A 362,634-nucleotide genomic window follows, 5' to 3' on the forward strand; every position below is an offset into this window, starting at 1 on the left:
TATTTAAATTCAAACGGTAACCCCTTTGGCATGTGCTTTCGTGGGTTGCCTGCAAATCGCATGAGTGACTTTGGCTGTTTACCTACTTTTGCTGTCTCAATACGCTTTTTAATGCTGGTGTGGTCTGACTCTTCTGGCGTCTCTGCCATTTTTGCTCTGACTGGATTTAAATCAACATACGCTAAACATGCTGCCAACGCGGCTTCATCTAACAAAGCTTGTGATTTAAAACGCCCTTCCCAAAAACGGCCTGTGCAGCCATCTTCTTTATTGGCTTTACGTGCGATATCTTCATTGAGTGTGCGCATAAACCAGCTTATATCAGCTAGTCTCGTTCGGTATTTGTCTATTAACTCTGACAGTAAACAACGCTCTGAGTTGGTCAGTGGCTCGCCATTGATAAACTTATGAGTCAACCAAGTCCCTTTAAACTGTTTATGCCAACGAATTAGAATGGCTTTATCGTTTAGTCGTTTCGCTTTTTTATCATCTAGTCGTTTCGCTTTTTTATCATCAACATACAAAACAATATGCGTATGGTTACTCATCACGGCATAGGCACATACATCGATACAAAACACTTTAGCAAGTTGCAATAGCTTCTCTTCAACCCACCCCCTTCTGTGTTCATAAGACTTGCCAGTGGACTTATCCTCTCCACACAAATATGCGCGCCTTACGCATCGTGATATGCAGTGATAGTACTTGGTGTCTACCAAGCTAACTTGCCTTTTGCGTGCGATTGCCATAAATAAAGCCGCCTAAACTTTAACCTTGATTAAAGCATAGGCGCCTTTTGAATTTATGTAAAAATATAAATGGGTGTCATGTTTATTTTTTACTGACTTACCTGTTCCTATCAAGCGATATATACATCTGTATATCACACTCCCTGCGGACCACGAGGTCGATGGATACGACCACGCTGGTCAAACCGATGTGACCAAAAAATCGGAGACATATGACCAGAAACAGAAAAGCCCCGGCGGGTGCCTGGGGCTTTAGATTGGGTGTCTTTTATATTTCCCTATCAACTGAATTTTTAATTATAATAAACAAAGATAAATGAATATATAACATGTATGGTAGATTACCTTTATCTTCAAGCAATTCATATGGCAACCCAAAAGGATTAACAAGAGGGCTTAAAAAGCACCACAAGGGTGTAAAAAGTCGTTTATAGCTTTGTATATCCCCTTTATTACACCAAGCAGGAAGCAATGCAATAAAACTTTCTATTTTATAGCTATCAGACTGTTTTCTAGTCACAAAACCAAATGTTATCTTTAAGTCATTTTCAATATCCAAAGAAAGGAAAAGCTGATTATTTGATGACATTTTTTGATCATAATAAAACCCTTTTAGCGAGTCAACATTACTAACAAAACTCTTAGCTAGAGCCTTAAGCCCCTTTATATCTTTATAAGCTTCATTCTGATGAAAGAATGACTTTGCTTCCTCCTCAAACTTTAAGATATAATGAGAATAAACAGAGCTTCTCCACTCTTGGAAACCTTTAAAGTCCTGCCTTGACCAGAGCTTAAAGTACAAATCAACTTCATTCGATGCAAGGTCATTAATATTTCCTGACTCATCAAACTTTTCCCTACACTGAGAGAGTAGTGAATCAAGGTAGTCAGACTTGTATTCACCCTTACCAATTTCTACTTTGGAGGCTTCCGACAATTGCATATAATAATCATTCCATTTGACAGAAACATTATTACTTACCAACTTGAGTTTCACTTGTTCTTCAAGTTCATTTATCGCACAAATACCAAGAGATTCCAATTCATCCCTAAAATTTTGCTTATTCTTTAAAAGTGAAATCAGAAGAACATTGAAAGATTCCTCACTTAAAAAACAGGACATGCATTAACCTCTTTATTTTGATGGCCCAATATAGTCGACTTAGCTGTTTGATCAATTGCATAATAATACGCAAGCGCTTGTTCATTTGTTAACTTTGTAACATCATACAAAACCAACCCATTCGTATATGGGTACAACCCAATATGATAAGCAGCACCATCAAAAAACATTATATTTGCATCAAAGTACTCACCTACTAAATCTATACTATTTCCGATTTTTAATCCGCTAGCGTCTGCATAGCCATTGATTTGTGAAACAGCTTTATTATAAGCCGTTCCTCCCCCATAAGACATTGGCTTAATCTCCCATACCTGAGAAGTTCTTGGGTCAACAATATCAGGCCTACCTCCCCCAAAAAATGAGCGAGCGAAGCCAGCTCCTTCTACCGAGTATCCCATTTGATTAAACTGCCTATTTACATGAGAGTGGACAGCCGTGCCAAAGTTCATAGCTTTTACAGGTCTAGCACCATGATACCAATCGGGATCAACATACAACCCCCAAGTATCCGAAGATTGAATTGGATTTCCTAGCACATACCCATATGTATTCACCCCACCGGCCAAACCAATAGGATCAGACTGGATATAACGCCCAAGACTCGGATCATAATCTCTAAAATAATTGTAACTGTAGCCAGATTCAACATCATGATATTGGCCTGGGAATCCAAAGCCTTGCTCTGCCACCGTGACTTTGTAGCTTTGCCCAAATGGCAGTGTATTACTTCGCCATGTTAATTTACCAGAGATATCAGTTTGCACCATCGGTGACCCTAAATGATCATTGTGCACGTAGTCAACCACATGAGAACTGCCCATATACCTGATACTCGCAACACGTTGCTTGTTCAAATATATGTATTCTACAAGTGGCTCTCCCTGCGCATTGGATTCCGCTATGAGTAAATTATTTTGATCAAAGTGGTAATGTGTCGTGGTTTTCTCACCGTTGGAAGCAGTCTGAACCTTAGCAACTCGCTGCCCTTTTGCGTTGTATACATACTGTACTTGTGAACCATCTCTAAAAGTAATTTCACTTAACCGATTTGCTGCGTTATAAACAAGTGACTTGCCATTCAAGGTATCCACCGTTGTCTGGCCATTAACATTGTACTCAAACACCCGTTCAGGTTTGCTAATCGGCAAAACTTGCTCAAGTTGATTACTGTTGAGTGCATATTGGTAACTTTCGTCTTCCAGCAACTCACTGTATTTTGACAACCATCTGCGATTAAGCCTATTACCAACTTGGTCATAATCGTAGCTCAGTTGGCCATATTCACCTGAAGCAAAAGTTAACCTGCCCTGATTATCGTATTCAAAATACTCAGAAAGGACATCATCTTTAACATTAAGAATGTTGGTAATTTGGTTTGCTTCGTCATATACATAATGGCGATTTAGCAAGGTATTTAATCCGTTTTTAAGTAGGATCTCTTCCATTCGCCCATCTGTATCATAAGTGTTTTGCTGCATAATACCGTTTCCATAAGAGATCAATTCAGGCTCCGAAAACGGAAGGTAGTCTACATTTTCAACCAAGGTGGTTGTGTTGCCTGCAAGTGAATTACTAAAGAGTGTATTGACCCGTCCAGCCTCATCATAGCCATAGCTAACAACCATACCACTTGGATAAACCTGAGAATCTAACAGCCCATTATCTTTATAGTTAAAGCCTTGGCTATATTGTCTGCCTTCGATTTGGTAGGTTTTCGAAGTTAGATAGCCTTGTCCGTTGTACTGGTATTGGCTATCGCCACTGTTATCGAGAATGCGTGTTACTTTTCCTATTGCACCCGATACCGCTGGAGGCTGCGCGCTATCGAAAAGCTGCTCATCATACTGATAAAATATATCTTCATTAGCAGCACCAACAAAGTGGACATGAGTGACCCGTCCAATTGCATCATATTCATAGCTAACCACCTGTCCTGAGTTGTCAACTTTTTCGATGACTAAGCCCGCAGCGTTATGTTTATAGACAGTAGTGCCCGTATCTGGGCTCACTTGCCTAACTTTCTCACCAAACCCATTATATTGGTATTCGGTTGTTAAACCTCGTTGATCCGTGAAATGAGTGAGCTGATCTTCAAGATCATAGGTTTGATAAAAAATTCCACCATCTGCATCTGTTATTTGGACTAACCTATTTAAAGCATCAAACGCGTGCTGTGTCGTGTTACCTAAACCATTTGTTGTTGCTGTCACTTGCCCATTTCCATTGTACTGATAGGAAACTTGGGAGTTCACTCCAACTGATGTAATTAATTGGCTCAGTTCATTGAACTGTTGTCGCTGTTGCTTTACTAGCTCACCACTGTGACTAAACACATTCGTCTTAATTGGGTTGCCTTCAAGGTCTCTGACATATTCAACCTTTTCACCTAGGTGATTGCCAATGGTTTTGACTCGATAAGCTTCATCATAGGTATATGTTGTTGCACCGCCGTTAGGATATACAATACGCTTGACCAGGCCTTGCTCTAGATTGTCACCACTATTGGCATACTCATAGAATGTGGTAGCTTTTACAACTTTGGCATCAACAGATGTAACTTTTGTTTTGCTACTGACCCAGCCACTCTCGTTATAAGTAAGCTCAGTCATAGAACCATTCGCGTGAGTAATTACTAAAGGACGCCCGGATGGATTGTGTTTAGTCACTTCAGTTTTATGTCCTAGGGCATTCGTTACTGAAATCTGGTTACCCAACTCATCATATTCGTACGTCGTAACGTCAGCAACATCCGTACGCGGTCCATCGACTTCAACAACTAAACCTCTTGAGTTGTAATCATAGTGAGTCGTACGACTCGGAAATACTTCCATCAGATTTTGCAACCAGCTTTGCTCTGCAGTCAAATCGAATGTTGTATGACTCAACAGTAAACCTGAATCCGAATATTCAAACACTTGCTTAGCTTTCTCTGTTTGGATTAATTTCTTTATCGGGTACAAATCATGCCATTCCGTTAAAGTCGTTCGTTCAATATCTATCCCTAACGCTTCCGTCCTGCTGATCTCCAAATCTCTGTCATTGTACGAATATGTGGTTACTACGCCGTTCCAGTCTGTACTTTTTATGACATTTCCACGGCTATCATATTCATATTGCTGATTAGTAGACAGACAACTGGTACCACCATCTCCAGCTACATTTAATGGCTGATTACTCTCATTGAATGTATAGGTCGTTTTAAAACCTAGCGAGTTTGTAACAATACTCTGGTTGTTGGGCAAAAACCTGATGTTTACTTTCTCAATGTCACTGCCTAACGCGCTGGAAACAGCTCTTCCATTATCATCATATCTCACTCTATGAAGAATATTCCCTTTTTCATTACTTATATGAGTAATGGCAGATCTATACTCATAGTTTCCGTAATGATATTTTTTGTAGCCACGTTCGCCATCCCGGCTGGCTGGTCGCAACGCTTTTACTAACGTTCGATTAGCCAAGTTGTACTCATATTCAAACGTACCTTCAGGTGTTTCTAACTTAGTCAGTAAACCTGCAAGATTATATTCTAGGTGGACTTCTACACCCATACTGTCTGTTACTGAAGTCAACATACCTTTGTTGTTGTACTTCAAAAACTGTTGATACAAGCCTACCTCGTGAACTTCAATCAAAAGCCCATGTTCATTAAAGATCTCTGTTGTTCCGTCAGCTAACGTTAATACCCAACCGCGATCGATTTGCTGTAAATGCTCTGAGCTATTTGCTGTATTCTCATAAGAATCATGTTTGCTATTTTTGCGACTAAAGGTTCGCTCTCTCTTATTTAAACCCAAGTACCTAACAAGCTGCTTATTGCCTTTGATGAACTCAAGCTTTCTGTCAAAATTATGGCTCCAACCTATTCCCAGGCTAGATTTAGTCTTAGAGTAACTAAAGTAATATCGCTCGAACTTAAGTCGGCTATTTCCTGCCGCTTGATAGTCTCGCATAGTGAAGTACTTTTCACCTGTGGAAATATTAATCGGATTAGCAGAACAAACAGAGCCGGTTCTTCCATTGCTGTTGCCCTTCGAACCTTGAGCTCTCCAATCCGCCCTTAACGCCGCAGAAAAAGCAGCATTAAACGCGCCATTGGCAAACTTTCCGCCGGTCACTTTTGAAACTGTACCTCCAACAATAGCACCGACTAAAACCTGACCAACTGGATTCCGAATTCCTCTACCAACTCCACCTGCGGCAGCGCCTAATCCTGCGGAAAAGAAGCCATGACCAAAATTTCCCCCCATTAGCTTAGAAGTCGCACCACCAATCATTGCACTAGCAGCAATCGCTCCAATACCTTCTCCACCTGGCATGGCAGCAGCTGAGAAGCCTGCCAATAAGCCTTTATTCAGGCTGCCTGTAACAGCAAATGTCGAAGCCGCACTGTAAGCTGCCGAGCACCAAGCCTGACACCCTAGAATAAAGTTTAACCCTATATTAATCATACTATTAAGCCAAGATACTTGGCTAATTGACCGAAGTAACTGCCAAGTTCCAGTTGCCTTCATCGCTCCTTTTAATAACTTCTTAAACCAATACCCACTCGGATCTGTATAACTCAACGGATTATTCAACACATAACTGTATCGGTTATAGTTCTGCAAATTACTCGGCGCTTGCACAAATGGATCCGCCTGCATAAACCTACCAGTATCTACATCGTAGATCCGACCATTCATATGAATGATGCGGCTGTCATCACCTATTTTTACCGGTTCATGACCCGTGTAGCCTCTAAAGTTATCTGACACCACGTCAAATATTCTTTGCGCACTGGTAAAGTTGAGCGCATCTGTTTCATTTATCGCACCATGTGACTTTTGCGCTCCAAATACATCGTATGAATACCGGGCTAGTAACTCGTAATTTCTGTTCGTCACCGCAATTATTGACCCTTGGTGGTCCGTAAACATCCATTGCAGCGCACTGTTACCGTTCATAAAGTACTTTTGTTGAGCGTCGTTGCCAATGTAGCGTTTGACAAAAGCAGTGTCGCCACCTTCTGTCGAGCGAACCGTCAGCTCTAGTGCACCCACGTAGTATATGGTTTGGTTGTCATCCTCACGCTTGTAACGGCGGTTATTCACATCATAATTAAAGCGCACCAATTTGCCATTTACATTCAATTTGGCTGCTTTATTTCTGCCCGTATATGCAACGCTACGATATAACGCATTGTCTATATAAAGATTAGTCTGATTGCCATTTTTATCATAGCTGAATCGCTCTATTACTGTTCGCTCATCCACACTTTGGACATTTGGCTGGCCATCAGATTCGCGATCACCCGGTGGGCCGATATCAATAGGTGGCTCTACATCTATTGGCGGAATTATAATGGGGTTCACATTGCCACAACTATCTTCTATGTTGGCTGTGTTATATTGGCGGCTGGTAATGGCATGTTGTGGCGCTTCTCCTTCCCCATACGTTTGGGACCATTGACGGTAAACCCGATTACATACGCCATTGCTCTGCGTATAAGCTGTAAAGTCTGCCTTTTCAATTAAATTGCCACTGGCACTATAGCCAAACACTTTTTTACTCTGGATATGTGTCACCCGATTGAGCAAGTCATACTCATAGCTCTGCTCAGGCAGCATTAATTGCGCACGGCTTAGTAAATTACCAAGGCCATCAAAGTGATAAGAATCTGCTTGAATATAACTATAGTCTGTACTCGAAATAGTTTTCACCATGCCTTTACGGTCGTATGACACTGACATGAGCACATCGCCTTTTTTATAACCAGTCACTTGTCCACGGCTATTAAGGGTTTGAACCTTATAATAGCGTTGGCCATACTGGCCTTCACGCGCTTCATGCTTGGCGATAACTAGGCCATTCTTATAGGTGTTTCTAATACCCCTTGCATCAATAAACTGGCCACTTTCAAGTCTACGATAATCATCGAATTGTAAGCTCACCCGGCCAAATTCATCATAAGCAAATTGTTGGATCACACACAGAGAAGAAAGTGGGTCTGTTAAGTCTACTTTTTGGGTTTGCTTGTTACTCGTATCCTTCTTGATACGTAAATCATTTAAACGTGGATTAAACACGACTTCGCCGTCGCACTGTTGCGTTTCCAAGGCTGTCAATGTTGCAGCTGTGCGGCCAAAAGTATCGTAATAGTAATACTGTGACCATTCATCACCCTGTGTAGCAGACTGCAACTGATGCACGTTATGCTCTTGGTCACCAAAGAGCCAAGTGCTTTCACCTTCATAAACGATGTCATTTTGCTCAATGTAGGCTGACTCGGTCGCTTCTCTACTCGCTGCTGTATTACTGGGTGCGCTCTGCCACTGCCTTACTTTTCTTCCTAATAGGTCATAGCGTGAATTCGTAGCCACACCTCGTGCATCGGTTTGCTTTGTTAATTCGCCAAAGGCATTGTATTCATATGTCCAGTTGCCGCTATTTATATCCGAAACAGCGATCTTACGACCCAATAAATCATATGTCTGGTTGAGTAAAACAGCATCACCATCTGCCGATGAGCGCACGCTCAGTTGATTGCCTCGACTATCATAAGTGTATTTAAGCGTGTTCCCCATAGGATCAGTAACAGAATCAACTTGACCCAATACATTGTTCACGGTTACGGTTGTTTGCCTTCCTGTAGAGACACCCAAGCCACTCAGTTCGACTGTTTGAGTCAACTCATTTTGATAATACGTCGTTGTCACATAACTATCATGATCTGTCATTGACTGAACTCGATCAAACGCATCGTATCGGGTGCTCACACCTGCACTACCTGGTTGTTTTTGCTTCACCGCTCTGCCGTAGCGATCATATTCAACCTTTGTGTCTAACCAAGTACCAAGCACAGTCAAGGTACTGGTTTTGTATACCCGCCCTAACCTATCTAGGAACTGCTTTTCTACCAGCTCACCATTGACTATTTTGTTTGACTGGACGACACAAATATCACTGTCATAGCAGGTTGATAAATAGCGGTAGCTCTGTGCACCTGACGCACTATATGTACCAACCTTTCCTCCAAATACGTCGTAAAGCGTTTTAATTACCACGCCATCTACTGTCTTAACTGTTGTAGCCTGTCCAAAAGCATTTCGATCTATTACTTCACTCCCCTTAGTCCATAAATCTTTCTTATCCTTATTCACTTTTTGCTTGGTGGTAAGACGATACCTGCCTTCTGATGTATATGTAGTTTCAGTTTCTCTGGTTTTTCTGTCGTCCCCTTCACAACCAGAATTTGTCGTCATTGTGCTTACTTGATTGCCGCGCGAATCATATTTATAGTGCGTTGTCAGCTCTAACTCACAACCCATACCTTGTGCAATGATCTCATTTTCAAGCATATATGCATTGTCGTGGTTCGCCTCGTAATAAGTAAAATTGGTCTTCAGAGTATGGTCACTCCCAACAGCAGAATGGGTTACTGTCGATTGTGACAGACGACCTAGTTTTTTATCGTTATCACTTTGACCATATACGTTACTTGTAAAAACACTAGATATAGATGAATTGATATCCAAGCTATCTATATCTTGCCAAGTTTGATGATTAGAGTAATCTGAGTTTAAACGCGAAGGGCTGCCAGATAATCGATTCACTCGAATTGTAGTTACGTTACCAAAGGTATCTTGTGTTGTCTCTGTGCTCGAGCACTGGTTAGCACCAATATCCGGACTCATATTTAAATTGAGTATGCTGTTACACTCTTTCGCAATCTGATTGTAAACATGGTAGGCAGTACCCGAGCTATAATTGCTAGGTTGTATGGCATAAGTGTTGACCGCACTGCTGATCACTGTGCCATCATATGCTTTGATAGTTCTGGCCGGCATGCCCGTTAACGGAAATGCTTGGTGATAACGTGTCGTCGTGGTAAATCTATGTCCGCTTTTCACGTGCGTAGTGGTTAATGATTTAAAACCTAACATACCGCGACCACCAAATTGCACTTGCGCACCTTCATAAGAGTACGCTATAGAGCTTGTGAGTGTGTCATTTGCAGAGCTAGGGCTGTCAGTCTCCACTGCTGCAACCAATGCCATTGCCCCGCCATTGATAGAGGAAACTTTTAAACCCTGATGCTCAAAAGCGCTATAATCCTGCTTATCTTCTGCAAAATCAGACTGTTCATTCGCTGAAGAAAACGGTTTGTACACACTCTCATCAGACATTAATGCGTAGCGTATGCGGGTTTTATTTCCATACCCTTGAGTAACCTTTGATAGTGTTCCTTCATATGGTGACTGCTCCAAATTGTATTTCACCAATACACGGTTACCGGTTTTGAACAACAAGTCAGGCACGCCATCTTGGTTGTAATCGCTAAAGAAAGCATAATCGCCTTGCTCGAAGTGCACATCTGGCGTATTAAAAGTATTTTGCCAGTGAGCCTTTACAAATTTTTCTTCATCTTGTTGCCATACGAACTGGGTCCAGAAAGAAGAGTTAGAAGCGGAAAGCTCTGTTGGGAAGTAGAGCTCAATTTGGCCATCTTTATTGACATCCATGACCAATGGGGCAATTTTACTACTGATCTTGCCATCATGTTCAGGCAGTGTTTTCGCCCAAGCGAAGTGCTTATCCTCAAACCAAATTCGTTCACTTGACTTGTTTAGCGCAACTCTCCACCCCTTTAGATTATCGCTACTTAATTCCGTTTTTAAATAGATAAAATCAACCAACCCATCACCATTGACATCGGCTGGAGTCAGATGCTCTATATCCTTAGCCGTACCTTGGCTGAAAATACCCGAGTCAAACGGGTTTAAAAAGCCAGTATGTGACAACCCTTGATTTAGATGAATATAAATGTGGCTCGCTTTATCTTCATCACAATTGGCGTTAGAGCAAGACAGTGAAATGATGTCTGCCAATCCATCAAAGTTAGCATCCATGGCATACCACTGTTTATTTTTTTTGGCCAATTGAAACTGGTGATCTGAAAGGTTTGAATATACCTTATTGGGCAGTAAAAACTCGTCTGCGTTTGGGTCAAACAAAGCGACGAAAATGTCATTGTTATCACTGAACTCCCCATGCCATTTATTAATTCTTGGCAGTGTCACTTCTTTTTGTTGGAAGATAAGATCAGCATAGCCATCCCCATTAAAATCAGCAAACTGACTATTTTTAACAAATGGCCCATAGCTGTCTGACAATGGCAACGACGTTAAATCGATACTACTTGTATTTACGGTTGCACTGGTCCAATAATCGTCATTGGCTGTCTGACTACCGTTGTAGCTGCTCTGCAGGCTGATCCACAATGACTGTTTGCCATCTCCATTGGCATCCACCACTTGCACATTGACCGACTCTGCATTGTCAAAACGATAAATATCCCGACACGCGACTCTGTTAGGCTCTTCAAATGTACTACCTTCCCAGAAACACAATGCGTAACGTTTGTCTCCAATCTTTTCAAGTGTTGCCACTTCTGCTGTACCGTCGCCTTGGGTATCAATTAAGGTCATCGCAGCCAGTTTATTGCTACCAGCTGTTGAAAAAATCTCCGAGTGTGATTTGTAACTTAATTCATCCGCAAAAGGCGTGTAATCAAAATAAATCGGTCGCTTACAAACTTTATTGCGGCACTCAGCAACCTTATTCAGTAAACGTATACCTTTACTCTGCTCACTAAATGTGGGCGAATATTCACGCAACACAAATCCGTCGTGGTTTTTGACAATAATGTCATCTAGATAAGCCGCTTGTTCTATTTTAACGCCATCAATGTAACTCGAGTGGTATACATCAGTACGAGAATAAAGAAACTCGACGGTATTACCACTGTACTCTATTTTGCTTAATACCTTCTCGTTCTTTCCTAAAGAACCATCTCTTGTGTACACGTATTTGATTGACGTTGCGTCCTTTTGAAGGTTGTCCGTCGCCTTTTCAAGTAACCAAGTCAGCGTATGCTTTTGTTCATCTTCATCTGTAATACTCACTTCACTGTTGGCGGTGCCGCCAAAATATTTGTAAGAACCATCTTTGCCTCTTACGACAAACATGTTTGAGTCCGTTTCTGGGCTGGTGGTCAAAATGATAACTTGATGGCTTTTGATTTCGGTTTCAAAAGTAGCAAGGGTATCGAAACCTTCAATATACTCATTATCGTCACGCCTTATCAGACGCTGACCATCTAAGCAGTATCGATCTTCATCACTTAGGGTCAACCCTTTAAATTGACCATCATGCGCTTTAGTTTGGCGACACCGACTGATACTTGAGGCCGCATTTAAGCTCCACCCAAGTGCAATGTTTGTACGTGATGTCTGAGAATTATAGTCGAGACTGACTGACGGTTTTACCCCAGTAATGCCTGCCGGTAATTCAATGGGAATAGTGTAGGTCGCCGAACCAGACTCACTGACTCTGAAACTGCCCAGCGTTGGGGATAGGCGCGCATGCTCCAACAGCACCTCCATGCTAGGCGCATCGTTTTCTGCCTGCTCAAAGGGAATAGAAATACTCAGTGGCGCCGTTTGCGTGCTGTCGTATATTACTTCACTCACTTCATTAGAAAAGTTGTTGCTGCAGTGAAGTACTCTTGGGTTGTTTTTTAAGACGACGCGTACACATGCTTTTACTTTAAATCGATATTCCCCATTTTCATATTGCTTTGCCCAATAAGTGGTGTCTCCAAAAACGGGGCCATCTAATGCACTTTTTGCCGCAATGACTTCAGCACGATAGTAATTCTGATTATGCTTCGACACATACAATTCATACACTTCAGCCAATCCAGTTGAAGACACCGTAAGTTCAATGGTCTCAGTTCCTTGTTTTATGAGTGACAATGATGGAGCACTCAGGCCATCGCTCGGATCGACAGGATTCGTACCAAGTTCAATTTCCACTTGATTGCTCAGACCATCTGCATCAGAGTCATAGTCATAATCGCAGCTGTGTGATAGTAAACAAAAATCATAAAAGTAATACAGTAAGCTATACGCTGCCGTGTTGTACTGCTCTCTAGCGGCTCCTGCGCGCAATAACTCAACAAAGACTTCTGCACGAGTAGATCCATTTTGTAACCGCTCGACCCAATACGCCGGACTATTCCCTCCAAGTACGTCGTTACCAGTCAGTTCACCAATAAAGTATTTAAACAATGTGTTGATAAAATTAATATCATCAGTATTGGCCAATTCAGGGTTTGCATTTATAAGCGCACTGATGATCTCGTTGAATGAATAACCTATCTCATAAAGGTAAGCCAGCAAGCTGAGTTGCTCTTTGCTTGGGGAGCGCTGCAACAGTATCAGCATCGCTTTTGTCAATCCGACTACTTTTGTATGCTCTTGATTTGGTTGCCAGTGACTATTTTCCCATTCGTCAATGTGCTCTCTAAATGCGTCATACAATATACCTAGCTCTTGCCACTTTATGGCATTGGCAGAGAGCAGCCGCCTATCAATAACATGCAGCTCACCATCTGCAGTTTTGACGTAGATTTGCCCGCCAGCTGCAACATCGACTTGGTGATTGACTCCCGAAGGAAAATTATACTGCCACTGCACTTGACCAGACTCTTTATCTAGTGAATACAGACTGCTATCCATCGAGCCTACATACAAATTTCCGTCCTGATCTAACTGGGCGGGCGCCACGATGGGACCTTTAGATGTAAATAACCAGTCCTGCACTTTCCTCAGCGACCCGTTATGCTCATTAGGCCTATGTCGCAATTTGTAAAATTGATGATTTTCCGAGCCAAAATAAATATGATCGTTTATAGATACGCTTTCGACCAATGGCCGGGCAGTCACTTTGGCTGGTATATCAGCGCGGCCACTGTTGTGGGTTTCAGGTTCGAATAGCCACAACTTAGTCAATGTATTTCCGTGTGTACTGTAACCTGCGAGTCCTGTCTCTCTGCCGACATAGAGATAACCGTTGTCGCTAATGGTCATTTGACTATCTAGCAGATCAGGTTGCCCGTCAACATCTGTAGAATCAACAACATAGATACTCTCCAAAATCTTGCCATTTTTACTGACGCCATTGGAGACATACACGTTTAGTCCACCCGGTTGTAATCCGGTACATATTTTTTGGTCAGCCTTGGCTGTGACAACATGATTGCTAAAGCTGTTTTTTGTTATTTCAATCAGCTCCCCCGTTGCCCGGATCCTGACTGTTATTTTGCTGTCCCTGCCACCTAAAAACAAACCTGAAAAACTCAGGATCACTTCTTGGTCACAATTTGGCTTTAGCTTATCCAGTCCATCGATAGACCGTAATATTGGTGCCATATGTTCGATAGTTTTTTGTTGCCCTGCGGTACACAAATCCATCGCGTTACAAGCGACCAACTCATAAGTAACTCGCCCTTGTTCCAAAACTGACACAGGAAACTGCCTTGTAGTCAATTTTTCTGATTCGTAATTAGGGTTTTTGGTTTTATCACTTGGTAATCCTCGCCACGATATAACCTTGTAATAGCTGGTCACACCGTCACTGTTATCAGGCCATATTAGCGTGTACCGCCCTCCCATTTGCCTTGCTAGTTCATTGAATTTCGGGGGCATCGGATTTTGAATTGGGTGATCAATCTCAATGCTTTGCTCTTGTGTATCACCCTCAATTTTATGCGTGGGGTTTCTGTCATCGTAGTTAACCCCCGTCACTTTATAGGTCAAAAGTTGCCCATGCATTTGTGTAGATGTATAAAAAGTATCGGTTGTTGTAATTCCATTTACTTTTATTAGTCGAGTCTGGTGTGGGTTAGTACTGTCTCCTAAGTAGGCATTGACAATGAATTCTTTTGTATGATTGTAATCACTAACTGAAAGCTCATACCCGTTTTCAATTGCATTGATTTGAAGTTTTGGCCTGGTGGGTTTAGCTGGCGTTGGGTATTTAACCAAAATGTCATCTAATTTCTTTGTGATTGAGCTGCCTGTATTGTCCGTGAGTGTCAGCATTATTGCGTGATCTCCTGCTGACATTGCTTGCCAAGAGATGCTGACCTCTTGTGCTTCTTGCTCCGAGCTTGCTTGCGGTAAAGAAATATCCATGGATGGAGAAGTCGACACTGCTTGGCTCTCATTACTACTGGTGAGATGCAAAGCTGTTAATTTCTCGGATTGACTAGAAAAGGCAGCCACTTTAACTTTGGCCGTCACTACGTCACCAACCAAAAAAGCTTCCAGTGGATTATTCGGATCCTTAACAATCTTTGACGCCGCAAAATTAAACCTATCTCTAAAAACAAGTAAGTGATTTATCGCTGTTGACAAACCTAGGCCTTCTTTATCTTTTGCCTGCAACGAAATGTACCATTCGTTTGAATTGCTAATATCATAGTTTTCGGCAAGCTCTGCATAGGTGAAATCAGCCAAGCATTCCGTGTTTGCAGGCAAAGGGTCGGAGTATTGACACTTTTTAAGGAGTTTAGAGCACGCCGCAACCACTGGGGCTGATTGCCCTTTAGGGTTTAAACATATGTTAACGAGTTGCACTCCACTATCGTCACTGACGGTTGCTATTACATTGACGGGCTCATCTTTAAATACCGAATCAGGCAAAGCATTAAAGCGCGCATTGGGCGCATAATTAAAAATCACAGTTGCAGTACTAGACACAGCTTCATATGGCGCATCCTCATTTGGGCCATCCATGACACGCACAGTTATAGGAAAGCCACCATTATTTGAGCTTGGTGTTGCCGCTATAGGCAAATCGGTGCATGTAATTTCGCGCCTGGTGAGAGTACAGTTATTTGCCGACCTATAGCTTGAACCATTGATCGTAAAAGTGCTCAAAATCATTTGGTTATAGGTTTGACTATCTGCATCAGTGATCTTAAAAGATACCAGCGCATCTTCGCCAGGCTGTAGTTTGCGATTATTACTGATAATAATATCGGAAATAACCGGAGCTGAATTAGGCTCAATTATATTAAATGCGACCGTCTTAGACCGAGTATTATTGTATTTATCAGTGGCAATTGCGGTCCAAGAATGCCCACCTACTGGCAATGACCCTATAGAATAATTGATATTGCAATCGAGGCTGTGGGCTCCCCCACTGTGGCTGCATGTCTTCAATATGCGGTGATCTTTTTTAATGATTACATTTGTGAGATCACGACCAGAATCTCTTGCTGTGAATTTAACACTGAATGCTTCGTTCTTGAATTTATCATCATGTGATTTTTGAATGAAATAAGGTAGGGTCTTCTCTTTGTAGGTTACATCCATAGTGCAACTGTGTATGTGCTCGGCATAGTCACAATTGCGCTCTAGCTCTCGCTCACGACCAGCACTTGCGCAGTTTTTCGTAAAAGATACAACATCCACAGTTACTGTGTGCGTGCCAGTAGAAGGGAGATTTTTTAGCTCAATATAAGGCATGTAAGATTCATGACTCGTCAACTCAGCCCCACCTATCCAATTGGAACCTGAGTATGCAGTAGAGCCAACTTTGACCATGCCTATTCGGCTAAATCCGCGTTGATTCCTTTGTTCAGTAAATTCATCTCCTTCCATATTGGTCAGGCGGATATGAAGAGATTGACTAGAATTGTTTTCAAATGACAGATCTGTCGCATTTGTACATTTACCGGCAGTCGCAAAGGTTGAAACCCCTCCAATTGCTATGAGTGCAATAAACAAAAGTAATTTTTTAACCAGTATACTTTTCATTCTATAGTGCTCCTTTCCATAGAACCGTCATTGGTTTTAGTGCGTCCTGTTGACCAATTGCAAGTACGCCAAAACTTTGAAACTGTTGAGCATCCGATTTAGGGATTGCAACACCGAGAACCTCATTTTGCTCTTTTATCAATATTTGTGCGTCAAGCCCTGGGATCTTCTTTTTATTGAGAAATAACGAAGGGGTGCTGATGATGGGCTGAGTTAAATTATCCGCCAACGTGAAGCTTTGTGTTTTTGGTAACATGCTTTGCTGATCAAACACGCGGACGTCGCCATTGTAATAAAAAGCGTAAACTCCGCTGACTCTGCCGCCTCCTTCTGCTAAAGATTCCACAAACTTTGCTGTGTAATCGCCATCATTATTGATGATCAATGGGCTTGTTAGCAGTGCACTATGGTAATATTGAGAACAGGTCAAATTTTGCTTATCGAAAAGTCGAACTTTACAGACGCGTCCCATGCTTTGCGAGTTTGTCTCGTTGTAATACAGATAATTTTCAGTGATTTTTGGTGCACTATTGATAATGCCATCCAAAGTCAGCGACCATTCCTTTTGCCAAGAAACAGGCTTTCCTCTTATCTTATTTGCTCTGAAAAAATACAGCTCCCCATCATGGGTAGAAAAAACGAGGTGGTGCTCACTTTGCAATATCGTACGCTCCACTATATCCAGATTAAGATCAAGCAAAGGCTGAGTGTATTGGCTTTGACGCCCTTTTTTCAAAAATGGGTTTTCTCTTAATGTAGCGACATTGACATATGTCGATACCGATTCGCCATCAAAACCGGTTGCCGTCAAAGTAAAACGAGAGTCGCCTTGAATATTAAAAAGTTGAGAGCTTGCTCCTAAAGAAACAATTGATTTTGAGGTGTGTGAGCCATATTGTGAGTGCGTAATGACAGCACTGGTAGCTCCAGATAACTGCCAGCCAACCCGTACAGCACCTCCAGCAGGTACAACGCTTCCTTCTTCCGCATAAAATGCTTTAATTGCCAGCTCACCTGAAACATCAACATTGTCGATATCATTTGATGCGCATCCATACCTATGACAAGCAACAACTCTAAAGCTTCCTGAACCTCGATATCTATAAAAGCTTGTGGTTACATTCGAAGAGACAACCCGCCAATCACTGCCGTCAAACTTTAAGATCTTGTAGTATTCAGCCTGAGGCGAAGGTATCCAGGCAAGGCTTGTGTAGCCATTTTCTGCCTTACTAGACAACTTGATAACAGCATCTGGTTTAAGGTCAATCGGAGTAAAACGAGTTACGTTGCCAAGAAAAACAGGTGCATAGGCTTGCTCAAATTCTCCTTCAAAATTTGAATTTGCAAAATTGGAACATAAACTTACCAGTGAAACTATTAAATAAAATAACGCCTTCCTTTTAAACATACTTTTCATCATCCATATCCGTTGGTGGGTTAAATATCATGAGCTTACATACAAAAAACCATGTAAACACAAAATCAACCAAAGTAAATTTAAAGAAAAGACTAATTTAACAAATTAAAAACCTCAAGTGGACATTTAAAATAAATCCAAAACAGAAAAATAATACCCTAAAAAACTGGCGAAAAATAAACATATTAATAATGTGAAAAATAACACTCAAAAAAATAAGAGAAGAAATAAATGAGCGATTTTTCACCCTTAAAATCGTTGCAATTAAATAACGTACCCAAAAGAGGAAGTTGCGTTAAATTTAGAGCCCACTCATAAAGTAAATAGAACCCAAGCCTATTAGCTAACTATCATGGAAACAAAACATAGTCAAAACCAAGCTCACCACATAGCCTCTTCCCAAGATGGCTTTCCTATAACCTATAGACCCCAGGGATTTTTAACAACTCAGCCATTAGGTTTATGCTGCCAATTTTACTTTGCACACACGTTCCAGTAATAATTCAAAACGCTCGCTACGGCGAAATTTTATTAAGGTAAGTTTGGAAATATAAAACGAAGAGATTGGACAAAACCAGTTTAAAAAAAACAACAAAACACTTAATTAACAGCTACAAAAAACCCTAAAATATAAACAACAATAAATAAACAACTTTTCATGAGCACCTTTTTCAACCGCCGTAAAAACCAACACAATTAAAAAACATTAAATTAAACACGGACGTTAAAAACATTTAAACAACAACATTAAGAACAAGAACATGAATATAAAGAAATATTAATTCAATAAAAACCACAACAAGTTAAAATAGCACACCTTTAAATTCCGGCTAATAAAAATGGAAAATTATCACAATAAGCTGAAATTTACACCACAAAACCATCAAGGCATATACCATATAAACCAGGTTTTCAAATAAATTTTACGCTTTCACCTAAATTCATGTTTATATGCAATCAGACACACTGAGTCTGTCAGGCAAATAATTAGTCCAAATATGTGATGAGCACTTCCTCTACTCGGTAACATAAACTACACAAACGCCATAACCAATCATCTATATATTTATATAAAAAGTGGAAGTTCAACGTACTAAGTATGCAAGCACTAGACTGATTGGAAGTTTGTTTTGATTACTTCCAATACTCGATTATTTTTGACACTTTGTGACCCTTAAATTCGAATACCGATAAGTGCTTTACAATTTCACCTTCATATATTTCTTGCCTTTCTACGGATATGGCATTGTGCCCGGCAATCATCGCGGTAACCTTATACCTGTCATCTTTGCGCTGGTAATCACCTGCCTTAAGGAATTTAACATAATTACTATAAAGGTGCTGACGTGTATATGTTCCACCATATACTTCATGGATATACACAAAGTCTTCCGTGTAATGAGAAAACAGTGTGTCGACATCACTGATCTGTGAGCCCGACATCAAGATTTTATTTTGTAGTCCATTAATCAAGTTGACCGCTTTTTTTAATTCACTCGGCGTCAAGCTCACTGATTCAATGGCTTTGACGGATGAAAAGAAAGAACTTAATAAAATTAGTAACGCGTATGCTATCTTCATTTTGCTTCCTAACCTCTATTATTATGTGAAAAAAGCTAAACTAACGAATCGATTTCTTGTGCTAAGTAACATCAACTTTGACTGTCACATAGTTTGTGTTTGATAAAACAATACACCAAAAGTTTTTGGCAAAGATATAGACGAGCAAATTTGTCAGCCAAAAATCATAAAAACAACAAAATAAGTTTATTAATCATAATATTAGAATTGTAATTTTGATTCGTAAAAACCTGATTTGAGTTCAGAATTAGATAGCCTTGCTTTAACCAACTCACTTTTTCACTAACTTCGATGTGACATTTAACACGAGTACATGTACATACACATCGAACTACGTGTGCTGTCACGTCATGTACTTACCTGGCGTCGTTCCAATGATTTCTTTGAAATCACGGATCAGATGAGATTGATCGGTATATTCGAGCAGCGCAACAACGTCTTGAATATTAGCTTCTTTATTTTCTAGTACTTGCAACACATGGTGTAAGCGGTATTTTCTAATCAACCATTTCGGGCTCAAACCTATATATTTACCAAAAAGACGTTGAATAGAACGCTTTGAGAGATCTGCCTTGGCAGACAACTCTTCCACAGAAAATATAGTCCCGTCATTCTTAATTAGATTAAATATTTCAATTACTTGGGCTTGTGAGCGAGAGACAGGACTTCCATAATCACGCAGAAATGTATGTAATGCATCAACTATATCGGCATCACTGTGCATGAAGAACAGAGTCTGTAACTCTTTTTCAATTCCAGCACGAAACACTTCAGTCAATGTGCATTCTCTATCTAGATAATAATCAGGAGCGTTTTTAAGCAGTGGAGTAAGCATGCCAATATTAAACTTTGTGCCAATTACCCGTCCCTTACCACGCATTGTATATGTATATACTTTACTGACAGGCCCTAGCACCTTGATCCCGCCCTTCTCGATAACCAAGTGAAAATTTGGGTCCGGTAGGTTTTGCTGTATGTGTGTTGCGGTACTACACAAATCCCAGTCAACTATCCAAAACTGCTCTATTAAATCAGCTAAATATGGCTCAGGAAAGTACCTTCGCAAATCATAATTTTGCTTACTCGTTATGTGGTGTAAAACACCAGAAACTGCATTTGTATTTTCTTTCAATGGCTACTTTCCTTGTTAGAGGTTGGCGCGTTTATACAATATCAATTGTATAAAAACATGATAGTGTACGGGAAGTTTCACAATTAAGAAGAGATAAACTCATGGCGATCACAGGCACTTTTCAAATTAGTAATTGGCAAGAAAGCGTAACCACCAGCATGGAAAACAACTGCAAAATTAGCAATGCCGTCGTAGATCAAAGCTATAGCGGGGATATAATCGGTACTAGTCAGATACACTATCAACTTTACTACAATAGCGAAGGCAACGCGCGGTTTACAGGCTATGAAGTGCTCACTCTAACGGAAGACCAAAGTAAAAAGATCATTTTGCAACACGCAGGTAAATTCGAAGGCGGATCAGCATCAGCTCAGCTCGATGTTATTGATTGTAATTTTGACGATAACCTCATTGGTAAAACAGGTAACTTCATTTCCAAAGAAGGTGGTAAAGCAGATTATAGAATCGGCTAGCGATTAAACTGCACTCCGGTTGAGATACATACCTGTTCTCTCCTGATAGTACTTTTCGCTATTGAATAAAAACATGCTTAGCTCATCAATATCATTCAGAAATAGGCCATAAACAACATGGCCTAGGCAGCTGACTAAATTAAACACAAACATCAATATAAATTAGATCACTTACCGACTTTAGCGAGCGACAAATACAGATAGAGTCACCGTTGGGTCATTAACGCTTCTAAAATGTGTTCCCCAAATTCCATAGTAACAGCCATTTCTACTAGGATTGTATTTTCCCAAGAGATCAATTCTGTCGGCCTGAGATTGAATCCGACAATGATAAACTGGATTACCCTCATCATATGAACCTGGAGTGATGCCTTTTTTCATAATGTCGCTTTTGTTATATGGAGTCAGAAGCTTAAAGTACCCTTGCCCCTCGCGTAACAGGAAAAATTCAGAATTGCTGTACTCTCTTCCCTTCCATTCTACATAGCATTTTTTACCTACCAACTTACCAGGAACACGGCGTTCTGTTGTATCAGTACACAGTCCCATTTCTTTATTTACATTTGACTCAAAGCCACTAATGGTTTCGTGGTAAGGATCTAAAAAGTAACCGTCATCCCAAGATGTTGCATACACATACTTGCCTTTTACCGCAGCCGACGATTCATAAGATAAACACAATAAACAAACCAAAAGTGTTAGGGGTTTGACTAATTTCATTTGATTATTCCTTTAGTTAAATTGTTTTAGTATCCACGGCTACTGGTAAGTACGGAAAGCGTTACAGAGTTGTCATGCATACTTTTGTAGTTACCCCCTTCAAAACCATAGTAACAACCATTTCTGCTCGGTATATACTTACCTAGGAATACTTCCCCTGTGCCAGATATCTCTATTTTGCAATGATACACAGGATACCCTTCGTCAATTGTGCCGGGTGTCACACCAGTCTGAATAATCCTATCTTCAGATGCTCTTGTGAGCCTAGTAAATTGCATATAACCCGTGTCTCGAAGTACATAAAAATAATTGTTTGCATATTCTTGTCCAGCCCACTCCACGTAACACACGTTACCAACTAATTTACCTGGCACTTTTCTTGGTGATGTATCAGTGCAGACAGGTGAGAATTTTCTTTGCCCATATTCATATGAATATATCCAAACATACCTGCTCTCATCGATATACTTTAATTGCCACGAACTGGTTTTTAAGTACTCCCCTTGTACCGCTGCACTCGATGTGAATGAGGTGATCAAGGCGACTAAACCGATCAACATTGAACTAGGTTTCATGATTTCTCCTTATCTGTTTCTAAAAGTTTATTCGCTACAAGTAGACTCCTGTAGACGACATCAACCCTAGCGTCTCGCCTTGATAGGTGTAACAAATTCGTTAAAGTTATAAATTAAATAAAAATATCCATTAATAACATAACGTTATCACTAGTCATTCTAATTAGATTGAAGGAGCACCGCTTTTGAAATGTAAGTAAATGCAATTGCAGTACCTTTATGTACGGGTTACAACTTGGATTTAGCTATGACAACGCGCAAGGGCTGGTTACATTTATTTACCAATTTGATATCATTTCATTTCCATTAAGGCTAAGGAGAAGGGTTTGATTGCAGAAGCACTGAAAGCAATATACATAGTCACCACAGCTTTTATGCTGTTTGTAACGGTCGCGCTCTTTTTTATTCAGGGGACGATAAATTTAGGCCAAAAGGTCGCCCTTTGTATCTTCTGGTTGCTCGTCAGCACACCATTAATTGAGTACATTGGCATTGCGTTTAATTACATGCCGTATCCATTTATTGCGTTTACGCATTCATCCGTATTGTTCATTGGCCCAGCAATCTTCTACTATTACCGAATTTATTCACGCCATAAAATCGACTACGCAGTAGCAGTATTGCATATTCTTCCGTTCTTGATTTTTTATACCACTAGACTTGCAAACAGAGATTATATTCCCGATATTGCTGCTTTTATTTACTTCGCCCATATCGCTTTTTATCAAATTGTACTTGTTAAAATAGCATGGTTTAAAAAAGCTTCTGAAGCACATTGCCAATCCCCGTGCATGTTAGTGTCGTTCAAACCACTAGTGGCGTTTTTTTTAATTCTCTCATCCGCGTACGCTAGCCAAATAGCGATGTACCAACTTGGTGTTAGCTATCTGAGGTTAATTTGGGATATCACCAATACATTCACTTTTATTTATGTACTGTTGTTATCCAAAGGGTTTATTAAAGTAATAAAGTCAATGCAGAGTAAACCTCAGCGGCACTTGGAACTTACGAATGAAATCGCCAAAACCTACATCACTACACTGAAAGCATTGTTTGATAGAGAGCAAATTCATTTAAATAATGAACTCTCTCTCACTGATTTGGCCAATAAGCTATCGCTTTCAAAAAATCAGACATCTGAACTACTAAACGAACATCTAAACATAGGGTTTTACGCTTTAGTTAATAAATATAGGGTAGAAACAGCTGCCAACCTTATCAAAGCGGCTCCGGATCAAGTGTTGATGTCACAACTATACTTAGAGTCCGGCTTTAATAATAAAAATACATTTTATAAGGAGTTTAAAAAAGCTTTTAGTTTATCTCCCGGCGCATTTCGCGACAAATGCAGTAAATGATGAGCTTTGTAATACACAAATAAAAGGCACTATCACACAAAAGCATTCAATTCGCCTACTAATGCGCTCAAACGAGTTTAAATTTTTTAGCAATTAATGAATGTTTTTCCGCCGCCTGTAGCATATTGATTGCTGAGATTGTCACGGTGAAATATGATGAACAATATCTTACTAAAAAATAAACACGTCAATTTACAACCCATTCAGACCTGATGGCAGTAAATTACCCTATAAACTAAATAAAAAGTAGGACAATCATGTATAAATTATTTGGGCTACTGGTGGCCTTATGTAGCTTAAGCTCTGAGCTTGAAGCTCGAGAGTTTGAGCAAGGCCGCCAAATTACCGAAATGCCAGCGGTACTTACCTTTAAAGAACGTGTCAAACCGATCAATAATATGGTTTCAGATCGACTCGATAACCTCCTGCCTAAACTAATGCAAGAAGCTGACTTAGACATGTGGTTAGTGATAAACAGAGAGTACGGTGAAGACAAACTATTTTATACACTGGTTCCGCAACCGACCTTTGCCGCAAGACGCACAACCTTACTGGTATTTTCCAAAAATCCAGATGGCAGTGTTGAACGCTTTAGTGTTAGCCGCTACCCAATTGGTGAACTCTATCCAACAGTTTGGAAAGGCGGTAGTAAAGAGCAACAATGGCAAAGGCTAGCTGAAGTCATTACAAAACGTGATCCTAAGCGCATTGGGATAAACATAAGTGAAAACTGGGCACTCGCGGATGGTTTGAGCGTTGGACTACACAAGCAACTTCGCAAGTCTTTACCTAAAAAATATCAAAATCGTTTAGTCAGCGCTGAAAACCTAGTGCTCCGTTGGCTGGAGACAAGAAGCGAAAAAGAGCTCAATGTGTACCCTCAAGCGGTGACCATTGCTAGACGTGTTATTGCTGAAGCCTTTTCCAATAAAGTCATTACACCGGGTGTTACAACGACTACTGAGGTTGAATGGTATTTAAGAGAACGTTTCGAAGCGCTGCAATTGCGCCCTTGGTTTCAACCTTATGTCAACATTCAGCGTCGTGGTGACGATCCAGCAAAGGATGAAGTCTTTATGGGTAAATACAACCGTGTAATTTTACCTGGCGACATTATTCATACAGATGTAGGGATCTGTTATCTCAGTCTCTGTACTGACACGCAAGAAATGGGCTATGTATTAAAAATAAATGAAACAGACGTTCCCGCAGGATTGCAACAAGCAATGGCCATTGGTAATCAATGGCAAGACATTTTAACTAGCAACTTTAAATCTGGTTTAACTGGCAATCGAATCTTGGCCAACACGATAAAACAAAGTGAAGCCGCCAATATCATTAGTAGCACCTATACCCACCCTCTGGGGTTTGTTGGTCATGCTTCAGGCCCTACTATAGGAATGTGGGATAACCAGGGGCCAACGCCCATTCAAGGTGACTGGAAGCTTTTTCCAAATACCGTCTATGCCATTGAAGGCAATATCAAAACTCAGCTACCTGAGTGGGACAATCAGTGGATACAGATCAAATTAGAGCAAGATGCAGTATTCGATGGTAAAAAAGTATGGTATCTCGCTGGCAGACAAACACAGTGGCATATCATCAGGTAACGCCTTATGAGAAACCTGTTAAACATGCAAATGTCTAACAGGTTACTTTGAAGGCGTTGTAATAAGCGCAGCTTTACGTAACTTTTTCAGTTCCATTTGCGCTTATGTAACCCATAGACATAAGCTCTTTAATTAGACGATATAACGTGCCCTTCTCCTGCTCGTGAGGTGCAAGAACAGAACTCGCAGATCTTAAATGTTTTAGCGAGATCTGCACTAAGTGACTGTTATTTTCTGAATATACACCAGTGCTTATGATTTGGCTGATAATTTGAACAGCCAACTCTTTGATTAAAATTTCTCGCGGCATGCCTGTTTTTGTACAAGCGCCATATGTACCAGCTAAAAAGTGATGCCACTGAGTTGCAATGAAATTATCAAAGTTTGCATTAAACTGTGTGTCTAGACTCCAAAACTCCTCCGCTAACAGCGCCTCTTTCACAATATAAAATTGCTCCGAAAACGTTGTAAACGCAACTTTCTCTTCTTTGAACAAGTGACACTGTTTGAGCCAATTCGTATACGCTTTCGGATAAAACTCTATCTGTTCTCGTTCTTCGAATTTGCCAAAATATGAGGTACTCGCTAGCGTTACATCAAGCTTATAGGCTGGTAATGGCATCATTTTTCGAGATTGAAAGTTTCGAAGTTGCATGGCAGATGTATCGCTGCTGTGTAAAAGCTGGTTCTGAGTGTAAAAGTTCCCACTTAAGTAGGTGAATAGCGCCATGCTAAAACCACCTTTCTCATTATTCAGTTCCATATTCGCCTCTTTGTCTCCCACCCATTCCGTAATCTCTGGACACATGAGCAACACGTAGACGAAAATCTTCAAACAACTCTGTTTTGCCTTTTTCCTGCGCCTGTTTGTGTTCTAATTGCTCACGCCACCGCAAAATTGCTTGTTCATCTTGCCAAAAAGACAATGACAAGAAATAGCATGGATTCGAAACACTAATGAAGCGCTCAATAGAGATAAAACCTGGTTGCTTAGTTAACAGGGTTTTTAAACTCGCTGCGATATCTAGGTAAGTGTCTTTCCCCTGTGGTTTCAAAGTGACTTCAAAAATAACTGCTATCATTTATAAAACCTCTGAAAACTTGAGAGTTTCAACTACGCCGTTTAAAAAGTAGCGCTTTTCATGCAAAATGAATTTCTCTTGCTGCGCAAATTCCAAGTTTGCTTGGGCTTGCATGTCTGCTTTTAGCCGAATACGGTAAGCTTCATAATCGGCAAGACTACTAAAAGCAATCAGCCCGTAGGCACGTTTATTGTCACCTTCATACGGCGTAAAATATCCAATTAGCTCACCGCCTAGTCGCGGAATAATCGCGCCCCAATTTCTGGCATATTGGTTAAACTGTACCAACTTCGTTGGATCAAGTTCATATTCGATAAAACATGTCATGTACATTTGATTTGCTTCCTTTTTTGTTTTGAGGCAGTCTATCGCGCTCAAAATGTGATGCTTCGATGCACATCGAACTAAATGGAAATGATGGAACCTGATATCTCAATGATCGCGGGGTTAATAGCCGATCCTGCCCGATCCAAAATACTGACAGCACTTATGGGTGGCAAAGCTCTCACGGCCACGGAGCTATCTTTGGAGGCTGATGTCACACCGCAAACCACTAGCAGCCATTTAGCTAAATTACTCGACGGCGAGCTATTACAAGTCAGAAAGCAAGGTCGGCATAAATACTTTCAGTTAAAGGGGCCACATGTCGCCATAGTGCTGGAGCAACTATTGGTGCTTAGCGCAATATCAACTCCTAAAACTACTACTGGCCCAAAAGATCCGCGTTTAAAACATGCCAGAGTGTGTTACGACCATTTGGCCGGAGAGCTGGGAGTTCAGTTATATGACGCGCTGGCCAGTGCTGATATGCTTGAAGACTTTGGCGAACTAACGCGCCTGACTGAAAAAGGAAAAGCCTACTTTGTGAGCCTAGGTGTAGACTTTAAACAGTTTAAGAAAAACAGCCGCCCCGTATGTAAATCATGCTTGGATTGGAGTGAGCGCCGAAACCATATGGCGGGCCATTTAGGGAATTGGGTACTCAATTATATCTTTGAGAAAAATTGGGCAAAGCAAGATTTAGATGCGCGCTCGATTACTTTTACCAACAAAGGCCTTACGGCCTTTAAACGTGCTTTTTTGATAGAAGATTAAACTCCCCATACGAACCATAACCGTTCAATATTTCGAATTGGAGTTTTTCTTAACTAAGTTTACTCGTCAAACACAATCAGACCATTTCATGTAGAACAATCGAATATTATCTCTGTGAGATTGCTGACAATTGTTTGTAACTATAATAGTTTGAACACTTTTTTGTGTATCGATTTTCACGCATTGAGCTGTAATGCTACACCTTGCAACTAACTAATTCGCAGAACCTACAAATAAACAGAGATTTTCAACCGTTTTGTGATGCAAATTTAATGTTACCCGCGTATATTGCTCAGTTCTATTTATTTTGTATTAATCGATTTATGCGTACTTATTTATTCTTAGCCATCTTGGCACCGTTTTTTGCGTCTTCAGCGCCAATGAAATTAAAGTTTTTGGATGAATTTATTGTCCCAGCTGATCTGCGTGTGAATGGTGATAAAGTAGGTGGCCTGTCGAGCATTGAATACACAGGTGACCAATATTTACTGATTGTTGATGATGCTAAAAATCCGAGATACCTCGACGCCACCATCAATATTAAAGGTAAAAAAATTGAACATGTGCGTTTTGACAAGTCGACAGCGCTTGTTAAAAAAGGCTCAGAAGCTGGTGTGGTTGATCCTGAAAGCTTACGAATAATACCAAAGAGTAAAAGTCTAGTTTGGTGCAGTGAAGGCAGTGTTAGATATAAACATGCACCAGCAATATTCCTGCAAAATGAACAAGGGCTGGCGTCATTTGCGCTCCCTAAAATGTTTGAGATCCAAGACAATTCTGGTCCAAGACACAATGCTGTTTTTGAAGGTATTACAGTCGCTCCCTCAGGAGAAGGTGTCTGGGTATCGATGGAGGGGCCCTTAAAGCAAGATGGTAAAAAAGCCACAGTGCAGCATGGCAGTATGGTGCGCATTTCATACTTCGATTTTGCCTCTAAACAGATGCAATACCAATTTGCCTATTATCTCGAGCCTCTGGTCAATCGCGCCGAAGCTAAACCCGATGCATTTCGTACCACCGGCCTAGTTGAAATATTGCAAATCAGCAAACACCAATTTTTGACCATGGAGCGCTCATTCACAGCTGGAATTTCTGATGGTGGTAATAGCGTCAGTATTTACCTTGTAGATATGAAAGAAGCAACAGATATCAAAAACCTCGCCTCTCTACATAAGCAGCAATTCCGGCCAGCCAACAAGACCTTACTGTTAGATATGGAGACAATAAGGCAACAAATTGGCTCTAAGCATATTGATAACCTCGAAGGCATCACTTTCGGGCCTATGTTAGAAAACGGTAATCAAAGTTTATTGATGGTATCTGACAACAATTTTAATGTGCACGGTAAGCAGTTAAGTCAGATTTTATTGTTTGAAGTAATTACAGGCGGTAAAGCAGGTTAGCTATTTATGTGGCTAGTACATTAAACTTAGCCACCACATGCTCGCTGCCTTAAAACACAAAAGTAGCGAGCTCTGGCACTTATTTCAATTCCATCACTTTAATTTGATTGTCTATACCTGTGATATAGGTAATATCAAACAGCCTGTTATCTTTCAAAAGTACTTGAAACTGGAGTACATATTGGTCTGGGCAATCTCGTCCTAGATCTGTGTGTATCCATTTCATATTGACGTCTACTTGATAAATATCAGCAATGTCACTTGGACTGATGGCGTACATGGGTTGCAATGCTTCCACGATTTCATTTTTCGACTCAGTTAGGATCCCACCAATATCTGGACGGCAAGCAAGAGCAGGATTAATCGAACTACAAAACAAAAGGAAAATCACGAGGGAGCTAAAATATTGCTTCATGAAAATGACCTTTTATAAAAATAAACCTTACCTGTGCCATCACGAAAAGTAAGTTTAGCTGTTAAATTTGAGTTAGGCGCTAAAATTATGTTGAAACAAAACAGCTAACAAATCGCTATCGATTACACAGCCGAACCGCATAAATTAATTACAACATGTGTCATGTTTGGTTCCCGCACTAGCTTGATCTATTTATTAAATTTGCGATTTCACACTTTTCAGGAACGCGTTTTTGACGCTCATCCTTGGCTGAATTCTCTGCGATCAATTCAGACCTCTGTGGCAAATGTTCCGGCAACTTGATATCAGTGACAATCCCTAAGTTACTCAGCGCATTTAAAACCCACCATCCGGGGTCTGGCTCGTCTTTGTATAGACCTAACATAGCAGATCCGGGAAAAGCATGGTGATTATTGTGCCAAGCCTCCCCCATCGAAAGAAACCCGGCTAAACGGATATTATGTCCTTGTACCGCAGCTCCCTCGACTTTCCATGTACGTTCACCCTGATTATGAGCAAAGTAGCCAACTAGCCAATGACCACCAACCGAAATAACCACGCGCAGTGAAACCCCATACAGCACCCAACTCAACCCGCCAAGCCAATAAAGAGGCATTGCTAAGACCAATTGTTGGCAAAGCCAACTAGATTCCATAAATTGATAAAAACGGCTAGCCAACACGCGAGACTCGATGTTAAAAGTTGGTGGATGATCCAGCTTCAAATCACAATTTAATTGCCACCATCCGTCTTTCAGAATTTTTGACCCGTGCAGTAAAAAATCATGACACCGGTTTTGTCTTTGTGCCCAATCTCGCAGGTCATGCTGCTTCAACATACCGATGGGACCTGCCATCCCAACCAATACACCGAGATAAACAAAGGTATATTCCATCCATTTTGGACATTGATAAGAACGATGAATGAGCAATCTATGCATACCCAATGAATGACCAAAGCACAAGGTCACAGCGGTTAATACAAGAAAAACAGCCATCGCAGACCAAGAAAAATAAAATGGTGCGACAAATAGCGTTAGGCACAAATTGGCTAAAAACCAAATTGACTTTATTGGACTCCAAACAACAGTGCCTTTCCAAGCACTATCTGGGTGGGATGCTTTGACTCTATCGCTGTTCTTCATAGCTATTCCTTGGTTTTTCTCACACATTTATCAACTTAGGTAACCAAGTTACTTTATCTAAATATGGGGTATATAAACTTTTTGATTTAAACACACCTTCACTCAACTATGTTAACTCAATCAATTAACAGAACAAACCAAAAATAAAAGCTCAGTAGATGGGTATTCAATAAATTTATAAAATACAAGACTGGATAAGAAATCAACTACCCAGCAGTGTCAAACTTACATCTGGGTAGTTGAATATAAAAGGTGCTTAAAGCTTAAATGGTAATGACGAATGGTGTAGGTTTATCTTGACGTTACCTTCTTTATCTTTGATATAAGCAAATGAATACTCTACTTTAATCTCTTCACCTTTTTTATTAGTGAAATAGTAATTCCCCATAGATATTGCCGAATCACCATCTGTGATGATCCCTTCGTTTTCCCAACGTACTTTGACATATGGCGCCAATGCAAAACCTTTGTCTTCAGCCAAATCTTGGCCTACAAAGTAAGACAAAGCCTCTTTTTTAGTTCCTCTGAATTGGTCGACCGATGCCAAAGTTGGTTTAAACAACACTTGCCCATAATCAAACGCATAAAACCTATCCAAGTGTTTAATTGCAGCTTTTCTTGGGTCCTTTGCCTGGCCAATTTTCACAATCCCTTCACCCCAACCTTTTTGTGCAGCTTCTACTTCAACAGTAGAAATGGGTCCTGCATTTGCGTTTAGTGAAGCCAATGAAGCAATTGCTATTGAGGTTGCAGCTAACCTTCTCATATTTTTTCCCTTTAATCCAAAAGTTAATTTTTCTATAAATTACTGATCTAAATAGAAGTTCAATTAATTTAACAGAGTCGACTTGCTCTTTCGTGATGGATGCAAACGTTACAGCCTGACTTTTAAGGCCATCAACGAAAGGTCTAATTACTACATCAGCGTTACGTTATAAAAAAATTAAAGAATTGTAAATTTATAAAGTTTCAAGTGACTTTCTAACTCGCCAACCATCATGGTAGCGAAGTAGTCGATATTTTAAGAGAAGCTTCAATGGACTCTACTTTTTTCCGTATCAATGCTGTATTTGTGTATCCACTTTATCGTTGGGATTACATCAAATAGACGAAATGGGTAACAAAATCACCAGCAGGACAATTGAGTGAAATTGAAGAGGCTTAGATCTTATGCTTATACAAACATACTTCATAAGATCAGGATTTTATAAAACAACTAAGCGGTTTTGTTAAAAATGACGTTGGGTAACCCCTAATACTATTGATGAATTACACCTAATTTCTCAGCTAAAAACTCAAACAAAAAAAGTTAACGGCGATAATATGCAGGTTTTTTGGTATGTGCACCAGATATAATTACTCTTCAGTCTCCTCGGTTTTTGTTGTGTCCTCAGCCTTTTTTTCAGCGCCTTTGGTCATAAACAAATAGATTGCCTCTTCAACAGGCATCGCTTTAAAGTATAGAAAGCCCTGAACACATTCAATATGAGATTGCTTTACAACTTGCTCTTCGTCCGCAGTTTCCACCCCTTCAGCCACCAGCTTGAACCCCAGTTTAGAAATCATTTCAGACAAATTGGTATATAAAGAAATGGATTTACTGTTCAATTGATCAGGCAATAGACTTCGATCGAGCTTTATTGTTTCAATATTAAGCTTTGATAAAACAGACAAACAAGAGTAACCAGTGCCAAAGTCGTCCATAGCGCAGTCGATTTTATTCTTCTTAAGCGCATCAACAATCGTTACTGTCTTATTAAAATCTTCTATATAACTAGACTCCAATAACTCAACTTCGACTTGACCGGGAAATTTAGCAAATGCTTTGATAATACGTCTATACCCTCCTGTCAGGAGGTTTTGCGGTGAAATATTAAAACTAATTTTTGGTTTTAACCCATGCTTAGCAAATTGCTCAAGATCGATTTCTAGCTGATCAATCACATAATTATCAATAATATGTAATAGATTATGTTGCTCAAGAGTCTCTAAAAACCAAGGCCCAGATACAGTACCGTCTTTATTAGTCAGCCTAAGTAGAGCTTCAAAGCCAACGACTTGTTTGTTGTACGGGTTAATTTTGGGTTGATAAAACAGTGTCAATGCACCCTGGTTAAGCGCCTCAGTTACTTCCTTTAGGCTGTGTGCATTAATTTGCTCTTTTCTTTGTGTTGCACTGAAAGAGCCTTCGGCTCCTTCCTCAATCATACGGCCTGCTGTGTAGCGCTTCATTAACACATCTAGTGCTTTTCCAGACAAATTATTGTCTCGGTTAGCCTTCAAAAACGGAAAATATATTAAGGCGTTAATCAAAACCAGTGCAACTTGTAGTAGAATCCCTTTTACACTTTCAGTTAACAGCCAACCATTAATAAATATAGGCGTAAACCAAGGTATTTCTTCAATATATTGAATGGAAATAAAGCCACTATAAAAAGCAAAATAAGCGATCGATGCATTAACTAAAGGGCATAATAAAAATGGCAATAAGATGTAAGGGTTAAATACAATTGGCAATGCATAAATCATAACTTCACTAATGTTAAACATAGCCAAAGGTGATGAGATAATCGCTATACGCTTTTCATGTTGACCTTTTTTTAAAAACAAAGCAGCAACGATTAAGCCCCAAATACAGCCAGTTCCACCCAAAATAACAAACCCAGTAAAAAAGTTGTAGCTGATTAAGTCAGGAAGTACATAGTAACTGGTTAATTCGCTAGATACTAAAATATGGTAAGTATTATCCCCATGAACACCGATAAACCACAACAAGTGAGATATCAATAATTGCATAGAGAGTTTTTCAAATACATTCCAGTGTGGATTTAGGGATCTCAACCCTTCAACTATGGTTTCAGCAGCCAAATCAATATAAGGGAATAACAGCAGCACCACACTAGTCACAATTAAGTAGGGTAAAATTAGATTTAAATGCTTACGCAAAAATAAGCTAATTGAGCTTACGCCTACTAGGCGGAAAACTTTCAAGCGCTCTAAATAAGACAAAGAATAACAACACACCACAGGCATCAGCAAAGAATACAAAGCACCCATGCGGTGATTAATTGCTAAGTCACTACCAGAAATTGTAATGTAACCCGTTGTAGCCGTGAAACAAGTGAAAACTAAAATAGGGCTAGCAATAGTGTGAACTTTAAGGTTTTTTGATAGGTAGTAACTAAAGGACATCAAGGTGAGTACCGGGAAAATGCCCCATACTAGCGTGTTGAAGTCCTCTAAAAATTGATGCTCAACCCCCTTCATGGAGATATTGAGCCACTGATTGATCAGTGTGATAACAGAAGCAACTATGAAGAAAGGGATTAACGCAATATAGCCCTCTCGCAGCGAAAGTATCACTGTGTTAGAGGAAATTTTAAATGCATATTGGTTAAATTTATTCAGCAACGTTCTTGTCACAACTCAGTTTTTCTTTTTACATTACCCCAATAAAATTAGAATACAATCGCTTATTGCAATTTTTTACTGAAAATAATTCAACCTGATCAGGCGTATATATCAACACCTATTAGAGACTGGATTTCCGAGCGGCGGCTGTCATTTTGTAAGGCTGAATACGCTTGAACAGCTTTATTTGAGTTGAAGGAAGGTTGATCGTAAATAACCGAGTGCTTATCTTGTCGAAACTGCTCTGCCAGTTTTACACCTTGCGAGCTGAACTTGATATCACTGACTTTCTGAGTGTTTTCAGTTGGGCGCGAGTCGTTCTGAGCTTTTAAAACCTGAGACCTAAGCTGGTAAGTATCTCTATTTTGAACAACTTGATTAATTTGCATCACACGCGCCCATCATTGTGCCTAATTTAAGGATAGCTTTCTATTCTCTACCAGGCAACTTTTTCCAAGTTACAGTGTCTCTCACGTAGTGTGGCTGTGCATCTTGTGCCGAGACAGTATTCTCAGCAGCAAAAGCGATGTCTCCAAGTTCTAACATGTAAGCTGCATTTGGCAAAGAGATCGAGTCAATGGTAGACACATTGAGTCGCTTTGCATCATCAGCGTAAGTTTGCCAACCAGTTCCAACCCCAGAGACTCCATTAAAGTCACCAGTTATTGTATCTGGCTTGATTACAATTTCATTTTGTTTCGCTACAGCATTACCTTGCGTATCTTTGATAAAGTGTCCTAGGTAAATTTCCCCCATACGCGCATCAATTGCGCTGATCACTTCATTGCAACCTTTTTCCTTAATAGCTTCTTGTGCCATGGCTTGAAGCGTAGAGATACCAGAGAGTTTTAACCCCGCTGAATAAGCTAACCCCTGAGCAACAGCAACACCAATCCGCACACCAGTAAAGCTGCCTGGTCCACGGCCGTATACGATCCCATCTAGCTGTTGAAGCGTGCAATTTGCCTTAGACAATAGCGTATCTACAAGCGGAAGAATTTTCTGACTATGCTGTTGGGGACACACTTCAAAATGAGTAAACGTGTTGCCTTCGAAATGTAGGGCAAGACTTAAAGCTTCTGTTGAAGCGTCTATTGCTAGCAAATTATATTTCATGTTTATCGATGTTCTCTAAAAATTTCAATGCCTTCTCCAAGTCTCTAGTGCGAGTCATTGGCGGTAGACTTTTAATAAACGTTTCACCGTATTTTCTCGTAACTAAGCGATTATCGCAAATAATTAGCACACCTTTGTCAGCTCTATCACGAATTAATCGCCCGACCCCTTGCTTCAGGGCGATCACAGCTTGAGGCAGCTGAATATCATCAAAAGGTTCTTTTCCGCTCAATTCAGCGTCTTTCATTTTGGCTTGTAGCAAAGGATCATCAGGCGAAGTAAACGGCAATTTATCTATTACGACACAACTCAGTGCATCACCTCTGACATCAACGCCTTCCCAGAAAGAGGCTGTACCAAGCAACACCGCATTACCATGACGAATAAACTGCTCCAGAATAATTCGTTTCGACGACTGCCCTTGCATAAATACAGGGTACTCGGTCGCAGTGCTGATCCCTTCATACACTAGATGCATAACACGGTAACTGGTAAACAGTAAAAATGTGCGGCCTTGGGCTGCATTTATTACAGATTTTGCAACCTTCACCAATGAGTGTGGCATTAATTCGTCTTTGGTTTCAGGTAAATACCTTGGAAGGCAGAGTAGTGCTTGTTTTTGGTAATCAAACGGACTGTCGACGATTTTGTGAAAATCAGGCTCTAAGCCCAGACTAGAATTAAAGTGTTCTAAGCGATTATCCACTGACAAAGTAGCCGAAGTAAACACAAAGCCAGCTTCTGTTTTCTTGATTATTTCTCGAAATCGGTTTGACACATCCAGCGGCGTTATATGAATTGTGACAAAACGACGTGTTGTTTCAAACCAATAACTGTATCCTGTCTGCGCTACATCAAACGCCCGTTCCATCTGGCCTTTAAATGCCATAACGCGCTCAAATGGGTGTTCAATTTTGTCACTTCTATCAAGGCAAAGTTTCAATACTTTATATAAAAAGTCTAAATTACCAATAACTCTGTGAAGTGCCTCACAAATAACCTTGTCTTTAAGTGCTTCTCGCCAATCTCCGCGCGCGCCATCTCCACCAAAGACCAATCGCAGATCTGCAATACTGGTTGCTAACTTATTCAGCGTCTTGCCCAGCTGCAGCATGTCGGGCATATCACTTAGATAGATCACCCGAATGTCATTCACCAAATCATTAAGTTGTTTCGTACTGATCGACTCACCAAAATAGTCACTTGCAATTTCATTTACTTGATGCGCCTCATCAAAGACATAAGTATCTGCGGTGGGCATCAACTCAGCAAAACCAGAGTCTTTTACTGCCATATCCGCAAAAAACAAATGATGATTAATCACAACCAAATCCGCATCCATTGCTTTGAGCCTTGCTTTACGTATATAGCATTCAGCAAAATCTGGGCATTCTTTCCCTAGGCAATTATCCGCTGTCGAACTAACATAGGGCAGTACTTTGGCATCTTCTTCGATACCAACGCAATCTGCCAGATCGCCTGTTTGAGTCTCAGTTGCAAATTTTGCAACCATAGCAAGCTGGTGCATCACATCTGGATCGTCTGTTGGGACGTGCGCAACATGCTGATTAAGTCGGTATGTACATAGATAGTTAGCACGCCCCTTGAGCAACGCAGTTTTGCGCCCTTTTTCAAGTGCTTTTACAAGATTTGGTAAATCACGGTGATACAATTGCTCTTGAAGTGCTTTTGAGCCTGTAGAAATGATCACTTTCTTCTGGTTTATAAGAGCTGGAACAAGGTAAGCAAACGTCTTACCTGTACCTGTACCCGCCTCAACCACACACTGACCGCCATTTTTGACAATTTCATCAATTGCAATAGCCATTTCAATTTGAGGCCGTCTTGGCTGATAACCAGAAAAATGGCGAGCAAGCGGACCGGAGGACGAAAAGTACGGTTCTATAGACAAAGAAAAATATTACCTGACTAAATAAGTCAGGCAATTCTAATTTCAAATCAAAATGAGAGCAAGCCAACCCTGCACACTGTTCCGTATTTTATGCCTAGTTAAGCCCCTAAACACCGATATATATTCAGCTTTACTGCCTCAAAGCTTCCTTATTCATGCCCAAGTATCTAAATGAGATTCATCTTCTTCACTTTTCACTTCTTCCTTGTCTTCATCTTCAGGCAAGTCCCGTTGATGCTTAAGTTCACTATCGACATTATTTGCTTGAGACTTTCCCTTTATTTTCTCAGCTTTGTTATCCAATACACCGACGATCTTAAATGGACCATTGTGCGCAATTTTCAAGCGAACAATCGGAGCCATGAAAGGTTTAAATACATCCATATACACACCTCCTCCAAAGTAAACTACTGACCTACATACTTATTATCGGCTGATATAAATTATTCTTTATTTATTTTTAAAAAGTGCTTGCCAGCTTCGGTAATTTCATGATTATCTATAAAAAGTTAATCGAATTACAAAAAATTTTACATTACAGGTAAGAACATGTTTTTAAATCTGACAGCAGTACATCATCACCATCATACATCGGGATAGCCTGTCAGGTATTTCGCTGGTGGGTTATTCCTAAAAGGAACCTCCGGCGAATCACTCAACGTATTTAAAATTTATTTCGCCCTGAGGTTCCCTCGGGGTTTTTCGTTTTTGAATATTAGGAAATAAATTATGAATACAACTAATCGCTTACGTATCGCAATCCAAAAATCAGGCAGACTATCAAAAGACTGCCAATCCTTGTTAAAACAACTGGGCGTCAAGCTCAATCTACGTGAGCAACGCCTCATCGCTCACTCAACCAACATGCCAATCGACGTACTACGAGTGCGCGATGACGATATTCCGGGATTGGTAATGGATGGCGTATGTGATTTAGGTATTGTGGGTGAAAATGTACTTGTCGAAACACAAGCTGAACGCGAGCGAGTCGGTCAAGCCAACGCCGTAAAGAAGCTTTCTAAACTAGATTTTGGCTATTGTAGACTCGCACTTGCATGGCCACAGGAGCTAGGTCAACAATCTAAAGACTGGTTTAACGGCAAGCGCATTGCAACAACCTATCCTGAAATATTAAAACAGTACCTTGCCGACGAAAATATTGACGCAAGTGTTGTCATGTTAACGGGCTCCGTTGAAGTCGCACCACGTGCAGGCCTTGCTGATGCAATTTGCGACCTAGTTTCTACTGGCGCAACTTTAGAAGCCAATGGCTTAATGCAAGGTGATACCATTTTGGAGTCCAATGCTTGTTTAATTCAAAATGCAAACCTCAACGACGACAACAAACTTTCTCTGATCAACAAGTTACTCCCGCGTTTAAAAGGTGTTAGGCAGGCAAAAGAAAGTAAATACATCATGTTACACGCTCCGAAAGCAAAGCTGGAGGAAGTCTGCGCGCTGCTACCTGGTACAGGGCAACCTACTTTGCTCTCACTCGCTGGCAGTGAAGACTATGTGGCGCTGCACATGGTAAGCAGTGAAACGCTATTTTGGGAAACCATGGAAGAGTTAAAAGCACTAGGGGCCAACTCAATACTCGTCATGCCAATAGAAAAAATGATGGAGTAAACCATGCTCGTTTGGAATCAACTAGACCAACAAGCACAGCTGAAATTGCTCACTCGCCCTGCGGTTAGCGCAGGTGCGGGAGTGCAAATGGCTGTTGAAGGTATCATTGAGGAAGTGCGCCAAAAAGGCGATCAAGCTCTATTTAAAATGGCTGCGCAGTTTGATAATCGTCAATCGGATAGGTTGCGCGTAACTGAAGACGAAATCGCTCAAAGCGAACTTCAACTCAGCAACGAGTTAAAAAGTGCAATTGACCAAGCGTACGACAATATTCGTGCCTTCCACGAACTGCAACTGCCTGAATCGAAAATGCTTGAAACACAACCTGGCGTTGTATGTGAATTAAAATACCAGGCCATCGATGCTGTTGGAATTTATGTGCCTGGCGGAAGTGCACCACTGCCCTCTTCAGTGCTAATGCAAGGTGTATGTGCGCAGTTGAGTGGTTCAAAAACAGTCGTGCTCGCAACACCGGTTAAAGGGGATGAACGCATCCACCCTGCGATTTTATATGCAGCTAAAAAATGCGGTATCAAGATCATCGTTGAAAGTGGTGGTGCAGGCGTTATTGCCGCAATGGCACTGGGAACCGAGAGCGTCCCGAAAGTAGATAAAGTTTTTGGCCCGGGTAACGCATTTGTGACCATGGCAAAACAGCTATTGTCTCAGTCTGTGCCGGGATTCGCTATCGACATGCCTGCTGGGCCTTCTGAGGTGCTCGTTATTGCCGATGAAAATGCCAACCCAGCTTTTGCGGCAGCCGACTTATTGTCTCAAGCAGAACACGGTGCAGATTCTCAGGTATTACTCCTGAGTGATAGCCCAACATTTATTAATGAAGTTGACGCGGAAATCACTAGGCAGTTAGCAACGCTATCAAGGGCTGACATTGCCAAACAAGCAATGGGAAATAGCGCGCTGATACTCGTTGAATCAATCGAGCAAGCGTTTGAACTCTCGGCTGAATATGGCCCTGAACATTTAATTCTGCAAATACGAGATGCGCAATCTCAAGTTGACTTAGTTAAAAATGCAGGTTCAGTCTTTGTCGGTGACTATACACCAGAATCAGCAGGCGATTACGCATCGGGAACTAACCACGTACTACCAACGTATGGTTACAGTAAAACCTATTCCAGTTTAAATTTAATGGATTTTTTTAGAACCTACACGGTTCAATCCATTACCAAACAAGGTTTACTTGATTTAAGCAAAGCGATTTTACCTTTGGCTGAGGCCGAAGGGCTGGATGCGCACGCCAACGCCGTTGCAATTAGAATAAATGGTGAGAAATAACAATGTCTAATTCATTACTACCGCAAAATATTGCAAGCTTAAAAGCTTATAGCTCGGCTAAAAGTGAAAAGCTCACAGGCAACACTTGGCTTAACGCCAATGAAAGCCCGTTCAATAAATCAGTTGAATTGTCACTCGATGAATTAAATAGATACCCAGAGCCACAACCTGAAGCCGTGATCAATGCGTATAGTGATTATGCACAACTCTGTCCCTCACAGGTTCTGATGACCCGAGGTGCAGACGAAGGCATTGAACTGTTGATGCGCACATTTTGTGAACCAGCAAAAGACAGCATCGCCATTTTCACGCCAACTTATGGCATGTACAAGGTGTCTGCGGACACACAAAATATCGCCATTAACGAGCTTTCACAAGCGCAACTACAACAAGAGCAAGTCAATGAATTAAGCAAGCGTATTGGCAACGCCAAGTTGGTTTTTATTTGCAATCCAAATAACCCAACAGGAAGTTTAACGCCTGTAGATAAAGTAGCATCCCTGGCAAAAGCACTCGAGAACTCAGCATTAATTGTAGTGGACGAAGCGTATATTGAATTTTCGCCAGAACAAAGCGCCGTGTCTTTGCTACAAGACTTTAATAACGTCGTAGTACTTAGAACTCTGTCTAAAGCATTTGCACTAGCCGGGCTACGAACGGGCTTTTTACTTGCTAATGACGCAGTATTAAACCCGGTAAGAAAAGTCATTGCCCCCTACCCTGTTTCAACTGCGGTCGCAAAAATCGCTGAGCAAGCACTGACACCAGATGCGGTCACACAAATGCGCCGGCAGGTAAGTATTTTAAACAGCAACAAATCCAAATTGGAAGCGTGGTTAAGCAACTCCCCCCTTGTCACTCAATTATTATCTGGTGAGGGCAATTTCATCACCTTGCAACTGAGCGACAAGGCACTTATTGGTAAAGCGATGAAAGCCGGCACCATCATGCGACCATTTACACTATTTGGTGAAGACAACTGGCTCAGAATATCTATCGGCAGCGAGCAAGAATTAGAACAAGTCAAACTTTGGTTAGAGCAAAGCAAGTAAGGAAGTAAAATGAGTACGCCATATCTATTCATCGACCGCGATGGCACATTAATAGAAGAGCCAGTAACAGATAAACAAGTAGATAGCCTAGAAAAGCTAGCACTACTACCCAATGTTATTCCAGCTATGCTGGCGTTGCAAAGTGCGGGATACCGTCTGGTTATGGTGTCTAATCAAGATGGGTTAGGCACTGATAGTTTCCCCGAAGAGGATTTTGCCGCCCCGCACAATAAAATGATGGAAATCTTTTCATCACAAGGGATCAAGTTTGACGAAGTATTAATTTGCCCACACTTTGACGAAGACAACTGTAATTGCCGTAAACCAAAAACAGGCCTACTGACGTCAATTATGCGTTCCGGTAAAGTCGATTTATCTCGATCTTATGTCATTGGTGACCGCCACACAGATATCCAGCTCGCTGAAAATTTGTGTATTCAAGGTATTCTTTATGATGGTGATTGGAATAAAATCGTCACTGAGCTAACAACACAGAATCGCCAAGCAAGCGTAATAAGAAACACCAAAGAAACACAAATTTCTGTCACAGCAAATTTGGACCAAACAACTAACGGCGAGATAAATACAGGCCTTGGCTTTTTTGACCACATGCTCGACCAAATCCGTACTCACGCAAATATTGGCTTGGAAATAAAAGCGAAAGGTGACTTGCACATTGATGAACACCACTTGGTAGAGGATGTGGGTATTGCGCTTGGTCAAGTACTTCGTGAAGCATTGGGCACTAAGTCTCAAATCGCACGTTATGGTTTTGCCCTTCCTATGGATGAGTGTAAAGCAGAATGCCAACTTGATTTATCGGGTCGCGCATCTTTTGTACTCAACGCCGATTTTAGTCGAGATAACGTGGGTGATTTAGACGTACAAATGGTCGAGCACTTTTTTAAATCTTTGTCAGATAATGCGCAAGTAAGTCTGATTTTAAGCGTATCTGATGGCAACTGTCACCACCAAGTAGAAGGCCTATTCAAAGCATTTTCTCGTGCACTACGCATGGCAATAGCTAAAGACAAGTCACAACTCACAGCTAGCTCAAAGGGGTGTTTATGATCGCCATAATTAATACTGGATGCGCCAATATCAACTCTGTTCGTTTTGCCTTTGAACGCCTCGGAGTCACTCCCGAAGTACTATCAGACCCAAATCAGTTAAATCAGTTTGACCGCGCAGTGCTGCCAGGTGTTGGTCATGCCAATGTCGCAATGAAACGCCTAGTTGAACAAGGTTGGCAGCAAGCTGTTAATGAATATAACAAACCTCTGCTGGGCATTTGTCTCGGAATGCAGATGCTATGTGATGACAGCGAGGAAGGTAATGTCAATGGGCTTGGGATTATTGACGGCAGCGTCAAGGCGTTGCAAACAGGTAATTTAACGAGTCCACATATGGGTTGGAATAACATTAAAGTCACCAAAGAACACCCTTTGACCAAGGGTATCACAAATGACGATCAAGTTTACTTCGTGCACAGCTTTGCCCATGAGGTAAATAGTACGACGTTGGCAAGCTGCGAATACGGCCAACCCTTCTCAGCAATTATCGCTAGAGAAAACTACGCCGGTATGCAGTTTCACCCTGAAAAAAGCGCCAAAGTCGGTGCAAAACTTTTAACTAATTTTATGCAATGGCAAGTTTAATAAGGAACGAACATGATAATCCCTGCACTCGATGTTTTAGATAGCCAAATTGTTCGCCTTTATCAGGGCAAATATGATACGGCTCAATTTTATCCTTTTGACTTGCAGTCTCGCCTTCATCAGTATCAAGATGCTGGCGCCATAAAATTGCACCTAGTTGATTTAGAAGGTGCGCGAGACCCAAATAAAAAACAATGGCAACAAATTCAAAACGCCACCAGTGAATTAGACACTCCCTATCAAGTTGGCGGGGGGATCCGTGCATACGAAGACATTAAGCAGTGGCTCAAAGCCGGCGCAAATCAAGTGGTAATAGGATCTTTAGCAGTAGACCAAAAAGAGCAATTGGCCGAGTGGATCCAAGAGTTTGGTGCCGAGCGTTTCGTCATCGCATTGGATGTGAATAAAAGTACTGACGGCTGGTCTGTCGCGACTCACGGTTGGCTGAGTGACTCTAGCGTTTCCTTATTTGAGCTCATTGATTTCTATTTGAACCTTGGCGTATACGACTTTTTGTGCACGGATATTAGTAAAGATGGCACCATGACGGGCCCCTCTTTTGAATTGTATCAACAAATAGTTGCACACAGTCCAGCGGCAAAAGTACAAGCTTCTGGTGGCGTTAGCTCTTTGGAGGATATAAAACAACTCATCAAGATCGGCGTAAGCGGCATAATCCTTGGTAAGTCGTTATTAGATGACGCATTTACAGTTGAGGAGGCTATCGCATGTTATCGAAACGCATAATTCCATGTCTTGATGTCAAAAATGGTCAAGTCGTCAAAGGGGTGAGATTTAAACAGCATGAAGTCGTTGGTGACATCATCGAACTTGCTAAGTTATACAGCGAGCAAGGTGCCGATGAACTGGTATTTTATGAAATTAGTGCCAGTGTTGAGAAGCGATTGCTCGACTTAAACTGGGTCAGGGATATCGCCAAAAACATCGACATCCCTTTTTGTGTTGCCGGTGGGATTAAGTCGGTTGATGATGCTGCTAAAGTACTAGAACAAGGCGCTGATAAAATATCAATAAATAGCCCTGCAATTGCTAGGCCTGAGTTGATCAAAGAACTACATGACGAGTTTGGCAAGCAGTGTGTTGTGGTAGGCATTGACAGCTTCTTCGATGAGCAAAGTGGGGAGTACTTGGTGTATCAGTTAACAGGGGATCCAAATGCTGCCAGTCAAACTCGATACAAAACCCAAGAATGGATCCAGCGAGTCCAAGATTTAGGCGCAGGTGAAATCGTTTTAAACTGTATGAACCAAGATGGAGTACGCAAAGGCTATGATTTATCACAGCTGAGCCAAATGAGGGCCCTATGTGACATCCCCCTGATAGCGTCCGGTGGTGCTGGTAAGGAACAGGATTTTGTCGATGTATTTAACCAAGCCAATGTCGATGGCGCCTTAGCTGCAAGTGTCTTCCATAAACAAGTCATTGAGATACCAAAGCTAAAACAATATTTAAAAGATAATAAGGTAGCGACAAGATTATGAAATTAACACCAGAGAACCTCAGCACTGTCGACTTTGGTAAATCAGAGTTGATCCCTGCCATTGTGCAAGACTACGCAACAGGTGTGATCTTGATGCAAGGGTTTATGAACCTTGAAGCACTACAGGTGACCTTCGAGAAGAAGCTTGTCACATTTTACTCAAGATCTAAGTCTAGACTGTGGACCAAAGGCGAATCTTCGAACAATGTGCTTTCACTCGTTGAAGCACACACTGACTGTGATAAAGACAGTATCTTAATTTTAGCAACACCTGCTGGCCCAACTTGCCATTTAGGGACTGAGAGCTGTTTCGAAGGAGCAAAACCGGAACTTGCTTTTTTAGGTACTTTAGAAAAAGTCATCAGCGAGAGAAAAAACGCAGATCCGAACTCTAGCTATACAGCTTCATTATTTGCTAAAGACTTAAGCCGAAGCTGTCAAAAAGTCGGTGAGGAAGGTGTTGAAGTTGCTCTCGCGGCCATGAAACAGGATAAAGAGGAATTACTTAACGAATCTGCTGATTTAATTTACCACCTGTTAGTACTTTTACAACGAAGTGAGCTCAGTTTACCGCAAGTTGTCGAGACATTAGCCAAAAGGCATCGCTAAGCTATCTCATCCGAAATGACCATGGTATGCTTAGGAAAAATTTAAAAAGGAAGCTGCCATGGTTGTTCGCCACCTATTATATTCTATCGGGTTTATAACGTTAGTTGGGTGCAATACACTCCCCAGTGACGTAGAGAAAAAAGTTGAAAACATGACTGACTGTGAAAAGGTAAATGCACTGATCACAGGGGCTGGTGATGGCTTTTCAATACTAAAAGGTAGCGAAATAAACGGCAAACTAATGAAAAGCTGGCAACCTAAAGCACACTTAATTGAAGACAGCTGTCAGATCAACTTATATACCAGCGGTAACACCGCATATGAGTGCAATAAAGCGTTTTCAGGAAAAACGGCTGCATTAGTTAGATTTGAACAAGTAAACGAAAAGCTAAAAACATGTTTAAGCCCAGATTGGGAAGAAAAACAGCATTTTGGCAAAGAAAGTAGCCGTTCAACATTTACCAGCGACCTATCAGATACGAAAGTAGCCGTTAATTTTGGTACTACCTTGGACAAACAAAAACCATGGGCCGTCAGTTTGGAAATTGTCAAATAAACGACTTCATAATTGTATTGGTTTAGCAGTGAAAGTAGATAGCTCTATTAGAGTAAGCTTTGGTCTATCTACTTTTGGCTAAATGTGAAACCAATCAACCGATAATATGTCATTTCAACCCTATTAAACAACCATTCCATCAAATGTGCCTTGTTGGCATTCACAACTGCTCTCACCCCACACAATGCCAAATTAACTCTATCGTGCCTCAGGTCCTCGTCTGTCCCCTCCCCCCCAACTAGTCCATGAAGAGTAAACAGAAGTGCGGAGAATAATCATCAGATTGTATGCATTTGATGGACAACGTATCTCTTACAAATACTTTTGCTAAAACTCATTTTTTTTAAGTCCAATTTTGCTATCATTCGGCACTTAAAATTTGTGAAAACGATTATAGAAGGCAACTTCGAATGAAAAACGCTCAATACGACTATCTAATCGTCGGTGCTGGTTTATTTGGTGCTGTGTTTGCCCGAGAAGCTACGGATCAAGGGAAGAAAGTTTTAGTTATAGACAAACGAGACCATACCGGTGGCAATATTTATTGCGAAAACATCGAAGGCGTCAACGTTCATAAATATGGCGCACATATTTTCCACACCAGCAATCAAGAGGTGTGGGATTATGTAAATCGTTTTGTATCATTTAACCACTATGTCAACTCGCCTGTTGCTCGATATCAAGACAAGCTTTACAACCTACCTTTTAATATGAATACGTTTTATCAATTGTGGGGAGTAACTACACCTCAAGAAGCAAAAGATAAAATCGCGCAGGAAAGAGCGCCTTATGCTGATATTGATCCTCAAAACCTTGAAGAACAAGCTTTGTTCTTAGGCGGTCGCGATCTTTATGAAAAGCTCATCAAAGGGTACACAGAAAAGCAATGGGGACGCCCTGCTACGCAAATCCCTTCTTTTATAATTAGAAGACTGCCATTTAGATTTACCTTTGATAACAATTACTTTAATGACCTTTATCAAGGTATTCCAATTGGTGGTTACAATGCATTGACCGACGCATTACTTGAAGGTGTCGAAGTACGAACTGGTGTAAATTATTTCGACAATAGTGATGAATACAATCAATTAGCAGAGAAAGTACTTTATACAGGTAAAATCGACGAATTTTTCGATTGCCAATTTGGCAAGTTGGAATATAGAAGTTTGCATTTCGAAACTGAAGTACTTGAACAAGAGAATTACCAAGGCAACGCAGTAGTAAACTATACAGAGCGTGAAGTACCTTACACGCGTATTTTAGAGCACAAGCATTTTGAATTTGGTACTCAAGAAAAAACGGTCGTAACTAAAGAGTATCCACACGAATTTAGTAAGGACAACGAACCTTATTACCCAATTAATGATGAAACTAACAACACATTATTAGCCCGTTATCAAGAGCTTGCTAAAACGGAGCCATATGCCAATAAATTCATTTTTGGCGGCCGTCTTGCAAATTATAAATACTACGATATGGACGACACAATAGAAGCAGCTTTGGCACTAACCGATAAGGAACTAGCATAAATTATGAGTAACAAAGTTTATATTGCTCGAAACTACCGCTCAAAATTTGATGCCGCAGGTAAAGCTAAAATGGACTGTGAAACCATATTGGAAAATAACGGCTGGAAAAATATTGGGTTTAAGCAAACTTGGATTGCCAACTCTATTTTGGGCACTTTGATCAGTGCGCTAGGCGTTACTTGGGCTATTTTAAGGCTGAAATCTGGAAGCACCGTTTGTTTACAGTATCCATTCAATAAATTTTATGGCTATTGCTTGTGGGGTGCCAAACTAAAAAATAGTAAAGTACTTACGCTTGTTCACGATTTAAAGAGTTTAAAAGGTAAATATGGTCACTCCGATAAAGAAGTTAAACTACTGAAACAATCTGATCAGCTAATTGTCCACAACGACAAAATGGCGGCGTGGTTTCAAGAGCAAAACTTTAACTCTGAAATTACCAACATAGAAGCGTTTGACTATTTGCATACTGATAACCCAAATGCAAAACGTACTCAAACAGACTATGAAAATATTCGCGTTGTGTTTGCCGGTAATATGGGCCCGTTCGTCTATGAACTTGATGGCCTTGAGCGTGGCAACTTTAAGTTTGATTTATACGGTGTCGGATATGATGAAAAAAAGGTCAAAGACATCAACAACACTATCTTAGATTACAAAGGCTGCTTTCCATCAAACGAAGTCATTGATCATATTGATGGTGATTTTGGCCTTGTTTGGTATGGCAATACCCTAGATTCGTGTGACGGTGTTACCGGTAAGTATTTAATGTTCAACAACCCACACAAGCTGTCTCTGTATTTACTGTGCGATATGCCGATCATCATCTGGGATCAGGCTGCAATGGCTGACTTAGTTGAAAAAGAAGGTATCGGATTTAGCATCAGTTCTTTGAGAGATATAAAAGATCGCTTGGCTGAACTTACGCCGGCTGAAATTGAGCAAATGAAGAAAAATGTTCAGCGCGTTAAAGCCGATGTCCAATCTGGGCAGTTCTTAACAAAAGCACTAAATAGATTATCTTAATATATGAACTATATTTTATAATCATAGTAACCCCCACTTTTGTGGGGGGTTACTTATATGCATCCCTTGAATTTACCTCGCGTATTAAAATAGGTGATATCGGCTTTAACCCATCATAAAATGCCATATCAGCAGATATTCGCTCTTTTTATCACCATACTGTGCAATAAATAATAACTGTAATTTGTAAAACCAATTACAACAGTATCTAATTACAAAGCTCACATAGTTCAGGTTTTGCGAACATCTAGGGCGGATCAGTATAAGAAGAAAGACACCACCATCTTCACTGAAAATGTCCATTCAATATGTGCTTTCGTATTAACTATTCAATATATAACCAGCCCTTTTTTCCCTCAAATTAAAATACCCAAATAAGAAACACAGCGTAAACCTATAACAATTTAGAATAAACCTTTTGTTGAAAATATGTACATAAATGTTAAGTTGGATTTGCACTACTCGTTTTAAGGAAAAAAGCAATGAAACTAAAAATGAAAAAACATCACCTAAAGTCTCTGAATACTAATAACACATCACAGCAACTAGATAAGCAAATGACACCTCTTGTTGCTGGTGGTAAACCAGAACTTACCCACCCATTTGTATGTACATCTTTTGTAGGTTTTACTTGTTAAAATTAACTTTAAAAAGGAAATAGCTATGCTGAAATTAAATAAGAAAAAACTAAAAAACTTAACAGACGACAAACAGCAGTTAGATAACAAAATGACGCCATTTGTTGCTGGTGGTGTGACTACTAGCCGCTCATGGTGTTGGACTACTGGTCTATGTACTGACACTCAACTTTGCTAATTTTATCAGACGATAAACATGTTACTAATTAAAGGAGGTTATGCCTCCTTTATTTATAACGACCTTTCATCCCCTCCTGCTAAATCATGTACACCACACAAAATAAAGTCATCAGCTCCTTGATATAGGATTGATCATTCGACATGAAAATAGCGCCCGGCAATGCTCCAACAGCTAAGCTAACTAGCACCAGCCTCCACATAAGTTTATTCACATTAATCGGAAAGTAATTTTTTCAGAAGTACCGAAGAAAATTAGAAATCAAATAAAAAACATGGCTGAGATACGCACACTTGACTACAAGGCAACCAAACTTTAAGCGTCCTTTGAGCGTTTCGAATAGCTGCGAAATATGCATTAGACAACACATGTTATCTTAAATAAAAAGCTAAAAAGTGATAGCTCAACTGCTTGTAACTTCACCTACTTGAAACAAGTAGTTTTACAAAAAAACCTAAAAAAAATGAGAAATAGTAAAAATACCCCTCCAAAAATTTAATTTTTTACTAAGATATTTATGTGGTTGAACACAACATCACCAATCTTTGACTTTTTTTCAATTATTGTTAATTTGAGCTTAAGTTAGTGGAGATTTAATGGCATAGTGTCGTTACCAAAGTGGGTATTTACATTCTTTGAAATACCTGACGGATATAAAAATAAACAAAGAGCGTAAGGGAGAAATAATGTCCATCCAAGTAAATTTTGAACTCACTGATATCGATTTAGAACATTTCCGCACAATGATGCAATCAGCAATTGAGCGAAGCAGCCATTTAAGTGAAGAAGATATTATCAGTAAAGCTCGCGAGCTTGTGCAACAAATGGAAGGTACAAACGTCCCTGAGTTTGTTAGAACACGAATGATGTCACTGTCAGCGCTGATCGACGCGGTTCAAGATGACGAATGGCAAATGCCAGAAGATGAAAAGAAAGAAATCATGCTTTCTTTGGCTTATTTTGGTGAACCAGAAGATATTGTTCCAGACAATGTCCCAGTACTTGGATACATTGATGATGCAATTATGATTGAACTTGTACTGCAAGATCTATCATTAGACCTTAAAGCATATCGAGAATTCTGCGGTTTTAGAGCGACAGAGGAAGCCAGACGCGGAGAACACGCAAAAGTAAACAGAGAAAGTTGGCTGGCAAGCACACGAGCACAAATTCGCTCTTCTATGCGTAGAAATAGATCCGGCGCTAAGAGCTCACGTTTTTTCTCTCGCATCATGTAATATCCATTTGATAAAAATATAAAAAAAGGGAGCAAACTAGCTCCCTTTTTATATTTTATTTACTATTGGGATGTTCAACTCCAACCCACGCTTTATACAAGTTCGCTTGGCGGCTAGAAGGAGATTTTATTGCTCGAATGACTTTGTTTCGATTTGCTTTTTCGCCTAGCTGCAATTTCACTGTCATTAATTTATGTCGTCGAATAAAGTCCACTTCCACAATTTCACCCGGGCTAAACAAAGCTAAAGTACTCGCAAGATCTTTGCGAACGTGATGTTTGTTGAGGGCAACTAGTTTATCACCGGCGGTTAAACCAGCTTGCCAAGCGTTACCATCTCTCGCTACATGGGTCAATTCCAGCAGCTGGCCTGCACTTTTAGTGGTGCCATCAATACTTGCCACTTTCACCGTACCAGGCGGATAAACATGCTCCAATCCAACTTTTTCGAATAAGCTATCGAAATCAATAATCGCAGGATTATCAACATAGGTTTGCCACCAATTTGAATAATCGTTGCCACTTATTTCCTTAAGTATCCGTTTTACATCATCACTGTTAAATGAGTTGGGTAGCTTATGTTGCTTATATAGCTCACTATGTACATCTCGATAGCTAACTTTACCTTCACTTTTATCTATCAGGTCGATATCCAGCGCCAAAGAAACTAACGCCCCTTCTAAATAGATATTGGTGCTGTAATTTTTACCGTGATCTCCGCCTTGGTTTATCCATTTATCAAAACTGGTGTGTGCCACCGATTGCACTTCCCTGCCCGGTGTTTGCAAATGTCGATTAAGTGTTCTGTTCAGCGATTTGTAAAACTCTTTGTTGGTGGTGATCCCTGCACTAAGTAATAAGTAGTCTTCCAAATAGCTAGTTGACCCCTCAACAAGCCACAATAAATCGCTGTAATTAATATCAACATAGTCATATGGAACTAACCCTTCAGGTCGGTAGTTTTTTACATTCCATGTATGTATGAACTCGTGTGCTGCGGTGGAGATAAAGCCAATATAGTCATCTCTTGAAGCAAATTTATCGCGGTGCCTTTGAATGATGGTGGAATTTAGGTGCTCAGTTGCTCCCCTTGCTCCACTGGTTGCATGTACCATAAATACATATCTATCATATGGATAATCGTGCCAGATCAAACTTCCCGTTGTCACTAGCTTTTTTAAATCTCGGATCATTAAGTCAACGTCGTAATTTCCCTCTCCCCAAATCACCAATTCATAGTCTCTGCCTTCGACGCTAAACTTATGCAATTCATTGATACCAGTTTCTATTGGAGAGTCGAGCAACACATCGTAGTTCGCCGCTTTAAAGCTATGCTTGGAATTAGCAAAGTCCATACCCGATACCGAGCGCCAGTTATCCGGGACGTCTAGGTTTACGGTTACAGGCTCTTGTCGAAACGAATCACTGAACATAAAAAATCCAGAAGCATCGATAAACGCATGACTATCATCGATGTGCCTCGATCTAAGGGCTAATTCATTCGCATATACTTGATAAGATACAGATACTTCGGTGGGTTCATTTAAATGGACTCGCCAGGTATTTTTATCTGTTTTTTGCCATTTTAACTGCTTCCCACTTTCACTACTTGCTGCAAAAAAACGAATGCCATTGGCCATATCCAGTATCTCATAACGGCCAGTACGCCAGTCAGGCAGTTGAATATCAACATAAGATTGCGCAGATTTCGGAAAAGTAATTTCTACATTGCCTAAATGATGTTGTGGTTGTGTTATTGAGAGTTTGTACTCGACATCAGCGAAGGTAAATTGACTTAAAAGTGCCAAAGAGATCAGTGAGAGATTTTTTTTCATACTATAAAAAATTAAAGAGTTTTCTTAAAATTAGCAAAATTCCTTACACTTGAGTTAATAAATTCGTTGAACCTACATGATAAAAAGCCAAGTTGATAATTAAATTCTCCCACATTTTTCAGTAATTTGATGTAAACTTGCAATTGGATATAGTAAAAAAAGATGTTGGATTTTTGTGACTGATAAAACCGTACTCTTGGAAAAAAAACTCTCTCAAGCTATTTCAGCAAGAAAAACTCTTGAAGAAGCAAAAAAGACGCAAGTCTCGATGCTGTCTGACTTTGCGACAAGATTGTCTTTTAGCTGTAGAGGACAAGATGTAGCCCTAGACAATCAACTTGCGAAGTTTCGAAGTGCACTGAACAAGGGCATGGAAATAGAGCAACTTACTCCGTTGATTGAGACCACGATAGCTCAATTAAAACAGCAAGAAGCCGTTTATGAAGCTAATGAGCGAGCTTTAACAACCCATATTCAGTCTGCTGGAAAACAATTACAAAAACTAAAAGGTTTACCAGATGATACCAGACGCAAACTGAGACATGTGCTTGATCATGAACTTGGTGATATCAAAGCTGTTTCGGAATTTGTCCCTTTACTCGAAAAGATATTGCAGTTTTATATGCAAACACTGCAAGCGAAAGCAGCGCCAGAGTTTAGTTCATCAACTCGCAATCCAGAGCTGGCCATTGAACTGTTATCTCTAACGAACGAGCTGGTTTTTGAAGAGGACGTTTCGGAGCAGATAAAGCAAATCAAACAAAGCTTGTCCGCTGATGATTCGGTTGACTCACTGTTGGATAATTCAGTCAGCATTATTCGTATATTCGCCAAATCTATCGCCCGTGAACGTCAGTCTGCTCAAGGCTTTTTAGTCTCTTTGAACCAAACACTGGAAGAGCTTCATAAATCGATTGTCGAAACCACAAATCAGTCCAAGTCGGTCAATCACGAAGTCTCAGCATTAAACAAGCGTATTGAAGAAAAGATCTCAACTCTGAATCATCAAACACAACAAGCAACTTCTATCACTGAGTTAAAGCAGCTCGTAGACAATGAGTTAAAAGAGCTTAGTAAAGACTTGATTGAACGCGAAAGCATTGAACGCCGAGACAAAGAGGTTCTGCTTCAAAGCTTTGACAAAATTAATGACCGCATCAATTTACTCGAAACTAAAGTAACAAATTATAAAAAACGCTTAAACGAGCAAAAATTCAAAAGCCTGCTAGACGGCCTAACTAAATTGCCTAATCGAGCCGCTTTTGATGATAGGTACAACCAAGAATTTCATCTCTTTGAAGTTCACAACAGTGATGTCACACTCGTCGTTATTGATGTTGACCACTTTAAATCAATTAATGATAAATACGGGCACAGTGCCGGTGATAAAACATTGCAGGTGATAGCCAGAGCACTTAAAAAGTCAATTAGAAAAGCCGACTTTATTGCTCGCTATGGTGGCGAAGAGTTCGTGCTGCTTATGCCGGGTATGCCACTGAGCTCAGCGCAAAGCCCGCTTGAAAAAATACGTAATACCGTAAAAGCAATCCCATTTAGATTTAAAGAAAAAGAAGTACAAATTACGATTTCATTAGGTGCAACACAGCTTAAAAAAGGCGATACACCGCTTACAGCATTTGACCGTGCTGATAACGCACTGTATGACGCTAAAAACTCAGGCAGAGACAAACTTTGCATTAGAGAATAACAAGGAGAATGCCTATGCATGTACAGCTAAACCCAACTGGAGTTCTTAATTTATTATCACAATTAGAAGTCGACTTGTTACAACAGTCTTCAACTTTCGAAAGATATCAATTATTCCGAAACTGTGTGTTGGCTGTTCTAAACGTAGGCAGCCACACAGATTCAAGTTATGAGATCTACCGAAAGTTCGAGGATTTTAATGTTTCTCTGGTTGCGAGAGAGCGCGGCATAAAAATTGAACTGACCAATCCACCAGAGTCTGCATTTGTTGATGGCACAATTATCAATGGTATTCACGAGCATATCTTCTCAGTCATCCGAGATATTTTATTCATTTGTCAAAGACACCAAGATACGCTGATCGAGCCTAAAGAAATTACACACATGGTTTTCGATATGCTGCGAAACGCAGGCGCACTTGAAGTAAACACCGATCCCAATATGGTTGTTTGCTGGGGGGGCCACTCCATCAATGAGCAAGAATATAAGTATACTAAGGAAGTAGGCTATCAGCTCGGTCTTAGAGGGTTAAACATTTGTACAGGTTGTGGTCCTGGTGCAATGAAAGGACCAATGAAAGGCGCAACCATAGGGCATGCCAAACAGCGTATCACTAACAATCGATATTTGGGCCTAACAGAGCCAAGCATTATCGCCGCAGAGCCACCAAACCCTATTGTCAATGAACTGGTGATCTTGCCTGACATTGAAAAACGCCTCGAAGCGTTTGTCAGAACAGCGCACGCCATTATTATCTTTCCCGGTGGCGCAGGCACTTCAGAAGAATTGCTTTATCTACTTGGTATTTTGCTCCATCCAGAAAATGAAAAACAAGTCCTACCCGTTATTTTAACGGGGCCGGAGTCCAGTGCCGCTTACTTTGATGAAATATCTAAGTTTGTTGAGAAAACACTTGGTAGTGAAGCGCTTAACAAGTTTGAAGTCATTATCGATGATCCTGAACGTGTCGCAAAAACCATTAAGTCCGCAATGCCTAAAGTACGAGAGTACAGAAAGTCAGAGGGTGACGCATATTACTTTAACTGGACGCTTAAAATTGAAGAGCCGTTCCAGCAACCATTTGAACCAACCCATGAGAATATGTCATCTCTTGATTTACATTTAAGTCAACCTAAAGAAATACTAGCGGCAAATTTACGACGTGCTTTTTCTGGGATTGTGGCAGGTAACGTGAAAGACAATGGCGTTAAAGCAATAAAACAACATGGTCCATACGTGCTCTCTGGCGATAAATCACTCATGTCAGACATGGATAAACTATTGCAGGCTTTTGTAAACCAAGGTCGTATGAAGTTACCTGGCAGCAAATATGAGCCCTGCTACAAAATCCAGTCATAAAGCAAACTACGACCGTATAACTTAGATAGTTATTTAATTAAAACAAAAGCTTTTAGGGGCGATGAACTCTCATCGCCCCTCTGTTATAATCCTCGAAAGTACCAACAAAAATTTGTTTTATATACATTTATGGCCCAATTACTGCTGATTGACGCACTTAACTTAATTCGTCGTATATACGCTGTTGATTGTGAACAATCAGGGTTGACTGATGAGCAAATCATTCAAAGCTGTTATCAACGCGTAAAGAACGCAACCCGAAAACTACTTAAAACATCCCAAGCAAGTCACGCAATTGCAGTATTTGACGGGGACAAAAGCTGGCGTTATCACCTTTACACGGAATACAAAGCCACGAGAAAACCAATGCCACAGCAGTTAAAGGATAACCTTGAAATTGTTGCCCGAGGCTTTACTGAGCAAAATGTAAAAGCATATTTTCCAGTTCAAGATGAAGCAGATGATATATTGGCAACGCTGGCATATAAAGCGTCAAATCACGGCGTAGCGTCAACGATTGTATCTACCGACAAGGGTTTTTTACCGTTAATTGGTGAACACATTCAAGTCTATGATTACTTTAAACAACAAGGTATATCGTCTGAGGACGTGAGGTCCAAATTTTCCTTAGATAAAAATCAGCTTCATGATTTCTGGGGGTTAATGGGTGACAAAACCAATGATATTCCAGGAGTAAAAGGAGTTGGGAAAAAAACCGCTGTTGATGTATTGAGCCAATTCACTTCAGTAGAAAATGCACTGAACAGCCCTAGCCTTCATGGAACAATTAGAAAAAAAATAGAAACTGATATTGATAACTTTATTTTGAGCAAAGCACTAGTAGCCCTTAGAACCGACATTGAAGTTGGTTTTACTTTAAAAGAGCTGCGTCTCTGATCATTGCATTAATCACAAATTACTTGTTATGGATACACGCTTCGGATAGTCTTACCGAGCTGTATTTAGGTGACTTAAATGATAAAAAAAGTTCTACAATATATATTTCTGGGCCTCGCGGTTTACGCCGGGATTGTCTATCTTGTGATCAACTTTTATAAAGATGATCCAAGAGCGATGCTATGGAAAGACAGGGAAGCTTTTAACAAAAGGTTTATTAGCAAGCTCAAACCAGATACACGGATGGATTTAGATTCAGTGCTCGACAATTTAGGTAGCCCAGATCTCACCTATGTGAAATCAAACGATGATACAGTCTTTCAAATTGTCTATTACCGCACTCAATTGATGAAACCAGACGGCATAACAACACAAGATGAATGTACTGGTTTGTTATTTAAAAATGGTCAGCTAATTTTGTGGGGAGCTGGTGCAGTTGTAGCCTATGAGAAAGCGCTAAATAATGACGAATAAAGACATATCAAAACAACTCTTCGAATTGGTAAACAAAACAGAGCAAACACTTAGGCTTTACTATAACAAACAAAAATGGCCCAGTATCTTTCCAACCCTCGCAGAGCTTGCTCAGTTGTACACGCACACCTACCAAAGCGCCCCCAATGCACTGCATAGCTACCTAAACTTTAACTTTCAACAACTATCCCCAACGACAAATTTGGTGGTTAAAAAGTGCATTTTGGTATGTATTATCTCGCAGGGCCATGGCTATTCAAATAACATTCGTCAAGAATTACTTGTCGCTTGTTTGGCCAGCTTTTTGTGTGTAAAAAAAGAAAGTGACAAATTACTTAATGCACAACCCCTGACTGAACAGGGTAAGAAAATATGGAAAATAAGATATCAACTCGCAGTCAAAGTACTTGAACATGGTGGCTCGGTTAATAAACAGGCAACTCGCATGATGTCTCGACTTCAGCCGTACTGTGAAACCTTAAAGAGCAAACGCGTTGCGCCACTATACGACAACACTACTTTAGTTGTGGCCATTGCACAGATCATTGCAATGGCTTTGGTTAAAACTCCCACTAAGCCCAATACTTTGGCCTCTGTGGTGAAAAAACTCTACTTATCCAGTTATGACGAATTTACCCGCGACACCTTAAACAAACTGTCTATGCAATTCAGTCGCTTTGCTGTTGGTTGCACAACTGTATATCGCGGTCAAAAAGCGCTTCTTTTGCAAAGAAACGATAAGAACCAAGTGATTTGTACATTTGAAGGCAATAAGGTCGATCGCCTAGTCAAAACACAAAGCTCGTTTGAATTTGAGTACAGGACAATCTCCACAGCAGATAAACACCTCCTTTTCAAAGTGTGGGGACACATAGAATCGCAAGAAATCGCCGCAACAGAAGACTCGTTTGAAGCAACTTACACTGTAATAGACAAATTGAGTAGAAATAGTTTTGCTAGTTTTAGAGCTATTGAAAAAACAATTGAGCCGTTTCCATACATAGAGCAAGCACTTCAGCAAGCCGCGAAACAATATAATAGAGAAGCTCAAAAAGGTGCAAATATTCGACACTGTTTAACTATGGTCGGATTAAACACAGCGAGTTTGCTCTGTCAGCGCGTACTTATTGAGCAGGTTATTTCTCAGTTGCGTCACCCCTTCGCCCTTGATATATGGCATAAATATCAGCAGCTCGCACAGATCTTAGCAACTTTAACTAAACAAGCATATGGACAAGAATATGAGAGTATTCTCTCCCCTATCAGCGCGGTCGTCGCCTTCATGTTAAAGCATCATGATATTGATATAAAACGCTTCACTTGTGTCAGTGAACAAGCCGACTCATCAACACCTTATTCTCTGGCAAGATTATTTGGCTTTTTAGAATTCAATTCGACACAGCTGGACGACTATTTTTCCCACCACTTTGATAACAGCCCTCCACATGGCGCTTTCATGCAATCAGAAAGAGAAAAAGACAGTACTTTGAGTGAAGAGGCAAAAACGTTTGTTGCCATTAAAGTACTTGCAATGCAGTGGAGCAGCGCCCACTTTACACCTACAGCTTGGCAACATCATGTTTTGCAAAACCAAATAAAGAAATTTGGCTGGGATAGCGAAACGCAATTGAATGACGCCATCTTAGCGTTATCCTTACACAGCATGATTGAATAATATTTATTCTATAAATGCAGGATATAACAAACATAAACTAAATTTATGCCCTTTTATCATTCCTTGCTGGAATATCTATGAATAAATTGCTATAAAACGCGCTTAATTTTTCAAGCGAACACACACTTTTTATTTGATTGACTACAATAAATAGATCCTTCTTTTATGTGTGTACAATTTATTTTGATAAAGGAAAACTAAATGGCTAAGCAAACAGTTACCGTTATTCGCGGCGATGGTATTGGTCCAAGCATCATTGATTCTGCAATTGAGATTTTAAACGCAGCGGGCTGTGATTTTGAATACGAATATGTTGATGCAGGTCTTGCAGCACTAGAAAAAACTGGTGAACTGCTTCCACCTGAAACATTAGAAGCTATCGAGCGTAATAAGCTTACCCTGAAAGGCCCTTTAACAACACCTGTAGGTGAAGGTTTTACATCTATCAACGTTACTTTGCGTAAGCAGTTTGGCTTATACGCAAACGTGCGCCCAGTTAAGTCTTTTGAAGGTACTCAAGCACGCTACGACAACATTGACATCATTACTGTACGTGAAAACACACAGGGTATGTACTCTGGTCTTGGTCAAGTAACATCTGAAGATGGTACAGAAGCTGAAGCAATGTCGAAAATCACACGTGAAGGCGCTGAAAAAATCGTAACTTTCGCGTATGAGCTTGCACAACGTGAAGGCCGTAAGAAGGTAACGGCAGTTCATAAAGCGAACATCCTAAAATCAACTTCAGGTCTATTTCTAAAAGTGGCTCGTGAAGTCGGTGAGCGCTTCCCTGATATCGAGTCAGCTGAAATGATTGTAGATGCGACTTGTATGAAACTAGTTATGAACCCGGATGAGTTCGATGTTGTAGTTACAACTAACCTATTTGGTGACATCATTTCGGATCTATGTGCTGGCTTAGTTGGTGGTTTGGGTATGGCGCCTGGTGCAAATATCGGTGAAAATGCTGCGATTTTTGAAGCGGTACACGGTAGTGCACCTGACATTGCTGGTAAAAATCTAGCAAACCCAACATCTGTTATTCTTGCTTCTATCCAAATGCTTGAATACCTAGATATGGGTGAAACTGCTGAGCGTATCCGTAGCGCTGTTGCTGACGTTATCAAGTCTGGCGACCGTACTACTCGTGATCTTGGTGGCAGCCATGGCACCACTGACTTCACACAAGCTGTGATCGAACGTCTATAATAGATACACAAAAAGATAGCGCAAATTGCGCTATCTTTATTCTCCCCCAAAGGCTCTACGCAACATTCACTCTATACCTTGCCACTTAAAAGTTATTAAACTTCAACCTATTGACCTCATTTTTAACTCTACAAACAACAGTTCCTTAACATGCAATAAACCTCCTAATTATTTTAGCTTTGCAAATATTGCCACAGATACATTTATGCATTGCCCCCTATTTTTATAAATTGAAATATTACATTTCAAATTTATCAACGCCAAAAAGGGTTATATTATGCATATCTCCATCCTGGCTTCTTGACAGAAACATCGATTGCCCTTTAAATTAAAACTAGTTAAATAATTTAGTAGATTTGAAATGAATTTAGTTAAGCTTGCAAAATTGGTTCTCGTGGTGGTCTTAGTATTAAGTCCATAGGGGCCTGTGTGAGTATATGCTTTCATCGACCCCGCACAATGCGGGGTTTTTTTATGCCAAGATTTAACTTGGCTGAGGAATGAGGTAATGAATGAGCAATTTAATGGCTCCGAGTTAGTTGTAAAGGCGCTAAAAGATTTACAAGTACAATACATTTTTGGCTATCCAGGCGGATCTGTTTTGGATTTGTACGATGCTCTATTTGAGCAAAGTGATATAGAACACATTCTCGTCCGACACGAGCAAGCTGCAACTCATATGGCAGATGGATATGCTCGTGCTACAGGCCAAACAGGCGTGGTGCTCGCTACTTCTGGCCCTGGCGCAACTAATTGCATTACAGGTATCGCAACGGCCTACATGGACTCTATTCCAATGGTTGTACTTTCTGGGCAAGTGCCGTCAAACTTGATTGGTGATGACGCGTTTCAAGAGACCGACATCGTTGGCTGTTCAAGACCTATTGTCAAACATAGCTTTAATTGTCGAAATGCAGAAGATATCCCCGCAATTTTGGCCAAAGCCTTTTACTTAGCTAGCTCAGGAAGACCGGGACCGGTCGTTGTTGAGTTGCCAAAAGACGTCTTAATTCCACAAACTAAATTCAACTATGTTATGCCACCGCAACTTGATATGCGGACATATAACCCAAGTACTAAAGGCCATTCGAAGCAAATCAAAAAAGCGGTAGAGGCGATTTTACAAGCTAAGAAGCTGGTCATTTATTCAGGTGGTGGAATCGTCCTATCGAATACTTCTGACAAGCTGACTGAGCTAGTTGAAAAGCTCAACGCGCCAATTACAAACACTTTAATGGGTCTAGGTGGGATCAGTGGTAACCATCCTAACTTTATTGGCATGTTAGGAATGCATGGCTCCCTTGAAGCCAATAAAGCGATGGCTAACGCCGATACTATTTTAGCACTGGGTGCCAGATTTGATGACCGAGTGACAAATAATGTTAAGAAGTTTTGTCCCAATGCAAAAATTGTCCATGTAGATGTAGATCCAACTTCTATCTCTAAAACAATTCAAGCACATATCCCTGTAGTTGGCTGTTTAGATACAGTTCTAACACAGCTATTAAATGGTATTGATAACAGCAGTATTGCCATTGATCGCAGTGCTCAAGAAGCTTGGTGGAAAGACATTACTCAATGGCGAGAAAAGAAGTGTTTGGACTTTGAAACCTCTGAAGACAAGATCAAGCCTCAGACGGTGATTAAAAAGCTCTATGACATTACTCACGGCAATGCGTATGTTTCCTCCGATGTGGGCCAACACCAAATGTTTGCAGCACAATACTACCCATTTAAAAAACCTCGTCAGTGGATCAACTCTGGCGGACTTGGCACCATGGGGTTTGGATTACCTGCGGCTATGGGCGTAAAAGTTGCCTACCCGCAAGAAGAAGTCGTGTGCGTAACAGGTGACGGTTCTATTCAAATGAATATTCAAGAGCTTTCAACCTGCCTCCAATATGATTTAAATGTGAAAGTTGTATCATTAAATAACCGCTCACTAGGCATGGTTAGGCAGTGGCAAGATATGCTATATGATGGTCGTCATTCTAGCTCCTATATGGAGTCATTACCTGATTTCGTCGCACTAGCCGAAAGTTATGGCCATGTAGGGATCAGAGTAGATCACCCTGACGAGCTGGAACCAGCCCTAGAAAAAGCATTTTCAATACAAGATCGCTTAGTGTTCTTGGATATTCGAGTTGATGAGAGCGAACACGTATACCCGATGCAAATTAAACACGGTGCCGTTGACGAAATGTGGTTGAAAAAAGGAGTAAAGGTATAATGCGTAGAATATTAGCAATTCTATTAGAAAATGAACCAGGTTCACTGTCACGAATTGTTGGGCTTTTTTCTCAAAGGGCCTATAACATTGATAGTTTGACCGTTGGCACGACTGACGACAAGACACTTTCTCGCATTACTATTACCACTCATGGGGATGATCGAGTCGTAGAGCAGATCACGAAGCAAGTTAACAAACTCGTCGATGTGTTGAAAGTCTTTGACCTAACGGAAATCAACCACATAGAAAGAGAGCTGTTAATGGTCAAGGTGTTTACTCGAAATGAAGCGATGAGAGCGGCAGTTACTCGAGTAAGCGACGTGTTTGGAGCAGCCATTGTTGATATGGGAAAACAAAGCTACACACTTCAGCTGGCTAGCAGTACAGATAAAATTGAGAGCTTTTTGGATATGCTGCGCCACGAAAGTGACTTAATTGAACTCGTTCGTTCAGGAGCTGTTGGCATAGGTCGAGGTGATAAAGCGCTCAAGAGTTAAATAAGTCAGATTAATTATTTTGGGCCTTTGTGCCCATTAATTATAATCGCCTTACCGTTATTTATATATTCTAATTTTTATAACTTAAAAATAAAAAAGAGCCAAAAGGCTCTTTTTCAAATTTTTGGTCACGAGATAAATCTCACAGCCAATTATATTCGTCATTGAATTAAAGGTTTACTTGATCCTTTAAGCCTTTACCAGCTTTGAAGCTTGGGATATTTGCCGCTGGAATTTGGATTTCAGCACCTGTTTGTGGGTTACGGCCAGTGCGTGCTGCGCGCTCTTTTACAGAGAAAGTACCAAAACCAACTAGTGCTACTGAGTCACCTTCTTTTAGAGCTTCAGTTACAGCACTAGTTAAAGCGTCTAATGCACGGCCAGCTGCCGTCTTAGAGATATCAGCGTCGTTCGCGATCTTTTCAACTAGTTGAGCTTTGTTCATTTTAAAAATTCCTATATTTTTTTATTTTCTGCCGGAGCAAATTCTATGTTTATTCATTTTAAGCATGAGTGCAAGCCAAAATTCAACTATATTCGAAATTAATCTGACAAATTGTGCTTGTTTCGTATATATTTAGCTAAAAGGGGAACGATTTAGCTCATTACCTCATCATTCCTTCTTACAAAAGAACACGAGTCAAGCCACCTCAGCATCTCAAAACCAATAAGCCATATCGCACCATAAATAAACCAAAATAGCCACAAAGGCTCTAATGTAGACAATACTCCGACTTTCGACCCTGCATAATAACTGCCCGGTGTACACAACCAAACAATAGGTGCTCTGTATTTTATGGGTAGATAAAAAAGCTTGCTTAGAGACTCTCTAAACGAAAATAGTAAAGCGAGCCACAACAAAACTAGCCAAACAGGGAGCGTTTCATCTCCATAGTCGATGACACTGAAGTTCACAGCAACAAGTTCAATGGACAAGCCAACCCACAGCCCTATAAGCACAAACTTAGTATCTCTTGACTTGTGCGGGCTTAAAAAAAACATTAACGCTATCGCAATGCCAACCAGCAATAATGCATCAGACTGCAAGAAAAAAACTGCAAACCAAGCCAGCTGAAATAACGCAAAGTTAATAATGACAGAATGTTTTTTCATCATCGTTAAAATACCTAGGCTTTCTAGCAACAAGGTGCACGGCACTCGTTGCTCTTTGCTTAAAACCACCTTCACAGTAACAAAGATAAAACTCCCAAAGACGATAGAATCGCTGGTCAAACTTCTTATTATCCAACGATGGCCAAGCTTTATCGAATCGCTCGCGCCAATCGTACAAAGTTTTCGCATAATGCAAGCCGATATCTTTAACCGAGTGAACAACTAGATCTGTACTGCTGCATATTTGCTTGCTCATTTCTGTAATTGAAGGGAGACATCCACCAGGAAAAATATATTGTTGGATAAAATCAGAGTTTTTTAAATAGTGATGGTATCTTTGACATGCAATGGTTATAGCTTGGATCAACATGACACCATCTGGCTTTAACAATGCGCTGCACTTTTCAAAAAAGCCGGCCAAATAGTCATGCCCTACTGCCTCTATCATTTCGATTGAGACTAATTTGTCAAACTTACCACCAAGCTCCCTGTAATCGTCCTTAAGCAATGTTATCTGCTCTTGCAACCCAAGCTCATCTATTCTTTGACGCACATATGCATGTTGCTCTTCGGAGATTGTGGTCGTGGTAACCTTGCAACCGTAATTTTGTGCAGCGTATATCGCAAAGGCTCCCCACCCAGTGCCAATCTCAATGACGTGATCTGATTGTTTGAGGTCTACTTGCTCGCATATTTGTTTTAGTTTGTGTTGTTGCGCGACTTCAAGCGTTGCGTTGTGTGTTGGATAAACAGCACTAGAATAAAGCATTTCATCACTCAAAAACGCACTATACAAGTCGTTACCCAAATCGTAATGGGCAACTATGTTTTTCTTTGAACCCGCTTTAGTGTTGCGATTTTTAAAGTGTGTTACTTTGTTAAACAGCCCAGATATCAACGCAAACTTTTTCTCGAATTGGTCCAACACGTCTTGATTAACGACAAATATTTCTATGAGTTTGGTTAAATCTGAACAAGTCCAATGTCCCAAAATATATGACTCACCCGCCCCAACGCTACCGCCAAGAGCAAATTTGGCGTACATTTGTCCAGAGTGAACGTGTATTGTTGTTTTATCTGAGCTTTTTTCATTGCCAAATAAAAACTCTTGATCCGCGTCAATTAGCCTTATATGCCCCCACGTAATTTGTGCTAGTGCTTTTAACACTAATGTCTTGCACACTTTTACTAAAAAGCCGTCGCTGTTCTCGCTGCTAAATGATTGTGTCGTTTTTTCCATCTTACAAACTTCCGGGATGACTGATAAAAGGAACTCGCTTAATAAAAAGCTTTAACGCTTGCCAGTAAATGCCTTTCACAATTGAAAAAGTCATCGCTGGAAACTGCTTCAACAAATTACTAACAGCGTGTCTTTCTAGTGGCACTCGCTGCAGTCTTAATGTGGCGTCAAATAGGAGTTCACGCTCTTTTTTATTCTCGATGTGGACAAAGGCATGTTGCTCAGGTGCTTTTATATGCCAGTGGTATTCCATATCCAAGTTCATAAAAGGTGATACGTGAAAAGTCTTTTCAAAGTTCACTTTTTTTCCAAGTGGAACAAGATAATAGTGGCGCTCATTCCATGGTGTATTGCTCACCTCAGCGATCATGTGTGTATATTTGCCGTCTTCCTTGGAAAAAAAATAAAAATTAACAGGACTAAAGTAATAGCCAACGCAGCGAACCTGTCCCATTAAATATACTTTGCTACCAGAAGCATCAACGCCCAGTTCAAGGCTTTTATCTAACGCTCGCTGCTTTAAAGGTTCCTCACTTCCAACTAAATAGTCAGCCTGTTCAAATCGCAGTAATTTTTTCCCTCTGGTACCGAACATTGGATGAATATCATCCAATAGGTGCAACTCGTCCAAATCAAAACACATCATGTACATTGGATATTTAAAGTGATGGTCTGCGACAGTATAGCGGCGGTGCCTGACATCGCCTAAGTAGATGGCACTATTCAAAATTCAACTCCGAGCTGTTCAGCAACATCTACTGCGCTTTTGACACCATCTTCGTGAAAACCATTAAACCAATAAGCCCCGCAAAAATAAGTGCGATTAATTCCATCAATTTCCGACTTTCTTTTTTGTGCTCGGATGCTTTGCGTATTAAATACTGGGTGAAAATAAGTAAATTGATTAAGTATTTTATTCTTGTCTATCTGAGCATCATTATTTAACGTGACACAATATTGCTGTGCAGAAGATATCCCCTGAAGGATGTTCATTTGATATGTTACACTTGCAGGCCTTGTCTGGCTCTCATCTAGCGCATAATTCCAACTTGCCCAAGCTGCCCTTCGCTTTGGTAGCAACGATATATCGGTGTGAAGAACAACGCTATTTGGCGTATAAGGAATAGACCCTAATACATCAAGTTCGACATCAGATGCATCTTTCAGCAAAGCCAAAGCTTGATCAGAATGACAAGCAAAGACAACTTCATCAAAATGCTCGACGTTTCCATCGTCAAATGTTATCTCGACGTACCCATCTAGACGCGCAACCGACTTAATATGGGCGTTTAAATGTATTTTATCCTTGAATGACTCAGTCAAAGGCGCAATATATTGCTTTGACCCACCTGGGATAACATACCACTGAGGTCTGCCTGCTACGTCTAATAGCCCATGATTGTAGAAAAACTGAATGAAGAACTGAATTTCAAAATCTAGCATACCTTTTAAGCTGGTCGACCAAATCGCTGCACCCATAGGTAAAATATAGTGCTTTTTAAAAAACTCATCGAAGCCGTGTGCGTCTAGGAAGTCACCCAAATTCGTATGCTTCGAATAATCGCCACTATGATACAGTGCTTTAGATAATCGGTTAAATTTAACAATACTGTATAGAAACCCCCAAAATTTGGGCGAAAATATATTGCGCTTTTGAGCAAATAGTGAAAAAAACGTGTGTCCATTATATTCGAAGTCCCTACCTGCTGTTTTAACGCTAAAGCTCATTTGTGTCGGCTTGCGGCCAACCCCTATTTGGTCCAACAGCTTTTCGAACAAAGGATAAGTGCGGTCGTTAAAAACAATAAAGCCAGTATCAATACCCTTTAGCCCTTCCGGTGTCTCAACATCAACGGTTGCTGTGTGACCCCCAAGCCTATCTTCTTTTTCAAATAAGGTGATATTGTGTTTTTTGTTAAGTAAATAAGCCGCACTTAATCCTGAAATACCAGACCCAATTATTGCAATATTTTTCAACGTTTTATCCTTTTAGCGATTGGCGACCAAAGTTTGAATGGAAGAAGGGAGAAAAGCTTTAAAAACAAAGTAAAGCGTTTTGGAAAGTGGATTTCATCACAACGATTTAAAACCCCATTATAAATGCGTTCCGCAGCCTGTTCACAACTCACTAAACAAGGCATAGGGAAATCATTTTTATCGGTTAGTGGGGTCTCTACAAATCCAGGGTGTACCAAAGTGACATTTATATCTTGTAACTCTACTTGCATAACGCGCGTTAAATAGCTTAATGCCGCCTTAGATGCACCGTAGGCTTGCGCCCTTGGCAGCGGCAAAAAGCTCGCGCTAGAACTGACTATAACAAGTTGCCCATCTTTTTTAATCTTGGGTATAAATGCCTCTAAACAATACCCTGTGGAAATCAAGTTAGCGTGGATAACCCGTTCAAATAACGCCGAATCAAACTGATTTGCGTCATCTATATATTCACATACACCGGCATTTAAAATCACAATATCTAAGTTATCAAAACAGTTTGCAGCATCAAACACTTGCTGTTTCGACGTTATATCAAACTTAGATGTTTTAATACTTTGCTGTGAGAATGCAGCGAGTTTTGACTCATTTCGGCCACATGCGATAACATTGTGAGAAGACGAATAACGTTTTACCAACGCTTCACCAATACCCGATGTAGCCCCCGTTATCACTACCTGCTTTTGCTCAACTGTCATGATACAGCTCGCTTTTCAAGTGTTTTAATAACACTGCCAAGTAGTGGTATATTGCGATATAACAAGGCGCCCACATCAAAGTAGTCTCGGTGATTAATCACTTTCTCACCTTTAAAAGTAAGTTGGCTATGTCCTGCAACAGTAATGCACTTTTTATTATTGAGCTTGTTATGAGAAAAGTGCATATCCCAATATAAAAAACCTTTGTCTTCTATTACGTAGTGTTCTTTTATATCGAAGGAAATGGAGTTGACATTGGCGTACATGTTTTCAAAGTACTTTGTTAATTCCTCAATTCCTTCAACTCTATGTAGAGGATCAGAAAAGACGATACTTTCGTCATAAATATTTCGTAACAGACTTAAATTTTTGTCCGAGAGTTGATTATATATATCAACAAAGTTGCTAAGATGCTGTTCCATTCCTAAACCTTAAATGCATCAAGTGCTCTTGCTCTTGCTTCTTTATGCTCAACGATGGGTGCAATGTAGCAATCTCTCCCAACAGACCTTATATAATCATGCGGGAAGTGGATATATTTAGCAGGCACCCATTCTAATTCATGTACATATTTACGAATAAAAGTACCATCAGGATCAAATTTTTCGCTCTGTGTTATCGGGTTGAAAATTCTGAAATAAGGTTGTGCGTCACACCCTGTGCTCGCTGCCCACTGCCAACCGCCATTATTAGCTGCCAAATCGCCGTCAATTAGCCTATTCATAAAATAAGCTTCTCCTTTACGCCAGTCGATTAATAAGTGTTTTGTCAAAAAGCTCGCCACGATCATACGAAGTCGATTATGCATCCACCCAGTTTGATTTAGTTGCCGCATTGCCGCGTCCACTATTGGATAGCCTGTTTTACCCTCACACCATGCTGTGAAAGCGGTTTCGTCATCTAACCAAATAACGGCATCGTACTTCTCATTAAAGTTTTTTCCTTTGCATAATTTTGGAAACACAAACATTAAATGCCGGTAAAACTCTCTCCAAAGTAATTCATTTATATATACGAAAGCCGAAGTTTTTGTCCTTAATAATATGTCCGGAATTCGTTGCTGTATTCTCGCAATTAAATCCGTGACACAAATCATCCCCAGTGCCAAGTATGGGCTCAATCCCGACGTTCCTTTAATACTTGGAATATCTCTATACTCACTATATTCGTTTAATTTATTGTCTAAAAATAACTCTACAACTTTGGACAATGTCTCATCATCCACGGGCCATTTTTCAGATTGCCCGTCTGAATTTAAAACATCCGGCGAGTACCACTTTATGGGTTTATAGCTAGTTTGTAGATATTTTCCTAATGGGAAGGTGCGCTGTGAAAATCCTGCTAGCCAAGCTTTTTTAAACGGGGTAAATACTTTGAACATCTCACCACTTTTAGTAACTACGCTCCCAGGCTGACATAAAACATCTCCATCATACAAGTGAAACTCAGCGCCAGATTTAGAACACTGAGCATCTCGATTTAGTTCATTAATTTCATATTCCCTGTTTGCGTATACGTGCGTAAATCCATGCAAAGTAATGAACTCATTGAATTTGAACGGCAATTGTTTGAAGTCGCCGGCATCCACAACATGCAGCTTGATGCCAAGTTCAGCCAATTTCCTTCCCAAGTAGTCAAGTCGCCTCTTTAATAAGTCTATTTGGACTTCACTGGTTTTGTGAATTTGCCACTGTTTTTCACAGACAAAAAACAGCGCCTCGCTGGCGCCGTTGTTCACTGCATCTTGAAGTGCTTGGTTACTCGCTAATCTAAGATCGCGCCTAAACCAATAAAGTACTTTACTCAAATTGCAAACCTTAGTTTTAAATCGTGAGGATATGGGTCGAAATATACTTGCTGCTCCAAGTAGGCTTTGGGATGCACTCGCAAATGATGCTTCAAAAGCGTTAAGGGTACATTTAAAGGTACCAAGCCTGTTCGATATTCATCAATTGCCTCTACCATTTCAGCCTTTTCGACCTGAGACAATTCGTTTTTGAAGTAACCTTGAAGGTGCGCCAACGTATTTGCTTGCGCTTTGCGGCTAGCTGGCTTTTTCAACGCTTCCATGAGACCTAATATATACTCACCAGCGCCTTGCTCTATCGTATTGGCCTGCACTTCGGCAAGCAACCTGCCAAGCTTGCGATAAGCTTCATAATTGTGGCTCATCAGCAAGTATTTGTGCTTAGCGTGAAACTCCGTCAACTTGTGTTTACTCAGCTTCTGCTCTGTTAGCTCCTGCCAAGACTTGTATACATATACGCGCATTACAAAGTTTTCCCGTAAATGTACATCGTTCAATCGGCCGTTTTCTTCGCATGGCAATAGCGGATTGTGACGCATAATTTCTGCTGCAAATGCGCCTACCCCCTCTGCTGTCGCGCCAGTACCAGCGTCATTATAAACTTTAACGCGTTCCATACCACAGCTAGGACTTTTTGCGCAAAAAACGAAACCTGACAGCTCTTTGGCTTTTGTTTGGGCTATCTTTTTACCATATTCAGTTAATTTAGGACCTACATCTTGCGTCCCATCTGGGCGGCATACTTTAATGGTGTCGCCAAAACGTACTTGTCTTATCGTTTCGCGCGGTATTGGCATACCAATCGCAACTTCAGGGCAAAATTTCACGAACTCGACATGTTTACTGAATTCGTCCATACAAAAATTAGAGCGTTTGTGCCCCTTATCAAAACGAACCTTGTCTCCGCCAAGACAGGCACTTAATCCGATTTGTATCGGTGAATTAAATTGCATACTCGACTCCCATTTTAATAGATAAGATTACCAATTGGGTTTAGCAGTTTGCTAAGGCCTTTATTGAAGTGCAATGCACTGTCTACTAAAGTAAAGCACAAACAGCCTTCTTCTGTTTTAGGTGTATGGTTATGCCTGCCATCTAGCATAATAAAATCACCAGGTACATATGAACCACTTTCATCTTCGAAAGACCCATCTAGCAATAGAGTTAATTCAAACCCTGTGTGCGTGTGCTCAGGTATCTCCCCGCCGGGCCTTATGTGTAGTAAACTGCTCCGCAAAGGGCCTTCGTCCAACTCAAAACGAGCACGAGAAACCTTTCCTGCATTGATAAAACTGCCTAACTTTAAGGCCGCGATTGCTCTTGGCAATTGAACAGACTTATCCTGATAATCAAACATTTGAGGTTCTCTAGGGACCATCGCACTACTCATTTCTAGTTGTGTGATGTCATTTATCATCGCTTCAAATGCCAGATTTTCTTCTGCGCTCGTATCTGCTATATCTGAACAGTTACTTGCGTTGCTCTCAAACGCAGACTCAGCTTGCTTTGCTTCTAACGCGTCGAGTTCCAGTTTACATGCGTCACACAACTCTATGTGTGCGGCAATCGCTACACTTAATCCAACAGGAAGCTCACCAGCGACGTGCTTTTGCATCAACTGTTTTGATGGGTGATATTTAATCATGCTGCTCTCCCAACTCAACTTTTAACTTTTTAAGTGCCAAGCGTAACCGTGATTTGACGGTTCCAACAGGTATACCTAGATGCTGTGCTAATTGCTCTTGCGTCATATCCTCAAAATAGACACCGACTACAACGTCGCGCTGCGCCGCTGGCAGACTCTTGATTTTTTCTTTAAGTTGGTTTGTTTGTAAATGATCTTTGAAGCTTCTTTCGCAAACTTGCTCATCGTGGAAAAGAGGCCATATCTCTTCGCTAAGATTGTCCTCTTTGTTACTTTTTACTTTTCTCAAAGCGTCGAAAGATGCGTTTCTCATTATCGTATACACCCACGTGGTCGCTGCGCCTTTATCTTGGTGATAAAGCTTTGCTTTTCTCCATACCGACGTCATAGTGTCTTGAACGAGTTCCATCGCCATGGCCTCTGAACCAAACTGCTTAATGCCGAAACGCTTTATTTTCGGCGCAAAGTATGAAAATAGGTAAGCGTATGCTTTTTTATCTGCATTGTTTGCTACATTCACTAATGCTGCCGTTAGCTGCTCTGAAGGGGTTTCTTGCATCCCTACGCTTTTACCTTTTATTGTACGGCAATCGCTTGATTGCTCTAAACTAACCATAATTTAACGCTCTGAGTCAGTAACATATTAGTCTATACGAATGGCTTTGACATTCAGATCACCCTGTTTCATCAAAAATCTCAAAAAGAACATTGGCAACTGCTTGATAAGAGTGACAACTCTGTATTTTTTGCTTTTGGTCTAAAGTCAGAGGGAGCAACTCTAGCCATCTAGCAGCTACCCAAATTGGATCTGCATAGTTCTTTTTCTTGTACAAGTCGTTCAGCTCTGTGTTGATAACAAAAAGGTCTCTCAATAAATCAGCAAGACGTTCGTGATAAATGAAATTGCCGTCTTGCAAATCCCAAAGCGGTGCGTTTATTGGCTCGCACCAAGCATGTTTCAAGTTTAGATCATCAACCTCTGTATCTAAAATACTTACCCTGCTCCTTGCATACACATCTATTAACAGCTGCCCTGCTTGGTCTTGGGAAAAGTCTACAATTTCTACATAAACGCCCTCAGTCGACACTTTGGAAGAACGTGTTTTATCACTATGGCAAAGCACAAAGCCATTCCTCTCTTTCATCGCGACCTTTACCATGTGAAGATAGCGCGGCTCAAAAATACGTAATCGCGTATACCCTTGCGGCAAAATATATATAGATAAAGGGAAAAGTGCTCGTTTCATATTGACTTAGTCATGTTAATTTCTAAGTGTTTTTACGCCTCCTAGCTAAAATCCGATCAACTCAAAGTTTGAAATTTCCCGTCACATGTGCTTTTTAGAGATAACAATCAGCGCCAAAGGTATTTTTTAAGTGCAACACGCCCTGAAGTTACCGCAACGCCCTCAGCTTGTAGCTTTGTGCTTTGAGTCTGAAATTTGTCGCTATCAAGAGGAAACGAGATCTTGCCTTGGCTATTTATCACTCTATGCCAGGGGAGCGTGCTGTCCTTTGGCAATTTTTTCAGTAAATAGCCAACAGCTCTGGCATGTTTAGGCGCACCTGCCAGCTTTGCGATCTGCCCGTAAGTCGCTACCTGCCCCTGCGGAATTGCACCTATTAATGTATACACATTTTGTTTAAATTCATCGTTCACTGTATTGCTTACCTAACTCTTTAAACCCTGCCCATAGATACTGAGCCACCGAGCCTTGATGTGGCAAGTGCCGTCTAAATGCATGAATATCAACGGTAAACTGATCTTGCTTATCAGACACCCTGATTTGTTCCAAAAGCCCTTGCTCGAGCTCTTTTTCGCAATGATTTAGCGTCACGATCGCAAAACCCATGCCTTGTAAAAGAAACATTTTAATGGTTGCGATATCATCTAACTTCATAACACTGCGACTTTTAGAATACTCTAGGCGATCGCTGTCAAATTCAAAACCACTTTCTGTCATCGCTAAGCAGGGATATTGGTTTAACTCATCAAATGTTAGCTTGTTGGGTATCAACCCCTTTTTAGCGACTAACCCAAGAGTTACTTCACCAATTGCAACCGACTCCAAATCTCCCGTTGCATGGAACAAATTAAACCATGGGCCAACTCCAATATCAGATATCCCTTGATTGACTCTATCTAGAGCGACAAATCGCTTTCCGCTTGTGATCTCAAACGCTGTTGAAGGAAACTGTCTGAAGGTTTTTTTTATCAATTCATTGCAATTGTAGTCATAACTCATTGCCTCATAACAGATATTAAATTTAGGCTCATTCCCTTGCGCAAAGTCCGCGGCCATTGCTTTGAGATTCTCATGGTGTTCAATTAATTTAACAGCCTCTTTATAAAATCTCGCTCCCTGCTCTGTTAATTTAATGCGGTACTCTTCTCGCGTAACCAGTGGAAAGCCCAGTTCAGTGCTTAACCGTTTTAGGGCCTGAGTTACGGCTGGCTGTGTTTTGAACAATCGTTTGGCAGCATCATTAAGACTTTGAGAATGCGCCACAACGTGAAGTACTTCTAAATCTGACAACTTCATAAACTTTATTTATTAAAACCCTAATTATTTATAATTTTTATTTTAGTACTATTTTATATATCCTGCACTACATTATCTTAGGAGTCATACATTTCGGAGTAACTTAAGTGTTCAAACGCGTACTCGTATTATCATCCGCACTTTTACTTGGCGCCTGCCAAGATGAAGTTATCCAATCACCTACTGAAGACTTGGTTAGGCCTGTAAAATTGCATACAGTCAGTGATCCAGCTGCTGCAACTCTCAGGCACTTTCCTGCTGAAGTCGTTGCCAACCAAGGGTCATACCTTGCTTTTCGCGTTAATGGCGAATTGATCGACTTCCCAATCTTAGCTGGGCAAGAGGTTAAAAAAGGGCAATTACTGGCTAAATTAGATCCCGAAGATTTTGAGCTACAGTTTCAACAACGTAAAGCACAATACGAACTTGCAGCACTGCAATTGAATAGAATTGAATCTCTATTTAACAAATCTACTGCAAGTAAAGCCGAATACGATCAGGCCCTTGCAAATAAACAAGTAACTGAATCTGCATACCGAATAGCGCAAACAAATTTAGAAAATAGCGAGCTTCGAGCTCCTTTTGATGGCACAGTCGCAAAAGTATTTGTTAAAAACTTTGAAAATATAGTCGCAAAGCAAAACATCTTGAGGCTTGAGACGCGTGACCGTATGGATGTCGTGATTCAAGTACCTGAAAAACTAGTTGCCCGTGTTAATAAAGATCTAGATTATCATCCAACCGTTGTATTTGACGGGTTTCCTGATAAATCATATACACTTACTATCAAGGAGTGGGATACACAAGCAGATCCGGTAACTTTAACTTATAAAGTCGTATTTTCTTTACCGATCCCTGAAGACTTCAACCTGTTTGCGGGCATGACAGGCCACGTATATATTGACCCAAGCAAAGTGATGAATCTGCAAAAGAAAACGCTGTTAATTCCAAATGAAGCGGTGTTTTCTGTTCAAAATGAAAAAATCGACAACAACCATTATGTTTGGGTCTATAACTCTGAAACAAGCACTGTCACAAAGCGCCATATTAAGCTGGGTGAAATGCGAGAATCCAGCATTGAAGTTGTGTCTGGGTTAGAGGCGGGTGAGATTGTGGTTGCGGCTGGCGTACATTACCTTAAAGAAAACCTGAAAGTGAGACCTTGGACTAAAGAGCGAGGCTTATAATTATGAGCTTAGCAAGTTGGTCAATCGAAAATAAGGTCATTAGTGCGATGTTCGCTGTATTGCTATTTGCAGCGGGTGCCGTGTCTTACTTTGGCCTTGGGCAATTAGAAGACCCTGAATTTACACTTAAAAAAGCTATGGTGATAACCGTCTACCCAGGTGCATCACCACAACAAGTCGAAGAAGAAGTTACATACCCCATTGAAAATGCAATACAAAGTCTGCCATATGTCGATTACGTAACTTCAATTTCATCTCCTGGAAAGTCGCAAATTTCTGTTGAGATGAAAAGTACTTATCGTAAGGAAGATCTCAAACAAATATGGGATGAGCTAAGACGAAAAATTAATGACCTCAGCCCGCGCCTGCCTGCGGGTGTTCAGCCGCCAACAATAATGGATGACTTTGCCGATGTATATGGCATGTTGTATGGCGTAACAGGGGCCGGCTATACCTATGACGAGTTAAAAGATTATGTAGATTTTTTACGCCGCGAGTTAGTTTTAGTGGATGGTGTGAGCAAGGTAACAGTCGCTGGTGAGCAACAAGCCCAAGTGATCGTTGAAATATCCACACAGAAAATGTCGCAACTAGGTATTTCGCCGAATCATATTTTTTCACTGCTGCAAACTCAAAACACAGTGTCCAATGCGGGAAAAATACGAGTTGGTAACGAGTCTATACGCCTCCACCCTACAGGTGAGTTTTCTGATGTATCTGAGCTGGAAAACCTGCTCATTTCTCAGCCTGGCGCGAGAGAACTGATCTATCTAGGTGATGTCGCTACTGTTTCAAGAGAGTATCAAGAAGTACCAAATCATATTACTCGTTTTAACAACAACAGAGCCCTGTTGGTTGGTATTTCATTTACATCAGGTGTAAACGTGGTTGATGTCGGCATAGCTATCAATAAAAGGTTAGCTGAGCTCGAATACCAAAAACCATATGGTATTGAAATAAATAGTGTTTATAACCAACCAGCTGAAGTTAAAAAGTCAGTTGACGGATTTATCGTCAGCTTACTTGAAGCGGTCGCGATTGTTATCATAGTACTGCTCATTTTTATGGGCGTTAAAAGCGGTATTTTAATTGGTGGTATTTTACTGCTGACCGTGCTTGGCACATTTATCTTTATGAAATTGTTTGCAATTGATTTGCAACGTATCTCACTTGGCGCGCTTATTATCGCCCTCGGCATGCTAGTCGATAATGCAATCGTGATCACCGAAGGTATCCTGATAAACCTCAAGCGCGGTCAAACAAAAATTAAAGCGGCTGTAAATATTGTTGAGCAAACCAAGTGGCCACTGCTAGGTGCGACGGTAATTGGTATCACCGCGTTTGCACCGATAGGCTTAAGTTCCGATGCCAGCGGAGAGTTTGCAGGCTCTCTGTTTTGGGTTCTATTCATTTCACTGCTTTTAAGCTGGGTTACAGCCATCACGCTTACGCCATTTTTTGCGAATATGTTGTTCAAAGAAGAAATCAAAACCGGGGAAAGCACGCAACAAAGCGATCCGTACCAAGGCGCGATTTTTACAGCCTACAAAGCCTTGTTGGGCTTCAGTCTGCGTTACAGATGGACCACAGTCATCTTCATGGTCGCTTTATTAGGCAGTTCGGTTGTCGGATTCAAATCGGTTAAACAATCATTCTTCCCTGCATCGAATACGCCCATGTTTTATGTCGATTACTGGAATTACCAAGGCGCCGATATTCGTTCAACATCTGAAAATGTTAAGAAGCTTGAAGCTTTCTTAAAGCGCCATGATGCAGTTACAGATGTGACGGCAACTGTTGGCCAAGGTGCGCCAAGGTTTATGCTGACATACAGTCCAGAAAAGCAATATGACGCTTATGGTCAGCTCATTATTCGTGTTAAGACCCGCGAAGACGTCACTGACATGATTGCTAAAGTCCGCCACTTTAGTGCTGAAAATGAGTTAGATGGGCAATTAAAAATCAAACGCATGGAAATTGGCCCTTCTACCGATGCCAAAATTGAAGCTAGATTTTCTGGACCGGACCCTGTCGTATTGCGCCAACTGGCCAATGAAGCGAAATCTATCTTAGCGAAAGACACTGGTGCGCACAGCATTAAGGACGACTGGCGACAGCGTAGCAAGGTATTACAACCGGTCTTCAATGAGCAAAAAGCACGTCGATTAGGGATCAGTAAGTCTGATTTAGATCAGCTCCTGCTCACTAGTGTCTCTGGTAAGCAAGTTGGCTTATACCGAGACGGTACGCAAATGCTACCAATTGTTGCTCGCTCGCCAGAGGCGGAGCGATACAGTGTTGAAAGTTTGCAAGATCTACAGGTGTTTAGTCCGGTATTAAACGTGTATGTACCTGTGAGCCAGATTGTCGACAAATTTGAGGTTGTGTGGGAAGACAGTTTAATCATGCGCCGAGATAGAAAACGCACCATTACCGTTATGGCTGATCACGATGTTATTGGCAATGAAACGCCAGCCAAGCTCTTTGCACGCATTAAGGGAGATATTGAAGCAATAGAGCTCCCTGTCGGCTACAAAATGGAATGGGGTGGCGAGTATGAGTCTTCCTCCAAAGCACAGACTGCAATATTCGGTTCGTTACCTCTTGGCTATCTAAGTATGTTTATGATCACCGTATTACTATTTAATTCAATCAAAAAGCCTCTAGTAATATGGAGCACCGTGCCTCTGGCAATTATTGGTGTAACCGCAGGGTTAGTGGTATTCCAAGCCCCCTTTAGCTTTATGGCTCTATTAGGGTTGTTGAGCCTGTCAGGTATGTTAATTAAAAACGGGATTGTTTTAATGGATCAAATCAATCTTGAAGTAGATAGTGGAAAAGCGCCATATCAAGCCGTCTTTGATTCTGGCGTTAGCCGTGTGAGGCCTGTTTCAATGGCCGCAATCACCACCATACTTGGTATGATCCCACTGCTATTTGATGTGTTCTTTAAGTCTATGGCCGTAACAATCATGTTTGGGTTAGGGTTTGCTACAATTTTAACGCTCATCGTTATCCCTGTAGTTTATTGCTTAGTATTTAAAATTAAAGCACCTACAACAGCATAACTGAATCATGAAAATGGCCGCATTAGCGGCCATTTTTTTTGTTTAGAGAAAGTGTTCCTTTCACTCTTTCAGGCTTTTTGCCCGGTTTACGTTTTCCTTTTTCAGGTCGAGCTTGCCTAGTTTTATCTTTCGTTCGTTGATTGTCTGAATTACGCTTTGGAGCGAACTTTTCTTTTGAGCCAGCTCTTTTTTTGTCATCAACGGACGCTTCTTCTGTTTTTGATGATCCTTCAATCGATGCATTTATTTCAGCCATTTCAGCCTCACTTAAATGTCGCCATTCGCCAGCCCTTAGTCCATTCAGGTTGACATTCATGATCCTAACACGTTTAAGTGTCTGCACTTCATAGCCAAAATATTCACACATACGACGGATTTGTCTGTTCAAGCCTTGCGTTAATGTAATGGTGAATTTCTTGGCCCCTGTTTTCTTAACAAAGCATTTTTTTGTTACCGTACCAAGGATCGGCACTCCTGAGCGCATGCCATGTATAAACTTATCGTCGATGGCTTTATCAACCGTGACAATATACTCTTTCTCATGGTTATTTCCTGCGCGCAATATTTTGTTAACGATATCTCCTTCATTGGTAAGAAAGATCAATCCTTCTGAAGGCCTATCTAATCGGCCTATAGGGAAAATTCGCTCTGGATAATTTATCGCATTAACGATGTTGCTTTTTATCTTACGCTCAGTAGTACACGTAACACCAACGGGCTTGTTATAGGCGATATAAACACGCTTTGGTTTGGATTTTAACGGCTTGTTGTCAACCAAAATATTATCGGAATCAGTTACTTTCAACCCCATTTCAGCAACCTGCCCATTGACTGAAACTCTGCCATCACTGATGAGAGTATCGGCTTCTCTTCGGCTGCAAAACCCGGTCTCACTGATATACTTGTTTAATCGTTTTGGTGTATCCACGCCATTCTCAATGTTCTAAAAAAACATAATTGTATAACGATTCAAACATAAAATGAATCACATAGCTCAGACGTGACGCGCTTGAAACCCTTTTATGCTAAGTATCCAAGCACTATTTGATTGTTTCCGCTCTTTGGCGCAATTGATTTGGTGAAAAGTCGTACTCTTTAATCTTTGTATCTAAAATACTTAAACTCTTATAATTTACTTTTGACCAATCCGGGGTTGTGGATATCCACAAATACTCATTCACGTTTTCTTTGGTAATTGATGATAACTTAAAAGTAATTGCGCTGTTTGTAAGCCAATATGGGACGCCATGGTGAAAGTCAAATAAAGAGACAAGTGCCCATCCGCCCATCATAAAGTGCCCCCCGACAGAAGCACTCAATATATCCTCATCAATTAACGATAAACTATCAGATAGCCAATCAAAGCCGCCAATAGCCACCTTTTTGGAGCGGTCTTTGACCAACTGCCTAACCGCAGTTTGTGCACCCATTGCCATTAGATCTGATGCACTCCATATTAAGTGCGTTTCAGGGTAGCGTTTGAACAATCGCTTCGTTTTCGAATAAGCTTGCTCTTTAGACCAGCTGGCGTGCACAGTTTGTTGTAAATTGATTTTATGTTCTCGAAAATAAGCAGCCGCTCCCTGATTTCGCTTATCAGATTCACTGCCATAGTGGCCATTTATCGCCAACCCATTGACCTGACCTTTATGACCACCAGCAACAACACTGAGATGCAGTGCGCGTGCCAAATCATAGCCTGCTTGATAGTTATCAAAATATACTTCACCTAGCCAGTGTTCAAATCGCTTTTTGGGCAGGCCTATTTCTTCTTTTTCTAATCCCGTTATTGTTTGCTCAAGGGTAATGAACTTGATCCCATAGTTATTGAGCATAGTCAAAGTTTGTTCCGCTCCGCCGGGATACAGCATCAGAATGACGTAGTCTGGACTTGCCCGATAATCCAAATACTTTTTTAGCTCAGCCAACTGTATATGGCGATTACCATCCCCGTAAATTACATCAATATTTATGTCTAGCTGGGCAGCTGCCTCTTCCGTTATTTTTTGTACTTTTCCCCAAAAAGGTTCTCCTTCTAAGGATGGATTAACGAACAACACTGAAAAATTGTTCTTGGCCATAGACGTCCAAGACCACGTCATCACAAGTAACAGAAACACAACTTTAATCGACGACATTTATGACTCTCTTTTATTCAAATAACCCTGACAATTGGCAAACACTATCTCAGCAGGCCCTCTGATGGCGTTTCTTCGAAACCACCACACTAATGCTAATTGTAGAATAGCCAAACCAATAAAAAGCAAAAAATAGTCTGTTTGAGTGAAATTAGTTCTCCACATAGGGTAAGCAAATTGAAACAACCACACCCCTATCACTGACTGCAATAAATACAATGAGAGTGAGAATCGACCCACAGCCGATAATATAGAGCGCCGCTTTGAAATCTGCTCACTATGGTTCAGGCCAATACATACAAGAGCAATACTACATGGGATGGCGAACAGCCAATTAAATAGGTCAAAAATGAGGCTTTCGCTTTCTGTAAATGTCAAACGAGCCCAAACTGAGCCAAAGATTGAAAGTGGTATGAGCACCAAGAGGCTAAAAGGTGTCGACAAACCGCCATTCCCTTGCCAATAAGCACGGTAAACCAACACACCTATTACCATCAAACCAAATATATACCACAGAGTTATGGTCGGTAATAGCGCCAACATGCCTAAGTAATTATAAAAATTGAATTCCAGTAGTTCAAAGAAACCATATGGCGCCATATCAACATGAGTTGGTTCAGCAAAGTCTACGCCCCCACTTTGATAGATAAGCAGCATAAGAATAAAAATTGGTATTAATACGGCGCAAACAGCAAGCTTTACCAGTGTGGTGTTGTCTAATCGCAATACATATAAAAGTAATAAGCCAGATATTGAATAGTTTAATAAGATATCACCAGGCCACAAAACAAACCCATGAACACAACCAAATACGCCTAATACAAATAATCTGTTTCTCATTTTTGCAATGCACTGAGGGCCGTACTTTTCGTAAAATAAGCACAGTGACAAACCAAAAAGAATACTAAAAATAGTTCTAAATCGACCGTGAGCCAAAACGTCGACTGCAAAGCTTAAACTAGCTCCTAGCTTGTCACTGCTATCTGCTACAGAGCCAGATGTAAAATTAGCCATATATATCAAATTTGTAAGAGGCAAGCCTAATAGTGCCAAACCTCTTAACACATCAATAGACTCTACTCTGCTCATGAATAGACATGTTCACGATACATGTCTGCCCAACTCACAGCCTGAGCGTGAAATTCAGGCAAGTTTTCATCAGATATATTTAGCATTGTGCACGCCTCTTGCATCGCCCACCAGCTGCCACTCTCATATGCTTTTACTATATTTAATATATAGAACAGTGTATTAGGCTCACCTACTAGTGCATCTCTAAGTAGTTCAGGAAAAGGTAAACGCTCAACTACGACGTCCATTGGTTTATCTAAAATTGCATCAAGCAACGAAAACAACCCGGTTAAAAAGCTCATACTTGTAAGAGAAGGTGCAACCTGACGGCTCAATAATTCACAAAACCTTGAGCGAACAATACTCAATCGAGTGAGCTCTGTTGGTTTTGTCTCCGCTACATGCGCTGTCATTATTAAATTTACAAATTTAATAATGCGCTCATGGCCTAGATATACTAGTGCCTGCTTTAAAGATTCAATGCGGTTTTTAATTGGAAATACACCCGAATTAATTAGCCTGAGCAATTTGTAGGCAAGCGCAGTGTCTTGCGCAAACAACTCTGCAATTTTGGGTATATTCATATTGGGTTTTAATGCTTCTGCGTAAATCAGCATAACTATCGCATAGTTTATTTCAATATCATTTTGCGCAATCATCGTCGGCTTTGCGAAAAAGTATCCCTGAAAAAAGCTAAATCCCATGTTACGGGCAGTTATAAACTCTTCTTCAGTCTCTACTTTTTCAGCCAGCAGCTTTAAATTTTTTCGCTTTTTAAGCTGATTTACCAAGGGCTCAATTTGCTCTAGGGGTGTTTCAACTAAATCAAACTTAACAAGCCTAGCCAGTTTTAAGAATGGCTCCCACTCTTTTGAATAGTTGAAATCATCCAACGCTAAACGATAGTTACTATGGAAAAGTTGCCTCACTTTTTCATAATTTGCGCTAGTTGGTGGGATAGTTTCTAATAGCTCTAAGATAACATCATCAGCGGGTAAAAACTGTGCAAGCTCTTGATTTAAAGAGTCTTCTCCTATGTTTATGAGTGCTTTTTTTCCCGATGTCAGATAACGAGTACCAAGGTTTAGTTGGTTATCCATAATTAACTTTGCTGTAGCAGCGTTTTCAGCGACATTAGGAAAGCTGTTTTTGGTGCCATCACGAAACAATAGCTCATAAGCTACTACGTGCTTTTTGCGATTAAAAATGGCCTGTCGGGCCACAAACACTTTCAAATCATCGCTCCTAGCTATACTGTTAAATTAACAGCACTTTTGTTCTATTCTTTTTAATTATTTTAACCCGAAATTCCGATAAATAAAATAAAACTAAAACATTAAAGTACTAGATCACAACACTAGGATGAGTAGGTTACCCTACTCATATAAATTTTCCTTGTACTGAATTGCGCTTTGATCCCATGTAAACCTTCTTTGAGATGCGCATGTAGCAATCCTATTATACTCTTCTCTGTGGTGAATAAATACATCAATACAAGCTTTAAATCTATTTATTAGGTTATCAACTTGCTGTTGGATATTTTCTCCACAAAATACAAATCCGCTTTCATTGTCTGATACAGTATCAGCAAGCCCTCCGACAGAATTTACTAGGCAGGGTTGCCCGGCTCTCATCGCCAGCATTTGGCTAATACCACAGGGCTCAAACGAACTTGGCATTAAGAATAGATCACCCAACTCATACATCAAATCGCCAACATCATGCCCATACCCGTTTAAGTAAAGCACATTTTCATTGCGAGCCATAACTTGAGAAAATAAATATTCCAACTCATGGTCTCCAGAGCCAAGAATGATTATTCGACCCTGTTGTTCGTGTAGAGATTTAGCAATCTGATCCAGCGCCATTTCACTGCCAACCATTTGCTTTAGTAATAACACTTTCTGATCCGTTAATCGCCCAATACTGGTAACTAGAGGGCCAGTACAAGGGTTATTCCGCCACGCGAGGATCCGCTGATGGGCAATGTAATAGACACTTTTCAATTCAGATGTTTTTGCCATCCAATTGAAAATATTTGCCTCGGCACTGTTCATCAAGTCGCCCCAATTTGGATCCAGAGGCGTATGTTCGTACTCACAACCGTTCAAAATTCCGATAAGTTTATTTTGACTTGCAGCAATTTGCATATCATGTTCTAGACCTTCTCCCCCAAAAAAACCAGCCTGATGGTCGCTGCTTTTCTGTACTTCCTCACGGTAAGTCGGTGAAACTAGATGTACTTTATCGACAAGGCTAATCGCAGCCCTCATTGGGTTAAAACAATGGGGGTAAAGGTGGTCACAAATTTGCTGTCCGTCATAACTCATTGTTGGGAACCAAGCCTCTAGACTCGACTCATCTCCACTAAAAGGCCTTACTCCTTGCAAAGCGAGATTATGCACTGTGAAGACAGTTTTTATCTGTTTGAGAAGGTTAAACCTAGGACTAAATTGACGTAATACAGCGACACAAGCTGCGTGCCAATCATGCAAATGTAAGACATCTACATCACCAATAAACCCATGTTCAATCACTTCGCACACGGCTGCACTAAAAAATGCAAATTTGTTGGCGTCTGTGTGAAATGGCCTGTCTCTATCATTACAATAGATAGCCCCGCCATGCTCCGAGAAAAGAGAATGAGAGATAACATATTGTATAACCCCATCACTCTTTTCTACTTGCCACAAAACAGCTGTTTCAAGATGCTGTTTAAAAGGCACCGCAATGTCTGCGACAAACTGGCGCTCCATAGCAGCTTGGCCATAATCTGGCACAATAACGGATGTATTTATATTTATACGCGACAAAGCATAGGGGACGTCGCGAATAACATCAGCGACTCCCCCGACCTTGCAATTTGGCAACCTGTCATTTTCAGCTGCCACCATCACTACATGCATAACTCAACCTTAAGCGCTTTGCAAACTCGATTCTTTCGGCTTTTGACTTGCTTGCAAAGCTACAAGCATATCTCTTGTTACAAGAACAATACCTTTGTTAGAAACTCTAAAGCCATTACTGCGATCTTCCTCAGGATCAAAGCCTATCCTCATCCCCGTTGGTATTTCACAGCTTCGATCTATGATGGCATTTTTAATTCTACAATGGCGGTTTATTTTAACACCTGGGAGTACAACTGCACCTTCAATTTCACAATAAGAGTGAACATGAACATTTGAAAATAATAGAGATTTACGAACAACCGAGCCTGAAATTATACATCCACCTGATACCGTAGAGTCAACCGCCATGCCACGTCTATTTTCATCATCAAAAATAAATTTTGCAGGAGGAAGCTGCTCTTGATATGTCCAAATTGGCCAAGACGGGTCATAGAGATCAAGCTGGGGCTGAACCGAAACAAGCTCCATGTTTGCTTCCCAAAATGAGTCTATGGTCCCGACATCTCGCCAATATGGCTGACCTGGGTGACTGGGATCTCTAAATGGAAACGCATATACATTGTGCTCTTCAATAATCGACGGAATTATATCATGCCCAAAATCTCTTCCAGACCCTTCCCTTTGCGCATCTCTTTTCAATTGTTCAAACAAAAACTCTGTGTTGAATACATAATTGCCCATTGAAGCTAAACAAGTGCCCGGTTTGCCTGGAATAGAAGTCGGCTCAGCAGGCTTTTCATCAAAACGACGAACTCGTTTACCCTCATCGACAGTCATAACACCAAACGTGTTTGCCGCTTCATCACAATCTACTTCGATGCAGCAAACCGTCATATCAGCGCCCGTTTCAACATGTTTTGCGATCAGCGCACCATAATCCATCCGATAAACATGGTCGCCTGATAAAATCATCACATATTTAGGCAGTTCATGACGTATTATGTCCATGTTCTGAAACACCGCATCAGCCGTCCCACAATACCACTCATCACCATAACGTTGAGAAGCTGGCAAAATTTCAACAGACTCCCCTAACTCTTTTTTAAAGTGTCCCCACGCTCTATTTACATGCCTAATCAGTGAGTGAGACTTGTATTGTGTAGCAATACCTACCCGGCGGATCCCGGAGTTGATACAATTAGACAAAGGAAAATCAATTATTCTGTGCTTACCACCAAAGTATACCGCTGGCTTAGCACGCCAGTCGGTTAATTCGTGCAACCGACTGCCACGCCCACCCGCAAGGATCAGAGCATAGGTATCTCTTGTCAGGTTACTTATATAACGGTTTGCATAACTCGGCATTTCTTATCTCCATATTTATGTTCATGGCGGCTACTGCATTGGTTTTAATCGCCAAATCTCTTCGCTGTATTGAGAAATAGTACGGTCGCTAGAAAATGTCCCACTAGCTGCTGTATTTAGAATACTCATACGATTCCACAGTGTTTTATTTGTATAACTTTGCGCTGCTCGCTGCTGTGCTTCGAAATAGCTTTCAAAGTCTTGTGCGACCAACCAAGGATCATTTGGACAGGTAATCGAAGCGATAATATCGTTGAAAATATTGGGCTCAAATAAATTAAAATAACCGCTTTCAAGTAACTTCATAGTATTTTTGAGTGGCTCGAATCCCTCTATGATAGCTTTAGGATCGTAGTGCTGCCGTACTTGGTTAGCCTGCTCAGCGGTTACCCCAAACAAAAAGAAGTTATCATCGCCAACCTGTTCGCGTATCTCAATATTGGCACCATCCAAAGTCCCAATAGTGATGGCACCATTCATCATAAACTTCATGTTTCCGGTGCCGCTCGCTTCTTTACCTGCTGTAGATATTTGTTGTGAAAGATCCGTCGCAGCGCAAATGGTCTCCATCGCGGTTACGTTGTAGTTTGGTAAAAATGCAACCCTCAGATATGGTCTGGCTGCGCTGTCTTTGTTGACAACGTTTGCGACATTATTAATAAGCTTGATGATTAACTTGGCCATGTAATACCCAGGCGCAGCCTTACCACCAAACAAAACGCATCTTGGCACAATGTTTTTAACGTCACCTCGACGGATTTGATCATACAGCGCGATAACATGAAGTATATTGAGCAGCTGACGCTTATATTCATGAATGCGCTTTACTTGAACGTCAAACAACATGCTGGTGTCAAACTCCACATCGCATCTCGCTTTAACAAGTTCAGCTAACTTGGCTTTATTGCCCTGTTTTACTTTTTGCCACTGCGTATGAAATGCGGGTTTGTCGTAAAAGCGTCTAATTGCGCTTATGCCAGAAAAATCGGCTTGCCATCCGTCACCAATTTTTTCTGAAATTAAGTGCGCGAGATTAGGATTGCAATGTGCCAGCCACCGCCTAGGTGTCACGCCATTGGTTTTGTTGTTGAACTTTTTCGGCCACAAATTGTAAAAGGTATTGAACAAGCCTGATTTCAACAATTCAGTATGCAGCGCTGCAACGCCATTAACAGAAAAACTGCCAACAATCGCTAAATAAGCCATTCTAATTTGTGGCTCTGGTCCTTCTTCAATCAACGAAAGCTGTCTTTGCTTTTCAACATCACCTGGCCACATAAGTGCAACTTCAGCCAAGAAACGTGCATTAATTTCATAAATTATTTCCAGTACCCGAGGCAATAAACGACTAAATAAAGACACCGACCACTTTTCAAGTGCTTCTGGTAATAGAGTATGATTGGTATACGCCATCGTCGTCGTTGTTATTTTCCAAGCTTGATCCCACTCGAGCTCATATTCATCGAGCAGTAAACGCATCAATTCAGCTACCGCAACACTAGGGTGTGTATCATTGAGCTGAAACACATGATATTGCGCAAAATCACTAAAGTCGGTGCCGTGTTGCTCCGTCCACTGATGCAAAATATCTTGTAAACTCGCACTAGATAGAAAGTACTGCTGACGTAACCGCAATTCCTTACCATTTTCGCTGGCATCATTTGGGTAAAGCACCATGGTAATTTGCTCAGCTAAGTTTTTCTTTGCGACTGCCTCAGAATAACTGCCTGCATTGAATTCTTTTAAGTTGAACTCGTCTGTGGCCTCAGATTTCCACAACCTAAGAGTGTTAACTACGCCATTGCGATACCCAGGAATTGGTACATCAAACGGTACGGCCAATACATCTTGAGAGTTGACCCATTGATGATGAGTGCGGCCATGTTTGTCTGTATGTATTTCTACGTTGCCAAAAAACTTAACTACTTTTGCTTGCTCCGGAGCACTGAGCTCCCATGGATGCCCTTCTCGTAGCCAGTTATCGGGTTGCTCTATCTGCACGCCTTGGTCAATCGACTGGTTAAACATGCCGTACTCATAGCGAATACCATATCCAACAACCGGTAGCGCTAGCGAGGCACAACTGTCTAAAAAGCATGCCGCCAAACGCCCTAAACCACCATTGCCGAGTCCTGCATCATGTTCGGCTGACTCCAACTCTTCCAGCTCCGTGCCATATTCTTGCAAAGCTGATTGAACCTGCTCTTCTAAGTCTAAATTTAAAATTGCGTTGCCCAACGCACGTCCCATTAAAAACTCTAGTGACAGATAAGCTGCTTTTTTCGTTTTTTGTTGTGATAAATGCTGATTTGTCGCTCTGCACCGGGCAACCAGCCTATCTCTAATCGTCAACGCCAGCGCTTGAAACAGATAGTGTTTTGATTTACCAACTCGATCTCGACCGAGGGTATAATAGAAATGTCGATTTAAATCATCCGCCAATGCACTCTCGTTGAGTTTTGGCGCATCCTGCCAGTGTTTAACAATACACACATTAGACTTTTTATCAGCCATTCGTGTTTTCCTCTAAGTTTGACACAAGTACCCAAGCACTCTGTGCTGTGAGACAAATAGAGATAGGAAGCACATTTCGCTCTGACTGCGGCTCTGACGAAAAAACACATTCCCAGCAACTAGAAAAAGGTGGAGGTGGAAGTGTAATGGTGAAATGCTCAGTATCCGCATTTAATATCACCATCACCGCATTTGACTTGAGCTTGTCGGCAAGCACATACATCAGCGTTTTGTTATCTTCATCATGCCAGTCGCTTTCACTCATATCTTGTGATTCTTTATTGAGCCACTTGACTGAGAAACGTTCATCTGCAGCATGCACAAAAAAAGGATGCTCAAAGACGCTCAGTTTATTTCTTAGCTTTATTAATTGAGCAATAGGCTCTATTAGTGTCTGTTGGCTACCCACATTAGACCAGTTCAACCAACTCACTTCATTATCTTGGCAGTAGGCGTTATTGTTACCCTGTTGGCTATGATTAAGTTCAGTACCAGCCGCTATCATTGGAACACCTTTTGACATTAGCAAGGTGACAAGCGCATTAACTTGCATTTTGTAACGTGAAGCTAATATTTCTGGGTCGACAGTCTCGCCTTCATGCCCGCAATTAAATGAGTAATTTTCGCTGTGGCCATCTCGATTACCCTCACCATTGGCTTCATTATGTTTGCGCTCATAACTTACCCAGTCAGATAGACTGTACCCATCATGGCTAGTCAGGAAATTAATCGAGTTGAGCGGCCCGCGTTGATTGTGCTCAAATAAATCATTGGAGCCATGGATACGTTTAGCAAGCTCGGGGAGTGTTCCACTATCTCCACGCCAGAAGCGCCTTACTACATCTCTGTATTTATCATTCCATTCTCGCCAAGGGGCAGGAAACGCTCCAAGTTGATACCCTCCAGGGCCCACATCCCATGGCTCTGCTATGAGCTTTACCGTAGATAGAATAGGATCTTGGTGAATTGTTTGAAAAAATGAATGGCGGCTTGAAAAACCATCAGCGGTACGCGCTAATATCGTTGCTAAATCAAACCTAAAACCATCTACCCCCATAACTTCAACCCAATACCTAAGGCTATCCATTACGAGCTTTAATGTGATCGGATCATCAATATTAATGGTATTCCCACACCCGGTATCATTGATATAAACTGATTCAGGCGAGCTTAAAGTTCGATAATAACCATTATTATGAAGCCCTTTAAAAGAGAGCATAGGGCCATCTACTCCGCCCTCTGCCGTATGGTTATATACTACGTCTATGATCACTTCTATATTGTTGTCATGGAGTTGTTTAACCATGTCGGTGAATTCGGTAACATTGCCGCCTACGCAATACGCCTTATGAGGAACAAAAAAGCTCAGCGTATTATAGCCCCAATAATTTTGAAGCCCTTTAGTTGTTAGAAACTGCTCACTGACAAAAGCGTGGACAGGCAACAATTCAATGGCGGTTACACCTAAATGCTTTAAATGTTGCAAAAACTGTGGGTCAACTAACGCGGCAAATTTGCCTTTTTTTGCATTATCAATTGCAGGATGAAGCTGTGTAGTACCTTTGACATGACACTCGTAGATGAACGAGTTTTGCCAAGGTATATTCGGCTTTGTTCCGCTATATTGGCTTGTTTTAACCACTTTACTCTTAGGCATATCAATAGCATTGTCTAAAGTGTTGAACTCGCCTACCGGAAGGTGACAATAATGACGTTCACTCCAAGTAAAATCACCACTAAAATCTTTCGCATACGGATCAAGCAATAGCTTATTTATGTTGAAAAAAAGGCCTGAAGACAATTCATATTGCCCGTCAGTCCTATAGCCATAAAGTGCTCCTTCAATCAAAGACTCAACGAAAATGCTCCACACACCTCCCTCGTGGCTATGCATTTCAACACGATGCTGCTCACATCGCCCCGCGTCATCAAACAAACACAACAATACACTTCGTGCATGCGGTGCATACACAGCAAAATTAACGCCGTTCTCGCTCACAGTGCTACCCAATGGCAGCATTGAGCCTTTTTGGAAACTAAGCATAGTTATGCCGAAATATATTTCAAATACACAGAGCTCAGAGGAGGCACGGTGATTTCGATACTATGTTCAAGGCCGTGACTAGTGATCTCTTTACTTTGCACCAGCTGTTGTTTATGAGCGACGACCTTGACACCACTTCCATAAAATTGCTCATCATCTGAATTGAAGATAACTTGATAAACACCGCTTTTGGGTACACCTAAACGGAAATGATGAAACACTTCTGGTGTAAAATGACATACAACCACAACTAGCTCAGAATGTTGTTTACCGTACCTTACAAAACTCAATATGGATTGCTCATTATTATCACAGTCTATCCATCTAAAGCCCGCGGGAGAACCGTCAACCTCGAAAAGCGCAGGAGTAGAATGATAAACTTGATTCAACGATTTTACTGAGTTAAAAATGCCTTTGTGTGCTTCGCTTTGTAAAAGCGTCCAATCAAGCTGCCGATTATGATCCCACTCGTCTCTCGGCGCTAATTCACTCCCCATAAAGAGTAGTTTTTTGCCAGGGTGTGCAAACATAAAGCCATAATATGCACGAAGGTTTGCAAATTGCTGCCAATCATCTCCAGGCATTTTGCTCAATAAAGAGCCTTTTCCGTGCACTACTTCGTCATGGCTCAACGGCAGTATGTAATTTTCTGAAAATGCATAAGCCATTGAGAAAGTCATTTCGTGATGATGAAACTTTCGATGAATGGGATCACGTTGCATATAACCTAAGCTGTCATTCATCCAGCCCATGTTCCATTTATACCCAAACCCAAGTCCTCCATTGTCCACACTTTGAGTAACACCAGGCCACGCAGTTGACTCTTCTGCGACCATCATGGCATGTGCGTTATTTTTATAGCAGCTTGCATTACTTTGCTGTAAACAATCTATTGCCCCTAAATTCTCTCGACCACCATATTGATTTGCGATCCATTCACCATCATTGCGCGAATAATCCAAATACAACATGGATGCAACAGCATCTACTCTCAGTCCATCAAGCTGAAACTCAGAGATCCAATAATTAGCGTTCGAAAGCAGATAGCTTTTAACTTCTGGCCTATCATAGTTAAATACACAGGTATTCCAGTCTGGGTGAAAGCCTTGGCGTTTATCGGCGTGTTCATATAGATGCGTACCATCAAAGCGGTTAAGACCGTGGGGATCTGTTGGAAAGTGACCGGGCACCCAGTCCAATAATAACCCTATCTCCAGTCGCCTACAGGTTTCGCTGAAATGCAAAAAATCAGCCACAGAGCCAAAGCGACTAGAGGGAGCAAAAAGACCGACAGGTTGATAACCCCAAGAACCATCAAAAGGAAACTCACTAATTGGCATGAGCTGAATATGTGAAAAGCCCAACTCTTTGACGTAGGGCACTAAATCATCTGCGAGTTCTCGATAAGTTAAGTAACGTCCACCCTGTTCATCTCGCCTTTTCCACGACCCCAAATGCACTTCATATATTGAAATCGCCGCCTCGACATGATTGCGTAGCATCCGTGCAGCCGATTCATCACTTTCTATTGGATTAGTACAATATTTACTTTGCAAAATACTAGCGGTGCCTGGTGCTTGCTGCATTTTCTTTGCGTAGGGATCAGACTTTTCTAATATCTCCCCATTTACAGTCGTGATGGCATATTTATAGCATGTATCAGGTAATAGTCCTGGAACAAAGAGATCCCAAACTCCACTTGCTGGGTGAAATCTCATAAAATGCTGGCTTGGCTGCCAATAGTTAAACTCACCAATAACTGAGACACTTTTCGCATTTGGTGCCCAAACACTAAATTGAACACCTTGCACACCTTCATGATCAATGAACCTCGCACCAAAATGATCGTAACCATGCTCCAATGTCCCCTCATTAAACAAGTACATCGCTTTGTCATCTAATGCGCTGGAAAACCGATAGACATCGTCAAAGTAAAACTCGGTGTTTTCAAAAGTGACTTTTAATTTGTAATTTTTAACATCTAACTCCGCATCCAGCTGGATCGTAAATAGATCGCTATCCAAGTAACGCTCCATTTTCTTTGCGGTATTTTTAAAAATAACAGCGACAGAGTGGGCGCTGGGAATATAAACACGTAACACCGTATAGCGCTTTGGTCCAAATTTAACCGAATGTGGACCTAAAAAGCTGAAAGGATCTGAAAACGACCCCGCAGACAAAGCCCTTACCTGCTCGGTATAGTCCTCTATATTCTCTACATTTTTATTCACGGTGTTCATGATTGCTTCCTGATAGCATTAAGCTGCTGAATAAAGTTTTGATTAATAGTAAAAAGTTCAGACAACTCATGATTTAGTTTTCTGCGCCAGTTGGGATACTCTTTATGTGTGCCCGGAATATTTACTGGAAATTCTTGTAGGTCCAAATCGTCCAATTGTATTGCCAATAACCGACTTTCACTCTTGGCAAGTATAGACATAACGGCTTGATAGACGTCTTGGCTTGGAGAGTTAAGATCAATATTCGAAATTTGGTGTTGGGACACCCAATTGATCAGGCGTTCTTTTTCTGTGTCTCTGACGCACTTTAAGTGCTCATATTGAGGCGTATCAATGAGCTTGTAACTCAGCTTGATATCCAAATCTTTTCCATTCCACCAGCCATGAAACGGCGGCACATCATGATTAGCAACCATAATAAGCGCGTTTTTTCTCAGCTGCTCACTGGGCTTAAAGTCACCATTGTCTGTTTTTTCAAAATAGAAAAGTGTATTGCCAAATATTGCCGAGTCTTCTAACGCATGCGTCACTTCTGGAGGCACAACCCCTAGATCTTCACCAATCACAATGGCGCTATGCAAATGTGATTCAATTTTTAGCACAGCCAACAAATAATCAAATGGGTAATAAACATAGCAACCTAAATCCTGCCCTTCTTTGGTGAAGCACCACCATAGACGCCTTAGAGACATCACGTGATCGATACGCAACGCTCCAACCTGACTCAAATTTGACCTCACCAATGATTTAAAATACCTAAATTTATCTTGTTTGACCTTAACAGGGTTGAGCGCTGGCATACCCCAATTTTGGCCTTGCTCCGCCCAAGGGTCTGGCGGCGCGCCAATATTGGCATTTTGGCTAAAACTAGACTGGTAACTGGTGTATTCAAGCCCGCTTTCAGTGCACCCCACAGCTAAGTCATTGACTAAACCTATTTCCATTCCTTTATTAATACACAACGCTTGGCAGCTCGCTATTTGTTCGAACGCCAGCCACTGTAAAAACCAGTCGAATTGGCTTAGTTCAATCTCACCAAGCGTCGCTTTTTTGTCGGCGATGAAGTCTTGCAAGTGAGATTCTTGATAAGGTTTTTGTCGCCAACATTCATATAGCTGCCTGAACAGTTTATATTTCACATGCGACGTTTTTGTGTAATCAATAAATGTTTCTGACACCGATATACCTGACTGTAAATCAGCTTCCGATGTAAATAGTCGTACACACTCGCTTCCAACCCATTGCTCAAGGTCATCAAGCGCGATATACAAAGGATTGATTAAACAGCGGTGTGAAGGGCTGTAAGGACTCGCCTCCTCAGGGTGCTCACAAAAAAGCAAATGCAACGGATTTAGAAGAACAAAATCGCCTCCCTGTTGCGCAAATAACTCAATCAAGTGCTTTAAATCGGTAAAGTCACCAATCCCATAATTGCGATCACTTTTGAGCGTATAGAGTTGCAGTGAGATACCCAGTGGTTTTTTATCCGTATTTTCAACATAGGGGTTAAAGCATCTTTTCGGTACCGACCACACCTCTGAAGACACCTGTCCAAACGCGCCCTCTAAACTGAGGTTAAAATAGCCAATGGGCATTGTACCGAGGTCTATCTCTATCGCGATATACCGATTATCGTCATGAATGTAGTCACCTACTTCGGGATACTCATTGAGTCGTATAGTTGTATCAATACCTAACTCGGGAACCTTAATACTCATCCCAGTGTGTTTATGAGACTCATGAACTTTGATCACAAACTTTCCGTGTTCGCTAGTAGCTAACGTCACCTCTTCAACGACCCTAGTCCATGGCGCAATATCCAATTCGAAATTGATCTGCTCGACCTCGTCAAGGTTTTGCGGGTCAACACCGCAGCACTCAATGGCCGCTTGTCTTGTTATTTCATCAAAAACTACATAAGAACCATCATATTTGACGAAATCAAAACCAACTCCGTGGAGGTAATATAACTGTTGTAAACCATTCATTGGCATCTATGCCAATTTTTGTGTATCAACGATGCTGTTTTCACTGCCAAAACCATTGGCAGCATATCCATCAGCACTGTTATCGTTGTCCCATAAATTTCCATCTATCAAATATCTGAAGTGATATTTTCGATCAGTTGGTAGTCTGTGTTTAAGTTTAAAGCGCTTTTCTTTCTTATTGAATCTCATACTAATGGGTTGCCAATCGTTAAATTCGGCAACTAGTTCAACTTTTTTCGCTTCAGGGTGAGAGAATTCAAATGTGATTTCGGCTTCGTTTTTCGTTTTAAAAAAACGTTTTGTTAACATTTTTGGCTCCAAAAACCTAACTTGGTTGGTGTTCCTTGCCACAAAACTATGTCGTATAATATATCGCTACACGTACACATTTTGTGAGAATAGTTTAGTACATAAAATAATCTTGTACGCCTCACAGCAGTGCAATACAGCAAACTTTTGCACCAGAAAAATACATTTTTGGACAGAAAGCCCGTTTCTTTTTATTGCCCAATAGGACTGAGCAAATATTAGGCCAATGACTTAAAAAAGTAGATAAGAATCATTATCGTGTAAAGTGAAATATATTGATAATTGATCTTACTCAGTGAAAGTTAACTTATTGTCCCTAAAATAAATTGAAATAATTTTGATAATTGCACTTGTAAACAAAAGTGTGTAAAAGGTTGTCATCCCTGACGTCAATTTGATGTATACTACAGGGACATGAAGGATCCGTTTTTCGGTTAATTGTGGATTGTCTAAGTCATGCAGAATGTATTTAAAAATTTAGCTTATGCAGTAGTGGGTTTTGTAGTAATGGGAATTGCTGCAAATCTGACTTTTGCTAAACACGTCCTGAATGCACAATCTGGATTGTTATCCCTACAAACGCAAATCACTGACGCCAATAAAACTGAAGCAACCGCGCCTTGGTATCAGTTCATCTACTATGACCAAGAGTTTGTCAATTTAGAAAGCCAAACATTCGTTGTTATTGCAAAACAAAAGGCTGATTACACAATAGTACCCAGCTCTCGCGTGTTTAAATTAGTGTGGTCCTCCCCGACTTTACTTATGATTTTGGTACTTGCCATTCTGCTGGTTATTGCCCAAGCAAAGGGCAACCGCAGAGAAAAAGTACAACATGAAGCGCTCAAAGCCATCAACAATGACCTAAATGCATTATTAAAAGGCTTAGACATTAAACATAAAGAACTCCATTCCGGTGGGCCAGTTGCACAAATTTGCTATGCCGTTCAATCGCTGAGTGACAACCTTCAGCGAATTAAAATTCAATCTGACAGCCACGTTTATCAAGATAAATTAACCAAGCTCATCGACAGGCATGCCTACATTGAGCATATCAGTGAGCAACTAACAGTCGCTGACCAAAATAAATCTAAATGCGGCTTGTTGTTTATCGATTTAGATGGCTTTAAACAGGTTAATGACTCTTTTGGACACAGTTTCGGCGATGAAATTTTAATTCAAGTTTCGGGGCGTTTAGAGCAAGTTGTCAGGCAGTTTAAGCTCAATGATGCGCACCCTGTTCATGGACTCGACCAGAATTTATCTCGATTAGGCGGTGACGAATTTTCTATTTTTATCCCTAATTTAAGAGACACCAGCTTTTGCACCGAAGTTGCTCAGATGATACTGAGTGAGGTTGAGCGCGATTTTGTGCTTGGTAACAAGCTTGTCAAAATAAGTGCCAGTATCGGTATCGCAGTGTTTCCTGATAGTGCTTCAACCCCTAACGCACTTTTGCAAATGTCTGACGTCGCTATGTATCGTGCAAAAACAGATGGACGAGGCATTTTCCGCGTGTACTCTCCTGAAATGGGCAATAAGATCAGACGCTATCATTACCTGCTAGAAGAGTTAAGGCTTGCTATCGCCTCTCAAAATTTTCAATTGTCATTCCAACCGATTGTGCACGTTGAAGATTGTTCAATAGACTACTTTGAAGCGTTAACAAGGTGGCATCACCCTATTGAGGGAGTTATTCCCCCCTCAGAATTTATCCCCATCGCTGAAGAGTCTAATTTAATCTTAGAGCTTGGTGACTGGATCCTTCTAGAATCCTGTCGACAAATGTCTGCGTGGCACAACGCCGGTATGAAAAAGGTCAAAATATCCGTTAACGTATCGGGGATCCAATTAAAGCATCGACCAGTTTACGATTGGATTTTGGAAGCGCTAGAAAAGTCAGGGTTGCCAGCTACATCGCTCATGATTGAAATCACAGAGTCAACGCTTATCACTGCCAGTGATGAGATTATTGCTCAATTAGAGCGCTGTAGAAGTGCAGGAATTACCATTGCAATTGACGATTTTGGCACAGGCTTTAGTTCCTTAAGTACATTAGCTGATTTACCAATTGACGTTATTAAAATAGATAAACTATTTATTTCACAAGCAAAAGATAACCCAAAATACTTCAAGATACTCAACTCAATCAGCGAACTCGGTGCACAGCTAGGGCTAAAAATCGTCGCTGAGGGTGTGGAACAGCTCGACCAATTTGAGCTAGTAAAAAATATGGGAATTTGCTGTGTGCAAGGTTATCTAGTCAGCCGCCCAGAAACATCACGTAACGTCGGTGACAAAGTACTCAAAGGCAATGTCAATCATATTGCCTCAACCGGCACCAGTGTTTGGCTACCAAAAGCAAACTAGGTTTAGCACTAACGTTGAAACTTGGTTTCCAAAATTACAGCTGAATTAGTTCTCTCAACGCCATCTAAATTGCCTATCTCATCGAGCAGCTGACTAAGCTGCTCTAAGCTTTGCGCCTCCACGATTGCTATCATGTCATACTCGCCACTGATTGCATATAAAGCTGCGATATTTGCAAGTTGCTTCAGTGCGTTATTAGTTTTCGCAGTCAATTTTTGCTTTACTTTAATAGAGACATGAGCGGAAACAAGGTTCCCCAAATAATCCTGACCAAAGTCCACTTTGTAACCTTGAATAACACCGCTTTGTTCCAGCTTTTGTAGTCTTGATTGTACTGTAGTTCGTGACATGTCTAGCATTCTTGCTAGCTCAGAAATACTTGCCCGCGCATTACTACGTAGTACAGAAATCAGTCTCTCATCTTGTTTACTTATCATTTTGCTAAAAACCCATGTCATTTTGACGAACATTTTACTCATTTTAAATAAAATTACACTGCAAATTGTCATCACATCACGCAATAATGTCAGAATAAAAATAGGCACAGTTAAATGTGCACTTGAAGTTGAAGTTATAAGAGGACGAAGTCATGCAAGTGAATCGCGAATTATTTGATGAAGTAATGGTACCTAACTACAATCCATCAGCAGTTATACCAGTTAAAGGTAAGGGTGCTAGAGTTTGGGACCAAAACGGTGATGAATACATCGACTTCGCTGGCGGTATCGCAGTAAATTGCTTGGGCCACAGCCACCCTGCCCTAGTTAGTGCATTAAAAGAGCAAGGTGAAAAGATCTGGCATCTGTCAAATGTGATGACGAATGAACCTGCACTGCGTTTAGCGAAAAAGCTGACTGACGCAACGTTTGCTGACAAGGTTTACTTTGCAAACTCAGGCGCAGAAGCAAATGAAGCAGCTTTGAAATTAGCGCGTCGTTTTGCACTAGATAACTACAACGAAGAGAAAACACAAATTATTGCCTTCAACAAAGGCTTCCATGGTCGTACATTCTTCACTGTGACAGTAGGTGGACAAGCGGCCTATTCTGATGGCTTTGGTCCTAAGCCACAAGATATTACACATATTGACTATAACGACTTAGAAGCTTTCGCAAAGGTTATTTCTGATAAAACCTGTGCAGTTATGATGGAGCCTCTTCAAGGTGAAGGCGGAATTATCTCTCCAACTGCTGAATTTGTTCAAGGCGTAAGAGAGCTATGTGATAAACACAATGCGCTACTAATTTTTGATGAAGTTCAAACAGGTGTGGGTCGTACCGGTGATTTATACGCATACCAAGGTTTAAATGTAACACCTGATATCCTGACGACAGCAAAAGCGCTAGGTGGCGGCTTCCCAATTGGTGCAATGATCACGACAACAGAAATTGCCAAACATTTGAAAATTGGTACTCACGGCTCTACATACGGTGGTAACCCGCTGGCTTGTGCTGTTGCAGAAGCTGCTTTTGATACGGTAAATACACCAGAAGTATTAGAGGGCGTAAAAGAAAGAGAGCAAATGTTCCGCGACGGATTGAATGCCATCAACGAAAAATACAATGTATTCAGTGAAATCCGCGGTAAAGGCTTATTGCTAGGCGGCGTGTTAAAAGGTGATTACGAAGGCAAAGCACGCGACTTTTTAGTGGCAAGTGCAAAGCACGGTCTAATGACACTCGTTGCTGGTACAAACGTGGTGAGATTTACACCTTCACTTGTGATCACAGAAGAAGAAATCAAAGCGGGACTAGCACGCTTTGAACTTGCTGTGGCAGACGTGGTAAACGCTTAACCGTTAGGGCGACACGTCGCCCTCAAAGATATTTTTATGCAAGTACTTAGACCAATCAGCAGCAACGACTTTGCTGCTTTAAAAACCATCGCTGTGGAGTCTGGACACGGGTTTACCTCGTTGCCCGTTGATGACGAGCTGTTAGCGAGTAAAATCCAGCGCTCTCAAGAAAGCTTCGATAAAACACTCAGTGCCCCGTCTGATGAGGGTTACCTTTTTGTTCTTGAAGACCTTGAAACAGGTGAAATAAGTGGCACTACGGCGATTGAAGCGGCTGTAGGAATGCAAATACCTTTGTACCATTACCACCAAGGTAAAACAGTCCACCATTCAAGCACACTGAAGGTATACAATACCGTTGATATTTTATCAATGTGTAATGACTATACTGGCAGTTCAGAGATATGCACTCTGTTTTTGCGGGAGCAGTTCAGAAGAGGACTCGCCGGTCGTTTCTTGTCTCGGATCCGCTTTCTATTTATGGCAGAGCATACTGAGCGATTCAGCGACCGAGTCATAGCTGAAATGCGTGGTGTAAGTGATGAACATGGTCACAGCCCTTTTTGGCAGTGGCTACAAGAACACTTTTTCAGTATTGAATTTCCTCAAGCTGATCACTTAGTCGGCTTAGGAGACAAAGTGTTCATTTCAGAATTAATGCCTAAATACCCAATTTACGCTAATCTGCTCAGCCCTGAAGCGCAAGCTGTTATTGGCCATGTACACGAAAAAACCAAGCCCGCGCTACGCTTGCTTGAAAAAGAAGGTTTTGAACACAGAGGCTATGTCGACTTATTCGATGCAGGCCCCACTGTAGAAGCGCGACTGGAAAATATTCGTACAGTGCGCGAGACCCAAAATGGCACTCTGACTATATCTGAGCAAGTTACTGAGGGCGAAAACACTTGGGCACTGTCAAACGGCCGCTTAGAAACATTTAGAGCCACTTTTACTACGTCAGTAGTATGGAATGAACAATCAAAAACATTCACTGTTGACCCAAAAACTGCACAAGCACTGCAGTTAAAAGAGGGTGATAAAGTCAGTGGGTTTGTTTTATAACAATTAATTACGTCGTGCTTTGTCGTAACATTAACACGCGGCCAAGCCGCTATATTAAGGAATTGCCATTATGCACAACAATGTAGATAGCTTATTCGAACAATTATGGAGCAACTATTTAGAAGTGACTCCATCAGCTGTAAAAGTACACGAGCTATTGGGTTCAACGCAGCAAGATGACGTCATCAATGACCATATCGCGCTACGTACATTCAATCATGAAAAAATTGGTCTCGAAAAACTAGCTGCACATTTTAAAGCAGTTGGGTATAAAGAATGTGGCGAATACCACTTCGAAGCGAAAAAGCTGTATGCAAAGCACTATGAGCACAGCGATCCAAGTAAGCCGAAGGTATTTATCTCTGAGTTATTGCTTGAAAAATGTTCTGAAGAATTGCAAACAATCGTTGCAAAAATGATTGATGGAATTGATGAAAGTGCAGTCACTGCTGAAAACTTTTTATATTCAGGCACACACTGGCAAGTAAGCCATGAAACATACAAGAAGCTACTTGAAGAAAGTGAATACGCCGCTTGGATGTCTGCTTGGGGATATCGCGCAAACCACTTTACAGTAAGTATCAATTACCTTGCTAACTTTGAAACGATTGAAGCTGTAAACCAAGCATTGAAAGATGCTGGATTCCCTCTTAACACTTCAGGCGGAGAAATCAAAGGTTCTCCAGAAGTATTATTGGAGCAATCATCTACACTTGCAGATCACCACCCAGTTGAGTTTTCTGACGGCAAGTTTGAAATTCCTAGTTGCTTCTATGAGTTTGCGCTTCGTTACAACAAGCCAGATGGTGAGTTGTATACGGGATTCGTCGCGGCTTCAGCAGATAAAATCTTCGAAAGTACTAACGCAAGATAATCCTAATTGCGTTGATACCAAAAGAAGTAAAACTAACTTAAACACCCAAAGCAGCTCTTCGCTGCTTTTTTCTTGCCCAAAGTCTAGAATGAAGATAAATTGAACATCAAAGCTAAAATAAAATTTGAAGAATAAACAGGCATCAGCTGCGCCCACAAGGAGTGAGGTAAACGTGTACACAATTATCCCCCCACCACTCTCACAGGCTCCCTACGTTCTTAATCTTTGGCATACCTATTCACAAAACTTGGCCACTCAAACGCTTCATAGTGACGGGTGTATTTCTATTTTGTTTGTCATCTCTGGTAACTCAACTATTGATAATACAAGGCTGAGCAACTCGGCCTACCTGGTTGGGCCGCACACAAAATCTCTCCGGTGGCATTTTTCATCACAACGCCAGTATCTTCTCGGAGTAAGGTTAACCCCTTTGGGCGCAAAAAACTTCACAAAAACCCCTTTAAAAGAGCTAAAAAATCAATGTATTGAGCTTCAAGACGCAGTGCCAATATGTAAACATGTGATCGACGCTTTAATGAGTCAAAACCATCCTATCAATGAAAAAATTAAGATCTTATTACAGTGGTTAGAGGCACAATTCCAATCTGGCATGCATTGCCTTCCCGATGCATTTTTAAAAGTGAACAAACACATCAATATGTCACCAAGATCAATAAAATTCTCTGAGCTTTATGACACCCTAAACATAAGCAGCCGACGTGTTGAAAGAGCTTTTTGCCAAACAATGGGGATCAGCGCCAAAGAGCTGGCAACGCTGGTAGAGGTATCGCGGGCAAGAGACCTGATAAAGGCACACCCATCGACCCCGTTGACTGATATTGCACATCAACTTGACTATGCTGACCAGTCACATTTTATTCGGCAGTTTAAAAAAGTTATGAATATAACTCCCAAACAATACAGAAAGAGGACCTGAATTTGAAACCAAGTACTATTAACAACGTACAAATCAGCCCACCTCCTTCTTTGAAAGGTATCCATGAATACCCCGCCATTGGCGATAAAAAAGCGTATAAACAGGCACTAAAGTACTGGCAGACACAGCTCCTCCACATTCAACAAGCATACTATCATCAGGGGCATAGAGCCGTCATTGTACTAGAGGGTTGGGACGCAGCTGGCAAAGGGGGGGCGATCCGCAGGATCACAGAAAAATTAGACCCCAGAGGCTATCAAGTTTACCCTATCGCCGCACCAACTGAAGATGAGCAAGGAAGACATTATCTCTACCGCTTTTTTAATAAACTGCCGAGTCCCGGGACATTGGCCATTTTTGACCGCTCCTATTACGGCAGAGTATTAGTTGAACGTATAGAAGGTTTCGCTACAAGTGCACAATGGCAACGTGCATATCGTGAAATTAACGAATTTGAGCAACTTTTGCACGACGATAATATTAAAGTCATAAAACTGTTTTTACATATAAGTGGTGATGAACAACTTAAAAGATTTTCTGAGCGACTCAACAATCCATTCAAACAATGGAAACTGACCGAGGAAGATATCAGAAATAGACAAAAACGATGTGAGTATAAAACAGCAATTGAAGAAATGTTTAACAAAACGCATACCCTATGCGCGCCTTGGTCACTTGTTCTTGGTGACCATAAATGGTTCGCACGGATAGAAGTGTTAAAACAACTCACTGCTGCACTGACAGCCAATGTGCACGTTGAGCCACCCACGCTCGATCCAAAAATTGTGCAGCTCGCTGAGCAACAACTCGGAATAAAACAACAGAGGACATAACAATGAATCGTGAACAACAGCTCGTAGCCTATTTCGAGCACCATGACGGTACTGCACCATCCATTGACCTGAACAAGCATGAAAAAATGTCCGCCAGTGCTTTTCATTTTTTCCGAGGATCAGCCCCACTAATGTATCGCGATATTTTTGACGGTATGGTGGATTTTCCCAAATCAGCTTACGACATTCCCGTTACCAGTATTATGGGAGATTGCCACACAAGTAACTTTGGCTTTCTCAGCGAAGAAGGCTCCCACGGAGAGACACTCGTATTCACACCGAATGATTTTGACGATGCCTGTATCGGCCATGTTGTTTGGGATCTGTTTCGCTTCTTGGTAAGCCTAAACTTGGCACAACAGGCTGGTTTCGCGACAAAGGAATTGGCCGTTTCGCTCAATGAAAAACAAAAACCCGCGGTTTCTTCACAAGAGGTGCCGCAAGCCCAGCTTGCCTTTTTACAGCACTATATTGCCACATGTGAAGCATCGCTACGAAGCGAAAACAATAGCCAAAGTGCACTGACCGAGTTTGATAAAGACCATATCCTGCACAAACGCTGGCAAAAAGGACTGCAACGCCTTGTCGGCGGCTCTGCTTTCAATGTAAAAAGCAGTTTGGCAAAAGATGTTGATTTAACCTCAATACCTTTGCAATTTAAACCCGATCCCATGAAGTTTGAAGCAATTCACGCTGATATCAAAGCCAACCTGATCGCGCAGTTTAGACCCTATGTAGATGACGACATCATCGACTGTGTAGAAAGGTTAGATGCGGGAACAGGCAGCAACCATTTAAAACGTTATTATTTATTGGTAGGACCAAGTTCGCAGCAAGCACCTGAGTTCTATCAACCCGAGCTCTATCATATTGTCGAAGTCAAACAACAAGCCTTAGCTGCGCCTTTACACTACTTCAAAGATTTAAGCCCCGTCAATCGCCTAAATCACGCTCATTTGACGGTCAATTGCCAACGAAAAATGCAGCGTCGACCAGACTTAATTATCGATGATGCTCTTTGGCAAGGACTGCATTGGTTAGTCAGATCTCGTCATCACGCCCGCGTTGGCATTGATCCTGAGCATATTACTCTTGGAAAGCGCGCTGCCCACAAAAATGGCTTTGCGCAATATGCGCAAAGCTGCGCACAAGTGCTGGCCTATGCACATATGAGGGGCGATAGGCGCTCAACAAGCTTTCAGCAAAGTTGTGTAAATGTACTCCCAGATCTGATTGAGGCGCTAGTAGAGCAAGCCAACCTGTATGCCAACCAAGTTAATCATGACTGGGCTTTATTCAAATCACTCAGACAGTAACTGTTTGGGGATATCTAGTATTAGCCCATCATCTGCTAGGACCAGCACGCCTTTGTAATAGGAGTGCGCTTCATTTTCCAGGTTTTCAAGTAAACCAGGGCCGTGGTAGCGCACACTAAAATGAGTCAAAACAAGTAAAGGGACTTGTGCCTGCTCTGCAAACTCAGCTATCCGTTTCGCGTCGCTATGGCCGGTATGATGGCCCACTTTTTTTAAGTCTTTGTGTGTGAACGTTGCTTCATGGACAATCGCATCAACACCTTCAACATAAGGTTTCAGCAAGCTTGGTTTTTCATTATCTCCACATACAATTACTTTTCTAGGCAGCCAACTTGGAAATGCATAGCGCTGCGACTGTAACACCCTCCCCTGATACTCAACATCTAACCCTTTTTGCAGTTGATTAAAGTGCTTACCAGTTGCGACTCCGTCCTGTTGCAGCAAATTGATCCTGAGCTTTTTCGGGATCTGTGTTTCCGTCACTTTAAATCCATAACTCGGCACTCGATGCTTTAACTCCATCACCTCAAGTTCACAGTAGCTGAACTTGAGCACCGAACAGGCTTCTTCTATCGCAATGGTTTTAAAGTCAAACGGTAAGGCCAAATCAGTTAAAGAAAACGTCGCGTGCAAAAACTCAATGACTTTCTTCGGTGCAACCAAATAAACCGTGTCTGTTCTGCCTGACATTGCCATAGACGCGAGCAAGCCAGGCAACCCATAGCAGTGATCTCCATGCACGTGACTAATACAAATGACGCCCAGATGATAAAGGGTAAGCTTTGATCTCAATATTTGATGTTGTGTGCCTTCTCCGCAATCAACTAGCAGCCACTGTTTTGACTTCTCAAATTTGACTGCTGTGGCAGAAACATTGCGATACGTAGTCGGACTGCCTGAAGACGTCCCCAAAAACTCCAATTGCATAACCAGCTAAAATCCATAATGATAAATACTACAACACCTAGTTTAAGTGATGTTAGACAATAGCTAAAGGAATAAACCATGTCCAAACAGCCCGCTTTTCAAATTCTTGTCGTTGATATACAAGAGAGTTTTCAGCCCCATATAGCGAACTATCAACATATTGTAGAAACGGCGCACAAGTTGCTTAGCGCCGCTGAACTGTTGGCAATTCCAGCTGTTGTATTTGAACAATACCCGAAAGGACTTGGCCATACAGATAGCTCATTACTGCAATTCAATTTGGACCGATATGAAAAAACGACATTTAGCGCCGTAAGGGGCTCTGAACCTAACCCAACCATCAATATGGACCCAAATGTGACTAAGGTTGTTATCGGACTTGAGTCACATGTTTGTGTATACCAAACAGTATGTGATTTATTGACGCTAGCCCAACCGGTTATTGTTATCGCCGATGCAGTAGGCTCTAGAAATACACAGCACAAACAGTGGGCGATTGAGCAACTTAGATATCAAGGTGCCGTCATTATGAGCTTAGAAACCTTACTGTTTGATATATTGAAAGATGCAAAACACCCTCAGTTTAAGGCCGTTTCGAAACTGATCCGTTAACCTGTTCTGCGAGTAGTATTAAGCAATAGACCCTATAAGTTGGTGCAATATGAAAAACGAACTAAGTAGTAATCTTGTCTTAAAGGTATATGAGTATATCCAACAACATGGAGAAGATTATGAACAGGGAAAACAGTGTGAGGGGCTCACAGCTTTCTCAGATCCCGATGGTTATACTATCTATCTTCAAGGCAGCGGCGTACTCTTACGTTTTGGTTTTCACAATACCTATCAGTTCGACTATGATAAGGAGTCGCAAAAGGCCGATTTTATGAAAAAGTTACATTACATAGCGGCGATGCTTGATGACTAGAAATAAAAACCGAGTAAGTAGCCAATCATCACAAGAGTACATAGCGCAAGTCGTCACCTCTCTTCAACAGGATCCCGCGCTACTTGAAATCGTTAAAGCCAATTGCGACTACTATCAACAGCAACAGTTTTTAAAAAAAGGATTGAAACGTGCGATAGAGCACCTTGAGTGGGTGCTTGCTGCTGATGACGATATTACGCGTATTTGCCAACAAATTATGGCAGATGACCATATTGGCACAAAATTTAGGCAATATCCTTTGCTATTCAAAGGCGTAATTCTCGCAAGCAAAAACAAATAAATCATTCAGCACAGTCATGCCAACATGAATAGTTCGATATTTATGCAACCAAAACCAAGTACTTACTAACTATATAAACATACATTGTCCTTCATCAGTAATACTTGTAATTTTATCTCATTTTCACCTTGAGTTAACTTTTATAAATGACCACTGAATGAAAAAGTGATATGGTATGCCGCATTTTTTGGAACCGAGAAAACTTGCTATGTCGAATGCAGTAGAGACTAAAGCGAATAAAAGCTCTCAATCGCCAGAACAACAAAGCGGCCTATTTAATCGCTTTTTGGCAACGGTTGAGTTTTTAGGGAATATGCTTCCCCACCCGATCACTCTTTTTGCCATGCTATGTATTGTAATCGTAGTATTCAGTGGTATCGCTGATTGGATGGGTTTGAGCGCAATTGACCCTCGTCCAGAGGGAGCTAAAGGGCGTGACGCTGATGGTGTCATTGAAGTCGTAAGCTTATTGAGCGCTGAAGGCTTACAAAGAATCATGACCGGCCTTGTCACCAACTTCACTGGATTCGCACCACTTGGTACGGTACTTGTTGCCCTATTAGGTGTAAGTGTTGCTGAGCACTCGGGTATGCTTTCCGCTGCTATGCGCGGAATGGTCATGGGCGCGTCAAAACGACTAGTGACATTTATGGTTGTGTTTGCAGCTATTTTGTCAAATACAGCTTCAGAGCTGGGCTATGTTGTACTGATACCACTTGCGGCAATGATCTTCCACAGCCTAGGTAGACACCCGTTAGCAGGTTTAGCAGCCGCGTTTGCTGGGGTATCTGGCGGATACAGCGCCAATCTATTACTCGGGACAATAGACCCTCTTCTTGCAGGTATCACAACACCTGCTGCGCAAATGATCGATCCAACCTACCACGTTGGCCCTGAAGCAAACTGGTACTTCATGATGATTTCTGTTTTCTTGATTGCCATTGTAGGCACGCTTGTTACAGAAAAAATTGTTGAACCTAGGCTTGGTAAATACAACCCAGATGAAGCGAGTATTGACCTATCTGAGAACAACATTGAGCACCTAACTGCACTTGAGAAAAAAGGCTTAAAATGGGCGGGCGTGTCACTGCTTGTAGTTTGCAGTATTTTAGCCTTAACCATTGTTCCTGAAGACGGTATTCTTCGTCACCCTGAGACTGGTGCTGTTGCAGGCTCTCCATTCCTAAAAGGCATTGTTGTTCTTATTTTCGTTACTTTTGCTATCCCAGGTTTTGTATACGGCCGCGTTGTTGGTACGATGAAATCAGACCGCGATGTGATTGATGCCATGAGTAAAAGCATGAGCTCTATGGGTATGTATATTGTACTTGTATTTTTCGCTGCACAATTTGTTGCCTTCTTCAAGTGGACCAACCTTGGTACTATTTTGGCGATAAATGGTGCCGCTTTATTGCAAGCGCTAAATTTGACAGGTCCAGAAGTTTTCATTCTGTTCATTATGATGTGTGCAATGGTCAACCTATGTCTAGGTTCTTCTTCTGCACAGTGGGCTGTAACCGCACCTATATTTGTGCCGATGCTTATGCTTGTTGGCTATGCACCGGAAACAATCCAAGCAGCATACCGTATCGGTGACTCAGTAACTAACCTGATCACACCTATGATGAGTTACTTTGGCCTTATTTTAGCTGTTGCAACTAAATACAAAAAAGATATGGGTATCGGCACCTTAGTCGCAACTATGTTACCTTACAGCATGTTCTTCTTTGTCGGCTGGGTTGCTCTGTTTTATATATGGGTATTTGGTTTTGGTCTTCCTGTAGGGCCGAACTCTCCGATTTATTACACGCCTTAAAGCAGTAATTGAGAGCATTTTTGCAAGCCAAAAATGCTCTCGTCTCAAAATTAATTCAAACCTACCTCATTAATTACTTTTTTCATTATTTCTTTAAAAAACTTTTAAATTGGTGCAGTGCATTTCCTAATTAAGGTAAAATCATTAACGGCAGAGAAATCCAAGGTTAATCCTGTTAACTTACTTTAGACAATTTAAATTTTTGAATAAAAATACGTCATGCTATTTGTTATTATTCAAATGCTGTCCTAAAGTCCTAAAGGAATAACCGTAAAAGGAGCTTTCTCACCAATAAAAAACTTGATGATAAGGCCAGTTATGTACACTTTGTTTTATTACCCTCGTAATGCCAGTCTCGCTCCACATTTTGTTTTAGAAGCACTAAAAGTTCCATATCAATTAGAAATTGTCGACCGTAAGAAAAATGCACAAAAATCAGCGCAATATTTAAGTCTAAACCCGACCGGAAGGATCCCAACGCTTGTCGATGACGAATTTGTGTTGTTTGAAAGTGGCGCTATTTGTCTATACCTTGCAGAAAAGCACCCTGAAGGACAATTAATCCCATCGGACCCGATACAAAAAGGAGTTTTTTATCAATGGCTAATGTACTTCACTACGACGATACAGTCGGAATTAATGATTTACTTTTATCCTGAGCGTCATACCCAAAGCGCACTCATGTATGACGACATCATTAAAACTCAACAAACTCGCTTAGCTGATATGTTTGCTATTGTAAACCGTCATTTATCGGGAAAAAGCTATGTCGTCAACGAGCAATTTACAATATGTGACTGCTACTTGTTTATGCTGTGTATATGGGCGGATGAATTAAACACGCCACCATTACAATTTGAACATTTAGCAAAATACCTGCGCGGAATGGCAAAACACCCTGTTATAAAAAAGGTCTGCGAAGCCGAGCAAACAGACTTGAGCCCATACAAATAAGATTTTAATTTTAAAACTCAAGCAAATTAAGTTTGGGCGATACAATACTAGAGTCAATTTTACATAATATATGTTTATTTTTAATTGGCTTTAATTATCCGTACGTGCCAAAGCCATAGATTTATTCTTAAATCTATGGCTTTGGCAGCAACACGCTTTATCTCTTTCCTTACAACCCGTATTATATTCACTCTCTTTATCTACCGATCCCTTTATGCATCACCTTTTAGAACAATATAATCAGCTTGTTAAGAACAACCAATTATCCTATGACCCCAAGCAACAAGACGCCATTGACGAGCTAGATAGATTGTCGGAGCAAATTCGAATAAGTGGCAAAACTAAAGGGATCTATTTATTCGGCCCTGTTGGCCGTGGCAAGTCAATGTTGATGGATATGTTTTATGGATCCCTATCCATAGATAAAAAGCAAAGGCTGCATTTTCATCATTTCATGCATAAAATCCACCAGCAGCTGGCTGATATTCAAGGAAAGAAAGATCCATTAAAGGTAATTGCAAAGCAGTGGGCAAAGCATACAAAGGTGTTATGTTTTGACGAGTTCTTCGTAAAAGACATTGGTGATGCGATGATATTAGCGGGTCTTTTAGATGCGTTTTTTAAAGCGGGTATTATTTTTGTTACAACATCGAATTCCCACCCTACCGATCTATACAAAAATGGGTTACAGAGAAATCGTTTCGAGCCAACCATAGAACTCTTGCTAACTCATTGTCATGTAGTGAGTGTATCTGGAGAACACGATCACAGATTTAACAATGGTTTTTCTGCCCAGTTTTACTTTGAAAATGACACTGCAGGCTTTCAATCTCTGTTTAACACTATAGGCGGATCTTACAAATCCACAAACATAGACATATTAAATAGGCCAGTCAGTATTTTGGGACATGCACACAATGCGTTGCTAATTGATTTTATGTCTCTATGTACCTCGCCCAGAGCAACTTCAGATTACATCGAACTCGCCACTGACTATGACGCAATTTTTGTACAGAACATTCCTAAAATGGGTTCATCCCCTGCTCTTCAAAGCGTTACTCAAGGCATTGAAGAGGGCTACATAAGAGCAAAACCCCTACTTGAATCTCGTAACCTTGATGACGAGGCTAGACGCTTTATCGCACTCGTAGATGAATTTTATGACCGAAAAAAGCTGGTTGTTATTTCATCAAGCTTTTCATTACAAACCCTTTATGCAGGAGAGCTACTCGCTTTCGAATTTGAACGCACTCGAAGTCGACTAGCCGAAATGCAGTCATGGCGATTGCCGACAATCATTTAACCTTGTTGTTAAATTCAAGGTGTTGGCTCAGAAAAAGCGTCACTTGTCGTACTTTCTCTATCCACTTTTTGATAGCGATATAATTATTAGTCCACATTGATGCAACGAATGCTGGTTCTTTACAAAATTAGTATTTGGCTAAACACTTCTAAGGTCCCCACCAACAAATTAGCACTATACCACTAATCCATAATACAGGAACCACCCTTTTAACCTAAATAAGATGCAACTTTTATCTGTATTATCAAATTCCGTAGATAAAATATGGACAAACTATTGTATACAATATATGTTATACATGAATTATCGATGACACACCGTCTCAAATAGAGGTGAAAACTCGCCTGAAGTGTCTATTGCTAATTGAAAAAACAACAATAAATCAGCATCAATAAGGAAAACTATGGACCTCTCTAAGTTCAAACTAAATCAGTTTAAAAAATCATTCATTGCATTAAGTGTTAGCTCTGTATTACCACTGGTCCCTTCTGCTGCAATCGCAGCGGATGAGTCAGCCGATGAGATTGAACGCGTTCAAATTACAGGTTCGCGTATCCAGCGTACCGATTTGGAAAGTGCGCTTCCTGTTACCGTTATCTCTTCTGTCGACATAGCAAAAACCGGTTTAAATGATATTGCAGGTGTTTTACGTCAAAGCGTCTTCAACAGTGCAGGTAGCAATATCAATACAGGTAACTCAACAGATGCAAACCATTCTGGTTCTGGGCTACGTGGCCTCGGTGCCAACAGAACATTAACCCTGATCAACGGCCGCCAAGTAGCACCGTCGTCTGCTTTGTACGGAAGTAGTACAAACTTAAATATGATCCCAATTGAAGCGGTAGAGCGAATTGAGATCTTACGAGATGGGGCGTCAGCAATATATGGCTCCAACGCAATAGCTGGGGTTGTAAATATCATCTTGAAAAAAGATTACGATGGCTTAGGGTTTAAACTGCATGGTGCTGATACTTCGCGTGGTGGTGGTAGCGAAAACGGTTTTTCAATGAGTTTTGGTCAAGTAACCGATAAGTCTTCAGTCACTCTTATATATGAACACCAATATCAAGAAGGTTTAAAAGGTGGTGAACGTGACCATATTGACGGAAAAGTAAACCCAAGAAGAATGTCAACCACAACCCCATGGGGTAACTGGCGTACCCATGAGGCTGATGGAGAGTTTGGACCATGGAATCCAGGGAAGGAATGCCCACAAGAAAATATTCGAGATGAAGGCGAAGATGGCAAGCGCTGTACTTTCGACTTTTACGAAGGCAAACTATACTATCCAGAGCGTAAAAAAGACTCTATTTTTACCCACTTTACGTACAATATCTCGGAAGAGTTGGAATGGTACGCGCAATCTCTAATCTTACGTGATGTTACAGACACGGCGGCGAGTTCAATTTGGATGACTGCCGACATGGCAGCAGACAACCCTAACAACCCAACTTTTGGTACTGGGAACGCAAAAGATGTTCAAGTTACGCACCGCATGGTTGGTGATGCAGATCGTGCCGTACAATTTGATACGACATTAATCGACTTTAATACTGGTTTTGAATGGGTAACTGATGCTGGCGCATTGGCCATAAACATTGGGCTGAGCCGTGAAAAATTCCACCAAGTAACAAAGCATTACGCTTTCAAAGATCGATTCCAAGACGCGGTACATGACGGTGAATACAACCCGTTAGTTCCCGGTGGCAATGCAACACGCCAAACACTAGATAATATTCGTCATACGGCTTATCGCAGCGGTGAAACAACGTCAAACGGCATATCAATAAGCTGGGCGGGCTTGTCAGGCATGGAATTGGCCGGTGGTGAAATTGGCTACGCTATTGGTGCCGAGTACAGAAAAACCGAGTTGGCAGATGAAATGGATGCGCAATCTAACGCAGGCCTCGAAAATGGAAATGTTGTCAGTTCATTTGGTGGTGACGTAATTGGTGAGCGAGATTATAAAGCTGCATATGTAGAAGTCGAATTGCCTGTACTTGATGAACTCGTTGTTAAAGTCGCAAGCCGTTATGATGAATACAGCTTACCTGATGCGGGCGAGTTATCAAGCAGCATCAACGTTCGTTATGAAGCGTCTGATGATCTTGTATTGCGTGGTGGTTTCAGCCAAGGCTTCCGAGTGGCGGGTTTGAACCGTCTGGTCGGAGACGCCGCGACTGGGTATTATAACTTAACGGACTGCCCTGACTCGACTTGCGATACACAAAACATCCCAGCGACAGCAATCGGTACTCCAAACCTAAAACCAGAGACTTCAGAGCAGTTTTCTGTCGGTGCGGTCTGGAATCTTGCTCAGTATACCGCAGTCACTGTTGACTATTGGAATATTGAAATCACAGATCAGATTTCTAGAATTGAGCCACAAGATGTAATCGATTTAAGCCATGCTAATGCGCTTGATGGTTACAACCCAGAGCAGATATATGTGAATCGAGACGCTGATGGGAAACTTACCTCCGTTGGTTATGGTTATATCAACATGGTTGGTGCAGAAACTTCGGGTATTGATATTGCGTTCAATACACGTTTCGACTTTGAAGATATGGGTGAGATCAGATACACCTTAGATGGTAGTTATACCTTTAACTACGACAGCCGAGCTAACCCAAATCAACCAGAGTACGATCGTGTCGGCTATGTCAGCAGAGCACAATACCGTGTCAACTCTCAAGTTACATATATTCTTGACGAGTTTAGTGCAAATATTGCCGTAAGATATCTTGATCGTTTCAAAGGCGTGACCAACGAAGACGAAGTAGCAGGCCGAGAGTATGACGATTACGCTTCGGCGACAGAAGTGGACCTTGGTTTTAACTATCAAACCGACAGCTACGGTAGCTTTACAATTGGTGCGCGTAATATCTTCGACAGAGTACCTGAAGTAAGACTTGAAAGGTTTGTCGGATTTAACACCACCAACCACAACATATATGGTAGAACGCTCTTTGCTGATTACACAATTCAGTTTTAAGTAGTACTACCTGCCAATTCTCCCAACAAGCAGCCACATGTTTTTAGTTGGCTGCTTTTTAGATCTGTTTTATAAGCAAACCAATTTTTGTGCCCTCTGTGCATCTCTTTCACTAAGCCAAATCTTCCAAATTAAGAGGCGTATTTTGTAAAATTGGCTTGATGCAACTGTCCTGCGCAGATAAGCTAGATAGGGAAAATAATGACGTATGCGCCAGTTTAATATTTGGTATTCGGGAAGGTGGGGCTTAGATCTACTTTTGGGCGGTAAGCTTAGCGTCATCTAAAAACAAAAGCGAGCTAACTAGCTCGCTTTAATATATATCAAACAGTTAGAAGCTATTTGTCCAACTTAAGTTTGACGCCTTTTAAGCGACTTCTAACAGAGCTAATTTTGCTGCGGTTTTTTACTCGCGCTTCTCCACTCGCTTGGTTACTAGGTCTATTTGTTCGAGCTTTGCGTCTTTGATGACTTGGTTTTTTGCTCAGGTTATCAATCAAGTTATCTCGACTTGCAACTTCATAACCCGGTAAATAGTAACGTTTAATCTTTTGACCAATTAACGCTTCAATGTGCAGTAAAAACTGCTCTTCTTCTCGGCTTACAAACGAAATTGCCTGACCACTATTGCCTGCGCGACCTGTACGGCCAATCCTGTGAACATAATCTTCTGGTAAGTAAGGCAGGTCATAATTCACCACTCGAGGAAGCCCTTCGATATCAATACCACGTGCAGCAACTTCGGTAGCAACCAGCACACGTACTTTGCCTTCCTTAAATTCTCGAAGTGCACGGCGCCTTGCACCTTGCTTTTTATCTCCATGACAAACTGTCGCCGCGATACCATCAAGCTCAAGCTCTTCTACAATAGTATCTGCGTCATCTTTCATGTTTACAAACACAAGGACTTGCTGCCAGTTTTTCTTGCCTATTAACTCTGATAACAGCTCTTTTTTGCGCTGTTGTTCAACCGGATAAACAACGTGACGGACCGTTTCTGCTGTAGTATTTTCAGGTGCTGTTTGAACAAGTTTAGGCTCTTTTAAAACCTTTTTAGCAAATTGTTTTACTGCCGATGGGAAAGTTGCAGAAAACAGCAACAACTGTTTATCTTCCTTCGCCAAAGATATCACACGCTGCATCTCATCAATAAAGCCCATATCTAGCATGCGGTCGGCTTCATCTAGCACCAAATGCTCTATATTCGCTAAATCAACACTCCCCAATCTGACCAGATCAAGTAATCTCCCTGGCGTTGCGGCAATAATATCAGCGCCTTGAGATAATCGTTGCGATTGCCCTTCAACATTAACACCGCCAAACACAGCGACAGTACGCAGCTCTGTGTGCTTTGTAAATGACTCACAATTATTGGCAATTTGCTCAGCAAGCTCTCGGGTAGGTGCTAGAAATAATGCACGAGGTGATTTAGATGGCGTCCCTTTTAAAAGGTTATGGATAACAGGCAAGGCAAACGCTGCGGTTTTTCCTGTACCAGTTTGTGCCGTTGCCAGCACATCATGACCTTTTCTGATCACAGGGATGGCCGCCTGTTGGATCGGGGTGAGTTCTTCAAAGCCAATCTCATCTAAGGCTTTTAACAACGGCTCTGGAAAACTAAAAGATTTAAAATTCATAACGACAAACCTGCGACCAATACTGAAGGGCCGCAGATTATACGTCAATTCTCAGCATTAACAAAGCTTAAGTAGCGTCTCATCGACTAAATTGGCTTTTCCGCCAACAATATACTGCTCATCGAGTGCATTTATGAGCTGCTGACCCTCTAATTGCTGAGATTTAGTCAGTGGCACATAGGGCAGTCTAAATACTGGGTTAACTGCACCAGTCATAATCAGTGCAGTGTTAATTGCAATTGGGTTTGGTTCACAAAACAGCCAGCTCATGAGAGGTTGTAACTCTTTGTTAAGCGACTCATTAGGGCTATCCATAAGCTGTCTAAATAGTCGAGGTACTAAGTTTGACGTGACAGATATCACACCATGGGATTGAAACTTATGGCGACCGTCATGGGCTTCATCATCATTTCCTGACCAACAAGCAATTCCCTGTGCTTCATAATGAGCAATACGCTCGTTACCCGCACATTCCTTAACACCGATAAAGTGCCTATGTTTAGCCAAAGGCTCCATAATATCTGGCGTTAAATCTTGTCCAGTTCTACCCGGTACATTGTAAATAAACGCAGGTCCAATTTCTAAAACACGCTCAAAGTGTTCTACCACACCGGCATCCGATGTTCGGCCATAATATGGGTTGATCTGTAACGCAGCATCCATACCAGAAGCGAAACCATACTCGGTCGCTTTGATAGCTTCCCTCGTATTGTTACTTCCGGTATTACCAACAATAATAAGCTTGTCTGAAAACTTGTTAACACTGTGGGCGATCAGCATTAAGTGCTCTTCCCAAGTCATTAACTGACCTTCACCCGTTGTACCGCCAACAATGATACCATCAACACCCGCTGCGATTTGGGTTTCTACTAAAGCATCATATGCCTGAAGATCAATTTCACCTGACATTTGATATGGAGTTTTGATCGCCGTGATTAAACTGGCTTGTTTTATCGTTTGTATACTTCGCATGCAATTTCTAGCTAATTGTTTATATACGACATGTTTTAACACAATTGACCTTGTATGCCGAGGGTAAAAAGCACAGTTTTATAAAATTTCTTGCTTATAAACCAAAAATCATACAAACTCAAAATAACTGTATAAATAACCAGTGTTAAAAATGAGATTAACTGATTATCTAAAATCTAACTTTTACGATGCCCATGAGCTTTGTAGTTTGCTGAAGATCTCACAAGAACAGCTTCAACGGTGGCAAGAAAGTAGTATCTTCCCTAACGCCAGTTACAGCATAGATAACCTAATCAAGTGCAGCTCTTACCTTGGGTTATATGAATGTGTTGAAGTAACCGATTATTACCCCAGAGCAGCGCTAGATTGGGGACAAATGTTGATAAAACATGAGGTGCAGCAATCTAGTCATGCCTATGAATTATTTCAAAACAAATACATCACTACTTTGAAAACCTGTGCAGACAGAGGCGTTGTAAGTGATGATGATAAATTTGGCGATGACCTAATTGAACATATTCAGCAAGTTTGGCAACAGTATTTATGCAGTAAATATGGCGTGATAAGTCAAAATGGTGCAGTTGAAGAGGTTGTGTATATTGACCTCGGACGCGCTTTGGTCGATACACTAACAGACGATAGGACGAGCAACAGTGTACCTCCCGAAAATAGAGCTTTACTACATGAAGCCCTTAAGTTATTGAATAGAGCTTTGAGCCATAATGCATCTCACGAAAAGCATAATTCATTAAGATATCAATATATTGAGAGTGTTATGCAAAAATATGATTTATCTACACGCTAGCCTAATTAAATCAAATCGATTTCTGGTCGCCTTTTTTGATAATTATTTATCCAGATAGATAAAAGCCACCTAATGGACATTAAGTGGCTTTTATGAAATGAGTATGTATAAAACGAGTTTTACCTAATTAACCTCACCATTTTGAGCAGATACTAACCGCTCAAAATGTGCTCTAAGTATTTCAAACCCTTTTAACACTCTTAGTTTATCTTCGCACAAACCGTCATACCAAGAATCAAATTTTTCGTCATCCTCTTGCTCACTTAAAACCTGATATTGGGCCAGCAGTTCCACTATGTCACTGTGTTCGCAAGTTAACTCATCCAATTGCTGAGCTAGCGACGAATGATCCTCATTTTGCAGCTGTGCAATGACACTGTTGTCTAATTGTTGTGATTCTTCGCTCACAGTGTTGTCCTCTTTCTCAATCTCGACTCTAGTTATAACAGTCTGATATTGAAGATCCAGTAACAATTTGCTTATTCGTATAATCATTAGACAAAAGTGTAAAAAAAATTTCAGACAAGCAATTGAAAACCATTCTCAAATAGAATAGTATTTGTGACGTTATCACATTTCGTAAGGTTTAATTTTACTATGAAAGCAAATATCCACCCGGATTATCAAGCTGTTGCATTTCATGACACGGCAGTAGACAAATACTTCATCGTTGGTTCAACAATCAAGTCTGATAGAACGGTTGAAATCGATGGCGTTGAGTACCCATACGTGCCAATTGATGTTTCAAGTGCATCTCACCCGTTCTATACAGGTAAGCAGAAAATCGTTGCAAGCGATGGCCGTGTTGCTAAGTTCAACCGCCGTTTCAAAAACCTTTCTGCTACAACTAAGTAAGTATTGGTTTTTAGTTTACATCGCTATTTTGCGTAGCGATGTAAACTCACCTAAAAGGTGTTTAAACATATTAAGGAGCATAAGTTGAAAGTTCTAAGTTCATTAAAGAGCGCGAAAAATAGACCAGGTTGTCAAGTAGTTAAGCGCCGTGGACGTGTTTACGTTATCTGTAAAACAAACCCAAGATTTAAAGCTGTTCAAGGCAAAAAGAAAAAGCGTTAATCGCTAAAAAGTATTTATGAGTGCTTTGCACAAAAAGTGCTCATCACAGTTTCACTCCCCCCCTTCTAGTTCTCATTTATTTAATGTTTGATCTGCAACTGCTTAAAAAAAGCGACTCTCGCCGCTTTTTAAAATTACCGTGCTTTAGCGCTTACGCCTTCTAAGAAGTGCAAGCGGTGCACTCAGTAAAGTCAGCCAGCCAAATGAACCCGAATCACCATCTTGGTCATCGTCGTCATCTCCCCTGACATCAATGAGGTTAACTCTCACCTCGGTATACTCAGATACATTACCGAACGTATCCTGAGCCCGTACACCAAATCTAATTACACTTTGGAATTCATAATCCAACTCACCTTGAACAATGATATCGCCATTACCAGCAATGCTAAATGGCGCACTGCCTATGATCATGAATGAGTCAACAGGTGAAGTATCTGCATCGGGATCCATAAACTCTAAACGGCCTATGATAGTCCCTAAAGCAGCATTTTCTCTCACTTCAAAAATCTGACCGCCAGGGATATTAGGTGTTCGGTCAGGCACATCTTCGTCATTAGGGTCATCCACAACATCAATTTTCACTTCGACAAAGTTAGATTCATTCCCATCTGAATCAACGGCTTTGACGACGAAAACGAATGCTTGATGAACTTCATAATCAACTAAACCAGTGACCTTAATACTGCCGTCTGCATCTATCTCAAATGGTACATCACCCAAAATTGTGAATGATTCTATCGGAGAATCATCAGGATCTGGGTCTTCAAACTCGAGCATGCCAACAACCGTACCGACTTCCGAGTTTTCAGTAACCTCAAAACTCTGTTCGTCTTTAATGACGGGTGCGACATCGTCATCACCCAGCTCATCCAATACCTCAACATTTACTTCAGTATAATCAGATGTGTTGCCCATTGAGTCCATAGCACGTACGAAGAAGCTGTATTCACTTTGCATTTCAAAATCCAGCTCAGTAGTGACAATCACTTCACCTGTAGGATTGATCATAAATGGTACTTCATCCAAGATCATAAAGCTTTCCACTGGTGATACATCCGGATCTGGATCGGTAAACATTAACATCCCGATAGACGCGCCAGCTTCATTATTTTCCATTACTTCAAATGATTGGCCTTGATCTATCACTGGATCTCTGTCGGGTGGAACTGAAATAGCCATATTAAACATTTGTTGACTTTCAAGTTCGCCATCACTTACCGTCAAAGTCATCTCGTCATCAAATGATGTATAAGGCCTTCCTGATAACACGCCGTCAATAAACGACATGCCCGGCACCGAAGGTTCTAAAGTCAGTGTAAGATCACTTCCCTCAATATCTTCAACTTTATCGTTAAAGTCTAAAACAGTCAGCTCACCAATGAATAACTCAACGTCTTCAATAGGAGAGATCACTGGTGCATCATTAACTGCATTGATAGTAATTGTGACTGCAAATTGCCCGTCTGGCAGTGGGTCATTGTTTGGTGCTGTTTGACTATCAGTCATGCCCTGGAATACAAAGTTGTCTTCGCCAACGTAGTTTTCATTTGGCATGTACATCACATTTGCATAGTCTTGCGCTAATACTTCGGCACCCTGTTCCAGTGCGTTCTCACCATTAAGCAACATACCATTGCTTGGCACCTGAATTATTTCAACTGAATCGAATGCATTAGATAAATTGTCTGCAAAGGCAGAGCCTACTGCCACTTTCATATCTTCGTCAGTAGTAAATTCTCTGTCTGATTGCGTTGAAATTGGCACTTTGTAAGCGCTGCGACCATGCGTAAAGGCAAACAGCTCATTCCCTTTAATCGCAAGTTTAGCGATATTTGTATTCGCTAACCCTAGACCATCAGCCATCCAATTTTGGCCACCGTCAGTTGATACAAACACCCCTAAATCTGTTCCGACAAATAGCCTCTGGGTATTATTCGGATCTACTGCAATTGTCATTGCAGGAATATTTGGCAGACCGGTGTCACTGGCTTGCCAGTTTTGCCCACCATCCGTTGTTTTCCATACGTGTGTCGCATCAAAATTGGAGACAGTTGCATAAATAATTTGGTTGTCTGTCGGGTCAAATGCAACTGAGCTTATCGTTACCCCTGACTGAACGGTTGCGGTTGTCCAACTCGAAGTAGTTGTAGCTTGATCTGCTTGGTATGACACGTAAATAGCGCCATTATCTGTTCCTGCTGCGACCGCGGTTTCCGTATTTGGTGCAATTCCAATTGAATATACAGAACCATCCAATGCCGCAGATGCAGCTGACCAATTTGCGGCTTGGTCATCTGTTCTCCATAATTGACTACCACCTATCCATAAGACTTGTGGGTTTGATGGCGCCATTTCAAAACGGGTTATAAATGGAAAACCATTGTCACCAGTAATACCATTGACAGCACTGCTAAAGCTTTGTCCGCCATCTGTAGACTTTTGTAAAGATAGACGCGTAAATTCACCAAACATAATATCAGCATTGGTCGGATCGATGGCCGTCCATCCACCATCACCGCCAAGAATTTCTACCCAGCTATTAAAACCATTATCCACCCCGACCAAAGTACCGTTATCTTGAGTTCCGCCAAAGTAACTTGTGCCATTGGGCTTGACCGTACCATGATAAAACTGAGTAACTGCATATCCATTATTAAGCGTTGACCAGCTTACTCTCTGCGTTGGATCTGCCGTTGAATTACCGCACACTTCGCTTACCGTTAATCGACCAGACAACGCATTGTCTGTTTTTTGGATCCCGCCATCATTGGCAACAAACATGGTGGTATTCGTTGTACCGTTGTAATCTGGATGAAAAACAATTTCATGTTGATCCGCATGTGCATACTGTGGGTTTGTGGGGTTTAGCCACCAAATACTGGTCGGTACGAATGTTTGGGCACCATCGTCAGAGCGAAAGACATCTATACCACCTGTCCACACTACGTCTGGGTTAAGCGGGTCGACCGCGATAATATTGTCATACCAACCCTGATTGAAAAACTGCGGCGTGCCACCGGTACATTGATCTAACAATCCAAAATAGGTATTGCTGAGCAACAAGCGAGTAAACGAATCTGCAGTATTTTTGGTTACTGTTTGGGTCCAATTCACCCCCATATCTGTGGACTTGTAAACAGAGTCCATCCCATGATCATTGCGATTGGCAGCCAGCGCATAAATAATATTGTTATCTGATGGCGCGACAGCAATAGTAGTTCGGCCTTGTTCGGTGCCAGCAATGACTTGAGACCAAGTCTCTGCGGCATCAGAGCTGCGATGAACTCCGCCAGCATTAAAAGAACCACAAGCCGTCAAAAGTACATCCGTGCCTGACTGGGATAACACAGTTAAATCAGTACAGCCTACAGAGGTACCTTGAGGCACAAATTTGGTTTCCCAAGAAGTACCACCATCTGTCGACTTATGCACACCCGTTCTCGTTGCGGCGTAAATAGTATTCGACTCATTTTGACTAAATTTAATCTTATTTACATACTGAAAATTAGTATTGCTCGCAGTGCTTGAAATCTGTGTCCAAGTCATCCCGGCATCTTCTGATTTAAATAACCCGTCGCCGCGCAATGCATCGAAATTAAACAGGCCTTCACCTGTGCCAGCATAGAGAATATCAGCATTACTTGGATCAAACGTTAAGGTCGTTACTGCAAGGTTTGTCGCCAGATCGCTAAGTGGCTGCCACGACGCACCCGCATCGGTTGTTTTCCATACCCCACCAGCGACACCTGCTGTATACATAATATCGTGATTTGTAGGGTGAATGATGAGAGTCCGAGTTCGACCGCCAATATTTCCCGGACCTAATTCCTGCCACTGACCAAGCTCTTGATTTTGTCCGTCAGGTGCGTTTAAGTTGGGCTGAATTTCTGAAAGCAATGCATTATTTGCTATTGAAAACTGCGGCATCTGTTTAATTTGCTTTAATGCGTCAGAATACTTTTCAACAGGCAGCGAGGTGGCACCAACCGGCAGCCTTTGTTGAACATAAAATTCTTGTGCCTCTTTTGGTTTGTCGTAGCGCTTTGGCGATTGCGACTTTTTCTGTGCTTTCTTTTCTAAAAATTCCGCTTTACGCTCATAAGGTGTCAAAGCTTGATCTTGCAGTGCAATGTAAGACACACCGCCAAGCGCAATGGCGACAGCAATACTCACAGGGTGGAGAAGTCTCATTGGTTTATCCCTTTTCACTTTTTAATGTTTAGAGTGCCTATCAATCTAGGGATCGAGACTTCTTAAATATGACTACAGACAATTTGAATGACAACGCACCAAGCGTTTCACCCTAGCACGCGCAGAGTACGCTTTGTTATCTCTACACTTAACATCGTTCTCTTTTAGATAGGTATCCGACTAGAGTGTAGTAACAAACGCACATTAAACATAAAAAGTTTTTAAAGAGAGGAGAAAAAAGCAAAGGTTTGAGGATATAAGTTAAATAGACACACTCTAGTGTGCCGGTTTGTAAGTTCAGTGACTTACTCTATTTTAAAGGACTGCGCTAATATAAATATCAAACCGGACACTACCGTCTATTTGCCAAATAGCAGGTCCCAAAAACTCGGAGGCTCGTGTAACTGGTGATATTCCTCACGAAGCGAATTAATTTCTTTGAGTGCATTGCGTGCTCGGTCTGGTTGGCCATTGTTAGCCATCACTATGGCACTCTTAGCAACAGCGATAGTTTTATTCAGGCCATCAATTGATTGAGCCTTTTTTTCCGCCTGAAAATTCTCGCTTTTTGCCTGCTCGACCAACGAAATAAAGCGTTCTAAATGGCTAATCATTTGTCCTTTATTCTCAGCCTTTATCGCAAGTTTATACTCGTGACCCATTTTTTTCATGAGCTGGTTGAGATCGCTCGACTCTGCATATACTGAAAAGCCCAAAAACACTGCTATAACCAAAACAAACTTCATGACGCCCCCTTAAAGTTTGCGCTAGTATATATAAATAAACTTTGCAAACAAGACCAAATATACGTAATGGGAAAATTGACTTTAAGCTGTAGAAAAGTATTTGTATTCATTACTTTATTTTGCATAAGCTACCTACATCCAATCAGTGCTGTCGCGGCTCAAGACGCAGCCCGCTTAAAAGTGACATTTGTAAACCCAGGCTCAAGTGGCGTAAATCCAACAGGTAATTTTTGGCTTAACGTCTCTAAAGTAATGAGTGCCGTCGCACAAGATACCAATATTGACCTCACTATTTTATACGCAGAGCGAAATCATATTCTGATGAAAGAGCTTACCAAACAAGCGCTTGAGTCTGATGCTGATTACCTTATTTTGGTTGATGAGAAGCGTGTAATCACAGAAGCACTGCTTGACTCACCCAAAGTCCACCCGAATATTTTGTTTTTATTGAACAGCCCTAATCAGCTAGAAATAAACAGACTGAGCGCAAAAGGTTTTGGCATAAAAGCAGCCATCCTACCTGATAATTATCAAGCCGGAAAAGAGCTTGCACGAGAGTTAGTAAAAACGGTTCAAAAAGATTTAACGGCCACCGAATCATTTTCCATGCTAGCGTTTCTAGGCGATATCGCCACAAACGCAGCCCTAGAGAGAGAACAAGGGCTATTGAGTTACACAAACCGTATTTCAAATGTAAATATTGTAGATAAAGTTGATGCCCATTGGTCTCAGCAAAGAGCCCATGAACTAGCAAGAGGATTGTTAAGGCGACATAGAAATGTCGAACTAATTTGGTGCGCGAATGATGCGATTGCATTTGGCGTTAATCAAGCAGCAATAGAACTTGGTATCAGGGATAAAATCAAAATTGGCGGAGTCAATTGGGACAGTGGTCACGAGGATAAATTAGATGTATCCATTGGTGGTCATGTCTTCCTTGGAGGCTACCTACTTATTGAGCTTAAAAAATACCAGCGTGGATTAGTGAAGTATATCGGTACCCAAAAAGTAGCTATCTTTCGCCCCTATAGCAGTACTTTCGAACCAGTTTACAAAGCCATACATGAAGATAACCTAAATCAAATAGACTTTTCACAATTTGTTGACGGAAAGAAAAGTTACACTATTATGACTTTAAACAAAGAATTAAATTTTTGACCTTTTTTTGACCAAAAATTAGATTCTTTAATTACCACAAAACATTAAATTGAAATTACAATCCCAATTAAGTTTTTATTATAAATTTATTAACCTCGTCGCTTTTTAGCGTATTTTTTGCACTGTTGACAGCTTCTCAAATACCTGTTTTAGTTAAATTGGTTAACAACATGTAACTAGGACAAACAAAATGAAACATAACATTCTAACAAGCACGAAACACACATTACTTGCCCTTGGCGTTGCGTCTGCGCTTGGTGCTACAACTGCACATGCAGCTGCATCTGAACGTATGATTGTCACATTAAAACAAGAATCGATGGCAAATGCGCTACCAGTTGCGTTATCACAAGCTGAGATGGCTGATTTTAAATCTCAGTCTCTTGAATTGTTCGCAAATGACATCAATGCACAAGCGATTAAAACACTACCTAATATCAACGCAGTTGTTATGGAATTAACTCCTGAGCAGCTTAAACAACTTGAGGCTGATGGTAATGTTGCCACTGTTGAAGTTGACCCTAAACGTTTCGTTCCTGAAGCGATTGATGCAAGCATAGCTCCTTTTGCTGAGTCAACACCCTACGGTATTACTATGGTTCAAGCTCAACTAGTCAGCGATGCAGCAGCAGCTAACCGTAAAGTATGTATCATGGACACAGGTTACCACCGTGACCATGAAGACCTTGTAAGTGTTGGTGTGACAGGTGATGACGGCTATGGTTCAAACGATACGGGCCTTTGGCACAATGATGGACACGGTCACGGTACTCACGTTGCAGGTACTATTGCAGCATTAGGCGGCAATGGCACAGGCGTTGTAGGTGTGAATGCATCTGGCAACCTAAAACTACATATTGTTAAAGTTTTCAATGACTCTGGTCGTTGGGCTTATGGTTCTGACCTCATTGAAGCAATCAATCAGTGTGAAGCTGCTGGCGCTAACGTAACAAGCATGAGCCTTGGCGGAAGTGGCAGCTCAACAGCGGAAAGAAATGCATTTGACCAAAGCTACCAGCGCGGCATGCTACACATTGCAGCAGCGGGTAATGGTGGTAACAGTGCTCTGAGCTATCCAGCTTCCTATGACAACGTTGTTTCTGTTGCTGCTGTTGACAGCTCAGAAAACAAAGCGTCTTTCTCACAGTATAACAGCCAAGTTGAAATTGCAGGTCCAGGTGTTGGCGTAAACTCAACATGGAACAATGGTGGCTACAGAAGCATCAGTGGTACATCCATGGCAACGCCTCACGTATCAGGTGTTGCAGCACTAGTTTGGAGTAACTTCCCACAGTGTTCTAACGCTCAAATTCGTGCAGCCTTAAATGCAACAGCAAAAGACAAAGGCGCTGCGGGTCGCGATACATCATATGGTCACGGTATCGTTCAAGCAAAAGCTGCGTATGATTACTTGGCACAAAGCTGTGGTGGTGGCGTTGATCCTGCACCTGTTGCAAACTTCACATTCTCTACTTCAGGCCTAACTGCAACATTCACAAATGGCTCAACTGCTGGTACGTATAACTGGACATTTGGCGACGGAAACTCAAGTTCACAGAGCTCACCAAGCCACACTTATGCTCAAGCTGGTGCGTATAACGTAACACTTAAAGTTACGAACGCTGCTGGCGACTTTGATACAGTTGTTAAGCAAGTAACTGTTGAAGATGCAGTAACACCTCCTGGATGTTCTGGTCTAAGTGCTTGGAGTGCGTCAACGTTCTATCGTGTTGGTGACCGAGTGTCGTATAAAGGCTATGAGTACAAATCGACTTGGTGGTCACGTGGTGCTCAACCAGACATCTTCAGCAATGTTTGGAACAAAGTAGGTAAATGTAATTAATTCATAACCTATTGCGAGAATAAAATACTCGTACACAATATAACCCCAACACAGGTCCACTGAGTTGGGGTTAGTTTTTCTTTAAATACGTAAACTCCGATTAAACCAGCCCCGATTATGCCAATTGCTCTTTTAAGCGCTTCTAAAATACCTGGTTGAATAGATTGCAAAGCAATGAATTGCAATGTCACAGCCAAAGAAAAACACAAAGCGGCTAATATCCACATTGCTTTATGCTTGTTAAGTTTATCAAGCGCCAATGTAGGCCTAAACAAAATCGAATTAAGTACTAACACGATAAATGTGACATACAGAATATGAAAATCCACCGGGCTATGCTGCAAAGCTTGCTTGTCAAAAACAATACATAGACCCCAACAAAATGACGTTACCAAGATATACCCCACTCCTGGCTCTTGAACTGACAGCCTACCTCCTTGCAGTATGAATGACGCCAGTACCAGTACCCCGACCGCAACAGCTTCTGTTAGACTTAACGCTTCTCTCATCCAAATCCAAGCCGCAGAACCTGCGATCACAGGTGTCAAACATAACATAGGTAACATAACAGCCACCTTGCCTAACGCCAAAGCCCGGATAAAACACACACTCCCCACGCCAGCCAATACGCCACTGATTGTTGCCGGATAGAAATAGTCAAACTGAGGCAGTGCTCGGCTGAAAGATAACCAATAAGCAAAGTATGCTGGCAACACAGTCGCGCTAAATACAACAGACATTGCTGGAGCAGAAAAGAATGCTGACAATCGCTTCCTAGCATAGTCAAATCCAACCCAACAAAAGGCACTTAATAGGGCAAATTCCATACTTATGACTAACTTATAATTTGCTAAGCGCAAGTTGTGTTTGGGTTTTCATATACTGATTGATCTTAGGGTGCTCGGGTTTCCAACCAGCCAAAAAACGATGAAAGTCGGCCCATATAAAACACCAACTTTCTCGCCACTCACTTTCCAATAGTTCTATATCTATTGAAGCGTTTTGATTTTTAATCAGCTCTTTTAATTCCGAAAAATAAATATCCAAAAAATATGCTGCATGGGAGCTGAGCTGCTCAGCATTTAGCACTGTTGTGAATAGCAACATGACATCTGCGAGTCCTGTCCCAATGCCCGTATGTTGAAAATCGTAACCCATCACTGAACTATCATTGAACGCAAAGTTTGCAAGTTTAGCATCGCCATGGATCAGCGTTTTAAAACTCACCGCATCGAGCTTTTCATTAATTGCATGAGCCGCACGCTTTAGCGGCGAGTCTGGCATTTTTTCAAATTCGTCAGGTCGAGTTTTCAAATGCCAGTAATTACCATAACCCAACAAACCAAATGAAGACTCACCTCCGCCAACTCGCATCCAATTTGCATGAAAACCCGCTAGCCATTTAAGAGTGCGTTCAATATCACCATGACTCGCCTCGGCTATATTATGAAAACCATGTTGCTCGAAGTCTTCCAGTAACGTAACAAAAGTCCCATCAAATTCATGTAACTCAATTACCTTAGGTGTGTAACACGGCAAAGGTAGGCTTACGGCATAATACGTGTAAAAATACTGTTCTTTAACATAACTACGCACTTTTCTTTGCAACGAGAAGGGAGTTTGCCGAATATTTACATGCTTCAGATCATCAGGTACCTTGCTCAGCTTAACCGCATATTTACAAGAACCAAATTGGAATTTGTCCAAAAAACCACAGCCATTCCAAAGAGCCTGAGCACTTCGTTCGTGTGTTTGGAGAGAATTAAGGTAGTGTGAGTAAAGAGAATGCTGCATAAAAAAACCGTTCGCTTTTTTATGCAGTTTATATGATACACCCAATTATATAAATAATTGGGTGTATGTTCTTAGTATTTATTGATTAACGACAGACTTAACTGAATCGACTTCCTTCGAGTCTTGGATTAAATTTAAATCAAAATCAAACTCATCCACTCGAATCGCTTTTTCACGCTTGCGATTATAATCGACCAACTTAACATATTCTTGCTCATTGATGATATTCGCGACAAAGGCATTGTTTAACGTATCTGCGAAGCTAACACCCGACTTAATTTCACGCTTTTTAAGTGACTTCTTCACTTTCGCTAACGACTCTAAACACCCCATCTTCGCTTTATAAGCCTGTTCATTGATATCATGTCCATCACCTTCAGTCGGCTTAACTAAATGCGTAAGTTGCTGTTTAAAATCAGTGTCTAATTGTGCAGCTTTTGCTAGCTTTCTGATCATATCGTCACTAATTTTTGGCATACGGTGCGAAAAGTTCATTGTCGCAATACGCATAAAACGTCTTGCTGCTTTGCTTGGGAAGTTATCCAAAAACTTATGAAGTGCCTTTTCTGCTTCCATCAATGCATACCGTGTCGCATAGTGAAAATAAGGTGCAGCTTGCGCCCTATCTTGCTGAGACACTTTTTGCTCATAGTATCGAATTGAAGCCATCGCAGCGTACACAAAGCTCATCACATCGCCAAGTCTTGCTGATAGTAATTCAGCTTGCTTTAGCTTGCCACCAAGAACAAGTAACGAGAAGTCTGCATAAACGGCAAGTTTAGAAGCCAACTGCTGCGCTGCTTTTTCATATTGGACGACTTCAGGCAAAGTGGATGAACCTGACGCCAAAAATGGGAATGCACCGAGTTTAAATGCACGAAGCCCGTTACCAACACTATAGCCGACCGTTTTTCTTAAAATTTTATTGAATTCTTTGTCTGCATTCGCCTCTTCGCTATGAATAGACTCGACCATTGTTTGCAAATAGGGGTGACATCGCATAACACCTTGACCAAATATCATTAAGTTACGAGTCAAAATATTCGCGCCTTCGACTGTAATCGCGATAGGTTGTGCAACATACCCGCTTGCCAATGTATTTTGTGGGCCCGTTTGGATTGCCTTACCCGCGAGGATATCCATAGCAGAGTCAAGTACATCACGACCCAACTCCGTCATATGATACTTTGCAATAGCAGTGACAACAGACGGTTTTAGGCCCATGCCTAAGCCTTCAGTTGTTAAAACTCGCATTGATTCTTGCAAAAATGCTTTGCCAGCGATATCCGCTAGCTTTTCTTGGATCCCTTCAAACTGGCCAATTGCCAAGCCGAATTGCTCTCGTACAGCAGCGTATTCAGATGCCGACTTCAATGCAACTTGGCTCGTTGAGACGCCCAGTGCCGGCAACGAAATGCCTCGACCAGCTCCCAAACAACTTACTAGCATTTGCCAACCACGGCCGATATTTTCTTGTCCGCCAATGATGAATTCCATCGGAATAAATACTTTGTTCCCCCGCGTTGTACCATTGTAGAACCGGATCCCCATAGGATCATGGCGATTGCCAAGCTCTACACCAGGGTGAGATTTCGGGATCAAAGCACAGGTGATACCCAAAGATTCCTTGCCTCCAAGTAAGCCATTTGGATCAAACACTTTAAAGGCCAAACCGAGCACCGTTGCTATCGGAGCAAGTGTGATATATCGCTTATCCCAGGTCACTTCAAGACCAAGTACCTCTTTGCCTTCAAACATGCCTTTTGTAACAATGCCTTGATCAGGAATACCACCCGCGTCAGAGCCTGCTTCCGGGCTTGTCAAAGCGAAACATGGAATGTCACGCCCATTAGCAAGTCTTGGTAAATAATGTGCCTGCTGCTCAGCCGTTCCATAATGCAGTAACAATTCACCCGGACCTAATGAATTTGGAACCATCACAGTAACAGCCACAGCTGAAGATTTGGTTGCAATCGTACCAACAATGGTGGAGTTGGCGTAGGGGCTAAACTCTAGACCACCATATTGCTTTGGAATAATAAGGGAGAAAAAGCGCTCTTTTTTCAGAAACTCTAAAATATGTTCAGGTAAGTGCTTTGAATTTTGGATGTGATTCTCATCAATCATCGCCATTAATTCTTTAACAGGACCGTCTAGAAACGCCTGTTCGTCAGCCGACAATTTCGCTTCGGTCACAGCACGTAAAGCGGAAAAATCTGGTTTTCCTTGATAGATAGAGCCTTCTAGCCATACATCCCCCGCATCTAAAGCTTCTTGCTCAGTAACTGAGATGCTTGGCAAAATTTTTCTTAGTTGTGTTCTTAAACTCATAATTAACTCATCCGACCAGATAGATATACCTACATTACGTCATAAAAATCAATTTAGATCAATTGCTCAAATGAAAAAATTAACGATATTTTTACTACTCGCTGAGTTTTTTCTTTAAAACCTACTGATAATTAATAGCTTACACGTGTGCGCTGAAATAATATTTTTTGTCTTCAGGAAGGTAAAATTTGCGATAAAGCATTGCGGATGCTAAAAGTTGGCACAACTTGCTTGCGTTATAGTCATAAGTGTTTGAGGACAAATCGAGATTTCTAGCCCTCTTTTGCCACCACTGACATAAATTTGCTCATGCTGTTTCGCACTGTCATGCAATATCACCGGAATTTTACGCTTATGAGCGAATGGGCTTATCCCACCAAGCAAATACCCTGTAGCACTTTGCGCGCGATTTTTATCAGCCATTTGCGCTTTTTTACCTGACACAGATTTCGCAAAAGACTTCAAATCTACTTGTTGTGTAGCTGGTGTGATGCCTATAAACAAGTCTCCATCTACATCAATCACTAGGGTTTTAAATACCTTACACTCTTCAAGATTTAGCTTGCTAGCGGCTTCTTGTGCATAATTTGGCGATTTTGGATCATGCTTAAATTTTAAGACCTCAAACTGGACTTTACTTTTGGTCAACAAGTTAATTGCAGGTGTCATATTAAATCCTTACTAATTATGGCTTTACTAAAAAATAACGAGTATTCAATCGAGCCTTAGTGCTAAAACATCTACACGTTATTTGCAATTTATTATCCAAGATATTTTTATTATAAATTGTACTAAATTATGCTCGACAATACTGGATTGTCGACTAAAGTAGTATATACCAGCAGATTCAATCTGCGTTGGTAGTTAGAAGCGAAAACTTGCTGTAACAGCGATGTTGAATTGTGCCATTTATAAGTAGGTGCGTCGCATGTATACAAGCTTAGCGCAAGGTATCGGTGTCACTTTGAGTATTTTGACCGTCATTTTCGTTTTACACAGTGAATACAATGCTTGGTCGAACAAGCTAGCGTGTAATGAAAAGTGCGAGCTATTAGGGTGTCATTCAGGAACACTGATTTCAGGAGAAAGCCGACCGGATTTAGTTTGTCGGTGCAACGATGATATGGATTATCTCGTAATATTAGACTGAGAGTAAAACGGCGCCATCGGCGCCGTTTTGATTTATTCTGACAGACTAACCAAATTACTTGGTCAAATCATCAAAAAATTTCTTTACGCCATCAAAGAAGCCTTGTGCTTTAGGGCGGTTCTTACTGTCACCGCTCATGCTTTCTTCAAGCTCTTTTAATAACTCTTTTTGACGCTCATTCAGGTTAACAGGCGTTTCAATTACAACTTTACAGATTAAATCGCCAACAGAGCCACTGCGTACTGACTTCACGCCTTTACCGCGCATTCGGAACATCTTTCCAGTTTGGCTCTCTGAAGGGATTTTAAGATTTGCTCTGCCATCTAAGGTCGGAACTTCAATCTCACCGCCAAGCGCTGCGGTAGTGAAGCTAATTGGTACTTCACAGTATAGATTGTTACCATCACGAACAAAGATTGGGTGCTCTCTCACGGTTACCTGAACATACAAGTCGCCTGCTGGCGCGCCATGCATACCGGCTTCACCTTCGCCAGATAAACGAATACGATCACCCGTATCAACACCTGCCGGAATTTTAACCGATAGCGTTTTAGTCTTTTCTACGCGACCTTGACCATGACAGCTGTCACATGGATCAGAAATAACCTGGCCTGTACCTTGACAAGTAGGGCACGTCTGCTGAACAGCGAAGAAACCTTGACGCATTTGAACTTGCCCCGCGCCGTGACATGTTGAACATGTCTTCGGTTTAGAACCTGCTTTAGCACCACTGCCATCACATGGTTTACAACTTACCCAAGTAGGCACCTTAATCTCTACGTCTTTACCCTTAACGGCCTCTTCTAGCGTTAAGTCTAAGCTGTAGCGTAAATCGGCTCCACGTTGCTGTCTCGATTGACGACGGCCACCACCGCCACCAAAAATATCACCGAATACGTCCCCGAAAATATCGCCAAAGTCGGCTCCGCCACCGAATCCGCCATGGCCTCCACCACCGTTTTGTTCAAACGCTGCATGGCCGTATTGATCATACATCTGGCGTTTCTGACTATCCGTTAGGACCTCGTACGCTTCTTTTACTTCTTTAAACTTAGCTTCTAAAGCTTCATCACCCGCTGTACGATCTGGATGATACTTCATTGCTAGGCGCTTATAGGCCTTTTTTATATCACGTTCACCGGCGTCTTTTGATACACCTAATACTTCGTAATAATCACGTTTGGACATAGTTATCACACTACTCTTACAAGACAACTCTCCGAAACCTACGTTCGGTTGTGAGCCAAAATTTAAAAACACGAAGGGCGCGTCAAGCGAAGTCGCCGCGCGCCCTTAACAGTCAACAATTACTTGTTGTCTTTAACTTCTTCAAACTCAGCATCAACAACATCATCGTCTGCTTTCGCTGAACTTTGTTGTGCACCTGCATCAGGACCTGGTTGCTGTGCCTGCGCATTTGCTTGTGCGATTTCCATTAGCTTTTGAGATTTCTCTGCAAGCGCTTGAGTCTTCGCATCGATGTCTTCTTTGCTGTCGCCTTTAATAGCTGCTTCAAGTTCAGTTAAAGCACCTTCAATTGCAGTCTTGTCGTCAGCTGGAAGTGCATCACCCGCCTCTTCAACTTGCTTGCGAGTAGCATGAACAAGTGCATCAGCTTGGTTACGTGCGCCAACTAGCTCTTCGAACTTTTTGTCTTCTTCAGCATTTGCTTCTGCATCACGTACCATTTTTTCTACTTCATCGTCACTTAGACCAGAAGAAGCTTGGATAGTGATTTTCTGCTCTTTGCCCGTATCTTTGTCTTTTGCAGATACGTGTAGGATACCGTCCGCATCAACATCGAAAGTTACTTCGATTTGTGGTGCACCACGCTGAGCTGGGCGAATGCCTTCTAGGTTAAACTGACCAAGTGACTTGTTATCAGTTGAACGCTTGCGCTCACCTTGTAGTACATGGATAGTTACCGCAGACTGATTGTCTTCAGCTGTTGAGAACACCTGTGACTTCTTAGTCGGGATAGTTGTGTTCTTCTCGATAAGCGCCGTCATTACTTGACCCATTGTCTCAATACCTAGAGATAATGGAATAACGTCTAGAAGAAGTACATCTTTAACGTCACCAGAAAGTACACCACCTTGAACAGCTGCACCTAGTGCTACCGCTTCATCAGGGTTAACGTCCTTACGAGCTTCTTTACCAAAGAATTCAGCAACTTTTGACTGAACTAGTGGCATACGTGTTTGACCACCAACTAGAATGATATCATTTACGTCGCTTACAGACAGGTCTGCATCAGCTAGTGCGCGCTTAAGCGGCTCAATTGACTGATTTACTAAGTCTTCAACTAAAGACTCAAGCTTAGCACGTGTTAGTTTAACGTTCATGTGCTTAGGACCAGTTGCATCAGCAGTTACGTATGGAAGATTAACTTCTGTTTGCTGTGCAGATGAAAGTTCGATTTTCGCTTTCTCAGCCGCTTCTTTAACACGTTGCATCGCTAGCGGATCTGCTTTTAGGTCGATGCCTTGCTCTTTTTTGAACTCTTCAACTAGGTAGTTGATAACTCGGTTATCAAAGTCTTCACCACCTAAGTGCGTGTCACCGTTTGTTGCTAGTACTTCAAACGTGTGTTCGCCGTCTACTTCGTCAATTTCAATGATTGAGATATCAAAAGTACCACCACCAAGGTCATATACCGCAACAACGTTGTCACCTTGCTTTTTGTCCATACCGTAAGCAAGTGCAGCAGCTGTTGGCTCATTGATGATACGTTTAACGTCTAGACCTGCAATGCGGCCAGCATCTTTTGTTGCTTGACGCTGAGAGTCGTTAAAGTATGCAGGAACTGTAATTACTGCTTCAGTAACTTCTTCACCTAGGAAGTCTTCTGCAGTCTTTTTCATTTTCTTAAGAACTTCTGCAGAAATCTGTGGTGCAGCGCGTTTTTCGCCGCGTACTTCAACCCATGCGTCACCATTGTCAGCTTTAACAATGTTGAATGGCATGATGCTGATATCACGTTGTACTTCTTCATCTTCAAAGCGACGACCAATTAGTCGCTTAATTGCATATAGCGTATTTGTAGGGTTAGTAACTGCTTGACGCTTTGCCGGTTGACCTACTAGCGTTTCGCCTTCTTCTGTAAATGCAATAATCGACGGGGTAGTACGATCGCCTTCCGCGTTTTCGATAACGCGCGTATTCTCACCATCTAAAACTGCTACACAAGAGTTAGTAGTACCTAAATCGATTCCAATAATTTTACCCATGTGAATCTTCTCCGACCTCAAAAAATTCGTTGTTCTGTTAGATGACTTGATAAATAGGGGCGGCAATTTCTAATTCAACCTTAAAGTAGAAAAAAATTTCATTTTTTTTCAATTTTTTTTATTTTTAGGATGAACAGAGCAAAAAGCAGTCAAAAAATCTGTATTTATCCATTTAGAGCATATATTCTAATTGGGTAAAAATAACACATGGACTCACTATGGATTTTCATACCTTAATTTCGTCTTCTCAACTACAGGCACAAGAAAGCACCTTAAGCGTTCCTAACACTTGGAGCCAAGGCCGAACCGTTTTTGGTGGGTTGAGTGCTGCGCTGATGCTACAACAAATGTATTTAAAGCTTGACGATGCATCGAGAAAACTGCTTTCTTTCAATTGTAATTTCGTCGCGCCACTCATCACTGAAACACCATTTACGATTAACACCACGATATTAAGGCATGGTAAAAACGTTACGCAGATTGAATCCAGAATTATGCAAAGTGATACTGTATGCCTCGTTGCCCTTGCCTGTTTCGGTACGCAACGGCAATCTAAAATACAAGTAGAATCAACTCAACAACCCCGCATACTCAATCAAGAGATAGTTAGCAGTCAAACGATTAAGTATGTTGAAGGTGTGTTTCCAGCGTTTATTCAAAATATCGATCTCAATATTCAAGCAGGAGCGATGCCCTTTAGTGGCTCTGACTCAACTGAAATTCATGGTTGGATGAAGTTTAAACAGGTCCCTAAGAGCTTATCTCCTGAATTAAGTATCTTAGCGTTAGCAGACGCATGGCCACCAACTTTACTGCAACTGTGCGATAAACCGTCTCCTGCAAGTAGCGTGTCTTGGTATGTAGAGTTTCTACAACCTTTAACCATGAATATATCTGATTGGTTTGGTTATGAGGCAATCACACATCAGGCAAATAGCGGATACGGTATTGAAGATGCAAAAATTTTCTCTAGCAGCGGAGAGTTAGTGGCACTTAGCCGACAAACTGTCGCCGTATTTGATAGTTGATATTCTTTAAATGCTGGAACACAATAGAGGTATATATCTCTACTGTGATTTTATATTGTGATAACTGCTTGCCAACATTGTGATTATTTAGTGTCTATCGCACACATGGACAAGCATCAAAGAGCCATATGTCCGCATTGTGGTAACACGTTGGCTCACTGTCAAGTTAACTACAACCAGAGCATAAATGCGTTTGGTTTGTCATCAATACTTTTTTTGATAGTGAGCCTGCATCCTCATTTTATCTCTTATGCACAACATGGTTTAAAACAATCCATTAGCTTGATCGAAGCAATCTCGCTCCTCGCTACCAACTTTAGTACGCTGTTGGCCGGGCTACTCGCCTTTACTATTTTGCTGATGCCTTTGCTTGCATTAGTGTTAATTATGTTGGCTCACTCCCCGCTTTGGAAAAACTTAAATCCACACAATGCACGCGTCATAGTACGAATTTTGATGCTATTAAAGCCGCTTAATCTTGCAGATATTTTTCTTGTGGCTGTACTGATCAGTGCTTTCAAATTGACTGAATTTGCAGAGATTGAGGTTGGACTTGGTTTTTGGTCTTATATTCTCTTTGTTTTGTGTTTTATTGAAACACTATCCTTACTCAGTAAAGAACAACTCTGGGAAAGAGAGCAAATAACTTATTGTCCAGATGAACAAACTTGTGCACCCAGAGCACAACAGCAATCCTTAAAGAAATGTCATGTTTGTGGCCAGCTTAGTAATGCAACACATTGCCCTAGATGCACATCAAAGCTAAAGTACCGAAAAACAAATTCGCTAGAAAAAAGCGCGGCATGGATGTTGACTGCCATGGTTTTACTGATCCCTGCTTTGGCGCTTCCAATTATGGATACCATCAATCTTGGACTGCATACCAAGGCAACTATCTACAGCGGTGTCGAAGTTATGTGGCATGCGGGCTCCTACCCTGTGGCAATTCTTATTTTTGTCGCCAGTATTTGTATTCCCATCATTAAAGGGGTCGCGCTCTTTTATTTACTTTATCAAGTTAAAGCATGCACTCAGCCTAAATTGGCAAGTAAGTTGTATAGAGCACTTGAATTTATGGGGAAATGGTCGATGATCGATGTGTTCGTCGTTATTTTGTTGGTTTCTCTAGTGCAACTTGGTACTGTGTTAAGTGTTGAACCTCAATCAGGTATTGTGTTTTTCACTGCTATGGTATTATGCCAAATAATCTCTGTAAATCATTTCGACCCTAGGCTATTGTGGGATAACTTGAATAAACATGAATGAGAAAGCTTATATAGAATCCAAACCAAAATTTTCTGTAATTTGGATTGTTCCTATCATCGCTGTTTTAATCACCGGATGGATGCTCTATCAACACCAATCTAATAAAGGCCATACGATTTTTCTAAAAATGGATAATGCTGACGGCATCATTGCAGGGAAAACTGAGGTGAAAGTCAGAAGTGTGCAAGTTGGCATTGTTGAGTCTCTCAAATTACAAATAGAGCAAAACGCAGTTATTGCAACCATACGCATATTTAAAGACTATGATACTTTGCTCACAGAAGACGCCAAATTTTGGACCGTAAAACCACGGGTCGATGAAACCGGGATATCAGGCTTAAACACATTGCTTTCAGGTGTTTATATCGAGCTTTTACCTGGAGAACAAAGTAACTTAGCCAACCTCTTTACAATGCAGAATCAGCCTGCGCTCATTGCACCCGATATTGAAGGTGTCAGATACAAACTCAAAGCAGCAAACGCCGAGGTTCTGGACGTTGGAACTGGCATATTTTTTAGAAATTACAAAATTGGACAAGTTGAAACCGCCAGTTTTAACGAAAAGACACTGGAAATGGACTACGGAATTTTCGTTAATTCCCCCTATGATGAACTCATCTCTAACAATGTTATTTTTTGGGTTAACTCAGGCGTAGAAGTTGACTTATCTACCGAAGGGATCAAAGTTTCTACTGGTTCTTTGTCAAAATTGATCAAAGGCGGGATCTCTGTTGATTACCCGCCAAACTCTGTCGCTGACTCTATTGCACAGCAATACACTCAATATAAGTTACATAAAAACTTTGCGGTTGCACTGGAGAGGCGATTTGACTTATTTGATCTATACCTTGTTGAATTTGAACAATCCATTAAGGGGTTGAAGCCTGGCGCACCTGTCGAATATCGAGGAATGCGTATTGGTACCGTGGAGCAAGTGCCAGCGCAACTAGTTCGAGATGGACAGCCTTTATACTTCCAACAAAATAATACGTCGATTCCGGTGTTAATAAAGGTAGAATACGGCAGAATCTATGAGGTAGATGAGCAGGCCAAGCAATACTGGCAAGGAAACATAGAAAAATGGATTGAAAATGGGCTACGAGCATCGCTAAAAAGTGGTAATTTATTAACCGGTGCGGTATATATAGAATTAGATTTTTATAGTGCAGCCAAGCCGGAATCAATTGCCAAACACTCTGTATATCCTGTGTTACCCAGTGTACCGAGTGGATTTACGGCTTTATCCGAACAAGTTATGGCATTGCTTAATAAACTAAATAGTTTGCCGTTAGATGCAGCCTTGGGTGAAGCCAAAGACACGCTCACCGCATATAAACAATTGGGTGCTGAAACTGAGCAACTTATAAAAGATTTAAACAACAAAAAAGTACCAGAAAAAGTGGAAAAGAATTTAACTCAATTACAGGGCACGTTGACTCAGCTAACCGCAAGCTTGAAACAATTTGAAAAAACCCTGTCGACCTATCAACAAGGCTCTGGTGTAATGGATCAGTTGACCGATACACTGAGTGAGCTAGAAAGCTTGTCCAACACCTTAAAACCAGTAACTAAAGGCCTAAATGAGCAACCTAACATGCTGATTTTCGATAAAAACGCGTCCGAAGATCCCGTACCGAGGAAGCGTTAATGAAATCGTCATTACAAATTTGCTTGTTAGCTTTACTAATGATGGGTTGTAGTAGTAACTCAGATGGTCACAAATACTATAAGTTCTCTGATCAGGCTCAGTCGGTCGAAAAACAAATTGGCGCGCCAGAGACACCTATTTACTTGGATCAGGTAGCTATTTTAGGCGTTTCCAACCAACAAGCATTTGTTCAGTTTACTCAACCCAATACGGTTAATATTGCAAGCTTTCACTTCTGGGCTGAACACCCAGAAAACATGCTGACACAGTTAACCCTGAGCTATTTAAATAAACGAGGCTTGACGATAATTCCTAGGACGTTGGCAGGCGATTTAAATACAACCCGTTACAGTTTAAAGCTTGTTGTAGATGAGTATGCAGGTCACTATGAAAAAGGCGCTATTCTCAGCGGCAATTGGTATTTTTACAAGTTGCAAGCTGGCAATACCCAATTGATTCAAACAAAACGATTTTCATTTGAAAACCAGCTTCAGGACGATGGTTTCGATGCATTAGTAGCAGCTCATAAAAGCAACTGGCTGCTACTGTTAAATGATGTTGAGCAAATACTTACTGCCCAACTCAACAAAAGTAGTAAGTAAACAAACAATCAGCTTTGTTAGGCGACTGGCTAAAAATCTTCCCGTTGCCTTCAAAGCCTAGCCTCTTTAATAATTTTTTGCTGTTGTGATTTTCAACATCTGTTATAGCATGAAGCTTGGCTATGTTGAGGTGTTCACTTGCAATAGCAATAAGCTGTTCACATGTCTCAAAAGCTAACCCTCTACCTGTATAATCATCTAAAAATGCATATCCTAAATCAGGCTCTTGTAGATAAGGACGCTGGTAAAAACCCGCAATCCCAATGGCCTCACCTGATTGCAAATAAACAATATACGGAGCGCATAGTCCTTCTTTATAGGGAGATAAAAAAGAGCGTTCAATATACTCGATTGCGGTATGGTGGTTGTTTACCTTTTTGTCACCAATATACTCGATAAAACTCTGCTGATTGAGCAACTTAATAATAAAATCAGCATCATCAAGAGTCGCTTTTCTAATTTCACACCGTTTAGACACTGTTATTATATTTCCAGGCATCACAAACTCCCCCGCCACATATTTTTGTTTTTCTATTTTAAGGCTGTAAAAACCAATATAGAGCCGTGCTCTATATTGGTTTTGTTACCACAGCATCGAAGGTGCCGTAGTAGCAAGTAAACGAGAGTCTACTCGTAGCTGACTTTTTTATACAAGTCCTCTAGAGAGCTTATCTTCTTTTGATTAGGCAAGTCAGCAAATGGCTTTTCAGAAAACTTATTGCCTCTCAATTGAATATTTAACCTTGGTGCCTTTGCATTTAACAATGTATGACTTAAATAAGACTTAAGATCTTCCATTGTGACCTGCTCAGCCGCAGTAATTAATTGCTCTTTTGAGTCAAATGACAATTCATTTTTATACCAGTCCGTCAGAATAGGCTGCGCTTCTTCTGCTAAGTTTTTAGGTTCCTCTTTTAGGTTAGCCAATGTTGATGCTTTGATTTGTTCAAACTCTTCCGCGGTTAAGTTGTCCAGCTCTTTTGCATATTCCAACTTAAATGCGTCAAAACGTGCTTGCATCGACTTGACATCTTTGACCGGCGTTTGAATAAAGAGCGCAATTGCCGAATGTTCATCAATACTAGTCGCTATAGCTCCCACAGCATAGGCCAACTGCTCTTCAGTACGTAGTGTATTGAAAGCTTTTTGTCTTAAGTGCGACTTCAATATTAATGCTGCGGCTTTCTGTGCGTAACCAGGCTCCGGATGTACCACAACATCAATAACTGCGACATCAGCTACATCAGTATCTTTTTGTAAGACGATCACTTCACCTTGTTTTGGCTGCCAAAAACCAGCCCTAACATAATCAACCTGACTTACTTCGTTACCTATATGGGCCTCTAGGCCAGATACAACATTAGTGATATCTTGCTTATTGTAGTTACCATAGCCAAATACACGCACTAAGTTATTACTGAGTAATTCACTCTGTGCTTTTTTAAAGCCATCGGTAGTCATATTTTTAGCAGCCTTAATCAAAGCCTCCGTATCGAAACTACCTTCGCGAGTAACTTGCCTGTATGCTCCAAAAACTTGATAGTATGGGATTTGCTTTTCTTTATTTTGCAAAGTACGAACATATCGATCAATTGCTTGCTCGAGTTGTTTTTGGTTTGGAGTTACGGCCAGTCCTTCGAGCGCTTTTTCTATCAATACTGGCTGCTTATCCGTAAAGCCTGAAACCGACATCACCAAGCCGTTAGCGTAGCTAAGCTCCAAACCCATTCCTGCAACGTGTGCTTCAGTTATCAACTTCGCTTTTTCAATCTCATAGAGATCAGCCCAAAGGTTTGCAGCAACTTGGGCATTGATATCGTTAATTGGCAAAGCACTGTTTAAGACTATTTCTAATTTCCCTTTTGGCTGCTCGCCAAAACGTTTGCTCGGCTTAAGCCACGCATGTATACGCTTACCCTCATATACCTTTTCAACCACTTTAGATTCGGAGTTTTTGAGCTCAAAGTTTTCCGGTAGCAATCGGTTGACACTCGGTAACGCTAAAGCAAACTGACTGGGTTTAGACCAAGATTTAACTTCACTTTCCCCAATGGGCTCAACCTTATATTCTCCATCATAAAAGTGAAGCTTGCTGTCAACGGGCTCATCTTTACTTATGTACCAAACACGCATGGTATCGGAGTTAAGCTGCTTTAGGACCTGATTTACTGCTTTTGGATCAAACTGAGCAAAATGATAGTTTGCATTAATCGCATGTGTTAATGGATAGTCTTGCATATTGGCAGCTAATGTACTTACATATGAAAACTCATCACTCTTTTCTAAGAATCTAAATTGATTATTCAATGATGTTCTGATCTCTTCGAAGTACTTGCTATCAACTCCCTGCTCTTTAATCAAGTTTATGTACTGCATAATTGTTGCAACAATGGTTTCGCGTTGCTGCATTCCTTGATCAGTCAATTGAACATCAATTGTTAATGCACCGTAATTACCATAGTGATTTGGCGACGCGTTTGCCGTCAACGAAGAGATAAGCCCCTGCTCTTTCAATACTTGAGCTGGACTGCCTTGCATTTCATTGCTCAATAAATAGCTAACAAAATAGTTAGGTTTGACGGCAAAGTCAGACATATTATTTTCAATTATAAACTCGACATTAAGCGCTTTGACATCTTGATTCGGTCGATAATGAATGCGTTTTTTGCCTACTTCGCTAAAGTCTATCTTTTTAGTTACTTCTGGCTCAGGGATATTTTTATTTTTAATGGTACTAAAATGTTTTATCGCTTTTTGTTCCATCTCAGCCAATGGCATATTTGAAACCATCGCGAGTTTCATAATGTTCGAAGAATAATATTTATTGTAGAAAGCGACTGTTTCTTGATGCAGGCTACTATTCTCCTTGTCACCGAGCGTTTCCAAATTACCTATCAAAAATCGGTTAGACGGATGGTCACCTAAAAGCTGCCTAGCCAACTTGAACTGCCCAAAAAAGTCCATTTCTCTGCGCATCGACCACTCGGCATTTACAGCGTTTTTCTCTTTATCTGTATACTCAGGGTAGAGTTTTGCCGACTTAAAAAAGTCTGAAAAGCGGTCCAGTGCCTCGTCGTAAGCATCATTGTTTATTTTAACCATGTAGTTGGTCACATCTAACCAAGTATACGCATTATTGGCGCCGCCATTATTTTGCACAAACTCCGCATACCCATCTGGATCTGGAAACTTTTCTGTGCCTAAAAACAACATGTGCTCTAAATAGTGTGCCATTCCTTGCTGAGACATAGGATCATGAAGCAAACCAACACCAACGCTGAGAGCAGCAGCTGATTTTTCAGCACTAGGATCAGAAACAAGCACAACCTCAATGCCATTCTCTAGAGTAAGTACTTTGTAAGCACGGTCGTCATTGGGGCTCACCACAAGCTGTTCAGAAATAAGTTGTACAGGTTGGTTGTTGAAAGTCGTCGTCGAGCACGCTGTCAAAATGCCAAGCGAGATAGCGCCTAGTGCCATTAGTTTTTTCATAAAGTTCCCAATATAAATTGCATATTTGCCGAGTAGCAGTACTTAAAGCAAATAGCCTTAGATTATCTTTTTGAATGTATTGTCATATACTGATAGTAATGTCCGATATGCACAAGCACAAGCCAAAAAAAAGTGTAACCGATTGTTAAATATAGACAAGCTAACGCTATTAAAAGTTCTTCAGTAAGAATCTTTTTATCACTATTTAATAACTTAGCCCATTCAATGAACAGAAAAGTTAATTTTTATGATTAAAAGTGTTTTTTTTGAATCAAAAACACTCTACACTGCGTGCAAATTGCTCAGTTCTCAAACTGGTGCTACAAGGCAAGTATATAAAAATCAACAGGGGCTAAAAAATGAATGAAGAGCAAATTTGTGATTTTGGCATTCATGCAGGCGAACCATATAGCAAACTGCCCGCATGCTTTTTAAATTGGATGGTTGAAACCAACCATAAAAAACGGAATTTTGCGAAAAGCGAACTCAATAGAAGAGAAGAGGCTGTGCTCAGTTCTCGCAATACTTCAAACCCCACAACTTTGTAATGCCATTTTCGTGTAATTGCTTTAAACTACGCGCATAAATAAGTTCAGATTTTTATAATAATTTATGCGCATAATTATTTCTTTGTTTTTGCTTTGTTTTTTAGCTGCCTGCCAATTACTGACAGTAAAAGACAATGCACAATATTTAACAGTCCTACATACCAATGACAACCATGGTCGATTTTGGCACAACGAAAATGGTGAATACGGTATGGCTGCACGAAAAACCCTTATCGACCAATTACGCAACGACGCAGTAAAACAAGGGCATAGTGTTATTTTGCTGTCCGGGGGTGATATAAACACAGGCGTTCCGGAGTCGGATTTACAAGTAGCTGAACCCGATTTTAAAGGGATGAGCATTATTGGTTACGATGCAATGGCCATTGGCAATCACGAGTTTGACAACCCATTGAGCGTACTAGACAAGCAGATAAAATGGTCTAATTTCCCTTTGCTCTCAGCCAACATTATTGATAAAAAAACCAATAAACCAGCTTACCAGTCTTACACTATTATCCAAAAAGGGCAGCTAAAAATAGCTGTTGTAGGATTGACCACTGTCGATACTGCAAAAATCGCCAATCCACAGTATATCGGCCACTTGGACTTTATCACGCCGGCGGTTGCTACACAGCCTCTGGTAGATATGATCAAATCGACGTATCAACCTGACGTCGTTGTTGCAGTAACGCACATGGGTCATTATCACGATGCCAAGCACGGAATCAATGCTCCTGGTGACGTCACTTTAGCCAGAGATTTGAAACCAAACACCTTAGATATGATCATAGGAGGTCACTCTCAGGAGCCGATCTGTGTAGATGAAATGGGTAAGCAAGATGCTTCTTTTTCACCAGGTAAAGCTTGCTGGCCAGACAAGCAAAATGGTACTTGGATTATGCAGGCCCATGAATGGGGCAAATATGTGGGCAAGGCGGTCTTTAAGATTGAGAATGGCAACAAAGAACTACTTAGTTACGAACTAGTTCCCGTCAATTTAAAAGATGACCAAGGTAACTTCATCACCAATGAAATTGAGAAGGATACAAGCCTATATAATTTCTTACTCCCCTTTCAAGAAAAAGGCGCGGAAAAACTTGCTGGGGCAGTTGGTAATGTAGATGCCTTCCTAGATGGCCGCAGAGACACAGTTAGATTTACCCAGAGTAAATTGGCCGACCTTATCATCAATGCACAAACTGAAGCTGTAGGAGCAGACTTTGGCATCATCAGCGGTGGCGGTATCCGTGCAAGCATAAAAAAAGGCGATGTAAACTACAAAGATATTTTGAAAGTCCATCCATTTAGAAATCGCGTTGCTTATATTGACTGGCAAGGGCCTGAATTAGTGGACTATATCAGTGTCGTAGGAAGCTTTCCGGCAGATGCAGGTGCTTACCTACAGTATCATAAAATCGACTTTAGTATTGAAAATGGCCTTGCCAAGATAAAGACAATTAATGGCAAGCCATTTGATATTAATGGAATTTATAGAATGAGCATCAATAGTTACAATGCAGCTGGAGGAGATGGCTACCCGGTTATTACCGAAAAGGAAAGCTATCAAAATACCGACAGCACAGATGCGCAAGTATTGAGAGCTTATATCGAAAAATATTCACCAATAAAGACAGGTAACCTTTGACCTGAAATTTAAATAACAGATGAGAGCATAAAGCGACCCGCTGAATGCTCTCCTCTTACCTTTACTTACCTACTACCTCTATATCTTCTTCATTTATTTTCGTTAGAGCGTAACTATGCAGCTTTGATCGAGATCCCTCACCATGAGCTTTAGGCGGATAATACTTAGCTTTTAATTCAGGTGTTGCAGACAACAGCTCATCAAGTGCCGCCCGAATTTCACTGAGCGTTTTTTCAAGGCTATTCGAAAAGTTCGGTCTTTTTCGAATTGTGTGCCCGAGTGAAACTAGGCGGTGAAAATACTTATCAGCCATATCCAATAGCTCTTCAGGTAAGTCTTTGTTTTGATTTAGTGACGCTTCAGGATACGTCATACAATACTCAAGCAATGCTAGGTAAAAGCACAAGGGTTTATTTGCTAACTGTACCGTTAGCTCTTTATTAGAAGTAAGATGTAGCGTTTTGGAATATAAATCAATTTTAAGAATTTCCAGAGTAGGTAAAACAACCTTTTTCTCTTCACGGACCTGCTGTTTATACTTCCTTCTCGAAATATTTTTTAAAAGCGCAAAGTTAAACATTGCAAATACCAGCGGAAATATAAGCAAAGAGTAATTGTGACTGTAGTCTGCCTTTAATAATAAGTATGTTCTATTACCTGGAGCTACAAGCTGCTCAACACTCTCCCCTTTAGCTGGCGATATGGGTTTATTTGAGATAGCGATGAGCGTTACACGGCTGTTTTGCTGTGATAAATGTTGGTTCACACCCTCAATATACAGCTCTAATGCTTCTGGATCTCCTGAATAATTCAGCATAGCATCTGCTAATGGTAGTCTGTGCCTATCTAGCGAAACTCTAAGTTTAATTTCTTGTAGGTCATGATATACGACATCATCAATTGTATATTTGGACATCGTAATAAAAACGAATAGAAAAAATATTAGGTAGACAGAGAACACTAACGCTTTTTTTAATTCCTTCATTCGCGCTCACCTAAAAACTCATAAGGAAACGTATTACATTGCCAATATTCATTAATACTATCAAAGTAGCTTGAACCTGTGTCTTGGGCTACTTGATGCAATAGGCTTTGCAATGAACAAGCAAGCTCAGTGTTGTCGCTAACCATTTTCAAATACCACTTGCTTCCACTTATATTACTCCCTGTCGGAGTTATATAATTTTTTGAGAAATGAGCTTCGTCTGCTTCATTCCAATATGTCGCTATAATATCTAACTCTCCCGACGAAAGTTTGTCGCGTAAAATTTTGTGAGATGTAACATACTGTATGTTTAGCGCATCTATATCTATATCTAATGCTTTGAAGGTTTGCTTTGGCATAATATGCCCGGAGCGGCTAGTTGGATAGTCTAATAGGCCAATTTTTTTATCTAAAAAGTAGGCTTTTTCCAGCTTAGGCTTCTCTCTATTAGATATAAAAAATGCAGTGTACTCGGGATAGCCAATAACAGCTTTATAACTGTAAGTGGATTCAGCCATCAAAGCCTTCATCACATTGTCTTTTGATAACGTCAAATCTGCTAGACCTTTGGCTATGAAATCAATTTGCTCTGCTAAGTTGCCACTCCAATATACATTTACTAAGCCAAATTGTTTTGCTAACACAGGATCTGAGCATAGTTTTTGTGCTAATGCGTCTGCTAATTTTTTTACCGGGACATGCACATTGAATGACTGTGTATTTGATACTGAGCGAGTTTGGCATTGAATATGTTTTTCAAGCAAATTAGGAAGCACTACCACAGAAGGGCTATTGAGCGCCTTTGCCAAGTAAAAACATGCCAAAACAGATAGAAACAAAACTGTAACAATGGTTGTATTATTGCTTAATTTAAGATTGTATTTCACATCAATTAGATTCTTTTATTTCCTACAGGCTTATTAGATCAACTTTCTTTACTTATTGCAACAGGTAATTTTACTAATAAGACGTAAGGCATTGATTTAAATACTTTATTAATAGGAAATTATGAATACTCTTGACTCCTTTTATTTTCGTTAAAAACCCGGACAATTGACCTCATTAGAATACTTGGTAATTATCTGATTTACATTTAGGCGAGTAAGTGATGTTTAGAGGTTCAATTAAAGTTTTTGCACTCTCCCTTGGCTTGGTGAGTAGCTCCGCTATTGCTTGGGGTCAAAACGGGCACAGAGTGATCGGTGAGTTGGCTCAGAGCTATTTAACGCCCGCTACTGCATCTCATATTCAATTGATCCTTGGTGACGACACATTAGCAGAAGTATCCACTTGGCCGGATGAAATGCGCTCTGACTCGGCACACTTTTGGAAAAAGCAATCAGGTAAATGGCATTACATCAATATTGATAAACCTGAGCACATGCATCGCCACAGCAACCCTGAGATCTCAAACAAAGAAGAAGTAAAACACATTCTTGATGGTATCAATTTCACAGCAAATGTACTTAAAGATTCTTCCTCAGACTTAAAAGACAAGCAATTTGCTTTAAAGTTCCTTGTACATTTAGTTGGCGACGCACACCAACCTTTCCATGCTGGACGAGCCGAAGATTTAGGCGGAAATAAAATTGATGTAGAATTTTTTGGAAAGTCTACTAATCTTCATAAAGTTTTTGACACGGAGCTAGTGGAATACCAAAAGTTATCTTTCACAGAATTTACTCGCTTCATTACTACCTCAGACAAACAGTTAATCGCTAACTATTTAAACAGCACACCTTCTGATTGGTTATTGGAATCCAATAAAATTGCTGAGGACATATACGAAAGCAATGAAACTGAAATAAGTTGGGGTTATATATATAAACATACACCGACAATTAAAATACGCCTTCAACAAGGCGGATATAGATTGGCTGGGTTGCTAAACCAAATTTTTGACAATAACTCAAAGCCTTTAGTTAATGCGCTTGCTAATAAATAAAAGCTTTGAAAAATGATATTTAAACTAACTGATAAACCTAATAACACGGGAAACAACATAATGAAAAACGTTCGCTTAACTAAAGTAGCTGGTGCTTTAGTCTTAGCCCTAGGCGTGTCTGCTTCAGCTTTTGCTTCTGAAACATCTTCATCGATGCGAGGTAAAGTAACTACTCCTGAAGGCAATGCCGCCGCAAACGTTAAAGTAACTGTCATTCACGAACCTACTGGTACTGTTAGCCAGTTTGTAACTAACGACTCTGGTGCATTCATTGCAAAAGGTCTTCGTGTAGGCGGTCCATACAAGGTTATCCTTGATTCTGACGCTTACCGCGACTCTGAGCTAAACAACATTTATTTAGACTTAGGCCAAACTCGTCGTGTAACTTCTCAGTTAGAGCCAAAGAAAATTGAAACTATCTCAATTTCAGGTTACAAAATTGTTCAGCAAGCAGGTGGTTCTTCAAGCGTATTTGGTGAAGAAACAATTAGAAACATGCCAAGTTTCAACAACGACCTGAAAGACGTGGCTCGTTTGAATCCACTAGCTTCTGTAAACGGCGCAGGTGAATTGACCATCGCTGGTAACAACCCAAAAACAAATAGCTTCACAGTTGACGGTATCGGTCAAAATGATGATTTCGGTCTAAGCTCTGGAGGCTACCCTACTCAGCAGCCACCAGTTGCACTAGATGCTATTGAGCAGGTTTCTGTAGACGCAGCACCATTCTCTGCTAAAAAAGGTAACTTCGGTGGTGGTCAAATTAACGCTGTTACAAAGTCAGGTTCGAATGATTATACCTTCACAGGCTTTTACGAGTTCTCGAACCCGAGCCTAGCTGGTAAATTAGACTCAATCAACGAGATTGCTGGTGAGCGAGATGAAGCTGGCCACCGTACATACGAAACGGTTTCTGATGACTCTATCCTGAACGAAAACCGTTATGGTTTTAGTACAGGTGGTGCGATCTTAAAAGATGAGCTTTTCTACTTTGTAAACTACAACTCATGGACTCAAACTAAAGAGCTTTCTTACGGTTGGGAAGGTGCTGGCACAACTCATGAGCACGATATCGCTCAAGCAGATTTTGATCGCTTCAACAGCATTTTACAAAACACGTATGGCTTAGATGGTGCCCTAGGTGGTGATCCAGAAAGTACAAACGATGCTCTACTTGTGAAATTAAGCTGGAACATCAATGATGCACACCGTGCTGATTTCACTTACCAGTGGCAAGATGACAATCAAGATCGTGAATACTCTGAAGGTGGTGATGAGGTTTTACTTGCTTCTCGTCGCTTCACTGAAGAGAAGTCATTCAATAACTTCTCTACAAAAGTTTATTCAGATTGGACTGACAGCTTCTCAACTGAAATTGGCTTCGCTTATAAAGATGTTAAAAGCGAAAGTATGAATAACTCAGACTTAGGTACTGTTGAAGTTCACATTGATGGTGGTCGTTCACCAAGCTTTAACTTTGGTCGCGATGAATTCCGTCACGCGAACATTTCTGAGACTGAAACGGCAACATTCACTTTTGATGGTACTTACTTCTACGGTGACCATGAAATTAACTTCGGTGCTCAATTAGAAAGCTTACGTCTGTATAACTTATTTGGCGCGAACACCAAGGGTTCTTGGACATTTAACTCTCTAGATGATTTCGCCTCTGGTACACTAGACGAATTCTCTTACCGTAATGCATATACAAATAATGTGAATGACTTGGCATACGACGCGACTCGTAAGCAAATAGCTCTATATATTGAAGACAAGTTCTACCCAACTGACGATTTAGAATTAAATGTTGGCCTACGTTATGAGCGTTTATCTTCAAGCGATAAGCCTACTTTGAATGCTGCATTTACTGAAACGTACGGTTTCTCTAACCAAGAAAACTTAGACGGCATCGACATTATCCTTCCTCGTATTGGCTTTAAGTACTATGCAACTGAAGCACTAACAATCAATGGTGGTATCGGCCGCTTCCAAGGCGGTATTCCAAATGTTTGGTATAACAACCCTTACCAAAATGATGGTCTAACATACGTTACAGCTTCTAATACAGCTGTTGACCAATATGTAGAAGTTAACAACAACCGTGCACAAGCAGACGCTCTAAGAGTTAACAACGCAGGCTTTGCTTCTGTTCCTGCAAGTGTACAAGATACACTGGCTAAAGGCGCAGGTAGCACAAACTATACAGATCCTAACTTTGAACTACCTTCAAGTATCCGTGCTCAAGTAGGTTTTGACTACGAATTTGACTCAGAGCTACTAGGCGATGGATTTAAATGGTCAGCAGAGCTTTCTTACCACATCAAAGAAAACGAAGCGATTTGGAAAAACACAGCACTTAAGCCTGTCGGCACTTCTAAAGATGGTCGCGTTAAGTACGAGTCAATCTACGATGGCGATGCTGCTGAAAACTTCGATATTATGATGACTAATGCATCTGAAGATGTTCGCTCTATTATCTTCAGCACATCACTAGCTAAAGAGTTTGATAATGGCCTATACGTGTCTGCAAGTTATACGCATCAAGACATTGAAGACGTATCGCCAGGTTCATCATCTCGTGCGCAAAGTAACTATAAACATGCAGTTACACAAAGCCGTAACGTTGACCACGTTGCAACTGGTTACTATGAAATTGAGCACAGCTTGAAACTGAATGTTAGCTACACGACTCAGTTCTTCGATGGCTATGACTCTAAGTTTAACCTATTCTTCGAGCGTCGTTCAGGCCGTCCATATAGCTATGTTATGGGCTTCTTTAGAGATGGAGACTACGGTGATACTCGTGACTTCAACTCGAATAGCGCATACCTAGCATACATTCCATCAGGTCCTGATGATCAGAATGTAGAATATGCTGAAGGTTTCAGCTGGTCACAACTTGAAACTTTATTAAACCGCGCAGGTATCTCTGAGCGTGGTCAAATCCTTGACCGCAACACGTTCAGACAACCTTGGGTTACAACTATGGATGTCAGCTTCAAACAAGAGATCCCAGGTTTCTACAAAGACCATAAAGCTCAGTTTTATGTCATGATCGAGAACTTCGCGAACATGCTAAATAGCGACTGGGGTCAAGAAGAGCGCTTGAGATTCCCTAACCAAAGTATCTATGACTTTGGTGGTCTAACTGACGACGACAAAATCATTATCGAGAATAAATTCGGTGGTGCAGACGTACGTAACTTCAACGAAATCGATGAAAACAAGTCAGCTTGGCGCGCTAAAATCGGTGTTCGTTACACATTCTAATATCTAACTTAAACATGTAATTAGATGTCAAGGCCAACTTAATGTTGGCCTTTTTATTGACTATGCATTGACTAATGATTCTTTTGTACAAACTCTTTTTTAAACCTCACATAGTAAAGCTACAGTATCCTGTAGTGCGATATCCGCCTAACAGCCATCTTTTTAAAGCTATAACCGCGTCCAGCAGATACAACATGAACGAGCTTTATAAAATGCCGATTAGATATGTTACATACGGAGAAAATGAATTAGCTTTGTGCAGACAGGGATTTTAAGTTATGAAGAGACAGGTGGTGCCTGGAGTAAACAAAACAGTTTAAACCATCGATGACTTTGAAGAGGTCATTTATGCTCACGAGTCATAAAAACCCTCTTCATTTTATATGTAGCAGTTACGATGATCGTTTAGACAATTACTTTCAGCCAGTCACTTTTCTTTCGACAGACTGAGATAGCTTTTCGATCAAAGCTTTTAAAGTAACCTTTTCACTCTCACTAAAATTTGACAATAAATCCCGCTCCCACTCCTTCGCCTTTGGTGTCAACACCTCGTATAAATTGATACCACCTGGTGTGGCTTGCAACACCGTTGCGCGTTTGTCATCAGGGTGTTTGTTCAACCCCATTAACCCTTTTTCTTCTAATTGCTTTATCGCGCGCGATACGGTGGACTTGTCCATATTTGCCAGCTCACAAATTTGCCTAGCTGTAGCAAACTCCAAATTGAGTACATGAGACAGTACGCGCCATTGGGCTTGTGTGAGACCCGCCTCTTGATTATAAACTTGAGCAAAGTCTTCACTCACTTGAGCGGATAAAGATACCAACTGATAAGGTAAAAACTGGCTAATATCTAAAATAGTTGGTTTACTCACGGTGCAAAGTACCTCTCACTTTTGTAATTATTTATTTACAGTACATCTTTATCAGGATGTTTGCAATTACTCTCACATGAGAGTATCTTACAGGAAACATCAATGGAGTCTACGTAAAATGAGTACAGAATTCGACTATTTGACAGGATTTGGTAACGAATTTGAAACCGAAGCCCTACCCGGCGCATTACCGGTTGGACAGTTTTCACCTCAAAAAGTGAAATACGACCTATATGCTGAACAATACAATACAACGGCGTTTACAGCACCGCGTGCAGAAAACCGCAGAAACTGGTTCTACCGTATACGCCCATCTGTATTGCAAGGTGAATACCAGCCAATGGACAATGGCCTGGTAAGAACTGGTCCTATTACTGAAGTACCAACGCCACCGTCAATGCTGCGTTGGAACCCGGTAGAAATACCAGCAGAAAAGACTGACTTTATTGATGGCCTTGTGACTATGGCTGCCAATGGTAGTGCTAACAGCCAAGTTGGTATCGGTATTCACGTATACGTCGCAAACGCTTCAATGGAAGGTAGATATTTCTACAACGCTGACGGTGAATTGTTATTCGTTCCACAGCAAGGCGAACTTGTACTGCACACTGAGTGCGGCAAACTTGCTATTAAACCAGGCGAAATCGCAGTTATCCCTCGCGGGCTGAAGTTTCGTGTTGAGCTAATCAGCGAACAAGTTCGCGGATATATTTGTGAAAACTACGGTCATCCATACATTTTACCTGAACGCGGTCCTGTGGGCGCTAATGGCTACACAAACGAACGTGATTTCCAATATCCAGTTGCTGCTTTTGAAGACCTTGAAGGCGACTTTGAGCTTGTAGCTAAATTTAATGGCAACCTATTCCGCTGTGATATTGGACATTCGCCACTAGACGTAGTTGCCTGGACAGGTAACAGCGCACCATATAAATATGACTTGTCTCGCTTTAATGTAATTAATACTGTGAGCTTTGATCATCCAGATCCATCAATCTTTACAGTGTTAACTTCTCCATCGGGCCAAGAAGGTGTTGCAAATGTCGACTTTGTGATTTTCCCTCCTCGATGGATGGTTGCTGAAGACACGTTCCGCCCACCATATTACCATCGTAATATTATGAGTGAGTTTATGGGCCTTATTGAGGGTGTCTATGACGCAAAAGAACACGGCTTTGTGCCTGGCGGTATGAGCTTGCACAACTGTATGTCTCCGCACGGCCCAGAAGCTGACGTATTTGAAAAAGCCTCAAATGCAGAGCTTGAACCACAGCGCTATGAAAATACATTGGCCTTTATGTTTGAATCACGCTATGTAATTTCACCAACTAAATATGCACTTGAAGGCAAAGAGCGCCAACCTAACTACTCGGATTGCTGGAAAGGCATTAAGAAGTATTTCAAGGGCGCATAATTGCATAACAGGCATTAAGCAATCATATTTTATATTGGCCACTTTATTGTGGCCTTTGTCGTGAATAAGGATTTAACATGAAACTTTATACATACTTTCGCTCATCTGCTGCGTATCGCGTGAGAATTGCCCTTAATTTAAAAGGCATTGATCATCAGCTTGAAGCCGTTAACCTATTGAAGTCGGAACAGCAACAGGCGCCATATACAGCTAAAAACCCGCAGGGCTTGTTGCCAGCAATGGAGACAGAGCAAGGTACTTTGGCACAGTCTTTGGCTATTTTGGAATGGTTGGAAGAAACGCATCCAGAAACACCGCTTCTACCTGCTGATCCATGGCAAAAAGCGCAAGTTCGTAACTTTAGTTATGCCATTGCCTGTGATATTCACCCTATTGATAACTTGCGTGTTCTTAAATACTTAAGCAGTGAGCTAAATGTTACTGACGAACAGAAGACAACTTGGTATCAACATTGGATCATTGAAGGGTTTAAGAAATTAGAACCTACATTGGGAGACGGCCCTTTCTGTTTTGGTGACCAACCTACACTGGCAGATTTGTGTTTAGTTCCGCAAGTCTTTAACGCGTTGCGCTTCAAAGTGGATATGTCACAATTCCCTAAAATTGCAGCCGTTTATGAACACTGTAATACTTTAGATGCCTTTATCAAAGCGGCACCCGAAAACCAACCGGATGCAGCTTAAATACGTATTTATGTTTGGGGTATTATTTTAATGCCCCATGAACTTGATCAATATGAGCCAGTAAATCGTGTCCCAAATCCGTTAAATAACCGCCATCGGGCCTATCTATCACCCCTTTATCAAACAACCGCTCTGCAGCAGCTAAAATACTTTGATCCGCACTGCTATGTATTTTAAGGCCTTGGTGCAAACTACTCCTTGGAAATTTTGCCAATAGTTCCAGTTCCGCCATCAACTGAGTGTCAAATGCCATACTTCCCCCTAATTACAATCAAGCTACCAATTGGGCATGACTTGTGCTTACATTTAAATATACTGGTCAGACGGTGTTGCCGCTGACAATCCTTTAGAACAGCCGTTTAAGCTAGCTAAAGTACATACTACCTTTAGTGCCGATAAACGTACTTCGACCTAATAAACATTAGCCCAGACTATGAGTAATGCCATGTATAAGATCAATTTTTTATCATTTTTAATAATTTTTTTATGTTCCCTGCCGATTAATGCAAAAGAAAACTCCCCTAGGGTGTTCGTTGATTCTCCGCAGCGAGTTTGTTGGTTTAATTCATCTCAGTATAGCGAAGGCGCTTTGATAAAACAGTTTGACCACATATATGTATGTAGCCATAAATATGGTAACCAGCCACAAAGCCAACTCGTATGGTTAAAGCTTGATGAGAATGGAGAGCCGAAAAGGCTAGATCTTAGAGGTAAGATACGAGTACACTAGCGCGTCGCGAAAATTAGGTTTTAAATATGAGTACACAACAACCAAATAACCCACTGCACGGTGTTAAGTTACAAGACATCGTTGAAAAGCTTGAATCTGAGCTCGGTTGGGAAGAAATGGCGCAGATCGTCAATATTAACTGCTTCAAAAAAGACCCTTCCGTAAAGTCCAGTCTAAAATTTTTGCGAAAGACACCTTGGGCAAGAGAAAAGGTAGAGCAACTGTACCTTGATACATTTCACGGTTTTGCTTGGCCTTCCAGCCCAGAATCTAAAAAGTAGCCATAAAGCCAAGAGGAAAAGCTCCTCTTGCTGTTTTTTAGTTAAATCCCAATTGCTTATAACTGTTAACTATTTTTTTTGTCACATGAGGTGGCAAGTTTTTGTTGCACGCAAAGTATAGCTCCATGTCCAAATTGCGCAGCGTCAAAACCGGTTCAAGCAATACACTTACGGGCTCGTGCTTTCTTTTAAACTCAAACTGATCATCACTTAATATCACAAGGTCAACAAATTTATGTCGTGTTGCGAGCAACTCAAAAACACGTTCAAACGAGTTGATAAGCACGAGGTTGTATCCCTCAATAAAACCATTTTTCACTAAAAACTGATGGCTGTAATTATCTTTGATAACGGCAACTTTGTATTGCTTAGCTTCTTCTATTGAATCAATTGAGATCTGAGACGACTTTAAAGCATAAAAAGAGGTGACAAACTTACTAATGGGAAATACCCAATTGAATTTTTCGCCTCGTTGCTCATTTTTAGCCATAGAGAAGATACAGGTATTTTCATCTCGAGCTGCTGTATTGTAGGCTGTAGTCCAAGTTTCTACCGAGATCCGGTAGTTGATCTTTGACTTATCTAACACCGCCTTTACTTTGTCAACGGCAGTGCCTACTAGCTCCCCTTCTCCATTAATATACTGAAATTGTGGGAAGTTCTCCGTAACAATATGTAAGGTATAACTCGCATGAGCAAAGCTCAATGTTAGCAATAAACAGCATCCAAGCATCCATCGATACAACACTTATCTCCTAACAAATCACATTTAGTAATACAAACTATAGGTAACAATTACGGGTCTGTGAAATTACAGCACGAAGAGGCAATCAGAAGCGCCAGTGAAGTATTTTCTAAAGTAAGAGTGGGTAAAACAAAAAGGAAAAGGGGCATATTAGCCCCTCTTAGAATCGCAGTTAGGCTTTATTCATCGCATCAATTAAGAACGCTGAAATCTTCGCACCTTCTCTCAATGTTGTTTCTGAACTTGATTGGCCTGCAAGGGAGCTATCTGTGAATGGCGCAATCTCCATCATATCCGCACCAGTGATCGGGAACTCTTTAGCAAGAGCTTTGAGGATTGTCATAGACTCTTCAGGTGTTAATCCGCCAGTTTCAGGGGTGCCTGTCGCCGCGGCAAACTCTTCATCTAATGCGTCAATATCAAAGCTTACATATAGCTCATCGACATTGTCGGCTTTAAGCTGCGCAATTACGCCAGCAACGATAGCGTCAGCACCTTGCTCTCTAATTTCATGTGCCCAGTGTTGTTTAACGCCAAAAGTGCCTTCCCAATGCTCTTTTGCTTTACCGCTTGAGCGGATCCCAAATTGAATTAGGTGATGAGGAGCAGGCAAAAACTCAAGGATATGTGTACACCAAGAACCAAAACATAGGTCAATACCTAGTCTTTCAACCAACAGATCTGTGTGAGCATCAAAGTGAATAATCGCAGTGCGTTTGCCTTGCGCTCTTTTCGCTTTTAAATATGCCTTTGTTAGTGGGTAACTAATAGAATGATCACCGCCAATACCAAACACACCTTTATCAGGGTAGTGCTTATAGAAACCATCACACACATCTTCGGTAATTGACAACGGCGCTACAAAATATTCGCTATTCTCATCTTGATAAAGGGCTTTCTGACAATTAGAGATGGTCCCTTCATTTAAATACTTGTCATGTAGTAGGTGAGGAATAACACGCACATCACCTAAATCAAATGCTGTTGTTTGTGGCTGCTGTTCTATTAGCGTGCTGCGTAAAAATAACGGACCCCAGTTTGCACCACGTAAAATACCACCACCACAATCAGAGCTAATACCTAAAATAGCAGCTTTGTGTTCGCTGTTTTCAATATTTTGCAAAGAGTCTTTCCAAAGTGCCTCTACACCTTCAGTTTGACCATATAGCTTTTGTCTCAGTGCTTCTTTGCGTTCCTTAGCTGTATTCACAGTGAATACCCCATCACCTGGTGGGCACAGACAATTTTCTAGTTTTTCAAGGTATTGTGATTTGCTGTTGCTCATAGCGTGCTCCTCAATAATTTGCATAATCATGCTAAATTGACTCTACTTCAAAAACGTAATCCGCTAATGAAATCAGCTCACTTTTAACCAATTTTTATTTGAACACAATAAAATCACTACAAATAAAAACCAATTTAATCAACCACTTGATTGATTATAAAAATGACCTACGAGAAAATTACAATTAGAATAACGCTGATATAACATGGTAGGAATATAAGTCAACCGCTGGATGCTAATCACATAAAAACACCAGCGGCTGAATATTCACAGAAGATGTCTAGTTATTCGTATCCTCTGGGCTTTTTGGTCTTGATGATTGCGATATATCCATGCCAACTGGCATAAGCAAGTAGCGGCATAATAATGATGAACCCTGCTGCGCCTGTCAAAAACCCAATGATAACCATAGTGACTATGGTCAACCCCCACACGATCATGGCTGGTACATTAGTGCCAACCGCATGTATAGATGACACTACCGCCGTCATAATATCGACTCTTCGCTCCATCATGATTTGAGGCGTAAATGCAGAAATCGCGAAAACAGCCATCATCAATACACCACCAACAATGGATCCGAGTGTTAAAAATGCTGATAGTTGTTCAAAGTTGGGGTTTGGCACATTCGGATACAATGCATGTATCAACGCCGCCAGTCGCATCCACACTATCATGATAACCATTAATAAAATGGCAAACCCCCATTCTCCCGCAGGGTTTCTAAACATGGATTTCAAACTATGCATTAATGTTGGCTTGTGACCTTTTTCTAACTCCCAAGCAACATCGTACAAACCTGCAGCGAACGCGGGACCGATTAAAGCGAATGCCACTGAAGCAGGTAAAATAACGAGGTGTGTGCCAGACTGAAAAACAAGCCACATAATAAAAGCGGGGATAATACTAAATACTAAACCGTATATTAGACTCAGGATTGGTGCCCTCACAATATCTTTGCAAGCTAATGATAACCAGTGAAATGGGGCTAGCGCACTAATTTGATTGCTTTCCAAGCACCGCGCGAATTCTGGGGTTTTATCTACCGAGTGAGATGTTGGCATAAAGGTGTCCTCTCTACATTGCTATATTAAGGTTTAGATGAGCTGGGCCTAACATGCAAGCATTGCAATAGTACACTGTTATATTTGTTTTCAAATTCGTTAAAAAATGGTTTTGTGTTACAACTTTACCCGTAATCAAACCATGCTCGTTTTATAAGTAACCAGTCAGTTAGCTTGGTTTAGCTCAGAGGACATGTGTCCTGTACTTAAACCTCTTTAACTTTAACCATTACGTTTTAGAACATAAAAAGGTTTTTTATGGAAAAGGTATTTCACTTGGGATTAACCCAAGCAGATCTTCAAGGTGCTAAGCTAGCAATCGTTCCGGGCGATCCCGAACGTTCAAAACGAATCGCCCAGCAGTTAGACAATGCTATTTGCCTAGCGCAAACAAGAGAGTTTCATATTTACCTAGCCACAATTAAAGAGCAACCAGTTGTTGTTTGCTCCACAGGAATTGGTGGCCCGTCTACTTCTATTGCTGTGGAAGAACTCGCTCAGCTCGGGATCAAAACATTTTTAAGAATTGGTACCACAGGTGCAATTCAGCCACATATTGATGAAGGTGATATTCTCGTCAGCACTGCATCAGTTAGACTAGATGGCGCAAGCCAGCACTTTGCTCCTTTGGCATACCCTGCGGTTTCAGACTTTCATAGTACTCAAGCTATGGTGCAAGCTTGTGAATTTGAGAAGGTGCCTTATCACACAGGTATCACCGCTTCGAGTGACACATTCTATCCAGGACAAGAACGTTACGACACATTCTCCGGCTATGTATCCAAAGCATTCCAAGGGTCATGTGAAGAATGGCAAAAGCTCAATGTCATGAACTATGAAATGGAGTCAGCGACTCTATTCACTATGTGTGCAGCTCTTGGCCTAAAAGCAGCTTGTGTAGCCGGCGTGTTAGTAAATAGAACAAGGCAGGAAATTCCTGACGTTGACCATCAGTTGGTTGAAAAGCGTGCTGTTTCAGTGGTAATTAAAGCCGCCGAGATCCTTATTACTCAATCAAAGTAGGCTTACGCCTACTTTAGACTAAAATACGTGGTGCTCCAAAGGCACGGTGCCTTTTAAGTTGGTCAATACAGCTTGAGCCACGGATTTTTGATTTTCAAAACCCGCTTTCTCTACTAATGTAATGCGCTCTACACAAGCATCTTCTAACTTAATACCGGATAGCGCCAATTGACTTAATACACTACTCATGGGTGATAAACTCGGGCTGTAAGCGGCATTTTCCGCATATCTGCCATAAAAGGCTCGTCCATCTTTCAAAACCAACTCTGCCGCACTCAAATTGCTAGTATAAGGCACATAGGCTTGACGTAAGTGTTGTTTCAATGCTTCAGATATAGGCAGGTTGATATCAACATCGGACGCTACATTTGACATAAGTGACGCCCCATTGCCCAGATCACTCGGACCAAAATCACAAGGCAACAACTCGTTCAAGGTAAACCTTCCATTTGGCAGTAGTATTGACAAGGTACCAGCCGAGTTCAACTCATTCATAAACTGGCGACAAAATCCACAAGGTGCGGCATTAATGGCTATCGAAGTGATTTCTTGCGCACCATTTATCCATGCATTATTGATTGCTGCTTGCTCTGCATGAACTACCAAAGATAGTGCCTGACGTTTAAACTCTAAATTAGCGCCCAAATACATACTGTCCGTAATTTTATCAAAAACCACGGCACCAACATAAAAGGAAGAGATAGGAGCTTGAGCAAATTTTGCTGCAATTGGTAACAAGGCTTGCTGAAGTTGCTCTTTGTCACAATTGAGTTGACTTATCAGTTCAGATACGACAGTCGTCTTTAATACACCGTGTGTTTGCTTAGCGCTATCGTAAATATATTCTTCTGTTTTGCTGTCTATTATTACCATAATTTAATTATTATAGAATATGGCATGTCAGTTTACGCAGGTTTTACGCGTTACTCAACCATTCCTTTGCAGATTTAAAACACTCAAAGTTTTCTGCATGAATACCAAACCTTTTTACTTTTTGTAAAAACAAATCGTGCATATAACCTTCAAAACCAACAACACGGGCAATTTGCATATTGGTCAAATGATGAGCAACCTTAGGCATTACATTGACAATGTCAATGGCAGCAAATTTATGCTCTAACTCTGAAACGTCAATGAGCACTTTTTTACTGCCATGTTGCTCTGAATACGCCTTAGCTGCTTTATAAGCATTGACCACATCTTCTGCTCCGGCTTTACCACGCACAGTCATTAAAATTAAAGACGTAGTTTGATCATAGGTAATACTGGTTGATAGTACTGACATATAGAACTCTGCAAAGATACCGACATAGAAATTACTAAAGAGGGCAAGGATTTTAGTTTAAAGCGTGGCGCTGTCAACAAAATAGGATTTAAAAACGAGTAAAAAATAAAAAACCAACCCTTTATGGTTGGTTTTTTATTTCACTGCGTTATAAAAATGTATTTTCAAATTACATTTAGCACATAAGTATTAGCCAGTATTACGTAAACCTGCGGCGATCCCCATCATTGTGATCATCAATGCACTATCTAGGTTTTGATCATCAGCTGCGCGTGTACGCTTTAATAACTCTACTTGCAACAGGTTTAGAGGATCTGTATAGGGGTTACGTAACGCGATTGACTCTTTGATCCAAGGCTGTGCAGACAATAAACTCCCCTTAGGTGCCAGTCGCAATACTTCATCCATGGTCTCTTTCAGCTCTGCTCTTAGCTTTTCCCCAATAATCTGAAGCTCTTTAGGCACTAGGCGCTCGTCATAATATTCAGTTAGCCATAAATCAGCTTTACAAAACACCATTTCAAGCATTTCGATTCTAGTTCTAAAAAAAGGCCACAGCTCACTCATTTCTTCAATTAACGATTCACCACCTAAGTTGAGGACAGCTTTAATCCCTTCATTCGCTCCGAGCCAGGCGGGCAACATCAAGCGATTTTGACTCCATGCAAAAATCCATGGTATTGCACGTAAGCTTTCTATACCCCCTTTTGGATTGCGTTTGGCAGGTCGAGATCCGAGTGGCAATTTAGCTAGCTCTATTTCTGGTGTCGCACTTCTAAAGTATGAAACAAAATCTGGCGTATTACGGACATATTGGCGGTATCGTTCACATGACGCTTCACTGAGCATATCCATAGCCTCGCGCCATTGTGACTTCGGTTTTGGAGGTGGGAACAGGTTATTTTCTATGATCGCACTGGCATATAACGAAAGACTTTGAATCGCAACTGGAGAGAGTCCAAATTTAAATCGTATCATCTCCCCTTGCTCTGTCACTCTTAAACCATGTTTAAGCGAACCTGGTGGCTGTGAGCGTAAGGCTTGACGTGCGGGAGCACCACCGCGGCCAATGGTCCCTCCTCGCCCATGAAATAGCTTCATTTTAATCCCGTGCTTATCTCCCAATTCAATAAGAGACTCCATGGCTCGGTATTGCGCCCAGCCAGCCGCCATCATTCCCGCATCTTTTGCCGAATCTGAATAACCAATCATGACATACTGTTGATGTGACAAGTGGCCCTTGTACCAACTCGAACTGAAAAGTTCAGTCATTACTTTGTCTGCGCGGTTTAAATCGTCGAGCGTTTCAAATAACGGCGCGACTGGGAAATTAAACCCAACACCACTTTCTTTGAGCAGCAGTTGAACAGCCAATACATCAGACGCATACTGTGCCATAGATATGATATAGATCCCCAGAGCAGCACTATCTTGTTGCGCAATCACATCAAACGTATCTATCACTTCTTTTACGGATTCATTTGGACGCCAATGCTTTGGTATGATCGGTCTCCTTGAACTTAGCTCAGACAGCAAAAATGCCTGTTTATCTTGCTCAGACCACTGGGCGTAATCACCGACTCCCAGATATCGCGTAAGCTCTGATAGAACCTCAGTATGACGGGCTGAGTCTTGGCGAATATCTAGCTGGCATAAGTTCACGCCAAAGCAATTTAAGCGACGTAGCACATCTAACAGCAAGCCATTGGCAACAACTTCCATTCCCAGCTCATTGAGAGAATTGAAACAAACCAACAGTGGCTCTCGTAGCTGTGCTGTGAATTTAATTTTATCGCGGCAAGACGTTGGTGTTCCTTTGATTTTACTCTCTAAAAAGTCAATGGTTTCGCGTACATCTAATTTAAGGTTTTTCAATAGTGCACGATATGGTTCGCTCGTTTCACCCGTTTGCGCTAACAACACCTTGCTTGCGCCACTCATAGATAACTCAGCACTTAGCTTATCTAGATCTCGGTAATACAGGTCAAGCGCCATCCAGCGGCCATGATCGAGCACACTTTGTGTTACTGTCGCGGTTACATTGGGGTTACCATCTCTATCTCCGCCCATCCACGATGCAAGCTTCACTGGTGAAAAGCTCTGAGGTAGATGAATACCTAGATACTGCTGCGCCATCTTGCCGAGTTCACCAACAAATTGTGGAATTGCGTGCCACAAGCTGTTTTCAACCACGGCAAACCCCCACTTAGCTTCTTCTAAGGGTGTCGGCCGCTTATCTCGAATTTCATTGGTATGCCAAGCCTGACAAATCAGCTGTGCTATCCGGGCTAAAATGGTATCTCTTTCTACACCTGTACACTCAAGGCTTTCAAGTTCTTTAAGACAATCACTTAATTCAACGTGTTTGCTGATTATTGTGCGGCGAGTTACTTCCGTTGGGTGTGCCGTGAGCACTAATTCTATTTGCAATGTGGATAGAGCCTGTATTGCATCCTCTTGAGAGCACTCTTCTTTTTCAACACGATCGGCGAGATCTTTAATGGTGCTTTCAATCGTTTCGAAGGCTCCCTCTGGTGAACCGGCTTTTGAAGTCGTATGATACTGCTCTGCAACGTTCGCTAAATTCAGAAAGTGGTTAAACGCTCTACAGACAGGCAAAAGTTCTTCGTTGCTTAGCGCCTTTAACGTATTAATTAGGGCATCTCGCGCTTGATGATCTCCGCTTCTAGAGGCTTTGGCGAGATGTCTGATCTGCTCTACTTTTTCAAGTAGTTCTGAACCCAGAGCATGCTCGATGGTTGCCCCCAAACACTCACCTAAAAGACTTACATTGCGACGTAGATTTGTATATTGCTGGTCCATACACTTTCCTTTGAATACAATTTATCCAAACCAATATACTGTTAAACATACATAAATGAAAAGACCATTTCGTTACACTTTTTTAATCTTGCCCTCGTCCATTTTTGCCATTTTAAAGCAAAATCTCCTGAAATTGAGGTGATCCAAACTCTGTTCAGAGCCGTTTATATCTAAATTATTTTCATAGCAAATAAGTTTTTATGGTGCAAAAAACAGCCGTGGTGATCGGTGCCAATGGCGCGATCGGTAAAGCACTTGTCAACCAGTACTTGCGTCTAAATTACCAGGTCGTTGCGATTAGCTCAGGTAAGTTAAACGTGGCACATCCCATGTTGACTAAATTTATAACAGATTACTCAAGAGACAGCATACAGGACCTCTCAAACCGTATCGCACGGATCTATCCTAACACTGCATATGTTACTGTTTGCAATGGTATATTACATACCGAAAACCACATGCCCGAGAAGAAAATAGAAGCATTTGATGAGGCATATTTCAACGCGCTTTTACAAGCCAACACAATGACGCCTTTTTTATGGCTGCAAGCATTTATGCCTCATTTGCTATCAACTAACACGCCCTGTGTGTTCACCGCATTGAGTGCCCGCATCGGTAGTATTTCTGATAATCAGCTTGGAGGTTGGTATAGCTACAGGGCGTCCAAAGCCGCACTCAACATGCTTTTTAAAACGGCCAGCGTTGAATTGCAAAGGCGTCGATGCAATGTTAAGTTGATGCTTTTTCACCCAGGCACAACTGACTCTGCACTGTCAAAACCCTTTCAAAATAATGTTCCACAAGACAAATTATTCAAACCAGAATTTGTCGCTCAGCAACTACACCAGCTTCAAACTAGTAGGGTGTTTGATGGTGATGTTGACTACATCGATTGGCAAGGCGAAAGCATAGAATGGTGACCTCATGATATTTAATTCCCAAGACTTACTTAATTTTCCAGACAGGTATCGCGCACATTTTATTAATAGCCTGTCTGGCTATAAAAGTGCAAACCTAGTTGGTACACGAAGCCCTAATGGCGAAGAGAACTTGTCAATTGTGAGTTCGGTATTCCATTTGGGTGCGCACCCGCCGTTAATGGGGGTCATTTTTAGGCCTCATAGTGTCAGACGAGATACACTCGAAAATATATTGCAAACAAAGATATACACTATTAACCACGTAAACTCTTTAATTTGGAAAGAAGCCCACCAAACTTCAGCGCGATATGATGAACATCAGTCAGAGTTTGACGCAACGGGCTTGACGCCTTATTACCATCAAAGTTTTGACGCGCCATTTGTTGCACAAAGCCAGCTTAAAATAGGCCTTGAATTATGCCAGCATCAAACCATTGAGTTGAATAAAACCGTACTAGTCATTGGTAAAATAGTGCATGTGGAAGTCGACGACAATGCTGTTGAAGAAGATGGATTTATCAATTTAGAACAGCTTGATACCATTGCCGTCTCGGGACTAGATTGCTACCACACGGCGAGTAAAATAGCGCGACTTCAATACGCCAAACCAAACAAGCCCGCTGAAACAAAAACATGACGGGCAATTAACCGCAAGATAAATGTGTAACTTTCATGTTCATCAAGACGGCAATAAAGTGCTTTACAGTTTGGCATCGTTAAACTCTTCGAGTATATAATCCAAATCTTTTAGATAATCGACAAACTCGGCTTGCTGATCTGTTGAGAGTGTAGCTCTCAAACTTATCAACAAGTCAATTTGCTTGGCAATACGCTGAACTCTGTGCTTTTTAATGTGCTCTGGTAAAGTATTAGGAGCGTCAACAATATACCTTGTCAGTTCTTCGATTTCAGCCACTGTGAGCGAACTTCTTTGAAGCAATGCTTCAATTTTCGAAAGCCGTTTTTGATTGTGGAGCACCCTCACTTCTCGATAAAAAGCCACTTTATCGTAATGGCGGCTGATCATTTCTTTTTGCTGGAGATTTAATTTTCCTAATGCGTCCTCGAATCGCTCAATCGAATTTTCAACTCGCTCAATCGAATTTTCAACTCGCTCATTTCGACTTTTATACTTTCCCATTTCACCTTTGATATTTGATATAAGCTGTTTTCTTTGTTTTTGGTCAAGTGAAACTAATAACTGGACAAGCACTGGCCCAGCATCTTGTATCAAGTCATACCAATGCCCACTTACTTGTTGACTGAGTTCGAGAATCTGCCTTTTATCCATTGTCTGCCAATTGGCGCCAAGGGTTTTAAGCCAACTTGAATACATTGGCAAATAGTGAGATTGATGTCGCAATTGAATTTGGTGAAAGCCTTTTAAAAGCATTTCTTCTTGAGGGCGAGTTAATGTTACAAAATCCTCGAGCCTATTAAGTATAAGCCTGTCTGCATTTTTATAAATTGTCTCGTACATACAAGCAGTTAAAGATAACAATAACAACAAGACTGTGATTACTTTCGTCATAAAACACCTTAAATGCAATTAATTATCATTTGCGGTTGACATTTACTCCCGAGTAACTGATAATCATTCTCAATGAAGCGAACTAGTTGATTATACGCACAATGAATGCTCGCTTCATATAGTGAATTACTACTCGACCCAGTAATTTCACACACTCATTTACTTGCTACATTGCTCATATCGGTGACGGTAGATATGAAAATTAAAAAGCCCGAAAGGGCTTTTTTTATTTCCCTTCATAAACTTATAGTCTAAACTGCGTTATTAAACTAGGTGCATTAAGCTAAACACACTCCCCTGTAACATAAGGAGAAATAATGATGCGGAAAATAACTCAAATACTTCTTTTCTCGGGCCTCATAGCATGCTCAACTCCCTCCATCGCAGGATTAGAAGAAGGCATCGCGGCTGCGAATGCGGGCCAGTTTGATGTCGCTCTAAAGGAGTTTCAATACTTAGTCGATATGGGATTCGCCCCAGGCATGTACGAGCTTGCAAAAATGCATGAAGGCGGATATGGCGTGCCAAAAAACCCTAGAAAAGCAGCTGAATTATTGCAACGGGCAGTTAAATTAGGCAGCGCTGATGCTATGTTCGCACTGGCAGTTTTGTACCAAGATGGTAGAGGTGTGAAACTAGATAAACAAAAAGCCGTGGATCTTTTCACTCAAGCGGCTAAAAAGAGTCTGCCTGCCGCTCAGTTTAACCTTGGTGTTATGCATGCAAACGGAGATGGCGTTGTACAAGACTACTCCAAAGCACGTTTTTGGTATGAGCGCGCCGCTGCCAACAATTATACGCTTGCAATGTATAACTTGGCGTTACTGTACTACCAAGGCTTAGGTGTGCAAAAGAATGTTGAACGCTCATACATATGGAACTTGCTCGCTGAGTTTAACGGTTACGCTCAAGCAGCAGAAAGCAGACAACTTGACGAGCAAAGCCTGTCTCGCTCGCAGTTAGAGCGTGGACAACGTATAGCCAATGAGATTTATCACAAGATTCAAGCCAAAACCTATATTGCTGGTAGTGGATTTGCCGAATAGCTAAGTCAAACTTAACGCAAATATAGCCATGTCAAAACATGTTTTATGATGTGGCTATAGCGGTCAAACAGCTGACTACGCCACATTTTATCGCTAGATTTGAAAATGGACTTGCCGTGGCTCAATGCCATAAAACCCTCTTTTGCATGATACTGACCCATGCCCGAACTCCCCAATCCACCAAAAGGCAAATCGACGACGGCAACATGTAGCAGCATGTCGTTGATACACAGTGATCCTGCTTGCAAACTACGACGGAGCACGGCCTCGGGCTCTTTACTGTTTGTATATAAATAACATGCTAAAGGGGTGCCAAGAGATTGCACTACACGCTTTGCATGTTCAAGATCTTGGACCTTTAACACATTTACAATAGGTCCAAATACCTCTTCTTGCATAATGCGGGATTTCAAAGAAGGTTCGATGACTATATGAATCCCAAATTCTTTAGCCGTTAAACTTTCTAGGGGTTTGGAGGAGTAAACTTCTGCGCCCTGACTTTGTGCATCGTTCATAAGCGACAAGAGTCTGTTGGCATGATGCTGGTTTATAATACCTGTGCAATCTTTTGACTGACTACTTTCCCGCACCCTGCTTTTAAGTTTTTCAATAAACTCATCAAAAATAGACTCATTAACAAGTACATAGTCTGGAGCAACACAGATCTGCCCCGCGTTCATTGTTTTCGCATGTATGATATCTAATATCGCTTTATGTTGATTAGCATCATCTAACACCAGCATGGGTGATTTGCCACCTAGCTCTAACGTAACAGGGACCAAATTTTGTGCTGCTGCTGCATAAACCTGTTTGCCGATATGAGTTGAGCCTGTGAAAAATAAGTGATCAAAAGCTAGTTGACTGAATTCAGACGCAACATTCGCGTCTCCCTCAATAACAATACAGTCTCCTTCTAAAGGCGCCAACACATCTTTAATTACCTGATTGATAGCAGGGGTCAGCTCACTGAGCTTAAGCATTACTTTATTACCGGCAGCAATGGCCGTCGCGAGCGGGACAAGCGCTAGCTGTATAGGGTAATTCCACGGGGCAATAACGCCAACAACCCCCTTTGGCACGTACTCTATCCACACTTTAGAAGGTAAAAACTGCCAGCCAGCTGATCTACTATGAGGTTTTATCCAAGAGTCAAGGTGCTTAGATATATACTTAATATGACTAATAGTTGGTATGATATCGGCCACTAAAGAATCATAATCAGAACGCGTACTAAAGTCAGCCTTCGCAGCGTCTACAAGGCGCGATTTACTTTCAATTATTGCTGCGCTTAGATTTTTAAGCAGCTGTTTGCGTGCATCAACAGAAGGATATGGCGTCGCCAAATACGCAGCCTTGAGTGTAGCAAGTTTATCTCCAATAGAGTTATTAAGCACAGCTGTCACATCTTCTCCCTTAACCATTTGTAACGAATACATCTTATTATACGCAACTTTTTAACCCAAAGTTAAAAACAAAACAAAAAAACAACATTTAGTAGAGGTAATAACCAGTCACTTTGATAATAAATTAAACATAAAACAATAATAGTTAATAACATATTATTCACAATAAGCAATTGATGACATTGAATTCTATACTACCAATATAAAAGAACTAAGTTATACAGCGCTCATTAATAGTACAGATTTAAAAGTCATGATCATCAATTTTTAAAAAAACCAATAAGCCATATCCCACAAAGACAACTAAAAAAATAAAGCATTGATATTTATGCCTATATTTCAATCAAAATAAGATACCCCCCCCTTCTTGTTTACTCTCATTTACAAAAAAAATGCATTACTTAATCCCTGTTATATTGGGAGAAAATAATAATTCGATTATTAATCAAACAAATTTATAGTAGAACTTATACCCAATATGAATATTTTCCTATGGTTTTATGTTTTAATTTCACCCGATAACAAAGTGATGAATTAATACAGGAAGATATTAATGTTTAAATATTCAAAAGTCGCACTTGGCTTAGCTACTTGTTTCGCTCTAACAGGCTGTTTAGAAGTTGAAGATGATGGTAACAAAGAAATTTCAAACCAGCTGAATAGTCAAAATGAACTATTGCAAACACAAATTGACTTGTTAACAGAGCAACAAGAAAACGCTAAGGCACCAGCAGCTATTAAAGGTACTGTAGTATCTGTATCTGAAGGCGTTTCTGCTGCTGACGCACAAGTAAGCGTTTTTGTTGACAATGCATGGACGGAAGCCGTGGCAGTCGCTGAAGACGGCTCATTCAATATTGCAAACCTGCCTGCTCAACGCAGCATCGTTGTAAAAGTTTCTAGTGAAAGCGGCGCATTCCTTACTCGCCACTTTAAAGCCAGAACAACAGGCAATGTTGCCAACGGTGTTCAAACTGCTGACCTGTATAACCTTGAAGTATCAGAGGGCTATACCAAAGAAATTAAAGTTCTTGATTCGGAATCAAACGAAGCAATTAAAAACCTAACTATTTGGGCAGATGACGTTACCGATTTAGATCGTTTCTGGACCGTAGAAAACTTCGAAAAAATGGTCAAAGATACCTACGCAACTAAAGCTGTGTATAACGAAGAGAAAGGTGTCTATGTAATCCAGTTAGCGAAAGACTTGCCTGTTGATTTATACTACAACCCGGACCTAAATGGTGACGGTAACGATAACTACATTCCTGAATCAGGTAACTATTCAGGTCGTGATGGCGAAATTCAACTTTCAGAAGCCAAATTAATTGACTCAATAGATGTCATGTACATGACAGCACTGAACACCCATGAATTTAGCATTGCACTTACTGTCCTTGACGAAGAAGGTAATGCGGTTGAGGTTAAGCGCGTATTTGCGAATGATAATGACCGTGGTGAGAAGTACGCGACTTATAACGAAGAAACAAAGCAGTATGATCTAGACGCTAATTTCTTTAATCGCTTAAGTCTTGTTATTCCGGGTTTTCAAAAAGATGACCTAGTTTACAGCAGTGCAAACGTTGAAATTAGCTACAACACAGCTCTTTCTGCATACGACGTATATAATGGTAATACCCATGCTCCAGTTGAGCTGTCGAACAACACTTTAAACTTGGTTGTTCACCTACACAGCGATGAAGTAAGCGAGTCTTCAGTGTCAAGGATTGCGACTGTTGATGCAAAAGATACTGTTGACAACGACGTACAGCTATACTTAAACGTACCTGTTGAAGTCGCAGCAGCTAACGTTCAAGCAATGGCTGTAAATCACGTTTTAGAATCGAAAGATGGTTCTACTACATTGAATACTGTTGAAACTGTTGTTGAACATGACCTTACGTTAGACTTAGACAATACACGTATTACCATCACACCAAAAACAGAAGTGACAACAAACTATAGATACCGAGTGTCTATCGATGAGGTTACCAATACTATCTCAGGTAAAACTGAGCAGCTTGGCTTCAACAGAGAGTATAACTTACCAGTTAGTAACGCTGTTTTCGATATCAATGAGCTAACAGCCGATAACTTTAACTACACTACAAATGGCAAGCCAATTGTCGCTAAAAACTCAGCAGGTGTTGACGATACTTGGGCATGGGACTACGATGGCTACGTTAGATTCGTTTTACCAAAGCACTTGTACTTGGTAGAAAAGTTAAGCTTTGAAGTTGTTAAATATACACATAACAATGTAGAGACTGTTATCAGTGATCCTAATACAGAGATTGTTATTGGCGACGGCTGGAGTAACCATCACACATCGTTCCTAGCAAAAATAGCTCGCAATGAAGAGCGTAATGGCCATTTCACTGCCGGTGGATCAGCGGAAAGTGGCTATAGATCAATTAGTTATACCGATCTAGGTCTACATTTGGACGACAACAAAGAAGGCGACAAGAGCTCAATTACTATCAACTACAGCTACCAACTGAAAGACAGTAAAGATGTGGTCACAGGTACTCTAGAGTTACCAGTTCAATAAACTTGAAGTATTTAAAAAGGGCTTGGTGTTAACCAAGCCCTTTTTTATGAGTATAATTTCAGTGTTCATATCTAATAGCAATACACTCTATGTGCTACCACCGAGATTAAGCAGATTACCTAATTACAACCCGTCCAATAAAGCTTATTAAATCCGCGTAAACCACTTACATGTAGCGTGACAGATGTATCTCGTTCTCATATTTTATAGAATTTTAATCCCAAGCGAGCAGCCTAGAGTGTATGTGGCTAACTCTCAAATTGGTGACTGGTACTGACTTGTGGCCACATTGCATTATATGACTAACTAACGATATGAGGCGGCACTATCAACCCCTATATTCACGACATGTTTATCAAAGCTATATTGCAGCACTCCCTATATTTAAAATTACGATGGACTGTGGCTCCGTCAATAATTAAACAAGTTGCCTGTATTAAAGATCTCCTAAAACCTTTGGTGTATCGACCTAGTTACAATGGGAGAAAGTTCGGTATTTTACATGGTTGGCAACAAACAGACTTAGCTGATGAATTGCATAAGGAGCAACAAAAATGGTGAGTTTTATGACTTAAAAAGAAGGGCCAAGCTCCTCAAAACTGAACAGCTTGGTACATGATTTCGTTAACTAGAATACAAACACCCAACGAGCAACTGTTAATGTCAGAATGCTCAGTATTGCTATTGCTATAAGGTTCATTACAAATCCAGCTTTGATCATGTCTTTAATTTTGATCTCTCCAGAACCAAAAACAATCGCATTAGGCGGTGTAGCAACGGGCATCATAAAGGCACAACTGGCCGCCATTGCAGCAGGGATTATCCATATTAAAGGTGTGCCAGTAACCTGTTCTGCAACAGGGCCAAGTAATGGTAAAAAGCCTGCAGCGGTTGCCGTATTACTGGTTAATTCAGTTAAGAAAGTGATTAGAGCAGCGACCGCAATAACACTCAATACAAGTGGAATAGCGCTGGCACCTGCAAGTAAATTCGCAATATATTCAGCCAGCCCTGATCCCTTGATCTGACTGGCTAAGGTTAGACCGCCACCAAAGAGTAATAAGATCCCCCAGGGTACTTCTTTTGCGGCTGGCCAATCCATTACCTTTTGCTCACCTTGTTTGTCAGCTGGCAACACAAACAACAGGATTGAGGCAGCAACCGCAATCCCGGTATCTGTGATATTTAAACCAGTCCAAGTTTGCAAGTAGGGTCTTAACAACCAACCAAATACTGCAAACAAAAATACATACATAACATTTTTTTCAGCGATTGACATCGATCCTTGATCGCTCAACTGAGCAGAGAATATCTCAGTCATTTCAGTATTGTTTTGCTGTGGTGCAAGTTTAAATGCAAACTTTGTAAGCCATAACCAACATAAGATAATCATCCCAAATGTAAATGGCACAGCCACAATCATCCATTGACCAAAGCCAATTTGTATTTGATGGTTGTCCCATAAATACGCAACCATTAACGCATTAGGCGCAGTGCCTATAATAGTTCCTACGCCGCCTAAACTGGCACTATAAGCAATAGCCAATAACAATGCTTTTGCGTAGTTATCACAGTGCGCACCATTTTTTTGTAAAACGTGAATAACAGACAATGCAATGGGTAACAACATCAAAGTTGTCGCAGTGTTATTGATCCACATAGACAAAAAACCACTGACTAACATCATTGCGAGAACTTGATACTTGGGATTTGTACCACTTTTCAACATGGTTTGCAGTGCAATTCGTTTATGTAACTGAGACTTTTCCATCGCAATGGAAATTAAAAAGCCACCTAAGAACAGAAATATAAGTGGGTGAGCATACGCTGATGAGGTACTTTTTATATCATTGATACCCGCCAAAGGCACTGCTAGTAGAGGCACTAGTGAAGTTACTGGAATTGGCACCGTTTCGCTCACCCACCAAACCGCCAGCCACATGGCAAGACCAGCAGTACGCCAGCCTTGTTCTGACAAACCTTCAGGGCTTTGAGTGAAGCATGTTAGTAGAAAAAGAAAAGGGCCTAAAAATAGCCACAACTTATTGTATAGGGAACTGCCTTTAACCATTGTATCCGTCATTTATCAATTTTTTGTAATTATGAATGCTAATTAAGGAGGCAGTATGAATGAGCATGCTGTAATCTACAAGACACCAAAAGCCTTAGGCAACATAAAAGCAAGCTTTTGCTCACTATATAGTTATACCAGTAATCAAAAATAGACCGCTGCACTCTATGAATACAGCGGCCTAGGCTTACATTTTTAGTTGGCAGTAATTTTAAGCGTTACGCCAGATGCCTGCGTATAACCACGCAAGTCAAAGTACCAGGTCCCCGCTTCTGGCAATGACAATGTGCAAACTTCATTGTTTCCATAACGATATGGACGACAGCGATATTGAGACGTCGTTGATTGACTACCAAAGTTCACATACAGATCGGCATCGCCGGAACCGCCTGAAATGGTCACTTTGAGCTCTTTGTAGCCACTACCGATTGGTAAATTAGTACGCCACCATTGCCCAGACTCAACACTTACATCGGTAAATGTTTTTTGTATTGGTGTTGGATCTGTGGGTGGAGGTGGTGTACTACCTGCGGTTTTTGCCAGCTCAGCGACATAAGCACTGGCCAACTTGGCAAAATTTAAAGAGTGCTCTGCATTATATTCCGTATCGTTTGAAGAGTGGATCAAACGATTTGACTCTCTCATACGAGATTCAAAGGGAAATGACGCAGGAAACCCTTGTTGATACCAAGATGCATGATCTGAGCAACCATAGCCACATCTATCATAGCCATAGCTAATAGTGCTCAAGTATGTATCTATTAGCTGGCTCATAAATGTATTTTGGGCACTGTTGGTATAGTCAGTAATGAGCACAATGTCATATTGGCCGCCTTTGTGTCCAGACATATCAAATTGCGCCATGCCTACGACATTTCTCCCTGATGACTTGTAATCCTGTGCAATTGCTTTTGACCCTCTCAATCCCACTTCTTCCGCAGCGTACCCCATAATTTGCACGGTTCGCTTGGGTTTATAGTTGGTCTCGACTATCGCTTTGAGCACTTCACTTAATACCGCGATACCAGATGCATTATCATCAGCACCAGGCGCTCGTCCCCCACTCGGATTAGAGCCATTGATAGAATCCAAATGCCCACCAATAACCACGATTTCATCAATTAACTCACTCCCAGGGATAGTGACAATGACAGACGGCTGCGCCCACGAATGGCCGTAGGACTCTACGGTGATATCAGCTCTTGAACGAGCCAAATCAGTCCAATGCTGTTTGACCCAATTGGAGGCATCTACGCCTGACTGCTGAGTGTAATATCGGTTGTAAAATGCTGTCATAGCACTGACGGTGCTATCTAGTCCTGTTGATGAAACTTTGCTCATCAGAGCTTGCACGGTTTGTGGGTTGTCTATGGTATAAGCTAGCTCAGGCTGATTTGCGTGAGCATGTGCCAAAGCGCTCAAGTATGATTTGGCTTCTTGCTCACTTTCATGAGCGACAAAACCACCACATCGATGATAGTTTTCGTGCATAAAATGACTGACATTAACATGCTCTGCTTCATCTAATAGCAATAAGTTCACCTCGGCATTATTCGTGGTGGACTGTGGGTATACTCGCCCTTTAATAGAGTTTTCTAATTGGTAATGCTGACTTGCTGGTGCGCCTAACGTTATCCATTTTTTTTCAGATGGTTCGCTTGAGAAACTAGGCTGTGAGAGGCACGCCAACAAACACATAAATGCTTTTGTACGCATAATGTATCCTTTACATGACTTTGCGAGAAGGCGACACGAGGTCGCCTATCATTAAGAACTAACTAGTTGGCTTTGATATTTAGAGTTACACCGCTTGCGCTTGTATAACCACGTAAATCTATGTGCCAAGTCCCTGCCTGGGGGTTAGTAAATGAACATGATTCACTGTTGCCATTTTTGTATGGGCGACATTGATATGTTGAAGTGGAAGAGGCTGAGCCAAAGTTAACATACAAATCTGCATCTCCGCTGCCACCAGAAATTGTAACGGTAAGATTTGAATAACCCGCATTTAAAGATTGGGTATACCTTGCCCACTGACCACTAGAAACTGATATATTACTTTCAGTTCTATCAATTGGAGGCGTTGAGCCACCGCCTGTTGAATAACTACCTGTCAGCGTCACACCAGAAATTTGGTTCCACGCTTCCACCATCACATAGTAAGTACCAGCTTGAACTGTATTAATGGCACAAGATTCGTTGCTCGTTGACGAAGTACTCTTACAATCGAAGCTTTGTAATGTGGGTCTGCTACCAAACTTGACGTATAAGTCAGCATCACCGATGCCACCAGCTGTTTCGAATTTTAAGTTGGTCGCATCAGCTGGTACATTCAGCACAAAAAATTGCTGTGCCTTCGCAGCCCCACTGATGCCAGTGCGAGGTACGCCATTGCTTATTTCCTCGTCCGTTGGGGGAGTGCCACAATTGCTACCGGAGCTCAATTGAGAATTTACACCGACTTGTGCCAAAGCAGCTTTAACGTCGTCAGGGTTATAACCTAAGTCACACGCAGCATCCATTACTCCGTTGCCAGCTAGATCCCAATCAGTGCTCGCTGTCCAATACATTTGATTTGCCTTAGCCATTACAAGAAATGCTTTCTTTGTATCCCACCCTGTCGTGGTAGCTAAGTTATAAAATGCTTTATTAAAAACACCTGATGAATGGTGCACATCCATGCCAGAAGTAAAGTTGTTTTGATGATCAATTGAACGGCCATCTTTCGTCGGATCATTCATATATCTTAGCGCGCCGGTCGCTTTGAAGATATCTTGCCCAACAAGCCAATCATTGCTGCCTTTCATGTAAAATTCAGCGGCCTCACCTGCCATATCTGAAAAAGCTTCATTCAGTCCACCAGACTTATTGCGGTATACAAGACCTGAATTCTGCTCCGTGAACCCGTGACTGACCTCATGCGCCGACACATCAAGGCTGACTAAAGGATAAAATCTATCCTTGCCGTCACCAAATGTCATCGAACGCCCATCCCAAAACGCGTTTTCGTAATTATTGCTATAATGCACTCGCATTTGTAGTTGAAATGAGAGTGGCGCAGTGCCTAGCCAATCATTGTACATATTGAAAACGACGTTACCAAAATAGTGCGCATCATTAAGCGGCGAATATGCACCATTAATTTCTTTCACCGTATTTTCTGGGCAAGTAAAGGAGTGAGCACTAGAGCCACTGCTACCATGGTTAAGGTGAATAGTCTTAACGTTCGCATTGTTCATTGTACAGGTATTGCCTGATTGACTGACGTCTAAATGACCGTAGTCTGTGCCATAGTTGTATCGCCCAGTTTTTTGGTTTCCACCAGGGCCTGTTGCATTTGCATGCTGAATATTGTCATAGCTTACCAGTAACTCACCCGTATTAGCATCAATGATCTGATACGGTCTAGATGGTGATTCCCCATAAGTTACATAAGACACTTCATACACTAATCGAGCCTGATTGTTCTTGTCTATCCAAACTCCGAGTTGGTCTGATCCGTGGAACTTTTGCAGTGCTTCTTGTGTACTTGATTGATTAGCATGTAGCATTGATTTTGCTTGCGCTAGCTGCAAGCCTGGCTTAACAGAAGACAAGTCTCCTTCAATACCATATACCGCAGCACCGTGAGCATGCTTGAACAATCCCTGATCATCGAACGTCAAGCTTACAGTATCACCAATGACAGGGAGTCCTTGATACATTTGTTGATAACGATGTGTTACTGACCCATTTTTGTGTTTAAACGTTTTTAGTACTTTTAAAGAGTCAGTTGTCGAGAGCCCTATTAATTGAGCAGCGGGTGTTGACAACACACTCGGTGAGCCCGATTGCAACATGACATTTAAATTATTCTGAATATTTAAATACTGCTTTTGCGCGGCACCAGCTGTGCAACTTAATACAGCCAATGTGACGAGAGATATTTTAGTTATTTTAGGTAGTTTCACTTTATGCTCCTTGATTGTGTGTGTTTTGTATTCGGCACTAGTCCGAATGTGCACCTTTTCATGAGTGCACAATTGAGCCTAGCCAAACGGAACAAAAAATAAACCATTAATTTACATATATTAAACTTTTACACCAATTCAATTTTTAATCATAACTTTCAGCCAGTTATAGAAATTTCAATTTGGCGACAACGCTTAAGCACGCTTTAAATGTAAATAAAACACTACAATTAGAGTGCATTTTCGTTAAATCAGTGACTGTTTAGAGCACAAGTTGTCTACGAAAGAAAAAGTAAAACCAATTTAATAGGGGTATATGTCTAAAATAAACTTATCGCGATTTCATGCTGCGTATACGTTTAAGACGATTATACATACGTGTTTAAACCCAATGGGTGACGATATTGGCTAGAATAAAAGAATTTTAAATGCGCAGATTTGCTTATGATAGACGTGATCTCTTATTTTAAATATCAGCCGAACTCCAATCTTTATACAGTGAGAGCCGTATAGATCAACTTAGTTTGGTGAATTTTGCTCAACAATCCTCAAAGCAAGACTCTATATCAGCTTTCGAATAATTGAACATACTTCTAATTGTTGTTGGTTGGTCAGTCTAGGTGGAAAACCTATCAAAATATACATCACCTACATACTACAACTTGAGGATATGAAAACACATACAACGCTAAGTTAGAATTCGTAAGTGTATCTCAACCTTATTTGCCTTCCTCTTTGGGGCACCCTACCATCATACCTCCTCGGATCAAACGCATCGGTGGACTTGTCAAAGATATTTTGTACCTGTAGAGCAACCCCCTGCTCGCTATCTACCTTCCAGCTAACCGTCGCACCGAGCAGCCAATGACTCGGTTGATTGTAAGACGAAAATTCGGGATCATCTGGAAAAACTTCCGGCACCACTATAACACCATCTCGCCATATGCCGTTCAGAGAGTATTGAATGTCACCTTGAGTATAGTTAAACACCACAGAGCCAAACTTTTTGTAACTTGGATTAAAAGGGAGATCAATATACTGCGTAAATGTAGCCGAAAGCCATGCTGTTTCATTGATATGCAAAGTACCACTGAATTCATAGCCTTGCATACTTGTTTCAAATACATTATCAAACGTAAAGCGCGACTGGGCCTCATCAACAGGAATAAGGTTGATAAAATCTTCTAATTCATTATCAAAAATAACTAGGTCGAATTGCCAGTTGTTATCTTTTGCATGCCATACTAATTCTGTTGTTTTTAAGTACTCAGCTTTTAGCTCAGGGTTACCCAAGGTCACTTCATCATTAGAGTTGAGTTCATTACTGACCGGTACTCTAAACGCTTCACCGTATTGTAACTTAAAAGTATGAATTGGATTGAATTGATATATAACCGCGAGTCTTGGCGACAGTTTGCGATCAATATCAATAACATTATCGTATCTGAGCCCGGTAAACACGGTAACGGAATCAGATAGCGTATACTTGACTTGGCTGTACACTGCATATGAATCAAAATCAGCCTCAAGTGAATTAAACGGCTGATAATCATTTATTACTTGGATCCCACCTAGATAATATGGTTCATCTACAAATACCTCTCCGGTTTGAGGGTTATAGTAGTTAGTATAAACATCTGCGCGTGATTGCTCTTCCCATGAATATTCAGCGCCAATTATAATGTTTAACGCCTCGTTGTACTCATAAATTGTTTCACTATTTAGAGTTATATCCCTTGACTGCCATCGTGGACCAACAAAAAAGTCATTCGCTAATTGCAACTCTTCTGCACTGGCTATAAGGCCTGCATTTTTAATATCGTGTTTAATAAAGTCGAGCCGAGTTGTATTTTTTATCGAGTCTTGCCAAGTTGAGTGAACCTCCAGCTGCAAACCCAAGTTTCTGCTTGTGTGTTCATTATCGCTAGACTCACCAGATAAATTAATAAACTCATTCAACCGGGTCTCAGTATTGTGCACGGCTAGCCGCCAATTGCGCCAATTAAGTTCTACTTCTACAAATCGGCCATCGATCGGGTCTCGAATCTCACTGTCAAAATACTTTTGTCCGTCATCGCGATATAGCGACGTATTAGCCTGCAACGTTAAGCCATTTTCAAAAGCATGATGCGCGCTGAACGCTGCTTGATACATGCCATTGTTGCCCACAGCAGCCATTAACTGATTGTCATTTTTTTTGGTAACTATGTTCATCACGCCCAAAAATGCGTTGCTACCATAAAGCGCAGAGCCAGGGCCTCGAATAAACTCCACTCTATCAACGACTTCAATTGGAATGAACGGTGCGTACACAGAAGCCTTGCCAAATGATGCGTCATTGAGCCTCTGACCGTTGAGCATGACCAATACATTACCACTATCTAAATAAATGCCTCTCGCGTGCTCTTTTGGCACAGCACCAACCCAATCTCCACGGGTAGACTGCATTCCAGGGACAAAATTCATTAATTCGTATACATTTGCCACACCGAGCAATTGAATATGTTGGCGGTTAAAAACGGTTGTGCTAGAGGGAACTGTGGTAGGTGTTTCTACGGTTTTGGTGGCTAGTGTGATATTTACATCCAGTAGCTCTTCAAAGCTCAATTCAAACAGCTCTTCTTGCGAAGCGATTACATTCAAATTGTAAAACGAGATAAAAATAAGCGGGACTGTTTTTTTCATATTGAGCCTGACTACTGATACCGCAACAAGCTCAATTTAAGCGAACTAATTCACTAAATATTGCTTACACAGTTACCGTTCATACAACTAAATAATACGCATGAAATGTAACTGTGCAAGTTTTTACTTAAGTTTTATGCCGCCTGTAACTTCTTTGCCTTGAAATACTTATACAATCCGATCATAGAAGCCGCTATCCAGAATAGCTCTATTACAAAGCTCGCCAAGTTAAAGTTGTAGCACAAACTGATAAGTAACAATATTGCACCAGAAAGGTTCATGAGGTTATATTTGAGGCCATCTGGCGTGACTTTTTCTAATTGCAGTAAAAAAAACGCACCTACTACAAGAAAAGTACCTGTCATACCAATTACGTCAAATAAAATATCAATCATGTTTTTGTCCATATTTTTTGTGGATACTCACCCAAACACGCTGGCCCTTTTCCATGGGTAGGGTGACTTTCAATCGTTGAAACAGCACAAACTCTGTGATTATCTTAAAAACATGATTGCGGTTACAGGATAATTGTCCTTATATAGGGAGGCGCTATTTAAAGCTAACTTTATTGCCAACAATTTTAAGCGCTGGTGCGCCTCTGATCAGTGTCTTTCTAGAGAACTCTTGCTCACACTGAGGACAATGGGTTTGATTAGTTGTGTGGTCTACGCTAATTCGCTCTACAAAACATTTGATCAAACTGCCTTTTCCTCCTTTCCTATACTTAAATAATTTCGCTTTACACTTTGCACAGAAAATATCTACGGTTCTGGTAGGCCCTTTCTTATTTGGCTTAGCCACTTAGTTCAAACTCCCAACAACAAACCCTATGAGCGTAAATTGTAACGTGTGATAACCTGCATTCACCAGAAATAATTTAAGTGGCCTTTGCTCAAACAAATAACTAATACCAAAAGAGGTTGCAACAAAGATGACACCTATCGATAATCCAAGCACCATGGTGTCCAGCACTGAAGGGCTTTTCCCAACCAAAACTGCCACTCCAATTGATGCAACAATACAAAGCAGGAACGACCCCAAAAAAATAACTTTATGATTTGCACTTTTTAAATCAAGCTCAGTGAGCCCAGCCCCTTCTAGCCAAGCCTGTTGAAACATCAAAGGCGAATACCACAACCCACCCAATAAAAAGGAGCTTAATGCAGCTAACACTACTGCCACTATATTTACTTCGAATATATACATTAGCTGTTGTCCCATTGTTCCACTATTTTCAATTTAGTTAAAATCTACCAATAGAGCAATGTCTAGCCCTAACCCACTACTTTGAGACAGGTCGTTTTTGTAACTTTCGTTGTAGTGTTCTTCTGTGCATATTTAGCTGACGAGCGGTCTCAGAAACATTGCCATCGTTAGCTTGAAGCGTTTGTTGAATGTGCTCCCACTCCAACCGCTCAGGAGACATTGTCGACTCAAATGTATCTTCCAGCTCCACATCTTCACCACGTAGTTTTTTGGCTATCAATTTGGTATCGGCGGGTTTAGTTAAGTAGTCATCAGCGCCAAGTTTGATTGCTTCAACGGCCGTAGCGATACTGGCAAAGCCTGTCAATAACACCAGTTTGCACTTCGGCAACGCTGCTCTTATTTGTTTGATATGCTGCAACCCCGATGAGTGTTCCAACTTCATGTCCAGCAATACATACTGAGGCAAAAACGCATTGCACGTGTCCAATATAAACTGCTCTTGATTGACACATTGGCATTCGAACCCCATTTTAGACATTCGACGAGCGAGCGTATTCGAAAACGCCACATCGTCCTCAATGATCAATAATTTCATAGTTCACCTATTATCGGTAATACAACGGTAGACAAAACTCCACCCTCATCCAAATTCTCTAGTTGCAGCTCTCCGTCTACCCTCTCAAGGGTTGCGTTTGTCAACAGCAGTGCCATACCAAACCCGGTATCACTCTCCACCACAAATTTGCCTAAGTTTTCCAATTTTTGTTGTGCGATCCCTTTACCTTGATCTTTAATCGTCAAATGCCAACTTCCTCTTCGGACATAAGCTGTCAGCTCAATCTTGAATTTGCCAGCACGTTCATTCGCCTTAGCTGCATTTACAATAAGATTGAGTAAAGCAGGTACAAGCATAGGATCCCCATTGACATCAACTGACGAGGTTTGTTCAGAAATAGTGAGTGACTGTTCTGGGTATTGCAGCGTCATCAACTCCTCTAGTTGCTCCAAGACATAGTTTGACGACTGAGACTGCTCTTGACGTTTTAATTTCAGCAGCTCAGTCTGTGCCCTAAAGCCCTCTAGTTGCACCCGACATTGGGATATTGGTGAATTCATTTCTGCGACAGCTGGATGTTCAGGAAAATCTTCTTGGAGCTCTTCCAAGAGCAAATTCAAATGTGCGATTGGCGTTGCTAACTGATGTGTTACTTGAGCAGCAGCACTACCCAGCGCCAATAGTTGCTCTTGTTGCAATTGCTTTTCTCTTGTTTTTGCAAGTAATGCCTCTCGCTCCCGTATCCGTTTTACTAAAATAGCGACAACACCTACAGTCACCACAACCATGAACACAAAATTCACAAACATACCCAGTAAATGCTCTCCCATGTGCATACCATGGTGATGCATTGGCATAGTCACTGCCACATACAAATATCCATATGCTAACAAAGCACTACTAGACACAAACAGTACGTAACCTATAGACACTGTGACCGCTGCAATTATGCAAGGCAACAGTAACAATGAAACAAACGCGTTACTCGCCCCACCCAAAAAAGAGAGCAACAATGACAAGAAAACAATATCGGCCACCAACTGGAGCGTCATTGCTCGCTCAGATATTTCTCTGTTGCGACGGTACATTATGATACTGAACAATTGAAACAATGATTCTAAGGCAATAATTGTAAATACAGGTTGGTGCGGGATATTTTTGTCCAATAAAACGATTGAAATTAGCACCAAAATGAGTTGTAAAACGATCGCAATAGAGCGCAATAACAACAGTTGGCCGAGTGCCGATTGGGGAGAAAACGCTAAAACCATTGAGTCCGCCTAAATACAAATGATGCGTACTTTACCTTATAGATGAACCAACTTAAAGAACGTTTGTAGCAATCAATGTTTAGTCGTATTTTAGCGAGAATTCAGGGCTAGGCGTCCCTTGATGAAACAGTAATTGCCAACCAGAGCTATTTTGCCGCCAAAGAGACATCCGCAATGAAAATTGCAAATTACTATATGCATTTCTTCTATACGCAGCTTGATAAGTTAGCTGAGCTAATGTGTCACTGAGCATTTGCCCTCGGAAGTCCTGATTATAGAATTGTGGCACCTTTTCACTGGGCAACCGAGACAGAACATGCCGCTTATCAAACAGTAAGCCATTTGCCGATATTTCGTAAAAATCGTCATCCAACAACATGGATAGCCTTTCTTTTGATTCTCTCACATGCGGCTCGAGCAGAAGTCGTTCTAACGCGATAAGTTCATCAAGTAGTTCCTGAGTGATTTTTCGGATCATAAACAGCTGATATTTGACCTGTTTCTCACCTAATTCTAGTCAATTACACTAAATCAACAAGGTATTCTTTGTGTGTAAATCAATAGTTTGTTATAAATATGCAACTCACCAAGTGGTCGGATTTGATAAAGAGACTCTATGATATATGCAAAAATTACAGGTTGGGGAAAAGCGATACCACCTGCTTCCATCAGCAATGACGAAATCAGTAACATTGTTGATACCAATGACGAATGGATCACTACAAGGACTGGTATAAAATCCCGTCGCGTCAGTCATGTTAGTACTGCCGAGCTTGCGACTATTGCCAGTAAACAAGCACTGGCCTGCGCAGGTATCGATGGAAAAGACATTGATTTAGTATTGCTTGCTACTTGCACTCCCTCAACAATGGTTGCAAATACTGCATCATTAGTTCAAAAAAACATTGGCGCTTCCGGTGCCGCGGCCTGTGATACCAACGCAGCATGCTCAGGCTTTCTCTATGCGTTACAAAATGCGACTGCGCAAATACAAGCTGGTATGATCAAAAAAGCAGTCGTCGTTGCAGCTGAACGCATGACTTGGTATGTAAATTGGGCAAAACGAGACAGTGCGGTGTTATTTGGTGACGGCGCAGGTGCAGTCATTTTAGAAGCGAGCGATGAACCAAGCGGTCTAATGGGCACAAAAACAGGCTGTGACACTGAAGATCGTGATATTTTACATATTACCAACTATGGCACCGATTTAAATAAGTATGAAGCTGTTGGCCCATCGGATCTGCTTTTCGAAGGTAGAGAAATATTCAAGCGCGCTGTCACTGGCATGAGCATTGCCTGCGACGATGTAATGCTAAAGGCAAATTTAAATCTTGATGATATTGACGTACTTATTCCGCACCAAGCTAATTTAAGGATCATTCAAGCGATTCAGAAAAAGCTCGACATTGAAGATGAAAGAGTCATGGTCAACATCAATCACTACGGTAATACTTCGGCAGCTACTATTGCCATAGCCCTGTGTGAAGCGGTGGAACAAGGTATGGTAAAGCCACATGCAAACATTATGTCTGCGGCGTTTGGGGCTGGACTAACTTGGGCTGCCAGTTATATTCACTGGGGTGAGCGAGTCACGCCAATCTCAACGTCTGATTATACCTTTCCAGAGTGCGAAAAAACCGGCCTCGAGCTAGTCAATGACGCGGTGCTAGCTTGCCAAAATACCGATTAACCTAATCTAACCAGCAGCAGCCCAAGGTTGCTGCTCGATATACCCCTAAATAGCTGTTAAAATACAACCCATACAGCAAAAATGTGTGTTCGCTAAAAACATGTCACAGGTCACTGAAAACCATCAAAAATAATGCCTATCTAACTAATTTTAAAGACGAGAACTCGTCTTAACATTTGTAAAACGCATTTGACTCATTCAAGATCATAGCTGTGACAAAGCAACTGATGTTTGCTACGAAAATTAAATTACTGACAACAAACGAGTTAATTAGGGGAATATGGTGTTTAAACCTCATTCAGAGATAAGCCAACTTGAACCACAAGTCGTATGGCAATTTTTTGATCAAATCTGTTCAATTCCGCACCCATCTAAGCATGAAGAAGCGTTAGCGCAATTTATTGTCAACTGGGCAACATCCCAAAATCTACCGGTGCGCAGAGATAAAACAGGTAACGTATTTATCAAAAAACCCGCGACATCTGGCATGGAAAATAGAAAGCCAGTTGTACTGCAAGCACATATTGATATGGTGCCACAGAAAAATGACGATACTGACCATGACTTCGTAACCGATCCAATCAAACCATATGTTGACGGTGAGTGGGTAACCGCTGACGGCACAACGCTGGGGGCGGACAACGGAATTGGTATGGCATCTTGCTTGGCTGTGCTAGCTTCAAGCGATGTGGCTCACGGACCACTTGAAGTCATATTAACTGTTGATGAAGAAGCCGGCATGACTGGTGCATTTGGCCTAGAAGCTGGTTGGTTGGAAGGAGAAATCCTGCTAAATACAGATTCAGAGCAAGAAGGTGAGATTTACATGGGCTGCGCTGGTGGCATTGATGCGAGCCTTACGCTAGACATCCAAAGACAGTCAGCTTGTGCTGAGCAAGTTTATTTAGAGATCTCTTTAAAAGGCTTAAAAGGTGGACACTCAGGTGTTGATATTCATACCGGACGTGCAAATGCCAACAAACTGCTTGCGCGTACTTTAAAACATCACCTCCATGGCATTGACTTTCAAATCGTTGAATTTAGAGGCGGTTCATTGAGAAATGCAATCCCTCGTGAGGCGTATACCACAATAGCAATTAATGATGCCGATGTTAATAAAGTCGTTGCGTGTATCGAGCAAGTGCAGACGCTTATGCGCCAAGAGCTATCTGCAATTGAAACGGGTCTCACATTTGCAACTACACAAACTCAAAACGACCTTTCACCTTTGACAGCAGCCTGTACTCAACAGCTACTCTCACTCCTCAACGCGTGCCCGAACGGCGTGGTTCGCATGAGTGATGATATTAAAGGTGTCGTTGAAACCTCATTAAACCTAGGTGTGATCACAACTGACACTGACAGTATTGAAGTTCTTTGTTTGATCCGCTCATTGATCGACTCCGGACGAAAAGACGTCGAAGGAACTTTGGCATCACTAGCAGAACTTGCTGGTGCTAAAATTGAACTTTCAGGTGCGTATCCGGGTTGGAAGCCTGAACCAGAGTCAGAACTAATACATATCTTCAGAGACATGTATGAAGGCATTTATGGCAAGAAACCTGACATCATGGTGATCCATGCAGGCTTAGAATGTGGTTTATTCAAAGAGCCGTATCCAGACATGGATATGATTTCATTCGGCCCAACAATTAAGTTCCCTCATTCTCCAGATGAAAAAGTACACATTGAGTCAGTTGGCTTATATTGGCAACAAATGAAAGCCTTGCTTTCAAATATTCCGTTAAAAGCTGCTGAATAATATAATAAAAAAACGGCTCTAAATGAGCCGTTTTTTTGCTTTTGGTTAACCAAAGCGTTTTTGCAAATATGAGAAGGTTGCTCTCAGTCCAAGTCCTTCACCTCCTACTGGTCTGCCAGGCAAATGGCGAACATTCCACGCCATCACATCAAAGTGAAGCCAAGGTGTTGTTTCTGGCTCTACAAACTCTTTTAAATACAAAGCTGCGGTGATTGACCCACCAAAAGGCGTTGAACCGCAATTTGAGATATCCGCAATATCGCTTTTAAACAGCGCTTTGTATTGGTCAAACAAAGGTAATTGCCACACCGGATCATTGAGCTCAAGACCTTCGGCAATAATGTCATTGGCAATTTGCTGATCAGTGCTATAAAAACCTGGCAATTCAGTACCCAGTGCAATACGACATGCCCCCGTCAAGGTTGCAAAATCAATTAATAAATCCGGCTGCTCTGCTTGGGCTTCGGCCAGCGCATCACATAAAACCAAACGTCCTTCAGCATCAGTGTTGTCGATTTCGACTGTAATACCTTTGCGCGTTACAATCACATCGCCAGGTCTAAAGGCATTTTTTGACACCGCATTTTCAACAGCTGGAACCAATACGCGTAATCTAACTGGTAAATTTGCCGCCATGATCATATGTGCAAGGCCAAGTACATGGGCCGCGCCGCCCATGTCTTTTTTCATATTTCGCATCCCAGCTGCTGGTTTTAGATCCAAGCCGCCTGAATCGAAACATACACCTTTACCTACCAATGTTAATTTAGGTGCACTTTCATCACCCCAAGTTAGGTCTAACAGTCTCGGTTTATTGTCACTTGCTCGTCCAACCATATGGATCGTCGGGTAATTATGCTCAAGTAACTCATCACCGATAAATTGCTTAAACTCACCGCCAAACTGCTCGCTAAGTTCAATAAACGTCTCTGCCAAGTGCTGCGGCATCATGTCAGCTGCTGGTGTATTTACTAAATCTCGAACTAGGTAAATACCAGCTGTAATATCAGCAACTTTTTTATATAACTCAGGAGCTGAAATGGCTAATTTAGCTTGAATGGGCGCAGTCTTTTTATAAGCGCTATACTTATATGCGCCAAGAATATAACTAGTCGCAGCCCTTTCAATCAATGCTTCGTCGCCGATAAATTGATACACTCCTTGTGGTAGCTGTTTGGCTAAATCACCAGCTAGCCATTGATCATCAAGCGAATCAACTACACAGACAACACTTGATAGCGCTCCACTGGTCAAATCCGGTATCAACAACACATTTTGACCTTCTTGGCGCGTCGATAACACAAAGCTCTTAGCTGCTTGTGCATTTTCTGACAGCCAACCATCTAGTTGCGGCTCAGTGGTTAAATGAATTGGTGTTCCTTCTTGGGAGTGAACGAGTAAAGTACTCATACGTGCCTCTTGTTCTAAGTTGTATTGCCTCAAGGATAACAATAACGCGCGCACAATTCACTGTCATAAGGGTAAGTTTTTTCTGTATTTTTGTAAACGTAATGTCAAAAATTAACTGGCTGATAGCAAAGCTCTTAACAGGGCTAAGCATGGGCTGTGCTATTTCTTTTTAGGCTCTTTTTTTTCAGCGAATGAGCTCGGTAAAACCTCGACACCAAACTTATTACCAAGTGCGATAATTAGCGGGATCGTGATGGGAGCAAAAGGTAAAATTGCAAAAACCCCTAAACCTAAGCCTTTTAGTACATCTACAAATTGCTTGTTTGCAATTTTTAGCTCTGATTTAGACGCATTTCCTAGCGTGTACCGCTTATAGATATCAAGCATTTCCTCTGTCTCTTGCTTTTCTTGAGCAAGCGCCCCTTTTAAAGCAATAAGCGTACGTCTTATTTTAAGCCTCTGCTTTCTTCTGCTTATCCGTGCAACCCGAATAGGCGCTTTATGAACGACTTTTATTAATCGCATCGATATCCGAAATCAACTTATTTTTTGTCATTCTAGCAAAGTTCCATGCAAAAATCGTGTTGATATTTGGTCCAAAATAACTCTACAACATCCCCAACGCAGCGGTTTACATAAAATTATCAACCTCGTTATATCTAGCTCTTTTTGTGTTATAAAATCCCGATTTAGTCAATATTTATATTAAATGTTTAGACGGTTTCCTCACCTTGAGTTTAACAAAAATTACAAAATATACCCACCTCAGAAACAACAATGTTTATTTTGCAAGCTAAAAAGACCTAAAATCGTCACAAATTAGAAATAAGTGCAATTAAATCAAACAAAAGATTGAACTTAGTAAATTGGCTGCTATTTTTATAAATGTGTTAATCAATTGAATAAGTTCTTGAGAAAGCACGTTATTGCATATTGCAATTTAGTTTACAAAAAAAGTTTAGAAAAACTGGGGAAACAGGATGAAACTACAGAGATGCAAACTAAGAAATGCAATTCGATTTGCGATTTCTACAACTGCAGCAACCACAGCTTTACTTGCATTTGGCGCTCAAGCAGATGCCAGAGAAGAAGGAGCTAACAAAGATATTGAAAAAATAGCCGTGGTAGGTTCTAGGGCAGCACCTAGATCCGTCGGTGAATCACCGGTCCCAATCGATATTATTGGCGGTGATGAGCTGAGCAAGGCTGGCGGTGACGACATGCTTGAGCTGTTGAAAGGCTCTGTGCCATCGCTCAACGTACATGCCAACCCTATCAGTGATGCAGCAAGCTTGGTGAGACCTGCCAACTTAAGAGGTCTACCAGCGGATTCTACATTAATACTACTCAACGGTAAGCGCAGACACCGTTCTTCTGTCATTGCGTTTTTAGGCGGTGGTATTAACGATGGTGCACAAGGGCCCGATATTTCAGTTATTCCGAGCGTAGCATTAAAACAAGTAGAAGTACTTCGTGACGGTGCAGCAGCTCAATATGGTTCAGACGCTATTGCAGGTGTTTTGAACTTTGTGTTAAAAGACGCTTCAGAAGGCGGAAGCTTCTCTGTTAAACAGGGTGAGTACTACGAAGGTGATGGGGATACCACCACGTTTGAAGGGAATGTTGGCTTGCCATTTACCGATCAAGGGTTTGCTAATTTAAGTTTCCAATACAAAGAAGCTGATGCAACTAGCAGAAGTGTACAACGTCCTGATGCTCAGGCATATGCAGATGCCAACGTAGAAGGCATTAGAGACCCTGCACAAATTTGGGGTGCTCCAGAAATTAAAGACGACATCACGCTGTTTGGTAACGTAGGTCTTGAGCTAAGCAACAGCTCTGAGTTTTACATGTTTGGTAACTATTCAGAAAGAGATGTAAAGGGTGGCTTCTATTATCGTAACCCTCAAACTCGTCCTCAAGTTTATTCCAATGACGGTGGTAATACGCTGCTGGTTGCTGACCTAGATGGCGTAGGTACAGGCATTGGTTGTCCAACTATTAACCTCAAAGATGCTGATGGAAATCGTATTCAAAATGTCGCAACCATAGCTGCATATCAACAAATAGCGGCAGATACAGAACTCGGCCGCAATTGTTTTGCCTTTAACGAAATACTTCCAGGTGGTTTTACGCCCAACTTTGGCGGCAATATCACAGACACGTCTTTAACCATCGGTACCAGAGGTGACTTCACTGAAGGCTTTATGGAAGGCGGTTTTTATGACATCAGTGGCTCTGTAGGACGCAATGAATCACGCTACTTCATCACTAACACAGTGAACGCATCACTTGGTGCTGAAACTCCAATGGAGTTTAGCCCAGGTAAATACATTCAGTTAGAGAAAAACTTTAACTTAGATGTTTCTAAAGGGTTTGATTTTGGTCTTGCTTACGACGTAAACGTGGCGACTGGTCTTGAATGGCATGAAGAAACATTTGAAGTAATAGCCGGTGATGAAGCCTCCTTTATTGCAGGCCCATTAACTCAACAGGGCTTTGGTATTGGTTCTAACGGCTTCCCGGGTTTCCAACCTTCAGCCGCAGGCGAGTATTCTCGTCGTAACTACGCTGCATACATTGACGTAGAGACACCATTCACCGATGAATTTTTAATGGGTTGGGCACTTAGATTTGAGGATTACGATTCATTTGGCTCCACAACCAACTTCAAGATTATGGGTCAATATCAACTGACCGATGACTTATCTGTGCGAGGCTCTATTAGTACAGGCTTCAGAGCACCAACAGTTGGTCAAGCAAATGTAAGTAATGTTCAAACAAACTTAAGCAGTGGCGTTTTAGTTGACTCGGCACTATTACCACCGACAAACCCAGTTTCTGAAATACTTGGTGGTACAGAGCTACAACCTGAAGAGTCAGAAAGTTACACATTAGGTTTTGTTTATCAGACCGGTGATTTATTCTTAACGATTGACTATTACAACATCCAAGTAGAAGACAGACTAAGTCAATCTGAAAAAATCAATCTGACACCTGCACAAAAAGAAGCTCTCAAAGCTGATGGTGTGCCTAATGTAGACAGCATTGCTCAAGTGTCATTCTTTACCAATGACTTTGATACCACAACACAAGGTGTTGATGTAGTTGCCAACTATTCAATGGATTTACTTGGTGGATTTGCCACGTTTAGCATGGCGTACAACTGGAATGAAACCGAAGTTGATAAGTTCTCTGCAATTACTGGCGAATTTAAGGTAAAACGTTTAGAAAATGATTTACCTCAACATCGCGCAACTTACACTTGGACTCAACAGTGGGAAGACTTCTCAGGCTTTATCCGCTACAACTACTTCGGAGAGTATCAAGGTGTGCACGTCGACTATGATGCTACCGCAATCATGGCTGATCCGACATTCACATTTGATGCCGAGCTAACCTACTATGCGACAGAAAATATCAGCTTAACAGTGGGCGCTAACAACATCTTCGATCAAGATGCTGAGAAAGTCATCAACTTTGCTGAAGATGGTGCAACAGAACTAACGCCTTCTAACAATTGGGGCGGGGTGTATTATGAAACCTCTCCATTTGGAATTAATGGTGGGTTCTACTACGTCAAAGCAACTTATACGTTCTAAACTTTATCTGTAACCCAGAAGCAAAAGAGGAATTAGCGATGGCTTTTTCCTCTTTTTATTTTTATCATGAAAATAAACAGCTTAATACCATGTTACTTTTAGATCGCGCCACAGAGCTACTCTTGGAAAATAGACTTAGAGAAGCTGAGTTTATGTTCAAGCAAGTGCTTAAACAAAACCCTAAAAATGGCAAAGCTTTATTTGGCTTAGGGCGTATATGTATGCGCTTAGAGCAGTATGACAATGCTATTTATTACTTAAAAAGAGCATGTGAACACCTGCCAAAAATGCTCGACCCACTGTATGCTTTAGCTGACGCTTTCATTGCTGTAGGCTCGCCTGTAGATGCAAAGACTGTACTAGAGTATGCGCTTAGCGTAGCCAGACACAATGCGCAGATTCATTATCATCTAGGACAATTTTATTTGGACCATGGTTTTATCGACAATGCTTATCAGGTGTTTCAAAAAGGATTAGACTGCCCTTCTTCCGGGGTCTCTATATTCATTATATTCGAACTGATGCAGTTGGCACCAACCAACGAAATCCCGCTGTTAATGGAAAAACTCACTGAATTTGAGGGCAAATACGAACACCCTAAATTTAAAATCATCGCTTATCATGCTTTTGCAACTGCACATCAGGCATTGGGAGAATATAAAGAAGCATTTGAGTTTTACGAAAAGGCTAACAAGCTACAATTTGAGCAATGTGAATTTAAAACAGCAGACATGGTGCCTTTTTTTAATCGTCTACTTGAAACTTGCAACAGCGACTTTTTTGATAAGCCAATAGACAAAGTAAAATCGACGTTCACGCCTGTTTTCATCATTGGGCTACCTAGGACGGGGTCAACACTACTTGAACAAATACTTACACAGCACTCTCAAGTGGGCTCAATTGGCGAAAGCATCATAATCAGCGACAAAATAGTTCCCTACCTTGAAATGCGAACTGAGCGTGATTTCCCTGAGTGTATATATGAAACATCAACCTCCATGCTGGACTATTGTCGCAGCGTATATGTAGATGAAGTGAAGAAAAATAGAGTGCAAGAAGAGGCCGTGATAAACAAGCTGCCAGCCAATTTTCAAAACATAGGGTTAATATACAAAATATTCCCAAATGCCCGATTCATACATTTAACGCGCGACTTTAAAGCTAATGCGTGGTCCGTGTACAGCAATCATTTCGCAGAAAATGAGCCCTATTTTTGTTCTTTAACTGAATTCCAGCTCTATGCAGACATAGAGCAGCAAGTTATGGATCATTTTTCTTCTCACCTTAAAAAAAGCATTTTTAATGTCAGTTATGAGACCTTGATCGATGATCCAGAACGTACAATCCAAAAGCTCTTAAACTTTATTTATTTGAAATATGAACCTGAATGTATGGACTTTTACAAAAGCCGGAGCAAAGTATCCACGCTGAGCAAAACCCAAGTGCGGCAACCTATTCACAACCGCTCCCTAACACGCTGGCAAGCTTTTGAAACATATATAGAAAAAGAGTTGGGGCAACTTACCCCAAAGAAAAATTAACTTCATTCAATCAGCTTTGATGCTCCTGAAACCAATTTAGCACGTCTTGAAATTGCTCTGTTACTGCATTTGGATGCGTCAACATATCAATATGGCCATAGTTATATGTATGGCCATATTTTTTGCCATATATATTTAACGCTTGAGTACCTACACCAGACTCTTTCATAAACATTTTTATATCAATCGGTTGTGCCAACGCTTTATCGTTCACTCCAGCAATGTGCAAAGTCGGCGGAAGCCTTTTGTCACTTAATTCATGGGCATAATCAAAAGCATCATCACTATCTACCCAAGGGCTTATTTTTGCCCACTCAGCACTTTGCCGATGTGACTTGGCTGTTTCACTATCCGAACCCCAACGCAGTTTTTTAGCGGGTAAATAACCATGCTTTTTTGTGTAGTAGTACGCAAGCCGATACCACATTATATTGGCCTTGAGCAGCTTTTCTGGGTGATTGTTGTATAAACTGCGTTTGGAACCAAAATACGCACATGCATCGACGTATTTTATTTCCTCAGGAAAACGGGCAAATACACTATTCATAATCACGCCCCCCCACGAGTGTGCAACCCAGAATTTTGGGCGCTCACCGAGCAGCTTAGAAATAAACACTACAGCAGCAGGTACATCTTCAACAATAGATTCCGTTTGACCATAATCATGGCCTTTTGAGATTGGCGGTACGCTCTCCCCTCTTCCTCGTAAGTCCAGTACAAAACATCGATAGCCATGAGTCGCTAAAAATGGTGCCAGCCCTTTATTATTGTGAGTATAAAAAATCTTACCATTCTCTACCGCCCCATGGAGAAGCAAAACAATCGGCCCCGTCTTCTCGGTGTTGTGTATATACCTCAAATGCAAAGATGTTCCTGCATCAGCTAACGGTACTTGCATTGATTCTTGATTTATCATTGTATATCCAAGATTTTTTACTCATCGTACCAGTTGAGAGGTAAAAAAGTAACCCTAATAGTGAAGACATTGAATTTAAGGTATAATTCTTACTAGTCATTCTGTGAAACACAATTTCAAACATGCACCCTAGAAACAAACACGCCTCAGGCTATGATTTTCCTGGACTCACAAAAGCAGTTCCTGAACTTGCAAATTATCTAGTTACAAAACAAAACGGTGAAGATACCGTCGACTTCTCTGACCCCAAGGCGGTGATACTCCTCAACAAAGCCCTACTTTTCAAACATTATGGTATCGCTTTTTGGGATTTACCTGATCAGTTTCTGTGTCCTCCAGTGCCCGGAAGAGCCGATTACATTCATGCACTCGCCGACTTACTTGCCGAAGATCATAATGATATTGTGCCTACAGGTAAAAAAATAAAGTGCCTAGATATTGGGACCGGCGCTAATTTGATTTACCCGATTTTAGGGCACTCTGAGTATAAATGGCAGTTTGTAGGGAGTGATATAAACCCAATTGCAGTAAAGGTTAGCCAAAATATCGTCAAAGCTAATAAGCTGCCCATAAAGGTAAAACATCAAGCCAATAGCGAAGCATATTTTACCGGGATCATTGGCAAAGACGACTATTTTGAATTCACTATGTGCAACCCGCCATTCCACGCAAGTGAACAAGAAGCGAAAAAAGGCACTGACAGAAAGTGGAAAAATTTGGGTGTTGCCAAAACATCAAAGCACCTTAATTTTGGCGGACATGCACCTGAGCTTTGGTGTAAAGGCGGTGAGCTGGCATTTATTCGAGGCATGATGAATGAAAGTGCGCAATTTAAAGACCAAGTCGGTTGGTTTACAAGCTTAATCTCCAAAAAAGATAATTTGCCAGCCTTGACCAAATGCCTGACACAAATCGGTGTTAAGCAACATAAGGTCATAAATATGGTTCAAGGCAACAAACAAAGTCGCTTTATAGCTTGGCGCTTTAACTAATCAGTTATCTATTACGTTTGCTTGCACTAATCCGCATAGTTTTTTAAAACACCAAATAAATTTCTCAAATCAATGGGTTTGCCGATATGAGCGACAAACCCCTGAGCCAAATACTTTTTCACATCGCCTGTCATGACATTGGCTGTCAGCGCAATGACAGGCATGCTTGCATGTTGTCTGTTGATTCTTTTTTGCGCTTCGACGCCATCCATTTCTGGCATATGAATATCCATTAAAACCAAGTCATAAAGATCATTTTGGCAAGCTTCAACTGCTTCTAGGCCATTTTCTACAAGCGTCAGTTCAGCATAAGTATCTTTGAGCATTGTTTTTATCAGTATTTGATTTATTTTATTGTCTTCCGCAATCAGTATTTTTTTCCCTGCTAGGTTTGGTGGAGATAAAGATCTGCATTGTTTGAGATTGGACTCCTGAGATGACTTTTCCAATGGTAGCCAAAGATCGATGCTTGTACCTTCACCTTGTTGACTCTTTAGCTCAATTTGCCCTTTCATTAGCTTCACTAAACTTGCCGTGATAGACATACCCAAACCTGTACCACCATACTTTCTGGTAGTTGAAGTATCTGCTTGAGAAAACCGGTCAAATATACATTTTTGAGCCTCTTCACTCATACCTATGCCGGTATCTGTGATCTTTAAATTAACGGCGTCTTTTCCGCCATAATGACCAGACCTAACTGTTATTTTTACTGAGCCTTTGTCTGTAAATTTGACCGCGTTTGAGGTTAGGTTTAATAAGATTTGCTTTACTCTAACTAAATCGCCGAGCCATTTGTCGTCGAAGTTGTCCTCAATCGTGACAAGAAATTCAATCCCTTTGTTACTGATAACCGAATCTAAATCGTACTTGACAGACTCTATTATCTCTTCGAAAGAGAGTGGCGCTTTTTCTAGTTCCAGTTTATTTGACTCTATTTTGGAATAATCCAAAATGTCATTAATAATAGTGAGCAAGCTTTGCGCGGAAAAAGACGCGTTTGACAGTATTTGTCTAAAATCAGCACTCAGTTCAGCGGTTTCAAGCAACTGAAGTCCGCCTAATATGGCATTCATAGGGGTGCGTATCTCGTGACTCATATTTGCGACAAAATCGCTTTTGGCTTTGGCAGAATTCTCTGCTTCTGTTTTTGCAGCGGCCAGCTTTTCAATCACATTAACTTTATCAGTAACATCATAGTTAACCCCGATAACCTTGATTGCTCTGCCCATTTCATCTTTTATAACTTCGGCACTCGCTTTCATTGTCCGAACCACGCCATTAGGGTGCACAACTCTAAATTCTGGTTCATACACGCCCTCTCCTTTTACAGCAGCTTCCAATTTCGCACTCGCGAAACCAATGTCATCAGGGTGGACGCTATTAACCCATGCTTCATAGACACCAGAGAATTGACCTTCAGTTACGCCATACAGCTTAAACATCCAGTCATCCCAAATTAACTCATTTGAAACAAGATCCCACTCCCATACACCGATCTCCGCAGAGTCGTTCGCTAATTGCATGCGAATCGCAAAAGAGTCCGCAGCTTCTTTTGCTTTTTGTATTTGTGCTTCAATCGCTTTTTGTTGTGTCGTGTCTTGGACCACGGACCATATAAAGTCCTCGCCGTCACTGTCTGTGATTTTTATTCCTGACAGTAAAACAGGATAAGTATTTCCCGCTTTATGTATGTATTCTTTAGCGTACGGACCATATCGGCCTTGTTGTTTTAAGTCATCCAGCTGCTTGTACTCTTGTTCTTCATATTTACGCGGAGTTAGCTGCCAATAATCCATATTATTCAGCTCTTCTACTGAATACCCTGTCATTTTGCTAAACTCATGATTAACGTACTGAAAGCTACCATCCTTCATATAGTTAATTGCTATTCCCACTGGAGCTAAATTTACAAAATGCTCAAACTTTTGTTTTTCTCTTTGGTATGCTTTTTTATATCGTTTTAAATCTGAGTGGGCTTCATCTAGCTGTTTCTGAGTTCTGACAATTTCTGTTATATCTCGCCCTATTGCCAAGACCAAGTTTTCGTCATGCAATTGAACCGCCGTAAGTGACACTAAACAAGGAAAAGTCGAACCATCTAGCCGAGTATGTGTCCATTGAAATAATTGCGCCCCTTCATCATACGCTTTTGTAATAAACCCTTTGGCCAAAGACTCTGATAGCTGACCACAAGGTTGATACTCGGGGGAAATATCTGCAGGACCAAGCTGTAAAAATTTGTCCTTACTCTGAACACCGTGCATTTCAACCGCTGCGGCATTACACTCGATAAACTTCCCGGACTTTAGATCGATAATGGATAACGCATCTCCAGATGCATCAAAGAGGTTTTTGTATTTGTCTCTTTCATATGTGACTTTCTCAAGCGCTAATTTTAATTTTTTGTTTTCGCTTTCTAAGTCTGCGCTGATGCTTTGTGACATGATGACTTCCTGTGCTCAACAGAGTTAAACCATTTTAGCTTGCCTAACTGAATATAGAATATGATCTCGCACAACTGAATTAAAATGTTTAAAAATCAATTAGTAAAATATTTAGTAAAGAAGAAAGCTGGTTTTTAATTGATGTTTTATTGATACCTTGTCAGCTGCTTGTTTCAATTGGGATGCAAATTTCAAAACAGCTCCCCTTCCCCAACTCAGACGTCGCGGTTAACTCTCCATGATGATTTTTAATTAGCATCAATGCAATGGTAAGTCCTAAGCCAACGTTCTGCCCTACGGGCTTACTTGAATAAAAGGGATCAAAAATGTGACCCAATTTAGTAGGCTCTATACCTGCCCCTTGATCTTTAAAAGAGATAGACACAGTTTCCTCACGCAAGCACACTTTTACTGAAATATCGTGTGGTAGAGCGCCAGATTCGATAGCATTCGTATGTAAAATATCAAACACTTTTAAAAGCTGCTCTCTACAACATAGCAGTTCGATGTCGTTTTTAGAGTCATGATCTAAAACGACTGGTTTACTAAGGTTATTAATAAAACACGTGAATATTTCTGTTAAGTTATGCAACTGCGCTTGTTCACCTGATATCCCATTAAATACGGACAATGCAGCTACTATTTGCTCAATTCTATTTAAGTCAATTTCGTTGTCTTCAAGCAGTTCAGATATATCTATTAAATCACCGTTAAGTGACTCATTGTTAAGCACACTAATATGGCGACTGAGACCTTTAATATAGTCTTTTAGAACCGAAAAGTTACATTTCATTGCACCAAGCGGGTTGTTTATTTCATGTGCCATACCTGACGCCAAATACCCAACAGATGCCATTTTTTCCGATTGAAGAAGTGAGTTTTGCTGCTCTAATATTTTTTCATTTGCAGTCATAAGAGATTGATTTAATTGCGTTAGCTCGGCCGTCCTCGCTGCAACTTTGGCTTCAAGATTATCATTGAGTTCCTGCAATTCTGAAGCCAACTTAGACTGCTTTTTAATATCACAATATGCCCGCAATGCACTTGTCATGGTGATGTATAACTTCGATTTAGTGAGATCCACTTTGTTTTTATAATCATTTATATCGTACTTCAACATGACTTCATGTTCAGGGATCGTACTCGGTTGTCCTGTTCTTAAGATAATCCTCACATCGCAGTTTTTAAGTTCTTGCCTTATTTGATGAACACACTCCAGTCCCGCATTATCTGTTTCCATAATGACATCGAGTAACACAACACAAATATCTTGCTCATCAAGCATGTATTTAATGGCGTCTGATTTCGAATAGGCATGAAAAAATGACAATTCCCGATTCTCATAGGAAAACCTTGATAATGCCATTTTGGTCACATTGTGAACCTCAGGTTCATCATCAACAATTAAAATCTTCCAAGGAGGCAGCTTGGGTTTCTCCGTATTTTGTGAAGATTCACTAGCAAGAAAAGAAAAAGGTGAGTTAGACATGGCTACCAAGTTTGTCCAATGATAGCCTTAAGCATGGCAAAAAATGTTAAAATTACAACCTATTAAGTTCTGTTTTATAATGTTTCCTGCATACCGAAACATAGCGGTCATTGCCACCAATTTCAACTTGATCGCCGTCTGCAATGGCATTACCTTGCTCGTCTAACCTCAAAACATGGTTGGCTTTACGACCACAATGACAAACTGTTTTTAATTCAATCAATTTATCGGCCCATGCCAGTAAGTATTGCGCGCCCTCAAACAACTCACCTCTGAAGTCTGTTCTCAGTCCATAACATAAAACCGGAATACCCAGTGAATCGACCACATCCGTCAATTGAGAAACTTGCTCTTTTGACAAAAATTGACTTTCATCCACCAAAATACAATCTAGCTTGTGTTGGTTGTGTTCAACTTGAACCAGTTGAAACACATTGGTTGAAGGTTCAAATGTACTCGCATCAGCCTCAAGACCTATTCGTGACGCAACCTTGCCAACACCTGAGCGGTTATCGATAGCAGCGGTTAAAATAAACGGGGTCATACCTCGTTCTCGATAATTAAATGCAGACTGAAGCAAGGTGGTCGATTTACCAGCGTTCATCGCCGAATAATAAAAATAAAGTTGTGCCATAATAACGATAGGATATTTTAGAGTGCACGCTAGTCTACAGAAACTTATGCATACTGACCATATTCAATATCTGGGAATTTTATGTTCGACTGGGTTTTTAATGTAGTCTAAATAATATTCGTGCAAAGGCATCGCGCCTAACCCTCGCCACAAAGTCTGTGCTACCTCTGGATTTTGCTGTAAAAATGCCTTTGATAAGGCCAGATACCCGTAGCTGATATCAATTGGCGGAAAAATAGGGTCGAGGGATTCACTATAAGGAAACCCTGCAACTTGCTCATCGTACACTTGGCATAAACCAAGAGAACCATCAACCAAGCCTTTCAATACAAGTTGGTAAGCATCATCTTGCGAATCAGTTTGAATGACACGGTATAAGTCTTGTTGAAGCACATGTAAAACAGAATACCCTCTCGGGATAGCCAAACTCAAAGGGTAATTGTTATTTGCGATATCTTGCCCTAAACCCTGCTGCCCAACTAAGCATGTCCCTAACATACTAATTGCTAGGCTTTCATCTACACTCCCCTGAGCATTTCTGGGAAAGTTCAAAAACTTATCTCTTTCTGAACGATACGAGGCAATAACAGCGTCAACCCTATTTTTTTGGATATCGTTTAAACACCTTTGCCAAGGCTTGCGAACAAATTTAAACCTTACCGTACGTACATTGCTCTGAAGCTTACGTAAAATTTCAATTGTTGCGCCAGGGCGTTCGTCAGGTACTTCGAAGCCACTGCCGAGAAAAAATGGGGGAATATTTTTGTCTTCATAGCACAAAGTCATATAAGTGGTGGCATAGGCCAAAGATGACCACGATGTTATCAGTAAAAATGCTAACAGACGCATATAGTTCACAACGAGATTAAAAGTGAGCATTGGAGTTAAATGCTTGGCTATAAATATACTATAGCTTACAGCTGAACGAATGTCGTTGGAAACGGGTTTTTACGGATAATTACCGGAAAAGAGATGTTAATCGTACTTTTAGCATCAAAAAGTACCTCATAAGCATATAAGGTACTTAAACCAAAATTCAGATTATTTTGTTTCTAGGTAACGTCGCTCAACCTCAGTCCAGTTGATCACGTTATAAAATGCAGCAATGTATTCAGGACGACGGTTTTGATATTTGAGATAATACGCATGCTCCCAAACATCCAATCCTAGAATTGGCGTTTGGTTATTCATTAATGGGCTGTCTTGATTTAACGAGCTTGTTACTTTCAGCTCGCCTTCAGCATCAACCACTAGCCAAGCCCAGCCACTTCCGAAACGACTGACAGCTGCCGCTGTAAACTGTTCTTTAAAAGCGTCAAAGCTGCCAAAGGTATTTGTAATTGCTTTTGCAAGCTCACCGTCGTGAAGGTTACCACCGTCAGACGACATGATAGTCCAAAACAAACTGTGATTGTGATGGCCACCTACGTGATCTCTAACCGCGCCTTTAAGGCTCTCTGGTAGTGACTCAATATTTGCAAGGAGATCTTCGACACCGCGATCCGCAAACTCTGTTCCCTCTAGCGCAGCATTGGCCTTACTAACATAAGTTTGGTGGTGAAGCGTATGGTGAATCTCCATTGTTCTAGTATCAATATGTGGCTCTAAAGCATCATAAGCGTACGGTAGTTGTGGCAATGTAAAAGCCATGGTCTTTCCTCATTTACTTTAATGGACGATATGTGGACGGGTAAATCCCCCCTCCATCGCGGTGTTGACTTTCTCAATCAGCTCTGGAAGATGGGGATGGCATGAAGCAAAATTTATCAACTCCTGCCTTGTTTTGTGTAAGTGGTGACAAGCAATCTCCACAATTTCAATGGATGCGTTTTCGACCAAATTAAGAATAACCAAATGAACTTCTATAAGCTGCTTGCAAGCACGCTCTGGATTAGACAAAGCAAGAAAACAATCAGCCAAATTATGTGCTGCAACCACTAATGCAGGGCAACAATGTTCAATTGCTGTTAGCTGCTCATCGCAAGGTTTGCTTTTGACAAACTGCTCTAATAAATGACCAGCTAAATTTAATGCACTTTGATACTTGTCGCGTGCTGAATCGAACTTACCATGCTGAAATGCGTGATTACCTGTTTTTATTGCATATTGCCATGGTGCTAGGGCGTACTCTAAAGGAGTATCCATTGAAGTTTCCGGTTGTTCTACTAGGGCCATTACGCTCCCCTTAGATTGCTTTACACCCGACAACTATAAACAAAACAAACACCTTAATGCAAATTGTTTTTATTTGCATTATTGTAATTATTACTCTAAAGCCCAATTGAGTTCCCAATTTTTTCTGGGTCAGTGCTACAAAGAGATAAAAACTTAAGCGCTGCTTAAAGCATAAAAGGCAACGATAATGAGAATAAGAATCAATTGTTAAACCACTGATTTTAAAGGATTTTTATTGACAATCTTTTTCCTAAAGATAGAATACCTTCTAAAGTCAGAGTTTGAGGAACCTCTTATGAAAGGTAAACAAAAAATCATTGATGCATTTAATGCGCTGCTGGCAAACGAGCTTGCTGCAATTGATCAGTATTTCATCCACTCTCGCATGTATGAAGACATGGGTCTAACAAAGCTATACGAGCGACTGAACCATGAAATGGAAGAAGAAACAACTCATGCAGATTGGCTTATTAAACGCATTTTATTCCTAGAGGGCGTGCCGAACATGACCAAGCGTCGTGATCTGCTGATCGGTCAAGATGTGAAATCAATGATGGAAAATGACCTGACATTGGAGCTTGAAGTTGTTGCATGCGTGAAGGATGCAATCAAAGCCTGTGAAGAAGAGCAGGACTACCAATCTCGCGCAGTATTAGAAAAGTTATTGTTCGATACAGAAGAAGATCACGTTTATTGGCTAGAACAACAAATTGGCCTTATCGAAAAGATTGGTATTCAAAACTATCTACAATCGCAACTGGCATAGGATTAGAAGCATATGAAAGGTAATAGAGAAGTTATCGTAGCCTTGAATAAGGTACTTGCTAACGAGTTAGTTGGGATAAACCAGTACTTTTTGCATGCGCGCATGTTCAAAGATTTTGGTTTTATGAAACTAGATAAAGCAGATTACAAAGTGTCTATCCAAAAAATGAAGAATGCTGACAGACTTATCGAGCGCATTTTATTTTTAGAGGGCCTGCCAAATCTGCAAGATCTAGGCCGTTTAAACATAGGTGAAAACGTAGCTGAAATGATCGCCGCAAATATGACATTCGAACAAACATCATTGCAAGATCTACAAGATGCCATTGCTTTATGTGAGCAAAAGCAAGACTACATTAGCCGTGAAGCGCTTGATAACATCCAAAATGAGCAAGAAGAACAAATTGACTGGCTAGAAACTCAGCAGCAGCTGTTAAAAACAATGGGTCAAGAAAACTACCTTCAATCACAGATGTAATCTCACCCATTAAAAAAGGGCGTTTTATAAACGCCCTTTTTTACAAAACTTGATTTGCTATGCAACTTGTTCAGTCACATCCACGATATCGATTAGCTTTTCATTCAATATTTTTTTGGTACAGTTGCAACACTTACCACATTGAGTACCTACACCCAACTCTTTACTTAGATCCCTCATAGATCTTGCACCGTCATCTATCGTCTGCGCTATTTTTTTGTCTGTTATTCCGTGGCAGATACAAATATACATGAATGAAAACCAATCTCAATTACATCAATTGGGAGTAGTTTAATCTAAACAAAAATAGTTATCAACAAACTTACACATAAAAATGCGAATAGTTACTAATAACATTGATAGATAAAGAATTTTATTTTTGGGTACTCACTCTCATCTACCTTGTAAATGACTTTACCTAGTTCGTTTTTCCACTCTGTTGCACAAAGTGCAACTCTTGCCACCGCGTTAAACGTTCAAATAACTCAGCAGACTCGATGGGTTTTGCAATAAAATCGTCCATTCCAGCCTGAAGGCATTTTGCACGATCTTCACTAAATGCATTCGCAGTGATCGCCATTATATACGGTCGTCCATATTCTTCTGGATGGCGTCTTATCGACCTAGTACATTCAAACCCATCCATATTGGGCATTTGACAATCCATTAGCACAATATCAAATCGTTGTGCCTTCAGCGCGTCTAAGGCCTGTAAACCATCATTCGCTTTACTTATTTCCCCACCTGTTTTGGCTAACATCTGCATTGCCACAATTTGATTTATTGGATTGTCCTCTACCAGAAGTAGTTTACAGTGTTGCAAATTTGGAATGCCAACACGCGCCTGAGGCACTGTCACTCGACCGCCAACCTTCGCAGGGATTTTAACCACGAACTCACTGCCAACATGCTCTTTAGACGTGAAGGTGAGCTCCCCCTCCATCAAAGATACCAACCTCTTACAAATGGTGAGGCCTAAACCCGTACCGCCGAATTTGCGTGTTGTTGATAGATCGGCTTGAGTAAATTCATCAAATAAGTCCTTTTGCGCAAGCTCTGAAATACCCACTCCTGTATCTTTTACTACAAGTTTTAGTTGCTCGTTTTGATAATAAATATCAAATTGTATATAGCCTTGCTCAGTGAACTTTCCTGCATTACTCAACAAGTTATTTATAACTTGCCCTACCCTTAAATCATCTAACTCCAACACTTCAGGGACATCGTCTGCAAGGTTAAATGTGAAACTCACCCCAGGCTTTTGGATTGACTTTTCAAACGCCCTCGACAGTGAGGTCACAAATTTCTTCACATCCGTATCTTGAACTGAAAGCTGCAAGGCGCCAGCTTCAATTTTCGAGTAATCTAAAATATCATTTAAAATCAGTAATAGTTTATGAGCTGATTGATAGATAATATCAAGCTGCTCTTTGGTTTTAATGTCAGACTCTGACTGAATAAGCGCTTCAGACATACCGATGATACCGTTCAGCGGTGTTCGAATTTCATGGCTCATATTCGCTAAAAACTGACTTTTCGCAGAGCTTGCTCTATTAGCACTTTCAAGCGCACCGATCAACTCTTCCGTTTTTTGCCGAACCTCTAACTCTAAGGTTTTATTGAAATCTTGTAGTTTTCGATTGAGCTGTTCATTTTCCTCGTTAGCGGTATTTAGCTTGGTGAAGCTCATCGATAACTTGAATGCCAATTGAGAAAACTGCTGCTGTAAAATGATCACTTCCAAACAGCTGCCTTCGGTGGTGTTGTTCACCTCTGACATTTTTTTACTCGGATCAAAAGAGTTAATACTATGACTCAGATCGACAATTGGTTTAGTAAAAACCCTTGTCATTCGGTTTACCAAGAAGCTACTAATTGCAATGATAAACAGCGCCAGTATAAATGACTGGATCCAAGCAGAAGCTACGGCCAAATTGACATGTTTGCGTTCAATTAAACTAATAACGCGCCACTGAAAAATATCTGACTGTACACTCTGTTTGTAATAAACATCTCGATTATTACTAATATAAATTTGATCGGTTGACTCTGTGAGCTCTTTTAACTGTAGCTCGGCAACATTATCCAAAATATTAAAGTCAGACTTGAGAGAGCTATAAACAATGTTGTCCTCATGATCCAAGATCAATAGATGCCCTTTTTGAGCCAATACTTTTGGAATAAATTGTTCAAAAGACTCAAAAAAGAGGGAACTCTCTACAATCCCTTTAAACTCACCATCATCGTATAGAGGTGCTGAAATAGCCACAACTGGGTCATTTCCAAACCCTCTTCCTTGAAAAATACCCGACACGAAGCCGTTAGGATAGTAAGGCGCTTGAATGAAGTATTCGCGATCAGCAACCGAGGGAACTTCACCAATTAGACTCACTTTGAGGGCTTTTGGGTAATAGTGCGTAACCAGCGCCCCTTGATCAGCCACTATTGCTGTGCGGAAATTTGGGTAAGTTTCTACAAGTCTCTTAATTACCTGCTGCTTTTGCACACCTGATTGAATATCTTGGGCTGCAACCATAATAGCCCTTCGATAGCTTTGTAAAAAATCATCAATTTGCTTGAGAGCGCTATTTGACGCATCTTGCAACTGTGCCGTTACCTCGTATTCAATGCGTTTGTAATGACTATTTGTTAAGACAATAGTTGTGATCAATACAACCAGAATAATCAACTGGCTAATCATGTAATTAAGTATTTGATAAAGTGATTTTGCCTGCCATACCCGCTTGAACAAAAACAGTGAAATCAAATCAACAATTGCTAAGTATACCGCCGCATTGATCATGTACTTAGCTAGCGCAGTAAAAATAACTAGCAAAGTTAAGCCAAGTACAAATTTACCAACGATAAACAGAATGGGGACGCCGAACAATACCCAAAACCCGAGCCCTCTTATGAATAAAGGTTTATTAGCTCGAATACAGAACAATTGCAGCCAGAGAATCTCAAACAAAAATACCAGCGAAGCCCAGCAATGTCCCCAGCGGTAAAGTAAAAACAGCGCGCCAACACCAACCGCAATAATCGCATATCGCCAACCTAAAGCAAGCAGGCATAAAATAACAAACAGTTGCCCAAACAAGAACTCAGAACTGTCTAAGAACCAAATAGGGAGTAAGTTCGCTATCCCGCCAACCACGCCTAAAAAAAGTGCAATAATTACTTTGGGTAATTTAACGAATTGATTTAGCAATACCAGCTCCTCTTTATATTCTATTAAAAAATAAAGGAAAGCTGGTAATTTGCCAAGTTTAATGGTGGGGACAATCGTGACTTTCTATTTGAAGTACACACTTTTCGACTGAAAAAAGCTGTTTTAGTCGCGCTTCGACTTGAAAACGACAGGCATCATCATGCATTTCAATTGTGCAATGATGTTTTAGTACAATGTGTGCGCCAACAATTAAAATATTATCCGAATTTGACACGGTGACATTGTGAACGCTTTCGACATGCTCTGTCGCGATTATCGCCTGCTCAACGCCCTCCACATCTGGCAAAGAAAGCCCTTTATCCAGCAAGCCTGATAAACATGTTTTAATGACCTTAAAGCCAGTAAACAAAACAAAACTTGAAATCAGCATGCTTGACAGCACATCAATGATATTCCACCCCGTTAGGTGGATCAGAATACCTGCAATAAATGTTGAAATCGTTGATAAAAGATCGAAAAATGAGTGTAAGAATACCGCATAAACGTTGATGCTATCTTTTCGTCCTTTATACAGCACCCAGGCCGCAACCCCGTGAAATAAAAAGCCAACTCCAGCAATGCTCGACATCACAAATGTATTCACTTCATGAGTATGTCCCTGAGAGTGCAGCTCAATACGCTCAGTGGCTTCTAATAAGATAACAATAGCGATAGAAACGTATAAAACACCATTAATTAAGCCGCCTGTATATTCGGCCTTTTTATAACCTTCATTGAAGCTATTCGCTAATTTGACAGCAATCGTTGAAGCAATTAAAGCGATAAGCAAAGAGCTATTGTGAACAAATAAATGTCCTGCGTCGGCTAGTACAGCTAAAGAATTGGCAAAATATGCGCCAATAACCTGTATAACCATAAACGTGCACGTTAATGCAAGCGCAATGAGTAGGCGCTTCCGAGAAGCCTCATGAGTTGTAAGATCGGTCATTCGAAACTTGAGAAACCTTTGTAACTATAAATTAGAGGGTGCCTTGTGATAAAGGACGGTGATTGTAACCTTATTTCATTTCAGACGCATCAAAAATAACAATATTTAGCAAATAAATAGAATCTTTTGTTCGCACTTCAACAGCACTTAACTCGCAATTTGGTGCGACGCCTCTAATGCATGACTTTGTGAGTACAATCGCTGCTCGAAGTAACGTAACTGCTCATAGCTAAAAATAAACTGTGTGTAGCGCATAACTTCAAATGCAACCTGTTCAATTTCAAAGCAGCTGACAGGCTTACCAGGGTAGAATTGGCATCCACTATTAAATGTGACAATGTACTTGACCCCACTTTTTGCTCCAACACATTCGGCAAGCTTACTTGCTCGTATTTTCACTGCATTTAATGGGTTTAAAAAATACTGAGCACCGCCTTCGCGTGTAACATGCCACATTTCACTTTCGAGGTTTGCTTCAATCTCTCCAACATAAGGACATGAGACAAAAACGAATAACCCAAAAGGGGACAATGCCACCCCATCAATATCAAGTTCTTCAAGCAATGGGCTCATACTACGATGCACAATGATATACTTTTTGTTATCTAATTTGCTGGTTAATGCATGATATGTCGGCTTAAAACTTCTTTTTTTGTTATCGTTTATTGTACTGCTGCTGCGACTCATATGCTTGATAAGCTCTATGAAAAGATAGCCACACAGTACAATACTCAACCAAAAACCAAACCGAGAAAAGTGGCCTGCGTTTTTATCTAGGGCAATATCGGTATTGAGCTGATAGGAGGTATCATCTCGCTTGGACGCAACACTAGGAGGTGTAGTTGTTTCTTGAGATATCTCTTTGCTTGCACGCGTTAGCTCAGTACGCCTATTGCGTTCCTTGGCTTCTTTCTGTTTATCAAGCCGGCTTTCGAATGCTTGCCTCTGTTTTGCAACCATTTCTGCACACTTTACTGCACTTTGAAAGTTTTGCTCTCCATGATGACAAATTGCTGGTTTTTGGAAAAAAGCTTGCCACTGAGCATAAATTTCAGGGTCACTGTAGTGCGCATGGCCAAAAACACTTTGCCGTTCACGCGCTTCAACAGGGGGCTTTCTAGCTACTGTTGGAGATTCACAATAGTTCTCTATTCTTTCAATCAAGCGGGTTATACGAGCTTGGTCCGATTGCTTCATCTCAGTATTTTGTTGCAAAAAGACCAATTCTGCAGCGTACCTATCACATTGATAAACATCGAGCTGCACTGATTCAGCCGAGCTTGTGCCCACATAAAGGAGTAAAAACAAAATCCATCTGTTCATTGTACATTACCTATAACCTTATTAACCTGTTGGCTAGGTACACCACTGTGTTACCGTCGATTGGCCAACATATTTAATGCCCACTCTTCTAATAGCCCATCACTACTTAGTGTTACTAGCTTTTCTTTGCTTGGCGCATACATATCAACTATGGTTGCGCCTGAATTCACAGTATTGATTTGCCATGTACCTAGCTCATTACCACTTTTGGTATCCCAAATAGTCAACTGAGATTTAGATGAAGACGTGGCCAACAATCTACTTTGCTCAATAAACAGCGCTTTTCTAAACACTTTGAAACGCGCCATATACTTAAGCTCACTTTTATCAGCACCATCTATGAGTGATGCGATAACCTGATTATCAAGTGCATCAGAGACAAAAAACTCTGAAAAGTCGTTTCTAACCGCCAAACTTGTCACTCTATGATTAAACTCTTTTGTGAATACAGGCTCTGGCGAACCAAATCGCCACAACGCCAGTTTTCCATCTTGCGCTGCGGTTAGAAACAGCTCCCCCTTGTCATCCCACTCAACATGCATAACAGGTCTACTATGCGGAGCAAACTGGTTGTTCACTTGAGTATGCAAATGCGCCATATTCACTGTGCCGTCCGACATAGCAACAACAATCTTGTCCATCGCCGGAGATAAGGCCACAGAAGATATATATGCGTATCCACTGACTCCTGTAAAATTGACTTTAGTTACCAGTTTTTTGCTTGCTAAAGACCAAAACCTGAGTTGATTATCTCCGACAACTATTAACATATTGTTGTCTTTAGACAGTACAACCTCTCTAACCATATCTGGCATTTTATCTTGAGGCACAGTAAATTCTGGTGCCCGTGTATCACTATTCCATACAGAGAGAGAGTTCGAACTGTCTACAGTGACTAACTTACTGCCATCTTGTGAAAAATGCCCTATCAGAATGCCCTTGTCACCAAGCTGGTTAACCGTTCCGTTACTCAACGAGATATCGTCTTCACAGCCAGCTAAAATCAGCACGATAATAATTGGAAATAGTCTGTACAACATGATTCAAGATCTCTAAGTTAAAGGGCAATAAATAAGCGGTGCACATAGTATAGTCTTTTAACGTTTTGTACAGCGTATTATTACCTGTTGTTGATGCAGCCCCACCTGCCGCACCGTAAGTACGCAAAATAAGCAAAGTTTGCGCCACTAGCGGTTCATTTTTACTAAGGTGTTGATATCCCAAAGTTCAACAATTCCGTCGCTATTCAAAGTAGCCAACATATTTTGCTTATCTATATGCATATCCAAAATCAGCGCAGTTGTACTTGCCGCTTTAATTGCAAAAGCGCCAATTTCTTGCCCATTTTTGGTATGCCATAAAGTCCACCAATATTTACTCGAGCCGGTCGCGAGATATTGCCCGTCTGGACTTATTGCCGCAGCCCGAAACCACCTGAAGCGCTCTTTATATTTTAACTTTGTTATCTCAACCTGAGAGGCAAACGGATTTATCAATACCTGATCATTTAACGCATCAGATACAAACAACAAATTGTGTTGTAAATTGTGCGCTAGGCTGGTCACCCTTTTTGACATTCGATACTGATAGGTAGATGCCAATGTATTGGCATCGTGCAAACTGACCAAACCATCATGACCTGCACTTATGATGAGCTGTCTGTGTGGGCCTAGTGCAAGAAAACTTATTCGTGCATCGTGATAATTAACTTGCTTAGTCAAACTATTTTCATAATCAAGTAGGTTCAGCGTTCCATCAGTCATGCCAACCAGTAGTTTTAGAGGTTTTGCGTAAAGCGCAATATGTGAAATCTTCGCAAACTCAGAATTGCCAGACATGTTAAATTTGCCTAACTCTGCGCCGCTCACTAAATTCCACACCACGATGAACTTTTCAAAACTGACAGCAAGTAGTGTACTGTCTTTAGAAATTGCAAGGCCCGTCACCTTGCTGCCGCCAATTTCAAATTGATGAAGAATACCGCTGCCATCAGCTTTAGTTACGGTTAACACTCCATGAGATACGAATGTTGCCAGCTTAGCGTCGGAGGAAAATACGCCAAACTCAATGGGTGTCTTACTCAGCCGATAAAACACACTCTGTGGATTTTTAGTCACTTCCCCGCAACTAATTAAAGTCAACATGAACAAGCAACTCATCAATAGTTTAATCACGTATCTACACATTTGGTGCTCTCCTAATACTGCGCTCCTCTTTGCATTGACTTCGACAACTCATAATTTGTTTTTTTTTATTCTACGCCTTTTCTTTATCGGATAATAATCTTATTTATTTAGAAAATTAAACGACAACTCAACCTTAAAGTACTATAATATTCGGATAGCAACAGATGCTTACCCGGACCTAAGGTATGTGTAAGCGTTGGTTTTGCGGAGTTATTAATTCTTTTTAGTTACTTGTAGTTAGAGGTTGTAATGTGTAGCGCACCTAAAGCAAGAGCAGCGAAAGGAAAAGTCGTCGATTACCAAGATTCGATGAATCAAAACTTAAGTCCGGAAAAACGTTCTGCATTTGCAAAAAAAGCCAATGCAGCTTATGAAAAGCGCCATCCAAATGAGGAGTTCAAAATGCCTTTTAAGGACCAAAAAAAGCACAAAAAAACAAAATCTCTAGTACACAGGGTTGAAGTGATATTACTCCTCATCGTCTTTGTTGCTATTGCAATTAGAGTCATATTTTTATCAGAATAAAATGCGAGTCAGATCCAACATTCCTTCAGCAAACTTAAGAACGCACTTTATCACCTAACCAAGCCACAAACAGTAAACTGTTAAGCGTTTGCCCAACTGAGACCTTACTTTCAGACCCTCTGAACAAAACATCATGGCACCCGACGAAGGTACATAATTGCAGAATTGTTCAAATTGCCGCTTGCGTCGCAGATACGTTATAGTATAACATATTTTCAAATTGTTATTTTATAACATCTCAAATGCAGAGCATCTTCGGAAATACATCTGCATATTTATTACTCTAATAATTGAAAGAAATATGAAGCACGCATACAAATTACTCTCCGTTGCAGTTGCAACAGCATTACTAACGGCCTGTGGTGATACCAAAACGACCATTGTTGAACATGCACCAGTCGTTGAGCCTGTTAAAAAGGAAGATGGACATGACGAGCACGATCATGACCATGGTTCGGTGAGTGAAGCTGGTCGTCTATTGGTGACTTCTCCTGAGTCTAACTCTATACACTTGCTAGACATTGAGCATAAAGAAGTTGCTGCAGAACTGGCTTCAAGTAACTATGCGGGTAGAGTATATGCAACTGAGCACAGCCGTTACGCTGTACTTGTTCAGTCTGAAAACGGACGGGTAGAGTTTGTTGATGGTGGTATTTGGCAAGAAGATCATGGCGATCATATGCACCCTTATCAAGAGACGCCAAAGCTTAGTGACGTTTCTTTTGACCACGTCAAACCTGCGCACGTTACAAATGGCGAAAATAACACCGCAATCTTCTTCGATGGCAACGGTGAAGATGCCGTCAATGCTCAAGTAGCTGTTTTCTCTGAAGCTTATCTTGGTGGTGAAAAAGATAAACTCGCGGAGATCCACTATGACACCAACATGCACGGTGCAGCGCAATCTCGCGGCGAATACACACTGAGTACCATTCGCGATCCAGAAACAGCTTCTACATTACCGACTCAAATTGGGCTATTCCACAAACACGACGACCACTTTGATCAAGACAAAGTATTTGAGCAGAGCTGTCCAGCCCTTCACGGTAGCGCTCAAAACCATGAGCACATTTCTTTCGCATGTGGTGATGGTGTTGTGATCATCACAGAAGAAAACGGTGAATTCACAGCGAAAAAAATCGCAAATCCAGAAAGTTTTGCTGAGAAACAACGTATCGGTGTGTTAAGAGGCCACGAAAATAGCCATCAATTCATAGGTATTGCAGGTACTGAACTGGTTGTTGTCGACGCTGAGCACGGCGAAATTGAAAAAATTGAGTGGACTATTACAAAAGACCATAGCATTGCAGGTGGTGACTTTAACTATGACGGCTCTCATGCAGCTGTTTTAGATTCAGCAGGTGTTCTGACTATCTTTGAACAACATGCCGAAGGTGATGAGCATCACTGGGAAGTAGCACACACTGTGAAAGTTCATGACCATGAACTAACCGCTTTGCCTGAAGATGTTACTTTTAGACTCGCCTTCTCAGGTGCAGAAAACATCGTCTACGTTACAGATTCAGACGCAAAACACGTATTAGGTTATGACCTTGAAACCGCTGAAGTAAAGGTTGAAATTGAACTAGATTTCACACCAGACAGACTAGTTTGGTTAGGTATTGAAAAAGGAGGCGAACACGCACATTAATACTCCCGGGTATCACGTGTATGTCTCTTGATTGTGAGCCAAAGTGCCTTTTTTAAGGCACTTTTTTCATTTCTGCTACTCCGGTTTACTCTCTTTTGCCAAACAGAGTATAAAAGCGACTTGCCACACCATTTGTCCAACCAAAACCTTGCTGAACAATATACTCACCACCCTCTGCCTTTTTATTTGGCTCAATGACATTGTATTTCTCCAAAAGACACTGGTTGGCGTTAAAGCTAGATTCAAGTGTTGTTAACCATTTGCTCGCGACCTCTTTAGCCTCTTGTGTAAAGCCGTAGTTCAATAACCCCTTAACACCAAACCACTGTAAAGGAGCCCAGCCGTTAGGACTATCCCATTGCTGAGGGGTTACTGCCAGTGTGGTCACAAGCCCACCCGCTTTACAAAATTCGGACATCATTTTTTGTGACATCTGGCGCGCGCGCGCACAATCTTCCACTAAGTTGAAAAACAACGCCGTTGCTCCTGCCATAGTTACGATATTGCGTTTGCAGTTGAGTTCAACGTCAAAATCGACATACCAATTGGCTTGTTCATCCCACATATATTGATTGATCAAAGCTGCACGTCGTTTTGCAGCCCTATCCATTTTCTGTGATTCTTTGCTGTTATTGGTAGCTTGATAGCAGCGGGACAACTGGGTTTCCAAAAAATACAGTAGCGCATTTAAATCAACTGGTGCAATGTGCGTTGTCATAATGGTTTTTAAATTATTCGGCTCTTGCAGCCAGCGGCTACTAAAATCCCAACCAGATTCGCACGCTGCGCGAATATTTCTATAAAAATGAGTCTTCTCATCGTTAGTTAGATGTTTTGCGTCTTCAATGTCTTCTTTATATGACTCAGGTCTAGGCGACGGGTCATTATCCCAATATCGATTCAATATACCGCCACAAGGCATCATTACCACACGGTCAAAGTGCAGAAGATCAGAGCTAAGCTTATCACAGCCTTTCATCCAAAACGCGTACTCTCTTTGCAATGAAGATGTAACTCTTGTAAGCCAATTTTCGTCGTCTTTTTTTGTTTCCCAGAGCAAGTCGACCATCATTGCTGTGACCGGGGGCTGGGAACGCGTTGCGTAATAGCTTCGATTTCCATTGGGCACATGCCCTAGCGACTCAATTAGACTACAAAAGTTCTCTAACATGTCTTCTACAAGCTTTTCACGACCAGAGTCCATCAATCCTAGCGCTGTAAAATAACTATCCCAGTAATAAATCTCATTAAACCTGCCACCAGGGACTATATATGGCTTAGGTAATGCTAATAAAGAACTGGTGTTTTGCTCACTCCCTTGCCTTGCCAACCTGTCCCAAAGTCGTTCAATGTAATCTGGAACAGACCTAACATCACTCAGTGCCTGTAACTCAGGGGCCTCTGCAAATTCGAAATGTGTTGCAACAAAGGTTTTTAAATCGGCCGGTAGTGTTTTGTCATATTCAGCGCATGCTGCTTGCCACGATTGTTTTGGAATAGCATCAGAAAAAACTTTACTATCGATGAACATCCCTGATAATTGGACGTCCTTAAATAAGCGACTGTGCTCAAACTTCATTATTATTCCTCGACTTATACTGCTGACGAGCACGCTACTTGTTGAGCACGCTTTTTAAATAGAAATAAGGTAAATACGATAATTCCCATCGGGATCAGGGACATGTAAAATGCGTGTTGACCACTCATATACTCAAATACAAATCCAGTGATCAAGGACCCCGTTGTCCCACCCAAAGCAGAAAAGACAACAATAAGCCCAGTCATTGCCGCGTGACGATGCTTCTCCAAACTACTTAACATAATCGAATTAATTACTGGATAAATTGGTGCCATAAGTAGCCCAATCAATGGCATCAAATAGGCAGCCAATGGGGCATCAAATACGCTCGTTACTGCGTTTTGAGGTAAATTTTTGGTCATCGGGAGAGTGAGTAAAACCAAAATAGCCATACCGATTAAGCAAATATTTAAGAAAATATACCAGTCGACTTTTTTGAGAATTTGCCCCGCCGCCAATCTGCCAATCGCTAAGCTCGCAGCAAAAATACTGCTGAGCTGAACACTGACGTCGACGGGTAAATTGAGTACCTGATTATTAAAAGTCGGCAACCAAGTACCAACACCTTGTTCGATAAGAACATATAGGAATGCACTGATAATAAACACCAGCACAAGTGGTTGATAGGTTAAGCGCAGCATAGCAATAAAATCGCTGCTGGCACTACTTGAACTCGGCGTTTTCAACGTGCTTTTTTCGATTTTTGCAAACCATACTAAAAGCAAAGTAACCGCTGAAAGCCCAGCCAAAAGGTAATAGACGTTTAACCAGTTGTTTGACGAGATATCCTCACTCAAAAATGCAGCAAACACCCAGTAGCCACTCAGTACCCCCACCATAAATATCCCTTCAATGGTGTTCAACAAACTAGAATGGGATTTCGTTGAATCCGTAACTTGGCCTATGAGAGCGTAAACTGAGACTTTGACGATAGCAAACGCACAACCAACAGCAGCGAAAAGTGCTTTGAGGGCCCAGAAGTTGCCGACCATGGGAGTAACTAGGCACATAAAAGTTACTAAAGAAAGGCCACCCAATAAGGCTATTTTGTATCCAATTCTCGGAATGAATGAAGCGACCAAAAAAGAAACAATAGCAATGGGTATATCTTTAAACCCCTCTAGACTTGCCGCTTGCGCTTTAGATACACCAAACGTATTGATCGCTTGCAAAATAACTGTACCAACACTATTGAGCAATATGGCAAATAAAAAGTAACAGGCCCCCATGGCCAAAATGGTTCGCATATTGTGCATTGAAAGACTCGTAAATACTGTAAGTTTAATTCAGTCTAGCGCTCAAAGGTTAATTTTGCAAACGTTTGCATTTAAAGTTTTAATAACAGACATTAACACGGATATAGCTAGGCCATTGCGAATTGAGGCAAGTAGCTGCCCCCTCAATTAGCTCGATTGACGCTCTATTAAGGCAATATCTAGCTGACTAGACGATACTTTTTGACCATTGAGTTGAGCTAGGAGCTTTTTAACCAGCAACTCGCCCGCCTGTCTAGTATCTTGTCTTATTGTAGTCAGTGACGGAAAACTGATGTCGGCCATTGCAATATCGTCGAATCCAACCACATGCACATCATTCGGAATACTGACGTAGCGTTCTTTCAACGCTTTCATTGCACCGAGCGCAACCATATCACTACACGCAAAAATCCCATCAAAATCAAGACCGTCACTGCGTAACTTGTGATTTATCGCGTCGTAAGCTGCTTGGCTTGTAATGTCAATTTTTAAGAGCTGTGTGGCAGTTACACCTGCCCGCTCGGCCCCAGCACAAAATCCACTATAGCGCTCTGAGAGCTCAGCATGCGCGGGATCTCCTAAAAACATGGGGTTTTTAGCCCCTTTAGCAATGAGGTGCTCTGCGGCTAGTTCACCACCTAAGAAGTTGTCACTTCCAACCACGACATAATCAGCATCGGTCTTTGGATCACCCCAAACCACAAGAGGCATGCCAGCTTTTGCTGCATTATCGATAAGCGCTTGTTGCTTCCCTTGACCCACGACAATCACACCATCAGCCCGGCGACCATCGATAAAGTACCCGTACCAATCAATCCCAGCCATAAAAGAATTTGATAGTAGCAACTCATAACCCTGTCGATTAACAGCAAGGTTAATGTCGCTGACAACTTTCAGTAAAAATGGATCATCAATAGACTGTTCTGTTTCTGAATCAAGATTAATGAGCACCGCAATGACTTTGGTTTTCTGTAAACGCAAACGGCTCGCAGCAGCATTGAGGCTAAAGTTGTGTTCTTTAGCTAGTTTTTGAACTCGTTCTCGAGTTTCTTTTTTTATCAATGGGTTATCATTCAAAGCTCGAGAAGCTGTAGATGTTGATACACCCGCTAATTTGGCTAAATCTGCCAATTTCAATTTTTTATGTGGCATTGCTCATTCACTGCATCAGAAAACATCTATGATGATTTGGCATCATTCTAAGGGTTCCCCCCCTAAATTAGAGCCATTAGATTAAACTACTCAAGGTAATTCATCCACATTGAATTACCCTCTACACCTTTGTAATATCAAATAAGCGCTATTTTATTAACTCTTTGTTTTTATTATTCCCACGCTACAAGCTAAGTTATCAAAAAGCATGCACTTAACATCATAGGTAAACCCAAAGTAAAAAAATATCGCAAACGCCTATTGCAAACGTTTGCATAAAGTTCTATTTTAAAATAACGCCCAGTGCAATCCAACTAAAATTATGCAGAGTTAGCGAATTAAAATAACTCTGAGTTGAGGCGATAAGCGATGCCGACGTGCAAGTCGGTCATTATGACAACACATATGACACAACCAAGGGAGCAGCTCCTGTGAACTTAGGCAAGAAGTATTCTGCACTTGCAGCAGCGGTTATGGCCGCGATAACCTATTCTAACGTGGCCAATGCTGAGCAAAAAAATAACGCCAAAGAAAAGCTAGAAACTATTGTAATCTCTGGTACTCCAGGCGGTATGGGGATCCGAAAAGTGGATGCAGCCTATGCCGTTACAAATGTTGACGAATCCTTAATTGAAAGACTCGCACCTAAAAGCACAGCCGACTTATTCAAGGCCATTCCTGGAGTTTGGGTAGAAAGTTCAGGTGGTGAGTCTGGTGCCAATATCAATGTTAGAGGGTTTACATCAAGTGGTGACGCACCGTTTCTAACCGTCAGCCTAGATGGCTCACCAGTTTACCCTGCTCCTACACTCTCCTTTTTAGAAAATTCGTCAATTTTTCGCCTCGATGAAACCATCTCCATGATGGAAGGGCTTAGAGGCGGCCCTAACCCTGTGTTGTCTAATGGCCAACCTGGACTGACAACCAATTTTAGATTAAAAAGAGGCCAAGAAGACACTGAAGGCACATTCAAATACACAACCTCAGACTACGGCCTACAGCGTGTAGATGGTGTGTTAAGCGGTGAGCTTAGTGAAGACCTTTATTATATGGTGGGCGGGTATATTAAGCGCTCATCAGGGATCCGTGATGCCGGTTTTACTTCTGAGAAGGGTCATCAATTTACAATTAAGTTGACCAAAGAACTTGAAAATGGCGAAATCAATGTTTATACGCGCCAAACAGATGACACTGGCGCTTGGTATTTGCCTACGCCACTTAATGAGGCCGGTGTAGATGCTGAGTTTACGCAACTTGGTACTTTAAACCGCCAAGCAACCATACACGCAGGTAACGGTAAAGTTGATATCGACCTAGCAGAAGGACGCGGCTGGGATGGCCATGTCTCCGGGGGAAGCATCTCTTTAGAATTGGCTAATGGTTGGCACTTTATCGATCGCTTTAGCTTAACTCAAGGTAACGCCAACACATATGGTCTAGTGCCTGCTGGCAATGCCGTTAATTTATCAGAAGTAGCTGACAATGGCATTAGTGCGACAGGTGCAGTAACAGGTAAAGAGTATGGTGCAGAAACACGAGTACAGGATTATGGCCGTTGGGTTGTGCACAAAGATATAGAAGCATTTACGAATGATCTCGCTATCAGTAAAGACTTTGGCACTGTTAACAGCGCATTCGGTGTTTATACAGCAACGACATCTGCTAAAGATTGGTGGAGCTTAGGGAATACCGCATATCACGTTTTAGCTCAGGGCGGTGAAATGCTGACCGGTATCGCCTGTAATGATTCAGTTGAGGGCTGCGGCTTTAACTATGATATTAATAGCAACGGTGACGCCACAACACTTGCTTTTTACACCACTCACAGTTACCAAGCAACTGACAGTCTAACGTTAGATTTAGGCCTTCGTAGTGAGCGTCATGAAGTTGACTACTCTGTCGATGAGGGACTGGATGGCATCATCACTAAATCTGTCGATTTTAGCGCTCGCAAAACTTCTTGGACCCTAGGCGCAGATTATAAGTTAGATCAGCAAAGCGGTGTATTTGTTCGTTTTAACAAAGGCTTTAAAATGCCGTACTTTGACGATTTTAGAGATAACTTTGATGCATATTCGGCGGGTGATCAGTTAATCAAAGAAGTGGCTCAAAGCGAAGTCGGTTACAAGTTCATGGGAGAAAACATGGACTTTTTCGCAACCATTTTTGCCAACGAAGTAAAAGGTGAATCATTCTCTGTTCGCCCTGACTTACCTGCACAGCGTTTCACGACTGAAGCACAGGGCATTGAGGTTGATTTTAACTACAACCACGAATCAGGTTTCAGTGTTAACCTCAATGGTACATTACAAAACAGCGAAGTGGCTCAAAGCCCTGATGCCAGCCTAACGGGTAAGAAATCACAGCGCATCCCAGACTGGCAGCTGCGTATCACACCAAGCTATGAATTTGAGCTAAATGATATGTTTGCAACAGTTTACGGAACTTTCTCTGCGGTAGATTCTCGTTTTAGCGACATTCAAAATACACCGAGTGCGGTGCTTGATGGCTACGAAAAAATTGACATAGGGTTCACTTTGGAACCTTCTGAGCAAGTACAATTACAAATTGCCATTGACAACCTAACAGATGAGCAAGGATTAACAGAAGGCGACCCACGTAATCCTGCTGCTGCTAACGGACGCTATATCTTGCCTCGAAGCGTTAAATTTAGCGTGGCATATAACTTCTAATCCCAAATTTGGCCCACACATTTAGGGCAACATGAAAACTAACGACCAAAGCCCGACGAGGATCACCTTCTATGTTGGGCTTTTTTCTGTGTCCTTCTACACTTAATAGGGCTCCATCATCTTTTTTACATAATCTCGCTTTTAAAGCGTAATAAAGCTGGTGAGTAGTTTCGGATAATACTCTTTGCAAATATTAATGACTTTCACTTGTTAGCGATAATACAAAGGTGCTGAATATATAAGCTGCGCAGGTGCTGGAGTGAAATAATGAACATTGAAGAAATTCAAAAAGGCGAATGGCTTGAATACCAAGACCATCCAGTTGAGGTTTTAATCGTAGATAGACGCAATCAAGTTGTCACAGTTTGGGACGAAAAAAGTCAACGGAAGATAGATTTACATGCAGATTTACTTAAAGCAGATCCACAATGTCACTGTGACTCATTTCTCTATTACTAGTAAGCGCCCAAAGCAACTACATGCTTTGGGCTTATTCACCCTTAGGGCTTAATCATCTGCCACTGCGCGTTTTTGTTATGTGCTTCGCCTTTTCGAGATAAATGCACTTGTCCCGTGCTAACGTCCGCCCAAACATATTGTTGCCAATAGCTGTTTTTGAGATTGAAATTTGTGCCATATGACTCGATGTTAAATGACGCTTTGTCTGGCGTTGTCCACAACATAGCGTCTCCAGTAAAGTTGTTTTTATAGCTTAAGAACAGCTCCGCGTTATTTCTGGTTCTAAAATAAACCTCTTCGCCACCGCCATTGATTAATAAAAACTCAACAGCTTTGACGCCATTGGCATTTAACAATGCATTTTTTTCTTCGCCAGATTGAGCGCCTAGCGCCTTACCAGTCGCCACATTATGAATGTGAACAGCCTCTCCTGTGTCCGCATCAAGTTGCTGCGGCTGCCACTGTTCTGGTGGTGTTTTCCAAGTTAATGACTTCCACTTCCAGTTGTATGGCATATTGATTAGGGGGTCACTTACATCGCTATACCCTGTTTCTGCTTCGATATTGTACAAACAATGCCGGCGCTCTTCTTCTAATTGTGCAACTCGCTCAAGCTGATCGGTTGTACCGACATTTAACTCAGCCATGCATTGCAATAGTGATTTTCCTTTTCCACGCTCCCCTGGGGCCAATACATAGGTATGATCACGTTTTTCTTCGTCGTTGTACCAGCTCAGCATAGCTTGCTCATCAAAAGACAACCAATTAGCAACCAATTGCCTTGCCTCCTGCTCCGCTTTCAATTTACGCTCCTCTACTGGCAAAGCCATGGTGCGAATAAAAGCAGCCCACAGATCTTTACTGGCTTCGAGAGAAACTAATGCAACAGGTTTTATATTGCTCGGTTTGTAGGCCTGCCAGCCACTTTGCCCCCGAGATTCTGGCTTCCAAATTACATCCCCACTTTGGAAGTTAATCGCTTCTTTTGTATCATGCGTATGTTGCTCTGCACCTTCTGAACATAAATACGCTTTTACCTGCCAGATTTTTTCGTAGTTGTCGGCAGCTAGGCGCACAGTATGTTCTGGGCTAAATGAATCTTGAAATAAGTGAACGGCCCTACCAAATAAAAAATAGTTGTGGTCAACCTCAACCGCTTTGGCATATCCTCCCCCATCCCAAACTTTGATCTTTTTTGACTCTGCAATAGCTGCGTTTACAAAGTGAGAAATGAAGCGCTGTTGTGCGCGTTTTGCAGCATTCACACCTCCTATTCCACCAATATCATCGTAGCGGCGCATAAAGTGATCTTGCTGCAAGTCAGCAGGCTCCTGCGCCACAGCATTGAAGCAGTTAGGTCCTGTCGGGTCGGTACTGGCCGAAGTGACATTAAACCCGGCAATATCTACCCACCTTTCTCCAACAATGGCAGCAAAAACTGCATCATATTCTGACCAATAGGTCCCATCTTCGTTTGCTTTTGATAAGATCCTTTCCACTTCGTGTTGAGCTACATTGAGTTCTGTGGACTTCGCTAGGCCATTTTGCCACGTCAGTCTTGGGTCTTGCGGATCACTGACCCGAGTATCTTGCCCCATTAGCTCAAGCGCTGCCGTTCGTGTAAGCCACTCATGGCCAATTGGCATTACACCAGCCCCACCTAATTGCGTAAATGCCATTGCCGATGAACTAGTAACCACTGCAGCTACAACACATGAAAGATATTTTAATTTCATAATTACTCCTTTTAAAACGAGTAAATTTTTACACAAAATTAAAATAAAAGCTCCAATTTATGAATTTTTTATTACTTTAAATCAAAGCCAAGGTATAAAGCATTCCTTTTTGCCATCGAGTTAAACCGCTTTCATCAGTCATTTATTGAAGCGGTTACTGCACTATTTGCATGCAAAATTGCGGTGTCATAAAGTGCAACTGAAGTATCATCTTCAGTTACAAGTAGGGCAATTTCAGTACAACCCAAAATTATCGCTTCAGCACCTTGTGCTTGTAGTTGCTCGATAATGTTTAGGTAAGCTTGTTTGGATCCCCTTTTGATTTGACCTAAACACAATTCATTATAAATAATGTCATGCACCACCTTCTGAGCACTTTCATCAGGTACAATTACGTCAATATCAAACTTATTTTTAAGCCTATCTTTATAAAATGACTCAGCCATTGTGAATTGAGTCCCCAGCAAGCCAACTTTCTTTTTTCCATCCTTTACGATTTGCTCACCAGTCGGATCAGCGATATGGATCAAAGGCACGTTTACCGCTGCTTGTACTTCTTCATACACTAGATGCATGGTGTTGGTACAAATCAAAATAAAATCAGCACCTGCCCGCTCGACATCTTTGAGGTCTTGACTGAGCATTTGCGCCATAGTCTCCCATTGTTGTGCCTTTTGAAGTTCGGCAATAGGAGCAAAATCTATACTTTTCATCATGATTTTTGCAGAATGCAACCCGCCTAAAGAATCTTTAATCCCTTGATTAATATACTTATAGTAATTTGCAGTAGACTCCCAGCTCATTCCACCAAGTAGACCTATCGTTTTCATATTTGATTCCTTAATACGACACTGTTAACGCTGTTCTGACAACCAATAAAAATAGTAATACCACAATAAATACTCAGAAGAAAAGCGATTGGTTTAATTAAAAATTTGACAACAAAATGGCTAATACACTAACGTCTGCCTTGGATTAACGCCCAGTGACTACAGTCACTTTTTTATACATCACGGTATAATAGTACACTTGAATACACCTTAAATTGAGCGACTTCCAAACATAGCTATGCTTACAGTTTTTTCGTTTGGAAATGTATTTAAACCTCCTGTACTACACATTACTGAGCTTTGTTAAACTGTCCGGCGGATGGGTAACAGGTACGCTCTGGGAGACAGAAAAGATAGATGACAATGTACAACTCAAAAAGCCATACTCCAAAGCGAATTACTTCTTCGCGACATCCAGTTTTCTCTCGGCAAAAAGTTCAAGTTTCGTGTTCTTGGGGCTAGGGCTAACGAATTTTAAGGACCCTAGCCCAATTGTAATCTCGTTGCTTCAATTAGCCGTTTTAAAAGTGATAGCGGTAAACTAAACCTAAGCGGTCGATCCCTTGTCCATTATGATATTTCCATGTCAGACTCGATACGCCCAGACGCGCGGTTATGCCCAACTCGGCCCACGCCCCTTCGTCATTTTTAGCCTGTTCAGGGTCAAAGTACTCATACCCAAGCCTAGCAAATGCAGAAAAGTATTGATTAAAACTATGTTCATACTCTGTGTGGAACCGATAAAACGAACCATCCCTAGTCCGATCCTCTAAGGATAAGCTCATTTCCCCCAAAGTGGCACCAAAAGAAAAACGTCCGCTTTGTGTTGCATAGGCAATATAGCCGAGTTCCAATAAGTTTTCGTCCAAATCCACATCTAATTGATAATTGGGTCGCTCTAAAGTATCTCGTTGTCTTTTGGCATTAAACCCAGCATATAATCCATTTTCAAATTCGTAACCAAAGCCAAATTGAATACCACTGGGCTGCGGACTATTTCTGTTCCCCATATCACTGTGTGAATAGCCAAGCTCAAAATATGTTTTATTTAAATCTGCTGCTTGTACATTAAAGCCAATCGCTGAAAAAACGGCAAAAAGTATTTTATTTTTCATTTCTTAAACCCCTAATTTAACTGATGAAAAAATGCTACACCAGTCAAAAAAAGAGGTCTGTATCAAAGTGTCTCAAGATGCAGCAATCTTTATCTATTGATAGTAAATACTAGGTATTTGTACTGAGTTTCAAGCTTAACCTTCGAGGTTATATTAAGTTGTAGTGCTAAATTGCAACAAGGGTAGAAAGGGAATCAGCAGTTAATAGCGCAGGCCAACAGACGGGCCTGCGAATTGATCATGTTTTAAAATGAGTATCGATATGCAAAGGCTATTTGCTCTGTCACCTCCCCTCTTGAGAACCCCCACGACAAGCTAGATGCTCCCAAGTGCGCACGGATACCGGCTTGCGCCCAAAAGCCATCTTCTTTAGTAGAATTATCCCCGTCGATAGACTCGTATCCGACCTTTGCAAAAGCAGAAAAGTACTTATTAAAACCATGGTCATACTCTGTATATAATCGATATATATTTGCATCACTGTTATTATCTTTAATAGCAATATCCATTTCACCGATATACGCCCCTACAGAGAGCCGTCCTTTTTCAGTTTTATTTAAGACATACCCCAATTCAAGAAGATTTTCATCATAATCAACATCTTGATCAAGAAAATATATTATGAATGTATCTCTATGTCGCTTGAAATGTAGACCACTATAAAAGCCATTTTCAAACTCATAACTTAAGCTAATTTGATGTCCAAGTAAGTCCAAATCTGTTTTTTTGTCAAAATAAGTATTGTCTGTGAACTCAGTTGTTGAATATCCAATCTCTAAGTAAGATTTACTTAAATTAGCTGCTTGCACTTGCGTTGCACATAAAGCCAATGCGGCCATTAAAAGTTGTTTTTTCATCGAAAGTACCTCCAAAAATGTCATGCAGATAATACTAGTGACAGGGTTGAGCTAAATCCGTATGAATGTGTTCAATGACATAGCAAATATCAGTCAAATATAAGTAGAATCCGGACCGTGTTTTTACATTCATTTACATAAAAAGGAAAAAACAATGCACACGATTTTCAATGAAAAAAAATAATAACCATAAGTATCAAATAAATATAACTTCTCTACGCCATATAATTGTGACGTTTATACCATGTACAAAGCTCGCAAAAGATTGATACATGAGCAGTTATGAGCGGGCTTTAACTGAGCAAGAAAGCCAGCTTTCCAAGCACACTAAAATTCTATTTGATTGTACTCGCCTCTACGAATTCATATTTGCATATATCCACAAGGCTTAAGATGAGAAATTGCAATTATTACCGCTCGTAATGACGGTATTGTTTAGGGACTGAAAAATCAAAATATGCATGCCTTAAAGCATTGCATTTACGCCATATGTACTATGCTTAAACAAAGTATTTTTAAAGGAAGTGAACATAGCCATGAGCAGTCAGTCCATGACACGACGGTTTGTTCTCCCGCTTGGGTTAATGATGGTCGTTGTCGCCATCCTAGTCGCAACTACACTCCCATCTATTATAAAATCAACCATGTTACAAATTACCTCTGACGATGCAATTGTAACGGTTAATCAGTTTAAAACTCTAAGAGGCTATTACACCAAAAATGTGATCTCAAAAGCCAAAGCCTTTGGGATGTCACCTCATTTTGAACACCGCAATGACAACAATGCGATCCCTCTGCCTGCAACACTCATCCATGAATTGAGTGAACTCCTATCTCGATCAGGCACCAAAATACAGCTTTATAGTGAATACCCATTTCCAAATCGTAAACACAGGCAGCTTGACGAGTTTCAAAAGGAGGCATGGAAATACCTTTCCTCCAACCCCAAAGAGGTTTATTCAAAAATAATTGAGTCAAATAACAATCAATATTTAAGGATTGCAGTGGCAGATACAATGCAAGCACAAGCCTGCGTAAATTGCCACAATACGCACCCTTTGACGCCGAAAGTCGGTTGGAAAGAGGGTGATGTGAGAGGCGTCCTCGAAGTTACCAAGCCATTGGAAAATGTAACCGCCCTGACTTCGAACATTCGAAATTATATCTTGATCGGCTCCCTGTTAGTTTTAATACTGCTCATTGTCACTTTGGTTATGATGTTTGAGCGATTTGTACTTCGTCGAACCAAAAAACTAGAAGATTCACTTGCCAACTTAGCATCAGGTCAAAGTGATTTAACGAAGTTTATAGAAGTAGATGATGACGATGAGATTGGCAGTGTCGCTGTTCAATTTAATCACTTTCAAGGGAAGTTCAAATCCTTGATTGAGTCCATTGTACACACAGCAAATCATCTTGAAGTATCTGTCAATAATGTCAGAAACGCGACAAGCAATATACATTCAAAAATACAAGAGCAGGAATTACAAACACAGTCAATTGCGTCAGCGATAAATCAAGTGACAGTCAGCATCAAAGACATTTCTAGTAATGCCGATCATGCAGCACAAAGCACCAACGAAACGGATAAGAATTTAGTATCAGCCAGTGAGCAAATGCGGCATTCAGTAGAAAACATCGATTCTTTATCAAACGAGATGTCAGAACTAGTCAGTGTAATAACAAGCCTAAGTTCAGAGAGTAAAGAGATAGGGGTCGTATTAGATGTGATCAAATCAATCGCCGAACAGACTAACCTCTTGGCACTAAATGCAGCAATCGAGGCTGCAAGAGCTGGAGAGCAAGGTAGAGGCTTTGCTGTTGTTGCGGACGAAGTAAGAGCTTTAGCTCACAGAACTCAACAGTCCATTGACCAAATTCAAGGCACCGTTAACGCGCTACAACGTATCGGTAGTGAAGCTGTAGAAAAAGTTGAAAATGGCAATAAACTGACCGACGAAACTCGAGATGAAGTCAGAGATGTATCAGAACAGTTGAACAAGGCTATGGAGCTAGAACACGATGCAAATGCAGCTGTCGATAACATCGCTCAAGCTATGGTCCAGCAGTCAGACGCTTCATTAGAGATGGATTCAAATATCATACGACTTCGAGATTTGGCTGGCGACTCGATTGCAGAATTAGACAAAGTTATACGCATGCTAGAGACAGTAAATAAAGATAGTCATCAACTCACCGAGGAGCTTGGCAGGTTTAAACTGTAATGAGCGTTGCACAAGCTTGAGACACACAGCTCCGTTTATTGAAGAATGGGGCCTTGTATATCGTACAAGGTCCCGTGATCGCCTCAGCAATGTTGTTATGCACAATAAGAAATGACTTTTCAATCAAGCTAAATGCGCCTTTGCAATATCAATAAAACTGTCAATATCACTTTTCTCAATACCTGAATGGGTCACTAACCGCATTCCCTGATAACCTGGCGTCATATTTATTCCCTTGTCATACATAGCTTTGGTAAATGCCTGTATATCAACGCTGTTATCAACATTCAAAAACACCAAGTTGGTTTGAACTTCGTATGACGTGCTATCAAACCCTGGCAGCTCATTGACCCTGCCAGCCAAATAACGGGCATGCTCATGATCTTGCTCCAACCGTTCAACATTGTTTTTTAATGCGTATAAACCCGCTGCGGCGAGAATACCCGCTTGACGCATGCCGCCACCCAGCATTTTTCTAAGCCGCCTAGCCTTTTCGATGAATGCGCTGTTGCCCATTAGCAGCGAGCCAACAGGCGCTCCCAAACCTTTAGATAAACACACAGTCATTGAATCAAAGTGTTGACTGATCTCTTTGATATCAACACCCAAAGCAACGGCGGCATTGTACACGCGTGCCCCGTCTAAGTGATGCTGTAGTCCATACTTTTTAGTCAAAGAGCGAACTTCACTTAGGTACGATAAACTCAACACCTTACCGCCAATGGTGTTTTCCAAACTCAACAGTTTAGTTTTTGCAAAGTGAAAATCGTTTGGTTTAATCGCCGCAACAATCTTATCTAAACAGATTTCACCATTGGGTAGGTTTTCTAAAGGTTGAGGTTGCACAGAACCGAGAACAGCAGCTCCACCCGCTTCATATTTATAATTATGTGCATCTTGGCCACAAATATACTCATCACCACGTTCACAATGTGCGAGAATTGCCAGTAAATTAGCCTGTGTACCTGAAGTTACGAATAAAGAATCGTCAAAGCCATGTTTAACGGAGCTGTAGTGTTCAAGCTCATTTACGGTAGGGTCGTCACCGTATACGTCATCACCAACCATAGCATTGCTCATTAGCCGCCTCATATTTTTGCAAGGTTGTGTGACCGTATCCGAGCGAAAATCTATCATGGGAGTTCCTCATTGCGATTGAATAAAAACATAATATGGACAATGTCCCATGTTTTCAATTCTCTGGAAAATCACCTGCATACGAATTTAGCTTGTGCCTTTCGGGTATGAACAAACGCCAGCCTTTGGATTGCGTGGGCTGCGCAGCTTGCTGTAATTTTTCTTGCACTGGCTAACACAGCGGACCCAACTTACCATCAACTTTTGGTCATGCTTGCATTACGTAAGACGAACAAAATTGAGCTTTACGAGCAAGTATCATTAAAAAGAAATAAAGTCATCACCACGAAAAGTAGACACCACGAAAAGTAGACATATAACTATGTTGACAAGATACACATTGCGCAAAGATTTAACTGCTTCCACATCCCCTCAAAAGGAAAGTATTTCAGCTTCTGAATGGTCCTATTAATTATTAGCGAGACAGCTCTGGTGATAAGTATCTAGACAAGGCCCCCATTAGACTTTCCATCTGAATTGGCTTGGTGATGTAATCATTCATCCCCGCGTCAATGCAAGCCTCCCGATCTCCTTTCATGGCATTTGCCGTAAGTGCCAATATTGGAATATCTAAAAAAGCCTCTCCCGCTTCACCATTTCGGATCCGACGCGTTGCTTCGAACCCGTCCATAAACGGCATCTGGCAATCCATCAAGACTAACTGGTAGTCATGCTCCTGCTCTCTTAGTTTTTCAATTGCTTCTTGACCGTGGCCCGCCAAATCAACAATCAAGCCGATGGAGTCTAGCATTTTTTTAGCTACGAGTTGATTAACCGGGTTATCTTCTACCAATAAAACCATTTGATGAGAAAAAGAGCGTTTAATAGACGAATCAATATCTGTAGCAGTGCCTTGTCTCGAGTTCATGGATTCAAGTGTGCTCTCAAGTTCTTTTTGCGTAAATGGTTTGTTCACACGACTTGAAAACCCGAGCTTTTTAAAATACCCACTGCTGTGTGTATCACTGAGTAAAGTTAAAATAACCGCGGTAGTCCTAGAACTGACTTTCCACTTTTTCAACCAATTGTCGGTCTTTTTTCCCGCCACATAGCGGCTCAACAGGAGCAACTCAGTGTCTGCTCGTAGGCACGCTTGCGCGTCTTTGAAGTTGGTGGCAACAACCACCTCATGTGCAAATGAACAAAACATCTTTTTGAGTAATTCAGCTGAGGTTTCTGAGCTGTCAACAATCAACACAGACTGCAATCGAGCTTCGGGTTCTAGGTCTAACTTTTTAACCGATTCAAGTAAGATCTCAAAGCTAAACACACTACCCACACCCATCTCGCTTTGCAGCGATGTATTTCCCCCCATTAGTTGACATAGGGTTTTTACAATTGCGAGGCCTAGACCCGTTCCGCCAAACCTTCTCGTGGTTGTAGAGTCAACTTGAGAAAATGACTGGAATAACTTTTCTTGTTTATCTAATTCAATACCGATCCCAGTATCTTTGACATGCCCTATTAACCTTACTTTATCGTTGTGTAACTCTGTGACCAAAGTCACGGTTACATCTCCTTGGCTCGTAAATTTCAACGCGTTACCTACCAAGTTTCCTAAGACTTGTTTAAAACGAATAGGGTCCCCTTTTACCCAACGCGAAGTGACACCTACGGTATCAAGCACCAACTCTAGGCCCTTGCCGTGAGCTGCATGTGCATGCGTTTGCACAAGCGAAGCACTATGTTCAATGATATCAAACTCAACATGCTCAATTTCAAGTCGACCCGCTTCAATTTTAGAAAAATCCAGAATATCATTGATCACAACCATCAGGGCATCTGCGCTAGATTTTGCGGTCATTACATAATTGTGCTGTACCTCACTCAACCCTTCTTTTTCTACTAACTCCAACATGCCAATAACACCGTTCATGGGAGTGCGGATCTCATGGCTCATATTCGCCAAAAACTCAGATTTATGCCGCGATGCTTCTTCTGCCCGTTTCTTCGCAATAGCTAATTCATGGTTGGTGTTGAGCAGCGCTTGTTGGGCCCGCTTATTGGCAAAGTTATGCAACTCACCAACCATAATGGCAAAGCCGAAATTAAACACTAACTGGGCGATCATGATGGTGATAAAAAACAGCTGAATATAGATACTCGTATCTGTCAATATGCTGGTTGAACCATCACTAATTGGAGCACTTATCCGAAATATGCCAGCCGTGTTTAAACATCCAAGCCCCAGAACAACGAGCGCACCCGAGACTTCAAATCTATTACGACGATGTTCAACTAAAATAGCGACTATCCAAATTGAGGTACATAAAATTGTCAAAACAGACAGCTTTAATCGCCAAGCGTATGAGTCATGCCAATACGTAAAAGTACCTAAACATATTAGAAAGACGCCCAAGTAAACCACAAATATTCGCCACGGCGGGCGCCTCTGAACCGCATAATACAAGCCAACCAGCATCATGATTAAAGACAGCTGACCACAAAAGTTAGAAACAATGTGTTTAAAAAAATAAGGTAACGAATTTTGAGCCGCAAAAAGGCAAAAGTTGGTAACCAGTAACCACGGACCGACAGCCCAAAACGCAGTTGCTTTAATGTCTCTATTAGCCATCCATAAAAAAGTAAGGGCAGTTGCTGACGCAACAATACCAACTGCACACATTAGCAATATTGTTTGCGTTGACAATGTCAGCATTAAAACTGCTCTCCTATTCTTTGCACAAAAAAGCCTTTTGGTTTCCACTACTAAAAAAGTAGGAGAGGGATTCTTTAAAGTAAAGTACCCAAGCAAGATGCTTCGACAAAACTCGCCTCTTCCGGTACTGGAAACACACAAGGCGATAAACAACACACATAAAAAGAAAACACCAAGTTATCCAGAATAATTAAATGTTACAATTGAGAATTTTAATTGTAATCTTAGCGTGTTAAATTGAATTCGTTTTCAAATAAACCTCAGAAATACAGTTTATAAATTAGAGGTTGACTGGAAATATAAAAATGAAAAGTATAAAAAAGGAAATTTAAAATGAAGTATATAAAATTGGCCATCGTAGCCGCTGCAATGTCTGTTGGTGCTTCTGCTTATGCAGACTCTAGTTTAGGTGTTAATATTACTGAGCAGCCACGTCCTGGTGTACCACAAGCCAGATGGACATATGTCAACATCACTGACAGCTATGGTCAAAATCAAAATGCTAAATTTAATTATAGTATTTCTAACTACACAATTAACTTTAATTGGACGACCAATGAAGGCGCCACAGGCGGTTGTTCGATCTATTATGATGTAAATAAGGATAGTTCAAGTGCTTGGGATGATCAGGTTGCTAAGCGTCGCTATGACACAACTAAGTTAATCCTATCTAACTTAAAACCTGGCGATCAGCTGTTCGTGCAATCAGCATTTGGTAAAAACTCTTCGCCATGCGAAGTGACTGTTAAACATAGCATTGGCTTAAAATAACAGGACTTTTTTGAGGGGACTTTCCCCTCAATTAAACTCGTCACAACCACCTGCCCACTTTTTAAAGTGCAAAACTCTACATTGCTGTCTATCTTTGTTTATATTGCAACAAATATAGTAATACCATGGAATTGATTGAGCTTATTTATATAAGTACGGTGACTAACCCACTGTGTGATGAAGAGTTAGAATCCCTGCGCAGACAGTGCGCCGCAGCCAATCAACTTCGAGGCATATCGGGTATGCTACTTTACGACGGCCACCATTTTATGCAAGTTATTGAAGGAGAAAAGCCTAAAGTAGAGCAGCTGTTCGAGCATATCAAACAAGATAAAAGGCATAATAATGTCGAAGCACTGATTTGTAACCCAATTAAAAAGCGCAATTTTCGCAAATGGGCTATGGGCCTAATCGATCTTGATAAAAGCCCTTCATATAGAAAAGTCAAAAAGTCCAGGCCCCACAGACGCCTTCCCTTGAGCTATAAGCTACTCAAATCTTTTCGCAACCACGAGTTTGAAATTGACGAACATATTGAACGCTCGTTTGGCAATTAGCATATCTAAAATTGCATTTTATTCATGAATTTTATTCAGTCAGAAAACGGTTCTGTAATTGACTGTAATGTAATTAACCCCTTAATGAACAAAAAACACATATTTCGTCCACTTTTCTGTATTTAAATTCAGAACGTACTTTTCTCAACTATTTTTCTTTTATGAACAATATTTATTTAAGCATAGCAATTATAATTGCCGCAATGAGCATCATTGCACTCGTAAGGACAAACCAACTCCATAAAAAGGATTTAAAAGTCTTAAATGAACTAAAAAAAGCAAAAGATGCGCTAAGTAAGTCGGTGCTTTATCACGGCACTAGCGATATCCCGAACTACTTGTTCTTTATGCAAAAGTTAATGAAAGTGGATAGAAAGTTTTCTAAATTTCATGTCTCTTTAATTAAGCTCGGAAGAACACCGGTTTTTGACTCTATAGAAAACAATCAAGATACGCTTTCTCAGTTGTTCAAGGAGATAGGTAAATCTTGCCAACCTTTTGCCTTGGCACTACATGATTCCGATTATCTAGTCATGGCGTTTGTCACCCATGATACAGGGTCAAACCAAAAAGAAGCTGAAGCAAAACAAAAAGAAATTTTAGAAAAGTTACCCAAACAAGTTTGGGTGAACAATACGCAAGTTCCAATAGACTACGCAATTTCTTCTATGAGTTTGACGGGTCAATCTTCCTTGTATGGTATAGACAAAGTACAGCGCAGACTGACGTTTTCAATGAAATACGCATTGGAGTCACCATCAGGTACGTTTTTTCACAATGAAAAAATATATCAAGCGGAGATGTATAGAAAACATGTGCTACTCAAGTTGATGAATAGTATTTCATTTAACCAAGATGATTTTTACCTCGTTTTTCAACCAATTTTTAAAACATCTAATATAGATAGACCACGGCGCTACGAGGCACTTATTCGATGGCGGAATACCAAAAACCTAGGCCCAAAAGCCTTTATGCCTATGATAGAGGATAAACCTGAGCTGCACAGTGAATTGACAAAAATTGTCATCAACCAGATTTACTCTATGTTAAAAATAAAGCTTGAAGCGCGCGAAAAATTAAAGCCTATTCATATGAACATTTCGGCACAGTTATTAGAGGATGAAAGCCTATTAAACTATCTCAAAAAGGTTATTCGAGATACGCCGTCAATTGCAGCATTTATCACATTTGAAATAGTTGAAGGGAACGATTTAAAACTCAGTGATAATACGATAAACACGTTGAGAAAAATGTCTAATCTTGGGTTTAGTTTTGCGATAGATGATTTTGGCAAAGGTAAAGGAAACAATGAGTTATTAAACAGCCGTTACTTCAACTCAGTAAAAGTTGACAAAACATTTATTACGCATATTCAGGACAAAGAAACACAAGCTCCGCGACTAGATGCTATTATAAAATCAGCACAAAACAGTAACAAAACGATTATTGTTGAAGGGGTTGAAAATAGATTTCAATACCAATATATGACGAGGTTTGCGAATGTATACATTCAAGGCTATTTTGCATCTGTACCACTGACAATGAATGAATTCTTATCCCAAGAACAAGAAGAGGCCGCTTAACTAGCAATGTAACCTTCTGGCGGTTTGTCGGTTTCTTAATCTTGCAAAGAAACCGACTGCTTTTTCGTCAGGCCTTGAGCCAAAACAAACTCCCCTCTACCGAGCGCCAGGCTTTCAACCCTCCCTTGCCTATGTACTCAGTCATCGCATCAGATATTTGGTTATTTCCTCTTTGAGAGTCAGCTCCAGCTAAAGCAACAAATTCCGGAAACCTCTGTTTTATGTGGCTTTTTAAATCTTGAGCTCTTTGACTGTTACCATTTTGAGCATATTCACATAGCAGTTGGGTTGCACTATCGGGAAGACTACAAGAATCGAACTTATCAACAAGCACGCTCACACTTGACCATTTTTGTTGTTTAATATAGCAGTTGTAAAGCTGATATCGATTTTTATAGTAGTCGTTTGGTGCAAGCTCAATTAACTCTTCTAAAACACGCTGAGCGACATCAAATTCATCTAAATTAAAATGAATCTGCGCTTTTCTTGTTTTCAATATAAAATAAGGCTGCGCTTCATGGAGGTTTTCAATCTCCTCCCTGAACTGCTCTATAAAATTTACAGTTATTAGCTCTCGCTCAATGACAGTGATAAGTTCATTAATTAATTTAAGCGTGGCTTGACTGTCTTTATTCAGAATATCATTTAGGTGACTTTCTATTTGGTCGCGGTTAAACCCAGGCAGCGCACTCGTCTCTTCTGCTTCCTGAATACACTGATCTGAGAATCGCATTTCATAGGCTGTTTCTCTTATACATTGACCTAATTCATTGTGAGCCGATAGTGCTTGATCACGAAAGTCGCGGCTTTCTCCGAAAGTGTTTTGAGCATTTAAATAACTTTTCAAGCCACTCAATACGCGCCTTAACTTTTTAAGTTGAAAACTTTGAACAGGGCTAAGGCTGTTTTGCTCAATAAAAGATAAGGAAAGTAGCATGCCCATGCAGTAGTTCGGTAGCGGCATGTCGTTTCGAAGTGCTGTTTGTAGGTCCAATTTCGACAATGAGCACTCAATGGGGAGTGTTAAATTACCTTCCATCACACTATCCATGCAGACATGATAAAAGTCCATTAACGACCTTAAATGCATTTCATCATCAGGAGTATCGTCACCAAACAGTTTAGGGATCCAAACACTTGGTAAAACTGTTTGTGGCGTTAATCCTAACCCAACTATGTACCCTTCTATAAAAAATGGGTCAGGCTGTTTTTCAGATAAAAAAGACAGCTCGTCTTTAATTTTATTAATGCTTTGCAATCCTTCAAGCCACTTAACCTTTATGTTTATATTAATATGATACATGACTGCCAAAGCTATTTATACATAAAAATAACGTACAGTTTCCATTTTAGCTAAATCAAAAAATATAAACCCATAAAAAAGTGCAATAAAAATCAGGAAAAATGAGTCCTATGGATTTAAAAATCAAATCCTCCTTCTCCACCTAACGGAACAAGATGTAACAGCGTCAAGTAGCTATTGAGTAACATCGAACTACGTATTTTTTCAACGGCAACTATCGAATACTAATGTAAAATTTAGTTTTAATTAAACTCTATTTTTATGTGCACACCAAGTATAAACGATGAGAAAATCAAAAAATAACACTTATTTAGATTAAAATATATTTAAAAGCACTTTACATAAATATTTACTTTTTCATTGACAATAGCCAAACAAACAGCCCTGTTTATCGCCTCTGCAATTTATACTCTTCAAGCTCGCTAACCGCTGCTTGATGACCGCCAGATGCAGCTGCTTTCAACCACATTTGGATCTCGGTAGTAAATTTATTGTGATCTTGCTTTTTAAGTAACATTGCCAGCTTGTACATGCCGTCAGGGACTTTTTCATCTGCTGCCAATTGCAACCATTTTACTGCTTTGCGCATGGACTCTTCACTTGTATCATGGCGAGCGTAATAATCGCCCAGTAAGATATAGCTTTTAACAAATTGCTTATCTGCCGCCCGCTGCAACCACTCAAGCCCGTCTTTTTCTTGATTTTGAGACAGGTTTAGTGCACCTAAGTTATGCATAGCATCTGGCACCCCCAAATTTGCAGAACGTTCAAAGTAGTCTTTTGCTCGCTCAGTATCTACTGCAACACGCAAACCATCTCGATAGATCACGCCAAGTGAGTTTAGCGCCATACCATCATTTTGTTGCGCAGCTTTCATAAAATAGTATCTGGCTTTGTTGAAATCTATATCGACGTTAACACCGTGATAGAAGTGTTCTCCAATGAATGATGCAACATTAAAGTTTTTCGCTTTCGCTAACTGAGATATTGCCTCTACAGCATCATCTTCGCTTTTATCAACCCCTTTTCCAATCCAATAAAACTCAGCAATTTTATTAAGAGCATCCACCTTTCCCAAGGTTACTGAGGTTCTATACCAGTTAAATGCGAGGGCTAGATCTTGAGGTTCGATATCATCACTTTCATATAAGCTAGCAAGTTTATATGCAGCAGCAGCATTGCCAGCCTGCGCTGCATTTTGCAGCATACTAAACGCGTCTAGTTGTTGCTTGCCCGCTAGTTGCTTGTTCAAAATCATCTCAGCTTGTTTTACAACACATAAATTACAGTCTTGTCCCCGACTCTCTTCAAGTAATTGAAACGCTGATTGAATATCACCGTTTTGCTCAATTATGCAACGGCTATGATTTATGGCCGCCCGTTTAGCGCCTAACTCATGTGCTTTTTTGAACAGAGTACACGCCTTTTCCTGATAGTCTTTGGAGTTATACTCTAAATAAATATCGCCGAGATTGATTAGTGCAGCGGTATTATGTTGTTCAGCAGCTTCTTTATATAACTCTATGGCCTTAGTTCTATCCTTTTTAACAGCCACGCCATTTAAGTAAAAAGTTGCGAGGTTATTTTTTCCTAGGGCAGAACCCATTTCAGCTGCTTTTTGATAAAAAGAAACCGCAGTGTCTAAATCTCGTTCAACTAACTCACCTTGTTCGTACAAAAAGCCTAAATTTGCAAATGCATTGCCAGCGCCTAACTCACCGGCTTTCAAATAAAACGATCGCGCCTTTTTAAAGTTGATGAGAAGACCAAATTCACCAAATTGATATATGTGGCCAAGCATTTCATTTGCAAATGCGACATCGCGATTAGCAAATGCTTTTAACAACCCAACAACGGGTATGTCTCGCTCTTTATTGGCGCGCATACCTTTAACTAAGCTTTTCAAGCAACTTTCCTGTCCAAGTTTTGCGCCCTCATGGAAATAAGGTCTAGCCAATGCCCAACTCTCTTTTAACGCAACTTCTGCCGCTTGGCAAAACGCGGGGGCATAGCCAGATCTAGCTGAAACTAGGTAATACTCCAGTGCTAACTCATCGCTTTGCTCTTTGCCATCTGCGTAAAAGTAGGCATTGGCTATGTTAAAAGCCGAAAAGCGATTACCTAAATCGGCAGCCTGCTCAAAGAGAGTTAGCGCCTTTGCTCGGTCCTTTTCGATTCCTCTCCCTAAGTTGTATAAAGTCCCTAAATTGTGCATTGACTGAGCATCTTGCCTATCTATTCCTTTTTGATACCAATAGATCGCTTTGTCATAATCCCGCTCTACGCCTTTGCCTAGCTCATATAAGCTACCTAAATTTCCAAAACTCAGTCTACTGCCTAGTTCCACAGCCTGCTCAAAATAGCTTTTTGCACGATTATAGTCGATGTCTACACCGTCACCGTTGTTATACATCATGCCTAGATTATTAAGTGCATCTCGCGACCCGTTTTTTGCCGCAACCTGATACCATCTTAAGGCTTGCTGTGTGTCAGGTTTACTTCTGTGATAAAGATATCCAAGTTCAAATGCACATTCTTTGTAACCTCGTACATAACTCACTTGAAAATAGTCAGCGGCTTTATCTAAATCTCTAAGTTTCTTTGACTCTCGGTAAACTATACCTAGACCACACAGCGCTTTGACATCACCATGGTATGCTGCGTTAGCGAAAAGCTGCTGCGCTGTTTCATAGCCTTTCTCTTCTCGCCAATGCCTTATAAATATGTATCCTAATTCGGTAGCTGCTGAATAATCCCCCAACTCAATGGCACGAGCATATAAATTCATTGCCTCCTTTAGATCTACATCAACACCGTCCCCCCCATAGCGATACCACTGTGCTAGAAACAAAATAGCGGGAATATAATCTCGTTCAGCAGCCTTAACTGTCCACTCAAGAGGCGTACCTTGTACATACTCTTTACCGTGCCCTTTTAATAGCTTTTTCGCAATTTCTAACTGAGCAGGCCCGTATTCGTAGTCAGCTAGCTCATTCAGTAATTCAAACTCATAGTCATGATCTTTTAGTCGGTAAGCCTCTTGAGATAGCAATAAATAGCTTTGAGCTACAAGCGCATCGGTTGATACATCATTTGGCTGGTGAAATAGCAGGTGAGGAGCAACAGGTTTTTGAATCGAGTTACAACCGGACAAAAGAGTAAATAAAACAATAAATACAATGAGTTTCATACAAAAATCTAATCAAAAGACGCCAAAGCCAAGACTGCCAGCAAAGAGCTGCGCTTGCAAGCCCACTGCTTATAATTCTAGCCAAGGTTCAAATATTTGGCAGTAATTTGTACTTCATCTTTTATACTCCAATCTCAACGGAGCTGCGAATGCAAAAACATAGATTGCGGGGCAAGCCCACAATGACGATGGATACAAATGCTAAGCACTACGGTACTTTCGACGTCCGACGTCACCCAGTTCCAACGCCGTCTTCCTGTCCCCCCCAGCCCCAACCTCGTCACCCTGAGCTTGACTCAGGGCCCATCACCAACGGCGCGCTACACTAAAACATGGATTGCGGGGCAAGCCCACAATGACGATGGATACAAATGCTAAGCACTACGGTACTTTCGACGTCCGACGTCACCCAGTTCCAGCGCCGCCTTCCTGTCCCAACCTCGTCTCCCTGTTCCAACCTCGCCCCCCAGCCCTAACACCGTCATACAGCTCTAACCTCGTCGCCCTGAGCTTGACTCAGGGTCCATCAACAACGGCGCACTACACTAAAACATGGATTGCGGGGCAAGCCCACAATGACGATGGATACAAATGCTAAGCACTATGGTAACTCCCGACATCCGACGTCACCCAGTTCCAACGCTGTCTTCCTGTCCCAACCTCGTCTTCCTGTCCCAACCTCGTCTTCCTGTCCCAACCTCTTCCCCAAGCCCTTAACACCGTCATCCAGCCTTAACCTCATCCCCCAGCCCTAAACTCGTCACCCTGAGCTTGACTCAGGGCCCATCACAAACGGCGCTTTACACTAATACATGGATTGCGAGGCGAGCCCACAATGGCGATGTGAGCTTACCTACAACTACTGTGAAATCATGTTTGGATATCAAAGCCAAGTCAGTAAACTCAGTGGAAATTCAGCCTCGGACTTTCTCTCAAATAGGAGGCTTCTCAATCTTGAATTCCTCACCTATTGCGCCGCCACCCCATTTAATTCAGCAACAATCCAATCGCGAAATGCTTTGAATTTAGGCCATTCAAAATGGCTTTCTGGCGCAACTAAATGGTAACTATACTCACATAACCAAGCGAAGTCGGGGTAGATTTCTAACTGCCCCATTTCCAAAGACTGTTCCACCATGCGTTTACGCAATAAAGAGAACCCTTGTCCGGCGACAGTCGCTTGTTGCACAAGCGCCGCATTGTCAATTTTCAAATTGCTTAATGTGTGACCTTCTAAGTCAAGTTGCGAGCTCAGCGCTTGCCAAGCCAATTCATTGTCACGTCCTTCATCGTATATAAAGTTGAGTTTAGACAGCTGCGCGCGAAGTGGTTTGTGAGGGTCTATTAGTCCGGGACGATACGCAATAACTAATTCATCTTTTGCAATTAATTCACTTTTTAATCCTTGATAGTCACCCAAACCAAAGCGGATCCCTATGTCGATATCCTCGTGATTAAAATCCGCCAGTTGCTCGGTTGGATCTATCCGAAGTTGATAACTTGGTAAGGCTTTATTAAAGCTCGTTAGTCGAGGAAGTAACCAACACGTAGCAAATGAGGGTAAAACAGATAAGCTGATAGTGTTTGGATTTGGATCTGACTTTAACATCGACAGTCCCATTTCAACTTGCCCAAAAGCTTTGTGCAAATATGGCAATAAATCTTGGCCTTGCTGAGTTAAAAGCACTTTCCTCGTCTGCCTTTCAAACAAAGTACACCCTAGCTGCTGCTCCAAAATACGGATCTGTTGACTCACAGCAGCTTGTGTCACAAATAACGCTTCTGCGGCTTGTTTAAAGCTGCCCAATTCTGCAGCTGTTTTAAAGTACCAAAGCCCTTTAAATGGTGGTGATTTCATTTCATTTTCACTTAACTAAAACTTAACTATGGAACAAAATTTCTCGTTTGTCAGTTTTTCCAATGGATCTAATACTTAGCGATGAAACCAGAGACATAGGGACTTTTTATCATGAAATATGCAATTATACTCGCAGTTCCATTCATTACTTTTACATCAGCGGCTCAGCAGGTACAGGTTGAAAGAATTTTCACCAATGCGGGATACCCCTACAAAAACTTAATTATGAAAGCAGAAAGAGTGGAACTCGTTTACACCGAAAAACAAGACAAAACGACCTGTCGAGTGAAGGTCTATAATGACGATACTTTACATCAAGGTGAGCAAGTAGAAATATCTAAAAAAGCGTTTTCGGATAACCCGGTAAAAAGTTGCTTGGCCCGTAAAAACGCTAAACAGATATTAAGTTTACTCTAGCAGGGGGATATCACGCTGTTGCAGTTTCTTAGATCAAGTGTTTTTGATCTGAGAAACTGTTCACTGATAGTTGAATGGCCAGCCACATCAAGCAACCCGATTTAGACACTCATGGCGCTTGAGCCAAAATGGCGCGTCATGCCAGCGCTGCTCTTTGCCGTAAAACTGCTGCTTTAAGTTTAAATATTGCTCAAACTGATTCTCTAAATCTTGTTGGTAAATACGGCTTCTATTTAAGAAGTCTTCGGGTGTTAATGAGTTGCCAATGATGGTCGCGGCTTGACAACCCGATGACATGGCAAACCCCAAGCCCATTGAAGAGATAGGATCAAAAGCACACGCAGCATCCCCCACGGGCAAATAGTGCTCAATGTGTGTAAAGCGACTAAAATGTGTGCCCGCAGGCCGAACCCAGAGGTTGTCGTCGACAAGTCGCGATCCCGCAACCCTTTTAGACATATGCATGCTCTTTGTGAGATGTTTCTGCCACTGTTCAGAGCGGTTTATTTTCATTTTTGAAATGAATTCAAAATCACTAAAGTAGGTGACAACTAACATTTTCTGAGATAATGCTGCACTATACCACCAGCCAAACTCATCACTTTCTATCAGTTGGATTTGCTCTAGCGCCATGCTGGTGGTTTCAAAAAATGCTCCAACGCCAGTTAACCTGTCATACTGAGTTACATGAGCCCCCATTGATTTACTCAATGAAGAATTACGACCCGACGCATCCACAAGGTAACGACATACAATTTCAAACTTGCCAAATTCAGGGTGATTCGCAAAAACCAAGTAACGTCCGTCCTGCAACCTAGTTACCATTTTACATTTAGTCCGCGGGAATACATGACCGCCGCGGTTTTGCACACTTTCAACAAGCGTTAAATCAAACGTTTCTCGATCAATTTGAAAGGTTGCTCTATCAGGTGCAAAAATCGCGTGACGATTTGCCGATTTATCACTTCCCCAAAAAGCGCTATTGCCTTGAGTAGGTGTAAAACAACTAGCCCCAAATTGCGCCCTTGGCAAGTGCAAATAGTCTAACAATGAAAAAATACTCGCTGATACGCTTTCACCTATTCGAAGCCGTTGCAAATCGGATTGTTCAGTCATAATTACCGATAAATTAGTGTGATTAAGCAAGTTCAATGCAGCGCAGGCCCCGCCGGGGCCTGCGCCAACAACCAGCACATCACATTCATGTGCATTTATCATCTCAATTACCGTCTTGTGCGAGTACCACTGCGCGGCACTTTTTTAATGGCAGGTTTTGCCGTAATTGGCTGTGCCATTTTCTTTTCAAGTCCGTTAAGTAAGGCTTTGGCTTTTGCACACCCTGATGAAAGGTGGCTTTTCACATCATCTGGAATGTAAAACACCGGAATGTCCGTGCCGTCATCTTGCTGGTTGCCTGTGATATCAGATACAGGGACATCCTTGTATGCAAATAACTGGTGGTTTCGCTCCGATTCTGTAAAAAATGGGAAGTTTGGCTCTTCAGTGTTTTGGTTGCGAATAAACCCTAGTGCTGACCAATGCTCCACCATTTGCACAAAACTATTAATACCACGAGCATAATTTACTTGTTGACCAGCGGGCAAATGGGTCAGACTTTGGTCATCATACTGGTTGGTCAGCACATCCCACGGACTTTGTGGTGGCCACCAATAGCTATAATACGTTGGTGCAAGCGGCACCATATTTGGGTCTTCCTCTGTGCCTTCATTCACTTTGTTGACCGTAGGATCGGTAAAGTTCACATTTTGAATAGTACAATTGAAGAAATCAGCCTGCCACGGGCACGCCATGCGTTTAGTTAAATCGCCTGGCTGGCAACCACCGCCTTCACATTCATCGCGCTCTGGATCTAAGCCGCTTGGAAAGCCATTACCCATACTTTGGTCTTTGATCACATAAGGCGCCGCGTATACTGCAGGGTTTTGCATGCTCCATGTCACCTCAATACCTGGGCACATAGGCAAGCCCACACAATTACCGACACTGCTTTGATCGGCATAAAATACACCAAAATCATCTTGTGCAGACGTAGGCTCTGCGGGCTTTTCACTTGAGAAATTCCCCTCAGCCCATTGGCTCAGTAAAAAGTATTGCGTTTGAGTTAACGTCAAAAACTTATCGACAATATTATCCTCTGCGTTACTGACTGAGTTGCTACCTGAATTCATAGGCATCAAGGGTAAATGCCCTTCAGTACCATGTTCAAATAGCTGCTGATTAGTTTGTTCTAGAGGTGGGATTTGCTGCATGGTTGCAGGGTCAACAGGCTGTCTGAAATAGTTAAAGTAGGCCTCTCGGTTTGCTTTATTGTCTTCAGAGTTATCTTTAAAATCAAAGATATTTGACACAAATGCCGACATAGATTGGACATTAGATACCCATTGATAGCGGCTGATCCGCTGAATAATCGGCTCAATATCTCGATAATAGTTGGCCGGATAAGATGTTTGAAATTCACCACCTTGAAATAGCTCGGGGCATAGGTTTTGCTCCCTAACCGCAACATCAAACATGGTGTCGCTCAAATTGGAAATATTGACAATTTCCGGCGCAAAATCAGGTGAACCAACAATCACCCAAGCAGATAGTTTCAACTCCTTGCCATCGTTAAATGTTACTGTGCAATAAACAGTCCCATCAGCAATATCGTCATGCCAAGTGTCTGCACCACCGTATGATTCAAGCGGCTCGTTACCACCGGCATTACCGAAACCACCGATGACCACTAAACGCCCTTCATTGTCCGTTAAAATGTTACCCAGCGTTTTAACTTCTGTGCCTTGACAAGGTTTAGGAGGAAAACTCACGGGGTAATTACTAGGCGCGCTCGCCTCATCAAAATTGGCTTGGTCATTGGCACCTGAAATGGTTCTCGGGCCCGGGTCAATAATCAACGCGCGGCGATCGTCTGCGTCTTTATTGCGCCAAGGCGTACCTCGCTTTTTGTAGCTGTTGTCTTCACCGAAGAGTAAGTTGCCTTGCAACTCATTAAACTCATACCATGCCGCTTTTTTGTTTGCGACATGTACGGTCCACGTAATGGCTTTAACCTTGTCACTTGATAGCGTCAGTTCATTATTGTTTTCATCAATAATTTTAAAAGGCTGGCCTTGTCTGCGGATCCGCCCCTCGTCATCCTTAAATTGGCTTACCGGGGTGTCTATTTTATTACCCAACTCATCAGCTTCGTAGGGAAGCCCTCCAATTTGATCCGGTGCCAAGTAAAATTGACCGTCGCTATTTCCAAGTCTTGCGACGCCCACTGAAGGGTGAAGTGAATAGTTCATATTTATATCCTTTAGATACTTTTACTACTGCAAAAAAACGCACCTGTTAACAAAATAAGTCTCGGTGCGCACTTATTTCGCTGAGATACAGCTCCAGCAGAGTAAAATAAATGTAGCACTCAAGTTAAAATATGCACCTTTCTTTTTTTGGTACACGAGCGGCAATGAACTGCGCTCAATCCATGTACCGTCTTTTGCGATATCCACTTAAAAATTTAACACTCTGACTTATTTAGTAAAAAAGAATTAGAACATGGGAATTACAGGCGCTGCGTTTTGATTGGAAGATTTAAATATTTTTGAAAAGCCGCCGCCAAATTGGGCTGATTATTTGTCATTATACCCTTTAGTTGATTTGCAGTGAGTGAACTACACGGTTCTGACTGCTCTTGCAACAAGATATCTTTAAGCGTCTGACGTCCCGAGTTTGAAGACATTAAAAAGTGAACGAATGCCCAGCTGCTTTTGTAAAAGGGTTCTGCGTTTTCAGTGCTCCAAAGATGTTCCGCATTTAAAAGTTCTAAAGGAGCGACAACCTTACCACCAATATGACCCTGTTTATTGAGGAAGTATTGTGGTTTTATTTTAGCGTGATGCATCTTTACTTCTACTGTCTCGAAATACTCGGCAAGCCCTTCATTTAACCACCGCGGCGAGTAACCTATTACAGCTTGATTAATTGCATGCACCGCTTCGTGGACCGCCGTTTGCATAGTTTGTTCATAAGACCGTTGCACTACCAATGCGGTATTTTTATTGCCAAAATAAATTCCGGTTGTGTTTGTGCCATCACCACCATACGATTTCACCACTCGCTCATACTCACGCCTGTTTGGCAGCACCTCTATGTTAAGTGTGACCTTTCGCATGGCTTGTAGCCCAATAACACTGGTATAGCTTCTGAATATTGCATTTAGCCGCGTAATGAGTGCATTTTTGAAAGAATGAGTAACCGTTTTTCCTTTGATCCTTAGCTCAAAGTAATCCAAAACCCGACTGTTTTTTGGTTGGTATAACGCAGCATGATGTTTAGGTTTTTGATCCGAATAATTGGTTATCCCTTTGCTATCTACCCACGTATAAATGCCATTTTCTATCCGGTACTTGATACTGCCGCCAAGTGGTGGCTGACACCGCCCATAACGACGCAGGTTAGTTTGGTGGTCCGCGATTTCTCTCAGTTTAACTGAATCCTTTCCATTGAGTTCACTCTGAATATCAACGCCAACCACTGAGAGTTCAGCTTCGGTATCCCTTGGTTTATTTGAATCATTTGCAAACTCTGAGCTCGCTTGAAAAAACCAAAACTGCCTGTCATCAAAAAATAAATAAAGCGATATCGACAAAGCAATAATGCATACCTTGTTGATAGGATCCTTCCATGTGAACATATTTTTCGTTCATCCTTAATCTAGATAATATAGTGCATATCCATCATGCACCGATATTTAATCAAACCTTCCTGAAATAGTTACACACGTCTCTACACTTTTTCCCTGTAACACAGTGTAATACTTATGTACCGCTGTTTGGTTGTATGCTTTTTTGCAATAGTTTTAAACACTCACAATCAAGCAAACAAAAGGAAGACGACTATGAGTCATCACGATTGCCACGAATGCGCCCAGTGCGCATGCCACAACCCTCTATGGTCCTCATTTGAAAACCAGCCAAGCTTAGACAAAATAAAAACCAGTATTAACCAAGCTTATGCCAATAAGCAAGCATCAGATCAAGAAGCTATGAAAGAGTTGGTTATGTATTCTGGTGGAAAAATTCGGCCAATGATAAATGGCTCAACAGAGCAAGTTGATGCTATTGGCTTTGCAGGCGACACAGTAATTGCTGTGGGTGACTTAGATAACGTCAGCACAAAAATGCATGCACTGGGAATGCAAGAGCATGATCACATTGAGCTCTCTTCTCAACAAACCCTCTTACCGGGATTGATTGAACCACATGTGCATATTGTCCCAACAGCAATGACGATGAGCTGGGCACCGCTTGGACCTTACAATGATAAGCCAGATGATAGCCAGCGTTTGAAAGAAGACTATAGCCCAGATACAATTTGCGAGGTGGCCCTTGAAGCAGAAAAACACTTAAAAGAGGGCGAATGGCTGCTTGGAGTCGATGTTGATCCATCTCTGATGCCTTTTGTTGATAATCAACTACAAGTGATTGACATAAAATGGCTAGACCAAAAATTTCCTGATCGCGCTGTATTTTGGCTAGCAGCCTCATTACACACGGCTTACATCAACACTATTGCGTTAAATGAGATCGTAAGTAAATTCCCCGAAAGTGAACGTGATGAGTTGACCGAATTGGTTAAGAAACAAGGTGCCTTACAAGAGCTGGATCAAATGGGCTACGGTTTTGACGCTATCCCACTGTCACAAAAAGCGCAAATTATTGAAGACTTGCCAAAGAATATCAGCAATATATTTAAAACTGCCAATGAGCGTGGTGTCACCATGATGCTTGAAGCTGGTATGCAGCCCATTATGGAAATCGTGCTCAAAGCTTATCAAGCTCTCACCCCACAACGTGCACGCGTCGGCTACGCAAAGCTGTGCTCCAACGTGCAAAGTACCGAAGACGATATTCACCCCTTTAAGCCACTTGAACGAGTAGACTTGAACCAACCATTTCAAGCGGCCGTTAAACTAGTGTCAGATGGCTCCAATCAGGGACTTACTGGGTATCAAAGTGAGCAATACAGCTGTAACCCAAAAAATAACTACGGTATTTTTAATTTTAGTGTATCGCCTACAACCGAAGGGGTTGCGGATCCACATTCCGAAGTGATTGCCACTGTTACAGATCTACAAACCGAGAAGGTTGCTTTAGTTTCAGGTTCAAATACCAAGGTAATTGCGACTGTTACAGAGCAGCAAACCGAAGAGGTTGCCATTGTTACTTCACCACCAGCTGATCAAGAGCCGCAAAAACCTAACTTTCAAACAATGGTTAACAATATAATCGCTAAAGGTTGGCCAATGCTTATCCATGCCAATGGTAACCACGCCATAGACATCACCTTGGATGTTTATGAAAACGCGCTCAATGGACAATCTGGGCTTGAGCGCCGCCATCGTATTGAACACTGTTCGTTGCTGAATGATTTGAGCGCCAAACGTATGCAACAGCTGGGAATTTCACCGAGCTTTCTAATTGGCCATGTTGGCTACTGGGGGTATGCTTTTGATCAAGTGATCTTTAAGGAAAAAGCGCAACTGTTAGATCGCTGTCAGACCATGATAGACCTTGACGCACGGATCACATTACACAGTGACTTGTCAGTAAGTCCACTGGGGCCGCTGCGCATGATGGAACAAGCGGTAACCCGAATTATGGAAAGATCTCCTGAGGGCGCTGTTCTCAATGAAGCCGAATGCATTACTCGTGACCAAGCATTGCGCGCCATCACCTATGATGCCGCATGGCAGTGTCATACCGACCAATGGCTTGGGAGCCTTGAAGAGGGCAAGCTAGCTGACTATGTGATTTTAGAGCAAGATCCATTAAGCATTAAGAATCCAAAAGAAATTCGCGATATACCTGTTCTGCAAACCTGGGTCGGTGGCAAGTTACGATACCAAAACAAAAATGAGTTATAAAAAGGTCTGTTTTACTGTTTAATCTCGATTAACGATGAGTATCGGCTTAGTCGGTGCTTGTCGTTAACGCCCTTTTATGCCAAAGCCAACATAACATCAAACTCAAAGCACCACTTGCATACGTGATCAACAAAGGCAATTGCGTAGCAGCATCTTCAGCGTACATAAATACACTCGATAAAACCCACGCTGCAACCGCCCCGATAATCAGCCACACAGATGCTGATATTAGCTTATGCTTTGGCGCAGAGGCATACCCAGCAAACACCACACATGCAGCCGCCACACCGCCAATGTTCGGCTTTTTCCAAACTCCAGCGATATCGGCAATCACCCCAGCAAGGGTTGCAGAGACGACAAACACAACAATGACAATGGTTATGGAAAATAAAAAACGTACCAATAGATTCATCCTCTCTCCTTCAACGAAGTTGTCGCAACGACATTGTGACAGCCACACTGCCAAATGTATCAATCAGGTGGTGATCTCAAGTGGCGAGCGTAATTCAAAATGCGCGCCCATTGGTTTTGCTCAATGCCCGGGCCATCATCCTCAACGATTAATAAACATGAATTTTCAACGAGTAGCAATCACACGTTTATCTTGTTATTGGCAAAATGCGAGGCATTTGACGTTAAGTTGTTCAATGCTCGCAGTAATGCTCGACGGTCCAAAAACAGCTGACTTTTTGCCAATACCTTGTCTACAGTATAGTCAATTTCTAGATTGCTAAGCTGCTGGCGGAGCTGTTCTAATTCGCGTTCAATTTGCCCGCAAGGTGGCACTTCGCAAAGTGGGTGATGTCCATTGCCCGGTTATATCGAGATAACGCCAATGTTTGGCTAATTAAATTGTCCAGATCGTCAAAGCCCGTTAACCAACACCCCGAATACAGGAGGTAGTGAAGGCGTTGGCTATTTTTGGTTTCTTGACCATGAACATATCCACCCTGATGGCGGAGATCCCGGCGTGTTTAGCTATTTTGCCATAAATAAAACTAATAAGTCGGCAGTTATATTGGCCTCGAATGGTGATGAAACCCATCCAGAATTTGAATCTCAAATACAGATACTTGGCAATGCCGCTTTGGGGCTATATTTATACTCAGGAGTAAAATTGCTTCAATCGAGGAGCCTGCACCGAGCACATGCCTGCAAGACTCCTCATCCCTGTCACCTTGAGATTGTTTCAGGGCCTATTTATACAGACTATACTATATGCGCTTAAGCAGCTTAGAGACAAACCTTGTCCAACGACTTCCACACACAGCGCGAGCACGGCATTGACCTTTTAAGCTCGTTGTTAATTCAACTTATTGACCTCTTAACTTACACTTGTTAGTTTAAGTACCGATAATAAAAAATAAAGGAATTGAAAATGAAAGTTAAGTTAAATAAAAAGCCACTAAAAAAACTATCAAAAAATAAAACAGCATTACCGGTTGAGGCTACACCTCAAATAGCCGGTGGTAGTACTACTTACCAACCGACTGACCCATTTTATCAAACTGTGCAATAATACGCTTAAGCAGTATAGAGAGAATACTTGTTCTATCATAATATAGTTATAAGTATTGGATTGAGGCCAAGAGATGCATACTTGGCCTTTTTCGATAGTATTAAACCATTTAAACCGACCTCTATCGCTTGTACTTCATCATACTAAACAAACCTATTACATAGGCTATCAGCAACAGGATTTAAGTCGCAACACCTTCAGCATACAGAAGTACACTTGATAAAAACACGCCAATCCTCATCCCTGTCACCCTGAGATTGTTTCAGGGTCATTAACCAACGAAATAAATTGCGGGGCAAGCCAGCGATGACGAGGGAGACAAAATCGCTTACTTTTAAACTTTGCAAATACTGACTGTTTAAGCTCTATAATTAAGAACAAAGACTACTTCTTTTTATTCCGTAACCAAAATAAACTCCCCTCAACGCTTAGCCATGCTTTTTTACCGCCCATTTCAATATAGGTGATAACTTCTTCTTTAGAACCAAGTGTGTAACCTAACACATCGTGAAGTCTAACTTTTTCTTGTCCTGTTAAAATTTTTACAAAGTGTTTGTTTGCTTTTATCAAGCTTTGTTTAATCGCATTTAGCTCAGCAGACTCCCCTTCTAAAGCAAATCGCATCAAAACATCGGCAGCGCTCATAAAAATCCCACCATCTTCATATTCGCTCAACAATACCTTTAACTTATCCCATTGTTTTAGCAAGACTAAGCAGTTTGCATACAAATAGCGGCAGGCTTGATTATCATTCGGGTTAAGTTTTAACAACGCCTCTAACTCGGTGCATGCTTTTTGGAATTGGTTACTTTCAAACAGTAACCTAGCTTTGTGAAAACGCACAGCCATATAAGGCCGAGTCTCATGAATAAGCCAGAAATGCCCTTCGTTTTGTTGTTTGAACGCAGGTGTTATAAAAGTTTGCTCTTCTACATTAAGAAATTCATCAAGTAAGTACAGAGAGTCAACATCATCTAGTTGAAGCAAGAAACTGACGGCATCATCTTTGGCATCTAGTGCTTCGTCACTAAACTCATTGTAATCAACTCCCTTAAATTCTGAATCTGCAAAGTCATCAATATCAAACGGCAACATACTTAACGTATCGGAAAGAGCATGTATTGTTGAGGCCAATCTTCTTTTTGCCAATAAAGCTTCTTGCTCAAAAGTTCGAGTCGGCTCAGAGTAAGAAAACATCAGCTTTGCCCTATCAAGGCTAGTAAACCCAGCAAAAAAAGCTTGTGTTTCAACAATGGCCTCTTTGTGCTCGGCAGACAGTTTTACATCATTTAATACGGTACTGAGGCCTGCTATAAAGCCAGTGCAAAATTTAGGTAAAGGCGCTTCTTCATCTAGAGACGTTGCAATATCATTTTTTGATAGCACACACTGTTTTGGCAACTTATACGTTGCTTTAGCCACAGTAATCTGGCATTGCTCACACAGCTCCATTAAGGCTTCCAGTTGGTATCTATTAATTGATTGGTAGTCACCAAATATATTAACTAACCATTCATCAACCCGAACCTCAGTGCCAAGCGTTGCAAGTCCGACTAAAAAACCTTCAATGTAGTTATAATCAGGTTGATTCAGTGTATTTTGTGAAAAAGCTAAGATAGTTTTTCGGGCCATGGAGTGTATCAAAAGAAGTCCCTTTTATATTGGATAATAATAGCTACTAAACGTTACTCTTTTACCCATTGATACGCAATGCCGCACTCAGGAGGCGAATACAATCGTTATCATTCTTTTTGCACAGAAAGGGTTAGCACTTATTTGTGTACTTCCTGGCCCACTCATTAAAAAAACGATAAGATACATTCGCTATCAATTAGTTAGAATAAAAACAACAGGATTTGGTCGTGCAGCAAATTGGCATTTACGAGCAGCTGATTACCCAAGTGGTAGAGCAAAACTTAAACCGCGAACAATTTTACATTGGTGAACGTCAGCTTGAATCAAGCGAAGCCTCTGTGTGGCTATCTCGCTTTCTCTCAAAACTGGTCGCCAATGCCATTGATGCCATCCCAAATAGTGATGACAACCGCATCACCAAGCAAATCGAACTGGCTAATAAACTGGTATTTTGGTTAAAAAATCACATCAAAGACGAGCAATTAATCAGTGAAAACCTCATTGATTCACAAGGTCGCATCCTCACGGCCCTGTTTGACAAGCAAAACCCAATTTCGAGTGACTTACCAAGCTACAGCAAAGACATATTCCCACAAACTGGACTGAGCCAAAGTGAGCTATTTTCTGGAGCAAACGCAGGAATTTCCCTTGAAAGCGAAATCAAAAGAGAGATCTTATCAAGTGACACCATATACTGGCTGGTTTCATTTATACGCTGGACAGGGCTGCGCATTTTTAAAGAAGAACTAAAGCGCTATGTTGAAAGCGGTAAACAGTTAAAAGTAATCACCACTTCTTACATGGGCGCGACTGAGCAGCGAGCCATCGACTTTTTAGCCAGCTTGCCAAACACCCAAGTAAAAATCAGCTACAACAATGATAGCCAACGCCTACATGCCAAATCCTATTTGTTTTTAAGAGATAACGGTTTTCACACCGGCTATATTGGCTCGTCCAACTTATCAAAAGCCGCATTGTCTAACGGTTTAGAGTGGAATTTAAAAGTCACCAACCAAGAGATCCCACACATTATTCAAAAAGCACTTAGCACCTTTGAAACCTATTGGGAGTCTGACGAATTTGAGCGCTATACAGGTAAAGCCCCTTGCCAAAACAAATTAACGCAAGCGCTCAATGTCGCAAAGAGTCAACAAGCTGATACCTCACACTTTTATTTAGATATTCAGCCAAAACCGCATCAAAAAGCCATGCTTGAAAAGCTCAGTGCTGAACGAAGCGTACACGGTCGATATAAAAACCTAGTAGTTGCAGCCACAGGCACTGGTAAAACCTTGATCTCCGCGTTCGATTTTGCGCGATTTTTAAAGCAAAACCCACAAGCGAAATTACTCTTTGTGGCCCATCGAGAAGAGATATTAAAACAAGCGCGTTCAGCATATCGCGCTGTACTCAAAAACAACCAATTTGGCGAACTATGGGTCGGACAACACAAGCCAAGCAGCTTTAACCACCTGTTTGCGTCAATCCAAACGCTCAATAATCAATTAGAGTCGCTTAACCTCACTGCCGACTTTTATGACTACATTATCATTGACGAAGTACACCATAACGCAGCAAACAGCTACCGAGGCGTGATTAATCATTTTACACCCCGCATCTTACTCGGTTTAACTGCAACGCCCGAAAGGCAAGACGGCGGCAACATTCTCAGTGATTTCAATGATGTCATTGCCGCAGAGCTTCGATTACCTGAAGCCATCAATAATCGCTATTTGATCCCATTTCAATACTTTGCCATTGATGATGACACGGATCTCAGCCGTGTTTCTTGGCAACGTGGCCGTTACGATGTTGGTGCGCTTACACACGTATTCACTCAAAACGACCATCGTGCCCTAAAAATCATGCAAAGCCTAGCGGACATCGTCACGAACGTGCGCACCATCAAAGCCTTGGCATTTTGTGTTAGTAAGCAACATGCCATATTTATGGCCGAGCAATTTAACTTAAAAGGCATTAGCAGTGATGTACTAACCAGTGACAATGCCAATGACAGACACAATAAACAGCAAGCCCTCAGGCAAGGTGATATTCAAATATTATGTGTGGTTGATATTTTTAACGAAGGCGTAGATATTCCAGAGGTCGACACCCTGCTATTTTTACGTCCAACAGAAAGCTTAACTTTATTTTTGCAACAACTTGGCCGTGGCCTGCGCCTAACCCAAGATAAAGAATGCTGTACCGTTTTAGACTTTGTGGGTAATGCACGACCTGAATATGACTTTGCCAGCAAGTTTAGAGCGTTGGTTGGTAAAACCAATACGTCAATCAGCCAAGAGATTGAAAGCGGGTTTGCACATCTGCCTTTAGGTTGTCGCATTGAGTTACAAAAACAAAGTAAAGACATCATTCTTAAAAATATTAAAGGTGCCATAAACAACAAGCGTCGACTGCAAGCACTGCTCAACCGCTACCATCAAGACACCAACTTACCGCTCACACTCGCTAACTTCTTACAAGTTAACCCAAGTGTGACTTTAGAAGATGTTTATAAGCTCTCTCAAGGTAAATTAGGTGGATGGCATTGGCTAACCAATCAAAGTGATGCAACATCGGAGCTTGAACAAGCTCAAATACAAGCCTACTACCGCGCTATTAATATCCAGTTAATTACATGCAACTCACTCAGTTACTTGCAGTTTTTACGGTCTTTATGTAACCATGACTTTGATTTTACTGAGCTAAAAAACACGCCAAACAGCACTGCATTTGCTTTAATGGCGCACTACAACTTTTGGGAAAAAACCGGTGAGCAAATAGGACACCAAGACATAACAACTAGCTTAAAAGCACTTGCCAATAAGCAACTACAAGCTGAGCTCAGCGACGTGCTCAACATTTTAATAAACCGTATTCATCACCAAGAGCAATCACTGTCGGGCTTACCAAATACAGCCTTACAGTTACATAGCCGATATTCTCGTGAGCAGATACTCGCAGCGATTGGCGCAAGCACCTTTGAGAAAAAGTCACCTGCACGTGAAGGCGTTTTAGAGCTTAAAAGTCACAATATCGAGCTGTTATTTGTGACCCTCACTAAATGCGAGAAAACCTATTCCCCAACCACACTATACAAAGACTTTGCCATCAGCCCCACCCGCTTTCATTGGCAATCACAAAACAGCGCAAGGCCTGAGCGAGGCAAAGGCTTGAGCTATATTACCCACCAAAAAACTGGCAAGCGCATCTACTTATTTGTACGAGAGCAAAACAAAGATGAAAACGGTCGCACCATGGGCTTCGTCAATTTTGGTGAGGTGCGATATGTAACGCATACAGGCAGTCAGCCAATGGATATTACGTGGGAGTTACTTCACCCCATGCCAAGTGAGTTATGGCATGAGGCTGGGAAGTTGGCGGTTGGGTGACTAACACTACAGCTTTATTTAAATTACTAAAAGTCAAACGAATCTGTAGTAGCAAAATAATCATTCCAATACTTTTTCCAATCTTGGCTAAGACCGAATTTATTCCCATCAAAGTTTTCTTTTATTACTAACCAAGGTTCTTCCATTACAACTTCGTTTTCTCTTAATGCTCTAGATATATTATTTGGTTTCTTTTTAACACTACATTGTACATTTTCATTGTATGAAGTGGTAATTTCAGAACCAGTACTCTCTTTGAAGCCCATTCCATCTCTTATCACTAACCCAATAAATATTATAGGAATATAAACCGTACCTTTTACTTTCAATTCGCTTATATTACTCGGAAGGCACTTTAGTAATTCAATATTCCCCAGATTAAGATCTTTAGAAACCTTTCCATTAAATTTTGCTTGTAAATGAATCTCATCTGTCGATGTAAGAAACGGCAGAGCTGTATTCTTGCGATAGTCATTTACATCTAAAATAGCATCCTTTACCGAACGAAAGTCTATCTTAGGGATTTCGATATACTCATTGTCATCAATTATCAAGCCCTTGGGTTCATCTTTTGTTTTTAACAAATCTGCGTAACAGCCATAATCTAACGAATATAAATTAAACCTCTTTCCTACGTGACTTTTAGCAGAGACTCCCATCTTGATAAGGTGCAGAATTCTTGAATCATAAAGAAAATCTAAGGTGGTGTTTTTAGCTTCAGCTCTAACAAGAAAGCCTCTTGACCTTCTCATACCTATAACTTTGTTGACTATCCAATCAAGCATATTTAGAGCTTCTTCATTAGAGTTTATATCCTTGCTTTTATTTGTCTGGAACCATTTTCTGGCAGAATCTCTGATTTTGGTAACCTTTAACTTTTCATCAGAGCTATGCATCGCGGCGTCAGAAATTATATATAGAGCATCTCTTGGAATCCCTTCTGAAGCCCTAACAAACTCTTCAACCGCAATTTTAGAACCAAACAGATCCAACAAAAACGTACTTTTATCTGTAACAACTGATGGATTTAGTGCACAGCAGTGCTTAAAAACTAATTCACTAAAAAACTCTATTGCCTTCTCTTTATCGTTATCGAAAACCATAAACTCATCTAGATTAATCGACGAGGCGGCATCAGATGAAACTTCGATACCAATAGGAACACCCTCTTTAATTACTCGCAGGTTGCTTCTGTGTTCTATTGCAGCAATTTTAACGTTTACAGAAGGGATGCCAAATAATGTCCTTTTGAAGATATCGGCTAAATATGGTTGTATGTCTAATGGCACTTCACTCCATTCATCAATTAATATCCAAAGCCTTTTAGAAGGGAATAAAGAGACAATCTCTTTTATTATTTTTGTTATTGAAGATATATGTATTTTTCTTCTCTCTACACCACTAAAAGTGGATTTATCACTAGTCGAAACAGACTCAGTGCTTCCAGAAGAACTTGCCATTTCGAACAACGGAGCCGACGTCAATTTAGCTGTGTATGTATTGTTTAAAGTATCTGAATTTACTTTTGATTTTTCTAAACTGCTTTCACCTTCAATAGTCACTTTCGTCGCGAGGTCTATAAACTGGTCTAAAAGCTCAATGGCTTTAGTAAATGATAAATCTTCCTCGTTACCATTTTGGACAAGTGAGAGCAATTGCTCATGAATGTCGCACAAAATATCACAAAATAAACGTGAAGCTCTTTCAAAAACAGGGATATTTGATTCAGAAAATATGCCTCCTGTAGAGCCTAACAGCCTTAAATCTAGCTGAATCACACACATATTTTCTTCAGACAAATGGTTTGCCAAGTACTTTAGTAAATGGGTTTTACCTGTTCCCCTCCTACCGTATACCAATTGGTTTTCACCCAAACATAAATTAGAGAAAATATGGTCAAGATGAACAAATGATTTTACTAAATAATCATCATTATTCCTCTCCGCTCTTTTCGCTATATGCATCACTAATCTGTTCAAATTGTCCATTAAATTTTCACCTAGCCCATGTTATCTCTCAACCGCGCAAACGTTACAAACTCATCACTGGCTTCCATTACTGCATACTCTGGGTTTCTTGCCACAAGTAGGTAAGTTACTTCACCTTGCGCATTTATCTGTTTTTGTACATCGCGTAATAAAAATTGCTCATCGCCTGCGCTGTCAAAGCGTTCTATGGCAATGGTGGTATTGGTGATCGAGCCTGCATTATCGGGTGTGATGCGCTCAAGTAGGAGTAGATCACCATCTAAAATAGGGTGTTTGCCGCCGTTCATGGAATTGCCGCTGGCGTGCGCCAAAAAGTGTTTTTGAGGGTCGACTTTACCGCAGCCGTCAGGGGCTGGCAGGGTTGTCATATTACTGGTGTCGCCCGTTTTAAAATGTCCGCACGCGATTTTTAAATTTGGGAAATATGGCAGCTGAACAACATCGGCTTCATCCGCTGAGATTAATTCAGCGCCTATTGAGCTGTCGTTTTTGCCCTCAACCTCTTGATGAATGTTGCTATTAGCTTGCTGCTTTTCAAACTCGGCTAACTTATCACTTTTACTTTTGAGATAATTAGCAAGTCGATATTGGCTTAGCTCTAGTGTGCAGTCGTAAAGCTGTGCTACATCTTGCTCATTAACCTCGATGTTAAGCTTAAATAACGCATCCTCAATGGGTGTATTTTCTGGCTGTTCAACCACAAACCAATGATGTTCTTTGCGCTTGTGCGCAGGTTTGGTAATGTCAGTAAACGCATTTATCGGATTGATTAACCAATACTTAAACCAAGCTGCACTGCCTTTGGTTTTACTTTGATCTTTTTTAGCAATGTCTAAGGCACGCAACTGCGGGTAGTGCATCAGTACATCGTAACTTTTATCGGCCAATACCTTTAAGCTGGGGGGATTTGAAACCCCGTCCAATGCAACAAACGCTTCCAGCAAAATAGCTTTAAAGCATTTTGTCATGGGTGTTTGCTCAACACCTTTATGTAAGAATGCTTGGAAAGGTGCAAGCCACTTTGAGGTGATGGTTTTACTAAATCCTACGTTTGCCACCAGCTCAAACCAACTGCCCTGCTGCTTGGCTTTTTTAATATCGCCATATTCATAGTAAAACTCACTGGCACTGGGGCCATGGCCGAGTAACTCAGCAAGGTTTTGATAGTCTTCAAGTGCGGTGGTGCGCTGCGCTTTAGCAAGCTTTTTCCAAAAGTCAGTAATGGCCAAATCGTAATTAATAAAACAGCCATCGGGTAATGTGCTGTTTTGCTCGTTGTGCTTTAGTTTTGTCGCCAATTCTTTGAGAGAGTGTGCACCGAGCAAGGCATAGGGTTTGTTTAAAAAGCTGTGGTGATTACCAATAAAATCCATCACCACTAAATGGGTTTTATCAGGGCATTGTCTGAGCCCTCTGCCGAGCTGCTGCATAAACAAAATTTTAGACTCACTGGGCCTGAGCATCATCACGGTATCAATGCTCGGAATATCAGTGCCTTCGTTGAATAGATCGACACTGAATATCACCTGTAGCTTGCCCGACTCCAACTGTGCGAGCGCTTCACAACGTTTTACTTTTGAGTCACCGTGTACAGACGCTGCGCTGATCCCCGCCTGATTAAAGTACTCTGCCATATGATCGGCATGCACTCTGGAAATACAAAACGCCAGCGTGCGCGTTTGTGCAAGCTTACGATAGTGCTGTAACGCATGTTTGGCTCTTTGCTCTGTGGCAAAGTGATTATCTAAGCTTTTTGGGTCAAACTTGCCATTTCGCCATGGAATGGCGGTGTAGTCTACGCTTTCATCCCAAATGCCGTAATAATGAAATGGCGCGAGCGTTTTCGCATCTATGCCTTGCACCATATTACGCTCATACACGAGGTTATTGTCACACAAGCCCAAAATATCCGCTTGGTCGGTACGCTCTGGCGTCGCGGTTAAGCCCAGCAAAAACTGCGGGGTAAAATACGACAAGACATTGCGATACATTTTACTGCTCGCATGATGAAATTCATCAATGATGATGTAATCAAAATGCGTTGCCGAGAAGTTAGCTAAATTACTGGCTTTACCGAGAGTTTGAACTGATGCAAATAAGCAATCCGACTCGATGTTTTTACACTTTGCGTTGTAAAAACCAACTGTGCAGCTCAGCAACTGAGCAAAGGTTTTGGCCGCTTGTGTGAGAATCTCATCACGATGCGCAACAAACAAGATTTTTTTAGCTTTTACCTGCTGTACATCCAGTGCCGCGAGCCAAGTTTTCCCCATGCCAGTTGCAAGTACCACAAGGCCGCGTTTATAGCCATTGGCTCTGGTTTGGGCAAGCTTTTTTAATGCTGCTTGCTGCTCGGGCCTTGGGGGGAACACCTCAAATGGTTCTTCATTGGTATCTGTAGTCACAGCGCGAAATTCAGGTTTAACTCTGCGCTTGTGATACTGTTCAATCCACTCACCAGTTAGGCTAGTCACTTGTGGATGATTAAATACGGCCTCAAACGCCCGCTTAAATTCAAAAAAAGCATCATCGTTAGTGTTTGGCGCAACAGGCAAGTAGTCATGCCTAAAAGCCCACTCTAGCCCGCTTGTCAGTGCCACTTTACTAATATTGTTCGAGCCAACAAACGCGCTGCCCCCATATATCTGGCCGTCTTCACCCTGTGTTTTGGTGAAAATGTACGACTTCATATGGAAGCTATCTTGGGGTTTAGTCTCAAACACCCTCAGCTCAGCCCCCAAACTTTGTAGAGATATAAGCGCTTTTAGTGCCTGCGGACAGGTATAGCCTAAGTAATCAGAGGTAAGTAGTTTGAGGCTCGTGTCATTATTCAGCGCGGTATACAGGGCATCAAACAGTAAATTGAGCCCTGAACGCTGAATAAAAGAAACGGAAATTTCTATCTCATCAGCGTGTTCGATAGCTTGCAGCAGCGCAGGAAGGAGCGGATCATCCCCTCCGGTATAGAGTTGTTTTTGGGTGTTTAATTGATGTGTTCTTCCTTGGTTAAAACTATTCACTTAATTAATCCTTCCTAAGTAAACAATTTAACCAAAGTTCATTCTCTCGCCCGGGCCGCCTATCTTCAGTCACCCACACTTTGATGGCAGCAAATGAAGGTAGCCCCTCAAGCAACTGCGCTAAGCCTTCTTCATCGAGATCTGAGAAGTGCCGCTCGCCGTGCATTCGTTCACCTTGCCCATGTTTAAAGGAGGCATACATGACCCCCTTGGGCTTGAGTGCTTGTTCAAGGTTTTGCATGACGCTTGGTAAGTTGCGATGTTCAACATGCAATAAACTGGCACACGCCCAAATACCATCGAACTCTGCAACGTGATTGAATGATTCAAAGCGTGCGTGTTGCACTGGTTGGTTTAGCAGGTTGGAAGCAATTTCAACGAAGTCAGGACAGGCATCCATCGCGCTTACCTGAAAACCTTGCTTTTTGAATGCCAATGCATCACGGCCACTGCCACATCCTGCATCGAGAATATGCTGCTGCGAATTGGGTTTATCTTGCAGTGCTTGTAAGAAAGGCGTGTACAGTGGCTGCATATCTACATTCAGAGTAGCATCTGCAAATTCTTGGGCATGTTGACTGTAATAATGGAAAGTAGACTCGGACATCGCTCACCTTAAAAAATAATACTCTGCGGTGGCACGTATAGACTACTACTGACATTGATAGGTCCTGCTATACGCGATTTAAAAGTCCTTTAACCGCTTACTTCTAACTAATTACTATTAACAAATAACTTTGTATTAATTATTTTATAGTTTCCCATCATTAAACACGATTTCCCACACTATTTATAGTGTTTTAGCTCAGGTTTTGGGAACTTTTATGGATAAATTCTGGCTGTGCCAAAAACAAATAATTCACAAAACCTTTTAATTTAGCAATTTCTTATCATTACTGTCTATTACACCTAATTACAACAATTCCAGTATGCACACTTATCCTTGAGACAACGTATTTAAGCTTTGTACTGGCAAATATGCGGTTATTTTTTGGAGCATGTTAGCTTTGAATCAAGCTCAGGCTGAGAGTCACTTTGAGTCAACAGCAAATGGATCCTGACCTTCGTCAGGATAACGGGGTTTGGAAACTGCTTTCGTTCTTCCCTTCTTTCATTGAGGGTTTGAAATCAACTTTCACACTCCACTCTCGTCATTGTGGACTTGCCCCGCAATCCACGCTGAATTTCAAAGTTTATACCCAAAAAAGCCCACTATCGTGGGCTTTGCGACTTAACACCTGATTGCCAGATTAGATTAATTGTTGCACGCTACGGAGTCACCATCTTTGTCATAACATGACTGAGAATGACCCAATTGAAACTTGCAGTAATAAGCCACCTTGTTTTCTACACAGTTGGTGTAAGTACCATATGCACCATAGCCAGACCTAAACGTCACACCCCACTCATAATAGGAATAAGGGGCTGTATTTTTATTTGATTGCCAACGCTTAAATACTGCGGGGGATACAATGTCATAAAGAACCGAGGGCTTTTGATTTTTACCGTAGTCTCTCCAGCCTTTTTTAAACCCTGTATGAGAACCATCTAACTCTACTGCGGCATTTGCGGCGTCATAATAGGGATTGTCGAAGTTCTTTTTCTTATCCACTTTGGATAGTAACCCTTGGTAGTCTTTTACCCAAGTTGTGCTTTCACAGCTATTGAGAAACGCCATCCCTTTGTCTTCACCTTTCCCGCATGTCCCCTCGGGTGCGCTGTCGCCAGTCCATATGTAGTCACCGTTCTTGCCGCCATGTATTTTGGCATCAAAGTTAGTAGAAAGCGCAATAATTACGTCATTACCTCCACCGCCTTCTTGGTTAGAGTTTTCTCCATTTGTGACAATAATGTCATCACCACCATTGCCCCATGCCTTGTGCCAACGCTGGTTGTTCGGGTTTCCATCACCGTTTTCAAACAGCGCATCATCTCCTTCTCCGCCATATAGCCTGTCTTCTCGGCCACTGTTGCCTGTTAAATAGTCATGTCCGTCGTCACCGTATAAGGTGTCGCTGCCACTGCCCCCGCTCAGAACATCATGACCGTCCCCACCATACAGTTTGTCTGCTCGGTCATCACCATCATTACATGCTGACTGCTCATAAATGTTCGCGCCATTAGCATTTTCTAGCGTGCAGCCTCCACCAATATAGTCGTTACCATTACCACCATATAGGGTGTCGGAGCCCTGACCGCCCATGATCAGGTCGCCACCATTTTCCCCTGTAATAATGTCGTTGTTGTAGGAGCCAAAAAGTGTGTCATGACCGTTACCACCGCTGATCCTATCATTGCCGTAGCCACCATCTATTTCGTCATTACCATGGTCTCCAATCAGAAAGTCATTGCCGCTGCTGCCAAATATTTTATCGTTGTCGCTACCGCCACGAATGTAATCGTTTTTTCGACCTGTTGTGATATTGTCATTGCCATTACCGCCATATACCTTTTGCACAACTGCTATATCTTTGCCGTTGTAGGTGTCATTGCCGCTGTTCAAAGATGCCTGGATCACATTAACTTGGCTTAGATAAAACTTGTCGCAGCTCGAGCTGCTGCCTGATTTTCTAGTCACTGTTAAATCGTCACCAGACATGCTTAAAGTAAACTTTTCGCTGCTATTCGTACCACTAATTTTTAGAGTGTCACCATCAATATATGCAGAAGCCCCATCACTTAGACCGCCACAGCCTGCCAGCGCATAATTCGACAAACCTAAAGTTAAAGCAGCGCAGATTGCCCTTTTTTTAAATGTCATTTTGTATCCCCAAAGTAATTGATAAAAAGGCCTTTTATTCCTTTATTTGACCACTTTGAGGAGCCTAGAAAGCAAATAAGTAAGAAAAGTGAAGATATTCCGCCACGGAGTTTTATGGCACTGATGGCAAGTAATTTGGCGGATATTGCCAGTACCAAATTGCAAAACAACTTTGCTTTTCGTAAGTTGACTTAACAAACCTTTGTTTTCGCATTTTGGAAAAAACCTCCCTCTTGTTCCATGTTTGCAAAATGCAAATAAGCCAAAGAAGCCAGTCTAAGAAAAGCCAAACACTCATTGTTACCTTCTGATTTAAATGAATAAAACATCTTAGACAACCCATGCTAAATAATATGGAGCCATTCTTGCTTGTAAGTAACTAAGTGTAACGACTGATTTGGATTTGCATGACAACACTAGAAGCAAATAACACAATCGCGCTACTCGAGAAAAAGTTGCAGCGTGCGCTGGCTGGCAAAGCACACGCTGAAGACCTGCTTGAGTCAAAGTCGCGCAGTTTGTACAAAGCAAACGAGGAGCTTTGTGCGGCGCTCGATGCGCTGAAAAAGCAAGAAGAGCAATTGATCCAGCAAGAAAAAATGGCATCTTTAGGTCAACTTTCTGCGGGGGTGGCACATGAGCTCAATACACCTACAGGCTATGCAAGGTCAAATATCGAAACGCTAAAAATGTACTTAGTCACTCTGTTAGCTTACCAAGATGACCTTGAAAAAATGGTCCCCAACGAGCAGCAGATGCTGACGCTAAAGTCCAGTTACGACGTCGCCATTATCCAAGATGATATTCCCGATTTAATGGACGAGTCTTTGTGTGGGCTCAACAAAATTGCTTCTATCGTCACTGAACTGAGAAACTATACACACATTGACAACGAAGAGATGGCACCTGAAGATCTTAACTTGGTGTTAGATCAAGCCATTAATCTAGCACAAAGCAGCTTTAAACATCATGCGACATTAAACACACAACTTAGCCAATTACCCAAGCTCAGTTGTAGTGGTAACAAGCTATGCCAAGTGTTCTTAAACCTCTTAATTAATGCCGGGCAAGCCATAGAAAAGCTCGGCAAGATCGACATAACTAGTAGTTTCGATGACAAAAACATTTATGTCACCATCGCGGACAATGGCATTGGGATCTCAGCACAAAACTTACGAAATATCTTTGACCCCTTTTTTACTACTAAACCCGTTGGAAAAGGCACTGGCCTAGGGCTGTCTATTTCATACAAAATAATTCAACAACATAGGGGCCGCATTGCCGTTGAAAGTACTGAAGGTGAAGGGACAGTTTTTACCATTAGCCTGCCGTTGGCACAGGAATCCGTATCATGAAAGGACATATATTTATCTTACTCGAAGAATTTGTCAGCGAAGTCGCGGGTGAAGCGTTATTATATGATGCATTAGAAGCTTGCTCGTTTGATACCAGTACAGGTTTTGTGCGTACGGAAAACTACCCGGACGAGCAACTCATCGAATTGGTCGACACTGTGATCAAAAAAGCGGGGATCAGCCTAGAGAAGGCACATTTTGATTTTGGAAAGTGGTTATACCCACGTCTTTCGGGCTTGCTTCCAAAGCAATTTACAGACTACGCACACCCAGCATATGTGCTAAAACAATTGGACGACTTACACCACGTAGAATTAAAAAAGCTCTACCCTGACGCGCAGCCACCTAAATTTCAATATTGTGCACTATCTCCCATCGAAGCTAACTTGATATACACATCACCGAGGAGAATGTTTGATTTGGTAGAGGGTGTACTTGCTGGAATGGCACAATTCTATGGTGTGCCATTGCATGTCACTAAACAAACTGGTTGGCAAGATAACCAGAACTGTGCCAAATACACTATTGTTTATGCAAAAGAGGTTGCCATTTAATACTATTCTGTCAGTAATCCCTTTTACGTAGCTTAACATCCGCGATAAACAAACGAAGAGGTAAATATAATATCGCCAAACAACAGACAATGTAATGAATCGCTGATACTTGGCGGTAGGCGGCCAACAAAATGTCATTTTCCAAATAACCGCGTAATATAAACTGAGCAAAAAACATTGTAATGTTGCAGGTGCTGCTATAGAGAACTACGCGGGTAGATTGAGAAAAACTGATATTTCGCAGTCTGTGAAGCGTGTATATACAAATCATAAATGCGGTTAAAAAGCACATTTTAGTAAAATAAAATAGTCGCCTTCGAACCAAATAATCCATATCAGCATCAAGGATTGCTTGGTTCACATACCCATCTGTCATATACAACATAACTATGGTCCAAACAGTGATGCTCCAGGAGATCAAACTTTTCTCAGAGTCTGTTTTTACAGCTTGATTTCTATCATAGAAGAATCTCACGCCTTTCTTTTTTAGCATGAAAATCAGGTATATAAAAACAACAGGCACGACCAATTGATAGGCTCTTACTGCGATCCAGTTGTACAACTCGGGTTCTAAAGATTGTGCCACAGCATAGCCTCAGTCGATTTAACACTCTTCTTGGTCATTTTTTCGACCTCTTATATATCGCTTGTAATCGGCAAATAGTTGCATTGCTAAATATGAAAATATGGCAACAAAATAACATATCTGAACACTCACTATTACTATTACAATCCAAGGCCGTAAAGCCTCTGATTCCAAGTAGCCTCGAAAAATCAGTTGCATAAAATTCACGGTAGCGCTAGGTATGACCAAATACATGGAAAGTCTAGAAAGACGAGAAAACGTACACCCTCGGAGTGTATGCAATGCTATGATGATAAAGATAAAAAACAAAGCCAAGGACAATTTTATTACGTAAAACAATCTTCGCCTCAATAGATAATCCATCTCGAGCCCAATCAATGAGAAGTGGAGTAAATGATCAATCCATTGCAGGACAAACATGACTGAAATAGTTATTCCCCATGAAACTAGATCTTTATCTGACGTATCTGTTAATTTTAAACGCTTATCATAAAAGACTGCGATACCACGCCTGTAAGCTTGTAAAATAAAGTAAAAGAATGCCGCATATACCGCAGTTCGGTAGCCCCAATAGGCTATTGTTGCAAGTTCTACTTGGTCCAGTCGTATCATAGATGAATTCTCAGTATATCTCTTTTCATTGCGGGCCTTATATTACAGTAAAGTCCTTATTTTGTAGTTTTTTCAGTACTGGGAAATTGGACTTAAACTCCAGTTTAAAGCAATTCTTAGTCTTTAATTAGCTTTTTTTCTTGCTGCATACCAACGTCGGTAAAGCCTTGATATGGGTAAAGTCAGTATTGTTATGGTTAGGTATAAATAACATAGAGACGCATTAGCTCGATATAAAGGGCTTAGAATATTTGTTTCCATATATCCCCTTAAGATAAACTGCAAAAAGTGTACTGTTATCAGCAATAAGTAAATGTAGTAAATAAATCTTGTTGCTTGAGAGAATGAACACCCTCGTAAGGCATGCAGAGCATAAATTGCAAAAAAGATTACAAGGCCTGTACAAATTTTAAGGAGATAAAAGAGTCTACGCCTCAAAATATAGTCCATATCCAATCCTATAATAGCGATATGCATAGGATTATCAATAAACTGCATAATATAGACAACACAAAATGTTATTCCCCAAGAGACTAGATCTTTATCATCATCGCTTTTTAACTCTCTAGTCCTATCGTAAAACATGGATATATCATGACGTTTTACTTCATAAATAAAATAGAACAAGGTAACAGTCATAATGACTTGAAAGGTTCTAAATGGAACTGCAGGGTAGTTTTCAAATATGTACTGGAACACTGTTAATTCTCACTTTCTACCAAATACTAAGCTACGTTCAATCAGCAAATAATCAGGACACTGCGATATCACATCGAGTGCAAATTAACCAGTTCGAATTCGATAAGATTGATACAGCTCCTTTGCGGGGTATGACAGTAAAGTAATAGAAATCAAAACATTGTGAACCGCATTAAACACCCTATAGGCGGGCATTAAGATATCTGTATGTAAGTACCCTCTCAAAACTAGCTGTACAAAGCTCAATGTCGCAATGGATATATAAATATAAAAAATCAACCGCGTTGACTTTGAAAAAGGGCAACCTCTGAGCGAATGTAATGCATATATCGATGCCAAGAACATCAGTACAATCCACACTTTAACCAAGTAGAAAAGCCGCCTCCTAAACATATAATCCAAATCTGCCGTAATAATAGCATAGTTAATCTTGTCGAAGCCGAGGAGAAGTACAAAAATCACCCCGAAAGTAACCCAATAGGATACTAGTTTTATGTTGTCGTCAGAATTTAGTTTAAAGCGTTTATCATATAAAAATGCAATACCTTTTTGCTTTGCTACAAAAGCAAAATATATAGCAATGCAAAACACGCTAAGGTGAAGTCCTCTAAGCGCAACAAAATCGTATAGTTCCATTTCTGGCATTTGTGACACGGAAACACTCTCTTTCTACGTTTAGGCTTGGGAAGTAGCTATTTGTTTCCCACTAATCTGGACACGATAGAGTCAAAGTGGGTTCTACTTTTTAACTCTGGGTTTATGCCAATCAAAATGCAACTCAATAACAGGTTCTAAATAAATGTAAAAACCACAACAAAATACACCAACACTGATGCAAAAACAACTCAGTACTTCTGTTTACGTAGTGAGAATATTAAATTCACACCACGCTACCCAATAAGAATTAATTACACTATCAGCATGCTGTTTTTCGTACCCAGGGAACATTAATAACTAGCGAACACGGAAAACCATGTATTCTGTTCTCGCTTGGTCATTTATAAACGCAGCGCAGGTATCACTTAGGGCATATTTTGGGCATGGAAAGCATCATCAAAGCTTAAGCCGTTCGCCTTCGATAAGATTGATATAGCTCCTTTGCAGGGTATGACAGCAAAGTTGTAGAAATTAAAACATTGTGAACAGCGGTAACTCCCCGATAGACAGGGCTGAAGATATCTGTATGCAAATACCCTCTCAAAACTAGCTGCACAAAACTCAATGTCGCAATGGATATGGTAATATAAAAAATCATCCGCGTTGTCGATGAAAAAGGGCAACCTCTGAGCGAATGTAATGCATATATCGATGTCAAGAACATCAGTACAATCCACACTCTAACTAGATAGAACAGCCGCCTCCTAAACATATAATCCAAATCTAGGGGAATAATTGCATAGTTTATCTTATCGAAGCTAAAGTGAAATACGAAAATCACACCAAATGTAATCCAATAGGATACTTGTTTTATATTGTAGTCAGAGTCGAGCTTAAAGCGCTTGTCATACAAAAATGCGATACCTTTTTGCTTTGCTACAAAAGCAAAATATATAGCAACGCAAAACACGCTCAGGTGAAAACCTCTGAGCGCAACAAAATCGTATAGTTCCATTTCTGGCATTTGTGACACGGAAACACTCTCTTTCTACGTTTAGGCTTGGTAAGTAGCTATTTGTTTTCCACTAATCAGGACAAGATAGAATCTAAGTAGGTTCCGCTTTTTTGCTCTGGGTTTATGCCAATCAAAATGCAACTCAATAACAGGTTCTAAATAAATGTAAAAACCACAACAAAATACAACAACATTCGCGCTTATACAACTTAGAGTTCTTATATGCTAAATACGAATAGTAATCTCACCTCCTAGAATGCCAACTATGCCAACCTCGTAATATTTCATTTCACTACTTAGCGGGCTCGAAACACCTTGTATTACCCTCTAGTATGACTATTTAATGCCATTGAGCATATCTCTGACCTTGTGCATTTAACCCGCAATACATCACTAAAACTTAACTCGCTCGAATTCGATATGATTGATAGAGATCCCTTACAGGGTATGACAATAGCGTAATAGAAAGAAAAAATAAGTGAACCGCATTAAACCCTCGATAAACAGGGCTTAAGATATCCGTGTGTAGATACCCTCTCAAAATAAATTGTGCAAAGCTTATTGTTGCAACAAGTATAGAAAGATAATAAACCCATCTCGTTGTCTGTGAAAAAGGGCAGCCTCTGAGCGAATGTAGTGCGTATACAGATGTCAAAAACATCAGTACGATCCACACTCTAACTAAATAGAACAGCCGCCTCCTAAATATATAGTCCAAGTCTGCGGTAATAATTGCATAGTTAATTTGCTCATCACCAAGGTGAAGCACAAAAATCACCCCAAATGTAATCCAATATGATACTTGTTTTATATTGTAGTCAGAGTCGAGCTTAAAGCGTTTGTCATATAAGAACGCGATTCCTTTTTGCTTTGCAACAAAAGCAAAGTATATAGCAATGCTAAACACACAAACTTGAAACCCTCTGAGCGCAATTAAATTATATAATTCTAACTCTGGCATTGGTGGCACGGAAATACTCTCTTTCTAAGTTTGGACCTAGTACAAACAATTTTCAGCAACAAATAGGAAACGATAAAAACACTCTGAATTTAGGCTTTTTATCAAACAGTGCGAGTAAAGTCATCAGAAGACACACCTGAAAATAAATGTAAAAACCACAATAAAATACAGCAACACACACGTCAAAACAACAGGAGAATTTTGCCTAACAAAGCGTGGGGAAATAAATTATTTTAAAATAAATAAGATTGCGCAGAGCACATTTTTTTATGAGTTCATGTGGTCAAGCCACTAGACCCTGAAATCAACAATCACTACCCCCTTTCGTCATTGTGGGCTTGCCCCGCAATCCATATTAACAAGCCGGCTGAATGACGTTGAAAGCAAGTGGACCCTGAAATCAACAGCAACACCCCCTTTCATCATTGTGGGCTCGCCCCGCAATCCATATTCATAAGCAGGTTGAATGATCGGCGCTGCGCTTGAAAGCAAGTGGACCCTGAAACAAGTTCAGGGTGACGAGGTTTAGTTCAAGGATGACAGGGTTACGATCTGTGTGACGAGATCGAGTTCAAATATGACAGGGTTATGACCTGTGTGACGGGATTGAGTTCAAGGATGACGGGGTTACGACCTGTGTGATGGGATTGACTGCTGAGTGACTTAGTTAAGTGCTGAGCGAGGGGTATGCATCCAAAAAAGTTAACCATCGCTTTTCATTGTACAAACGTCGTCATTGTGGGCTTGCCCCGCAATCCATATTCACAAGCCGGCAGAATGACGTTGAAAGCAAGTGGACCCTGAAATCAACAGCAACACCCCCTTTCGTCATTGCGGGCTCGCCCCGCAATCCATATTCATAAGCAGGTTGAATGATTGGCGCTGCGCTTGAAAGCAAGTGGACCCTGAAACAAGTTCAGGGTGACGGGGTTTAGTTCAAGGATGACAAGTTTACGATCTGTGTGACGAGATTGAGTTCAGGATGACGGGGTTACAACCTGTGTGACGAGATCAAGTTCAGGGTGACAGGGTTACAACCTGTGTGACAAGATCGAGTTCAAAGATGACAAGGTTACGATCTGTGCGACGAGATTGACTGCAGGGTGACCTAGTTAGGTGCAGAGCGAGGGGTATGCATCCAATAAAAGTTTACCATCGCCTTTCATTGCGCAAACTTCGTCATTGTGGGCTTGCCCCGCAATCCACATATTCACAAGCCGGCAGAATGAACGGCGCTGCGCTTGAAAGCAAGTGGACCCTGAAACAAGTTCAGGGTGACGAGGTTTAGTTCAAGGATGACAGGGTTACGATCTGTGTGACGGGATTGAGTTCAAGAATGACAGAGTTATGACCTGTGTGACGAGATTGAGTTCAACATGACAGGGTTATGAACTGTGCGACGGGATTGACTGCAGAGTGACGTAGTTAAGTTCAGAGCGTAGGGGCTAAGTTAAGAATAATTACGTCACGTACATCATGGGACCTATTTCGATAAATTAAATTTTATTGAGTCAAAAATAAACGTGCCAAAAAAACCATTATTAAATAGCGTCACCACCCCACAAATGTAAATAATAATTTATTCAAAAAATTAATTTAATTCAACCTGAAAATTCATAAAGCAACACGCTCCAAAACCAACCATTATTGCACTAAATAGACTTAATACCTTTGAATTTTACAAAAACCACCAACTTATAGCGACCAACTCGCAATAATACGAATTACATTATTCACATTTTCAAAAAAACAAAAATCAAAGATATCCATTTTAAACATAAGGCAATACAGCTCATAACATTTAAAAATCACACAATAACTTTAAAGGTGACATTAACTTTCACAAATCAAACACTTTAACATATGTGAAAACTCTGATAACGTAAATACTGAACACTAGATTCAACAAGGAAATATAAAGTGAAATTAAAAATAAATAAAAAAGCAATTAAGTCACTATCAAAAAACAGCAACGCTCTTCCTGTTATGCAAACACCTAATGTAGCCGGTGGAGGTGATAACCCTTTCCCAGCAACGGTTTTTGAAAAAGGCTGTCGTTGGTTTACACACATGCAGGTTGGAACATGTAAATACCCACTATAACCCTGTTATAAACACGATTAGAAGCTCAAGATTTTTAACTTGGGCTTTATGACTCAACTCCTGCCAAGTCATTTTTAATATCTTCGCAATATAGATAACGCTATACCACTCGTTGTTGTTACTCTTCTTTTCACTCACTCCTGATTACATAATCTTCCGAGGGAATTTAACCGTTTAGTTACTGCTTTCTTATTGCTAGGCTCGTTTATCATTGGCTCGCTATTGAGCTAAACATTAATCAGAATTCAAGAACAACAAACGGAAAAGTGAACTTAACTTAAAAAGAAGCCACGTCCATGTGACTCTGCTTGCTTGGAAGGTATTAAAATCGAATTGATTTTTTATTACTCCAAGCATATCGACAAAATATGCAAAAAAAATGGAGGGCCCTGCCTGTGATACTCGAACATAATAAAAATGGCTGGTATATAAACCAGCCATTCTCGTCAAATTCATGGTTTTATCTTTTTAAGGCTGGTGAACAAAGAAGTGGAATGCTTTTTCTGCATCAACCAATAACAGCTAGGCACGAAGAAAAATGATAAAACAGTTGTCAGCACAGTGCCCCCAGCAATCGCGATTGCAAACGGAGGCCAAAAGCTACCACCAGCGAGGATCAAAGGCAAAAAACCACCAACCGTTGTGATGGTAGTAGACGTAATATGCCTAGCACACGTCATTACACCCAATACTATTTCGTCGACAGTACTGGCTTTGCTCGCTCTTAACTCTGACAAAATAACTATCGCAGCATTGATAGCAAGCCCCATGAGTCCAAGCAATCCTATAATAACTGTGAACCCAAATGGATAACCAGCAATATAAACACTTAAAATGCCCAGCATCGCCGATTGAAAGGCAGTTATCAATATTAGGCCTGTTGTCGTGAAGGAATTAAAAGTTAACACAAGCACAGTGATCAGTAAGACAAAAATTACGCCAACTTTACCCAGTAAACTCCCAACCGCTTGATCTCGCTGTTGAGATTCTCCACCAATTTCCAACCGATAACCAACAGGCAGCAAAAATTGCTCTTTTTCCAGTTGTATTTGTATCTCTTTTAGGACTTTTGCAGGCAGTACATCAGTTTGCAAGAATGCCTCAACCACATTAAGTCGCTCTCCATTTCGGCGATGGATCGTACTTTGTTCAGGCACAATTCGGCTGGTAGCAAATGCCGATAAGAGCAACGGCTGATCGCCCATCACCTCCACATTAGCTAAGCCATCCAACCCGTCACGATACTGATTATCAAACCGTAAGCTTACTGGCACAGTTTCCGTATCTTCCAAAATACTTGCCACTGTCACGCCTTGTGATTGAGCCTGAAGCTGAGCCGCGACACGCTGTGCTTGAGCACCCGCATGGATCAACTGCGGTTCTTGTGCAATTAACTCAACTTTTGCTGCACCAGATTGTAAGGTTGTTCGTGTGTGCGTCACATCAGGATGCGCAATTACAGTCTGCTTTACTCGCTGACCTAACTCGGCCAACTTATCGAGTTCTGGGCCAAATATTCTAATTTCAATTGGAGCATTGAATGGTGGCCCCTGTTCAAGCTTTCTAACTAGAGTTTGTGCTTCAGGAAACGCCCTATCTAATTCACTTTGCAAGGTTTTTATCAGTGTGTTTGCTCGTTCAAAGTCAGTGACTTTCACCATCGCCTGAGCGTAATTTCGCGCCCCTTTGTCCCTTTGCATTAAGTTGTAGTAAAAAATCGGGATATTGCGCCCGACCATCCAATCAAGACGCTCAATACCTTCATGTTTAAGAATGTGCTCGTCCATTCTTTTTACTAATGCATTGGTAGCATGAATACTGGCATTGTCCGATAATCGGACTTCGATATGGAACATATCCCTATCAGCAGGAGGGAAAAACTGTTCGGTTAATTGGCCTGCTGAAATAAACCCTAAAATAGGCAATACCATGACACATGATGTAGTGAGTAATGGCGTTTTTAAAGAGCGTTTTAACACTTTCTCAAAAGCCTCACTTAGAGCGCCAAGCCGGATCCCTTGAACTAAAAATCCATTGCTATTTTCATTGTCAGTTTGAACATATTTTCCTGCAAATACAGCAATTAAGGTATGAGAGATAGCATAGGAGCCCACTAAAGCAAAAATCACGCTTAAAGCGATACCACCTACAAACTCTCCTGAGGGTCCAGGCATTAATACGATGGGCATAAATGCCAAAATGGTTGTTAAGGTAGAGCTCAATAGTGGTAACCAAAAATGATTAACCGCTTTAGATACAGCTTTAAATACCGCTATCCCTTGTTGTCGATATCTTTGAATTGCGTCGGTAATAACGATGGCATTGTCAACCATGATACCCAGAGCCACTACCAAACCGGTCACTGAGATCTGATGAATTGGTAACCCGTATATATTCATACATGCCAGTGTAAACATCACGGTAAGTGGCAAAGCGAGACCAACAATTATCGCAGCCCTGAGCCCCAAAGTAACGAATAGAACCACTAGGATTAGCGCAAAACCGAGTAAGATATTGTCTAACAAACTACCCAGCCGCTCTTCGGTGTAACCTTTTTGATCAAATAAGCTGTGTAATTGAATATTATTGGGGAGCGTGTGTTTAAACTCATCAAGTAAAACATCTATCTGAGCTGAGAATTTATCAATACGTACGTCTGGCAACATGCGTATTCCTAAATAAGCCCCTGGCATGCCATCCACCCAAGCAACCTCTTGCTGCGGCTCAACCAGCATGCGCTCGACTTTCGCAATATCACTGAGCTGTATCTGGCCATAACGGCTATCACTTTGGATAGGAATAGCTGCAATCCGAGCAATGTTAGTAAACTCGCCAGAGAGCTCAACTTGCATTTGAACTTGTGGGTTGGTGATCATGCCCGCAGATATTTTTGCATCTGCATTTTTTACCGCTTGCGCGACTTGCTCAAATGACAAATTGGCCAATTTTAACTTAGTGGGGTCTAGGGTAATTCTCACCTCTTCATTTGCGACTCCAAATAAATGAACCACCTCAACGCCAGTTTGATTTCTTAATCGATTGCGAAGCTCTTTGGTATATCGGTTCACTGCTATTTGTTTTGTCTGTTGCAGCGACGATGATGCCGATTGGTCGGGCTCTATGGTTAACGCGACAATTTTGGTATACGCATAGCCCCGATCATCTTCTAGCAATGGAGATGATGCCTCTTCGGGCAGCTCAATTTGCACATCGTCAAGCAAGTCTCTCAGCCTTGACCACACCGGGTTGCTATCGATGACCGCATCTTCTAGCTCGATACTCAGTACACTGATCCCCGAGCGGGACATCGCTATCAAGTTTTTTATTTCTGCTTGTTGTTTTAATTTTTGCTCTATTTTTTCAGTAACCTGCGCTTCAACTCGCGCTGCTGATGCACCGGGTAAGTAGGTAGTCACAAATGCAAAGCGATTGATTATCCGTGGATCTTCGGTGCGAGGTAAACTGCTTAAAGCCGCAAAACCCGACACTAACAGTAAGGCGATGAGTAGGACTTGAAAACGTGCATTATTCAACAAATAAGCAATCATTGCTGCTCACCTCGAGTGGCAACCGATTGGACAATATCTACTTTAATATGCGCTGCAACTTTGTGAGTACCATTGGCTAAGATTTCTGTGCCATTTTGCAAATCCCCGTCTATATAAGCGTATTGACCATCGCTATGCAGCACTTCAACCGCTGTCGGCTGCAAATGGCCTTGCTCAATTTGGTATATTTGCCAAGTACCGCGAGTACCGTTAGTTAGCGCACTAATGGGTACCCAATACCCTTTTTTCTGTTGTTTCTTTGCGATTGTCATCGATGCCATTTGCCCCGAAAAAACAACCGCATCATGCGGCAATGCAAAGCGCAATTGAACTGTACGAGATACGGGGTCTAAATTTGTGCCGCCAGAACGCTTTTCAGCTTGATATACATTTCCACCCACACTAATGGGCATAGTTTGTTGGATGTTTACTAGCAAGTTTTGTGGCACACCTATACGCACTTCTGAATTTCCCTGTTCCAGTACACGCAGTGCAGTTTTCCCCGGTCCCACCACTTCACCAAGAGACACATTTCGTGAGGCAATAACACCATCGAAAGGTGCCTTTAAATGGGCTTTACCAAGTCGAATATCAATACCTTTAATCTTGACCTTCAACACTTGTAATTCTGCGTTGAGTACGGCAATTTGAGATCGATTTTGATCTAACTGTTGCTGTGCCGAATAGTTTGATTTACTGAGTTTAAAGAGTCGTTCGCTATCTTGCTGTGCGAGTGTCAGCTGGGCCTTGACTTTATCTAGGTTGGCAAGGTGTTCAAGTTTTTCAACCTCGAGTAACTGGGTATCTTGCTTCGCAAGCAATTGCCCTTTTTCAATAACATCGCCTTGATCAGCATAAAGTGCTTCAAGCACGCCATTAAATTCAAACCCGATTTCCGCTTCTTGATGTTTGACTACCTGGCCCGTGACTTGGCGAAACTGATAAAAGCCTGTCGCTTCTTGCACACTGTAAGCCGCCACAGGCAGCCCTTGATTTTGCACATTGTCAGCCTCCGCAACACTATAGTGTGCGGTAAGTAACAACATCAAGATTAATAAAACTCTCATATTTGATCCTTGCGAACTTCTTTACTGTTTATACTTGCCCTGTAGACCTTCAGTTTAGTGTATTGCGCCAAAACTCTGTAGAGTCCAGCAAAGTAAAGCAATTTATAAACCAAAAGCGAGCCAACTTCGCTCGCTTAAGTAACCTTGCAAATACGGCACATTAGAATAAAAATACTAAACTTACCTTCATTGTACCGCTGTTTGATTTTTATACTAGGTGTACCGATAACATTTAAGTACCAATCTCGTTAAGCAATCCACATTTCTACACTTCTTCTCAGCCTTTTTTACATAACGCATTTAGGACCCAACGCCATTTAATCAAACACAGTGACTGTTTGAACAAAGTGAGGTGCTCCTTGGTGGGATACGAAAAGTAACTTCCAGCATGTGCTTGTTTTTGCGCATCGACTTGCTGATCTTTAAGCGTACTTATCACCTGCCCGTATAGTTGCGGGAAATGATTGCTCACCTGTCTATCTATATCCAATAAGCACTCAGCTTTTGGTACATCAATCGCACATTGTGCGATGATAGGACCAGCATCAATCTCTTTATTTTCTACCCAATGGGCAGAGATCCCATAATTTTGCTGGTTGTAGAGATAACTGAACATAATGGGAAACAAGCCTCTGCACTGAGGCAAAAAAGCAGGGTGAAAATTAACCACCCCCAGCTTTGGAATGCTGATGACTTCATCGTGCAAAATCTGATCAAAGTAATAAATAGTCAACAAGTCTATTTGTTTATCCTTGAGGAGATTAACCACCTCAGGAGAGTTTACATTTTTCACTTTGATATGTGTGATCCCAAGATCTTCACAGCGCTGTTTAATACTGGGAAAAACGTCCCTTCCAAAGAATTTTAATAAAGGACGGATAAGCGTCAAAAGTACCATCTTAACGAACAGGTACTCTGTAAAGCCATATCCTCGATTACGCATGTTTTTATAGGCTTGTTTTATAAAGCCACCATTTTTCTTTGAGTAAGGATCACTTGTGATCACTAACTCGATGTCATTCTTGTGCGTTTCTAAAACCTTAAGAATTGCGGGCAAGGTCGCCATATTTTCAATATTGCACAGCGCTAAACGCATTACACCATCTCCAACTCTTGACCATCAAAATATTGATTCAGGGGCCCATACATCGCGTGTTTAGCAGGCGGATGGAAGTTAAACGCATGGATAACTTGGGCTATTGTCGCGAAATAGCCGGTATTGATATAGTTAATACCACCGACCAAACTCAATATATTCTGGGTCACATCAGCAAGCACATCTTGCAAGTGATATCGGACACTCAGGACCTGAGCAAGGGTATCTTGAGTTTGGTCGTTCATATCACCCGCGATTGCTTTGAGTGATAGTGCACATGCCTCTAGCTGAATATGCACCTTTGCTTTATCTGAGTCTTGCAGCCTACCCAATTCACTGGCACGTTCAACTAAACCACATACCATGCCTAAATAAGACGCACAGGTGATCAGTTCAAACCATACAAATCCAGCGACATGCGATTGATATGCAGATTTTTCATCAACATTGACCAACATCGAATGCGGCACAAAAACATTCTCCAAAACCACGGCTTCGCTTTGGCTCGCTTTTAAAAACGGAGCTTGCCAAAACTTTTCTACAGAAATGCCTTCGCACGCTTTGTGTATCATTGCCACAGCAAAATACGGCTCACCGGATTTTGGCTCAACTTGAACACTTGCCGTTAATAAGTCCATACAATGGGCCAAGCTACACGGCTTTTTCACACCTGATATGACGTATCCTTTGTCAATTTCTTTAGCAATAATTTGGCTCTTCAGAATGCTTTTACCAATTTGTCCCTCACTAAACGCCGAGGAGACAAGTAAGTTTGAGCGAGAGATCCCTTCTAACATCAGTGACTCTAATCCGCTCCCAACTTTGGCCATTTCTTGCAGTGTCGCAATTGAGAATTGATGCATACCCGCGGCAATCGCCAAAGACGGAGAAGCGCCCCCAATTGCCATTTGTAATTGCACAGCCTGCCATGCACTGAGCCCTTTGCCACCGTATTTTTCTTTAACTAAAGTGGACGCACCGCCAGCTGCTTTAAATATATTAATTGCTTGGCTTTGCTCCCCTTCAAGCTCATCAAAGTAGGTTTCTTTCAAGTAGCTTGCTAATTCAGGTAATGTATCGCGCAGCAATTGCTGCGCTTTTTGGTAGGTGCTCATGCAACGGCCTCTGTTTGGCTTGCAAATAATTCACTCAACATTTGTTCGACATTTTGCTTTATTGCTGACTCTGCAATTGGCTCAAGAATATCCGCAAGTGTTGGGATCCCCATGCAAAAACGAGCATCGAATGCGATGGTACACTGGGCGTCGTTTAGTGATTCGATACGCCAACATCCTTCAAAGATATCAGCGTCTCCTTCTATTTGCGTAAACTCAATTTTTAGATTGGTTTTGTCAAATATATCGCGCTCTCGCCAAGACATTTTGCCGTCATGAAAGTGCACTAGCCATGCTGATTCAGACTCTTGCTCGCTAATTTCTGTCACTTCCACAGAGATCACAGCTTGGCAGTGACTTTCAAACGATTTAAAGTCGGCAATTTTCTCAAATGCTTGTTGTGCTGAAGCGTTAACAGTTTGAATATATTTTACGTCTCTCATGGTCTTTCCTTAAATCTTTTCAATTGCGTTGGTGAACGCCTTGTACAACTGTGCTAACTGATCGTCAGTTAAAAAAGCGCAAGGGGTAAGGCGCACAGTTGAAGCATTACTTAATGAATGGCTGGTAAGAATATTTTGGTTGAGCAGTGACAGTGTCAGCTGGCCGGCTCGAGCTGGCGTGCCGACATCAATCCCAATTAACAGCCCCTCTCCTCGTATGATAATTTGCTCCTCGTGTTGAGCATTTTTAGCGTGCACGATGTCGTTGAGTTTATCTAGGATCTGTTGACCCAGACGAGACGCGCGTTGCGCTACTTGCTCACTGAGCAAAACATCAATGGTCGCCTCTGCTGCCGCCAGTGCAATGGGCGAGCCTCCAAAGGTACTTGAATGCAGCATAAAATCTTGATTCAAGGGTGCAAATGCCCTTTCTGTGGCGACTACAGCGGCACAGGGCACGACGCCGCCGCTGAGGCCTTTGCCAACTAACATCACATCGGGCACGATATTATGTTTATCTATCGCCCACATAGTGCCTGTGCGTGCCAAACCAGATTGGATCTCATCACAAATAAACAAACCGCCAGACTGGTCGCATAATTGCTTTGCGGTATGTAAAAATTCATAACTTAAGGCATAAACACCGCCTTCACCTTGTACTGGCTCTGCGATAAATGCAACAGGCTCGCTGTGCTTTGCAAATGCCGACTTTAAAGCAGCAATGTTATCGCGCTCAACAAACTCAACATTGTCAAATAAAGGAGAAAAAGGTGCTCTAAATTCATCGCGATGCGTAACCGACAGCGCACCCAATGATTTACCGTGATAGCTACCGGTGAGAGCAATAATGTGCTTGCAACCGTTGGCTCTGGCAAGCTTTAATCCCAACTCCGTTGACTCAGCACCAGAATTAGTGAAAAAAGCGTATTGGATGGCATCCGGGCATATATCTACCAGCTTTTTACTCGCGGTCGCCAAATTAGGACTCACTAATGTACGTGAACTCATCGGCATCACATCTATTTGAGATTTAACCGCCTCAACAACTTTGGGGTGTTTATGACCTAAAATAAAAACACCAAAACCACCAAAATCTAAATAAACTTTACCTTTCTCATCGATGATTTCCGCCGCTTGAGCACTTTGTTCAATCGGCAAATTCATCAAGTTGGATAAACGTGCTTTTGAGCGATTACTGTGCGTCTTTAGTAGCCCAAGTATATGTTCTCTCACGTTAATCAGCTCCTGACAATTCAGTGATCAACGGGTGAGTTTGATCATAAGCAACCAAGTTTTTTGCCAGAGTATGGCGCACGTCAAATTCATAACATTCACCTGCTACTTCCGCCAACTTGGGCACGTCAGATTGAAACCCTTCAGACATATCTAGGTATTTTAAGTAAATAGAAGTTTCTTCAAACATACGTTTAAAGCGTTTTGGTAGTGCTGGCATAAAAACAGGCTTAACCAGTCGCTCAAAGGTGGTTGGGCTCATCAGTTTTGGCGCTTTAAAACCGATTGGATATTGTGAGGTGATCTCCTCATCTTCACCCAGTGTCAACAAATCCCCTAAAGTCTTGGCAAGACCACCAGCAGTGAGCCAAAACTCTCCTGTCAGCTTTTTATCAACAATGGTTAAAATACACTTGGCCACGATATCTCTTGGGATAACGTCAACCAGCGTATTGGCGTCCCCCGGTACTATTGGAATAACTTCTTTCGTCGCAAGCTTGAGCATATTGTGGATCCCCTGCTTTTTAGGCATCAATCCGAGCGTACTGTCGCCAACAATCACTGACGGACGAACAACTGTAATATGTTCACTCAGACATGCCTCTGCTTCACGCTTACTTTGCTCATAATTATTAAAATCATGACCATTTCGACCTTTTACAAATGCAGTACTAATATGGATAAGCGGTACATTGAGCTGTTCGGATAATTGGATGGCATGCTGCAGTCCCGCCACATTAATGCCAGCCAATACATCTGGATCGGCAGTAAAGTCAGTAAGTGCCGCACTGTGCACAATACACTCTACCCCCTCTAGTTGTGCTATTTGCTCTTCACTTAAACCAAAATTGGCCTTACGTATATCACCCTGAATTTGCTGGCTTACCCCTTGAGGTAAGTCACTAAAAGATCGTTGATTAACTAGAATAACAATCTCATCATTTGGGGATAAAAGCTCTATTATTGAGAGCCCCACGACGCCTGTCGCGCCGGTTAGTAGAAATCTACGAGACATAATTACTCCTTAATCATATTGTGTGTAAAAAGCACGCTAAACCACAAAGTCCCCTTTACGGGTAATAATGATAATGATTTTCAATTTCAGATCAAACAAATATTTTACTAAATTTTAACCTTTGAAATTCGTTTACCTTTATCACACAAAAATAAAGTGAAGTTGCAGCAACCGATTATTGAAGTAACAAGGAAATGTGCAAAAAATATTGAGACAGGAATATGAGCGTTAAATATTCAAAGTGGACCTGCCTTGGACGGTCAAGATCCACTGTTGATTGTGAGCTAAGTGTATAACACCTTATTTATTTACAACTAACGTATAGTCACCAGCACCTTCGTAAGAATAAACAACAATACGGTAGTAACCACTTGTCGCATTGTAAGAAATCGATTCTACCGACGTGGGCGTTTCAGAAATAGCGACTCTTTGCCAACTACCACCTTGCCAGCGTTCTAATTTCAAATCAAAGTCCGCATTACTTGGGCCATTTAGATCAAGCTTTATGACACCACCTGCATACTGAAACCAGCTGCCATTAGGTTGGATCTGTTGGGCTTTATTGGCGAGAGTTCCGCGATAAGTCTCACCTTTTGGAGGTTCAACAACAGACGAATCCAAATCAAATGAGATGGTTTGTGCAGGATCTGAGATACCTGATATAGATAGCCCAGAGTCAGACCCATTCCACCACAATGCATTTGTGCCTCGTGACGACAAACTATTCGGCAGGACGCTGCTAAATTCACCAGCGGCTCCGTAAAGATCCGTGCTATCACCGCGATTTACTTTATTTTCAGGATCGCGATTACCATCTGCATGCTCCATTTGGATGTATGGGTACCACTCGTTAGAGTTACTGCCTTTAGAGTCTACGTGCCAAATTGCCAAACCTTGGCTAGGCTGCTCTTTATTTTGACCTGATTTGTGGATTGCCTCGATATAAAATGCTTCGTTTCGATTACTTGGATTGGTCCACTTATAAGATGTATGGCTGCCTGATGTATGACTTAAACGACCAGTCGGTGCATTCGCATCTACAGCTGGGTTAAGCTCTGTTACTGTATCCCACCCTGCAATCGCTCTAAAGTGCGCAACAGGCGGTGTCGGCCTAAATTTATTGGTGGTACCTATTGCACCAAAACCCATCACCCCATAACTGGCCACAGATCCGTGAGAGCTGCCATCGTAATCATACAGATCTGGCCAATTTGTAATTAAATGTCCTGACTCATGTACAAACGTACCTATTGAAAGGCTCGCACGCATATCCGTAATTTGATATCGATCCGTACACACTCCATCAGCGCAAAACCTAGGGCTCAATCTTGCCATGTGAGGCCATAGCCCCTTAGCCCACGCACTATCAGAATTACCAGCATAAAAGATATTTAAACCGCGGATCTGACTACTACCATTAGTAGATAAAGTAGAAAAATCAAACCCTTGCTGATACTCTAGCCAATCCAACGCTTCTTTAATCAGCTCTTGCGAACGCACCGTTGAGCTCAGGCTAGAATCAGCATAATAAGCTTTGTTCTTTTTCGCTGTGTAATACGCTGTGACCGTGTTGGTGTAGTCAAGCTTGTTATTCGATACTTCTAAAAAGTAACCACGTACTGATTGCGCATTACCAAACTCAGTGTAGCTTTGATTATTTAAAAAGCGCTCTACTTGTGATTTAGAAATGGTTCCACGCTCATCCGGGAAGTCGATTATTATCGTCAACCCTTTGATTTGACCGGTCACCTGTGCCGACACATCTGTGCTTTGCGTACGGACAAGTAGTGGACTTTCAAGAGCTGGTAGCAATTCACTTTGTTTCTGCTCTACTAATGCTTGAATAGCTTCTTTTGATAATCCAACTTCTGGGCCTGAGGCAATACTTACTATCCCACTTTTCGCTTCGTCCAAGTCTGAAACTAATACCCCTGTCGAGACAAGGCCTGTTCCTGCCTTATTCACTGATGCATAAGCCATCCCTTTGAGTTTGTCATCAAATATAACCAGCTTGCCTGAGCGTGTTCTTTGCTCTGCATAATAGGTATTACCCTGTAAAAAGACAGAGACAACTTCACCATTGGGCTGAGTAAATTGATATTCTTCGTTTTGATAGGGAATTGCGGCAATAGATAGCGTTGGCAATAAGATTGAAGACAACGCAGCAATGTTTCTTACTAATTTCATTATAGTTTCCTTTACAAGTTTTCCTGATACGGAAACTGAATTATTGACCTTTTTTTAACCAAATTCAATTCATATTAACGGTCAGAGAAGTATTTTTTTGCAATGATCCTCGAAGAGCATAGCCTTCCAAGCTTAACTCTTTTTCCAGTTGGAGACTTTATTTGTTTGATATCAGGTGTTTTTTTAAGCTCTTTTTGCAATGAATGAGCTAATTCTTCACGCTTTAAAAGATTTGAATAAAACTGGAGAGAGGGTCCTAGTTCACTCTTGAGCAATATTGGGATTGATTCAATTAATGCGTGAACTCTTTCACTGGTGAGATCAACACCTGAATTAATGTACTCATACAGGTAATTTTGCCACATGAAAAACAATTTGAAAGCAGGTTGACCACTTTGCTCAACTTCTAAAGCAACTGAACTGCGAAATCGCGTGAAGCTATTCCAGTCACCTAAAAAAATTTGCGTGTTGAGTAAATTTAACCCAGTCCCAGCGGCATAAGCTGATTGCCCCATTTCGGAATGAAATCGAAATGCGCGAATATACATAAGTTGAGCATGGCGATACTTTTCTTGGTCAAAATAAATGTTGCCCAGGTTATTCTTGATATTCGCTATAACCTCTCTGTCTTCAGCCAACATTAAAGACTCTTTTAGAATGTTTGCCGCTTTTTGTGGCTGGCCACTATATCGATATACGACAGCCATATTGTTAGCAACGCGGCTAAACTCTTTAGGGTCGACCGCATACGAAATAGCACATTCGTTCAATCTCTCAGCATAGCTGTAGTCGTGAATACGCCTGTGATAGATTGCCACTGCCGTTGCAACATCTAGCTCAGCGCCCTCTATAGCAGTTTGCCAACTATCACGTTCAAATATAGACACAATATACTGTACGATAGCAGCATCATTGACTCTAACACCCGACTCCAAGCCGACAAGATAGAGCTCTAATAATCCGCGACTAGGCTTTTTAGGTAATCTGGATTGTATCGAACTAAATACATACGCGGCTTGTTGCGGGTTTTGACTATTGAGCTCTTTTATTTTATTGAGGGTCATGAACATTTCGCTTGGTGACATCACAACCACTACCGACAACAAACCTGCTATAAACATAACGCCACTACTTTCTTCCACCCCAGTCTAAGCATGGTATAGAACAGAATGAAAACCAAGCTTGGGCTAAGAATTTCTCACATGTATGGCATTCATCACATTACTTTCTTTTCAACAAGCCACAGCTTAGCCGGCAATGCATACAACAAAATTTGATTGGAACACACAATCAAAAAACAATTATTTAACATTTTGGAATAAAAACATCATATGAATAAATTTATTGGTTTTTATTAACCATACAAATCAATAAATTAAATAAAAAAAGAAAGTACCCGATAAAACTACTAAAATCAACAATAGAAATCACAACTCCATATAACATTGTAAATATTGAAGTTTTTAAATCCATATGAAAAAACGCATAAAAATACAACAAATAAAAACAAAAGGTGCATTTAAGTTACATATGAAGTTTTTCATCATAAATGGTTTACATTTTGAAAACATCCATGTAGGATGAAGTTGTTCCTTTGGAGACACCACTTAATTAATTAAGTAACTCCTAGAACTCCCGAGAAGTAGAGCTTACTGATAAGGATGTTGGTTTATTGGGTATTTCCTTGGCAAAGATTATTGCTATTGGAGATTGGGCAGGCGATAGCCTGCCTTTTTTTTTGCTTTGTAAATGAACCCAAGCACTCCCTCGTATACGTATCACTTGGTATAATAATCTGGTACCTATCTCCATGGAAAAAGAAATGTTACGCCAACCGTTTTCTGTTCTTGTCGTTATATACAATCAAAATAAACAATTTCTATTGCTGCAAAGGAAAGACGACCCTGAGTTTTGGCAATCAGTTACCGGAGGTATAGATAGAGGTGAAGCACCATTGGCCACTGCCTACCGTGAGTTAAAGGAAGAAACCGGCATTGATGCGCATGCTCTAGGCCTTGAAATAGTAGCTCATGACGTTATTAATCAATATGAAATTCGCCCTCAATGGCGACATCGTTATGAAAGCGGTGCAAAAATCAATTCAGAACACGTTTTTAGCATTTGTGTTCCAAACGATATTGCAGTCAAATTGTGCCCCGAAGAGCATACAGACTATATTTGGCTAAACCAAAAAGATGCAGCAAATACTGCATGGTCAGCAAGTAACAAAAAAGAAATTCTCGGCTTGTAATGAGCAGCCCTTTATTTTTCATGTTGAAAAGCCAATTTATATTGGCCTAAACAGCAGTGTTTGCCAAGTTGTGTGGGCACGTCCCTGAGCATCCTGTTCTTTATCAGTAATAAATTCCAAATTTAAATCAGCACTTTGGGCCATAGTTACAAGCGTTTCGGTATCAAAATTAGTGAGACCTCGAAGCTCAAGGTGCTGCTCGTCAGTACAGTGTCGCAACTTGATCACTAACAACCCCTGAGGTTTAAGCAATTGCCTAATAGTTAAAAGCGCTTGAATACAAGCATGGCTATCAAGATAGTTGAACACCCCACTTACCAAAATAATATCAAAGGTATCGTATTGCTTTTTCACTTTAACGAGACGAGGTAACTCGTCACGAAACCAAATAATCGGCAGCTCTCGTGTATAAGCCTGACCTAATCGATTAATAGAGCTAACAGGCTCAACGGCGACCACTTCTGCGCCTCTATTTTGCTCGACAATAAACTTAGCATCCCTGCCCGCACCGGCACCAATGTCTAGGAAGCTCAAATGCTCTTTAACTAGATAGGGTTTAAGGTGGGTAAGCCAATTTGCGTGTAATGATTCAAAGCAGTCTGTCTGGTATATCTGTGCTAGCTTCAATGCGTTTTGTTCGTAGTACTGCGCGGTCATGGTACAAAGGCCCCATTTGATTGTATCTGCTTCTAGTATCTATGATAGGTAACCTGTATAACAAAATAATGACAATTAACACTCGTTAATTTGTTATGTAGTTTAACCATATAAAATAATACCGTTTGCAACACAAAAGGTGGGCTATTTTTACTCTTAACAACATCATGCTATTGTAAAGACTCTAGCAATAAAAGGACTCGAATCTTATGGACCCAGTTACAACGATACTGAACTTTCTTTTTACCATTGAAGCCGTTTTACTTATTTTTGTTATTGTACTTTTAAAAGGCTCAATTAAGTTTGTACCGCAAAATCGCGCCTGGATAATTGAACGTTTTGGTAAATACCAATCAACAAAAGAAGCGGGTTTGAATTTTATAATTCCCTTTATTGACCAAGTAGCGGCTGATAGAAGCTTGAAAGAACAAGCAACCGATGTCCCTTCTCAATCCGCGATTACGCGCGACAATATTTCTTTAGTAGTCGATGGTGTCTTGTATTTCAGAGTGCTCGACCCGTATAAAGCAACATATGGGGTCGATGACTATGTGTTCGCGGTCACACAGTTAGCTCAAACCACTATGCGTAGTGAATTGGGTAAAATGGAGCTGGACAAGACCTTTGAAGAACGAGATATGTTAAATACCAATATTGTGACTGCGATTAATGCCGCATCAGAACCGTGGGGTATTCAAGTGTTGCGCTACGAAATCAAAGATATTGTGCCGCCCAACTCAGTCATGGAAGCCATGGAAGCGCAAATGAAAGCAGAGCGTGTTAAACGTGCACAAATTCTAGAATCAGAGGGTGATCGTCAGGCCGAAATTAACGTTGCAGAGGGTAAAAAACAAGCTCAGGTTTTAGCAGCAGAAGCTGAAAAAGCAGAGCAAATATTAAAGGCCGAAGGTGAAGCAAAAGCCATTATTGCCGTTGCAGAAGCTCAAGCAGATGCCTTGAGAAAAGTGGGTGAAGCCGCTAATACACAAGAAGGTCAAAAAGCCATTCAACTCGATTTGGCAACCAAGGCAATTGCAGCAAAAGAAGCGATTGCAAAAGAGTCTTCAGTTGTGCTGCTACCAGACAATGGAACAGATGCCAGTTCACTGGTTGCTCAGGGCATGTCGATAATCAACACCTTAAACAGTCAAAAGAATGGGTAATACATGACCTATTTCACAGAAAACTTACCTCAAGCTTTAATTATTTTTGGCTTGTTAGCACTCAGTATTGAAGTGATCATTCTAGGGTTTTCAACATTTGTGTTGTTTTTTCTAGGTCTGTCACTGATTGCCAGTGGTTCATTCATGTACTTTGGTTTGGTCGAGCCAAACTTACTCAATGCAGCATGGATAAACGGCTTGTTGACTGCGGTGCTAGCGCTGCTTTTATGGAAACCCCTAAAAGCAATGCAAGCACAGCAAGATACCAAGCCCGTCGATAGTGATTTTGCTGAAATTAGCTTTACATTAGAGCAGGACTTGACCGAATCGAACCAAGTCCATTACCAATACTCAGGTATTCAATGGCAAATTAAAAGTAAATCTGACTTACCTAAAGGCACGCATGTCAAAGTTGTCGAAAAGTCCGTGGGCATACTGTGGGTTGCACCTGTAAAGTAGAGCCTGCAACTAAATCTGAGTAGCTATTGTTCAAGTAACCCGCTCTCAACTTTGACTTTGCAGTTATAAATAAAAAGCTTGAAGTGTTTGTTAGCCAAACTGCAAGATTATAAAAACAAAAGCGGTTTGAACATGGCGAATACCCACAGAAACGTGAAAGCGGTCTAATCTGGTTTATGTGCCAGTTCAAAAGGCCGCTTAATCAATTTTATTTTAATCTGACAGTTATACAGCGCTTGTGACAGCGCCTTGGTATTTTGCGTTAACTTAAGCCAATTAGATGAACTACTTTTATGCAACTAAAGCTTTGTGGATAAATAAGCGTATATCAAAAGTCTTTGTCCTTTAACCTACTGCCTGTAAATCTTGGTTGACCTCTTTTTATTTAACTACTTAAGGCTACACCAACAGGCAATTGTTCTATCACTTTTATTAACCATGAGAGGTACGCTTGTCATCCGAACTTTCTACTGCTGACAAATTATTTTCGATAGAGAAGTCAACACCAAAAATTAAAGTAAGCTCAAAGGCGAGATCCACAGTCATGACTGTCTTGCCACACTCAAAATTACTTATCGTTGCCTGATCAACACCAACAATATGGCCAAGCTGCTTTTGTGTTAATTTTTTACTTTTTCGCAGTTGACGAATGGATTTTTGCAAGTTGGTTTTAAATTCCACGACACGCGTATGCCTAAGGGCTCTATTGTGTCTGAGGCTTCTATTACTTGATTGTATAAATTCCATAGAGTGATGATGAGCCATAGTGGTTTCCTTCCAAAGTTTATTAAATAATGAATAAGCACAATTTAACAGAACCACTGTGCCAGAATCTGGACAACTTAATCACAATTGCCACAGCCAACACTTGTTGATAAAACAAACACAGAAAGTTAACATGTGTTTAATTTGTAAAATGGTGTTTATGTTATGGATGAAATTGACCCGTTTAAATTCGGGGAAAAGCTGAGGCACTATGTAAGGAAAGAACTCATTGCAAAACAAGGCTCTGTTTCAAAAGGCTGTAAAAAAGCAGGTGTATCGCGCAGTACCATGAACAACTACCTTAATGGTACTTCAGAGTTTCCTCAGAGTGTGTTAACTAAATTACACAATGGGTGTAAGATAGATGTGTACGGTTTTTTGGCCTCCATGGCTGGAGTTGCTGGAAAGTACAATAGCGCTTGTATCGAAAAAGAATCCCAATTAGAGGCCTCTGATGAAAAGCACGAAAATAAAACAAAAACATCTGATCAGTAATAAAGATCAGCTTAAACAGGTATATGCTGCAGGAATGACCTCCGGTAAGGGTTCAGGGCCTAGGCAGCAAAGTGTAGCCATTGACTATCCGCCAGTAACGATTATTCCAGATGAACTCCAAGGAGGTTGAGTGAAACCATTTACAAAGCTATTGCTTATTTTTATCGCGGTTGGTTTTGCCGTTTACAGCATGAAAACGCCAATTTATGAGGGAATTTTATTTATAGCGTGTTTGGCTTTTGCTTTTTATAGAACAACTAATTTACCTAAAATGAATGTATTTATTCTATACTTGTTATTGTTTACGCTAATAGAGCTTGTAATAATTGCGGTATTAGATAACTTTGTATATGGAAAATATACAGGCTTTACGGAAAACATCTGGTATTTTTCCTCCTCATTAATATTAAACTTATGCATCTGTTTATATTGCAGAAAGTCAGCTATTTATTTTTTAAGGGAAGAGCCAAGTCTGTTTGATATGGCGAACAGCTTATTTTATGTATTTATGCTTTTTTGTTTTGTAGACATATACGCATTTGGTGAAAACTTCATCCGCAATTTAGATAGGCTTGGCTTCCCGGAAGAGCAAGTTAGTCATCTTTGGGAGATAACCCATATGTATTATAATTTAGAAATTTACAATTCTATTTTGCTGAGTTTGGCAGGCATTTGTTTGTTCGCCAGTGTGTACGCTCATCGCTCAGAAAAAGCGCTAGCAGTTGAAAAAGAATGAGGCCAGCTATAAACAAGTACAATTTGCGGGTATTTTTTATTACCGAGTTGATGATTATTTTAATAGCAAGTTTAAGATCAGTTTAATGGCGAGTAATTCACATTACGTTTACTGAACAACACTATACTATGGCGCAATATTTTGCGCTTAATAACGACTAAAGGACTAATTATGAAAAACGCAAAGATAAAGCAACAAAAATACCGAATTAATGACAAAAAACTGCTCAAACAGATCTGTGCAGGATGCATCGGTAAAGGCTCCGGCCCTAAACAGCAGCATATTGACGGATACTTACCTACTAAATAGCCATCAATATATCGCCCACGCAGTGTGGGCGTTTTATCCTATTTAGCACCAAACCTTTCGATCGCTAGCAGCGCATTATCCTGATATTGCTTATTGTTCAAATCTGCAAACAAAAGGTGTTGCTCACCCACCGTGCCCGTTAGACCTTTTTTACTGGCATAGAACTGACCTGATATTAGCTGCGTATCAAAAATAGCAGACAAATAACGCCCAGCCCCCTCTTCAACGCGATGCACCTTACCCAACCACAACATCACTTGCATCATACCTTTCATTGCATACTGCTTGATCACAGGTAATGTGTTAAACCCTTCTGTCCCAGTAGTAGCACCAGGGCTCATGGTAATAAATTTGATATGCGAGTGTCGTCTGGCCATGGCAGACATCCAAAGCGCCCCCATATACTTGATAGGCCCATAATGTGCGGTCGCATCTTGGTTTTTGGTAAATGCCGATCCATCACAAATCGTGGTGAACTCCTCCACTGACGACGTAGATAAATTGGGGCGAGGCATGCCCATTTCAGTTACACCGCGAGCGGCTTCCGAACCGGCATATACAGCAACTTGCGTTAGCTTGCCATATTTTAGCAATTCTTCTGTTAATACACTGTGTCCTAATAAGTTCACAGCAAATATCTGCGTAACACCGTCACTATTTAACTTCGAGAAGTCCCTTCCGCCTGTGCCACCAGCATTCATGATTAATGCGTCCACACTATGAGGTAATGACTCAACAGCGCGTTTAACTGAGCTGGTGTCGCTGACATCAATTTCAACAATTTTAAAAATGTTGCGCCCCGTTAATTGCTCTAGTTCTTGTTGCGCAATAAAGGCTTTTTCTCGATTTCGACAACCTAAATAGACAACTTCTACCTCAGGGCGAGCCGCGAGCTGTTTCGCAGCCTCTTTACCTAAACCTGCATTTGCTCCTGTAATTAATACGCGCTTGATCATAATGTAAACCTTTCACTTAATGATGATGTAATCTTCTATGTGGTTAGATTAATCCAAGCGCTGTCTGTGTTTTTGATATTTCTTGCTGTCTTGTTCATTGAGCAAAAAAAAGCCTGAAGGATCAGGCTTTGGGCTTTATTGGAATGTTTAAGTAGATTTTGTTGTTGGGGTCAGCATCGTTAAAGTTTGCCGGCAGTAATTCAAAATCCGGTTTATCTGCATACTCATAGCTACTTTTTGGTAGCCAGCTACCCCAAATATAACGTAGCGTTTCTTCTAATTTGGCAATCGGGCCTATATGGGTAAAACGAGCGTACGTTTGGGCGTCAAGCTCTCGTGTGATAAGGCCCTCTGGCACATCGTCGAAGTTTTCAACTTGTGCTGAGCATATATAAACAAAACGCGTGGTGTCTTCAGATTCCTCATAGTTCTCATATATACCAAAGAAATCACTGCCAACACGGTTGGGGATTTTATCTCTGTATGGTCTAAATCCCGACCACAACTTAGGTAAGCTTAAATCACCGTCATCATATTGATTTGCAATACCGACAATTTTCATTGCTGGTTGCTCAATAATTTCAGGCTCCATGCTGATATTATTCTGTAAAAATGCCAAGTCATCTTGGCTTACCGGCTTTTTATACAATAACCTAAATGGTTCGTTGATCTTTCTGTATTGTGCAGGCGTCATATCAAACAACGCCTTAAATGCGCGAGTAAACGCTTCTTGAGATTCAAATTGGCATTCAATAGCCAGCTCTAATATCCCTACCTCTTCTGTCAGCAAGCGCTTCGCCGCTAAGGTTAAGCGCCTCTTACGCAAGTATTCTTTAGGTGTATCTCCAACCAATGCTTTAAACACCCTACTGTAATGATAAGTTGAATAATGTGAGGCTGTCGCAATTTCATGCACACTGATTTTTTCAAATAAGTGTGACTCAATATATTCAATGCTCTTAAAAAACCGCTCCATCTCATAATCCTCAAAGTTCTTTACTGAATTGCTCAAGCACTTGCCATGTCTGACATTAGCACATTTTCTTCAGCATATTTTTTCAAACCAGTGAGCAGTTTGCCAAATGCAATCGGAAATACCAATCTCAACAGTGGATAAAATGGGTAAGCAAACAACTTAAGCTGAGGGGACGCAACCCAAGTTACCTCTGATTTATTGTGGCCGACTGAACGCACCGACATATGCACATGGTTTTGCTTAATGGGCACAATTTTAGGGTTGTTGACAGGTAAGACATCAAATGCCAAATATCTACCTTGCTCACTATAGTCTGTGATCACCTCTTTGACTTTAGCGCCATTGGGATCTGCATTTAAGTCGCAGATACGTCCTTCCATAGGCGCACCAGCTAGTCCTTTACCTGCTCCCAAAGCCACTGAGTTCGGAATAGGACCCATCCATAAATGCGCCTTATCAAATTCGTGGGCGATTAAATGCCATACTTGCTCAGCGGGTTTGTTGATGATGATTTTTTTAGTTACTTTCATAAGTACACCTGTGTGTGTTGTGTTGATAGGTGTACTTTAGAAAATATCAGACAGGCGTTTTTGATATTTCTTGCTATCTCAATAAAAAGTTTCTCTAGGCAACGTCGCTCTCCCCCACTTTGGGCGGATCAGTAGCTGAATTTAAAGCCGCCCTAACGCGGCTTTTTCAGTTCTGAGAAACACATATTATTCTTGCTTGGGCAGTAAACAAGTGTGCTCAGCGGCAAAATTATTAAATGAAGTCTCGAGTGGTTAAACCCACCAATTACAAAGCGCTAATTAATGGGTTTAACAGGCAGATTAAGCCTTTAGTTCAACAAATTATGGTTTCGAATAAATGCCGACAACTTATTTGCAATATCGGTATGTTCAGCTGTTGTTGGATGCCAAATACACCCTTCTAATGGTGAAGAAAAAGTGTGAGAGTACAGCTTATCTATTCCCTGCTCTTCTAGTTTTGCTTTTGCCTCTAATGTTGCCGGAATAATAAAGTCATATGGATATGCAGGCCTTGGCATAAAAACAACTGGTGCATTGGGAAAGCGATAGCGCACAGTGTTAACAAACTCTACCATGGTCGAAACCCAGTCTGCTTTCACGTCCTCAATCGTCTCCCAAGGCTCGTGTGGCTGAGGATCTGTACTGAAATCGTTAGTACCCACTTCTATCACTACCAAATTTGGATGTGTATCTTCATAAGCTTTATTGTCACCAAACACAGCCGTTACTTTGTCAAAGTAAGTACGCAAATTGTGGTGAGGATCATTGCCGCTCCAATTGCGGATCAAACCTAGGCCTGAATAAGACACTTGAGTAAAGCTGGCCTCCAACTGAGACGCAGTTAGATAAGGGAACGCTACTCTGGCATTACTGCTATTTACAATTTCGCTCCACGTGCACTGGCGCTTAGTTGACTCGCTGCCAAAGCCCGCGCTAATAGAGTCACCGATAAATAAAATATGGGGTTGCTGCTGCCAAATTCCCTCTAATCGGCCATCAGTTGAAAAGCTTAAAATTTTGGTATTATTGCTGTAGTTTTCCCAACGTTTAACGATTTCAATGTCTACCGTTTTTACATCCTGTTGAGTAAATACGACGTGCTCCTCAAAGTTACCATTTTGCCCTGTGACAATTTTCTTGTGCAGTACACCATCCACTAGGACATCAAATTGATCACCATATCCTGCCATCGTAACTTTAAGTGATTTACCAACTAGCTTGGTTTTAAGCTGTGTTCCTGGCCAGTTAAACTCTACTTGGCCTTTATTGTAATGTTTACTAACTCGCCCTTCATATACGATGGCATGATGGGTCGCCTTATAACTCTTCGCAAATACGGCACTGGAAAAGAGCCCTCCGACGCAGCTGAGCACAAATGCCAGTAGCGACAGTTTGATTGATATTAACCTTAACATGTGTCATTCCTTAAATGAGTTTGTATCCGAGACTGTATTCCAATGTTACCTATTGCCTCGCGATATACCCCAGTGCTGGTTAACCCCTTCAGCCATTGGGAATTCAATCAAATACATCTCACTCCATTTGAAAAAAACTCATACAGCGCACGTCTGTTTACTATCCGACCTTGTCGCTATTGTATACACAGGCACAATAATCTTAAAATACAATCATTCTCATTTTAGAAGACACAAATCTGTGAACAACCGTATTTTAGTCGTAGAAGACGACATTACTCTCAATCAACAAGTCTGTGTGCTACTTAGCAACAGGGGCTATCAGGTAGACTGTCTTCATGATGGAGAACAAGGACTTAGTCAGGCGCTGGCTATCGATTATGACCTCATCATTTTGGATATTCGCTTACCAAGTATGGAAGGCTATGAAATCTTGGCTCAGCTTAGAAAAATAAAACACACACCTGTCTTGATTTTATCTGCATGTGGTGCTGAACAAGAGCGTATTAAAGGCCTCAGCTTAGGCGCGGATGATTACCTTTCTAAACCTTTTAACCTTGATGAGCTGGTACTGCGTATAGAAGCGATTTTAAGGCGTGTCCACGCAAGTCATACCCAATCACAAACGCCATTTGAAATTGTCTTGGCTGACTTGCACTTGGACAGACAAAAGCAGCTTGCCGCCTATAACCAAGAGACGCTAGATATCACAGCAATTCAGTTTAAGTTGTTGTGGCAATTAGCTCACAATCACAAAGAAACCCTCAGTAAAGCATTTCTTTATCAGAGTGTACTTGAACGCCAATTTAGCCGTTATGACCGCAGTTTAGATATGCACTTGAGTCGACTTCGAAAAAAACTAGTCGCGGTGGGGCTAAGCCCCGAGTCGATCACAACCGTACATGGCAAAGGGTACCGTCTGCATGTTCAACCTTAAAGCGTCTTATTTTTTGCGCCTATGCGCGCTGGTCATAGCTGGTTCTATCATATTGTTCGGTGTGATTGACTACTTGGTTAATCACACCGAATTCAGAATGAGTCAAATCAAAGTTGAGCATCAAGAAGAGCTAATTGCACTTGGCCAACATGCAGAGCAATTGTTCTTAAATGGTGATATGGCGGCTTTGAGTGCATACGTAAAAAAAATAGAGCAAGCGCATAATACTTGGGCTGCGGTCGTGCAGCGAGAGCTGACCCCATTGGCTGATACCCAACTTCAACAATACTATCTCGATGAGTTTACACTAGGTCGAAATGTACGTTGGAAAATCCATTTATATTTCCCTCGAAATCCTGTGATGGACATTCCTTTTGCCGATGACAAGACCCACTTTTTAATTCAGCTTCCCAGTCATATGCGTCCAGGTAATTACTGGAAGGTCACTTACATAGTGCTGCAATTTTTTATCCCATTTTTGGTCCTTGCGGGCATTTGCTGGCTGCTATATCGCGCAATCATGAAACCCCTAAAGCAACTTGAACAAACTACTCGCGCCTTCGCCGATGGCGATTTAGACAGCCGAGTGGGAGACAAAATCTCAAGTCGCGATACAGAGTTCAAACAAATTGCAGCAACCTTTGACAAAATGGCCCACTGTACCGCTAACACCATCCGCGCACAAAGGCAGTTTATCGCTGATTTTTCACATGAAATTAGAACGCCAATTGCGCGCATCGAAACCGCGTTGGAATGCCACAAATCCGGATTAGGCCAACAAGATATGCTTGTTCGTGTAGCCAAAAACACCCACACCATGAGAGAGCTGGCCGAAAATACTCTCACATTAACATGGCTCGAAAACGAACGTTTTTGCCCACACACAGACACTGCAAATAGCCCGTTTGATCTCGTCGACTTAATCGACTGCATTGCTGAAGAAGTTAAATTTGAAGCCCCACACTTACACTTTCAGCTGAACATGCCAGAAACACAGCAACACAATAGTGACGCGCGTGTGCTTGGTCAGGTCATAGAGAATGTGCTCAGAAACGCCAGCCGTTATGCCAAAAAGCATATCTCCGTTGTACTTGATAAGTACACAATTCAAATATTAGATGATGGGCCTGGTGTCGCTGAGAGTGAACTAGAAGATATATTTCAACCGTTTTATCGCAGTCATGGTTATTCGCATACGCAACCTGATAGTCACTCGTTTGGTTTGGGTCTAGCACTGTGTAAAAGGCAAATGGAGCGCCTAAACGGACACATCTACGCGCAAAACACACCCAAATCCGGATTATGTATCGTCATTGAGCTCTAAAGCCAACCGTAGTCACATAAATTAGCACCAAATGTCACTGCAAATGTAACAGTTGTAAAAGTGCTTTGTTTTGGGACAGAACCATGAATAATACACGCGTATTGATAACTATTTTCATTTAAGATAAAGGAACACACCAATGCAGTTTGGTTTTTCTCGCTCATCTATCGCCCTTGCTGTGGCAGTTGCAACTTTTGGTTCTCCTGTTACTTTAGCCGACAACCAACAACAAAAGATTGAAATCATCGAAGTTCACGGCAAAGTTTCTGACGCCGATATGATCATCGACCAAACTGATCTGACTCAACTTCAAGCGAATGACCTGTCAGATATATTCAGATCACTTCCACAAGTGTCGGTGGGTGGTTCGAACCCTGTCGCACAAAAGATTTATGTTCGCGGCCTAGAAGACACCATGCTTAATGTCAGTATTGATGGCGCGTTGCAAGCTGGCTATTTGTTTCACCACCAAGGTCGTCTATCAATTGAGCCTGAACTGCTCAAGCAAGTAGACGTGGTGGCAGGTGCGGGGGACGCCACATCTGGCTCAGGCGCGCTAGGTGGTGCACTGAGATTTAAAACCAAGAGTGCCTCAGACTTGCTTGCACCAGATGAAAATTTTGGCGCCTTATTCAAGCTAGGCTATTACGGCAACAGTGAAGGTTTCAAAGCAAGCTCTACCGTATATGGTCGAGTCACTGACGATATTGATGCATTGGTATCACTGATCAAGCGTGACACAGAGAACATGGAAGATGGAAACGGTGATGAAATCCCTTACTCTCAGTCTGAACAAGAAGTTGGCTTTGCTAAAATTAGTGGTGATATTACTGACACACAATCATTTAGCCTAAGCCATGATGTACGCCACGATGATGGCACACGCTTACTACGCGCTCATTGGCACCCAAGCCGTAAAAACCTGCCTCTGCCGCAAGAAAGTGAGCGTACAACGAATACGCTAAATTATTTTTACGCCCCACAGGACGATCTCATTGATATCGCTTTTTCAGCGTATCAGACTAAAAACTCTATCACGCACGCACACCCTGAAGGTGAAAATAGAGCGGGCATTGTCGTTCAAAACACCTATTTTGCCGAATACGACTCACAAGGTTTTGATATAAAGAACATTGCGCTATATAACACCCACAAAATTGTGGCTGGCTTTGACTACAGAAGCGACGAAGCAATATTAGAAGACATTGGTTCTAACTATGAGCTATCCGGTGTTGAGAAAGGCAAAGTGTTGGGCATCTATATCCAAGATTACTTCCAAGTAACAGATCAATTTCAGATCAGCACAGGTGTAAGATACGACAACTACGAACTAGACGATGATAACGGTCACAACTTTGACTCTAGTGGCTTTAGCCCTAACTTAAACTTAACTTATGAACTTACGCCTGAGCTATCAGTTAATACAGGTTACGCAAAAGCTGTTCGAGGTCAAAAAGTAAAAGAGCTATTTGTCCTTGGTTATTATGATAATGACGTAAACTTGCGCAAAGAAGTCGCTGAAAACATCGAAGTCGGATTTAAATATCTAGGTGATAACCTAGTCGTACAAGCTGACGTATTTGTGTCGACGATTGATGATGCCGTTTCTACCGCAAAGAATCTCGAAACACAGGCCGCCCACATCCTGAGTAACGTCGGTGATTTAGAGAATAAAGGGCTAAACATCAATGCCCGCTACAGTTTTGATAAAGTGTCACTGTCTTTGGCATTTAATAGCAGTAGCCCTGAGTGGAAAACACATATAAACCCAGCACTTGCAGGTACTTCAATCTCCGATCAAGACTGGTCTATTGGTACTTCTGTCGGTGATACTCTAACCTTGGGTGCTGACTATTCACTTACCGACTCCATAGAGTTGGCTTGGCAAGCTCGTCTGGTTAAACGCCTTGATGATGCTGGCACCTATGTCTGGGACAATACCCAATTACCAGAAAAAGTGGGCTATGGTGTTCATGACTTAAAAGCAACTTGGTATATCACGGACAACGAGAACTTAAAACTGGATGTCGCCATCAAGAATGTGTTCGACAAGTTTTATTATGACCATGCAACCTATGCGGCACTTGGCCCAATTGATACAGGTGTTGCAGAGCCAGGACGCGATATTCGCGCAACCATTACATGGCAACTATAAAAACAAAATTCTAGTCAGCTGAACAAAGAGGCCTCAATTGAGGCCTCTTTTTTATTTTAACGTCTGACTCACTCTATTTCAGTCCAAGTTTCTCCAACTTGCTTTCAACGTCTTTGTACCTCAATAAACTGCAACTACCAAAGCCCGATCTTTGCCTAAATTTGTTCGCTGTTGACAAAGGTGTAGTCATACCCGTTAAGAAGCGCACCAAAATGGCTGGCGTTGGTTCCACCCCGATTTGTGTCAAATGATTTTTAAGTCCATAGATATCATCTCTGAGCTGCTGTTCATCGGGAAAGGTAGGCTCTTCGCTATAGTGTAAATGTGCACTAGCTCCTCGACAGACACTGCAATGACCGCAGTTCTGAGGTACTTGTTCATCATCAAAATACCGCGCCAAATTATTAGATAAACAGTTTCGCAGTTCAAAAAAGCGCAGCATTGCAGCTATGCGCTTAACTTCACTTTGCTCTTTGTCGGCGAAATAAGTACTTAGTTTTACAGCCAGATCAGGCGTGTTTAATGTTTCTGTATCAACTTGATACACTTGCATCATACGTTTCGACTCGAGCAGGATCATACCCTGCTCATGCAAATAATCGAGCGCTGCTACCACTCGACTTCGCTCTAGACCTAGGTTTACCAATGCAGCCATGTCTACAGTTCCCCACACTTTTTTAAAATGAGTTTGGGAAAGTATCTGCTGAATAAAAGTTTGCCGATTGGCGTCAAACGAACTCAGTACTTTGCTTTCTGTATGTAACCATTTAAAGCGAAAGTCAGCGTAAAATGCATATTTTGCTTCTAAGACGCCTAGCAGCTCTAGCTGAACCAAGGCAGTTTTCAGTGCTAACAATCGAATATTAGTGGCTTTAGATACGCTCAGCTCTTGCATTTCCCACAGGCCTTGCTCTGTAGATGTACTAATTTCATTGATCAGTAATTCAATATTGCCAAGCTCTGGAGTGTCTGCGTAAACAAAGTTTTCAAGCGTTGACACGCCATCTAGATTTGCCAACGTAATACATTGAGACGGCTCCCCATCTCGCCCTGCTCGACCAATTTCCTGACTGTAGTTTTCGATAGATTTTGGTAAATCATAGTGGATCACAAACCGAATGTCTGACTTATCAATCCCCATACCAAAAGCAATAGTCGCAACAATTATACGTTTTTCATTGCGCATAAATTGCTGCTGAATTTGCTGCCTTAGCTCATCCTTTAATCCCGCATGATAAGCCACAGCATCAAAGCCTGACGCCTGTAATTGCTTTGCTAATTGCTCAGCAGTTTGTTGCAGCGTGACATAGATAATACCGCTATCTTGCCTGTTGGATAAAAAAGATAAAATTGTCGGTAGCTTGTCGCTTTCTGTACTCCCGTAAATACTGAGGTCTAAATTTGAGCGATAAAAGCCAGTTTGCACAATATGCGCTTCGCTAATGGCAAATCTTTGTGCCATATCACGTTTAACCTTTTTTGTTGCAGTTGCCGTTAATAACAGCACTAACGGAATATTAAGCTCACTGCGAATTTGCGGCAACTTCAAATAATCGGGCCTAAAGTTGTGTCCCCACTCAGAAATACAATGAGCTTCATCAACCACTAACATAGAAATTGCTACCTGCTTGATAAAACCTCTAAACCGCTCATTTTTAAAGCGCTCTACGGACACCATAAGGATCTTTATCTGCCCTTCTCTTACGCCTTGCATTACATTCTGAGATTGCTCATACGATTGTGTCGAGTCTAAACTCGCAGCTGCGATACCCTTTTTATTCAAAAACTCGATTTGGTCTTGCATTAAAGCAAGTAGAGGTGATACCACTAAAGTCAGGTGTGGCAAATGCAATGCAGTGAGTTGATAACAGAGCGACTTGCCAGATCCAGTAGGGAAAATAGCCAAGCTTGATTGCCCGTTGATCAGCTGCTCAATCGTTTCTGCTTGCCCAGCTCTAAAAGAGGGGAACCCAAAGTGTGCTTGTAAGCTTTGTTGTATTTCTGCTTGTTGCATTTATTTGTCTCATTAAAAACGGCGGGTGTGCTCACCTGCTCGGGCATTCAAGACCTAGCTGGCGATAATTCGATATCTCTGCATCTCGTATATCATACCAGTAATGGTGGCAGCTTGTTTCACATATCATTAAATTCATAAGATCCTTATGTTCTGCTACCAAACATCAGCATTTCGATATTTTCCAATTGAAATCATAGCGTTTTTTCTAATATCCTCTGGCACTAAGCAACAGTAATAAAAGACGTCAGCTGCAATTGATAAGGAGTATTTCATGGCAAATGTACGCACGGCCAAAATGACAGACTTACAACAGATTCACTACTTATCCAATTTTTTGGGTTACGAAAATGCTTCAATGGAACAAGCCCAACTGCGGCTTGAGTATTTACTTGAATCAAACAATGACGATGTGTGGGTTTTTGACCAAAACGGTCGAGTCGGTGGTTGGATACATGCCTTCAAAGCCCACCGTGTCGCATCCAAAATGATATATGAAATCGGCGGTTTGGTGGTTGACCCTAAAATTAGAAACCAAGGTATTGGTAAACAATTGGTCGAACACGTCTATCAAGTTGCGATTGAACAAAACACCGAGCTCAGGGTCAGATGCAACGAAAAACGCATTGAAACACATCATTTTTATCTAAAGTTGGGGTTTTCGGAGTCTAAAACACAACATGTATTCACTAAAAACTAGTTTGACTACAATCAAACCAGAACTACGCGCTATGTATGTGTAATGGGTTGAAAGATACATTTTAGTTCAGGCATACTAAACTGGCTTTGTTTATCATAGAAAGGAACAATGCATGTCTAAATTACAAAAACCGGCCCACTTGGGTACCCATAGTCAACTCGTTCGTTTAGCAGTGCTATCATCAAGTATGCTACTTTTAGCCGCTTGTAATTCTACTTCGGTAACAACGCAAGAAGTAGCTCAGCCTACAGCTTCATGTGTCGGCAATATAGACAACCCCCCAGGCCTTACTGCTGTTCCGGAGGCTTCGATACCAAAAGGTGTTGTACTGCCAGCAGAACAAGGTGGACTATGCAAAGGTCAAGTTTTTGTAACCACTAAAGAAATAACAATTTGGCGTGCTTGGAATAGCGAATATTCAGGATCAAAACTGGGTAAATGGTGGACGTTTGATAAGCCAAAAGGTTCCATTTCAAAATATCGTAGAGACAATGTCATTTGTCCGAGTTACTCACCTCTCGACATGCTCGTAAGTTGTAAAATAAAAGTAGGCACTCAAGTGGTTATTGGCCCGGGCCAAAGTGCAAAATGCAGTGACTATTTCAGCTACCCAGCTTCAAAAACTAATCAAATATATTTAGCGGATGCTCAAAGTACAACAGTAGAGTGCCAATCTTATGATGGTCGATTCTCTTGGCGTTCAGAGCCTAAGCACATAGTTAAATCAGCCGAATCGCTATAACATACGAACATGGGATGAAGCGTGCTGAACACACCTCATCCCATGTAAATGTCTCGGTTACTACCTAGTTAAATAGCCAATACGATTTAGCTCATCCGCTTTGTGTTTTAAAGGATCTTGTACCCTGCACTGCCCTTGCCCATTTTCAATAAACTTTGTTAAGCCCTCATGGCCTTGCAGCTCTGCGACATCTTTACAGTCGCTGGAGATAAGCCTGGACTTTAATTTTTGCGGGTCAAAAGAAGTGCTCTGTGTCTCAGACATCAATCGAACCTGCTCGTAAAGTGCATAAGACGTTGCAACGGGCGTTGTCCAAGAAGAGCCAAAAGGCGACATCTCCGCTTGGTATCTCATCCCTAAAATATCAGGATCGAATTTTGGAGTACTATTGGTTGCATGACTACCGGTGCCATTCTCTGGCACGTACCCAACATTGATATATAAGTCGATACTTTCATTACCATTAAAACTGTCTTCATTATCAACGAATACTTGTTGCCAACCAGATAACCCCCCCTTGGTAATACTTGTGTCTTTATCACCTGTAGAGTATTGGGAAACACGTACTCTGTTAGAATAGTTGATTAGGTCCAGATCATCTTGGCTTTGTGTTGCAAATTCGTTTCCGGCATGAAATGCCAGCGTATTTGGTGATTCAAATAACGCGTCATAAACAGGCTTCATTGCATTTAAAAATTGCACCCGTTGCTCTGTATCAAGTGCGTCATTACATCCATTACTATTCAAGGCATTACCAACACTTTCTAAAGTAAAGCCACCTGAGTAATTTATATATTCAATTTCATGGCTATCGATAATATCTGCTTTTAGCGAGCTTGCTGCACTTTTCATATGCGCCAAAAACGTATCCAAATCAGCGGCGCACAACTCGTCTTTATGCTGTGTAAATGGGATAAATGACGCCGTGTCAATTAGGACAAATTCGGCATGTGGATTGTGCTGTGCTAAATAACCAAATACCTTAGTGCCATGACTAAAAAAAGCTCTATTGGTTACTCTATCAAACCTGTCATCAGGGACCACCTCTCTATATTTTGCAGCTAAATCTGATAGCCAACTCGCTGGTAAAAATGCCTCTTGAGGCTTGGTAAATTTCTCATCTGTAAAGGTAAAGCTGTTAATGTCTTGGAGCAGTTTTACACCCAATTTAGATAAGCTAACCTGCGGGTTATCAGCGATAAATGTCTTAGTTTGGGGGTCGTATTTATAAGTAGCTTTAACTCGGGGGCGATAACGCAACGCCGAAAGAAAGTCCATTCCATAGTCTAAAACAAGTATTGTTTGTGTTTTGTTTGTTCGATCTTGATTAAATTGTCCATCGCTAAACTTCACAGTTTGAACTTCACACATTTCATGGTTTTGTGATGCATTGGTGCAATCAATACCCTGCTCGTCAATCCAAGCAATAGAGTCAGTAACAAGCTGTTTTCCTTGCGCTTCGATAACATCCATAAACACAGTGGGATCTGGTTCTGGTTCTGGTTCTGGTTCAGGTTCAGGTTCCGGATCTGGAGTAGGTTCAGGGTCTGGAGTGGGCTCAGGATCAGGTTTAGGATCAGGCTGCACCACCACAGGAGGGGGGTCGATAGGTGCAGGCTCTGTGCTATCACTCCCTCCACAGCCTGTGATAAGCAGCGACAGCGAACCCAATAACAAAGCGCCTGTTTTCTTAAACATATAACTCTCCTTAGAATAAAAATCTTTGCTTTACTGTTCCTCGAAAGCAAAAATCACCTTTTATAAACACTTATTTAACAACTTAAGGTGCAACTATATCATGAATAATCAAACAGGCACTACGCGATTACAATTTAATACAAAATGATTTCTCTGCGATTATTTTAAATAACCCTGCTGGTTAAGTGTATCTAAACGATACTTTAACGGATCTTGCAAACGACAACGTCCATTTCCAGCATAGATAAAGTCAGATAATGCAAAGTTTATGAAATGCCCGCCATTATCATAACAATCTTGTGAAATTAAAGTTCGCTTTAAATATGCAGGATCAAAACCCCATTCTATTTGACTCTGTACTGCGATTGCATAAGAAGTAGCAATAGGCGCAGCCCACGAAGATGAAGGAAACTCCCAATCTGCGCCGTATCTCATACCGTATACATCAGAAGACATTTTAGGTGTGCTATTTGTCTCCCAAAAAGCGCTTCTGCCATATCCAAAGTTGACATACATGTCTATATACTTGTGACCGTCAAACTCAGATGAATGATTAACAAAAACATCCTGCCAGCCAGTTTTAGCATCCTGTGAAATCTGAGTATCTACTGAGCCTGTTGTATAAGACATCACTCGAATGCGATTTTGATAATCAATTACATCAAGCGGGTTTTCATTATTTGTTGCAGAAACTGCCCCTGCGTGGATCCCAAGAACACCATAGGTACTAAACAATTTGTCATATACCGGTCTAATGCTCTGAACAAATCTTTTCGCCTTGTAATTACTTAAACTGCCATTACATTTATTGCTTGTCCAAGCATTCTGCACATCTCTTCTTTCGAACCCACCTGAGTAGTTTATATACTCAATATCATTGACTTCGATGACATTTCTCAATAATGAACCCGCAGCGCGTTCCATTTTCACATAAAACGCGTCTATGTCACGATTACAAATGTCGTCCTTGTGCATAATGAAAGGAGAAAATGTACTCGTATCTATGATCACAAATTCTGCGTCAGGGTTATGCTGTGCTAAATAACCAAACACCTTAGTGCCATGGCTGAAGTGCGGAACTCCCGTTTCATGATCATATTTGTCTTGGCTTGCTGCCGCCACATACTTGGCAGCCAAGTCTCCTAGCCATGCTGCAGGTAAAAAGCCTGGCTTAACAGTGTCTGTATCTGGATCTGTATATGTAAAGCCATCGATATCACTTAATACTTTTTGACCAAGTCGAGAGATCGAGACCGATGGGTTGTCTGCCACAAATGTCTGAGTGTCTGGGTCATATTTATAGGCGGCTTTAATACGGCTGCGGTAACGCAAAACAGTCTGAAGATCCATCCCATAATCCATCACCAGTATAGTTTGTTTAGAGTTCGTTCTGGAGGGATCATACTCACCGTCATCAAAATACACCTTTACAGTGTCACACATCGGGTGCGCATTGGTATTTTGCTCGCAACTTATTCCCTGTTCATCAATCCAAGCTATAGAGTCCGCAATATGTTGTTGCGCATGAGCTTTAACTGGGTGAGGTTGTGGTGTTGTCGCATGCGCAGCAAATGCACTTAACAACCCCAGGGCGGGCAAAAACTTATATGTGTTACTCATTTCAAATTTCTCCTTTTGAAACATACGAGTAGGCTATTCGAGTTAATTTAATTTTCAGAAAGTTAAGACTGTTTTTTGAATAGCTTTTGTACTATTTCAATTGTTTCATCTACACTTTTTTCGCGACTGATTATCGAACCGAATTGATTCGCGTATATTTTTCTTACGTCATTATGAAAGTCATCAAAATAACCAAGTTCCATCATCACCATTTCGGGTGATGAAATCACTTGCTCGTCATCATAAGTTGAGATAGACGCGTATACTAAGTCCTCAAGATCAAGATCTCTGCGTTTTTCAATTTCTTCACCATTTGCTAGCTGCTCACTCAAATTGCTCGCTAACTGACCAGTTGCTTCGTAAAGAGGGCCGGGCTCACCAGCTTTCGCTAGTTGATCTAGCAAACGAATAGAAAATACTCTGACTAGAGCTTGTTGTTCACCAAATGCGGCTTCGGCATGTTTAAAATCAATCAAGCTTTTTTGCGCAATTTCTATCATTTCAGGATTATGTAATAAATCTTGCATTTCTTCGTTAATAAACGAAGCAGAGTTAAATTTACCGACAGACAGTTGCATCCGTTGAAAAGCAGTCAGAAGCTGCTCTTCCGTTGTGGTAACTTTGGGGTCTGCTTTTGGTATTTTTAAGTCAATATCTGTTGTAAGCTTTTTATCTAGTTCATCTAGTTTGTTAGTGTTTACTGTGTTTTTATTTTCCTGCTGTACTACATTTGCGACGCTGCTTGTATTAGTCTCACCATCTGCAAAATTGTCGCTCCAACCAAGCCAGAATAATGTAGCGGCAACAGCAGCGACTCCAGCAAAAATGATGCCCTTCTTCATAATATGTAACCTCCTAAACAGCAATTTTTATTCAAACACTTAGCCATAAGTAAAATTGCGTTTATTGTATTGCGTGTTCGTTAATACTTTATCTGCCAAAGCGGCAAACACCAGCAAGTCGCTCTGTAAATAAATCAATTACTGGATAATAACCATTGTAGCGACCCCACAAACCCGCATTGTTTGAAATTTTTCCATTCAATATTGCCCAATCAATTCTTTCATAAAGTGGGTTAGGATCAGGACGATAGACGCAGCGTCCACCCAACTCAGAGCGATGCGCCATTTGCTTATACTGCTCTAGTGTCGCAGCTGAGCTTGGCGTCACTTCATAACTACAGATTGAAAAAATTGATTTGTCGTAATAATCTATCACCGGGTAATACTTATATTCTTTACCCCAATTTGCCGCATTAGCTGTTATTACGCCTTCGTTACGAGCCCAGTCTATTCTTTGTCTAGCTGACAATTCAGAAGGTTTGCTCACACACCTGCTGTACAACGCATTATCAAAATAGGCTTGATAACGATAATTTGCGGTATCTATCGCAGCTTGAGCCGACAACGATGATAGAAATACTGCAGTACCAAGCACTGTAGAAATTGATTTCATGGCATTTATTCCAACTTAATATGATTGAAAATAGAAGTGATTAATGCAAAAAAGGAAGGCCTGAACGGCCCTCCCTATACATCAATAAATTATTGACGAACGATAACTTGACCTAGCTCAGCTTGAAGCTGGTTCTGCCAAGTTAAATCACCAACTAGGATGTCGTTAGCGATGATGATGTGGTTAACAGCTTCAGCACCACTTGTCTCAAAGTTGTAAACGTCTTGGTCAGTCGCTTCACGAGTGATAGAAGCAACTGAAAGCTCTACACCGTCTGCACGAAGCATTGTTTGACCAGCTTCTACATCTTTAGCAGCTACCATAGTACCGTCACCTAAAAGCATACCGTGGTGTTGAGTTACTTTAAGCTCAGAACCATCTTCAAGAGTGAATACATATAGTTTTGACTCTTCAGAACCTTGAGTACGAGCTTTCATTTCAAATGTTTCTGTTGAAAGCGCGCTTAGAGAAGCGTCTTTAGATAGCGCTACTAAGCCATATGAATTGTCAACGTCTTTAGCTTCAACATCTACTACTTTACCGCCTTTAGTTACACGGATAAGAGTACTAGCTTCGAAACAACCACATTTACAAACAGCACCAACTGTTCTGTCATAAAAATCAACAACTGGGTAGAAACCATTCGCTTTACCCCACTCACCAGCGCGAGCAGTGATATAGCCATTTGTAACAGCCCAATTGATACGATTTACACACTCAGTCGCGTTAACAGCTTTTTTCGCACAACGGCCATGTGCAGCATTATCTGTTGTTGCTTGGCTCTGATATGCAGCGATGTCCATTGCAGCTTCAGATTTAGCAGCGAAAAATGCAAGCGCAGCAGCAAAAAGAATTGTCAAAGTTCTCATAAAAAAGATTTCCTTGTAATTGATTTTAACTAAAGTTTATTTTTCAGCATCAGCTTTTAAAGTGACATTATTAAATGCACTGTAACCATAAGCTGAAATGTACCAAGTGCCGCTAGCCGGGTTGGCAACAACACATGATTCGTTTGATGTACCTGGGTTTTCAGAAGCGCAATCGTTGTCAATTGGGTAAGGTGTTTGACCATGCTTGATATATAAATCAGCATCACCAGAACCACCAGACAAGCTTGCTACTAACTTCGTAGTACCTGCAGGCACATTGAATGCGAACGTTCTAAAGTCGCCAGAGTTGCCACTGACCACTTCAACTAGGCCATCACTAGGGCCGCCATCAAGTTTTGCGTAAACCAGTTTGTTTGGTGAACCTGCAACATTAGAGATTTTGTTCGCAGATGCATTGTCATTGATCGCTGCTGTAACTTGAGCAGGATTTAGATTTGGCGTTTTAGCTAGGTGTAAAGCTGCTACACCTGCAACATGCGGAGATGCCATTGATGTACCGCTGATTGTTCTTGTCGCTGTGTCAGAACCGATCCATGCCGATTTGATTGATGAACCAGGAGCAAAAACATCGATACATTTACCGTAGTTTGAGAAGCTTGATCTTGCGTCATTGACATCAGTAGACGCAACAGTAATTGCTGAAGGTGCACTAGCTGGTGATTTTGAACAAGCATCACCTCTGTCGTTACCCGCTGCTACAACAAATGTAACACCGCGATTAACAGCCTTTTCTACAGCGTTGTTAACTGCTGTAGATTTACCACCGCCCAAACTCATGTTAGCAACAGATGGACCTCTTGCATTTGATGCAACCCAGTCAATACCAGCAATAACACCTGCGTATGAACCTGAGCCTCGGCAATCTAGTACACGAACGCCAACTAAATTTACCGCCTTAGCTACACCATATTCAGTACCACCGATAGTGCCCGCAACGTGCGTACCGTGACCATTACAGTCTTGAGCTGTCGCATCGTTATCAATGAAATCATAACCATTTCTAGAGCGGCCACCAAAATCATTGTGGCTGTTTTGGATACCTGTATCCAATACGTAAGCGGTTACACCCTGACCATTGTTAGCACCAACATATTTTCTATCAAGTGGCAGGTCTCTTTGGTCGATACGGTCCAGACCCCAAGTAGGGTTATTTTGAAGAGCACTAACATCAGAAATCTTTGGATCGATTGTAAATGTCGCATTTTGCTCTACAAACTTCACGTCTGGATGTGAAAGTAGTTTTACTAGTTGATCAGAGTTTGCTTTGATAGCAACACCTGACAAATTATCATATTGATACTCAACTTCGACACCTAATTCAGCGCTTAGTTTTGATGTCAAAGATGTAGTGAATGCGGCTCTTGCTGATAAATCAGCATTAATAAAAGTTGAAGGGGTATTATACACAACAATATAGCTATCTTTCACAGCTTTAGTACCAGCTGAGTTGCTATAAAATTCTGCTGCTTGGGCTGTAGAACCAAGTGCAAGACTCAATAAAAGTGGTGTTACTTTCCTTCTAATCATGATTTTTCCTTATAATTTTAAATGAAGTTAATTAGAAATCACATCAACTAAAAAACTAAGAAATAATAGATTGCACACTACTATCAAACTTCAGACATACAAACGTTCAGCTCTCTTAGAGACGCTATAGTTACATACAAAAAAACAAAATAACAAAAAACAAGAGCGCCCAAAAAAACGCCAAAAACAATCCCAATTAACAAAACAATTATTTTTTGTTAGCTTATTTATCAATCACTTATAGTTAAAATAAGGAAAAACCCAAGAACTAGGATAAAAACACCAATGTAAACAAATTGAATAACACATCATTCACAAAATGATAATATACAAATAATCTCCACAATCACCTTCTCTAAGTTCCATAACCTTGCAAAAAAGCTAATTAAATCCAAATAAAGGGGTACATAAGACGAATAATAATTCGTTAGTGAACTATGCTGAATAAAACTTATTTTTCTGAATATGAATTTATGCATAACAAATAATTATAAAAAAAATGACCTCAATATTGTTTGTTTTATTAGATTCAGCTTGAGTGAGGTTTTCAGCTCTATTTGATAGTGATTTCCTATTAAATCTTGTACCTTTTTTATTTAACTTGAAGCTTAAAAATTTTAGATTAATGAGGGTATGGAGCGAACGACTTTTACCACCAAAACCTGCTATAGGTACAATCAGTGCATTTTTGATTACACTGGTGTTTAGAATGTCAATTAGCAAGCGTTCATAAAAATGAGGTGGTAGCGCCATGAATTATACAAAGCGTAGCGGCCATAGTAGTCGTTCTGATTACTTGAATTAAGATGAACTAGTTGAACAAGGTGCCTAACACAATGATTCTAAGAAGAACTTTAGAAGTTGAGCACATTTTTAAGTATCGTTATAGAGATACTAAGTCTAACTAAAGCCATAGAATAGAATTGGTGTCATTTTTAATAGGTAAAATAACATTCTTTTGAATATTATAACTATTAACCCACGGGTTTAAACATAAACCCCGCATTTTGTCATATGATTAATAATCAGGAAATAAGCATAAATATTTCAGCTTAGGTAATTAAACCCAGATCCATCACATTATATATTCCCTGAACTCACGCCTACGCCCCTAATACGGGTCCTTTCATGATACAAGGAGGGGTATTGCTAGATATGCACTCAGAGCTTCGTACAGGCTAAATTAGGCCCTGGTATACAAACTTTCCTGCAGGTATAACATTGAAAACACGCCAGCAATAAGAGATTTACTTTTTCCTCCATGCTTTAACACGCATAATTGAACCACAATATATCGAATGCGATGCTCTGCGGTGAATTGAAAAAAGAAAAATTTGGCGCAGCAAATCAGGGCTAAGCGCTACCCAACCCTGATTAAAAGAGTACGATTAGCCATCATGTGTTTTTAACTCATACGAGTTAGAAGCATTTGCTAATACTCTAAGCAATTTACACACGCTAATTGCCAGACAGCAGCTCTACTTTAACCTCTATCCAAGCACGCTCAGTCCCATCTACACCGCCCTTAGCCGTAGGAGTAATTCTAAATCCTCCCCAATGGTCAGTATAACTTTTACCAATAACTAGTTCAGAATCAGTTTGATCATCCCCCCACCACCCAGGTGTTTTTGAGCCCGGTGTCATGTCTAGTAAATAAGAGGTGGTTTTCCAAAAACGCGCATCTTTTTCATTTTCGAAGTAACCTTGTAAGTTGATTAGGATGCCATCTTTTGTCTTTGGGTAGTTTTGATTGGTTGTACGATATTCGAGCCAATATGTATAGAGCCCATTTCCAGATTTCAACCTAAGTCCAATATAGCCAAGGTCATTTCTAGCATGATCAAAAGCATAAATACGATATGTACCCGAAGAGTTTATAACAGGAACATCGCTGTCAGTTAACCAACGAAAATAATGCTTATATAGCAAGTTGTATGATTGCAACGAATGTGCCCCCATACCCATCATGCTATAGACATTTCCATAATTTAAACTTTCTTTATCATAATCATGATCACCTATAACTCGCCCAGCACCAGCTTCAATTGCTTTTGCATGTCTAAGGCCAAGTGCGTGACCAAGCTCGTGCGCAATAACACCTGGCGTATGATGGTACAAACTAATTGAAGGTGGTGCTGCACTCGAGTTGAAATTCCCGACTTGCGGCGCCACCATCATAACAACTGTTGCTCTGCCTGGGTTGTCAGGGTCAACACCGCGATTTTTCACTTCGGCTTGCCATGCAGCCCGCCACGCAAAAAAGTCATTATCGAAATCTCGTTTTGGCCGATTAATCGTGATCACTGGTTCTGATACATCATAATAAACCGAAAATTTCCCGTATGACTGTTCAGTGTAGTATTGAACTGTTTTATCCAAATCCGCCAGCATTGTGCTCCACTCCAATGGCGTATCACTAAATTGGAAACGAAATACTTTTAAGTTCACATAGTCATACTCGTAACGATCATCCCTATCAGGAGGGATTGTGTTATCTACGATCCGACAAGAAGTAGCTCCCAAATCAACTACCAATGAAGCACCTTGGCTTGCACCATCCACTGTTATATAGCTCCAATAGTTACTTGGATTGCTAATAACAATACATTCACCATTACCCGCTTTTACGGAGCTAGGATCACTACCATCTAACTTTGGCCAACCGCCATTTTTAGCGTACAAGTTAAGGTCGCCACTTCCATACCCCGTTGTTATCGAAAAACTACTTACATTACTGGTATTACCAATACTTAAATAAGTACGGGAGTTATTTGGTAAGCAAACTGTTTGACCATTTTGTACTGTTCTACCTAAAAATGGGTCTTGATCTTGGCATGCTTTGTCTAAATTATCCGCCCAAGCGACACCTTGATTGACGGCACAATACGCAGCTAACACAGCGCCATACTTCCATAGATTTACCTTCATTATTGTATCCTCTGCTTTAGTTACTGGCACGTTTCTGTGCCAGCAAGCAAAGAATAGGACGAACTTTATACAATATGTAATATACTTTATTCATTTATTTAAGAATAAATTAACCCACCCATCTCTACTTCCATTACAATGTTGATGATTCAAAATTGTGATTTACACTTAATACAAAGCGCTATGTAACTTTGCGAAAGGTATTCTTATTCTCAAACTAAAAGAACGCTTTGGCGCGCTAACCAAAGCACAACCCATACTAATTAACCGATACCCAACCTATGCTGCTTACTTGTTTATAGTAACGGCGGCTGTTTTGATCTATTACCCTATTCGATATGCACTTGACCATAGATATGGGTTAGCAATTGCGGTGGTGATTGTCATCGCAGCGTTGTTATTCACAGCAGTGCGATTGTTTCAAGGCCGGTTGAGCGTTTTAAAATGTTTGCTACTCAGCACAGTTCTTGGCAGTACACTCATTTATTTTTCATTTCAGTCCCCGATTATTGCTGTGATATGGCTTCCCGCATTTTTAGTTGGGGTATTTATGGTGTTTCCATTTAAAATCGCCTGCTTAACCAACATCACTTTTTGGTTGATCATTACCTATCTCAACTTTATTCATCTGCATATTGAAATTGCGTTGAGATCAGCCATGTCGTCAGGCTTGATCATGTTGCTCACGGCGGTGATAGTGAAAACATATAACGAAGCCATTCAAGTTGCGGAAAGCGTTGCAACAAAGGACCCTCTAACAGGCGCATTGAACAGACGAACTTTAATCGAAAACATTGAACTTGAGTCTGAACGGGTCACTCGCTACGGGCAAACATGCTCTATCATCATGATAGATTTAGATAATTTTAAAACATTGAATGATAAATTGGGTCATGGGATTGGAGATGAAATGTTGGTCAATTTCGTTAAGCTTATTAGTCAATACACTCGAAAAAATGACAAACTGTTCCGCTTAGGTGGCGATGAATTTATGCTACTTATACCCGGTATGGATGCACAAACTGCACAAACTTTTATTGCCCGCATCCAAAACCTTGTCCCAGCTCAACTAACTGTTGAGCATGTAGCTCTAGGAATGAGTTTTGGTGTATGCGAAATAACAGCTGACACAGCAGTAGAACAACTATTGGAGCTTGCTGATCAAGCACTTTATCAGAATAAAGCGCAACGAAAGAAAAAACAGAAAGATAGCTAAATCCTCTGATTTAAATACTTTTATTCTAAACTTAATTTAAAATTAGAATAATAAAGTCCAAATTTAAAAACTTTTTGTTTACTTTTTGTCATCAAGTAAATAGCATGAAATGGCAGTTTATCTCAAATAAGGAAATAAAAAATGAAAGTACAATTAAAAAAGAAAAAACTAAAAACACTAAATGAGAGTAACCAACTGGCACACAATGCAACACCACAAGTTGCAGGTGGAGAATACTCAGTGTACCCACGATGTAGTCCATCAAACCCTGTGATCTGCTATACATATGGCGGCTGGCAAGGCTGTGTACCTAAGTAATAAAAGCATACTTTAGCGCTTTTTATACTTTGAAATAATACTGCCAGATTCATTGTGGCTATTTAATGGCGCTGGCAGTATTTTTATTGTTGTATTAGCAACCTAGGCAATTGCGCCCTGAACATTTCAAGCATTAAATAACTCCGAATATTGTGGAAGGCCGGACGTTTTATGTATCGATATATCACTATAAATAGAGCTAATATAATTAAAATAGCTTACATACTCGAACTCAAACTATAGTTGTCACATATCAGGATCTGTCACTCATAATTCTCGAACAAGCAACAGAGCAAAACCTGTTTATATTTCGAAAGAAAGCTTGGAATACTCATAAATAAAAATACTCACCCTGCTACCTCACTTGTTAAACTAAAACCCGTTAGGAATTAACATATTTACAAAACTCTTATCACCTAGTACCTTATTTAGATAATAAGTTAATTAAGGAGAATAAAATGAAACTTGTTATCTCTAAGAAAAAGATGAAACTTTTAAGCGCAGATAAAAATACACTGGAAAACTCAGTAACCCCCCAAATTGCGGGTGGTTATACCAATGGTTCAGGCTGCTCCGGCCTTCTTTTTTGCGGCACAAGCCGTTGCCCATCACAGCACATTGAGTGTGAAACAATGATCTATTGTTAAACTTTTTTACTGGGCAATGCTAACTAATACACTTAATAGCTTTGGCAGTGTAATATTTACTGCCATTTTAACTCACAAAACTAATCAGCACTGGACCCAACTGCACGAATACACAGCTAAGTAGTCCTCTCTTTTCATTGACCACGCCGCGTTTTACGTGATTGGTACTATATGAAGCTCCCTCTCATATTTCCCTTTACACCAGTTCAATTTCTAAACACCCCAATAACCGAATTGCTTCGAAGCGATCAAACTTTGCTTTTTTAAGATTATTGTTAAATATATCAATATCGAAATCGGTTGCATGTGAAAAATCTGCACCTGATAGATTTGTATCGTAAAATACAGACCCTTTTAAATCAGAATGAGAAAACTGAGCATTGCTAAAGTCTCCGTCCCTAAAGTCAACATTTCGAGCAACACAACTATCTAATACAAAGTCCTGTAATGAAAGACCATAGAAGGAACTATCATTTATCATGCAATCATAAAATTTAATTGGTGAACTAAAAACGAGTCTAGGCCATGCAACTTTAGTCCAATCAATACCAATTGCTTTTGAATCACGAATTATAACATCGGTGAATTTGCTGTACTGAATCCTTAGCATGCTTAAATTGCATTTTGAAAATTCACAATCAATAAAGGTACATCGGTTAAGAACCGCCTCAGAAAAGTTACAACTTAGAAATTTACACCCCTCGAATGTCTTTGAGGCTATCTTCTCTCCCGAAAAATCCTCTTGTTCAAAGGTTGTATCCCAGTATTCATGCTCTTCACCAATATTCAAAGTCCTTCCTCCGTATTCAATGATGTCTAATTAAAAATCGGGCTCTATGATTTATTCTGAAACACAACCATCGTCATATGCCTTCGATATGTATAGGTAAATAACCACTTTTCTCACTTTTGATTGGGTGATTATTTAAAGGTGCAATGTCCACTTATGAATATTATCATCACTCTATTCACCCGATGTGAAGATAGGACGATTGCTACAATGGCATTTCTGTGCGCTTGGCTCAGCTATAACGTCAATTAACAAGCACACAAAAAGCCTATATTTATGCCGCTGAAGCTAACATAATTAATTACCCAGCGCACAACATACTCTTTGTTAGAAATGAAGCAAGTCAATAAGCGGTTATCTCAATAATTTCATGGGGATTAAAAATCCGATTGTCGGCATGTGTGCGACTCCCTTTTCAAAGCTTCTCTTTATATTGAAGTGACGACAATGGCATACTTTGGGAGTGAGTAACATGGCCCTTGATGTCTTTTAACCCGAAATGGATAACAGGGTCACTCTTTTGCCAATTAATTTCAATAAACCCATAATTCACTTGCGACGTGCTCTCGCCAACCCGGTGTTTATTTGGACTGACATCTTTCCACTTTTGAGTTAATCCTGAGCTCGTGACTTCCCACAAAGGATAGCCCCGTTTTGTTTGATATTTTGATAGTTCACCCCAGTGAGTGTCACCGCTTATCATGATCACACCACCTATTTGATGCGCTTCTATAAAATCAAATAACCGCGCTCGGTCAGCTGGAAAGTTTGCCCAGCTCTCCCATCCCGTAAAGTCTGGGATCAACTGTAAACTAGAGGAAATTATTTTCACCTTGGCGGGCTTTAATAGCTCTTGTTCAAGCCATTGCCACTGCTGCTCTCCCAACATAGATGTAGTATCATCGACAGGCCTATAGGGTCCCTTATTATTGAATAAGCTTCCCACCCAGTAACTCAATGTACCAACCGAGTTGAGTTGTGGTCGATTCCATCGTAGATCGGGCATGATAACTTGGACACTTTGCTCACCTTCTCCAAAGAAGTATGAAGTATATATTCCTGATTCACGCGTGCGTCTCTGGCTTCCTTTGGGCTCCTGCCAAAAATCCAGCATTATCTGTCGCGACTCCTCCTTGAGTGGGTACTCTTCACCTGCGTCATTTTCGCCGTAATCATGATCATCCCACATAGCAATGACAGGAGTACGCTGTCGCAAAGTCTGAAACCCAGGTTTGTGCGCCAACTTTTGATACTTAGCTTTTAACTCATCCATATTTTCAGTATCACCGTATATATTGTCCCCTAAAAATATAAATAGATCGGCTTGCTCTTGGTTGATGGCATCGAAAATGGGAATCGCTTTATCTTGATGGCTGCATGAGCCAAAAAGAATTTTATCGAACGAATTGGCAGCATAGAGGCAGCTAGAAAAGCTACTTAATGCGGCGATGGAAAAGACAAGTAAGCGTTTTATGTTCATCATTAGAAAAATTCTTGTGGTTTTATGCCTCATAACTTCATACCCCAAAGCAAACACACTAACTGTTCACCATTAAAATAGGGAAGTTACTAGGTATTGTGGTCAAGTGACCAAATACTCTGTGACATCGAGAAGAAAATGAGCTAAATGAATAATCATCTAGCTCAGAAGTTTGTTGCACAGCATAGTTTTAAGGCGAGTTATGTAACATGGTCCGTGCTTTCGCGGTGTACATAACAAGGTCAAACCTATCGACTAATAAAAACATCCGTTTCAACTGCACAACATTGGGGTTTGTGATTAGTCGTGTTTTTCAACACCACACCCACTCACTTTAAAAACGTGTTTGGAAATTAATTGCAGCAGTACGCGGTGCACCTATCCAACCACCCCAGCCACCAGCAACACTGCCTATATAGCTCTTATCAAACAAGTTGTTTACAGTAAGCCTGATAGAGGCTCCCTTTAAGGCGGAATCAAAGTTGTCTAAATCAACGGCAATGTATAAGTCGCTCACCGCATAGGCGTCAATACGCTGAGTATTGTCTGCATCCATCCAGCGCTCCCCGATCCATTTAGTTGAAAGACCGGCTGAGTATATGTCAGACTGCCAATCTAAAGACAACACAGCCATATCTTCAACTGAACCAAATACAGTATTACCTGCTTTAATATCTACCGTACCATCTGTGTACTCTGAGTCATTACTGGTATAAGACATGTATACCGATAGAGCTTGGGTAGGGTAATAAGTCATTGACGCTTCTACCCCTGAGGACTCAATCCCCCCAGTGTTAATATATTGACCACTGGTACCAACAAGGTAGTCATTGCCTGATGCAGATTCAGGCGCTACGAATGTTAGACGGTTTTCAAAATCAATGCTGTAAAGTGTGATACTGGCATCAAAGTCTTGGTTGTCGTAACGAATACCCAAATCCATATTTTCAGCTGTTTCTGGCTCAATATTACCGAGTGCTGACGCATCGGCTTCTAGGACCTGATCTTTGATCGCCGCAAAGTTTTCCGCGTAACCTGCAAATACTTCTAAGCCTTCAACAGGCGTATACCATACAGCACCTGCTGACAACAGCGTGTCGGAGTCTGAATTTACTGACTTGTTGGTGCTTGTGAATTTATCGTGGCTATCTAAATCTACTAAGTACTTTTTGACGCCAGCGCGCACTGTTACACTTTCCATCTCCACTGAGTCTTCAAGGTACAACATCGTCGTGGTAACTGGATAAGTGCGGTCATACTGGATCCAATACGGGGTATGGTCAAAATCAAAACTACTCTTTGAATCGATGATTTTGTGCCAGTCTCGGTACTCAGAGCGCTCATAATCTTCGTACCAAATTCCACCACGTACTATGTTGGTGTACTCACCAATTTGCGTTTCCCACGTAAGGTCAGCATTTATGCCAAAACGCTCTTTTTCGTAATGACTGTTGCGATATGATCCAACAGGGCGTGCGCTTGAATCATAACAGTTAGGATCATACTCTGCATCTGCACCACCATAAGGGAAAGTAATAGAGCTTTCACATCCTTTGGCAGGCGTCAGGGATTTACCATCAGCACCGACAAAATAAATTTTACCTAATGAGCTGCCGCCTTGATATGTCGTACCTGACACCAATTCACTGTGACCATTGGCACCATCGTGATTAACATCAACGATATAAGGTGGTACCCAGTCACCACGGCCCTCATTTTTGTGGAAATACGCATTGGCTGTTACTTCAACTTCACCAATCATTGTGTCAACCTCAATATAGCCAAATAGGTTTTCACGTAGCGTAGACCAACCACGGCGATACACTTGATCAATATAAGGAATACCTGTCCACTCACCGGTTAGTCCATCGGACTCTGGGTTTTGTTTAAAACTCTCTAACGATACACGTTGGTAGTTATCTTCATGCACGTCGTCATACGAAAGGTAAGCGGTGATCTCTAAGTCACTGTCCATACCTTTGACAAATTTAGTTGCAAAGTGATCGCGTTTATTCTCGGCTGTTCCCGTTATCCAATCACTGTTGCTCGAATTTGAATAACTGAACCAGCCATAGGTATCATCCATAACCTCGCCTGTTTCAACACGCATATAGTATTTTTGCGCGTCAAAATTAGCTAGTGACAGGCTGGCTACAATGCCTTTTTCCGTTCCTGGGTTAATAGTTGTGAAGTTTAATGTACCGCCCAGCGCTTCATTCGAACGTGAACCGATATCAGCAGTACCTTGAGAAACTTCTACAGCCATTAAATTTTCTGTATCGATATAGCGGTTTGCCTTAGCTCCCCCGCCGTAGTTAGAGTTACCATTTGAGATACCATCAATGGTAATACCGACTTGCTGCTCATCTAGACTTAACTGAAAGCCTCGAATAGACACGGTTGTTGACCAATCATCAGATCCGAATGTATCACCTTCGTTAATAAGTACACCTGGCAGATTATCAATCATTGCCATCGCACTGGTCATGGAAGACTGCTGTTTAAACATCTCTTCAGACGTTGCATTATTAGCGTAAGAAACACTCTTTCCAACGACCATGATCTCTTCGATCTGTTGATCTGCTTTAGCCTGATCATCTTCTGCCAACACAGGAGCCGACAATGCTGTTGCCACAGCCATTGCGAGCATAGATATTTTTGTAGAGCCTGTAGAGTATAAAGTTTTCATTATAATTCCCGAAAGTGATTGGTACATACCAAAAATACGAACGGGCGAAATCTTAGTTCGAGCGCATTACAATGGTTTTACAGAATTATGTAATATTTAAATAATTGGTATGTACCAAAATATCTAAATCTATAAACATGGCTTGTTGAGCACTCTGTATTGTGATAACAATAAATTAATAAAATGCAGATAAAAAATTGATAACTTATGAGCAATGCTTGTTTCGCTTATGCCCATGTGCGTGAAGCCATTAGCCAACAGATCATTGAACAACACCTCACAGGTAGCTTGCCATCAGAGCGAGAGCTCTGCGCAACCTATGACGTTGCTCGTTCTACACTACGCCAAGCCCTTGGACAACTTGAGCATATGGGGTTGATATATAGAAAGAATCGCAGTGGTTGGTTTGTGTGTCCTCGCAAACTAAAATATGATCCAATGCAACATACTTCATTTTTGCAATACACCACTGCGCAAGGGTTTCAGCCCAGTACTAAATTAGTAGAGCAAAAAAAATTGAAACCCTGTAAAGAAATAGCAGCAGCACTTGAGTTAGATGCCCGCACCAGTTTAACGAGTATTTTGCGCGTACGCTCAGTCGACGGAAGAGCTGTGGTCGTTGAAAACCTCAATTTTAGCAATAAACACTTACCTGATATTGATAAACATGACTTGTCATTATCCATCAGCATTTTACTCAAGAATACCTATCACCAACATAATGTTTTATATGATGTTACTGTCGAGTCATGCTGTTTATTCAACCCGATCGCACAATTGTTAGATACTTATGATGGCGCGCTCGGCCTCAAAGTCACACGGATCGTGAGAGACAAAGATGGTATAGCTTTTGAATTTGATCGTGAATTTTGGCGTCACGATGCGCTAATGATAGAAAACAAGGCCAAACTACATTTTTAGAAATTAAGGCCTTGTAAAACAACTGACACAAAGCCAATTTACACTTTCCAAATTCGAAACAGCCCACCAATTGGTACATACCAAAAAAGGGCGTACCAATTAGAGTGTCTAATGTTCGGTCACTTGGGCAAGCAAATTCGTACCTATATAGATTCTAGTACAGTACTATTTTGTGTCTATACAATCATTGCTGCGTGCAGTACTTATGCCTTTATGTATGGGTTCAGAAAACCCGTTGCTGTGGGCTTATTTCAAAGCGTAACTTGGCTAGGTTTATCGCTAAAAACTCTTTATCTGACAGCTCAAATCTTGGGCTATGCACTGTCCAAGTTCATTGGCATAAAAGTGATTTCTGAGCTACATAATCACGGTCGCGCCAAAGCCATCATTTTCTTAGTTTTAGTCGCTTGGATTGCACTGCTTGGGTTTGCTATTGCACCTGCGCCATGGAATGCATTGTTTATGGTGTTGAATGGCCTGCCTTTAGGCATGGTTTGGGGGATAATTTTTAGCTATTTAGAAGGTAGAAGAGTCACAGAAATATTGGCAGCAGGGCTTTGCGCTAGTTTAATTATTGCGTCCGGTTTAGTAAAAAGCCTCGCTAGTATTCTTATTTTAGACTTCGGTATTACCGAGTTTTGGATGCCATTTGTTACTGCGACAGTGTTTTTACCATTGTTATGCATCACGGTATGGATGCTCGACCAAGTCCCTCCTCCCAACCAAGATGATATTGACGCGCGATCTGCCCGCGTGCCAATGACGAAAGCCGATCGTATAGCACTGCTAAAACTGCTGGGTTTTGGTCTTACGATGTTGATTGTCGGCTATATTCTATTAACTATTTTACGTGATCTACGAGATAGTTTTGCCGCCGACGTGTTCAAAGCCACTGGCCTCGAAGGTTCGCCAGTGCTATTCACCATGACTGAGCTCCCGATTGCACTAGTTGTCTTAGTGATTATCGCGCTTTTAAAGCTCATTAGATGTAATCACACCGCCATGATCATCAATCACTTACTGATTTTTATTGGCTTTACAATTACACTGTTAAGCTCTATTGCATACCAATTTAGTAACCTAAACCCTGTCAGCTGGATGATATTAAATGGCATTGGTTTGTACTTAGCTTATGTACCTTTCACAACAACCTTGTTTGAGAGACTTATCGCAACATTTAATCGCCCCGCCAATGTGGGTTTCCTAACTTACTTAGCTGATTCATTTGGGTATTTAGGGACCGTTGCAGTGATGATTTATCATGGTTTAAGCAGTAACCTCTCCGACTGGAATACTATTCTATGTGAATTGGGAATTGTAACCGGGGCAATAGGCGCGCTATTAACGCTTATTTCATTAGGTTACTTTATATACAAAGAAAAATCGCTTAAACACTGTATGAAAATAGCACAACCCCATTAGTCAGTGGACTTCATTTACCCTAAGACACTTTTTATTTAAAAACAAAGTTGATAAGTTCAAACCAATAAATAGGTCGGGCTCATCAACTTTTCACTTGAAGACAGCTTATTTTCAAAATGAAAAAGTGGTTTTACAAAAACCTTTATTAATTAGCAACAAGAGCCATTAGCAATGCACTTTAAATATAATTTAAAAACAGTTTAAAGACAACATTACACACCCTTTATAAAAACCAATTTTCGATATAAAAAAGTCAATCAACAAATACAATCAAAAATAAACCCCAAAAAAACCAACAAATTTAAAAAACACAGACCATCAATTTAACCATCTCCATAAAGCAAGTTATAAAAACAGTATCATCTACAAAATAACCTCCAGAATCACTCCAATACTGCGCTTGTTATTTTTGGATAACCGGAACTACACTCGCTCCCATGCAAATATAATGTGACTGGTTGTGAAGTGGTTTTAGCAGTCAATAAAACGCTTAGTGTAATATCGATACCAGTCTCAGAGGCTGGAATTATATACTTGGCTCTACTGTTACAAGAATTTGGACCAAGAAGTTGATTACCGGTAATAACTGTAACGGTTCCATTCGTATACGATTGAATAGAAACAACATTTGTACTTTTAACTTCAATTATGTGAGAGCTTACTCCTAGCTCAAGTCCGATTTCATCTGCCGCAAGCGTATTGAAGCCAGTACCTAAGACTATAATTCCCAAAGCGTTTTTAATATTCATGTCCATATTCCTAATTGTGCCTAGCACCCATAATGATGGGATGTGCTAACATATTGAGCTACTTTGTTCTCGATTTAACTGCTATGTTACAAATAGAATCCACCTGTCTCATTTTAGAAACAGCCTTCAAATAACACTCACCTGATTAAATTAATCCATTCTAAAACCTGATCCAACCACAGTCACATTTAAAACCTTCACAAAAATACCAAAGGAAGACAAGGCAGAACATCAAACCCTTTAAAAAGGTGATTACAATGAGAATATACTAAAAAACCCAGAAAGGAAAACAACAAAAAACCAGCAAAAACAATTAATTTAATAAAATCCAAAACACCAAACTAGAGCCATTAAAAAACAAAAACTTAAAAACAATTTAAGCCAAAAAATTAATGAATTAATACAATTAACCCCATAAAAATGCGGAATGCATACACACACCGCATTATGAGTATGAGTGGTTAATTTACTTTAAAGTAAAGGGGAGGATTAAATGAATTAAGTGCGAGAGCCTCAATAATTTGCCCTTTTTTAAGATTTCTATTTGCTGTCGAGAGCCAAGACTGTACGGTACCATTCATCTTTACTGCGACAGCAACGTCATTACCCAAAGTGCCAACATCTGTACATAATTTAACTTGCAGTCCCTCGTCTTCTCCTTGCCAAGTACACTGCAGTAAAACCTCTTCAACCCCGTCCACAATCCGTTTTTTAGGGTAAGGTCTAAAATAAATAGGATCTGTATCACACGCAGTTGAAGGCGGCGCTTCAACCACCGCATTCCCGTCACCAAACAAGTCTAGCGCACTACTATTAAAGTACATTGCACACTGGTTGGAACCACTGGCTTGTATTTTCGTGGCTACCGGGTGGTTGACTAATTGGCCTTTGATATCTTTGCAATACAAACGATGAAAGTTGCTTTCCCCTTTTTCCCAGCTGCAATCTAAGAGTGTTTCCTCTATGCCATCAACAACCTGTGTTTGGGGTGCCGGTTGAAAGGTAGCTGAATAACTATAACAAGCTGATTTAGATCCAGAAACCTGAACACTACCCTTCAATTCCGTTCGATAACCGTCATACCAACTTATAGTACAAAGACTATGACTGGGTATATTCACTCGATTTGCGATTAGTATATCTGGTTTACTTGCATCAACTGGATTGCTGCAAAGTTGGCTTTCCCATGTGCCCAATTCATTTTGATTATCAAGCTGCCAGTAGCAAGATAACGGAGCACTCTGAGCAAATGCAGATCCAGAACAAGCGCCAATTATCCATGCTGATAGTTTTAAAAAACGGCTTAAGTTAATTTTCATTCTAATTGTCCTTTTCGATGAAGTTTATTTTATGTTTAGTGCGTTTAATGGAAAGCATGCTAACAACGGAAAACTTGGATAGATAGAAGCTATAACAGTTACTTACAATCAATAACGTGACACTACAGACGGCAAACTTCTTTTACTAAATAAAGAGCTCTAAATACCTATTATTCATAATTTATACAGGTTGGTGGTGGGGTTATGTAACTAGAACCATTACAACTGAAACCAATTAGAGAGTTTATTTAAAAACTCAGGGATGAATCTTGCCTCCAAACTTATATATCAGCTATCTAGAAGTTTTTTACAATAAGACAAAATGTTTTGTGAAGCTTGTCCCTTTGCTCTGCGCTATTGCTTGAAGGCGCTCAAACTTTTCCAATTGCCGTCTATGGACAAGCCTACCCCCACTCATGGGGCAATCTCAAAATATCACCAGAGACAACTCTTGGCACCAAACGTTTAAGCACTATCTAACTAACAGGGAGTTAGCGTAAACCCAACCCCCTGAATTGACTCCACACCAGCAAATGAAGCAATTAACCAATGTCGACCCTACTCCCTTTGGCTTTTCGAGAATCAAATAAAGCTTTAAGGTTGAACAGCGCTTGTTCACCCGCGCGCTCACCATTTTCATGTAGCCGTGCTTTTTGAGCCTCAGTTAAATCAAAATCTAATGTACCACATTGCTTGTCTTCTACAGGCTTTTCTAGCAATGCGTCTAGCTTATTTTGCAGTTCATTTATTGATTGCTCTATTGCATCGATATGTTGGTTAAAAAGGGGCGCATCACTATCACCCTGCGATAGCGCGTTAAACTTATTAATAAGCTGATTTTTTACGGAATCAAGAACTGCTATGTCTTTATCCAATTCGGCCTTTTGTTCAGCAAGTTTAATACGTTTTTGCTGAACTACTTCAGGATCGTCAATCTGCATTGTTAAACTTATGTCATTCACAACCAGCTTGTTGCGTAGATAGTGCTCCATAAACTTATCGTGTGCATCGGTTAAGGTATTCACATGGGCCAGTATAAAAGGCAATATACGTTGACTCCTTGCAACCAAGTGAGATTCCTCTCCCAGCTTGAAACCACAAATTGGAATATCATCATTGTCATCAATGAAAGACGCCACGGGGAAATTAGATAACATACCTCCGTCGACTAACTGGTGTAGTTCATTTGTCTGTGGGTTTTCTAGTAAAACCGTTTGAAAAACAAGAGGAATACTCATACTTGCTCGTATCGCTTCAGCCACAGAAAAGTCCATGTAATAGTGCTCTTTTTCAGGATTATCCTGATAGCCATAGTCCAACAAGTCTTCAGGAAAACGAACTAGACGGTTAGCAGAGATATCCGCTGCCATCACGTGCAACTCTAGCGGCAGCTCACCAAAGGTAACTGGATTATTTAAGTCCTTGTCTTCTTTTGTACGCAGTTTATTCTGTAAGAGTGTTTCCATCTCGTGAATAAATGCCTTACCTTCAAACAAGCCACCGTGATAATACAAGCTTAAAAATGAAGACAACAAGTTGTCTTCGTTCCCTTCGTTTTCTAACTTCTCAAGAATAAATTCAGGTAGGTCTTTTTTCCTGAGCAACCCCAAAATTAACTCGCGTAATGCAACTCGTACAGCCTTTTCTCCTGGACCTCCTTGGCTGTCAAAATAACCAGTTCCTTTAAAGAACAACAACATATGAATATTTTCGGTCAATGCTTCTTCATCGATATCAAATTGGCCTTGGACCGTTTTGGCTATTTGATTGGCTATGATTTTGGTAAACCAATATGTTTTCATATTCACTTCAATCGGCAGGTCGATTGCTGACTGTTGGTGCTCTCTTAGCTCATTGAATATCGCATGGTACTTTTTCTTGAATGCAATCTCCTCTTCAGAGCACAGCATCAAAGGATCGACTTTAAGTAGCAGCTGAGTACCTAGATCTACATCTAAACAATCTATCCAACGTGTCACGCCTTGTTGAACATCCCCCAACTTCGCAATGTCCATGAGCTTTATCATGTCCAGATTGCCAACCACATCCTTAAGCTCATTTCCAGTGTAACCAGCAGCAAGGAGTCCAGCAGTAATCGCGCCTGCCGATGTGCCAGCAACCCCTGCCCAATCATATTCAGAGTCTATTGCCTGTACCGCGCCAGAAAAAGCAGCTCCTTTTGCGCCACCACCATTAAATACGCCATATACCTTGTCTCTCATATCTCTTCTCTCCATATTTCAATGAAGTACGCAAGAAAGCGCTGATAGCCGATGGCTATTCTCATCCACCTTCACAAGCGCACTGTTGAGTGTGATTTGATCACCACAGCTGTATTTCCACATAATCTAGAAATTAGCACTCGGTAAAATGGCTCGGTATTACGGTGTATTACATCGTTTTGGCCGTGAACTCAGTGTGAGGGGGGACGCCTATTTACTTAATTTTATTTCATCTTAGCAATAGGTGTTTGATGACAGAGCATCGTTGCAGGCTGGTTTTTCTGAGCACTAAATAAATATCAAAAGTGATAGATACTGGCAAAGATTATTATTGTTTTTTAACGGATGAAAAATACATAAGTGCGGTCACTTTTATTTAGGAGTCCAAGTTAGGCGTGTATTTTCGAACAAAATTTAAGTCTACAGTTCGTACAACAGGTAAACGATTTACCCAACCGGCCCTATTGCAAGGCTTGGTGGCTGAGTTCCACAGTCTAACGAGCTATTCAGCTACCCTTTTTAAAGTATCTGTATCACTTAGCTAACTGGCAACTTGACTAAAATTGCTTAAGAAAGTACTTGCGTAAAAGAGTAGCAAACACGAACTTTCAATATTTACTAAACATTCTATACGTTCTAATTATTATATTGACAAGCAGATCCTGAATGGAATATATTACCGCGGTGAGCGACTTTCTATGATCTGTATCAATCCTAAGTAAAGGAAAATAAGATCTACATGAAATTGTCAAAGTTCTCAGTTTTAGCATCCTTCGAGATGTGGAGCCGTAAGAGTTCCACATAATCAGGCCTAACTGGATACTAAAAAGCAGCCCTGTGGCATCGCTCCTCATTGTAGAAATTGAAAAGTAATAGCATGGAGATATGCGATGGAGCATTGGTCAGATTCTTTCCCTTATATTTTTATGGCAGTCAAAGTCATCGCACTTGGCATAGCAGGTTTTTTCGCCGTTAAGTGGCACTTTGACCAAGACAAAAAATTGAAAGAAAAAGAGTCAAAAGAAAGCTAAAACCAGAACCCAATTAGGAAGGCACTTTCTCAAGCTCTTTAAAGCGTGGGCATGTTCAATTTGGATTAGGTGTCTCCCAATTCTTTGTAAAAGATAGCAAAAAAGCTTCCAACTCAAAAACTTAGAATCGAACTATTGTTGTTGCCATATTTCTAACGTGTCGACGATATCCCCACTGGCAAAGGCGCTATCAAAATTTTCCAAAGTAAATTCAGGCAAAAAGTGCTGTAACTCAGACATGACCTGCCATACATCTTTTGCACGCCCGTCAATTACTAGCTTATTGCCTTGGCTATCCACCAACTCCCAAATAGCAACAAACCCAACAATTGCATGATAGTGGTAACTTATTTTAGTTAACTCTGATATTTCTAGACATTCAACGACAAATTGATGTTTTTTGCAAAACCTGCCGTTTTTAATAAATACCTTTTCCCGTTGATATATCCATGCAGCCCACACAATTAGAATTATGGCAGCCGCTATAAAAATCCAGCTCACAATTAAATCAATCAATGATCCACCCATCAACTTTGTAAATTCTCAGACAGCAAGCAAAGCTTTCAGTGTGTTCTCACAACTGTCAATGTCACTATTAAATACAATCTACACAGCCTAAATCAATAAATTTACGAATAACGACGTCGCACTCTTGAGTTTCGATTGTGAATACAAGACAATCCGACACTCAATTGATAATAATTATCAATTGCATAACCGTTGAAAGGAGATAAATGGGAATGTCGAAAATATCTAACTTAATTAGTCGTACTTGGCCTTTGCTAGGGTTAGCCTGCCTCAATGGGTTTTCAATTCACGCGTTTGCGGCTCAAACAGGTGTTCAAATAAGCGCTGAAGAACGCGCTTGTATGTCACTACGCTTTGATGATTTTGCCAAATTGGAACGCGGAGAAGCAGCAACCAATGTCATTGAGTCACGCTTTGTGAAAGGGTATGAAATGAGCCCGAGCGAGTCCGAATGGGCATATAAACACAGCCGACTTATGGGCGCGCCAATTCCTAAGTTTCATAAAACGCTACCAGATCATTGTCTTGTGCGCGGTTATGTTACGCCAACAATTCGCTTTGAGCTTCGCTTACCAGCACGTGAGCTTTGGAATCAAAAATATTTACTCAATGCCTGTATGGGCTTTTGTGGTGATGTCAGCCCCTACCCGCCAATGGCAGGCATAGTTAGACATTACGCCACAATGAGCCACGATGGTGGCCACACTGCATACGGCTTTGATGGTAAATGGGCAAGAAATAATGAACAGCTCAAAATTGACTTTGCTTATCGCGCCAACCATGTTGTTGCAGTTGCCGCCAAGGCCATCATCGAAAAATACTACCACACGCAGCCCCAGTATTCGTTTATAACCGGATGTTCAAAAGGGGGTCATGCAGGTGTTATGGCAGCAAAGCGCTACCCCAATGACTTTGATGGCGTCATAGCAAGAGGCCCAACGATAAACTATACCGACGTTAACCTGATTAACTGCATGGATAATGCCCGCGCTATTTTAGATCACAAAGACAGACCCATTCTATCTCCACAGGACATTCCTATGATAGCCAATGCAGTTATGGCTGCCTGTGATGGCAAAGATGGGCTCGAGGACGGGATTATCAGTGACCCCAGATTATGCGATTTTAATCCTCAGACACTGGCTTGCCCGCACGGGCAAGTAAATGGGTGTTTATCCCAGCAACAAGTGGAGGCAGTAAAAGCCTTGTATGCGCCATCTAAAAACGCACAAGGGGATGTCATTTATGGTGGATTACCTTACGGCTCTGAACCCGAATGGATGGGATGGGTTGCCCCGCAATTGTCGCAGCTTATGCCTTTTCACTACTATGCTGCAACTGAATATTTAAAGTATATTGCCTATCCTGAAGCGCTTGATGTCGACTACAACTGGCGAGACTTTTCATATCAAGATGAAACAGAAAGTCTTTTCCACGTCAGTAAATTGATGGATGCAGACGATCCTGACTTACGTGCATTCAAAGACCGTGGCGGAAAAATGCTCGTGTTACACGGTTGGTCAGACGCTGCTATCCCAGCCTATGCAACGATTGATTGGTACGAAGAAGTTGATGAGTTTATGCAAAGCCACAATCAAGAAGTCCGTGATTTTGCCCGGCTATTCTTATTACCCGGCGTACTCCACTGCGGTGTCGATGGCCCAGGTAACGCCACTTTTGATGCCATCAATGCTTTGGAGTCTTGGATAATTGGCGGTGTAGCGCCAGATAGCTTACTGACACAAAAAGAAAATTCACAAGGTAGTGTGTTCAAAGAGCAGCCAGCCTACCCCTACCCATTACAAGCAATATATAATGGGAAGGGAGATCCAAATAAAGCGACCAGCTATCGACCGGGTTTCTTAAAATAATCGATTAAATAACAGATAACGACGCAGGTGCGTCGTTATTTGTTATTACTTGTAAGTCGCTATTTATCAATACTTAAAGGCTCCAATTTGCTAAATATACGGCTCACATTAAATTTTTTTTTCTTATTTCCTCGATCATTGTGACATCCAAAACAATTAACAGGGCCATCACTGTTTGTTGGACTGGGTGGAGCCTGATGAAACGTTTCCATCGTGGCATTAGATAATAACAATGCACCTTGGAAAATATTGTCTTTCGGATTTGTAGGGATGTCACCATTTTCAGGGACTTGACCAGTAGCGGTCCAAATACTGCCAACTAGATAGTAATTCGCACGCACATCACCCACCCCTTTCAACAAAGACAAAATTGAATGGTTCAATGAGATTAAATCGGTATTGCTCGTTACAACAGAGTAATGAGCATCATCGGGTGCACTGCCCCAAGGATTCTGCCGGATAACATTATTCTCTTGAATCACACTCGCTTTTGCGACGATATCACCACTTTTGCACTTTTGATTAACACCACATTCGGACTTATCAGAAGCGACAACCTGAAACTCTTTAACTTCTGTACTGGCCATTGTATTGCTTTTCGCAAATGTCCAATCGCCAGAAGCGTTGAACTCTTGCTTTACATACTCTCTTTCTTTGTTGAAATAGTAATACACTTGGTCTGGCGCGTTATCTAAATGTTCAAATGTCGCCCAAACCATTTCAGGGTGGCCATTCACAGTGCCGACAACATGCATACCTACGAGAGCCAATCTCTTGGTTACGGCACCCGTTTGTAAGGCCCATTTGGTTGTACTTTTTTTATCGTAATTAGGTACCTTTGCATCAATAACTAAATATCGACTTGCGTCTACAGTACTGGCATCCACCCATGATGTTTTAATCTCCATAGCTAAAGTGTGACCATCTTTAAACCTACGGCCAGCAAATTTTTCAACTCGCCTTAGCCCTTCGATTGTATTTGGGAATTCATATTCAATTTCAGTCCCTTTAAATTTGCCTTGCGCTTGACCAGTTCTGTAAGAGGCAAACACGTCGTTGACATTAATTCCATAGTAAGTCAATGATGCCTGCTGAGAAAGCAGTACCCCCTTACCTCCTGCTTGACCTGTACTGCCAAACGGATCGTCCTGCTTTAAAGTACGAATGGAATAGTTATTGTTAATTTTATTCAAGCTGTTTTTTTTTAGCTTGAAAGGAAACTTGTCTTTATCACTCTCTGTCTTTTGAACGACATCAAAAAATGACGGCCCATCAAACACATAAGTACTTTCAACGGGAGAAGAAAGCCACAAAAACATTTGTGCTCCCCATTTATAAAAATCACAATCCTTACTCTCAGATTCAGAGAAAACTGAGTTTAAACTATCAGCGGGCTTAACGAGCCCACCCTTTGAGATTTTCCGTTTTGCAAACCATTGCTTTAGATCTGTATTCGAAACCACGCAAGTTTGATCAGCATCTGCCGGAATTTTCGTTTCAGCATGACTGACGACACTTGCCAATATTAGCCCTGAATACAGCGCACAAAGCACTGGTTTAAATAATTTTTTCTTCAATTACTTGCTCCTTGTATGACAAATGAATACTCACATAACTTTGTAATGTTATACCTATACTTTGTTGAGCCGCATTACATATCGCCCTCATTTACTAAGCTCAGTTTTCCAGCCCAAGCTGAGCATAAACCTCATTCCAACGGAAAAGTATTACAAATTGTTACAGAGTGAATCAAGCAAAGGAGGGTAAATTAAGACGAATAATTTAAGACAAACCTCGATAAATAAAGCTAGATATGCAATTGTCATAACGAAGCATTTTGAAGTCAGCAAAAAAATACGCGCACTCAAATTTGCGTACGCGTGTTTTTTGTATATGAATCTATTTAAAGTTTGCTCACATCAACCGTAAGCGATGTTAAGTGCTCACTAATTTTAGAGCTCACTGAGACAGACTTATTACCACCTAGGTGCTTGGCGAAAAATGCCTCCATAGCAACGATAGATGCAAGCTTATTGTCTTGCTGTCTAAACCCATGTCCTTCATTTTTAGCCAGAATATACTCAACTGGACGATTAGTTTTATATAGCTTTTTTGCAATCGTATCTGATTGATATTGAGGGATCCTCGGATCATTTGCACCTTGGATCAACATAATTGGTGTTGTGATTTTATCAACAAAATTGATCGGAGAGCGTGACTCCATATCTAGTCTATCTGAATCAATTAGGGGATCACCAACACTGGCAAAAACCGTTCCCATGTAAGGCCTATAATGCTCAGGAAAAGACTCTACCATGGCCGTGATGCTTGAAGGACCAACATAAGAAATCACAGCACTATAAACATCAGGGGTAAATGTTGCACCGGCCAATGCCGCATAACCACCGTAAGAGGCGCCCATTATCCCCACCCGTGATTTATCCGCAATTCCCTGTGCTACCAAATAGTTTACACCATCTGTCAAATCTTGTTGCATGGCGCCCGTACCCCAGTTTCGATTGCCCAACTCAATGAACTTCTTGCCAAAACCGGTCGAACTCCTAAAGTTTGGCTGCAACACCGCGTACCCGCGATTTGCAAAGAAGTGCGCTATCGGCACAAAGTAATCGCTCGAGTAACCCCATTCATCTCTTGCCCATGGCCCCCCGTGAGGCAAAACAATCGTAGGCAGATTCTTTTTGCCATGTAGTGGTAGCGTCAAGTAGGCCTGAATTTCAAGGCCATCTGTCGCTTTATAGGTAATAGACTGCCTTTCTCCCAGCAAGTTTGGATCAAAAGTCGGCGCTTGATTAAGCAAATCAGTCAAAGTATCTTTGCTGGTGTTATATACAAACTTTTCGTCCGGTTTGTTGGCATATGACACTTTTAAATACCACTGGTTTTTATCGTGCTCTATTTTTTCAACTAAAACATCAAATTCGCCTTCTAAGTGGCCTTTAATTTTGTTCAATGTTTTAGACGATTTACCATCAATCGGATAATTGCGCAGTCGTCCACCATAATACGAAACAATCATTGGTTGACCTGTTTTATCAAAGACAACATGATGTAAATCTGATTGGTCTTGCGGATCTTTATGCGCTGTTTTTAATTTGTTTGTGGCAAGATCTAGCTCTAGTAACTCTTTTTTATCTCTACCTTGAACACTGCCAGAAATAAATGCTCGGTTATTACTATGGTCGTAACTGATCACACTGACATTTTCACCAACCTCCGATTGGAATACTTTTGACCAGCCCTCATTAGCTCGTTTGTAGACAGTCACTGAATTGTCTGGATTGAGTTTTGCAGCTACAGCTGCATAGCCATTATCATCAAGCTCTGCGGTATAAAACGAAATATCATTTTTTTGCACCAATTGCACAGCTTGAGTTTTAATATCTACATGGAATACATCCATTTGACTACTGATATGATTTGCCAGCACTGCGATTTTGCTCGGATTGTTCTTTACTTGCGCAATGAATGTATAGTCAACGTCGTCATTGTGCGTCAGTCGAGTAACTGCTGGTTTAGCTTGTAGGTTGTTTGGCGTAAAGCGTAGCGTAAATATTTGGTCATTTTCATTACCTTCAAAGTCTTTGTTAAACAGTATCTCATTGTCGTTATCTGACCATACAAACCCATCCACACCATCCTCGAATGAAGTCAGTGCCACAGCACTTTCAAGCCCTTTACCTTGGCGAACCAGATGAATATTTTTTCCTCCATTGTTCATTTGTAGGAAAGCTATCCACTGTCCATCATTTGATAAAGAAACATGGCTGATCTGCTCTGAACTAAACAAGCTTTCTAATTCAACTAACTGTTGAGCCTGCGGTGTTTGAACAGCGGTCGATTGCTCAAACACATTTGTAAATTGACATCCAGCGAGTAAAACACTTGAGCTGATTGCTGCGCTGATTAGTGCGGTTTTAAATAGCGATTGGTTCTTTTGCATAACTGTGTGCTCCTCAGTAACATTGAAAACATCATTACATGAAATAAAATTATTGTAAAACGATAATTTTTTACTTTTTTTCAGAAATTAATTTATGTGTGATATGATTCTCACCAGATAACGAGGTAGACCATGGAGCATTCATGTCACAGACAATCGAAAAAATTCAGAGAAGAAGTGGCGCTATTCGCATAGCCGTTATTGCAGTCACGCTTTTGGTTTTAGTATTCAACTTGTACCAAGTCGCGGTTAATAACCAGATCAACTATTTCGATAGTGAATTGTTTATGGTGATGTGGGAGTCAGAGCAAATAAATCAACTCATCTTGTTTGTACTTAGCGCACCCATCTTAATTTTTATCGTTGCGGCCATTTATTGGGTCTGCAAGTTACTTTCGCTATTTGAGCAAGGGCAGTTTTTTAGTCACGAGTGCTTTCGCTGTTTTATTAATTTTATCTTGCTAAAAATTGCCTCAACTATTTACTACATAGCACTGACTTTAGGGATCGGATTTTGGCACAAAGCGATGTTTGGTGATGCCGAAGTTGTATTGACGATTGATTTTGGGGAGCTAATTACACTGGGGTTATTGGCAATTGTCGCGTACCTGCTCAAAGCTGCAAAAGAAATCGAAGATGAGAACAAGGAGTTTATCTAACTATGGAGATAATCGTTAACCTTGACGTAGTGATGGCGATGCGTAAAGTTTCATCAAAAGAACTAGCCAAAGCCATTGGCATCACGGAAGCAAATTTATCTTTGTTAAAGCGAGGGAAAGTCAAAGGGGTACGCTTTGAAACCCTTGCCCAGATATGCAATTACCTCGATTGTCAGCCCGGCGATATATTGGTTTTCAACAAGAAAGATGAAGTCTAATTAGCCTTCTGTAGCGCAAAGCTGCTGCGACTTTTCACATGTTGTGAATATTTTTTATTCGTGACTTATTGAAGCTGAACTCGAACGCCAAAGAGCACTTGTTAGCCTTAGCTAAACTAGTGTCCTTTGGCGTTAACACACGTAGGCTAATACCGCCGCACCTTATTATCGCTCGGTAATTTCTCATCTAGCCCTTTTATTGAGTCACCAATTCGTTTATGGCCGAGTACCCCTCTCTTTTGATAAGGTTGTGCTCCGAATCATATTTGTAGAGATACTTTGCAACACCACGGTTATTTTGTGCAACTTTCATCTGAGCGTCATAGTATGTAATCGATTCCCGTTGGTTAAGTCTGTCATATTTGGCGATAGCGTATGCAGCATAGTTACTCACTAACTGATCTTTTTCGTCATAGAGTGAAATTTTGTGCCAATTTCCAGAATCATCAATGCCACCATAGACAATTTTGGCAAAAAAACCGCTTGGTCCCAATACTAAGTTTTCCTTAGTATCTCGGAATTCTTCTTTTAAAAATGTGCCGTTTTCATCAAACCAAAAATACGCTGTCGCATATCCATTTGGCCCTTCCATAATGTGCCCGTTTTTATCAAATCCCTTTCGATAGGTTGCGTAGTCATTGTTATCAAAAGCAAACCTAGCTTCATAAAATCCGTTGTGTTCAGGTACAACGTTTCCTGCTCCATCAAACCTTATCTCGCTGATCCGTCTGCCTTTGGAGTCCCTTTTAAAACGGTATTCTGCTACCCCTAGCGAGCTCTCTTTCAGTTGGCCTTTTACATCTAAATGTCGGCGCAAGAGAGGATACTTGTTCCCTTGAAAAAGGTACTTTACCGTGTGTACCCCCTCGTGGTTGACCACCTGCTCCCCAGCAACATTAAAAAATGACCGTGTTATTCCTGAGCCACTGTAAGTAAAGCGCATACAATGTGCGCCAAAACTAGATTTATCACTCGGCTTTGAAAATGCGTAAAAGCAAACGCTCGATGGCTTTGCATTTTCAACCGCTACCTTATACACCTTGAAATTAGCTATCTCTTTTTCATCAATGGGGTAAACAGGGCGAATTTCACGCTCAGTATGGTCACTATCCCACTTTAAAAAATAGCCAGGTGTGAGTGGTTTAGCTGATACCAAAGGCATAAAAAAGAAAAATAATAGCGGTAGCACAAACTTCATATAGTTCCCTTTAGTTTTTTATTATTCTGATTATCTGAATGTTAAAGCTAAAAACCCCATATTAGTGGTAAAAAGCTGTCCAGTTAGCTCCGTTCTGATTGCATAGCTAGGTATGTGGAGGTTTCTAAATTTTATCTAGTTTACTTCATGTTGCTCTTTTGAAGCGACTAAGCGCGATGGCAATACCAGCTCCAACGGCAATGCCGACGCCCACACTATCAAAAATCACATCACCAAAAATAATGCCGACACCTGCCCCCATCGCAATTGCTAGTCCCATATTACTTGGTTTAATCGCTTTGTTATTTTCATTTTCAGCCATTTAAATATCCTTACTGCAAGTAACACAACAATGTATAAAACTTTATAACGCTTTACTGAGTGGAAAACAAGCTGCAAAACGAACGATTTATAATCGCATGGTGCTTATGTTTGCAATTGGTATAAGCGAGCGAATTGAGGGGAGCTTTGAGAGTAATACTTCCTTAATACACAGAAAAAGCCCGGCCAAGAACTCCTGTTGAAGCAGTGTAATAAGTAGCTACACCTGTCTTCATTCGTCTATGCTCGTCGTCTCTACGTTACGGCATAATTTATCTCTGTAGTTATTTAAGTCCTGCTCGACATTTTGTAACAGACGCAATTTGCTCTTAAAATTCGTCCCGAAGTGTCTGTTCAATAGCGGTGTTTTACGCAAGCAGCTAGCGTACACAAAGCACATTTAACCATTTGATTATTATATTTACTTGATAATTACTCAGCCATCGATATGTTATTGCGCACTCCAATTGAGTGTAATGGGCAATATGGTGCTCAGAGCGTGTATTACTCACCTTGTCTTCTAACGTCCAGTGCGTCTTTAAGCTTAAGAGCCATAAAGACCACAACGCCCGTGATTAAAATAGAAAGTCGATAACTTACAATGGAAAATGTATCATCGGGCACAATTTTCATATATAAATCGTCCCCCTCCAATGCGGTTAAATTCACCGGAAGAAAATCTCCCAAAAATAAACACACGCCCAATACAATCAAAAATACGCTTACCATTCGTAGCGCTTTTACCATTTTCATCACTCCTGAAATATTAAATTGCGCCTCAAAGTCATCTTTTCTTATTTTAAGTCACTTTTAGCACCTTGGATAAGAGCAGCAATTTAGTAACTTAACCTACAAACGGAAATGCCACCTAAATAGACTAATCGAGAACTCGCATTTAAGCTATTACATAGGAAAATGGCGCTTGTGTTATACCTAATCTGACTTAACCAAATCGTATTAAACAATTTGCTTGCATGATGATTGCTAACGTTGAGTACCTTGTATTGTACATTTGTAGACGTTACTGGTGCTCGCATGCTTGAGCATTTGCTGGTTAAAACGCAAAGCATAGTCAACAGCTTGCTCAACCATTTGATGCTTGTTTGTACATCCGCTACTGTCAGCCCCAACCCAAAGTGTCTTCCACTTAGTGTCTAGTATCAAGCACTTAGACAAAACTATATGTCCAAACCCGGGACGCTCTGGAACAAAACCATTTGCTACTGCAATGAACATCACGCCATCACGTTCATAACTAGCAGTCGCATCACTTTTCGCAGACTCTACACTATAGCTTTTTTGGTATTTTTCAAATGAGCAATCAATTGCAAATGCTAAGTTTGAAAAAGTTAATATGAATAACACACTTGGAAGCCAAAGACTTTGATAGCACGAGTAGCGGACACTCATTTTTAACATAAAAGACCTTAATATAAGCAAAGACTATGGTAACTCAATAGTTTGAGAAAGACATGAGCCATATGTTATCTGCACATACTTGCGCTGTGAAAACGATGATGAAGCCGCTACGTAAACAGAAAGCTCTTCATCATTATGGAAAGCCTGCTCAAGCGCCAGTGGCGCTAACAATTGCCAATCAACTTTATCACCTACCTGTAATAGAGCGCTACTTGCCGTGTATGCATTAAACTTTGCAGGAAAGGTAACCGTGTAACTTGTTTGACGCTTGCCATTATTACTGGCCTTTAAGCTTAATATTCGATGATCGATTTTAGACAGATCCAGCTCTGCTGTAGGGCAACTAATGTCCAAACTGACAGCAGACAATGGCCAAAGCATCAATACAAAAATTAAAAACCTAACCATAATTTCCTTCGCAGCTATTCTCACATTCGACAAATATCATAAGTGCTTAAACACCAACGTCTGTATTCAGTGGCTTGCTTTGTGCGTTGCTCTGCGGTGACTAAGCAACAGCAGTTCATTCACTTTGGAAATATATTCCTGAGGTAAATCAATCAGCCCGGCTACATGCTTACCTTGGATCTCCCATAACTGCTTCTCGCTGTTGGCATTAGCATAAAGCGTTTGTGCCATATGAAAAGGTACAATCTTATCATTCGTGCTATGAACAATTAACATTGGCAGCTCAATATCAGAAATTAAATCCGCCGCAATATATGGTTCGGTAAAGATAGCCCGGACCAAAGGCCTCGCAATCCAAGGGGATGAATAGGCTGCTTCATCACTAAATGAAGTAAAAGTGCCTTCAGTAATTAGAGCATCAACCAACTCTGAATGTTGATGGGCAACATAAATTGCTAGCTGTCCACCGTATGATTGGCCTAAGACCAAAACAGGCCGGTTTGTAACGTCGCGTCTGCCTACCAAATAAGCCAACGCGTTACTCGCATCTTGTGCAACTAATGAGTGTTCGGCTTTACCCTGCGAGCCCCCAAACCCACGATAATCCATCATAAAAACCTGATAACCATCATCAACAAGTGGCTTTATCACTTTGTACCAATTGACCACTTTTGAACCGCTACCTTGAAACGCAAAAATTGTCGCCTTATGCTCTGTGGCAGGCTTAAATAGATAATGATTGATTTTGGTGCCATCCGATGCAGTCAATGATATTGCTTCAAATCTTCCAATATTCTGCTCATCGGGTCTATTATCAATTGGAAAGAATATTCCACTAAAAGAACACCCAGACAGAAATAACAAAAGCACTAAGACTGAAAAAGTTTTAGTCATGAAATTATTGCTCCCTTGCCCTCTTTGCGCTCAATGTGTGCGCTTATAATTGTAAGTTTAATTCCTGCTTAGTTGATTATTATGGCGCAAACCTCACTAATGTATGATCTTCACCCTGTAATTCATTATCAATGATGGTAGCAATAACTTTCCAATCACCACCAGCCAGGCCAGCACCAATCAATGGGTAGCCAATCCTCTTGCCTGAAAATGACACTTTTATGCCTCCGAAAGCTTTTCTAATTGCATCATAATCGGTTTTGACGCCACGACCACGCCAATTGTGTTGCGTATACGCGTTCACAATTGTTATTTTATGGCCGTTCCTTAAAACCGTAGCACTCGTATATGAACCTAATTTATCTTTGGATCCCTTTTCTGTTGACGCGTCCGCATCATAAGCTTCTGGGAATTTATCTTTAATGCCTTTCGCTATTCCCGCTCCCATGGTGCAAAAACAATTACATCCATGAATGATGACATCAAAATCTCCTTTCAATGCCAGCGCAATTAAATCACCAGTTACTTCTTTCACAATACTTTCCTATACATTGAACGCAACTATAACCTTTAAAGTAGTCGGGATAAGTTACAAGATAAAAACCTGCGGCTTTGATTGGGGCAAACACTATCTATGCTCTAAATCGGCGCTTGAGCAAAATTATATAATACACAACTCGCAGTAAAGGCCAAATTACCAATACAAACCTGTGTATCATTTGGCTTAAGTACTGCGGGCCAAGCCAAAGTAAGTCCCAAAAAAATGCGCAAGCTGTGTTAATAGATATGCTGATTGGCAGAAAAATTCGCGCGGTGGTTTAGCTATTTCAAACCGATAGTAAACCAATAAATCAGCAGCAGTCCATTCCATACCAGCACCTAATTTACGCTCAAAAATATAATAATGGATGCTGCTCTTGTCTAGATTCGTCTGTAGGGTCAAAAATTGACTTTTTACCAATCGCACTAGGCTTAGGCTTGTCCTATTTGATTTTATCAAAATCTAAATCGTGTAATGACAGTTCATTGCCCGTATAGATAATCACTTCCCTTGCACCAGCTCCCATACAGAGTTCGCGAAAGGCGCGTTCTTCTACAGCACTCAATCCACCTTCCGTTTTTTCCATTGGTTGAAAAATAACCCTTGGTGCCGGAGAGATATACCTACTTGCGTGCATTTCTTTCACGACGTGCTGAAGTACCTTTTCTGCGACGTAAAAGTCCGCTAACAGGACCCGTGGGTGAGAAAATGGATTGGCGACTATATATTTCTTTTTATCCAAATTTTTGCAGTCACTGCCTATCGCAACAACCTGTTTCGCGCCATTGGGTTTAACTTCAACCGCCAGTAAAGGCTCTTGATCATATACCTCTTTAGATTGAATGTTACTGACTTTAATTCTATTTTCCCAAACTTGAATATAAAGGTCGTTTGAGAGCTTGCCTTTAATAAATGTAAATATACTCATATTTCAATGTAAAACTAATGAAGAAGACGGATGTATTAAATATCGCAAGCGCAACTTGCTTAGCCGGGATCCGTCAAAAAAATTAAATATCGGGTATCGATTCCGCCAATAGTTAATCGGCTTAATCGCAGTGGTTCGTTTTAAAGTTTGACACGATGACAAGTCACCTCAAATTAAACATGCCAATCTTTTGCCTGCCTTTGTTTCTTTAGTTGACTAACTAGCTCTATGCTAAGAGCTAAGCGTTAGGACTATCATAGGGATCTGAGAACAACCCACATTTAGTAGGTGCCTTACTACGATTGGACTGGCGAAAAGGCGATGATAACGATGTGCAGTTTATTTGTGAAGGCATGGCCTCATAAAAAGCCAACAAAAGCCAAGGTTTACGACTCCCTTTTTGCCTGTTCAATATCACATTCAGCTATAAACAATCTTTTTGCCATTGATGACAAGTACTTCAGTCGTCCTGATCACAATTAAAGTATCACCTTCTCACTTAAATTGGGTCTCAATAGCAAGTTTAGTTGAACGGGGTTGTCAGCCATTTTATAACTTTGTACTGAGCCAGATGGCAAATTCGGTAGACTTCTCAACAACCCAAAATATAGGTTTATATATAAGAGAGTTAGAACCTTGAGAGCGACCAAACTCCTGATGTTCCTGCTCATCAGCTTTGATACTGAAAACGGCGTCATGAACCTCTTGGTCATGTTTTTCTAAAAAATCTAGTTGCCACTCAAGGTGATGTAATACTGTAGATTCAATCGAGTCTGTGCATACCCATATAGCATTTCTACCAGCTAAAGCGGTTAAAAAACCAAGAGTTGCGCCCCCAAACGCCCAAAAAGATAGTGCGTAGCAGTGCCTAATATCCCGGCTTTGTAGGATCCGATCAAAGGTGTCAAAGTGCTGTTGCTCGTGGCTTAGCATTTCTTCAAGTTTTGGCACAATATCTTTGTACAAATGACGTGCAATATACAACTGAGAGCGATAAATATTTATAGCCGCAAACTCCCCTGCGTGATCGACTCTTAATATTCTTTCTACTTCTATCATGAGCCCCCTCTATACTGGTATGCAATTAACTACTGCATTACACAGACCTTTCAGCGCCATGTGTTGCTAAAAGTCAGAAAATTCAGTAAAAAAGTTCAGTACATTATCATCATGTATTCTTTTAGTCTCAAATGCCAAGCTGTCCCAAAGTGGGTCTGAGAAATAGTCATCATAATCGCCCCCAGGTCTTACGCTGGCAGCCATGATGACAAATTGCGCTCTGGATATTTTTATAAGCTCTCTCTGAATTTCAGGATCCATACCTTCACTATCTATCTGAGACATAATAGATACATTTCGTCTAAAGTTTATTGCAGATTCGTGGATCAGCTCAGCATATGACTTCCCATTAAAGTTTAGTTGCTCAGGCGTATATTCATATAAAACATCAAATAAATCATATTTCTGATCGGCAGAAAGATGGATTTTCTCATGAACATCAATCGTTTTTAGACGCTCAAGGGAACTCTTATCGAAGTACTGATCAATATCGATTTCCATTCTCCCATTATTACCTAACAACAATTTATATGGAGCCAACAACTTTAAAACTTCTAAGTGCGCTTTTTTCTTATTCAAAATCCCTTCAGGAGTCCCATTATTCTCCTTCAACTGCACCTCTATCACATCAAGGCTTAGAGTATATTCTTGGCCAGGTAATATTTGATCGTAGTAATAAATATCTACGAGGATCTTTTGTTTTGAGTTAAATAATGAATATGGTAGACCCTTAATAGTAGCCTCACCATTTCTGGTGAAATCAGCTTCTCTAACGCCAGTTGGTAGCGTTAATTTAACCCTTGCCTTTCGGTCTGAGTAAACAGGTGTTCCCACATCATTTACAGCGCGTATTGTCACGTCGAAAAATTCATACCTCGGAATAAGGTAAAATCCACCGATTACAACGATCATGGCTAGTGCTGCAGGACCTGCAACACTTATTGCCAACCCACCAATATTACCTTTTACGGATGCAGTAGATTTTAAGAAACCAAATAATGCAATTGCACAAAACACTCCCATCAATAGTAAGCTCAAATAAAATACTCGGTCTTGCAACAGAGAACTCGCTTGCAAATTATCTGCAAAGACTAAAATCAGAAGAATGGCGATAGCTAATAATAAAGATGAATAGCTGAGAAATAATAGATTTCTTTTTGTCACGTGAAACTCCCTATTGCTTAGGTTCTTAATATTTTATCAGCGCTAAATACCGTGCGAAAATGCCTTTGCTTATATTCCGAATACCTCTCTACTGAGCTAGCCTATTTGGCTACGATGTGCTTTAGATTTTCTATACCACCATATAACGTGCAGGTATCAGTTCCACCCAACCAGACATCTTTTTGGGCTGCATACGCTGCAAGAACTACACTGAGCGTCATTTTACCTACCTCTGTTGTTCCATCAAAAACGTAGCTATAGTTTGCATTGGTTTGGCAACTAGGGGCATTAGTTGGTTTATTACTAACGGTTAAAATGACATTCTTACCATAATTTGGCCCTACTAAAACTTGCGTAATTTTGGTTGGGTCTACACTGCTAGCAAGGCCTGAGTGCGAAACCACCAAGCCGACAACTAATAATAATTTCTTCATGCTTACTCCTTTAAAAAATATTTATCCAAAGTCAACCTCACACCTACATCGTAAACGTATGACTAAGACCACTCAAAGTAGTAGCATTACCATAACAACCCCTAAAAAACATGTCACTCAAATTAAACATGCTTAAATTGTGATACGTCTCATATACTCAGTAGTAAGAAAAAATATAACAATAGAGTCCTCTCAGCTGTGCATTTGAACAAAAGAGTTGACCCGTTTGTTATTTTTTCGATTCCTGTCTGTTTGTTAATATACTGGCTGTGCTGTCGAACAAGCTATGGAGTGACTTGTGTTAGAAATTTTAAACCTCTCAAAATCATACCAAGGGTCATTAGTCTTAAAGAATGTAAACCTTTCAATTAAAAAAGGCATGTTTGGGTTACTTGGCCCAAATGGCGCGGGCAAGTCTTCTCTAATGCGTACAGTTGCAACATTGCAAGCAGCAGATTCTGGCACTATCGAATTTGACGGTATAAATGTCTCAAAAGACGCTCACCAAATAAGACAACGGCTAGGTTATTTACCACAAGACTTTGGTGTCTACCCCAATATCAGCGCATTTCGTTTGCTGGATCATCTGGCCGCATTAAAAGGGTTTGCTAATAAAAGGCAGCGAAAAGAGGCCGTAACATCATTATTAGTCAAAACCAATTTGTATGAACAGAGAAAAAAAGCAGTATCGAGCTTTTCAGGCGGAATGAAACAAAGGTTTGGCATAGCACAGGCACTACTGGGGAACCCTGACTTAATCATAGTGGATGAACCCACAGCAGGGTTAGACCCGCAAGAGCGCAATCGGTTTTACAACTTGCTGTGTGAACTGGCCGAAGACAAAGTGGTTGTACTATCAACACATATTGTTGAGGATGTTTCTGAATTATGCACTGAATGCGCCATTATGAATCGAGGTGAGATTGTTGCTCAAGGTAGCCCTGCAAATTTAATCACATATTTAAATGGGCGGGTATGGCGTGGTGTTGTCGACAAAGACGCGCTCGCAACTTTAGAGAAAACGTACAATGTAATTTCAAAAAAGCGATTTGCAGGAGATATCATCGCGACTATTATTCAAACCGAGCAACCAGAAGGCTTTATGCCCGCTACCGCTGATTTGGAAGATGTCTATTTTGCTACTTTGGCAAATGCCAAAGACACAATGTTCCACGGTTCACCTTTATGCTGATAAACACTGTGCAATTTGAGCTATCCACTATTTTTTCCAGATGGATGGTGTATGTTTTAGCTTTGTTACTTATCTCACTCTCTGCCTACACAGTCTATCAATATGGAATTACCTATCAAGTCGTGCCAATTAATGCGCCGTATACTTATATCGAACTTGTCAGAGAAGAAAGTATTATTTTGATGATCCTCGCTGCGATATTCGTTGGGCGGGTAGCCATAAGCAATCATATATTTTCAACCCAAGAACTGATTTTTTGTCGGCCAATCAACCATTGGGCATATCACTTCGCGAGACTCTCGGCCATTTTTATTGTTGTCGCTTTACTGTCCTGTTTGACTCTAATAACTAGCGTAGTTTGCGCTTACATCGGGTGGCAGTGGCAGCTACTTCCGAGTGATGTAATAGGACCGTTCCAGTGGGATTTCATCCTCTCCCCACTCATTATAATTATGCTCCCCAACGCGCTGTATTACTCGCTGTTATTTTATGCAATCGGGATAACTTTTAAGAGTCAACGCGCTGTTGCAGGGATGTCTATAGCGCTGGTCGTGTTAACTGGCCTTTTACTTGCTTGGGCAGAAGCTGCCAGACTACATGGTGGCGCTAGGTTACATGAGTGGCTGATGTTGCTAGATATTTCTGCTTTTTCTCACATAATAAATCAAACTGTTTACTGGAGCATTTATGAAAAGCAGACTCAAACACTGAGTCTCAGCCCTGCACTGCTTTTCAATCGGTGTCTTTGGCTGCTAGTAACGCTCGCTATTTTTTTGGGCGCTATCAAAGTCAGCCTTTTACATAAGCGCTTTGTGCAATTTAAACGAAAACAAACATTTGAACCTCAATCTCAGGACGTTCATCTTAACAAAGAAACACATGCCATCAAGAAGCGACCGAGCAATATTTGGCTGCTTTACCGACAAGTAAAATTCGAAGTGTTTCACATTGTCACCAAACCTTCGTTTTGGTTTGTCTTAGGGTTAAGTGTATTTATCACACTTTGGTTTCCAATGGAGAGTGACTTCGGTACACCATATTGGCGGGTTACATATGCAATGATTGAGCAATTAGACGCAGTGTTGTTAATTCCTATTTTTATGGTTTTGCTTTTTTATTGCCCTGAATTGATATGGCGAGAACGCGAGTCTGGCATAGGAACGATTTTAGAGTGTTATCCAATAAAAAATCAGCTGCTATGGAGCGCAAAATTTATTGCTGCCTTATTTATCGTGATGGCTATTTTGGCCGTGTCAGTCAGTGCTTCAGTGAAGCTTCAACTTGATAGCGGAATAGGAATAGAAGCCATTGAATTACAACAATACCTATTCAGCGTAGGCGTTGTTTCAGCTACTACAGTGGCGTGCTTACTTTCACTCACTTTCTTTGTTCATGCAATTAGTTTGAATAGAGCAACCGGTACGGCAGTTATGGCCGTGTTGATAATCGCTTTTCAATTTACCCCCCCCATGCTGAGCTTTGCTTTATTCCCAACAATGGTTTACTCAGATTTAAACGGTTATGGGCAGTCCATCTTCGCAACAATTGTGTATTTTATCTACTGGGGTAGCCTATCAATAATTTTGGCTATTTTAGGCTATTTATTATGGCCCCGTGGGGAGAGCCCAAATCTGCGTGCACGACTTTCAGTGTTATTTCGTCAATTATCAAAAAAAGACAAACATATCATTTTGCTCAGTAGCGTCTTGTTCTTTGCGTCTGGATCTCACATTTTTTACAACTCAGTTTTGTCCCCATCAACAGAGATGCAAAGCATAGATGATGATACTGCAGTCGCTTATGAAAAGACATTTAGTTCTCATAGGCTTAAGCTCCCTCCAACTATACAACAGGTTGATATTAAAGCTGATATTTACCCTAAAGTCCCCAGCATTAAAGCAATAGTGAAACTTAGTTTGCTCAACTCCCAAGATATACCAATCAATAAAATGATTGTTAATACTCCGCTACTCACTGGAAGTTGGGAGGTGAAAAGTGAAGATGGCCAGTTAGCATCGAGTGGTCTTGATGTCGCTCACTGGTTTGTGTTTAACGAGCCGCTTGCGCCTGGCGATACTGCACATATAGATATCGTCGTCGAACTTGCCCCCAATATGTATGACAATATGAGTCAGGTGGTCGAAAATGGTACTTTCATTAACAATAACGAGCTTTTTCCGGTATTTGGTTACGATACAAGCATGTACATTACCGATCCCGACAAACGAACCGAATACGGTTTAACTGGGGAAGCAAATGTTATCAATCAACTAAATAACAGTATTTTTCACAACGACCCATTAATTGGCGAATATGTGACATTTCGCGCTGAACTCACAACTGATGCTGAACAAATAGCGATGGCGCCGGGTATTCTAACTGAGCATGAAGTTAAGGGGCATAGGGCCAAATATGTTTATACCATGGAGCAACCTATGGTAAATTATTATAGTATTCAGTCATTTAAATTAGAAGCAAAACACGAAAGACACAAGGGTGTCGATTTGTCTCTATATTACCACCCTGACCATGCTTGGAATATCGATACCATGATGGATGCTGCAAAGGACTCGTTGGATTATTTTTCAAAAGAGTTTGGCCCCTACCAACATTCTGAGCTTCGTATTATAGAGTTTCCACGCTATAGGCAGTTTGCTCAAAGCTTCGCAAATACCATTCCTTTTAGTGAAGAAATAGGCTTTCGTCATGATACGCGAGGGGCAGGTGTATACAACATTCCCTATTTCGTTACTGCACATGAAGTTGCTCATCAGTGGTGGGGGCACCAACTCGCTGCAGCAAATGTCGAAGGAGCAGAAATGCTGATTGAAAGCCTCGCAGAGTACTCCGCGTTACAAGTTGTGAAAGAGAAGTACTATCATGGCGCGTTAAGGCAGTATAAGAAATATTCTCTTGATGCTTATTTAAGCGCGCGAGGTGGTGAACCTGAGTACCCTCTTTACATCACTGCATCACAAAGCTTTGTCCATTACGAAAAAGGCGCTCTAGCGATGTTAGCGCTAGCGCAGAGTATTGGTGAAAGTAAATTAAATCAGCTATTGAAGAAATTTATCGAACAGCAAAGCGTTTCTTCAAAGTTTGCCACGACCACAGATTTGATAACACTGATCAATGCAAATATTAACTCCAAACAACAAGCCCTTGTTCAAGACTTATTTCAGGAAATGACTTTTTATAATTTACGAATAGATAGTGCCTACGTTGGAGAAAAAAATACAGAAACGGGGCTTTATCCGGTGACAGTTGTCGTAGAGGCCAGTAAGTACTTTGCGGATGAATACGGTAAAGAAACAGAAGCGGAATTAGAGGATTCCATCGAGTTGGCGGTAGTTGCGGGTAACCCAGAAGATGTAACGCGCTCGCTTAATGAATATCACCGTAAGGAATACCCAATTACATCAGGTCTTAACACGATTGTTATGCACGTCTATGATCCATTCGGATTGTATGTGATTATTGATCCTTATCTGTACCGAATTGATAAAAACACCCGAGACAACTTTGTGCAGATAGATTATGTACAGTAGTCGTTTCGACAGTGATGTTTAATAACACATTAAGTTTATTAAACATCACTTGAAGTGAATAGATATCAACATATAGCCAAACACATATATAATAAGCATTCCCGTTAACGTAATGCCAAACGAAGCAAACAAAATCAGTCCAGAAGCACGAACCAGTGACGAGTCAAGGTTTTCTAATTGCCGTTTGGCCCACATTTGATAGTAGTGAAAGATAAAGAAACCACCCAGTGACATAACAATACCGATAAACACATAAAACCAAATATCAAAAGTACTTAACTCAACCACAAACTATCTACCTTTTCGCTCCATAACATCTATGCCAATCGACCTTGATTACTTTGCACAATACGCACATGTGTTACGGATACATTCAGAAATCAAAACGGGAGATACTACCATGGTTTACTTTAGAACGCCCGAAATAGCAGTAAATAAGGAAAATAAACGCAATACAGAAGCCTGTGAAAGTGGTTTGCCAATAGCCTCTAGACATACAACAAGCTAATATAACTATGTTTGGTAAGCTAAAAGAGCATAGCGACATCGCTATACTCATTTTCATCTCTAAGATGATGTTTTGCTCAGTTACATCACGGCCAGCCACATTAAGCAATGCTCGAAATGCACAGGCTAAAAGCGCTAGTCTTCAAATGCAATTGTAAAGAGAGTCTCTACGCCATAACCGATTCTACAATCTCCAGATCCTATCAGATTAACTTTCGCGTTAGTCGCTTTTGCAGTAAGTAGCATTGAATATATTGATCTGCTAATTTCATTATCTTCGACTTTATGTGCAAAGCTCCAACTTGTTGCTGCACATGAATGCTTTGGATCAATCTCAGTACCACCCTCTGCTCGGATAAAAACTACGCCAGGTGCAGAATGATTACTTAAGCTTACTTTAGTAATCGTTGCGCCTTTGATTTCATAGCCAGCTTGAGAGAAAAACGGTGCCATAGCCAGAGTTAAAATTCCTAAGTACTTCATAACCACCTCTTAAAATAATATAAAAATAAAAACCACAATGATTTATAGCTTTTAGAAAAACGCCACTTATTGACATTTAATAAATCACGCAAGGGCAACATTAAAACACATTACATTTTTAAAATTAACACCACTGGAGAAATTAAATAATTAATATGAAACCGATTTATATATAGCTATAAATTCATGATATTTTCATTATATAAATTTAAAACATTCACGATTTAGTGAGGCCTATTAAATTCTTGCCTTAGTTATATGAGGAAGGTAGCTGAGATATAAAAGTCATTGCTTAAAAGTGAAACGATTTGGAAAGCGCCAACAGACAGTTCAAAGTGAACATTTGGCGCCATAGTTCATCGCAAATCAGCTCATTATTGCTGTTTTTTCTTTGCAACAAACGTTTTATTGATGATACGCCATTGGTTTTGGCGTTTGTACATGACTAAATAATCAATGTAATGTGTTTTAGGTGTATGAAAATCAAGTTTTACCATAGCCATTTGATCGTCAACAATATCAACGGACAAAATATTAGCTTCCCACTTGTCTTTAGTCGCTTTTTTGAAGTAACCCGAAAACTCGTCTAACGGCACCGATTTGATGCTTTCTTTTCCTGTTTCTTTGCTTTTTGTAATCATTTTTACATGTCCAAACTCTTGATCAAATGCTTTAGCAAGCAGCTTTTGATCTCCATTTGCGGCGCCATTAAAGTAATTATAAGCCGTTTCGACAACAGCCTGATATTCTTTGCCTGTACTAGGCTCTGCATGGCTCACTGTAGATGCAACGAATGTTAGAGCAGCAACAGCCACAGAAAGTAATTTTATCATTTTAATTTCCTTACCAATTTATAGGTGGTTATATTAGGTAAACTAACGTATAAAACATCGCTGTATTACCGTATGCGTTGATTTTCATGCTATCAAATAGGTGCCAAAAAATTGCTTTTTCGCTTTCAATGCAGCATGAAGCTCTCACAAAAAAGAGAAAATAAAGTATCTACTCGCATTTGTTATAACTGTCGATGTTCGAGTGTTCACTTTTAATTAGACTTAATTATTCTTGCAGTAATGTCAAAGGAATCAGACAAAGTCCCGCTTTTCCCGGTCAAACGTTAACTTATGGCTCAACGGATTTTTGCAACAACCAAAAGTTAAAAATTAAGCAAGTGTGTATCACGTCAATAGCTATTAACGATCACCGGGTTATGAACGGTTTATTGGTTGCCACTGTAGCAAATCACCTTAAGTAAATTAGCTTTTCACAAAGGGAAAAATAAGTGGCAAGTAGAGATAAAATTGCCCAGCTAAAAAAACTGGGCAATGCGGTAAGTTACAATAAAGCTAACTCTTTATAGGTAGGTTATTTCTGTCGTCCAGTGTTGATCCAAGTGGTAATCACATGGGTAAAGCTGGATATTGACGTTTGATTTACCATCATAGCCTTTAATATCGAGACACATGCCCTGCTGCTTATTGACCAGTCTACCATCAGTTTTCATTTGCCATTGTTGGTCAGGTCGATTTTGACAATCCCAGAATTGTACATTGGCCTTTTTACCACCAGAATAACCCGATGCATCTAAGCATAAGCTTGGTGCGCTTTTACCTTCCACAATATAGGTTGGACGAAGTTCAAACCAGAGCTCATTGCCAGAAGTATCATACTGTGGCACTTTGCCCGTTTTACCAATCTCTCGTTCACCCAAAGGTCTGCCATTTCGCCAAAGTTCAAATACTTGATCTGGTCCACCATCACAGAAAAATGACTGAACATTTTGGTCTTTCCAAGCTCTCGTTGTTGAACCTTCACCGTCAATACACACTTTTTTGTCGTCTGCTGACCCATATGGTTTAGCTTTATTCACAAATCTAACTCTGGTTGAAAGGTTTCGATTAGAGTCAATGGCTTCATACACTAAGCTTTTTGTTGTTTTAGATGTCCAGCCATACTGGTAGTACACTTGTGAATAAATTTTACCGTGCTTTTCCATCAAGCCTTCATATTCGACGTGAAGGTAGCTTGGGTAGCTAGATTCTGTGCTTCCCGTATTGATTGGCTTTTTCGCTTCAAACTCATGTGTTTGAATATATTGACCATCCATCGTAAATTCTAAAATGACGTTTTTGTAATCATTGTCATAATTGTGCAGACCACCTAGCTGAACATACACTTTGCCATTTGCAATTTCGGCGCCTTGCACATATTGATTGCGACTATATTGAGTCGGAACCTTAAACGCACTGATAGGCTGTATTGTGCTGCTATTTGAATTTAACGATTTAGTGTTGAATGGGTAAATAAATACATGTAAGTAGTTTTTAGTATTTGACTGATAACTACCACTTTGTAAATTTGGAAATGATACTGTAACAGCGTGATTTCCATCCGTTGCACCTGCCCAAGTGTGCCAGCCAGAAAATGACTGCCCATTTGTATCAATCTTAATATTGCCAGTAGAGCGAGTTGGCTGAACTAAGTTGAATATTCTGTCCGCATGCATTTGCCCTGTGGCACAAGGAGAGTGAGTACAGTCATGAAATGCTTGGATTTTATTTGAGAACGCAAAATAGTGACCATCAGCATAATCCCAACCTTGTTTGACTGCTGAGGTTTTATTTAGAGAGTAATCATTGTTTCCGCTCATAGACCAAAGGGAAACTGTAGAAGTATTGTCTACTTGTCTAAACACCACGGTTCTATTCAATCGCGAGTTCCACACAACATCCTGTGTTTGCTCGTCTTTTGAAGGAACATGCCATTTGTGCAATACATCCCATGTTGCCGAATGAGATAGCATAGGCACTGCAAGCAATGCCGGCAGTATCGGTATTAATTTTTTCATTTGTTAAATCCTTTATTATTATATATGCCGCATGTATTCAGAGTTGATTTGATTGCGGCACCTTATTTAACTTAATAACACCAAAAAACACAACAAATTTAACAAATAAATTAACTTTAAAGATTAAATTTCAACCAAACCATCTCCTTATTAAAATAAAACAATGAAAATTCATATCACATACCTCCTACTTTTGGCTGGACCTATACCGGGGGTATATTCAATTACAATTAATAAGATCAGGCTTGCTATGACGCTTAAAGTAGTAGCGGTAGTGAATTCCAGCACAATGAATCCATAACATACCTTGCGCTAAGCAATTCGCTCTAATTAAAATCTAAAGATCATGGATTAAAAAACAGTTAAGGCGGGCGTGTTCGACTGAGTAATCGTGGTGGCTTCAATGCTACTGTATTAAATGCGCAACAATCTGAAAAGCCGCAAATAACACTCAACGGGTTCTATCTATACATACAGCTTTTTTATTAATCCTTTTTATTTAATAAGCTCTCTAACTGTTTTGAATTCTTATAACATATAAGCGCAAAACGCTCTTGGTTATCAAACTCAATAATGACAACTTCAAAGCCAAAGTAGTTTCTGTACTTAGCTCTTTTAATTTCAGTTAAGCTCTTGATTGCGCTATAGCCAGTCAACTTATTACAAACTTTGATGTCAGTATCACTTACTTCGACAACTTCAGCTTCTCTTGCGCGTAAATAGGCTTGTGGCAAGCCACCTTTGTGTATCCAAAAAAATATGGATATCAAAGTTGTGATACCAACCAAAATAAAATACAAGCCCAGTAAGAAATCTAAAACACCTGTAATTAAAACCAATACAGCGAGAAAAAACTGATTTTTGAATGAGCAACCTGATATTTGGCTCTATCGAACTTGAATTCCGCCATTGCCTCTTCAACCAAGCTATACAATACATGGGCTGAGAACCAAGCTCGCAACTATTAGGTACTCCATATATACGCCCCATTATGTATTTTTTGCCAACACTCGTACTGCTTTTTCAGAACGTCTTTAACCGACGGGGTGACTTTTGTTGATAGCCCTAATGTCTCTAGTTCACTGTATTCGATGAATGATATCGCGATTGCATTCTCAATTTCTGGGCAAACATCTGTAAGACTTAGCACAGATTCTAGAAAACAAAAAACCTCGGTAGCACTTATAGTTTGGTTTCTTAATCCATCAGCTAGAATCGCCAAGCAATTATGTACTTCGTCTTGCCACTCTAGAAGCTCGGGCTCAACTACAGACCAATTCGATATAGCATCTTTACAAAAGGCATTCGCCCCATACACTTGCTGTTGGCCCATTTCCCCTCCGCTATCTAATAGATTGGCCTGAACTTGCTCACTTCAACCATATATCACACAAAATACTCTGCCTTCAGCGCAAAACCCTACTGCTTTAGACAGGTTGCCTCATTTATCTCATCATCGGCTCCAACTAAGTTAGCATATCGACAATACAGGGCCAGATAAACTTAGTATAAGCCAAACCTAACCCAAGGTGCTGATAGATATCATATTGTTAGAGCATGCTGTCAGTGATTGATTGTATATGTTAGCAAAGTAATAGGTGATTTACTTTGTCCAATACATCGAAACATTGACAGAGCGGCTGGCAATACTGGCTTAAAATCCCATGAAATAATGTCATTAACGCACCAATCTAATTTTGAGTAATAAAAGGAAGAGCCTGAATATCGAGAACGTTCACTGACCTCAACGGGAGCGTATCGTTTAAATCAGATAACGGTTCTCAAACCGCATTTTAAAAACCAATACACTGAAATTCATGTCAATTTCAAGATAGTTAATGCAATCAACAGTTTTTGCGTATTCCTTACATCTGCAAAAAGTCGCCTCTAGGGGCATATTTGAGCATCAGGGCCGTTCGACAATCAAGGTGATCTTTCTACTTCCAAGCAATTTGTTTATAAAAAGCATATTAATGAACCCCTAATTGTTAACAAGGAAGTTAATTACCCTTACCTTGTTGTATATTTGCATTTTTCTGTATGGAGCTTGTAAATGAAAAAAAACATAATAACTTTACTGGTGTTACTTCTTAACTTTCCCTTAATAGTGAAAGCACAAACCACATGGATACCTATTTCAAATGGTGGCATATTTTTTGTGATTCCATTTATACCTTCGGTACCTTTTCCTCCGGCCACGAATTTCAACACGAATATTGTTTCTGGCGTTACGTACGTGACTTGGGCAGATATCGAGCATGCCAGTAAATACCAAATTCAAGTTTTAAATAGTCAAGGCCAGTGGGTCGACCTATTTGTTGTGAATGAGAACAAGTTTCTTCTTAGTAAGTTAAGTGGTAACTATGAATTCAGGGTCATTGCCTGCAACATAAATACATGTAAAAACACAGGCCAAGCTTCAATTAGTTTTGCACCTAGAAAAAAAGTGACTTTCATTCACACAGATTTGTTAGGCAGCCCAGTTGCAGAGACCCAAGAGTAGTTAAATTATGAAAATAATAAAGAAAGTTAGTTCGGTAGCCTTTTTTTTAGCTTCAAGTTCGTTGTTAGCGGATACGGGTCACTTACCTGGTAATGGTAGTGGCGAGGACAGCAGTGACTTTTCTTCTGTATTTAAAAGTTACTATAGCGATTTACCTTCTGAAAGTATAAGTATTCAGGATTTAAAGCTAACTCACTCATTTAACATAAAAACGATCCCAGCTGCAAATGGAAGTACCCTTTCTGTCGGATATGAAGTGAAAGGTTTTAAAGGCGGTGCAGTAAATATCTTTAAAAAGTTTAATGGCCATAGACTCGGGGTATCATTGACGGGAACCGCAGTTACCGGAGGAAACAGGACGGCTAGAACCTTTGGCTGTTTAGGTAGTTTATCAGGTCTTGAATTCAATCAACTCGGCTTAGGCTTACCGCAACGGTCGAAACCCTTAGGGTTTAACAGCAGTGATATGCCTTCAGGCACACTTGCATTATTCCATGATCACACCGTATTAAAATGTGAATCATCCAAGCCTGTGATTGTTTTTAATGATGGAACAAAAATCAAATTTGGAACTCGGAAAACTGTACGTAGCAATCAATATTCGTGGAGCCCTGTTTCTATAGAAGATAAATATGGTTTAAAAATTGATTTAACTCAACAGAATATTAACTTTAACGGAGTTCAAGTAAGAGAAGTTAATAGCTCTCAGACTAAGCAAGTGATTGTTGATAATGATAATGAAACCTATATAACCACATTTAATTTTAATCCTAAGGGTGAGATAAGTACAGTTGTTGACCCTGAGCAGCGGACCACCACCTTCACTCATACCGGTGCTTTTAGCGGTGCATTAACTTCTATCGCTAGTATTACTTTTCCTTCTGATTTGAAAGTTGAGTATACATATCAAGGCTATTGGGAGGACAGTAGAAATAGCCTTACTGTAAGCTCTAAAAAGATTACTGGGCCAAATATTCAAGAAAGACGTTTTCAATATACCTTAACTTCGCCAGAAGTAAATTATCCAGGCTTAGAAGGTCATATGTCGATCTCTTATGAGTATGACGTAGATGGTAACTCACACGCTTTGACTAAAGTCAACTATATTCATTCTCCAGCCGATTACGGTGCTCGAATATACAAACAGGAAATATATAAAGGTCCTTACTTAAATGTAGGTTGGGTGCTTAGAAAACGGTGGGAAGAAGGCGAATTACTCGCCAAAAGAGAAACTCAATGGGAGCATTATTACCTTGGTAGTAGCGGGTGTTACAAGCAACTTTTAGGTCCATACTTTACAGTTTCCCCTCGTTATTGCTTAAGCTCGCGTAAATCAAAAGAATATACGAGTTATAAGGTAAACGACGGTTACGATACGTTTTTCACTGATTATTTGACATATGGTAGATATAGCGGCTTAACAAAGCAAAAAGAAGTCTTTTCAAGCTCTGCAATTTTGCCTGCAAATCGAATTGATTCACAAGTTTTTTCTGGTGCTACCAAGTATACAAAAAATTCGTACTCTCACAATAAAACTAATTGGATAATAAATAGCCTTAGTAAAAAGGAATATTCAAGCAGTGATAGTGGTTATGTTGCAGAGACTCAATTTACCCTTGACCCAAATACGCTAGACATTAAACATAAATATAGCTTTGGACAACTGAAAGAAAGTTATTCTTATCATGCAACAGGCAGCTCAAAGGGGGCGTTCAAAAGTAAAACGCTGAATCACTACCGCTTATCTGGTAGCGGAAAAATAACAACTACTTACAGTGCAGATTACAACGCGAACGTACCAAGGACAACTACTTCATACAAAGCCACTTCTGATAGTACTGTCCAAGAGGTAATGTCAGCGGATTCATTTGGTAATATTCTAGAGTACACCGATAAAAAAGGTACTAAGTCTCAATACAAATATGACAAATTAGGGAGGCTGGTTTCTGAGAATACAGAGAATGATACGAATTATGGGCGTACATGGCTAGGGACCCTTTATAGTTGGGATGATACAAATAATAAGAAGACAATAACGCATTGTACATTAAACAACTCGATGTCTGGTTGTGCTGCAAACTCCGAGCTACAAATTGAAGAGACATATAATGCATATGGTCAAATTATTCTGAAAAAATATCGAGATTTAAAATACCCAACAGCACTTAACAATACACGTTACAAAGTCTTTAGCTATGATAAATTTGGGCGTCTGGCATTTGAATCAATAATGAGTGACAGTCAAACAGAAACTATTGGTACAAGTTATCATTACGATTTTTTAAATCGCCGTATCAGAACTGATCAATCTGGCTTAGGAACAATTTACTATCGCTATTTGTCAGGTCATAGAATGGAAGAGACTGATGGCAAAGGTAATAAAACGACTAAAACTTTCCTCAGCTATCACGGGCCCAATTATAAGAATGTTATACAAGTTGCCTCACCTGAGTCGATTTTAACAACTTTACAAAGAGACGTGGGTGGCTTTATTAAATCGATTACTCAATCTAATGAAGCGCCAACAAACTCAGGTGGGGGAAACGGAGGTGGCAATGGAGGTGGTGACGATGGTGGAGTTGAGCCAGATCCACCAATTTGTGACATTATAGACCCTCTGGGTTGTCATGATCCTCGTGTTATTAACCCAAGCAACGTTTATTCTGCAAGTTCAGCAAATAAAGTTTTAAAACAAACAGAAACTCGTATATATGACTCAAACAAACAACTATGCTTAATAAAGCGAGCAGATGTTGGTAACACTGTCATGAAGTACAATGCACTAGGCCAATTAGCATGGAAGAAAGAAGGCACTAGTTATAATGCATGTTTAACGTCTGCTCCCGCAGGAAGTGTACACTTCACCTATAATAATTTAGGTTTACTACATAAGACTAACTACTCAGGAACGGCTTTAGATCTAGAACAGGGGTATGACAATAATGGAAATTTAACCGCACTCATTAAGTCTAATGTTACTCAAATTTATACATATAATAACAAGAACTTGATAGAAACTGAGATTATAACCATCTCTGATCAGACTCCTATCTCACTGCAATATGATTATGATTCTGTGGCAAACATTAATGCTATTACTTATCCAGATGGATCAAAAGTTAAATATATGCCAAACGCATACGGCGAGGCACAGTCGGTCGCCGCTTATAATAGTAACAACATACTGCAGCAGAGCTTTATTAAAAATGTAAATTATTACCCCAATGGTATGGCTAAGAGCTATGAGTTCAGCAATGGCGTAAAACATAACCTAGAGCTATACACGGATAGTAACTTACCTAAAAGGATAACTGATTTAAAGACGGGTAATAATGCTTTAGATTTAACATATAGCTTCGATAATAATGGAAACGTTAAATCTATATTAAATGGCATTGATTCAGGCTATTCTATAACAAGCATGCAATATGATGGTGTTGATAGACTCACCAAAGTAACCGCTGGTAGTAAAATAGGCAATAGTGATATCGATTATGATGTGCTGGGCAATATTACAAGCTATTCAAGTAAAAACAGAAGTCTTGCATATACCTACAATGCAGATAACAATCGACTCACCTCTGTTTCAGGAGTAAGTGGTAAATATAACAACATCAGCTATGACAGCAGAGGAAATATCACAAACAATGGGAAATACTCATTAAGCTTTAATGATGCAAACCAAGTAACAACAGCGAATGGTAATAATTATTTATATGATGGTTTTAATCGTAGAGTCAAAAAAGTAGAAAGCGGTAAAACCGAATACAGCATATTTAATCAAAGCGGCCGACTTTTATTCAACCAAACAGGTGCACTCACTGGAAATGGTATTAACTATATTTATTTAGGCACCAAGTTGATTGCAAAGTACGGCAACGTACCAACTGTTTCCTTAGCCAACAGTAGACAACATTATCGACCTTTCGGTGAAAGTATAGAAGGGGCTAGAGATACTATTGGGTACACGGGCCATGAGTTTGACGAAAACCTCGGTTTAAACTATTTGCAGGCACGATACTATGATCCAGTCATAGGTCGCTTCTACTCGAATGATCCGATCGGAGCACTGGGACACTTAAATAGCATACAGGGAATACAAGGCTTTAATAGATATGTATACGCTAAAAATAACCCTTATAAATATATAGACCCAGATGGAAAAGCCGCCCATTGTGTAGCAGGACCTTTAGGGTTTGGCATATGCGTGGCCCAAGTTGCAAATGCTGCTCACAAAGCTTATAAAGCGTATAAAGTTGGAGTTGCAGCTGGAGTTGCGACGGCCGTAGTTTTGAATGAGTCTTCTGAAAATGCCTCTCAAGGACTCCCCGATTTGACAGGATTAAGTGGCGAAGTGGCAGAAGATGTTTTGGGTGACAATGGATTTGGGAAAACTAAAACGACCAAAGGCGGATACCAACAATGGGATCATGAAGATGGTAGTCAAGTTTGGGTGAGACCAAATGGTGAAATTGTGAGAACTGGGCCTAAGAGACCCCAGAAAAATAATCCTAATGGTAAAAAAGTTAGGGATAGATACGGACCAGATGGTCAGCAAATTCCCCATGAGCCGGGAAAAGAGACCCACAGTACAGGCGAAAAAGTTCAATTTAAAGTAGTTCGTTGTTTTCACTCGTTGCGAAACTGTTAGAAATCAAAATATATATGAGATAATAAAACGATGAAAGACATAAAAATAGGCGCTGCATCCAATGCATTTTGGCTGATTGGTATGAACCTAGATGTGGTAAACGGCTACATTGTCGCATCTCTAGGAGAATCACCAGATTCTGAAAAAGTTGCTTATATTCTCTTTTTCGATGAATTAGCAGACGTTGAGATAGTATACTTTGATGATAGTGTCGGCGATTATCTTTCAAGCTTTCTGGGTTTAGTTGGAGATGACTGTGGGAATTATGTTTTTACTACAGATGCCTTTGAGGTTTCGTTTAAAGCACAAAAATTTTCTCTAGAGGAAAAGTAAGTTAGTAGCCACTTTTAAATTAAACGTCCGCTTAGAGCAATAAGCGGACTCTCAGTTTTGTGTTATGCCTTAACTTCTCTTACACAATGATTTGTTTGCCTGCCTTCTTCTACGGTAAATTCGAATGAATCTTTAGCTTGATTTATAATAACGCCAACTTCTTCACTTAAGAGATGTTTTTTAAATTCCTCTACAGCTGCAGCACCAAATATTTCCTTACCTTTTACAACTTCTAAACTCACATTGTTTGGTACAACTTTCATGTTCACACCGTCAACAAAAAGCGAACCAGCTTCAACTGTTTTCAATTCTATTTTTGGGATTTCACTTATTCCTGTTGGCACCACTATATGGCCACGACGAGTGAACCTAGTTTCATCTTTATCGACGATAAATAAGAATGATGTGTCCATCTTACTAGGGAGCTCAGTTTCAGTTGTGATACTACAACTCCATGAACCAGATAATTGCCCTTTTGCAGAAACAAAATTAGAATATAGACTTATTAAAATAGTTAAAATAATTACTTTAAACACAACACCCTCTGATAAAAAACGCTTTTTGCATACTCTTGCATATGACTAGCTGTTCAATCTATGCAATCTTTACCGACTTTAAACACTTAACCAAGTATTTGATAATTTCTTCAAGGTTGACTAAATTTCCGACGACCTAATTAAAAAAACTCGATTTTGCAATTGTTAAACCGCTTGTACATTCACCTACCACTTGGCATTCTCCTTTAAATGCTTTGTAATAGATTTTGCAATGTCCCAGCGTGGAGTATTACTTGAATTAGTAAGTAGGATCAACGCATTTTTACTATCGGGGTAAGTAAGAATAAGTGATTTATAGCCTCGGATACTACCTGGATGTCTGGCGATTTGAACATCTGAACTTTTATACACTTGCCAACCCAACCCCATATATATCTCCCCCCATGAAGTTTTCACTTGAGGCCGCAACATCTCTTTGTATGTTTGCTTTTGCAAAATGGACTGCTCTTCTGTAAGTGTCAATACAAGCCACAGGCTTAAATCATGAGCACTTGAAATTAACCCTTCACTTGGGTTAAATGATGGATCATAAGGCCTCTGCTTTGACTTATCTATTAACTTACCTTTATATGTGGGTTTAGACTCAAAAAGGTATGAATTTTTGCCATTGAAGTAGCCACTTTTATCCATTTTGGCAGGCATTAAAATTTTCGTGTGTACGTACTGTTCATAACTTTCTCCAGAAACAGTACTGATGAGCGCACCTAAGATATTATAATTAGTATCACTATATTCGAAATTTTTATTTTCTACATTTATCAGTGACGATTTTTTGACTATATCCAAGTATGAACTTACCGTTCTATGCTTTTCAAAATTTACTGGTTTGACTTTGTCACTTAAACCTGAAGAATGAGTAAGTAGCTGTTTAATCGTAATATTGCTTTGTGCAAAGCTTGGCAAATACCGACCGACCTTGTCATTTAAATCTATTTTCTTGTTTTCTACGAGTTGCATGATAGCTTGCGCAGTAAATAGCTTTGAAACTGAAGCTATACGGTACAGCGATTTTGAGTTCGTTGCTGTTTTCTTCTCTTCATCAAGAAACCCGAAACCTTTTATATAAGTTACTTCACCAGAAGTTATAATTGCTACAGACATAGAGGGAATATCATTTTTGATACGAATAGTCTCAAGTGCAGCAGTCAACTCGTTATAAGTATTCTCTTTATTAGCGAATACATTAAAGGACATGGATAACAATAGTATTAAGATTAATAGATACACTCATCCTCCTTATGGGACATTCGCTAGTATACCCGGTGTAATATAGTCAGGTTATTACGAGCAGACACTAAGTCACAAGCACGTTCTAGCTTTTTTGACGGCAACCACATCTTCAGTGGTCCCCCGAAAAATGCCATCTTAGCTATTGGATATTTAAATTAATATTGTCGCTATTCCGTTGTCCCGTCAAGTACGAACTATCGAACCTATAAACACACGTAACAGTGAGGTTATCTATATAATAACAATATCAAGCTTATTGGCTGTTGATACATTGAGCACTAGTTGATTCTGAGTTGAGATACAACAATTCATAAGAAGGCAGGACAGGTTTATGAATTGCAGCGCAGCCAAGCTCTAGCAGCCCCGCACAAAGGGAAAGTCGATTATTTTCAATGCACATCCCTTAAATCTCAATGTCTTGATATAGGTACATTAGGCTTGGTTATAATTGAAGAATTTAAGGTTGGATTTCATTTATACAAGTCCAAGAGTATGACTTGCGAGCAAAGGGACGAGCTATATGGCAAATATAACTTATGTAACATGACAAATCTCCAACAGCTCGCGTCTACTTTTCCACTCAAAAAACGCTAAAACAATCACAAATATACCCTCCATACATATAAACGCTAGACCAATAAGACTTGCAGTTTGGAAATAATGCAAAACGATTGCGACACATACCACCGCCCATATGATATTTGCCGTTACCAATAAAGAGATAGATGCAGAATTTCTCCTATTAGAAAAAGCAAGCGTTAGAGCATATACACCATAACAAACATTTGCAGTTGCCAAAAAATGAACTGTAGGATCAGGTAAGCGATACAGGCTGGCAACCCAATCTTGTAAGAGAAACAACAGCATGCCCATCGTTAACCCCGCGCTGCCGTCTAAGTGCAAAACATTTAGCTTATTCATAATATTCATCTGTGACGCCTAACGTTAAGCGATAACTTGCCTCGATGTAGGAACGAAAGTTGAGCAGCCGCTAGCAGCATATTAAGCACTTTACTTGAACCTTTTGCTGTTCAGTAACTGCTTAGCAATATTCCTAAGCTTTTTGTTACTGCCGTGTTCGGATAGCCAATTTACATGTTCAGACTTTAGATCACTTCGGCCAATAATGTATTTTTGGATGTGGCTATCTTCACATGCCTTTATTTCTTCAAAACAATCGCTGATGGAGCTTTTTTCAATTTTACGAGTAAGCAGTTCTCTTAAGTACCTTTTCTGAATCGGCCTTTCTGACACTTCCGGGTATTTAGTAATCCAATTGAGTTGAGCATCAGTCAGAATATTAGAGTCTATCAGCTGAATAATACGATTTTCGCTTAGATCGCATTTGTCAGGCCCATTGTCTGTTAAATCAAAAATACCGGCTACTTCATTATCAGTTAATGAATTTTTAGCGCTTAAAAAGTCGCAAAACCCACTATTTCGATAGTGCTCTGCGTTTTTATCTTCTGAAGATTCAATTTCTTCATATTGAGATACAAGATACTCTTCTGTAATAACCCCAAGAGATAACCAGGCTTGTGTGTATCCTAGTCTGTGAAGTGCTTTATATTTACATGTGAAACTCAATTTATAGCTCAATGCTTTTCAACCTCGCTATATCTCGTTTTGAATTCACCAGGAGACATATCAAAGGTTTTTTTAAACTCGCGATAAAAGGTATTTTTGTTGTTAAACCCGGCGTCTAAATAAAGCTCTGACACTTTTGTTTTCTTACAAGCGATCTTTAGCATTTGCGCGGCTGCTTGAACCCGGTATTTATTAACGAGCTCATAAAAGTTGGTACCTAAATGGTCATTAAGTAACTCGGATGTTTGATGATTCGTCAAATCCAGTTCTTTGGCCAAGCAGTTTAACGACAGCTCATTATTCAAGTGAAGCTGTTCTTTTTCAAATAAATCGAACAATAGTTTTTTTTGTCGGTTCGCCAGTTCTGGTGCAAGCTCTAGTACTCTGGTTGGCTTTGCCTGCTTTATTTTAACAGTGTCTATAAACCCTTTAGAGAGCATTAGAATATATATAAAGGTCAGTGCATTGCTAAGGTCCCAAAGTAAGCGTAAGTAATCAGACCCCATTTTGTGCAGTGTTACTTGAGCAAAATAGGCACTAGAAACTACCAGAAAAAACACCGCAATCGCTTTTTGACTGATCAAATGCTCAGTGCGCTTTTTCAAAGTTTCACCTTTACAGAACCAAGTCGTTTTAACCAACAAAAATTGATAAAAGAGAACATGCAGGCAATACAGTAAGGCTAAAAGTGTCGGGATCTCTTTTGGTTCCACCAACCTTCCTGTGTAAAAGATCACAAATGGGAACAGGTGGAGCAGCGACTTAGCAAAATCAAAATGCGTTTCTGGTTTATACGTTATATAAAAGTACATTGCAGGACCAAGTAAAAGCAAAGATGAATGCACAAATGCGATAAATGGGTACGGCATATAATTAAAAGCTAGACCTATGTATTCCAGCATAGGCGTAGAAAGTAGCAACCAAAAAATAAATAACGCGATCTTTTGTTCCGCCGCTAATCGACCCTGGATCAATACCAGTGCAATAGTTACAAACACAACGTAAGCAGCTGAAACAATGTATAGTATTTTGAGTGACTCTGCTATCACGTTAATCCCTTTATAATTAATGAGAGGATATAAGCTCAACACACTAACCTACAATAAAGGAAAGTAAAAGGTTACAAAGGTGACGGTTTCTAATATTTAACGTATATAGTTTCAAAAAGAAGAAAACGTTTTGCGTATGCCTTTGTTGTAATAACCAGTAACAAAGTAAGAATATTTGGTAGTGATTAGAAAAATAGCCTTTGGTTAACAAAGGCTAAGTGCATAATAAATTGAATTACAGGCGGCGTTAATCATTTAACCTGCGTAGCCAATCATCAAGAGCCCGACCTATCGCGTCTGGCTGATCTTCTGGAAGATAATGCAACCCTTGCCCAACATAAGCGGTCTCTAACTCATCAATATTTTCAATATACCACTGTAAAATTTGAGGCGAACTCTCAACACTGGGGGAGCCATAAATATATAAAGTCGGCATATCCGTTTTGCGCATAAAGCGTTTAATACCGCGCATTAAGCGGTCGGATTGAGCCGGTTCACGCGCAATTGGTAGTTGATTTGGCCAAGCAAGTAACGGTTTTCTAGATTCAGGAACAAGATACGGTGAACGATAAGCTTCCATCGCATGTTCGCCCAGTGTGCGATTAACAGAAGCAGGCAAGGCTTGTTCAATCCACATATTTTGATCAATGATCAACATTGGCCCGACAACAGGATCTCTCAGTGTTCTAAAAAAATCAGCGACAGGGCCGAGTTCTTCATAACTTTCAGCGGGAAATTGCGGAGGTAAGACGCCTTCCATAAATGCAAGCCCGTCCACTTTATCTGGATTCTTTTTCGCATAAAGCCATGCAATCGCTGCGCCCCAGTCATGGCCAACCAAAGTCACTTCCTCAACATCAAGCCTATTTATAAAACGGCTGAAGTACTGATATTGTTGTTTAAATGTGTACTCTATGTCTGGCTTGCCCGAATCTCCCATGCCGATAAGATCAACAGCAATGGCTCTATGTGTATCAGAAATATAAGGCATTACGTTACGCCATGAATAAGATGATGTTGGGTTACCATGAACAAAAACCACTGCTTTGCCTTCACCTTGCTCTAAGTAAGTCATCCTACTTCCTTTAACTGCGATAGAATGCTGCTCAATGTCATGGGTTTCTGCAATCACAGGTAGTGGCAGTTTTACATTACTTGTTGCCATCGACGGAGTCGACATTCCTAAAAGTGCTAACAGTAAGACGCGTGCATAAGTCATATTTTTGCTCCTTTATTTTTTTATATTACCTATAGCGCTCCCCCAATTTATATGACATTAAAAGCGAACCTTTCCCTTTAGTGCAAAATGAAAAAAATATTTATATAAGTATATTTTTCTGAGGGTTAATTGCGTCACTTTGACTGGGATGACTGTTTGATTAAACATTAAATATGAGCCTGTCTTCAATTTAGCCTCGTTCCCTCTTTTAATTGGCAATAAAAGCGATGCAGTTATGATGGTCTGGAGAGCTTCAACAAAATTACAGTCAACAACTTGAAATTAAAGTTATTTATAATCGAATTGGAAGACTTGGAAAAATCACTTACATCATTGTCGATATGGGCGACTGTTGCCAATGCAATGAAAAGCTAACAAAGGATATACAGTTCGCACTGTTATGCCCAAAGCTTATCGTTACAAGTAGAAGATAACAATCAATTCCGGAATTAATCACCCCCACCACCTAATGAAATGCACGTATTTCTGTGTAATAGCATGTAATAAACTAAAAGAAACTTGCTGATACACTTAAAAACCAGCCGAATAATTAATCAACCGTTAATTTATGCACAGCAAGGAAAGTAAACCATGAGCAAGCAAGATCCTATTGCGCAATTACAAGTTGAAATCGCGCAACTTCAATCTGCATTTGAAGACCTTAATAAACAATGTTCTGCAGCAAGTAGGCCCAATACCATTTTGCGTTGCGCCACCTGTATTCCTCAGCAGTTTGATCACTGTACAGATAAAGCAACTAACCCACAGCAACCACAGTTTGTCCCAGATTTTAATGTACCACTGATTGCAGCTGGTGGCGGCGATCACAGGTGTGACATTCTTGAAAAGCTCGGACCCATAGCTGGGCTAATTGGTACTTGGGTCAGTACCCGTTATGGAGGGTTTAATGTCATGCCCATCCCGCAAGATAACGCCCCCAATGGCTTTATCTTAAAAAACTTCCCTTATTACGAAGTCATGACATTTAGTGCTATTCAGGGCAAAGTAGCCAACCGAGCAGGCAATTATGAGCAAGATGCTTACAGCATTTTTTATTCACAGCGGGTATTTTTCGCCGATGGCCCTGAAAAAGATACACTTGTGCATGCCGAAAATGGTAGCTGGCTACATCAAGTGATTGCGCCTCAAGGGCAAGGTACGCTGAACAAAGAGCCATGGGTTCCAGATACCCCCAACCCCCTACCAGAACAAGAGCAAGATCGAACTATTGTAAAACAGGTTTCAATTCCGCATGGTAACTCTATTTTAGCTATTGGCCATCACGACTGCTTTAGAGGTGCGCCAAGCATTCCTGTTGCCAATGCCTTACCAACTGCCGGTGGTAATAGCTTCAAAGCCCCATATGGTTCTGATATTCCAGAAAACCCTAATGTTAACCCCAATATTGTACTGCAAGTTGCCTTAGATAGCCTATATCAACAAGACATAGGTGTGATCGACACCACTGTGCTAGATGTCGATACCGATACAGATGGCGACATTGCCAATACACCATTTATGAAAGCACATTCAGATGTCCCTCGATTCAAAACCACTCTTTGGCTACAGCGATTGTCCAATGGTCTAGATATGCTGCAATACACCCAAGATATTACTTTGGACTTTAGTTTGGCAAATGGTAAGGACCAGAGTAAACGCAGCCGCTATAAGTTTCCACACATCACTGCCAACACACTATTTAAAGTGCAATAAAGACGTTATTGCAATGTGACGAATATGTCTGCTCAAGACATGATGATTGCCACCTGTGAAATACATTCGGCAAGCAACAAACCAAAGTCGTTTTTGGTACGCGGTACCAAATAAGTCAATTAAATGAAACTTTAAGGAAAGTAATATGAGCGAACAAGCAATAAAAGAACTCCAATTACAAGTAACGGAGCTCACTTCTAAAGTCAGAGCGCTAGAAGCATGTTGTAACCCGCCAAGGATCGTAGACTGTGCCGTATGTTATTACTGTACACCGTGTGCCCCTTGTTACACCCCTACAATTCTATGTGCGCCGTGCACAACTGCACTATGTGCTACTTGCGCACCAGTTGGAACTAGCTATCAACCTTTAGGCCCTCCGACACCTTGTGTTGCCTGCGTTCAATGTGATGCCAACTACAAGTGCGTAACATGTGAGCCTGTCGCTAACTGTGTCACTTGTTACCCCTGCATTGTTAATTTCTGTGCCCTGTGTCAGCAGGGTCAAAACTTACAATGTCAGCAATGTACACATATCACCAAATGCGATACTTGCTACCCTTGTATTGTTAACTTCTGTCAACAGTGCGGTCCTGTTACTCATTGTGACACCTGCTACCCCTGCATTGTGAATTTTTGCGCTTTATGTCAAGCGGAACAAAAGGCACATTGCCAGCAGTGTGCACATATCACCAAATGTGATACCTGCACCCCTTGTGCTGTGAATTTCTGTGCACAGTGTTATCAGTGTGCACCTCAATGTCTACAGTGTTCACAC

The 362,634-nt window shown here is 40.9% G+C and carries 289 protein-coding genes; 115 read left to right on the forward strand and 174 right to left on the reverse strand.

The window, feature by feature from the left end:
• The 6 genes from N483_RS20920 to N483_RS20945 all read right to left on the reverse strand — a co-directional run.
• The coding region (locus N483_RS20920) for a transposase (protein WP_063383385.1) at positions 1 to 749 on the reverse strand (749 nt) is incomplete at its 3' end.
• Between the two features lie 268 nt (positions 750 to 1,017).
• Positions 1,018 to 1,872, reverse strand: a complete 855-nt coding sequence (locus tag N483_RS20925; protein ID WP_023397751.1) for a hypothetical protein — start codon at positions 1,870 to 1,872, stop codon at positions 1,018 to 1,020.
• On the reverse strand, positions 1,857 to 16,526 hold the full coding sequence (locus tag N483_RS20930; RefSeq protein WP_023397752.1) for an RHS repeat-associated core domain-containing protein: 14,670 nt from the start codon (positions 16,524 to 16,526) through the stop codon (positions 1,857 to 1,859). The genes N483_RS20925 and N483_RS20930 overlap by 16 nt, the downstream gene beginning before the upstream one ends.
• A 1-nt stretch (position 16,527) precedes the next feature.
• On the reverse strand, positions 16,528 to 17,934 hold the full coding sequence (locus N483_RS20935) for a hypothetical protein (RefSeq protein ID WP_155250713.1): 1,407 nt from the start codon (positions 17,932 to 17,934) through the stop codon (positions 16,528 to 16,530).
• 1,143 nt (positions 17,935 to 19,077) lie between these two features.
• On the reverse strand, positions 19,078 to 19,524 hold the full coding sequence (locus N483_RS20940; protein ID WP_023397754.1) for a hypothetical protein: 447 nt from the start codon (positions 19,522 to 19,524) through the stop codon (positions 19,078 to 19,080).
• 343 nt (positions 19,525 to 19,867) lie between these two features.
• Positions 19,868 to 20,656 (reverse strand): helix-turn-helix transcriptional regulator, encoded by a 789-nt coding sequence (locus N483_RS20945; RefSeq protein WP_023397755.1) that lies wholly within the window; start codon positions 20,654 to 20,656, stop codon positions 19,868 to 19,870.
• Positions 20,657 to 20,757: 101 nt separating this feature from the next.
• Here N483_RS20945 and N483_RS20950 point away from each other — a divergent pair, with 101 nt between their 5' ends.
• Positions 20,758 to 21,129, forward strand: coding sequence for a DUF3224 domain-containing protein (locus tag N483_RS20950; RefSeq protein ID WP_023397756.1), 372 nt, complete (start codon positions 20,758 to 20,760; stop codon positions 21,127 to 21,129).
• Positions 21,130 to 21,309: 180 nt separating this feature from the next.
• On the opposite strand, the gene N483_RS20955 is transcribed toward N483_RS20950, so the two are convergent.
• Positions 21,310 to 21,849, reverse strand: coding sequence for a DM9 repeat-containing protein (locus N483_RS20955; protein ID WP_023397757.1), 540 nt, complete (start codon positions 21,847 to 21,849; stop codon positions 21,310 to 21,312).
• Positions 21,850 to 21,875: 26 nt separating this feature from the next.
• The gene (locus N483_RS20960; RefSeq protein ID WP_023397758.1) at positions 21,876 to 22,424 is read right to left on the reverse strand and encodes a DM9 repeat-containing protein; all 549 of its coding nucleotides are present in this window, start codon (positions 22,422 to 22,424) and stop codon (positions 21,876 to 21,878) included.
• Positions 22,425 to 22,750: 326 nt separating this feature from the next.
• Between N483_RS20960 and N483_RS20965 the strand changes: the two genes are divergently transcribed.
• Positions 22,751 to 23,782, forward strand: a complete 1,032-nt coding sequence (locus tag N483_RS20965; RefSeq protein WP_023397759.1) for a helix-turn-helix domain-containing protein — start codon at positions 22,751 to 22,753, stop codon at positions 23,780 to 23,782.
• A 257-nt stretch (positions 23,783 to 24,039) separates the two neighbouring features.
• Positions 24,040 to 25,392, forward strand: coding sequence for a M24 family metallopeptidase (locus tag N483_RS20970; RefSeq protein WP_023397760.1), 1,353 nt, complete (start codon positions 24,040 to 24,042; stop codon positions 25,390 to 25,392).
• A gap of 73 nt (positions 25,393 to 25,465) precedes the next feature.
• Here N483_RS20970 and N483_RS20975 read toward each other — a convergent pair whose 3' ends face one another.
• Genes N483_RS20975 through N483_RS20985 form a run of 3 tightly spaced genes read right to left on the reverse strand, consistent with a single transcriptional unit; the run spans position 25,466 to position 26,807 of the window.
• The gene (locus tag N483_RS20975; protein ID WP_023397761.1) at positions 25,466 to 26,155 is read right to left on the reverse strand and encodes a DUF6058 family natural product biosynthesis protein; all 690 of its coding nucleotides are present in this window, start codon (positions 26,153 to 26,155) and stop codon (positions 25,466 to 25,468) included.
• Positions 26,142 to 26,474, reverse strand: coding sequence for an antibiotic biosynthesis monooxygenase family protein (locus tag N483_RS20980; RefSeq protein WP_023397762.1), 333 nt, complete (start codon positions 26,472 to 26,474; stop codon positions 26,142 to 26,144). The genes N483_RS20975 and N483_RS20980 overlap by 14 nt, the downstream gene beginning before the upstream one ends.
• Positions 26,475 to 26,807, reverse strand: coding sequence for an NIPSNAP family protein (locus tag N483_RS20985; RefSeq protein ID WP_023397763.1), 333 nt, complete (start codon positions 26,805 to 26,807; stop codon positions 26,475 to 26,477).
• Between the two features lie 75 nt (positions 26,808 to 26,882).
• Here N483_RS20985 and N483_RS20990 point away from each other — a divergent pair, with 75 nt between their 5' ends.
• Positions 26,883 to 27,569, forward strand: coding sequence for an ArsR/SmtB family transcription factor (locus tag N483_RS20990; protein ID WP_023397764.1), 687 nt, complete (start codon positions 26,883 to 26,885; stop codon positions 27,567 to 27,569).
• A 272-nt stretch (positions 27,570 to 27,841) separates the two neighbouring features.
• Positions 27,842 to 28,972 (forward strand): esterase-like activity of phytase family protein, encoded by a 1,131-nt coding sequence (locus N483_RS20995; RefSeq protein ID WP_023397765.1) that lies wholly within the window; start codon positions 27,842 to 27,844, stop codon positions 28,970 to 28,972.
• Between the two features lie 79 nt (positions 28,973 to 29,051).
• On the opposite strand, the gene N483_RS21000 is transcribed toward N483_RS20995, so the two are convergent.
• The 8 genes from N483_RS21000 to N483_RS21035 all read right to left on the reverse strand — a co-directional run bounded on the left by N483_RS21000 (position 29,052) and on the right by N483_RS21035 (position 37,354).
• Entirely contained in the window at positions 29,052 to 29,387 is a 336-nt protein-coding gene (locus N483_RS21000) for a hypothetical protein (RefSeq protein WP_023397766.1), read from the reverse strand.
• Positions 29,388 to 29,565: 178 nt separating this feature from the next.
• Entirely contained in the window at positions 29,566 to 30,531 is a 966-nt protein-coding gene (locus N483_RS21005) for an acyl-CoA desaturase (RefSeq protein WP_023397767.1), read from the reverse strand.
• 256 nt (positions 30,532 to 30,787) lie between these two features.
• The gene (locus tag N483_RS21010; RefSeq protein ID WP_023397768.1) at positions 30,788 to 31,297 is read right to left on the reverse strand and encodes a hypothetical protein; all 510 of its coding nucleotides are present in this window, start codon (positions 31,295 to 31,297) and stop codon (positions 30,788 to 30,790) included.
• 590 nt (positions 31,298 to 31,887) lie between these two features.
• On the reverse strand, positions 31,888 to 33,954 hold the full coding sequence (locus tag N483_RS21015; RefSeq protein ID WP_023397769.1) for an EAL domain-containing protein: 2,067 nt from the start codon (positions 33,952 to 33,954) through the stop codon (positions 31,888 to 31,890).
• 86 nt (positions 33,955 to 34,040) lie between these two features.
• The gene (locus N483_RS21020) at positions 34,041 to 34,331 is read right to left on the reverse strand and encodes a hypothetical protein (RefSeq protein ID WP_023397770.1); all 291 of its coding nucleotides are present in this window, start codon (positions 34,329 to 34,331) and stop codon (positions 34,041 to 34,043) included.
• A 40-nt stretch (positions 34,332 to 34,371) separates the two neighbouring features.
• Entirely contained in the window at positions 34,372 to 35,058 is a 687-nt protein-coding gene (tsaB, locus tag N483_RS21025; protein WP_023397771.1) for a tRNA (adenosine(37)-N6)-threonylcarbamoyltransferase complex dimerization subunit type 1 TsaB, read from the reverse strand.
• A complete protein-coding gene (locus N483_RS21030) occupies positions 35,048 to 36,886 on the reverse strand; it encodes an ATP-dependent DNA helicase (RefSeq protein ID WP_231105488.1) in 1,839 nt (612 codons plus the stop codon). The genes tsaB and N483_RS21030 overlap by 11 nt, the downstream gene beginning before the upstream one ends.
• Positions 36,887 to 37,123: 237 nt before the next feature.
• The gene (locus N483_RS21035) at positions 37,124 to 37,354 is read right to left on the reverse strand and encodes a hypothetical protein (RefSeq protein ID WP_023397773.1); all 231 of its coding nucleotides are present in this window, start codon (positions 37,352 to 37,354) and stop codon (positions 37,124 to 37,126) included.
• 345 nt (positions 37,355 to 37,699) lie between these two features.
• On the opposite strand from N483_RS21035, the gene hisG reads away from it, so the two are divergent.
• From hisG to N483_RS21095, 14 genes are all read left to right on the forward strand, one after another.
• Positions 37,700 to 38,599: an ATP phosphoribosyltransferase gene (hisG, locus tag N483_RS21040; protein WP_023397774.1), complete on the forward strand. Its 900-nt coding sequence runs from the start codon at positions 37,700 to 37,702 to the stop codon at positions 38,597 to 38,599.
• 3 nt (positions 38,600 to 38,602) lie between these two features.
• Positions 38,603 to 39,895 (forward strand): histidinol dehydrogenase, encoded by a 1,293-nt coding sequence (gene hisD / locus N483_RS21045; RefSeq protein ID WP_023397775.1) that lies wholly within the window; start codon positions 38,603 to 38,605, stop codon positions 39,893 to 39,895.
• A 2-nt stretch (positions 39,896 to 39,897) separates the two neighbouring features.
• Positions 39,898 to 40,947, forward strand: coding sequence for a histidinol-phosphate transaminase (gene hisC, locus N483_RS21050; protein WP_023397776.1), 1,050 nt, complete (start codon positions 39,898 to 39,900; stop codon positions 40,945 to 40,947).
• Between the two features lie 9 nt (positions 40,948 to 40,956).
• Positions 40,957 to 42,018, forward strand: a complete 1,062-nt coding sequence (gene hisB / locus N483_RS21055) for a bifunctional histidinol-phosphatase/imidazoleglycerol-phosphate dehydratase HisB (protein ID WP_023397777.1) — start codon at positions 40,957 to 40,959, stop codon at positions 42,016 to 42,018.
• Positions 42,015 to 42,605: an imidazole glycerol phosphate synthase subunit HisH gene (gene hisH, locus N483_RS21060; RefSeq protein WP_023397778.1), complete on the forward strand. Its 591-nt coding sequence runs from the start codon at positions 42,015 to 42,017 to the stop codon at positions 42,603 to 42,605. The genes hisB and hisH overlap by 4 nt, the downstream gene beginning before the upstream one ends.
• A gap of 12 nt (positions 42,606 to 42,617) precedes the next feature.
• Positions 42,618 to 43,352: a 1-(5-phosphoribosyl)-5-[(5-phosphoribosylamino)methylideneamino]imidazole-4-carboxamide isomerase gene (hisA, locus tag N483_RS21065; RefSeq protein ID WP_023397779.1), complete on the forward strand. Its 735-nt coding sequence runs from the start codon at positions 42,618 to 42,620 to the stop codon at positions 43,350 to 43,352.
• A complete protein-coding gene (hisF, locus tag N483_RS21070) occupies positions 43,334 to 44,107 on the forward strand; it encodes an imidazole glycerol phosphate synthase subunit HisF (RefSeq protein WP_023397780.1) in 774 nt (257 codons plus the stop codon). Before hisA ends, hisF begins: the two co-directional genes overlap by 19 nt.
• Complete coding sequence (gene hisIE / locus N483_RS21075) at positions 44,104 to 44,715, forward strand: bifunctional phosphoribosyl-AMP cyclohydrolase/phosphoribosyl-ATP diphosphatase HisIE (RefSeq protein WP_023397781.1); 612 nt, start codon at positions 44,104 to 44,106, stop codon at positions 44,713 to 44,715. Before hisF ends, hisIE begins: the two co-directional genes overlap by 4 nt.
• 58 nt (positions 44,716 to 44,773) lie before the next feature.
• Entirely contained in the window at positions 44,774 to 45,271 is a 498-nt protein-coding gene (locus tag N483_RS21080; RefSeq protein ID WP_023397782.1) for a hypothetical protein, read from the forward strand.
• Between the two features lie 410 nt (positions 45,272 to 45,681).
• A complete protein-coding gene (glf, locus tag N483_RS21085) occupies positions 45,682 to 46,800 on the forward strand; it encodes a UDP-galactopyranose mutase (protein ID WP_023397783.1) in 1,119 nt (372 codons plus the stop codon).
• 3 nt (positions 46,801 to 46,803) lie between these two features.
• Positions 46,804 to 47,826, forward strand: coding sequence for a hypothetical protein (locus N483_RS21090; RefSeq protein WP_023397784.1), 1,023 nt, complete (start codon positions 46,804 to 46,806; stop codon positions 47,824 to 47,826).
• Between the two features lie 482 nt (positions 47,827 to 48,308).
• Positions 48,309 to 48,464, forward strand: coding sequence for a hypothetical protein (locus tag N483_RS27110; protein WP_023397785.1), 156 nt, complete (start codon positions 48,309 to 48,311; stop codon positions 48,462 to 48,464).
• Positions 48,465 to 48,489: 25 nt separating this feature from the next.
• The gene (locus tag N483_RS27115; RefSeq protein ID WP_023397786.1) at positions 48,490 to 48,642 is read left to right on the forward strand and encodes a hypothetical protein; all 153 of its coding nucleotides are present in this window, start codon (positions 48,490 to 48,492) and stop codon (positions 48,640 to 48,642) included.
• A gap of 686 nt (positions 48,643 to 49,328) precedes the next feature.
• Positions 49,329 to 49,880: a YkvA family protein gene (locus N483_RS21095; protein ID WP_023397787.1), complete on the forward strand. Its 552-nt coding sequence runs from the start codon at positions 49,329 to 49,331 to the stop codon at positions 49,878 to 49,880.
• A gap of 55 nt (positions 49,881 to 49,935) precedes the next feature.
• Here N483_RS21095 and N483_RS21100 read toward each other — a convergent pair whose 3' ends face one another.
• Positions 49,936 to 51,714, reverse strand: coding sequence for a M61 family metallopeptidase (locus N483_RS21100; RefSeq protein WP_023397788.1), 1,779 nt, complete (start codon positions 51,712 to 51,714; stop codon positions 49,936 to 49,938).
• A gap of 175 nt (positions 51,715 to 51,889) precedes the next feature.
• Here N483_RS21100 and N483_RS21105 point away from each other — a divergent pair, with 175 nt between their 5' ends.
• The 8 genes from N483_RS21105 (at position 51,890) to ilvN (ending at position 61,762) form a co-directional block, all read left to right on the forward strand.
• Complete coding sequence (locus N483_RS21105) at positions 51,890 to 53,422, forward strand: GGDEF domain-containing protein (RefSeq protein ID WP_023397789.1); 1,533 nt, start codon at positions 51,890 to 51,892, stop codon at positions 53,420 to 53,422.
• Between the two features lie 14 nt (positions 53,423 to 53,436).
• The gene (gene ppnN / locus N483_RS21110; protein WP_023397790.1) at positions 53,437 to 54,780 is read left to right on the forward strand and encodes a nucleotide 5'-monophosphate nucleosidase PpnN; all 1,344 of its coding nucleotides are present in this window, start codon (positions 53,437 to 53,439) and stop codon (positions 54,778 to 54,780) included.
• 129 nt (positions 54,781 to 54,909) lie between these two features.
• A complete protein-coding gene (gene xni / locus N483_RS21115) occupies positions 54,910 to 55,677 on the forward strand; it encodes a flap endonuclease Xni (RefSeq protein ID WP_023397791.1) in 768 nt (255 codons plus the stop codon).
• A gap of 78 nt (positions 55,678 to 55,755) precedes the next feature.
• Positions 55,756 to 56,151: a DUF3192 domain-containing protein gene (locus N483_RS21120; protein ID WP_023397792.1), complete on the forward strand. Its 396-nt coding sequence runs from the start codon at positions 55,756 to 55,758 to the stop codon at positions 56,149 to 56,151.
• Positions 56,141 to 57,826 carry a hypothetical protein gene (locus N483_RS21125; protein WP_023397793.1) on the forward strand — a complete coding sequence of 562 codons (1,686 nt, stop codon included), beginning with the start codon at positions 56,141 to 56,143 and terminating at the stop codon, positions 57,824 to 57,826. Before N483_RS21120 ends, N483_RS21125 begins: the two co-directional genes overlap by 11 nt.
• Before the next feature lie 201 nt (positions 57,827 to 58,027).
• Complete coding sequence (locus N483_RS21130; protein ID WP_023397794.1) at positions 58,028 to 59,035, forward strand: isocitrate dehydrogenase; 1,008 nt, start codon at positions 58,028 to 58,030, stop codon at positions 59,033 to 59,035.
• A gap of 508 nt (positions 59,036 to 59,543) precedes the next feature.
• Positions 59,544 to 61,265 carry an acetolactate synthase 3 large subunit gene (locus N483_RS21135; protein WP_023397795.1) on the forward strand — a complete coding sequence of 574 codons (1,722 nt, stop codon included), beginning with the start codon at positions 59,544 to 59,546 and terminating at the stop codon, positions 61,263 to 61,265.
• Positions 61,265 to 61,762: an acetolactate synthase small subunit gene (gene ilvN / locus N483_RS21140; protein WP_023397796.1), complete on the forward strand. Its 498-nt coding sequence runs from the start codon at positions 61,265 to 61,267 to the stop codon at positions 61,760 to 61,762. Before N483_RS21135 ends, ilvN begins: the two co-directional genes overlap by 1 nt.
• A gap of 169 nt (positions 61,763 to 61,931) precedes the next feature.
• Here the strand turns inward: ilvN and hupB are convergent, their stop codons facing one another.
• The 14 genes from hupB to N483_RS21210 form a co-directional block, all read right to left on the reverse strand.
• Positions 61,932 to 62,207 carry a nucleoid-associated protein HU-beta gene (gene hupB / locus N483_RS21145; protein ID WP_023397797.1) on the reverse strand — a complete coding sequence of 92 codons (276 nt, stop codon included), beginning with the start codon at positions 62,205 to 62,207 and terminating at the stop codon, positions 61,932 to 61,934.
• 152 nt (positions 62,208 to 62,359) lie between these two features.
• Positions 62,360 to 62,878: a DUF2878 domain-containing protein gene (locus N483_RS21150; RefSeq protein ID WP_023397798.1), complete on the reverse strand. Its 519-nt coding sequence runs from the start codon at positions 62,876 to 62,878 to the stop codon at positions 62,360 to 62,362.
• Positions 62,850 to 64,115 carry an SAM-dependent methyltransferase gene (locus tag N483_RS21155; protein WP_023397799.1) on the reverse strand — a complete coding sequence of 422 codons (1,266 nt, stop codon included), beginning with the start codon at positions 64,113 to 64,115 and terminating at the stop codon, positions 62,850 to 62,852. Before N483_RS21155 ends, N483_RS21150 begins: the two co-directional genes overlap by 29 nt.
• A 1-nt stretch (position 64,116) precedes the next feature.
• Positions 64,117 to 64,842 carry a DUF1365 domain-containing protein gene (locus N483_RS21160; RefSeq protein ID WP_023397800.1) on the reverse strand — a complete coding sequence of 242 codons (726 nt, stop codon included), beginning with the start codon at positions 64,840 to 64,842 and terminating at the stop codon, positions 64,117 to 64,119.
• Positions 64,839 to 66,092 (reverse strand): NAD(P)/FAD-dependent oxidoreductase, encoded by a 1,254-nt coding sequence (locus N483_RS21165; RefSeq protein WP_023397801.1) that lies wholly within the window; start codon positions 66,090 to 66,092, stop codon positions 64,839 to 64,841. The genes N483_RS21160 and N483_RS21165 overlap by 4 nt, the downstream gene beginning before the upstream one ends.
• Positions 66,089 to 66,808 carry an SDR family NAD(P)-dependent oxidoreductase gene (locus tag N483_RS21170; protein ID WP_023397802.1) on the reverse strand — a complete coding sequence of 240 codons (720 nt, stop codon included), beginning with the start codon at positions 66,806 to 66,808 and terminating at the stop codon, positions 66,089 to 66,091. Before N483_RS21170 ends, N483_RS21165 begins: the two co-directional genes overlap by 4 nt.
• A complete protein-coding gene (locus N483_RS21175; protein WP_023397803.1) occupies positions 66,805 to 67,230 on the reverse strand; it encodes a nuclear transport factor 2 family protein in 426 nt (141 codons plus the stop codon). Before N483_RS21175 ends, N483_RS21170 begins: the two co-directional genes overlap by 4 nt.
• Before the next feature lie 2 nt (positions 67,231 to 67,232).
• Positions 67,233 to 68,615 (reverse strand): deoxyribodipyrimidine photo-lyase, encoded by a 1,383-nt coding sequence (gene phrB, locus N483_RS21180; RefSeq protein WP_023397804.1) that lies wholly within the window; start codon positions 68,613 to 68,615, stop codon positions 67,233 to 67,235.
• The gene (locus tag N483_RS21185; RefSeq protein ID WP_023397805.1) at positions 68,612 to 69,568 is read right to left on the reverse strand and encodes a YbgA family protein; all 957 of its coding nucleotides are present in this window, start codon (positions 69,566 to 69,568) and stop codon (positions 68,612 to 68,614) included. The genes phrB and N483_RS21185 overlap by 4 nt, the downstream gene beginning before the upstream one ends.
• Positions 69,569 to 69,582: 14 nt before the next feature.
• Positions 69,583 to 70,260, reverse strand: a complete 678-nt coding sequence (locus N483_RS21190; RefSeq protein ID WP_023397806.1) for a ChrR family anti-sigma-E factor — start codon at positions 70,258 to 70,260, stop codon at positions 69,583 to 69,585.
• Positions 70,253 to 70,876: a sigma-70 family RNA polymerase sigma factor gene (locus tag N483_RS21195; RefSeq protein ID WP_023397807.1), complete on the reverse strand. Its 624-nt coding sequence runs from the start codon at positions 70,874 to 70,876 to the stop codon at positions 70,253 to 70,255. The genes N483_RS21190 and N483_RS21195 overlap by 8 nt, the downstream gene beginning before the upstream one ends.
• 58 nt (positions 70,877 to 70,934) lie before the next feature.
• Positions 70,935 to 71,507: an LON peptidase substrate-binding domain-containing protein gene (locus N483_RS21200; protein WP_023397808.1), complete on the reverse strand. Its 573-nt coding sequence runs from the start codon at positions 71,505 to 71,507 to the stop codon at positions 70,935 to 70,937.
• A 107-nt stretch (positions 71,508 to 71,614) separates the two neighbouring features.
• A complete protein-coding gene (locus N483_RS21205; protein WP_023397809.1) occupies positions 71,615 to 71,920 on the reverse strand; it encodes an MGMT family protein in 306 nt (101 codons plus the stop codon).
• Positions 71,910 to 72,803, reverse strand: coding sequence for a LysR family transcriptional regulator (locus tag N483_RS21210; RefSeq protein ID WP_023397810.1), 894 nt, complete (start codon positions 72,801 to 72,803; stop codon positions 71,910 to 71,912). Before N483_RS21210 ends, N483_RS21205 begins: the two co-directional genes overlap by 11 nt.
• Before the next feature lie 107 nt (positions 72,804 to 72,910).
• Here N483_RS21210 and N483_RS21215 point away from each other — a divergent pair, with 107 nt between their 5' ends.
• Both N483_RS21215 and N483_RS21220 read left to right on the forward strand, forming a co-directional pair.
• A complete protein-coding gene (locus N483_RS21215; protein WP_023397811.1) occupies positions 72,911 to 73,990 on the forward strand; it encodes an efflux RND transporter periplasmic adaptor subunit in 1,080 nt (359 codons plus the stop codon).
• A gap of 2 nt (positions 73,991 to 73,992) precedes the next feature.
• The gene (locus N483_RS21220) at positions 73,993 to 77,058 is read left to right on the forward strand and encodes an efflux RND transporter permease subunit (RefSeq protein ID WP_023397812.1); all 3,066 of its coding nucleotides are present in this window, start codon (positions 73,993 to 73,995) and stop codon (positions 77,056 to 77,058) included.
• A gap of 22 nt (positions 77,059 to 77,080) precedes the next feature.
• Here the strand turns inward: N483_RS21220 and rluF are convergent, their stop codons facing one another.
• The 11 genes from rluF to N483_RS21275 form a co-directional block, all read right to left on the reverse strand.
• Positions 77,081 to 77,986, reverse strand: coding sequence for a 23S rRNA pseudouridine(2604) synthase RluF (rluF, locus tag N483_RS21225; RefSeq protein ID WP_023397813.1), 906 nt, complete (start codon positions 77,984 to 77,986; stop codon positions 77,081 to 77,083).
• A gap of 112 nt (positions 77,987 to 78,098) precedes the next feature.
• The gene (locus tag N483_RS21230) at positions 78,099 to 79,196 is read right to left on the reverse strand and encodes an ABC transporter substrate-binding protein (protein ID WP_023397814.1); all 1,098 of its coding nucleotides are present in this window, start codon (positions 79,194 to 79,196) and stop codon (positions 78,099 to 78,101) included.
• The gene (locus N483_RS21235) at positions 79,197 to 80,285 is read right to left on the reverse strand and encodes a DUF418 domain-containing protein (RefSeq protein WP_023397815.1); all 1,089 of its coding nucleotides are present in this window, start codon (positions 80,283 to 80,285) and stop codon (positions 79,197 to 79,199) included. It lies immediately after the preceding gene.
• Positions 80,282 to 81,502: an EAL and HDOD domain-containing protein gene (locus N483_RS21240; RefSeq protein ID WP_023397816.1), complete on the reverse strand. Its 1,221-nt coding sequence runs from the start codon at positions 81,500 to 81,502 to the stop codon at positions 80,282 to 80,284. Before N483_RS21240 ends, N483_RS21235 begins: the two co-directional genes overlap by 4 nt.
• 141 nt (positions 81,503 to 81,643) lie before the next feature.
• Entirely contained in the window at positions 81,644 to 83,173 is a 1,530-nt protein-coding gene (locus N483_RS21245) for a glycogen synthase (RefSeq protein WP_023397817.1), read from the reverse strand.
• Between the two features lie 9 nt (positions 83,174 to 83,182).
• Positions 83,183 to 84,481, reverse strand: coding sequence for a glucose-1-phosphate adenylyltransferase (gene glgC, locus N483_RS21250; RefSeq protein WP_023397818.1), 1,299 nt, complete (start codon positions 84,479 to 84,481; stop codon positions 83,183 to 83,185).
• Positions 84,482 to 84,511: 30 nt separating this feature from the next.
• Positions 84,512 to 86,995: a glycogen/starch/alpha-glucan phosphorylase gene (locus N483_RS21255; protein ID WP_023397819.1), complete on the reverse strand. Its 2,484-nt coding sequence runs from the start codon at positions 86,993 to 86,995 to the stop codon at positions 84,512 to 84,514.
• Positions 86,988 to 89,039 (reverse strand): glycogen debranching protein GlgX, encoded by a 2,052-nt coding sequence (gene glgX / locus N483_RS21260; RefSeq protein ID WP_023397820.1) that lies wholly within the window; start codon positions 89,037 to 89,039, stop codon positions 86,988 to 86,990. The genes N483_RS21255 and glgX overlap by 8 nt, the downstream gene beginning before the upstream one ends.
• Before the next feature lie 2 nt (positions 89,040 to 89,041).
• Positions 89,042 to 91,279 carry a 1,4-alpha-glucan branching protein GlgB gene (gene glgB / locus N483_RS21265; RefSeq protein WP_023397821.1) on the reverse strand — a complete coding sequence of 746 codons (2,238 nt, stop codon included), beginning with the start codon at positions 91,277 to 91,279 and terminating at the stop codon, positions 89,042 to 89,044.
• Positions 91,276 to 93,267, reverse strand: a complete 1,992-nt coding sequence (gene malQ / locus N483_RS21270) for a 4-alpha-glucanotransferase (RefSeq protein ID WP_023397822.1) — start codon at positions 93,265 to 93,267, stop codon at positions 91,276 to 91,278. The genes glgB and malQ overlap by 4 nt, the downstream gene beginning before the upstream one ends.
• Before the next feature lie 6 nt (positions 93,268 to 93,273).
• Positions 93,274 to 93,576 carry an isoamylase early set domain-containing protein gene (locus N483_RS21275; protein ID WP_023397823.1) on the reverse strand — a complete coding sequence of 101 codons (303 nt, stop codon included), beginning with the start codon at positions 93,574 to 93,576 and terminating at the stop codon, positions 93,274 to 93,276.
• A 456-nt stretch (positions 93,577 to 94,032) separates the two neighbouring features.
• Between N483_RS21275 and N483_RS21280 the strand changes: the two genes are divergently transcribed.
• Entirely contained in the window at positions 94,033 to 95,946 is a 1,914-nt protein-coding gene (locus N483_RS21280) for a putative bifunctional diguanylate cyclase/phosphodiesterase (RefSeq protein WP_023397824.1), read from the forward strand.
• A gap of 8 nt (positions 95,947 to 95,954) precedes the next feature.
• On the opposite strand, the gene N483_RS21285 is transcribed toward N483_RS21280, so the two are convergent.
• Positions 95,955 to 96,383, reverse strand: coding sequence for an Lrp/AsnC family transcriptional regulator (locus tag N483_RS21285; RefSeq protein WP_036975209.1), 429 nt, complete (start codon positions 96,381 to 96,383; stop codon positions 95,955 to 95,957).
• A gap of 152 nt (positions 96,384 to 96,535) precedes the next feature.
• Here N483_RS21285 and N483_RS21290 point away from each other — a divergent pair, with 152 nt between their 5' ends.
• The 6 genes from N483_RS21290 to N483_RS21315 all read left to right on the forward strand — a co-directional run bounded on the left by N483_RS21290 (position 96,536) and on the right by N483_RS21315 (position 102,763).
• Complete coding sequence (locus N483_RS21290; RefSeq protein ID WP_023397826.1) at positions 96,536 to 97,741, forward strand: aspartate aminotransferase family protein; 1,206 nt, start codon at positions 96,536 to 96,538, stop codon at positions 97,739 to 97,741.
• 36 nt (positions 97,742 to 97,777) lie between these two features.
• On the forward strand, positions 97,778 to 98,803 hold the full coding sequence (gene astA / locus N483_RS21295; RefSeq protein ID WP_023397827.1) for an arginine N-succinyltransferase: 1,026 nt from the start codon (positions 97,778 to 97,780) through the stop codon (positions 98,801 to 98,803).
• Positions 98,804 to 98,873: 70 nt separating this feature from the next.
• Positions 98,874 to 99,677, forward strand: a complete 804-nt coding sequence (locus N483_RS21300) for a DUF1338 domain-containing protein (RefSeq protein WP_023397828.1) — start codon at positions 98,874 to 98,876, stop codon at positions 99,675 to 99,677.
• Between the two features lie 172 nt (positions 99,678 to 99,849).
• Positions 99,850 to 100,614 (forward strand): helix-turn-helix domain-containing protein, encoded by a 765-nt coding sequence (locus N483_RS21305; protein WP_023397829.1) that lies wholly within the window; start codon positions 99,850 to 99,852, stop codon positions 100,612 to 100,614.
• Positions 100,615 to 100,616: 2 nt separating this feature from the next.
• The gene (locus N483_RS21310; RefSeq protein WP_023397830.1) at positions 100,617 to 101,447 is read left to right on the forward strand and encodes a polyphosphate kinase 2 family protein; all 831 of its coding nucleotides are present in this window, start codon (positions 100,617 to 100,619) and stop codon (positions 101,445 to 101,447) included.
• Between the two features lie 2 nt (positions 101,448 to 101,449).
• Positions 101,450 to 102,763 carry a DUF2252 family protein gene (locus N483_RS21315; protein WP_023397831.1) on the forward strand — a complete coding sequence of 438 codons (1,314 nt, stop codon included), beginning with the start codon at positions 101,450 to 101,452 and terminating at the stop codon, positions 102,761 to 102,763.
• Here the strand turns inward: N483_RS21315 and N483_RS21320 are convergent.
• Entirely contained in the window at positions 102,749 to 103,690 is a 942-nt protein-coding gene (locus N483_RS21320; protein WP_023397832.1) for a ribonuclease Z, read from the reverse strand. The genes N483_RS21315 and N483_RS21320 overlap by 15 nt on opposite strands.
• Positions 103,691 to 103,768: 78 nt before the next feature.
• Between N483_RS21320 and N483_RS21325 the strand changes: the two genes are divergently transcribed.
• The 7 genes from N483_RS21325 (at position 103,769) to N483_RS21355 (ending at position 111,984) form a co-directional block, all read left to right on the forward strand.
• Positions 103,769 to 104,302, forward strand: a complete 534-nt coding sequence (locus N483_RS21325; RefSeq protein ID WP_023397833.1) for an isochorismatase family protein — start codon at positions 103,769 to 103,771, stop codon at positions 104,300 to 104,302.
• Between the two features lie 49 nt (positions 104,303 to 104,351).
• Positions 104,352 to 104,615 carry a DUF3081 family protein gene (locus N483_RS21330; RefSeq protein ID WP_023397834.1) on the forward strand — a complete coding sequence of 88 codons (264 nt, stop codon included), beginning with the start codon at positions 104,352 to 104,354 and terminating at the stop codon, positions 104,613 to 104,615.
• Complete coding sequence (locus N483_RS21335; RefSeq protein ID WP_023397835.1) at positions 104,608 to 104,916, forward strand: hypothetical protein; 309 nt, start codon at positions 104,608 to 104,610, stop codon at positions 104,914 to 104,916. Before N483_RS21330 ends, N483_RS21335 begins: the two co-directional genes overlap by 8 nt.
• Before the next feature lie 208 nt (positions 104,917 to 105,124).
• On the forward strand, positions 105,125 to 106,732 hold the full coding sequence (locus N483_RS21340) for an AbgT family transporter (RefSeq protein ID WP_023397836.1): 1,608 nt from the start codon (positions 105,125 to 105,127) through the stop codon (positions 106,730 to 106,732).
• Between the two features lie 318 nt (positions 106,733 to 107,050).
• Complete coding sequence (locus tag N483_RS21345) at positions 107,051 to 107,686, forward strand: glutathione S-transferase family protein (RefSeq protein ID WP_023397837.1); 636 nt, start codon at positions 107,051 to 107,053, stop codon at positions 107,684 to 107,686.
• A 214-nt stretch (positions 107,687 to 107,900) separates the two neighbouring features.
• Positions 107,901 to 108,989 (forward strand): cell division protein ZapE, encoded by a 1,089-nt coding sequence (gene zapE / locus N483_RS21350; RefSeq protein WP_023397838.1) that lies wholly within the window; start codon positions 107,901 to 107,903, stop codon positions 108,987 to 108,989.
• A gap of 403 nt (positions 108,990 to 109,392) precedes the next feature.
• On the forward strand, positions 109,393 to 111,984 hold the full coding sequence (locus N483_RS21355; RefSeq protein WP_023397839.1) for a TonB-dependent receptor plug domain-containing protein: 2,592 nt from the start codon (positions 109,393 to 109,395) through the stop codon (positions 111,982 to 111,984).
• A gap of 338 nt (positions 111,985 to 112,322) precedes the next feature.
• On the opposite strand, the gene N483_RS21360 is transcribed toward N483_RS21355, so the two are convergent.
• Together N483_RS21360 and dapA are read right to left on the reverse strand one after the other, a co-directional pair.
• Positions 112,323 to 113,621: a DEAD/DEAH box helicase gene (locus N483_RS21360; protein ID WP_023397840.1), complete on the reverse strand. Its 1,299-nt coding sequence runs from the start codon at positions 113,619 to 113,621 to the stop codon at positions 112,323 to 112,325.
• Between the two features lie 57 nt (positions 113,622 to 113,678).
• Positions 113,679 to 114,593 carry a 4-hydroxy-tetrahydrodipicolinate synthase gene (dapA, locus tag N483_RS21365; protein ID WP_036975131.1) on the reverse strand — a complete coding sequence of 305 codons (915 nt, stop codon included), beginning with the start codon at positions 114,591 to 114,593 and terminating at the stop codon, positions 113,679 to 113,681.
• A 151-nt stretch (positions 114,594 to 114,744) separates the two neighbouring features.
• Here dapA and N483_RS21370 point away from each other — a divergent pair, with 151 nt between their 5' ends.
• Positions 114,745 to 115,398, forward strand: coding sequence for a DUF6058 family natural product biosynthesis protein (locus N483_RS21370; protein WP_023397842.1), 654 nt, complete (start codon positions 114,745 to 114,747; stop codon positions 115,396 to 115,398).
• Positions 115,399 to 115,521: 123 nt separating this feature from the next.
• Here N483_RS21370 and N483_RS21375 read toward each other — a convergent pair whose 3' ends face one another.
• Complete coding sequence (locus N483_RS21375; RefSeq protein ID WP_036975132.1) at positions 115,522 to 115,806, reverse strand: hypothetical protein; 285 nt, start codon at positions 115,804 to 115,806, stop codon at positions 115,522 to 115,524.
• Positions 115,807 to 115,995: 189 nt separating this feature from the next.
• Between N483_RS21375 and N483_RS21380 the strand changes: the two genes are divergently transcribed.
• A complete protein-coding gene (locus N483_RS21380; protein ID WP_023397844.1) occupies positions 115,996 to 116,253 on the forward strand; it encodes a type B 50S ribosomal protein L31 in 258 nt (85 codons plus the stop codon).
• A gap of 84 nt (positions 116,254 to 116,337) precedes the next feature.
• A complete protein-coding gene (gene ykgO, locus N483_RS26700; protein WP_080672543.1) occupies positions 116,338 to 116,475 on the forward strand; it encodes a type B 50S ribosomal protein L36 in 138 nt (45 codons plus the stop codon).
• 144 nt (positions 116,476 to 116,619) lie between these two features.
• On the opposite strand, the gene N483_RS21385 is transcribed toward ykgO, so the two are convergent.
• Entirely contained in the window at positions 116,620 to 120,669 is a 4,050-nt protein-coding gene (locus N483_RS21385) for a rhombosortase-dependent cadherin domain-containing protein (RefSeq protein WP_023397845.1), read from the reverse strand.
• A 359-nt stretch (positions 120,670 to 121,028) separates the two neighbouring features.
• Positions 121,029 to 121,415 carry a cytochrome b562 gene (locus tag N483_RS21390; RefSeq protein ID WP_023397846.1) on the reverse strand — a complete coding sequence of 129 codons (387 nt, stop codon included), beginning with the start codon at positions 121,413 to 121,415 and terminating at the stop codon, positions 121,029 to 121,031.
• Positions 121,416 to 121,481: 66 nt separating this feature from the next.
• Between N483_RS21390 and N483_RS21395 the strand changes: the two genes are divergently transcribed.
• Entirely contained in the window at positions 121,482 to 122,573 is a 1,092-nt protein-coding gene (locus N483_RS21395) for an ABC transporter substrate-binding protein (protein ID WP_023397847.1), read from the forward strand.
• Between the two features lie 190 nt (positions 122,574 to 122,763).
• A complete protein-coding gene (locus tag N483_RS21400; RefSeq protein ID WP_023397848.1) occupies positions 122,764 to 124,416 on the forward strand; it encodes a S8 family serine peptidase in 1,653 nt (550 codons plus the stop codon).
• 8 nt (positions 124,417 to 124,424) lie between these two features.
• Here N483_RS21400 and N483_RS21405 read toward each other — a convergent pair whose 3' ends face one another.
• The 4 genes from N483_RS21405 to ybaK all read right to left on the reverse strand — a co-directional run bounded on the left by N483_RS21405 (position 124,425) and on the right by ybaK (position 129,210).
• Positions 124,425 to 125,243: an EamA family transporter gene (locus N483_RS21405; RefSeq protein WP_023397849.1), complete on the reverse strand. Its 819-nt coding sequence runs from the start codon at positions 125,241 to 125,243 to the stop codon at positions 124,425 to 124,427.
• A gap of 13 nt (positions 125,244 to 125,256) precedes the next feature.
• The gene (locus N483_RS21410; protein ID WP_023397850.1) at positions 125,257 to 126,210 is read right to left on the reverse strand and encodes a phosphotransferase; all 954 of its coding nucleotides are present in this window, start codon (positions 126,208 to 126,210) and stop codon (positions 125,257 to 125,259) included.
• A 78-nt stretch (positions 126,211 to 126,288) separates the two neighbouring features.
• Positions 126,289 to 128,541, reverse strand: coding sequence for an acyl-CoA dehydrogenase (locus tag N483_RS21415; RefSeq protein WP_023397851.1), 2,253 nt, complete (start codon positions 128,539 to 128,541; stop codon positions 126,289 to 126,291).
• Positions 128,542 to 128,751: 210 nt separating this feature from the next.
• Entirely contained in the window at positions 128,752 to 129,210 is a 459-nt protein-coding gene (ybaK, locus tag N483_RS21420; protein WP_023397852.1) for a Cys-tRNA(Pro) deacylase, read from the reverse strand.
• Positions 129,211 to 129,469: 259 nt separating this feature from the next.
• Between ybaK and N483_RS21425 the strand changes: the two genes are divergently transcribed.
• The gene (locus N483_RS21425; protein ID WP_023397853.1) at positions 129,470 to 129,691 is read left to right on the forward strand and encodes a hypothetical protein; all 222 of its coding nucleotides are present in this window, start codon (positions 129,470 to 129,472) and stop codon (positions 129,689 to 129,691) included.
• Between the two features lie 54 nt (positions 129,692 to 129,745).
• On the opposite strand, the gene dnaJ is transcribed toward N483_RS21425, so the two are convergent.
• The gene (gene dnaJ, locus N483_RS21430; RefSeq protein WP_023397854.1) at positions 129,746 to 130,879 is read right to left on the reverse strand and encodes a molecular chaperone DnaJ; all 1,134 of its coding nucleotides are present in this window, start codon (positions 130,877 to 130,879) and stop codon (positions 129,746 to 129,748) included.
• A gap of 119 nt (positions 130,880 to 130,998) precedes the next feature.
• Positions 130,999 to 132,921, reverse strand: coding sequence for a molecular chaperone DnaK (gene dnaK / locus N483_RS21435; RefSeq protein ID WP_023397855.1), 1,923 nt, complete (start codon positions 132,919 to 132,921; stop codon positions 130,999 to 131,001).
• 218 nt (positions 132,922 to 133,139) lie between these two features.
• Between dnaK and N483_RS21440 the strand changes: the two genes are divergently transcribed.
• Genes N483_RS21440 through N483_RS21455 form a run of 4 tightly spaced genes read left to right on the forward strand, consistent with a single transcriptional unit; the run spans position 133,140 to position 137,465 of the window.
• Positions 133,140 to 133,949: an acyl-CoA thioesterase gene (locus tag N483_RS21440; RefSeq protein ID WP_023397856.1), complete on the forward strand. Its 810-nt coding sequence runs from the start codon at positions 133,140 to 133,142 to the stop codon at positions 133,947 to 133,949.
• Between the two features lie 57 nt (positions 133,950 to 134,006).
• Positions 134,007 to 135,215 carry a PqiA/YebS family transporter subunit gene (locus N483_RS21445; RefSeq protein ID WP_036975133.1) on the forward strand — a complete coding sequence of 403 codons (1,209 nt, stop codon included), beginning with the start codon at positions 134,007 to 134,009 and terminating at the stop codon, positions 135,213 to 135,215.
• Positions 135,208 to 136,863, forward strand: coding sequence for an intermembrane transport protein PqiB (pqiB, locus tag N483_RS21450; protein ID WP_023397858.1), 1,656 nt, complete (start codon positions 135,208 to 135,210; stop codon positions 136,861 to 136,863). Before N483_RS21445 ends, pqiB begins: the two co-directional genes overlap by 8 nt.
• Positions 136,863 to 137,465: a PqiC family protein gene (locus tag N483_RS21455; RefSeq protein WP_023397859.1), complete on the forward strand. Its 603-nt coding sequence runs from the start codon at positions 136,863 to 136,865 to the stop codon at positions 137,463 to 137,465. Before pqiB ends, N483_RS21455 begins: the two co-directional genes overlap by 1 nt.
• On the opposite strand, the gene N483_RS21460 is transcribed toward N483_RS21455, so the two are convergent.
• Positions 137,446 to 137,964 (reverse strand): GNAT family N-acetyltransferase, encoded by a 519-nt coding sequence (locus tag N483_RS21460; RefSeq protein ID WP_023397860.1) that lies wholly within the window; start codon positions 137,962 to 137,964, stop codon positions 137,446 to 137,448. The genes N483_RS21455 and N483_RS21460 overlap by 20 nt on opposite strands.
• Before the next feature lie 128 nt (positions 137,965 to 138,092).
• A complete protein-coding gene (locus tag N483_RS21465) occupies positions 138,093 to 140,957 on the reverse strand; it encodes an insulinase family protein (protein ID WP_023397861.1) in 2,865 nt (954 codons plus the stop codon).
• 359 nt (positions 140,958 to 141,316) lie between these two features.
• On the opposite strand from N483_RS21465, the gene N483_RS21470 reads away from it, so the two are divergent.
• Positions 141,317 to 141,505: a hypothetical protein gene (locus tag N483_RS21470; protein ID WP_023397862.1), complete on the forward strand. Its 189-nt coding sequence runs from the start codon at positions 141,317 to 141,319 to the stop codon at positions 141,503 to 141,505.
• Between the two features lie 64 nt (positions 141,506 to 141,569).
• A complete protein-coding gene (gene ushA / locus N483_RS21475) occupies positions 141,570 to 143,153 on the forward strand; it encodes a bifunctional UDP-sugar hydrolase/5'-nucleotidase UshA (RefSeq protein ID WP_023397863.1) in 1,584 nt (527 codons plus the stop codon).
• Positions 143,154 to 143,214: 61 nt separating this feature from the next.
• On the opposite strand, the gene N483_RS21480 is transcribed toward ushA, so the two are convergent.
• Positions 143,215 to 144,138: a hypothetical protein gene (locus N483_RS21480; RefSeq protein WP_023397864.1), complete on the reverse strand. Its 924-nt coding sequence runs from the start codon at positions 144,136 to 144,138 to the stop codon at positions 143,215 to 143,217.
• Positions 144,135 to 145,025: a hypothetical protein gene (locus N483_RS21485; protein ID WP_231105486.1), complete on the reverse strand. Its 891-nt coding sequence runs from the start codon at positions 145,023 to 145,025 to the stop codon at positions 144,135 to 144,137. Before N483_RS21485 ends, N483_RS21480 begins: the two co-directional genes overlap by 4 nt.
• A 221-nt stretch (positions 145,026 to 145,246) precedes the next feature.
• On the opposite strand from N483_RS21485, the gene N483_RS21490 reads away from it, so the two are divergent.
• Positions 145,247 to 146,083, forward strand: coding sequence for a S1/P1 nuclease (locus N483_RS21490; RefSeq protein WP_023397867.1), 837 nt, complete (start codon positions 145,247 to 145,249; stop codon positions 146,081 to 146,083).
• A 60-nt stretch (positions 146,084 to 146,143) separates the two neighbouring features.
• Entirely contained in the window at positions 146,144 to 149,353 is a 3,210-nt protein-coding gene (locus tag N483_RS21495) for a TonB-dependent receptor (protein WP_023397868.1), read from the forward strand.
• Between the two features lie 419 nt (positions 149,354 to 149,772).
• Here N483_RS21495 and N483_RS21500 read toward each other — a convergent pair whose 3' ends face one another.
• Entirely contained in the window at positions 149,773 to 150,228 is a 456-nt protein-coding gene (locus N483_RS21500) for a MarR family winged helix-turn-helix transcriptional regulator (protein ID WP_023397869.1), read from the reverse strand.
• A 118-nt stretch (positions 150,229 to 150,346) separates the two neighbouring features.
• Between N483_RS21500 and hmgA the strand changes: the two genes are divergently transcribed.
• Positions 150,347 to 151,642 carry a homogentisate 1,2-dioxygenase gene (hmgA, locus tag N483_RS21505; RefSeq protein ID WP_023397870.1) on the forward strand — a complete coding sequence of 432 codons (1,296 nt, stop codon included), beginning with the start codon at positions 150,347 to 150,349 and terminating at the stop codon, positions 151,640 to 151,642.
• Positions 151,643 to 151,719: 77 nt separating this feature from the next.
• On the forward strand, positions 151,720 to 152,346 hold the full coding sequence (gene maiA / locus N483_RS21510) for a maleylacetoacetate isomerase (protein WP_023397871.1): 627 nt from the start codon (positions 151,720 to 151,722) through the stop codon (positions 152,344 to 152,346).
• Positions 152,347 to 152,368: 22 nt separating this feature from the next.
• On the opposite strand, the gene N483_RS21515 is transcribed toward maiA, so the two are convergent.
• On the reverse strand, positions 152,369 to 152,599 hold the full coding sequence (locus N483_RS21515; RefSeq protein ID WP_023397872.1) for a TIGR02647 family protein: 231 nt from the start codon (positions 152,597 to 152,599) through the stop codon (positions 152,369 to 152,371).
• 192 nt (positions 152,600 to 152,791) lie between these two features.
• Between N483_RS21515 and N483_RS27700 the strand changes: the two genes are divergently transcribed.
• Both N483_RS27700 and N483_RS21525 read left to right on the forward strand, forming a co-directional pair.
• A complete protein-coding gene (locus N483_RS27700) occupies positions 152,792 to 153,076 on the forward strand; it encodes a DUF1496 domain-containing protein (RefSeq protein WP_023397873.1) in 285 nt (94 codons plus the stop codon).
• 26 nt (positions 153,077 to 153,102) lie between these two features.
• Complete coding sequence (locus N483_RS21525; protein WP_023397874.1) at positions 153,103 to 153,357, forward strand: VF530 family DNA-binding protein; 255 nt, start codon at positions 153,103 to 153,105, stop codon at positions 153,355 to 153,357.
• A gap of 37 nt (positions 153,358 to 153,394) precedes the next feature.
• On the opposite strand, the gene N483_RS21530 is transcribed toward N483_RS21525, so the two are convergent.
• The 3 genes from N483_RS21530 to N483_RS21540 all read right to left on the reverse strand — a co-directional run bounded on the left by N483_RS21530 (position 153,395) and on the right by N483_RS21540 (position 156,451).
• Complete coding sequence (locus N483_RS21530; protein WP_023397875.1) at positions 153,395 to 154,105, reverse strand: transporter substrate-binding domain-containing protein; 711 nt, start codon at positions 154,103 to 154,105, stop codon at positions 153,395 to 153,397.
• A 169-nt stretch (positions 154,106 to 154,274) separates the two neighbouring features.
• Positions 154,275 to 155,387: an arginase family protein gene (locus N483_RS21535; protein ID WP_023397876.1), complete on the reverse strand. Its 1,113-nt coding sequence runs from the start codon at positions 155,385 to 155,387 to the stop codon at positions 154,275 to 154,277.
• 284 nt (positions 155,388 to 155,671) lie between these two features.
• Entirely contained in the window at positions 155,672 to 156,451 is a 780-nt protein-coding gene (locus tag N483_RS21540; RefSeq protein ID WP_023397877.1) for a DUF2189 domain-containing protein, read from the reverse strand.
• Positions 156,452 to 156,709: 258 nt separating this feature from the next.
• Between N483_RS21540 and udp the strand changes: the two genes are divergently transcribed.
• Entirely contained in the window at positions 156,710 to 157,474 is a 765-nt protein-coding gene (udp, locus tag N483_RS21545; RefSeq protein WP_023397878.1) for a uridine phosphorylase, read from the forward strand.
• Between the two features lie 18 nt (positions 157,475 to 157,492).
• Here udp and cdd read toward each other — a convergent pair whose 3' ends face one another.
• From cdd to ppc, 3 genes are all read right to left on the reverse strand, one after another.
• Positions 157,493 to 158,347, reverse strand: coding sequence for a cytidine deaminase (gene cdd / locus N483_RS21550; RefSeq protein ID WP_023397879.1), 855 nt, complete (start codon positions 158,345 to 158,347; stop codon positions 157,493 to 157,495).
• 43 nt (positions 158,348 to 158,390) lie between these two features.
• Positions 158,391 to 158,759 (reverse strand): hypothetical protein, encoded by a 369-nt coding sequence (locus tag N483_RS21555; protein ID WP_023397880.1) that lies wholly within the window; start codon positions 158,757 to 158,759, stop codon positions 158,391 to 158,393.
• A 189-nt stretch (positions 158,760 to 158,948) separates the two neighbouring features.
• Positions 158,949 to 161,582 carry a phosphoenolpyruvate carboxylase gene (gene ppc / locus N483_RS21560; RefSeq protein WP_023397881.1) on the reverse strand — a complete coding sequence of 878 codons (2,634 nt, stop codon included), beginning with the start codon at positions 161,580 to 161,582 and terminating at the stop codon, positions 158,949 to 158,951.
• A 200-nt stretch (positions 161,583 to 161,782) separates the two neighbouring features.
• On the opposite strand from ppc, the gene N483_RS21565 reads away from it, so the two are divergent.
• Together N483_RS21565 and N483_RS21570 are read left to right on the forward strand one after the other, a co-directional pair.
• Positions 161,783 to 162,502: an SDR family NAD(P)-dependent oxidoreductase gene (locus N483_RS21565; RefSeq protein WP_023397882.1), complete on the forward strand. Its 720-nt coding sequence runs from the start codon at positions 161,783 to 161,785 to the stop codon at positions 162,500 to 162,502.
• A gap of 4 nt (positions 162,503 to 162,506) precedes the next feature.
• On the forward strand, positions 162,507 to 163,139 hold the full coding sequence (locus N483_RS21570) for a flavin reductase family protein (RefSeq protein ID WP_023397883.1): 633 nt from the start codon (positions 162,507 to 162,509) through the stop codon (positions 163,137 to 163,139).
• A gap of 63 nt (positions 163,140 to 163,202) precedes the next feature.
• On the opposite strand, the gene N483_RS21575 is transcribed toward N483_RS21570, so the two are convergent.
• Positions 163,203 to 164,033 carry a DUF6279 family lipoprotein gene (locus tag N483_RS21575; protein ID WP_023397884.1) on the reverse strand — a complete coding sequence of 277 codons (831 nt, stop codon included), beginning with the start codon at positions 164,031 to 164,033 and terminating at the stop codon, positions 163,203 to 163,205.
• Positions 164,034 to 164,350: 317 nt separating this feature from the next.
• On the opposite strand from N483_RS21575, the gene N483_RS21580 reads away from it, so the two are divergent.
• Positions 164,351 to 165,079, forward strand: coding sequence for a tetratricopeptide repeat protein (locus N483_RS21580; RefSeq protein ID WP_023397885.1), 729 nt, complete (start codon positions 164,351 to 164,353; stop codon positions 165,077 to 165,079).
• An 11-nt stretch (positions 165,080 to 165,090) separates the two neighbouring features.
• On the opposite strand, the gene N483_RS21585 is transcribed toward N483_RS21580, so the two are convergent.
• Positions 165,091 to 166,482, reverse strand: coding sequence for an aldehyde dehydrogenase family protein (locus N483_RS21585; protein ID WP_052027339.1), 1,392 nt, complete (start codon positions 166,480 to 166,482; stop codon positions 165,091 to 165,093).
• A gap of 553 nt (positions 166,483 to 167,035) precedes the next feature.
• Here N483_RS21585 and N483_RS21590 point away from each other — a divergent pair.
• A complete protein-coding gene (locus N483_RS21590; protein ID WP_023397887.1) occupies positions 167,036 to 169,033 on the forward strand; it encodes a hypothetical protein in 1,998 nt (665 codons plus the stop codon).
• Between the two features lie 628 nt (positions 169,034 to 169,661).
• Here N483_RS21590 and N483_RS21600 read toward each other — a convergent pair.
• From N483_RS21600 to N483_RS21645, 10 genes are all read right to left on the reverse strand, one after another.
• Complete coding sequence (locus tag N483_RS21600; RefSeq protein ID WP_023397888.1) at positions 169,662 to 171,116, reverse strand: SLC13 family permease; 1,455 nt, start codon at positions 171,114 to 171,116, stop codon at positions 169,662 to 169,664.
• A gap of 183 nt (positions 171,117 to 171,299) precedes the next feature.
• Complete coding sequence (locus N483_RS21605; protein WP_023397890.1) at positions 171,300 to 172,820, reverse strand: M28 family metallopeptidase; 1,521 nt, start codon at positions 172,818 to 172,820, stop codon at positions 171,300 to 171,302.
• A gap of 62 nt (positions 172,821 to 172,882) precedes the next feature.
• On the reverse strand, positions 172,883 to 175,054 hold the full coding sequence (locus N483_RS21610; protein ID WP_023397891.1) for a M4 family metallopeptidase: 2,172 nt from the start codon (positions 175,052 to 175,054) through the stop codon (positions 172,883 to 172,885).
• A gap of 693 nt (positions 175,055 to 175,747) precedes the next feature.
• A complete protein-coding gene (locus N483_RS21615; protein ID WP_023397892.1) occupies positions 175,748 to 177,739 on the reverse strand; it encodes a TonB-dependent receptor plug domain-containing protein in 1,992 nt (663 codons plus the stop codon).
• Between the two features lie 134 nt (positions 177,740 to 177,873).
• Complete coding sequence (locus N483_RS21620) at positions 177,874 to 178,134, reverse strand: CBU_0592 family membrane protein (protein WP_023397893.1); 261 nt, start codon at positions 178,132 to 178,134, stop codon at positions 177,874 to 177,876.
• 154 nt (positions 178,135 to 178,288) lie between these two features.
• Entirely contained in the window at positions 178,289 to 178,540 is a 252-nt protein-coding gene (locus tag N483_RS27540; RefSeq protein WP_023397894.1) for a hypothetical protein, read from the reverse strand.
• Complete coding sequence (locus N483_RS21630; protein WP_231105487.1) at positions 178,541 to 178,960, reverse strand: DUF1761 domain-containing protein; 420 nt, start codon at positions 178,958 to 178,960, stop codon at positions 178,541 to 178,543.
• A 61-nt stretch (positions 178,961 to 179,021) separates the two neighbouring features.
• On the reverse strand, positions 179,022 to 179,543 hold the full coding sequence (locus N483_RS21635) for a response regulator transcription factor (RefSeq protein ID WP_023397896.1): 522 nt from the start codon (positions 179,541 to 179,543) through the stop codon (positions 179,022 to 179,024).
• On the reverse strand, positions 179,540 to 180,775 hold the full coding sequence (locus N483_RS21640; RefSeq protein ID WP_023397897.1) for an ATP-binding protein: 1,236 nt from the start codon (positions 180,773 to 180,775) through the stop codon (positions 179,540 to 179,542). The genes N483_RS21635 and N483_RS21640 overlap by 4 nt, the downstream gene beginning before the upstream one ends.
• A gap of 79 nt (positions 180,776 to 180,854) precedes the next feature.
• Entirely contained in the window at positions 180,855 to 181,253 is a 399-nt protein-coding gene (locus tag N483_RS21645) for a DUF4440 domain-containing protein (protein ID WP_023397898.1), read from the reverse strand.
• A gap of 138 nt (positions 181,254 to 181,391) precedes the next feature.
• On the opposite strand from N483_RS21645, the gene N483_RS21650 reads away from it, so the two are divergent.
• Both N483_RS21650 and N483_RS21655 read left to right on the forward strand, forming a co-directional pair.
• A complete protein-coding gene (locus N483_RS21650) occupies positions 181,392 to 182,465 on the forward strand; it encodes a ketoacyl-ACP synthase III (protein ID WP_023397899.1) in 1,074 nt (357 codons plus the stop codon).
• A 283-nt stretch (positions 182,466 to 182,748) separates the two neighbouring features.
• A complete protein-coding gene (locus tag N483_RS21655) occupies positions 182,749 to 184,227 on the forward strand; it encodes an aminoacyl-histidine dipeptidase (protein ID WP_036975231.1) in 1,479 nt (492 codons plus the stop codon).
• A 45-nt stretch (positions 184,228 to 184,272) separates the two neighbouring features.
• Here the strand turns inward: N483_RS21655 and N483_RS21660 are convergent, their stop codons facing one another.
• Both N483_RS21660 and N483_RS21665 read right to left on the reverse strand, forming a co-directional pair.
• Positions 184,273 to 185,637: a leucyl aminopeptidase family protein gene (locus N483_RS21660; protein WP_023397901.1), complete on the reverse strand. Its 1,365-nt coding sequence runs from the start codon at positions 185,635 to 185,637 to the stop codon at positions 184,273 to 184,275.
• A 159-nt stretch (positions 185,638 to 185,796) separates the two neighbouring features.
• The gene (locus N483_RS21665) at positions 185,797 to 186,162 is read right to left on the reverse strand and encodes a hypothetical protein (protein ID WP_023397902.1); all 366 of its coding nucleotides are present in this window, start codon (positions 186,160 to 186,162) and stop codon (positions 185,797 to 185,799) included.
• 455 nt (positions 186,163 to 186,617) lie between these two features.
• Between N483_RS21665 and N483_RS21670 the strand changes: the two genes are divergently transcribed.
• Together N483_RS21670 and N483_RS21675 are read left to right on the forward strand one after the other, a co-directional pair.
• The gene (locus N483_RS21670) at positions 186,618 to 189,239 is read left to right on the forward strand and encodes a TonB-dependent receptor plug domain-containing protein (protein ID WP_023397903.1); all 2,622 of its coding nucleotides are present in this window, start codon (positions 186,618 to 186,620) and stop codon (positions 189,237 to 189,239) included.
• Between the two features lie 38 nt (positions 189,240 to 189,277).
• Complete coding sequence (locus tag N483_RS21675) at positions 189,278 to 190,780, forward strand: tetratricopeptide repeat-containing sulfotransferase family protein (RefSeq protein WP_023397904.1); 1,503 nt, start codon at positions 189,278 to 189,280, stop codon at positions 190,778 to 190,780.
• Positions 190,781 to 190,790: 10 nt separating this feature from the next.
• On the opposite strand, the gene N483_RS21680 is transcribed toward N483_RS21675, so the two are convergent.
• A complete protein-coding gene (locus tag N483_RS21680; protein WP_023397905.1) occupies positions 190,791 to 191,696 on the reverse strand; it encodes an alpha/beta fold hydrolase in 906 nt (301 codons plus the stop codon).
• 122 nt (positions 191,697 to 191,818) lie between these two features.
• Between N483_RS21680 and rlmF the strand changes: the two genes are divergently transcribed.
• On the forward strand, positions 191,819 to 192,688 hold the full coding sequence (gene rlmF / locus N483_RS21685) for a 23S rRNA (adenine(1618)-N(6))-methyltransferase RlmF (protein WP_023397906.1): 870 nt from the start codon (positions 191,819 to 191,821) through the stop codon (positions 192,686 to 192,688).
• Between the two features lie 26 nt (positions 192,689 to 192,714).
• Here rlmF and N483_RS21690 read toward each other — a convergent pair whose 3' ends face one another.
• From N483_RS21690 to N483_RS21715, 6 genes are all read right to left on the reverse strand, one after another.
• Positions 192,715 to 195,135, reverse strand: coding sequence for a PAS domain S-box protein (locus tag N483_RS21690; protein ID WP_023397907.1), 2,421 nt, complete (start codon positions 195,133 to 195,135; stop codon positions 192,715 to 192,717).
• A gap of 160 nt (positions 195,136 to 195,295) precedes the next feature.
• Positions 195,296 to 196,624, reverse strand: a complete 1,329-nt coding sequence (locus N483_RS21695) for an ATP-binding protein (protein ID WP_023397908.1) — start codon at positions 196,622 to 196,624, stop codon at positions 195,296 to 195,298.
• Between the two features lie 52 nt (positions 196,625 to 196,676).
• Positions 196,677 to 197,258, reverse strand: coding sequence for a thymidine kinase (locus tag N483_RS21700; protein WP_023397909.1), 582 nt, complete (start codon positions 197,256 to 197,258; stop codon positions 196,677 to 196,679).
• A 63-nt stretch (positions 197,259 to 197,321) separates the two neighbouring features.
• On the reverse strand, positions 197,322 to 198,137 hold the full coding sequence (locus tag N483_RS21705) for a substrate-binding periplasmic protein (RefSeq protein WP_023397910.1): 816 nt from the start codon (positions 198,135 to 198,137) through the stop codon (positions 197,322 to 197,324).
• 162 nt (positions 198,138 to 198,299) lie between these two features.
• Positions 198,300 to 198,908, reverse strand: coding sequence for a superoxide dismutase (locus tag N483_RS21710; protein ID WP_023397911.1), 609 nt, complete (start codon positions 198,906 to 198,908; stop codon positions 198,300 to 198,302).
• Positions 198,909 to 198,926: 18 nt separating this feature from the next.
• A complete protein-coding gene (locus tag N483_RS21715) occupies positions 198,927 to 199,433 on the reverse strand; it encodes a hypothetical protein (RefSeq protein WP_023397912.1) in 507 nt (168 codons plus the stop codon).
• A 295-nt stretch (positions 199,434 to 199,728) separates the two neighbouring features.
• Here N483_RS21715 and bfr (N483_RS21720) point away from each other — a divergent pair, with 295 nt between their 5' ends.
• Both bfr (N483_RS21720) and bfr (N483_RS21725) read left to right on the forward strand, forming a co-directional pair.
• Positions 199,729 to 200,199, forward strand: coding sequence for a bacterioferritin (gene bfr / locus N483_RS21720; protein WP_036975144.1), 471 nt, complete (start codon positions 199,729 to 199,731; stop codon positions 200,197 to 200,199).
• Between the two features lie 12 nt (positions 200,200 to 200,211).
• Positions 200,212 to 200,676 (forward strand): bacterioferritin, encoded by a 465-nt coding sequence (gene bfr, locus N483_RS21725; RefSeq protein WP_023397914.1) that lies wholly within the window; start codon positions 200,212 to 200,214, stop codon positions 200,674 to 200,676.
• A 57-nt stretch (positions 200,677 to 200,733) separates the two neighbouring features.
• Here bfr (N483_RS21725) and N483_RS21730 read toward each other — a convergent pair whose 3' ends face one another.
• From N483_RS21730 to N483_RS21755, 6 genes are all read right to left on the reverse strand, one after another.
• On the reverse strand, positions 200,734 to 200,928 hold the full coding sequence (locus tag N483_RS21730) for a (2Fe-2S)-binding protein (RefSeq protein WP_023397915.1): 195 nt from the start codon (positions 200,926 to 200,928) through the stop codon (positions 200,734 to 200,736).
• Positions 200,929 to 201,094: 166 nt separating this feature from the next.
• Positions 201,095 to 203,887, reverse strand: coding sequence for a response regulator (locus N483_RS21735; protein WP_063383386.1), 2,793 nt, complete (start codon positions 203,885 to 203,887; stop codon positions 201,095 to 201,097).
• Between the two features lie 58 nt (positions 203,888 to 203,945).
• Complete coding sequence (locus N483_RS21740) at positions 203,946 to 204,836, reverse strand: cation diffusion facilitator family transporter (protein WP_023397917.1); 891 nt, start codon at positions 204,834 to 204,836, stop codon at positions 203,946 to 203,948.
• A 147-nt stretch (positions 204,837 to 204,983) separates the two neighbouring features.
• Positions 204,984 to 206,159: a hypothetical protein gene (locus tag N483_RS21745; RefSeq protein WP_063383387.1), complete on the reverse strand. Its 1,176-nt coding sequence runs from the start codon at positions 206,157 to 206,159 to the stop codon at positions 204,984 to 204,986.
• Positions 206,160 to 206,209: 50 nt separating this feature from the next.
• Positions 206,210 to 207,199 carry a WD40 repeat domain-containing protein gene (locus tag N483_RS21750; protein WP_023397919.1) on the reverse strand — a complete coding sequence of 330 codons (990 nt, stop codon included), beginning with the start codon at positions 207,197 to 207,199 and terminating at the stop codon, positions 206,210 to 206,212.
• Between the two features lie 147 nt (positions 207,200 to 207,346).
• The gene (locus tag N483_RS21755) at positions 207,347 to 208,345 is read right to left on the reverse strand and encodes a WD40 repeat domain-containing protein (protein WP_023397921.1); all 999 of its coding nucleotides are present in this window, start codon (positions 208,343 to 208,345) and stop codon (positions 207,347 to 207,349) included.
• Positions 208,346 to 208,594: 249 nt separating this feature from the next.
• Here N483_RS21755 and N483_RS21760 point away from each other — a divergent pair, with 249 nt between their 5' ends.
• Together N483_RS21760 and N483_RS21765 are read left to right on the forward strand one after the other, a co-directional pair.
• Entirely contained in the window at positions 208,595 to 208,870 is a 276-nt protein-coding gene (locus N483_RS21760; RefSeq protein ID WP_023397922.1) for a hypothetical protein, read from the forward strand.
• 301 nt (positions 208,871 to 209,171) lie between these two features.
• Positions 209,172 to 210,521, forward strand: coding sequence for a hypothetical protein (locus N483_RS21765; RefSeq protein WP_023397923.1), 1,350 nt, complete (start codon positions 209,172 to 209,174; stop codon positions 210,519 to 210,521).
• Between the two features lie 85 nt (positions 210,522 to 210,606).
• On the opposite strand, the gene N483_RS21770 is transcribed toward N483_RS21765, so the two are convergent.
• The 3 genes from N483_RS21770 to N483_RS21780 all read right to left on the reverse strand — a co-directional run bounded on the left by N483_RS21770 (position 210,607) and on the right by N483_RS21780 (position 214,508).
• On the reverse strand, positions 210,607 to 212,100 hold the full coding sequence (locus tag N483_RS21770; RefSeq protein ID WP_023397924.1) for a trehalase family glycosidase: 1,494 nt from the start codon (positions 212,098 to 212,100) through the stop codon (positions 210,607 to 210,609).
• Positions 212,101 to 212,114: 14 nt separating this feature from the next.
• Positions 212,115 to 213,356 (reverse strand): MFS transporter, encoded by a 1,242-nt coding sequence (locus N483_RS21775; RefSeq protein ID WP_023397925.1) that lies wholly within the window; start codon positions 213,354 to 213,356, stop codon positions 212,115 to 212,117.
• Between the two features lie 147 nt (positions 213,357 to 213,503).
• Positions 213,504 to 214,508, reverse strand: a complete 1,005-nt coding sequence (locus N483_RS21780; RefSeq protein ID WP_023397926.1) for a LacI family DNA-binding transcriptional regulator — start codon at positions 214,506 to 214,508, stop codon at positions 213,504 to 213,506.
• A 473-nt stretch (positions 214,509 to 214,981) separates the two neighbouring features.
• On the opposite strand from N483_RS21780, the gene N483_RS21785 reads away from it, so the two are divergent.
• Both N483_RS21785 and N483_RS21790 read left to right on the forward strand, forming a co-directional pair.
• Positions 214,982 to 217,201: a TonB-dependent receptor gene (locus N483_RS21785; protein WP_052027351.1), complete on the forward strand. Its 2,220-nt coding sequence runs from the start codon at positions 214,982 to 214,984 to the stop codon at positions 217,199 to 217,201.
• A gap of 267 nt (positions 217,202 to 217,468) precedes the next feature.
• A complete protein-coding gene (locus N483_RS21790; RefSeq protein WP_023397928.1) occupies positions 217,469 to 217,660 on the forward strand; it encodes a hypothetical protein in 192 nt (63 codons plus the stop codon).
• Between the two features lie 41 nt (positions 217,661 to 217,701).
• Here N483_RS21790 and N483_RS21795 read toward each other — a convergent pair whose 3' ends face one another.
• The 4 genes from N483_RS21795 to N483_RS21810 form a co-directional block, all read right to left on the reverse strand.
• Positions 217,702 to 219,396 (reverse strand): hypothetical protein, encoded by a 1,695-nt coding sequence (locus tag N483_RS21795; protein ID WP_023397929.1) that lies wholly within the window; start codon positions 219,394 to 219,396, stop codon positions 217,702 to 217,704.
• A gap of 134 nt (positions 219,397 to 219,530) precedes the next feature.
• On the reverse strand, positions 219,531 to 220,226 hold the full coding sequence (locus N483_RS21800; protein ID WP_023397930.1) for an aspartate/glutamate racemase family protein: 696 nt from the start codon (positions 220,224 to 220,226) through the stop codon (positions 219,531 to 219,533).
• Between the two features lie 521 nt (positions 220,227 to 220,747).
• The gene (locus N483_RS21805) at positions 220,748 to 221,341 is read right to left on the reverse strand and encodes a hypothetical protein (RefSeq protein ID WP_023397931.1); all 594 of its coding nucleotides are present in this window, start codon (positions 221,339 to 221,341) and stop codon (positions 220,748 to 220,750) included.
• Positions 221,342 to 221,586: 245 nt separating this feature from the next.
• Positions 221,587 to 222,198, reverse strand: coding sequence for a hypothetical protein (locus tag N483_RS21810; RefSeq protein ID WP_023397932.1), 612 nt, complete (start codon positions 222,196 to 222,198; stop codon positions 221,587 to 221,589).
• Between the two features lie 551 nt (positions 222,199 to 222,749).
• Between N483_RS21810 and N483_RS21815 the strand changes: the two genes are divergently transcribed.
• Complete coding sequence (locus N483_RS21815; protein WP_023397933.1) at positions 222,750 to 224,423, forward strand: methyl-accepting chemotaxis protein; 1,674 nt, start codon at positions 222,750 to 222,752, stop codon at positions 224,421 to 224,423.
• Positions 224,424 to 224,546: 123 nt separating this feature from the next.
• Here N483_RS21815 and ltaE read toward each other — a convergent pair whose 3' ends face one another.
• Both ltaE and N483_RS21825 read right to left on the reverse strand, forming a co-directional pair.
• On the reverse strand, positions 224,547 to 225,560 hold the full coding sequence (gene ltaE / locus N483_RS21820; protein WP_023397934.1) for a low-specificity L-threonine aldolase: 1,014 nt from the start codon (positions 225,558 to 225,560) through the stop codon (positions 224,547 to 224,549).
• A 415-nt stretch (positions 225,561 to 225,975) separates the two neighbouring features.
• Entirely contained in the window at positions 225,976 to 228,219 is a 2,244-nt protein-coding gene (locus tag N483_RS21825; protein WP_023397935.1) for a response regulator, read from the reverse strand.
• A gap of 333 nt (positions 228,220 to 228,552) precedes the next feature.
• Between N483_RS21825 and N483_RS21830 the strand changes: the two genes are divergently transcribed.
• From N483_RS21830 to N483_RS21840, 3 genes are all read left to right on the forward strand, one after another.
• On the forward strand, positions 228,553 to 228,990 hold the full coding sequence (locus N483_RS21830) for a hypothetical protein (RefSeq protein WP_023397936.1): 438 nt from the start codon (positions 228,553 to 228,555) through the stop codon (positions 228,988 to 228,990).
• Positions 228,991 to 229,115: 125 nt separating this feature from the next.
• Positions 229,116 to 229,547 carry a BLUF domain-containing protein gene (locus N483_RS21835; RefSeq protein WP_023397937.1) on the forward strand — a complete coding sequence of 144 codons (432 nt, stop codon included), beginning with the start codon at positions 229,116 to 229,118 and terminating at the stop codon, positions 229,545 to 229,547.
• 203 nt (positions 229,548 to 229,750) lie between these two features.
• Complete coding sequence (locus N483_RS21840; protein WP_172642399.1) at positions 229,751 to 231,130, forward strand: EAL domain-containing protein; 1,380 nt, start codon at positions 229,751 to 229,753, stop codon at positions 231,128 to 231,130.
• Between the two features lie 67 nt (positions 231,131 to 231,197).
• Here N483_RS21840 and N483_RS21845 read toward each other — a convergent pair whose 3' ends face one another.
• Together N483_RS21845 and N483_RS21850 are read right to left on the reverse strand one after the other, a co-directional pair.
• Positions 231,198 to 232,433 (reverse strand): hypothetical protein, encoded by a 1,236-nt coding sequence (locus N483_RS21845; protein ID WP_023397939.1) that lies wholly within the window; start codon positions 232,431 to 232,433, stop codon positions 231,198 to 231,200.
• A gap of 388 nt (positions 232,434 to 232,821) precedes the next feature.
• Entirely contained in the window at positions 232,822 to 235,623 is a 2,802-nt protein-coding gene (locus tag N483_RS21850) for a tetratricopeptide repeat protein (RefSeq protein ID WP_023397940.1), read from the reverse strand.
• A 149-nt stretch (positions 235,624 to 235,772) separates the two neighbouring features.
• On the opposite strand from N483_RS21850, the gene N483_RS27120 reads away from it, so the two are divergent.
• Positions 235,773 to 235,952 (forward strand): hypothetical protein, encoded by a 180-nt coding sequence (locus tag N483_RS27120; protein WP_023397941.1) that lies wholly within the window; start codon positions 235,773 to 235,775, stop codon positions 235,950 to 235,952.
• A 638-nt stretch (positions 235,953 to 236,590) separates the two neighbouring features.
• On the opposite strand, the gene N483_RS21855 is transcribed toward N483_RS27120, so the two are convergent.
• A complete protein-coding gene (locus N483_RS21855) occupies positions 236,591 to 237,481 on the reverse strand; it encodes a LysR substrate-binding domain-containing protein (RefSeq protein WP_023397942.1) in 891 nt (296 codons plus the stop codon).
• A 111-nt stretch (positions 237,482 to 237,592) separates the two neighbouring features.
• On the opposite strand from N483_RS21855, the gene N483_RS21860 reads away from it, so the two are divergent.
• On the forward strand, positions 237,593 to 237,898 hold the full coding sequence (locus N483_RS21860; RefSeq protein ID WP_023397943.1) for a hypothetical protein: 306 nt from the start codon (positions 237,593 to 237,595) through the stop codon (positions 237,896 to 237,898).
• Positions 237,899 to 237,985: 87 nt separating this feature from the next.
• Here the strand turns inward: N483_RS21860 and lodB are convergent, their stop codons facing one another.
• The 3 genes from lodB to N483_RS21875 form a co-directional block, all read right to left on the reverse strand.
• Positions 237,986 to 239,116 (reverse strand): lysine-epsilon-oxidase maturase LodB, encoded by a 1,131-nt coding sequence (gene lodB / locus N483_RS21865; RefSeq protein ID WP_023397944.1) that lies wholly within the window; start codon positions 239,114 to 239,116, stop codon positions 237,986 to 237,988.
• A 5-nt stretch (positions 239,117 to 239,121) separates the two neighbouring features.
• Positions 239,122 to 241,206 (reverse strand): CTQ-dependent lysine 6-oxidase LodA, encoded by a 2,085-nt coding sequence (lodA, locus tag N483_RS21870; RefSeq protein WP_023397945.1) that lies wholly within the window; start codon positions 241,204 to 241,206, stop codon positions 239,122 to 239,124.
• A 260-nt stretch (positions 241,207 to 241,466) separates the two neighbouring features.
• Positions 241,467 to 242,597 carry a DUF1570 domain-containing protein gene (locus N483_RS21875; RefSeq protein WP_023397946.1) on the reverse strand — a complete coding sequence of 377 codons (1,131 nt, stop codon included), beginning with the start codon at positions 242,595 to 242,597 and terminating at the stop codon, positions 241,467 to 241,469.
• Positions 242,598 to 242,801: 204 nt separating this feature from the next.
• Between N483_RS21875 and N483_RS26705 the strand changes: the two genes are divergently transcribed.
• Positions 242,802 to 244,829 carry an amidohydrolase gene (locus N483_RS26705; RefSeq protein WP_023397947.1) on the forward strand — a complete coding sequence of 676 codons (2,028 nt, stop codon included), beginning with the start codon at positions 242,802 to 242,804 and terminating at the stop codon, positions 244,827 to 244,829.
• Between the two features lie 46 nt (positions 244,830 to 244,875).
• Here the strand turns inward: N483_RS26705 and N483_RS21885 are convergent, their stop codons facing one another.
• A complete protein-coding gene (locus tag N483_RS21885) occupies positions 244,876 to 245,241 on the reverse strand; it encodes a hypothetical protein (RefSeq protein ID WP_023397948.1) in 366 nt (121 codons plus the stop codon).
• Between the two features lie 966 nt (positions 245,242 to 246,207).
• Here N483_RS21885 and N483_RS27125 point away from each other — a divergent pair.
• On the forward strand, positions 246,208 to 246,348 hold the full coding sequence (locus tag N483_RS27125; protein ID WP_023397949.1) for a hypothetical protein: 141 nt from the start codon (positions 246,208 to 246,210) through the stop codon (positions 246,346 to 246,348).
• Between the two features lie 384 nt (positions 246,349 to 246,732).
• Here N483_RS27125 and N483_RS21895 read toward each other — a convergent pair whose 3' ends face one another.
• Positions 246,733 to 247,980, reverse strand: coding sequence for a UPF0149 family protein (locus tag N483_RS21895; protein ID WP_023397950.1), 1,248 nt, complete (start codon positions 247,978 to 247,980; stop codon positions 246,733 to 246,735).
• A gap of 230 nt (positions 247,981 to 248,210) precedes the next feature.
• Here N483_RS21895 and N483_RS21900 point away from each other — a divergent pair, with 230 nt between their 5' ends.
• Positions 248,211 to 251,375, forward strand: a complete 3,165-nt coding sequence (locus tag N483_RS21900) for a DUF3427 domain-containing protein (protein WP_023397951.1) — start codon at positions 248,211 to 248,213, stop codon at positions 251,373 to 251,375.
• A gap of 26 nt (positions 251,376 to 251,401) precedes the next feature.
• On the opposite strand, the gene N483_RS21905 is transcribed toward N483_RS21900, so the two are convergent.
• The 4 genes from N483_RS21905 to N483_RS21920 all read right to left on the reverse strand — a co-directional run bounded on the left by N483_RS21905 (position 251,402) and on the right by N483_RS21920 (position 259,144).
• Positions 251,402 to 253,363 carry an ATP-binding protein gene (locus N483_RS21905; RefSeq protein ID WP_023397952.1) on the reverse strand — a complete coding sequence of 654 codons (1,962 nt, stop codon included), beginning with the start codon at positions 253,361 to 253,363 and terminating at the stop codon, positions 251,402 to 251,404.
• A gap of 11 nt (positions 253,364 to 253,374) precedes the next feature.
• A complete protein-coding gene (locus N483_RS21910; protein ID WP_023397953.1) occupies positions 253,375 to 256,383 on the reverse strand; it encodes a DEAD/DEAH box helicase family protein in 3,009 nt (1,002 codons plus the stop codon).
• Between the two features lie 4 nt (positions 256,384 to 256,387).
• Positions 256,388 to 256,990 (reverse strand): class I SAM-dependent DNA methyltransferase, encoded by a 603-nt coding sequence (locus tag N483_RS21915; RefSeq protein WP_023397954.1) that lies wholly within the window; start codon positions 256,988 to 256,990, stop codon positions 256,388 to 256,390.
• Positions 256,991 to 257,638: 648 nt separating this feature from the next.
• Positions 257,639 to 259,144 carry a calcium-binding protein gene (locus N483_RS21920; protein ID WP_023397955.1) on the reverse strand — a complete coding sequence of 502 codons (1,506 nt, stop codon included), beginning with the start codon at positions 259,142 to 259,144 and terminating at the stop codon, positions 257,639 to 257,641.
• A 407-nt stretch (positions 259,145 to 259,551) separates the two neighbouring features.
• On the opposite strand from N483_RS21920, the gene N483_RS21925 reads away from it, so the two are divergent.
• Positions 259,552 to 260,499, forward strand: coding sequence for a sensor histidine kinase (locus tag N483_RS21925; protein ID WP_023397956.1), 948 nt, complete (start codon positions 259,552 to 259,554; stop codon positions 260,497 to 260,499).
• Positions 260,496 to 261,053 carry a heme NO-binding domain-containing protein gene (locus N483_RS21930; protein WP_023397957.1) on the forward strand — a complete coding sequence of 186 codons (558 nt, stop codon included), beginning with the start codon at positions 260,496 to 260,498 and terminating at the stop codon, positions 261,051 to 261,053. Before N483_RS21925 ends, N483_RS21930 begins: the two co-directional genes overlap by 4 nt.
• 3,909 nt (positions 261,054 to 264,962) lie before the next feature.
• On the opposite strand, the gene N483_RS21960 is transcribed toward N483_RS21930, so the two are convergent.
• Positions 264,963 to 265,523, reverse strand: coding sequence for a hypothetical protein (locus N483_RS21960; protein ID WP_036975152.1), 561 nt, complete (start codon positions 265,521 to 265,523; stop codon positions 264,963 to 264,965).
• A gap of 1,920 nt (positions 265,524 to 267,443) precedes the next feature.
• Between N483_RS21960 and N483_RS21965 the strand changes: the two genes are divergently transcribed.
• Complete coding sequence (locus N483_RS21965; protein ID WP_023397964.1) at positions 267,444 to 267,626, forward strand: hypothetical protein; 183 nt, start codon at positions 267,444 to 267,446, stop codon at positions 267,624 to 267,626.
• 452 nt (positions 267,627 to 268,078) lie between these two features.
• Here N483_RS21965 and N483_RS21975 read toward each other — a convergent pair whose 3' ends face one another.
• The 9 genes from N483_RS21975 to N483_RS22015 all read right to left on the reverse strand — a co-directional run bounded on the left by N483_RS21975 (position 268,079) and on the right by N483_RS22015 (position 280,451).
• Complete coding sequence (locus tag N483_RS21975; protein WP_023397965.1) at positions 268,079 to 271,174, reverse strand: efflux RND transporter permease subunit; 3,096 nt, start codon at positions 271,172 to 271,174, stop codon at positions 268,079 to 268,081.
• Complete coding sequence (locus tag N483_RS21980) at positions 271,171 to 272,241, reverse strand: efflux RND transporter periplasmic adaptor subunit (protein ID WP_023397966.1); 1,071 nt, start codon at positions 272,239 to 272,241, stop codon at positions 271,171 to 271,173. The genes N483_RS21975 and N483_RS21980 overlap by 4 nt, the downstream gene beginning before the upstream one ends.
• A gap of 277 nt (positions 272,242 to 272,518) precedes the next feature.
• Positions 272,519 to 273,337 (reverse strand): formyltransferase family protein, encoded by an 819-nt coding sequence (locus tag N483_RS21985; RefSeq protein ID WP_023397967.1) that lies wholly within the window; start codon positions 273,335 to 273,337, stop codon positions 272,519 to 272,521.
• The gene (locus tag N483_RS21990) at positions 273,337 to 274,452 is read right to left on the reverse strand and encodes an acyl-CoA dehydrogenase family protein (RefSeq protein ID WP_023397968.1); all 1,116 of its coding nucleotides are present in this window, start codon (positions 274,450 to 274,452) and stop codon (positions 273,337 to 273,339) included. Before N483_RS21990 ends, N483_RS21985 begins: the two co-directional genes overlap by 1 nt.
• A complete protein-coding gene (locus N483_RS21995; protein WP_023397969.1) occupies positions 274,449 to 274,895 on the reverse strand; it encodes a type II toxin-antitoxin system RatA family toxin in 447 nt (148 codons plus the stop codon). The genes N483_RS21990 and N483_RS21995 overlap by 4 nt, the downstream gene beginning before the upstream one ends.
• Positions 274,896 to 274,904: 9 nt before the next feature.
• The gene (locus N483_RS22000) at positions 274,905 to 276,128 is read right to left on the reverse strand and encodes an aspartate aminotransferase family protein (RefSeq protein ID WP_023397970.1); all 1,224 of its coding nucleotides are present in this window, start codon (positions 276,126 to 276,128) and stop codon (positions 274,905 to 274,907) included.
• Between the two features lies 1 nt (position 276,129).
• Complete coding sequence (locus tag N483_RS22005; protein ID WP_023397971.1) at positions 276,130 to 277,143, reverse strand: SDR family oxidoreductase; 1,014 nt, start codon at positions 277,141 to 277,143, stop codon at positions 276,130 to 276,132.
• Between the two features lie 300 nt (positions 277,144 to 277,443).
• Positions 277,444 to 279,330, reverse strand: a complete 1,887-nt coding sequence (locus N483_RS22010) for a M6 family metalloprotease domain-containing protein (protein WP_023397972.1) — start codon at positions 279,328 to 279,330, stop codon at positions 277,444 to 277,446.
• Between the two features lie 74 nt (positions 279,331 to 279,404).
• Positions 279,405 to 280,451, reverse strand: a complete 1,047-nt coding sequence (locus N483_RS22015) for a tetratricopeptide repeat protein (RefSeq protein ID WP_023397973.1) — start codon at positions 280,449 to 280,451, stop codon at positions 279,405 to 279,407.
• Positions 280,452 to 281,140: 689 nt separating this feature from the next.
• Between N483_RS22015 and nudB the strand changes: the two genes are divergently transcribed.
• Positions 281,141 to 281,581 (forward strand): dihydroneopterin triphosphate diphosphatase, encoded by a 441-nt coding sequence (gene nudB / locus N483_RS22020; RefSeq protein ID WP_080672546.1) that lies wholly within the window; start codon positions 281,141 to 281,143, stop codon positions 281,579 to 281,581.
• A 36-nt stretch (positions 281,582 to 281,617) separates the two neighbouring features.
• On the opposite strand, the gene N483_RS22025 is transcribed toward nudB, so the two are convergent.
• Positions 281,618 to 282,238 (reverse strand): class I SAM-dependent methyltransferase, encoded by a 621-nt coding sequence (locus N483_RS22025; RefSeq protein ID WP_023397975.1) that lies wholly within the window; start codon positions 282,236 to 282,238, stop codon positions 281,618 to 281,620.
• Between the two features lie 209 nt (positions 282,239 to 282,447).
• Here N483_RS22025 and N483_RS22030 point away from each other — a divergent pair, with 209 nt between their 5' ends.
• Both N483_RS22030 and N483_RS22035 read left to right on the forward strand, forming a co-directional pair.
• Positions 282,448 to 283,401 (forward strand): SPFH domain-containing protein, encoded by a 954-nt coding sequence (locus tag N483_RS22030; RefSeq protein WP_023397976.1) that lies wholly within the window; start codon positions 282,448 to 282,450, stop codon positions 283,399 to 283,401.
• 3 nt (positions 283,402 to 283,404) lie between these two features.
• Positions 283,405 to 283,860 (forward strand): NfeD family protein, encoded by a 456-nt coding sequence (locus tag N483_RS22035; RefSeq protein WP_023397977.1) that lies wholly within the window; start codon positions 283,405 to 283,407, stop codon positions 283,858 to 283,860.
• A 432-nt stretch (positions 283,861 to 284,292) separates the two neighbouring features.
• Here N483_RS22035 and N483_RS22040 read toward each other — a convergent pair whose 3' ends face one another.
• Entirely contained in the window at positions 284,293 to 284,625 is a 333-nt protein-coding gene (locus tag N483_RS22040; protein ID WP_023397978.1) for a helix-turn-helix transcriptional regulator, read from the reverse strand.
• Between the two features lie 165 nt (positions 284,626 to 284,790).
• Here N483_RS22040 and N483_RS22045 point away from each other — a divergent pair, with 165 nt between their 5' ends.
• The 3 genes from N483_RS22045 (at position 284,791) to N483_RS27130 (ending at position 286,165) form a co-directional block, all read left to right on the forward strand.
• Positions 284,791 to 285,120 (forward strand): helix-turn-helix domain-containing protein, encoded by a 330-nt coding sequence (locus N483_RS22045; protein WP_023397979.1) that lies wholly within the window; start codon positions 284,791 to 284,793, stop codon positions 285,118 to 285,120.
• A gap of 130 nt (positions 285,121 to 285,250) precedes the next feature.
• Positions 285,251 to 285,856 (forward strand): hypothetical protein, encoded by a 606-nt coding sequence (locus N483_RS22050; protein WP_023397981.1) that lies wholly within the window; start codon positions 285,251 to 285,253, stop codon positions 285,854 to 285,856.
• A gap of 171 nt (positions 285,857 to 286,027) precedes the next feature.
• Positions 286,028 to 286,165, forward strand: coding sequence for a hypothetical protein (locus N483_RS27130; protein ID WP_023397982.1), 138 nt, complete (start codon positions 286,028 to 286,030; stop codon positions 286,163 to 286,165).
• Between the two features lie 38 nt (positions 286,166 to 286,203).
• Here the strand turns inward: N483_RS27130 and N483_RS22055 are convergent, their stop codons facing one another.
• The 4 genes from N483_RS22055 to N483_RS22070 all read right to left on the reverse strand — a co-directional run bounded on the left by N483_RS22055 (position 286,204) and on the right by N483_RS22070 (position 290,042).
• Positions 286,204 to 287,121 (reverse strand): SDR family NAD(P)-dependent oxidoreductase, encoded by a 918-nt coding sequence (locus N483_RS22055; protein ID WP_023397983.1) that lies wholly within the window; start codon positions 287,119 to 287,121, stop codon positions 286,204 to 286,206.
• Between the two features lie 121 nt (positions 287,122 to 287,242).
• A complete protein-coding gene (locus N483_RS22060) occupies positions 287,243 to 288,097 on the reverse strand; it encodes an AraC family transcriptional regulator (protein WP_023397984.1) in 855 nt (284 codons plus the stop codon).
• Between the two features lie 32 nt (positions 288,098 to 288,129).
• The gene (locus tag N483_RS22065) at positions 288,130 to 288,627 is read right to left on the reverse strand and encodes an SRPBCC family protein (protein WP_023397985.1); all 498 of its coding nucleotides are present in this window, start codon (positions 288,625 to 288,627) and stop codon (positions 288,130 to 288,132) included.
• A gap of 308 nt (positions 288,628 to 288,935) precedes the next feature.
• Positions 288,936 to 290,042, reverse strand: a complete 1,107-nt coding sequence (locus N483_RS22070) for an SGNH/GDSL hydrolase family protein (RefSeq protein ID WP_023397986.1) — start codon at positions 290,040 to 290,042, stop codon at positions 288,936 to 288,938.
• 241 nt (positions 290,043 to 290,283) lie between these two features.
• Here N483_RS22070 and N483_RS22075 point away from each other — a divergent pair, with 241 nt between their 5' ends.
• The 3 genes from N483_RS22075 to N483_RS22085 all read left to right on the forward strand — a co-directional run bounded on the left by N483_RS22075 (position 290,284) and on the right by N483_RS22085 (position 294,458).
• On the forward strand, positions 290,284 to 290,979 hold the full coding sequence (locus N483_RS22075) for a response regulator transcription factor (RefSeq protein ID WP_023397987.1): 696 nt from the start codon (positions 290,284 to 290,286) through the stop codon (positions 290,977 to 290,979).
• Complete coding sequence (locus tag N483_RS22080; protein ID WP_023397988.1) at positions 290,966 to 292,303, forward strand: sensor histidine kinase; 1,338 nt, start codon at positions 290,966 to 290,968, stop codon at positions 292,301 to 292,303. The genes N483_RS22075 and N483_RS22080 overlap by 14 nt, the downstream gene beginning before the upstream one ends.
• A 139-nt stretch (positions 292,304 to 292,442) precedes the next feature.
• On the forward strand, positions 292,443 to 294,458 hold the full coding sequence (locus tag N483_RS22085; RefSeq protein WP_023397989.1) for a TonB-dependent receptor domain-containing protein: 2,016 nt from the start codon (positions 292,443 to 292,445) through the stop codon (positions 294,456 to 294,458).
• Between the two features lie 73 nt (positions 294,459 to 294,531).
• Here N483_RS22085 and N483_RS22090 read toward each other — a convergent pair whose 3' ends face one another.
• A complete protein-coding gene (locus N483_RS22090; RefSeq protein ID WP_023397990.1) occupies positions 294,532 to 296,472 on the reverse strand; it encodes a RecQ family ATP-dependent DNA helicase in 1,941 nt (646 codons plus the stop codon).
• 274 nt (positions 296,473 to 296,746) lie between these two features.
• On the opposite strand from N483_RS22090, the gene N483_RS22095 reads away from it, so the two are divergent.
• Together N483_RS22095 and N483_RS22100 are read left to right on the forward strand one after the other, a co-directional pair.
• Positions 296,747 to 297,172 carry a GNAT family N-acetyltransferase gene (locus N483_RS22095; protein WP_023397991.1) on the forward strand — a complete coding sequence of 142 codons (426 nt, stop codon included), beginning with the start codon at positions 296,747 to 296,749 and terminating at the stop codon, positions 297,170 to 297,172.
• Between the two features lie 112 nt (positions 297,173 to 297,284).
• Entirely contained in the window at positions 297,285 to 297,914 is a 630-nt protein-coding gene (locus N483_RS22100) for a hypothetical protein (protein ID WP_023397992.1), read from the forward strand.
• Between the two features lie 60 nt (positions 297,915 to 297,974).
• Here the strand turns inward: N483_RS22100 and N483_RS22105 are convergent, their stop codons facing one another.
• The 7 genes from N483_RS22105 to N483_RS22140 all read right to left on the reverse strand — a co-directional run bounded on the left by N483_RS22105 (position 297,975) and on the right by N483_RS22140 (position 308,032).
• Complete coding sequence (locus N483_RS22105; protein ID WP_023397993.1) at positions 297,975 to 299,612, reverse strand: hypothetical protein; 1,638 nt, start codon at positions 299,610 to 299,612, stop codon at positions 297,975 to 297,977.
• 159 nt (positions 299,613 to 299,771) lie between these two features.
• On the reverse strand, positions 299,772 to 301,232 hold the full coding sequence (locus tag N483_RS22110; RefSeq protein ID WP_023397994.1) for a hypothetical protein: 1,461 nt from the start codon (positions 301,230 to 301,232) through the stop codon (positions 299,772 to 299,774).
• A 62-nt stretch (positions 301,233 to 301,294) separates the two neighbouring features.
• Positions 301,295 to 302,074, reverse strand: coding sequence for a hypothetical protein (locus tag N483_RS22115; RefSeq protein ID WP_023397995.1), 780 nt, complete (start codon positions 302,072 to 302,074; stop codon positions 301,295 to 301,297).
• An 88-nt stretch (positions 302,075 to 302,162) separates the two neighbouring features.
• Positions 302,163 to 302,687: a hypothetical protein gene (locus tag N483_RS22120; RefSeq protein ID WP_023397996.1), complete on the reverse strand. Its 525-nt coding sequence runs from the start codon at positions 302,685 to 302,687 to the stop codon at positions 302,163 to 302,165.
• Positions 302,688 to 302,776: 89 nt separating this feature from the next.
• Positions 302,777 to 303,556, reverse strand: a complete 780-nt coding sequence (locus tag N483_RS22125) for a Hint domain-containing protein (RefSeq protein WP_023397997.1) — start codon at positions 303,554 to 303,556, stop codon at positions 302,777 to 302,779.
• A 36-nt stretch (positions 303,557 to 303,592) separates the two neighbouring features.
• Positions 303,593 to 305,104, reverse strand: coding sequence for a S8 family serine peptidase (locus N483_RS22130; protein WP_023397998.1), 1,512 nt, complete (start codon positions 305,102 to 305,104; stop codon positions 303,593 to 303,595).
• A gap of 1,458 nt (positions 305,105 to 306,562) precedes the next feature.
• Positions 306,563 to 308,032: a PPC domain-containing protein gene (locus N483_RS22140; RefSeq protein WP_023398000.1), complete on the reverse strand. Its 1,470-nt coding sequence runs from the start codon at positions 308,030 to 308,032 to the stop codon at positions 306,563 to 306,565.
• Between the two features lie 292 nt (positions 308,033 to 308,324).
• On the opposite strand from N483_RS22140, the gene N483_RS22145 reads away from it, so the two are divergent.
• The 3 genes from N483_RS22145 to N483_RS22150 all read left to right on the forward strand — a co-directional run bounded on the left by N483_RS22145 (position 308,325) and on the right by N483_RS22150 (position 310,213).
• Positions 308,325 to 309,248: a GGDEF domain-containing protein gene (locus N483_RS22145; protein ID WP_155250717.1), complete on the forward strand. Its 924-nt coding sequence runs from the start codon at positions 308,325 to 308,327 to the stop codon at positions 309,246 to 309,248.
• A gap of 141 nt (positions 309,249 to 309,389) precedes the next feature.
• Positions 309,390 to 309,566 carry a hypothetical protein gene (locus tag N483_RS27135; RefSeq protein ID WP_023398002.1) on the forward strand — a complete coding sequence of 59 codons (177 nt, stop codon included), beginning with the start codon at positions 309,390 to 309,392 and terminating at the stop codon, positions 309,564 to 309,566.
• A 458-nt stretch (positions 309,567 to 310,024) separates the two neighbouring features.
• Positions 310,025 to 310,213, forward strand: coding sequence for a hypothetical protein (locus N483_RS22150; protein ID WP_023398003.1), 189 nt, complete (start codon positions 310,025 to 310,027; stop codon positions 310,211 to 310,213).
• 196 nt (positions 310,214 to 310,409) lie between these two features.
• On the opposite strand, the gene N483_RS22155 is transcribed toward N483_RS22150, so the two are convergent.
• The 3 genes from N483_RS22155 to N483_RS22165 form a co-directional block, all read right to left on the reverse strand.
• Entirely contained in the window at positions 310,410 to 311,003 is a 594-nt protein-coding gene (locus tag N483_RS22155; RefSeq protein WP_023398004.1) for a pentapeptide repeat-containing protein, read from the reverse strand.
• Positions 311,004 to 311,418: 415 nt separating this feature from the next.
• Positions 311,419 to 312,486: an alkaline phosphatase D family protein gene (locus N483_RS22160; protein ID WP_023398005.1), complete on the reverse strand. Its 1,068-nt coding sequence runs from the start codon at positions 312,484 to 312,486 to the stop codon at positions 311,419 to 311,421.
• Positions 312,487 to 312,817: 331 nt separating this feature from the next.
• The gene (locus N483_RS22165; RefSeq protein WP_023398006.1) at positions 312,818 to 315,172 is read right to left on the reverse strand and encodes a TonB-dependent receptor; all 2,355 of its coding nucleotides are present in this window, start codon (positions 315,170 to 315,172) and stop codon (positions 312,818 to 312,820) included.
• Positions 315,173 to 315,379: 207 nt separating this feature from the next.
• Between N483_RS22165 and N483_RS22170 the strand changes: the two genes are divergently transcribed.
• Together N483_RS22170 and N483_RS22175 are read left to right on the forward strand one after the other, a co-directional pair.
• Positions 315,380 to 316,093, forward strand: a complete 714-nt coding sequence (locus N483_RS22170) for a UTRA domain-containing protein (protein ID WP_023398007.1) — start codon at positions 315,380 to 315,382, stop codon at positions 316,091 to 316,093.
• A 111-nt stretch (positions 316,094 to 316,204) separates the two neighbouring features.
• Complete coding sequence (locus N483_RS22175; RefSeq protein ID WP_023398008.1) at positions 316,205 to 317,515, forward strand: DUF5690 family protein; 1,311 nt, start codon at positions 316,205 to 316,207, stop codon at positions 317,513 to 317,515.
• 383 nt (positions 317,516 to 317,898) lie between these two features.
• On the opposite strand, the gene N483_RS22180 is transcribed toward N483_RS22175, so the two are convergent.
• From N483_RS22180 to N483_RS22190, 3 genes are all read right to left on the reverse strand, one after another.
• Complete coding sequence (locus N483_RS22180) at positions 317,899 to 318,264, reverse strand: hypothetical protein (RefSeq protein ID WP_023398009.1); 366 nt, start codon at positions 318,262 to 318,264, stop codon at positions 317,899 to 317,901.
• A gap of 461 nt (positions 318,265 to 318,725) precedes the next feature.
• Positions 318,726 to 319,583 (reverse strand): hypothetical protein, encoded by an 858-nt coding sequence (locus N483_RS22185; RefSeq protein ID WP_023398010.1) that lies wholly within the window; start codon positions 319,581 to 319,583, stop codon positions 318,726 to 318,728.
• 542 nt (positions 319,584 to 320,125) lie between these two features.
• Complete coding sequence (locus N483_RS22190; protein WP_023398011.1) at positions 320,126 to 321,805, reverse strand: patatin-like phospholipase family protein; 1,680 nt, start codon at positions 321,803 to 321,805, stop codon at positions 320,126 to 320,128.
• Positions 321,806 to 322,695: 890 nt separating this feature from the next.
• Between N483_RS22190 and N483_RS27335 the strand changes: the two genes are divergently transcribed.
• The gene (locus N483_RS27335; protein WP_023398012.1) at positions 322,696 to 322,836 is read left to right on the forward strand and encodes a hypothetical protein; all 141 of its coding nucleotides are present in this window, start codon (positions 322,696 to 322,698) and stop codon (positions 322,834 to 322,836) included.
• 132 nt (positions 322,837 to 322,968) lie between these two features.
• On the opposite strand, the gene N483_RS22195 is transcribed toward N483_RS27335, so the two are convergent.
• Positions 322,969 to 323,352, reverse strand: a complete 384-nt coding sequence (locus tag N483_RS22195) for a hypothetical protein (protein ID WP_155250718.1) — start codon at positions 323,350 to 323,352, stop codon at positions 322,969 to 322,971.
• A gap of 224 nt (positions 323,353 to 323,576) precedes the next feature.
• Between N483_RS22195 and N483_RS22200 the strand changes: the two genes are divergently transcribed.
• Complete coding sequence (locus N483_RS22200) at positions 323,577 to 325,235, forward strand: tannase/feruloyl esterase family alpha/beta hydrolase (protein ID WP_023398014.1); 1,659 nt, start codon at positions 323,577 to 323,579, stop codon at positions 325,233 to 325,235.
• 59 nt (positions 325,236 to 325,294) lie between these two features.
• Here the strand turns inward: N483_RS22200 and N483_RS22205 are convergent, their stop codons facing one another.
• Together N483_RS22205 and N483_RS22210 are read right to left on the reverse strand one after the other, a co-directional pair.
• Entirely contained in the window at positions 325,295 to 326,812 is a 1,518-nt protein-coding gene (locus N483_RS22205; protein ID WP_023398015.1) for a hypothetical protein, read from the reverse strand.
• A gap of 326 nt (positions 326,813 to 327,138) precedes the next feature.
• On the reverse strand, positions 327,139 to 329,196 hold the full coding sequence (locus N483_RS22210) for an alpha/beta hydrolase family protein (RefSeq protein WP_023398016.1): 2,058 nt from the start codon (positions 329,194 to 329,196) through the stop codon (positions 327,139 to 327,141).
• A 143-nt stretch (positions 329,197 to 329,339) separates the two neighbouring features.
• Here N483_RS22210 and N483_RS22215 point away from each other — a divergent pair, with 143 nt between their 5' ends.
• Together N483_RS22215 and N483_RS22220 are read left to right on the forward strand one after the other, a co-directional pair.
• Positions 329,340 to 329,855 carry a DUF2975 domain-containing protein gene (locus tag N483_RS22215; RefSeq protein ID WP_023398017.1) on the forward strand — a complete coding sequence of 172 codons (516 nt, stop codon included), beginning with the start codon at positions 329,340 to 329,342 and terminating at the stop codon, positions 329,853 to 329,855.
• A gap of 2 nt (positions 329,856 to 329,857) precedes the next feature.
• Positions 329,858 to 330,073: a helix-turn-helix domain-containing protein gene (locus tag N483_RS22220; protein ID WP_023398018.1), complete on the forward strand. Its 216-nt coding sequence runs from the start codon at positions 329,858 to 329,860 to the stop codon at positions 330,071 to 330,073.
• A 196-nt stretch (positions 330,074 to 330,269) separates the two neighbouring features.
• Here N483_RS22220 and N483_RS22225 read toward each other — a convergent pair whose 3' ends face one another.
• The 11 genes from N483_RS22225 to N483_RS22270 all read right to left on the reverse strand — a co-directional run bounded on the left by N483_RS22225 (position 330,270) and on the right by N483_RS22270 (position 338,439).
• Positions 330,270 to 331,271 carry a hypothetical protein gene (locus N483_RS22225; RefSeq protein ID WP_023398019.1) on the reverse strand — a complete coding sequence of 334 codons (1,002 nt, stop codon included), beginning with the start codon at positions 331,269 to 331,271 and terminating at the stop codon, positions 330,270 to 330,272.
• A gap of 145 nt (positions 331,272 to 331,416) precedes the next feature.
• Entirely contained in the window at positions 331,417 to 331,593 is a 177-nt protein-coding gene (locus tag N483_RS27140; protein ID WP_023398020.1) for a hypothetical protein, read from the reverse strand.
• Positions 331,594 to 332,096: 503 nt separating this feature from the next.
• A complete protein-coding gene (locus N483_RS22230; RefSeq protein WP_023398021.1) occupies positions 332,097 to 332,339 on the reverse strand; it encodes a hypothetical protein in 243 nt (80 codons plus the stop codon).
• Between the two features lie 237 nt (positions 332,340 to 332,576).
• The gene (locus N483_RS22235) at positions 332,577 to 333,011 is read right to left on the reverse strand and encodes a hypothetical protein (RefSeq protein ID WP_023398022.1); all 435 of its coding nucleotides are present in this window, start codon (positions 333,009 to 333,011) and stop codon (positions 332,577 to 332,579) included.
• Between the two features lie 24 nt (positions 333,012 to 333,035).
• The gene (locus tag N483_RS22240) at positions 333,036 to 333,419 is read right to left on the reverse strand and encodes a hypothetical protein (RefSeq protein ID WP_023398023.1); all 384 of its coding nucleotides are present in this window, start codon (positions 333,417 to 333,419) and stop codon (positions 333,036 to 333,038) included.
• Positions 333,420 to 333,485: 66 nt separating this feature from the next.
• Positions 333,486 to 334,313 (reverse strand): alpha/beta hydrolase, encoded by an 828-nt coding sequence (locus N483_RS22245; protein WP_023398024.1) that lies wholly within the window; start codon positions 334,311 to 334,313, stop codon positions 333,486 to 333,488.
• Positions 334,314 to 334,392: 79 nt separating this feature from the next.
• On the reverse strand, positions 334,393 to 334,848 hold the full coding sequence (locus tag N483_RS22250) for a macro domain-containing protein (RefSeq protein WP_023398025.1): 456 nt from the start codon (positions 334,846 to 334,848) through the stop codon (positions 334,393 to 334,395).
• Positions 334,849 to 335,296: 448 nt separating this feature from the next.
• Positions 335,297 to 335,782 (reverse strand): rod shape-determining protein, encoded by a 486-nt coding sequence (locus N483_RS22255; protein WP_023398026.1) that lies wholly within the window; start codon positions 335,780 to 335,782, stop codon positions 335,297 to 335,299.
• Positions 335,783 to 336,331: 549 nt separating this feature from the next.
• The gene (locus N483_RS22260) at positions 336,332 to 336,841 is read right to left on the reverse strand and encodes a demethoxyubiquinone hydroxylase family protein (RefSeq protein WP_023398027.1); all 510 of its coding nucleotides are present in this window, start codon (positions 336,839 to 336,841) and stop codon (positions 336,332 to 336,334) included.
• Between the two features lie 66 nt (positions 336,842 to 336,907).
• Complete coding sequence (locus N483_RS22265; RefSeq protein ID WP_023398028.1) at positions 336,908 to 338,005, reverse strand: hypothetical protein; 1,098 nt, start codon at positions 338,003 to 338,005, stop codon at positions 336,908 to 336,910.
• A gap of 101 nt (positions 338,006 to 338,106) precedes the next feature.
• Entirely contained in the window at positions 338,107 to 338,439 is a 333-nt protein-coding gene (locus N483_RS22270; RefSeq protein ID WP_023398029.1) for a hypothetical protein, read from the reverse strand.
• Between the two features lie 298 nt (positions 338,440 to 338,737).
• On the opposite strand from N483_RS22270, the gene N483_RS22275 reads away from it, so the two are divergent.
• Both N483_RS22275 and N483_RS22280 read left to right on the forward strand, forming a co-directional pair.
• A complete protein-coding gene (locus N483_RS22275; RefSeq protein ID WP_023398030.1) occupies positions 338,738 to 339,631 on the forward strand; it encodes an ABC transporter ATP-binding protein in 894 nt (297 codons plus the stop codon).
• Positions 339,625 to 343,179, forward strand: a complete 3,555-nt coding sequence (locus tag N483_RS22280) for an ABC transporter permease/M1 family aminopeptidase (RefSeq protein WP_023398031.1) — start codon at positions 339,625 to 339,627, stop codon at positions 343,177 to 343,179. Before N483_RS22275 ends, N483_RS22280 begins: the two co-directional genes overlap by 7 nt.
• Before the next feature lie 45 nt (positions 343,180 to 343,224).
• Here N483_RS22280 and N483_RS22285 read toward each other — a convergent pair whose 3' ends face one another.
• The 6 genes from N483_RS22285 to N483_RS22310 form a co-directional block, all read right to left on the reverse strand.
• Entirely contained in the window at positions 343,225 to 343,467 is a 243-nt protein-coding gene (locus tag N483_RS22285; protein ID WP_023398032.1) for a hypothetical protein, read from the reverse strand.
• Positions 343,468 to 343,821: 354 nt separating this feature from the next.
• Entirely contained in the window at positions 343,822 to 344,169 is a 348-nt protein-coding gene (locus N483_RS22290) for a DUF5992 family protein (protein WP_023398033.1), read from the reverse strand.
• A 374-nt stretch (positions 344,170 to 344,543) separates the two neighbouring features.
• A complete protein-coding gene (locus N483_RS22295) occupies positions 344,544 to 345,002 on the reverse strand; it encodes a nuclear transport factor 2 family protein (protein WP_023398034.1) in 459 nt (152 codons plus the stop codon).
• 521 nt (positions 345,003 to 345,523) lie between these two features.
• On the reverse strand, positions 345,524 to 347,017 hold the full coding sequence (locus N483_RS22300; protein WP_023398035.1) for an RICIN domain-containing protein: 1,494 nt from the start codon (positions 347,015 to 347,017) through the stop codon (positions 345,524 to 345,526).
• 485 nt (positions 347,018 to 347,502) lie between these two features.
• The gene (locus N483_RS22305) at positions 347,503 to 347,787 is read right to left on the reverse strand and encodes a hypothetical protein (protein ID WP_155250719.1); all 285 of its coding nucleotides are present in this window, start codon (positions 347,785 to 347,787) and stop codon (positions 347,503 to 347,505) included.
• A 194-nt stretch (positions 347,788 to 347,981) separates the two neighbouring features.
• Positions 347,982 to 348,350, reverse strand: coding sequence for a hypothetical protein (locus tag N483_RS22310; protein ID WP_023398037.1), 369 nt, complete (start codon positions 348,348 to 348,350; stop codon positions 347,982 to 347,984).
• 720 nt (positions 348,351 to 349,070) lie between these two features.
• Here N483_RS22310 and N483_RS22315 point away from each other — a divergent pair.
• Genes N483_RS22315 through N483_RS22325 form a run of 3 tightly spaced genes read left to right on the forward strand, consistent with a single transcriptional unit; the run spans position 349,071 to position 354,504 of the window.
• Positions 349,071 to 349,520, forward strand: coding sequence for a hypothetical protein (locus N483_RS22315; protein WP_023398038.1), 450 nt, complete (start codon positions 349,071 to 349,073; stop codon positions 349,518 to 349,520).
• A 7-nt stretch (positions 349,521 to 349,527) separates the two neighbouring features.
• Positions 349,528 to 354,171, forward strand: a complete 4,644-nt coding sequence (locus N483_RS22320; protein WP_023398039.1) for an RHS repeat domain-containing protein — start codon at positions 349,528 to 349,530, stop codon at positions 354,169 to 354,171.
• 30 nt (positions 354,172 to 354,201) lie between these two features.
• Positions 354,202 to 354,504, forward strand: coding sequence for a hypothetical protein (locus N483_RS22325; RefSeq protein WP_023398040.1), 303 nt, complete (start codon positions 354,202 to 354,204; stop codon positions 354,502 to 354,504).
• A 62-nt stretch (positions 354,505 to 354,566) separates the two neighbouring features.
• Here N483_RS22325 and N483_RS22330 read toward each other — a convergent pair whose 3' ends face one another.
• From N483_RS22330 to N483_RS22355, 6 genes are all read right to left on the reverse strand, one after another.
• Entirely contained in the window at positions 354,567 to 355,040 is a 474-nt protein-coding gene (locus tag N483_RS22330) for a hypothetical protein (RefSeq protein ID WP_023398041.1), read from the reverse strand.
• A gap of 186 nt (positions 355,041 to 355,226) precedes the next feature.
• Positions 355,227 to 356,288, reverse strand: coding sequence for a serine hydrolase domain-containing protein (locus N483_RS22335; RefSeq protein ID WP_023398042.1), 1,062 nt, complete (start codon positions 356,286 to 356,288; stop codon positions 355,227 to 355,229).
• Positions 356,289 to 356,825: 537 nt separating this feature from the next.
• Complete coding sequence (locus N483_RS22340; protein WP_023398043.1) at positions 356,826 to 357,221, reverse strand: hypothetical protein; 396 nt, start codon at positions 357,219 to 357,221, stop codon at positions 356,826 to 356,828.
• 81 nt (positions 357,222 to 357,302) lie between these two features.
• Complete coding sequence (locus tag N483_RS22345; RefSeq protein WP_023398044.1) at positions 357,303 to 357,890, reverse strand: hypothetical protein; 588 nt, start codon at positions 357,888 to 357,890, stop codon at positions 357,303 to 357,305.
• The gene (locus N483_RS22350) at positions 357,887 to 358,927 is read right to left on the reverse strand and encodes an AraC family transcriptional regulator (protein WP_036975157.1); all 1,041 of its coding nucleotides are present in this window, start codon (positions 358,925 to 358,927) and stop codon (positions 357,887 to 357,889) included. The genes N483_RS22345 and N483_RS22350 overlap by 4 nt, the downstream gene beginning before the upstream one ends.
• Before the next feature lie 247 nt (positions 358,928 to 359,174).
• Entirely contained in the window at positions 359,175 to 360,146 is a 972-nt protein-coding gene (locus N483_RS22355) for a haloalkane dehalogenase (RefSeq protein ID WP_023398046.1), read from the reverse strand.
• Between the two features lie 591 nt (positions 360,147 to 360,737).
• Here N483_RS22355 and N483_RS22360 point away from each other — a divergent pair.
• Positions 360,738 to 361,859, forward strand: coding sequence for a heme-binding protein (locus N483_RS22360; RefSeq protein WP_023398047.1), 1,122 nt, complete (start codon positions 360,738 to 360,740; stop codon positions 361,857 to 361,859).
• Positions 361,860 to 362,634: the final 775 nt, after the last annotated feature.

The organism is Pseudoalteromonas luteoviolacea NCIMB 1944 (assembly GCF_001625565.1).
GTDB classification, from domain to species: Bacteria; Pseudomonadota; Gammaproteobacteria; order Enterobacterales; family Alteromonadaceae; genus Pseudoalteromonas; species Pseudoalteromonas luteoviolacea_F.

Coding starts and splice junctions, on each gene's coding strand:
- N483_RS22235 (WP_023398022.1), bottom strand. CDS start 333,011: ATGTTAAAAATGAGTGTCCGCTACTCGTGCTATCAAAGTCTTTGGCTT.
- N483_RS22070 (WP_023397986.1), bottom strand. CDS start 290,042: ATGTTAAGGTTAATATCAATCAAACTGTCGCTACTGGCATTTGTGCTC.
- ltaE (WP_023397934.1), bottom strand. CDS start 225,560: ATGATAGATTTTCGCTCGGATACGGTCACACAACCTTGCAAAAATATG.
- N483_RS21490 (WP_023397867.1), top strand. CDS start 145,247: ATGTTTAGAGGTTCAATTAAAGTTTTTGCACTCTCCCTTGGCTTGGTG.
- ppc (WP_023397881.1), bottom strand. CDS start 161,582: ATGGACCAGCAATATACAAATCTACGTCGCAATGTAAGTCTTTTAGGT.
- N483_RS20930 (WP_023397752.1), bottom strand. CDS start 16,526: ATGAAAAGTATACTGGTTAAAAAATTACTTTTGTTTATTGCACTCATA.
- N483_RS21785 (WP_052027351.1), top strand. CDS start 214,982: ATGGCCGCGATAACCTATTCTAACGTGGCCAATGCTGAGCAAAAAAAT.
- N483_RS22080 (WP_023397988.1), top strand. CDS start 290,966: ATGTTCAACCTTAAAGCGTCTTATTTTTTGCGCCTATGCGCGCTGGTC.
- N483_RS21150 (WP_023397798.1), bottom strand. CDS start 62,878: ATGATGAAAAAACATTCTGTCATTATTAACTTTGCGTTATTTCAGCTG.
- N483_RS22030 (WP_023397976.1), top strand. CDS start 282,448: ATGGACCCAGTTACAACGATACTGAACTTTCTTTTTACCATTGAAGCC.
- N483_RS22355 (WP_023398046.1), bottom strand. CDS start 360,146: ATGACTTATGCACGCGTCTTACTGTTAGCACTTTTAGGAATGTCGACT.
- N483_RS21455 (WP_023397859.1), top strand. CDS start 136,863: ATGAAATCGTCATTACAAATTTGCTTGTTAGCTTTACTAATGATGGGT.
- N483_RS22270 (WP_023398029.1), bottom strand. CDS start 338,439: ATGAAGAAATTATTATTAGTTGTCGGCTTGGTGGTTTCGCACTCAGGC.
- N483_RS21580 (WP_023397885.1), top strand. CDS start 164,351: ATGATGCGGAAAATAACTCAAATACTTCTTTTCTCGGGCCTCATAGCA.
- N483_RS22010 (WP_023397972.1), bottom strand. CDS start 279,330: ATGAAATTAGTAAGAAACATTGCTGCGTTGTCTTCAATCTTATTGCCA.
- N483_RS22165 (WP_023398006.1), bottom strand. CDS start 315,172: ATGAAAACTTTATACTCTACAGGCTCTACAAAAATATCTATGCTCGCA.
- N483_RS21495 (WP_023397868.1), top strand. CDS start 146,144: ATGAAAAACGTTCGCTTAACTAAAGTAGCTGGTGCTTTAGTCTTAGCC.
- N483_RS21325 (WP_023397833.1), top strand. CDS start 103,769: ATGTCCAAACAGCCCGCTTTTCAAATTCTTGTCGTTGATATACAAGAG.
- N483_RS21300 (WP_023397828.1), top strand. CDS start 98,874: ATGCACAACAATGTAGATAGCTTATTCGAACAATTATGGAGCAACTAT.
- N483_RS21745 (WP_063383387.1), bottom strand. CDS start 206,159: ATGAACAGATGGATTTTGTTTTTACTCCTTTATGTGGGCACAAGCTCG.
- N483_RS21835 (WP_023397937.1), top strand. CDS start 229,116: ATGGAATTGATTGAGCTTATTTATATAAGTACGGTGACTAACCCACTG.
- ppnN (WP_023397790.1), top strand. CDS start 53,437: ATGCATGTACAGCTAAACCCAACTGGAGTTCTTAATTTATTATCACAA.
- N483_RS22295 (WP_023398034.1), bottom strand. CDS start 345,002: ATGATAAAATTACTTTCTGTGGCTGTTGCTGCTCTAACATTCGTTGCA.
- N483_RS21175 (WP_023397803.1), bottom strand. CDS start 67,230: ATGGAACAGCATCTTAGCAACTTTGTTGATATATATAATCAACTCTCG.
- N483_RS21775 (WP_023397925.1), bottom strand. CDS start 213,356: ATGCACAATATGCGAACCATTTTGGCCATGGGGGCCTGTTACTTTTTA.
- N483_RS27335 (WP_023398012.1), top strand. CDS start 322,696: ATGGAGCATTGGTCAGATTCTTTCCCTTATATTTTTATGGCAGTCAAA.
- N483_RS22160 (WP_023398005.1), bottom strand. CDS start 312,486: ATGATGAACATAAAACGCTTACTTGTCTTTTCCATCGCCGCATTAAGT.
- N483_RS21515 (WP_023397872.1), bottom strand. CDS start 152,599: ATGGCATTTGACACTCAGTTGATGGCGGAACTGGAACTATTGGCAAAA.
- N483_RS21640 (WP_023397897.1), bottom strand. CDS start 180,775: ATGGTTTTAGCGTTTTCTCCCCAATCGGCACTCGGCCAACTGTTGTTA.
- N483_RS22225 (WP_023398019.1), bottom strand. CDS start 331,271: ATGAAGTTTGTGCTACCGCTATTATTTTTCTTTTTTATGCCTTTGGTA.
- N483_RS21770 (WP_023397924.1), bottom strand. CDS start 212,100: ATGAAGTTTGAGCACAGTCGCTTATTTAAGGACGTCCAATTATCAGGG.
- N483_RS22100 (WP_023397992.1), top strand. CDS start 297,285: ATGTCTAAATTACAAAAACCGGCCCACTTGGGTACCCATAGTCAACTC.
- N483_RS21800 (WP_023397930.1), bottom strand. CDS start 220,226: ATGAAAACGATAGGTCTACTTGGTGGAATGAGCTGGGAGTCTACTGCA.
- N483_RS21850 (WP_023397940.1), bottom strand. CDS start 235,623: ATGAAACTCATTGTATTTATTGTTTTATTTACTCTTTTGTCCGGTTGT.
- N483_RS22065 (WP_023397985.1), bottom strand. CDS start 288,627: ATGAAAGTAACTAAAAAAATCATCATCAACAAACCCGCTGAGCAAGTA.
- hisC (WP_023397776.1), top strand. CDS start 39,898: ATGTCTAATTCATTACTACCGCAAAATATTGCAAGCTTAAAAGCTTAT.
- N483_RS21370 (WP_023397842.1), top strand. CDS start 114,745: ATGAGATTAACTGATTATCTAAAATCTAACTTTTACGATGCCCATGAG.
- N483_RS21730 (WP_023397915.1), bottom strand. CDS start 200,928: ATGTATATTTGTATCTGCCACGGAATAACAGACAAAAAAATAGCGCAG.
- N483_RS21275 (WP_023397823.1), bottom strand. CDS start 93,576: ATGTTAACAAAACGTTTTTTTAAAACGAAAAACGAAGCCGAAATCACA.
- N483_RS21810 (WP_023397932.1), bottom strand. CDS start 222,198: ATGAAAAAACAACTTTTAATGGCCGCATTGGCTTTATGTGCAACGCAA.
- N483_RS21805 (WP_023397931.1), bottom strand. CDS start 221,341: ATGAAAAATAAAATACTTTTTGCCGTTTTTTCAGCGATTGGCTTTAAT.
- N483_RS21645 (WP_023397898.1), bottom strand. CDS start 181,253: ATGATCCGAAAAATCACTCAGGAACTACTTGATGAACTTATCGCGTTA.
- N483_RS21120 (WP_023397792.1), top strand. CDS start 55,756: ATGATAAAAAAAGTTCTACAATATATATTTCTGGGCCTCGCGGTTTAC.
- N483_RS20990 (WP_023397764.1), top strand. CDS start 26,883: ATGGAAATGATGGAACCTGATATCTCAATGATCGCGGGGTTAATAGCC.
- N483_RS22130 (WP_023397998.1), bottom strand. CDS start 305,104: ATGATTAGAAGGAAAGTAACACCACTTTTATTGAGTCTTGCACTTGGT.
- glgX (WP_023397820.1), bottom strand. CDS start 89,039: ATGCTTAGTTTCCAAAAAGGCTCAATGCTGCCATTGGGTAGCACTGTG.
- N483_RS21765 (WP_023397923.1), top strand. CDS start 209,172: ATGAAGCACGCATACAAATTACTCTCCGTTGCAGTTGCAACAGCATTA.
- N483_RS21840 (WP_172642399.1), top strand. CDS start 229,751: ATGAGCATCATTGCACTCGTAAGGACAAACCAACTCCATAAAAAGGAT.
- N483_RS21700 (WP_023397909.1), bottom strand. CDS start 197,258: ATGGCACAACTTTATTTTTATTATTCGGCGATGAACGCTGGTAAATCG.
- N483_RS22045 (WP_023397979.1), top strand. CDS start 284,791: ATGGATGAAATTGACCCGTTTAAATTCGGGGAAAAGCTGAGGCACTAT.
- N483_RS21830 (WP_023397936.1), top strand. CDS start 228,553: ATGAAGTATATAAAATTGGCCATCGTAGCCGCTGCAATGTCTGTTGGT.
- N483_RS21960 (WP_036975152.1), bottom strand. CDS start 265,523: ATGCCAGAGTTAGAATTATATAATTTAATTGCGCTCAGAGGGTTTCAA.
- N483_RS21190 (WP_023397806.1), bottom strand. CDS start 70,260: ATGATTAAATATCACCCATCAAAACAGTTGATGCAAAAGCACGTCGCT.
- N483_RS27110 (WP_023397785.1), top strand. CDS start 48,309: ATGAAACTAAAAATGAAAAAACATCACCTAAAGTCTCTGAATACTAAT.
- N483_RS20940 (WP_023397754.1), bottom strand. CDS start 19,524: ATGAAGATAGCATACGCGTTACTAATTTTATTAAGTTCTTTCTTTTCA.
- N483_RS21985 (WP_023397967.1), bottom strand. CDS start 273,337: ATGCGTTTAGCGCTGTGCAATATTGAAAATATGGCGACCTTGCCCGCA.
- N483_RS21340 (WP_023397836.1), top strand. CDS start 105,125: ATGTCGAATGCAGTAGAGACTAAAGCGAATAAAAGCTCTCAATCGCCA.
- N483_RS21255 (WP_023397819.1), bottom strand. CDS start 86,995: ATGGCTGATAAAAAGTCTAATGTGTGTATTGTTAAACACTGGCAGGAT.
- glgC (WP_023397818.1), bottom strand. CDS start 84,481: ATGCCGAGTTATGCAAACCGTTATATAAGTAACCTGACAAGAGATACC.
- N483_RS21650 (WP_023397899.1), top strand. CDS start 181,392: ATGATATATGCAAAAATTACAGGTTGGGGAAAAGCGATACCACCTGCT.
- N483_RS21220 (WP_023397812.1), top strand. CDS start 73,993: ATGAGCTTAGCAAGTTGGTCAATCGAAAATAAGGTCATTAGTGCGATG.
- N483_RS22125 (WP_023397997.1), bottom strand. CDS start 303,556: ATGAGAACTTTGACAATTCTTTTTGCTGCTGCGCTTGCATTTTTCGCT.
- N483_RS21005 (WP_023397767.1), bottom strand. CDS start 30,531: ATGAAGAACAGCGATAGAGTCAAAGCATCCCACCCAGATAGTGCTTGG.
- N483_RS21130 (WP_023397794.1), top strand. CDS start 58,028: ATGGCTAAGCAAACAGTTACCGTTATTCGCGGCGATGGTATTGGTCCA.
- N483_RS20970 (WP_023397760.1), top strand. CDS start 24,040: ATGTATAAATTATTTGGGCTACTGGTGGCCTTATGTAGCTTAAGCTCT.
- glf (WP_023397783.1), top strand. CDS start 45,682: ATGAAAAACGCTCAATACGACTATCTAATCGTCGGTGCTGGTTTATTT.
- N483_RS21095 (WP_023397787.1), top strand. CDS start 49,329: ATGTCCATCCAAGTAAATTTTGAACTCACTGATATCGATTTAGAACAT.
- dapA (WP_036975131.1), bottom strand. CDS start 114,593: ATGCGAAGTATACAAACGATAAAACAAGCCAGTTTAATCACGGCGATC.
- N483_RS22025 (WP_023397975.1), bottom strand. CDS start 282,238: ATGACCGCGCAGTACTACGAACAAAACGCATTGAAGCTAGCACAGATA.
- hisH (WP_023397778.1), top strand. CDS start 42,015: ATGATCGCCATAATTAATACTGGATGCGCCAATATCAACTCTGTTCGT.
- N483_RS21930 (WP_023397957.1), top strand. CDS start 260,496: ATGAAAGGACATATATTTATCTTACTCGAAGAATTTGTCAGCGAAGTC.
- N483_RS21440 (WP_023397856.1), top strand. CDS start 133,140: ATGGATTTTCATACCTTAATTTCGTCTTCTCAACTACAGGCACAAGAA.
- N483_RS21705 (WP_023397910.1), bottom strand. CDS start 198,137: ATGCTCACTTTTAATCTCGTTGTGAACTATATGCGTCTGTTAGCATTT.
- N483_RS22300 (WP_023398035.1), bottom strand. CDS start 347,017: ATGAAAAAATTAATACCGATACTGCCGGCATTGCTTGCAGTGCCTATG.
- N483_RS22180 (WP_023398009.1), bottom strand. CDS start 318,264: ATGAATATTAAAAACGCTTTGGGAATTATAGTCTTAGGTACTGGCTTC.
- N483_RS21395 (WP_023397847.1), top strand. CDS start 121,482: ATGGGAAAATTGACTTTAAGCTGTAGAAAAGTATTTGTATTCATTACT.
- N483_RS22060 (WP_023397984.1), bottom strand. CDS start 288,097: ATGGAGCGGTTTTTTAAGAGCATTGAATATATTGAGTCACACTTATTT.
- N483_RS22215 (WP_023398017.1), top strand. CDS start 329,340: ATGTCACAGACAATCGAAAAAATTCAGAGAAGAAGTGGCGCTATTCGC.
- N483_RS22220 (WP_023398018.1), top strand. CDS start 329,858: ATGGAGATAATCGTTAACCTTGACGTAGTGATGGCGATGCGTAAAGTT.
- N483_RS22085 (WP_023397989.1), top strand. CDS start 292,443: ATGCAGTTTGGTTTTTCTCGCTCATCTATCGCCCTTGCTGTGGCAGTT.
- N483_RS21750 (WP_023397919.1), bottom strand. CDS start 207,199: ATGTTGTACAGACTATTTCCAATTATTATCGTGCTGATTTTAGCTGGC.
- N483_RS21290 (WP_023397826.1), top strand. CDS start 96,536: ATGCAAGTGAATCGCGAATTATTTGATGAAGTAATGGTACCTAACTAC.
- bfr (WP_023397914.1), top strand. CDS start 200,212: ATGAAAGGTAATAGAGAAGTTATCGTAGCCTTGAATAAGGTACTTGCT.
- N483_RS21605 (WP_023397890.1), bottom strand. CDS start 172,820: ATGCGTACAAAAGCATTTATGTGTTTGTTGGCGTGCCTCTCACAGCCT.
- N483_RS21030 (WP_231105488.1), bottom strand. CDS start 36,886: ATGGCTATTGCAATTGATGAAATTGTCAAAAATGGCGGTCAGTGTGTG.
- N483_RS21470 (WP_023397862.1), top strand. CDS start 141,317: ATGAATGAAGAGCAAATTTGTGATTTTGGCATTCATGCAGGCGAACCA.
- N483_RS21875 (WP_023397946.1), bottom strand. CDS start 242,597: ATGTTCACATGGAAGGATCCTATCAACAAGGTATGCATTATTGCTTTG.
- N483_RS22310 (WP_023398037.1), bottom strand. CDS start 348,350: ATGGGCCAACAGCAAGTGTATGGGGCGAATGCCTTTTGTAAAGATGCT.
- N483_RS21125 (WP_023397793.1), top strand. CDS start 56,141: ATGACGAATAAAGACATATCAAAACAACTCTTCGAATTGGTAAACAAA.
- N483_RS22210 (WP_023398016.1), bottom strand. CDS start 329,196: ATGCAAAAGAACCAATCGCTATTTAAAACCGCACTAATCAGCGCAGCA.
- N483_RS21690 (WP_023397907.1), bottom strand. CDS start 195,135: ATGTCACAAAGCATCAGCGCAGACTTAGAAAGCGAAAACAAAAAATTA.
- N483_RS27135 (WP_023398002.1), top strand. CDS start 309,390: ATGAAAGTACAATTAAAAAAGAAAAAACTAAAAACACTAAATGAGAGT.
- cdd (WP_023397879.1), bottom strand. CDS start 158,347: ATGGTAATAATAGACAGCAAAACAGAAGAATATATTTACGATAGCGCT.
- N483_RS21845 (WP_023397939.1), bottom strand. CDS start 232,433: ATGTATCATATTAATATAAACATAAAGGTTAAGTGGCTTGAAGGATTG.
- N483_RS22035 (WP_023397977.1), top strand. CDS start 283,405: ATGACCTATTTCACAGAAAACTTACCTCAAGCTTTAATTATTTTTGGC.
- N483_RS21555 (WP_023397880.1), bottom strand. CDS start 158,759: ATGTCAGTACTATCAACCAGTATTACCTATGATCAAACTACGTCTTTA.
- N483_RS21320 (WP_023397832.1), bottom strand. CDS start 103,690: ATGCAATTGGAGTTTTTGGGGACGTCTTCAGGCAGTCCGACTACGTAT.
- N483_RS27125 (WP_023397949.1), top strand. CDS start 246,208: ATGAAAGTTAAGTTAAATAAAAAGCCACTAAAAAAACTATCAAAAAAT.
- N483_RS21975 (WP_023397965.1), bottom strand. CDS start 271,174: ATGATTGCTTATTTGTTGAATAATGCACGTTTTCAAGTCCTACTCATC.
- nudB (WP_080672546.1), top strand. CDS start 281,141: ATGGAAAAAGAAATGTTACGCCAACCGTTTTCTGTTCTTGTCGTTATA.
- N483_RS21790 (WP_023397928.1), top strand. CDS start 217,469: ATGAACATTGAAGAAATTCAAAAAGGCGAATGGCTTGAATACCAAGAC.
- N483_RS21760 (WP_023397922.1), top strand. CDS start 208,595: ATGTGTAGCGCACCTAAAGCAAGAGCAGCGAAAGGAAAAGTCGTCGAT.
- N483_RS21565 (WP_023397882.1), top strand. CDS start 161,783: ATGGTGCAAAAAACAGCCGTGGTGATCGGTGCCAATGGCGCGATCGGT.
- bfr (WP_036975144.1), top strand. CDS start 199,729: ATGAAAGGTAAACAAAAAATCATTGATGCATTTAATGCGCTGCTGGCA.
- N483_RS21195 (WP_023397807.1), bottom strand. CDS start 70,876: ATGGTTAGTTTAGAGCAATCAAGCGATTGCCGTACAATAAAAGGTAAA.
- N483_RS20975 (WP_023397761.1), bottom strand. CDS start 26,155: ATGGAACTGAATAATGAGAAAGGTGGTTTTAGCATGGCGCTATTCACC.
- N483_RS22055 (WP_023397983.1), bottom strand. CDS start 287,121: ATGATCAAGCGCGTATTAATTACAGGAGCAAATGCAGGTTTAGGTAAA.
- N483_RS21090 (WP_023397784.1), top strand. CDS start 46,804: ATGAGTAACAAAGTTTATATTGCTCGAAACTACCGCTCAAAATTTGAT.
- N483_RS27130 (WP_023397982.1), top strand. CDS start 286,028: ATGAAAAACGCAAAGATAAAGCAACAAAAATACCGAATTAATGACAAA.
- N483_RS20980 (WP_023397762.1), bottom strand. CDS start 26,474: ATGATAGCAGTTATTTTTGAAGTCACTTTGAAACCACAGGGGAAAGAC.
- ilvN (WP_023397796.1), top strand. CDS start 61,265: ATGCGTAGAATATTAGCAATTCTATTAGAAAATGAACCAGGTTCACTG.
- N483_RS27140 (WP_023398020.1), bottom strand. CDS start 331,593: ATGGCTGAAAATGAAAATAACAAAGCGATTAAACCAAGTAATATGGGA.
- N483_RS21035 (WP_023397773.1), bottom strand. CDS start 37,354: ATGGATGTATTTAAACCTTTCATGGCTCCGATTGTTCGCTTGAAAATT.
- xni (WP_023397791.1), top strand. CDS start 54,910: ATGGCCCAATTACTGCTGATTGACGCACTTAACTTAATTCGTCGTATA.
- N483_RS22255 (WP_023398026.1), bottom strand. CDS start 335,782: ATGAGTATATTTACATTTATTAAAGGCAAGCTCTCAAACGACCTTTAT.
- N483_RS21315 (WP_023397831.1), top strand. CDS start 101,450: ATGAATCGTGAACAACAGCTCGTAGCCTATTTCGAGCACCATGACGGT.
- ybaK (WP_023397852.1), bottom strand. CDS start 129,210: ATGACACCTGCAATTAACTTGTTGACCAAAAGTAAAGTCCAGTTTGAG.
- N483_RS21000 (WP_023397766.1), bottom strand. CDS start 29,387: ATGAAGCAATATTTTAGCTCCCTCGTGATTTTCCTTTTGTTTTGTAGT.
- N483_RS21695 (WP_023397908.1), bottom strand. CDS start 196,624: ATGTCTAACTCACCTTTTTCTTTTCTTGCTAGTGAATCTTCACAAAAT.
- N483_RS21885 (WP_023397948.1), bottom strand. CDS start 245,241: ATGAATCTATTGGTACGTTTTTTATTTTCCATAACCATTGTCATTGTT.
- N483_RS21535 (WP_023397876.1), bottom strand. CDS start 155,387: ATGAGCAACAGCAAATCACAATACCTTGAAAAACTAGAAAATTGTCTG.
- N483_RS21230 (WP_023397814.1), bottom strand. CDS start 79,196: ATGTCGTCGATTAAAGTTGTGTTTCTGTTACTTGTGATGACGTGGTCT.
- N483_RS21235 (WP_023397815.1), bottom strand. CDS start 80,285: ATGAGCAGAGTAGAGTCTATTGATGTGTTAAGAGGTTTGGCACTATTA.
- N483_RS21815 (WP_023397933.1), top strand. CDS start 222,750: ATGACACGACGGTTTGTTCTCCCGCTTGGGTTAATGATGGTCGTTGTC.
- N483_RS21995 (WP_023397969.1), bottom strand. CDS start 274,895: ATGAGAGACGTAAAATATATTCAAACTGTTAACGCTTCAGCACAACAA.
- N483_RS22090 (WP_023397990.1), bottom strand. CDS start 296,472: ATGCAACAAGCAGAAATACAACAAAGCTTACAAGCACACTTTGGGTTC.
- N483_RS21480 (WP_023397864.1), bottom strand. CDS start 144,138: ATGAAGGAATTAAAAAAAGCGTTAGTGTTCTCTGTCTACCTAATATTT.
- N483_RS21080 (WP_023397782.1), top strand. CDS start 44,774: ATGGTTGTTCGCCACCTATTATATTCTATCGGGTTTATAACGTTAGTT.
- N483_RS27115 (WP_023397786.1), top strand. CDS start 48,490: ATGCTGAAATTAAATAAGAAAAAACTAAAAAACTTAACAGACGACAAA.
- N483_RS21860 (WP_023397943.1), top strand. CDS start 237,593: ATGAAATATGCAATTATACTCGCAGTTCCATTCATTACTTTTACATCA.
- N483_RS26705 (WP_023397947.1), top strand. CDS start 242,802: ATGAGTCATCACGATTGCCACGAATGCGCCCAGTGCGCATGCCACAAC.
- udp (WP_023397878.1), top strand. CDS start 156,710: ATGGAAAAGGTATTTCACTTGGGATTAACCCAAGCAGATCTTCAAGGT.
- N483_RS22200 (WP_023398014.1), top strand. CDS start 323,577: ATGTCGAAAATATCTAACTTAATTAGTCGTACTTGGCCTTTGCTAGGG.
- N483_RS20985 (WP_023397763.1), bottom strand. CDS start 26,807: ATGTACATGACATGTTTTATCGAATATGAACTTGATCCAACGAAGTTG.
- N483_RS21285 (WP_036975209.1), bottom strand. CDS start 96,383: ATGATAAGTAAACAAGATGAGAGACTGATTTCTGTACTACGTAGTAAT.
- N483_RS21185 (WP_023397805.1), bottom strand. CDS start 69,568: ATGCAATTTAATTCACCGATACAAATCGGATTAAGTGCCTGTCTTGGC.
- N483_RS21630 (WP_231105487.1), bottom strand. CDS start 178,960: ATGGGACAACAGCTAATGTATATATTCGAAGTAAATATAGTGGCAGTA.
- N483_RS21355 (WP_023397839.1), top strand. CDS start 109,393: ATGGACCTCTCTAAGTTCAAACTAAATCAGTTTAAAAAATCATTCATT.
- N483_RS21540 (WP_023397877.1), bottom strand. CDS start 156,451: ATGCCAACATCTCACTCGGTAGATAAAACCCCAGAATTCGCGCGGTGC.
- N483_RS21155 (WP_023397799.1), bottom strand. CDS start 64,115: ATGGAAAAAACGACACAATCATTTAGCAGCGAGAACAGCGACGGCTTT.
- N483_RS21280 (WP_023397824.1), top strand. CDS start 94,033: ATGCAGAATGTATTTAAAAATTTAGCTTATGCAGTAGTGGGTTTTGTA.
- N483_RS21460 (WP_023397860.1), bottom strand. CDS start 137,964: ATGCCTGGAAATATAATAACAGTGTCTAAACGGTGTGAAATTAGAAAA.
- N483_RS21660 (WP_023397901.1), bottom strand. CDS start 185,637: ATGAGTACTTTACTCGTTCACTCCCAAGAAGGAACACCAATTCATTTA.
- N483_RS21575 (WP_023397884.1), bottom strand. CDS start 164,033: ATGACGAAAGTAATCACAGTCTTGTTGTTATTGTTATCTTTAACTGCT.
- N483_RS21380 (WP_023397844.1), top strand. CDS start 115,996: ATGAAAGCAAATATCCACCCGGATTATCAAGCTGTTGCATTTCATGAC.
- N483_RS21415 (WP_023397851.1), bottom strand. CDS start 128,541: ATGAGTTTAAGAACACAACTAAGAAAAATTTTGCCAAGCATCTCAGTT.
- N483_RS21590 (WP_023397887.1), top strand. CDS start 167,036: ATGTTTAAATATTCAAAAGTCGCACTTGGCTTAGCTACTTGTTTCGCT.
- N483_RS22260 (WP_023398027.1), bottom strand. CDS start 336,841: ATGATAGAAGTAGAAAGAATATTAAGAGTCGATCACGCAGGGGAGTTT.
- N483_RS21400 (WP_023397848.1), top strand. CDS start 122,764: ATGAAACATAACATTCTAACAAGCACGAAACACACATTACTTGCCCTT.
- N483_RS22320 (WP_023398039.1), top strand. CDS start 349,528: ATGAAAATAATAAAGAAAGTTAGTTCGGTAGCCTTTTTTTTAGCTTCA.
- N483_RS22190 (WP_023398011.1), bottom strand. CDS start 321,805: ATGAGAGACAAGGTATATGGCGTATTTAATGGTGGTGGCGCAAAAGGA.
- glgB (WP_023397821.1), bottom strand. CDS start 91,279: ATGAACACCGTGAATAAAAATGTAGAGAATATAGAGGACTATACCGAG.
- malQ (WP_023397822.1), bottom strand. CDS start 93,267: ATGAATGGTTTACAACAGTTATATTACCTCCACGGAGTTGGTTTTGAT.
- N483_RS21665 (WP_023397902.1), bottom strand. CDS start 186,162: ATGCGATTAATAAAAGTCGTTCATAAAGCGCCTATTCGGGTTGCACGG.
- N483_RS21465 (WP_023397861.1), bottom strand. CDS start 140,957: ATGAAAAAACTAATGGCACTAGGCGCTATCTCGCTTGGCATTTTGACA.
- N483_RS21990 (WP_023397968.1), bottom strand. CDS start 274,452: ATGAGCACCTACCAAAAAGCGCAGCAATTGCTGCGCGATACATTACCT.
- N483_RS21795 (WP_023397929.1), bottom strand. CDS start 219,396: ATGAAATTAAAATATCTTTCATGTGTTGTAGCTGCAGTGGTTACTAGT.
- tsaB (WP_023397771.1), bottom strand. CDS start 35,058: ATGAAATATAATTTGCTAGCAATAGACGCTTCAACAGAAGCTTTAAGT.
- N483_RS21620 (WP_023397893.1), bottom strand. CDS start 178,134: ATGATTGATATTTTATTTGACGTAATTGGTATGACAGGTACTTTTCTT.
- N483_RS22005 (WP_023397971.1), bottom strand. CDS start 277,143: ATGTCTCGTAGATTTCTACTAACCGGCGCGACAGGCGTCGTGGGGCTC.
- hisIE (WP_023397781.1), top strand. CDS start 44,104: ATGAAATTAACACCAGAGAACCTCAGCACTGTCGACTTTGGTAAATCA.
- N483_RS21405 (WP_023397849.1), bottom strand. CDS start 125,243: ATGGAATTTGCCCTATTAAGTGCCTTTTGTTGGGTTGGATTTGACTAT.
- N483_RS21915 (WP_023397954.1), bottom strand. CDS start 256,990: ATGTCCGAGTCTACTTTCCATTATTACAGTCAACATGCCCAAGAATTT.
- N483_RS22245 (WP_023398024.1), bottom strand. CDS start 334,313: ATGACTAAAACTTTTTCAGTCTTAGTGCTTTTGTTATTTCTGTCTGGG.
- zapE (WP_023397838.1), top strand. CDS start 107,901: ATGCATCACCTTTTAGAACAATATAATCAGCTTGTTAAGAACAACCAA.
- N483_RS21855 (WP_023397942.1), bottom strand. CDS start 237,481: ATGAAATCACCACCATTTAAAGGGCTTTGGTACTTTAAAACAGCTGCA.
- astA (WP_023397827.1), top strand. CDS start 97,778: ATGCAAGTACTTAGACCAATCAGCAGCAACGACTTTGCTGCTTTAAAA.
- hupB (WP_023397797.1), bottom strand. CDS start 62,207: ATGAACAAAGCTCAACTAGTTGAAAAGATCGCGAACGACGCTGATATC.
- N483_RS21905 (WP_023397952.1), bottom strand. CDS start 253,363: ATGGACAATTTGAACAGATTAGTGATGCATATAGCGAAAAGAGCGGAG.
- N483_RS21135 (WP_023397795.1), top strand. CDS start 59,544: ATGAATGAGCAATTTAATGGCTCCGAGTTAGTTGTAAAGGCGCTAAAA.
- N483_RS20955 (WP_023397757.1), bottom strand. CDS start 21,849: ATGAAATTAGTCAAACCCCTAACACTTTTGGTTTGTTTATTGTGTTTA.
- hisB (WP_023397777.1), top strand. CDS start 40,957: ATGAGTACGCCATATCTATTCATCGACCGCGATGGCACATTAATAGAA.
- N483_RS20925 (WP_023397751.1), bottom strand. CDS start 1,872: ATGTCCTGTTTTTTAAGTGAGGAATCTTTCAATGTTCTTCTGATTTCA.
- N483_RS21895 (WP_023397950.1), bottom strand. CDS start 247,980: ATGGCCCGAAAAACTATCTTAGCTTTTTCACAAAATACACTGAATCAA.
- N483_RS22105 (WP_023397993.1), bottom strand. CDS start 299,612: ATGTTTAAGAAAACAGGCGCTTTGTTATTGGGTTCGCTGTCGCTGCTT.
- N483_RS20995 (WP_023397765.1), top strand. CDS start 27,842: ATGTTACCCGCGTATATTGCTCAGTTCTATTTATTTTGTATTAATCGA.
- N483_RS22150 (WP_023398003.1), top strand. CDS start 310,025: ATGAAACTTGTTATCTCTAAGAAAAAGATGAAACTTTTAAGCGCAGAT.
- hisA (WP_023397779.1), top strand. CDS start 42,618: ATGATAATCCCTGCACTCGATGTTTTAGATAGCCAAATTGTTCGCCTT.
- N483_RS21635 (WP_023397896.1), bottom strand. CDS start 179,543: ATGAAATTATTGATCATTGAGGACGATGTGGCGTTTTCGAATACGCTC.
- lodB (WP_023397944.1), bottom strand. CDS start 239,116: ATGATAAATGCACATGAATGTGATGTGCTGGTTGTTGGCGCAGGCCCC.
- N483_RS22360 (WP_023398047.1), top strand. CDS start 360,738: ATGAGCAAGCAAGATCCTATTGCGCAATTACAAGTTGAAATCGCGCAA.
- N483_RS21020 (WP_023397770.1), bottom strand. CDS start 34,331: ATGCAAATTAATCAAGTTGTTCAAAATAGAGATACTTACCAGCTTAGG.
- N483_RS21570 (WP_023397883.1), top strand. CDS start 162,507: ATGATATTTAATTCCCAAGACTTACTTAATTTTCCAGACAGGTATCGC.
- N483_RS21200 (WP_023397808.1), bottom strand. CDS start 71,507: ATGAAACGAGCACTTTTCCCTTTATCTATATATATTTTGCCGCAAGGG.
- N483_RS22290 (WP_023398033.1), bottom strand. CDS start 344,169: ATGAAGTACTTAGGAATTTTAACTCTGGCTATGGCACCGTTTTTCTCT.
- N483_RS21680 (WP_023397905.1), bottom strand. CDS start 191,696: ATGATAAATCAAGAATCAATGCAAGTACCGTTAGCTGATGCAGGAACA.
- N483_RS21335 (WP_023397835.1), top strand. CDS start 104,608: ATGACTAGAAATAAAAACCGAGTAAGTAGCCAATCATCACAAGAGTAC.
- dnaJ (WP_023397854.1), bottom strand. CDS start 130,879: ATGTCCAAACGTGATTATTACGAAGTATTAGGTGTATCAAAAGACGCC.
- N483_RS21425 (WP_023397853.1), top strand. CDS start 129,470: ATGTATACAAGCTTAGCGCAAGGTATCGGTGTCACTTTGAGTATTTTG.
- maiA (WP_023397871.1), top strand. CDS start 151,720: ATGAAACTTTATACATACTTTCGCTCATCTGCTGCGTATCGCGTGAGA.
- N483_RS22095 (WP_023397991.1), top strand. CDS start 296,747: ATGGCAAATGTACGCACGGCCAAAATGACAGACTTACAACAGATTCAC.
- hisG (WP_023397774.1), top strand. CDS start 37,700: ATGAATACAACTAATCGCTTACGTATCGCAATCCAAAAATCAGGCAGA.
- rlmF (WP_023397906.1), top strand. CDS start 191,819: ATGCACCCTAGAAACAAACACGCCTCAGGCTATGATTTTCCTGGACTC.
- N483_RS22185 (WP_023398010.1), bottom strand. CDS start 319,583: ATGAAAATTAACTTAAGCCGTTTTTTAAAACTATCAGCATGGATAATT.
- N483_RS27700 (WP_023397873.1), top strand. CDS start 152,792: ATGTATAAGATCAATTTTTTATCATTTTTAATAATTTTTTTATGTTCC.
- ushA (WP_023397863.1), top strand. CDS start 141,570: ATGCGCATAATTATTTCTTTGTTTTTGCTTTGTTTTTTAGCTGCCTGC.
- N483_RS21670 (WP_023397903.1), top strand. CDS start 186,618: ATGAAACTACAGAGATGCAAACTAAGAAATGCAATTCGATTTGCGATT.
- N483_RS22015 (WP_023397973.1), bottom strand. CDS start 280,451: ATGTTTATAGCAGGTTTGTTGTCGGTAGTGGTTGTGATGTCACCAAGC.
- N483_RS20950 (WP_023397756.1), top strand. CDS start 20,758: ATGGCGATCACAGGCACTTTTCAAATTAGTAATTGGCAAGAAAGCGTA.
- N483_RS22280 (WP_023398031.1), top strand. CDS start 339,625: ATGCTGATAAACACTGTGCAATTTGAGCTATCCACTATTTTTTCCAGA.
- N483_RS21740 (WP_023397917.1), bottom strand. CDS start 204,836: ATGACCGATCTTACAACTCATGAGGCTTCTCGGAAGCGCCTACTCATT.
- N483_RS21010 (WP_023397768.1), bottom strand. CDS start 31,297: ATGAGAAGGTTAGCTGCAACCTCAATAGCAATTGCTTCATTGGCTTCA.
- N483_RS22120 (WP_023397996.1), bottom strand. CDS start 302,687: ATGAAATCAATTTCTACAGTGCTTGGTACTGCAGTATTTCTATCATCG.
- N483_RS22110 (WP_023397994.1), bottom strand. CDS start 301,232: ATGAGTAACACATATAAGTTTTTGCCCGCCCTGGGGTTGTTAAGTGCA.
- N483_RS21615 (WP_023397892.1), bottom strand. CDS start 177,739: ATGAAAAAAACAGTCCCGCTTATTTTTATCTCGTTTTACAATTTGAAT.
- N483_RS27120 (WP_023397941.1), top strand. CDS start 235,773: ATGCAAAAACATAGATTGCGGGGCAAGCCCACAATGACGATGGATACA.
- N483_RS21715 (WP_023397912.1), bottom strand. CDS start 199,433: ATGGCCCTAGTAGAACAACCGGAAACTTCAATGGATACTCCTTTAGAG.
- N483_RS21925 (WP_023397956.1), top strand. CDS start 259,552: ATGACAACACTAGAAGCAAATAACACAATCGCGCTACTCGAGAAAAAG.
- N483_RS20960 (WP_023397758.1), bottom strand. CDS start 22,424: ATGAAACCTAGTTCAATGTTGATCGGTTTAGTCGCCTTGATCACCTCA.
- lodA (WP_023397945.1), bottom strand. CDS start 241,206: ATGAACTATTCACTTCACCCTTCAGTGGGCGTCGCAAGACTTGGAAAT.
- N483_RS22040 (WP_023397978.1), bottom strand. CDS start 284,625: ATGGCTCATCATCACTCTATGGAATTTATACAATCAAGTAATAGAAGC.
- N483_RS21245 (WP_023397817.1), bottom strand. CDS start 83,173: ATGCATGTAGTGATGGTGGCAGCTGAAAATGACAGGTTGCCAAATTGC.
- N483_RS21825 (WP_023397935.1), bottom strand. CDS start 228,219: ATGCTGACATTGTCAACGCAAACAATATTGCTAATGTGTGCAGTTGGT.
- N483_RS21980 (WP_023397966.1), bottom strand. CDS start 272,241: ATGAGAGTTTTATTAATCTTGATGTTGTTACTTACCGCACACTATAGT.
- N483_RS21710 (WP_023397911.1), bottom strand. CDS start 198,908: ATGGCTTTTACATTGCCACAACTACCGTACGCTTATGATGCTTTAGAG.
- N483_RS21100 (WP_023397788.1), bottom strand. CDS start 51,714: ATGAAAAAAAATCTCTCACTGATCTCTTTGGCACTTTTAAGTCAATTT.
- N483_RS21410 (WP_023397850.1), bottom strand. CDS start 126,210: ATGCAGCATTCTCTTTACTCACACTACCTTAATTCTCTCCAAACACAC.
- hisD (WP_023397775.1), top strand. CDS start 38,603: ATGCTCGTTTGGAATCAACTAGACCAACAAGCACAGCTGAAATTGCTC.
- N483_RS21345 (WP_023397837.1), top strand. CDS start 107,051: ATGTACACTTTGTTTTATTACCCTCGTAATGCCAGTCTCGCTCCACAT.
- dnaK (WP_023397855.1), bottom strand. CDS start 132,921: ATGGGTAAAATTATTGGAATCGATTTAGGTACTACTAACTCTTGTGTA.
- N483_RS21170 (WP_023397802.1), bottom strand. CDS start 66,808: ATGACAGTTGAGCAAAAGCAGGTAGTGATAACGGGGGCTACATCGGGT.
- N483_RS21675 (WP_023397904.1), top strand. CDS start 189,278: ATGGCTTTTTCCTCTTTTTATTTTTATCATGAAAATAAACAGCTTAAT.
- N483_RS22340 (WP_023398043.1), bottom strand. CDS start 357,221: ATGAATATTATGAATAAGCTAAATGTTTTGCACTTAGACGGCAGCGCG.
- N483_RS22230 (WP_023398021.1), bottom strand. CDS start 332,339: ATGGTAAAAGCGCTACGAATGGTAAGCGTATTTTTGATTGTATTGGGC.
- pqiB (WP_023397858.1), top strand. CDS start 135,208: ATGAATGAGAAAGCTTATATAGAATCCAAACCAAAATTTTCTGTAATT.
- N483_RS21780 (WP_023397926.1), bottom strand. CDS start 214,508: ATGCCACATAAAAAATTGAAATTGGCAGATTTAGCCAAATTAGCGGGT.
- N483_RS22315 (WP_023398038.1), top strand. CDS start 349,071: ATGAAAAAAAACATAATAACTTTACTGGTGTTACTTCTTAACTTTCCC.
- N483_RS21390 (WP_023397846.1), bottom strand. CDS start 121,415: ATGAAGTTTGTTTTGGTTATAGCAGTGTTTTTGGGCTTTTCAGTATAT.
- N483_RS21385 (WP_023397845.1), bottom strand. CDS start 120,669: ATGAGACTTCTCCACCCTGTGAGTATTGCTGTCGCCATTGCGCTTGGC.
- N483_RS21755 (WP_023397921.1), bottom strand. CDS start 208,345: ATGTGTAGATACGTGATTAAACTATTGATGAGTTGCTTGTTCATGTTG.
- N483_RS21330 (WP_023397834.1), top strand. CDS start 104,352: ATGAAAAACGAACTAAGTAGTAATCTTGTCTTAAAGGTATATGAGTAT.
- N483_RS22175 (WP_023398008.1), top strand. CDS start 316,205: ATGTTCGGTCACTTGGGCAAGCAAATTCGTACCTATATAGATTCTAGT.
- N483_RS21920 (WP_023397955.1), bottom strand. CDS start 259,144: ATGACATTTAAAAAAAGGGCAATCTGCGCTGCTTTAACTTTAGGTTTG.
- N483_RS20935 (WP_155250713.1), bottom strand. CDS start 17,934: ATGTTTAAAAGGAAGGCGTTATTTTATTTAATAGTTTCACTGGTAAGT.
- N483_RS22140 (WP_023398000.1), bottom strand. CDS start 308,032: ATGAAGGTAAATCTATGGAAGTATGGCGCTGTGTTAGCTGCGTATTGT.
- N483_RS22240 (WP_023398023.1), bottom strand. CDS start 333,419: ATGGTTAGGTTTTTAATTTTTGTATTGATGCTTTGGCCATTGTCTGCT.
- hmgA (WP_023397870.1), top strand. CDS start 150,347: ATGAGTACAGAATTCGACTATTTGACAGGATTTGGTAACGAATTTGAA.
- N483_RS22170 (WP_023398007.1), top strand. CDS start 315,380: ATGAGCAATGCTTGTTTCGCTTATGCCCATGTGCGTGAAGCCATTAGC.
- hisF (WP_023397780.1), top strand. CDS start 43,334: ATGTTATCGAAACGCATAATTCCATGTCTTGATGTCAAAAATGGTCAA.
- N483_RS21525 (WP_023397874.1), top strand. CDS start 153,103: ATGAGTACACAACAACCAAATAACCCACTGCACGGTGTTAAGTTACAA.
- N483_RS22115 (WP_023397995.1), bottom strand. CDS start 302,074: ATGAAGAAGGGCATCATTTTTGCTGGAGTCGCTGCTGTTGCCGCTACA.
- N483_RS22325 (WP_023398040.1), top strand. CDS start 354,202: ATGAAAGACATAAAAATAGGCGCTGCATCCAATGCATTTTGGCTGATT.
- N483_RS21600 (WP_023397888.1), bottom strand. CDS start 171,116: ATGACGGATACAATGGTTAAAGGCAGTTCCCTATACAATAAGTTGTGG.
- N483_RS21210 (WP_023397810.1), bottom strand. CDS start 72,803: ATGAAGTTGTCAGATTTAGAAGTACTTCACGTTGTGGCGCATTCTCAA.
- N483_RS21360 (WP_023397840.1), bottom strand. CDS start 113,621: ATGAATTTTAAATCTTTTAGTTTTCCAGAGCCGTTGTTAAAAGCCTTA.